Raw genomic sequence first — 455,966 nt, 5'->3', positions numbered from 1 at the left:
AGTGAGTTCCCGCGCACCTTCAACAGCCAGTTCATCAAGGCCCAGGAAATGCGCTACGGCGAGAACCCGCACCAGAGCGCGGCGTTCTATGTCGAGGCCAAGCCCGCTGAAGCCGGCATCGCCACCGCCGTACAGCTGCAAGGCAAAGAGCTGTCGTACAACAACGTGGCCGACACCGACGCCGCGCTGGAGTGCGTGAAGAGCTTCGTCAAGCCGGCTTGCGTCATCGTCAAGCACGCCAACCCGTGCGGCGTGGCCGTCAGCCCGGACGCCGAAGGCGGCATCCGCCAGGCCTACGAACTGGCCTACGCTACCGACACCGAGTCGGCGTTCGGCGGCATCATCGCCTTCAACCGCGAGCTGGATGCTGAAACCGCCAAGGCCATCGTCGAGCGTCAGTTCGTCGAAGTGATCATCGCCCCGAGCGTCAGCGACGAAGCCCGCGCCGTGGTGGCTGCCAAGGCCAACGTCCGCCTGCTGTCCTGCGGCGAGTGGTCGGCTGAGCGTGCCGCTGCCTGGGACTTCAAGCGCGTCACCGGCGGCCTGCTGGTGCAGAGCCGCGACATCGGCATGATCACCGAGGGCGACCTGAAAGTGGTCACCAAGCGCGCGCCGACCGAACAAGAGATCCACGACCTGATCTTCGCCTGGAAAGTGGCCAAGTTCGTCAAGTCCAACGCCATCGTCTACGCCAAGAACCGCCAGACCATCGGTGTCGGCGCCGGCCAGATGAGCCGCGTCAACTCCGCCCGTATCGCGGCCATCAAGGCCGAGCACGCGGGCCTGCAGGTGCAGGGCGCGGTCATGGCATCGGATGCGTTCTTCCCGTTCCGCGATGGCATCGACAACGCCGCCAAGGTGGGCATCACTGCGGTGATCCAGCCAGGTGGCTCGATGCGTGATGCCGAAGTCATCGCGGCCGCTGACGAAGCCGGCATCGCCATGGTCTTCACCGGCATGCGTCACTTCCGTCACTGAGTGAAGCAGCGACAAGCTCCAAGCTGCAAGCTGCAAGAAAAAGCGCATCGCGTCGCATCCTCTTGCAGTTGCAGCCCCTTAAATTTCAGAGTTGCAAGCTACGCAAAAGGCAGCACTGGCTGCTTTTTCTTGTAGCTTGCAGCTTGCAGCTTCTCCGAAGGAGCCTTCATGAATATTCTGATTATCGGTAGCGGCGGTCGTGAACACGCCCTGGCCTGGAAAGTCGCTCAGGACCCACGGGTCGAGAAAGTCTTCGTTGCCCCGGGCAACGCCGGCACCGCCACCGAAGCCAAGTGCGAGAACGTCGATATCGACGTCACCGCCCTGGAGCAACTGGCCGATTTCGCCGAAAAGAACGTCGCCCTGACCATCGTCGGCCCTGAAGGCCCGCTGGTCGCCGGTGTCGTCGACCTGTTCCGCAGCCGCGGCCTGGACTGCTTTGGCCCAACCAAGGGCGCAGCCCAGCTGGAAGGTTCCAAGGCTTTCACCAAGGACTTCCTGGCGCGCCACAAGATCCCGACCGCCGACTACCAGAACTTCACCGAGATCGAGCCGGCCCTGGCCTATCTGCGGGAAAAAGGCGCGCCGATCGTGATCAAGGCCGACGGCCTGGCCGCCGGTAAAGGCGTGATCGTCGCCATGACCCTGGCCGAAGCCGAAGACGCCGTGCGCGACATGCTCGCCGGCAATGCCTTTGGTGATGCAGGTTCGCGCGTGGTGATCGAGGAGTTCCTTGACGGCGAGGAAGCCAGCTTCATCGTCATGGTCGATGGCCAGAACGTGCTGCCAATGGCTACCAGCCAGGACCACAAGCGTGTCGGCGACGCCGACACTGGCCCGAACACCGGCGGCATGGGCGCTTACTCGCCAGCACCGGTGGTCACCGCCGACGTGCACCAGCGCGTGATGGACCAGGTGATCTGGCCGACCGTGCGTGGCATGGCCGAGGAAGGCAACGTCTACACCGGTTTCCTCTATGCCGGTCTGATGATCGACAAAGCCGGCAACCCGAAAGTCATCGAGTTCAACTGCCGCTTCGGCGACCCGGAAACCCAGCCAGTCATGCTGCGTCTGGAATCAAGCCTGGTGCTGCTGATCGAAGCCGCCTTCGCCAAGGCCCTGGACAAGGTCGAAGCGCAGTGGGACCCGCGCCCGAGCCTGGGCGTGGTCCTGGCTGCCGGTGGCTACCCGGGTGACTACAGCAAAGGCGCCGCGATCAACGGCCTGGATGCTGCCGCGAAGCTGGAAGGTAAAGTCTTCCACGCCGGTACCGCACTCAAGGACGGCCAGGTGGTTGCCACCGGTGGCCGCGTACTCTGCGCCACTGCCCTGGGCAACAGCGTCGAGTCTGCCCAGCAACAAGCCTACCGCCTGGCTGCCGAGATCAACTGGGACGCCAGCTTCTACCGCAAGGACATCGGCTACCGCGCCATTGCCCGCGAACGCGGTGAACACCAGCAATAAGCAGGTGCCTGGAGGCCGCGACGCCGCAAGCGTCCTGCCTCCGGCTTGTCGACAAGGCCCGCCATGGGCCTTGCCTTCGGCTTGGCGCGCCGCGCATAGTTACCATCCGGCATTCAGCTAAGAAGGGATTTCGTCGTGCGTTGGCTCAGGATTGCCATTGGCCTCACCGTCAGCTTGCTGACCCTGCTCTGCCTGTTCCCGGCTGCGGCCGAACAAGGCAGTGGTTGGGCGGTATTGCTTGACGATCAGGCCAGCCTGCAATTGAGCGATGTACGCTCGGAACGCTACCGCAACCAGTTCAGCCCCCTCGAACTCAACGAACTCAACGCTGCCACGCCCGACCAGGCGTTGTGGCTGCACTACCGGCTGGAGCCCGGGCAGCAGGAAAAACTGCTGCGGGTCTTCGCCCCCGACCTGTCGCGCCTGGACCTGTACGCTCTCGACGGCGATCGGCTGATCAAGCAGATCCACAACGGTCGCCTGAACGACAGCGACGATCCTTACCTGCGCAGCAGCGACCATGTGCTGGCCCTGCCCAACAGTGCGCACGCGCTGGACATCTACCTGCGCCTGGTATCAGAGCACCAGCTGCGCCCGGCCATCAGCCTGGAGCCTGCCGCCCAGGCCGCCGCCGACCAGCGCCAGCCGCTGTTCTTCGGCCTGCTGTTCGGCTGCCTGCTGATGCTGATGCTGCACAACCTGATCCGCTTCGCTTACTCACGCTCAAGTACCAGCCTGGCCCTGGCGGTCTACCACGCGCTGATGCTGCTCAGCGCACTGATTCTGCTCAACCTGAGCGGCCCCTGGTGGAGCCTCTGGCACTCGGCACAAACACCGGCGGCCTACCTTACTGCCCTGCTGGCGTCGCTGGCCGGCCTGACCTTTACCCTGCGCTTCTTCACGCCTTGCGAACAACCGCGCCTGAGCCGCCTGCTGCAGGGCGAGATGTTGCTGATCGCGCTCTGCGGCTTACTGCTGTTGTTCGTCGATACCTTGCCGCTGAACCTGATGACCTACGCGCTGATGGCCGTCGGGACCCTGACCATGCTGCTGGTTGCCAGCTACCACTGGTACAAGGGCTACGCTCCGGCGCGGCTGTTCGCCGTGGCCATGCTGGCGTTCAATATCGGCTGCCTGGTGGTGTTGCCGGCCCTGCTCGGACTGACCCGCACGCCGACTCAATGGCTGCTGTTCATTCTCCTCGGGCTGACCAGCGTCAGCGGCCTGCTGCTCAACCTGGCGGTCAGCGAGCGCTTGCGGCGCATCAGCGAAGAGCGCTTCAGCGCCAGCCGTGAACTGGCCGCCAGCAACGCCGAGATCAACGCCAAGGCCGAATTCCTGGCCAAGATCAGCCACGAGATCCGCACGCCCATGAACGGCGTACTGGGGATGACCGAGCTGCTGCTCGGCACCCCGCTGTCGGTCAAGCAACGCGACTACGTGCAGACCATCCACAGCGCCGGCAACGAGTTGCTGACCCTGATCAACGAGATTCTCGACATTTCCAAGCTCGAGTCCGGGCAGATCGAACTGGATGACGTGCAGTTCGACCTCAATGCGCTGATCGAGGACTGCCTGAGTATCTTCCGGGCCAAGGCCGAGCAGCAGAACATCGAGCTGATCAGCTTCACCCAGCCACAGGTGCCGCGAGTCATCAGTGGCGACCCGACGCGCCTGCGCCAGGCCCTGCTGAGCCTGCTGGAAAACGCCCTGAAAAAAACCGACCAGGGCGAAATCCTGCTGGTGGTCGCCCTCGACCAACGCGGCGACAGCCCGCGCCTGCGCATTGCCGTGCAGGACAGCGGCGAGCCGATCCCGCCAGGCGAACGCGAAGCGCTGCTGCAGGCAGAGCTGCACAGCAAGCATTTCCTTTCCAGCAACAAGCTCGGCGGCCACTTGGGGCTGGTGATCGCCAAGCAACTGATCACCCTGATGCAGGGCGAGTTCGGTATCAAGACCAGCCACACCATGGGCAATACCCTGTGGATGACCCTGCCGCTCGACCCGCACCGTCTCGAACAGCCGCCTGCCGATCTCGACGGCCCGCTGCGCGGTGCCCGGGTGCTGGTGGTGGACGACAACGACACCTGCCGCAAGGTGCTGGTCCAGCAATGCAGCGCCTGGGGCATGAACGTCAGTGCCGTGCCGTCGGGCAAGGAGGCCCTGGCCCTGCTGCGTACCAAGGCGCACCTGCGCGACTACTTCGACGCGGTACTGCTCGACCAGAACATGCCCGGCATGACCGGCATGCAACTGGCGGCGAAAATCAAGGAAGACCCGAGCCTCAACCACGACATCCTGCTGGTGATGCTCACCGGTATCAGCAACGCGCCAAGCAAGGTCATCGCCCGCAATGCCGGGGTCAAACGCATCCTGGCCAAACCGGTGGCCGGCTATACCCTCAAGACCACCCTGGCCGAAGAGCTGTCCCAGCGCAGCAAGGGTCAGCCGAACATCCCGGTGCAGGCCGGGCTGTCGGCGCCACTGAACCTGCCCAGCGATTTCCGCATCCTGGTGGCCGAAGACAACAACATCTCGACCAAGGTGATTCGCGGCATGCTCGGCAAGCTTAGCCTGGAACCGGACACCGCAAGCAATGGCGAAGAAGCCTTGCAGGCGATGAAGGCCAACCACTACGACCTGGTATTGATGGACTGCGAAATGCCGGTGCTTGATGGCTTCTCGGCCACCCAGCAGCTGCGCATCTGGGAAGTCAGCAACCAGCGCCGGCGTACGCCGGTGGTCGCCCTGACCGCGCACATCCTCGCCGAGCACAAGGAGCGTGCGCGCCTGGCCGGCATGGACGGGCACATGTCCAAGCCGGTGGAGCTGTCGCAGTTGCGTGAATTGATCGAACACTGGGTGGCGCGTCGCGAAGCCGAATCAAGCCAGATTCCGACCCCATAATTCGCATACACTTGCTTCACTTCACCCTTGCTGCGAGCCTCGACCATGCTCCATGAGTTGTTCAGCGTCTACCTGAAAATGCTCGTGCTCTACAGCCCGTTCTTCGTGCTCTCGTGCTTCATCAGCCTGACCCGCGGCTACTCCAGCAAGGAGCGCAAGCAACTGGCCTGGCGTGTGGCAATCGCCGTGCTGATCGCCAGCGTGCTGCTGTACCTGTTCGGCCGGGTGATCTTCGGCATATTCGGCATCACGGTGGATGCGTTTCGCATCGGCGCCGGCAGCGTGTTGTTCATTTCGGCGCTGGGCATGGCCCAGGGAAAATCGGCGGTGCAAACCGACAATGTGCAGCAGGACGTGACCATCGTACCGTTGACCATACCGCTAACCGTCGGCCCCGGCACCATCGGTGCGCTGCTGGTGATGGGGGTTGGCCAGCCGCACTGGGATGACAAACTGCTGGCCATCGTCAGTATCGCCCTGGCCAGTTTCACCGTCGGCCTGGTGTTGTACCTGTCGAACCGTATCGAGCGGATTCTCGGCGACCAGGGGTTGCAGATTGTCAGCCGCTTGATGGGTTTGTTTGTCTGCGCCCTGGCGGCGCAGATCATCTTTACCGGGATCAAGGGTTACCTGGTGCCCTAGACCAGAAATGTGCCCAGGTTGCGCATACGACCGGCCTGGCGCATTTTTTCCACCTTGGCGCGCAGCTCCTGATCGAACAGCGCGACGTTGAAGCGCACCAGCTCGGCCTTGACCTGCCGGCTCTGGCGCTCGCGGAACAGAAAGCCGGCACGCGTCTGCGTAAGCGCCATCGATTCGTGATACAGCACCATGTCTACCTGCCCGGCCTTGCCTGGAGCACAGGGTAGCAATTGAAAAACCCCCGTTTTTTGCACCCGCTGCTCAAAATGCGCCAGCGCGTCGCGTGCGCCCCTGAGGGCCTCCAGGGTCCCGCCCATCGATAGTGCCAGTTCACTACCGCCGCTGGCCGCCGCAATGCTGCGCAGAGCCTTGTCGACGATGTTCGGTCGTTCACCGCCGGGCCAGTGCACCTCGCTTGCCTGAAGCGGGTCGTAACCGTAGAACATCAATTGCCGACGGTAATAGTTGAACCAGTCGTCGATCAGTCCCTGCTCGTAGGCATCACGGGTAACCATCTCGGCTGCCGATATGGCCAGTAGCACCGAATCGCGCTGCGCTGCGCTAACCTCGGGATGAAATGACAGGATGCTCGAGTCGGCGACCACGCCCGTTAGCTTACTCATGATTATCACCTTCAGGTTGACTGTCGAGCGCCATCACATAGTTGTGCTCCTGCTGCTTGCGCGCCATCAAACTGCGCAGATCGGCGCGCGAACCCTCGAACATCTTGCCATCCAACACAGCCGCCCCGCCGTTAATCACAACCTCGTTGCATAACACTTCGCCGGCCAACGACTGCTCGATTCCGGCCACTTCAGGCGCCTGTACGAGGGTAATGGAGATACTGCACAGGTCGATTACAGGACCGGGGTGTACCAGCCCGATTTCCATGATCAGAACTGCACCCGTATCGCGTGCCTCGAAAGTAAACCCACCAAAACACTCCAGGCCCTGTGCATCCCGAGTCAACGCCGCAATCCCTTGATCGATGATTGCACTTGCGCCGGTATATCGGGTTTCCAGCCAGAGTTGCAGAGGTTGGATCGCAGAGAGTAGCGAGCAATCAGATGCGGATTTGCTCTCATGATGGAACTTGGTGAAGATCCAGTCGCGTTCAGTCAGGGTGTTGCGATAGCGTTCGTACCACGTCTGGTAATTCAAAAAACGCGAGCCAGCGAACTTGTTCGCCACCAGTTGCGCATACAACACAGAGTCGAGTACCGCCTGGCGTTGATCCGGCAGTACGTCGGGGGCGATAAGCAACAACGAGCCACCATTCACCCATACACAATAGTCTTCCATGATCCCTCCTGGTCCAGTAGAAACTTGAATGTCAGGATGGCTAAAGCCTCCAGCCATCCCGACCGTCCAATCAGATATCGTGGAGGAGGACACGGCTCTGCTTGTGTTGTTTCAGCTTGTCGATAATGGCATCGCGAATGCTGTGATAGAGCTTGCGGTTCAGCATTAACGCTGCCGCTGCCTCGTAGGTATCAGAAGAGCTGCCCGCCCATTCGAACAAGGCCCAATCAGCATCTTTACCCGACTTGCTCGTCTGCACAGCACTTGTCACCAGCACGACGTCGTCGCTTTCGGTCACCAGGCAAGCGGCGAGGCCTACAGAGCCGGTTTTGCTATTGTCGGTCTTACGTTTGATTATTTGCTGAGCCTCTTCACTAAGGCCAAGCTTTTTCAGCGCCCCGTCAGCCAGCTTGCGCAGGGCCGTACCCGCCGGCCCGCCCAGAACAGCGCTGCCAATTCCGCTCACGGCTTTGGAGGCAATGGCGCCGATCTTGAGCGATTGGGATCCCGACTCAGTTTTTTGGTACTTCTGACGGACTACGACCCAGCCACAGTCCTGCATGACGCTGAGAAACTTCTTGAACCACTCTTCACACTGGGTATTAGGGTTGAAGAGTTTCCCGGCAACTTCGGAGGAAAACTGATAGGAGTCAATTACATCTTCACGGGTTGGATCTTTGATCTTGCCGGCAATGGCCAGCAGCGCGCCTGGAATAGCGATAGCCAGATCTTTAGAGGGCTCTTCTTTTTTAGCGACGTCGTTCATCTCGAATAATCCTTTATATGAAGCCCCGCTCGACATCGGCGGGAACTTCACACTATTCGAGACACGACCTTCGGTCAGGGCCGAAAGCCTTCCACGCCAGCATCAACCCTGCGCCGGATACCAGCGCGGGGTATAGACCCACTGCCCACCGTCAGCACGGGCAAACTCGCAGGTCGTCGAGGATCCGACCAGCACCATGGTGCGCATATCGACCATGTCCGGTTGCAGCTCACCGAGATTGACCACTTTCAGCGTCTGCCCCGGCCTACCGATGTCGCGGCCAAGGACTACAGGGGTCAGGGCGGTGCGATGCTGGCGGACGATTTCCAGGGCCCGCCCAAGCTGCCACGGGCGCGAGCGCGAGATCGGGTTGTAGAAGGCCAGCGCCAGGTCGGCCTGGCAGGCCAGGTCCAGGCGCTTCTCGATGATCGACCAGGGTTTGAGGTTGTCCGACAGCGACAGCACGCAGAAGTCATGGCCCAAGGGAGCGCCGGCCTGCGCCGCAGTCGCCAGGGAAGCGGAAACACCGGGCAACATTTCCAGCTCCACTGCATGCCAGTGTGGATCGCTCGACTCGTGCAATGCTTCGAGCACCGCCGCAGCCATGGCGAACACCCCAGGGTCGCCCGAAGACACCACCACTACCGAACGCCCTTGCACCGCCAGCTCGAAGGCATGCCGGGCACGCTGCATCTCTTCGCGGTTGTCGGTGCAGTGCAGCACCTGATCGGCACGGAACGGCCCGGCCATGCGCACATAGGTTTCATAGCCGAGCACATCGTTGGCTCGCGCAAGCTCCGCCTTGACCGCCGGCACCATCAGGTCGGCAGCGCCAGGCCCGAGGCCGATCACCGCCAGGCGCCCGCGGGCGCGGCCGATGTGCTGTGGGTCGATCGGCTGGTTGGAGACCACGATGGCCAGGCCATCGCTCACCGGCTGCGGTGGCAGCAATTGCGGCATTGCCTGAGCGGCCAGGGCACTGGCATCGCCGGCACCCGGGGCAAAGCGCAGGGCCACGCCCAGCTCGGCTGCAGCCGCGTGCAGGTCTGGGTTGGCCATGTGCTGCTCTGCTGCCAGCAGGCAGGCCAGCGCCGGCTCGGCAATCCGTGCTGCCTGCAGAGCAGTGCGAATGGCCTGGGCCAGCTCCGGCAGCACCTCGCTGACTGCCACCAGCACACAGCGCGGATAGATCACCAGCTCATTGGCAGAGGCTTCACGGGCGTCACAACCGACATGAATCGCCAGTTGCGCCTGCTCGCTTTGCGGCAGCTGCGCCTGTTCAAGCCAGGGCGCGGCGCCGTCAATGCGCACGCTTTCACCGGCCAGCAGATCGGAAACGAAACGCTTGCCCAGCTCAAGGTCGGCCAGGGCATAACCGCTGGGCGGGTTGAGCAGGCAGGTACCGAAACGCAGCTCGCCACTGGTGGTGATCGCCGCCGCCACACCCAGGCCGGCACCGATTTCCCGGGCCATGACATTGACCCCGCCCAGGCCACCGAGCAGCGGTACCACGGCGCTGCCATCCTCGGCCACCGCCAGTACCGGCGGCTCGGCGCCCTTCTCCAGCAACAGGCCGGCCAGGGTGCGGATGACGATACCGGCAGCGCACAGGGCGATGATTGGCGTGTCTTGCTGATAGAGCTGGCGCACGGTAGCGCCGAACGCCTGGTAACTGCGGTCGGCGCCTTCGACCCGGCCTTCAAGGCCATGGATCAGCGCGTCCGGGTACAGCTGCTGGATCTTACGGGCAGTGGCCAGGCTGCCTTTGCCAAGGATGACGATGGCCGGGGCTTTACGGGTCATCAACCTTGCCACCTTTCACCGGGCACGATGATCAGCGAGAAGTATGGCGAGGACTGCGGATCGACCTCGTCCAGGGCGACGATCTTCTGGTTGGCCATGGTCGCCCGCTCCACATACAGGGCCCGTTCGGCCAGGCCGAGCTCGGCCAGCACATCGCGAACCTTGGGGAAGTTACGCCCAAGTTTCATGATCACCGCGGCATCGGCATCGGCCAGGCGGCGCTTGAGTTCATCATGGGGCAGCACGCCAGAGAGCACCGACAGGCTCTGGTTGCGATACACCAGCGGCGCACCGAGCACCGAGGCGCCGCCGAGCATCGAGCAGACCCCCGGGATCACCTGGGCTTCGTAGCGTTCGGCGAGACGGTCATGCAGGTACATATAGGAGCCGTAAAAGAACGGATCGCCTTCGCAGATCACCGCCACGTCGCGGCCGGCATCCAGGTGCGCGGCAACCTCAAGGCTGGCGGCATCGTAAAAATCGCTGATGACCTGTTCATAAGACAACGGCGCCGGCAGCACTTCGGTGGTCACCGGGTACACCAATGGCAGCAAGGTCTGGGCTTCCTGCAGATGGCTTTCGATGATGCCGAAGGCGTTGCCGCGCTTGCCCTTGGCAACGAAGTAGGCCACCACTGGCGACTCGCGCAGCAGGCGCAATGCCTTGACGGTGATCAGTTCCGGGTCGCCGGGGCCGACGCCCAGGCCCAGCAAACGTCCACGAGCCTGCATCATTCGACCTCCGTGGCCAGCGCATTGACCGCCGCGGCGGCCATGGCGCTGCCGCCCAGGCGCCCCTGCATGATCACGAACGGCACGCCACGGCTGTCGGCGGCGAGCATCGCCTTGGACTCGGCGGCGCCGACAAAGCCCACCGGGAAGCCGAGGATCAGCGCGGGTTTGGGCGCGCCGGCGTCGAGCATTTCCAGCAGGTAGAACAGCGCAGTCGGCGCGTTGCCGATCACCACCACGCTGCCTTCCAGGTGCGGCCGCCACAGCTCCAGGGCCACCGCCGAACGGGTGTTGCCCAGCTCGCGGGCAAGCGCCGGCACCTGCTCGTCGCGCAGGGTGCAGATCACCGGGTTGTTGGCTGGCAGGCGTGCACGGGTAATACCCTCGGACACCATCCGCGCATCGCAAAGGATCGGCGCGCCGGCGGCCAGGGCATCGCGCCCGGCCTTGCCGGCACCCGAAGAGAACTGCAGGCCATCGATCGCATCGACCATGCCGCAGGCGTGAATCACGCGGACCGCGAGCTTTTCCAGATCGGCCGGGATGCGATCGAGCCGGGCTTCCTCTCGAATGATCGCGAAGGAATTGCGATAGATCTCCTGACCATCGCGGATGTAATCAATCATCAAGGGTGCTCCGTGAGCCGGCGTCTAGCAGTGCGCCGGCTTCTTTTAGTGTGAGGTTGCGTGCGCGCAGGCGGCCGAAGCCCGGCTCGGTTGCGTCACGCAGGTACAAGTCGTAGTGGCCGGGGCTTTGCGCCAGCAAGGTGGCGTGCGCCACGTGGGCCATGGCGCAAGAGCGCGGACAGCCACTCAGGTGCACGCTGGCCGGGGCACCGGGGGCCAGCAGAGTCGCCAGCAGGCGGGCATCGCCCTTGGTTTCGGCCTGGCCCTTGGCACAGCCGGCGGAACCGGTGCAGGCGACCAGACGGGACAGTTGTTCACTCGCCGAGACCAGCAGCCCCAGTTGGGCCAGACTCTCGCTGACCCGCTCGGCATGGCGCTGGGCAATAGTGGGCAGCAACAGGCTTTGCCAGGGTGTCATGCGCAGGGTGCCGTCGCCCTGTTCACGTGCTAGCCGGGCCGCGCCGCGCAGCATCGAAGGGTTCAGGCGACCCAGCGGCGCTGCGGCACCGACAGCGCTCAGGCCGGTTTGCAGTTGGGGATAAATGCCCAGATAGCTGGCCGCTGTCAGCGAGCGGCGCCATTGACAGACCGCTGCATCAGCCCGGATCGGCAAGCCCAACCCGGCGGTAAAGGCCTGCGGTGCATGCTCGGCCAGCAACTGGCGCATCCGTGTTTGCTCTGGGCGGGCCAGGTCGAGAAAACGGTTGAGCACCGCCAGCACCAGCTCATGGCCCTGGCTCAGGGGCACAGCGCCCAATGGCGCATCCTTGGCCGGGCACCCGGCCAGACCGAACGCCAGCCACAGTTCGTCGTCAAGCTTCAGCGGGCTGAGCCACAGGTCATGGGGGTGCTCGAGCATCGCCAGGGCCTCGCCGCCATCCAGCTGCACGGCGAACTTGGCCGAGAGCTGATGAAAGCGCGGGGTGGTTTCCAGCGACTGCAGCACCTGCTGCGCCAGTGGCCGGGTGTCGAGCAGCATCTGCGGATCGATGCCTGCGGTGGGGCTGAGCATCAGGTTGCGCACATCGTCGCCGGCGGCCTCGCGTGGCCCAAGGCCGGCAGCCAGCAGCAGCTCGATCAGCCCGCTATGGTCGCAGCCGATGCCGCGAATTTGCAGGTTGCCGCGGTTGGTGACTTCTATTTCACCCCCCGCATAGCGCTCGGCCGCAGTGGCAACGGCCTCGGCCTGATCCGCCGTCAGCGCCCCGCCTGCCAGCTTGATCCGGCAGATGCCGCCGTCCAGCGCCTGGACGATGCGCCACAACCCCGGACAGGCCGAGGGACGCAGCGAAGCTTGGGGCTGGTGGGCCGATACAGGCTGGTTCAAAAGGTCACCCGGCAATCGTGAAAAGGCACTTCAGTGTAGAAGGCGCGGTATTATGCCTGCTTTGTCCGAAGGCATGAAAAGCCTGCCGGTCGGATTGCGTTGAATTGAGGAAATCCATGTCGCCCTGGCTGACAGTAGTAGGTATCGGTGAAGACGGTTTCAGTGGCCTGGGCAAGAATGCCCGGCGCGCACTGCTGGGCGCCTCACGGGTGTTTGGCGGCCAGCGCCAGCTGGATCTGCTGCCGCACTGCATCACTGGCGAACGCCTGCTCTGGCCCAGCCCTTTTTCCCTGGCGCCGGTCCTGGCCCTGCGTGGCGAACCGGTGTGCGTGCTGGCCAGCGGCGACCCGATGTTCTATGGCGTTGGCGCAAGCCTTGCGCGGCAGCTCGATGTCAGTGAAATGAACGTGCTGCCGATGCCCTCCTCCTGCGCCCTGGCCGCCGCCCGCCTGGGCTGGCCGTTGCAGGAGGTACTGAGCCTTTCGGTGGTGGCGCGGCCGATCGCGGCGCTCAACGCTCATCTGTACAGCGGCATGCGCCTGCTGGTGCTGAGCAACGATGGCAGCAGCCCGGCTGCCATCGCCGCATTGCTGCGTGAGCGCGGTTTCGGGCCGAGCCGGCTGCAGGTCTTCGAGCACCTTGGCGGCAACGCCGAACGCCGACTCGAGGGCACTGCCGAGCACTTTGCGCACACACAGGTTGCCGACTTGAACCTGATCGCCATCGAATGCCTGGCCGCACCCGATGCGCCGCGCCTGTCGCCCCTGGCCGGTCTGCCGGACAGCGCCTTCAAGCACGATGGCCAGCTGACCAAGCGCGATGTGCGTGCCATTACCCTGGCGCGCCTGGCGCCGCGACCGGGTGAACTGCTCTGGGATGTCGGCGCTGGCAGCGGCTCGATCGGCATCGAGTGGATGCGCGCCCACCCCAGTTGCCGGGCGCTGGCCATCGAGTCCGATGAGGGGCGCCAGCAGTTGATCGAACACAACCGCGATGCCCTCGGCGTGCCCGGCCTGCAATTGATCCGCGGCCGCGCACCGATGGCCCTGCAGGGCCTGGAGCGCCCTGATGCCATTTTCATCGGCGGCGGCGTGACCCGCGCAGGCGTGTTGCAGCATTGCTGGGAGCAACTGCGCCCGGGCGGGCGTCTGGTGGCCAATGCCGTGACCCTGCAAAGCGAGCTGGCCCTGGTCAACTGGCGCGAGCAGCATGGCGGCGAGCTGACCCGCATCCATATCGCCCAGGCGCAACCGCTGGGCGAGTTCGATACCTGGCGCCAGGCCCTGCCGATTACCCTGCTAGAAGCGGTCAAGCCTGTCGATGCGTGACGAGACCCGGGAACAACCCGCCCCGCTGCGCAGCGGCCTGACCACCGGCAGCTGCGCCACCGCTACCAGCCTCGCAGCGGCCCGCCTGCTGCTTGCCGGCGAGGGCAATGACGCCGTGCACATCACCCTGCCCAAGGGCAAGGTGGTACAGATGCGCCTGGAGTTCTGCCGCCTGCTGGAGGATGGCGCCGAAGCCGGCACCCTCAAGGATGCCGGCGATGACCCGGACGTTACCCACGGCGCCCTGCTTTACAGCCGCGTGCGTTTACAGGCGGAGCCTGGCGTACGCTTTGTCGCTGGCAAGGGCGTCGGCACGGTGACCCGCCCCGGGCTGGTACTGGCGGTTGGCGAGCCGGCCATCAACCCGGTACCCCGGCGGATGATGACCGAACACCTGCAGCGCCTGGCCGCCGAACACGCTTACGCAGGCGGGTTCGAGGTCACGGTGAACGTCCAGGACGGTGAAAGCCTGGCGCTGAAAACCATGAACCCGCGCCTGGGCATTCTTGGCGGCCTGTCGATCCTCGGCACCAGCGGGATTGTCCGGCCGTTCTCCTGCTCGGCCTACATTGCCTCGATCCACCAGGGCATCGACGTGGCGAAAACCAACGGTTACCAACACATCGCCGCCTGTACCGGCAACGCCAGCGAAGACACCATGCGCCGAGTCTACAACCTGCCGGAAATCGCCCTGATCGAAATGGGCGACTTTGTCGGCGCGGTGCTCAAGCACCTGCGCAAAGTGCCTGTGGATAAACTCAGCCTGTGCGGTGGCTTTGGCAAGATCAGCAAGCTGGCCGCCGGGCACATGGACCTGCACAGCCGCCATTCGAGCATCGACCTGCCGCAACTGGCCGACTGGGCGGCAGCGATCGGTGCCGACGACGCCTTGCAAGACGCGATTCGCCAGGCCAACACCAGCCAGCAGGCGCTGGCCCTGGCCAGCGCCGCCGGCGTTGCCCTGGGCGACGCGGTCTGCGCCCATGCCCTGGCCTTTGCCCGCAGCGTAGTACCGGCGCAGGTGCAGGTGGAGGTGTTTGCCATCGATCGCCAGGGTGGCATCGTTGGCCATGCGGGGGGCTTTGCATGAAACGCATCCTGTTGCTCGGCGGCATCACCGAGGCCCTGGCCATTGCCCGCACCCTGGACCCGCAGCACGTCTACAGCCTGGCCGGAATTGGCCGGGTGCCCACTGACCTGAAGTGCCAGGTGCGGGTCGGAGGCTTTGGCGGTGCCGAGGGTTTGGCCGCTTACCTGCTTGCGCACAACATCGATCTGCTGATCGACGCCACCCACCCCTACGCCGCCCGGATCAGCGCCAACGCCGCTCGCGCCGCGCAGCTCACCGGCGTGCCGTGCTGGGCTTTGCGCCGCCCGGCATGGCAAGCCCAGGCCGGCGATGACTGGCGCGAGGTGGCCGACTGGGCCGAGTTGATCGATGCCCTGCGCCCGTTCCAGCGGCCGCTGTTCACCCTCGGCCGTGAGCCGCTGCAGCATCTGCAGGAAATTCCCGCCCATCAGTTCTGGACCTTGCGCGCCCTTGAAGCCTGCCCTGGCAATGAGCGCTGCGAAGTGATCGGCGCACGCGGGCCGTTTCACCTGGACGACGAACGCGCGCTGTTCGAGCGGCGGCAGATCGATGTGCTGATCAGCAAGAACAGTGGCAGCGGGGCGACCGAACCCAAACTTGAAATCGCCAGGCAACGGCGAGTGCCGGTGTTGATCCTCAAGCGACCGGAACTGCCGCCAGTCGACAGAGAATTCTTCAGCCCTTCAGAGTTATTGGCAGACCTGCCTTGATGGATTTGCTTGCACCACAACCTGTGGGAGCGGGACTTGCCAGCGATCGACCGCAGAGCGGTCGCAATCCAGACAACACAGCTTTATCGCCTAGCCTGGCCTCATCGCTGGCAAGCCAGCCCCCACAGAAGGCGAGCTATATTTTAGGAGGTTTCTTACTGGGTTGATTTGCCCCATCCCCACCCCACTGCCTTACACTACGCCCCTCCTCACCCCGGAAGACTTCACCCATATGGAAATGCAATGGTGGATCTGGCTGGTATTCGGTTTCGGCCTTGTAGTGCTCGAACTGGTCCTGCCAACCTTCTTCATCCTCTGGTTCGGCATAGGCGCCGTGCTGGTTTCGTTCATCGCCTTTCTGGCGCCGAGCCTGCAACTCGACATGCAAATGCTGCTATGGGTGGTGTTCTCATCCATCACCACGCTGTTGTGGTTCAAGGTGTTTCGCAAGAAGCAGCCAGACACCCGCTGGACCGCCGACAGCGTGATCGGCGAGGTCGGCCTGCTCACCGCCACAGTCTCTGAATTCCAGAAAGGCCGCGTGCGCTTCCAGAAACCCATCCTGGGCAACGAGGAGTGGATCTGCGTTGCCAATGCCGAGATCCCCTCGGGCGAGCGCGTGCGCATCACCGCCATCGAAGGCAATACCGCCCGGGTTACCCGGGCCTGATCAGCAAAAAAGGAAGCTTTGACTCATGACCAGCCTTATCGTCGTCGGCACGATCGCCGCATTCGCCCTCCTCACCCTGTTCAAGGGCGTGCGCATCGTGCCCCAGGGCGAGGAGTGGATCGTCGAGCGCCTGGGCCGCTACCACAGCACCCTCAAGCCAGGCCTGAACCTGCTGATCCCGTACATGGACGTGGTCGCCTACCGCCTGCCGACCAAGGACATCATCCTCGATGTACAGCAGCAGGAAATCATTACCCGCGACAACGCGGTGATCGTCGCCAACGCCCTGTGCTTCGCCAAGGTCGTCGACCCGCAGAAGGCCGCCTACGGTGTCCAGGACTTCACCTTCGCAGTGACCAGCCTGACCATGACCTCGCTGCGCGCCATCGTCGGCGCCATGGACCTGGACGAAGCGCTGTCGAGCCGCGAACAGATCAAGGCGCGCCTGCGCGAAGCCATGTCCGAGCAGACCGAAGACTGGGGCGTGACCGTGCGCTCGGTAGAGATCCAGGACATCAAGCCGTCGCAGAACATGCAGGCGGCCATGGAGCGCCAGGCCGCCGCCGAGCGTGAACGTAAAGCCGACGTCACCCGGGCCGAAGGCGCCAAGCAGGCCGCCATCCTTGAAGCCGAAGCGCGCCAGCAGGCAGCCAAGCTCGACGCCGAAGCGCAGATCAACCTCGCCGAAGCCTCGGCGCGTTCGATCACCCTGGTCAAGGACGCGGTGGGTACCGAGATCACCCCGGCAATGTACCTGCTGGGCGAGCGTTACATCGGCGCCATGGAAAGCCTTGCCAGCAGCGACAACGCCAAGGTCGTGGTGCTGCCCGCCGACCTGCAGGAAACCGTGCGCGGGCTGATGGGCCGCAACAAGCAGGCCTGATGCTGGCCGGGTGTGCGGCACTTCACCGCACCCCCGGTAATTTTCCCTATACTGGGCGTTACAATAGCCACCTCTGATTCCTGACCGGATCTTTCCATGTCCCCATATCGGCCCGCCATTGCCTGGATCGCCTGCTTCGCAGTGCTGTTCAATCTGCTGGCCATGCCGTTGGCGTCCGCAGCCCCCAAGGGGCCGGCCGAACAACTGCTATGGGGCGCCTTCTGTTCGAGTGTCGGCGGCAAGGCCAAGGCGCAAATCATTGCCCTGGGCAAGATCGACCTCGGCCAGCAAGGCGATGATCACTCCAGCATGCAGCACTGCTGGTGCTGCTCTGGCGCAGCGCCCTTGCTGGCATTGCCTGGCCACCCACCACGCTTGCTGATGCCCAGCCAGGATTTCGCCCGTGCGCCTGCGCTGCTTGCTATCCACCAGCCGACACCCCGGCAACAGTGGCCGGCCCTCAACCCACGCGCCTCCCCTCTGGTCTGAGTTCACTGCGCTACCTGCTGCGAACCTGAATCGACTGGAGAATCACCATGTTCAAGAACGCCCTGCTGCTGGCCGCACTGATGCTGCCGGCGACCTTTGCCAATGCCCATGAATACACCGTAGGCGAGCTGCATATCGCTCACCCGTGGTCGCAGGAACTGCCGCCCAACGCGCCCAACGTGGCGGCCTATTTCGTCGTGCATAACAACGGCAAGACGGCCGACACCCTGCTCAGCGTCAACAGCCCAATCAGCGACGATGCCCAGTTGCACGAGCATGTGCACAAGGACGGCCTGATGAAAATGCAGCAGGTACAGAGCGTCGACGTCCCTGCCGGTGGCGACCTGAAGTTCGCCCCCGGTGCCTACCACGTGATGCTGATGCAGCCCAAGGACCGCAGCCTGCTGGCTGATGGCAAGCGCTTCCCGCTGACCCTGCATTTCAAGAACGCCGGTGATATCACCGTCGAGGTCGCGGTACAGAAGCAGGCACCCGAGGAAGCCGCCCACAGCCATTGATCGCTGAAGGCTGCCCGGCGTGACGATCGCCCGCAGCAGCTTCAGCCACACCGCGCGTCCTGAGTCGAGGACGGTTCGCGGCAGCTGGCTGAGCCTGTTCGCCATGTTGATGATCTTTATCGGCCCACTGGTTTCCCAGTCGATGCCGATGGATCACCGTGCCATGCCAGCCGGCATGAGCATGGACAGCGCTGCCGATTATTGCCATGCCGACAGCCACCACGGTGGCAGCCCGGCGCTGAAGGTGATCTGGGAGAAGTGCGGCTATTGCAGCCTGTTCTTCCATTGCCCGGCGCTGCCCCAGGCCCTGAGCCTGCTCAACACCGAAGCCGTTCCCGCCAGCCACCGACTGCTCGTCCACCCGCGCCAGGGCCATGCCCGGCAGACGGTATTCCCCGGCGCCCGCAGCCGCGCGCCGCCTTCCCTCATCGTCGTCTGAGCCCACTACCTGCGCCCGAAGTCCGGCAACTGCCGTCGACTGCGCGCACCCTTATGACTGATCGATGTTGGAATCATTATGTCCGGCTGCACCGCTGTTTTTCGTCTGTCCCTGCAAGGGACCATCGCCGTGATCTGCGGCACCCTGCTCAGCCCCCTGGCCCTGGCCGCCAATCAGGCCCAGGACACGCATGTCCATGACCAGGCCGAACTGAGCCCGACGGTGATCACCGCCGTGGCTCCCAGCTCGCCACTGACCATCGTCACCAACCCCAAGGACCCACGCCAGCCGGTACCGGCCAGTGATGGCGCCGACTACCTGAAAACCATCCCGGGCTTTTCGGCCATTCGCGCTGGTGGCACCAATGGTGACCCGGTCCTGCGCGGCATGTTCGGCTCACGCCTGAACATCCTCACCAACGGCGGCGTGATGCTCGGCGCCTGCCCCAACCGCATGGATGCCCCGACTTCGTACATCTCGCCGGAAACCTACGACCGCCTGACCGTGATCAAGGGCCCGCAAAGCGTGATCTGGGGCCCGGGCGCCTCGGCCGGGACCATCCTCTTTGACCGCGAGCCGGAAAAATTCGGCGAGCTCGGCAGCCGCGTCAACGCCAGCCTGCTGGGTGGCTCCAACGGCCGCTTCGACAAGGTGCTGGATGCCGCCGCCGGCAATCGCTACGGCTATGCGCGTTTCGTCGGCAACCAGTCGCGCTCCGATGACTATGAAGACGGCAATGGCGACACCGTGCCGTCGCGCTGGGACAAATGGAACGGTGACGTCGCCCTGGGCTGGACGCCGGACGCCGACACCCTGGTGGAACTGACCGCCGGCAAGGGCGACGGTGAAGCCCGCTACGCCGGGCGCGGCATGGACGGCTCGCAGTTCAAGCGCGAAAGCCTTGGCCTGCGTTTCGAGAAGTCCAACATCGGCGAGGTCTGGGACAAGCTCGAAGCCCAGGTCTACTACAACTATGCCGACCACGTGATGGACAACTACAGCCTGCGCACGCCCTCGGGCATGGGCATGATGGGCATGCCGATGGTCAGCAACGTCGACCGACGGACCCTTGGCGGGCGAATCAAGGGCACTTGGCGCTGGGATGACCTGCAACTGATCAGCGGCATCGACGCGCAGACCAACGAACACCGCCAACGCGGCGGCATGGGCATCGATGCGCACAAGCACATGGCCTGGACCAAGGACGCCGACTTCCACAACTACGGGGTGTTCGGCGAACTGACCTGGTACGCCGCCGAACAGGACCGGCTGATCACCGGCGCGCGCCTGGACCGTGCCTCGGCCAAGGACTACCGAGCCACCAGCGCCACTCGCGACAATACCCGCGCCGATACCCTGCCCAGCGGTTTTATCCGCTACGAGCATGACCTGGTGGACGTTCCCGCCACCACCTACGTCGGCCTCGGCCACGCCCAGCGCTTTCCCGACTACTGGGAGCTGTTCTCGCCCAAGTCCGGTCCGGCCGGTTCAGTCAACGCCTTCGACAGTATCAAGCCGGAGAAAACCACCCAGCTCGACTTCGGCATCCAGTACCAGACCGAGACCATCGACGCCTGGGCCTCGGGCTATGTCGGGCAGATTCGCGATTACATCCTCTTCGACTACCGGCCGGGGATGATGGGCATGCCCAGCTCGCGCGCGCAGAACATCGACGCGCGGATCATGGGCGGCGAACTGGGCGCGGCGTACAAGTTGACCAGCAACTGGAAAGCCGACGCCACCCTCGCCTACGCGTGGGGCAAGAACAGCAGCGACGGCAAGGCACTGCCGCAGATGCCACCGCTGGAAAGCCGCCTGGGCCTGACCTACAGCCGTGATGTGTGGAGCGCCGGCGCCTTGTGGCGCCTGGTCGCGGCACAAAACCGCATCGCCGAGAATTCCGGCAACGTGGTGGGCAAGGACTATGAGAAGAGCGGCGGTTTCGGCGTGTTCTCGCTCAACGGCGCCTACAAGGTCAGCAACAACCTCAAACTCAGTGCCGGGGTCGACAACCTGTTCGACAAGGCGTACGCCGAACACTTGAACCTGGCGGGCAATGCCGGCTTCGGCTTCCCGGCCAGCGACCCGCAGCCGATCAATGAGCCGGGGCGTACGTTCTGGACCAAGGTCGACCTGAGTTTCTGACCCACCCCGGGCGCGATTACTGATCGCGCCTTCCCCAGGCAACACGGGAGCGGGCTTGCCCCGCGAGACCCTGCGACTGAAGAACCGCTATCGCGGGGCAAGGCGAATCGCCACGCCGCCGCTCCTACAGCAAATCCGTTAACATAGGCCCCCGCTTTTTCAGGCCCGCAGGACCTTGATGAGTACCCTGAGTATCAGCGACCTGTACTGGTCGCCCCTGGGCCACGGCCACTGCCACCACCAGTTCCAGCTGCGCGCCGTTGAGCTGCAGGTCGGCGTCGGCGAGTTCGTCGGCCTGATCGGCCCCAACGGCAGCGGCAAGACCAGCCTGCTGCGCTGCGCCTACCGCTTCAACAAGCCGGAACGCGGCCAGGTGCGCCTGGGCGCACATGACCTGTGGCAGCAGTCTTCGCGCTGGTGTGCCCAGCGCATTGCCGTGGTGCTGCAGGAGTTTCCCGATGCCTTCGGCCTGAATGTCGAGGAAGTCGTCGCCATGGGCCGCACGCCCCATAAAGGCCTGTTCGACGGCGACAGTCACGCGGATCGCCAGTTGGTGCAACAGGCCTTGCAGGCGGTCGGCCTGCAGGGTTTTGATGACCACACCTTCGCCAGCCTGTCCGGCGGCGAGAAGCAGCGAGTGATCCTCGCCCGCGCCCTGGTCCAGCAACCCCAGGTGTTGATCCTCGATGAGCCGACCAACCACCTCGACCCCCGTTATCAGCTGGAGCTGTTGCAGCAGGTGCGGCGCCTGGGCATTGGCACCCTGGCGAGCATCCATGACTTGAACCTGGCTGCGGCCTTCTGTGATCGCCTGTATGTGCTCGATCACGGGCGCATCGTCGCCAGCGGCACGCCTGACCAGGTGCTGACTGCCGAGTTGCTGCAGGAGGTGTTCGGCGTGCAAGCGCTGATCGACCGCCACCCTCTGGCTGACCACCCACGCCTTACCTGGATAACCCAGCGATGATTCGATCCACCCTGCTGCTCGGCCTGGCCTTGCTGCTGGCCAGCCCCGGCGTTTTCGCCGAGGCGACCCAATACCCGTTGACCGTGCAGAGCTGCAACCGCCAGGTGACCTTCACCCAAGCCCCGGAGCATGCCCTGAGCCATGACATCAACATGACCCAGATGATGCTCGCCCTCGGCCTGCGCTCGCGCATGGTCGGCTACAGCGGCGTCAGCGGCTGGAAGGCGGTGACCCCGCAGTTGCGCAAGCAACTCGACGGCCTGCCGGAACTGGCGGCCAAGTACCCGTCGGTGGAAACCCTGCTCAACGCCAATGTCGACTTCCTGTTCGCCGGCTGGGACTACGGCATGCGCGTCGGTGGCGACCTGACGCCACAGAGCCTGGCGCCGCTGGGCATCCCGGTCTATGAGTTGACCGAGTCCTGCGCCTTTGTCATGAAGCGCCCGGCCGCGAGCCTGGATGACACCTATACCGACCTGCGCAACCTCGGCAGGATCTTCGACGTGCAGGAACGCGCCGAGCGACTGATCGGTGAGATGCAACAGCGCGTCGCCGTGGTCCAGCAGCACTTGCCGGCACAGCGCCCACGGGTGTTTCTCTACGACAGCGGCGAAGACCGGGCCATGACCTCCGGGCGCCTGGGCATGCCCGAGGCGCTGATCGCCGCAGCGGGCGGGCGCAATGTGCTCGACGACATCGAGGCCAGCTGGACCCGGGTCAACTGGGAGAGCGTGGTCGAACGCAACCCCGAGGTGATCGTCATCGTCGACTATGGCGAAGTCAGCGCCGCGCAGAAGCAGGCGTTTCTCCAACAGCACCCAGCCCTGCAATCGGTCGATGCGATCCGCAACAAGCGCTTCGTGGTCATTCCTTACGTGGCGGCCACGCCAAGCCTTGAGAACGTCGAAGCCATCGAGACCATCGCCAAGAGCCTGCACGGCGCATGAGGTCCGCAAGCGCCCGTCATCGCCTGTTGCTGCTCGGGCTGTTCGCCCTGCTGCTGGTCTCCTGCGTGGTCTCCCTGGGCTTCGGCTCGGCACCGGTGCCGGTCGAGGTGGTCTGGCGGGTCCTGCTGTTCAAGCTGTTCGGCGTTACCGGCGAAGCACCTGCATGGAGCACCGGCCAGGAGCATATCGTCTGGTTGATTCGCGTGCCGCGCATGCTCCTGGCGGCGCTGGTCGGCGGCGGCCTGGCGATGATTGGCGCCGTACTGCAGGCCGTGACCCGCAACCCGCTGGCCGACCCGCACCTGCTCGGCGTCACCTCCGGGGCAACACTCGGTGCAGTACTGGTGGTGCTGCATATCGGTGAACTGCTGGGTGTGTTGACCTTGCCCCTGGCGGCCTTCATCGGTGCCCTGTGCAGCATGCTGCTGGTGCTGGCCATCGCCAGCCGCCACGGCCGCCTGGACAGCGACCGTCTGCTGCTCTGCGGCGTGGCGGTGGCCTTTGTGATGATGGCAGCGGCTAACCTGCTGCTGTTTCTCGGTGATCACCGGGCAAGCTCGGCGGTGATGTTCTGGATGCTCGGCGGCCTGGGCCTGGCGCGCTGGGAGCTGCTGCCGATTCCGGCCATCAGCGTGTTGCTGGGGCTGGCCTTGCTGCTGGGCATGGCCCGCTCGCTGAACGCGCTGATGGCCGGTGAGCAGACCGCCGTGACCCTTGGCCTGAATGCGCGCAAGGTCCGTCTGCTGGCGTTTCTGATCTGTTCGCTGTTGACCGGCGTGCTGGTGGCGATCAGTGGCTCGATCGGCTTTGTCGGCTTGATGGTGCCGCACATCGCCCGGCGCCTGGTCGGTGCCGAGCACAGCCGCCTGCTGCCGGTGTGCCTGCTGCTGGGCAGCCTGTTCCTGATCTGGGTCGACGTCGCCGCGCGCACGTTGATCTCGCCCGAGGACCTGCCCATCGGCATCGCCACCGCCGCCATTGGTGGCTTGTTCTTTATCGGCCTGATGCGCCGACGTTGATCGCGGTCAACACCGCCGGCGCCTTGAGACGTATTGTCGCGCTAGCGCCAGGAAGGCGCGTGTTAGCCTAGCGGCGCACAAAAAGACTGACCTCAACGGAATGCCTGCCGATGACTGTGAACCTGCCCCCGCAACACTCCGTTCCCGATGACCATGACCACCTGCAACGCAGCCTGTCCAACCGCCATATCCAACTGATCGCCATCGGTGGCGCCATCGGCACCGGCCTGTTCATGGGCTCGGGCAAGACCATCAGCCTGGCCGGTCCGTCGATCATCTTCGTCTACATGATCATCGGTTTCATGCTGTTCTTCGTCATGCGTGCCATGGGCGAACTGCTGCTGTCGAACCTCAACTACAAGTCGTTCATCGATTTCTCCGCCGACCTGCTCGGGCCCTGGGCCGGCTACTTTACCGGCTGGACCTACTGGTTCTGCTGGATCATCACCGGCATCGCCGATGTCATCGCGATCTCGGCCTATTCGCAGTTCTGGTTCCCTGACTTGCCGCAATGGGCGCCGGCGATTGCCTGTGTCGGCCTGCTGCTGTCACTGAACCTGATCACGGTGAAGATGTTCGGCGAAATCGAGTTCTGGTTCGCCATGATCAAGATCGTCGCTATCGTCGCCCTGGTCGGCACCGGTCTGTACATGGTCGTGGCCGGCTTCCAGTCGCCCGCCGGGCGCACCGCCGACATTGCCAATCTGTGGAATGACCAGGGCATGTTCCCCCATGGCCTGATGGGCTTTTTTGCCGGTTTCCAGATTGCCGTGTTCGCCTTCGTCGGCATCGAACTGGTGGGCACCACCGCCGCCGAAGCGAAGAACCCGGAGCGCAACCTGCCGCGGGCAATCAACTCGATCCCGGTGCGCATCATCGTCTTCTACGTGCTGGCGCTGATCACCATCATGGCGGTCACGCCATGGCGCGACGTGGTGCCCGGCAAGAGCCCGTTCGTGGAACTGTTCGTGCTCGCCGGCCTGCCGGCGGCGGCCAGCATCATCAACTTCGTGGTGCTGACCTCGGCGGCCTCGTCGGCCAACAGCGGCGTGTTCTCCACCAGCCGCATGCTCTTCGGCCTGGCCCAGCAGGGTGATGCACCCCGCAGCTTCGAACACCTTTCCAGCCGCAAGGTGCCGGCCAACGGCCTGTACTTCTCCTGCACCTGCCTGCTGCTGGGCGCCGCACTGATATATGTGGTCCCCGACCTGATCGAAGCCTTCACCCTGGTGACCACGGTATCGGCGATCCTGTTCATGTTTGTCTGGACCCTGATCCTGCTGTCTTACCTGAGCTACCGCAAGCAGCGCCCGGCGCTGCACCAGGCCTCGAAGTACAAGATGCCTGGCGGGCGCTTGATGTGCTGGGTGTGCCTGGCGTTCTTCGCCTTCATCCTGGTGCTGCTGGGCCTGGAGCACGATACCCGCCAGGCGCTGATCGTCACGCCGCTGTGGTTCGTGTTGCTGACCGTGACCTACCAGTTCGTGCGGCGTAACCGCGCGCTGCTGATGGCCAACGCCGACAGCTGATCAGCCGAACTACAGGCCGCCCTGCTCGTACGCCGCCGCCACACTGTCCCACAGCTGTTCCAGTACGGCGGCGGCCTCGGCGCGCTGTGCCTCGCTCGGGCCGTCGATGAACTCACTGCGGCCCTGGCCAAGGCTCAGGCAGGCATCGATGCCATTGCCCCAGATGTACGAATAGATCAGCAGAAAACTGTCCGAATCGACGTCGGCGTAGTGCGCGACCTGCCGCAGGGGCGCCAGCAGTTGCAGCATCTCGCCATAATTGTCAGTGAACTCCAGCACGGCGAACGTCCACACCCCGGCCTGCTCATCGTAATGACTGCGGCTACCCGGGGAGAACTCAACCCAACCTGCGATCAGGTCGCCCAGGCTGCAGGTAGTGGATCGGTCCAGGTCATGGGCGGACAGCTCACCCGCCCCGTAGGCGTCCTTGCTGTCATACCAGCGTTGCCAATCATCGAACTGCCGCGGGTTGGCCACCGGCGCGCTCATAACCGCCTGATAGGCAGCGGGGCTGAGGTTGCAGCGAATGTACAGCGACGAAGCTTCCATCGGGTCTGTCCTTGTTCCGTGGGTGAGGGTTGATTAAAGCCAGCACAGGGCCGCTTAGCGTTGTGCCGCCTTGAACAGTTCGGCCAGCACTGCGTCGGCCTCCTGACGTTGGGCCGGCGTCGGCGCCTTGGCAAACTGGCTGCGGCCGTTGAGGGTCAGGTAGGCGTCGTCGCCGTTGCCCCAGATGTACGAGTAGACCAGCATGAAACTGTCGGAGTCGGCCGCGCAATAGGGTGCGACGCTGCGTAGCGGCGCCAGCAGGGAGATCATCTCGCCGTAGTTATCACTGAACTGCAACAGGGCGAAACGCCAGGCGCCCGCCTTCTCGTCGTACTCCGAGTACGTGCCCCAACCAGTGACGCCGACCAGCTCTCTAAGGTTTCGCGCCACCAGCGGCCGCAGGTCTTCACTCCTGACCTTGCCCGGGCCATACATCCCATGGCTGTCGAACCATTGCTGCCAATCATCGAAGGCTGGCGCCCCGCCTGGCGGGGCGGCCTTGACCTCGGCGTACTGGGCAGCGGTCATGTTGCAGCGAAAATACAGCGAGGACGGCTCGCTGGCCTGCACCTGCCCCACTGCGGCCCACAAGCCGGCCACCAGCATCCCTGCACGCACGTGTCTGTTCACTGTCATCGTCCCTGAACGGTGTTGAAGGCGGCGATGATACCCGCGCGAACCAAAGCTGTGCAGACAAGTTTGCAGCGCACAGGTCCCGGCGCCATCACGGTGCAGGCACGCTTCATTGCCATCGCAAATCCCCATGAAACCCCTGTCCCAGACAACCTCGCGCTACCCGGCACAGCCCTTGCTAACGCTCTTGGGCGAAGTCGCCATCTGCCCAACAGAACATCCGATTCCATGGAGAGAGCACTATGAAGCGTCGCAGTCTGATCAAGGCCTTTACCCTCAGCGCGTCCATCGCGGCCATGGGCCTGAGCTGGAGCATCCAGGCCGCCGAGACCATCAAGGTCGGCATCCTGCACTCGCTGTCGGGGACCATGGCGATTTCCGAAACCTCGCTCAAGGACATGGCCCTGATGACCATCGAGCAAATCAACGCCAAGGGTGGGGTCAACGGCAAGCTGCTGGAGCCGGTGGTGGTCGACCCGGCCTCGAACTGGCCGCTGTTCGCCGAAAAGGGCCGCCAGCTGCTGACCCAGGACAAGGTCGCGGTGGTGTTCGGCTGCTGGACCTCGGTGTCGCGCAAGTCGGTACTGCCGGTGTTCGAAGAGCTCAATGGCCTGCTGTTCTACCCGGTGCAGTATGAGGGCGAAGAGATGTCGCCGAACGTCTTCTACACCGGTGCCGCACCCAACCAGCAGGCGATCCCGGCGGTGGAATACCTGATGAGCGAAGACGGCGGCAGCGCCAAGCGCTACTTCCTGCTGGGTACCGACTACGTCTACCCGCGCACCACCAACAAGATCCTGCGCGCCTTCCTGCACAGCAAGGGCGTGGCCGACAAGGACATCGAAGAGGTCTACACGCCGTTCGGCCACAGCGATTACCAGACCATCGTCGCCAACATCAAGAAGTTCTCCGCCGGCGGCAAGACCGCGGTCATCTCCACGGTCAACGGCGACTCCAACGTGCCGTTCTACAAGGAACTGGCCAACCAGGGCCTGAAAGCCACCGACGTGCCGGTGGTGGCCTTCTCGGTGGGCGAGGAAGAACTGCGCGGCATCGACACCAAGCCGTTGGTCGGGCACCTGGCGGCGTGGAACTACTTCGAGTCGGTGGATAACCCGGTCAACAGCCAGTTCGTCGCCGATTGGAAAGCCTACGCCAAGGCCAAGAACCTGCCAGGCGCCGACAAGGCGGTGACCAACGACCCGATGGAGGCCACCTACGTCGGCATTCATATGTGGGCCCAGGCGGTCGAGAAAGCCAAGTCCACCGATGTCGACAAGGTCCGCGAAGCCCTGGCCGGGCAGACCTTCAAGGCGCCGTCGGGCTACACCCTGACCATGGACAAGAGCAATCACCACCTGCACAAGCCGGTGATGATCGGCGAGATCCAGGATGACGGTCAGTTCAACGTGGTCTGGGAAACCGGGCAGCCGCTGCGTGCGCAGCCATGGAGCCCGTTCATCCCGGGCAACGACAAGCGGCCGGATTATGCGCTGAAGGGCAACTGAGCCCATCGCGGGTCAAGCCCCCTCCCACAGGGTTTGCACAGCCCTTGTGGGAGCGGGCTTGACCCGCGATGAGGCCGCAAAGCACACCACAAGGAAACCGTCATGCCCAAGGCCCTCCTGTGCCTTTTCCTCAGCCTCCTGCTGTTGCCCCTGACTGCCCAGGCCAGCGACGCAGACTACTTCATCGCCGCCAAGGCCAATGAGCAGGCGCGCCTGCTCCAGGACTGGGCGGCGCAACCGGACCCGGCCCGCGTTGAACTGCTGAGCGCTCTGCAACAAGGCCGCATCGCCGCCGGCGACACCCGCAAACTGCGCCTGAACAACCGCTTGCGCGGGCTTGTGGATAACGCCCTGGCCAGCCATCAGTTGCTCAGCGCAGATAGCACAGTGCGCCTGGCGGCTGCCCAGCAATTGCAGAAAAGCGCCCAGCCGGCCCAAGTCGCCTTCCTCGACCGGCGCTTCGCCAGCGAAGCCGACGCCGCCGTCCATGCGGCATTGGCCCTGGCCCTGGCCAACCTGCAACTGGTCGACAGCGACCCGGCCGTGCGCCTGGCGGCGGTGCGCCTGCTCGGCGAAACCGGCGACCCGATGGCCCGCACCCGATTGGAGGCGCTGCTCGAACCCGGTGTCGAGAGCAACGCCGGCGTGCGTACCGCAGCCGAAACCAGCCTGGCCCAGGTCAAGCGCAAGCTGCTGTTTGGCGAGCTGCTCGGCCAGGCCTTCAGCGGCCTGTCGCTGGGTTCGATCCTGTTGCTCGCGGCCCTGGGCCTGGCCATCACCTTCGGCCTGCTCGGGGTGATCAACATGGCCCACGGCGAGATGCTCATGCTCGGCGCCTACGCCACCTATGTCGTGCAGGTCCTGGTGCAACGCTACGTGCCCGAGGCCATCGTGTTCTACCCGCTGATCGCCCTGCCGGTGGCCTTCGCCGTCAGTGCCGGGGTCGGCATGCTCCTGGAGCGCACGGTGATCCGCCACCTGTATGGCCGCCCGCTGGAAACCCTGCTGGCCACCTGGGGCATCAGCCTGATCCTGATCCAGGCCATCCGCCTGCTGTTCGGCGCACAGAACGTCGAAGTGGCCAACCCGGCCTGGCTCTCCGGTGGCCTCCAGGTGCTGCCCAACCTGGTGCTGCCCTACAGCCGCCTGGTGATCATCGCCTTCGCGCTGTTCGTGGTGCTGCTGACCTGGTTGCTGCTCAACCGCACGCGCCTGGGCCTGAACGTGCGTGCCGTCACCCAGAACCGCAACATGGCCGCCTGCTGCGGCGTACCGACCGGGCGTGTGGACATGCTTGCCTTTGGCCTCGGCTCCGGTATCGCCGGGCTCGGTGGCGTGGCCCTGAGCCAGATCGGCAACGTCGGCCCGGACCTGGGCCAGAGCTACATCATCGACTCGTTCCTGGTGGTGGTGCTGGGCGGCGTCGGGCAACTGGCCGGTAGCCTCTGGGCGGCCTTTGGCCTGGGCATCGCCAACAAACTGCTGGAGCCGCAGATCGGTGCAGTGCTCGGCAAGATCCTCATCCTTGCGCTGATCATTCTGTTCATCCAGAAACGCCCGCAAGGCCTCTTCGCGCTCAAGGGACGGGTAATCGACTGATGAACCAGCCTCTGCTTGTTACCGCCAGCCAGAAGGCCGGCCCGCGCTGGACCCTGGCCATCGGCACCACGGTGCTACTGGTGCTGCTGGCCCTGCCAGTGCTGTCGTTGCTGCCCGCCGGGCACAGCCTGCAGGTCTCGGCCTATACCCTGACCCTGGTCGGCAAGATCCTCTGCTACGCCATCGTCGCCCTGGCCCTGGACCTGGTCTGGGGCTATGCCGGGTTGCTGTCGCTGGGCCATGGCCTGTTCTTCGCCCTCGGCGGCTATGCCATGGGCATGTACCTGATGCGCGAAGCGTCTGGTGATGGCCTGCCAGCGTTCATGACCTTCCTGTCGTGGAGCGAACTGCCCTGGTACTGGGCCGGCACCCAGCACTTTGCCTGGGCCCTGTGCCTGGTGGTGCTGGCGCCGGGTTTGCTGGCGCTGGTGTTCGGCTACTTCGCCTTCCGTTCACGGATCAAGGGCGTGTACTTCTCGATCATGACCCAGGCCCTGACCTTCGCCGGCATGCTGCTGTTCTTTCGCAACGAGACCGGCTTTGGCGGCAACAACGGCTTCACCCATTTTCGCAGCATCCTCGGCTTTGAAATCACCGCGCAAAGCACCCGCGCGGTGCTGTTCCTGCTCACCGTCGCCTTGCTGGTGGCCAGCCTGTACCTGGGCTGGCGCCTGGCCCGGAGCAAGTTCGGCCGGGTCCTGACCGCCCTGCGCGATGCCGAGAACCGCCTGATGTTCTGCGGCTACGACCCGCGCGGTTTCAAGTTGTTCGTCTGGGTGCTGAGCGCGGTGCTGTGCGGTCTGGCCGGGGCCTTGTACGTGCCGCAGGTGGGCATCATCAACCCTAGCGAGATGTCGCCGACCAACTCCATCGAAGCTGCCGTGTGGGTCGCCCTCGGCGGACGCGGCACACTGATCGGGCCGCTGCTGGGGGCCGGCCTGGTCAACGGCATGAAGAGCTGGTTCACCGTGGCCTTTCCCGAGTACTGGCTGTTCTGCCTCGGAGCGCTGTTCATCCTGGTGACCCTGTACCTGCCACGGGGCGTGGTCGGTCTGCTGAACAAAAGGGGCGAACAATGAGAGCCATCCCACTACCGCCGGTGCACCCGGAATTCATGCTCGAACCGATCCTCGACGCTGGCAGCGGCCGCGATGCCATCGGCCTCGGCCAGCGCCGCGGCGAAGGCCTGGAGGTGCGCCACGGCACGCTGCTGACCCTGGAAGACATCAACGTCAGCTTCGACGGTTTCAAGGCGCTGAACAACCTCAACCTGTACATCGGCGTCGGTGAGCTGCGCTGCATCATCGGCCCCAACGGTGCCGGCAAGACCACCCTGATGGATGTGATCACCGGCAAGACCCGCCCTACCAGCGGCAAGGCCTGGTTCGGCGACACCCTGGACCTGACGCGCATGAGCGAGGTACAGATCGCCCAGGCCGGAATCGGCCGCAAGTTCCAGAAGCCGACGGTGTTCGAGGCCCTGAGCGTATTCGAGAACCTGGAGCTGGCGCAGAAGGCCGACAAGTCGGTGCTGGCCAGCCTGCTGGCGCGCCTGAGCGGCGAGCAGCGCGAGCGCATCGACGAGATCCTGCAGACCATTGGCCTGAGCGCTTCGGCCCAGCGCCCGGCCGGTTTGCTCTCCCACGGCCAGAAGCAGTTCCTGGAGATCGGCATGCTGCTGATGCAGGACCCGCAGTTACTGCTGCTGGATGAGCCGGTGGCGGGCATGACCGATGCCGAAACCGAATTCACCGCCGAACTGTTCAAAAGCCTGGCCGGCAAGCATTCGCTGATGGTGGTCGAGCATGACATGGGCTTTGTCGGCAGCATCGCCGACCACGTCACCGTGCTGCACCAGGGCAGTGTGCTGGCCGAAGGGTCGCTGGAACAGGTGCAGGCGGATGACCGGGTGATCGAGGTCTACCTCGGGCGATGAGGCCAACAAAGGACGACAACATGCTGAAAATCGACTCACTGCACCAATACTACGGCGGCAGCCACATCCTGCGCGGCTTGTCGTTCGAGGCCAAGGTCGGTGAAGTCACCTGCCTGTTAGGCCGCAATGGCGTCGGCAAGACCACCCTGCTGCGCTGCCTGATGGGCCTGCTGCCCACCCGCGAAGGCAGCGTGCACTGGGAAGGCCAGGCGATCACCGCGCTCAAGCCGCACCAGCGGGTGCACGCCGGCATTGCCTACGTGCCCCAGGGCCGCGAGATTTTCCCGCGCCTGAGCGTCGAGGAGAACCTGCTGATGGGCCTGTCGCGCTTTGGCGCCAGCCAGGCCCACAGCGTGCCGGCGTTCATCTACGAGCTGTTCCCGGTGCTGCTGCAGATGAAACAGCGCCGTGGCGGCGACCTCTCCGGTGGCCAGCAACAACAACTGGCCATCGGCCGCGCCCTGGCCAGCCAGCCGCGCCTGCTGATCCTCGACGAGCCCACCGAAGGCATTCAGCCTTCAGTCATCAAGGAGATCGGCGCGGTCATCAGCACACTTGCCGCCCGTGGCGACATGGCGATCCTGCTGGTCGAGCAGTTCTACGACTTTGCCGCGGAGCTTGCCGACCAGTACCTGGTGATGTCACGCGGTGAAATCATCCAGGCCGGGCGTGGCGAAAATATGGAAGCCGAGGGTGTGCGCGGCCTGGTAACCATTTAACCTGAGCCGATCACAGTGCCCCTGTTCGAGAACCTGCCATGACTTACCTGTTGCGCGATGCAGTGCCTGCCGACCTGACGGGCATTCGCGATATCTATAACGACGCCGTGCTCAACACCACGGCGATCTGGAACGAGCAAGCGGTCGATCTGGACAACCGCCAAGCCTGGTTCGATGCTCGCCAGGCCCTGGGTTATCCGATCCTGGTGGCGGTGAACGCTGCCAACGAGGTACTCGGCTATGCTTCATTTGGCGACTGGCGGCCGTTCGAAGGTTTTCGCCATACCGTCGAGCACTCGGTGTACATCCGCAGTGACCAGCGCGGCAACGGCCTGGGGCCCAAGCTGATGCAGGCGCTGATCGAACGGGCCCGCGCCTGCAACAAACACGTAATGGTCGCCGCCATCGAAAGCGGCAACGCCGCCTCGATTCGCCTGCATCAGCGCCTGGGCTTCACCCTCAACGGGCAGATGCCCCAGGTCGGGGTGAAGTTTGGTCGCTGGCTGGACCTGACCTTCATGCAGTTGATCCTCAGCCCCGATGCCCCGCCCCCGACAATGGAGTGACGCCTGTGAATGCTGCGCAGCTCAATCGTGTGACCCATGAAAGCTTTGCCTACTACCGCGACGGCCTGGTGGCGTTGCTGCTCGATGCCGTGCAACACGGCGCCTCGGTGGGGTTTCTGGCCGATATCGATGCGCAGCAGGCCGAGGGCTATTTCGAGGAGGTGCGCCAGCGCCTGGTCAGCGGTGAGCTGTTGCTGTGGGTGGTGGGCAAGGACAAGGAAGTGCTGGGCAGTGTCCAGCTGGGCTTGTGCCTTAAGCCCAATGGTTTGAACCGGGCTGAAGTGCAAAAGCTGCTGGTGCACAGCGCGGCACGGCACCGGGGCCTTGGCCAGCAACTGATGCAGGCGCTGGAAACGACGGCGCGGCAGAAGCAGCGCGGCATGCTGTACCTGGATACCGAAGCCGGCTCGGGGGCCGAAGCTTTTTATCGGTCGCAGGGGTACAGCAAGGCCGGGGAGATTCCTGATTATGCCTGTGGGCCGGACGGGATCTATCGGGCAACGGCGCTGTACTACAAATTGCTCTAGGTCTTCAGGGCCTTGCCGGCGATCGGTCGCGCAGCGCAGGCAATGAACTCAGCCCTGCACAAACCGCCCCAAACGTTGCCTGAGCATGCTGTTCTCGCTGCGCAGTTGCTGCACTTCCTCCAGCAGCTCCAGGGCCAGCGCGACCCCTTCCCACTCCAGTTGCAGATCGTGGTGCAGCTTGGCCGCGCGCTTGGCCAGCACCGGCGCCTGATCGTCAAACAGCCAGTCTTCCGGCGTTCGCCCGGAAGGCTCGACAATGCCGTGTTCGACGATTTCGATCACGTAGGCCGCCGGCAGATCGGCTTCCTGACAGAGGGTCTGCATGTCCAGTTGAACGACCAGGGTACTGCTCATGATCAGCTACTCCATTGTGTCCTCGGGTTGAATGCGGCCTTTTCCGACAACTTGGTCCACAGCTCGCGGGCGGCGGCATCGGACTGGCTCGGCATCACCACTTTCAATTGCGCGAACAGGTCGCCGCGCTGGCCGTGCTTGTTGCCCAGGCCCATGCCCTTGATCCGCAGGCGCTGACCGTTCTGGCTGTCCGGACGGATGGTCAAGTTGACCTTGCCGGTCAGGGTCGGCATCGCCACCTTGGTGCCCAGCGCGGCCTCCCACGGTGCCAGCGGCACGGTGATGATCAGGTCATGACCTTCGACATCGAACAGCGGATGCGGTGCCATGCGAATGGTCAGGAACAAGTCGCCATTGGCCCCGCCACCGACGCCCGGTGCGCCCTGGCCCTTGAGGCGGATCTTCTCGCCGTCGCTGACGCCGGCCGGGATCTTCACGTTCAGGGTCTTGGTGGTAAAGCCGGTGCGCTGACCACTGGCGTTGTGCTGCGGCACCTGGAAGCTGATCTGCTTGGACTCGCTGGACAGGGTCTCTTCAAGGAAAATCGCCAGTTCCATTTCCACGTCTTGCCCCCGCCGTCCGGCACTGCGTTGCTGGCCGCGGCCAAATGGATTGCCATTGCCACCGCGCGAACCGAAGATCGAGCTGAAGAAATCGGAAAAATCGCCACCGTCACCAAAGCCGCCAGCACCTGCCGAACCGCGGCTTTGCCAGCCTGGCGGGCCCTGGAATGGCCGACCGTGCTGGCCGTATTTGCGCAGTTCGTCGTACTCGGCGCGTTTTTCCGGGCTGCTCAGGGCTTCATAGGCCTCGTTGGCCTCCTTGAATTTCTCCTCGGCGTCACGCTCTTTGCTGACGTCGGGGTGATACTTGCGCGCGAGCTTGCGGTAGGCGGTCTTGATCGCCTTGTCATCCGCCGTCGGCTCTACGCCAAGAATCTTGTAATAGTCTTTGAAGTCCATCTAAGGAATCACCATGGGTTAATCGAATGCTTGTGTAGATTGGGGTCAAGCATAGCCTTTCAAGGTGCCCATGGGTTTACTGCAAAGCAGATAATCGGTCTTGATTCTGCTGACGGCTGGCATAAACTGCGCGGCCGTTTTTCCCCCGGAAGTACAACCCATGAGTGACGCATCCCCGGCCCGTGCCTGCGGTATCGACTTTGGCACCTCCAACTCCACCGTCGGCTGGCACCGCCCGGGCGTGGAGTCGTTGATCGCCCTGGAAGACGGCAAGATCACCCTGCCGTCGGTGGTGTTCTTCAACATCGAGGAGCGCCGCCCGGTGTACGGCCGCCTGGCCCTGCACGAATACCTCGAAGGCTATGAAGGCCGCCTGATGCGCTCGCTCAAGAGCCTGCTGGGTTCCAAGCTGATCAAGCACGACACCAGCGTGCTGGGTACCGCGCTGCCGTTCAAGGACCTGCTGGGCATGTTCATCGGCGAACTGAAAAAGCGCGCCGAAGCCAATGCCGGCCGGGCCTTCGACGAGGTCGTACTGGGCCGCCCGGTGCATTTCGTCGATGACGACCAGGCCGCCGACCAGGAAGCCGAAGACACCCTGGCGCAAGTCGCGAAGAAGATCGGTTTCAAGCACGTGTCGTTTCAGTACGAGCCCATTGCCGCGGCCTTTGACTATGAGTCGAACATCCAGGGCGAAGAGCTGGTGCTGATCGTCGACATCGGCGGGGGTACTTCGGACTTCTCCCTGGTGCGCCTGGCCCCCGAGCGGCACATGCTCGATGACCGCCAGCAGGACATCCTCGCCACCGGTGGCGTGCACATCGGCGGTACCGACTTCGACAAGCAGCTGAGCCTGCAGGGCGTGATGCCGCTGTTCGGCTACGGCAGCCGGATGAAAAGCGGTGCCTTCATGCCCACCAGCCACCACATGAACCTGGCCACCTGGCACACCATCAACTCGGTGTACTCGCAAAAATCCCAGCTGGCCCTGGGCAGCATGCGCTACGACATCGAAGACACCGACGGCATCGACCGCCTGTTCAAGCTGATCGAACAGCGCGCCGGGCACTGGCTGGCGATGGAAGTGGAAGAAACCAAGATCGAGCTGACCCACAACGAGCGCCGCCTGGTCGACCTCAAGCGGGTCGAGCCGGGCCTCAGCGTCGAGTTGAGCCGGGCGCTGTTCGAGGAGTCGATCGACAACCTGCTCGAGCGCGTGCGCGGCAGTGTCAGCGAGTTGCTGGTCAAGGCCGGCGTCGGCGTCGCGCAGGTCGACACGGTGTTCTTCACCGGCGGTTCCAGCGGCATCCCGGCCTTGCGCCAGAGCGTGGCGGCGATGCTGCCCAATGCCCGCCATGTCGAAGGCAACATCTTCGGCAGCATTGGCAGCGGCTTGGCGATCGAGGCGCGCAAGCGTTACGGTTGAGATAGCCGGGGCCGCGTTGCGGCCCTTTCGCCGGCAACGCCGGCGCTAGCCTTCAGTTCACACCAGCTCTTGCTGGCGCAACTCACTCTTCAGGTAGGCGTAGTAAATCGGCCCCGCCACCACCCCCGGCAAGCCGAACGCCGCCTCGCATACCAGCATCGCCAGCAGCAATTCCCACGACTTGGCACTGATCTGCCCGCCGACGATCCGCGCGTTGAGGAAGTACTCGACCTTGTGGATAACGATCAGGTAACCGAGCGCCGCCATCGCCACCCAGATCGACAACGACAGGCCGACGATGGTGATCAGGGTGTTGGACATCAGGTTGCCGATCACCGGCAGCAAGCCGAGCAGGAAGGTCAGCACGATCAGGGTCTTGGTCAGCGGCAGGTGCACGCCGAACAGCGGCAGTACCACGGCAAGGAAGATGCCGGTGAAGAAGGTGTTGAGCAGGGAAATCTTGATCTGTGCGAAGACAATGTTGCGAAACGCCTGCACTAAAAGCGCCAGACGGTTGAACAACGCCGCCGCCAGAGGCTTGCGCTTAGAGATGTCGGGGATGCGCTGCAGGGCGACAATGGCGCCGAGGATCATGCCGATCAGCAGGGTGACGAACATGTGCGCCGCGCCCTTGCCCACCAGTTGCAGCTCACCCAGGTGGGTCTTGAGCCATTCGCCGATGGCCACTTTGAACTCCGAGGCGCTGGCCGGCAGGTAGGCATCGATGAACGGCGGCAACTGCCCGCGGGCCTGGTCGACCAACAGCATGAACTTGTCCAGGGATGCCCCAGGGTTTTCCGCTTCATGCAGCAAGAAACTGATGGCGCCGGCGAACAGCAGGGTCAGGGTGCTGACCACCAGGGTGCCGAGCAACGCCACCGCCAGCCAACGCGCCCGTTGCCCGGCAATCAGGTGCTGCAGTTTGGGGGTGAGCATGTTGACCAGTTCGAACACCAGCAGACCGGCCAGCAGGCTCGGCAACAACTTGAGCGGCAACACCAGCAACAGGCCGGAGAAGACGATGATCCAACTGGCCAGGGTGATCTGGCGCGGAGTAAAGGTCATACAACCTCGAAAGGCGACGGCATGGAAAACCGGCAGTCTGCCAGCCTTCGCCCGGCAGGCATAGTGGCATGCAGCGGCACTGCGGCTGGCAATGCCGTTGTGATGTTTCTATGATTGCCGCCCCCCGATGGAATGGTGGCGTCTCGCAGCGCATTCGCAGGTAAGCGAAACAGGAGTCCCTCTGTGCCTTCCCACCTTCAAGGCAAAGAGCTCCAGACCATGTGCAAACTGCTTGTCCTGCTTCCGCTGATGCTGCTTGGCGGCTGTTCGGAAGACTTCGCCACCCTGCATTTCGCGCAGCCGGTAAGCGCCTACTATGGCGACCTCAGGCCGCAATACGGCGATGACCTGTACCAGGCCATCCTGGCACTGAAAATCGATCCAAAAGACATCGAGGTCGAGCTTGACGATGACCACCGGCAGAACTTGCTGATCAACGTCTCACGCTCGCTCGATGCCGGTAAGCGCCAAGCCCTGCGCGAGTTGTTCGATGAAATTCCCCGGGCTCGCGCCGCCGCTTCCTGGGAAGTCGATGTCACCCTTGAACCGCACGCGCCGGGCGCCAGGTTCGACGGTTTTAGCGAGGCGGTCAAAAGCATCCAGGGGCCAGTCACCCTGCAGCTCAAGCTTGGCAATCGTATCGAAGCGCTTTCCAGTGCCACGCTGCGCGAGCGCACGCTTGCCGCCGAGAACAACAGTGAAGTGTCGAGCATCATCACCTGTCACGCGTTGGCCGAGGTTTCCGGTGGGCCGTTCAGGTTCAGGTCGATCGTGCAGCGCGACGATGGCCCACCGGAACGCGCGCAGGTCATTATCGAGTACGCGCCGATGCATTTCGCCCAACTGCCGGCACGCTTCGACTTCAAGGACCCGACCCTGCGGGAGAGAATTCACAACGGCCAGGTCAAGGCCTGGCAAGCCGAGGGGACGCCGCAGCGCAGCCCGTGGCGCCCCTTCGAGATGGCCTTCGAGATCGGCTCGCTGGGCAAGCAGAGCCTGAACTTGAATCCGGGCAAGGACCTGCGTATCGGCATGCTCCAGGGCGACTGCCGGGACCTGGCCAACCGCGCCGGCCGGCCATTCTCGCTGTTTATCGGCGAGGGCCTGGACCGGCTCGAGTCGGTGACTTACGCCAACTGACGAAGGTTACTTTTTCTTCAGGCAGTCGCTCATGAACGCTTTGCGCTCATCGCCCTTGAGCGCCTTGGTGGTGGCATCGGCGTTGCAGGTTTTCATTTTCTCCTGCTGGGTCGCCGGCTTGGCTTTCAGGCAGTCGCTCATGAACGCCTTGCGCTCGTCACCCTTGAGCGCCTTGGTGGTGGCATCGGCATTACAGGTTTTCATTTTTTCCTGTTGCGCCGTGGCGGCAAATCCTTGGGAACACATCAGCAAACCCAGCAACAGCAACGGCACACGCACCATCTTCATGGCGTTTTCTCCTGGTCGCCGCGCACCACGCGCAGCTCTGGCGAGAGTGTAGACAAATATGGTTACAAACCTCCAGCACGCGGCTCTTCGGCCCGCGCTTGCCGCCGGTATTGCTCGGGCGTGCAGTGGGCCTGGCGCTGGAACATGGCGATGAAGGCCGAGGCGCTGCTGTAGCCCAGGTCGAAGGCAATCTGCTGAATCGGCAGGTTCTGTTCCAGCGCCTCGATGGCGCGCAAAAAGCGCAGGCGCAGGCGCCACTCGCCAAAGCTCATGCCCAGCTCGCGGATGAACTGGCGGGCCAGGGTGCGTTCGCTGACATGCAGGCTGGCGGCCCAATGGCCGAGCGGGCGATTGTCACCGGGCTGGGCATGCAGGGCCTGCAGCACCTCGCTCAGGCCGGCGCTGCGTGCGTATGGCAGGTAGCAGGTCTGGGTCGGTGCGCGGCGTAACTGGTCGACCAGCACCTGGGCCAGACGCTGGTCGGCCTGATCCTGCGCCACCTTGACGTCACGGGCGGCGAAGTCGCCGAGGATGGCCTTGAGGATCTCGCTGATCACCAGGGTGCAGGGGGCATCAGGCAGGCCCTGGCACAGCTCGCGATCCAGATAGACCGAGCGATAGACAATGGCCTGCGGGTTGTAGCAGCTGTGCTCGGTATCCGGCGGCACCCACACCGCATAGTGCGGTGGCGAGATGAAGCGCTGGCCGTCGATCTCCAGGTGCATGATGCCATGGGCCGCATAGTTGAGCTGGCCCCAGGCGTGCCGGTGCGCGGCGCTGTGGGTGTCGGCGCCGAATTCGTCGTAACGAAAGTACACTGGGGCCGGCAAGACCTCGAATTGCGGGATTTCTACGTACTTTATCGCCATGCTGTCTGGATCTATGCGTAGGTTGTCTGGATGCAAGTATAAGCAACAGGACAGACAAGCGGATAATGGCCGCCTGTTCCCTCAAGAGTTTCTGTTTCATGAATTATGCGTTTCCGTTGCTGGCGATCTTCATCTGGGCCGGCAATACCGTGGTCACCAAGATGTCTGCCGGGGCGATCTTCCCGGCCGAAATCGGCTTCTATCGCTGGCTGCTGGCAGGCCTGTTGTTCACCCCGTTCCTGCTGCGCCCGGTGCTGCGCAACTGGGCGGCCATTGGCCCGAACCTGGGCAAGGTCTTCATCCTCGGCGTATTGGGCATGGCGGTGTACCAGAGCCTGGCCTACTTCGCCGCCGCCATCACCAGCGCCACCAACATGGGCATCATCCTTTCGCTGATGCCGCTGATGTCCCTGGCCCTGGCGATCATCAGCCTCGGTCAGCGGCTGACCATCGGCGCGCTGATCGGGGCGCTGGTGTCGTTCATCGGTGTGCTGGTGGTGGTGTCGGCGGGCGATCTGGCGGTGCTGGCGCAACACGGGGTCAACGGCGGCGATGCGCTGATGCTGATCGCCACCCTGGCCTACGCGGTGTACAGCACCCTGCTGAAAAGGTGGCAGCTGCGTATCCCGCCGTTGCAACTGCTGTACCTGCAGGTGCTGGTGGCGATCATCGTATTGCTCCCGCTGTTCCTGTTCTCGGCAAAGACCGGCCTGGGCGCGGGCAACATCGGCCTGGTGGTCTATGCCTGCGTTCTGGCCTCGATGATCGCGCCGCTGGCCTGGATGCAGGCGGTCAGCCGCCTGGGCCCGAGCCGCACGACCCTGTTCTTCAACCTGTTGCCAGCGGTGACGGCGGTGATCGCCGCCGGGGTGCTGGGTGAGCAACTGGCCCTTTATCACCTGGTGGGCGGGGTCTTGACCCTGGTCGGGGTGATCCTTGCCGAACGCTGGAAAACACCCCTGCGCCGCGCGACTATAGCCCCGCAGCCTTGAGCCTGGCGGCATGCTCGGTGAACAGCCGCACCGGCTCCGCGCCCTTGCCCACCGCCCCTAGCGACTGGTTGACGATGTCCAGGTGATCGAGCGGATAGTCATCACCGATCACCTGGCCCAGGTGCGAACTGAAGCGCCCGACCATACCGTCACACTGGCCCTTTTCCCGCACGAACGTGCGGGCGAACAGGCGGCAAAAGCGGTTGCTGCCGTCCAGGCGGTTGAGGCCGCGGTCGGTGCGCCCCGGTTGCAGGGTGCCGGACCAGGAGTAGTAACGCACACCATTGACCTCGGCCGGGCCCTCACCGCCCCAGGTGGTTGGCAGGCCCTGTGGATAAGCCTGGTTGAACAACGCCACCCCGGCGCGGGTCAGGGAGTGGTGCGAAGCGTGCACGTCGATCGGCAGTTTCGGCCCACGCCAGCCAGTCTCCAGCCAGCCCATCAACACCCCCAAGCCATGCAACAGTGCTGTGAGCAGGCGGCCACGAACAGAATCGGCCGGGTAGTGTTCGAGCAGGTAATCGGCCAGTTCCGAGCCATGGTTGGGGCCGGCGATCGAGGTAACCGAGGCAACCCATTCCGGCCGCTTGGCCGCAGCGTAGCGCGCGGTCAGGGCGCCCTGGCTGTGGCCCAGCAGGTTGACCTTGTCGGCCCCTGTACGCTGGCGAATACCTTCGATGATCAACAGCAACTGCTCGCCGCGCACCTCACTCGAGTTGAGCGCTGACACCTGCACGGCAAACACCTTGGCGCCGCCCCGGCGCAACGCCGAAACGATACCGAACCAGTAGGGATACAACAGCAAGCGAACAAACCCGAGCATGCCCGGCACCAACACCAGTGGATAACGCGTGGCGAGCCCTTGGGCCATGGCTGCATTCCCCGTTCCGTGGACAGTCGGCCAACCCTACAGGCAATTCGATGGCAATCGCAATCGAACTCCCGCCGCTCGCTGGGGTTCCAAGCCAATAGACCCTCAGCAAGGAGCTCAACCATGTACAAACATACCCTGGCCATTCTGCTGACCACCGCCACCCTGGCCGCTTGCGGCAGCCGTCCTGAGAACCCGGTGGACTACGTCACCTACCACGAGGAACCGCTGGTCAAACAGGTCGAGAACGGCATGACCATGCAGCGGGTGATCGCCATTGGCGGCAGCCCGTCGACGGTGATCGACCTGCCCCACGGCGGCACCTGCAACAATTACATCCTCAACCGTGACGGCAAGCAGCAGGCCTACTACGTACGCTTCGATGCCACTGGCCATGTCGACGCCAAGGGCTTCAAGACCTGCGAACAACGCCAGGTCGATGACGATGCCGTCGAGAAGGCCAAGGCCAAGCTATAAAACTTTTCCGCCTGCCGGGGACTCACAGCTTAAGTAACCAGCGCGCCGACAGAGCGTGAAGATCTATCCATTTTCAGCCTGGAGATGATGATGAGCAACGTTGAACTGACCGATGTTAAAACCTTGCGTGAACGCGCCCGCCAGCATGTCGAGCAGGGCGCGGTGACCGAGGGCTACAGCGCCGACCGGGAGAAAATCCTGCGCCTGCTCAACGAGTCGCTGGCCACCGAGTGGGTCTGCGCCCTGCGCTACAAGCGCCACTACTACATGGCCAGCGGGATCAAGGCCAGTGTCGCCGCCGACGAGTTCCTCGAGCACGCCACCCAGGAGCTGGAGCACGCCGACAAGCTGGCCGAGCGCATTGTCCAGCTGGGCGGCGAACCGGACCTGAACCCGGACAACCTGAGCAAGAACTCCCATGCCCAGTACGTCGCCGGCAGCAACCTCAAGGAAATGGTCCTGGAAGACCTGATCGCCGAGCGGATCGCCATCGACAGCTACCGCGAGATCATCCAGTACATCGGCGAGAGCGACCCGACCACCCGGCGCATCTTCGAAGACATCCTGGCCCAGGAAGAAGAGCACGCCGACGACATGGCGGATTTGCTGCAAGGCCTCTGATCACCTCCCGCCAAAGGGCCGCGAAGCGGCCCCGCCCCTCACAATTACCCCGCCTTCACCGCCCGCGGTGCCTTGCCAGCCTTCATCTGCTCCAGCAACGGCGTGCACTGGTTGGGTACATCGCCACTTGGCGCAATCAACGCCAGCAAACCGGCTGCCGGGCCGGCAACCACGCCCAACGCCACCATCCCCGCCCCCCGCAGCGCTAGCGGCAGCGCCTGCACGCCAGCACTGGGCTTGGCAAACGGCCCGCGCACATACAGCGGCGAGCGCAACGAGAACAGGCGCACGCCCTTGGACTCGGGGTTAATCTTCAGGTCCAGCTGCTCGCTGGCAAAGTTGGCCGTGCCATCGATGTAGATGATCGCGTTCTCGGTGTCGAAGACGAACACCCGGGTCGTGGCCAGGCCATCCTTGATACCGAAATCGGCCGCCGCGCAGTTGATCTTCACTTCCTTGTCGCCAAACAGCTTGCCGACCACGTAGTTGCCGACGTTGAGCCCGGCGATCTCCATCAGTCCGCGGCTGATCGCACCATCGTTGATGAGCATTTTCAGGTCGCCATTGGCGGTGGCCAGCAAGGCCGCGACCGAGTTGCCGCGCCCGCTGATGTCGGCGTCGCCATTGATCTCGCCGAAGCTGGTCTTCATCGGCTCGAAGGTCGGGAACAGTTGCTTGAGCTTGAAGTTGCGCGCACTCAATTGCGCCCTGCCCTGCAGCGGCACGCTGCGGCCATCGAGGCGCACCTGGGCGTCGAGCTTGCCGCCGGCGATGCCAAAGCGCAGCGGCTCCAGGCGCAGCACACCGTCATCGAGGACGAAGTGGCTGGACAGGTCAGTGAACGGCAACTCGGCACTGTGCACGATGCGTTTGCCGCTGAAGATCACGTCGGCGTCCATGGTCCGCCAGCGTTCGGTACGAAACTCCTCGACCGGCAACACCTTGCCCGCCGGTTGCTTGCTGGCACCGCCGCGGGCTTTCTGCTGGGCGTTGGAGTCAGCGCCGATCAGCGGCGCCAGGTCCTTGAATAACAACTGGTTGGACACCAGCTTGCCGGTCAGCTTGGGCCTCGGTTGGCTGGCGACGAACGCCAGGTCGCCATGGATATCGCTGTCGCCGATCTTGCCATTGAAGCCTTCATAGCGAAATACCGCGCCGCCCGGTTCATGCAGCTTGGCGGTCAGATGACCGTCGGTGGCGTAGGGCGGCGAATCAGGCAGGGTCACGCCGGTCAGCGGATACAGGTTACCGAGGCTCGCGCCCGACAGCCGCAGGCGCAGGTCGAGGGCACCGAGGTTGCGCGGGTCGGTCAGGGTGCCAGCGACGGCGATGCGGGTATCACCAATGGCCATGTCTGCCTGCAGTGGGAACGGCTGCGAGGCGTCCTGCAGGGCCAGCAAACCGCCGATCTTGCCGGTACCGGCCAATGTCTGGCCTTTATAGCGACCCTTGACCATGAGGCCGAAGGCGTAGTCCTGGGCACTGCCGGCCTTCTGCGCTGAAGCCTTGCCGACGATGTCGCTGAACGGAATCGGTTTGCCCAGCGGGTCGATCAGTACGTCCAGACGGGTTTTCAATGTCTGGTCATCAACACTGACCTGGCCCTTGTCGAAGCCGATGGCGCCGATGTCCAGCACCCACTCCGATGGTTGGGCCTGCTCATCCTTGGGGCCGAAGTCGAAGGTCCAGTTGGCACGACCGTCGGCCAGACGCTTGAGGCTGGCGGTCGGCTGGTTGAGGTCGATGCGCGGAATGACGATCCGCTGCACCAGCAGCGGCAGCGGCGCCAGGCGGAACTCGACGCGCTTGAGGCCGACCATCTGTGGCTCCTTGAGCCAGTCCGGGTTGCCCAGGGTCAGGTCTTCGGCGATGAAATGCGGCCATGGCAACCAGGCGCGCCAACCACCCTGCTCCAGCTCGCGCTGCCAGCGCACCGTCAGGTTACCGTTGATAGCGAAGGGCCGGTGCAGCGCTTCGGAGACCTTGGCATTGAGGGTGGGCTTGACCCGGTTCCAGTCGAACGTGGCGATGACGATCACCAGTACGGCCAGGACCAGCAGCAGGCTGGCGAGGGTCCAGGTGATGAGTTTGGCGGGGCGCGTCATTGCACGATTCTCCTGATGACTGCATGGCAAAAAGCGGGCGCGTTGATGGCACTTATCTCTTCGGACTGATGAAAAGCCGAGGGGTTTAATGGATCAGCCATGATATCGAGGTTTTTTCTGACCTCTCTCTCAACTTTTGTTGATCGTTACCCCATCCGCCAGCCCCGCCAACGGCCTCAGCAGCGCTGCTCATCGCGCCGTAACCAGCTAGCTAGAGCGGTCGCGGTAAAACATCAATTCCGTTGATTGTTACCATTATCTTTATGAACTTTTATCTGGCGTGTCCCGGCGTAGCATTGGCTCCGTACCCACTTTCCAGCCCCGCCGAGGAGCACCGAATCATGAAACGCCAATTACTGCTGAGCCTGTCCCTGTCCATTCTGGCCGCCAACGCCTTTGCCGTTCCCGCCGCCGACCAAGCCCTGAGCGCCGAATCGCGCTCGAGCTCGACGGTGATTTCGCAGCCACTGAACCCGCTGGCTGAAGGCGGTTCGGATCGCGTACTGGAACGCAACAACCGTGTCGCTGAAGGCGGTTCCGATCGCGTACTGGAGCGTAACAACCGTGTCGCTGAAGGCGGCGCCGATCGCCTGAATGACCGGGTCAAAGTTGCCGAGGGTGGCTCTGATCGCCTGAAACAGTATTACAAAGTAGCCGAAGGTGGTTCTGACCGTCTGAAAGCACGCTTCGAGGTCGCAGAAGGTGGCGCTGATCGCCTGATCGAAATCCAACGCGCGAGCTGAAGCCTATGCCAGACAACAAGACTCACCAATACTGTAGCGGCTCCCCTCCCAGCCCGGTCCATTGACCGGGCTTTGTTTTTCCGGCGCCAGCCTATTAGAGTGCAGGGCTGTTTCACTGCCTGCCGATACTTGCCATGCTGCCGCGCGCCGAACAAAAGCAACAGACCCGCCACGCCCTGCTGGATGCCGCCCGCCACCTGATGGAAAGCGGTCGAGGTTTCGGCAGCATCAGCCTGCGCGAAGTGGCGAAAACCGCAGGTATCGTCCCGACCGGCTTTTACCGGCATTTCTCCGACATGGACCAACTGGGCCTGGCCCTGGTCAATGAAGTCGGCGAAACCTTTCGCCAGACCATCCGCCTGGTACGCCAGAACGAATTCGAGCTCGGCGGCATCACCGACGCCTCGGTGCGGATCTTTCTCGATGTGGTAGCGGCCAACCGCGCCCAGTTTCTGTTCCTGGCCCGCGAGCAATATGGCGGTTCGCAACCGGTGCGCCAGGCCATCGGTACCTTGCGTCAAGGCATCAGCTCGGACCTGGCTACCGACCTTGCGCGTATGCCGCGTTGGCAGCACCTGGACGCCGCAGCCCTGGCGGTGATGGCCGACCTGGTGGTGAAAACCGTGTTCGCCACCCTGCCGGAACTGATCGATGAGCCGAGCGACAATACCGCCGTGCCAATCAGCGCCCAGGAAAAAATCACCCAGCAGCTGCGCTTCATCTTTGTCGGCGCCAAGCACTGGCAGGGGCTCAGCACCCTGTAGGCTGTCTGTTGTGCTGGTTGTACTGGCCTCATCGCGGGGCAAGCCCGCTCCTACAGCCAGCGATGAGGCCGGCAAAGTCCCCGCCGTTTCCTGCTACCATTGCGCGCAAACGCACTGACCGCGACGAACTTTCTCCATGCCCGACCTTCGTACTGCCCAGCCTCAACTGCCCGCCCTGCTCGCCGAGGTCCAGGCGCACTTTGCCCAGCGCATCGTGCCGCTGTGGCAAGGCCCGGGCTGGAACGCAGAGATGGCCCTGCCCTTCGAAGCCCTCGACTCGCAGCAGCAGCCATTGCCTGCGCAGCGCTACCGGGCCATGGCCTGCGCGCGCCAGCTGTACCTGTTCAGCAGCCGCATCGAGCAGCCCGGCGCCAGCGAGCGCGCCGCGGCTCTGTTTCGCTCGTTGCAGCGGCACTTCCATGATGCCGAACACGGCGGCTGGTTCTACAGTATCGATGCCCAGGGCAAGCCGCTGGACCGGCGCAAGGACCTCTACACCCACGCCTTTATCGTCTTCGCCTGCGCGCATTACTGGGGCAAGGTTCGCGAGCCACTGGTCGAATCGACCCTCAATGCCGCACTGGAAGTGGTGGCCGTGCAGTTCGCCCGCGATGACGGCCTGTACGAGGCGAGCCTTGGCGAAGATTGGTCGGACCTGGCCAGCGGCCCGCTGCAAAACCCGCTGATGCACCTGGCCGAAGCCTTCCTTGCCACCCTGGCTGTGCGTGACGATGAAGCCGTTCAACACGCGCTGGAAACCCTGGCAGCGGCCATGCAGATGCACTTCATCGATCCCGATCACGGGGTGATGCTGGAAAAACCGCGCGGCGCTGTGGATAACTGGTTCGAACCGGGTCACCAGTTCGAATGGTTCTACTTGCTGGAGTCTTCGCCGCGGCTACGCGGTGGTGAGTTGCATGGGTCGCTCAGCCGGGCATTCACCTATGCCGAGCAATGCGGGGTGAAGGACACCGCGGTGCTGGCAATGCTCAGCGCCGATGGCCAGGTGCGCGACGCTACCCAGCGCATCTGGGCCCAGGCTGAATACCTGCGCGCCCTGACCTTGCGCCCGGAGAGCGCCGCCACGGTGCTGGCCCAGCTCAAGGCGCTGCAACAGAACTTCCTGCATGCCGGTGGCTGGTATGAGTGCCGGGATGCCAGTGGCAAGGTCAGCCGCTTCGATATGCCATCGACTACGCCTTACCATCTGGCGACGTGCCTGGAAGGCTTGCAGCGTCAGGTCTGACGCTATCGCCGGCAAGACCGGCTCCCACAACGGCCCTGGTGGCCTGAACGTCCTGTGGGAGCTGGCTTGCCAGCGATTAGGCCCTCACGCCTTGCCCGAACGATCGATAGAGAAACCCGCCCACGCCTGACTGACCGGCATCAGCTCAAGGCTGTTGATGTTGATGTGCGCCGGCTGGTTCATGATCCAGAAGATGGTCTCGGCGATATCCTGCGGCTGGATTGGCTCGGCCCCGGCATAGGTGGCGTCGTAACGCGCCTGGTCGCCACCGAAACGCACCAGCGAGAACTCGCTCTCGCACAGGCCCGGCTCGATGTTGCTCACCCGCACGCCAGTGCCCTGCAGGTCGCAGCGCAGGCTCAACGAGAACTGCCCGACGAACGCCTTGGTGCCGCCATACACGTGGCTACCCGGGTACGGATAGTTACCGGCCACCGAGCCGACGTTGAGGATGGTCGCACCACGGCCATGGGCGATCAGCCGTGGCAGCAGCAGGCGGGTGCTGTACATCAGGCCCTTGATGTTGGTGTCGACCATGGTTTCCCAGTCATCCAGGTCACACTTGGGCGCCGGGTCCGCGCCCAGGGCCAGGCCGGCGTTGTTGATCAGCCCGCGCAGCTTGGCGAACGACGGCGGCAGGTTGGCGATGGCTTCTTCCATGGCCTTGCGGTCACGCACATCAAGTACCAGGCCGTGCACTTCGGTCAGCTGGGACAGCTCGGCGCACAGCGCTTGCAGGCGCTCCTGACGGCGACCGGTGAGCACCAGCGACCAGCCGGCTTCAGCAAAACGACGGGCGCAGGCTTCACCGAAGCCGGATGTTGCGCCAGTGATGAAAACGGTAGAGGTCATGCGGGTCTCCTTGATGAGGCTGATCACAGGGTTTTCAGCATGCCCACCATCGCATCCGGCAGCAAGCCATTCGGTTTACTGTACAAAAATCGATCAAACCTTGGAAAGGCCCGGTATAGAAGGCCTGCGGCAAACTTTGCTCATCTTATCCACAAGCCCTTCCACAAAATCCGGGGGCAACTTGAAAACCCTGAAAGCCATGTAATCCGGGCCTTGCGCAAGTATTTTCCTTGACCTTGGGCGCTGGCCTTGACCTCAGGGCCGTGGCGCGCGCTCACGGCGCGGATTTCCATGATGGCTCCAGGCCTGTAACTACGCTGTGTACGTCGATCTTTCCAAGGCTTGCCCACAGAGTTATCCACAGGCATTTGGAGCCCGTTAATCGCTATTTGCACTAAGGACAAAACACTTGACAAACCCTGATGCGAACGCCGGAAAAAAACCTGATCAAAAAACAACCACAAGCCTGAAGGCCTTGTAAATAAAGGCCTACAGCAAGCTGCACCCAAGTTACCCACAGTCGCTTCCACACCAATGGTGGACAACTCAAAAGCTGATAAAACAGCCAGTTAAAGCGACTTTCTGTCGCGCCCAAAAGAACGTTACCGCAAGGTTTTCCACAAAACTGTGGACAAAAAAAGACGCCCCGTCAGGCGGGGCGCTTTTTCCAGCTACAGATCAGTGCCCGCCCAGATAAGCGTTACGCACCTCCTCGTTGACCAACAGCTCCTGGCCAGTGCCAGTCATGCGGATATGGCCGTTGACCATCACATACGCGCGGTCCGAGAGCTTCAGCGCATGGTTGGCGTTCTGCTCCACCAGGAAGATGGTCATGCCGGTCTGCGCCAGCTCGCGCAAGGTGGCGAAGATCTGCTTGACCACGATCGGCGCCAGGCCCAGCGACGGCTCATCGAGCAGCAGCAACTTGGGACGGCTCATCAGCGCCCGGGCGATGGCGAGCATTTGCTGCTCGCCGCCGGACATGGTCATGGCGCGCTGGTTGCGCCGCTCCTTGAGCCGTGGGAACAGCTCGAACATGCGCTGCATGTCCTCGCTGGCGAACGTGTCGCCAATGGGGATGGTGCCCATCATCAGGTTCTCTTCCACCGACATGTCGGGGAAAACCCGCCGGCCTTCCGGCGACTGGGCGATGCCGTTGGAGGCGATATAGTGCGAAGACTTGTGGGTAATGTCGGTGCCACGGTAGACGATCTGCCCGGCCGCCGCCCGCGGCTGGCCAAAGATCGACATCAGCAGGGTCGACTTGCCGGCACCGTTGGAGCCGATCAGGCTCACCGTTTCACCTTCATCGATGTGCAGCGAGACTTTTTTCAGGGCCTGGATCGGCCCGTAAAACACGTCGATCTCTTTCAGTTCGAGGATCGCTGTACTCATACCAGTTCCTCTTCATCGGCGCCCAGGTAAGCGGCAATCACCGTCGGGTTGTGACGGATGTCCTGTGGCGCGCCTTCGGCGATCAGTTTGCCGTGGTCGAGCACCACGATATGGTCGGAAATACTCATGACCATGCCCATGTCGTGCTCGATCAGCACCACGGTCAGGTCATGCTCGTCGCGCAGTACACGGATCATCTTGCTCAGCGCTTCGGTTTCCTGCGGGTTGAGGCCGGCGGCCGGTTCGTCCAGGCAAATGATTTGCGGGCGCGTGCACATGGCCCGGGCAATCTCCAGGCGACGTTGCTGCCCGTACGACAGCTCACCGGCCAGGCGGTTGGCACAGTCGACCAGGTCGACCACTTCCAGCCAGTAGAAGGCATGGTCCAGGGCATCGCTTTCGGCCTTGCGGTAGCCCTTGGTGTTGAGCACGCCAGCCAACAGGTTGCGGTTGACCCACATGTGCTGGGCTACCAGCAGGTTCTCGACCACCGACATTTCCCGAAACAGGCGAATATTCTGGAAAGTCCGCGCCAGGCCCGCGCGGTTGACCAGGTGGGTGCCGCCGAACATCTTGTAGTGCAGGCGGTTGATGAAGCGCTTGGGCGAGACGAAATCGCCCAGCCGGAAGCGCTCGCCCAACAGCTGGATCACGTTGGTGCGGGTGCCGCGCAGGTTCAGTTCGATGTTGCCGCCACTGGCTTTGTAGAAGCCGGTCAGGCAGTTGAACACCGTAGTCTTACCCGCACCGTTGGGGCCGATCAGGGCGAAGATGGAGTTGCGCTTGACCTTCAGGCTGACGTCACTGAGCGCCTTGATCCCGCCAAACTGCATCATCAGGTTGTCGACCGAGAGAATCACCTCATCGCTCATGGCGCTACTCCTTTACGCGGGACTACACCGGTACGGCTGATGCGAATCAGGCCGCGCGGTCTCCAGATCATCATCAGCACCATCAGCACGCCGAACAGCAGCACCCGGTACTCGGAGAAACTGCGCAGCAGCTCGGGCGCCACGGTCAGCACGAACGCCGCGATCACCACACCGACCGTCGAGCCCATGCCGCCGAGCACAACGATGGCGAGGATCAGCGCCGACTCGAAGAAGGTGAACGACGACGGGTTGACGAAGCCCTGGTAGCTGGCAAAAAACACCCCGGCAAGGCCGGCGGTGGAGGCGCCGAGAGTGAAGGCCGAGAGTTTCACCAGCACATGGTTCAAGCCCATGGAACGGCAAGCGATCTCGTCTTCGCGCAGCGCTTCCCAGGCGCGACCGACCGGCATGCGGGTCAAACGGTGCTTGATGTACAGCACCGCCAGCACCACCAGGAACAGCACGATGTAAATGAACAGGAATTTCAGGTTGGGGTTGTAATCAACGCCGAAGAACTCGTGGAACGGCACCCCGCCGTCCTTGGCCCGCCGGCCAAACTCCAGGCCCATGAAGGTTGGCGAAGGCACCGGCATGCCGTTGGGACCACCGGTGAACGACAGCCAGTTGTTGAGCACCAGACGGATGATTTCACCAAAGCCCAGCGTCACGATGGCCAGGTAGTCACCATGCATCCTCAGCACCGGGAAGCCCAATATGCACCCGGCCAGCGCCGCGGCCAGCGCCGCCAGCGGCAACACGGTCCAGAAGCCCAGCCCCAGGTACTGGTAACCCAGCGCCAGGCCATAGGCGCCGATGGCATAGAAGGCCACGTAGCCCAGGTCGAGCAGCCCCGCCAGACCGACCACGATGTTCAGGCCCAGGCCCAGCAGCACGTAGATCAGGCCGAGGATGACCACGGTGAGCAAGTACTTGTTGGCGAAGAACGGAAAGACGATGGCAATCACGATCAGTGCCGGGATGATCCAGCGCAGCCGCGACTTGTAGTCCGGCGCCAGCACGTGCACGCCGGAACCACTGCCCTCGAAGCCCTGGAGGATCGACTGGCCCTTGGGCGTCTGCAGGAACAGGCTGAGGATAAAGCGCCCGGCCATCACCCCGGCCACCAGCCAGGCAACACGGGTGGGTTCCAGGTTGAAACTGTAGCCGTCGAGCACCACGCCGACGATGGGCCCGAACACGATCAGGGAAATCAGCCCGGCGAGAATCGCATCGATCAGGCTGCGCTTGATATCGAATGTAGTTGTTTTGGCAGCAGACATACTTACACCTTCGCCACGAGTGGGCGACCCAGCAGGCCTTGGGGACGGAAGATCAGGATCAGCACCAGCAGCGAGAAACTGAACACGTCTTTGTAGTCGGAGTTGATCAGCCCGGAGAACAGCGACTCGGAAATACCGAGGATGATCCCGCCGAGCATGGCGCCCGGTAACGAGCCGATGCCACCGAGCACCGCGGCGGTGAAGGCCTTGATGCCGATGATGAAGCCGGCATAGAAGTCGAAGGTGCCGTAGTTCATGGTGATCAGTACGCCGGCCAGGGCCGCCATTACCGCACCGATGACGAACACATAGGAGATCACCCGGTCGGTGTTGATACCCAGGATCGAGGCCATCTTGCGATCCTGCTGGGTGGCCCGGCACATGCGCCCAAGCTTGGTGAACTTGATGATGTAGGTGAGTGCGGCCATGCCGACGAAGGCAGCCACCAGGATGAAGATCTTGGTGTAGGTCAGTTGGACGAAACCGGTGCCCACCTCGACGCGCCAGGCGCCTTCGAGCAGGGTCGGTACGCCTTGCTGGCGTGCGCCCTGGCTGATCTGCGCATAGTTCTGCAGGATCAGCGAGATACCGATGGCACTGATCAGCGGTGCCAGGCGGGTGGAGTTGCGCAGGGGTTTGTAGGCAATGCGTTCGATGGTCCAGCCGTAGACTCCAGTGACCACCACCGTGAAGATCAGCGTCCCGAGCATCAGCAAGGGGAAGGATTCGATACCGAAATACGCCAGCAATGCCAGGCTGATTGCCGCCAGATACGCGGAAATCATATACACCTCGCCGTGCGCGAAGTTGATCATGCCGATGATGCCATAGACCATTGTGTAGCCGATGGCGATCAGGCCATAGACAGACCCGAGGGTCAGCCCATTGACCAGTTGCTGCAGGAAAATACCATCCATAACGCAATCTCACGTATTTGAGATTGCACAAGCGCCGACTACGGTGAGCCCTGGATGAAGCGGCTCTCGCAGCGCAGGGTTGTGCAGATCTACGAGAAAAGACAGGTACGGCGCAAAACCGGGCAGCGACCCGGGCACAGGCCCGGGTCGCCTACCGTTGTTATTTTTGTTTTTCCAGTTGGTGATACTTGCCGTCCTTGTCCCACTGGTAGACCACGTAGTCGGAGACCGTCAGGTCACCCTTGCTGTCCCACTTCTTCTCACCCATCACGGTTTGCACCGGGTTGGCCTTGAGCCACTTGGCAGCGTCTTCGCCCTTGTTCGACTTGGCGCCGTTGAAGGCGGCGGCCAGGGCCTGAACCGAGGCGTAGGCATACAGGGTGTAGCCTTCAGGTTCGGTGCCGCCTTTGCGGAACTCTTCAACCACTGCCTTGCTGTCTGGCAGCAGGCGCGGGTCGGCGCCGAAGGTCATGTACACGCCATCGACGTACTGCGGGCCGCCAGCGGTGGCGACCAGTTCGTCAGTGACGATGCCGTCGTCGGACATGAACTTGACGTCTTTCAGACCCGCCTCACGCAGTTGCCGGACCAGTGGGCCGGCTTCCGGGTGCAGGCCACCGAAGTAGACGACGTCGGCACCGGTTCCGCGGATCTTGGTGACCACAGCGCTGAAGTCCTTCTCGCCACGGGTCAGGCCTTCATACAGCACTGGTGTCACGCCGCGTTTGACCAGTTGAGCCTTGGTCGCATCGGCCAGGCCCTGGCCGTAGGTGTCCTTGTCGTGCAGGACCACGACCTTCTTGCCCTTGAGCACATCGACGATGTAGTCGCCGGCGACGATGCCCTGCTGGTCATCACGCCCGCACATGCGGAACATGCCGGTCAGGCCGCGTTCGGTAACTTGCGGGTTGGTCGAACCCGGGGTGATGGCGATGACACCGGCTTCGTCGTACACCTCCGAAGCGGGGATGGTATTGGACGAGCAGAAGTGCCCGACCACACCGACGACCTTTTCCTGATCAACCAGGCGGTTGGCCACGGCCACGGCCTGCTTCGGCTCGCAGGCATCGTCACCCTTGACCAGCTGAATCTTCTCGCCGTTGACACCGCCTGCGGCGTTGATCTTGTCGGCCGCCGCCTGTGCACCTTTCATGTACTGCTCGCCAAACGCTGCGTTGGCACCGGTCATCGGGCCTGCTACGCCGATCTTGATGTCGGCCTGAACATACGAAGAAACGCCCAGCGCCGTAGCCACGGCAAGGGCCAGAAAGCCTTTCTTGTAAAACGTCTGCGACATGAGGTGGTGCTCCTGGAGTTTTTTTTGGTTGGCACTACAACTTTCAGCAATTGCTCTGAGCAAGCGCCGTGCCAGTGGTTTTTTATTCTGGAAAAACTCGTGAACAAGTTGCAGTGCAAGGATTCGCGGCCTTTTTTTATTGGTCGTGCAACCGTCTGCCTCACGGCAAGCGCCACCCGTTCCAGCAAAAAAGAGCAACCGCGAAGTGCCATCATTGCAACCCTTGGTTGTGGTTACGTGCAACCGGCCTGTAACAGGATGCGTAACCGAACTGCACATCCTTGGTGCGCGACTGCTACAGCGGGCACCATTACAGGCTAGCCGCTGAGCGCTAAAAGCGCCGCTACCTGTAGCCTGCTACTGAATTACCCCAGGCCTGGCCTGCCCCCGCAGCGATAAAGGCTGGCACAATGCGCAGGTCTGTGCGTCGTCGCGGCTGGTGATGGCGTGCGCCCCCTTTGGAGCCCTTTATGAGCGAGAGTGCATTTGCCGATCGCATCGTGCAGAACCTGCTCGACACCGATTTCTACAAGCTGACCATGATGCAGGCCGTGCTGCACAACTACCCCAACGTCGACGTTGAATGGGAGTTCCGCTGCCGCAATGGTGAAGACCTGCGCCCTTATCTGGCGCAGATCCGCGAACAGATCGAGCAACTGTGCGAACTGAGCCTGGGTAATGGCCAGTTGGGTTTTCTTGAGCAGATCAGCTTCATGAAGCCGGACTTCTTGCGCTTTCTCGGGCTGTTCCGTTTCAACCTGCGCTACCTGCAACTGGGGGTGGAGAACGATCAGCTGTACCTGCGCCTGCGCGGGCCCTGGCTGCACGTGATCCTGTTTGAAGTGCCTTTGCTTGCGATCATCAGCGAAGTACGCAACCGCCATCGTCATCCGCAGGCAAAGCTCAGCGACGCACGCGACCAGCTGTACCGCAAGTTCGACTGGCTCAAGGCCAATGCCAGCAGCGACGAGCTGGCCGAGTTGCAGGTCGCCGACTTCGGCACCCGCCGACGCTTCTCCTACAAGGTTCAGGAAGAAGTAGTACGGGTGCTCAAGGAAGATTTCCCGGCGCGCTTTGTCGGCACCAGTAACGTGCACCTGGCACGGAAACTGGATATCAAGCCCTTGGGGACCATGGCCCATGAATGGATCATGGCCCATCAACAACTGGGGCCGCGGCTGATCGACAGCCAGATCGCCGCGCTCGATTGCTGGGTGCGCGAATACCGCGGGCTGCTTGGCATCGCCCTGACCGACTGCATCACCATGGATGCCTTCCTGAGCGATTTCGACCTGTACTTTGCCAAGCTGTTCGACGGCCTGCGCCATGACTCGGGCGACCCGGTGCAGTGGGCGGAAAAGGCCATCGCCCACTACCGCAAGCTGGGGATCGACCCGATGACCAAGACCCTGGTGTTCTCCGACGGCCTGAACCTGACCAAGTCGCTGGAGATCTTCCGTGCCCTGCGCGGACGGATCAACGTCAGCTTCGGCATCGGCACCAACCTCACCTGCGACCTGCCCGGGGTGGCGCCGATGAGCATCGTGCTTAAAATGACCGACTGTAACGGCCAGCCCGTCGCCAAGATTTCCGATGAGGCGGCCAAGACCCAATGCCGCGACGAAAACTTCGTCGCCTACCTGCGCCACGTCTTCAAAGTGTCCAAGGAGTAATTCATGCAAGCCGTCCAGCGAGAGATTGCGCAAGCGCTCAAGGTCCAGCCGCCGTTTACCGACAGCGCCGCGCTCGACGCCGAAGTCGCCCGGCGCGTGGCGTTCATCAAGACCTGCCTGAGCAACGCACGGCTCAAGACCCTGGTGCTGGGCATCAGCGGCGGCGTCGACTCGTTGACCGCGGCGCTGATGGCGCAACGGGCGATCAACGAACTGCGCCGCGAGACCGGTGACGAGCAGTACCGCTTCATCGCCGTGCGCCTGCCCTACCAACTGCAGCACGACGAGCACGATGCCCAGGCCTGCCTGGAGGTGATCAAGGCAGACGAGGTGCACACCGTCGACATCGCCCCGGCCGTGCGGGCCCTGGCAGCCGAGGTCGAGGCCCTGGAGAACGGCACGCCGGCAATGGTCGACTTTGTCGTCGGCAATACCAAGGCGCGCATGCGCATGGTTGCTCAGTACACCATCGCCGGCGCCCGTCAGGGCCTGGTGATCGGCACCGACCACGCCGCCGAAGCGGTGATGGGCTTCTTTACCAAGTTTGGTGATGGTTCCTGCGACCTGGCACCGCTCAGCGGCCTGGTGAAGAACCAGGTACGGGCCATCGCGCGCAGCTTTGGCGCGCCGCACTCATTGGTGGAAAAGGTCCCGACGGCGGACCTGGAAGACCTGGCGCCCGGCAAGCCGGACGAAGCATCCCACGGGGTGACCTATGCGCAGATCGATGCGTTCCTGCATGGCGAGCCGGTGAGCCAGGAAGCCTTCGACATCATCAGCGCCACGTACCGCAAGACCCAGCACAAGCGCGAGATGCCGTTCGCGCCTTGAGGCGCTGATTGAATCGCCGGCAACGCCGGCTCCCGCAGTAATCGGTGTGGGAGCCGGCGTTGCCGGCGATGGGCTGCAAAGCAGCCCCAGGGCAATTACTTCAGGGTAACAGTGCCTTTCATCATCGAGATGTGGCCAGGGAACGAGCAGAAGAAGCCGTACTTCTCGTCTGCCTTGAGCTTGGACACGTCGATGGTCAGCGAATCCTTCTCGCCAGCGCCAATGATCTTGGTATGGGCGATCACGCGCGCGTCGCCTTCTTTCAGGTAGCTCTTGTCGATGCCAGCCGCCAGGCCGTCGGTGGCGATTGGCTGCATGTCAGCTTCTTTGCTGATCACCAGGTTGTGGCCCATGACGTTCTTCGGCAACGAACCGGAGTGGGTCAGCTCGACGGTGAAGGTCTTGCAGCTCTTGTCGATTTCGATGGCCTTGGTGTTGAAGGACATCTGGTCGGTGGAGTCGATCGTCGCCTTGCACTCAGCGGCAAATACCTGAGTGCTGGCGAGGGTCAGCAAGGATACTGCTACAACTTTGGCAAACATCGTGAATCTCCATGGCAGGGGTTTTTATCAGTTTGAAGACTGCCTGAAACCGCAAGACCGGCCCATGATGTGGGTCAAGCGCTGGCCGAAGAGCCAGGCAGTGAATTTGTTCTATGGATTGTATACAGGAAATCTAAGTGCCCATCATGCACCTTTGAGGGAGGATGAGACAACCTCTCATTTAGGAGTAAATGATCATGTCCTTTGGTACTTTCCTGAACAGCCTTCTGGCCGCCTACGCCTGCGGCGCTGCAGGCGCCTCCTGCGAGTTTGCCCGGCCGGAGTGAACACTGCGGGCTTGGAAGCGAGCGGCCAGCGCCTTACTCTGTGCACGCTTGTAACCGGAGAGAAGCAATGCCCGTACGTTCCGTTTGTGTATTCTGTGGCGCCAGCACCGGCGTCAACCCGGCCTACCGCGAGGCGGCCATCGCCCTCGGCCAGGCCATCGCCGAGCGCGGCCTGACCCTGGTCTACGGCGGTGGCGCCGTGGGCTTGATGGGTATCGTTGCCGATGCGGCCATGGCTGCGGGCGGCGAGGTGATCGGCATCATCCCCGAAGCGCTGAAAAACGCCGAGATCGGCCACACCGGCCTGACCCGCCTGGAAGTGGTCGACGGCATGCACGCGCGCAAGGCACGCATGGCTGAACTGAGCGACGCCTTCGTCGCCCTCCCGGGCGGCCTGGGAACCCTGGAAGAACTGTTCGAAGTCTGGACCTGGGGCCAATTGGGCTACCACGCCAAGCCGCTGGGCCTGCTCGACGTCAACGGCTTCTACAGCAAGCTGGGCAGCTTTCTCGACCATGTGGTGGAAGAGGGCTTCGTACGCCCGCAACACCGCGCCATGCTGCAACTGGCCGACTCGCCCGCCGAGCTGCTCGACGCCATGGACAGCTTCGAAGCCCCGGTCCTGCCCAAGTGGGTCGACAAAAAGCCTGACTGACTGTGGGAGCGGGCTTGACCCGCGATCGAGCGCGTAGCGGTCGCAATCCAGGCAACACCTGATGGGCCTTATCGCGGGTCAAGCCCGCTCCTACAAGGCAGCGGCTTCATCCAGCGGCATCACCGTGACCTGCACCTGCGGGTCATGGCTGCCGCCACCGAGGATCACCCCGCGCAACGGCGACACATCGGAAAAGTCCCGGCCCCAGGCCAGGGTGATGTGCTCCAGCGCCGGGCGCAGGTTGTTGGTGGGGTCGAAATCGATCCAGCCCTGCCCCGGGCAAAACACCGAAACCCACGCATGCGAGGCATCGGCACCAATCAGCCGTGGCTGGCCGGGTGGCGGACGGGTCAGCAGGTAGCCGCTGACATAGCGCGCCGCCAGCCCACGCGAACGCAGACAGGCGAGCATCAGGTGGGCAAAGTCCTGGCACACCCCACGACGGCGCTCCAGCACCTCCACCAGCGGCGTGGCGACCTGGGTAGCGTCGGCGTCGAAGGTGAACTCAGTAAAAATCTTCTCCATCAGCGCCTGCACGCCCGCCAGCAATGCCTGCCCGGGTTGAAAACAGGACTCGCTGAAGGCAACGAAGCGCTGCTTGAGCCGCACATAAGGTGACTCGAAGCGGTAGCGACAGGCTTCCAGAGCCGCGCTCGAAAGCGGCTGATTGGCATAGGTCAGGGCATCGCGTACCTGCTCCCACGCGGGCGCCGCGGCAAAGTCCGGCGCGGCCCGCTCCAGCACTTCGATTTGCAAACGCGCCACCACCCGCAACTGCTCATGCTGGCGCTCGAATGCCAGGCGGGTCAGCGGGTTGCCGAACACATCCCAGTCATCACGGCGCTGGGTCGGCTGCGGGCTGACCTGCAGGGCCTGGGCCGTACAGCGTTGCCAGGCACAAGGCCGCGGCCACAGGTGCGCCAGCTGCTGGGCCAGGGACACCGGGCTGTCGTAGCGGTAGTGGGTGTCGTGAACGATCTGGTAGCGGGCACTCATCACAGCGACACCGTCTGTTGGCTGACATCATCGACATGAGCGAAATGGCGTAGGGCCAGGCGCTCGGAGAGCTCGCCACTGGCGATGGTGACCGCTTGCAGCAGATCAGCCAGCCCGGCCAACACCGCCTGCACGCTGGCGTTGCCGAACAGTGGATGCTCCAGGCTGCGCAGGTCGAAGTGGCGCAATTGCTCAGCCAGCAGGGCCAGGGCCGGATCGCGAGGGCTGTCGAACTCTTCGCTCAAGCGCTGGTTGGCACGCACCAGCAGCTTGAGCTGGAACAGCACCGCGTGGGGGTTTTGTTCATCGAGCAACAACAGATCGAGCACCGGGATCAGTTGCGCAACGGCCAGATAACGCGAGCGATAAGTGATGCTGCTGTTGCCCAGCTCCAGCAACCATTCAAGCCCGGCTTGATCGTACACCGCCGGCCCGCGCAGAAACGCCGCCAGGCTACTGCACAGCGATTGCAGACGCTCGATGCGCCGGCCAAGCATCAAAAAGCGCCAGCCCTCGTCGCGGGTCATATCGTCCAGGGCAAACCCCGAGAGCGCCGCCAGCGACATCACCAGGCGGTTGAGAACATCCACCCGTTCGCCGAAATCCGCCTCGCCATCCTCCAGGCATTGCGCCTCCCGCTGCAGCTCGACCAGCGCCTGCCAGTTCTCCCGTGAGAGCTTGCCGCGCACCTGCGACGCCGCCCACTGCAGGCGCAGCAGGTTGGCGCGCAGGCTGAACGCCCAGTCCGCATCATCCAGCGCCGCGCGCAAGCGCCCGGGCAAGTCGCCCTCCTCCGGCAGCAGCGACAACTCATCGGCCAGCTCCACCGCTGCTTGCAAGGCCAGCGGATCGTCGCCGTCCAGGTAACGGGTTAGGATGATCCGCAGCAAACGCGCACTGGCATCGCAACGCTCGCAGTAGCGTCCGAACCAGAACAGGTTCTCTACCACGCGCGATGGCAGGTAAGGGTCCTGACGGATCAATTCGGCCACACCGATAGTGCGCTGGGCCCGCCACTGTTCACCCTGTGGTGCCGCCTCGCCAAGTACCCAAGTGTCCTTGCTGGCGCCGCCGCGCTGCATCGACACCACTTCGGCATCGGCCTGGGCCGCGACCCGGGTCAGGCCACCGGGCAACACCCGATACCCCTCGGCCGTGGCCACCGCGTACACGCGCATGCCAATGGCCCGCGCCTGCAACTGGCCCTGTTCGGCCTGCCACACCGGCGCCTGGGACAACTGCGCCAACGCCTGGGCCACGTAGGCATAGGGCCGGGCCTGGATGCGCTCGGCCAAGGCCTGGCGTTGGGCCGGGTCGAGGTCGCGACCGAACACCGGGCTGAAACTCTGCGAGGGAAACGCCGGCCTGACCACCAACATGGGCAACTGCTCCAGGGCGCGGGCCATCACCGGAGGCTCACCACACCACCAGGTGGCAATCGACGGCAGGCTCAGGTCTTCAGCAAAAAAACGCTGGTTGATCGCGGGCAAAAAGCCGAGCAGGCCAGGCGATTCCAGCACCCCGCTACCCAGTGCATTGGCCACCAGCACCCGGCCCTGGCGCACCGCATCAAGCAAACCGGGCACGCCCAGGGCCGAATCGGTGCGCAGCTCCAGCGGGTCGCAGAAGTCATCGTCCAGGCGGCGCATGATCGCGTGCACCCGACGCAAGCCGCTCAAAGTCTTGAGGTACACCGTGGCGTCGCGCACGGTCAGGTCGCTGCCCTCGACCAGTGGATAACCCAGTTGCCGAGCCAGGTACAGGTGCTCGAAATAGCTCTCGTTAAAGCGCCCCGGAGTCAGCAGCACCACCAGCGGCGCGTCCTTGTCGCTTGGCGCCAGACGCGCCAGGGTCTGTTGCAGGGTGCGGAAAAACCCGGACAGGTGCTGCACTTGCAGATCGCGGTAGAGCTCGGGCAAGGCCCGCGAGACGATGGTGCGGTTTTCCAGCGCGAAACCTGCACCCGACGGCGCCTGGGTACGGTCGGCGGTTACCCACCAGCGACCGTCCGGGGCGCGAGCAAGGTCCACGGCGTAGATATGCAGGTAAGTCCCTTCCGGCGCGGCGATACCCTGGCAGGGCCAGAGAAAATTGTTATGGCCATAGACCAGCTCGGCCGGCAGCAGGCCTTCACGGATCAACTGCTGCGGCCCGTAGATATCGGCCAGCACCGCATTGAGCAAACGCGCGCGCTGTTCAACTCCGGCCGCCAGCTGCTGCCATTCGGCGGCCGGCAGCAGGTGCGGCAACAGGTCCAGCTCCCACGGCCGGTCGGCGCCCTTGGGGTCGGCATAAACGTTGTAGGTGATGCCGTTCTCGCGTAACTGGCGGGTCAACGAGGCCTGGCGTTGAGCCAGTTGCGCCGGCCCGCTGCGCTGCAGGTAGGCGCACAGCGGTTGCCAATGGCCACGCACGGCGCCTTGGCCTTCGAGCATCTCGTGATAGGTCCCCGCACTCAGCGGGTAAGCATCAAACAGGTCAGGCATGGCAATGCTCGAAGGCCACAAGTCAGTTCAGAGTAGCGCTCAGCTGCGGCGCAAATCCAGGGTAAAGGGTAGTTCCGGGTTCACCTGCGGCTCAGCGATCGCCATCACGCCCGGGCTGTGTCCGAGGCGGAAGAAGCGCGCCTGACGCCGGCTCTGGGCTTCGTTGGCATTGACCGGCAGGGTCTGGTAACTGCGCCCGCCCGGATGGGCGACATGGTACTGGCAGCCGCCTAGCGAACGGCCCATCCAGGTGTCCAGCAGGTCGAACACCAGCGGCACATGCACCGCGATGGTCGGCTGCAAACAATTGGCAGGCTGCCAGGCGCGATAGCGCACGGCGGCGACGAACTCACCGACCCGCCCGGTTGCCTGCAAGGGTAGCGCCCGACCGTTACAGGTCAGTTGATAGCGCTCCGGCGACAGGCCGCTGACCTTGACCTGCAGGCGCTCCAGCGACGAATCGACATAACGCACGGTGGCACCGCCACTGCCCTCCTCGCCCAGTACATGCCAGGGCTCCAGGGCCTGGCGCAGTTCCAGTTCAATGCCATTGACGGCAAAGTCGCCGACCTTGGGAAAGCGAAACTCCAGGTGCGCGGCGAACCACTCGGCCCGCAGCGGGTAACCTGCGGCGTTGAGCTCGACCAGCACATCAGCGAAGTCCTGCTCGATAAAGTGCGGCAGCATGAACCGGTCATGCAGTTCGGTCCCCCAGCGGGCCAGGCGCTTGGGCGCATAAGGTTCACGCCAGAAACGCGCGACCAAGGCACGCAGCAGCAGTTGCTGGACCAGGCTCATGCGTGCATGCGGCGGCATCTCGAAGGCACGCAGCTCAAGCAAACCCAGGCGCCCGGCCGGACCCTCCGGGGAATACAGTTTGTCGATGCAGAACTCGGCGCGATGGGTGTTGCCGGTAACGTCGATCAGCAGGTTGCGCAGCAGCCGGTCGACCAGCCACGGCGGGCATTGCTCACCGGCCTCGGGCATCTGCGCGAAGGCGATTTCCAGCTCATACAGGGCATCGTTACGCGCTTCATCAACCCGCGGCGCCTGGGACGTCGGGCCGATGAACAGGCCGGAAAACAGGTAGGACAATGACGGATGGTTGTGCCAGTAGCTGATCGGGCTGCGCAGCAGGTCGGGGCGGCGCAGGAAGGGGGAGTCGGCCGGCGTCGCGCCGCCAAGGACGAAATGGTTGCCGCCACCGGTACCGGTGTGACGGCCGTCGATCATGAATTTTTCGCAGCTCAAGCGCGTCAGCCGCGCCTGTTCGTAGAGAAACTCGGTGCGCTCCACCAATTCATCCCAACTGGCCGAAGGCTGCACGTTGACCTCGATGACGCCGGGGTCGGGGGTGACTTTGAAATTGGCCAGGCGCGGATCGGCCGGTGGCTCGTAGCCTTCGAGGATGACCGGGCAATGCAGCTCGGCCGCGGTGGCTTCGATCACTGCGAGCAGCTCGAGGTAATCCTCCAGCCGTGACAGCGGCGGCATGAACAGGTACAACCGCCCCTCACGCGGCTCGGCGCACAGCGCCGTGCGCGTCAGCCAGTCTGCCGAAGCATCGATCTCGGGGGCTGCGCGCTCCTGCTGGTCGACTGCCTGCTGCGCACTGGCCTTGAGCAACTCTTCACAACCGGGCAAGTCGCCCAAGGTCTGGTTCGGGTCGGCGGGGTGCACATAGGGGTATTCAGCGGCCTTGACCCAAGGCTGCGCCGCCAGCGGCAAGCGATAGCCAAGCGGCGAGTCGCCAGGCACCAGCCGGCAATGTTCATCACGCAGGTACCAGCGCCCACTCTGCCAGCGTTGTTCGTCGGCGCTGCGGGCCAGCGGCAGAACCTGGCCGATGACCTGGTCCAGGCCCTGGCCAAACACCTTGCGCAGCCTCGCCCGTTCCATCTCGTCGTTCAGGCGCGCATCGTCGGCGCGCACATTGGACGGCAAGCCGCCCTCGCGCCATAGGTAATAGAGGTGGTCTTCATAAGCGGCGAAGACATAGCGTGGCGGCAGCTTCAGCCGTTCGGCAACGCTGGCCAGGAAGCGCCCGGCCAGGTTGCTGTCGGCACCGAGGTCCTCCTGCTCGTCGGCAATCAACGCCGGGTTGCTCCACAACGGCACACCATCGCGGCGCCAGAAGCAGTTGAGCGACCAGCGCGGCAGCTGCTCCCCCGGATACCACTTGCCCTGGCCGAAGTGCACCAGAGCGCTGGGGGCGTAATGCTTGTACAGGCGCTGGAACAGTTCGCCCGCCAGGCGCCGCTTGTTCGCACCCAACGCGGCGGTATTCCACTCGGCGCCGTCAGGGTCGTCGATGGCCACGAAGGTCGGTTCACCGCCCATGGTCAGGCGTACATCCGCCGCTTTCAGGTCGCTATCCACCTGCCGCCCGAGGGCAACGATGGCCTGCCATTGCTCATCGCTGTAGGGCAACGTCACCCGTGGCGATTCCCACAGGCGCTCGACGCTCATGTCATGTTCGAAGGTGCATGCGCAGGGCTCGACCAGGCCACTGATCGGCGCCGCTGAAGTCGGATCGGAACTACAGGCCAATGGAATATGACCTTCACCGGCAAACAGCCCTGAGGTGGCGTCCAGGCCGACCCAGCCAGCACCTGGCAGGTACACCTCGCACCAGGCGTGCAGGTCGGTGAAATCTTCTTCGGTGCCGGACGGCCCGTCCAGCGACTTGATGTCGGCCGTCAGCTGAATCAGATAACCGGAGACAAACCGCGCCGCCAAGCCCAGGTGGCGCAGCAGTTGCACCAACAGCCAGGCCGAATCGCGGCAGGAGCCGGAGCCCAGTTCCAAGGTCTGCTCCGGGGTTTGCACGCCAGGCTCCAGGCGAATCAGGTAACTGATGTCTTCGCTCAGGCGCTGATTGAGCGCCACCAGGAAATCGACGCTGGCTTGCGGCGCGCGCTCGATGCTTTGCAGGTAGGTGGCGAACATCGGCGTCAGCGGCAGCTGTTCCAGGTAGGGCATCAGCTCATGGCGTTCGTCACGGCCATAGCTAAAGGGAATCTGCTCGGCGTAGGGTTCAAGGAAGAAGTCGAAAGGGTTGAACACCGCCATCTCGGCGACCAGGTCGACTTCGACACGCAGGCTGTCGGTCTTTTCCGGAAACACCAGGCGCGCCAGGTAATTGCCCTGTGGGTCCTGCTGCCAATTGATGAAATGCCCACCCGGTTGCACTTTCAGTCCGTAGGAAAGGATCCGCGTGCGGCTGTGGGCCGCCGGACGCAGGCGCACGATTTGCGGGCCCAGTTCAACCGCGCGGTCGTAGCGGTATTCGGTGACATGGTGCAAGGCGACATGAATCGACACGGCGGGCCTCCTGCGAGCCTGGGCGGTAGTGGAACCGCGCAAGACTTGTGCCATGGCCCCAGGCCTGCGATTCCTTGCATGCAGCCCGTACCGTCGCACTCAAAACGCACCGTAGCGAGGCCGCCGTGCAAGCCTTGCACAGATTTGAGGCTTTGCCAGCGACGCAAACAAAAACGCCAGCCCGAAGGCTGGCGTTTCAGTTAGCGCGGCAGAACCGGCTGGCGGGCGGGCTTCTTCTTGCCCTTGCCGCCCTTGGCGGCATCCTTGCGCGCCTTGGCCGCTTCCTGGTTGCGGGCAAACGCCGCAGCCTTGGCCTGTTCGCGCTTGTCCCAAGGCTTGGAACCGTCACTGGCACGCGGCGGCAAGCCGTTGTGCTGGGTGAGGATCTTCTGTTCCTTGGCCACCTTGTGGCTGCCGGCCGGGGTCGAGTTCTTGCGCCGGGCACTCTGGTAGCTGTCGGTCGCCGGCTGGTGCAGCGGGATCAACTGGTGCTTGCCCGGGCCGATCAGGTCGGCACGGCCCATGCGTTCCAGGGCTTCACGCAGCATCGGCCAGCCCTTCGGGTCGTGATAGCGCAGGAACGCCTTGTGCAGGCGGCGCTGCTGCTCGCTCTTGACGATGGTCACCGGGTCGCTCTTGTAGGTGACCTTGCGCAGCGGGTTCTTGCCCGAGTGATACATGGCCGTGGCCGACGCCATTGGCGACGGGTAGAACGCCTGCACCTGGTCGGCACGGAAGCCGTTGCCCTTGAGCCACAGGGCCAGGTTCATCATGTCTTCGTCGGTGGTGCCCGGGTGCGCGGCGATGAAGTACGGGATCAGGTACTGCTCCTTGCCCGCCTCTTTCGAGTACTTCTCGAACATGCGCTTGAAGCGGTCGTAGCTACCGATGCCCGGTTTCATCATCTGGTTCAGCGGGCCTTCCTCGGTATGCTCCGGGGCAATCTTCAGGTAGCCGCCGACGTGGTGGGTCACCAGCTCCTTGACGTACTCCGGCGATTCCACCGCCAGGTCGTAACGCAGGCCAGAGGCGATGAGGATCTTCTTCACCCCTGGCAGGTCACGGGCGCTGCGGTACAGCTTGATCAGCGCCGAGTGGTCGGTGTTCAGGTTCGGGCAGATGCCGGGGAACACGCACGATGGCTTGCGGCACGCCGATTCGATCTCGGGGCTCTTGCAGGCGATGCGGTACATGTTCGCGGTCGGGCCACCAAGGTCGGAGATCACCCCGGTAAAACCGGGAACCTTGTCACGGATCTCTTCGATCTCGCGAATGATCGACTCGTGCGAACGGTTCTGGATGATGCGCCCTTCGTGCTCGGTGATCGAGCAGAAGGTGCAGCCGCCGAAGCAGCCGCGCATGATGTTCACCGAGAAACGGATCATGTCGTAGGCAGGGATTTTCTCCTTGCCGTACGCCGGGTGCGGGATGCGCGCATAGGGCATGCCGAACACGTAGTCCATTTCTTCGGTGGTCATAGGAATGGGTGGCGGGTTGAACCAGACGTCCACTTCGCCATGCTTCTGCACCAGGGCACGGGCGTTGCCCGGGTTGGTTTCCAGGTGCAACACGCGGTTGGCGTGGGCATAGAGCACCGGGTCGTTGCGAACCTTCTCGAACGACGGCAGACGGATGACCGTCTTGTCGCGGGTCATGCGCGGGCTGGCGAGAATCTGCACCACCTTGGCTTCGTTCGGGTCTTCGACCTCGCCCTTCTCCTGCTCGATGGCGCAGGCCTGGGTGTCCTGGGTGTTGACGTACGGGTTGATGATCTTGTCGACCTTGCCCGGGCGGTCGATACGGGTCGAGTCGACCTCGTACCAGCCTTGCGGGGTATCACGGCGTACGAAGGCAGTGCCGCGAATGTCGGTGATGTTCTCGATCGACTCACCGAACGACAAGCGCTGGGCCACTTCGACGATGGCCCGCTCGGCGTTGCCGTACAGCAGGATGTCGGCGCAGGCGTCGATCAGGATCGAATGACGCACCTTGTCCTGCCAGTAGTCGTAATGCGCAATACGGCGCAGGGAGGCTTCAATGCCGCCGAGGACGATCGGCACATGCTTGTAGGCTTCCTTGCAGCGCTGGCTGTAAACCAGGCTGGCGCGGTCCGGACGCTTGCCGGCCATACCGCCCGGGGTGTAGGCATCGTCGGAACGAATCTTCTTGTCGGCCGTGTAGCGGTTGATCATCGAGTCCATGTTGCCGGCCGCGACGCCGAAGAACAGGTTCGGCTCGCCGAGCTTCATGAAGTCGTCTTTGGACTGCCAGTTCGGCTGGGCAATGATGCCCACGCGAAAGCCCTGGGCCTCCAGCAGGCGGCCGATGATGGCCATGCCGAACGACGGGTGGTCGACGTAGGCATCACCGGTCACGATGATGATGTCGCAGGAATCCCAGCCGAGCTGATCCATCTCCTCCCTGCTCATCGGCAGGAACGGTGCTGGCCCGAAGCATTCGGCCCAGTACTTGGGATAGTCGAAAAGTGGTTTGGCTGCTTGCATGTCAGTGACCGGTGGCTAATCGATGAAAAATCGCGGGCGCGGAATATAGCACAAAAATTGACCAAATCCGACGGTGGTGGTCGGAATCAACCCACAACAATTATTTACCGCCCGTCGCCGCCAGTGCCGCGCTCTGATCTGCGTTTTCCACCAATGGAGACGCACACCATGCCCCCCTCAACTGTCGAGCAGGACCCACTGGCAGCCAACGACCAGCAACGCTGGTCGGATCGACTGACCCTGGAGCTGATTGAAGAGCATCTGAACCAGACCTTGCAAACCCTGGATGAACAAGAACAGCGCCGCTACCTGCAACTGGCCCGTCTCGGCCCGCAACTGCGCCAGCGCCTGAGCGATGCCCTGCGTCAGTTTCAACGGACTTTCGAGCACCAGGCCCTGGAGGACCTGCGCCAACAACTTGCCCTGGCATCCGGCCAGGCGCTGGACCCCCTGAGCACCTACCTGCACACCTATTCGCTGGAGATTCAGCGCGAGTTCCCCCACCAGGAAGTCGAACACCTGCAGACTCGCAGCCTCTGGCAGGCAGCCCAGGACAACTTTGGCTTCAACATTGCCCTGCAAAGCGGCTCAGGACAGGACTTCCTCAGGGCCAGCAGCATCAACACCCGCGAGTCAGGTGGGCGTCATTCGCTGATCCCGGTCAGCACCTTCGTCGATATCGTGCGCAAGCTGAACCTGGGCAAGCGCTTGCAAGACGCGTTGCAGCAGAAGCTACCTGCCCTGAGCGCACAAGCGGTCAGCGACTACCAGCGTGCCCTGCTGCAATTTGCCCTGCTGGAAGCCTATCGCAGCACCGAAGACCACGAATTCAACCGTGAGCAACTGGCTAGCCTGCAAACGGCCTGCGAGCGACCAGGGGGCCTGCAGTGGACGTATTTCAGCCTTAAGTTGCCGGACGGGGTCATCGAGCACCTGCTTCGGCTGGCCGAGGCCCAGCCACTGCTCAGGCCGATCAAGCAGGCACTGGATGCACTGGCCAGCCAGCGCATGACCCAGACCCTGATGGGCAACCTGATTCCTCTGCCATTCTTCGTGGTGCGCCTGGGCGATGGGGTTTTCAGCTATTTTCCCGAACGCCCGGGCGGCGCCTGGCGCTCTCACGTCTCGGCCGTCGACGCTGTGGACTCGCTGCGCCAGCAGATCCACCAGAGCCAAAACACCAGCGCGTTGCATTGGCTCTATCAATGGCTGCCGCTTGCGCTACAACAAAAGCTCTCGGCACTGCTCAAGCCTGACAACGTTGACCGCAACCAGCTCAATGCATTGGCCAAATGGCTGTACGACACCTTCGCCACCCAGCCCTCCACCGCCCTGCTCGATGTCGTCGAGAACCCGAACAGCCCGTGGAAATCGCAATCACTGCTCCAGGCTATCGCCCAGGAGCAGCAGCACGGGATCGCCGCCGACCTTTCGCTGATGGCGATCAGCAACAACAGCGTGGATTTCGACACCTTCCAGAAAGGTGCGCTGTTCGTGGTCAGCGAAGTGCTGGAGCTGCTGACGCTGTCGGTTCCCGGCGGCGTTACCGGTCTCAACCGCGCCATGCTAACCGCCACCTTCGCCAGCCTCGGTTTCCAGTCGATTTGCGCAGCCAACGCACTGCTGTCCGGCCGCACCAGCGAAGCAGTCCAGGCAGCGGCTGATATCGCCGACCTGATAATCAGCGCCAGGCTTCAGGGCCTCGGCGCACGGCTCTCGGCGCGCCGCTCAAGGCAGTTGGTGACGGCCCTTGGCCGTGCACCGGCAATTGAGGCACGCGTGGCGCAGCAACTGGATTCGCGAAGCTGGAGCGCCGCCAAATTGCTGGAACACCTGCTGCCTCAGCTCCCAGCCAAGGCGATAACCTCAGTGTTGCGCCTGAGCGGTGTGCAGCGCGAACAGCTGGAGGCGGCATGGCGCGTCGCAGCGGACCTGCCTTGGCAACTGCGCTGCGTGATTGAAAGGCAACAACCGACCAACGCAGAGGGCAACCCGGCCATTGCCGCCCTGACCCTGCGCTTCCCCGGTCTGTCTGTTGCGGCCGCGCGCGAAGCCCTGCACCGCCACCCCGAGCTGATGCAGCTACAAGCGGACAGCCTCATCGAGCCCGGCCCCATTGCGACCGTGCTCGGGCTTGCGCAAGAAAGCCGCAGCCTGTTGGCGCTGTGCAAGCTGGACGATGAACTGGCGGGCCCCGACCGGGATGTCGAAGCCCTGTGCTGTCAATTGCTCGCCAGCCACCCTGAGTGGCCAGCCACATCAGGCATCCGCATCGAAGAGAACCTTCAGGCCCCACCCGCTACAGGCTTCGCCCCCGCACCGCCCGTTCAGTACTTCGCTGCTCCCGACGCCACGGGCTACCTGAACTTGACCCGCACCGGCAGCCACTATCACTTCCAGGACATGCCAGGCGCTGCACTCCTGCAAGCCTTGCACGAGCATCCACACAACCCATTGCGCAAGGACGTTAGTGTTGCCATGTTGCGCGCACAACTGCTCGACATCGCCCTGCGCAACCGCGAACTGCTGCCGGAACTGCTGGCCGAGCCCCCTCTGCAAGCGGTCTCAGCCGGGCGATTGAGGGTCAGCGCCCATCCATTGGCCAGTACTGCTGGCACGCCTGGCAGCGGAATTCATCATTACCAAGGGACAACCTACGCCATGATCGAGGGCGCGGCATACCCGATAGTGCCTGACGCCCCGGCATCAACGCCAGAATGGCGGGTATGGCGGCTGGCAGACGGCCCGCGCGCCGATAGCCCGGCGATTGTGCTGTATCGCCAGCACTGGTACTACGCCCGGGTTCCTGGCGCCGCCGGCATGCCCCGCCGAGGAGGGCGTCTGGCGCAAATGCAGGAGCAGAACCGCGCAGCAGCCACAGCCGAGCGAGCTGCCCAATTTCAACAGCAGCACAACACTCGCCAGCAACTGCTTGAGGTCAACCAGGCACTGCTGACGACCGCCGACCAGATGACCCAAGTCACTGCCCGGGTCAACGCCGCGATTGGAGGCTCAGACACACAGCAACAAGCCATCGCCGCCCTGGTGGTGACCTACTGGAAAGCCATCAAACACATTTCGACGAAGATCGACCTGCTTGCAATCCTGGGCGATCCGCAAACACTGCCCCAGCAACGAGAGATGCACGTGTATCGGCTTCATTGCCTGGAAAAAATCATGCTCAGCCAGGACCTCGCCTTCACCGGTGAAACCGGGGAAATGCTGGCCGACCCGCATCAAGGCGAGCATGGCCGCTATCGCCTGCAACACCGGCGCATCCTCCAGCACCTGGAAGAAAAACGCCCCTTCCTCGACAAGCACGCCGCCTATATCGAGGCCCTGTCCAGCGGTTTTCCAGGCACTCAGACCGACACCTATCTCGCCCGAGCCAGGGAAGACTTCCCTGCAACCCCGCTGATGCGCCAAGCAGCGGTGATCCTGTTCAAGTTGGACTTGCTGGTGATCAGCGACACTCCGGACCCGCAAGCCCCGATCCAGTTCAATACCGAGGCGGCGCTGCGCCTGGTGCAACTGCACGACGCCCTGACCACCTACACCGACCTGGACAGCCTCCCGGAAAACTATCAGCTCTCACTGCTCGATGACCTGCAACGCCAGTTCGACAGCCACCAGCAAGGGCTAAGATCCATGCAGGACACCGCTGCCACGCTGGATAAAGCCCACCTGCGCGATATCGACCAGGTGCTGGTCAGCCTCATTCGGCAGATACAGCAGCGACTTGAGTCGATGTATCGGGACCTGACCAGCAACACCTTGTTGAGCCTTGATTCGCAGGCCCTGGACACTGACTTTCTGCCCGCCCAACCGCTGCAGCGGCCTGTCGCCGGGCCACGCAAGCGGGTGATCAAAGTCAGGCAGCAGGGCACTACGGCATTTAAGGTAGGGCAAGCACATACCGACGAGCAGGGCCGGGAAGTGGTCGATATCATCAGCCCCGGCATCGTTGCCGGGCCCCGGGTGCAGCGCTACGTCAATCCGGTGGCCGGCTACTGGCAGCCACTTGCCGTTGAGCGCAGAGTTGGCACCGCTGCGTCACTGGCAACGCAACTGTCCCAGGCCAATACGTTTCTGGGCAAAGTCGAGCAGCAACTGGACAGCGCACGCCAGGATGCCGAGAAACAGCAAAACCCGACCAACATCGTCGAGGCCCTTGAGCGTCACGCCGGGGCCTTGGAGGTTTTGGCACAGGGCATTGAGTCATCCAGCACCGAGGCTGAACAGCGAACACTGCTCGATCGCCTGCGCGGCGGCGCCCAGCGCTTGCGCCAGCACGGCGAAGCATTGCGCCTGATGCTGTACAAATCACCGGAAACGCTCGACATCAATCGCCTGCTGTACCTGATCGAGCACCGGCAAGTGAGCGTGCACAAGACACTGATGCGAGCGCCGCGCGGTAAAGGCCGGAACAAGCACTTCCTCGACATTTACCAGATCCGCGATGTCCAGGGCAGCCGCTCGACACTGTGGGAAGCGCATTTTCACTACGATGCCACAACGACCGCCATGGAGCAGTTCCAACTCAAGGGCGCGCACTTGAAGACCCTGGCGCAAAGCCGCCTGGGCGCGGCATCACAGGCCCAGGCCGAGCGGGAGGGGCAAGCCCATGTGCCGATCTGGCGTGCTGCCTTCAGCCCTCAGGCAGCGCGCGAACTGTTCAGAGCCGCCAGTGACGGCTGAGCGACTTACTCGTCGTCGTCGAAGTTGTAACTGCCCGGCGCGAGGTTTTCGAAGCGTGTGTACTTGCCGATGAAGGCCAGGCGGATAAAGCCGATCGGGCCGTTCCGCTGCTTGCCGATGATGATTTCGGCAATGCCCTTGTGCTCGGTCTCCGGGTGGTAGACCTCGTCGCGGTAAACGAACATGATCACGTCGGCGTCCTGCTCGATCGCACCGGATTCACGCAAGTCGGAGTTCACCGGGCGCTTGTTTGGCCGCTGCTCGAGGGAGCGGTTGAGCTGCGACAAGGCGACTACCGGGCAGTTGAACTCTTTGGCCAGGGCCTTGAGCGAGCGGGAGATCTCGGAAATCTCGTTGGTGCGGTTGTCGCCGCTGGAGCCCGGGATCTGCATCAGCTGCAGGTAGTCGATCATGATCATGGCGATGTCGCCATGCTCGCGCACTAGGCGGCGGGTACGCGCACGCATCTCCGACGGGCTGATGCCGGCGGTATCGTCGATGAACAGCTTGCGGTCGTTGAGCAGATTGACCGCCGAGGTCAGGCGCGGCCAGTCGTCGTCTTCCAGCTGGCCGGAACGCACCTTGGTCTGGTCGATGCGCCCGAGCGAGGACAGCATACGCATGATCAGCGATTCGCCTGGCATCTCCAGGGAGTACACCAGTACCGCCTTGTCGCTGCGCAGTACGGCGTTCTCCACCAGGTTCATGGCGAAGGTGGTCTTACCCATCGACGGACGACCGGCGACGATGATCAGGTCGGCGGGCTGCAGGCCGCTGGTCTTCTCGTCGAGATCGGTGTAGCCGGTGGACAGGCCGGTGATCGCGCTGTCGGTGTTGAACAACGTATCGATGCGGTCGATGGCCTTGGTCAGCAGGTCGTTGACGCCCACCGGGCCGCCGGTTTTCGGTCGGGCTTCGGCGATCTGGAAGATTTGCCGTTCGGCTTCGTCGAGGATCTCCGCGGCATTGCGCCCCTGGGGGTTGAAGGCGCTGTCGGCGATCTCGTTGCTGATGCTGATCAGTTGGCGCAGGGTCGCCCGCTCGCGGATGATCGCGGCATAGGCCTTGATGTTGGCCACCGACGGGGTGTTCTTGGCCAGCTCGCCCAGGTAACCCAGGCCGCCGACTTGCGAACTCAGGCCTTCCTTGTCCAGCTGCTCGTGCAGGGTGACCACGTCGAACGGGGCCATCTGGTCGGCGAGCTTGTGGATAGCGCGGAAGATCAGGCGGTGGTCATGCCGGTAGAAGTCGCCATCGGAGACTTGATCGAGCACCCGCTCCCAGGCGTTGTTGTCCAGCATCAAGCCACCGAGCACGGCCTGTTCGGCCTCGATGGAATGCGGCGGCACCTTCAGGGCAGCGGTTTGCAGATCATATTGCTCGGGGGCGGTTATCTCGTTCATGGCCACGCAGGAATCAGGGTGATGAAAAAGACAAAGGGCACGACCTGCAAAGCAGGATCGTGCCCGATGTTAACCGGCTGACACCCAAGGTGCCAGCCGATCGGTACAGCTTAGGCTGCGACAACAACCACGCGAACGGTGGCTTCAACGTCGCTGTGCAGGTGCACGGCAACGTCGTATTCGCCGACGTTACGGATGGTGCCGTTCGGCAGACGAACTTCAGCTTTGGCCACTTCAACGCCGGAGGCGGTCAGGGCGTCAGCGATGTCGTGGGTGCCGATCGAACCGAACAGCTTGCCTTCGTCACCGGCGGTGGCAGTGATGGTCACTTCCAGCTCAGCCAGTTGGGCAGCGCGAGTTTCGGCCGAAGCTTTTTTCTCTGCAGCGATTTTTTCCAGCTCAGCACGACGCTCTTCGAACGCAGCCAGGTTGGCAGCGGTCGCAGCGGTGGCTTTGCCGAATGGCAGCAGGAAGTTACGACCGTAACCGGCCTTAACATTTACCTTGTCGCCCAGGTTGCCCAGGTTGGCGACTTTTTCCAGCAGGATCAGTTCCATTTGGTATTAACCTCTTAACTTTTAACCTTCACCGTTCGCGTCATCGGCATCCTTGGATGCTGAACGACCACGAAAATCAATCAGGCTGTCGACAATGGCCAGAACCACGAGCAATGGACCGATCAAGTGCATGAAAGGCAACAGCGTGACGTATAACCCCACCAGCCAAAAATTGGCCAGGCGTTTCTGCGCGACCAGCCCGTGAATCAGGGCCAGCCCGGCGAACATGAACGCAACACTGCACAGCGGCAACAGAATCAATGCGTGCAGCCCCATGAACGGTGCTACAAACATGACGGCCAGCAATGCCAGCATCACGCCCTTGGGGAACCGAATCGCGCGAAATTCGCGACCGAAACCACCTGGGTTGTACAACAACGCCTGCCAATAACGCCCAAGAATCAGACATGACACGCTAAAGACCTGCAGCGTTATCGCTATTGAAGCGATCAAGATTGGGGCCATCACTGAGGCGAGCATTGCCTTCTGGTCCGCCGAGATAGTCTCGTAGGCTTTACCCATCACTAACGGCAAGGCATCTTGCGACGCTTTGGCGAGTGAATCGATGTAAGGACCCAGCAAGGTCCCCAGGCTCACCGCAAACAACAACCCCACTACCACGCTGACCAGCAGCACGCGGTTCCAGGAATGGCCTGCGCGCAAAACCAACGCAAGGCTGCAAGACCCCACCAGCACCAGCAACGCTGTCGGGTCCTTCAGGAAGTGCCAGCTCAACAACGTCGCCAGCAATCCCAGACCAAGGACGCTCAATGCGTCCGAACCGCGCCGCAGAAGCACAAGGCATCCCGCAGCGGCACTCAACCAGAACAACAGCGGCAATGCCGCCGATCCGGCCACGACAAGCGTGGCCTGCACACGTCCGCGCATGATGTAATCAGCTAGCGCTCGCATGCACTTTATCCTTTGCTACTTGTCGACGACCCGGTCTCAGCGGCCGTGGCTGTCGGTGTAGGGCAGCAGGGCCAGGAAGCGGGCGCGCTTGATAGCGGTAGCCAGCTGACGCTGATAACGAGCTTTGGTACCGGTGATACGGCTTGGAACGATCTTGCCGGTTTCGGATACGTAAGCTTTCAGGGTGTTGAGATCTTTGTAATCGATCTCTTTCACGTCTTCAGCAGTGAAGCGGCAGAATTTACGACGACGGAAGAAACGTGCCATGTAATAGGCTCCTCAAAAGGTCCGTGGATTACTCGTCAGCGTTATCGCTGTTGTCGCTGTCGTTGCTGTCATCGCCATCGGCGCTGTCAGCATGCTCAGGACGGTCGCGACGCTCACGGCGCTCACTGCGGTTCTCTTCAGCCTTGAGCATCTCGGACTGGCCGGTAACGGCTTCGTCGCGACGGATGACCAGGTTACGGATCACGGCATCGTTGTAGCGGAAGTTGTCTTCCAGCTCGGCCAGGGCCTTGCCGGTGCACTCAACGTTCAGCATCACGTAGTGAGCCTTGTGAACATTGTTGATTGCATAGGCCAGTTGACGACGGCCCCAGTCTTCCAGACGGTGGATTTTGCCGCCGTCTTCTTCGATCAGCTTGGTGTAACGCTCAACCATGCCGCCGACTTGCTCGCTCTGGTCAGGGTGGACCAGAAAGATGATTTCGTAATGACGCATGAATGCTCCTTACGGGTTGTAGTCTGCCACCAGAGTGGTCAGACAAGGAGTGAAGGACACTTGTATGTCTTGCCCTGGGAAAAGGCGCATGAACGCCTGCCAACATGGCAAGGGGCGCAATTGTAGAGAAGCGCCGAAAGACAAGCAAGGCAATTGGTGAATTATTGAGCAGCTAGAAAAGCATCGCGGGTCAAGCCCGCTCCTACAAGTCCTTGTGGGAGCGGGCTTGACCCGCGATAGATGCAGCGCCGATATCAAGCCTTGCGCTTGGCCTGCCGCTGACGAACGGCCTCGAACAGGCACACGCCCGTCGCCACCGAGACGTTGAGGCTGCTGACGCTACCGGCCATCGGCAGCTTGACCAGAAAATCACAGTGCTCGCGGGTCAAGCGGCGCATGCCCTTGCCTTCGGCGCCCATGATCAGGATGGTCGGGCCCGTCAGGTCCTGTTGATACAGCTCCTGCTCGGCCTCGCCCGCCGTGCCCACCACCCACAGGCCACGTTGCTGGAGCTTCTCCAGGGTCCGCGCCAGGTTGGTGACCGCCACCAAGGGGATGACTTCGGCCGCACCGCAGGCCACTTTACGCACCGCAGGGGTCAGGGTCGCCGACTTGTCCTTGGGCACCACCACCGCCAGGGCGCCGGCAGCATCGGCGGTGCGCAGGCAGGCGCCGAGGTTGTGCGGGTCGGTGACGCCGTCGAGCACCAGGATCAGCGGCGCGCCCTCAGTACGGTCGAGCAGCTCTTCGAGCATCGCCTCGCCCCAGACCTGGCTCGGGCTGACTTCAGCCACCACGCCCTGGTGCACGCCTTCAACCCAGGCATCCATCTCGCGACGCTCGGCCTGGCCGACCGCCACGCGGTTCTGCGCAGCAAGCTCAAGCAGTGGCTGCAGGCGCGGCTCGCTGCGCCCTTCGGACAACCAGATCTGCTTGACCCGCTTGGGGTGATGACGCAACAGGGCTTCCACGGCATGCACGCCGTAGATCTTTTCCAACTGACTCATGACTTGGCCTTGGGTTTACGTGACGCGGAGCCGGCTTTCGGCGGCCCTTTACGGTGCTTGCTCGGTTTTTCCGACTTGCCCGACTTGGATGCCGGCTTGCTACCTGCGTGCTTGGCATCGGACATCAAGGCCTTCTTCATCTCCCGGCTCTTGCGCACTTCGGCGTTTTTCGCCGCGGCATGGGAGGGGAAATAGGCTTCGGCGGTTTCGTTCTTCTTGCTCCGGCGCGCAGGTTCAGCGGCCTTGGTCACTTCAGCCTTGTCGAGCACCGGTACCGGCTTGCCGTCTTGTGGACGCACGCCTTCGCCACGCTGCTTGCGACCAATCGGCGCCTTGAGGGTGTTCTCGGCCATCTCGAAGTCGATCTTGCGCTGCTCGAGATCGACGCGCATCACCCGCACCTCGACGGTGTCGCCCAGGCGGAAGTTGCGCCCGGTACGTTCACCGGCCAGGCGGTGATGCACAGGGTCGAAGTGGTAGTAATCACCCGGCAAGGCGCTGACGTGCACCATGCCTTCGACGTAGATGTCGGTCAGCTCGACGAACAGGCCAAAGCCGGTCACCGCGGTGATCACACCCGGGAAGCTCTCGCCGACGCGGTCTTTCATGTACTCGCACTTGAGCCAGTTGACCACGTCGCGGGTGGCCTCGTCGGCACGCCGCTCGCTCATCGAACACTGCTCGCCGAGCTGTTCCAGGGTCGCCTCGTCGTACGGGTAGATACGCGCCTTGGGAATGCTCATCGCACCGGCACGCTTGACATGCGGGGTTTCCTGGCGCGAACGGATCACGCTGCGGATGGCCCGGTGGGTGAGCAGGTCCGGGTAGCGACGGATCGGCGAGGTGAAGTGGGTGTACGCCTCGTAATTCAGACCGAAGTGGCCATTGTTGTCGGCGCTGTACACCGCCTGGCTCAGGGAGCGCAGCATCACGGTCTGGATCAGGTGGAAATCCGGGCGGTCGGCGATGCTCGCCAGCAGTGCCTGGTAATCCTTGGGCGACGGCCCCTCCTTGCCCTTGTGCAGGGACAGGCCCAGCTCGCCCAGGAAGGCGCGCAGTTTTTCCAGGCGCTCCGGCGGCGGACCGTCGTGAACACGGTACAGCGCAGGGATTTCGTGCTTCTTGAGGAACTCGGCGGTGGCCACGTTGGCCGCCAGCATGCACTCCTCGATCAGCTTGTGGGCGTCGTTGCGCACGGTCGGGCGAATTTCGGCGATCTTGCGCTCGGCCCCGAAGATGATCCGGGTTTCCTGGGTTTCGAAGTCGATCGCACCACGGGTATGACGGGCCGCCAGCAGCACCTTGTACAGCGCATAGAGCTGCTTGAGGTCCGGCACCACGTTGCTGTACTGCTCGCGCAGGGCCTTGCCTTCGCGGGTACGGGCGTGTTCGAGCATGCTGCTGACCTTGTTGTAGGTCAGGCGCGCATGAGAGTGGATCACCGCTTCGTAGAATTGGTAATCGACCATCTGCCCGGACTTGTTGATGGTCATTTCACAGACCATCGCCAAGCGGTCGACGTGCGGGTTCAGCGAGCACAGGCCGTTGGACAGCTCTTCGGGCAGCATCGGCACCACGCGCTCGGGGAAATACACCGAGTTGCCGCGCACCTGGGCTTCGGCATCCAGGGCAGAACCCAGGCGCACGTAGCTGGAGACGTCGGCGATCGCCACGTACAGGCGCCAGCCACCGGAGAACAGGCGCAACTTGCCCAGGCTCTCGCAGTACACCGCATCGTCGAAGTCGCGGGCATCTTCGCCGTCGATGGTGACGAACGGCAGATGGCGCAGATCGACGCGGTGCTCTTTGTCTTTCTCTTCGACTTCCGGCTTGAGCTTGCGCGCTTCCTTGATCACGGCTTCTGGCCAGACATGCGGAATATCGTAGCTGCGCAGGGCAACGTCGATTTCCATGCCCGGGGCCATGTAGTTGCCGATCACTTCGGTGATATCGCCCTGAGGCTGGAAGCGCGGGGTCGGCCAGTGGGTGATCTTGACCTCGACGAACTGACCGATCTTGGCACCGCCGTTGCGACCCGGGGTGATCAGCACTTCCTGCTGGACCTTGGGGTTGTCGGGGGTGACAAAGCCGATACCGCCTTCTTCGAAGTAGCGGCCGACGATGCTCTCGTGGGCACGGGAGATCACTTCGACCACCACACCTTCGCGGCGGCCACGACGGTCCAGGCCGGAAACCCGGGCCAGGGCGCGGTCGCCATCGAACACCAGGCGCATTTGTGCGGGGCTGAGGAACAGGTCGTCGCTGCCGTCATCCGGGATCAGGAAACCGAAGCCGTCGCGGTGGCCGGCGATGCGGCCGAGGATCAGGTCGAGCTTGTCTACCGGGGCATAAGTGCCGCGCCGGGTATAGATCAGCTGGCCGTCGCGCTCCATCGCACGCAGGCGGCGGCGCAGGGCTTCGATCTGGTCTTCGGTGGTCAGGCCGAACTCTTCGACCAGCTGCTCACGGGCTGCCGGCGAGCCGCGCTCGTCCAGACGCTGGAGGATCAGCTCACGGCTAGGAATAGGGTTTTCGTATTTTTCCGCTTCACGAGCGGCCTCGGGATCGAGGGTCTGCCAATCGGCCATTAGGAGGGGTTCACCTTGTCTATATAAGGGTTAGTTTGGCATAGGCGTATTGAAACCGGAAATTTCAGGCTTGGACAGCCCTGTCAGAGCCCCCTCAATGCTGCCAAAACCATCATAAGGAACAACGACTTGAATTTTTTAAGATTTTTTCTGAACGGGGGTTTACAGCTCTCAGAGGCATCCGTATAGTGCGCACCACAGCGACGGACACCGTCGTTATAGTTGAGATGCAACACGATGTGAAGCATCATGTTCCTCAGCGAAATGCCCAGATGGTGAAATTGGTAGACACGCCAGCTTCAGGTGCTGGTGACCTTACGGTCGTGGAAGTTCGAGTCTTCTTCTGGGCACCAATTTCAAATCTTAGAACTGCCTCCGGCTTCTGAGATTTACTGCAACACGCTACACTGTTTTTGTTTCAAGCTACACCGCTTCATTTTGCCCAGATGGTGAAATTGGTAGACACGCCAGCTTCAGGTGCTGGTGACCTTACGGTCGTGGAAGTTCGAGTCTTCTTCTGGGCACCAATTCAGATCAAACCCGCGAAAGCGGGTTTTTTCGTTTCTGCCCCTCCCCTTTTCCTCGCCTGCAATCCTGAAACGACCGATAGCCTGCTCATGAATTTTCCCTCACAAGGGCATTTGAGAAGCGATATCGATTATCATTGTTTCCAGATATGTAGCCGCAAGCGAGGAAGTACCCGCATGACGTTCCGCAATAACACCCTGTTGCGCGGCCTGGCCGTCTCTGTTTTTGCCATGGTGCTGGGCACGCCAGCCGCCATGGCCGCCGATCCTGTGGCACTGACCCTGTACAACGGCCAGCACAAGGAAATCGGTGAAGCCATCGCCAAGGCCTACGAGGCCAAGACCGGTATCCACATCAACATTCGCAAGGGCAGCAGCAACCAGCTGGCCAGCCAGATCATCGAAGAAGGCGATCGCTCCCCCGCCGACGTCATCTACACCGAAGAATCGCCACCGCTGAACAACCTCGGCGAGCTGGGCCTGCTGGCCAAGATCGATGATTCGACCCTGCAGGTGCTGCCTAAGGAATATGTCGCCGGCAACGGCACCTGGATGGGCGTCACCGCGCGCACTCGCGTGGTCGCCTTCAACCCCAAGGTGATCGACGAGAAAGACCTGCCGCCCTCGGTGATGGATTTCGCCGACCCCGAGTGGGACGGCAAGATCGGCTTCGTGCCGACCAGCGGCGCGTTCCAGGAACAGGCCGTGGCCATCCTCAAGCTGCACGGCCGCGACGCCGCCGAAGAATGGCTGACCGGCCTCAAGGCCTTCGGCAAGACCTACACCAACAACATGGTTGCACTCAAAGCCGTGGAGAACGGCGAAGTCGCGGCGGTGCTGGTGAACAACTACTACTGGTACGCCCTGAAGAAAGAGCGCGGCCAGCTGGACTCGAAACTCTACTACCTGGCCGATGGCGACGCTGGCGGCCTGGTCACCATCTCCAGCGCTGCTGCGGTGAAAGCCAGCAAACACCCGAAACAAGCCCAGGCGCTACTGGCCTGGATGGCCAGCGAAGAAGGCCAGCGGGTGATTACCCAGACCACCGCCGAGTATCCGCTGCATAAAGGCATGGTCTCGGACCAGGGCCTGAAGCCCTTCGAAGACCTGCGCCCGCCGAAAATCAGCCCGGCCGACCTGGGTAATGCCGAAGAAGCCCTGGAGCTCGAACGCGAAGTTGGCCTGCTGTAATGAGCGCAGCCCTGCCCGCGGCCGCACTGGCCAGCCGTTACGTACCCAAGCGCAAGCGCCCGTCGATCTGGGTGGTGCTGCCGGTGTTGCTGCTGGTCGGGCTGAGCCTGTTACCGCTGCTGTATGTCGCCCTCAAGACCTGGGAAGCCGGCTGGCGCGAAGCCTTGCACCTGCTCTGGCGCCCGTTCGTTTGGGGCCTGCTGCGCAACACCCTGATGCTCATGGCCGGCGTCACCCTGGCCTGCATGGCCCTGGGCGTATCCCTGGCCTGGTTGCTTGAGCGCAGCGACCTGCCAGGGCGGCGCCTGTGGGGCGTGATCCTGTGCCTGCCGTTTGCCGTGCCGGCGTTTGTCAGCGGCTTTACCTGGGTATCGCTGAGCCCGCGCTTCGAAGGCCTGGGCGGCGCCATCCTGGTAATGAGCCTGTCCAAATATCCGCTGGTGTTCCTGCCGGTGGCGGCCACGTTGCGCAACCTCGACACCTCGCTGGAAGAGTCGGCGCGCACCCTGGGACAGACACGCTGGGGCGTATTCTTTCGCATCACCCTACCGCTGCTATGGCCGTCGATCATCGGTGGTAGCCTGTTGATTGCCCTGCACATGCTGGTGGAGTTCGGCGCCTTGTCGATCCTCGGCCTGCAGACGTTCACCACCGCGATCTACCAGCAGTTCGAGCTGGAGTTCAGCAACGCCAACGCCGCCATGCTCTCGGCGGTGCTGTTGTTCATGTGTCTGCTGATGCTATGGCTGGAACTGCGCGTGCGCGGCAAAGCCCGGCATGTGCGGATCGGCCAGGGCGTGGCCCGGCGTGGTGCGCCGATTCACCTGCGCGCGTGGATGCCGGTGGGGCAGCTGTACTGCCTGACATTGGCACTGCTGGGCAGCGGCATTCCGTTGGGAATGCTCGGCTACTGGCTGAGTGTTGGCTCGTCGGCGGCGTTTCCGCTGGCCGATATCAGCCGCGCCCTGTTCTCGTCGCTGTCGCTGTCACTGGGTGGCGCCGGGCTGAGCCTGTTGCTGGCACTGCCGGTTAGCTTCCTGGTGGTGCGCTACAAGGGCCGCCTGGCGATCTGGGCCGAGCGCCTGCCGTACTTGCTGCATGCGCTGCCGGGGTTGGTGATTGCCCTGACCCTGGTGTACTTCGCCCTGCACTACGTGCCGGCGCTGTACCAGACCACAGGATTGTTGTTGCTGGCTTATGCGCTGCTGTTCCTGCCGCTGGCCCAGGCACCGGTGCGCACGGCCCTGAACAAGGCGGCGCCACAGCTTGAAGAAGCCGCACGCACCCTTGGCGCGACGCAGTTCACGGCGTTCTGCCGGGTGACCCTGCCAATCATCTTCCCGGCCCTGGCTGCGGCATTTGCCCTGGTGTTCCTGGATGCCATGAAGGAACTGACGGCGACCCTGCTGCTCAGCCCGACCGGCATGACCACCCTGGCCACCGAGGTGTGGGCGCATACCGCCAACGTCGAGTTCGCGGCAGCGGCACCTTATGCGGCGCTGTTGATTCTGGTGTCCGGGTTGCCGGTGTATCTGCTGACTACGCGGATGTACCTGAACCGCGCGTGATGCCTGAAAAGCATCGCGGGGCAAGCCCGCTCCCACGGTGGGAGCGGGCTTGCCCCGCGATTACGCTCAAGCCCGGAACTGCCCCAAGCTGGCCTTGAGCTGCGCTGCCAGGTCATCGAGCACCTTGCTGCTGGCGGTGGTCTGCATCACCACCTCGGCGGCCCGCTCGGCCTGGGTGTGAATGGTCTGCACCCGGCCGCGCACCGCCTGAGCACCCTGCGCCTGCTGCTCAGCCGCACGGGTAGCCAGGCCGATGGCCGCATGCACCTGCTCCACCGAGGCCTGCACCGACTGCTGCACGCGAGCGTTATCGCGTAGCACCAGCAGGCCCTCGCTGGCTTGCCGCCCTGCCTGGCTGATCGCCGCCACCGCTTCTTTCGCCCCTTGCTGCAACGCACCGATATGCGCCTGGATATCACCGGTAGAGCTCTGGGTTTTGCTCGCCAGCGCCCTCACCTCATCGGCCACCACAGCAAAACCACGGCCGGTTTCCCCGGCGCGCGCCGCCTCGATGGCAGCGTTGAGCGCCAGCAAGTTGGTCTGCTCGGCGATGCCATGGATCACCGTCAGCACCACCTCGATCTGCTCGCTTTGCTGGGCCAGGCGCTCGATGACCTTGGAACCGGTCTCGACCTGCCCGGCCAGGTCCTCGATAAGCTTGGCCACCTGAGTAGAGGTACGGCTGTTCTCGTCAGTGGCCTGACGAATATCCACCACCTGCTGCAAGGCCGATTGCATGGCTTGGCTTTCGGCCTGGGCCTCATCGGCCATGCTCGACAGGTCGCGCAGGCTGGCGGCAACCTCATCGCGCTGCAGCTCGGCAGCGGCGTCGGCGCCAGCATTGCGCTGGGCCATGGCGCCGATCTCGATGCCGGTACGCTGGGCCACCTCGCCGGCCTCGCGAACGATGGGCTGCAGCTTGGCGACGAACTGATTGACCGCTGCGGCCATATCGCCGATCTCGTCGCGGCTGTCGATGGTGACGCGCTTGGTCAGATCGCCCTCACCCGCCGCCAGGTCGTTCAACGCAGCGATCAACAGGCGCAACTTGTTGACCACGCGCCGACCGAGCACCACGGCCACCACCAGCAACACGCCCAGGCCGACCAGGGCCAGACCCACGCCGATGTTCCAGCGCAGGGTTGCCGCGGCGTCCTGGACGCTTTGCGCAGTGTTGGCCTGCATGCCGGCCGCACTCGCCTGAGCCGCTTCCAGGCGCGCGCTCAGGGCCTTGTTGCTGTCTGCTGCGGCGCCCACCAGGCTGTCGCCAACCAGTTGATCACCACTGGCAATCAACGCCGAGAAGCGCTTGTCCAGCGCCACCAGCTCATGGTCAACCACGGCAGTGGAGACGCCCATCAGCACCTTGCCGATCTCGACACCGTTGGGGTTGATCGAGGCTTCGACAAGGTACACCGACGGGTCGTTACGCGCGGCGTCCAGTACCTTGTCCAGCGCCCGCTCGCCCTGCCCCCTCTCCAGCAGCGCCTGGTTGATCGGGTTCTGCCGGTTGAGGTAACGGGTCAGGTGCTGGCCCTGAGCGTCGTCGTACACCACGAACAACACGTTGGGGTTGCGCTGGGCCCGACGGGAGAACTCCGACAGGGTCGGCACGTCGTTATCCCACATGGCTCGCGGCGCCACCGAGGCCAGCAGCTCGGCCATGTCGTTGGCCGAATCCTTGAGGTTCTTTTCAAGGGTCGCGCGCAATTGTGCCTGTTCATCCTGCAAGCGCGTGGAAAGGCCTGCAGTCAGGCGCTGACGGGTACTGGTGGAGAGGCTATCGAGCCCGGAGCTGACCTCCCTGCCAGCCTGTTCGAGTTCAGCGGCAAGCTTCTGGCTGTCGGTAGCCAGACGATTGTCCAGATCGGCCTCCAGAGCAGTGACCGTGCTCCGGGTCAGCGCGACCGCGACCAGCACCTGCACCAAAAGAGCGATACCAAGAGCAACAAAGACAGGCCGCAACAGGCGGCTTCGTAACAGTGAGAGAACGGCAGACACGAAAGAACCCTCTACTTCTGGGGCCATTAAGGTGATGGCACCGCTTGAGCGATTCTTACAGCAAAGGTTGTGCCGATCAGCCGACAGAAACGACAAAGGCCCCTATCAAGGGGCCTTTGTCTTTACATCAGTCGCGAATCAGGCGAACGGATGACGCAGCACGATGGTCTCGTTGCGGTCCGGGCCGGTGGAGATGATGTCGATCGGCGCGCCGACCAGCTCTTCCACACGCTTGATGTAGGCACGGGCATTGGCCGGCAGTTCTTCCAGGGTCTTGGCACCCAGGGTCGACTCGCTCCAGCCCGGCATTTCTTCGTACACCGGCTCCAGGCCGATGTAGCTGTCGGCGTCGGTCGGGGCGTCGATAACGGCACCGTTCTCGTTCTTGTAGCCCACGCAGATACGGATGGTTTCCAGGCCGTCGAGCACGTCCAGCTTGGTCAGGCACAGGCCGGAGATGCTGTTGACGTCGATGGCGCGACGCAGGATCACGGCATCGAACCAGCCGCAACGACGGGCACGACCGGTGGTGGCGCCGAACTCATGACCACGCTTGGCCAGGAAAGCACCGACGTCATCGAACAGTTCGGTCGGGAACGGGCCCGAGCCAACGCGGGTGGTGTAGGCCTTGGTGATACCCAGGATGTAGTCCAGGTACATAGGGCCAACGCCCGAACCGGTAGCGATGCCGCCAGCGGTGGTGTTGGAGCTGGTCACGAACGGGTAGGTACCGTGGTCGATGTCCAGCAGCGAGCCCTGGGCGCCTTCGAACATGATGTCCTTGCCGGCGCGACGCAGGTTGTGCAGCTCGGCAGTGACGTCGAGCATCATCGGCTTGAGCAGCTCGGCGTATTCCATGCACTCGTCCAGCGTCTTCTGGAAGTCGATTGCAGGCTCTTTGTAGTAATTGACCAGCACGAAGTTGTGGTAGTCCAGCAGCTCGCCGAGCTTGGCAGCGAAACGCTCGCGGTGGAACAGGTCACCGATGCGCAGGCCGCGACGGGCAACCTTGTCTTCGTAGGCCGGGCCGATGCCGCGACCGGTGGTGCCGATCTTCTGCTCGCCACGGGCTTTTTCACGGGCCTGGTCGAGGGCCACGTGGTAGGACAGGATCAGCGGGCAGGAAGGGCTGATGCGCAGGCGCTCGCGCACCGGTACGCCTTTCTCTTCGAGCTTGTTGATTTCACGCAGCAGGGCGTCAGGTGCAACCACCACGCCGTTGCCGATCAGGCACTGCACGCCTTCGCGCAGCACGCCCGAAGGGATCAGGTGCAGCACGGTCTTTTCACCGTCGATCACCAGGGTGTGGCCAGCGTTGTGGCCACCCTGGTAGCGCACTACGGCGGCAGCATGTTCGGTCAGCAGATCGACGATCTTGCCTTTGCCCTCATCACCCCACTGGGTGCCCAGGACTACGACATTCTTACCCATAACACTTGTCCTCATTCGCGCAAACTTGGCGCCGGCTCGTACCGGCGGGGAATCTCAAATGGCCAGCGGCAGAACCTGCCAAAGCCCGTTTTGCTGAATCAATTGCCGATCGCAATCCGCCTCGACGGCGGCAGTCAATGGCTGCCCAGGCAAGGCCTGAACCACCCGCTGACCTTCACTGCGCAATTGGCAGACCAACTGCCAGAGTGCCGCATCGCTGCTGTCGGGCATCCAGATCCCGCCAGACGGCAATACCACCTCGGCTCGCCCCAGTGTGACCAGGGTCTTCAAATCCGTGGAGAAACCGGTGGCCGGGCGTGCCCGGCCAAAGTCTGCTCCGATGTCGTCGTAACGACCGCCCTGGGCGATCGACTGACCGACACCCGGGACGAACGCGGCAAACACCACACCGGTGTGGTAGTGGTAGCCACGCAACTCGCCCAGGTCAAAATACAGCGGCAGCTCGGGGTAACGCGTGGCCAGCCGCTCGGCGATCGCCATCAGGTCATCCAATGCCGCCAGTACCGCCGCCGGTGCACGGCCCAGACGCACACGCGCCTCGGCCAGCACTTCGCGACCACCGCACAGCTCGGTGAGCGAGCGCAGCATGGCGGCCAGGTCCGCTGGCAGCTTGGCGGTCAGCTCGATCACTTCGTCGACGGCCTTGCGCTGCAGGGCATCGAACAGCTGCTGCTCGATCGCGCCCGACAAACCGGCGGCACGGGCCAGGCCGCGGTAGATACCGACGTGGCCAAGGTCCATGTGCACGTCCGGCACATCGGCCAGTTGCAGCATGGCCAGCATCAGGCTGATCACCTCGACGTCGCTGACCGGGCTGGCGTCGCCGTACAGCTCGGCACCGAGCTGGATCGGGCTGCGCGAGGTCGACAACGCCCGTGGCAAGGCATGCAGCACGCTGCCGGCATAGCACAGACGGCTCGGGCCTTCACGACGCAGGGTGTGCGCATCGATGCGCGCCACCTGCGGGGTGATGTCGGCACGGAAGCCCATCTGCCGGCCCGATTGCGGGTCGATGACCTTGAAGGTCCGCAGGTCCAGGTCCTGGCCGGCACCGGTGAGCAGCGATTCCAGGTACTCGATATGCGGAGTCACGACGAAGTCATAACCCCAGCTCTGGAACAGATCCAACACCTGCCGACGCGCGATTTCGATGCGCGCCGCCTCAGGTGGCAGTACTTCTTCGATGCCATCTGGCAGCAGCCAGCGGTCTACCGTTGCCATTACGCCATTTCCCCTATGGTCCGGGCGGCTTGCCCGCGGGCGAGCCTTGAGTGAAGCAGGTATCGGCAAACAATGGCGCGCAGCACCGATTCCAGCGCTACCGCCGTGCCTATACCCTCGAATACCTTGGGCTGCTCTGTAGACCCGAGCCGGGTTTGAACCGTTCGATCTTGCAGACGCAAAAAAGCCGGGAATTTCCCGGCTGCCGCATCATACACCCGTTTTCTCGCGGGATCACCCCGCCAGGCGTTTTAGCCGCCCGGCGGGGTAGATGCTTATGGCTTGGTCTTGCCCATAAAGCGGAAGAACTCGCTGCTCGGATCGAGCACCAGTACGTCGCTCTTGTCGGCAAAGCTCTCGCGGTAGGCCTTGAGGCTACGGTAGAACGCGTAGAACTCCTGGTCCTGACCGTAGGCCTTGGCGTAGATCGACGCTGCCTGGGCATCGCCATCACCGCGGGTCTCTTCCGATTCCCGGTAGGCTTCAGCCAGCAGTACCCGGCGCTGACGATCGGCGTCGGCACGGATGCCTTCGGCCAGCTCGTTACCCTTGGCGCGGTGCTCGCGGGCTTCACGCTCGCGCTCGGTGCTCATGCGCTCGAACACGCTGCGGTTGACTTCCTTGGGCAGGTCGATGGCCTTGACGCGAACGTCGACCACTTCGATACCCAGTTCCTTGCTGGCCATACGGTTCAGCGAGGCAGTGATGTCAGCCATCAGCGCGTCACGTTCACCGGAGACCACTTCGTGCAGGGTGCGTTTACCGAACTGGTCACGCAGGCCGCTTTCCAGACGGCGCGACAGACGTTCGTCGGCAATCTGCTTGAGGCCCGAGGTCGCGGTATAGAAGCGCTCGGCATCCTTGACCCGCCACTTGGCGTAGGCATCGACCATCACCGCTTTCTTTTCCAGGGTCAGGAAGCGCTGGGTCGGGGCGTCCAGGGTCATCAGGCGGGCGTCGAACTTGCGCACCTGGTTGACGTAAGGAACCTTCACATGCAGGCCAGGCTGGACATCAGCCTGGACCACACGACCAAATTGCAGGAGTACCGCACGCTCGGTCTGGGCCACGATGTAGAAGCTGTTCCAGGCCACGATCGCCAGCACCACGGCCACGATCAGGGCGATCAGCGATTTATTGCTCATCAGCGGCTCTCCCTAGTACGCAACTGTGTTTGCTGCTGTTGCAGTTCCGCCGCCGCACGGTTGGCCGCATCGGCATTGGCCGACGGCGCAACGGTGACCGGGGCAGAGCCGGAACGGCTGCCCTGCACCATCTTGTCGAGCGGCAGGTAGAGCAGGTTGCTCTGGCCGTCCTTGCCGGAAACCAGGACCTTGCTGGTGTTGCTGTAGACTTCCTGCATGGTGTCCAGGTACAGGCGCTGACGGGTCACTTCAGGGGCCTTGCGGTACTCGGCAACCAGCTTGGTGAAGCGGTCGGCCTCACCCTTGGCACGCGAGACGACTTCGTCGCGGTAACCGTTGGCGTCCTCGATGATCCGCTGGGCCTGACCACGGGCCTCCGGCACCACGCCATTAGCGTAGGACTCGGCCTGGTTGCGGGCACGCTGCTCGTCTTCACGGGCACGGATCACGTCGTCGAAGGCTTCCTGCACTTCACGCGGGGCTGCCGCGCTCTGTACGTTGACCTGGGTGACAGTGATACCGGTCCGGTAGGTATCGAGGAAACGCTGCAGGCGCTCCTTGATTTCCACGGCCATCTGCTCACGACCTTCGGTCAGCACCTTGTCCATCGCGGTGGAACCCACCACGTGACGCAAGGCACTGTCGGTCGCGTGCTGCAGGCTGATTTCAGGCTGATCGACGTTCAGCACGAAATCCTGCAGGTTGGTGATCTTGTACTGCACGGTCAGCGGCACCTCGACGATGTTCTCGTCTTCGGTCAGCATCTGCCCCTGCTTGGTATAGGCACGTTCGCGGGTAACGTTCTCCATGTACTTGCGATCGATCGGCGGGAAGTAGATGTTCAGGCCCGGCCCTACGGTTTCGTAGTATTTGCCGAAGCGCAGCACGACTGCCTGCTCCTGTTCGTCGACCACGTACACGGCGCTGTACAGCCAGATAGCTGCAAGCACGGCGAGACCGATGCCGAGCAGGCCGAAGCCACCGCCCTTGCCGACGCCGCCATCACCACCGCGTTTCTTGCCACTGCCGAACATGCCGTTCAGGCTGTCCTGCAGCTTGCGGAAGGCCTCGTCGAGATCCGGCGGCCCTTTCTTGTCGCCACCACGGCGCCCGCCCCACGGATCCTGATTGTTCGAGTTGCCACCCGGCTCATTCCAAGCCATAGCGCTCTCCATCTGATAAAGCAAAGACGCGCCCACGGCGCGCCGTCCAATGCTACAGAATGCCTGTCACGGCTGCCCGACCGCGTCGCCGGGCATTTATTGCAAAGTATGTTGCTCGATGAATTCCAGCGGCTGCAAACCTTCGCGGCTGACCAGGCGGTTCAACTCCACCCGCGGCAGTCGCACAGCCAGCAGGCTGCTGCCTTCATCGTCATGCTCTTCGCTCTGCACCGCGCCCAGTTCAAAGAACTGCGCACGCAACCGGGCAAAACGCTGTTCAAGGCGCAAGGTACCGACAAACAGGTCATCCCCCAGCAATTCGGCGACCGCCTGCCCCACCAGCTCCAGCCCCCGACCATCGCGGGCCGAGACCCAGACCCGTTGCGGCTTGCCATCGGCATCGCGCTGAATCTGCGGCTCGACACCTTCAAGCAGGTCGAGTTTGTTATAGACCTCGAGGATCGGCAAGCCTTCTGCACCGATCTCTCCCAATACCGCCATGACCTGCTCGATCTGCGCCATGCGCTCAGGCTCATGGGCGTCGATCACATGCAGCAGCAGGTCGGAGTTGCTCGACTCTTCGAGCGTAGCCCGAAATGCCTCGACCAGCTTGTGCGGAAGGTGACGAATGAAGCCCACGGTGTCGGCCAGCACGATCGGCCCGAGATCGTCGAGCTCAAGCCGGCGCAGGGTCGGGTCGAGGGTCGCGAACAACTGGTCGGCGGCATAGACCTCGGACTGGGTCAGGGCGTTGAACAGGGTGGACTTGCCGGCGTTGGTGTAGCCGACCAGGGAAACCGAGGGGATATCCGCCCGTTTACGGCCACGGCGAGCTTGTTCACGCTGGCTGCGGACCTTCTCCAGGCGCGCCTTGATCTGGCGCAGGCGTACCCGCAGCAGGCGGCGGTCGGTTTCCAGCTGGGTTTCACCCGGGCCGCGCAGGCCGATACCGCCCTTTTGCCGCTCAAGGTGAGTCCAGCCACGCACCAGCCGCGTGCTCATGTGCTCGAGCTGGGCCAGTTCGACCTGCAGCTTGCCTTCATGGGTACGCGCCCGCTGGGCGAAGATATCGAGAATCAGACCGGTGCGGTCAAGCACGCGACACTCGAAGACTCGCTCGAGGTTACGTTCCTGACTGGGTGTGAGGGTGTGATTGAATATCACCAAATCTACCTGCTCGGCGTTGACCAGGTCGCGTAACTCTTCGACCTTGCCGCTGCCAATCAGGTATTTGGCGGTGGGCTGATGTCGCGCCACATTGGCGAACGCGACAATATCGGCCCCAGCCGACAGTGCCAGCTCCTGAAACTCCTGCGGATCTTCGCGCGCCTCAGGGTTCTGACCTTCCAAGTGAACGAGGACCGCCCGTTCACCACCACCGTGGCGCTCAAAGAACAAAGCAGACTCCTATCAGGCGTTACCTGGCTCAGCGTCGCCTTGCTCGGATTCGGTTGCGCTAGGCAGACGGATCGGACGCACAGGGACAACTGTCGAGATGGCGTGTTTGTAAACCATCTGGCTAACGGTGTTCTTCAGCAGAATCACGAACTGGTCGAAGGATTCGATCGTGCCTTGCAGCTTGATGCCGTTAACCAGATAGATCGAAACCCCAACTTTTTCTTTTCTCAAAGTATTCAAGTAAGGGTCTTGTAGCGAATGCCCTTTTGACATATGCCGCACTCCTGTAAGGATCAATAGTAAAAAAATCAAAGAAAAACTGATGGCTCAAGCCGCCCCACCCCAAGGATAGACGGCAATTGCAAGGACTCAGCTCAATATGGAGACCGATCCAAGGTATTTCAAGGTGCGAGACAGATTGTCGCAGGCCAGGCTGTCCAACCAGTGCAGGTCAGCCCAACTACGCAACCAGGTGAACTGCCGCTTCGCCAATTGGCGAGTGGCAATGATGCCGCGCTCCTGCATTTCAACTGAATTCAACTTGCCATCAAGGTGATCCCAGACCTGGCGATAACCAACCGCCCGTATAGACGGCAGCCCCGCGTGCAAGTCACTTCTGGCTCGCAGCAATCGGACCTCGTCAACGAAGCCCTGTTCCAGCATTTGCCCGAATCGTAGCGCAATCCGCTCGTGCAGTATGTGCCGATCGGTTGGGGCAATGGCCAGGCTGGCGACAGTATAGGGCAATTGTCCCGCTGCGGACGCGCCTGCGGCGCTACTTTCCGCGGATTGACGCTGGCGATGTGACGTCATCGTCAGGCCGCTGACCCGGTAGACCTCCAGCGCGCGGATCAGCCGCTGCGGGTCATTGGGGTGAATACGTGCCGCCGATTCCGGGTCGACCGCCGCCAACTGCTGGTGCAAGGCGTGCAAGCCGAGGCGCTGGGCCTCTTCTTCGAGCTCGGCACGCACCTGTGGGTCAGCCGCCGGCATGTCCGCCAGGCCTTCGAGCAAAGCCTTGTAATAAAGCATGGTGCCGCCGACCAGCAGGGGAATCTTGCCGCGCGCGGTGATATCGGCCATGGCCTCCAGCGCATCGCGACGAAAATCGGCGGCCGAATAGCTTTCAGCCGGGTCAAGGATGTCGATCAAGCGATGCGGATGGGCAGCCAGAATCTCTTTGGACGGCTTGGCGGTGCCAATGTCCATGCCACGGTAGACCAGCGCCGAGTCGACACTGATCAGCTCACATGGCAGGACCTTGGTCAGCTCAATGGCAAGGTCGGTCTTGCCCGCCGCAGTCGGGCCCATGAGGAATATCGCTGGAGGTTTGCCACTCATGTCATCGACCGCGCAAAAACAGTTTGTCCAGATCGTCCAGGCCCATCTGGGTCCAGGTCGGCCGGCCATGGTTGCATTGACCGCTGCGCTCGGTGTTTTCCATGTCGCGCAGCAGGCCGTTCATTTCAGCGATGGCCAGGCGCCGGTTGGCGCGGATGGCGCCGTGGCAGGCCATGGTCCCGAGCAGCTCGTTCAGGTGCGCCTGAATACGGTCACTGGTGCCGTATTCCATCAGATCGGCCAGAACGTCCTGGACCAGGCGGTTGGCCTCGGCCTGCTTGAGCAGCGCCGGAATCTGCCGGATCGCCAGGCTTTCCGGGCCCAGGCGCTGCAGCTCGAAGCCCAGGCGCTGGAACCACTCGGCGTGCTCTTCGGCGCAATCGGCTTCGCGCTGGCTCAAGGCCAGGGACTCCGGCACCAACAGCGGCTGGCCGCTGAGGCCTTCGCTGGCCATGGCCACCTTGAGGCGTTCGTACATGATCCGTTCATGGGCGGCGTGCATGTCCACCAGCACCAGACCGACGGCGTTTTCGGCAAGAATATAAATGCCCTTGAGCTGGGCCAGGGCGTAGCCCAGCGGCGGGATGTCGCCCTGGCCTTCGGGCAAGGCCACCGGCGCAGCCTCGGCCAGCGGCGCAAAGAACTCCCGGTACACGCCCTGAGCTTCGGCTGCAGGCAATGCCTGGGTCGGTCGCGGCGTGTACTGGTATTGATAGCCTGCGCCACTGCCATTGCTACCCACAGACGGACGCAGGCCCGGCTCGGCCATCGGCTGCTCAAGCAGGTTGGCAGCCAGGCGCATCTCGCCCTGGGGGCCGAACTCTCCGGCCTGAATGCCGCTGGGGCGGATGATCTCGCTGGTGGCAGCGGGCGCGGCCAGCTGATCTTCCGGGCGCACATCGGCCAGGGCGCGATGCAGGGTGCCGTATAAAAAGTCGTGAACCATGCGCCCGTCACGGAAGCGCACTTCGTGCTTGGTCGGGTGCACGTTGACGTCGACACCGGTAGGGTCGACCTCGAAAAACAGCACGAAAGTCGGGTGCCGGCCATTGAACAGCACGTCACGGTAGGCCTGGCGCACGGCGTGGGCGACCAGTTTGTCGCGCACGGCACGACCATTGACGAAGAAGTACTGCAGGTCGGCCTGGCTGCGCGAGAAGGTCGGCAAACCGACCCAACCCCACAGGTGCAGGCCGTTGCGCTCAACCTCGATCGGCAGCGCCTGTTCTAGGAAGCCCGGGCCGCAGATGGCCGCTACACGGCGGGCGCGCGCGGTATCGTCATGGGCTTCGTGCAGGCTGAGGATGCTTTTGCCGTTATGGCGCAGGTGAAAACCCACGTCAAAACGCGCCAGCGCCAGGCGCCGGATCACTTCCTGCAGGTGATCGAATTCGGTTTTTTCGGTCTTGAGAAACTTGCGCCGGGCCGGGGTATTGAAGAACAGGTCGCGCACTTCCACCGAGGTACCGACCGGATGCGCTGCGGGCTGCACTCGCGGGGCCATGTCGCGGCCTTCGGTTTCCACCTGCCAGGCCTGTTCGGCATCGCGGGTACGCGAGGTCAGGGTCAGGCGGGCGACCGAGCTGATCGAGGCCAGGGCTTCACCACGAAAGCCCAGGCTCATGACCCGCTCAAGGTCTTCAAGGTCGCGAATCTTGCTGGTGGCGTGGCGGGCCAGGGCCAACGGCAGGTCATCGGCGGCAATACCAGCGCCGTCGTCGCGCACGCGCAGCAACTTGACGCCGCCCTGCTCGACTTCAACGTCGATACGCTTGGCGCCGGAGTCCAGGCTGTTTTCCAGCAACTCCTTGATCACCGATGCCGGGCGCTCGACCACCTCACCGGCGGCAATCTGGTTGGCCAGCCGCGGGCTGAGCAGCTCGATGCGGGCACTGCTGCTCATTGCTGGGCCGCCAGGGCGGTGGTCGGGATGTTCAGGTGCTGGCCGACTTTGAGCTCATCGGTTTTCAGGCTGTTGGCGCTGCGCAGGCTGGCAACGCTGACCTGATAACGCACGGCGATCATCGCCAGGGTCTCGCCCGGGCGCACCGAATGCTCGCGCGGGCCCTGGGCAATCTTGCCGCTGTCGCGCAGCCAGGCGACATAAGTGCCCGGCGGCGGGTTCTGCTGGAAGAACTGGCGCACGCCGCTGTGGATCGAACGCGCCAGGGATTGCTGGTGGCTCGGGGTAGCCAGCTTGGCCGCCTCGTTGGCGTTGGAGATAAAGCCGGTTTCCACCAGGATCGATGGGATGTCTGGCGATTTAAGCACCATGAAGCCGGCCTGTTCGACGCGCTGCTTGTGCAGCGGGGTGATCCGGCCCATGTTGCCCAGGACCTTCTGGCCGACGTTGAGGCTGGAGGAGAGCGAGGCGGTCATCGACAGGTCGAGCAGCACACCTGCAAGCATGCGGTCCTTGTCATCGAGGCTGACGTTGCCGGCACCACCGATCAGGTCGGAGCGGTTTTCGCTGTCGGCCAGCCAGCGCGCGGTTTCCGAAGTGGCACCGCGATCGGACAGCGCAAACACCGAGGCACCGAAGGCCGCCTTGGACGGCGCAGCGTCCGCGTGGATCGAAATGAACAGGTCGGCGCCCTTCTTGCGGGCAATCTCGGTGCGTTTACGCAGCGGGATGAAGTAGTCACCGGTACGGGTCAGCTCGGCGCGAAAGCCCTTCTCGGTGTTGATCTGGCGCTGCAGTTCCTTGGCAATGGCCAGGACGATGTCTTTTTCATGCTGGCCACGCGAACCGGAAGCACCCGGGTCTTCACCGCCGTGACCGGCATCGATGGCAATGACAATGTCACGCTTGCCGTTGGGCACTGGAGGCAGCTTGATCGCCGGTTGCGCCGGGGTTACCGGCACTGCCGGCGTGGTCGCCACCGGCGGCGTTGGCGGTGGCGGCGCGGCATCGGCCTCCTGGTCGAACAGGTCGACCACCAGGCGGTTGCCGTACTGGGCATTGGGCGCCAGGATGAAGCTCTTGGGCGTCACCGATTTTTTCAGGTCGACCACTACGCGCAAGTCGGTCGGCGTACGCTGGGCCGAGCGCACGCTGGTAATCGGGGTATTGGAGGTAGACACCGACAACGGCGCAGCCAGGGTCGCGCCATTGATGTCGATCACCAGGCGATCCGGGGCGGTCAGGGTAAATACGCTGTGCTGCACAGGGCCCGAGAGGTCGAAGACCAGCCGTGTGTTATCCGGCGCTCGCCATAAACGCATACTTTTGACTTGCGTGACGGCCAGAGCGTCAACGGTCACTACCGTAAGCAGCAGTCCTACGACAGAAACCAGTGCGCGAATGCGCATACCTATCCCCATTTTCTATTTGAATTCCAAGGCCAGAGCGGCACACCAGGCTTCGCCACGTGCCCCCTGCGGCGACAGGTTGAGCGAACGACCGCCCGCCTGGGGGCTTATGGTAATGGTCAGGTCGGGCTTTGGCAAAATGCCCGCCCCTTTTTGGGGCCACTCGAACAGGCACAAGGCGTCATCTTCGAAGTAATCGCGGATGCCCAAGAACTCCAGTTCCTCCGGATCGACCAAGCGATACAGGTCGAAGTGGAACGCGCGAATGTCGCCAATCTCGTAAGGCTCAACCACTGTAAAGGTAGGACTCTTTACCGCCCCTTGGTGTCCGAGGCCGCGAATAATACCGCGCGACAGGGTGGTCTTGCCCGCTCCCAGGTCCCCTTCGAGAAAAATCACGCCGTGACCTTGAGTCACCTTGGCAATGCTATGGCCAACGTTGACCGTGGCCTGTTCATCGGCCAAAAACAGGGTTATGCCAAACACGCTGAATGCTCCTCCAATAACTGACGAATTGCCGGGACCATGTCGCTGGCCGCCAGGCCGCGGCCCTGCACGGCCAGGCGCTCGCCCGCACAGGCATGCAGCCAGACGCCCAGGCAGGCCGCGTCCCAGGCCGACATGCCCTGGGCGAGCAAGGCGCCGAGCACACCACTGAGCACATCCCCCAGGCCGGCACCCGCCATGGCCGGATGACCGCGCGAGCACAGCGCCAGTTGCCCCGCCGGGTCGGCTACCAGGGTGCCGGCGCCCTTCAGCACGCATATGACCGCGTATTTACGCGCGAGTTTGCGTGCCGCGCCGGGCCGGTCAGCCTGCACCGCCTCGGTCGATACACCCAGTAAACGAGCGGCCTCCCCCGGGTGCGGGGTGATGACGCTGCCTTTGGGCAATGGCAAAGGCTGGCGCGCCAGCAGGTTCAGGGCATCGGCGTCCCACACCTGCGGCGCCTGGCTGCTGGCCACCGCCGACAACAGGCTGCGGCCCCAGGCCTCCTGCCCAAGCCCCGGGCCGACCACCAGCACCGAAGCCCGCTCGATCGGCGTCATCAACTGGTTGGCCGAATGCACACCCAGGCTCATCACCTCGGGCAGACGGGCCATTGCTGCGGGCACATGCTCGGCACGCGTGACCAGCGACACCAGCCCGGCGCCGCAACGCAACGCCGCTTCGGCACTGAGCAGCACGGCACCACCCGTGCCGCGATCACCACCGACCACCAGCACATGGCCGAAGTCGCCCTTATGGGCGTCGGCAGGACGTGGCGCCAGGGGCGCAAGGGTGACGCTGGTGAGCCGATGTGGCTCGTTTGCGGGGTGTTTGGTCTGAGGCATGGGTCAAAGGCTCTGATGTCTGGCAGAATTATACGCACCTGAGTCCGTATTGCCTTATTCCCATGTCTGCTTCCGCCCCCGACCTACCCACGCTGGCCCAATCGATCAAGGATTGGGGCCGAGAGCTCGGCTTTGCCCATGTCGGCATCGCCGGGGTGGACCTGGGCGAGCACGAAAAACACCTGGAGCGCTGGCTTGAGGCCGGCTATCACGGCGAAATGGACTACATGGGCGCCCACGGCAGCAAGCGCTCGCACCCGGATGAGCTGGTGCCCGGCACCTTGCGCGTGGTGTCCCTGCGCATGGACTACCTGCCGGGTGATACGCGCATGGCCCAGCAACTGGCCCAACCGGAGAAAGCCTATATCTCCCGCTACGCCCTGGGCCGCGACTACCACAAGCTGGTACGCAAACGCGTGCAGCACCTGGCCGAGCGCATCCAGAAAGAGATCGGCCCGTTTGGCTTTCGGGCGTTTGTCGACAGCGCCCCAGTGCTGGAAAAGGCCATCGCCGAGCAGGCCGGGCTGGGCTGGATCGGCAAGAACACCCTGCTGCTCAACCGCAAGGCCGGCAGTTACTTCTTTCTTGCCGAGCTGTTCGTCGATATGCCGCTGCCGGTCGATCCGCCACACGCCAGCGAACACTGCGGACGCTGCAGCGCCTGCCTGGACATCTGCCCGACCCAGGCCTTTGTCGGCCCCTATGTGCTGGATGCCAGGCGCTGTATCTCGTACCTGACCATCGAGCTGAAAAGCGCGATCCCCGAAGAGCTGCGACCGTTGATCGGCAATCGGGTATTCGGCTGCGACGACTGCCAGATTGTCTGCCCGTGGAACCGTTTTGCCCGCCCCAGCGGCGAGAGCGACTTCAAACCCCGGCACAATCTCGATAGCGCCGGGCTTGCCGAGCTGTTCATGTGGGATGAGCAGACCTTCCTCGATAGCACCGAAGGCTCACCGCTGCGCCGTGCCGGTTATGAGCGCTGGTTACGCAACCTGGCGGTGGGGCTGGGCAATGCACCGTCGACTATCCAGGTGCTGGAGGCGCTCAAGGCGCGGCGGGAGTATCCGTCGGAGCTGGTGCGCGAGCATGTGGAGTGGGCGTTGGGGCAGCATGCCGAGCGGCAGGCTGGCTGAATCAGCGGCGCAGGCATCGCTGGCAAGCCAGCTCCCACAGGGGACCAGGCGGGTTGCATTATTGAGACCGGTCAGGGGCTATGTGGGAGCTGGCTTGCCAGCGATGAGGCCGGCACAAGCAAATCAATGCTCGTCGTTGTAATGAAACTTGGGCATTTCCCAATGAAACCGAATCGCCAGCAGCCGTAGCAGGAAACCGCCAAACAAGGTCAGCAGAATCGCCTGCTCACCCGGCACATTGAAGTACACGCACCCCAGATAGAACCAGGCCGCCGCGAACGACACACTGGCATACAGCTCTCGGCGGAAGATCAGCGGAATATCGTTACAAAAGATATCCCGAAGAATGCCGCCAAACACCCCGGTGATCACCCCGCTGATCGACGCCACCAGCATGCCCTGGCCCATTTCCAGCGCCGTCATGCAGCCGATCAGGGTGAAGGCCACCAGCCCCAGGGCATCGAGCACCAGGAACAGCGAGCGCAGGTGGCGCATCAGCGGTGCAATGAAGATGGTCATCAGCGCCGCGAAACTGGTCAGCACCAGGTATTCCGGGTGCTTGACCCAGGTCAGCGGGTAATGCCCCAGCAGTACGTCGCGCACCGAGCCACCACCCAGCGCGGTGATGCAGGCGATCAGCACCACACCGAACCAGTCCATGCCGCGACGGCCGGCCGACAGCGCGCCAGTCATGGCTTCAGCGGTGATAGCAACGAGGTAGAGCATCAACAACATGGCGCAGATCCGAGCAATGGGGCGCGCAGTCTAACCAGTTGCCACAGGCACCAAAAGGGGGCGCCGCACGGATTGTCTGTACAAGCCGTCGGCGCTGCGATCAGAACTTGATGAAGTGCTCGCGATAGTGGCGCAATTCGTTGATCGACTCGCGGATATCGTCCAGCGCCAGGTGGGTACCGCCCTTCTTGAAGCTGTCGCGCACCTCAGGGGCCCAGCGTGCCGCCAACTCCTTGAGGGTCGAGACGTCGAGGTTGCGGTAGTGGAAGTAGTTTTCCAGGTTGCGCATGTGGCGATAGAGGAACCGGCGATCCTGGCAGATGCTGTTGCCACAGATCGGGGATTTGCCTTTGGGTACCCACTGCTCCAGGAAAGCGATGGTCTGGGCCTCGGCTTCGGCCATGCTGACCGTGCTGTCCTTGACCCGCTGAGTCAGGCCGGAGGCGCCATGGGTGCGGGTGTTCCACTCATCCATGCGCGCCAGCACTGCATCACTGTGGTGAATGGCGATCACCGGGCCTTCGGCCAGGGTGTTGAGGTCGCTGTCGGTGACGATGGTGGCCATTTCGATAATGACGTCTTGATCCGGATCCAGACCGGTCATTTCCAGGTCGATCCAGATCAGGTTCTGTGGGTTCTGCATGATTCTGCTCCTCGGTAGGTGCGCAGTTTAGCCTAGTGGAGCGTGCTAAACTCCCCGCCGTTAAATATTGCCTCCCGAACACGGAACCTTCATGGCCAAACGCCAGCTCAATCGACGCCAGAACTGGCGCATCGAAAAAATCCAGGGTGAACGCGCTGCCCGCGCCGCCAAACGCGAACAACAGACCCTGAAGGAGCTCGAAGGCGGCGACCTCGGCCCGGAACAACTGGGCCTGGTTATCGCCCACTTTGGCGTGCAGGTCGAAGTCGAAGCCCAGGACGGCGACGTTGCCGGCCAGGTGTTCCGTTGCCACTTGCGCGCCAACCTGCCAGCGCTGGTCACCGGCGACAAGGTCGTGTGGCGGGCTGGCAACCAGGGCATCGGTGTGATCGTGGCACAGATGCCACGCCACACCGAGCTGTGCCGCCCGGACAGCCGCGGCCAGCTCAAGCCGGTGGCGGCCAACGTCGACCTGATCGTGATCGTCTTCGCCCCGGCACCGGAACCCCATGCCAACCTGATCGACCGTTACCTGGTGGCGGCTGAACATGCCGGCATCCGGCCGTTGCTGCTGCTGAACAAGGCCGACCTGATCGACGAACAGAACGCGCCGGCGCTCAATGCGTTGCTGGCGGTGTACCGACAGCTGAGCTATCCCGTGCTGGAAGTGTCGGCCCATCAGGGCAATGGCATGGAGCAGCTGCAGGCGCAACTCGACGGCCACATCAGTGTGTTCGTCGGCCAGTCCGGGGTTGGCAAGTCATCGCTGGTCAACAGCCTGCTGCCCGATGTGCAGACCCGCGTCGGCGACCTGTCGGAATGGTCCGGCCAGGGCACCCACACCACCACCACCGCCCGCCTCTATCACTTCCCTGGCGGTGGCGAACTGATCGACTCCCCGGGTATCCGTGAATTCGGCCTGGGCCACGTCAGCCGCGCCGATGTCGAAGCCGGCTTCATCGAATTCACCGACCTGCTCGGCACCTGCCGCTTTCGCGACTGCAAGCACGATCGCGAACCCGGTTGCGCGTTGCTCAAGGCCCTCGAAGATGGCCGCGTGCAACAGCAGCGAATGAACAGCTACCGTTCGATCATCGCCAGCCTGCCGCAAGACAGCTACTGAGTACCCGAGGCTCGGAAACGGGCCTCAAACGGCTACAAAGTAGGACCTATATGTAGGGATTTTTACCCAAACAAGCAGGAAGCATCTTGTTTGTTGGTCGTACCTTGCTGTCCGAAAGACTTTCGCTGATTGTCACCTTTCAAGATTCGCCGCCATGAAGCGAATCGCCCCATGCCCTGCGTATGAAAGGAATCAACCATGACAATTCAGCCGTTACGCATCGATGCCACGCCCTCCAGCCTGGGAGGGCACCACTGATGCCAGTCTTTATCAGTTATCGCCACAGCCAACGCCTGGACGCCTTCATCATCAATGAACGGCTCAAGCTCGAAGGCATCAGTACCCAACTGGACCTGTTCGACAACGAGGCGCAGCAGACCACCGACGATATCAGCGGCATTATCCGGCGCAAAATCAGCCAATGTACCCATCTGATCGCCGTGCTTGCCCCCGAGACCGCCGACGCCTGGTGGGTGCCCTTCCAACTGGGGGCGGCGACCCTGGTCAATCGCCGGGTTGCCTTCTACCAATGCGGCGAGGCCACCTTACCGGCCTATCTGGAGAAGTGGCCAACCATGTACAACCGCGAGCACATTGACCTGTACGTTCGCGCCTACCATGACGAGCAGACCTTCAAGCGTTCGATCGACAGTGAAGCCTGCGAGGCCAATGCCACCAACCGCTCCAACGCCGATTTCTTCCATGCCGACCTCAAGGCCAAGATCCGCCGCGGCTTCTAGTCCGTAGCGTAAAAAAACGCCCGTGGGCATCGCTGCGCACGGGCGTTTTTCTACAAACAGTATTACTGCTTGTTTTCGTCCATCTTCAACACGCCGTCCTCGAAGATGTTCAGCTTCTGCCGCAACTCCCGTGGCTGCATCGGCTCGGGCTCGGCCGCCGGGGCCTGCGCTTGCGGGGCAGCCGGTACCGGCGCTGCAGCACCGGGTTGCGCGGCATCAGGGGCAGCAGGCTGGGTCTGCTCGCCCTCGATGGTACGCTGGGCCTTCTTGGTCAGGACAATGATATCGATACGGCGGTTGACCGGGTTGAGCGGGTTCTGCCGGTCGAACAACGACGACGAGGCGTAACCCACTACCCGTGCCACCTGGGTATCCGGATAGCCACCGGCGACCAGCGCACGACGGGCCGCGTTGGCACGGTTGGCCGACAGCTCCCAGTTACCGAAGTCACCGGTACCGGCGTACGGCTTGGCATCGGTATGGCCGCTGATGCTGATCTTGTTCGGCACCGCCTTGATGGTGTCGGCCATGGCCAGCAGGATGTCTTCGAAGTACGGTTGCAAACGCGCGCTACCCAGGTCGAACATCGGCCGGTTCTCGGCGTCCATGATCTGGATGCGCAGGCCGTCCTGAGTGATTTCGAAGAGGATCTGGTCCTTGAACTTCTGCAGTTGCGGGTTTTCTTCGACCTTGTTCTGCAGCTCCTGCAACAGCAGTTCCAGGCGTTCGCGCTCAACCTGCTCGGCCATGCTCTCAACCTTGTCCTGGTCCAGTTGCAAGCTGGTGTCAGGGGTCGGCTCGGATTTCACTTCCGGGTTGATGGTCTTTTCCGGAGCGAGCTGGGGCGAACCACCGAGATCGATGATGTAGGGCGTACCGCTCTCGGAAAAACCGATCGGGTCTTTGAAGTAGCCGGCAATGGCAATCTTCTGCTCAGGCGTGGCCGTCGACAGCAGCCACAGCACCAGGAAGAACGCCATCATCGCCGTAGCGAAGTCGGCGAAGGCGATCTTCCAGGCGCCACCGTGGTGGCCGTCGCCAAAGCGCTTGATGCGCTTGACGATAATGGGCTGATTGTTCTCCATGGCTTAGCGACCGCGAACTGCTTGTTCCAGCTCGGCGAAGCTCGGGCGATGGGCCGGGAACAGCACCTTGCGCCCGAATTCCACGGCCAGCGATGGCGGCATGCCCGAGGCCGAAGCCACCAGCGAGGCCTTGATCGCCTCGTAGATGTTGAGCTCTTCCTTGGCGTCATGGCGCAAGGATGTGGCCAACGGGCCGAAGAAACCGTAGGCGGCGAGAATACCGAAGAAGGTACCCACCAGCGCTGCACCCACGTGCAGGCCGATGGACTTCTGGTCGCCATCGCCCAGCGAGGCCATGGTCACCACGATACCCAGAACCGCAGCGACGATACCGAAACCTGGCATGCCGTCGGCGATGCCGGTCACGGCATGGGACGGGTGCTCGAGTTCTTCCTTCATGCTCAGCAGTTCCATGTCGAACAGGCCCTCGAGCTCGTGCGGGGCCATGTTGCCAGTGGACATGATGCGCAGGTAATCACAGATGAACGCCGTCATGCGCTCATCCCCCAGGACTGCCGGGTACTTGGCGAAAATCGGGCTGGCAGCGGCGTCTTCGATATCGGCTTCGATCGCCATCATGCCTTCGCGACGGGATTTGTTGAGAATCTCGTAGACCAGGCCCAGCACCTCGATATAGAAAGTGTGGGTAAAACGCGTGCCAAACATCTTCAGCGACTTCTTGATTACATGCATGGTCATGTAACCAGGGTTGGCCTGAAGAAATGCACCAAAGGCAGCGCCACCGATGATCAGCACTTCGAAAGGCTGAATCAGGGCCGCAATCTTGCCGTGGGAAAGAACATATCCGCCGAGCACACTCGCGAATACGACGATGATGCCGATAATTTTAGCCATAGATAGGAAGCACTTACTGTCGTGGTCAGGGTCGTGAGCGGAAGTTAAAAAAACTCTTCTTCTACTTATCGGCAGAAGTGCGCCAGACTATAGTCAGTCAAGGCGAAAAGCCAGTTCGGCCTACCTCCAGCATGCCTATTGAAACCATCGTGCCAAGTCAAACACCAAAAACACTCGATGCCTGGGTCAAGCTCCTCGATAGCGTGCGCCTACCGGTGCCGCTGGCCAGTTTCGAGCGGGTAAAAGCCGCCATCGACGACAGCCGCCGCTCATTGCGCGATATCGCCGAACTGATGCAGGACAGCCCGGCCCTGGTGCTCAGCGTGATGCGCGAGGCCAATCACCATAGCAGTACGGCCATGAGCGAGCCGGCCGAGAGCCTGGAAATCGCCCTCAACCGCCTGGGGCTTGCGCGTACCACAGAGCTGCTGGAACGCCTGCCGGCCGTGCCCGAGAGCGAGATTGCGCCCACCCTGCGCCAGTTGCAGATGGTCAGCCAGCACGCCAGCCAGCAGGCCAACGGCCTGTTCGCCAGCCGCCTGGCGCGTCTGTGGCAAGAAATCCACTGGGGTAGCCTGCTGTTCCTGGCGCCGCTGTGGCCGCTGGCGCTGACGCACCCCAAGCTCCTCGATGAATGGGAGCTGCGCGTGGTGCACAAAGGCGAGTCGGCCTCCCGAGTGGAAGAAGAGCTGTTTGGCGTACGGGTCATGAGCCTGTGCAAGGCCCTGGCCGAACACTGGCGCCTGCCGGACTGGGTAACCCGCGGTTACCATTTACTGCAGGAAGAACGCCGCCTGCTGGCCGAGGCGATCCTCATCGCCCGCGATCAGGACAGCCTGCACCAGCAACAACGCCTCGACGATCAGCCAAGCTTGCGCCGCTGGTTCAATCAGCCGGCCAATACCGTGCTACTGGCCAACGGCCTGGCCCTGGCCTCGCAGGCGGGCTGGACCAATGCACATGTGCAGCGCTGGCAACTGCTCACCAGCCTTTACCTGCAAACGCCGTTGGACGATGTGCAACAACTGGTGCACCAACAGGCGGCGATCAGTGCCCGTCATCACGCCTGCCCCGGCCTGTTCCACCCGGCCGAGGCGCTGCTCTGGCCCTGGCAGCAACAACACCTGCACCAGGGCCAGATCGCCCCGCCAACGCCCTCGGCCCAGGCCCTGGGCACCTGGCGCAAGCTCTGCGGCGAGTTGCTCGCCGAGCCGAGCCCGTTCAGCAATGCCATCCACCTCACTACCCTGGCGCGCGATGCCCTGGTCGCCTGCGGCATGCAACGACTGATGCTGTTGATGACCGACAAGACCGTGAGCCAGTTGCGGGTTCACCAGACTGCCGGCATTCCCGGTGAAGCTGCCAACCTGGTGCTGCCTATCGAGCAAAGCAAACTGTTGCAGCGTTTGCTGAGCAAGTCGGCGCAACTGCGCCTGACCCCGGACAACCACGCCCAGTTCTCGGCCCTGCTGCCGGCCAGCCTGCGTGCGCTGTTTCGCAGCGAACATGTGTTGCTGCGCTCGCTATCGAGCAATGGCCGGGTGGTGATGCTGCTGGTCGCCGACCAGGGCGGCAAGCCATTGGCCGACGTCAGCGTGCAAGCCTTCGGCAAAACCGCGCAATGCATCGAGCGGGCCCTGACCGCCTTCAGCAACCGCAGCGCCTGAGCCATGCGCTACAATCGCCCCCTCTGTTCCGCTCTGGAGACTCTGGATGACTGACTTTTCTGGCTTGCCCCTGGTAATCGAGCCGGCTGATCTGCAAGCCCGGCTGGATGCGCCAGAGTTGATCCTGGTCGACCTGACCAGCCCCAACCGCTATGCCAGCGGGCATGTTCCCGGTGCGCGCTTCGTCGACCCGAAGCGCACGCAGCTGGGCCAGCCTCCCGCGCCAGGCCTGTTGCCGGCCAAGGCTGACCTGGAAAAACTGTTTGCCGAACTCGGCCATAACGCCAACGCGGTCTACGTCGTATATGACGAGGAAGGCGGCGGTTGGGCCGGGCGCTTCATCTGGCTGCTCGACGTCATCGGGCACAAGCGCTACCACTACCTCAACGGTGGCATCCAGGCCTGGCCGGCCAACAACCTTGCCACTGATGTGCCGCTCAACATCACCGGCACGGTCAGCCTGACCCTGCACGAAGAGCCAACGGCAACCCGCGAGTACCTGCAAAGCCGCCTCGGTGCCACCGACCTGGCGATCTGGGACGCGCGCAGCCCAGCCGAGTACCGTGGCGAGAAAGTCCTCGCGGCCAAGGGCGGGCATATCCCCGGCGCGGTCAATTTCGAATGGACCGCCGGCATGGACATGAACGATCACCTGCGTATCCGCAAGGACATGCCCGAAATCCTCGCGCAGCTGGGCATCAGCAAAGACAAGGAAGTGGTCACCCACTGCCAGACTCATCACCGTTCCGGCTTTACCTACCTGGTGGCCAAGCATCTGGGCTACCCTCGGGTCAAAGCCTACGCCGGATCCTGGGGCGAATGGGGCAACCACCCCGACACCCCTGTCGAAGTTTAAGGAAACCTAATGAAATCCCGCTTGTTCATCATCAGTCAGTACCTGCTGCCTCATCACCTGCTTTCGCGCCTGGCCGGCTGCATCGCCGAATGCCGCGTGCGCTGGTTCAAGAACGCCTTCACCAGCTGGTTCGCCAAGCGCTACCAGGTGGACATGTCCCAGGCCCTGGTCGAAGACGTCACCGCCTACGAGCACTTCAACGCCTTCTTTACCCGCGCCCTCAAGCCAGGTGCGCGTCCGCTGGATGAAACCCCGGGGGCGATCCTCTGCCCGGCCGACGGTGCCGTCAGCCAGCTCGGCCCGATCGAGCATGGGCGTATCTTCCAGGCCAAGGGCCACAGTTTCAGCGCCCTGGAGCTGCTGGGTGGCGATCCGGCCAACGCCGCGCCGTTCATGGGTGGCCAGTTCGCCACCATCTACCTGTCGCCCAAGGACTACCACCGCGTGCACATGCCGCTGGCCGGCACCCTGCGCGAGATGATCTACGTACCGGGCCGGTTGTTCTCGGTCAACCAGACCACTGCCGAAAACGTTCCGGAACTGTTCGCCCGCAACGAGCGCGTCGTCTGCCTGTTCGACACCGAACGCGGGCCGATGGCCGTGGTACTGGTGGGTGCGATGATCGTCGCCTCGATCGAAACCGTCTGGGCCGGCCTGGTGACGCCACCCAAGCGTGAACTGAAAACCGTGCGCTACGACGAAGCCAGCCGTGCGCCGATCCACCTGGAGAAAGGCGCCGAGCTGGGCCGTTTCAAGCTGGGTTCGACAGCCGTGGTACTGTTCGGGCCAGAGCAAGTGAAATGGGCCGAAGAGCTCGGCGCAGGCTCTGCGGTAAGCATGGGCCAGCGCCTGGCATTGCCGGAGCAAGCCTGAAAATAAAAAAGCCCGCAGCGATGCGGGCTTTTTTGTACCTGGCTTGCGGATCCTGCGCAAAACCCTGTGGGAGCTGGCTTGCCAGCGATGGGCCGCACAGCGACCCCGCCATCACGCGCGACCGTCGCGATCCCGGAAACCCAACAGGTACAGCACACCATCCAGGCCCAGGGTCGAGATCGCCTGCTTGGCCGATTGTTTGACCAACGGCTTGGCGCGGAAGGCCACGCCCAGGCCGGCAATCGCCAGCATCGGCAGATCGTTGGCGCCATCACCGACCGCAATGGTCTGCTCCATCTGCAGGCCTTCCTTGCGCGCCAGCTCGCCAAGCAGGTCGGCCTTGCGCTGGGCATCGACGATCGGCTCGACAGCCACGCCGGTCACCTTGCCATCGACCACTTCCAGCTCGTTGGCGAACACATAATCGATGCCCAGCTTGGCTTGCAACTGCTTGGCGAAGTAGGTGAAGCCGCCAGAGAGAATGGCGGTCTTGTAGCCCAGGCGCTTGAGTTCGGCAAACAGCGTCTCGGCGCCTTCGGTCAGGCGTAGCGAAGCACCGATCTGGTCCAGCACGCCAACGTCCAGGCCCTTGAGCAGCGCCAGGCGCTCCTTGAAGCTGGCACGGAAATCCAGCTCGCCGCGCATGGCCCGCTCGGTGATTTCTGCAACCTGCTCGCCTACACCCGCCGCCTTGGCCAGCTCGTCGATCACTTCGGCTTCGATCAGCGTCGAGTCCATGTCGAACACCGCCAGGCGGCGGTTGCGACGGAACAGCGAATCCTGCTGGAAGGCGATGTCAACGTTCAGCTCCTGGGCGACGCTGAGGAACTCGGCGCGCAGGGCCTGTGGATCAGCCGGTTCGCCACGTACCGAGAACTCGATGCAGCCCTTGCCCTGCTCAACCGGAGTGTCCAGCGCCACACGACCGGACAGGCGATCGATATGGTCGATGTTCAACCCGTACTTGGCGGTGATCGAGCTGACGCGCTGCAACTGCTCGGCAGTCACCTTGCGGGTCAGCAGGGTGACGATATGCCGGGCCTTGCCCTGGCCTTCGACCCAGTTCTGGTAGTCGGCTTCGGAAACCGGAGTAAAACGCACCTGCTGGTCGAGTTCGTAGCCCGCAAACAGGATGTTCTTGAGCACCGATGAAGCCTTCTCGGTATCCGGAATTTCCACCAGGATGCCAAAGGACAGGGTGTCGTGAATCACCGCCTGACCGATGTCGAGGATGTTCACCCCACCCTGGGCCAGGACGCCGGTGATGGCCGCAGTAAGACCCGGGCGGTCCTCACCAGTGATGTTAATCAGAACGATTTCGCGCAAGACGGGCTCCGACTCGTTGAAAAAAAGCGCATTCTACCGATTTTCGCTGACCATCGGGCGCAGTCGATACTTTGCCCGCCCCTGAGCCCTCGCTATACTGCGCAGCAACTTCTCCGACATAAAGAGCCGCGCTCTGTGAACCGGCCCACGCCCGTTAAGACCGACAACTTCTTCCTGCTGATCTTCCACGCCCTGCGCCAACGCCGAATACCGCTGGCGCTGCGTATCGCCTGCCATAACGTGTTCCTGGTGGCACTGGCGCTGGTGATCTACGCCTGCGTGATGGGCCTGCAGTTCAAGGAAGCCATGCATGAGCAGGCCGATGCCCTGGGGCAGAGCCTGACCACCCAAACCGCGACCTCGGCCACCGAGCTGCTGGTGTCCAACGACATCCTCAGCCTCAATGTGCTGCTCGGCAATCTGGTGAAGAACCCATTGGTGGCCCATGCGGCGATCTACAGCGTCGACAACCGGATCCTTGCAGAAGCCGGCCAGCGCCCGAAAAACGGCCTGCTGGGCGAGGCCGAGGGCCTGTACCAGACCAAGATCACCTTCCAGGACGTGACCGCCGGGCAACTGCGCATCAGCCTGGACATGAGCCAGTTCCAGCAGCCGCTGACCATCAGCCTGCAGAGCATGGGCATTCTTGCCGGCATCCTGCTGGCCCTGGCACTGGCCATGAGCCTGCGCCTGGGTCGCTACATCTCCACCCCGCTGCTGCAATTGCGGGTCTGGCTGCGCGACATCAACGAGTTCACCCCGGCCATCGAGCGCCAGGATGAAATCGGCGACCTGGCGCGCCAGCTGCACACCCGCCTGGCACCGCCGCCACGGGAAGTCGAGCCGGAAGAAGAAGCCGAAGAATCCTTCGACGAGGATGAGCCGGAATTCGAAGTGCGCAACCTGCGCGACCCAAGCTTCGACGAGCAACCTGCCGTGGCCAGGGCCGCCAAACCGGTAAAACCTGCGGCAGATGACGACAGCGATGATGCCTTCGCCGACCTGCTCGACGAAGACCACAGCCCCGCCCCTGTTCCGGCTGCCCCGATCAACCGTGAGCCACAGGCCAGCGCCGTTCTGGCGGTGCAACTGGGCTCCCAGGAACAACTGCGACGGCTGCCGCGCACGCGCCTTACCGAACTGCTTGAGCGCTACCGCGACTGCCTCGACCAGGCTGCCTCGCTGTATGAAAGCGAAGTGCACACCCTTAACGACGGCAGCACCCTGCTGTTGTTCCACAGCCAGGACAGTGGCGAGGACTACCTCACCAACGCCATCTGCTGTGGCGAGCTGCTGCGTGCCCTGGGCCATGCCCTGCAGATCGAAGTGGCCGACAGCGGCATCACCCTGCAATTGCAGTTGGGCCTGGCCCTGGGTGAAGACCTGCACGGCCTGAGCCAGATCGACCTGTTGCTGACTGAAAAGGCCCAGGATGCCCTGGCCCTGTCGCAGCACAGCCGCAACCTGCTACTGGTCGAGCGCAAGATCAGCGACGACGCCCTGGTGCGCCAGCGCGCCCGCATCCGCCCGATCGCCAGCCCCGAGGGTGCCTGCTGCGTCGAGCGCTTGATGGAGCCGTACCCGTCGATGCTGGAACGGCAATTGGCGCGGATGCATGAGCGCCGGGTCAAGAGCTGAGCCCCTGCTAGACCTAAAAGCCCGCAGTGATGCGGGCTTTTTTGTTGCTGACCTGTGGGAGCTGGCTTGCCAGCGATGAGGACAGACCGGTGCTGGCTGACTTACGACCGCTTCACGGCCGATCGCTGGCAAGCCAGCTCCCACAGACAGGATGAGCGCCCACAAAAAAGCCCGCATCGCTGCGGGCTTTTTGTAGGCACTCGACTCAGAAGCGGAACACTTCCAGATCAGTACGAATCGGTGTCGCCAACGGAATTTTCGGCTTCTCCGGCTCTTTGCGCACCTGAACCGGTGCCGCCTTTTTCGGTTGTTCTTCAACCACCACAGGCTGATTGGCCAGCGGCTTCAAGGCAATACTCAACTGTTCTGCGAGCTTTTGCAGCAACTGGCCCTGGGCCTGGACCTGAGCGGCCGAGCTACCCTGGTGCTGTTGCTCCAGGTGCACGATGCGGTTGTCACGGACCTGGCCACGGCGATCCAGCAGGCGCCACTGGGCGTCGAGGATCGCTGGCTGGTTGGTACCGGAGTCCAGGCGGGTAATCGACAGCAGAACCTGTACATCCGGGGTGAAACCGGTGCTGGCCGGGGCCAGGACCACCCGCTGGCTGTCCAGACGCCAGGCCAGTTGACGGACCAGCAACTGGTCGATATCGGCCGACAGGCTACCGGCCCAACGGCCATCGGTGGCTGCGGTCAGGCTGCCATCGGCCTGGCGCTGCAGCAGGGTCTCGCGTTGCAGGTAGTCGGCAACCGATACAGGGCCGAGCACCACTGCCATGCCAGCGCTTTGCTTGGGTTGGCCAGGCTCACCGCTGTCGAGCTGATACAGGGATACCGGTTGGTGCATGCTGCAACCGGCCAATCCGAGCACGCCACACAGCAGAACCAACGGAAGGCGCAGAAATTTCATCATCCCATCCAGGCGGTCGCCACAAGGCAAACCGCAGTGATACTCATATAGATTCGTTCGGGTACACAGCCACGCTGGTACCGCAAGGGGCCTATCATCCGCGAAATAGCGGCTCGACTCCAGTGTTTCAACCCCGAACGGGCAGGAAAATACCCGTTCAGGCTGTCTAACCCAGACTTACCCGGGGATTTCGACCAACAGTGCGTCAACCCGCTGGAAGCCACGGGGCAGCTTGTTGCCCCGGCGCCCGCGTTCGCCCTTGTAATGTTCAAGGTCGTCGGCCTTGAGTGACAGGGTACGCTTGCCGGCCTGCAATACAAGGGTCGCGCCGTCAGGAAGGACGGCCAGATCTGTGACAAATTCTTCACGTGAGGCCACCCGATCACCCGGGATGCCAATGATTTTATTGCCCTTGCCCTTACCCAGCTGTGGCAGGTCGCTGACCTTGAAGATCAATAGCCGACCTTCGGTGGTCACCGCCGCAAGCCAGTTGTGCTCGCGATCGGCCACCGGCCGCGGCGCGATGACCTTGGCGCCGTTTGGCAGGCTGAGCAGCGCTTTACCGGCCTTGTTCTTGGCCTGCAGGTCTTCGCCCTTGACCACGAAGCCGTAGCCGGCGTCGGAGGCGATCACATACAGGGCGTCATCTTCAGGCAACAGCACGCAATCGAAGCTCGCCCCCGGCGGCGGCGTCAGGCGCCCGGTCAGCGGTTCGCCCTGGCCACGGGCCGACGGCAAGGTATGAGCGGCCAGCGAGTAGCTGCGCCCGGTGGAGTCGATCAGTACGGCAAACTGGTTCGAGCGCCCGGCAGCGGCGACCTTGAAGCCATCGCCGGCCTTGTAGGACAGCCCCGTGGCATCGATGTCGTGGCCCTTGGCGCAACGTACCCAGCCCTTCTCCGAGAGCACCACGGTAACCGGTTCGGTCGGCATCAGTTCGTTTTCCGACAGGGCCTTGGCTTCGGCCCGCTCGACGATGGGCGAGCGGCGGTTGTCGCCATAGGTTTCGGCGTCCTTGATCAGCTCGGCACGCACCAGCTTGCGCAGCTTGGTTTCGCTGCCCAGCAGGGCGATCAGCTTGGCTTGCTCCTTGGCCAGCTCGTCCTGCTCGTTGCGGATCTTCATCTCTTCCAGGCGCGCCAACTGCCGCAGGCGGGTCTCGAGGATGTACTCGGCCTGGGTTTCGGTGAGGTCGAAACGGGCAATCAGCGCAGCTTTTGGCTGGTCCTCGGTACGGATGATATGGATCACTTCATCCAGGTTGAGGAAAGCCACCAACAGGCCTTCGAGCAGGTGCAGGCGGCGTTCGACCTTGTCCAGGCGGAACTTCAGGCGGCGGCGCACCGTCTGCACGCGAAATTCCAGCCATTCAACCAGCAGCGCACGCAGGTTTTTCAGCTGCGGGCGGCCGTCCAGGCCGATGATGTTGACGTTGACCCGGTAGCTGGACTCAAGGTCGGTAGTGGCGAACAGGTGCTGCATCAGTTCGTCGAGGTCGACCCGGTTGGAACGGGCGATGATGACAATGCGGCACGGGTTCTCGTGGTCCGACTCGTCGCGCAGGTCGGCGACCATCGGTAGCTTCTTGGCCTGCATCTGCGCGGCGATCTGCTCCAGCACCTTGGCCCCGGAAACCTGGTGCGGCAGCGCGGTGACGACGATGTCGCCGTCTTCGATGCGGTACACCGCACGCATGCGCACCGAACCACGGCCGCTTTCGTAGATTTTCAGCAGCTCGGCGCGCGGGGTGATGATCTCGGCTTCGGTCGGATAGTCCGGGCCCTGGATGTGCTCGCAGAGCTGCTCGACCGTGGCCTTGGGCTCATCGAGCAGACGTACGCAGGCCGAGGCGACTTCGCGCAGGTTGTGCGGCGGCACGTCGGTGGCCATGCCCACGGCGATACCGGTGGTGCCGTTGAGCAGGATATTCGGCAGGCGCGCGGGCAGCACCGCAGGCTCGTCGAGGGTGCCGTCGAAGTTCGGCACCCAGTCGGCCGTACCCTGGCCCAGCTCGCTGAGCAGCACTTCGGAGTAGCGCGACAGGCGTGCTTCGGTGTAACGCATGGCGGCGAAGGATTTCGGATCGTCCGGCGCACCCCAGTTGCCCTGGCCATCGACCAGGGTGTAGCGGTAGCTGAACGGCTGCGCCATCAGCACCATGGCCTCATAGCAGGCCGAGTCGCCATGGGGGTGGAACTTGCCGAGCACGTCACCGACGGTACGCGCCGACTTCTTGTGCTTGGAGTCGGCGTCCAGGCCCAGTTCGCTCATGGCATAGACGATGCGCCGTTGCACCGGCTTCAGGCCGTCGCCGATATGCGGCAAGGCACGGTCCATGATCACGTACATGGAGTAGTTGAGGTAGGCCTGTTCGGTGAAGTCAGCCAGTGACCGGCGCTCTACGCCATCGAGGCTGAGATCAAGGGAGTCGCTCATGCGGGCCTCATCATTTCAGGTTCTGGCGCAGCAGCAAGGTGCCACCACGCTGGGTAAATTCGAGTTGTTTCAGGGCACTCATGCCCAGTAATACCTGTTCGCCATCCAGCCCCGGCACCACCAGCGCGCGGACATTGCGCAGGAGGATATCGCCCAGTTGCAACTGCTCCAGGCGTGTGCGATAGCCCTGGGTACGGCCGTTGGCGGTACTCAACATCACCGGCGCACCGCGTTCCAGGCCGAGCTTGCTGGCCAGGGCTTCGGGAATCGCCACGTCGGTGGCCCCGGTGTCGAGCAGAAAATGTACTGTCTGGCCGTTGATCCGGCCATCGGCGACGAAATGCCCCTGGCCATTGCCGGCCAGTTGCACTTCGATGTAACCCTCGCCATGTTGCGAGGTGACCACGGCATTGGGGTTGGCCTGGCGCTGTTCCCACTCGCCGAAAAAGCGCGTAGCCAGGAACAATCCGGCCGCCCAGGCCAGAATCAGCAATACCCGGCCAGCCCGCTTGCCCGGCGGCTGGCTCACGACTTGGCACTCCAGCCACCGGCCGGCGCGGCAAAGCGCCAGACGATCGGTCGCGATTCGCCGTCCTGGCGGGTCGCACCGTTGTTGTCCAGGCCGATCCAGGCGCCCGTGTCATCGATCACCAGCGCCTCGGCCAGGCCGAAAGGCTGCGAGTAATGCCGATGCTCGGCCAGCGCATCGGCGGCAAACGACCAGCAGCGTTCGACCTTGGCAGTCTGCGCGTCCCGCCGGCAGATGCGGTAGGCATTGCGTTCCAGGGTAAAGAGCTTGTCGTTGTACAGTGCCAGGTCGGCAAAGTCCCGCGACACCGGGCGCGGCTTGGTCATCTGCGATGGCTGCATCTCGACCCCGGCTTCGCTGAGCAGCACGCAGCCGTCGCCACAGTTCCAGGTGGTCTGCAAGCGGTTGATCAACAACAGGCCGCGGCGCTCGCGCTCGGCCGCCAGCCAGATGCGGTCACCGGCCGGGCTCACCGCCAGGCCTTCGAACAGCGCATTGAAATGCAGCAACATGCCACTGGCCCGCGCCTGACGGACCATGCTCGGGTCGATCTTCAACCAGTTAGGTGCACCCTCTACCGGCACTTGCAGCACTGCCGCATGGGCTTCGCTGACCAGGTAGTGGTTGCCGGCGCCGTCGCAGCTCAGGCCTTCGAAATCCAGCTCACCGCCGCGCACCTGCGAAGCAGCCCAGGTGCGCGAACGCAAGCCCCAGGGCAGACCGCTTTCCGGTACCGGCGGTACGTCCATGTGCAGCGCTTGCGCTTGCCAGACCGTTGCCGAGGTGTCCAGGCGGTAGAGCAGCTCGTCGTCGCGGTCCGAAACCGCCCACAATCCGCCACGGCATGCACTCAGGCCGGACAGGTTGCCACCGCGCATGCCCTCGACCGGGTGCTCGGCAACCAGCTTGAGCTCGGGCCAGGGCGCCGCCTGTGAAGACAGGGCGAACAGCGCCAGCAGCGCAGCCAGGGCCCGAGCTATCAAGCCAGGACCTCGGCCAGGTTGCCTTTGGATTCCAGCCAGCTCTTGCGATCGCCAGCGCGCTTTTTGGCCAGCAGCATGTCCATGATCTCGCGGGTGCCGTCCAGATCGTCCAGGGTCAGCTGGACCAGGCGCCGGGTGTTCGGGTCCATGGTGGTTTCGCGCAGCTGCGGCGGGTTCATCTCGCCCAGCCCCTTGAATCGGGTGACCTGCGGCTTGCCGCGCTTCTTCTCGGCCACCAGGCGGTCGAGGATGCCATCGCGTTCGGCTTCGTCCAGGGCGTAGTAGATCTCCTTGCCCAGGTCGATGCGGTACAGCGGCGGCATGGCCACATACACGTGGCCAGCTTCGACCAGCGGGCGGAAATGCTGGACAAACAGGGCGCAGAGCAAAGTGGCAATGTGCAGGCCGTCGGAGTCGGCGTCGGCGAGGATGCAGATCTTGCCGTAGCGCAACTGGCTCATGTCCGCAGCGCCCGGGTCGACACCGATGGCCACGGCGATGTTGTGCACTTCCTGGCTGGCGAGTACTTCGCCGCCATCGACTTCCCAGGTGTTGAGGATCTTGCCGCGCAGCGGCAGGATGGCCTGGAACTCTTTGTCACGCGCCTGCTTGGCCGAACCGCCCGCCGAATCACCCTCGACCAGGAACAGCTCGGCGCGCATCGGGTCCTGCCCGGCGCAGTCAGCCAACTTGCCGGGCAGTGCCGGGCCCTGGGTGATGCGCTTGCGCTCGACCTTCTTGCTCGCCTTGAGGCGCCGGCCGGCGTTGTTGATGGCAAGCTCGGCCAGTTGCATGCCCAGCTCGGGGTGAGCGTTGAGCCACAGGCTGAAGGCATCCTTGACCACGCCGGAGACGAACGCGGCCGCCTCGCGGGAGGACAGGCGCTCCTTGGTCTGCCCGGAGAACTGCGGCTCCTGCATCTTCATCGAGAGCACGAAGCTGATGCGCTCCCAGACGTCTTCCGGCGCCAGCTTGACCCCGCGCGGCAGCAAGTTGCGGAACTCGCAGAACTCGCGCATGGCATCGAGCAGGCCCTGGCGCAGGCCATTGACGTGGGTACCGCCCTGGGCGGTGGGGATCAGGTTGACGTAGCTTTCCTGAACGCTGTCGCCGCCTTCGGGCAGCCACAGCAGCGCCCAGTCGACCGCTTCCTTGTTACCGGCCAGGCTGCCGCAAAACGGCTCGTCGGGCAGGCGCAGGAAGTCGCTGACCGAATCGACCAGGTAGGAACGCAGGCCGTCTTCGTAATGCCACTCAACCTTCTCGCCGCTGGCCTTGTCTTCGAAACTGACCAGCAGCCCCGGGCACAATACCGCCTTGGCCTTGAGCACGTGCTTGAGGCGGCTGATGGAGAATTTCGGCGAATCGAAATACTTCGGGTCCGGAGCGAAGTACACGCAGGTTCCGGTGTTGCGCTTGCCAACGGTGCCGACCACTTCCAGCTCGGTGGCCTTGTAGCCATCGGCGAAGGTCATCTGATACTCGTTGCCATCACGCTTGACCTTGACCCGCACCTGGCTGGACAAGGCGTTGACCACCGAAATACCAACCCCGTGCAGACCGCCGGAGAACTGGTAGTTCTTGTTGGAGAACTTGCCGCCGGCGTGCAGCTTGGTGAGGATCAGCTCGACCCCGGAGACGCCTTCTTCAGGGTGGATGTCCACCGGCATGCCGCGACCGTCGTCGGACACTTCCAGGGAATGGTCGGCGTGGAGGATCACCTGCACCGACTTGGCGTGCCCGGCCAGGGCTTCGTCGACACTGTTGTCGATCACTTCCTGGGCAAGGTGGTTCGGCCGGCTGGTATCGGTGTACATGCCCGGGCGCTTGCGCACCGGGTCAAGGCCGGAGAGGACTTCGATGGCGTCTGCGTTATAGGCACTAGCGCTGGGAATGGCCATGGGTTCTCGTCGTCAGTCGTGGGTGAAAATAGGTTATCAAAATACAGAAAAATCGAGCGCTTGATACTGCTGCGGGGCAATACCGGCAAAGCTCAGCAGGGCTGGCAGGCGTTCGCTAAAGCCCTGGAAGCTGTGATCGCCACCGGCCTGGATGCGCAGCGCGCAAGCGCGGTAGAACTGCTCGGCCTGGCGGTAGTCCAGGGTTTCATCGGCGGTTTGCAGCCACACTTGAAAGCGACCGGCATCCACCGGTGCTGGCACTTCCAGTTCGGCCAACGCCTGCACGTGGTCCAGGGTCAGCTCCCAGGTTTCGCCGGTGTAGAGGTTCTGCTGGGACCCCAGGTAGCCATCGAACAGCCGGTGCGGGTTGACCGCCGGGTTGATCAGCAAGGCCTTGAGCCCATGGCGCTCGGCCAGATGGGTGGCATAGTAGCCGCCGAGCGAGCTGCCGACCAGTAATGGCGATTCAAGCTCGGCAATGGCGGCGTCCAGCTGGGCAATGGCCTGGCGCGGGTGATGATGCAGCGCCGGGACGCGCAGGCGCTCGCTCAGCCCCAGTTGTGCCATGACTGCTACCAGTTGGCAGGCCTTTTTCGACGACGGCGCGCTGTTGAACCCGTGAATATAGAGAATCGAACCCGACATGCCGCCCCCGATGCGCCTTGAATGCCTGGATCGCCAGGCAGGAAAGCGCGCATTTTAGCCTGTTCGGCGGCAGAAGGAGCGGTTTCAGTGTTTTGGCAACACTTAATAGCCGTCGCCTGCGTAATCGACGGTGAATTCGAAGTCGGTCACCCGCGATACGCCGGTGTCGATCGAGCCATCCGCCTGCAGGCGCAGCCAGCGATAGCCCGGAGCCTGCTCGCCGACTTTGAAGTCTTCGCTCCCCGGCTCGAACTGGATGCAGGTCGACGGTGAGGCCAATAGCCGCACACCATCGCGCACCTGGTCCCATTCCTGATGAATGTGTCCCCAGAGCAAGGCGCGCACCTGTGGATAACCTTTCAGTACGGCAAACAGCGCATCGGCATTGCGCAAGCCGATCGGTGCCATCCAGGCGCAATCGATAGGCACCGGCTGGTGATGAAAGCAGATCAGGTGATGGCGCTCGGGCGCTTCGCTCAACGCTTGCTCGAGCACGTTGAGCTGGCCGTCATCGAGCAACCCCGGCACCGAGCCGGGCACTGCCGAGTTGAGCAGCAGGATTCGCCAGTTACCGATATCCACCACGGGATCGAGCAGTTCGGTGCCTTGCGCCGCCTGCTCCATCGGCAACGGCTCGTCATGGTTACCGGCAAGCCAGCGTGCCGGGGCCTTGAGGCTGGCGGTCAGGTCACGAAAACTGGCGTAGGACGCCAGCGAGCCGTCCTGGGACAGGTCGCCGGTGGCCAGCACCAGGTCGATCCGCGGCTGCTCGGCGCGCACCCGTTCGATCACGCGCTGCAGGCTGTCGCGGGTGTTCATGCCCAGCAGCGTGCCTTGCGGGTCGGCAAACAGGTGGCTATCGGTCAGTTGCACCAGGTGCACTGGCGCGTCGCGAAGTGGGATCGATGATTGCGGCAATGGCCGACTCCTTGAACGGATTCAGCGCGATTATGGCGGCTGGCGGGCTTTGAGCAAATACTCGAAAACGACCGCCGTCACATTTCAGCGAACGACGGCCAACTCATGGCCACAGGCCAGGCAATAGCTCAGCCATTCACCGAGGAAGAGGTTGAGCTGGGCCTTTTCATCCGGCTGGTGCATGGCCGCATTCGGGTACGGGTAGATGCTGCGAAAGCGCCGGGCATGCTCGGCGCTGACCACTTCGGCCATGCGCGCGTCGTGGTAGACCTGCACTTCCAGCTGCGGCACCGGCAGCCAGGGCAGGCTGTGCTCCTGGCGCACGCGCAAGGTGGTGGTGTAAGGGCAAGCGAGCACGACATCGAGGACCAGTACGCCAAGCATCTGGTCCCCTTGGGTCATGCCGATCCGGCGCGAGCTCTGGGTGCTGCGCATGTCGGGCAACAGGCGCATCAAGCGCGCATAGTTGGCCTCGCAGGCAGCCTGCAACCCGACCAGATCGACCCGGTAGCGCTCGCGCAGCAGATTCACGACCATAGCCCCCTGACTTCAGCGCGGTTCAAGGCCAGCCATTGCAAGGCAATGATGGTTGCCGCGTTGGCAATTTTGCCATCGCGCACGGCCTGCAGCGCATCCTCGAACGCCCAGACCCTGACGCGAATATCCTCGCCCTCTTCTTCCAGGCCATGCAGGCCACCGGCCCCATCGCTGCTGCAGCGACCCAGAAACAGATGCACAAATTCATCGCTGCCGCCCGGTGACGGGAAATACCGGGTCATCGGCCACAGCGTACTGAACACAAGTCCAGCTTCCTCCTCGGCTTCGCGGTGTGCAACTTCTTCCGGTTGTTCGTCCTTGTCGATCAGACCGGCGACCAGCTCGATCAACCAGGGGTTGTCGACCTTGCCGATGGCACCGACGCGAAACTGCTCGATCAGCACCACTTCATCGCGCTGGGCGTCGTAGGGCAGCACGCACACCGCATCGTGACGCACGAAAAGTTCGCGGCTGATTTCGCGCCCCATGCCACCGGCATACAGCTCGTGGCTAAGGCGAAGTTTGTCCAGGCGGTAGAAGCCCTTGTAGCAAATGGCCCGGTCGATGATCTCGACCTTGCTGGGCGTTGCGTTGTTGAACGTGTCTGGCATGGGAATCCTCGTTACCTCATTTACCGCATCGCGCCATCCTAACCTGCACACCGCCGTGTTTCACCTCTTTAAAGATACTGTCCAGGCTGCGAGGATAGACACCCCGCTGGTCTATTCAGCTTAGTGGCGAACTGAAGGCCTTGCCGACGGTCCAAGTCCGATCACCTTTGCCTTACAAGGATCATCATGACGCTTGTGAAACTGACGTCCGTGGCCGTGCTGGCCCTGGCCCTGGGCGCTTGTCAGAGCCTGTTCCAGCCCAACATGCGCACGCCGCTGGAGGTCAAGCGCGACCGCTGGGAGCACATCAAGCCCGGTTGCAGCAACGCCGATTGCCCGCTGGTCAACATCGACACCATCCACTTCCCGGCCAACCCCAAGCTGGACGGCATCATCGAGAAACGCCTGCTACAACTGACCCAGGACAACGAGCGCAGCGCCCTGCCCGCCTCGCTCAAAGCCTATGAAGAGCAGTTTATGGCCAGCGCCGAAAGCCGCAACAGCAGCTACCTGCAAGCCAAGGTACGCGAGCAGCATGACGGACTGGTGATCATCGAGCTGTCCAGTTATCTGGATACTGGTGGCGCCCATGGTATGCCCGGGCGCGGCTTCATCAACTATTCGCGCCAGCAGGACAAGGTGCTGAGCCTGCAGGACATGCTGGTACCGGGCCAGGAAGCGACCTTCTGGAAGACTGCCGAAGAAGCCCACAAAGGCTGGCTGATCAGCACCGGCATGGACAAGGACGCCGAGTTCGTCAAGACCTGGCCCTTCCGCCAGACCCCGCACATTGCCCTGACCTACGGTGCGGTGGTGCTCAAGTACGAGGTCTATGCCATCGCCCCGTACTCCATGGGCCACATCGAGCTGAAAATCCCCTACCCGCGCCTGAACGGTGTGATCAAGCCGGAGTTGTTTCCCGGTCGCGGCTGACCGCTGGCGCTGCCGCCCAGTACACCACCCCTGCCAGCAGCAAGGCCGGCAGGGTCGAGCCGAGGTTCGGGGCGTAGTGTGCCAGCAGATGGTACGCCGCCACGCCAATCGCCCAGGCCAACAATGCCGGCCAATGCAGGCTGTGGATCGGGCTGGCATCGCTGCGGCGGCGACGGATGATGAAATGATCGACCAGCACCACGCCGAACAGCGGTGCGAACACCGAGCCGATCAGCAAGAGGAAGTTCTGGTACTGCGCCAACGGCGCGAAACTGGCGATCAGGGTGCACAGCACGCCGATGGCCAAGGCCAGGTGCTCGACCTTCAGGCGTACCAGAAAACCGCTGGAAACGGCCGCCGAGTGAATATCGGCAAAGGCCTTTTCCGACTCGTCGAGCAGGATCAGCAGCAGTGGGATACCCAGGCCCGCGCCAGCCAGCGCCAGCAGCAGGGTATTGACCTCAGCCGCTGGAGCAAACGCCAGGGTGTAGGCCACGCCCAGGCTCATCATCCATACGTTGCCGATGAAATAGCCCAGCGCCGTGCCGGCAAACACCCGGCTGGCACGCTGGCTGAAGCGTGAGTAGTCGGCAATCAGCGGCAACCATGACAGCGGCATGGCAATCGCAATGTCGATACCGATCGCCAGCGGCATCGAACCATCGCCGGCACGCGCCCACAGCGCGGCCAGATCGGCCTTGGCAAAGAGGTTCCAGGTCAGCCACAGGCAGGCACCGATCAGCAGCCAGATCCCCCACTTGCGCAAGATCTTGCGCACGAAGGTCAACGGCCCGCTGATCGCCAGCAAGGTGGCCACCGCTGAGCACGCGCTGCTCGGCGCTGACCGGGTGATCGGGGGAAAACGGGCTGGGTGTGCTCACGAGAGTAGTCTCGACAGGAGGAATTTATTGTTCTTCAGGGCCCTAACGCTGGCAAGCCAGCTCCCACCGGTACCTTGTGGGAGCTGGCTTGCCAGCGATGCGGTGTGCACCAGCACACCGCCTGAACAGCCCGATCAGACCTTCTTGTACAACTGGCTGCCTTCCTGGCGGAACCGCTCGGCCTGCTCGCGCATGCCATCCTCGACCGCCACGTCCACCGCTTCGATGCGCTGGTTGGCGGCGTATTCGCGCACTTCCTGGGTGATCTTCATCGAGCAGAACTTCGGCCCGCACATGGAGCAGAAGTGCGCGACCTTGGCCGAATCCTTGGGCAGGGTTTCGTCATGGAAGCTGCGCGCGGTGTCCGGGTCCAGGCCGAGGTTGAACTGGTCTTCCCAGCGGAACTCGAAGCGCGCCTTGGACAGCGCGTTGTCGCGGATTTGCGCACCCGGATGACCTTTTGCCAGGTCCGCAGCATGGGCGGCGATCTTGTAAGTGATGATGCCGGTCTTGACGTCATCCTTGTTCGGCAGGCCCAGGTGTTCCTTGGGCGTGACGTAGCAGAGCATCGCACAACCGAACCAGCCGATCATCGCCGCACCGATGCCGGAGGTGATGTGATCGTAGCCCGGGGCAATGTCGGTAGTCAGCGGGCCGAGGGTGTAGAACGGCGCTTCGTCGCAGCACTCGAGCTGCTTGTCCATGTTCTCCTTGATCAGTTGCATCGGCACGTGGCCCGGGCCTTCGATCATGCACTGGACGTCATGCTTCCAGGCGATCTTGGTCAGCTCGCCGAGGGTTTCCAGCTCGCCGAACTGCGCTTCGTCGTTGGCGTCGGCAATCGAGCCCGGACGCAGGCCATCGCCCAGCGAGAAGCTGACGTCGTAAGCCTTCATGATTTCGCAGATTTCGTCGAAATGGGTGTAGAGGAAGTTCTCTTTGTGGTGCGCCAGGCACCACTTGGCCATGATCGAGCCGCCGCGGCTGACGATACCGGTGACCCGCTTTGCGGTCAGCGGCACATAGCGCAACAGCACGCCGGCGTGGATGGTGAAGTAGTCCACGCCCTGCTCGGCCTGTTCGATCAGGGTGTCGCGGAACAGCTCCCAGGTCAGGTCTTCGGCCACGCCGTTGACCTTCTCCAGGGCCTGGTAGATCGGCACGGTACCGATCGGCACCGGCGAGTTGCGGATGATCCACTCGCGGGTTTCGTGGATGTGCTTGCCGGTGGACAGGTCCATGACGGTGTCCGAACCCCAGCGAATGCCCCAGGTCAGCTTGGCCACTTCTTCTTCGATGGACGAGCCCAGGGCGCTGTTGCCGATGTTGCCGTTGATCTTCACCAGGAAGTTGCGGCCGATGATCATCGGCTCCAGCTCCACGTGGTTGATGTTGGCCGGGATGATCGCGCGACCGCGGGCGATTTCCTCGCGTACGAACTCGGCGGTGATTTCTTTCGGGATGCTGGCACCGAAGCTGTGACCGGCATGCTGCTGGTCGAGCAGCCCTGCGGCGCGAGCTTCCTGCAACTTCATGTTTTCACGGATGGCGACGTATTCCATCTCGGCGGTAATGATGCCCTGGCGCGCATAGTGCATCTGGCTGACGTTGGCGCCGGCCTTGGCCCGGCGCGGGTTGCGCACGTGGGCGAAACGCAGTTTGGTCAGTTCGGCATCGGCCAGGCGTTGCTGGCCGAAGTCCGACGACAAGCCGGCGAGGCGTTCGGTGTCACCCCGGGCGTCGATCCACGCTGAACGGACATCGCCCAGGCCTTTGCGCACGTCGATGATCACGTTGGGATCGGTGTAGGGACCGGACGTGTCGTAGACCAGCACCGGAGCGTTGGCTTCGCCGCCGAAATCGGTCGGAGTGTCGTCCAGGCTGATTTCACGCATGGGCACGCGGATGTCCGGGCGCGAGCCTTCGACATAGATTTTGCGCGAACGGGTGAACGGCTGTACGGACTGTTGATCGACCTGGGCCGATTCACTCAGATTGGTATGTTTTTCTTGTTTACTCATCACAGGCTCTCCAGACGGCTTCCTAGCAGTGGAATGTCGGGGAGAACCTGAAAGGCACGGACGCACCATGGGTGGTGCTGTACCAAATGCGCGGTGATGCCTGCAGCGATGATGGCTGCCTCGACACTCCCGGACCTGGCACAAGAGACTCGCCGGGAAAGCGAGAAATCTTGTTCCCTACGCAGGCGCTAACCTGATCAGGTTCAACGGGATCCGGATTATCCGATCTCAGCCTCAACGCAAGGCACCCCGACAAGAACGTGGGCAGTCTAGACTGGAGTGGCATGCAAAGCCAAGCACCTGGACATGGACACGATAAATGGCGCAAATAGCGGATTGTTGCGAAATGCCTGCACAACTACACTCACCAGTTCAGAAATTCTCACCGTTCAAGGATTGCCCTATGCTGCGCAAACTCTCACTGGCCCTTGCCGTGTCTTGTGCTACCAACGGAATGGCCTGGGCAGCGGATGTGCCCCTGTCGGCGAAGACCGACCTGGTCAGTGTCTATCAGGAAGCCGTGAACAATAACGCCGACCTGGCGGCCGCCCGCGCCAACTACGGCGCCCAGAAGGAAGTGGTGCCCCAGGCCCGTGCCGGCCTGCTGCCAAACCTCTCGGCCGGCGCCGAGATGATGAGCAACCGCACCAAGATCGACAGCCCTTCGGTGACCTCCAACCGCAGCGGCAATTCCTGGCAGGCGACCCTGGCGCAACCTATCTTCCGCGCTGACCGCTGGTTCCAGTTGCAGGCGGCTGAAGCGGTCAACGAGCAGGCGGCCCTGGAGCTGTCGGCCACCGAACAGAATCTGATCCTGCAAAGCGCCGAAAACTACTTTGCCGTGCTGCGCGCCCAAGACACCCTGGCCTCGACCAAGGCCGAAGAAGCCGCGTTCAAGCGCCAGCTCGACCAGTCCAACGAGCGCTTCGACGTCGGCCTCTCGGACAAGACCGACGTGCTGCAGTCCCAGGCCAGCTACGACACCGCCCGGGCCAACCGCATCGTTGCCCAGCGTCAGGTCGATGACGCCTTCGAGGCGCTGATCACCCTGACCAACCGCGACTACAACTCGGTGCAGGGCATCGTCCACACCCTGCCGGTACAAGTGCCGGTGCCAAACGATGCCAAGGCCTGGGTCGAGACGGCCGGCAAACAGAACCTCAACCTGCTGGCCACCAACTACGCGGTAAGCGCCGCCGAAGAGACCCTGCGCCAGCGCAAGGCCGGGCACGCACCGACCGTGGATGCGGTAGCACGCTACCAGAAAGGCGACAACGACAGCCTGGGCTTCACCAACCCCAACCTCACCGGGCAGAACTACAGCGGCGATGTCGAACAGACCAGCATCGGCCTGCAGTTGAACATCCCGATCTACAGCGGCGGCCTGACCAGCTCGCAGGTACGCGAGGCTTACCAACGCCTGAGCCAGAGTGAACAGCAACGCGAAAGCCTGCGCCGCCAGGTGGTGGAAAACACCCGCAACCTGCACCGTGCAGTGAACACCGATGTCGAGCAGGTGCAAGCGCGCAAGCAGTCGATCATCTCCAACCAGAGCGCCCTGGAAGCCACGGAAATCGGCTACCAGGTGGGTACCCGCAACATCGTCGACGTGCTCGACGCCCAGCGCCAGCTGTACACCTCGGTGCGCGACTACAACAATACCCGCTACGACTACATCCTCGACAACCTGCGCTTGAAGCAGGCGGCAGGCACGTTGAGCCCGCAGGACCTGACGGATTTGAGCCGCTATCTGAAATCGGACTACAACCCGGACAAGGACTTCCTGCCGCCAGACCTGGCAGCAGCGGCCAAGGCCAACTTCGAAGCCCGTCCCTGAAAAGCGATCGCCGGCAAGACCGGCTCCCACAAAAACCTGTGGGAGCCGGCCTTGCCGGCGATGGCAGGCGAAGCCTGCCTAGATCAACCGCCCCAGCGCATCCAGCAAGCGCTTCAATGCCCCCTGATTGGCCTTCATCACCGCCAACCCCGCCGCCCCCATGCGCTGCGCATCCCGCGGCAACTCGATCAGCCGCCGCACCTCGGCCGCCAGCCCTTGGGCATCATCGACTTCCTGCAAGGCACCAGCCTCACGCAGCATCGCCGCGATCTCGAGGAAGTTGAACAGGTGCGGACCACTGAGCACCGGCAGCGACAGCGCCGCCGGCTCCAGCAGGTTGTGCCCGCCGTTAGCCACCAGGCTGCCGCCAACGAAGGCAATATCGGCCAGGGCGTAGAGAAACAGCAGCTCGCCCATCGTGTCGCCGAGCAGCACGGCCGTATCCGCGTTGATCGGTTCGGCACTGGAACGGCGAACCGTTGGGAATTGCCCGCGACACAGCTCGAACACGCTGTTGAAGCGTTCCGGATGGCGCGGCACCAGGATCAGCAAGGCGTCGGCGTGATGTTCACGCAACTGCCGATGGGCAGCGAGAATGACCTCGTCCTCGCCTTCATGGGTACTGGCGGCGATCCACACAGGGCGCTGGCTGGCCTGCCACTGCTCACGCAAGGCACGAGCGCGGGGCAGCAGTTGCTCGTCGATACTCAGGTCAAATTTGATCGAACCGGTGACCTGCACACACTCAGGTCGCGCACCCAACTGGCGAAAGCGCTGGGCCTCGGTTTCGGTCTGCACCGCGATCAGGCTCATTTCGGCCAGCATCGGCCGGGTCAACCCGGCAAAGCGCGCATAACCGCGGGCCGAGCGCTCAGACAATCGCGCGTTGGCCAACGCCACCGCTATACCGCGCTTGGCGCACTGGTGAATGTGATTGGGCCACAGCTCGGTTTCCATGATCACCGCAAGCTTGGGCTGCACGTGATCGAGAAAGCGCCCGGCAGCCCAGGGCAAGTCATATGGCAGGTAGCAGTGCTGAATTCGCGGCTCATCGGCAAACATCGCCCGGATCCGCTCGGACCCAGTCGGGGTCATGCAGGTGATGGTGATCGGCAGCTGTGGATAAGCCTGCAGCAAGGCGCGAATCATCGGCGCCGCGGCGATGCTTTCACCTACCGACACCGCGTGCACCCAGATACCGCCCTTGGCCATGGCCGGCAGGTTCAGGGCGAAACGCTCGCCGACACGCTGAGCATAGGCCGGGGCCTTGCGCAAACGCAGAAACAGGCGCAGCGCAACCAGCGGCAGGCCCAGGTGAAACAGCAGGGTATAGAGGGTTCTGTTCATGGCGCCGAAGTGTACTAGCCAATTGCGCGCAAGTGCACTGCGAAGCGTTCAGCCAGCCACTGTGCAGCGGGGCCCAGCGGCTCGTCACGACGCCACACCAGCTCGACCACCAGCGCCGGTGGCGTCCATTCGCTGGCCAGCTCGACCATTTGCGCCTGGTAGGTGGGGTACTGCACCACATGCCGCGGCAACCAGGCCCAGCCCAGGCCACGCATCAGCAACTCGGCCATGGCGTAGAAGCTGTCGGCACGCCAGATCTGCGGGCTGATCGGCTCGCCACCGGGATAGCCGCTTTCCTGTGGGGTGATCAGCAACTGGCGGTGCCTGGCCAGGTCCTGGCGGGTAACCCGCTGCAGGCCGGTCAGTGGATGATCCACCGCACACACAGTGACCATCTCGATCCGTCCTACAGCCCGGCGCTCAAGGGCCTCCGGCATATGGTCATGGTGAAACAACAGGCCCAGATCGGCGCGCCGTTCGATCAACTTGCGTGCAACGTCGCCCTGGGCGCCGCTGGCCATCTGCACCTCAAGCAAGGGGAACTGCCGAGCCAATTCGTCGAGGCTGTCGATCACCGGTTGATAGGGCATGGCCTCATCCTGGGCCACGCGCAGTTGCGCCTCTTGCCCGCGCATCAGGGCCAGGGCACGGCCGTCGAGGCGTTCGCACTGGCGCAACAGTTCGCGGGCATCTTCCAGCAAGGTTGCGCCGGCCTCGGTCAGGCGCGGCTGGCGGCCGCTGCTGCGCTCGAACAGGGTCACGCCCAGGTCAGTCTCCAGCAGGGCAATGCCGTTGCTCACCGCCGATTGCGCCTTGCGCTGCTCACGGGCCACTGCCGAAAACGAACGCAGCTCGGCGACCCGCACGAACATGCGCAACTGCTCCAGGTTCCACTGCTCGGCCATCAACCTATCTCCAGGGAAGATAGGTAATGACTTTACCCCATTCAGGCTTGCTCTAGAATGCCCAGCCAGAACAGAGGATTACCGACATGAATGCCTACACCTACCTGGCTATCGCCATCTGCGCCGAAGTTATCGCCACCGCCTCGATGAAAGCCGTCAAGGGCCTGAGCACGCCCCTGCCACTGCTGCTGATGGTCTGTGGCTACGCGGTGGCGTTCTGGATGCTGACCCTGGTGGTGCGCAGCATTCCGGTGGGTATCGCCTATGCAATCTGGTCGGGCCTGGGCATCGTCCTGATCAGCATCGCGGCGCTGGTGATCTACGGGCAGAAGCTGGATGTACCGGCGATGCTCGGCATGGCCATGATCGTCGGCGGCGTGGTGGTGATCCAGGTCTTCTCGAAAACCGCCGGGCATTGATCCGCAACCGGGTGCAATGCTTCACAGGCTGTATACTGGGCGTCTGTCCAAGCTTGTGAGGTTCATGCATGCCAACCGTAATTTCCACCGATGTGCTGATCGTCGGCGCCGGGGTCGCAGGCCTCTGGCTCAATGCCCGCCTGCGCCGGCTCGGCTATTCGACAGTGCTGGTGGAACGCGCCAGCCTCGGTGGCGAGCAAACCCTCAAGTCCCAGGGGATCATCCACGGCGGCGCCAAATATGCCCTGCACGGTGCCCTGACCGGCGCCTCGGAGGCCATCGCCGACATGCCGCGGCGCTGGCGCGAGGCCCTGGCCGGCAACGGCGAGCTGGACCTGTCCGGCGTGCGCCTGCTGTCTGACGCCCATTACTTGTGGTCACCCGGCACCCTGGCCGGCAATCTCACCAGCTTTTTTGCCAGCAAGGCGGTGCGCGGCCGTGTCGATCAGGTCAAGGGCGATCAACTGCCGCCTGCCCTGCAGGACCGCGCCTTCAAGGGCAAGGTCTATCGCCTGGCCGAATTGGTCGTCGATGTGCCGAGCCTGCTGAACAAGCTCGCGGAGCTGGCCGGCGACAGCCTGCTGGCCGCTCAATCCATCGAACCGCTGAACGACAATGGCGAGCTGCTTGGCTTGCGCGTCGACGGCCGCGAGATCCGCGCCCAACGCGTGGTGCTCAGCGCCGGTGCCGGCAATGCCGCGTTGCTTGAAGCCCTGGGCCTGAGCCAGCCGGCCATGCAGCGCCGGCCGCTGCACATGGTCATGGCCAAGGGCGCCAGCCTCAAGCCCTTGTACGCCCACTGCCTGGGCGGCGGGCCGAAGCCGCGCATCACCGTCACCAGCCACCCGGCAGCTGATGGCCAGTGGGTCTGGTACCTGGGCGGCGACCTGGCCGAAGCCGATGGCGTAGCCCGCGAACCTGAAGCGCAGATTGCGGCGGCGAAAAAAGAAGTCGGCAACCTGCTGCCCTGGATCGACCTCAGCCAGGTGCGCTGGGCCACCGTGCGCATCGACCGCGCCGAGCCCGCACAGTCGGGGCTGGTGCGCCCGGACAACGCCTTCCTTGCCGAGCAACAGCGTCTGCTGGTGGGCTGGCCGACCAAGCTGGCCCTGGCCCCGGACTTCAGCGACCGGGTGCTGGCCACCCTTGAGCGTGACGGCATCAAGCCGGCCGCTCAGGCTGCCCTGCCCGAACTGCCCCGGCCACCCATGGCCCTGCCGGTGTGGGAGCAACTGCTGCCATGAGCCTGCCGAGCCTGCACGACCTGCATCGTCCCCTCGGCAGTACCGGCCTGACGGTGTCGCCACTGGGCCTGGGCACCGTCAAGCTCGGCCGCGACCAGGGCGTCAAGTACCCCAACGGCTTCACCATTCCCGACGACGCTGAAGCACGCATGCTGCTGGCCCAGGCCCGCGAGCTGGGCATCAACCTGATCGACACCGCGCCAGCCTACGGCCGCAGCGAGGAACGCCTCGGCCCGCTGTTGCGCGGTCAGCGTGAGCACTGGGTGATCGTCAGCAAGGTGGGCGAGGAGTTCGAAGACGGCCAGTCGCGTTTCGACTTCAGTGCAGCGCACACGCGCTTTTCCATCGAGCGCAGCCTCAAACGCCTGGAAACCGACTGCATCGACCTGGTGCTGGTGCATTCCGACGGCAACGATCTGCATATCCTCGAACATGAAGAGGTCTACCAGACCCTCGAAGCGTTGAAGCAGGAAGGCAAGATCCGAGGTTTCGGCCTTTCCGGCAAGACCGCAGCGGGCGGCCTCAAAGCGCTTGAGCGCGGCGATTGCGCCATGGTCACCTACAATCTGAACGAGCAGGCTGAACGACCGGTGATCGATTACGCTGCCGAACACGGCAAGGCGATCCTGGTGAAAAAGGCCCTGGCCAGTGGTCACGTGTGCCTGAGCCCGGGGGTCGATCCGGTGCGCGCCAGCTTCGAACTGCTGTTTGCCCAGCCTGGCGTCAGCAGTGCTATTGTCGGCACCATCAACCCGCTGCACCTGGCCCATAACGTGGCAACCGTTGCCAACGTCCTGCGCCACTGACATCCACGCCGCCGCCGCGGCCGACCCCAACGCAAGAAGGAGCCGACATGCCGCGAACGCTGATCCGCAAGAACCCCAGCAACTTCAAGACCCTGCCGCTGCACGTCGAGGCCAGCCCCGAAGGCCTCGTCTACCAGAGCATCGGCATGCCGCTGAACTTCGCCCAGACCCTGCAACGGCGCAAGCCGATCCAGCTCGCCGACAGCCAGCACTTTGCTATCGAGCTGGCCAATCTCGGCGTGTCGGTGCGCCTGACCCTGCGCTGGCAAAATCGCGATTACTGGGTGCTGGTGCGTCAGCGCCGTCAGGACCGCGGCGATGTGGTGCTGAAACTGATTTCAGGCTATGTGCCCGCTCAGGAGCTGAACCTGCCGCTGCATGCGGCAATTCAGGAGGTTGCCGAAGAATGCCTGCTGGAAACCCCGGAAGGCTGGCTTGGCGGGCGCTTCAACGACACCTGGCTACCGGCGCCCTACGCTGACGCCTTGCACTACCGCGAAGCCCTGCCCTTCGTGCTCACTCCGCAGTCCGGCGCCGCACGCCCGGTGCGCTGCGCCAATCTGCAGTTGCTGGAGCGGCCTCGGGCCTACGTGCACTTGCCCACCGCGTCACTGCAGTTGATCTACGACCTGTGCCTGCAAGTCCCCCGCGAGGCCAAATCGCTGAGCCTGTTCCACGTTGACGAGCGCCTTGAAGGCGACCAACTCGTCGCTCGCCTCAACCGCAAGCGCCCCGACCTGTACCTGATGCCGCTGGAAGACGGCCAGCCACGTGCCGAACTCTACACCCTGAGCAAGGATCGTCTGCTACCGGCCAGCACCCGCGGCCTGTACCTAGCCGAAAGCTTTGCCAGGCAGGAGGGATGGCTGGTCAGGGATGAGCGGATACGTTGGAAGGACTGGGTCAGGCAGCAAGGCCTGACGCCAGCGAAGCCGGACAGCGGCTTGAAGCGGCTGACCGGTAGAGCGCGGGAGCTGTTGCAGATGGCCCGTGGCGGATTGCGCAAGTAGAGCCGATCGCAGGGCGACTTGCCCCGCGATGTTTCAGTTCTTGCGGATCTTCTCGACGATAGCGGTGGTCGAGCTGTTTTCCACCAGCCCCAGCACCTTCACGGTACCGCCGTAGGCCGTGACGATATCGGCGCCGACCACCTGGTCGATGCCATAGTCACCGCCCTTGACCAGCACGTCCGGCTTGACCTGGCTCAGCAGGTTCTCCGGCGTACCCTCAGGGAAGCTGATGACCCAGTCCACTGCCCCGAGGCCGGCCAGCACAGCCATGCGCCGGTCAACACTGTTGATCGGCCGGCCCGGACCTTTCAGGCGGCTGACCGAGGCATCATCGTTGACCGCGACAATCAGGCGATCGCCCTGGGCACGGGCCTGCTCCAGGTAGGTCACGTGACCGGCATGGAGGATGTCAAAGCAACCGTTGGTGAAGACGATCTTCTCGTTGTGCGCGCGGGCATCATCAATGGCCAGCAGCAGCTGGTCGAGGCTCAGCACGCCACGCTCGGAACCTTCTTCGCGCTGGATGGCGCGGCGCAACTCCGGGGCACTGATGGCTGCGGTACCCAGTTTGCCGACCACGATACCGGCGGCAAGATTGGCCAGGCCCACCGCATGGGGCAGCTCTTCGCCGGCAGCAATGGCTGCGGCCAGGGTCGAGATCACCGTATCGCCGGCACCCGTCACGTCAAACACTTCACGGGCCCGGGCAGGCAGGTGCAGGGCCGGGTGACCAGGACGCAGCAAGGTCATGCCATGCTCGCCACGGGTCACCAGCAAGGCACCGAGCTCCAGCTCGCTCATTAGTTGGCCACCCTTGGCCACCAGCTCGGCCTCGTCGGCGCAACGGCCAACGATGGTTTCGAACTCGCTGAGGTTGGGGGTGATCAGGCTGGCACCACGGTAGATCGAGAAATCCTTGCCCTTGGGGTCGGCCAGCACCGGAATGCCCTTGGCCCGGGCCGCCTGGATCAGGCTCTGGTGGTTTTTCAACGCTCCCTTGCCATAGTCCGACAGGACCAGCACCTTGACGCCATCGAGCAGCGCATCGACCTCGGTGCCCAGGGACAACGGGTCGGTGGCAAAGGGCTCTTCAAAGTCGATACGCAGCAACTGCTGATGGCGGCTCATGACCCGCAACTTGACGATGGTCGGTTGGTGGGCAATACGCTGGAAGATCGAGCGCACACCGGCAGCCTGCAGGCTGTTGGCGAGGCTGTCGGCCGCCTCGTCCTGGCCCGTCACGCCAACCAGTGCAGCCGGGGCCCCCAGGGCGGCGATGTTCAAGGCCACGTTGGCCGCGCCGCCGGGACGGTCCTCGATCTGTTCGACCTTGACCACCGGTACCGGCGCTTCAGGCGAAATCCGTGAGGTACCGCCATGCCAGTAGCGGTCGAGCATGACATCGCCCACCACCAGTACCGGGGCTTGATCGAAACGCGGCATGGACAACTTCATGGGCAACCCATATACAAAATAATTAACAGGGGCAGGATATTAGCACAGGCAAAGCGAAGGCTTGTTTACCGCCTTGTTGCCAGGCATTCCAAGGAAAGGCTGCCGGGGCACGACAGGCCCCGGCGCGTGTGAATCAGGTGATATCAGCCTTGGCCGGTTCGTCCAGGCCCATGGCATGCAGCCTGGCGTAATAGCCATTGGCAGCCAGCAACTCGGCATGGGTACCGCGCTCGACCAACTTGCCCTGATCCATGACCAGGATCATATCGGCTTTCTCGATAGTCGACAGACGGTGGGCGATCACCAGCGTGGTGCGCCCTTGCATCACGTGATCCAATGCGGCCTGGATGTGTCGCTCGGACTCGGTATCGAGAGCCGAAGTGGCCTCGTCGAGAATCAGCAACGGCGCATTCTTGAGCAGCGCCCGGGCAATCGCCAGGCGCTGGCGCTGACCACCGGAGAGCAGCACGCCATTCTCACCGACCTGGGTGTCGAAGCCTTGCGGCAACTGCTCGACGAACTCCTTGGCATAGGCATCGGCGGCAGCGGCTTCGATCTCGGCCCGCGGCGCACCGGCCAGGTCGCCATAAGCGATGTTGTTGGCCACGGTGTCGTTGAACAGGGTCACGTGCTGGGTCACCTGGGCGACGTGCTTACGCAAGTTACGCAGTCGGTAGTTCTCGATCTCCACGCCGTCGAGCAGGATCTGCCCCTGGTCGTGGTGATAGAAGCGCGGGATCAATGCCGCCAGAGTCGACTTGCCACTGCCCGAACGCCCCACCAGGGCGATCATCTGCCCGGGTTCGGCGGTGAAGGAAATGTCGCTCAGGACCTGACGTTCGGTACCCGGATAGGTGAAATTCAGGTTACGGACCTCGAGGCGCCCCACAACACGGTCCAATTCAACGGTGCCACTGTCGACTTCCGGCGCCTCGTCCAGTTGCTCGAAAATGCTTTCGGCACCGGCCAGCCCCTTCTGGATGGTCGAACTGACTTCCGACAACTGGCGGATTGGCTTGGGCAGCAGGCCCGCCGCAGTGATATAGGCCACCAGATCACCGGCCGTAGCATCACCGCGCAGAAACAGCACCAGGAACATCAGCGCGGCCATGGCGGTATAGATCACCAGTTGCAGCATTGGTGTGTAGACCGCGCCGGTCTTGGTCATGCGCAGCTGCTTGTCGGTGTTGCTCTGGCTGGCATTGGCAAAGCGCTGTTGCTCATAGCTTTCGCCACCGAAGCTGCGCACGACGCGGTAGCCCTGGATGGTCTCGGAAGCGACGTGGGTGACATCGCCCATGGCCACCTGAATCTTCTTGCTCTGCTTGCGGAATTTCTTGCTCGCAGTTCCGACCATCAGCGCAATCACCGGCAGGATCGCCAGCATCACCAAGGTCAGTTTCCAGTTCATCCACAACAGGTAGACAAACAGGAAGACCACGGTCAGGCCTTCGCGGATCACCACCTTGATCGCATCGGTCGCAGCGCCGGTGACCATGGTCACGTTGAAGGTGATGCGCGAGATCAGGTGACCGGAGTTGTGGTTATCAAAGTAGCGGTTGGGCAGCACCAGCAGCTTGTTGAACAACTCGACCCGCAGGTCATGTACCAGACCCAGGGAGACTTTGGCCAGAAAGTAGTTGCCCAGGAACGAGCCGAGGCCCTGCCACGCTGCGATCAGCACGATCAGCAGTGGTACGGCCTGCAGCAACTGCAGGTCTTTCAGGTAAGGCACGGTGGGGAACAACACAGCCTGAGGGTTGCTCAAACCATCGACGAAATACTTGAGAATGCCGGCCAGCATTGGCTGGGTCGAGGCAAAGATCACAAAGCCAAGGATACTCAGCATAAAAATGCCGATGTACGGCTTCACGTAGCTCAGCAGCCGGAAGTAGATTTTCAGGCTGGAGCTCTGCTCCGCCTCTCGCGGTGTTTCGGCCATCGTCGAGCTCGCTGTTCAGATTGAACCGGAAATTTTATCACAGCCTGGAGCTCGGGCACGCCCCCAGACCAGGACAGTGGCCAGGCCAACCGGCAGCCAGCTGATGAACCATTCAGCGCGCGGGGTGCCAGTGAGGCTGGCGGCGTCGAACTGCATGGCCAGGGTCGAGAAAAGCCACAGGCCCATCAAGCCCTTGCCGAAGGCGGTGTCACGGGCTTTCCAGATTTCGCGTAATACATAAAGCCAGACAGCCAACCATAGCAGCACCCGCGATCCAGCAACCACAACGGTCTCAGCACCAGATCGGCATGGCAAGCACGGAAATAAGCAGTACCAGTGCCGCACCTCGACGCTGGCAGAGCAGCAGGAACATGCCGAGGGCGACCAACGCCAAGCCCCAGACACTTTGCAACACCAAGGTGCGCGGCGTACCAATGAAGCATCCAGATAATGGCGGCAGCAATTACGTAAGCGCCAAGAATAGGATAGGAAATCTTACCGACACCGTATAACCGGACATTCCTGGGCTGCGCCTGAACGCAATAGAACAGCACAATTGAATAGACCGCTGCGATTGCCAGACCAACACCGCCCCAGCTCAACAGGCGCATCACACGCGCAGTATCTGCATTGGCCATCATTGGAAAAAACAGCAGGAACACTGCGATATACACCAGACGTTTGCCCCCCCTGGTCGGCACTGCTCCAAGAAAGACTCAGAACAGACCAGCCAAGCAGCAAGGCAACCGACAGCCATAGCCAGCGCTGGGCTTTCCAGGTATCAACGAGCACGCGAGCCGACCACAGCAACACCAGTGCCGGCAGCCACAAAAATGCGGTCACCCCCTACTGATAAACCTTGTTACTGGGCGCCAAAGCGATTGCCACCACGAACCACAACAAACCGATCGCCAGCCAGGACTGTGCCCAGCGCCTTGCGTACATCATGCTTTTCCCCATCGTTTCAACAACACCGGCATGGTGCATCCTTAAAACTTTCGGCATTATTGCCGGTCATTTTGCTTGCCCGATGACAAGGCCCCTATCCATGCAATGTTCCCGGCTACCCCAGGTCGACTTCAATCAGCTGACACTCGGCGCCCAGGTCCTGGAGGCCGACAGCTACGGAGCTAAAGTCTACCTGCTAACCGATGGCAATATCCTCAAGCTGTTCCGACGCAAGCGGCTAATTTCATCTGCCTTGCTGCGACCTTACTCGCGTCGCTTCATCGACAACGCCTTGCAACTGAAGAAGCTTGGAATTCCTACGCTTGAAGTACTCAAGTACTTCACCCTCGATGCCCCTGGCATGACCGCCGTGCTGTACCAACCTTTGCCCGGAGAAACCCTGCGCCAACTGTCCCGACAGCCGGGCTTCAGCTGGCAGAAGCACCTGCCGGAGCTGGTTGCCCTGATACAGCAGCTGCATCGTTCGGGCATCTACTTTCGCTCATTGCACCTGGGCAACATTGTGGTGACGCCACAACAGCAATGGGGCTTGATCGATGTGGCTGACATGCGTTTCCTGCGCGCACCGTTATCCGCGCGCCTGGTCAGACGCAACGTGCAGCACTTTGCCCGCTACATCGGCCGGGAGCAACTGGGTGACGAGTTTCCCCTTGCGGAATTAGAGCGAGCCTTGTCGAGATGAGGTTTTTCAAGGCGTGCGTAGCAGTTCACGGGAAGCCTGACTGAAACGCTGCCAGGCTTGATCCGGGGCCAGCGCCTGCTGCTGAGCCGCCGCGACCTGCTCTGCGGGCAATCCCGCACAGTCAATGATCGCCTTGGCCCACGCCTGGGGATCGCCCGCTGGGGCATAAAGTCCCGCATCACCCAATTGCTCGCGAAACACTGACAAATCGCTGCACAGTACCGGCACTTCTGCCATCACCGCCTCCTGGAGCACCAGCCCCAGGCCTTCGGCATGCGAGGGTATGAGCACCCAGTCAAATGCCCGGTAGAGCTGCGCCAGGCCGTTGCAATGGCCTGGCATCAAGACTTTATCAACCAGCCCCAGCGCCTTTATCCGCCCTTCCAGCAATGCGCGTTGCACACCCTCACCGAGAATCACCAGGCGCAGGTCCGGCTGCTGCTGGCTAGCCTGAGCAAAGGCCTCCAGCAGGTAATCGAAGCCCTTACTATCAACGAGACGGCCGACTGCGCCCATAACCCGCACACCTTGGGTTGGCAAGTTCAACGCCTGTCGGGCTTGCTCCGGCTCAAGCAGGCCACGGCGAAACCCTTTTGGCTCGAGGGCTGTACGTAATACGTTGACTGGTATGCCGAGGTCTTGCTCCAGCGCGCTGGCAAGGGTCTGGGATACCGCCACAATACTCAATCGACTACCGGGGATCGAGCGTAGCAAGGCGACATCCGCCCGACGTAAGCGGGTCTTGCCGTGAAAGACGATAGCTACCCGGACATCCGGCATCTTCTGCACAACCGGCAAAATCAGCCGCGATACCCCCAACCCATCCAGCACCAGCACCTGCGCATTGGCCTGCTCCAAGGCTTCACGCAGGCGGCCATGCAACCAGGGCCTGAGCAACATCCACAGATGCCGCCCCTTGAGCAGGCGATGGGATAGTTGCCACTCGCGTGTCGACTCTGTGCTGCAGCAGGAACCCCGGCCTTGCAGTAGCCAACTGCTGATCCTTGCCCCAGGCTCGGCCTGGGACAATATTTGCTGATGCACCTTGTGCACCGAGACGTACGGCGAACCACCAGCCCACATGATGTTGATGATATTCACGGGGAGCCCCCTGCTGTATCGGACTGGAACCCCGTCAAACCGGCAGAATCAATTCGCAAAAAAGCCAACACCGACTCCCAGTGCAATGCCGACCAGCAACGTTAAAGCCAGCTTGACCCGCTCGCGCTGACGCCGGCGGGCTTTACGCTGACGCTCTTCAGGCAGACTCACGTGCATGCCGAAGCCTGTGTGCAACACTGCGTCACCTTCCAGGCTCACCCCAGTCAGGTTCAACTCGGCATAGCGCTTTGACAATGCCTTTTCACCAGCATAGGCGGCAAACGGCGCACAGCGCTGATAATCGCTCAGGCGGCGCAAACCGGGGTTCAGCGAGAAGCTTTGCCACTCGGGCTTGTCCGACAGCAATGGGTAGCAGGGAACACCGGCGATCACCTGGCGCTCGCCCAGATGGATATACGGGCTGTGCAATTTCAGGTCGTAGACATAGCTACGCAACCAGACCTGCAGGAGCTGCGGGCTGACCGCCAGGATCGCCAGCGAGTCCTCGACAAAGCCTGGGCGGTAGAACTCCCAGTCATCCTCGCAATGGAAGATGTAGGGGGTCTTTACGTGACTATAGGAAAGGTCGATCGACGCCAACTGGCCCAGCTTCGGGCGATTGACGAAGACCGTGCAGTACGGCTTCCAGTGCTCGGGGATAGCCTGGTGAACAGCCTCATCCCCGGAGTCCTCGGTGATGAACACTTCACGAATAGGCGCGGTATTGAACCGGTCAAAGCTTTCCAGCGTAAGTTTTAGCAAATCGAAGCGTCCGCAACTGGTGACAACCAGTGTTACGTCACTATCTTGGCAGAATCGCACCGGACCCCCTCCCCATAAACTGTATTCAAATGTTCAAGACTACTTGCCTGGTTTCAGGACAGCCGGCTCATATGCCCAGTCTCAAACGCAAGCGCTGCCAGCCGGTCAGGGCTGGACGGGGACGAAGAGGTGGCTGCATTTTTTCCACGATGCTACGACCTACCTGGGCGAAGCTGAATTGCGAGACCGCCAGATCACGACCGTTATTGCTGATTCGCTCAACCAGTTCAGGGTCGGCACGCAACACTTTCAGCTTCTCTTGCAACTGGGCAATGCTGTCATAGAGCACCACGTTATGCATGTCTTTGAGGCCCAGGGCGCGATTCTCCGCCTCACCCTGGCTAAAGGCCAGCAAAACGCAGCCACAGGCCATCGCCTCGAAATTCTTGATCATGTATTCGCCCATGCCGACATCCGCGCTGACAAAAAAGCGGATGCGGTTGAGCGTGTTGCAGTATTCTTCGCCCGACTTGGTGCGCGTAACCAGCAGGTTTTCAACCTGGGCCAGCTCGTCGAGCAGCGCCTTGCGGCCACTGTAGGCAACACTGTTGGTACTGCCGACGAACGCCAGCTCGATGTCCCGCTCACGCCCCTGGTCGGCCAGCAACTGCTGGTCGTAGCCCTTGGGCACAAACACAGCATCAAAACCTTCCTGGCATAGCTGTTCGCTGACCCTGTAGCCGGAACTGATCACCCGCGCCCAGGGCAACTGGCGGTAGTGAGCGCTGAACTTGCCGGTGTACTTGCACGGGATGTAATTCTGGTAGGCATCATGTTCGAGGATGACCAGGTTGGGCACCGTGCGAATGAAGCCAACCTGGCGAATCTCTTGCTTGAAGCGCAGGAAGAACACGATCCGGTCGTACTTGTCGACCTCGACTTCGCGGCGAAAATAACGACGCAGATTACGCTGATCGTCACTGCTCAGCCAGCGCAGATCACAGTCGCAATGCGCAGCAACACCGTCATACAAGCGATCAAGGATCGCCCGTTGTTCTTTCTGCACCAGAAATAGAACTTTCATTGTCTTCCTTGCGGCGCTCGGGCCACAGCTTTCAATCTTGCAGCGTCATGATCAGAGGTCACGACGCCAGAACAATTCATGGCGACGCACGGCCTTGCGGAAAAATTCGTTCTCGCCATAAGGCGAAGCTCGGCGCCCGGCCAGCCAGCGTTGCAGCAAGCGGCGCAGGCGGCGCTTGAACGGTGCAGGAGGCTGCAGGTCGTGCATCATGCCCAGTGCCATGGCCTTGTCGCGCTGGCTTGGCAAGTCCAGCACCAGGCTGTAGGGCACCCAGCCCTGGCTCGCCTCCAGTTGCGGCGGCAAGGCCACCCCTGTACCGCTGTCACCCATTGGCCAACGGTCGTTGTCATACAGGTGATTGGCATAACACAGCAGGGTTTCAGGCTGCCATTCCAGGCCCAGCAACGCCTCAAGCACGGCCGCCTGGGCGCAGATGTGGTCAGGGTGCGGATCGAGAGTCGGGTGTGGCATCACCAGCACCTGTGGCCGGGCCTTGAGCAACAGTGCACGCAAATCGGCCAGCAGGTTGTTCCAGGTCGGCGCGCCGTCCTGGTCACCCGGCAGGGTCAGCGGGTTGAACTGGCGGAACAGGCGAGTATCGGTAAGCCCGGCCTCGCGCGAAGCCATCGGCTCTGCAGGCTCGGCCTGCATGACCGGGAGCTGCAAGCAGAAATACCCAAGCTGCACGCAGCGAGATTCCGGCACACCCGCCCAGCGCGGCACGGCGATGCTGTCCCAGGCCCGCAAGCGGCCCTTCAAACGTGCAGCCTCGGCCTTCTCCAGGCCCATTTGCTGGTAGTGTTCGGCTTCGATTTCACCAGCAGTCAAGGTCACCACCCAGGTCTCCTCGGCCTGGCTGTAGAGGCCAAATGCAGCGAGTTCGGCATCATCGGCATGGGGCGCAATGACCATCACCCGTCGTTGGCGCAGGTCCGCGCACGCTGCAACCCACAGCTGCGCTTCGCCCTCCAGCCGGCAGTAGCGCCCACGCAGGCGCAGGCCCCCAGCCATGAGCGGTTCAGCCAGCCCGGTAAGGTTCAGGTAACGAAGACCGTTTACGCCCCGTTCGAAGGTCTGAACATCTTCACCGCCCAGGCTTACCGCAGGGTCGAGGAAACGCCCCAGCCAACCGCTCTTCAGGCGCAGCTGAAGGATCAGCGTTTCGTCACCGCCAAGCTGCAGCGGCGAGTGCAGGCGCACAAGACCGTCGACCAGTGCGGCCGGATGGGCCACGCAGCCTGGCGGGAACTGATACTGATAGTCCTCGGTCGGCGAATAGAACAGGTGATCGGCAAACCACGCCTCGTGAGCCGCCCACAGCAGCGGCAGCAACAGCAGCGGCAGCCACCACTGGACAAAAATGCCCAGGGCGAGCAGCACCAGCAGACCAATCAGCAGCCCCAGGCGCTTGTTGCGCCGGTGGCGCTTGAGCAACTGCTGCTTGCGGCTCACACCTGAAACACCGGCACAGGGTTGCACCAACGGTCCTTGTACTCACGATCGGCACGGCCGAAGGAGAAACGCAGGGGCTTGTCGCGCGTGCGGGCGTCTTCCCAGGCGGCCTGGGTATTGAGGAAGCTCAGTACGCTGCCAGGGCTGAAAGCCTTGGTTTGCGGGTCGACACCGCCGTTGATGTATTCGACGCTGATCCACTGCGGCGCTTCGACCCGGTAAACCAGCTGGATGGCAATCGGCGCACCCTCAAGAAACAACACCGAACCGATCAACAACTCGCGCAGGCGCTCGATCACTTCGGCCATGCGCTCGGCACCGGTGGCCGGGAACTCCCAGCGGCGCTGGAACAGATCGCAGTAGATTGCGGCAAGTTCAGCACTGGAGAAATCCGTGACCGGCCGCACCTGGCCGCCCGCCTCTTCGAGCAAACGCAGTTCGCGGCGCTGGTTGTAGCGAAACTTCTTCGACAGGTCTTCAGGCGTACGCGCCATGGCCAGCGCTTCGGTCTGCGGCTTGAGGTTGGCAAAGCGGCCCTGGTTGAGCTCGGACAGATAGCGCCCGGCATGACGCAGCGGCGCCTGGGTATCGGCGGCAGCCGGCAGGATCAGCTCGGCGTTGCCCAGGTCGTACAGGCCTTTTTTGCCCTGACGCTTGAGCACATCCTTGGACAGTGCCAGATGGCGGCCCCAGGTAGGAATCGCGGCCTTGAGCTCGCCATTGCGCTGCCAACCCAGGTAACGCACCGGGATCTGTGCCAGATCAGCCAGTTGCTCGACCACCAGCGGATGGGTGGCGACACTGCCACCAAATTGGTGCCAGACCTGAGCGTAGGTAGCCGCATCGATCTGCGTCCAGCCGCGCTCGCGCCAGCCTTGAATATGATTGAGCATCAGGCCTCCGCCGCCAGCGCACGAACGTGCGGCAGTTGCCAGAAGGCCTCGCGCACCGCGGCATCGGAGAAACGCTCACGCAGGCGTTCAAGCATGCGCCCGGCACATTCCTGGCGTTGCCCTGGATCGAGCGCAGCCAGGTGCTGCAAGCCCTGGCCCAGGCGCTCGGCGTCGCCCAGCGGGAACAGGATGCCGACACCCTCGACCACCTCGACCGCACCACCACAGGCCGTGGCCAGCAGCGGTACACCAGCGACCATGGCTTCGAGCAAGACCATGCCGAACGGCTCGTGGTCGGAGCTCAAGGCGAAGGCGTCGAAAGCACGGAAGTAATGCCGGGCATCAGGCACCTGACCGAGAAAATCCACCTGCGCGGAAATACCGAGCTCGGCGGCCTGGTCCTTGAGCTTCTGCTCCAAGCGGCCCTTGCCGAGAATTACCAGCCGAGCACCGGCCGGCAGCTGCGGCAGAGCCTGGGCAAAACCACGCAGCAAGGTGGCCTGGTCCTTGTCCGGATGCAGGCGGCCGACGTTGCCGACAATCCATGCTTGCGGGTCCAGGCCCAACGCCTCGCGCGCCTGCGCGGCAGGTACCTGGCTGGCCTGCAGCGCCTCGATGTCGATGCGGTTGTAGAGGGTCTGGATACGCTCGGCCGGCCACTTGGGCAGGCATTTGCGCATGTCGTCGCGCACCGCATCAGAGACACCGAGCAGGCTCAGGCGCTTGCTGAACAGGTTGGCAAACAGCTGGCGGCTGCCCCGCAAATAGTCACCAAACGCGTGGTGCACGCCAATCACCGGCAAGCGCGTGCCAAGCAAGGCGATATAGATAGGCTTGAAGCGGTGAGCGATACAGAAGCTGAACTCGCGGCTGGCGACGATCCGCCGTAACGCACGGATCGCCCCCAGCTTCAGGCCACGGATGGCCTTGGAGCTGAACCCGAGGAAGATTACTTCATCCGAGGCGCAGCCGGCCGCTACCTGAGGGTCGGCAGCGCCGGTAAGGAACACCGTGGTGACCTTGTAGCCGCTGCCGTCGAACAGACTGGCGTACTGGCGCGCGCAGTCCAGAAACGGACCGTCATATCCATGACAGAACTGCAGTACGCGTTTTTCAGCCCTGGACGTCATAGGTGTCCGCGCCGTCCTTGACCACCAGGATGTCTTCCATGATCAGGTACTGCAGGTCCGAGCCGAAGAACATGTTCAGCGCATCGGTCGGCGAGCAGATCATCGGCTCGCCACGGCGGTTGAGCGAGGTGTTCAACGACACGCCGTTACCGGTCAGGGTCTCCAGCGCTTTCATCATGTCGTAATAGCGCGGATTGTACTCGCGTTTGAGCACCTGGGCCCGCGAGGTGCCGTCTTCGTGGACGACTTCCGGCACGCGGGTCTTCCACTCTTCAGCCACTTCGAAGGTGAAGGTCATGAACGGCGCCGGATGATCGATCTTGATCATCTGCGGTGCGACGGTGTCGAGCATCGACGGGCAGAAAGGCCTCCAGCGCTCGCGGAACTTGATCTGGTGGTTGATGCGGTCGGCAACGCCTTCCACGCTTGGGCAACCAATGATCGAACGACCACCGAGCGCGCGCGGGCCGAACTCCATGCGGCCCTGGAACCAGGCCACCGGGTTGCCGTCGACCATGATCTTGGCGATCTGCTCGGGCATGTTCTCCAGCTTGCGCCATTTCGGCTGGCTCGGGTGACGCGCACAGGCGGCGATCACGTCCTCGTTGGAGTATGCCGGACCGAGGTAGACGTGTTCCATCTTCTCGACCGGCACGCCACGGGCGTGGGACACATAGGCAGCAGCACCCACCGCGGTACCGGCGTCGCCGGAAGCCGGCTGGACGAACAGTTCCTTGAGGTCTGGACGGGCAATGATCTTCTGGTTGAGCTTGACGTTCAGCGCGCAACCACCGGCAAAGGCCAGCTTGCCGGTCTCCTTGAGGATGTCGCCCAGATAATGGTCGATCATCTGCAGGGCGAGCTTCTCGAACAGCGCCTGCATGCTCGCGGCGTAGTGGATGTACGGCTCGTCGGCGATGTCGCCTTCGCGTTTCGGGCCCAGCCATTCGATGAGCTTGGGCGAGAAGTAGAAGCCTTTGCCCTTCTCTTTATACCGACGCAGGCCGATGACGTTGGCGTAGTCGGTGTTGATCACCAGCTCGCCGTTCTCGAACGAGGCCAGGCGCGAGAAATCGTACTTGCTGACATCGCCGTACGGCGCCATGCCCATGACCTTGAACTCGCCATCGAGCATCTCGAAGCCGAGGAACTCGGTGATCGCGCCATACAGGCCGCCCAACGAGTCCGGGTCGAAGAATTCCTTGATCTTGTGGATCTTGCCGTTTTCGCCGTAGCCAAAGAAGGTCGTGGCGTATTCGCCTTTACCGTCGATACCGAGGATCGCGGTCTTCTCCTTGAAGCCCGAGCAGTGGTAGGCACTGGAGGCATGAGCCAGGTGGTGCTCGACCGGCTCGATCTTGACCTTCTTCGGGTCGAAGCCCAGTTGCTCCAGGCACCAGACGATTTTCTTGCGATAGCGCTTGTAGCGACGGTTGCCCATCAGGATCGCGTCAAGGGCGCGGTCCGGGGCATACCAGTAACGCTTGGCGTAGTGCCAGCGAGCCTTGCCGAACAGGCTGATCGGGGCGAACGGGATCGCTACCACGTCAACGTCGGACGGTTTGATACCGGCCTGTTCCAGGCAGAACTTCGCCGATTCGTAGGGCATGCGGTTCTTTGCATGTTTATCGCGCACGAAGCGCTCTTCTTCAGCGGCGGCAATCAGCTTGCCGTCGATGTACAGAGCCGCGGAAGGGTCATGACTAAGGGCGCCGGACAGGCCAAGAATCGTCAATGCCAAGGGTCTAGCCTCTTCAATCTGTAAATATGCGCGCGGGCCATTGGGGCGGGCGGCAGCCAAAGCGCGGGATTATAACGCAAAGCGTAGGAGCGGGCTTGCCCCGCGATTGCATACATTCAGACACACCGCATTGCGGGGCAAGCCCGCTCCTACAGCAGTTATTCGGCGATCAACCAATCCATCCGCCAGCTACCCTGGGTCTGCGCCAGCACCTGGGACAGCCACGGCAGCAGCGCACGCAGCTCTTCTTCCAGGCCCCATGGCGGGTTGGCGATGGCCAGGCCCGAGCCGTTGAGGCCCTGCGGGCTGTCCTGTGGATGCACATACAGCTCGACCCGCAGCAGCTTCGGCGCACCGGTACTGGTCAGGTCCTGGTAGAAGCGCACCAGTTGGCGCTGGTCCTTGATCGGGTACCAGATAGCCGCGACGGTCTGGCGCATGCGACCGATGGTCTCTTTCATCGCCTGGGTGCAGCGCTTGAGCTCGTCGGCTTGCTCGAACGGTGGATCGATGAGCATGACAGCGCGTTTTTCCTGCACCGGCAACAAGGCCCGCGGCACATGCCAGCCCTCACCCAGGTGCACGGCGACGCGCGGGTCCTTCTTCATGTTGTCCTTGAGCAGGCGGCCGTCTTCGGGGTGCTTCTCGTTGAGCAGCACACGGTCCTGCTGGCGGGCCAGGCGCCGGGCCAGCTCCGGGGAACCCGGGTAGTAGCGCAGCTCGCCGTCAGGGTTCATCTTGCGCAGGATGCGCAGGTAGTCTGCGGTGACTTCCGGCAAGTCGTCGCGCCCCCAGAGACGACCGATCCCTTCGATCCATTCGCCGGTACGCGTCGCCTGGTCGCCCTGCAGGTCGTAAAGACCCAGGCCGGCGTGGGTGTCGAGGTAGGCAAACGGCTGCTCCTTGCGCGACATCAACGCGATCAGACGGGTCAGCACAAGGTGTTTGAAGACGTCGGCATGGTTGCCGGCGTGGAAGGCGTGACGATAGTTCATGGCAACTCCTGCAAGACCGCGCAGTTTACCTTGTCATGCGGGCGGCGTCAGGCACGGGCCGCCAAAACGACAACGGCCCGGGCTCTTGCGAGACCGGGCCGTTGTCAGGCGAAGCTCAACAGTCGATCAATGACCGGCTTTGAACGCCTCGTCGGCAGCTTCGAAGCGCGACACCATGCCCTTCGACGGGCTACCGGCCTTGCTGACGAAGTAGATCGCCAGGGCGCCGAGAATGAAGCCCGGGATGATCTCGTACAGACCCCAGATGGAGAAGTGCTTCCACACCACAACGGTGATCGCACCCACCAGGATACCGGCCAACGCGCCGTCACGGGTCATGCCTTTCCACAGCACCGAGATCAGCACCACCGGACCGAAGGCAGCACCGAAGCCGGCCCAGGCGTAGCTGACCAGACCCAGCACGCGGTTCTCAGGGTTGGAGGCGATCAGGATGGCAACCACCGCCACCAGCAGCACCATGGCACGGCCGACCCAGACCAGCTCCAGCTGCGAGGCACCCTTGCGCAGGAAGGTCTTGTAGAAGTCTTCGGTCAGGGCGCTGGAGCACACCAGCAGCTGGCAGCTCAGGGTACTCATGACCGCTGCCAGGATGGCCGACAGCAGAACACCGGCGATCCAAGGGTTGAAGAGGATCTTGGCCAGCTCAATGAACACCCGCTCATGGTTCTCGGCGACCGGGCCCGCGACGTCAGGATGCGCCGAGAAGTAGGCGATGCCGAAGAAGCCAACGGCGCAGGTGCCGACCAGGCAGAGGATCATCCAGGTCATGGAGATGCGACGCGCATTGGCGATCGACTTGACCGAGTCAGCGGCCATGAAGCGCGCCAGGATGTGCGGCTGGCCGAAGTAGCCCAGACCCCAGCCCATCAGCGAGATGATGCCGATGAAGGTGGTGCCCTTGAGCATGTCGAAGTTGCCCGCGTCCTGCAGCTCGATGGCCGCGAAGGTGGTATCGAGGCCACCGGTTGCGATCAGCACGATCACCGGCGTCAGGATCAGGGCGAAGATCATCAGCGTGGCCTGGACGGTATCGGTCCAGCTCACCGCCAGGAAGCCACCCACGAAGGTGTAAGCAATGGTCGCCGCTGCGCCAGCCCACAGCGCGGTCTCATAGGACATGCCGAAGGTGCTTTCGAACAGGCGGGCACCGGCAACGATACCGGAAGCACAATAGATGGTGAAGAACACCAGGATCACCACCGCGGAGATGATCCGCAGCAACCCGCTGTTGTCTTCAAAGCGGCTGGAGAAGTAATCCGGCAGGGTCAATGCATCACCGTTATGCTCGGTCTGCACACGCAGGCGGCCGGCGACGAACAGCCAGTTCAGGTAGGCACCGACGATCAGGCCGATGGCGATCCAGCTTTCCGACAGACCCGACATGTAGATGGCGCCCGGCAGGCCCATCAACAGCCAGCCACTCATGTCCGAGGCACCGGCCGAAAGCGCGGTAACCACGCTGCCGAGGCTGCGACCGCCAAGAATGTAGTCAGAAAGGTTGTTGGTGGAGCGATAGGCCATGAAGCCGATCAGCACCATTGCCGCGATGTAGATCACGAACGTGATCAAGGTTGGATTGCTTACACTCATTGTTGCGCCCTGGCGTTTGTTTTTATGTAGCGACAGCCTCAGAGGAGGTTGCACCCAGGCCGCGAATCCTATGCAACAACGCAAAGAGGGTGCAACCTGTTTTTACAATCAAGTTGCACCTCGTCGGAAATTTTGCGTAACAGCAGGTTTTTGCTCCCTTTTGGAGCAAGAACACCTATTTTCAGAAGAAAATGCACCATAAACAGCCATTTCCGCTGCGGGGTTTTACCCACCGGACGAGTTGCACTTTTTTCCTGCATTTTTTGGGTTGCACTAGGTTGCACCCGAAATCGCGCACGGCTAATCTTGGCGCCAGCTTAAGTCACAACCTGTGGCAATAATGAGGATAAGAAATGGCGACGACCACCCTTGGGGTCAAACTCGACGACCCTACCCGTGAGCGACTCAAAGCAGCTGCGACGTCTATCGACCGCACGCCGCACTGGTTGATCAAACAAGCGATCTTCAACTACCTGGAGAAGCTCGAGGGTGGCGCCACCCTGACCGAACTCAACGGTCAGCCCGGCATTCATGCTGACGATGCCGGCGAAGTCCAGGCCGACCACGCCCACCAGTGCTTCCTCGAATTCGCCGAGAGCATCCTGCCGCAATCGGTACTGCGCTCGGCCATCACCGCCGCCTACCGCCGCCCTGAGCCGGAAGTGGTGCCGATGCTGCTGGAGCAGGCACGCCTGCCGGCCGCCATGGCCGAAGCGACCAACAAACTGGCCGCTGGCATCGCCGAAAAACTGCGCAACCAGAAAAGCGCTGGCGGTCGTGCCGGCATCGTCCAGGGTCTATTGCAGGAATTTTCCCTGTCGTCCCAGGAAGGCGTGGCACTGATGTGCCTGGCCGAAGCCCTGCTGCGTATCCCCGACAAAGGCACCCGTGACGCCCTGATCCGCGACAAGATCAGCACCGGCAACTGGCAACCGCACCTGGGCAACAGCCCGTCGCTGTTCGTCAACGCGGCCACCTGGGGCCTGTTGCTGACCGGCAAGCTGGTCTCGACCCACAACGAATCCGGCCTGACCTCTTCGCTCAGCCGCATCATCGGCAAGAGCGGCGAGCCGATGATCCGCAAGGGCGTCGACATGGCCATGCGCCTGATGGGCGAGCAGTTCGTGACTGGCGAAACCATCGCCGAAGCCCTGGCCAATGCCAGCAAGTTCGAAGCCAAAGGCTTCCGCTACTCCTACGACATGCTCGGTGAAGCGGCACTGACCGAACATGACGCCCAGAAGTACCTGGCGTCCTATGAGCAGGCCATTCACTCGATCGGCAAGGCCTCTCACGGTCGCGGCATCTATGAAGGCCCGGGCATCTCGATCAAGCTCTCGGCCCTGCACCCGCGCTACAGCCGCGCCCAGTACGAGCGGGTGATGGACGAGCTGTACCCGCGCCTGCTGTCGCTGACCCTGCTGGCCAAGCAATACGACATCGGCCTGAACATCGACGCCGAAGAAGCCGATCGCCTGGAGCTGTCGCTGGACCTGCTCGAGCGCCTGTGCTTCGAGCCGCAACTGACCGGCTGGAACGGTATCGGTTTCGTTATCCAGGCCTACCAGAAGCGCTGCCCGTACGTGATCGACTACGTCATCGACCTGGCCCGCCGCAGCCGCCATCGCCTGATGATCCGCCTGGTTAAGGGCGCCTACTGGGACAGCGAAATCAAGCGCGCCCAGGTCGAAGGCCTGGAAGGCTATCCGGTGTACACCCGCAAGGTGTACACCGATGTGTCCTACATTGCTTGCGCACGCAAACTGCTGTCGGTGCCGGAAGTCATCTACCCGCAGTTCGCCACCCACAACGCTCACACCCTCTCGGCCATCTATCACATTGCTGGTCAGAACTATTACCCGGGCCAGTATGAGTTCCAGTGCCTGCACGGCATGGGCGAGCCGCTGTACGAACAGGTTGTCGGCAAGGTCGCCGATGGCAAGCTGAACCGTCCGTGCCGCGTGTACGCACCGGTCGGCACCCATGAAACCTTGCTGGCCTACCTGGTGCGCCGCCTGCTGGAAAACGGCGCCAACACCTCGTTCGTCAACCGCATCGCCGACCAGTCGATCTCGATTCAGGAACTGGTCGCCGACCCGGTCGCCACCATCGAGCAGATGGCCACCCAGGAAGGCAGCTTCGGCCTGCCGCACCCACGCATTCCGCTGCCGCGTGACCTGTATGGCGCCGAGCGGGCCAACTCCGCCGGTATCGACCTGGCCAACGAACACCGCCTGGCTTCGCTGTCCTGCGCCCTGCTGGCCACCGCCCACAATGACTGGAAAGCCGCGCCGATGCTCGGTTGCGCCTCCAGCAGCGAAGCGCCTGCCCAGGTTTTGAACCCGGCAGATCTGCGCGATGTGGTCGGTCACGTCCAGGAAGCCAACGTCACCGACGTCGACAACGCCATCCAGTGCGCCCTCAACGCCGCGCCGATCTGGCAGGCCACCCCGCCAGCCGAACGCGCTGCGATCCTGGAACGTGCCGCCGACCTGATGGAAGCCGAGATCCAGCCGCTGATGGGCCTGCTTGCCCGTGAAGCCGGCAAGACCTTCGCCAACGCCATTGCCGAAGTGCGTGAAGCAGTCGACTTCCTGCGCTACTACGCCGTGCAGGCGCGCAACGACTTCAGCAACGACGCCCACCGCCCACTGGGCCCGGTGGTGTGCATCAGCCCATGGAACTTCCCGCTGGCTATCTTCAGCGGCCAGGTTGCCGCTGCGCTTGCCGCCGGTAACCCGGTGCTGGCCAAGCCGGCCGAGCAAACGCCGCTGGTGGCTGCCCAGGCCGTGCGCCTGCTGCTCGAAGCCGGTATCCCTGAAGGCGTGGTGCAACTGCTGCCAGGGCGCGGTGAAACCGTCGGCGCCCGTCTGGTCGGTGATGATCGGGTCAAAGGCGTGATGTTCACCGGTTCCACCGAAGTCGCCCGCCTGCTGCAACGCAACATCGCCGGCCGCCTGGATGCCCAGGGCCGCCCGATCCCGCTGATCGCCGAAACCGGTGGACAGAACGCAATGATCGTCGACTCCTCGGCGCTCACCGAACAAGTGGTCATCGACGTGGTGTCGTCGGCCTTCGACAGCGCCGGTCAGCGTTGCTCGGCCCTGCGCGTACTGTGCCTGCAGGAAGATTCCGCCGACCGCGTCATCGAAATGCTCAAGGGCGCCATGGCTGAAAGCCGTCTGGGTAACCCCGAGCGCCTGGCCGTGGACATTGGCCCGGTGATCGACGCCGAAGCCAAGGCCGGTATCGAGAAGCACATCCAAGGCATGCGCGACAAAGGCCGTACCGTGTACCAGATGGCAATCGCCGATGGTGAAGAGATCAAGCGCGGCACCTTCGTGATGCCAACCCTGATCGAACTGGAGAGCTTCGACGAGCTGCAACGCGAGATCTTCGGCCCGGTACTGCACGTGGTGCGCTACAACCGCAAGAACCTCGACCAGTTGATCGAGCAGATCAATGCCTCCGGTTACGGCCTGACCCTGGGTGTGCACACCCGGATCGACGAAACCATTGCCAAGGTCATCGACAACGTCAACGCCGGTAACGTCTATGTCAACCGCAACATCGTCGGTGCCGTGGTTGGCGTGCAGCCATTCGGTGGTGAAGGCCTGTCTGGTACCGGCCCGAAAGCCGGTGGCCCGCTGTACCTGTACCGCCTGCTGTCGACCCGCCCGGCCGGCGCCATCGAGCAGTCATTCCAGCGCACCGACGGCGAAAACGCCCCGGACACCCGCCTGCGCGACAGCTTGAGCAAACCGCTGCAAGCCCTCAAAACCTGGGCGGCGAGCAATCAGCTGAACGACCTGAGCGGCTTGTGCGAACAGTTCGCCCAGCAATCGCAAAGCGGTATCAGCCGCCTGCTGGCGGGGCCGACTGGCGAGCGCAACAGCTACACCATCCTGCCGCGCGAGCACGTGCTGTGCCTGGCCGAGGTCGAAGCTGACCTGCTGACCCAACTGGCCGCAGTCCTGGCCGTGGGCAGCTCGGCGGTCTGGCCGGAAGGCGAGCTGAGCAAGACCCTGCGCAATCGCCTGCCGAAGGAAGTGCAAGCGCGCATCCAGCTGGTGGCCGACTGGAACAAGGACGAAGTGGTGTTCGACGCCGTCCTCCACCACGGCGACTCCGACCAACTGCGCGCCGTGTGCGAGCAGGTGGCCAAGCGCGCCGGTGCCATCGTCGGTGTTCACGGCCTGTCGTCGGGTGAAACCGCGATTGCCCTGGAGCGCCTGGTGATCGAGCGCGCACTTAGCGTCAACACTGCTGCTGCCGGTGGTAACGCGAGCCTGATGACTATCGGCTGACGTTAGCGCAACCACGAAAAAGGGAGAGCATCTGCTCTCCCTTTTTCGTTACGGGCTCAATAAAAACCTATCATCAGCGAACCTACAGCAAGCAACACCAACGACGGCCAAAACAATAGCCCCCAGAGCATCCAAATCCAGTTAATCAACGACAGCCTTGCATTGGCCAACCCCTGCTCATCTCCTTCACTGAAGTTGATGGCGCACTGAATTCTGACAATCACCCAGATGAATACTCCATGTGAAGTCAGCAGGAGCATCGTGGCGATATGAAAGAAATGTTCCCAGGCGCCCTGGTCCAACAACAGCAAAGGACCCACGCCAATCAGGTAAAGCAATGTCAGGACCAATGGTGACCATCGGTACTCAAGCCTTGATTGGCGAATCCGCGCATCGATCCGCCTCATCAGCGGATACAGGAAAATGATCGGGAACAAGGCGCGGACCAATGGCAAGACAGGCTCGCCTGTAACTTTTCGGTACAAGACCCAGCTTCGGTGAAAACAGAACCACCAATACAGGCCAAAGGTGAAGAAACTCATGATGGCCAGTTTTTTGGGCGACACCACAAAGAACTGAGGATGATCGTTGACCCCGGAAGTTGTTTCTGACGACATCGACAAATACCGACTCAGAGGAACAGAGACATCTAACCGGTTTGAGGCTGTTGAAATCTGCCGTACCGATCCTAACCAGAAGTACGACCGGTCCTAAGCCGAGCGCCGCCGCTCGCTCATGCCCCGTCATCACCTGTACCTATTAACCTGTCCTGATCCCTGCCTGCACCCTAGACTCGGCCCATCCCCAGACAGGAATGCCGCCATGTCCGAGACCCTGCTCAGCGCCCGCAACCTGGCCTTCGAACTCTATGAAGTGCTCGACGCCGAGGCCCTGACCCAACGCCCGCGCTTTGCCGAGCACAACCGCGAAACCTTCGACGCCGCCCTGAGCACCGCGCGATCCATCGCCGAAAAGTACTTTGCCCCGCACAACCGCAAGGGCGATGAGCACGAGCCGCGCTATGAAAATGGCGAGGCGGTGCTGATTCCGGAGGTCAAGCCTGCGGTCGATGCCTTCCTTGAAGCAGGTTTTCTCAATGCCAGCCGTGACTTCGAAGCCGGTGGCATGCAGTTGCCGACCCTGCTCTCGCAAGCCTGCTTCGCCCACTTCCAGGCCGCCAACGCCGGGACCACGGCCTACCCGTTCCTGACCATGGGCGCTGCCAACCTGATCGAGAGTTTTGGTAGCGACGAGCAGAAACGCCTGTTCCTGCAGCCGATGATCGACGGCCGGTTCTTCGGCACCATGGCCCTGACCGAGCCGCACGCCGGTTCGTCCCTGGCCGATATCCGCACCCGCGCCGAACCGGCCGACGATGGCAGCTATCGGCTGCGCGGCAACAAGATCTTCATTTCCGGCGGTGACCATTCGCTGTCGGAAAACATCGTGCACATGGTCCTGGCCAAATTGCCGGATGCGCCGCCCGGGGTGAAGGGCATTTCGCTGTTTATCGTGCCCAAGTTCCTGGTCAACGCCGACGGCAGCCTGGGCCCGCGCAACGATGTGCTGCTGGCCGGGCTGTTCCACAAGATGGGCTGGCGCGGCACCACCTCGACGGCGCTGAACTTCGGCGACAACGGCCAGTGCGTCGGCTACCTGGTGGGCAAGCCGCACCAGGGCCTGGCCTGTATGTTCCAGATGATGAACGAGGCGCGCATCGGCGTCGGCATGGGTGCGGTGATGCTCGGCTATGCCGGCTACCTGTACTCACTGGAGTACGCCCGCCAGCGTCCGCAGGGACGCCTGCCAGACAACAAGGATCCGGCCACTGCCGCCGTGCCGATCGTCAACCACAGCGATGTCAAGCGCATGCTGCTGACCCAGAAGGCCTATGTCGAAGGCGCCTTCGACCTGGGCCTGTACGCGGCGCGATTGTTCGATGACAGCCAGAGCGGCGAAAGCGCAACGCTTCGCCAGCAGGCCCATGAGCTGCTCGACCTGCTGACGCCGATCGTCAAGTCATGGCCGTCGGAGTTCTGCCTGAAGGCCAACGAACTGGCCATCCAGATTCTCGGTGGCCATGGCTACACCCGCGAGTACCCGGTCGAGCAGTACTACCGCGACAACCGCCTGAATCCCATTCACGAAGGCACCCACGGCATCCAGTCACTGGACCTGCTCGGGCGCAAACTGGCGCAGAACGGCGGTGCCGGGCTCAAGCAACTGGTCCGTCTGATCGCCACCACCTGCAAGCATGCCCAACAGCACAGCAGCCTGGATCGCCTGCGTGTACCGTTGGAGCAGTTGCTCATGCGCCTGCAGGAAGTGACGCTCGGGCTGCTCGACGACTTGGGCCAGGGTCAGGTCAATGCTGCCCTGGCCAACTCGGCGCTGTACCTCAAGGCCTTCGGCCACTGCGTGATCGGCTGGCGCTGGCTGGAGCAGGCAGTGCGTGCCGAACAGGGCCTGGCCGGGGGTAACCCGGCTGATCGCGACTTCTACCTGGGCAAATTGCAGGCCGCGCGTTATTTCCTGACCTGGGAAGTGCCGGGCTGCCATAATGAGCTGGCATTGCTCGCGGCCCGTGACGATACCTGCCTGAGCATGCACGACGAGTGGTTCTGAGGGGGAACCACCGCGCACACGGAGGTTCCCGCATGTTCGAGTTGACCGCATTGCTGCGCCAGCGCTTCGCCGCCCTGCGCAGCAGTGGCGAATTCTTTTCCCTGCGTTATGTGCAGCAGAGCCAGCAGCACCTGTCGGTGCGCAAGAATATCGCCGAGCCGCCGTTCCTCAGCCGTGACGAAGGCGCAATGCTGACCGTGCGCCTCAATGGCGTGGAAACCTACGCCGCCACTGCCGACCTGTCCCAGGCCGGCCTGCAGCGGGCTCTGGAGCAGGCTGAAGCACTGGCCCGGCAGATCGCCGGGCGCGCCCTGCTCGACCTGCGCGAACAACCGGTGGCCACAGGCCGCGCCGACTACTGCTCGCCCAACCTCGAGCAAGCTTTCCCGTCCCTGGCCGAGTGCTACGCCCTGCTCGCCCAGGAGTCGGCCAGCGTGCCGAGCGACAGTCGTCTGGTGAACTGGCACGCCAGCCTCGGTATCAGCACTATCGAACAGATCTACCTGAACACTGCCGGCGCCGAATTGCGCCAGGCTCAGCGCTTCATCTACCCGGGCTTCAGCACCACTGCCTTCGACGGCCAGGACAGCCAGACCCGCACCCTGGGCCGGGAGAACTTCGGCCAGCAGGGCGGCCTGGATGTGATCGAGCGTTGCGGGCTGGTCGGCGCCGGAGCCAAGGTCGCCGATCAGGCCCTGCAACTGCTGCTGGCGCCGAACACGCCAAGCGGTGTGCGCGACCTGCTGCTGATGCCCGACCAGATGATGCTGCAGATCCACGAATCCATCGGTCACCCGCTGGAAATGGACCGCATCCTCGGCGACGAGCGCAATTACGCCGGCACCAGCTTCGTCAAAGCCAGCGACTTCGGCAACCTGCAATACGGCTCGAAACTGCTCAATGTGACCTTCGACCCGTCGATCCGCGAGGAGCTGGCCAGCTACAGCCACGACGATGACGGCAGCGCCGCGCACAAGCAGTTCCTGATCAAGGACGGTTTGCTGGTTCGTCCGCTCGGTGGCGCCCTGTCGCAGTTCCGCTCTGGCCTTGAAGGGGTGGCCAACAGCCGCGCCTGCGGCTGGAACCGCGCGCCGATCGACCGCATGGCCAACCTCAACATCGAGCCGGGCGACAAGCCCCTGGCGCAACTGATCGGCGGCATCGAGCAGGGCATCCTGATGCGCACCAACCGCTCGTGGTCGATCGACGATGCGCGCAACAAGTTCCAGTTCGGTTGCGAATGGGGCCAGTTGATCGAGAACGGCGAGCTCAAGGGCGTGGTCAAGAACCCCAACTACCGCGGCATCTCCGCACAGTTCTGGGGCAACCTCAGCGCCGTCGGTGACGCCAGTACCCTGCAAGTATTGGGTACACCGAACTGCGGCAAGGGCGAGCCCAACCAGGTGGTACGGGTGGGCCACGCCTCCCCCGCCTGCGTATTCAGCCAGATCGACGTATTCGGAGGAGACGCCTGATGGCTGCCACCCCACTGCAAAGCTTTCAGCACCTGGTCGCCAGCCTGCGTGACGCAGTACCCGCCCCTGAGCATTTCACCCTCAGCTACAGCGGCGAACACTCGCAGTTCATCCGTTTCAATCACGCCAAGGTGCGCCAGGCCGGTGAAGTCCAGCAAGCCAGTTGCGTGCTCAAGCTGATCGCCGACGGGCGCCAGGCCGAGCTGCAGTTCACCTTGGGCAACGATGCCGAAGTGGACCAACTGCGCTTGCAACAGGCTTTGGAGCAGCTGCGCCAGACCCTGCCGCTGCTCGAGCCCGACCCTTACCTACAGCTCAACGACAGCGCCTGGCAAAGCCATAGCGTGCAGGATCAACCGCTGCCTGACAGCGCCGAGGTACTGGCGCAGATCGAGCAAGGCGCAGGTGATCTGGATCTGGTCGGCATCTATGCCGCAGGCCCCATCTGCCGCGGTTTTGCCAGCTCGTTCGGGGCATTTGGCTGGCACCAGGCCAATAGCTTCAACTTCGACTGGAGCCTGTTCCACAGCAACGGCGAAGCGGTCAAAGCCAACTATGCCGGGCACACCTGGGACCACGAAGCCTTCGCCGTGCGCCTGCAGCAGACCCGCGAACAACTTGACTACCTCGGCCGCCCGCTGAAAAAGCTCGCCCCCGGCCAGTACCGCGCCTACCTGGCACCGGCGGCGCTCGACGAGGTCATGGGCATGCTCTGCTGGGGTGGCTTCTCGGCCCAGGCCATCGCCACCAAGAACAGCCCGCTGCAGCGCCTGTACAGTGCCGATGCCAGTCTGAGCCCATTGACCAGCATTGCCGAACAGGTCAGCGGTTCGCTGAGCCCGTCGTTCTCGGATGAAGGCTTGCTGCGCAGCGACCTGCGTCTGATCGACAAAGGCCAGGCCCTGGATCGCCTGATCTGCGCACGCAGCGCCGCCGAGTTCGAGCTGGCGGCCAACGGTGCCGACAGTCACGAAGCACCTTGCGCCCTGAGCATGGCGCCAGGTGACCTGGAGCACAGTGAAATCCTCGCCCGCCTGGGCACCGGCCTGTACATCAGCAACCTTTGGTACCTGAACTACTCGGACCTGCCTGCGGCGCGCATGACCGGCCTGACCCGCTTTGCCACCTTCTGGGTCGAGAACGGTGAGATTCAGGCTCCAGTAAGCACCATGCGCTTTGACGACAGTGTCTACAGCTTGCTGGGTTCGCAGCTGGAAGCGTTGACGACAGACCGCGAGCTGATTCTGTCGACCAGCACCTACGGGCAACGGCAGACCAGTTCGAGCCATTTGCCGGGAGCCTTGGTCAAACGCCTGACGTTGACACTGTGATAACCCCGATCGCTGGCAAGCCAGCTCCCACACGGATCTGTGTGAACTTGTCCCTGTGGGAGCCGGCTTGCCGGCGATGAGGCCCTCGACCTTGTAGAGATGCCCATGCCCAACCGCGCCCCGCTGGACCCGACCACCGCCCGCTGGATCCCCTGGGTAGTGGCCATCGCCTTCTTCATGCAGTCGCTCGACGGCACCATCCTCAACACCGCCCTGCCGGCCATGGCCCGCGACCTGGCCGAAGACCCGCTGCGCATGCAGTCGGTAATCATCGCCTACATGCTCACCGTGGCCCTGCTGATCCCGGCCTCGGGCTGGATTGCCGACCGCTTCGGCACCAAGCGCATTTTCTTCGGCGCCATCCTCCTGTTCAGCCTCGGCTCGCTGCTCTGCGCCCTGGCCAGCAGCCTCGGCATGCTGGTGGCGGCGCGGGTGATCCAGGGCCTGGGCGGGGCATTGATGTTGCCGGTCGGGCGCTTGGTGGTGCTGCGCGCCTATCCGCGTTCGGAACTGGTGCGGATCATGAGCTTCATCACCATCCCCGGCCTGCTCGGTCCGTTGCTGGGCCCGACCATGGGCGGCTGGCTGGTGGAGATTCTCAGCTGGCACTGGATCTTCCTGCTCAACCTGCCGGTTGGCGCCATCGGTTGTTATGCGGTGTGGAAGTTCATCCCCGACCTGCGCGGCAGCGAGCGCACCCGCTTCGACAGCATCGGCTTCGTGCTGTTCGGCGCGGCGATGGTGCTGATCACCATCGCCATGGAAGGCCTGGGCGAACTGCACTTGCCGCACCTGCGGGTGATGTTGTTGCTGTTCGCCGGCATGGCCTGCCTGGCCGCCTACTGGCTGCGCGCCGGCAGCGTCGACAACCCGCTATTTTCGCCAAAACTGTTCCGCACCCGGACCTTCTCGGTGGGTATCCTCGGCAACCTGTTCGCTCGTCTCGGCAGTGGCGCCCTGCCGTTTCTGGTGCCGCTGTTGCTGCAGGTGGCGCTGGGCTATTCACCGTCCCAGGCCGGCATGAGCATGATCCCCCTGGCCGCGGCGGCGATGCTCGCCAAGTCGATTGCCCGGCCGCTGATCGAGCGTTTCGGCTACCGCAACATTCTCACCGGCAACACCCTGCTGCTGGGCTTGCTGCTGGCCAGCCTGGGCCTGGTCGACGAGCAGACGCCCTACGCCCTGCTGCTGTTGCAACTGGGCTTGCTGGGCGCGGTCAACTCGATGCAATTCACGGCAATGAACACCGTGACCCTGATCGATCTGGATGACCACAACGCCAGCAGCGGCAACAGCCTGCTGTCGGTGGTCGCGCAACTGTCGCTGAGCCTCGGCGTGGCCTGCGCTGGCGCCCTGCTCGGCGGTTTTACCGCAGCGGGCAGCGCCGAGGGCGTAGAAAGCACCCTCGGGGCGTTCCAGCTGACCTTCGTGACCATCGGCCTGATGGCCATGTTCGCCGCAGCGATCTTCATGCAGCTGTCCAGGGCGGACGGAAGGCGTGCCCCTCGTCCGGAACCGGAGATCGAGCCTTAGGGCTAAAGGCCACGAGGCTGGTACACTGCGCGACATTTTGTTTTGCAGGCCAGTCTCGTGACCACCATTGCCACCGCCTTCGCCACTTTGCCGCTGTCCGCCGCCATGCTGGCCAACCTGGACGCCCTCGGCTACGCCCAGATGACCCCGATCCAGGCCCAGAGCCTGCCGGTGATGCTCAAGGGCATGGACCTGATCGCCCAGGCCAAGACCGGCAGCGGCAAGACTGCCGCCTTCGGCATCGGCCTGCTCAACCCGCTCAACCCGCGCTACTTCGGTTGCCAGGCGCTGGTGCTGTGCCCGACCCGCGAGCTGGCCGACCAGGTGGCCAAAGAACTGCGCCGCCTGGCCCGCAGCGAAGACAACATCAAGATCCTCACCCTCTGCGGTGGTGTGTCCCTCGGCCCGCAGATCGCTTCGCTGGAGCACGGCGCGCACATCATCGTCGGTACCCCGGGCCGCGTGCAGCAGCACCTGAGCAAGGGCACCCTGGTGCTCGATGGCCTCAACACCCTGGTGCTCGATGAAGCCGACCGCATGCTCGACATGGGCTTCTACGACGCCATCGCCGACATCATCGGCCAGACCCCGAAGCGCCGCCAGACCCTGCTGTTCTCCGCCACCTACCCGGCCGGCATCAAGCAGTTGGCCTCGACCTTCATGCGCGACCCGCAGACCGTCAAGGTCGAGTCGCAGCACGCCGACAGCCAGATCGAGCAGCGCTTCTACGAGATCAACCCGGACCAGCGCATGGACGCGGTGAGCAAGCTGCTCGGCCATTTCCGTCCGCAGTCGTGCGTGGCGTTCTGCTTCACCAAGCAGCAGTGCCAGGAGCTGGTCGAGCACCTGCAGGCCAAGGGCATCGCCGCCCAGGCCCTGCATGGCGACCTGGAGCAGCGTGACCGCGACCAGGTCCTGACCCTGTTCGCCAACCGCAGCCTGTCGGTGCTGGTGGCCACCGACGTCGCCGCCCGCGGCCTGGATATCGATGCCCTGGACATGGTTATCAACGTCGAGCTGGCCCGCGATGCCGAGATCCACGTGCACCGCGTCGGCCGTACCGGGCGGGCGGGCGAGAAAGGCCTGGCGGTGAGTCTGGTGGCCCCGGCCGAAGGCCATCGCGCCCAGGCCATCGAAGACATGCAAAAGGCCGCCCTGCGCTGGGAACAGCTCGACAGCCTCAAGGCCCAGAATGGTGCACCGCTGCTGCCGACCATGAGCACCCTGTGCATCGCTGCCGGGCGCAAGGACAAACTGCGTCCTGGCGATATCCTCGGCGCCTTGACCGGTGATGCCGGCTTGCCGGGCACCCAAGTGGGCAAGATCGCCATCTTCGACTTCCAGGCGTTCGTCGCTGTCGAGCGGGCGGTGGCCAAGCAGGCGTTGCAGCGGCTCAACAGCGGCAAGATCAAGGGGCGGTCGTTGCGGGTACGGATCGTCTGACACCTTTTCGCCGGGCAAGCCCGTTCCTACACACCCTCCCTGTAGGAGCGGGCTTGCTCCGCGATCGCTTCACCACCGAATCTCGAGGATTTTGCAGTGCGTTCCACCGAAGTGATCATCATCGGCGCTGGCGCCGCCGGCCTGATGTGTGCCTTGACCGCCGCCAAACGTGGCCGTCAGGTGCTGTTGCTCGACCACGCCAACAAGCCGGGCAAGAAGATCCTCATGTCCGGCGGCGGCCGTTGCAACTTCACCAACATGTACACCGAGCCGAGCAACTTCCTCTCGCACAACCCGCACTTTTGCAAGTCGGCCCTGGCCCGCTACACCCAGTGGGATTTCATCGAGATGGTCGGCAAGCACGGCGTGCCCTACCACGAGAAGAAGCTCGGCCAGCTGTTCTGCGATAACAAGTCCAGCGACATCCTCGGCATGCTCCTGGACGAATGCGCCAGCGCCGGCGCCGAACTGCGCATGGATACGCGTATCGAGCAGATCGAAAAACTCGACAGCGGCTACCTGCTGGAAACCAGCGCCGGCCAGTTCCAGTGCCAGTCACTGGTGATCGCCACCGGCGGCCTGTCGATCCCGACCCTCGGCGCCACCGGTTTCGGCTACCAGGTCGCCCGCCAGTTCGGCCACACCTTGCTGCCGACCCGCGCGGGCCTGGTGCCGTTCACCATCACCGAACCGCAGCTCAAGGCCATCTGCACTGAACTGTCGGGGACCTCGGTGGATTGCGTAGCCAGCTGCAACGGCAGCAGCTTCCGGGAAAACCTGCTATTCACCCACCGCGGCCTGAGCGGCCCGGCGATCCTGCAGATTTCTTCGTTCTGGCAGGCCGGCGACACGCTTGAAATCAACCTGCTGCCGGAGCATGACGCCCTCGGCTGGCTGCAACAGCAGCAGGCCGAGCGCCCCAACAGTGAGCTCAAGACCCTGCTCGGGGAGATCTTCACCAAGAAGATGGCCAACCTGCTGGCCGAGCACTGGTTCGTCTCCAAGCCGATGAAGCAGTACACCCCGGCGGAACTGGCCCAGGTCAGCGACAAGCTCGGGGCCTGGCAGGTGGTGCCGGCCGGCACCGAAGGCTACCGCACGGCCGAGGTGACCCTGGGCGGCGTCGATACCCGCGAGGTCTCGTCGAAAACCATGGAATCACTGAAAAGCCCGGGCCTGTACTTTATTGGCGAAGTGCTCGACGTCAGCGGCCACCTGGGCGGCTTCAACTTCCAGTGGGCCTGGGCCTCGGCGTACGCGGCCGCGCAGTTCGTCTAACCTTCGCGGTAGAATCAGCGCATCAAGGAACAAATTTTGCTGGTCAGAGGGTAGCGGTAACACCGCTGCCATCTGATTGGCTCAATTTCGATCATCGCCCAAGGCCTGCCCACCCGACATGTCATCCTCCTCGTTCAGCCAATCGTTGCGCCGCCTCTGGGCCCTGGACAAGTTCAGCTATGCCATCCGCGTTCTCATCGCCCTGACCGGTAGCATGCTGCTGTGCTGGTACAAGGACGAGATGAGCCTGCTGATCCCGCTGTTCCTGGGGATTATCGCCAGCGCCCTGGCTGAAACCGACGACAGCTGGCAGGGGCGCCTGAATGCCCTGGCGGTAACCCTGGTATGTTTCACCATCGCCGCGTTGTCGGTGGAGTTGCTGTTTCCCTATCCGATCATCTTCGGTTGCGCCCTGGCCCTGGCCAGCTTCGCCCTGACCATGCTTGGCGCCCTCGGTGAACGCTACGGGGCGATTGCCTCGGCAACGCTGATCCTCTCGGTGTACACCATGATCGGCGTCGACCAGCGTGGCGGCGAGGTCACGGACTTCTGGCATGAGCCACTGCTGCTGGTGGCCGGGGCCGCCTGGTACGGTTTGCTTTCAGTGCTGTGGCAGGCGCTGTTCTCCAACCAGCCGGTACAGCAGAGCCTGGCCCGGCTATTCCGCGAACTGGGCCGCTACCTCAAGCTCAAGGCCACCCTGTTCGAACCGATCCGCCAACTGGACGTCGAAGCCCGCCGCCTGGAGCTGGCGCAGCAGAATGGCCGGGTGGTGGCCGCGCTCAATGCGGCCAAGGAGATCATCCTGCACCGGGTTGGCAATGGCCGGCCGGGTTCGAAGGTCAGCCGCTATTTGAAGCTGTACTTCCTCGCCCAGGACATCCACGAGCGCGCCAGCTCTTCGCACTACCCGTACAACGCCCTGACTGAAGCCTTCTTCCACAGCGATGTGCTGTTCCGCTGCCAGCGCCTGCTGCGCCAGCAAGGGGTGGCCTGTCAGCAGCTGTCCGAATCCATCCAGCTGCGCCAGCCGTTCACCTACGACACCAGCTTCACCCAGGCCCTGGAAGACCTGCACGCCTCGCTCGAACACCTGCGCATCCAGAGCAACCCGGCCTGGCGCGGCCTGCTGCGTTCGCTGCGCGCACTGGCGGCTAACCTGGCGACCCTCGACCGCCTGCTCAGCGACGCCAGCAACCCCGACAACCTCGCCGATGCCAGCGACAGCAGCCTGCTCGACCGTTCGCCGCGTAACTTCAAGGACGTCTGGAGCCGCCTGCGCCAGCAACTGACACCGACCTCGCTGCTGTTCCGCCATGCCCTGCGCCTGCCGCTGGCGCTGTCGATCGGCTATGGCATGGTGCACCTGATTCACCCGACCCAGGGCTACTGGATCATCCTCACCACATTGTTTGTCTGCCAGCCCAACTACGGCGCCACGCGGCGCAAGCTGGTGCAACGGATCATCGGCACCGCCATCGGCCTGACCGTCGGCTGGGCGCTGTTCGACCTGTTCCCGAGCCCGATCATCCAGTCGCTGTTCGCCGTGGCCGCCGGGGTGGTGTTCTTCGTCAACCGCACCACCCGCTACACCCTGGCGACCGCAGCGATCACCCTGATGGTGCTGTTTTGCTTCAACCAGATCGGCGATGGCTACGGGCTGTTCCTGCCGCGCCTGTTCGATACCCTGGTAGGCAGCCTGATCGCCATCCTTGCGGTGTTCCTGTTCCTCCCGGACTGGCAGGGACGGCGCCTGAACAAGGTGCTGGCCAACACCCTGAGCTGCAACAGCACTTACCTGCGCCAGATCATGCAGCAGTATGCCCAGGGCAAGAGCGACGACCTCGCCTACCGCCTGGCCCGGCGCAATGCCCACAACGCCGATGCGGCGCTGTCGACCACCCTGGCCAACATGCTCATGGAGCCTGGGCATTTTCGTAAGGAGGCGGATGTCGGCTTTCGCTTTTTGGTGCTCTCGCACACCCTGCTCAGCTATCTCTCGGGCCTGGGTGCACACCGCGATAGCGCGCTGGATGCCGAGGTTCGCGAGCAGTTGATCGACAGTGCCGGGGCGAGCCTGGCCAACAGCCTGGATGAGATTGCCGAAGGCCTGGCCAGCAAGCTGCCGGTGGCCATTCACAGTGATGCCGAAGAGGCCCTGGCCAATGAGCTTGAGCAGATGCCCGAAGAGCTCGACGAAAACCAGCGCCTGGTGCAAACCCAGCTGGCGCTGATCTGCCGTCAATTGGGACCGCTACGGACCCTCGCCGCGCACCTGATCAAGGACAGCGCGACAGCCTGATCACAAGCCGTGCTGCCTGAGCAGCCGGGCATAGCTACCGTCGGCTTTCATCTGTGCAATGGCGCGGTCGAAGCCGGCGACGATCTGCTGGTGCTCGGGGTTCTTCAGGCTGACCAGGATATGCAGGCTGTTCTCGCTGATAGGCTGGTCAAAGAACTCCACCGCCTCACGCACCTCTTTCGGTTCGCGCTTGAGGTAGTAACCGGCAACGAACTCATCTTCCAGCGCCAGGCGCACGCGGCCCGCGGCCAACATGCCGACGGCGACGGAAAAACTGCGTACTGGAATCTTCTGCAAATGGGTGTCGCTGTCGAACTCGGGCGAGTAGGCGTAATCGCGCACTACAGCAATGGGGAACGGGTACAGGTCGCTGAGGGCATTGAAGCGCACCGCGTCGCCTTTGCGCTTGAGCAGACGGATACGGTTGGTCAGGTAGCTGGCGGAAAACTGGCCAATCTGCGTACGCGCGTCGTTGTACCAGGCGTTGACCAGCACATCGTAGCGCCCGTCCCCCACTCCCAGCAGCGCCCGCGCCCAGGGCACCTGTTCGTATTGGCTGGTATAGCCGGCACGGGTCAGGGCGGTGGTGACGATGGCCGTGGCCAAGCCGCCGTTGGCCATGTTGGCGTCAGTGAAAGGTGGCCAGCTGTCAGCAACCAGGCGCAGCGTGGCAGCCTGCGCCGTCGTGCTCGCCAGCAGCAGTATTCCCAGCAAAGCCAAGACTCGAAGCAATGGCCGCATGCTCAAATCCTTTAGCGAACCTCTGGTTCGCGCCGTTGATTTCAACTGCTTGAGAATGTTCAGTGCCTATCAGCCATTGCAGGTTACACAAAGAAGCAGCACTCGGGCAGAGACAAATGATATCAAATAGCCTCTATTCTGGTCGACTTCGAGCCTGTGTTGACCTGGAGCAATTAGACCCTCGCCCCGCTGTCTGCCATGATCAGGGGTATCAACCGCTTGAGAGACGCCCATGGCCATCGACTGGATCTGCAAACACCACAGCGACATTGGCAAGGAACAACTCTATGCCATTCTGCGACTGCGCACCGAAGTGTTCGTGGTCGAACAGAAATGCGCCTACCAGGAGGTCGACGGCCAGGACCTGGAGGGCGACACCTGCCACCTGATGGCCTGGGAGGGTGACAACCTGCTGGCTTACCTGCGTTTACTCGATCCGCAATCCCAGGGCGGTGACGTGGTCATTGGCCGGGTACTGATCGCCCCAGAGGCACGTGGTCGTGGGCTGGGTCATGAACTGATGGAGCACGGGCTCAAGTATGCAGAGGAATACTGGCCAGAAGTGCCGGTGTATCTGTCCGCCCAGGCGCACTTGCAGGACTACTATGCACGCCATGGCTTCAAGGTGGCGGGAGAGGAGTATCTGGAAGACGATATCCCGCATATCGGTATGCGTCGCGGCTGAAATTCAGGGCTGCTGCGCAGCCCATCGCTGGCAAGCCAGCTCCCACAGGAGTCACACAGAACCTTGTGGGAGCTGGCTTGCCAGCGATGGGGCCCTCAGGGATACCCCAGCACTTCACGAATACCGCGCAAATGCTGGATGATCCACTGCTTGTCGATCGCTCCCCAGTCACGAATCCGGTAGTGCCCGGCATGATTGCGCGCCCCTGCCTGCTGCTCGAACTCACAGACGATATCCAGGTCAGCCAGGGCGGCAATGGTGTCCTGGGCGGTGCGCCGCGGCATTCCGGTGGCCTCCATCAACGCCGGGACAGTGCTGGCCGTCTGGCTGTCGATCAGCCAGGCGACATACAGCCGGCGGTAGAAACTGCTCTTGGTCTTGCTCACTTCCATTGGCAAATCCTCAGGGCCTACAGGCTGGCGGGCAGCTCGCGGTAGGTCAGGTAAACCCGCAGGTCGAATTCCAGTTGATGGTAGCCCGGCTGCATGTATTCGCAGAGCTGGTAGAACGCCTTGTTGTGATCGGACTCTTTCAGGTGCGCCAGCTCATGCACCACGATCATCTTCAGGAACTGCGGCGCCGCCTCCTTGAACAACGAGGCGATGCGGATTTCCTTCTTGGCCTTCAATTTGCCACCCTGTACCCGCGACACAGCGGTGTGCAGGCCGAGTGCCCGGTGGGTGAGGTCCAGGCGGTTATCGAACAACACCTTGTCAAGGTTCGGCGCGTTGCGCAGGTGCTCCTGCTTGAGCGCCTGGGTGTAGGCGTATAGCGCCTTGTCGCTCTGCACCGCGTGCTTGTCCGGATAGCGCTGCTGCAGGTAATCGCCCAGGCGATTGCTGGCAATCAACTGGCGAACCTGGTCTTGCAGGGCGGGCGGATAGGCTTGCAGGTACTTGAGCACAGTCATGGTCAAAACGGCTGACGATAAAAGCGCCCAGTGTACCCAACTACACCCCTTGCCAGTCAAAAAAGCCCGGAAACGCCCCGGCGTCACCAGGAGTCATGGGCCGCGCCACCAAGAAGCCTTGCACATACTCGCAACCATTGGCTTGCAACCAATGCGCCTGCTCGCGGGTTTCGACGCCTTCGGCGATCACGCTGATACGGTACTGCCGGCACAGGTCAATCACGCAACGCACCAGCGCCGCGTCCGCTTGCGACCCGGGCAGACGTGCGACCAAATGGCGGTCAAGCTTGAGGGTGTCGATCGGTAGATCGCGCAGCATGCGCAACGAACAATCGCCGGCACCGAAATCGTCGAGGGCAACGCGTACGCCTAGCTCCCTGAGCTTGTGCAACTGCTTCAAGGCCACCTCGTTGTTGACCATCAGCGAGGTCTCGGCAATCTCGACCTCCAGCTGCGCCGGCTCCAGGCCCTGGCTGCCAATCACCCGCCCGAGCTCCTCGACCAGGTTGGGCATGGCAAACTGCACGCGACTGAGGCTGATCCCCAGCACCAAGGCTGGATCGAAGCAATCCTGCCAGTCATGCCGTTGCGCTGCACCCTGGGCATAGATCCAGCTGGCCAGGCGCGAAATCAACCGCGCCTCCTCCAGCAAGGGCAGGAACAGCCCCGGCGGTACATCGCCAACGCTGGGGTGCTGCCAACGCAACAACGCCTCGAAGCCGCGCAGGCGTCCGTCGGCAAAGGCGACCTGAGGCTGGTAGACCAGGCTGAAGTCCTGGTTCTCAATGGCGCCGCGCACCGAGTCCTCGAGCATCAGCCGTGAACGTGCCCGGCCGTTAAGGTCCTGGTCGTAATAGCGGTATTGCTGGCGCCCAGCCTGCTTGGCCGCATACATCGCGGCATCGGCCGCACGCAGCAGGCCGTCGAGGTTGGCGCCACAATCGGGGTAGGTGGCAATACCGATGCTCACGCCCAGGGTCACTTCCATGCCGTCGATCTGCTGGCAGATCGACATGCGCTCGATCACCCGCTCGGCAAATCGCGCAGCCTGCTCCGGGTATTCAAGTGCATCGAACAGCGCCGTGAACTCATCGCCGCCCATGCGCGCGAGAATCGCGCTGGCTCCCAGGCAATCCTTGAGCTGCTCGGCCACCCAATGCAGCACACGGTCGCCCGCCTCATGGCCAAGAAAATCATTGATCCGCTTGAATCCATCCAGGTCCAGGTACATCAGGGCCTGGGCCTTGTCGCTGCGTTCGTTGCGTACCAGCGCACTTTCGGCGGCCTGATAGAAGCCACGACGGTTGAGCAGTCCGGTCAGGGGGTCGGTGACCGCCTGGAACTCCAGTTGCTGGTGCAGGTTGCGCACCACCGACATGTCCAGCACTGTGACCACCATGGCCCGCTGACCATCGGTCAACGGCGAACAGGACAGCGCCACCGGCACCGGCTGGCCACCGGCGGTGCGCAGCAAAGCATCGTGGATACGGAAAATCTGCCGGTCCAGGTAGGCCTGGTAGAAGGCCGACTCATTCCACAACGTCATGCCTGGCGATTGCACGAAATCCAGCAGGCTGGCGCCTTGCAGCTTCTCGACAGGGGCTTCGAGCAACTGGGAAATGGCCGGATTGGCAAAGGTGATTCCACCGTTTTCATTCACCACCAAAATACCTTCGGCGGCATTGTTGAGCACCGAGGCATTGAAGGCCCGCGCCGCCTCGAGGTCGCGACTCAAACGCTGCAACGAGCGCCGGTTGCGCTGCTGCTCAAGCAAGGCCTGGACCTTGGGTTTGAGAATCTGCGGGTCGAAGGGTTTGAACAGATAATCCACTGCGCCACTGGCATACCCTTTGAGCACGGCGGCCTGGGACTGCTCGTTGGCGGTAAGAAAGATGATTGGCGTCAACCGCGTGCGTTGGCTGCCGCGCATCAAGCGGGCAACCTCGAAACCGTCCATGCCGGGCATCTGCACATCCAGCAGCACCAGGTCCACTTCGTGTTCGAGCAGCGCGCTCAGGGCTTCCGTCCCGGAGCTCGCGGTAAGTACTTGCCAATCCTGGCGGGCCAGCAAGGCCCGCATGCTGATCAGGTTTTCCGGGTAGTCATCAACGACCAGCAGTACTGAGCCGCTATCGTGTGACTGAGGTTGCGCGCAATCCATGCTGCTTCTCTTAAGGCACCAATGCCGGACTTCGGCTGACATCTGTGCGTAACTCTAGACCCGGCTGCCGCAAATCTGAAGTCAGCACATTGCCATCATGCGCGGAATGGCCTGTTAGCCGACTAACGGTCTGTCCATCCGGGCCATGCGCGCCGACTCCCTGGCGCACAGGCACAAAAAAACCCGCATCGCTGCGGGTTTTTCTGTTCAGGCTTAGTTGACCTTGGCGGCCAGCTCGCCCTTGGCGTAGCGCTGGAACATCGCTTCCAGGGAGATCGGCTTGATCTTCGAGGCGTTGCCTGCGGTACCGAAGGCTTCGTAACGGGCGATGCAGACATCGCGCATGGCCTTGACGGTTTCGCCGAAGAATTTGCGCGGGTCGAACTCGCTCGGATTGGTGGCCATCAGGCGACGCATGGCACCGGTGGAAGCCAGGCGCAGGTCGGTGTCGATGTTGACCTTGCGTACGCCGTACTTGATGCCTTCGACGATTTCCTCAACCGGAACGCCGTAGGTTTCCTTGATGTCGCCGCCGTACTGGTTGATGATCGCCAACCACTCTTGCGGTACCGAGGACGAACCGTGCATCACCAGGTGGGTGTTGGGGATGCGCTTGTGGATTTCCTTGATGCGGTCGATTGCCAGCACGTCGCCGGTAGGCGGCTTGGTGAACTTGTAGGCACCGTGGCTGGTACCGATGGCGATGGCCAGGGCATCGACCTGGGTCTTCTTGACGAAGTCGGCGGCTTCTTCCGGATCGGTCAGCATCTGGCTGTGATCCAGCACGCCTTCGGCGCCGATACCGTCTTCTTCACCGGCCATGCCGGTTTCCAGCGAACCCAGGCAACCCAGCTCGCCTTCAACCGAAACGCCGCAAGCGTGAGCCATGGCCACGGTTTGCTGGGTAACGCGGACGTTGTAGTCGTAGTCGGTTGGAGTCTTGCCGTCTTCACCCAGCGAGCCGTCCATCATGACCGAGCTGAAACCCAGCTGGATCGAGCGCTGGCAGACGTCAGGGCTGGTGCCGTGGTCCTGGTGCATGCACACCGGGATGTGCGGGAATTCTTCGATGGCAGCCAGGATCAGGTGGCGCAGGAACGGCGCGCCAGCGTATTTGCGGGCACCGGCCGAGGCCTGGACAATCACCGGGGAGTCGGTCTTGTCAGCGGCTTCCATGATGGCGCGCATCTGCTCGAGGTTGTTGACGTTGAAAGCTGGAACGCCGTAGCCGAATTCAGCGGCGTGGTCCAGCATCTGGCGCATGCTAATGAGTGCCATTGTGTATCTCTCTCCCGACAAGCGTCGTTTTTCGTGCAAGCCTGCCGCAGCGGCGGTTGCTATTCAAGTAGTGTGGGCCATCAGACGGCCCGGCCAGTCACGGCGCCTTGCAGCCCCGCCCTATCAAATCGTTGGTGGCGACCCAGTACACCAGGCCTTCATCACCCTTGCTGTGGAACGCCAGCACTCCATCGCTGTACAGCGCACCCGAGCCACTGGGCTCCGGCTTGAGCCGGTAGACCTGGTCGCCGCCCCCGAGGCGTACATCCACGTCCTGCTGGCTGCTGTCGACAAAACGCCAGAGCACTTCGGCCTGGCTGTCACAGACCCAGCGGGTCCAGTTGTCGGTCGGCGCCGGTGCAGGCTTGAGGCTTGCACAACCACCGAGTACTGCCAGGGCCATCAAGGCCACTACCGCTTTCATCCAATACCCTCTAGCAGACCACAAACCGGCCGGTAGGTTGCCGCGAACCGATCAAGGGCAACCCTGGGCCCGGCGCTGATGTTCGTCGTCGTATTTTTCCAGGCCATCCGGGCCCAGCCTTTTGTTGATCACCGGTGCCGTTTCAGCCTGCCATTCAGACTGATAGCAGCCGCCTTTCGGCGTGCCGGGCTTTTGCGCCGCCTGCTCCGGGTTGCTGGAGCAAGCGCCGAGCAACCCGGCCAGGATAATCACAGGCAACTGCTTGACCATCAGGTCGCTCCCTTTGCCAGGCGCTGAGTGGATCAGGCCTTGGCCCGCTGTTCCAGCACTTCAACGGCCGGCAGCACTTTACCTTCGACGAACTCGAGGAATGCACCGCCACCGGTAGAAATGTAGGAGATCTGCTCGGCAACGCCATATTTGTCGATAGCCGCCAGGGTATCGCCACCGCCAGCGATGGAGAACGCAGCGCTGTCGGCGATGGCCTGGGCCAGGACCTTGGTGCCGTTGCCGAACTGGTCGAATTCGAACACGCCAACCGGGCCGTTCCACAGGATGGTCTTCGACGACTTCAGCAGCTCGGCGAAGTTGGCCGCGGTTTGCGGACCGATATCCAGGATCATGTCGTCTTCGGCAACGTCAGCAATCAGCTTGACGGTCGCTTCGGCGCTCTCGGCAAATTCCTTGGCAACCACTACGTCCACCGGCAGCGGCACGTTGACCTTGGCGGCGATGGCCTTGGCGGTGTCGATCAGGTCAGGCTCGTACAGCGACTTGCCGACCGGGTGACCGGCCGCAGCCAGGAAGGTGTTGGCGATGCCGCCGCCGACGATCAGCAGGTCGCAGATCTGGCTCAGGCTGTTGAGCACGTCCAGCTTGGTCGAAACCTTGGAGCCGGCAACGATGGCCGCCATCGGCTTGGCCGGGGCTTTCAGGGCCTTGCCCAGGGCGTCCAGCTCGGCGGCCAGCAGCGGGCCAGCAGCGGCGACCTTGGCGAACTTGGCAACACCGTGAGTCGAGCCTTCGGCGCGGTGAGCGGTACCGAACGCGTCCATCACGAATACATCGCACAGGGCGGCGTATTTCTGCGCCAGCTCGTCAGCGTTCTTCTTCTCGCCCTTGTTGAAGCGCACGTTCTCGAACAGGACGATATCACCGGCCTTGATTTCGACACCGTCGAGGTAGTCGGCAACCAGCGGCACGTCGCGGCCCAGGGCCTTGCTCAGGTACTCGGCGACCGGCTTGAGGCTGTTCTCGGCGGAAAATTCGCCTTCGCTCGGGCGGCCCAGGTGCGAGCAGACCATCACGGCCGCGCCCTTTTCCAGGGCCAGCTTGATGGTCGGCAGCGAAGCGAGGATACGCGCATCGCTGGCAACCACACCGTCCTTCACAGGCACGTTGAGGTCTTCGCGGATCAGTACGCGCTTACCTTGCAGATCGAGGTCGGTCATCTTCAACACGGTCATGAATGCAGTCCTTCAGGGCTGTTTACAAGTGGAGCGGGTTTGATTGACGACGTGCAGAAAGTGATCGGCAACGTCGAGCATACGGTTGGCAAAACCCCATTCGTTGTCGAACCAGGCCAGCAGGTTGACCAGCCGGGGGCCGGAAACGCGGGTCTGGCTGGCATCGACAATCGCCGAATGCGGGTCATGGTTGAAATCACAACTGGCGTGCGGCAGTTCAGTGTAGGCCAGCAGACCTTGCAGCGGGCCGCTCAGGGCGGCTTCGCGCAGCACCCGGTTGACCTCGGCTGCGGTGGTATCGCGGGCGGTCTGCAGGGTGATGTCCAGGCACGACACATTGACGGTCGGCACGCGTACGGCTTTGGCCTGAATTCGCCCGGCAAGTTCCGGCAACAGCCGTTCGATACCGCGGGCAAGACCCGTGGACACCGGGATCACCGACTGGAACGCCGAACGGGTACGGCGCAGGTCTTCGTGGTGGTAGGCGTCGATCACCGGCTGGTCGTTCATCGCCGAGTGAATAGTGGTGATCGACACATACTCCAGGCCAAAGGCCTGGTCCAGCACCCGCAGCAGCGGCACCCCGCAGTTGGTGGTGCAGGAGGCGTTGGAGACCAGCCTCTCGGTGCCGTCCAGGCAATCCTGGTTGATGCCGTAGACCACCGTGGCATCGACATCCGCCTCACTGGCCATGGGCTGGGAGAACAGCACCCGCGGCGCACCGGCGTCGAGAAAACGCATGGCATCGGCACGGGTGTTGTAGGCACCGGAGCACTCCAGCACCAGGTCGACGTCGAGCGCCGCCCAGTCGACCCCTTCCGGGGTGGCACTGCGCAACACCTTCACGCAGTCGCCGTTGATATGCAGACAATCGCCGTCGACCTTCACCTCACCGGGGAAACGCCCGTGGGTGGAGTCGAAGCGTGTCAGGTATTCGATGCTGGCCTGGTCGGCCAGGTCGTTCAGTGCAACGATCTCGAAGCCCGCCTTCGCCCCCCGTTCAAAGAGTGCGCGCAAGACGCAACGACCAATACGGCCGTAGCCGTTGAGTGCAACTTTGTAAGGACGCGATTGGGGCATGGGATGCTCACGGAACAGAAGCGTTATCTGCAACCTGCGGGAATCGAGTTGACTTCAATCGCTGGCAAGCCAGCTCCCACAGGGATCACCGCAGCCCCTGTGGGAGCTGGCTTGCCAGCGATGAAGCCGACGCCAGTCCCACAGGGAAACGGGATCAGTCTTCCAGCAGCTCTTCAGCAGTACCCAGGATGTTTTCCAGGGTGAAACCGAACTCTTCGAACAGCGCCGACGCAGGCGCCGACTCGCCGTAGGTGGTCATGCCGATGACGCGGCCTTCGAGGCCGACGTACTTGTACCAGAAGTCGGCATGGGCCGCTTCGATGGCGATACGCGCGCCGACTTCCAGTGGCAGCACCGACTGCTTGTAGCCAGCATCCTGAGCGTCGAACACACTGGTCGATGGCATGGATACCACGCGGACCTTGCGGCCTTGCTCGGTCAGCTTGTCGAACGCCTGAACCGCCAGGCCGACTTCGGAACCGGTGGCGATCAGGATCAGCTCCGGCTCGCCGGCGCAGTCTTTGAGGACGTAGCCGCCGCGGCTGATGTTGGCGACCTGCTCGGCGTCACGCGCCTGGTGCTGCAGGTTCTGACGCGAGAAGATCAGCGCCGATGGGCCGTCTTTGCGCTCCAGGGCGACCTTCCAGGAGACTGCCGACTCGACGGCATCGGCTGGACGCCAGGTGTCCAGGTTCGGCGTGCTGCGCAGGCTGGTCAGTTGCTCGATCGGCTGGTGGGTCGGGCCGTCTTCGCCCAGACCGATGGAGTCGTGGGTGTAGACGTGGATGACCCGCTGCTTCATCAGCGCCGACATGCGCACCGCGTTGCGGGCGTATTCCATGAACATCAGGAAGGTCGCGCCGTAAGGCACCAGGCCGCCGTGCAGGGCGACACCGTTCATGATCGCGGTCATGCCGAACTCACGCACGCCGTAGAACATGTAGTTGCCGCTGGCGTCTTCGGCGCTGACACCTTTGCAGCCTTTCCACAGGGTCAGGTTGGAACCGGCCAGGTCGGCCGAACCGCCCAGCAGTTCAGGCAGCAGCGGGCCGAAGGCGTTCAGGGCGTTCTGGCTGGCTTTACGGCTGGCAATGGTCTCGCCCTTGGCCGCGACTTCGGCGATGTAGGCTGCAGCCTTCTCCGCGAAGTCAGCCGGCAGGTCACCGCTCAGGCGGCGCACCAGTTCATTGGCAAGCTCTGGGTGAGCGGCAGAGTAGGCAGCGAAACGCTGGTCCCATTCGGCTTCAACGGCCTTGCCGGCTTCCTTGGCGTCCCACTCGGCGTAGATGTCAGCCGGGATTTCGAACGGTGCGTGATTCCAGTTCAGCGCTTTGCGCGCCAGGGCGATTTCGTCGTTGCCCAGCGGAGCACCGTGGCAATCTTCCTTGCCCTGCTTGTTCGGCGAGCCGAAACCGATGATGGTCTTGCAGCAGATCAGGGTCGGCTGCTCGCTCTTGCGCGCGGTGTCGATGGCGGTGCGGATCTCGTCGGCGTCATGGCCGTCGACATTGCGGATCACCTGCCAGTTGTAGGCTTCGAAACGCTTCGGGGTGTCATCGGTGAACCAGCCCTCGACTTCGCCGTCGATGGAGATGCCGTTGTCATCGTAGAAGGCGATCAGCTTGCCCAGGCCCAGGGTACCGGCCAGGGAAGCGACTTCGTGGGAAATGCCTTCCATCATGCAACCATCACCCAGGAACACATAGGTGTGGTGGTCGACAATGTTGTGGTCCTTGCGGTTGAACTGACCGGCCAGGACTTTTTCCGCCAGGGCGAAACCAACGGCATTGGCCAGGCCCTGGCCCAGTGGGCCGGTGGTGGTCTCGACGCCCGGGGTGTAACCGAACTCCGGGTGGCCCGGGGTACGGCTGTGCAGTTGACGGAAGCTCTTCAGGTCGTCGATCGACAGGTCGTAGCCGGTCAGGTGCAGCAGCGAGTAAATCAGCATCGAACCGTGGCCGTTGGACAGCACGAAGCGGTCACGGTCAGCGAAGTTCGGGTTGGTCGGGTTGTGCTTCAGGTAGTCACGCCACAGAACCTCGGCGATATCCGCCATGCCCATAGGGGCACCGGGGTGGCCGCTGTTGGCCTTTTGCACGGCATCCATGCTGAGGGCACGAATGGCGTTGGCACGCTCACGACGGCTGGGCATCGCTTATCTCCTGGGTGTTGAATTAGTTACGAAACGAAAAAAGGCGGCCATTTTCGCCCAGGCACGTGCCCGGGGGCAATGACGGATGGTCGATGCAGCGTGATTTTCCTGTGATTGAGAGAAGAATCAGGCGTTAGACCGGGCAAACAGCCGGATCGGTCGCACAGCCTGCGACGAATTGCCCCGCTTATCGCGCAATATCAAAACTTTTTGATATTGGCCTTGCGACGTTATCGCTGCCTGACTAGACTGCCGCACCATGAACCTACCCGTGCCGTCGATCCGCCAAGAGCAAAGCGACGCGCTGGCTGCCCTGTGCAAAGCCGGCGGCGACCCATTGCGCCTGAATGTATTGCGCGCACTGGCCAGCGACTCGTTCGGTGTGCTGGAGCTGGCGCAGATCTTCGCCATTGGTCAATCGGGCATGAGCCACCACCTCAAGGTGCTGGCCCAGGCCGGCCTGGTGGCGACCCGTCGCGAAGGCAATGCGATCTTCTACCGTCGCGCCCTGCCCGACGGCCCGAGCCTCGGCGGCAAGCTGCATGCAGCGTTGCTCGAAGAGGTGGACGGGCTGGGCCTGGCCGATGAAGTCCAGGCCCGTATCGCCCAGGTGCAACAACGCCGGGCCGCCACCAGCCAGGACTTTTTCCTGCGTGTCGAAGAGAAGTTTCGTGCCCAGCAGGACCTGATCGCCGGCTTGCCGCAATACCGCGAAAGCCTGCTGGCCCTGCTCGACAAACTCAGCTTCGAAACCGACGCCGATGCCCTCGAAGTAGGGCCCGGCGACGGCGAATTTCTTCCCGAGCTGGCCCGGCGCTTCACCCGGGTCACCGCTCTGGACAACAGCCCGACCATGCTCGACCTGGCCCGCCGGGTCTGCGAGCGCGAAGGTCTGGCTAATGTGAACCTGCAGTTGGCCGATGCACTCAGTGCAACGGATGTGGAAGCCGACTGCGTAGTGCTGAATATGGTCCTGCACCATTTCAGCGCCCCGGCCGAAGCCCTGAGGCAGCTGGCCAACCGCGTGAAACCAGGCGGAAGCCTGTTGGTAACAGAGTTGTGCAGCCACGACCAGAGCTGGGCCAGAGAGGCCTGTGGCGATATCTGGCTGGGCTTCGAGCAGGACGACCTGGCCCGTTGGGCCAGCGCTGCGGGACTGGCGCCCGGGGACAGCCTCTATGTGGGCTTACGTAATGGTTTCCAGATTCAGGTCCGCCATTTTCAGCGACCGGCTGGCGACATCACCATCGGTAAATTTTAGGAACCCGTCGAGATGAGCGAATACTCCCTTTTCACCTCCGAGTCCGTGTCTGAAGGGCATCCGGACAAAATCGCCGACCAGATTTCGGATGCGGTGCTGGACGCCATCATCACCCAGGACAAGTTCGCCCGCGTGGCCTGCGAAACCCTGGTGAAAACCGGTGTGGCAATCATCGCTGGCGAAGTCACCACCTCGGCCTGGGTCGATCTGGAAGACATCGTTCGCAAAGTCATCGTCGACATCGGCTACAACAGCTCCGACGTCGGCTTCGACGGCGCGACTTGCGCGGTCATGAACATCATCGGCAAGCAGTCGGTAGACATCGCCCAGGGCGTTGACCGCAGCAAGCCTGAAGACCAGGGTGCCGGCGACCAGGGCCTGATGTTCGGCTACGCCAGCAACGAAACCGACGTGCTGATGCCAGCACCGATCTGCTTCTCGCACCGTCTGGTCGAGCGCCAGGCCGAAGCACGCAAGTCCGGCCTGCTGCCGTGGCTGCGCCCGGATGCCAAGTCGCAGGTTACCTGCCGTTACGAAGGCGGCAAGGTAGTCGGTATCGACGCCGTTGTACTGTCGACCCAGCACAATCCTGAAGTGTCGCAAAAAGACCTGCAGGAAGCGGTGATGGAGCTGATCGTCAAGCACACCCTGCCGGCCGAACTGCTGCACAAAGGCACCCAGTTCCATATCAACCCGACCGGCCAGTTCATCATCGGCGGCCCGGTGGGTGACTGCGGTCTGACCGGCCGCAAGATCATCGTCGACAGCTATGGCGGCATGGCCCGTCACGGCGGTGGTGCGTTCTCCGGCAAGGACCCGTCCAAGGTTGACCGTTCCGCGGCTTACGCCGGTCGCTACGTGGCCAAGAACATTGTCGCAGCCGGCCTGGCCGAGCGTTGCGAGATCCAGGTTTCCTACGCCATTGGTGTCGCTCAGCCGACTTCGATCTCGCTGAACACCTTCGGCACCGGCAAGATCTCCGACGACAAGATCGTCCAGCTGGTGCGCGAGTGCTTCGACCTGCGCCCGTACGCGATCACCACCATGCTCGACCTGCTGCACCCGATGTACCAGGAAACCGCTGCCTACGGTCACTTCGGCCGTATCCCGCAGCAGAAGACCGTCGGCGACGACACCTTCACCACCTTCACCTGGGAACGCACCGACCGCGTCGACGCCCTGCGCGCCGCTGCCGGCCTGTAAGGGCTGAAGCCACAAGCCGCAAGATACAAGCTGCAAGCTGCAAGCAAAAGCCCCGACCGGGTAACTGGTCGGGGCTTTTTCTATTGGCTGCAGTACTTCTCGACACATGACCTGACAGTTGAACACCCTCAAGGCGAACAATCTTTCCTAGGCTTGGTATTCCACCCCACCGAGCAAGGATGCTCGCCATGCTGCACACGTCCCTGCTGTCCCTTCTGCTCTTCTTCTGGCTGCTCCCGGCACACGCGCAGACTTGCCCCGACTGGCCGACGGTCCAGGCCCGGGCTGAAATCCGCCAGCTCCAGCTGACGCTTGCCGACTGGGACGATCACTATCACCGTCAGGGTGTCTCACTGGTCGCCGACGAACTCTACGACCAGAGCCGTACGCGCCTGAGCCATCTGCAAAGCTGCTTCCCCTTGCCGGCCAAGGCGCCGGGCAACCCGCTGAAAACCGCCGTCGGCCCCCTGCGCCACCCGATTGCCCATACCGGCCTGGGCAAGCTGGCCGACGAGGCGGCAGTCAAAGCCTGGCTGCATGGCAAGCAAGACCTGTGGATTCAGCCCAAGGTCGACGGCGTGGCTGCCACCCTGGTCTATCGCGGCGGCAAGCTGGTGCAACTGATCAGCCGTGGCGACGGCGTTCATGGTCACGACTGGAGCCGCCACATCCCGGCCCTGGGCGGGCTCAACCAGCAGTTGCCCGAGCCGCTCGACCTTGTGCTTCAGGGCGAACTGTTCTGGCGCCTGGACGGCCATGTGCAAGCCAATGCCGGCAGCCTCAACGCCCGCGGCAATGTCGCCGGCTTGCTGGCACGCAAACGCATCAGCGCCGAACAGGGCGCGGTGGTCGGGTTGTTCGTCTGGGCCTGGCCGCAGGGACCGGCCGATCAGCGCGCGCGGCTCAAGGGTTTGAGCACATTGGGCTTTGAACATAGCGAGCGTTACAGCGAACCCTTGAGCACCTTTGCCGAGGCTGCCAGGTGGCGTGAGTATTGGTACCGCAGCCCGCTGCCGTTCGCCAGCGACGGCGTTGTGCTGCGTCAGGGCAATCGTCCGGACGGCACGCGCTGGCAAGCACGCGACCCTTACTGGATAACCGCCTGGAAGTACCCTTTTGCCCAGGCCCTGGCTGAAGTCCGTGGTGTGCAGTTCAACATTGGCCGCACCGGGCGCATCACGCCGGTGCTGCAGATCAAGCCGGTGCAACTGGATGACCGGCAGATCCGTCAGGTCAGCCTCGGCTCCTTTCAGCGCTGGCAGCAGCTGGACATCCGCCCCGGTGATCAAGTGGCCATCAGCCTGGCCGGGCTGACCATCCCGCGCCTGGACGAGGTCGTACTCCGCAGCGTTCAACGTATGAACATCGCGGTCCCGGACCCTGCCCACTACCACCTGCTCAGTTGCTGGCAAGCGAGCGATGGCTGCCGCGGCCAGTTCATCGCCCGGCTCAACTGGCTCAGCGGCAAGCAAGGCCTGAACATGCCAGGGCTGGGCCCGGGTACCTGGGAGAAACTGATCGACAGCGGTCATGTTCGCGGCCTGGGCGACTGGCTGGACCTCCAGGACCAAGACCTGCAATCGGTACCCGGACTAGGTGAGCGCAGCCGCCAGCAGTTGCTGCACGCCTTCGACCAGGCTCGCCAGCAACCCTTCGCGCGCTGGCTCAGCGCTTTGGGCGTTCCAGCCGCAACGCCTTTGGCAGCGGATACCACTTGGGTAGACCTGCTCCAGCGCGACGCCGGGCAATGGCTGAGCGAACCGGGTGTTGGCCAAGGTCGCAGTGCTCAATTGCTGGCATTTTTCAGCTCACCCGAGGTGCAGATAGTGGCCGAACAATTGCGCAGACACACAATCGAGGGTTTCTAATTTTCCCGGATCAGGGCAGCATCACGGATTCTGCCAAGCCCGCGACAACGGAGCCCCCAATGAAACTGCTTTCCCCGCTTGCCCTGTTCACTGCCTGCTCACTCCTGGCCGCGCCCCTGCTGGCCGCTGAAGAACAGCCAGGCCTGACCGGTTGCGCAGCCAAGAAGCAAGCCATCAGCGAGCAGATCGAGCAGGCTCGCGCCCATGGCAACAGTGATCAGCAAGCCGGCCTGGAAAAGGCCCTCAGCGAAGTGACCGAGCACTGCACCGACGCCGGTCTGCGCAAGGAGCGCGAGCAGAAAGTCCTCGACGCCCGCCATGAAGTGAACCAGCGCACCAAGGACCTGGACAAGGCCATGAAAAAAGGCGATGCCGAGAAGATCAACAAGCGCAAGGACAAGCTGGCCGAGTCCAAGCAGGAGCTGCAGCAAGCCCTGGATGAGTTGGAGAAGTAACAGCAGGCGGGAACATTGGGGCTGCTACGCAGCCCATCGTTGGCAAAGCCAGCGATGGGGCGCCTTGCGCCCCCTGATCAGTCAGTGATTACGAAACTCGGTATGACAGGCTTTGCATGCCGCCTCGACCTTGTTCATCGGCACCGTCAGCGCTGCCGCCTTGAGCGGCTGGGTACGGGTCGCCGCCACCAGCTCGGCGGTGGTGGCCTCCATCTGCCGGGCCAGGTCCTGGAAGCGCGCCTGCTTCTCCCAGACATCGGCGCGGGCGCTGCTATCATCCTCCTCACGAACCTGCGGGAAGTGCTTCCACGGTTCACGAGACAGGTTATCGAGCTTGACCGCGCCATCGGCGAACTTCTGCCCATCGAAGGCCAGGCGCCCACGCAACATGCCACCCAGGTCTTCGCTGGTCTTGAGCATTTGCTTGAAGATCGTCTTGCGCTGGCCCAGCGGCGAGTTCGGGTCGACCCCGCCACAGGCACTCAGGGTCACACACGCCAGCAATACAACAGAAAGTCGCTTGAGCATCTTGATCACTTCGGCTCACGGAAAAAGGCGGCCAGTATCCTCGCCTCACCGGCAAAGACCAATACCCTTATTAAAACTACGGTTTGCAAAACAGGCGGCAAGCCCCGCAAACCGCCGAGGAACCCCGTTGATGAAACTTCCTTTGCGCCACTTTGGCTGGACCCTGTCAGTACTGGCCCTGCTGGCCGGCTGCAACGGCAGCGAGCCGGAAAAAACCCAACCTCATCCACTGGCCAGCTATGTTGGCGCCACCTGGAAGGACCTGCCGCAGGTCAGCGACAGCGACCTGGTGGCCGGTTTCGAATCCTGGCGCAGTGCCTGCGAGCGACTCAAGCGCGATGCCGTCTGGGCCAACACCTGCACGGCAGCGGCAGCCGTTCCATCCAGCCCGGTTGAAGTACGCAGCTTTCTTCAGGCGCAGCTGGACGTCTACAGCATGCGTTCAGCCGACAACAACGCCAATGGCCTGATCACCGGATATTACGAACCGGTGTACCCCGGCAGCCTGACCCAGACCGCCAGCGCCAACGTGCCGGTCTATGGCGTGCCGGACGACATGATCGTGGTCGCCCTGGACAGCGTGTATCCCGAGCTCAAGGGCAAGCGCCTGCGTGGCCGCCTTGATGGCCGGGTGCTGAAGCCTTACGACACCGCTGAAACCATCAATGCCCAGGGCGTCAAAGCGCAGGTTCTGGCCTGGCTGACAGATCCGATGGACCTGCAGTTCCTGCAGATCCAGGGCTCGGGCCGCATTCAGCTGGAGAGCGGCCGCCAACTGCGCATCGGCTATGCCGACCAGAACGGCCACCCTTATCGCCCGATCGGCCGCTGGCTGGTGGAACAGGGGCAATTGAAAAAAGAAGAAGTGACCATGGGCAGCATCCACGCCTGGGCCCAGAGCAACCCGACGCGGGTACCGGAACTGTTGGCGAGCAACCCCAGTTATGTGTTCTTCAGCACTCGCCCGGACAGCAATGAGGGCCCACGCGGTTCGCTCAACGTACCGCTGACCGCCGGCTACAGTGTGGCCATCGATCGCAAGGTGATTCCGCTGGGCAGCCTGCTGTGGCTCTCCACCACCCGCCCTGACGGTGCTCCGGTGGTTCGCCCGGTCGCGGCCCAGGACACTGGCGGGGCAATCACCGGCGAGGTGCGCGCCGACCTGTTCTGGGGCACCGGCAGTGAAGCCGGCAAACTGGCCGGCGACATGAAGCAGCAGGGCCAGATCTGGTTGCTGTGGCCCAAGGGCGCAGCGTTGCCGGCCGCGCCCCAGGTGCCGTGACGCGGCTTAGATCGAGACGAAGAAGAACGACGCTACCAGGCCCAGGCCGACGAACCATACCAGCGAGCGCAGGGCGGCCCAGTCGGCCAGGTAGCAGATGATGTAGAGCAGGCGGCTGGTGATGTAGAGCACCGCCAGAACATCCTGGGTCACCTGCTCAGCATTGCCGACGATGTCGGCGATGATTACCGCGGCGGCAAACGCCGGGAAGGCTTCGAAGCTGTTCAATTGCGCCGCGTGGGCTCGACGCGGGAAGCCCTCGAGCTTGTCGAGGAAAGCCCGCGGGTCGTGGTTCTGCCGCAGGCTGAAGCGACCGCTGCCAACCTTGGCGATGCTGGTACAGAGAATGGGGAGGAACAACGCGATCAGTACACACCAGAAGGCAACGGTCATGGCCAAGTCCTTGTCAGTAAAAATATCAGAGCTTCATGATCAGCATGCCGATCAGCACCAGCGCACAGGCTAAGAGCCTCGGCCTGCCAAAAGGTTCTTTGAGGTAGCGCATGCCCAACAGCACCACCAGGATCACGCTGACCTCGCGCAGCGCTGCCGCCTCGGCCACCGAGCCCAACTGCATGGCCCAGAGCACCAGGGCATAGCTCAACAGCACGCAAAAGCCTACCGCCAGCCCCAAGCGCCACTGCAGTCGCCAGAACAGCATGAACGGTGCGCGTCGGGCCACCCCTGCCAGCAACGGAAACGGCCAGGCGCTGACCAGGGTCAGCCATACAAGATAGTCCAGCGGCTGTGACCACAGGCGGATCGCCTGGCCATCGAACCAGGTGTAGCAACCGATGCACAAGCCAATCAAGGCCACCACCGGCAGCATCGACCAGGGTAGCCGATCACCGCCACCGCCTTGCCAGAGCAGACAGAGCATGCCGCAGGGGATCAGCAAAATGCCGATGATCTGCTGGCTGCTCAGGGACTCGCCGGCAAACGTCAGGGTCAGTGCCAGCACCACCAGCGGCGACAAGCCGCGCATCAACGGATAGACCAGCCCCAGGTCACCGACCCGGTAAGCTTGAATCAGCAGGAAACGATAGAAGAGCTCGAACAGCGCCGACGCCAGCATCCACGGCCAGACGTCAGCCGGCGGCACCTGGACGAACGCCACCATGGCAAACGCAAACACCAGTGCCACCACGTCCATGCTGGCAATTACCAGCAGGCGTTCGCCGCTGAACTTGATCAGGGTGTTCCAGGTCGCGTGCAGCAGCGCCGCGACCAGTACCAGTGAAGTGGCTAACACGCAAAGGTCCTTGGCAAGGCAGGTGAGGTCATCAATGGCCAGCCGCTATATAACCACTTCAGCGCAGGGCGCTGGAAACGAAATTGAAGGAACGTGGTCAACGGATCCAGTCAAAAGTGTGTCCCGAAGCCCTCGGCAGGTCATCAAAGAAATGCCCGAGGCTATCGGGTGTCGACTTGGAAGCCACTACAGGACCTAGGATGCTTGAGCTCGTTGCTGCGTTTATCTGTTTGACCACCCTCCTCACCTATGTGAACTACCGCTTCATCGGCCTGCCCCCGACCATCGGCGTCATGGTCACCGCATTGCTGTTCTCCCTACTGTTGCAAGGCCTGAGCGTTATCGGCTATCCCGGCCTGGAAGAACGCGTGCAGGGCTTGATGAACCAGATCGATTTCAACGATCTGCTGATGCACTGGATGCTGTCGTTCCTGCTGTTCGCCGGCGCCTTGCACGTGAACCTGGCCGACCTGCGCAGCTACCGCTGGCCGATCGGCCTGCTGGCGACTGTCGGCGTACTGATCGCCACCGTGGTCATCGGTTTTCTTGCCCACTGGATTTTCGCCCTGTTCGGCTGGCACGTGAGCTTGCTCTACTGCCTGCTGTTCGGCGCGCTGATCTCGCCAACCGACCCGATCGCGGTACTCGGCGCGCTGCGTACCGCCAACGCCTCCAAGCCGCTGAAGACCACCATCGTCGGTGAGTCGCTGTTTAACGACGGCACCGCCGTTGTCGTGTTCACCGTGCTGCTGGGCATCGCCCAGCTTGGCGAAACACCCACGGTGGCTGACACCGCGATTCTGTTCGCCCGCGAAGCCATTGGCGGCGTGGTGTTCGGCGGCCTGGTCGGCTACATCACCTACCGCATGATCAAGAGCATCGAGCAGTACCAGGTCGAGGTCATGCTGACCCTGGCGCTGGTCATCGGCGGCTCGGCCATGGCCTATGAACTGCATGTTTCAGCGCCGATCGCCATGGTGGTGGCGGGCCTGATCATCGGTAACCTGGGCCGCAACCTGGCGATGAACGACATGACCCGTCGCTACCTGGATGGCTTCTGGGAACTGATCGACGACATGCTCAATGCCCTGCTGTTTGCCCTGATCGGCCTCGAGCTGTTGTTGCTGCCGTTCTCCTGGATGCACCTGGCGGCGGCTGGCGTACTGGCGCTGGCGATCCTGCTGTCGCGCCTGCTGACCGTGGCCCCGGCCATCGTCATGCTGCGCCGTTGGCGGTCGGTGCCACGCGGCACCGTGCGGGTACTGACCTGGGGCGGATTGCGCGGTGGCGTGTCGGTGGCCCTGGCCCTGTCGCTGCCAAGCGGCAGCGAGCGCGACCTGTTGCTGAGCATCACCTACATCGTGGTGCTGTCGTCGATCCTGTTGCAGGGCCTGACGATCGGGCGGGTGGTGCGCGGGGTTACTGAGCAGCCTTGAGGCCGCTATCGCTGGCAAGCCGGCTCCCACAGGGAGATGTGGGAGCCGGCTTGCCGACGATGCCTTTCATTCCACCGCGGTATCGAACTGATCCTTGATGTACTTGATCTCGGTGCGCCCGTGCGGCGCCGGCAGGCCGTCTTCACCCAGGTTGACGAAGACCATGCGGTCGACCGTGAGGATGCTCTTGCGGGTGATCTTGTTGCGCACTTCGCACTTGAGGGTGATCGAGGTGCGCCCGAATTCGGTGGCGGTGATGCCCAGTTCGATAATGTCGCCCTGGCGCGAGGCGCTGACGAAGTTGATCTCCGAGATGTACTTGGTCACCACGCGCTGGTTGCCCAGTTGAACGATCGCATAGATCGCCGCCTCTTCATCGATCCAGCGCAGCAGGCTGCCGCCGAACAGGGTGCCGTTGGGGTTGAGGTCTTCGGGTTTTACCCATTTGCGGGTGTGGAAATTCATTGCTACTCCTGACCTTGGCCTCTGAAAAGTCGAGCGCCAAAGGGCAATACAGCCCTCCGGCCCTTGTTCTACATGGTAGTCCCATTCGGGTGGCGTCGACCATTACGACCATTGGTCAGTAGCCATGGAAATTTCACCGGGCGCACTTTGACACCCCACTCTATACATCTAGCCTGAGCATGTGATCCACAGATCACTCCAGGTAGTCGGACAACCGGAACTTGGCATACGGCGCGGCAGAACCGGCATCGCAGGAAGCGAAGCTCCGGGCAGTGCCAGTGGAGAGCAACTGAGGCTCACCATTGACCTACTCGAACTGTGAAAAGGAATCCACTCATGTCCCGAGTCATTGATGTCAGCATCAACTTCGACACCGAAACCATCCTCAAGAAATTCCCCAATCCGAGCAAGGACCCGAACAAGCCCACGTTCATCCCGCCGGAACATATCTACATGGTCACCTACCAGGACAACGTCATCGCCGGCCAGGCCGGCGGCGAGTTGCACCTCAGGGGCCGCGTAGGCGATGTAGTTCGCTGGCGCGAGCAGAGCATTTCATTTGGCTTCGAGCAGTCCGTAATCCTTTATGCGTTCGTCTGCGACGACCCGAAGCACCAACTGCTGGAAGACCCTCGTCCCCTGCGCGCCAAAGTGCAAACGGCTGTGCCTAACGCGAACAATAAGTCTGTTCCGACCTGCCAGATCAACGACAACTACTACTGGCGCGGCGACCTGCTCGCGCAAGGCAAAGTCACTTACCACTTCAAGTTCATGATCGTCGATCGTGATTGCAAGTGCTGTGGCTACTTCGAATGGGATCCGTTCATCACCATCACCAACTGATCCAGTGCATGTGCCATCGGCCTGCGGGCCGGTGGCACATGTCAAAACCCTCCCCAATTGGTGCTCATGGAAGGAGCTCATCATGGCTACGGAGAAACCTGAACACGTTGTGCTTATCGTCGATACCAAGGGCCTGCTCGACTCTCTCGAACCGCTGCCCACAGCCCCCGACTCACCCGCCGATCTCGACCCCCACCACCTGTGCATCCTGCACGCCCGCCCGGAGACGGACGCCCCCCTGCTTGTCGACGCTCCACGGCTGACCATCGAGGCCGGGAAAACGCTGCTGCTGCGCATGGTGCCAGTGGCGCTGCTCGGCGAAGAAATACTCTTCAGCCACAGCCCTGCCAGCACGCCCCCGCTGGCAATCGAGCTGATCGAACAGCACAACGTGCACCTGGCGCTTCCCGAAGCGTCCACCCCGCTGCAACCGTCGAGCCGTGAGGTCGACGATTATCACTGGCAGCTGCGCAGCGACCAGCCTGGCGAGTTCAAGCTTACCTGGCAGGTCATGCTACTGGCCCAGGACTGCGAGCCGCTGGCTTACCTGCGCCTGCACCTGGATCTGCTGGTCACGATGCCGACCGGCTGAGCCGTTGATTTGTCTTTAGCGCTTGGGAAGCTCGAAAAGCCCGGCTATAATCGCCCGGCATTATTCGACGGTGGCTGCATTGGCCACCGTTCCCGCCACCTGTCCGAGGGGCGCTGCAGCAGGTTCAACCTGTCAGGCTCGGATGGGGCGTTGTCCCGCCAGGCATGCCTGCGGACACTAAACGCACAACGGCGCCCATTCGCACATTACGAATGGAGGCTCTCAATGAGCGCTGTAAACACGCCTGCTGGTTTTACCGATTACAAAGTCGCCGATATCTCCCTGGCTGCCTGGGGCCGTCGCGAGACCATCATTGCTGAATCGGAAATGCCTGCGCTGATGGGCCTGCGCCGCAAGTACCTGCAAGAGCAACCGCTCAAGGGTGCGAAAATCCTCGGCTGCATCCACATGACCATTCAGACCGCCGTGCTGATCGAAACCCTGGTTGCCCTGGGTGCCGAAGTACGCTGGTCGTCCTGCAACATCTTCTCGACTCAAGACCAGGCCGCTGCCTCCATCGCGGCTGCCGGCATCCCAGTTTTCGCCTGGAAAGGCGAGACCGAGGAAGAGTACGAGTGGTGCCTGGAGCAAACCATCCTCAAGGATGGCCAGCCATGGGACGCCAACATGATCCTCGACGATGGCGGCGACCTCACCGAGCTGCTGCACAAGAAGTATCCGGCTGTGCTGGAGCGCGTCCACGGCGTCACCGAAGAGACCACCACCGGTGTGCACCGCCTGCTCGACATGCTGGCCAAGGGTGAGCTGAAAGTCCCGGCGATCAACGTCAACGACTCGGTCACCAAGAGCAAGAACGACAACAAGTACGGCTGCCGTCACAGCCTCAACGACGCCATCAAGCGCGGCACCGACCACCTGCTGTCGGGCAAGCAGGCGCTGGTCATCGGCTACGGTGACGTCGGCAAGGGCTCGGCCCAGTCGCTGCGTCAGGAAGGCATGATCGTCAAGGTGTCGGAAGTCGACCCGATCTGCGCCATGCAAGCCTGCATGGACGGTTTCGAGCTGGTCTCGCCGTTCATCGACGGCATCAACAACGGTACCGAAGCGAGCATCGACAAGGCGCTGCTGGGCAAGATCGACCTGATCGTGACCACCACCGGTAACGTCAACGTCTGCGATGCCAACATGCTCAAGGCCCTGAAGAAGCGCGCCGTGGTCTGCAACATCGGCCACTTCGACAATGAAATCGATACCGCTTTCATGCGCAAGAACTGGGCTTGGGAAGAAGTCAAACCACAGGTACACAAGGTCCACCGTACCGGCCATGGCGACTTCGACCCACAGAACGACGACTACCTGATCCTGCTGGCCGAAGGCCGCCTGGTGAACCTGGGCAACGCCACCGGTCACCCGAGCCGGATCATGGACGGCTCGTTCGCCAACCAGGTCCTGGCTCAGATCTTCCTGTTCCAGCAGAAGTACGCCGACCTGCCAGCCGCTCAGAAAGCCGAGCGCCTGACCGTTGAAGTCCTGCCGAAGAAGCTCGACGAAGAAGTGGCCCTGGAAATGGTCCGCGGCTTCGGCGGCGTGGTGACCCAACTGACCAAGCAGCAGGCCGACTACATCGGCGTTACTGTTGAAGGGCCGTTCAAGCCACACGCCTATCGCTACTGAAAGTTGGTAGCTGCAAGCTACAAGCTGCAAGCGGTTCGCGCCGCTTCTGCTTATAGCTTGCGGCTTGTAGCTTGCCGCTGAAGAGAATCTTCTATGTCTCAGGAACGTCGTTACAGCTTCGAGTTCTTCCCGACCAAGACCGATGCTGGACATGAAAAACTGCTTGCCACTGCCCGCCAGCTGGCCAGCTACAACCCGGATTTCTTCTCCTGCACCTACGGTGCCGGTGGCTCGACCCGCGACCGCACGCTCAACACCGTGCTGCAGCTGGAAAGCGAAGTGAAAGTCCCGGCGGCCCCGCACCTGTCGTGCGTCGGCGACAGCAAGGATGACCTGCGCTCGCTGCTGATCCAGTACAAGGCAGCTGGCATCCAGCGCATCGTTGCCCTACGCGGCGACTTGCCATCAGGCATGGGCATGGCCAGCGGCGAGTTGCGCTACGCCAACGAACTGGTCGAGTTCATCCGCCAGGAAAGCGGCGATCACTTTCACATCGAAATCGCCGCCTACCCGGAGATGCATCCGCAGGCGCGCAACTTCGAAGATGACCTGAAAAACTTCGTACGCAAGGCCAACGCCGGCGCCAACAGCGCCATCACCCAGTACTTCTTCAACGCCGACAGCTATTTCTACTTCGTCGAGCGTGTGCAGCAGATGGGGGTGGATATCCCTGTAGTACCGGGGATCATGCCGATCACCAACTACAGCAAGCTGGCGCGTTTCTCCGACGCCTGCGGCGCCGAGATCCCACGCTGGATCCGCAAGCAGCTGGAAGCTTACGGCGACGACGTGAAGAGCATCCAGGCCTTTGGCGAAGAAGTCATCACCCGTATGTGCGAACAACTGCTGCAAGGCGGCGCACCTGGGCTGCACTTCTATACCCTGAACCAGGCCGATCCGAGCCTGGCGATCTGGAACAACCTCAAGTTGCCCCGCTGATCGGCTCGCTACACCACAGGTAACAATTGCGTCAAAATATTGATAAGGCCTTTAGCTTACGCTAAGGGCCTTTTCTGCATTCTTACCCCCTGACGGATTCTCGTGCCTTCATGCGCCAAGGACTTACCCCTGCTCGACCGCAACTTGTTTACCTGGTCTTCGGGCCACACACCTATCATCAGGAAGCCCAGTTCAGCATCGTCAGCGCCCTGGCCAACCTGCGCAAGACTCCCGGGCAAGCCCTTGATATCCAGGTCTACAGCGACAACCCCGAGCCCTACCTGCATCTGCCGGTAAGCGTACATCCACTCGACGCGGCCACCCGCGAAGCCTGGAACCAGCCCTACGGTTATCACTTTCGCAGCAAGCATGTGGTGCTGCGTAAGGTGCTGGCCAGTGCGCCCATGGCAGTGCTGATCGATACCGACACGTTTTTCCATCAGTCGCCCATCGAACTGTTCCACCGGGTCAAGCCAGGCACCTTGCTGTGCAACGCCATCGGCGGCACCTATGGCAGTGACCCGCAGTGCCTGCTGTTTCAGACCCTGGCACCGATGCTCGAGGAGCGCGGCCTGGCCGACCGGAACATGCCACTGCTGAACTCCGGGGTCATTGGCCTGATGCAGGAAGATGCACCGTTGCTCGACCGCTCCATCGCCTTGATGGACGAGTACTACCCCCACGCCAAGGGGGCTTACACCCTGGAAGAGTTCTGCCTGACTGTCGCGGCCTACCGGCAGATGCAGGTCAACCAGTGCACCGACCTGATCCATCACTACTGGAGCCGCAAGCAGCTGTTCCGGGCCAAGGTCCAGGCCTGGCTGGCCAAGCACCAGCATGCCCCTCTGACTGAAGCGGCGCTGGCCGATGTCTACCGCGTCAACGCCCAGCTGCCCAAGCCGCCCACCCTGCAGCGGCTGGGCTACAAGGCCTTGAGCCTGACCTTGCCGGCCGAACAGCGCCAGTTCATGCGCGAGTTGCTCAACGGCTGCTACGACTACCCCAACGAGTTCGACCGCGCCTGCGCCTCGGCTTGGTGGGACAAGGCCCTGGACAACGCCAAGGCCCGGCATCCGCAGCCGCTCTGCCCCGCGACCCTGCAGCAATGGTTCGAGCATCCCGGCATGCGCCTGTCCCTGGGCCGCAAGCACCGCACCGTGCGTGATTTGCTGTTAAAGCGATCACAGCGCTGACAACCCGGCTGGATCGACGTGCACGGCTACTAGCCATAGCCGTGCGCACGTCGTAATCTCCAGCCATGCCCGATTTCACCCGTCTGTTGACCGCGCTGTTTCTCACTTGCCTGAGTGCCTTTGCCCATGGCGAGAAGCTACGTATCGTCACCGAACCCTGGGCTCCCTATGTCTACCTTGAAGACGGTCAGGCCAAAGGCATCGACTACGAGGTGACCGCCGAAGTATTCAAACGCCTGGGCGTCGAGGTGGAATGGCAATTCCTGCCGTGGAAACGCTGCCTGGCCATGATCGAACAAGGTCTGGCCGATGGTGTGCTGGACATCTTCCAGACCGAACAGCGCGACAGCCAGCTGTTCTACCCCAGCGAACCGCTGTCCGACGTCGAATTCACCCTCTTCTACGCCAACGACCGACCGCACAAGGTCAAGCGCCTGGAAGACCTGCGCGGCCTGACGGTAGGGACCTCTCCCGGTTACAGCTACGGAGCGGCGTTTATCGAGTCGCCGCTATTCACCCGCGAACCTGCGCCCACCCATGAGGCCAACTTCGGCAAGCTGCAGCGCGGGCGCATCGACCTGCTGATCACTGACCGTCGAGTAGGCCGCTACCTGGTGCGCAACCTGGGCCTGGAGCAGCAGATCAGCGAACTGCCGCTGGTGATCAGCCGCCAGAGCCAGTACCTGGCGGTGCGCCGCAATGTCGGCATGGACCTGCTGGCCCAGCGCTTTGCCGCCGAGCTGCGGCGCTTCAAGCGCGAACCGGCCTATGCTGCACTGCACGCCCGTTACGCCAGTGCCGGGGAAAACTTTCAACCCGCCGTTGAGCAGCAGGAACACAGCACGCGCTGAATGCTCTGTTATACTCGGGCCTTCCCGCCAGGCTTACGCCCGGACGCTCGGCCTTGCAAAAGGCATCCCGACCGGCAGGACAGCGCGGCCAAGAGCCCGCCCGCCGCCCCGGATGCGCATTGAAGGCCCTGCAGGACCGGACGCGATAGCATCACCTGATGCCCGTCGCGCCAGGCAAGATTATCCCATCGGGCTCAGCCCCCATTAGAACAGGATTACTCATGTCCTTTGCTTCCCTCGGTCTCTCCGAGGCTCTAGTCCGCGCCATCGAGGCAGCGGGCTACACCCAGCCCACTCCGGTGCAACAGCGGGCCATTCCCGCCGTGTTGCAAGGCCGCGACCTGATGGTTGCCGCCCAGACAGGTACTGGTAAAACCGGCGGCTTCGCCCTGCCGATCCTTGAGCGCCTGTTCCCAGGCGGTCACCCGGACAAATCCCAGCGTCATGGCCCACGCCAGCCGCGGGTACTGGTGCTGACCCCGACGCGCGAACTGGCCGCCCAGGTTCACGACAGCTTCAAGGTCTACGCCCGCGACCTCAAATTCGTCAGCGCCTGCATCTTTGGTGGCGTCGGCATGAACCCCCAGGTTCAGGCCATGGCCAAGGGCGTTGATGTGCTGGTAGCCTGCCCGGGGCGCTTGCTCGACCTGGCCGGCCAGGGCAGCGTTGACCTGTCCCATGTCGAAACCCTGGTGCTGGACGAAGCCGACCGCATGCTCGACATGGGCTTCATCCACGATGTGAAAAAGGTCCTCGCCCGTTTGCCGGCCAAGCGCCAGAACCTGCTGTTCTCGGCGACCTTCTCCAAGGACATCACCGACCTTGCCGACAAGCTGCTGCACAATCCGGAACGCATTGAAGTCACGCCGCCGAACACTACCGTCGAGCGTATCGAACAACGCGTCTACCGCCTGCCGGCCAGCCACAAGCGTGCCTTGCTGGCGCACCTGATCACTACCGGCGCCTGGGAACAGGTACTGGTGTTCACCCGTACCAAGCATGGCGCCAACCGCCTGGCCGAGTACCTGGAAAAGCACGGCCTGACCGCCGCCGCGATCCACGGCAACAAGAGCCAGAACGCCCGCACCAAGGCCCTGGCCGACTTCAAGGCCGGTACCGTGCGCATCATGGTCGCCACCGACATCGCCGCCCGTGGCCTGGACATCGACCAACTGCCGCACGTGGTCAACTTCGAGTTGCCCAATGTCGAAGAAGATTACGTCCACCGCATCGGCCGTACCGGCCGTGCCGGGCGCTCGGGTGAGGCCATTTCGCTGGTCGCTCCGGATGAAGAAAAGCTGCTCAAGAGCATCGAGCGCGTCACCCGCCAGAAAATCCCGGATGGCGACCTGATGGGCTTTGACGCCTCCAAGGTCGAAGCTGAAAAACCCGAAACCCGTGAACGTCCGCAAAACAATCCGCGCACTGGCCGTGGCCAACGTGCCGATGGCAGCAATGCCAACAGTGGCGGTCGCAAGGACAAGGGCAAGGATCAGGGCAAAGACAAAGGCCGCGACAAGGACAAGGAAAAAACCGCGGAGAAATCCGCTGGTGGCCGCCAGGAGCGCAAGCCGCGCGACAACAAGCCGCGTCAGGCCCAGTCGGCTCAGCCAGGTATCCCGCCAGTGCCGGCCAACCGTGATCCGGAAGAATTCCTGGATGACGAAGTCGACAATTTCGGTAACCGCGCCGACTACGTCAGCCCTTACCAGAACAAGGGCAACCAGGGCCGCAACCGTCGCCCGGGTGCACCTGCCCAGGCTGGCGCCAGTACGGGTGGCCAGCCACGGGGTGGTCAGCCACGCAGCAACAACGGCCCGCGTAGCGGTGGCGGTGCTTCGGCCAATGGAGAGAAACGCGGTGGTGGTGCCCGTAGTGGTGGTGGCGGCCGTGACGGCCAGGCGCGCCGCGACGGTGGTGGCGGTCGTAACCGTCGTCCAGCCCGCGATGATCAATCGAGCCAGGAACCGGCCGTGCGCAACCCGCGTGAAGGCCAGTCGCAGCCGAAGATCATGCACAAGGAGTCGAAGGTCGATCGCTTCCCGACTGCCGAGCAGCTCGAGCAACTGCCAAGCCGTCCACGTGGCGAGAAACCTGCTTTGCTGACGCGCAACCGCTGATTCAGCGACCGCGCCAACAAAAACGCCGCCCCTAGGGGCGGCGTTTTTGTTCGTTCAGCAGCAATTACTTCTGCTTGACGCCTTCGATCGTGATGTCCAGATCCAGGGTCTGCGATGCAGGGCCTGGGCCTTTGATGCCGAAGTCGTTCAGGTTCAGCGTGGTCTTGGCGTTGAAACCGGCACGCTCGCCACCCCATGGATCCTTGCCTTCACCGTTGAAAGTAGCCTTGAAGATCACCGGCTTGGTCACACCGTGCAGGGTCAGGTCGCCGGTCACGTCAGAGGTTTTCTCGCCGGTAGATTTAACGGCGGTGGACACGAACTTGGCCTCTGGGTACTTCTTCACATCGAGGAAGTCTTTGCTGGCGATGTGCTTGTCACGCTCGGCGTGGTTGGACCACAGGCTGGCGGTTTTCAGGTCGACTGCGATCTTGCTGGCCTCAGGCTTGGTCGAATCCCAGCTGAAGGAACCATCGAAATCCTTGAAAGTACCGTGGATGAAGCTGTAGCCCAGGTGGCTGATCTTCCAGTCAACGAAGGCGTGCTGGCCTTCCTTGTCGATCTTGTAATCTGCTGCCATGGCTTGGCCGGCGGACAACAGTGCGGTACCGAGCGCCAGAGCGGCAAAAGTCTTTTTCAACATGCGTCTATATCCCTTTGGAGTTGAGGTTGAACATCAAGCTTTGCGGCCCAGCATGCGGATCAGGGTCGCGTCACGGTCAATAAAGTGGTGTTTCAGGGCGGCCAGGCCATGCAGCCCGGCAAAAATCACCAGGCCCCAGGCCAGGTAGAAATGGATTTCGCCGGCGACGTCGGCCTGGTCGGGCAGATTACTGACCAGCGCCGGCACTTCGAACAGGCCGAACACCGGAATGCCAACACCATCGGCGGTAGAAATCAGGTAACCGGCAATCATCACCGCGAACAAACCCAGGTACAGCAGGCCATGGCCGGCAGTGGAGGCCAGGCGAGTCAGTTTGCCGTGGCTGGCCGGAGCCGGCGGGGGCGGACTGACAAAGCGCCAGAGCACACGCAGCAGCATTACCCCAAGCAGCACCAGGCCGATGCTTTTGTGCAGGTCGGGGGCGTCTTTGCGCCAGGTGCTGTAGTAGTCCAGGCCCATCATCCACAGGCCCAGGCCGAACAGGCCGAATACGGCCAGCGCAACACCCCAGTGCAGGAAGATGCTGACAAGGCCATAACGAGAAGATGAATTGCGCAGTTGCATTGCCGTGTTTCCCTGTAAGAACTGTGCTCAAGACTAACGAGTTATTTATCGATTAAAAGCAGAAAAACTTGCTCTGAAATATCGAGAAATATGATCTTTAGTATGAAACGAAGCTATTAAGGAAACATTAACTACGTGGGAAGGGAAGACCCTGAGGGTCTTGGGGCCGTAGCGCGGCCCATCACCGGCAACGCCGGCTCCCAAAGGTTCGGCTTGAACAAAACCCTGTGGGAGCCGGTCTTGCCGGCGATGAAGTCAGCGCATTACTGCGCCTTGGCCTGGGTATCGGCCACCGGCTTTTTCACCGGTTCCGCCTTGGCAGCGGTTTTCTTCACTGGCGCAGCCTTGGCTGCAGTCTTTTTCTGCTGTTGCGCTTTGGCCACCGGTTTTTTCGCCGGCGCCTGCTTGGCCGCAGGTTTGGCCGGGGCCGCTTTTACCGGCGCCTTGGCCGGTTCTTCCTTGGCAACCGGTGCTACCGTGGGTGCCGGTGCAGTAGCCGGAGCGGGTGCCGGGGCAACCTCGGCAGGCTTGGCGGATGGCTGCTCGGCAGGCTTGTCAGCACCGCCGAACAGACGCTTGAAGAACCCTGGCTTGCCCTCTTCCTTCTTCACCGGCTCCTCGGCCTTGGCCGACTTGTCGGACGAACCACCAAACAGGTTGCTGAAGAAGTTGCCCTTGCTCGCCGCCGCCGCAGCCGTGCCTGCAGCAGCGGTGGCCGCTACCGCCTTGACCGGTTCGAACGACTTGCCGGCCGCCAGATCCTGGACCTGGCTGGCAGCGCGCTGACCACTGCGCAGGGCGCCTTCGAGGGTGCCCGGGTACATCGCATCGGTGTGCTCGCCCGCAAAGGCAATACGCTGCACCGGACGCTCCCACAGGCGCCAGTACTTGCTGATCTGGCCAGGACCATAGGCCAGGTAGGCGCCACCGGTACCGACGTCGGTGCTGTAACGGCGCACTTCGTAGCCGGTGAAGGCACCGCGGGCCTGCGGGTAGAAGGCGTGCAGGCGGATCAGCACCTGATCGACCATCTGCTTGTCGCCAAAGGCTTGCAGCAGACGCGCGTTGTCACCGGAAAGGTTGATCACCACGTTGGCGCCGCCCTTGAGCGCAGGCTCGATCCAGAGCATGCCCAGGCCGGTGTTGCTGTAGATCTCGCCGGACATCCGCGAGCGGCTCTCCCACACCGGGGTCTTGAACTTGAGCATCAGCTGGTCGCGCCAGCCGTAGTTGGTACCCTTGAGCGCAGCCAGGTGCTTGGCGTCCAGGCCCGGGGTCATCTGGATTTTCGACAGGGCGCGCAGCGGCACGGCCAGCACTACGTAATCTGCCTGGTAACCGACGCTACCGACTTTGACGGTGACGCCGTCCTTGTCCTGGACAATGGCACTGACCGGCGATTGGGTCTTGATGGTCTTCAACTGTTTGACGAAGGCCTGGGCCAGTACCGGGCTGCCGCCTGGCAGGCGGGCCGCGCGCAGGTCACGGTCGCTGACGCCACGGTAGACGCGGGTCTGCTGGGCGAAATAGAGCAGCGACAGGCGCGATGGCTCGTCGTAGCGGGTACGGATTTGCTGATTGATCAACTGGCGTGCGGTGGCCGGCAACTGCAGCTTGTCGAGCCAGCCGGAGACGTTGAGCTGGTCGAGGGCAAACAGGGTGCTGTTGGCCGCCGGGTTCAGCGGATCGTCGATCGAGCGCGCCAGGTCGTCGAGGGTCTTCTCGTAACGCTTGAGCGCCTCGGCGGTGGCCGGCTGCTTGGTGGCCAGGTCGGTCGAGCTGAAATATTCGCCGTCGATCAGGTAACCCGGGGTCCGCACGAACTCCGGTGCCGGCAGGGTACTGAGCTTGAAGGTGTCCAGGTACTGGTTGAGCACCGGCTGGGCCTTGCTGTTGCCGATCCATTCGCTGGTGGCCAGGCCCGAGCGCCCGCCCATGCCGGCCTTGGCTTCCAGCAGGGTCACCTGCCACCCCTTGTTCTGCAACTCATAGGCGGCTGTCAGGCCGGCCAGACCGCCACCGACGACGATTGCCGTCGGGGCCTTGTCCTTGGCCAGCGCAGTGCCGCTGAACAGTCCTATCATTACCAGCGCACACGCGCGCAGCCAACCAGCAGACATTTGGCGAACTCCGGATCAAAGCAGAAGTGTTTGGGGGGATCCCCCCAGAAAGAGTAGCCGAAGGATACGCCACGCCAAGCGCCCCCGCCAGCAACGCCAGCACCCTGATTGCAGCGCACGGGTTGTTCTCGGCCGGCGCATTGCATAGGCTTGCGCGGCATGTCCGAGCCGCCGTCGCCAGGAGAATCGAAATGGGCCTCAACCAACAGTGGATGCAACGCGACCTCAAGGTCCTGTGGCACCCCTGCACCCAGATGAAAGATCACGAACAACTGCCGCTGATTCCAATCAAGCGCGGCCAAGGCGTGTGGCTGGAAGACTTCGAAGGCAAGCACTATCTCGACGCCGTCAGCTCCTGGTGGGTCAACGTTTTTGGCCATGCCAACCCGCGCATCAACCAGCGCATCAAGGATCAGGTCGACCAGCTCGAACACGTGATCCTCGCCGGCTTCAGCCATCAGCCGGTGATCGAGCTCTCCGAGCGCCTGGTGCAGATCACCCCTGAAGGCCTGGACCGGGTGTTCTACGCCGATAACGGTTCGTCCTGCATCGAAGTGGCGCTGAAAATGAGCTTCCACTACTGGCTGAACAAAGGTCAGCCGGAGAAAAAGCGCTTCGTCACCCTGAGCAACAGCTATCACGGCGAAACCATCGCGGCGATGTCGGTCGGCGATGTGCCGCTGTTCACCGAGACCTACAAGGCGCTGCTGCTCGACACCATCAAGGTGCCGAGCCCGGACTGCTACCTGCGCCCCGAGGGCATGGGCTGGGAAGAACACTCGCGCACTATGTTCGCGGCCATGGAGCAGACCCTGGCCGAACACCATGCCACGGTTGCCGCCGTCATCGTCGAACCGCTGATCCAGGGCGCTGGCGGCATGCGCATGTACCACCCGGTGTACCTCAAGCTGCTGCGTGAAGCCTGCGACCGCTATGGCGTGCACCTGATCCACGACGAAATCGCCGTGGGCTTTGGCCGCACCGGGACGATGTTCGCCTGCGAACAGGCCGGCATCCGCCCGGACTTCCTGTGCCTGTCCAAGGCCCTGACCGGCGGCTACCTGCCGCTGGCCGCCTGCCTGACCACCAACGAGGTGTACAGCGCCTTCTACGACGATTACCCGACCCTGCGCGCCTTCCTCCACTCGCACAGCTACACCGGCAACCCGCTGGCCTGTGCCGCGGCGCTGGCGACCCTGGATATCTTCGAGCAGGACAACGTCATCGAAGCCAACAAGGCTCTCTCCCAGCGCATGGCCACCGCCACCGCGCACCTGGTCGACCACCCGCATGTCGCCGAAGTGCGCCAGACCGGCATGGCCCTGGCCATCGAGATGGTCCAGGACAAGGCCAGCAAGACCGCCTACCCGTGGCAGGAGCGCCGTGGCCTGAAGGTCTTCGAGCACGCCCTGAGTCGCGGTGCCCTGCTGCGCCCGCTGGGCAGCGTGGTGTACTTCCTGCCGCCTTACGTGATCACCCCGGAGCAGATCGACTTCCTTGCCGAGGTGGCCACCGAGGGCATCGACATCGCCACCCGCAGCAGCATCAGCGTGGCGGTGCCGGCTGATTTCCACCCTGACTTCCGCGATCCGGGCTAACCGCATCGCGGGTCAAGCCCGCTCCCACAGAGATCCCTGTAGGAGCGGGCTTGACCCGCGATGAGGCCCGCACTGCCAACACATTTTTAGAGTTAACCCATGAGACTGTCCCGCTTCTTCATCGACGCCCCCCTGAGCCTCGGCGCCCACGATCTGCCCGAAGCCCAGGCCCACTACATCGGCCGCGTGCTGCGCATGGCCGCCGGCGACGCCGTGCAACTGTTCGACGGCAGCGGCCAGGAGTTTCGCGGCCAGTTGCTCGAAGTCGGCAAGAAAACCGTCCGCGTGCAGCTCGACGAAGCCTTCGCCGGTCAAGCCGACTCAAGCCTGCAGGTTCACCTCGGCCAGGGCCTGTCCCGCGGCGAGCGCATGGACTGGGCCATCCAGAAGGCCACCGAGCTGGGTGTCAGTGCCATTACCCCGATCGTCAGCGAGCGCTGCGAAGTGCGCCTGAAAGATGAGCGCGCCGACAAGCGCCTGGCCCACTGGCGCCAGGTGGCAATCAGCGCCTGCGAGCAGTGCGGGCGCTCCAGCGTGCCGGTGATTCACCCGCCGCAGCTGCTGGCCGACTGGCTCAAGGCCTGCGACGAAGACCTCAAGCTGGTCCTGCACCCGGTTGCTGAACCGATGGTCAGCCACCAGAAGCCGGCCAGCCTGGCCTTTCTGATCGGTCCTGAGGGCGGTCTGAGCAAAGCAGAAGTGGAGCAGGCCAAAGGCGCCGGCTTCCACGCCGCGCGCCTGGGCCCGCGGGTGCTGCGCACCGAAACTGCGCCGGTGGTGGCCCTGGCCGTCGCCCAGCAGCTGTGGGGCGACTTCTAGAGCACGTAGAAGAACACCGCGATGAAGTGCAGCAGGCTGCCGGCAATCACGAACAGGTGCCAGATGCCATGCCAATGGCGAAAGCGGCTGTCGTAGGCGAAGAAGATGATGCCGATGGTGTAGAACGCACCACCGGCCGCCAGCCAGGCAAAGCCTGCGGCGCCGAGACTGGCCAGCAGTGGCTTGACCGCCACCAGCACGATCCAGCCCATCAGTGCATAGATGATGATCGACATCACCCGCGCTTCGGAGCGCGGCTTGATCTCTTGCAGCATGCCGATCACCGCCAGCCCCCAGACTACCCCGAACAGGCTCCAGCCCCACGGCCCGCGCAGGCTGACCAGGCAGAACGGCGTATAGCTGCCGGCAATCAACAGGTAGATGGACAGGTGATCGAGCTTGCGCATGACCACTTTGGCCTTGCCGCGCACGCTGTGATAAAGCGTCGAGATGCTGTAGAGCAACAACAGTGTGAAACCGTAGATCGCCAGGCTGACGATCTTCCAGGGGTCACCTTGCAGGCTTGCCACCACCAGCAGCCAGATGGTGCCAATGCAAGCCAGCACGGCGCCGACCAGATGGGTCCAGGCATTGAAACGTTCACCGTGATACATGCAACAGGATCCTCCTGACTAGTAACAGGGCTCCCATCCTACACAGGCAAATGTTTCAAACCACCCCTGCGTTCACCAACAGCTGTTCCAGTGCAGGAAGATCCGGCACCCGCGCCACCTGTTCGCCCACCTGCACCGCCGCCATCTCCAGGGCGGCCAGCGGCACATCGACGTAGTTGAGCTGGCTGTCGAGCTTGCACGAGCGTGGAATGCCCTGCACCAGCAAGGCAACAAAGCGCAGCGGGCTGCTGCCCAGGGCATTGAGCACGACAATCCGCGCCCGCTCGCCAACCTGTAGCTGGCCGCCACAGGCCGATTCGAAGCTGAGCAGAGGCAAGCGCTGGCCACGCCAGTCGATCCAGCCAAGCAACCATTCAGGCGACGCCAGCACCGGGCTGCCGGCCTGAAAGCCGATCAGTTCGGCCACGGCAACGTTGGGCAGCACCAGGCAGCGATCGCTCAAGGGCAGCAGCAAGCCGGTCAGGCTGCTGCGCCGGTTATACCGGGCGGGTTGTTCAAGCATCGCGGCGGCTCCATTGGGCAATACTCTGCAGCAGCACCGACTCTTGATAGGGCTTGCCCAGGTAGTCATTGACGCCGATGGCCATGGCCCGGTCGCGGTGTTTCTGGCCGGTACGCGAAGTGATCATGATGATCGGCAGGTCCTCGAGCTTGGGATCGTGACGAATCTGTGTGGCAACTTCAAAGCCGTCCATGCGCGGCATTTCAATGTCCAGCAGAAGCACGTCCGGACGATGTTCCTGCAACAGGGCCATGGCGTCGACCCCGTCCTTGGCGGTCAGCACGTTCATGCCGTGGCGCTCGAGCAGCCGCCCGGTGACCTTGCGCACGGTCACCGAGTCGTCCACCACCATCACCAGCAGCGGCCGTTCCGGCACGCTGCCATGGTTTTCCCGGCGCAGACCTTCGCTGCTGCAATGGTGCTGGGCCAACTGCTGCTGCAGGCCGCGTAACTGGCCGAGCAAGTCGAGAATCAGCACCACCCGGCCATCACCCAGCAAGGTCGCCCCGGACAACCCCTGGACCGCAGCGAACTGCGGCCCCAGGCTTTTGACCACGATCTCGCGGCTGGCCGCCAGGCCATCGACCTGTACGGCGTACTGTTGATCGTGGGAATGCACCAGCAACACCGGCAGCGGCAGGCTCTGGCCCAACAGTTTCGGTTGCGCCGCGCCTTGCAGCAGCTCGCCCAGGTAGCGCAGCTCATAGCGGTGTCCGGCGTATCGGTAATGCGGCGGGTCGAGCTGGTAGCAGGCTTCAAGCTCGGCCGGCGGCACGCGGACGATGCCTTCGATGGTGTTCAGCGGAATCGCGTACAGCTCTTCACCGTACTGGACCATCAACCCACGGTTGATCGACACAGTGAACGGCAGGCGGATCAGAAAACGCGCGCCCTTGCCCGGCTTCGACTCGATCACCATCGAACCACCGAGCTGCTTGACCTCTTCATGGACCACGTCCATGCCCAGCCCTCGCCCGGAAATCTGGGTGATCTTCTCGGCGGTGGAGAACCCCGGCTGAAGGATGAACTGCATGATCTCGTGGTCGCTGAGCACCGCCGCAGGGTCGAGCAGCCCACGGTTGATCGCCTTGCGCCGCACGGCCTCAAGCGGCACCCCTGCACCGTCATCGGTCATTTCGATGACGATATCGGCGCCTTCATGCAACAGGTTCAGCGAGATCAGCCCCTGCTCCGGCTTACCGGCTGCCAGGCGCGCCTCGCGCGACTCCAGGCCATGGTCGACGGCGTTGCGCAGCATGTGCTCTAGCGGCGCCATCATGCGCTCCAGCACGCTGCGGTCCATCTCGCCCTCGGCATTGCCGATCACCAGTTCAACCTGCTTGCCCAGCTCGCTGGACACCTGCCGCACCACCCGCTGCAAACGCGGCACCAGGCGCTCGAACGGCACCATGCGGGTGCGCATCAGGCCTTCCTGCAGGTCGCTGTTGACCCGCGCCTGCTGCTGCAACAGGCTCTGCGCGTCATGGGCGCGCACGCTCAGGGTTTCCTTGAGGTCAAGCAGGTCGGAAGCCGACTCGAACAGCGCCCGCGACAACTGCTGCAGTTGCGAATGGCGGTCCATCTCCAGCGGGTCGAAGTCATCGTAGGCCTGGCCGTCGCCGTCGGCCTGGCGGCTGAGAATGCGCCCCTGGGTTTCGGTATCCAGGCGGCGCAACTGGTCGCGCATGCGCTCCAGGGTGGTTTCCATCTCGTTCAGGGCCACCTGCGCATCGTTGACCTGCTGCTCGATGCGGCCACGGATGATCGAGTTTTCCCCGGCCAGGTTGCCCAGGTCATCGAGCAACTCCGAGGCCACCTTGACCATGTCGCCGGCGCCACGCTCAGGCGCGGTCACCGGCAGTTCCGGCGGCGCCGTGTCCGGGTGCGCCTGGCCGGCGGCGGTATCGGCCAATGCCGCGCTGCTGAAGTTGCGGATGTAGTCGATCAGCGCCGTGGCCGCATGCAGCGGCTGTTGCAGGCGCACGGCATCGAGCATATGGGCCAGGCGGTCATGACAGTTCTGCAGCAGGCTGAACAGCGCCGGGCTGGGTTGCAACTGGCCAGCGGCAAGCAGTTCGTAGAGGAACTCCAGCTCGTGGGCCAGGTCGCCGATCGGCCCGATCTCGACCATGCGTGCACCGCCCTTGAGGGTGTGCAGGTCACGCAGCAGGTTTTCGACCTCGACGCCATTGCGCGGCTCGGCTTGCCAGCGCAGCAGGGCCGCACTGGAGCTTTCGACCAGGTCGAGGCTTTCTTCGAGAAAGATCTCCAGCAACTCTTTGTCGCCAGCGTCCTGCTGCGCTTCGACAGGCTTATCCACAACCGCAGGCGGCGGTGCGTCATGACGAAACTCGCGCAGCGCCGCCAGCAGTTCGACCTGGGCTGCCGGCACCTGGCCTTGCTGCAATTGTTCGAGCATCTGCGCCAGTTGCTGGTGGCTGCGCTTGAGCAGGGCAAACAGCTCGGCACCGGGGCTGAAGCGCCGGTCCACCAGGCCTTCGTAAAGCAGCTCAAGCTCTTGCGCCAGCACTTCGAACGCGCCCATGGCGGCCATCTGTGCGCCACCCTTGAGGGTTTGCAGGTCACGGGCCAGCGACGACAGCGCCGAGGCGTTATCGGTATCCAGCAGCCAGCGCGCCAGGGCCTGGTCGGCACTGTCGAGAATGTCGTTGGCTTCATCGAGGAACAGCTCGAGCATGGCCGGGTCCGGTGCCTGGGCGGCCAGTTCGGCGGTGGCGCTGGCAAGCTCGGTGATTGCCCCGCCCTGGCTGCTGACCAGGCCCATGGCCGACGGTTCCAAGCCTTCGTCGAGCAGTTCGCGCAGGGCCTGCAAGCGTTCCGGACGCGGGTCGACTTCCTGGCCGGCGGCGATCTGGTCGAGCATGTCGATCAGCGCTTCATGGGCGCTCTGCGCCTCGCTGAAGAATCGCGGGCTGACCGCCAGGCTGCTCTCCTCCACTGCACCGTAGAGGTCGAGCAAGGCTTCACACAGTTCGTCCACCTGCCACAGGTCGGCCAGGTGCGCGCTCTGGCCGAGAGTGGTCAGTTCATCGAGCAGCGCATTGAGCTCCTGGCGCTCACCGGGATGCTCCTGCCAACGCAGCAGCAACGACTCGGCGTCGAGCAGGATGTCCATGCCCTGGGCCAGGAAGCTGGCAATCAGTTGCGGGTCGCGCTTGACCCGCAAGCCCTGGCTCGGCGCCTCCAGCAACGCCTGCAGGCGCGCATCGACCACCTGGTGAATATCGGCAATCAGCGTCGCAGCCCCGGCAATCGGCGCCAACGGTGAACTGGAAAGCTGCTGCACGCCACGGCGCAGCAGCGGATCTGCGGTTTCCAGGAGGTAGATTTCTTCAAGATCAAAGGCCAGCAGATGGGCCTTGAACTCGCGGGCCAGTAAGTCCAGGGCACCGGCCAGCTCGGCAATCGGCAACACCCCGGCCATCGCCGCGCTGCCCTTGAGGGTGTGCAGGGCGCGCTGCAGGTTGTCGCTGACCGGCAGCGGCAGGTGCTGATCGGCCTCGCGCAAAAAGGCTTCGAGGCTGTCCAGGTGCCCCAGGGCCTCGTTGCGGAATATCTCCAGCAATTGCGGGTCAATGGCTTCGCTGGCCTCGGCCTCGCTGTGCGGGTCATTCATGGCCAGCGCATGCAGATGCGTCGCCAATTGTTCAATCTCGGGATGGGCCGGCGCCAGGGCCTGGGCAAACTCGCCAAGCAGCGCAGGCATCTCATCCAGGGCTTGTTGCAACGCGGCGAAGGGCGCCGCGCCGATCTCCACCCGGCCTTCGAGCACACGGTTGAGCAGGTGCTCCGCCGCCCATGCCAGTTCCGCCAGCGCCTGGGCGCGGACCATGCGCCCACTGCCCTTGAGGGTGTGCAGGCCGCGGCGCAGTTCGATCAGGGCTTCGCGATCGGCGCTGTCGGCTTGCCAACGGGCCCACATTTCATTGAGCAACGGCAGCAGCTCGTTGGCTTCTTCAAGGAATATCTCGCGCAACTCGTCATCGATCGGCATGACGTCAGGCGCAGCTACCGCCGGCACCTCTATCACCGCAGGTTCCGGCTCAAGGCGATAACCCAGGGCAGCAAGGCTGTGCTGGGCCGCCTCGAGGAACCGCGAGGGATTGGCCTGGGGGTCGGCAATCAGCCATTGCAGGTAACACTCGCAGGCACTCAAGGCCTCGGCCAGATGGCTCAGGGCCGAAGGCTCAGCAAGAGTTTCGTTGCCCAGCAGATGCTCATGTACATAGTCGCCGCAGTGGCCGATCAACGCCGCTGCCCGCGGCAGCATCAGCATCGCCAGGGCGCCACGGATTTGCTGCAGCAAGCCAGGCAGTGGTTGCAGGCGTTGTGGCTGCCAGCCAGCATCCAGGCAATCGCCGATCAGGTCCTTGACCTGTTGCAACACGGCTAAGGCCTCTTCAAGCACCAGTTGCCGAATCTCGGCCAGATCGGTGCCCGGCAGCGGGCTCTGGCTGCTCTGCTCCAGCGGCCCGACCATGCCGGCCAGGGTTGCCTCGACATACAGCAACGCCCCGGCGATATCCATCAACAGCGCATCGGCCGGCTCACGCTGGCCCTGGGCCAGGCTTTGCAGCACCAGCACCTGATCGATGATCACTCGGCGCGGCTGGCCAAAGCCGAGCACGGCCAGGGTGTCGGCGATCTGCCGCAGCGGCGCCAGCAACGGCTCCAGCTCGTCCAGATGCTGGCGATCGCCACGCACGAACTGGTCCAGACGCTCCTTGACCCGCTTGAGGTCTTCGCACAAAGCGGCGACCACCGAGCGCAGCGCATCGCGATCAGGCCCGGCCTGCAGGCGATCGCGCCAGGTCCCCAGGTACAGGTCGAGGTTGGCCAGTTCTTCAGCGTCAGCGGGGCTACTGGTCAGTAGGCTGTCCTGCGCCAGGGGCTCGGCGCCGCGCTCGGCACGCAGTTGGTTGAGCACCGGCAGCACCACCAGCGGCAGGTCACGGCGGGCGCTGCGCAGGCGCTCAAGGTACAGCGGTAATTGCTCCAGGCCGCGAAACAGTGCGCCCAGCGCTTCACCGCGCTGGCTGGCCCGGCCCTGGCGCAAGGCCAGACCCAGTTGTTCCATTTCTTCGGCGAGCAGGGCCGCGCCATTGAGCTCGAGCATCAGCAGGCTTCCGCGCACCTGATGCAGCTGTTCGACGAAGCCATCGAGTACGGCCTCATCTCCGGGCTCGGCGGCGAAGTGCTCCAGGGTCAGGCGCGCCTGGCCCAGGCAGTCGGCAATCGCCCCTTTGACCCAGGCCAGTGCTACCGTATCGTGCCGATCCGCCATAACTGCTCCCATCACCATGAGGCCCTCAACGCGGCGGTGTCGGCGGCAAGGTAAAGCCGGACACCGAGCGGCGCATTTCACTGGCCATACGCGCCAGGTTGCCAATGCTTTCGGCGGTGGCGGTAGAGCCAGCCGAGGTTTGCGAGGTGATCTGCTGGATTACCGACATGGTATGCGAGATCTGCCCGGCCGAAGAGGTCTGCAGCTGGGCGGCATCGGAGATGCTGTGAATCAGGTCGGCGAGGGTCTGGGATACGCCTTCGATTTCCGCCAGGGCCACCCCGGCATCCTGGGCCAGGCGTGCGCCGCGCACCACCTCGGCGGTGGTCTGCTCCATGGAGATCACCGCCTCGTTGGTGTCGGCCTGGATGGTCCGCACCAGCGCTTCGATCTGGCGCGTGGCCGACGACGAGCGCTCGGCCAGGCGTTGCACTTCATCGGCAACCACGGCAAAGCCACGCCCGGCTTCACCGGCCAGCGAGGCCTGGATCGCCGCGTTGAGGGCGAGGATGTTGGTTTGGTCAGCAATGTCGTCGATCAGGCTGACGATATCGCCAATCTCCTGGGACGACTCGCCCAGGCGCTTGATCCGCTTGGCGGTGTCCTGGATCTGTTCGCGGATGTTGTCCATGCCGTTGATGGTGTTGTGCACCACCTCGTTGCCCTTGTTGGCGATGGCGACCGAACGCTCGGCCACTTTCGCCGACTCGTAGGCGTGGGTGGACACCCGGTCGATGGACTCGGCCATGTCGCCCACCGCCACCGAGGCATCGCTGATCTGCTGGGCCTGGTGTTCGGAGGCCTTGGCCAGCTGGCGCGCGGTGTTCTGGGTGTCCTGCACGGCGGCGGCCACCTCCTCGGCACTGAGGTTGATGGTCGCCACCAGGTCGCGCAGTTGGTCGATGGAGTAATTGATCGAGTCGGCGATGGCGCCGGTGAAGTCCTCGGTGACCGAGACCGTCACGGTCAAATCGCCATCGGCGAGGTCTTCGATTTCGTCGAGCAGACGCATGATCGCCTGCTGGTTGCGTTCGTTTTTCTCGGCGGTTTCGCGCAGCTGGCGGTGAGTGGTACGCACCATCACCAGGCCGATGAGGATGATCGAAGCCAGCGCCAGCAAGCCCAGCACATAGCCGCCGACGGTATCCAGAGTGCGCCCGCCGGCCAGGTTCTCGAAGCCGGTGGCCAGTCGCGAGGCTTCATCGAGCAGGGTTTGCGACAGGCCGAAGATACTCCCGGCGGCCTCGCGGACACGGAACAGCTCAGGCGAGGTTTCAAGGATCTCGTCGACCGAGCCTGCGACGAACTGGAACAGTTCGGCGATCTCGGCCAGCCGCGCGCGGGCATCGGGGTCTTGCACGCGGGTAACCTGGATCGCTTCGTTGCCGCCGAGCATGGCTTCGAGCACCTGGCCGAAACGGCTGGCGTCGCGGCCGAAGGCATCGGCGGCCTGAACCGCAGTGTCATCCCCGGCCAGAACGGTGTTGACCGAGCCGAGAATGCGCTCTGCCAGCAGCGACTGGCGCTGGGCCACCGCGACCTGACTGGCCGGGGCGCCGCTTTGCAGCAGGATTTCCACGACCTTTTCGTATTCCACCTGCAACTGCGGCACGGTTTCGGCCAGGGTCGCGGCGACCTGGTGCAGCGACAGCACGGTCTGTTCACTGGCAAGAATCGCGTCGGTGTTCTTGCGCAGGTTTTCCCAGTCGCGCAGCACCGCGTCCATTTCCTTGCGCACCGCCGGCGGCGCGGCAGGCAGGCCGGTACTGCTATCGCCCTTTTTCAGGTAGCCCCAGCGCTGTTCGAAATCATTGCGCGCCTCGCTCAGCAGGCGAAAGGCCACGGCCTTGCCGGCCGCCGCTTCAGTGGCGTTCTTGGCAATGCGCTGGGACAGTACGCGCAGCTCGCCGGCATGGCCGATGTACTGCTTGTCGTAATTGGCCTGGGTGTTGAGGTAGGCGAAGTTGGCGAACAGCAGGATGATCGACAGGATCAGCACCACGAACAACGCCGCGATCTGCGCGCTGCTGCGGGAACCCTGGGGCGATGGAGCCGTCTTGGTGGTAGTCACGGAGGTGGCATTCCTTTACAACGCGACGTCGAGGAAACCCGGCGCCTGGGCCAGGGCGAAGGGGCTGAAGATCGCCCAACTGCGCTCACGCTGAAAATGCCCCTGAACGAAGGGCGCGGCAGCGCTCAATAACGGAGTTGGCGGCGACAGGTCGAGGTTGTGCAGCGCAAAGTGCTGCAAACCCAGCACCTCATCGACCAGCAACCCGGTAAACAACTCGTCATGGTCGAGTACCAGCACCCGTCGCTGCTTGCGTGGGGCCGACAGGCCGAGGCCGAAAAAACCGCAGAGGTCCATCACCGGCAACAAGCGGCCGCGCAGGTTGGCCACCCCGCTGACCCACGGCTTGACTCCGGGAATGCGGCTCAGACGCGGCTCGTGCAGGACTTCGGCGACTTCGCCCATGGGCGCGACGAACCACTGCTCGGCGATGCGAAAGCCGATGCCGCTCCAGCTCTGCAGGCGGGTTTCCTGCAACGGCAGGTCGGCGGCCAGCAGCCGGCAACGCCGGTCGATGTCCAGCAGCAGCTCGAAAGCCGTCAGCGACTCGCCCATGGGCTGGCTGGTCAACCTTTGAGCACGGCGTTGAGCTTCTTGATCAGGGTGTCTTCGTCCACCGGCTTGGTCAGGTAGTCCCTGGCGCCCTGACGCTGGCCCCAGACCTTGTCGGTTTCCTGGTCCTTGGTGGTAACGATGATCACCGGAATGTGCGCGGTCTCAGGGGTCTTGCTCAACTGGCGGGTGGCCTGGAAGCCGTTGACCCCGGGCATGACGATATCCATCAGCACCGCGTCGGGCTGTTCCTGGCGGGCCAGGGCCACGCCGTCGGCGCCGTTTTCGGCCTTGAGCACCTGATGCCCGTGTTTTTCGAGCATACCGGTCAGTTTGTACATTTCGGTCGGCGAGTCGTCGACGATCAGAACTCGGGCCATGCTGTTCCCCATGAAGGAATAGACGCCTGCGGCGGCGCAGCGTCAGGGTGCGTGTTGTTCTTCTGCAGCGAATCCCGGCACATGGGCCTTGATTGCGTCCAGCAGTTCTTCCTTGCTGAAAGGCTTGGTCAAAAATTGATCAGAACCGACGACGCGGCCGCGGGCCTTGTCGAACAGACCATCGCGAGACGACAGCAAAATCACTGGCGTGTCCTTGAAGGTGCTGTTCTGCTTGATCAGGGCGCAGGTCTGGTAACCGTCCAGACGCGGCATCAGCACGTCGACGAAAATGATCTGCGGCTGGTGGTCGATGATCTTGGCCAGGGCATCGAAACCGTCGATGGCCGTGATGACCTCACATCCTGCTTCGCTGAGCAATATCTGGGCGGTGCGGCGAATCGTCTTGGAGTCGTCGATCACCATCACCTTCAATGCCGCGCCGGGCTGTTCCATAATTGCTCTACCATCGCTGCTCGCTATGAGCGGCAAGCTACAAGTTTCTAGCGGCAAGAAAAAGCAGGGTGAACGCGGCGTGCTTTTTCTTGTGGCCTATGGCTTGTGGCTTGCAGCTGGAGACGGCCTCGCAGGCCACGTGCCAGGCCTTTTTAGCACACTCTGGGGGGTGCATTCCATCGGCCCGCGCCGACGCCCGCCGCAGCACCGGCCAGGATGCGTTTTTCCCTTGACCGCCAGCGCCGCGAGCGCCACCCTGACGCCACTTTTCATTCGAGCCAATGCGGCCCATTGCCGCTGAGAGGATTTAGCCCATGAGCGTTCGCCTCGGGATTGTCATGGACCCCATTGCGCGCATTTCCTATAAAAAGGACAGCTCGCTGGCCATGTTGCTGGCCGCCCAGGAGCGCGGCTGGTCGCTGTTCTACATGGAGCAGCAGGACCTCTACCAGGGTGCCGGCCAGGCCCGCGCGCGCATGCGCCCGCTGAAAGTCTTCGCCGACCCGGAGCACTGGTTCGAGCTCGACGCCGAGCAAGACTGCGCCCTGAGCGAGCTGGACGTGATCCTGATGCGCAAGGATCCGCCGTTCGACATGGAGTTCGTCTACAGCACCTACCTGCTGGAACAGGCCGAAGCCGCCGGCGTGCTGGTGGTCAACCGCCCGCAGAGCCTGCGCGACTGCAACGAAAAACTGTTTGCCACGCTGTTCCCGCAGTGCACGCCGCCGACCCTGGTCAGCCGCCGCGCCGACATCCTGCGTGAATTCGTCAACCAGCAGGGCGACACCATCCTCAAGCCGCTGGACGGCATGGGCGGCACCTCGATCTTCCGCCATCGCCCGGGCGATCCGAACCTTTCGGTGATCCTCGAAACCCTGACCGGCAACGGCACCCAGCAAATCATGGCGCAAGGCTATCTGCCGGCCATCAAGGACGGCGACAAGCGCATCCTGATGATCGACGGCGAGCCGGTGCCCTACTGCCTGGCGCGCATCCCCGCCTCTGGCGAAACCCGCGGCAACCTTGCCGCCGGTGGCCGTGGCGAAGCCCGCCCACTGACCGACCGCGACCGCTGGATCGCCGAACAGGTCGGCCCGACCCTGCGCGAGAAGGGCCTGCTGTTCGTCGGCCTGGACGTGATCGGCGAGCACCTGACCGAAATCAACGTCACCAGCCCGACCTGCATCCGCGAGATCGACAATGCCTTCGGCACCAAGATCGGCGTGCAGTTGATGGATGCCATTGATCGCAAGCTCAAGGCGCGCTGACAGCCGACGCGGAGCAACCGCGCAGAGTGGGGTATCATGCCGGTCGTTTTTATGACCTGGGCACCTGCTCTGCCGGTTTTTCCCGGGTTTTGCAGCTGCTGGATACCTGATGACGCTTCCTGCTGACATCCCTGCCGACTTCTCTCCACCCCGCGTACGCCCGGTGGATCGCCTGGGTTTTACCTTGTTCCTGGCGGCGCTGCTGCACCTGGTGCTGATCCTCGGCGTCGGTTTCACCTTCGCCAAGCCCGAAGAAATCCGCCGGACCATGGAAATCACCCTGGCCACCTTCAAGAGCGAGAAAGCACCGCAGAAGGCTGACTACCTGGCCCAGGACAACCAGCAAGGCAGCGGCACCCTGGACAAGAAAGCGCTGCCGAAAACCACCGAAGTGGCGCCCTTCCAGGACAGCAAGATCAACAAGGTCACACCGCCTCCAGCCGCCAAGCCCGAAGTGCAGCCGCAACCGACGCCGCCCAAAGCCGTGGTCGCGACCAAGGCACCGAAGCCGGAAAAAGTCGAAACCCGACCCAAGGAAGCCAAGCCGCAGCCCAAACCCAAGGCCGCGACCCCGGATTTCGACAGCTCGCAGCTGTCCAGCCAGATCGCCAGCCTCGAAGCCGAGCTCTCCAACGAGCAACAGCTGTACGCCAAGCGTCCGCGCATTCATCGCCTCAACGCCGCCTCGACCATGCGCGACAAGGGCGCCTGGTACAAGGACGAGTGGCGCAAGAAGGTCGAGCGCATCGGCAACCTCAACTACCCCGACGAAGCCCGGCGCCAGCAGATCTACGGCAGCCTGCGGCTGATGGTGTCGATCAACCGCGACGGCTCGCTGTATGAGGTGCTGGTGCTCGAGTCCTCCGGCCAGCCCCTGCTCGACCAGGCTGCCCAGCGCATCGTACGCCTGGCCGCTCCGTTCGCGCCGTTCACCGGCGACCTGGCCGATATCGACCGGCTGGAGATCATCCGTACCTGGCGTTTCGCCCGCGGCGACCGCCTGCAAAGCAACTGATCTAAGGCTCCGCCTGATGGCAAAACAATAGCCATTTTGCGATGATGCGCGCCCGTATATCCCCCTCAAGAAAGGATTCTTTTGATGTCGCGCATCCATTTCGCCCGCAAAACCGCTGCCCTCGCCCTGGCCCTGGCCGCCTGCGCCCTGCCTGCTGCCGCCTTCGCCGACGCCGCCGAGCTGTCGCAGAAGCTGTACAACGAAGTTGGCGAGTACAAGTACGACGAAACCCCGGCGCGCCTGGCCAAGATCCAGGCCCTGCTCGACCAGGGTGCCGACCCGAAAGGCCAGCCGATGTTCCTGGCAGCCTCCTACAAGATCGTCGCGCCGTTCGAGCTGTTCCTGCCAAAGATCGGTGACGTCAACACGCCAATCCAGGAAAACGGCGAAACCCTGCTGCTGTTCGTCCTCAACCAGGCCGAACAGTCGAAGGCCTCCGAGGCTGACCTGCGCATGGTCAAGGGCCTGATCAAGGCTGGCGCCAACGTCAATGTATTAGCCCAGGGCGATTCCGCCACGCCGCTGAACACCGCAGCACGCAAGGGCTCACCCGAACTGATCAAGCTGCTGCTGGATTCCGGCGCCGATGCCAAGGCCGTCCGGCCGAACGGCTTTACCCCACTGACCGGACCGGGTGCTTCAAACCTGGAGGTGATCAAGCTGCTGGTCGCTGCCGGCGCCAATCCGTACCAGGTCACCCTGACCGGCTCGACGCCGCTGCACCATGTTTGCGAACGCGCCTTTGAGATGAACGGCCAGCCCGACCCGCAAGCCGCCCAGCGCATCGCCCTGCTGCTGAAAAAAGGCAGCTCGATCGATGCCTACCACGAGCAGCACGGCACCTTCCCGGTCGGTACGCCGCTGGAAGAAGCCGCCCGCTCGGACAACCCGGACTGCGTCGCCGCACTGATCAAGGCCGGCTCCAGCCTGAAGGCCCCGGCGTTCCCGGAGAGCTACCTGGCCAAGTACCCGCAGGCCAAGCAGCAGACCGTCCAGGAGTACGTGCTGTCGGCCGCTGAAGAGTCGCCAACCCTGTATACCGAAGAAGTGGTCAAGCTGTTCAAGTAACCCCGCAGTAAAGCTGACAAGGTGACGCCAGCACCTTGTCAGCGTGGCCGCTCACCGCCACACTATCAACCATGAAGAACCTCAGCCCGGATTACCTCAAGCACCAGTTCCTGATCGCCATGCCACACATGGCCGACCCGAACTTCGCGCAGACCTTGACCTACATTGTCGAGCACAACGCCAATGGGGCGATGGGGCTGGTGGTCAATCGACCGCAGGACCTCAACCTGGCCGACATCCTCGAACAACTGCGCCCGGAGGTCGATCCGCCGGCCAGTTGCACCCACGTCCCGATCTACATGGGCGGCCCGGTACAAACCGACCGCGGCTTCGTCCTGCATAGCAGCGAGCGCACCTTCCAGGCCACCGTCGAGCTGGACGGCCTGTCATTGACCACCTCCCAGGACGTGCTGTTCGCCATCGCTGACGGCCTTGGCCCCAAGCGGAGCCTGATCGCCCTCGGCTATGCCGGCTGGGAAGCCGGGCAACTGGAAGCGGAGCTGGCCGACAACGCCTGGCTGAACTGCCCGTTCGACCCCGAGATCATCTTCGGCATGGCCTGCGAGCAGCGCCTTGCAGCGGCCGCAGCACGCCTGGGGATCAACCTCAGCCTGTTGACCAGCCAGGCGGGGCACGCCTGATGGCCGAAGTACGCTTGCTGCTGGGCTTTGACTACGGCAGCCGCCAGATCGGCGTCGCGGTCGGCCAGGTCATCACCGGCCAGGCTCGCGAGCTGTGCACCCTCAAGGCGCAGAACGGCACACCGGACTGGGCCCAGGTGGAAAAACTGATCAAGGAATGGAAACCCGACGCCCTGGTGGTCGGCCTGCCATTGAACATGGACGGCACCCCCAGCGAGATGAGCGAGCGCGCGGAAAAATTCGCCCGCCGCCTCAATGGCCGCTTCAACCTGCCGGTGCACACCCACGACGAGCGCCTGACCACCTTCGAGGCCAAGGGCGAACGCATGGCCCGTGGCGGCCAGCGTGGCAGCTATCGCGACAACCCGGTGGACGCCATTGCCGCCGCCTTGCTGCTGCAGGGCTGGCTGGAGGCCAATACCGGGGCCTGAGACCCGATCATCGCATTCAAGCCGGGCCAGCGTACCGCTCCCCGGCCCCTTGAGGAGCAAGCATGAGCCTACCCAATCCCGCCGAACTGATCCGGCAGATGGCCGTTGACCTTCGCGCCCATCTGGCCCGGCGCGCCATTGCCGAGCCGCGCTTCATCGGCATCCGCACCGGTGGTGTCTGGGTCGCCCAGGCACTGCTTGAAGAACTGGGCAGCGATGCCGCCCTGGGCACACTTGACGTTTCCTTCTACCGCGACGACTTCAGCCAGAACGGCCTGCACCCGCAGGTGCGCCCGTCCGACCTGCCGTTCGAGATCGAAGGCCAGCACCTGGTGCTGATCGACGACGTGCTGATGAGCGGACGCACCATCCGCGCCGCCCTCAACGAACTGTTCGACTATGGCCGCCCGGCCAGCGTGACCCTGGTCTGCCTGCTCGACCTGGATGCCGGTGAATTGCCGATCCGGCCGAATGTGGTCGGCGCCACCCTGTCGCTGGCCGCCCATGAACGGGTAAAATTGACCGGACCCGCACCGCTCGCCCTCGAGCGCCAGGACCTCGCCTCCGCATCCGCCCTTTAAGAGTCCCCCGCGATGACGCCAATCGACGCCAAGCGCCCGCTGCAGCTCAATGATCAGGGCCAGCTGCGCCACTTTCTCTCGCTCGACGGTTTGCCCCGCGAACTGCTGACCGAAATCCTCGACACCGCCGACTCGTTCCTCGAAGTCGGCGCCCGGGCCGTGAAGAAGGTCCCGCTGCTACGCGGCAAGACCGTCTGCAACGTGTTCTTCGAGAACTCCACCCGCACCCGTACCACCTTCGAACTGGCCGCCCAGCGGCTGTCGGCGGACGTCATCACCCTGAACGTGTCGACCTCCTCGACCAGCAAGGGCGAAACCCTGTTCGACACCCTGCGCAACCTCGAAGCCATGGCGGCCGACATGTTCGTCGTGCGCCATGCCGACTCGGGCGCCGCGCACTTCATCGCCGAGCATGTGTGCCCGGAGGTGGCGATCATCAACGGCGGCGACGGCCGCCACGCCCACCCGACCCAGGGCATGCTCGACATGCTCACCATTCGTCGGCACAAGGGCGGCTTCGAGAACCTCTCGGTGGCCATCGTCGGCGACATCCTGCACTCGCGGGTCGCGCGCTCGAACATGCTCGCACTGAAAACCCTGGGCTGCCCGGATATCCGCGTGATCGGCCCGAAAACCCTGCTGCCGATCGGTATCGAGCAGTATGGCGTCAAGGTCTACACCGACCTCGAGCAAGGCCTCAAGGACGTCGACGTGGTGATCATGCTGCGCCTGCAGCGTGAGCGCATGGCCGGCGGCCTGCTGCCCAGCGAAGGCGAATTCTACCGCCTGTTCGGCCTGACCACCGCCCGCCTGGCCGGAGCCAAACCGGATGCCATCGTCATGCACCCGGGCCCGATCAACCGCGGCGTGGAGATCGAATCGGCCGTGGCCGACGGCGCTCACTCGGTGATTCTCAACCAGGTCACCTACGGCATCGCGGTGCGCATGGCGGTGCTGTCCATGGCCATGAGCGGGCAGACCGCGCAACGTCAATTCGAGCAGGAGAACGCCCAGTGACCCTCAGTATTCTCGGCGCCCGGGTCATCGACCCCCTGAGTGGCCTGGACCAGACCACCGACCTGCACATCGATGCCGGCAAGATCATCGCCATCGGCGCCGCCCCGGCAGGCTTCAAGCCCGCGCGCAGCATCGACGCCCAGGGCCTGGTGGCCGCACCCGGCCTGGTCGACCTCAATGTCGCCCTGCGCGAGCCCGGTTACAGCCGCAAAGGCAGCATCGCCAGCGAAACCCGCGCCGCCGCTGCCGGCGGCGTCACCAGCCTGTGCTGCCCACCGCAGACCAAGCCTGTACTGGACACCTCGGCAGTGGCCGAACTGATCCTCGACCGCGCCCGCGAAGCCGGGCACAGCAAGGTCTATCCGATCGGCGCCCTGAGCAAAGGCCTGGAAGGCGAGCAGCTTGCAGAGCTGATTGCCCTGCGCGACGCCGGTTGCGTGGCCTTCGGCAACGGCCTCAATGCCTTTGCCAACAACCGCACCCTGGCCCGTGCCCTGGAATACGCCGCAACCTTCGACCTGACGGTGATCTTCCACTCCCAGGACCGCGACCTGGCCCAGGGCGGCCTGGCCCACGAAGGCGCCATGGCCAGCTTCCTCGGCTTGCCGGGCATCCCGGAAACCGCCGAAACCGTGGCCCTGGCGCGTAACCTGCTGCTGGTCGAACAAACCGGCGTGCGCGCCCACTTCAGCCAGCTGACCAGCGCCCGCGGTGCGCGGCTGATCGCCCAGGCCCAGGCACTGGGGCTGCCGGTCACCGCCGACGTTGCCCTGTACCAGTTGATCCTCACCGACGAAGCGCTGCGTGACTTCTCAAGCCTCTACCACGTGCAACCGCCGCTGCGCACCCGCGCCGACCGCGACGGCCTGCGCGAGGCAGTGAAGTCCGGGGTGATCCAGGCGATCTCCAGCCATCACCAGCCCCATGAGCGTGATGCCAAGCTGGCGCCGTTCGGGGCGACCGAACCGGGCATCAGCAGCGTCGAACTGTTGTTGCCGCTGGCCATGACCCTGGTGGAGGACGGCCTGCTCGACCTGCCAACTTTGTTGCAGCGTTTGTCTGCGGGCCCTGCCGCGGCGCTGCGCCTGCCAGCGGGCGAGCTGAAGGTTGGCAGTGCGGCCGACCTGGTGCTGTTCGATGCCAAGGCCTCGACCGTCGCTGGCGAGCAGTGGCGCTCCAAGGGCGACAACTGCCCGTTCATCGGCCACTGCCTGCCGGGAGCGGTGCGTTATACCTTGGTCGATGGGCATATCAGTCACGAGACCTGAAGGTCAGCCACAAGCTGCAAGCCTTGAGCTACAAGCGGACCAGGCCAGTCGCCGGTCCGCTTTTTCTTGCCGCTTCAAGCTTGCAGCTTATCGCTCACACACATGTGTGTAGTTGAAATCCTTCCCACCACCCCCATATGAGTCTGCATCAGGCATTTTCGCCCCGCTGCGTGGAGACTCTCCCTTGACCACCATCGTTTCAGTTCGCCGCCACGGCAAAGTCGTCATGGGCGGCGACGGCCAGGTTTCCCTCGGCAACACCGTGATGAAAGGCAACGCCAAGAAAGTCCGCCGCCTGTACCACGGCCAGGTCATCGCCGGTTTCGCCGGTGCCACCGCCGACGCTTTCACCCTGTTCGAACGCTTCGAAGGGCAACTGGAAAAACACCAGGGCCATCTGGTCCGTGCCGCCGTGGAGCTGGCCAAGGAATGGCGTACCGACCGCTCCCTGAGCCGCCTGGAAGCCATGCTGGCCGTGGCCAACAAGGACGCATCCTTGATCATTACCGGCAACGGTGACGTGGTCGAGCCCGAAGACGGCCTGATTGCCATGGGCTCCGGTGGCGCCTACGCCCAGGCCGCCGCCCGCGCCCTGCTGCAGAAGACCGACCTCTCGGCCCGCGAAATCGCCGAGACCGCGCTGAACATCGCCGGTGACATCTGTGTGTTCACCAACCATCACCTGACCATCGAGGAGCAGGACCTGGCCGAGTAATTCAGCTGTTCTGGCGCCCGGCCCCGGTGGCCGGGCTTTTCCACGCTGACTTATCGAGCCCAAGGACCATCATTACCATGTCCATGACCCCCCGCGAGATCGTCCACGAACTCAACCGCCACATCATCGGCCAGGACGACGCCAAGCGCGCCGTCGCCATCGCCTTGCGCAACCGCTGGCGGCGCATGCAGCTGCCAGCCGAGCTGCGCGTTGAGGTGACGCCGAAGAACATCCTGATGATCGGCCCGACCGGCGTCGGCAAGACCGAAATCGCCCGGCGCCTGGCCAAACTGGCCAATGCACCGTTCATCAAGGTCGAAGCGACCAAGTTCACCGAAGTCGGCTATGTCGGTCGTGACGTCGAGTCGATCATCCGCGACCTGGCCGATGCCGCAATCAAGATGCTCCGCGAGCAGGAAATCATCCGTGTCGGCCACCGCGCCGAAGACGCCGCCGAAGAGCGCATCCTCGATGCCCTGCTGCCGCCTGCGCGCACTGGCTTCAATGAAGACCAGGTGACCAGCCAGGACTCCAACACCCGTCAGCTGTTCCGCAAGCGCCTGCGTGAAGGCCAGCTGGACGACAAGGAAATCGAGATCGAAGTGGCCGAGGTCATGGGCGTCGACATTTCCGCGCCACCGGGCATGGAAGAGATGACCAACCAGCTGCAGAACCTGTTCGCCAACATGGGCAAGGGCAAGCGCAAGAGCCGCAAACTCAAGGTCAAGGAAGCGCTCAAGCTGGTGCGCGACGAAGAAGCCGGGCGCCTGGTCAACGAAGACGAGCTCAAGGCCAAGGCCCTGGAAGCGGTTGAGCAGCACGGCATCGTGTTCATCGACGAAATCGACAAGGTCGCCAAGCGCGGCAACGTCGGCGGCGCCGATGTCTCGCGCGAAGGTGTCCAGCGCGACCTGCTGCCGCTGATCGAAGGCTGCACGGTGAACACCAAGCTGGGCATGGTCAAGACCGACCATATCTTGTTCATCGCCTCCGGCGCCTTCCACCTGAGCAAGCCAAGCGACCTGGTGCCCGAGTTGCAAGGCCGTCTGCCGATCCGCGTCGAGCTCAAGGCCCTGAGCCCGGAAGACTTCGAGCGCATCCTCAGCGAACCGCACGCCTCGCTCACCGAGCAGTACCGTGAGCTGCTGAAAACCGAAGGCCTGAACATCGAGTTCGCCGCCGACGGCATCAAGCGCCTGGCCGAGATCGCCTGGCAGGTCAACGAGAAGACCGAGAACATCGGTGCCCGTCGCCTGCACACCCTGCTCGAGCGCCTGCTCGAAGAGGTGTCGTTCAGCGCCGGCGACCTGGCCAGCGCCCACAGCGAAGCGCCGATCCATATCGACGCCGACTACGTCAACAGCCACCTGGGCGAATTGGCGCAGAACGAAGACCTGTCACGCTACATCCTGTAGCGCAGCGGCAAGCTTCAAGTTGCAAGCTGCAAGCTGGACACCGGTGTCTTGCAGCTTGTAGCTTGCAGCTTGTAGCCCAAGAGCCCTTATCCATGACCAGACTCCCCAGCAGCATCAACCTGCACAAAGCCTCCAAGACCCTCTCCCTGACCTACGGGCCAGACGAGGTGTACCACCTGCCCGCCGAATTCCTGCGCGTGCACTCCCCCTCCGCCGAGGTCCAGGGCCACGGCAATCCGATCCTGCAGTACGGTAAGCTCGGCGTCGGCCTGATCGGGCTGGAACCTGCCGGCCAGTACGCACTGAAACTGACCTTCGACGACGGCCATGACAGCGGCCTGTTCACCTGGGAATACCTCGAGCAGCTGTGCCTGCGCCAGGAGGCCCTCTGGGACGACTATCTCGCCGAGCTGGCAAAAGCCGGAAAATCCCGCGACCCCAATGAGTCGATCGTCAAGCTGATGCTCTAGCTCGCGCCCTCCAGGGTTTAGAGCGCATTTTCTAATTCTATTTGCTTGAATGCCTGCACTACGGCCAATGAGTGGCCGTCTTGCGCTATACCAAAAAGTCGGGTAACCAATGGATCTGGCAAGTTCCCTGCATCGGATTTAATGCAGGGTCGGGCTGGTATGTAGAGGTCGCGAGCGAAAGCAGGCAGTCTTCTCACGCAGAAAAAACCCGCAGGGCTCATCGTCGTTTGCATCCGGCCGCAGGACCGCAGTTCGTTATCACTGGTCACCCGAGCAGCAGTACCGGGCGTTCGTCTGTGTAACGCGCACAGTCAACCGGTACTCGTCTCAGGACAACGGAGCGTCGTAGATGAGTAACAAGAATAACGATGACCTGCAGCGCCAAGCCTCGGAAAACACCCTGGGTCTGAACCCGGTGATCGGCTTGCGCCGCAAGGATTTGCTGACTTCTGCTCGAATGGTACTGCGTCAGGCCATTCGCCAACCGCTGCACAGTGCCAAGCATGTCGCGCATTTCGGCATGGAACTCAAGGATGTGATCTTCGGCAAGTCGAGCTTGCAGCCGGAGAACGACGACCGTCGTTTTCACGACCCGGCCTGGAGCCAGAACCCGCTGTATCGCCGCTACCTGCAGACTTACCTGGCCTGGCGCAAGGAACTGCACGATTGGATCGGTAGCAGCAATCTTTCCGACCAGGACATCAGCCGCGGCCACTTCGTCATCAACCTGATGACCGAGGCCATGGCGCCGACCAACACGGCGGCCAACCCGGCGGCGGTCAAGCGCTTCTTCGAAACCGGCGGTAAGAGCCTGCTCGACGGCTTGTCGAACCTGGCCAAGGACTTGGTCAACAATGGCGGCATGCCCAGCCAGGTGAACATGGACGCCTTCGAGGTCGGCAAGAATCTGGGCACCAGCGAAGGCGCGGTGGTGTTTCGCAACGACGTGCTGGAGCTGATCCAGTACCGGCCGATCACCGAACAGGTGCTGGAAAAGCCGCTGTTGGTGGTGCCGCCGCAGATCAACAAGTTCTACGTCTTCGACCTCAGCCCGGAAAAGAGCCTGGCGCGTTTCTGCCTGCGCTCCAACGTGCAGACCTTCATCGTCAGTTGGCGCAACCCGACCAAGTCCCAGCGCGAATGGGGCCTGTCGACCTACATCGATGCGCTCAAGGAGGCGGTCGACGTGGTCCTGGCGATCACCGGCAGCAAGGACCTGAACATGCTCGGCGCCTGCTCCGGCGGCATCACCTGCACTGCGCTGGTGGGCCACTACGCGGCGCTGGGCGAGAAAAAGGTCAACGCCCTGACCCTGCTGGTCAGCGTGCTCGACACCACCCTCGACACCCAGGTGGCGCTGTTCGTCGACGAACAGACCCTCGAAGCCGCCAAGCGCCACTCCTACCAGGCCGGCGTGCTCGAAGGCCGCGACATGGCCAAGGTGTTCGCCTGGATGCGGCCCAACGACCTGATCTGGAACTACTGGGTCAACAACTACTTGCTGGGCAACGAGCCACCGGTGTTCGACATCCTGTTCTGGAACAACGACACCACGCGCCTGCCGGCCGCCTTCCACGGCGACCTGATCGAAATGTTCAAAAACAATCCACTGCTGCGCCCCGATGCACTGGAAGTGTGCGGCACACCGATCGACCTCAAGCAGGTGACCACCGACATCTTCAGCGTCGCCGGTACCGCCGATCACATCACCCCGTGGCAATCGTGCTACAAATCGGCCCAGCTGTTCGGTGGCAAGGTCGAGTTCCTGCTGTCCAACAGTGGGCACATCCAGAGCATCCTCAACCCGCCGGGCAACCCCAAGGCGCGTTACATGACCAACAGTGAAATGCCCGCCAGCGCCCTCGACTGGCAAGAGAACTCGACCAAGCACACCGACTCCTGGTGGCTGTACTGGCAGACCTGGCTGGCCGAGCGCTCGGGCAAGCTGAAGAAAGCGCCGGCCAACCTTGGTAACAAGGCTTATGTGGCCGGTGCCGCAGCGCCAGGGACCTACGTTCACGAGCGTTGATAGCGAACACCGCCGCAGCTCGAAAAGGCTGCGGCGTTTATCCACCACAGGGCTTCGCGCATGCCGCAACCGTATATTTTCAGGACCGTCGATCTGGATGGACAAACCATCCGCACCGCCGTCCGACCCGGCAAGCCGCACTTGACGCCCTTGCTGATCTTCAATGGTATCGGCGCCAACCTGGAGCTGGTATTCCCCTTCATCCAGGCCCTGGACCCGGACCTGGAGGTGATTGCCTTCGATGTGCCGGGCGTCGGTGGCTCATCGACCCCGCGCCACCCGTACCGCTTTCCCGGGCTGGCCAAGCTCACCACCCGCATGCTCGACTACCTCGACTATGGCCAGGTCAATGTCATTGGCGTGTCCTGGGGCGGTGCCCTGGCCCAGCAGTTCGCCCATGACTATCCCGAGCGCTGCAAGAAACTGGTACTGGCCGCCACCGCCGCCGGTGCGGTGATGGTCCCGGGCAAGCCCAAGGTGCTGTGGTTGATGGCCAGCCCCAGGCGCTACGTGCAACCGTCCCATGTCATCCGCATCGCGCCACAGATCTACGGCGGCGGTTTTCGCCGCGACCCTGACCTGGCCTTGTCGCACGCGGCCAAGGTGCGCTCCGGGGGCAAGCTTGGTTACTACTGGCAGCTGTTTGCCGGGCTCGGCTGGACCAGCATTCACTGGCTGCACAAGATCCAGCAGCCGACCCTGGTGCTGGCTGGCGACGACGATCCGCTAATTCCCTTGATCAACATGCGTCTGTTGGCCTGGCGAATTCCCAATGCCCAGCTACACATAATCGACGACGGTCATTTGTTCCTGATCACCCGGGCCGAGACCGTCGCCCCGATCATCATGAAGTTCCTCCAGCAAGAGCGCCAACGCGCCGTCATGCACCCTCGGCCCGCTCCCAGCAGCTGAGAAGCCTGCCACACCCGAGCCCTTGGCAGGACGCCAGGCAACCCGGGTGCGCGGCGTGAGGTTGGTGTCGCTCTTGCATTGATGTGTTTGTTGATGGCCTGACGACGGAGTGTTGCCTGATGAAAGACAAACCCGCGAAGGGATCGCTACCGGTCCCCGCCACCTATATGAACGTGCAGAGTGCGATCAGCGGCCTGCGCGGTCGTGACCTGCTCTCGACCTTGCGCAGTGTCAGCCGCCATGGCCTGCGCCATCCGCTGCACACCGCCAAGCACATGCTCGCCCTGGGCAATCAACTAGGCAAAGTGCTGCTCGGCGAAACCCCCTATCAACCCAACCCCCGCGACAACCGCTTCAAGGACCCGGCCTGGAGCCAGAACCCGCTCTACAGCCGCGGCCTGCAGGCGTACCTGGCGTGGCAGAAGCAGACCCGCCTGTGGATCGATGAAAGCCAGCTGGAACCGGACGACCGCGCCCGCGCGCACTTCCTGTTCACCTTGTTCAACGATGCCGTGTCGCCCAGCAACTCGCTGCTCAACCCCCTGGCGGTCAAGGAACTGTTCAACTCCGGCGGCCTGAGCCTGGTGCGTGGCATCAACCACCTGCTCGATGACCTGCGCCACAACGACGGCCTGCCGCGCCAGGTCAACCCACAAGCCTTTGAAGTCGGCCGCAACCTGGCCACCACGCCGGGCGCGGTGGTGTTTCGCAACGAGCTGCTGGAGCTGATCCAGTACAAGCCGATGAGCGAAAAACAGTATGCCAAGCCGCTGTTGGTGGTACCGCCGCAGATCAACAAGTTCTACATCTTCGACCTGAGCCCGGCCAACAGCTTCGTTCAGTACATGCTCAAGAACGGCTTGCAGACCTTCATGATCAGCTGGCGCAACCCCGACCCGCGTCATCGCGAGTGGGGCCTGTCGAGCTACGTCGAAGCGCTGGAAGAAGCCATGAACGTGTGCAGGGCGATCACCGGCAGCCGCGAGATCAACCTCATGGGCGCCTGCGCCGGCGGCCTGACCATGGCCGCGCTGCAAGGCCACTTGCAGGCCAAGCGCCAGTTGCGCCGGGTCAACAGCGCCACCTACCTGGTCAGCCTGCTCGACAGCCAGATCGACAGCCCGGCCAGCCTGTTCGCCGATGAACAAACCCTGGAAGCGGCCAAGCGCCGCTCCTACCAGCAAGGGGTGCTCGATGGCCGCGAAATCGCCCGGGTGTTTGCCTGGATGCGCCCCAACGACCTGATCTGGAACTACTGGGTCAACAACTACCTGCTGGGCAAGGCGCCACCGGCGTTCGACATTCTCTACTGGAACAACGACAACACCCGCCTGCCGGCCGCGCTGCATGGCGACCTGCTGGACTTCTTCAAGCACAACCCGCTGGCCCATGCCGCGGGCCTTGAGGTGTGCGGCACGCCGATCGACCTGCAGAAGGTCAACGTCGACAGTTTCAGCGTCGCCGGCAACAACGACCACATCACCCCCTGGGATGCGGTGTATCGCTCGGCATTGCTGCTCGGTGGCGACAAGCGCTTCATCCTCGCCAACAGCGGCCATGTACAGAGCATCATCAACCCTCCGGGCAACCCCAAGGCGCATTACGTCGACAACTCGCGCCTGAGCAGTGACCCGCGGGCCTGGCTCTACGATGGCAAGCAGATCGACGGCAGTTGGTGGCCGCAGTGGCTGGAATGGATTCAAGCGCGCTCCGGCGCCCAGCGCGAAACCCTGATGGCCCTTGGCAACCAGCACTACCCTCCCATGGACCCCGCGCCCGGCAGCTACGTCCAGGCGCGCTGAACAAGAAGAACGGATGAAAACCCGCGACCGCATCCTCGAATGTGCCCTGCAGTTGTTCAACCGCCAGGGCGAGCCGAATGTCTCGACCCTGGAGATTGCCAACGAGATGGGCATCAGCCCGGGCAACCTCTACTACCACTTCCACGGCAAGGAGCCGCTGGTGCTGGGGTTGTTCGAACGTTTCGAGGAGGAGCTCACGCCACTGCTCGACCCGCCGCTGGAAGTGCGCCTGGATGCCGAGGACTACTGGCTGTTCCTGCACTTGATCGTCGAGCGCATGGCCCAGTACCGCTTCCTGTTCCAGGACCTGTCGAACCTGACCGGGCGCTTGCCCAAGCTGGCTCGCGGCATGCGCAACCTGCTCAACGCCCTCAAGCGCACCCTGGCGGCGCTGCTGGCCAGCCTCAAGGCGCAGGGCCAGGTGCTCAGCGATACTCGGGCGTTGGGGCAGCTTGTTGAGCAGATCACCCTGACGCTGCTGTTCTCGCTCGATTACCAGCGGGTGCTGGCCCGTGAAGGTGAGGTGGGGGTGGTGGTGTATCAGGTGATGATGCTGGTGGCGCCGCACCTGGAGGCGGGCTCGCGGCATGCAGCCGAGCAGTTGGCGCTAAGGTATCTGGAGGGCTGAAAGCACGCGGGGCAAGTCGGGTCGCCGCACCGCCGCTCCCACAAAATCCTGTGGGAGCGGCGGTGCGGCGACCCGACTTGCCCCGCGATAAAGCCAGTATCAGGACTGGCTGATCGGGCTTACCGGTGCCAATGGCGCCACAGAGGCCGGTGCAGCACTGGCTACCGATGCCGGGCTTGGCGCCGGCGCAGCGCTGGCCGCAGGTGCCGCCGGCTTCGCTGCTGCAGGTTTAGCTGCTGGCTTGGCCGCTGGCTTCTTCACTGCCGGTTTCTTCGCCGCAGCCGGTTTGGCTGCTGGCTTGGCCGCAGGTTTAGCCGCTGCGGTTTTCGCCGCTGGCTTGGCTGCAGGTTTAGCCGCTGCAGTTTTTGCTGCAGGTTTCGCCGCCGCTTTCGGTGCAGCCTTGGCCAATGGCTTGGCCGCAGCCTTGCTCGCTGCCGGCTTTTTCGAGATAGGCGTCACCGATGCACCGGTCAGCTTCTCGATCTGCTTGGTCAGCGTGTCGACCTGCTTGTGCAGGGCGGCGACTTCATTGCGGCTCGGAACGCCCAGACGCGAAATGGCACTGTTCAGGCGCTTGTCGAAAGCCTCTTCGAGCTCGCCCCATTTGCCCAGCGCGCGATCTTTGACATCACTGACCCGAGAGCTAGCCGATTTCGCAGTAGCCTTGGCCGAGTCGACCGAACTCTTGGCTAGCTTCTCAGCTTTCTCACCATCCTTGACCAGGGTGTCGAACAGCTTGCTGCCATCCGCATCGATCTTGGAGTAGATACCCAAACCAGCCAGCCAGATCTTGCGGGAATACTTCTCGATCCCCCCGACCCAGGAGCTGCCTTCTTTCTCAGTATTCTTCTTGCCAGCCATCCCGCTCTCCTTATTGTTTACGTGCGACACGTTCAAGCAATGCCGTGAGCTCATCGAGCTTGGCAGAGAGTGCCTCCACGTCATGTTTAGACGGAATGCCGATGCGATTCAAGGCGCTTGCGACCCGCGTGTCGAAAGCCTTTTCGATTTTGTCGAGTTGAACCTCGACCTTGCCCTTGACGCTGGTCAGCTCGCCCTTCACCGAATCAATCTCGGAGTTGGCAGCATCGACCTTCGCATCGAGTTTTTTCTTGCCGCGTTGTTCTACCGATTCGCCGGCCTTGACCAGCTCTTTAAGGTAGTCGGCACCTTCCTGACCTACCCGGGTGTAAGCCCCCAGGCCTGCCAGCCAGATCTTGCGCGCGTAGCCGCGCACCTCACCCAACCTGCGCTGGGCGTCGTCTTTTTTCTTCAGGATCACTTTGGCCATGCTCTGCACCTCACGCTCTGAACGGAAATGGAGGAACTGCCCACGGAAGTTGGGCCTGAGCACAAGGTAGGGGGAAAAATTAGAATTGGCACACTAATAAAGGGGCAGCGGCAAGCTTCAAGCTTCAAGCGGCAAGAAAGGGCAGCGGTGATCTTGAAACCGTCGCCCCCTCCCATTCACCGCGAAGCACTTGCAGCTTGCAGCTTGAAGCTCCCCCCTTGAGCCGCTAGGCGAGCGCCTTATCCAGCGCCCGCTCGATCTCGCTCTTGATGGTCCCGCTCATCATCGACAGCATCATGCCCAGCTTCAGCTCGACCTTGATGCTGTCCTCGCCAATCAGCACGCTGCCGTTGGCACCACTGCGCTTAACCTCGACCCGGTCGCCGTTCCAGCTGGCCTTGAGGTCGTATTCGCGGGCCAGCTTTTCGACCAGGGCTTCGGCCTTTTGCCGGGCCGCGTCGCGGCCCAGGCTGTGTTTGCGTTCAACGCTGATCTGGGTCATTCATTCAATCCTGGGTTCGAAGGCATACTTATATTATGCCCGCGCCCCACCTGCGACACACCCCGCCAAGACAAATCCGACCGTACGCCCTAGAATGGCCAGTAATTTTTTCCGGTGAAGCGATATGAACGATCAGCGCAAAGGCGACCACGCCGAACCCACCACCCACTTCGGCTACAAGAACGTGCCGGAAAGCCAGAAGGCCGAGAAAGTCGCCGAGGTGTTTCACTCGGTGGCGGCCAAGTACGACCTGATGAACGATGTGCTCTCCGGCGGCATGCACCGCCTGTGGAAGCGCTTCACCATCGAGCTGTCGGGCGTGCGCCCGGGTAACCGGGTGCTCGACATCGCCGGCGGCACTGGCGACCTGGCGGCCAAGTTCTCGCACCTGGTCGGCCCTACCGGCCAGGTGGTGCTGGCCGACATCAACGAGTCGATGCTCAAGGTCGGTCGCGACCGCCTGCTCGACCGCGGCGTGGCAGGCAACATCGAGTTCGTCCAGGCCGACGCCGAAAAACTGCCATTCCCGGACAACCACTTCGACTGCGTGACCATCGCCTTCGGCCTGCGCAACGTCACCCACAAGGAAGACGCCATCCGCTCCATGCTGCGGGTGCTCAAGCCCGGTGGCCGGTTGCTGGTGCTGGAATTCTCCAAACCGACCAACAAGCTGATGTCCAAGGTCTACGACGCCTACTCGTTCGCCTTCATGCCGCTGGCCGGCAAGCTGATCACCAACGACTCGGAAAGCTACCGCTACCTGGCCGAATCGATCCGCATGCACCCCGACCAGGAAACCCTCAAGGCGATGATGGTCGAGGCCGGCTTCGATCGCGTCACCTACCACAACATGACCAGCGGCATCGTCGCCCTGCACCGGGGAATCAAGCCCTGATGCTCCTGGCCGGCCTGCTCGCCAGCGTCGAACACGGCCTCAACCGTGTTTTGCGCCTGGACAGCACAGCGCTGCCGCGCTTGAGCCCGCTGGACGGCAAGGTGATTGCCATCGACTGCCGCCAGCCGGCCTTGCAGCTGTTCATCCTGCCCAGCGACGAAGGCCTGATGCTCGCCGCGCACTGGGCCAATGAGGCTGACTGCACCTTGCGTGCGCCGGCCAGCAGCCTGGTGCGCCTGGCCCTGAGCCAGGACAAGAGCGCGGTGCTGCACAGCCCGCAGGTCGAGCTTGAAGGCGATAGCGCGGTGCTGCTCGATCTGGTCGCGGTGCTGCAGGACCTGGAGCTTGACTGGGAGTACGAAGTCTCCCGCTGGCTGGGGCCGATCGCCACGCAGTTGCTCAGCGGCCATTTGCGCAGCCGCGCCAACTGGACCCGCCAGGGCCTGGCGGCGCTCAACCAGAACCTCTCCGAGTACCTCGCCGAAGAGGCCAGGACCCTGGTAGGCCAGCGCGAAGCCGAAGCCCGTTTCAGCGAACTCGACACGCTAAAAGTCGATATTGAACGCCTTGAGGCGCGCATCGAGCGCCTTGCCCGATCCCTTGATACCAGCGATAACGCATGAAGCTGCTTGCCGTCCGCCGTCTGTTGCGCATCCAGCGCGTCGTGATCCGTTACCGTCTCGATGACCTGCTGTTCGCCCTGCCCCTGCCCTGGTGGCTGATGGGCCTGCGCTATGCCATGCCCTGGCGCTGGCTGCCGCGCAAAGAGCTGGAGCTCAGCCGTGGCGCGCGCCTGCGCCTGGCGCTGCAGGACCTGGGGCCGATCTTCATCAAGTTCGGCCAGTTGCTGTCGACCCGCCGCGACCTGCTGCCCGAAGACATCGCCGACGAGCTGATGCTGCTGCAGGACCGGGTGCCGCCGTTCGATCCGCAAAAAGCCATCGCCCTGATCGAAGAACAGCTCGGGGCGAAGATCAGCGAGGTGTTCAGCCGCTTTGACGTCGAGCCACTGGCTTCGGCATCGGTGGCCCAGGTACACGCGGCCAAGCTCAAGAGCGGCGAAGAGGTGGTGGTCAAGGTGGTGCGCCCGGGCCTCAAGCCGGTCATTGCCCAGGACCTGGCCTGGCTGTTCCTGATTGCCCGCGGCGCCGAACGGGTTTCGGCCGATGCACGCCTGCTGCACCCGGTGGAAGTGGTCAACGACTACGAAAAGACCATCTACGACGAACTCGACCTGTTGCGCGAAGCGGCCAACGCCAGCCAGCTCAAGCGTAACTTCGAAGGCTCGGAGATGATGTACGTGCCCCAGGTGTACTGGGACTGGTGCCGGCCTAAAGTGCTGGTGATGGAGCGCATCTACGGTATTCAGGTCACTGACCTGGCGACCCTGGCCGACCAGCGCACCGACATGAAGATGCTCGCCGAGCGTGGCGTGGAGATCTTCTTCACCCAGGTCTTTCGCGACAGCTTCTTCCATGCCGACATGCACCCAGGCAACATCTTCGTCAGCACGGTCAAGCCGTGGAGCCCGCAGTACATTGCCATCGACTGCGGCATCGTCGGCAGCCTGACCCCCGAGGACCAGGACTACCTGGCACGCAACCTGTTTGCCTTCTTCAAGCGCGACTACCGCCGTGTGGCGCAGTTGCACATTGACTCGGGCTGGGTACCGGCACAGACCAAACTGAATGAATTCGAAGCGGCGATCCGCACCGTGTGCGAGCCGATCTTCGAAAAACCGTTAAAGGATATTTCTTTCGGCCAGGTGCTGATGCGCCTGTTCCAGACCGCGCGGCGCTTCAACATGGAAGTCCAGCCGCAGCTTGTTCTGTTGCAGAAGACCCTGCTCAACATCGAAGGCCTGGGCCGCCAGCTGTACCCGGACCTGGACCTGTGGACCACCGCCCAGCCGTTCCTCGAGCGCTGGATGCGCGAACGGGTCAGCCCCAAGACCCTGCTGCAGAACCTGCATGGCCAGGTCGAGCAGATCCCGCACCTGGCCGGCATGACTCGCGACCTGCTCGAACGCATGTCGCAGCCGCACCTGGCCGACCCGCCCGCGACCTGGCAGCCGAAGAACGATCACTGGGCCCTGCGCCTGCTCGGTGCCGGGCTGCTCGGCGGCGGCGCCACCCTGGCTGCCAGCGCGGTCAGCCTCAGCGCTCCCGCTGCCTGGCCTGCCTGGTTGATGCTGGCCGCTGGCCTCTACCTGATCGTGCGTCGATAGCCAGCCGGGCTGCTGGCTGGCACACTAGCACAAGGGTTCGGCAAAGGATCGGACCCGGCTTTGGAGTCGAAAATGAAAGACTGGCTGGACGAGATCAACTGGAACAGCGATGGCCTGGTACCGGCTATCGCCCAGGACCACAAGACCGGGCGCGTGCTGATGATGGCCTGGATGAACCGCGAAGCGCTGGCGCTGACCGCCGCCGAGCAGCGGGCCATCTACTGGTCACGTTCGCGTGGCAAACTGTGGCGCAAGGGCGAAGAATCCGGCCACGTGCAAAAGCTGCACGAAATGCGCCTGGACTGCGACGCCGACGTGATCATCCTGATGGTTGAACAACTGGGTCATATCGCCTGCCATACCGGCCGCGAGAGCTGCTTCTACCGGGTCTTCGACAACGGTGAGTGGAAGACCGTCGATCCGGTCATCAAGGACCCGCATGCCATCTACAGCGCAGGACATTGACATGAGCGACACCCTGACCCGCCTGGCCGAAGTACTGGAAGCGCGCAAAGGCGCCGAGCCCGACAGCTCGTACGTGGCCAGCCTGTATCACAAGGGCCTGAACAAGATTCTGGAAAAGCTCGGCGAAGAGTCGGTCGAGACCATCATCGCCGCCAAGGATGCCGCCCACAGCGGCGACTGCAGCGATGTCATCTACGAGACCGCCGATCTGTGGTTCCATAGCCTGGTCATGCTCGCCCAACTGGGCCAGCACCCGCAGGCGGTGCTGGACGAACTGGACCGCCGTTTCGGCCTGTCCGGGCACGCCGAGAAAGCAGCGCGTCAGCCGTCGGCCTAACTGAATTATTTCGAGGGATTGCACCATGGGTATTTTTGACTGGAAACACTGGATCGTCCTGCTGGTCGTGGTGGTACTGGTGTTTGGTACCAAGAAGCTGAAGAACTTCGGCAGCGACCTGGGCGAGTCGATCAAGGGCTTCAAGAAAGCCATGAACGAAGAAGAGACCAAGCCGGCCGAACAGACGCCCCCTCCGGTGCAACCCGTCCAGCCGCAGGCCACGTCGCCGCTGAACCAGCCGCAGACCATCGATGGCCAGGCCCACAAGGTCGAAGAGCCGATCAGGAAAGATTGATCAATGTTCGGGATCAGCTTCAGCGAACTGTTGCTCGTGGGCCTGGTGGCCCTGCTGGTGCTCGGCCCCGAGCGCCTGCCGGGCGCCGCGCGTACCGCCGGGCTGTGGATCGGCCGGCTCAAGCGCAGCTTCAATGCGATCAAGCAGGAGGTCGAGCGTGAAATCGGCGCCGATGACATCCGTCGTCAGTTGCACAACGAGCACATCCTCTCCATGGAGCAGGAAGCGCGCAAGATCCTCAACCCCAACAGCGTGACGCCTGAGCCGCCTGCAACCCCGGTTGCCCATGGCGAAAGCGCCCCGGCGCCAACACCCAGCAGCAGCGAAACCACGCCGCCAGCCGCCAGCGCGCCCACCGAACCGACACAGCCCCCGCGAGCCCCATGAGCGATATTCCGGAAAACGACCAGCCGATGCCGCTGGTTTCGCACCTCACCGAGTTGCGTACACGCCTGCTGCGCTGCGTCGCGGCCATCTTCCTGATCTTCGCCGGGCTGTTTTCCTTCGCGCAGCAGATCTACACCCTGGTCTCGGCGCCGTTGCGCGAGCACCTGCCGGCCAACGCGACGATGATCGCCACCGACGTCGCCTCGCCGTTCCTGACGCCGTTCAAGCTGACCATGATCGTCTCGCTGTTCCTGGCCATTCCGTTGATCCTCCAGCAGATCTGGGGCTTCATCGCGCCGGGCCTGTACCGCCATGAAAAGCGCATCGCCATTCCGTTGCTGGTGTCGAGCATCATCCTGTTCTACGCCGGCATGGCCTTTGCGTATTTTCTGGTGTTCCCGCTGATCTTCGGCTTCTTCGCCAGCGCCACCCCGGAAGGGGTGTCGATGATGACGGACATTTCCAGCTACCTGGACTTCGTCATGACCCTGTTCTTCGCCTTCGGCGTGGCCTTCGAGATCCCGGTGGCCGTGGTCCTGCTGGTGTGGATCGGCGTGGTCGATGTGAAGTACCTGCGAAAGATCCGCCCGTACGTGATCATTGGCTGCTTCGTGGTTGGCATGATCCTGACCCCGCCGGACATCTTCTCGCAGACCCTGCTCGCCGTGCCGATGTGGCTGCTGTTCGAGATCGGCGTGCTGTTTGGCGGGCTGATCCGCAAGCGTAGCGAGCACCCTGAAGACGCTGCCGACGACCATAACGACCAGCCGCCAGCGACTCAGCCGTGAACCTGCTGTTACTTGAAGAGGCCGATTTCATCGCGGCCGATCGCGTGGTGCTGGCTGACCGGCGCTTTACCCACATGCAGGAAATCCACCGCGTGGCGGTGGGCGATACCCTGCGCGTCGGGCGTATCGGCGGGCTGATGGGCCAGGCCGTGGTACTGCGCCTGGAAGGCCATGAAGCCGAGCTCAGCGTCAGCTTCGACCAGCCACCACCGGCCAAGCTGCCGCTGACTTTGGTGCTGGCCCTGCCACGGCCGAAAATGCTCCGTCGGGTGTTCCAGACCGTCGCCACCATGGGCGTACCAAAGCTGATCCTGGTCAACAGCTACCGGGTCGAGAAAAGCTTCTGGCAAACCCCGTTCCTCGAGCCCGTAGCCATCCGCGAACAGCTGATCCTCGGCCTTGAGCAGACCCGCGATACCGTGCTGCCCGAGGTGATCATCGAGAAGCGCTTCAAGCCGTTTGTCGAAGACCGCCTGCCGGCCATTGCGCAAGGCACCCTCGGCCTGGTCGGCCATCCAGGCCCGTACCCGCCCTGCCCGCGCGGGCTGAACGAGCCGGTTACCCTGGCCATTGGCCCGGAAGGTGGCTGGATTCCCTACGAGATCGACCTGCTGGGCAAGGCCGGGCTGAACCCGGTACAACTCGGCGAACGCATCCTGCGCGTGGAAACAGCGGTCACCGCCCTGCTCGCCCGTCTGTTCTGACTTCAGTTTTGCCGCTCCAGGCCGATGCATTGGCACCAGAAAAATAATCGCCTCTGCCGATCGCAATGGAGTCCCACCATGTACCGTTGGTTAGCCCAGCACCTGGGTAACGTGAGCGTCAATCTCAAACTCGGCATCGGCTTCGGCCTGGTCCTGTTGCTGACCCTGGCCATTACCCTGACCGGCTGGCAGGGCCTGAACGGCATCAGCAACCGTGGCGACACCCTGGGCGGGATTTCCCAGGTGCACCAGGCCACCCTCGAACTGCGCATTGCCCGCCAGGGCTTCCAACTCAAAGGCGACGAGGCCGCGGCGCAGAACCTCAACAATGCCCTGGCTGCGCTTGAGCGCCAGTTGCAAGCGGTCGACCAACGCATCGTCCTGCCCGAGAACCGCCGTCGCATCGAGCAGCAGCACGAAGCCGTGCGCCAGTACCGCCAGGCGCTAAGCAGTGCCGACAAGGCCGCCCAACAGCGCGAAGCCGCTCGTGCCGTGCTCGGCAGCAGCGCCGACGAGGCCGCGGCGTTGATCGCCCAGGTCGAGCAACAACTGCTCAGCGGCAGCGACCTGAACCTGTTCAACAGCGTGGTCGGTGCCAGCAAGCTGCTGCAACAGGCGCGCTTCCAGGTGCGTGGCTACACCTACAGCGGCAAGCCCGAATTCCAGCACACTGCGCTGGAGGCCATCGACCAGGCCACCTCGCAGCTCAAGACCCTGGCCGAAGTACTGCCGGCCAGCTACACCAGCAACTTCAACCAGGCCGCCCGCGCCCTGGGTAACTATCGCGGCGCCGTGGTCGAGTTCGGCAATGCGCAAAACGCCTCCGAGCAGGCCGCTCAACAAATGGTTGTCTTGGGCCAGAACCTGATCGAGCAGAGCCAGCAACTGACCAGCACCCTTACCACCCTGCGCGATGACGAGTCGCAACACGCCAAGTCGATGCTGGCCCTGGCCACCGTGCTGGCCTTGCTGTTCGGCCTGCTGGCCGCCTGGGCAATTACTCGGCAGATCATTATCCCCCTGCGTCAAACCCTCAATGCCGCCGACCGGGTTGCCAGTGGCGACCTGCGCCACGACCTCAAGATCGACCGCCGTGACGAGCTGGGCCAGTTGCAGCGCAGTATGCAGCGCATGACCGTGAGCCTGCGCGAATTGATCGGCGGCATCGGCGACGGCGTCACCCAGATTGCCAGCGCCGCCGAAGAACTGTCAGCGGTCACCGAGCAGACCAGTGCCGGGGTCAACAATCAAAAGGTCGAGACCGACCAGGTGGCCACCGCCATGAACGAAATGGCCGCCACCGTACAAGAGGTCGCACGTAACGCCGAGGAAGCCTCGGAAGCGGCGGTGATGGCCGATCAGCAGGCCCGCGAAGGTGATCGAGTGGTCGGCGAAGCCATCGCCCAGATCGAGCGCCTGGCCAGCGAGGTCAACCACTCCAGCGAAGCCATGGGCCAGCTCAAGGCCGAAAGCGACAAGATCGGCAGCGTGCTCGATGTGATCAAGTCAGTCGCCCAGCAAACCAACCTGCTCGCCCTCAACGCCGCCATCGAAGCTGCCCGCGCCGGGGAAGCCGGGCGTGGCTTTGCCGTGGTCGCCGATGAAGTACGCAGCCTGGCACAACGCACCCAGCAGTCCACCGAAGAGATCGAACAGTTGATCGCCGGCCTGCAGAACGGCACCCAGCAGGTTGCCACGGTAATGGACGCCAGCCGCGGCCTGACCGACAGCAGCGTCGAGCTGACTCGCCGCGCCGGCACCTCGCTGGAAACCATCACCCGCACCGTGTCGTCGATCCAGGCGATGAACCAGCAGATCGCTGCGGCAGCCGAGCAGCAAAGCGCGGTGGCCGAAGAAATCAACCGTAGCGTGATGAACGTGCGAGATGTGTCGGACCAGACATCGGCCGCCAGTGAAGAGACGGCGGCGTCGAGCGTTGAGCTGGCGCGGTTGGGGACGCATCTGCAGACGCTGGTCGGCAAGTTCCAGCTGTAGAAAGCATCGCGGGGCAAGCCCGCTCCTACCGGTCTGGTGGGAGCGGGCTTGCCCCGCGATGGGGCCCTAAAGCACCTGCCGCAAAAACGCCTGTGCGCGCAGGTCCTTGGGTGAGGTGAAGAACGCCTCCGGCGGCGAATCTTCCAGCAGCTTGCCGTGATCGAAGAACAGCACCCGATCCGCCACTTCCCGGGCAAAGCCCATTTCGTGGGTGACGCAAACCATGGTCATACCTTCCAGGGCCAGGGTTTTCATCACATCCAGCACTTCGCCAACCATTTCCGGGTCGAGCGCCGATGTCGGCTCATCGAACAGCATCACCTTGGGGTCCATGGCCAGGGCCCGGGCGATCGCCACCCGTTGCTGCTGACCGCCGGACAGGCGTGACGGGTACTCGTTGGCCTTCTGGCCAATCCCGACCTTCTCCAGCAACGCCCGGGCCTTGGCCTCGCGCTCGACCTTGCCACGCTTGCGCACGACCTTCTGCGCCAGGCACAGGTTCTCCAGCACGGTCATGTGCGGGAACAGGTTGAAATGCTGGAACACCATGCCCACTTCACGGCGGTAGGCGTTGACGTCGGTCTTCGGGTCGGCCAGCTGCAGGCCATCGATGGCCACGGTGCCTTCATCGAACGACTCCAGGCCATTGAGGCAGCGCAGGAAAGTCGACTTGCCCGAGCCCGAAGGGCCAAGTACCACCAGCACTTCGCCCTTGGCCACGTTGGTGCTGACGTGATCGACCGCACGCACCACCTGCCCGCGGGTATCGAAGACTTTTACCAGGTCACGGACTTCAATCACTTTGCGCAAGCCTCCGCTCAAGCCGGCTGGCCATGTGCGACAGCGGCAGGTTGATCAACAGGTACAGACCGGCGACGCAGAACCAGATCTCGAACGTCGAGAACGAGGTGGTGATCGCCTCGCGACCGCTTTTGGTCAGTTCGGTGATGGCGATCACCGAGACCAGCGAGGTGTCCTTGACCAGGCTGATGAACTGCCCGGCCAGCGGCGGCAGCACGCGTTTGAAGGCTTGCGGCAGCACCACATGGCGCATCGACTGACCGGCGCTCAGGCCCAGTGAACGGGCGGCTTCACCCTGGCCCTTGGCGATCGACTGCACACCGGCGCGGACGATCTCGGCGACATAAGCGCCGGTGAACAGCGCCAGCGCCGCCACCCCGGCAAACTCCCGGGACAGGTTGAGCACAGTGCCGATGAAGAAGTAAAAGATGAAAATCTGTACCAGCAACGGCGTGCCGCGCACCAGCTCGACGTAGACCGTCGACAGGTCACGCAGGGTCGGGTTGTTCGACAGCCGGCAAAGCCCGGCAAACAGGCCGATCAGCAGCCCCAGCACGCCGGAGGCGACCGAGATCCATACGGTGGTCCACAGGCCCCAGGCCAACGGCCCGGCAGCCCAGTGATGGGTAACGCCGATCAGGTCGCCTTCGGCCACATCGTCGCCGCGCGACAGCTGCACGCTGGCCTGCTCGACCTCGAAGACCTGCTCGCCACCGCTCTCGTCACGTACGGTGACGCTGGCCATGTCGCCTTTGCTGACGATGGCTTCGATGGTGCCGTTTTCGCTGACGCGTTGGGCGACTTCAGCCTGGTAGGCGAAATACTGCGGCACCCGGTTCCAGCGCCACTCGTAGGAAATCATCGAGGTCGCGTAATACAGGCTGACCGCAAGGCCGATCAGGACCAGCGCGGTCAGCCCGTGCCAGGGCCACTGGGCTTTCTTGTGTTTGATCACGTGAGGGTACTTCCGTAAAAGCGAACGCGCAGGGCCAGCCTGCGCGTCGGGTTTCAAGCCAGGCGTGGTGCCTCGGCCTTATTCCATGTCCTTGAGCCAGGCGGTGTCCTTGAACCACTTGTCGTGGATTCGATCGTAGGTACCGTCGTGCTTGATCTGGTGCAGGAAGTTGTTGATGAAGTTCAGGCTGTCGTAATCGCCCTTCTTCAGGCCGAAGGCCAACGGTTCGAAGGTGAACGGCTTGTCGAGGAACAGCAGCTTGCCGGCGCCGGCCTTGTTCACCGCCACGACGTTGTATGGGGCGTCGTAGACAAAGGCATCGGCCTTGCCGTTGACCACGTCCATCACCGCTTCCTGCTCGTTGTCGTAGCCGTGGTACTTGGCCTTGCCGATCAGTTTCTTGGCGACCATCTCACCGGTGGTGCCAAGCTTGGAGGTCAGGCGGTACTTCTCGTTGTTCAGGTCTTTGTAGGACTTGATCTCTTCAGCCAGTTCCTTGCGAATCAGCAGGGTCTGGCCGACCACGATGAAGGGCTCGCTGAAGTTCAGCTTGAGGTTGCGTTCCTGGGTCAGGGTCATGCCGCTGCCGATCATGTCGAACTTGTCGGTCATCAGCGCCGGGATAATGCCGTCGTAGGCGGTGGAGACCATCTCCAGCTTGACGCCCATGGACTTGGCCATGGCCTTGAGGATATCGACCTCGAAGCCGATGATCTCACCGCGCTTGTTGGTCATCTGGAACGGCATGTAGGTAGGGTCCATGCCGACACGCAGGGTGCCGCGCTTGACCGCGTCATCGATAGCACCGGCCGCCTGCGCGGCACTTACCGCAACCAGCGCCGTGACGCCGACCAGCAGCATCGACAGATACTTCTTAATCATCACCAGATCCCCTAGCAGGAAAGCTCGAATTTTATTGTTGGCGCGAACCGTCCTATTCAGACGGGTGCGAGATATTCGGGGAGGGATGCTAACGCATGAACGGCACGGTACATATAGCCGAAGACGACTTTGTTACCCATTGATCCCAGAAAAAACATCGCCGGCAACGCCGGCTCCCACAAGGTCAGTTGTGCATACAACCCTGTGGGAGCCGGCGTTGCCGGCGATTGCTTGAGCCGATCAGGCGATCAGGCACTGGCCAGCGAAGGCTGTACGGCAGGCTCCGGATGCAGGGGCAGCAGCGGCGAGTGCGGGTCGTTGGCGATCGACTGACGCCAGACGCCCAGCCAGGCCTCGTTCTGCTCATCCCAGACAGCTGTGTGCAGACGTGCCAGGGCGACCGGGTCGCTGAGCAGGGCCAGACGGGTATTGCCATCCAGACCGCTCGGGCCGCCGTCCAGGGCCTTGGCGATACGTTCGGCTCGCAGCGCTTCGATTGGCGCCGCGACGCCGTGACGGGCTGTGGCCAAGGCGCAGGCCAGGGCGTTCTGCTGCGGGTCGACCACGGCACGGACGAAGCCGTCGTGCATGGCGTGCCAGCGGTTCTCGTGGGTGTACTGGTCGGTGGCCAGCAGCTCATGAGGCGTGGCGTATTCCTCGGGAATCAGGAACAGGCTCTCGTCCTTGGCACGCAGGCCCAGGTGCACACGGCTGGAGATCACCGACACCGGGATCGACAGCATCAGCGAACCGACGATCGGCACCAGCCACCACAAAAAGCTCGGGTTCAGCCAGGCCACCAGCAGCGCCCAAGCCACACCCAGCAGGGTTTGCGGGCCATGGCGGCGTACCGCTTCACTCCACGGGGTGGAGTCGTCGTCACGTTGCGGCGAGTTCCAGGTCGCGGCCCAGCCGAGGAACGCGGCAAGCACGAAGCGGGTGTGGAAGATCATCCGCACTGGCGCCAGGAGCATGGAGAAGAGCATCTCCAGCAGCATCGACAGGGTGACCTTGAAGCGCCCGCCAAACTCTTTCGCACCCTTGGCCCAGATCAGGATGACACTGAGCAGCTTGGGCAGGAACAGCAGCACGATAGTGGTGGAGAACAGCGCGATGGCCTTCTCCGGGTGCCACTGCGGCCACAGCGGGTAGAGCTGGCGTGGTTCGAGGAAGTACTGCGGCTCCATCAGGGTATTGGTCGCCAGCAACGCGGTCGACAAGACCAGGAAGAAGAACCACAACGGTGCCGACAGGTACGACATCACCCCGGTGAGGAACACCGCACGGTGCACCGGGTGCATGCCTTTCACCAGGAACAGGCGGAAGTTCATCAGGTTGCCGTGGCACCAGCGCCGGTCGCGCTTGAGCTCATCGAGCAGGTTCGGCGGCAGTTCTTCGTAGCTGCCCGGCAGGTCGTAGGCAATCCACACGCCCCAGCCAGCCCGACGCATCAGCGCCGCTTCAACGAAGTCGTGGGAAAGGATCGCACCGGCAAACGCGCCCTTGCCCGGCAACGGCGCCAGGGCGCAGTGCTCGATGAAGGGCTTCATGCGGATGATCGCGTTGTGGCCCCAGTAGTGCGACTCACCAAGCTGCCAGAAGTGCAGGCCAGCGGTGAACAGTGGGCCGTAGACGCGGGTGGCGAACTGCTGCATGCGCGCATACAGGGTATCCATGCCCGAGGCTTTCGGCGCGGTCTGGATGATCCCTGCGTCCGGGTTGGCCTCCATCAGGCGCACCAGGCTGGTCAGGCATTCGCCACTCATCACGCTGTCGGCGTCGAGCACCACCATGTAGCGGTAATCGCCACCCCAGCGACGGCAGAAGTCGTCGAGGTTGCCGCTCTTGCGTTTGACCCGGCGGCGACGGCGACGGTAGAAGATCCGCCCGAAGCCCTTGGACTCGCGGCAGACTTCCAGCCAGGCCTGTTGCTCGGCCACGGCGATGTCGGTGTCGTTGGTGTCGCTGAGCACGAAGAAGTCGAAACGGTCGAGGTCACCGGTTGCGGCCACCGACTCGAAAGTCGCCCGCAGGCCAGCGAATACCCGCGGCACGTCTTCGTTGCAGATCGGCATGACGATCGCAGTGCGAGCACCGGCTTCGATCGGCTCGTTGCCGGCACTGCTGCCGGAGATCCGGTACTTGTCACGCCCGGTAAGCAACTCCAGAAAGCCCATCAGCGCGGTCCAGAAACCCGCCGAGACCCAGCAGAAGAGGATACCGAAAAGGACCAGGATGCTGGTCTGCAGCGCATACGGCCAGACTTGCGTGGCGGTTTGCAGCAGCGGTTGGTGCATGACTTCGGCGAGGTCGACGAACGACCAGCCCTGGTACGGCAGGATGCCTTTCATGTACCAGCCGGCGACGATGGTCTGACCGAGCATCAGCGCCAACAGGATGTAGCGGCGCATCGAGCCGACCCAGCGCCAACGGGCCTTGGGCAGCTCACGTTTTTCCGGCGCCGGCGCGTTGGTGCGGCCGGTCAGGCGGCGCCAGGCGCGGATCAGGATGTTGGTGCGCCACGGCTCGGGGATTACCCGGGTGCGACGGATCGGCGGCGTGGCCTTCAGGCACACTCGGCCGCTACCGTCCACCGCAAGCATCTCGGCGTCTTGCAGGTCTTCGGCGCAGGTCACGTGCAGGCGCTCGCCTACCGAGGCCTGGACGGCCTCGGCAGCTTCGACGCCCGGCTGGGCAGACAGGCGCTGATGCAACTCGCTGAACGAGGAGCAGCGGGCGAGTTCCGCGCGTTGCTCGTCGCTCAGGGGCAGGTGGGCCAGATACTCGCTGAGCGATTCTGGCCGGGTATGGGCATTACTCATCGGCAGGCAACTGATAGCTCCAGGTCTCGGTCAGCACCTGTTCGGTGGTGGCCGGTGCCCCGGTGGTGGACGCCGCATCGGCGGCAGGTTGCTCGGCAGGCTTGTCGGCCTTGGCCTGTTTGGCCGCAGCTTTGTCCTGCTTGCTTGGTTTGGCAGGCTTGGCCGGTTCGACCGGAACATCACGCAGCAGCGCGGCGCGCATTTCCACGGACTTGCTCGGGTCCTTGACCTTCAACCGCAGGGTCAGGCGCCAGCCTTTGATTTGCGGGTTGTAACGCAGGTTGTTCTCGACCACTTCGGCATTGTCGCCGACGCTGATCTGGCTACTCACGGCGGTGTCTTCCGGCAGTTTGCTCAGCACCGGGCCTTCGAAGTCGACCAGGAAGGCCACGCTGCCGTCAGGCTGACGGATCAGGTTGGACTGTTTGACGTCACCGGTCGAGCGCAGGGTCTGCTTGACCCAGCCCAGGTTCGGCGAGTGCAGGTTGGACTCGTCGATGGTCCAGTGCAGGCGGTAGGCGTATTCGAACGGGGTGCCTGGCTCCGGCAGTTTCTCCGGGCTCCAGAAGGCCACGATATTGTCGTTGGTTTCATCGGCGGTCGGGATCTCGACCAGATCGACGGTACCCTTGCCCCAGTCACCCACCGGCTCGATCCAGGCACTTGGACGCTTCTGGTAGTTGTCGTCGAGGTCTTCGAACTGGCTGAAGTCACGCTGGCGTTGCAGCAGGCCGAAACCACGCGGGTTCTCGACGCTGAAGTTGCTCACGGCCAGGTGTTTCGGGTTGTTCAGCGGGCGCCACAGCCACTCGCCGTTACCGGCATGGATCGACAGGCCTTCGGAGTCGTGCAGGGCCGGACGGTAGTTGAGCACCTTGGATGGCTGGTTGCCACCGAACAGGAACATGCTGGTCAGCGGGGCGACACCCAGGCGGCTGACGCGGTCACGCAGGAACACCTTGGACTGCACGTCGACAATGGTGTCGCTGCCCGGACGCAGGGTCAGGCGGTAGGCGCCGGTGGAGCGCGGCGAATCGAGCAGCGCATAGATCACCAGCTGCTTGTCGGTCGGCTTTGGACGCTCGACCCAGAACTCGGTGAACCGCGGGAATTCTTCGCCAGACGGCAACGCAGTGTCGATGGCCAGGCCACGGGCAGACAGGCCATACACATGGCCCTTGCCGACCACGCGGAAATAGCTGGCGCCAAGCAGGGTCATGATTTCATCCTGCTTGTCGGCCTTGTTGATCGGGTACAGCACGCGGAAACCGGCGTAGCCCAGTTTTTCGGTGGCCTTGGCGTCGAACTGCAGGTCACCGAAATCGAAACGGCTCGGGTCGTACTTGATCTCTTTCACCGCCTTGGGGGTGATTTCGTTGATCTTGACCGGCGTGTCGAAATGCATGCCCTGGTGGTAGAAGGACAGCTTGAACGGCGTCTTGTCCTTGGCCCACTCGGCCTTTTCGTTGAGGAAGCGGATCTTCTGGTAGTCCGCGTACTTCATTTCGCGGAACACCGCCGGCAGATTGCTTTTTGGCGCCTCGTACTTCTGCCCGGCAAGATCCTTCGCCTTGGCCGCGACATCGTCAAGGTTGAACGCCCAGAGCTGGCCTGCGCCGAGCAGGCTTACCAGCGTTGCGCCTGCCAACAGGGCCTTGCGCAGCCGAATGCCGGGAGTTCTTGGTGCATTACAGGGACTTACAATCACGAGCAACCCTCGCCGAAAACAGATCATAAAACCAACGGCCAGCGACATATGCCAGGTTGGCGAGCACTGTTCGGACTCCGAAAGGGCACAATGATTCCCCAAACGGTTCCGGACAGTCTCAAGTCAGAGTGAAACGAACCCACGAACGCAGGCCCACATAGCGCGCGATTATCCAGCAGGCCGCGTTACAACGCATCAGGCTGAACAAACTATTTATGCTACAAAAACCCTTGTTTTCCCGCAAACAGGGGTTTTTTGCCATCAGATTTGTAACATAAATGTTACGGGGCCATCATTGACCAGGTGCACCTGCATGTCAGCCCCGAACTGACCACTGGCGACCGTCGCATGTTGCGTCTGCGCCTGAGCCAGCAAATAGTCGAAAAGCTCGGCACCGAGGGCCGGCGCTGCGGCGGTGGAAAAACTCGGGCGCAGGCCGTTCTGGGTATCGGCGGCCAGGGTGAACTGCGACACCAGCAGCAGGCCGCCGCCAATATCCTTGAGCGACAGGTTCATCTTGCCCTGGGGATCGCTGAACACCCGGTAGTTGAGTAGCTTGTGCAGCAGCTTGTCGGCATGTGCGCGGGTATCGCCGGGCTCGACCGCGACCAGCACCAGCAGGCCCTGGTCGATGGCCCCGACGGTTTTGCCCTCGACATCCACCCGCGCGCCACGCACGCGTTGCAGCAAACCCTTCATGCTTCTTCCAGGGGCAGGTCGAGCAGGCGCCGGGCCATTTGGTCGGCGGCACGCACCAGGGCATCGGTAATGCCCGGCTCGGAGGCCGCGTGACCGGCGTCGCGAATCACCTTCAGCTCACTGTTCGGCCAGGCCTGGTGCAGTTCCCAGGCGTTGTCCAGCGGGCAGATCACGTCGTAGCGACCATGCACGATCACCGCCGGCAGGTGGGCGATCTTGGGCATGTCGCGGATCAACTGGTCCGGCTCAAGGAACGCATTGTTGGTGAAGTAGTGGCATTCGATACGGGCAATCGACAGTGCACGCTGCGGCTCGGAGAAACGGTCGACCACCAGCGGGTTGGGCCGCAGGGTCGCGGTACGTCCTTCCCAGGTCGACCAGGCCTTGGCCGCATGCATCTGGGCAATCTGGTCGTTGCCGGTCAGGCGCTTGTGGAAGGCCTTGACCAGGTCGTCGCGTTCTTCGGCCGGAATCGGTGCGATGTAGTCCTGCCAGTAATCGGGGAACAGGCGGCTGGCGCCGGCCTGATAGAACCATTCGATCTCTTGTGCACGGCACAGGAAGATGCCGCGCAGGATCAGGCCATGCACCCGCTCGGGGTGGGTCTGGGCATAGGCCAGGGCCAGGGTAGAGCCCCAGGAGCCGCCGAACAGCACCCACTTCTCGATCCCCAGGTGCTTGCGAATGCGTTCCAGGTCTTCGACCAGGTGCCAGGTGGTGTTGTTTTCCAGGCTGGCATGCGGGGTCGAACGACCGCAGCCGCGCTGGTCGAAGGTGATGATGCGGTACTGGTTGGGATTGAAGTAGCAGCGGCTCTGGGCATCGCAGCCGGCACCCGGGCCGCCATGGATGAACACCACCGGCAGACCTTCCGGCGAACCGCTCTCATCGACATACAGCACATGCGGTGCTTCCACGGCCAGATCGTGCCGGGCGTAGGGTTTGATCTGCGGGTACAAGGTCTGCATTACGCACTCCGTGTGGGAATTATTCTGCCGTTGGGCATCATAAACCTGAATTGCGCTTAGAGCATGTACCTGTGATGGCTTTGAGGGCCCTATCGCTGGCAAGCCAGCTCCCACAGGTTCGATACACCCTGCGGGAGCTGGCTTGCCAGCGATGAGGTCACCCCCGGCTCAAGCCTGGTAGCGCTCCTTGCCCCACGCCAGCACCGTCTCCAGCAATTGCTGTAACACCACCTGCGTCGGCGCGGCCAGATCCTCGCGGTACTTGAACGGCTCGACCTCTTCCATATAGGTGCTTTGCGCCAGCTCCAACTGCACCGCATGAATGTCGTTGGCCGGGTCACCGTAGTGACGGGTGATATGCCCACCCTTGAAGCGACCATTGAGCACATGGCTGTACTGCTCAAACTTTGCGCAAACGCCCTGCAGCCGCTCAGCCAGCTGCGAGTCGCAACTGGCGCCGTTGAAGGTGCCGAGGTTGAAGTCCGGTAGCTTGCCCTCGAACAGGTGCGGGATGTGCGAGCGGATCGAGTGGGCATCCCACAGCAAGGCATAGCCAAACTGCTCGCGCAGGCGCGCCAGCTCATTGCCGATAGTGTCGTGGTACGGCCGCCAGATCGCTTCCAGGTACCCCGCGCGTTCCTGCGCCGACGGCGCCTGGCCGTCCTTGAACAACGGCTCGCCCTCGAACAGGGTCGCCGGGTAGAGGCCGGTAGTGGCACCGACATACAGCGGCTTGTCGTCGTCCGGGCGGTTCAGGTCGATGACGAAACGCGAATACTCGGCCGCGACCACACTGGCACCCAAGCCACGGGCGAAGTCGTACAGCTGCGGAATATGCCAGTCGGTATCCGGCAGGCTTTGCGCAGGCTCGACCAAGCCCTGCTGCACCGCAGGCGTCAGGCGCAAACCGGCGTGGGGCATGCTGATCAGCAGCGGCAACGTGCCCTGGTGAAAACTCAGTACCTTGTCCATACGGCCTCTCTCAATTGAAAATTTCATGGCCCAGGCGCACCACCCGCTTGGGCAGTTCGCCGCCCAGCCAGTAAGCCAGGTCGGCCGGTCGTTCGATCTGCCAGGCGACGAAGTCGGCCACCTTGCCGGCCTCCAGCGAACCATGGCTATCGCCCAGGCCCAGGGCCGTGGCCGCGTGCAGGGTGACACCGGCCAAGGCTTCTTCCGGGGTCATGCGGAACAGGGTACAGGCCATGTTCAGCATCAGGCGCAGCGACAGCGCCGGCGAAGTGCCAGGGTTGAGGTCGCTGGCAATGGCGATCTTCACCCCATGCTTGCGCAGGGCATCCATTGGCGGCAACTGGGTTTCACGCAGGAAGTAGAAGGCACCGGGCAGCAGCACCGCCACGGTACCGGCCGCCGCCATGGCGATGGCGTCGTCTTCAGTCATGAACTCCAGGTGATCGGCTGACAACGCCTGGTAGCGCGCCGCCAGGCTGGAACCGGCCAAGGACGACAGTTGCTCGGCATGCAGCTTGACCGGCAGGCCCAGCTCCCGGGCCTTGATAAACACCCGCTCGACCTGGGCCGGAGAGAACGCCAGGTACTCGCAGAAAGCATCCACCGCGTCGACCAGGCCCTCGGCGGCCAGGGCCGGGAGCATTTGGTCGCAGATGTGGCTGATGTAGTCGTCTGCGCGATCCTTGTATTCCGGCGGCAAGGCATGGGCGGCCAGGCAGGTGCTGCGCACGGTCAGTGGCAGCTCCTCGCCCAGGCGGCGAATGACCTTGAGCAGCTTGCGCTCGCTGGCCAGGTCCAGGCCGTAGCCGGACTTGATTTCCAGGGTGGTGACGCCATCGCGCATCAGCGCCTGCACGCGCTGGCGGGCGCTGGCGAACAGTTCGTCCTCGCTGGCCGCGCGGGTTGCCCGCACAGTGCTGGCGATACCGCCGCCCTGGGCGGCGATCTCGGCATAGCTGACGCCTTGCAGGCGCTGCTCGAACTCACCGCTGCGGTTGCCGCCAAACACCGTGTGGGTGTGGCAGTCGATCAAACCCGGTGTGACCCAGGCGCCGCCCAGGTCCACGGTTCTGTCAGCGACCAGGGCCGGCAGTTGCTGGCGCGGGCCGATCCACTCGATATGACCGGCGCTGGTGACCATCGCCGCATCCTCGATGATCGAGTAAACGCCTTGCGCCATGCTTGCCACATGGCAGTGCTGCCAGAGGGTTTTCATCCAGAGTCTCCTTGATCAGAGTTGAGAAGGTTCCTGCACCAGCGGCTGCTCGACGGCAACCACCTGTGGCTTGCACCAGAGTTTGTACGCCACCACCAGGAACAGCACCCAGACCACGCCCACCAACAACGCTGCCTGCGTATCCGGGAAGTAGCCGAGTACGCCGAAAACGAACAGCATGAAAGCAATCGCCGCCGCCGGGCCATAAGGCCAGAACGGTACCGGGAATTTCAGCTGGGCGACTTCTTCGCGGCTCATGCTGCGGCGCATGGCAACCTGGGTCACCAGGATCATCAGCCAGACCCACACGGTAGCAAAGGTCGCAATCGAGGCGATCAGCAGGAACACGTTTTCCGGGATCAGGTAGTTGAGCACCACACCGCCGAGCAACGCCGCGCCCATGACCAGTACGGTCATCCACGGCACACCGTGACGGGAGATCTTGGCAAAGCCCTTAGGCGCCTGCCCTTGCTGGGCCAGGCCGTACATCATGCGCCCGGCGCCGAAGATGTCGCTGTTGATCGCCGAGACGGCAGCGGAAATCACCACGATGTTGAGCACGGTCGCCGCCGAACCGATCCCCAGATTGCTGAAGATCTGCACGAACGGGCTGCCCTGGCTGCCAATCTGCGGCCATGGGTACAGGCACATCAGCACGAACAGGGTCAGCACATAGAACAGCAGGATGCGCATCGGCACGGCGTTGATTGCCTTGGGGAGAACGCGCTGCGGGTCCTTGGCCTCACCGGCGGTGATACCGATGATCTCGATACCGCCGAAGGCAAACATCACCACGGCAAACGAGGCGATCAGACCGCCAATGCCATTGGGCATGAAGCCGCCATGCTCGAACAGGTTGCTGATACCCACGGCGTTATCGGCACCGGCATTGCTCAGGCCGAAGGCCATGATGCCGAAACCGGCCAGGATCATCGCGACGATGGCACCGACCTTGAGCAGCGACAGCCAGAATTCCATCTCGCCGAACACCTTGACGTTGCACAGGTTCAGGCCGCCGATCAGAAAGACGATGCCCAACACCCAGATCCAGCGTGCCACTTCCGGGAACCAGAACCCCATATAGATGCCGAAGGCGGTGACGTCGGCCAGGCAAACGATGATCATTTCAAAGGCATAAGTCCAGCCGAGGATGAACCCCGACATCGGCCCCAGATACGTGCTGGCGTAGTGGCCGAACGAGCCGGATACCGGGTTGTGCACGGCCATTTCGCCCAACGCGCGCATGACCATGAACACTGCCGCGCCACCGATCAGATAAGCCAGCAGCACCGCAGGCCCGGCCATCTGGATGGCCGAGGCCGAACCGTAGAACAACCCGGTGCCAATCGCTGACCCCAGCGCCATGAAACGAATGTGTCGCGCGGTTAGCCCGCGCTTGAGTCCTTGAGCTTGAGATTGCATTTTCGCGTCCTGTTCTTGTTGTAGGCGAAAAGCGGCACGGACCCGAGGGTCCGTGCGGCAGGCGGCTGGCCAGGCAGGCCAGCCCGAGGGGTCACAGGCTAGGCAGGACCTTGGCCGGCAGCAGGCCGGTCAGGCGCCCAGCGGCCAGCAGGGCGATGGCCGCCTCGATGTCCGGGGCGAAGAAGCGGTCTTTCTCGTAGAAGGCGACCTTGCTGCGCAGGGTTTGACGCGCCTGCTCCAGTTTTGGCGAAGTCTTCAGGCCTTCGCGCAGGTCCAGGCCCTGACAGGCGGCCAGCCATTCAACGGCGAGGATGCCGCGCACGTTGTCGCTCATTTCCCACAGACGCTTGCCGGCAGCCGGGGCCATCGACACGTGGTCTTCCTGGTTGGCCGACGTCGGCAGGCTGTCGACACTGTGCGGATGGGCCAGGGCCTTGTTCTCGCTGGCCAGCGCAGCTGCGGTGACCTGGGCGATCATGAAGCCGGAGTTGACCCCGCCATTGGCCACCAGGAACGGCGGCAGCTGGGACATGTGCTTGTCCATCATCAGCGAGATGCGGCGCTCGCTCAGCGAACCGATCTCGGCGATGGCCAGGGCCATGTTGTCGGCGGCCATGGCCACGGGCTCGGCGTGGAAGTTACCACCGGAGATCACATCACCTTCGGCGGCGAACACCAGCGGGTTGTCGGACACGGCGTTGGCTTCGATCACCAGCACTTCGGCGGCCTGGCGGAACTGGGTCAGGCAGGCGCCCATGACCTGTGGCTGGCAGCGCAGCGAGTACGGGTCCTGGACCTTGCCGCAGTTCTCGTGGGAGGCGGAGACTTCGCTGCCGTCACCCAGCAGGTCGCGGTAGCAGGCGGCGGCGTCGATCTGGCCGCGCTGGCCACGGGCTTCGTGAATACGCGCATCGAACGGCGAACGCGAACCCAGCACCGCTTCGACGGTCAGGCCACCGACCGACATGGCCGCGGCGAACAGGTCTTCGCCTTCGAACAGGCCGCGCAGGGCAAAGGCGGTGGACGCCTGAGTGCCGTTGAGCAGCGCCAGGCCCTCTTTGGCCGCCAGGGTCAGCGGCTCAAGGCCGGCAACCGCCAGGGCCTCGGTGGCCGACAGCCATTGGCCGTTGTGGCGCGCCTTGCCTTCACCCAGCAGTACCAGCGACATGTGCGCCAGCGGCGCGAGGTCGCCGGAAGCGCCGACCGAACCCTTGAGCGGGATGTGCGGATAGACTTCGGCGTTGATCAGCGCGATCAGGGCGTCGATCACCTTGCGGCGGATGCCGGAGAAACCACGGCTCAGGCTGTTGACCTTGAGCACCATGATCAGCCGCACCAGGGCATCGTCAATCGGCTGGCCGACGCCTGCGGCGTGGGACAGCACCAGCGAACGCTGGAGGTTTTCCAGGTCGTGGCTGGCGATACGGGTCGAGGCCAACAGGCCGAAGCCGGTGTTGATGCCGTAGGCGGTGCGGTTTTCCGCGAGAATCTGCTCGACACAGGCGACGCTGGCGTCGATCTGCTGGTCAGCGCTGGAGTCCAGCTTGAGTTTTACCGGCTGCTGGTAGATCGCACGCAGCTGAGCCAGGGTCAGGGTGCCGGGCTTGAGGGTCAATTCAGTCACGTTAATGCTCCGTACTCGTGAGGCGAATGCGCCTGCATAGATATCAGTATCAACCATTTACCGCAGATCAGCCTGTGATCATCGGCAGGTTCAAGCCTTGTTCTTTGGCGCAGTCGATGGCGATCTGATAACCGGCATCGGCGTGACGCATGACACCGGTACCCGGGTCGTTGGTCAGTACGCGGGCGATCCGCTCGGCAGCCTCGTCAGTACCGTCGCAGACGATGACCATGCCCGAGTGCTGGGAGAAGCCCATGCCCACGCCACCACCGTGGTGCAAGGACACCCAGGTCGCGCCGCTGGCGGTGTTGAGCAGGGCGTTGAGCAGTGGCCAGTCGGAGACGGCATCGGAGCCATCCTGCATCGATTCGGTTTCACGGTTCGGGCTGGATACCGAGCCGGAGTCCAGGTGGTCGCGGCCGATGACGATCGGTGCCGACAGCTCACCGCGGCGGACCATTTCGTTGAACGCCAGGCCCAGCTTGGCGCGCTGGCCCAGGCCGACCCAGCAGATACGTGCTGGCAGGCCCTGGAAGCTGATGCGCTCGCGGGCCATGTCCAGCCAGTTGTGCAGGTGGGCGTCGTCCGGGATCAGTTCCTTGACCTTGGCGTCGGTCTTGTAGATGTCTTCGGCGTTGCCCGACAGCGCTGCCCAGCGGAACGGGCCGATACCACGGCAGAACAGCGGACGGATGTAGGCCGGTACGAAGCCCGGGAAGTCGAAGGCATTGGTCACGCCCTCTTCCTTGGCCATCTGGCGGATGTTGTTGCCGTAGTCGAAGGTCGGCACGCCCTGCTTCTGGAACTCGAGCATGGCTTTGACGTGTACGGCCATCGATTGCTTGGCGGCCTTGACCACGGCTGCCGGTTCGGTCTGCGCACGCTCGCGGTACTGCTCCCAGGTCCAGCCGGCCGGCAGGTAACCGTTGAGCGGGTCGTGGGCGCTGGTCTGGTCAGTGACCATGTCCGGGCGCACGCCACGCTTGATCAGCTCAGGCAGGATTTCGGCGGCGTTGCCCAGCAGGGCGATGGAAATGGCCTTGCCTTCGGCGGTGTACTTGGCGATGCGCGCCAGGGCGTCGTCCAGATCCTTGGCTTGCTCGTCGACATAACGGCTGCTCAGGCGGAAGTCGATGCGGCTCTGCTGGCATTCGATGTTCAGCGAGCAGGCACCGGCCAGGGTCGCCGCCAGAGGCTGGGCGCCGCCCATGCCACCCAGGCCTGCGGTCAGCACCCACTTGCCCTTGAGGCTGCCGTTGTAGTGCTGGCGACCGGCTTCGACGAAGGTTTCGTAGGTGCCCTGGACGATGCCCTGGCTGCCGATGTAGATCCAGCTACCGGCGGTCATCTGGCCGTACATGGCCAGGCCCTTGGCATCCAGTTCGTTGAAGTGTTCCCAGTTGGCCCAGTGCGGTACCAGGTTGGAGTTGGCGATCAGTACGCGCGGGGCGTTGCTGTGGGTCTTGAACACGCCGACCGGCTTGCCGGATTGCACCAGCAGGGTCTCGTCGTCGTTCAGGTTGGTCAGGCTCTCGACGATCTTGTCGTAGCACTCCCAGTTACGCGCGGCACGGCCGATACCACCGTACACCACCAGCTCTTTCGGGTTCTCGGCCACTTCCGGGTCGAGGTTGTTCATCAGCATGCGCAACGGTGCTTCGGTCAGCCAGCTTTTGGCGGTCAGCTTGTTGCCGCGCGCTGCGCGGATTTCGACGTCACGGTATTTCTTGAAGTTGTTGTCAGTCACGGAAATGGCTCCTCAGCGATCGGTCCAGAGCAACCCAGGCATTGGGTGGGTCATGGCACTTATACAAACACATCTTTACTTGTATGTACAAGCATAGGCAATTGAAATGCCAACTCCTCTCCGGGGTGCTTTCGCGGCGCTAATGCAGGCGCTAGAGCCCCGCAGCACGTGGGCTGTGGCGAGATAAAAAAATTTGAGCCGATGAGTGGTCGAACAACGTGGAGCCGTGGCGTTGCACCACTTTGGGTCAATCGGTAACAGCCCCGGCCGAACCGCTCAGCCGAGGCGTAACAACTTCAGCGAGGGCTCAGCTCGATCAGGCAGCAACGACCCTGGAGGTTCAAGGTCTGCAGGCTATCGGTACCGTCAAGGCGCAAGCAGTCATAACGTCCGAGCACATGCTCACCCTGCCCGTCCAGCGCCACCTCGACCTGCGAGGCTGCCGCAAACAGCAGCAAGGTTGTCGCCGAACTGAACACCCGCTGGCTGCCATCGAGCCACTGCAGGCGCGCGCGGTAACGCTCGGGGGAATAGATCAGATTGAAATCGCGAATCGAACCGCCGAGCAGGCTGCAACTGACCTGACTCTCGCCCCTGAAGGCAAAGGCATCGAACGGCAACAGCGGACGCGTCGGCTGACCATCAACCTGCAGGCGCATGCCCTCACCCTCAAGCACGGTGATAATCCGCTGATAACCGGCAAAGCTGGAAAAGCCACCGGACTCGGCGATATCGGCAATCGATAGACGCCAACCGAAACCCTCCAGGCCTGCGCCGCCATCGCGGGTGATTTCTTCGGTGCTGCCGCCGCCGTTCTTCCATGGCATGCGGGGGTAGTCTTTGGCGCGTAAAATCTGCAACTGGCTCATTTGCTGAAGCGTCCTTCCAGACGATGACGGGATCCGGGATGAATCAGACGAGCGGCAGTCACTGGCTGGCGCCCCGACCAGGTACGGCGGCGGATCAGCAGGCACGGCTCGCCTTGTTCGATTTGCAGCAGGCGGCATTCTTCCGGCTCGGCGAGGATCGCTTCGACCACGTGCTCGCCTTCGGTCAGCGGCGCGACCTGGGACAAATAGGCGTAGGGCGTCTGCCGGGTGAAGTCCTGCTTGAGGTAATCGGGTGCCACCGCGGCGTTGACGAAGCGGTCTTCGATTTGCACGGCAACGCCGTTCTCGTAATGCACGATCAGCGAGTGGAACACCCGCTGGCCTTCACGCATGTCCAGGGCCAGGGCGCGCTCGGAACCGGCGGCCTCTTCGGCCAGGACAATCACCTGGCACGTGTGCTGGTGCCCGCGGGCGGCGATCTCGTCGGCAATGTTGTTGACCTCGAACAGCGCCGAGCGGCTCTTGGGTTCGGCAACAAAGGTGCCGACGCCCTGCATGCGCACCAGCAGGCCTTCAGCAGTCAGCTCGCGCAAGGCGCGGTTGATGGTCATGCGACTGAAGCCCAGCTGGTTGACCAGCTCGCTTTCAGACGGCACCCGGTGATGCGGCGGCCAGCTGCCATTCTGGATCTGCTGGGCGATCATTTGTTTGACCCGGGCGTACAGCGGCGCCGGACCCTCGCCCATCTGGGCAACCAGCGCGGAGACAGGAGGTGTCGGCACGGAAAATATCCTTGTTCGATTGAATGAACGGTAGCTTGCCGGAGTTTACCCAGCAGGCAAACGTCTGTATATGTATATACAAATAATCACAATGAGGTGCCGTGCCGATGTCCGTCTTCTTTGCCGAACGTGCTTTGCTGCCTACGGGCTGGGCCGAAAACGTCCGAATCGAGGTCGGCGCTGATGGCCTGCTGACCAGCCTCCAAGCCAACGCCTCGGCCGAAAACGCCGAACGCCTGGCCGGTCCGCTGTTGCCGGGCATGCCCAACCTGCACTCGCATGCCTTCCAGCGCGCCATGGCCGGGCTCGCAGAAGTAGCCGGCAACCCTAACGACAGCTTCTGGACCTGGCGCGAACTGATGTATCGCCTGGTCGGCAAGATCAGCCCTGAACAGCTGCAGGTCATCGCCCGCCAGCTGTACATCGAGATGCTCAAGGCCGGCTACACCTCGGTTGCCGAATTCCACTACGTTCACCACGACACCCAGGGCCAGGCTTACGCCGACCCGGCGGAGCTATCCCTGCGCATCAGCGCGGCGGCGCGCGCCAGCGGCATCGGCCTGACCCTGCTGCCGGTGCTGTACAGCCACTCCGGCTTTGGCGGGCAAGCCCCGAACGAAGGACAGCGGCGTTTTATCAACAGCACCGAACAGTATCTGAACCTGCAGGCGCGCCTGGCGCCGCTGCTGGCCGAGCAGCCCGCGCAGGCCCTGGGCCTGTGCTTCCATTCCCTGCGTGCGGTGACGCCGGAACAGATTGCCCAGGTCCTGGCCGCCAGCGACAAGGCCTGCCCGGTGCACATCCATATCGCCGAGCAGCAGAAGGAAGTCGACGATTGCCTGGCCTGGAGCGGTCGCCGGCCATTGCAGTGGCTCTATGAGAACACCGAAGTCGATCAGCGCTGGTGCCTGGTCCATGCCACCCATGCCGAACCCGACGAAGTCGAACTGATGGCCCGCAGCCGCGCGGTCGCCGGCCTGTGCCTGACCACCGAAGCGAACCTGGGCGACGGGATCTTCCCGGCGGTGGACTACCTGGCCCGCGGCGGGCGCCTGGGGATCGGCTCGGACAGCCATGTGTCGCTGAGCGTGGTCGAGGAGCTGCGCTGGCTGGAATATGGCCAGCGCCTGCGCGACCAGCGCCGCAATCGCCTGTACCGCGGCGACCAGCCGATGGTCGGGCGCACCTTGTTCGATGCCGCCCTGAGCGGTGGCGCCCAGGCCCTGGGGCAGCCGATTGGCGAACTGGCGGTGGGCAAGCGCGCAGACTGGCTGGTGCTCGATGGCAACGACCCGTACCTGGCGACAGCCAGTGCAGACGGCATTCTCAACCGTTGGCTGTTTGCTGGCGGCGACCGTCAGGTGCGCGATGTGATGGTCAACGGCCAGTGGGTAGTGCGCCAGGGCCGCCATGCCCAGGAAGTAGACAGCGCGCGGGAATTTGCCGGGGTGCTGCGCAGCCTGTTGGGCTGATCCAGAACCGAGGCTTGCCAGCGATTCGGGCATCAAGGCTTAGCCGCAGCCATGTCCTTGTCCGCCACCCGCCAGATCAGCCGCTGGGTGTCGTAGCCCTGCTGGCGCGCCTTGGCCAGCAGGCTTTCGCGCTGCAAGGCCGGGATGGTCGGGGTACGCGAGAGTATCCACAGGTACTTGCGATCCGGATTGCCGACCAGCGCGGTGTGGTATTTGTCGTCGACGTAGAGGATCCAGTAGTCACCCTTGGCAACGCCCGGCAGCAACTTCGAGAACCAGTTGTCGAACACCACCCAAAGCTTGTCGGTCTTGCCCGGCACCTGCACGTTGGCCGTGCCGCTGGCCTCCTGCCATTCGCCTTCAAGGGTGCGGCAGCGGTTGAGCACACCAACGCTGCCGTCCGGCTTGAGGTTGTAATGGGCCTCGGACTGGGCACAGTCACGCTGGAAATACATCGGCAAACGCGCCAGCTCATACCACTTGCCCTGGTAGCGCTTGAGGTCGACGCTGTTGGCGGTCTTCGGCTCAAGCGAGCCTGCACCGGAACTGGCGCAGCCGCCGAGGATCAACCCGGCGCACAGCGCCAACAGCAGGTGCAGCTGCTTCATTTGAGGCCCTGCCCGGAATACATCAGCACCTTGTCACCGGCGTACTGGACGCTGATAAAGGTCTTCTCGTCGCCCCAGGTGCAGCTGGACATGCCCAAGGCACCGGAGCAATCGGTCGGCGCACCGAGCAGTTTCTCGACCTCGGCCTTGGCCATGCCGGACTTGAGCTGTGAGTAGTTTTCCTGGTTGATCTTGTTGCACGCAGTGAGGAACACGCACAAGGACAGCAGGGCGAGGGAACGCAACGACATGAAGGGTCACTCCTGGACATGAGGGTGCAGGCGCAATGGCCTACCGACAGCTTAGAAGGGAAAAAGCCCATCCGGTTCCCGAGCGTCCCGGTTTTGTTGGCGTCAAAGCCCCGCCATTGGTCGACTGGTGAGTTCTGTGATTAATCTTTTGCCCAGAACGGACGACACAGGAAGGCGCTGCGACCGTTTGCCGCGCCCCATCCGTTGACCCCGCCTTGTGCAGACAGACCTCGCAATGACAAAAAACCTGAAGTTCAGCCACAAGATTCTGCTCGCCGCCGCCCTGGTGGTCGCTGTCGCCTTCACCTGTTTCATCCTGTTCAACGATTACCGCCAGCGCCAGACCCTGCGCAGCAATACCGAAGCCTCGATGCAGGAGCTCGGCAGCCTGACCAGCAGCAACATCCAGACCTGGCTGCAAAGCCGCATGCAACTTTTGCAATCACTGTCCCAGCAGGTCGCCATCGATGGTGCCAGCAAGGACAGCCTGACCCGCAGCCTGAGCCTGCCGGTGTACGGCAGCAACTTTCTGCTGACCTACTTCGGCGGCCAGGACGGCTACATGCAGTCGGTACCGCTGGGCAACCGCGCCGCCGACTACGACCCGCGAGTGCGCGGCTGGTACAAGGCTGCCACCGGCGCCGGCCAGACCATCGTCACCGAGCCGTACATTTCTGTTTCAGCGAACAAATTGGTGATTACCCTCGCCACCCCGGTACAGCATCAGGGCCGGCTGATCGGGGTCAACGGCGTCGACACCGACCTGGACAGCATCAGCGCGATCATCAACGCCCTGAACTTCGACGGCCACGGCCAGGCCTTCATCGTCAACGGCGCGGGCAAGATCCTCGTGCACCCGCAAGCCGACCTGGTCCTGAAAAACCTCAGCGACGCTTACCCGCAAGGCGCCCCGCAGGTCGGCAGCGGCCTGAAAGAAGCCGAACTGGACGGGCACAAGCAGTTCATCACCTTCACCAAGGTCAACGGCGTGCCTTCGGCTGACTGGTACGTGGCACTGGTGCTCGACCAGGATTTTGCCTTTGCCACGCTCAGCGAACTGCGCACCTCGGCGGTGGTCGCCACGGTGATCGCGGTGCTGATCATCATCGCCCTGCTTGGCGTGCTGATTCGCGTGCTGATGGAGCCACTGCACGTGATGGGCCGGGCCATGCATGACATCGCCGAAGGCGAAGGCGACCTGACCCGGCGCCTGCGCATCCATGGCCAGGACGAATTCGGCAGCCTCGGCCAGTCGTTCAACCGTTTTGTCGAACGCATCCATGAGTCGATCCGCGAAGTGGCCTCGGCCACCGGCCAGGTCAATGAAGTGGCCCTGCGCGTGGTCAGTGCCTCTAACGCCTCGATCCACAACGCCGACCAGCAGTCGAGCCGCACCAGCAGCGTCGCGGCGGCGATCAACCAGCTCGGTGCCGCCGCCCAGGAAATCGCCCAGAACGCCGCCCTCGCCTCGCAGCATTCCAGCGACACGCGCAATCTGGCCGAACAAGGCCAGCAGGTGGTCGAGCAGACCATCGAGGTAATGAACCAGCTGTCGGCGAAGATCAGCGACTCGTGTGGCAACATCGAGACGCTCAATGCCAACACGGTGAACATCGGTCAGATTCTTGAAGTGATCAGCGGCATTTCCCAGCAAACCAACCTGTTGGCGCTCAACGCCGCCATTGAAGCGGCCCGCGCCGGTGAAGCCGGACGTGGATTTGCCGTGGTGGCGGACGAGGTCCGCAACCTCGCCCACCGCACCCAGGATTCGGCGCAGCAGGTTCAGCGCATCATTGAAGAGCTGCAGGCCGGCGCCCAGGTGGCGGTCAGCACCATGACCGAAAGTCAGAGCCACAGCCAGCACAGCGTCGGCATCGCCAACCAGGCCGGTGAGCGGCTGGGCAGCGTGACCCAGCGCATCGGCGAGATCGACGGCATGAACCAGTCGGTGGCCACCGCCACCGAAGAGCAGACCGCCGTGGTCGAGTCGATCAATGTCGACATTACCGAGATCAATACGCTGAATCAGGAAGGGGTAGAGAACCTGCAGGCAACCTTGCGCGCCTGCAATGACCTGGAGAATCAGGCCAATCGCTTGAAGCAGCTGGTGGGGAGTTTCAGGATCTGATCTACAGCTAATCGCAGGTCAGGCCAGCTCCCACAGGCAATGCAAATCTCTGTGGGAGCTGGCTTGCCAGCGATAGATTCAGCTCAAAACCTCGAGCCTGGCTCCAGCAGAAAATCCATCTCTTCGTCGGTGCTCGGCCGGCCCAGCAGCAAATTGCGATGTGGGAAGCGGCCAAAGCGGGCGATCACCCGCTGGTGCTGCTCGGCGTAGTCGAGAAAACCTTCGAACAAACGCCGATCGGCATCCGGCTGGGCCTCGAGCAGCCACTGGTAACGCTCGACGCTGATGTTCTGCCAATCCAGTACCTCGGCATGCTCCAGCACCAGCAGGATGAACACCCGCTGGATCGGCAGCAGCTGGTAATCCCAGTTCTTCTGCAAGCCCTGCATCACCACCACCTGCGCTCGCCGGTCGCCATCGAAGGCCCGCGGCGTATCGCGGTGGATCATGCGCGGCAACTGGTCGAGCAGCAACACCAGCCCCAACCAGCCCTGAGGGCATTGCTGCCACTCATCCAGGCCACCGGCCAGGGCGTGCTCCATCAAATCGCCGAACAGCGCCTGCGCCTCAGCATCATGGTGCTTGCCGAACCACAGCGTGCTCTTCTCGTCAGCCACGGCCTGGGGGCTGGTGCCCCAGCCAAACCACCACTCCAGTAACGGCTGCCAAGGTGCGAGCATGATTTACTCCTTGTGATAACCGGTAACGCGCTCGACTTCCTGCTTGGAGCCGAGGAACACTGCCACGCGCTGGTGCAGGCTATCCGGCTGGATGTCGAGGATGCGCTGGTGACCGTCGGTGGAAGCACCGCCGGCCTGTTCGATGATGAAGGACATCGGGTTGGCTTCGTACATCAGGCGCAGCTTGCCCGGCTTGGACGGCTCGCGCGCATCGCGCGGGTACATGAACAGTCCGCCACGGGTGAGGATGCGGTGCACATCGGCAACCATCGAGGCGATCCAGCGCATGTTGTAGTTCTTTTTCAACGGACCGGTCTCACCGGCCAGCAGCTCGCCCACGTAACGGGTCACCGGCGCTTCCCAGTGGCGCTGGTTGGACATGTTGATGGCGAACTCGGCGGTGGTTTCCGGCACCTGGATGTTCTCGTGGGTCAGCACGAAGCTGCCCAGCTCGCGGTCCAGGGTGAAGCCCTTGACGCCGTTGCCCAGGGTCAGGATCAGCATGGTCTGCGGGCCGTAGATCGCGTAACCGGCGGCAACCTGCTTGGTACCCGGCTGCAGGAAGGCCTGCTCGTTGAGGCTTTCGTTCTGGCTCAGGTATTCGTTCGGGCAGCGCAGTACCGAGAAGATGGTACCGACCGAAACGTTGACGTCGATGTTCGACGAACCGTCCAGCGGGTCGAATACCAGCAGGTAGGCACCTTTCGGGTACTTGCCCGGGATCTGGTAGGCGTTGTCCATCTCTTCGGAGGCCATGCCGGCCAGGTGACCGCCCCACTCGTTGGCTTCGAGCAGGATGTCGTTGGAGATCACGTCCAGTTTCTTCTGGACTTCGCCCTGCACGTTTTCAGTGCCCATGCTGCCCAGAACACCACCCAGCGCGCCTTTGGAGACGTTGTGGCTGATTTCCTTGCACGCACGCGCCACCACTTCGATCAGGAAGCGCAGATCGGCAGGGGTACTGTTGCTGCGGGTCTGCTCAATCAAATAGCGACTCAGGGTAACGCGGGACATGTAAGGCTCCGAAGGAAGGGGGGGTAATAAAAACCCACGCAGTTTACAGGGAGAGTGAAGCGCTAGCGAGCAATCAGACACGCCTGGCCGATCAGACGGCACATCGGCCCGAGAGTTCACCACCCCCGGGCCGACCTTTGCAGCTTAGCCAAGCGCTCTCCAGATGTCAGTGGCGTACTCGCGGATGGTCCGGTCCGAGGAGAACCAGCCCATGCGCGCGGTGTTGAGCACCGCCATGCGCCACCACTGCCTGGGTTCGCGCCAGAGCGCTTCGACGCGCAATTGCGCGTCCCAGTAAGCGTCGAAATCGGCGCACACCAGGAAGCGGTCATAGGCCACCAGCGAGTCGACCAGACCGACATAGCGACCCGGGTCATCAGGTGAAAACACCCCGCCGCGAATGGCCTGAAGCACGTCGTTGAGCCGATGAGAGGCGCCGATCGCCGCACTGGCGCCAAAGTCGCCGCTGCGCTTGCGCGCCTCCACCTGCTGGGAGGTCAGGCCGAAGATGAACATGTTCTCAACGCCGACCTGCTCGCACATCTCGACATTGGCCCCGTCCAGGGTGCCGATGGTCAGCGCACCGTTAAGGCCGAACTTCATGTTGCTGGTGCCGGACGCCTCATACCCGGCGGTGGAAATCTGCTCGGAGAGATCGGCCGCCGGGATGATGCTCTCGGCCAGGCTGACGTTGTAGTTGGGCAAAAACACCACCTTGAGCAGGCCGCGCACGGTCGGGTCGTTGTTGACCACCTTGGCGATGTCGTTGGCCAGCTTGATGATCAGCTTGGCCTGGTGATAGCTGGCCGCCGCCTTGCCGGCGAATATCTTCACCCGTGGCGCCCAGCCGGTGCCAGGCTCGGCGCGGATGGCCTGGTACAGGGCCACCGTGTGCAGCAGGTTGAGCAACTGGCGCTTGTACTCATGGATCCGTTTGACCTGCACATCGAACATCGCCTCGGGATTGAGGGTGATGCCAAGGCGCTCCTGGATCAAGCTGGCCAGGGCCTTCTTGCTGTGCAGGCGCTGGGCGGCGAATTGCTTGCAGAACGACGCTTTGTCGGCGAAGGGATCAAGGTCGCGCAGACGCCCTTGCGGGTCATCGAGCACGTCGGCGCCCAGCGCCTCGACCAGCATGCCGGTCAGCTGCGGGTTGGTCTGGAACAGCCAGCGACGGAAGGTAATGCCGTTGGTCTTGTTGTTGATTCGCTCCGGGTAGAGCTTGTGCAGCTCGGCGAATACCGTGCTGCGCATCAGCTTGCTGTGCAGCGCCGACACGCCGTTGACGCTGTGCGAGCCAAGGAACGCCAGGTTGCCCATGCGCACCCGGCGACCGTTGTCTTCCTCGATCAGCGACACCGCGCGCAGCACGTCGAAATCGTGGATGCCCTTGGCGCGCAAGGCGTCGATATGAAAGGCGTTGATCAGGTAGATGATCTGCATGTGCCGCGGCAGCATGCGCTCCATCAGGCCCACCGGCCAGGTTTCCAGGGCTTCGGGCAGCAATGTGTGGTTGGTGTAGGCCAGGGTCTCGACGGTCAGCTGCCAGGCCGTGTCCCAAGGCACTTCGTGCTGGTCGACCAATAGGCGCATCAGCTCGGCGACGGCGATCGAAGGATGGGTGTCGTTGAGCTGGATCGCCGCCTGCTGCGGCAGGTTGAGCAGGCTGTCGTGCATGTTCAGGTGACGGCGCAGCAGGTCCTGCAGCGAGGCCGAGACGAAGAAATACTCCTGGCGCAGGCGCAGTTCCTGGCCGGCCTCGGTACTGTCGGCCGGGTACAGCACCCGCGAGATACTTTCAGCCCGCGCCACTTCGGCGACGGCGCCCAGATGGTCACCGGCATTGAAACGCTCCAGGTGCAGCTCTTCCAGCGCCCGCGCCCGCCACAAGCGCAGGGTGTTGACGCTGGCGCCGCGCCAGCCGACCACCGGCGTGTCGTAGGCCACCGCCCGCACGGTCTCGGCCGGCCACCATACCTGGCGCTGCTGGCCACCGGCGTCGTGCACGGTTTCGACGCTACCACCGAAGCTGATCGGGTAGATCACCTCGGCACGCTCGAATTCCCAGGGGTTGCCGAAGTCCAGCCAGTTCTCGGTCTGCTCCTGCTGCCAGCCATCGACCACCGCCTGGCGGAACAGGCCGTGCTCGTAACGAATGCCGTAACCGTGGGCGGCGATGCCGAGGGTCGACATGCTCTCCATGAAACAGGCCGCCAGGCGCCCCAGGCCACCGTTGCCCAGGGCCGCATCGGGTTCCAGCAGGCGGATGCGCTCAAGGTCGACGTTCAGCCCGTCCAGCGCCTCACGGGCGACATCCAGCAGGCCCAGGTTGCTCAAACTGTCGTACAGCAGGCGGCCGATGAGAAATTCCAGCGACAGGTAATACACCCGCTTCTGGCTTTTGCGGTAGATCTGCCGGGTGTGGTCCATCCAGTGATCGACCATGTGATCCCGGGCAGCCAGGGCAATGGCTTCGAACCAGTCGTGATCGAAGGCGTGCTCCGGGTCCTTGCCGACCGCGTAGGTCAATTTATCCAGCACAGCGGTGCGAAAAGCGGCCACCTCTGCGTCACGAGCGAGCGGTTCCTGAGACATGCGATGTCCTCGGGCAAGTTGACGAATGCGGATGGAGATTTCTCAGCCTAGACCGTTCGACACAGAGCGGAAGCGCAGGTTCGGGAGTTTCTGCGTAAAAACAGCGGCGATGGCGGGCGCAACCGGCAAATGGCTGTTCACATTTTGACCAACTCCGGTATGATCGCGCGCCCACCCGAACATCTAAAACCAGAACCTGATGAAACCGACCCTGATTGCCGCCGCCGAAGTCGACCGCCTGGAAACCTGGCAGAAGTACCAAAGCCATATGTGCGGAGGCTGCAACTCGACCTGCTGCACCTTGCCGACGGAAGTGAAAATCAAAGACCTGATCCGCATGGGCGTAGTGGATGAGTTCGAGGTGGGCGAGCCGCCGAAGAACATTGCCAAGCGTTTGCAGAAAGACGGGATCATCCAGCGCTTCAACCAGAAGTCGGGAATTTTCACCCTGGCGCAGATGAGCAACGACGACTGCCTGTACCTGGATCGTAAGAGCCGCCTGTGCACCATTTATGACACACGCCCGGACACCTGTCGCAACCATCCACGGATCGGCCCGCGGCCGGGTTATTGCGCGTACATTCCCAAGCCAGCGGCGCGCCGCTAAAAGCATCGCGGGTCAAGCCCGCTCCTACAGGATTGTGCATTGCCCTGTAGGAGCGGGTTTGACCCGCGATTGATTTTTCTCCAGGCAAACAAAAACGCCCCCGGCCTTGCGGCCGGGGGCGTTTTTTTATTTCAGCCGAGCTTAGTTAGCCTTGGCTTTCTTGGCAGCGCGGGTACGCTCGCCTTCGTCGAGGATCTTCTTGCGCAGACGGATCGACTTAGGCGTGACTTCGCACAGCTCGTCGTCCTGGATGAACTCCAGAGCCTGTTCCAGGGTGAAGCGAACAGGTGGAACCAGGGCGATGGTTTCGTCTTTACCCGAAGCACGCATGTTGTCGAGCTTCTTGCCCTTGGTAGGGTTGACGCCCAGGTCGTTGTCACGGCTGTTCAGACCAACGATCTGACCGTTGTAGATCTCCTGGCCATGCTCGACGAACAGCTTGCCGCGCGCCTGCAGGGTTTCCAGGGAGTAGGTCAGGGCCTTGCCGGTCTCGACCGAAACCAGTACGCCGTTCTGACGGCCGGACATGTGGCCGGACTTCATCGGAGCGTAACGGTCGAAGATCGAGGTCAGGATGCCTGCACCGTTGGTCAGGGTCAGGAACTGGTTACGGAAACCGATCAGACCACGGGCTGGAATGTTGTATTCCAGGCGTACACGGCCCTTGCCATCCGGAACCATGTTGGTCAGGTCGCCTTTACGCAGACCCATTTCTTCCATGACCTTGCCCTGGGAATCTTCAGGGATGTCGATGGTGACGTTCTCGAACGGCTCGTGCTTGGCACCGTCGACTTCACGGATGATCACTTCCGGACGACCAACACCCATTTCGAAGCCTTCGCGACGCATGGTTTCGATCAGAACCGACAGGTGCAGCTCACCACGGCCGGATACCTTGAACTTGTCAGCCGAGTCGCCTTCTTCAACGCGCAGTGCAACGTTGTACAGCAGCTCTTTGTCCAGACGTTCCTTGATGTTGCGGGAAGTCACGAACTTGCCTTCTTTACCGCAGAACGGCGAGTCGTTGACCTGGAAGGTCATCGAAACGGTTGGCTCGTCAACGGTCAGCGGCTTCATCGCTTCAACTGCGTCCGGGGAGCACAGGGTGTCGGAGATGAACAGCTCGTCGAAACCGCTGATGCAGACGATGTCGCCAGCCTGGGCTTCTTCGACGTCAACGCGGTGCAGACCGTGGTGACCCATCAGCTTGAGGATACGGCCGTTGCGCTTCTTGCCGTCGGTGTCGATAGCGACAACCGGGGTGTTCGGCTTGACGCGGCCACGGGCGATACGGCCAACGCCGATAACACCGAGGAAGCTGTTGTAGTCCAGTGCCGAGATCTGCATCTGGAACGGGCCGTCACGGTCAACAGCCGGCGCCGGTACGTTGTCGACGATCGACTGGTACAGCGGGGTCATGTCTTCGGCCATTTCGGTGTGGTCCAGACCGGCAATACCGTTCAGGGCCGAGGCGTAGACGACTTTGAAGTCCAGCTGTTCTTCGGTGGCACCGAGGTTGTCGAACAGGTCGAAGATCTGGTCCAGAACCCAGTCAGGACGCGCGCCTGGACGGTCGACCTTGTTGATCACCACGATTGGACGCAGGCCGGCTTCGAAAGCCTTCTTGGTCACGAAACGGGTTTGCGGCATAGGGCCGTCCTGGGCGTCGACCAGCAGCAGCACCGAGTCAACCATCGACATTACACGCTCAACCTCGCCACCGAAGTCGGCGTGGCCGGGGGTGTCGACGATGTTGATGTGGTAGCCGTTCCAGTTGATGGCGGTGTTTTTCGCCAGAATGGTAATACCGCGCTCTTTTTCCTGGTCGTTGGAGTCCATGACGCGCTCGTCGTTGAGCTCGTTACGCTCCAGGGTGCCGGACTGACGCAGGAGTTTGTCGACCAGGGTGGTTTTACCATGGTCAACGTGGGCGATGATGGCGATGTTACGCAGATTTTCGATCACGTGTGTATCTCGATCAGAGGATTCGGGTTGCCGCCCAGTCTAGGCGGCGAATATGAATGAATGGCGCTCAAACGGCCCGGTGGTCGGGAGGGCGATGGCGGATGCTCCCGCCATATAGCCCCGGCGTCTTATGTCGGACGATAAACGCGCACATTGGCATGTCCCTCACTGAGCAGATGATGGGCATGCAGGCGACTCATTACTCCCTTGTCGCAATACAGCAGGTACTGGCGCGTGGCATCCAGCTCCTTGAAGCGACTGTTCAGGGCGTAGAACGGCAAGGCCTTGACCTCGATGCCGTCCAGTTCCAGGGGCTGGTCTTCCTGGGCATCAGGGTGACGAATGTCGATCACCACCTGCCCGGCCAGCGCCTGGCTGACTTCTTCGATCTGGATATCTTCGCTGAGTTCATCGATCACGTGGTCGATGGAGATCAGCCGGGCGCGTTCCAGGGCGCGCTCAAGCACCGCCATGTCGAACTGCTTCTCTTCATGGTCGAGGCGATGACGCTTGGCGCAGGTGGTCGGGTTCACCGAGATCACGCCGCAGTATTCAGGCATGTGCTTGGCGAACTCGGCGGTGCCGATCTGCTGGGCCTGGTCGATGATGTCCTGCTTGTGGCTGGCGAGCAAGGGGCGCAACACCAGTTTCTCGGTGGCCGAATCGATCACCGCGAGGTTCGGCAAGGTCTGGCTCGACACCTGGGAGATGGCTTCACCGGTCACCAGGGCGTCGATTTCCAGACGGTCGGCGATGTTGGTCGCCGCGCGCAGCATCATGCGCTTGAGGGTCACGCCCATGTAGCTGTTGTCGACCTTGCCGAGGATCTCGCCGACCACTTCTTCGAACGGCACGCTGACGAACAGCACGCGCTGGCTGCTGCCGTACTTCTTCCACAGGTAGTGGGCGACTTCCATCACCCCCAACTCGTGGGCACGGCCGCCGAGGTTGAAGAAGCAGAAGTGGGTCATCAGGCCACGGCGCATCATCTGGTAGGCGGCGACGGTGGAGTCGAAGCCACCGGACATCAGCACCAGGGTCTGCTCCAGCGCGCCCAACGGATAACCGCCGATGCCTTTGTGCTGGTTGTGAATGACGTACAGGCGCTTGTCGCGCACCTCGATGCGCACCTCGACTTCCGGCGTACGCAGGTCGATACCGGCGGCGCCGCACTGCTGGCGCAGCTGGCTGCCGACATAACGGTCGACGTCCATCGAGCTGAAATCGTGGTGGCCGCCGCGCTTGCAGCGTACGGCAAAGCGCTTGCCGGCCAGCAGGTGACCGAAGTGCTGCTTGCACTTGGCGACGATGTCGTCGAAATCACCCAGCGGGTATTCGTCGACCTGCAGGAAGTGGGCGATGCCCGGCATGCAGGTCAGACGCTCGGTCATTTCGCGCAGGACTTTCTCGTCCTCGATGTGAGTGATCACTTCGAGGTTATCCCAGACACCGTTAACCGCGAGCGCAGGATCGAGGTCCTTGAGCACGGTGCGGATGTTGCGGGCCAGTTGACGGATGAAGCGCTTGCGAACCGGCCGGCTCTTGATGGTGATCTCTGGGAAGACTTTTACGATTAGTTTCATGAAAAACAGCGCGCGAGGTGCCGACTAAAAAAGTGGGGCGCGGATTATAGCGGAAATTGCTCAAGCTTTGAGCAACTTTTGTACAGAAGGTTTTCTGTGCGCCAAAATGGTGCGCCATGCTCGATTAGCGCATCTTTAAAGTGCAGAAAAAAGCCGTGAATTTGCGAAATCGGTCGAAAACGCTTGGGTTTGGGGCAAAAATCCCAACTCGGGGCACTGGCATGCAATTTGCTCCCTTGTGAGGCAGGTTGCCTTGGCCGACTATTCGCGCCCGGCATCACCCAAATTAAAGGGCTGCACAGGCAAGCTCTACCCCACCCGGAGGACACTATGTCGAAGTCGGTTCAACTCATCAAAGATCATGACGTTAAATGGATTGATCTGCGCTTCACTGACACCAAAGGCACTCAGCACCACGTGACCATGCCAGCTCGTGATGCGCTGGATGAAGATTTCTTCGAAGCCGGCAAGATGTTCGACGGTTCCTCCATCGCTGGCTGGAAAGGCATCGAAGCTTCCGACATGATCCTGATGCCGGACGACGCCTCCGCCGTGCTCGACCCGTTCACCGAAGAGCCGACCCTGATCCTGGTCTGCGACATCATCGAACCGTCGACCATGCAAGGCTATGACCGCGACCCACGCGCCATCGCCCGCCGCGCCGAAGAGTACCTGAAGACTACCGGTATCGGTGACACCGTGTTCGTCGGCCCAGAGCCTGAGTTCTTCATCTTCGACGAAGTGAAGTTCAAGTCCGACATTTCCGGCTCGATGTTCAAGATCTACTCCGAGCAAGGCTCGTGGATGTCCGACCAGGACGTCGAAGGCGGCAACAAGGGCCACCGTCCAGGCGTCAAAGGCGGCTACTTCCCAGTACCTCCGTTCGACCACGACCACGAAATCCGTACTGCCATGTGCAACGCCATGGAAGAAATGGGCCTGGTCATCGAAGTACACCACCACGAAGTGGCAACTGCCGGCCAGAACGAAATCGGCGTGCAGTTCAACACCCTGGTGAAGAAGGCTGACGAAGTTCAGACCCTCAAGTACTGCGTACACAACGTTGCCGACGCCTACGGCCGCACCGCGACCTTCATGCCGAAGCCGCTGTACGGCGACAACGGCTCGGGCATGCACGTGCACATGTCCATCTCCAAAGATGGCAAGAACACCTTCTCCGGCGAAGGCTATGCCGGCCTGTCCGACACCGCCCTGTACTTCATCGGCGGTATCATCAAGCACGGTAAGGCCCTGAACGGCTTCACCAACCCGGCCACCAACTCCTACAAGCGTCTGGTGCCAGGCTTCGAAGCACCGGTCATGCTGGCCTACTCGGCCCGCAACCGTTCGGCCTCGATCCGTATCCCGTACGTTTCCAGCCCGAAAGCCCGCCGTATCGAAGCGCGCTTCCCGGATCCGGCTGCCAACCCGTACCTGTGCTTCGCGGCACTGATGATGGCCGGTCTGGACGGTATCCAGAACAAGATCCACCCAGGCGATGCCGCCGACAAGAACCTGTACGACCTGCCGCCTGAAGAGGCGAAAGAGATCCCGCAGGTCTGCGGCAGCCTGAAAGAAGCCCTGGAAGAGCTGGACAAGGGCCGTGCGTTCCTGACCAAGGGCGGCGTGTTCTCCGACGACTTCATCGATGCCTACATCGCGCTGAAAAGCGAAGAAGAAATCAAGGTCCGCACCTTCGTACACCCACTGGAATACGAGCTGTACTACAGCTGCTAAGCCAGTGACGCTCGCGCAAGCGGCGTAGCTTGAAAAAAGGCCTCCTTCGGGAGGCCTTTTTCATACACATTCTTCAGACGCTCCCGATAGGTCAACCCCCTGACCTCGACCATGCTGGCTCAGCAAACCACGCCCGAGCCCATCATGATCCGCACCCTTATCACTCTCCCCCTGTTCGCCTTGCTGACAGGCTGCAGCACCCCGCCAGCACAGGTCGAATCACAGGTGCTGCTGCGCACCAGCAACGCCTGGGATGGCAGCCAGTACCCAAACTACCCCGACGGCCCGCCGGAACTGACCCTGGTGAAGATCCGCATCCCGCCTGAAACAACGCTCGACTGGCACAGCCATCCAATGCCCAACGCCGGCTACCTGCTCGCAGGTGAATTGCTGGTAGAAACCCGCGACAGCGGCAAGCAGGTGCGCATCAAGGCCGCAGACGCCTTGGCCGAGATAGTCGATGGCGTGCATCGTGGGCGCACAGGCACACAAGCGGCCGAGTTGATCGTTTTTTATGCAGGCAGCTCCGGCGTGCCGCTCTCCCGCCCCGCGATATCATCCAAACCGCTGACGTCACTGCTCGACAGCATCGACCAACGACTGCACATCGCCCAAGCCGTTGCCCTGAACAAATGGGACTCGGGCCAGCCTGTAGAAGCGCCCGAGCGTGAGCAGCAGGTCATCGCCAATGCCCGGAGCCAGGCCCTGCGCTTTGGTGTGGACGAGCACCGGGCAGCCGTGTTCTTCGCCGACCAGATCGAAGCCAACAAGCTGCTCCAGTACCGCGCACTGTCGCGCTGGCATGCCGCAGGCAGCGCACCACAAACGCCACGAGTCGATCTGGGCAGCCAATTGCGCCCGCAACTGGATCGCCTGCAACGCACACTGCTGAGCCAACTGGCAGAGTTTGATCGCAACCGCCCGGCGCAATGCCAGGCAACCCTCGCCCAGGCCATCGGTCAACTGGGCAAAGATCCGCAGCAGTCCCTGGCCCTGATCCGCGCCACCACGCATTTATGCTCGTCGCAGTAAACCTTCCACTATGCTCTATATTGGTGCATGCAATTGCCTGCACCTGAGCAACTCAGCCCATTTTGGTTCATGAAAAGTGCTAACTCAGGACTTTTTAGCCATTTTTCGCGCAAATACAGGTCTTAATCCGGAAATTCCGCTTCTTTTCGGAGCCTTGGTTTGCTTTTTGCATTTTCTTTGTACCAGCGGATTACCAGCGACCGCGACTTGGGCCCAGGCCGAGGTTGTATGAGCCAAAAGAGGTCAACGACGCCCCATGACCATCAGCGATGCACTGCACCGACTGCTACTGGACAACCTGACCACCGCCACCATCCTGCTCGACGCCGACCTGCGTCTTGAGTACATGAACCCGGCGGCGGAAATGCTCCTGGCCATCAGTGGCCAGCGCAGCCATGGGCAATTCATCAGCGAACTGTTCACCGAATCGCCCGAAGCGCTGAATTCTCTGCGCCAGGCGGTGGAACACGCACACCCCTTCACCAAGCGTGAAGCCCAACTGACCTCGCTGACCGGCCAGACCCAGACCGTCGACTACGCGGTGACCCCGATCCTCAGCAAGGGCGCGACCCTGCTGCTGCTTGAAGTGCACCCGCGCGACCGCTTGCTGCGCATCACCAAGGAAGAGGCCCAGCTGTCCAAGCAGGAAACCACCAAGATGCTGGTGCGCGGCCTGGCTCACGAAATCAAGAACCCCCTCGGCGGTATCCGCGGCGCCGCCCAGCTGCTGGCCCGCGAACTGCCCGAAGATGGCCTGAAGGATTACACCAATGTGATCATTGAAGAGGCCGATCGCCTGCGCAACCTGGTCGACCGCATGCTCGGCTCGAACAAGCTGCCATCGCTGGCCCTGACCAACATCCATGAGGTGCTGGAGCGGGTCTGCAGCCTGGTCGAAGCCGAAAGCCAGGGCGGTATCACCCTGGTGCGCGACTACGACCCGAGCCTGCCGGACGTGCTGATCGACCGCGAGCAGATGATCCAGGCGGTGCTCAACATCGTGCGCAACGCCATGCAGGCCATCAGCGGCCAGAACGAGCTGCGCCTGGGCCGCATCAGCCTGCGCAGCCGGGCCATGCGCCAGTTCACCATCGGCCACACCCGTCATCGCCTGGTGGCCAGGATCGAGATCATCGACAACGGCCCCGGCATTCCTGCCGAACTGCAGGAAACCATCTTCTACCCCATGGTCAGCGGTCGCCCGGACGGTACCGGGCTGGGCCTGGCCATTACCCAGAACATCATCAGCCAGCACCAGGGCCTGATCGAGTGTGACAGCCACCCTGGCCACACCACCTTCTCGATCTTCCTGCCGCTGGAACAAGGAGCCACCGCCTCATGAGCCGAAGTGAAACTGTCTGGATCGTCGACGATGATCGTTCCATCCGCTGGGTGCTGGAAAAAGCCCTGCAACAGGAAGGCATGACCACCCAGAGCTTCGACAGCGCCGACGGGGTCATGAGCCGCCTGGCCCGGCAGCAGCCGGACGTAATCATTTCCGACATCCGCATGCCCGGCGCCAGCGGCCTGGACTTGCTCGCGCAGATTCGCGAGCAGCACCCGCGCCTGCCGGTGATCATCATGACCGCCCATTCCGACCTGGACAGCGCGGTGGCGTCCTATCAGGGCGGTGCCTTTGAGTACCTGCCCAAGCCGTTCGACGTCGACGAGGCGGTATCGCTGGTCAAGCGCGCCAACCAGCACGCCCAGGAGCAACAGGGCCTGGACGTGGCACCGAGCCTGACCCGCACCCCGGAGATCATCGGCGAAGCGCCGGCGATGCAGGAGGTGTTCCGCGCCATTGGCCGCCTGAGCCATTCCAATATCACCGTGCTGATCAATGGCGAGTCCGGCACCGGTAAAGAGCTGGTCGCCCACGCCTTGCACCGCCACAGCCCGCGGGCGGCATCGCCGTTCATCGCCTTGAACATGGCGGCGATTCCCAAGGACCTGATGGAGTCGGAGCTGTTCGGCCACGAGAAAGGCGCCTTCACCGGCGCCGCCAACCTGCGCCGCGGCCGCTTCGAGCAGGCCGATGGCGGCACCCTGTTCCTCGACGAGATCGGCGACATGCCGGCCGACACCCAGACCCGCCTGCTGCGGGTGCTGGCCGATGGCGAGTTCTACCGGGTGGGCGGGCATGTGCCGGTCAAGGTCGATGTGCGAATCATTGCCGCCACCCACCAGAACCTGGAAACCCTGGTGCTAGCCGGCAAGTTTCGTGAAGACCTGTTTCACCGTCTGAACGTGATCCGCATCCACATCCCGCGCCTGGCCGATCGTCGCGAGGATATCCCGACCCTGGCCAGGCACTTCCTCGGCCGCGCCGCCCAGGAGCTGGCGGTGGAGCCCAAGTTGCTCAAGGCCGAGACCGAGGAGTTCATCCGCAACCTGCCGTGGCCGGGCAACGTGCGTCAGCTGGAGAACACCTGCCGCTGGATCACGGTGATGGCCTCGGGGCGTGAAGTGCATATCGGCGACCTGCCGCCGGAGCTGCTCAACCTGCCGCAAGACACAGCGCCGGTAACCAACTGGGAACAAGCCTTGCGCCAGTGGGCCGACCAGGCCCTGGCCCGTGGCCAGTCAAGCCTGCTCGACAGCGCCGTGCCGAGCTTCGAGCGGATCATGATCGAGACTGCGCTCAAGCACACCGCTGGCCGCCGCCGCGATGCCGCGGTGCTGCTGGGCTGGGGCCGCAACACCCTGACGCGCAAGATCAAGGAGTTGGGGATGAAGGTCGATGGCGGCGATGAGGACGGTGACGACGAGGCCTGACCTGTGGGAGCTGGCTTGCCAGCGATCGAGCGCGAAGCGGTCGCATCCGGTCTGTAGAGAATGCACAGACTGCATTGACCTCATCGCTGGCAAGCCAGCTCCCACAAGATTGCAATTTGCCCCATTGATGCACCGACGCCGCTATCGGTGCACCGCCTGAAGGCACAAATCCCCGGCAAAACCCTGCCTACCCCCTCAAAACCCACCATTTTGCGCACTGCAACAAAACTGGCACACACCCTGCACTAGTATCAGTACTTCCAGTTTTGGGGACCTTGGTACAGGCAGGCCGGGGAATCCCCTCTTTTATTCGCGCAGCTTCACCTGCACCCGCCAGCGTCCGCCCTCCTCTGCACCGGCCCATTCGCCGTGCAGGGGGCGGGCCGCGACCAGGGTCACGAGCAAGCCAGCATCACTGCTCTGCACCCGCCAGCTCACAGGCTTACCCTGCAACTGCAACTGACCACGCGCAGCCTTGCCCTCGGCCTCGAACAGCAGGGCCAGGGTGCCTTCGACCTCTTCGCCGTGCAGTTTGGGTTCCTCGTTGAACCACAGGTTCAAGCCCGCCTCGACCACCTCGACCTGCTCCAGCACGCGTGGCTCGGGCGCGGTCAGGCGACCGATCATCAGCCCCACCAGCATGCCGAACAGCGCCAGGGAAAACAGCACGCGCGGCCAGAGCTGCGAACGCGGGTCCGGTTCAGGAGTAGAATGCTCGCCATCTTTATGTTCGGAGCCGTGCATGTTTCACGTCATCCTCTTTCAACCAGAGATTCCGCCGAATACCGGCAACATCATCAGACTGTGCGCCAACAGCGGCTGCCACCTGCACCTGATCGAGCCGATCGGCTTCGAGCTGGACGACAAGCGCTTGCGCCGGGCCGGTCTGGACTACCATGAGTATGCCACGCTCAAGCGCCATGCAGACCTGCCCAGCTGCCTGGAAAGCCTAGGCCAGCCGCGGCTGTTCGCGTTCACCACGAAAGCATCGCACCCTTACCACGAAACCACTTTCCAGCCGGGTGACGCCTTCCTGTTCGGCCCGGAAAGCCGTGGCCTTCCCGCCGAGGTACTGGACAGCCTGCCCGCCGAGCAGCGCCTGCGCCTGCCGATGCGTCCGGGCTGCCGCAGCCTGAACCTGTCCAACACGGTGGCGGTGACGGTGTACGAGGCGTGGCGCCAGCAAGGTTTTGCCTGAGAGATCCTTTCGCGGGTCAAGCCCGTTCCTACAGTGTTCGCGATAACCCCCAAGAAAAAAGCGCCCCGAGGGGCGCTTTTTGCTTCATCGCAACAGGCTTATTGCAGCGAAGGGGCTTCGCCAGCTTCCTGCATGCGTTGCATTTCCTGAGCGTACAGTGCGTCGAAGTTGACCGGCGAGAGCATCAGTGCCGGGAACGAACCACGGGTCACCAGGCTGTCCAGCGCTTCACGGGCGTACGGGAACAGGATGTTCGGGCAGAAGGCGCCCAGGGTGTGGCTCATCGACGCCGGGTCGAGGTTCTTGATCAGGAAGATACCGGCTTGTTGCACTTCAGCGATGAAGGCCACTTCTTCGCCGTTCTTCACGGTCACCGACAAGGTCAGCACAACCTCGTGGAAGTCGCCTTCCAGGCCTTTTTGCTTGGTGTTCAGGTCCAGGGCGACGCTCGGCTCCCACTGCTGACGGAAGATCGCCGGGCTTTTTGGCGCTTCGAACGACAGGTCGCGCACGTAGATGCGCTGCAGGGAGAACTGCGGAGTGTTGTCGTCGGCTGCGGCTGCGGCGTCGTTGTTCTGTTGATCAGTCATGACAGATCCTTCTTTCCAGAGTCTTTAATGGGTTTCTGATTCAGGCCTTGAGCAGCGCGTCGAGCTTGCCGGCGCGCTCCAGGGCATACAGGTCGTCGCAACCGCCGACGTGGGTGGCGCCGATCCAGATCTGCGGCACCGAGGTACGCCCGGCCTTCTGGCTCATTTCGGCGCGCACCTGAGGCTTGCCATCGACCTTGATCTCTTCGAAGGCCACGCCTTTGCTGGCGAGCAGATGCTTGGCCCGCGAGCAGTAAGGGCAGTAATCGCTGGAGTAGACGATGACGTTGCTCATGTCACTTCACCAGCGGCAGGTTATCGGCCTTCCAGCTCGACACGCCGCCCGACAGCTTGGCAGCAGTGAAGCCGGCCTTGAGCAGCTCGCGCGCGGTGGTGCCGGCGTGCTGGCCCATGGCGTCGACGATGATCAGGGTCTTGTTGGCCTTGTGCTTTTCCAGCTCGCCGATGCGCGCGGCGACCTTGTCCTGGGGAATGTTCACGGCACCAACGATGTGGCCGGCGGCGTAGTCCTTGCTCGAACGGATGTCGATCACCAGGCCTTTGTCGGCGTTGACCAGTGCAGTCAGCTCGCCAGTGCTCAGGCTGCGGCCGCCCTTGCGTGCTTCGGTGACGATCAGCAGAACCAGCAGAACGACGAAGATACCGACCAGCAGGTAGTGATTTGTTGCGAATTCAATCAGGTGAGCAACCATCGGAGGGTGTTTCCAGGCCATTAAAAATGTTGGCCAGTATACACAGCCCCCAAGGTCGGCCAAAGCCCGCCGGGCAGGGTTATCGCCAGTAATTCTCATTGCCGCGCTACAGCCCGTCGGCCAGCGCCAGCGGGGCTGCAAGGTTAATTCGTCATTCGTGGCAAATTTGCCCTAAAATGCGTGTCTTTATCATCTGAACAACCGTGAGTGTGGGATTGATGACGAGCACGCCAAAACCCTTGGTCCTGATCATCCTGGATGGTTTCGGCCACAGCGAAAGCCACGAATACAACGCCATCTACTCGGCCAACACGCCGGTCTACGATCGCCTGCGCGCTACCCTGCCGCATGGCTTGATCTCCGGTTCCGGCATGGATGTCGGCCTGCCGGACGGGCAAATGGGTAATTCCGAGGTCGGCCACATGAACCTCGGCGCCGGCCGCGTGGTGTACCAGGACTTCACCCGGGTGACCAAGGCAATCAAAGACGGCGAGTTCTTCGACAACCCGGTGTTGTGCGGTGCGGTCGACAAGGCTGTCGGCGCCGGCAAGGCCGTGCATATCCTTGGCCTGCTTTCCGATGGCGGCGTGCACAGCCACCAGGACCACCTGGTGGCCATGGCCGAGCTTGCCGCCCAGCGCGGTGCCGAAAAAATCTACCTGCACGCCTTCCTCGACGGCCGCGACACGCCGCCCAAAAGCGCACAATCGTCGATCGAGCTGCTCGACGCCACCTTCGCCAAACTCGGCAAGGGCCGCATCGCCAGCCTGATCGGCCGCTACTACGCCATGGACCGCGACAACCGCTGGGACCGCGTATCGGCCGCCTATAACCTGATCGTCGACAGCAACGCCGAATTCAGCGCCGACAGCGCCCTGGCCGGCCTCGAAGCGGCCTACGCCCGCGACGAAAGCGACGAATTCGTCAAAGCCACGCGCATTGGCGAAGCGGTCAAGGTCGAAGACGGCGACGCGGTGGTCTTCATGAACTTTCGCGCCGACCGCGCCCGCGAGCTGTCGCGAGTGTTCGTCGAGCCTGAATTCAACGAATTCCCACGCGCGCGCCTGCCCAAGCTTGCCGCCTACATCGGTCTGACCCAGTACTCGGCAAAAATCCCGGCCCCGGCCGCATTCGCCCCGGGCAGCCTGGACAACGTGCTCGGCGAATACCTGGCGAAAAACGGCAAGACCCAGCTGCGCATCGCCGAAACCGAGAAATACGCCCACGTCACCTTCTTCTTCTCCGGTGGCCGTGAAGAGCCCTTCGAAGGCGAAGAACGCATCCTCATCCCGTCGCCGAAGGTCGCCACCTATGACCTGCAGCCGGAAATGAGCGCGCCGGAGGTCACCGATCGCATCGTCGAAGCCATCGAGCAGCAGCGTTACGACGTGATCGTGGTCAACTACGCCAACGGCGACATGGTCGGCCACAGCGGCGTGTTCGAGGCTGCGGTCAAGGCCGTCGAAGCCCTGGACCTGTGCGTCGGGCGCATCGTCGAGGCGCTGGACAAGGTCGGCGGCGAAGCGCTGATCACCGCCGACCACGGCAACGTCGAGCAAATGGAAGACGAATGCACCGGCCAGGCGCACACCGCGCACACCACCGAGCCGGTACCGTTCATCTATGTTGGCAAGCGCAAAGTGCAGGTCCGCGAAGGCGGCGTGCTGGCCGACGTGGCGCCCACCATGCTCAAGCTGTTGGGCCTGGAAAAACCGGCGGAAATGACCGGCTCGTCGATTCTGATCGACGGCTAAAGCCGCTGAAGACAAGCTACAAGCCGCAAGAAAGAGCCCATTCACCCGTTTTTCTTGCCGCTTGTAGCTTGCCGCTTGCCGCTAAAGCCGTTTTTTTTGCAAGCCATGGCGGGCATACTAGGCCAGTCTCTATGCCTGGTGCCGCCCACCCCATGTTTCGCGCCCTGATCGTACTCGCCCTGACTTGCCTGCTCAGCCCGGCCTTCGCCGATGAGCGCGCGCAAACCCAGCAACAACTGGACGCCACGCGCCAGGACATTGCCGAGCTGAAAAAGATGCTTGGCAAGTTGCAGGAAGAAAAATCCGGCGTGCAGAAAGACCTGCGCTCGACCGAAACCGACATCGGCAAGCTGGAAAAGCAGGTGGAGGCCCTGCAACTCGAACTAAAAAAGACCGAAGGCGAACTGGAGCGCCTTGATACCGAGAAAAAAAAACTCCAGAGCGCCCGCATTGAACAGCAACGACTGATCGCCATCCAGGCCCGTTCGGCCTACCAGAATGGCCGCGAGGAATACCTGAAACTGCTGCTCAACCAGCAGAACCCGGAAAAATTCGCCCGCACCCTGACCTATTACGATTACCTGAGCCAGGCGCGCCTGAGCCAGTTGCGCAATTTCAACGAGACCCTGCGCCAGTTGGCCAACGTCGAAAAGGACATCAGCCTGCAGCAGGCCCAGTTGCTGGCCCAACAAGGCACCCTCGACAGCCAGCGCCAGGAGCTGGAGAAAGTCCGCGCCGAGCGTAAAGAGGTGCTGGCCAAGCTCAACAATGACGTCAAGGCCCGCGACCAGAAGCTGCAGGCCCGCGAGCAGGACCAGGCCGACCTGACCAAGGTGCTCAAAACCATCGAGGAAACCCTCGCCCGTCAGGCCCGCGAAGCCGAAGAAGCGCAGCAGAAGGCCCTGCTCGCTGCCCAGGAGGCGGAAAAGCAACGCCAGCGTGAAGCCCTGGCCGCCAACAGCAGCGAGGCGCCGAAGAAGCCCAAGGCGATCCCTGGCCCACTGGTTTCCAGCAGCGGCGAAACCTTCGGTGGTGCTTTTTCTGCCGCACAGGGAAAACTTCCATGGCCGGTCAATGGTCGATTGCTGGCCCGCTTTGGCGAAACCCGTGGTGATGACTCGCGGGCCAAGTGGGACGGCGTGATGATCAGTGCCTCCCCTGGCAGCCAGGTGCGCGCCGTGCATGGCGGCCGGGTGGTATTTGCCGACTGGTTGCGCGGCGCTGGACTTCTGGTCATTCTCGACCATGGTAATGGTTACCTGAGCCTGTACGGCCATAACCAGAGCCTGCTCAAGAGCGCCGGCGACGTGGTCAAGGCCGGTGAGGCCATCTCCACCGTCGGCAACAGTGGCGGCCAAGACAGCTCAGGGCTGTATTTTGCCATCCGCCAGCAGGGCCGCCCCAGCGACCCCGCACAATGGTGCCGTGCCCAGGGATAGGCAACACCCCCCCTTTTTGACGGCGTAGCGCAACTTCGGGCTGCGCCGATGCTCTACGGAGCGCTACCAGGATCAGGAGTTCGTTCGACATGCTGCAATCGCCTCGCCTCACCTCGCTGGCCCTGACCATCGCCATGGTCCTCGGCGCGCCCCTGGCCCGTGCGGCCGAGCCGGCCAAGCCCGCCGCGATTCCAGCGACGACCGTCTCGGCATCGTCGTCCAAGGCACCGTTGCCACTGGAAGAACTGCGCACCTTCGCCGAGGTCATGGACCGCATCAAGGCCGCCTATGTCGAACCGGTAGACGACAAGACCCTGCTGGAAAACGCCATCAAGGGCATGCTCAGCAACCTCGATCCGCACTCGGCCTACCTCGGCCCGGAAGATTTCCTCGAGCTGCAAGAGAGCACCAGCGGTGAGTTCGGCGGCCTGGGCATCGAAGTGGGCATGGAAGACGGCTTCATCAAGGTGGTCTCGCCGATTGACGAGACCCCGGCCTCGCGCGCCGGTATCGAAGCCGGCGACCTGATCGTCAAGATCAACGGCCAGCCGACCCGCGGCCAGACCATGACCGAAGCGGTCGACAAGATGCGCGGCAAGGTCGGCGAGAAAATCACCCTGACCCTGGTGCGCGACGGCGGCAACCCGTTCGATGTAACCCTTGCCCGCGCGGTCATCCAGGTCAAGAGCGTCAAGAGCCAGATGCTCGAAGACGGTTACGGCTACATCCGCATCACCCAGTTCCAGGTCAAGACCGGCGAAGAAGTCGGCAAGGCCCTGGCCAAGCTGCGCAAGGACAACGGCAAGAAGATGCGCGGCCTGGTCTTGGACCTGCGCAACAACCCCGGTGGCGTCCTGCAATCGGCCGTGGAAGTGGCCGACCACTTCCTCACCAAGGGCCTGATCGTCTACACCAAGGGCCGTATCGCCAACTCCGAGCTGCGCTTCTCCGCCGACCCGGCCGATGCCAGCGAAGGCGTGCCATTGGTGGTGCTGATCAACGGCGGCAGTGCCTCGGCGTCGGAAATTGTCGCCGGCGCCCTGCAAGACCAGAAGCGTGGCGTGCTGATGGGCACCGACAGCTTCGGCAAAGGCTCGGTGCAAACCGTGCTGCCGCTGAACAACGACCGCGCACTTAAGATCACCACGGCGCTGTACTTCACCCCCAACGGCCGTTCGATCCAGGCCCAGGGCATTGTCCCGGACATCGAGGTGCGCCGCGCCAAGATTACCGCCGAGCAGGACGGTGAAAACTTCAAGGAAGCCGACCTGCAGGGCCACCTGGGCAACGGCAACGGCGGCGCCGACCGTCCGTCGGGCAAGGGCGGCGGCGCCAAGCCTCGCCCACAGGATGATGACTACCAGCTCAGCCAGGCCCTGAGCCTGCTCAAGGGCCTGAGCATCACCCAGGGTAAATAAGGCCAGCTGATGCGTTACCTGCTGTTGGCCCTGGTGTACCTGATGAGCGGCGCTGCCCTGGCGGCGCCGGCTCAAACGGGCAAGGCGTACCTGACACTGATCATCGACGACCTGGGGCAGAACCCTGCGCGCGACTCACGCGCCCTGGCCCTGCCCGGCCCGGTGACCCTGGCGATCATGCCCGATACCCCGCATGCCACAGCGTTTGCCCGCCAGGCCCATCACGCCGGCAAGACGGTGATCCTGCACATGCCCATGGACCCGGCCACCGGCCCCTACGCCTGGCACCCCGGTACACCCTTGCCGGAGCTTGAGCGGCGGTTGAACGCGGCGCTCGACAAAGTGCCCTACGCCGTCGGGATCAACAACCACATGGGCAGCCGCATGACCGCGGAGCCTGCGGCCATGGCCTGGTTGATGGGTGAATTGCAGCGCCGCGACCTGTTCTTCGTCGACAGCCGCACCAGCGCCGCCACGGTGGCCGCCAAGTCGGCACAAAGCATCGGCCTGGCCAGCGTGTCGCGGGATGTGTTCCTCGATGACCTGCGCACCACTGACGCCATTGCCGGCCAGCTGCAACAGGGTATTGCCCTGGCGCGCAAGCAAGGCACGGCGGTACTGATCGGCCATCCTTATCCACAGACGCTGGAAGTGCTCGAACGCGAACTGCCCAAGCTCAAGGCCCAGGGCGTCGAGTGGATAGAAATTCAGCAGATGATCACCGAGCGCAGCAATCGCGCGATGTCCGGCCACGGGCGCGACGGCATCTACAAGTAGCGGGCGAAGGTTGCCTCGACAAAGCCGTCGCTGCGCATCTGCTCCAGCGCTTGCTGCAGCTTGTTCACTACCTCGTCCGGCACTTCACGGTTAAGCGCCAGGTACAGCTCGGCACCGTGAAAACGCAGCACCGTCTTAAGCTTGCTCACCCCCACCTGGCGCGCCAGGTAGCGCCCGGCCGGGTCGCCGCTGGCCCACAGGTCGATTTCGCCGTTCACCAGCTTTTTCGCGTTGTCGCGGTCGCGCAGCACCAACACCGGGTTCAGGCCTTGCTTGGCCAGGTATTCGGCAATCGCATCCCCTTTATAAGCCCCGATACGATAACGCTTGGCTTGCTGCAGGCTGCTCAAGGCAATCGGGCTGCCCTCGGGGGCCAGCAAAATCCAGTCATCCGGCCCCAGCGGCCCGACCCACTTGAACAGCTTTTCCCGCTCGGGCTGACGGGCCATGACGAAGACGCCGTAGCCGGGGGTTTGCAGGGCCTGCTCGTAGATGCGCTGCCACGGGAAGCGCAGGGTCATGCTGTAGGGCACCCCGGCGCGCTTGAACATCTCGCGTACCAGGTCGGCGGCAATGCCATTGATGCCATCGTCGCGGGCGAAGCTCTTGCCGCTGATGGCCATGTTGTAGGGCGGGAAGTTTTCGGTGAGCAGCACCACAGGCTCGCTCGCCTGGGCAAGGTGGGTGAACGACAGGCAGCTGCACAGCAACAGGACAAGACGCTTGAACATGGTGGCACCGGGCTCCTTGGCAACGCCAAGAGTGCCGGGGCCTAGTGCGCCTGTCCAGTCTGCACCGGTATCACAACAAAAAGGGCCCTGTTCCTGCGAACAGAGCCCTTCGGGTCAATCAGCCGTTATCAGCTGTAGACACGCCCCAGCAACTGGCGATGGCTTTCGAACTGATCGAGCACATCCCGGGTGATCTGCTCCGGGGTGAAGCCCATCAGGTCGTATTCCTGACTGCCGTTGTGCAGGTAGACCTCGGCGCGGTAGAAGCGCTGGCGCACTTCCGACTCGCCTTCCACCGGTGCTTCGCTCGGCGCGGCCAGGTAGCCGTCCAGGCTTACTTCGTAAACGAACGGGTTGCCTTCTTCCATGTCGATGCGCAGGCCCATGGCCGAACGCGACTGGCCGACCCGGGTCTGCACCTGGAAGCCCAGGGTCTGCAGCTGCGCGGCTGCTTCCTTGAGCGCCGGGCTGACGCGCTTGTCCATGAAGCGCTGAACGATCGCCTGGGTCGGCTGCAGGTCCAGCTGGCTCAGGCGCTCGCTGAAACCGCGACGGCCACGGGCAGCCAGTTCGGCCTGCTCCTGCTCGACCTGGCTGTCCTGTTTCATGGCCTTGTACAGGCCGAACATGAACAGCACCAGCACTACCGAGAACGGCAGTCCCGCCAGCACCACCATGGTCTGCATGGCCTGGAAGTTACCGGCCAGAAGCAAACCGATGGTGACCACGGTAATGATCGCCGACCAGAGAATACGCAGCCAGTTCGGCGCATCTTCGTCGACATGGCCGCCTTTGCAGGAAAGGTTGGCCATCATCACCGCGCCGGAGTCGGCTGGGGTCAGGAACAGTACGAAGCCAACGAAAATCGCGACACCGACCACGATCTTGGCAAACGGATAGTGCTCGAGCAGCTGGTAGATCGACATCGCCGGCTGTTCCAGCGCCGTTCGACCGAGCTCCACCGCGCCCTGGTTCATCACCAGGTCCAGTGCCGAGTTGCCGAAGATCGACAGCCAGGCCAAGGTGAAGCCCAGCGGAATCAGCAGCACGCCAGCGACCAGTTCGCGTACGGTTCGACCGCGCGAGATACGGGCAATGAACATGCCGACGAACGGGCCCCAGGAAATCCACCAGGCCCAGTAGAACACGGTCCACAGGCCCAGCCAGCGCTCGGACTTGTCACTGTCGCCTTCATAGACGTACAGGTCGAAGGTCTTTAGCACCGCGCCGTTGAGGTAGTCGCCGATGTTCTGCACGAAGCTGTTGAGCAGGTGCAGGGTCGGGCCGTTGAGCAGCACGAACAACAGCAGGCCGCTGAACAGGATGATGTTGAGGTTGGACAGGCGGCGGATGCCGTTCTCCACACCCGACACGGCGGCGATGGTCGCCACGGTGCTCATCACCAGGATCACGATCAGCAGGTTGGTGTCGCTGTGCTGCATGCCGAACAGGTATTCCAGCCCCGAGGACACCTGCATCGAACCAATACCCAGGTTGGTCACCAGGCCCAGCAGGGTCACGAACATGCCGAAGATGTCGACGGTGTGGCCCGCGGCCCCCTTGACCCAACGCTCACCGACCAGCGGGTACAGCGCCGAGCGCAGTGCCAGGGGTTGGTTGTGGCGGTAGGCGAAGTAGGCCACGGCCAGGCCGACCAGGGCATAGATTGCCCAGCCATGCAGACCCCAGTGCAGGAAGGTCAGCTGCAGGCCTTCACGGGCCGCTTGCAGGCTGGCCGGTGCGCCTTCAGGCGGGTTGAAGTAGTGATCCAGCGGCTCGGACGCGCCGAAGTACAGCAGCGAGATACCGATACCGGAGGAGAACAGCATCCCGGCCCAGGCACCGTAGCTGAAGTCCGGCTTGTCATCCTTGCCGCCAAGCTTGAGCTTGCCGAAATTGGAGAAGGCCAGAACGATGACGAACAGCAGGTAGCCGCCAATCACCAGCATGTAGTACCAGCCGAAGCTGCGCGACAACCAGGCCTGGGCCTCGTTCAGCACGCGGCCGGCGGTTTCGGGAACTGCGATCAGCAAGGCAGTCAACAGCAGGATCAACAACGTCGAGGTGAAGAACACCACGCTGTTGACCCGGACCCTCTCGGCAGGGGTCTTGATTAGGGAGGCAGAACTCATTGCACATAGGCTCCGGGCAGTGCGAGAGAAACACGAAACAATCGTTACCCAAGCAAATGGTGCAATAGCCCCACTGCTTCAGGTGTTATAAAAGCACCTTGAAAAAACCGTGATCCCGAATCGATTGCGTTGAAAAAAACAGGCCGAAAACCCCGTCCCGAGGGTTGGCCGCGCGGTGCGATACCGCTCGGCAGATCTGCTCAACGCGCCGTTTACACCCGTCAACACCTTGTATTCCGGGGGTTCCACGTCTTTTTGGGGTGCCAATTTGTGCTCACTGCAGGTAGGAAAAACCTGTCAATTGCACAGATTGTCGCAGAGCTTATTCTTTGTTGATTGAACGTTCAATCAAAACAAAATAGACTGGCCTTCGCCGAGGCAGCCGCTCGTCGACTGCTCGCAGGCCTGAGGAGATTTGCAAGATGCCCAAGGTCGGTATGCAACCCATTCGCCGCCAGCAGTTGATCGAAGCCACATTGATGGCCATCGACCAGGTCGGCATGGGTGACGCCAGCATTGCGCTGATCGCCCGTTTGGCCGGTGTGTCGAATGGCATCATCAGTCACTACTTTCAGGACAAGAACGGCCTGATCGCAGCGACCATGCGGTACTTGATGAGCGTGCTGAACGAGAACGTCGTCGCCAACCGGCAGGCGCTCAAGGACACCAGCCCGCGCGCCCACCTGCAGGTGATTATCGAAGGCAACTTCGACGCCAGCCAGGTCAACGGCCCGGCAATGAAAACCTGGTTGGCCTTCTGGGCTTCCAGCATGCACCAGCCGTCTTTGCACAGGTTGCAGCGGATCAACGATCACCGCTTGTATTCCAACCTGTGCTGCCAGTTCCGCCGCGTCCTGCCGCTGCCTGATGCACGCACCGCGGCCCGTGGCCTGGCAGCATTGATCGACGGTCTGTGGCTGCGCGGTGCGCTGTCCGGAGACGCGTTCGACACCGACCAGGCGAAACAAATCGCTTACGAATACATGGATCTACAACTGGCGAAACAGACGAGCCCGGACACGCAAAACCAGGCCTCTGAACCACCGCGCGTCGCGATTGCCAAACAAGCAGGAGCGCTGCACGGATAGCCAAACACACATATGCACTTGCGAGGACACTATGGCCCGTTTCGAACTGCAAAAACTCTACATTGATGGTGGTTATGTCGACGCTTCCAGCGACGCTACCTTCGACGCCATCAACCCGGCAAACGGCGAAGTCCTCGCCCAGGTGCAACGCGCTACCCAGGCCGACGTCGAGCGCGCCGTAGAAAGCGCCGAACGCGGCCAGAAAGTCTGGGCGGCGATGACCGCCATGCAGCGTTCGCGCATCCTGCGCCGCGCCGTCGACATCCTGCGCGAGCGCAACGATGAGCTGGCCGCCCTGGAAACCCTGGACACCGGCAAGTCCTACTCCGAAACCCGCTACGTCGACATCGTCACCGGCGCCGACGTGCTGGAATACTACGCAGGCCTGGTACCGGCCATCGAAGGCGAGCAGATCCCGCTGCGCGACAGCTCGTTCGTCTACACCCGCCGCGAGCCGCTGGGCGTGACCGCCGGTATCGGCGCCTGGAACTACCCGATCCAGATCGCCCTGTGGAAATCCGCTCCTGCCCTGGCGGCCGGTAACGCGATGATCTTCAAGCCGAGCGAAGTCACCTCGCTGACCACCCTGAAACTGGCCGAGATCTACACCGAAGCCGGCCTGCCGGACGGCGTGTTCAACGTTCTGACCGGCAGCGGCCGCGAAGTCGGCACCTGGCTGACCGAGCACCCGCGCATCGAGAAAATCTCCTTCACCGGCGGCACCACCACCGGCAAGAAGGTCATGGCCAGCGCCTCGAGCTCGACGCTCAAGGAAGTCACCATGGAACTGGGCGGCAAGTCGCCACTGATCATCTGCGACGACGCCGACCTCGATCGCGCCGCCGACATCGCCATGATGGCCAACTTCTACAGCTCGGGCCAGGTCTGCACCAACGGTACCCGCGTGTTCGTCCCTGCCTCGATGAAAGCGGCTTTCGAAGCCAAGATCGCCGAGCGCGTTGCGCGCATCCGCGTTGGCAACCCTGAAGACGAAAACACCAACTTCGGCCCGCTGGTCAGCTTCGCTCACATGGAAAGTGTGCTGGGCTACATCGCCAAGGGCAAGGAAGAAGGCGCACGCGTTCTCTGTGGCGGCGAGCGCCTGACCGCAGGCGAACTGGCCAAGGGCGCATTCGTGGCGCCGACCGTGTTCACCGACTGCCGTGACGACATGACCATCGTCAAGGAAGAGATCTTCGGCCCAGTGATGAGCATCCTCTCCTACGAGACCGAGGAAGAAGTCATCCGTCGTGCCAACGACACCGAATACGGCCTGGCCGCTGGCGTGTGCACCAACGACATCAGCCGCGCCCACCGCATCATCCACCAGCTGGAAGCCGGTATCTGCTGGATCAACGCCTGGGGCGAGTCGCCAGCCGAAATGCCGGTCGGCGGTTACAAGCAGTCCGGTGTCGGCCGTGAGAACGGCGTGAGCTCGCTGGCTCAGTACACTCGCATCAAATCCGTTCAAGTTGAGCTGGGTTCCTACAACTCGGTGTTCTGAAGCGACAAGCTTCAAGCGGCAAGCTGCAAGTCAAAGCCGGTGCGTGTTGCGCCAACCGGCTCTTGCAGCTCTCACTCATTTGCGAGCCTCGCACGACCGCATTTTCTTGCGGCTTGTAGCTTGAGGCTTGCAGCTGCTTTCGGAGAAAGCCATGGAATATGACTACATCATCGTCGGTGCCGGCTCTGCCGGTAATACCCTGGCGACCCGCCTGACCGAAGACGAAGGCGTGACTGTCCTGCTGCTCGAGGCCGGTGGCCCTGACTACCGCATGGACTTCCGCACCCAGATGCCAGCCGCGCTGGCCTTCCCGCTGCAGGGCCGCCGCTACAACTGGGCCTACGAGACCGACCCGGAGCCGCACATGGACGGCCGCCGGATGGAATGCGGTCGCGGCAAGGGCCTGGGTGGCTCGTCGCTGATCAACGGCATGTGCTACATCCGCGGCAACGCCATGGACTTCGACGGCTGGGCAAAACTGCCAGGCCTTGAGGACTGGACCTACCTGGACTGCCTGCCGTACTTCCGCAAAGCGGAAACCCGCGACATCGGCGCCAACGATTACCACGGCGGCGAAGGCCCGGTCAGCGTGACCACGCCTAAAGCCGGTAACAACCCGCTGTTCCACGCCATGGTCGAAGCCGGCGTGCAAGCCGGTTACCCGCGTACCGAAGACCTCAACGGCTACCAGCAGGAAGGTTTCGGCCCGATGGACCGTACCGTGACGCCTAAAGGCCGTCGCTCCAGCACCGCCCGCGGCTACCTGGACACCGCCAAGAAGCGCTCGACCCTGACCATCGTCACTCACGCCCTGAGCGATCGCGTGCTGTTCGACGGCAAGCGCGCCGTGGGCGTCAGCTACCTGGTCGGCGCCAGCGAAGAGCGCGTCGAAGCCCGTGCGCGCAAGGAAGTGATCGTCTGCTCCGGCGCCATCGCTTCGCCGCAACTGCTGCAACGCTCCGGCGTTGGCCCGCGTGCGCTGCTGGAAAGCCTCAACGTGCCTGTGGTTCACGACCTGCCAGGCGTGGGCGAAAACCTGCAGGACCACCTTGAGCTGTACCTGCAGTACGCCTGCACCCAGCCAGTGTCGCTGTACCCGTCGCTGCTCTGGTACAACCAGCCGGCCATCGGTGCCGAGTGGCTGTTCAAGGGCACCGGTATCGGTGCCAGCAACCAGTTCGAAGCCGGTGGTTTCATCCGTACTCGTGAAGAGTTCGAATGGCCGAACATCCAGTACCACTTCCTGCCGGTGGCGATCAATTACAACGGCAGCAACGGTGTACAGGAACACGGCTTCCAGGCCCACATGGGTTCGATGCGCTCGCCTAGCCGCGGCCGTATCCAGCTCAAGTCCAAAGACCCGCGCCAGCACCCGAGCATCCTGTTCAACTACATGGCGACCGAGCAGGACTGGCAGGAATTTCGTGACGGCATCCGCCTGACCCGCGAAATCATGGCCCAGCCTGCGCTGGACGCCTACCGTGGCCGCGAAATCAGCCCGGGCGCCGACGTGCAGACCGACGAGGAACTGGACAAGTTCATCCGCGAGCACGCCGAGACCGCGTTCCACCCGTCCTGCTCGTGCAAGATGGGCGAAGACGAGATGGCGGTGGTCGACGGCCAGGGCCGCGTGCATGGCATGCAGGGCCTGCGAGTGGTCGATGCCTCGATCATGCCGATCATCATCACCGGCAACCTCAACGCCACCACGATCATGATCGCCGAGAAAATCGCCGACAAGATCCGCAACCGCCAGCCGCTGCCACGCAGCACCGCCAAGTACTACGTCGCCAACGGCGCGCCGGTCAAAGGCAAGGCACTGCGTGAAGTGAAACAGGCTTAAGCCTCTTTCGCGGGGCAAGCCCGCTCCCACAGGTGATGTGCAATCCGTGTGGGAGCGGGCTTGACCCGCGATGAGGCCCGCCAAGGCAACACAAGAAGGCACTCCAGGGAGTGTCTTTTTTGTCCCCGCGATTAACCCTTTACAGCCCGCCAACCCCTCAGGTTAGAATCCTTGGCACGCGACCTGCTTGATATTCAAAGCAAACCGCCCCTCCTTCCTGCTTTTCCCCGGAGTACTGCCTTTGGATGCGTCCACCATCAATAGCCTGTTCTTGATCGGCGCATTGCTGGTGGGTGCAAGTATTCTGGTCAGCTCACTGTCTTCACGCCTGGGCATCCCGATCCTGGTCATCATCCTTGCGGTCGGCATGATCGCCGGGGTCGATGGTGGCGGGATCATCTTCAACAACTACCCGACCGCCTATCTGGTGGGCAACCTGGCCCTCGCGGTGATCCTCCTCGACGGCGGCCTGCGCACGCGGGTGGCGAGTTTCCGCGTGGCCCTGTGGCCGGCGCTGTCGCTGGCGACCGTCGGCGTGCTGATCACCACCGGCCTGACCGGCATGGTCGCCGCCTGGCTGTTCAACCTGAGCCTGATCCAGGGCCTGCTGATCGGCGCCATCGTCGGCTCCACCGACGCTGCGGCGGTGTTCTCGCTGCTCGGCGGCAAGGGCCTGAACGAACGGGTGACGGCAACCCTCGAAATCGAATCGGGCAGTAACGACCCGATGGCGGTGTTTCTCACCGTAACCCTGATCGACATGATCGCCAGCGGCCAGACCGGCCTGCACTGGAGCCTGCTCACTCACCTGTTGCGCGAGTTCGGCATCGGCGGCCTGCTGGGCCTGGGGGGCGGCTGGCTGATGCTGCAGCTGGTCAACCGCATCAACCTCGCCGGCGGCCTGTACCCGATCCTGGTGGTGGCCGGCGGCCTGGTGGTGTTCTCGATGACCAACGCCCTGCACGGCAGCGGCTTCCTTGCCGTGTACCTGTGTGGCCTGGTGCTGGGCAACCGCCCGATCCGCAGCCGCCACGGCATCCTGCACATGCTCGACGGCATGGCCTGGCTGGCGCAGATCGGTATGTTCCTGGTCCTCGGCCTGCTGGTGACGCCTCACGACCTGCTACCGATCGCCCTGCCGGCGCTGGGCCTGGCGCTGTGGATGATCATCTTCGCCCGGCCGCTGTCGGTGGTCGCCAGCCTGCTGCCGTTCAAGGCCTTCCATGGCCGCGAAAAAGCCTTTATCTCCTGGGTAGGCCTGCGTGGCGCGGTACCGATCATTCTGGCGGTGTTCCCGTTGATGGCCGGGCTGCCGGATGCCCAGTTGTTCTTCAACCTGGCGTTCTTCATCGTCCTGGTGTCGTTGCTGGTGCAGGGCACCAGCCTGCCCTGGGTGGCCAAGCTGCTGAAAGTGACAGTACCGCCCGACCCTGCCCCGATCTCCCGTTCGGCCCTGGAAGTGCACATCACCAGCGAGTGGGAGTTGTTCATCTATCGACTGGGCGCGGAAAAATGGTGCATCGGCGCCGCCCTGCGCGAGCTGAAAATGCCTGAAGGCACCCGTATCGCAGCGCTGTTTCGCGGTCAGCAACTGCTCCATCCGTCGGGAAGTACCACCCTGGAAGTCGACGACCTGCTCTGCGTGATCGGCCACGAACACAACCTGCCGGCCCTCGGCAAGCTGTTCAGCCAGGCACCGCAGCGTGGCCAGGACCTGCGCTTCTTTGGTGACTTCGTGCTCGAAGGTGACGCAGAACTGGGGGCTGTAGCGGCGTTGTACGGATTGAAGCTCGACGGCCAGGACCCGCACATGCCGCTCAGCCGCTTCATCGCGCAGAAGGTTGGCGGCGCACCGGTGGTCGGCGACCAGATCGAGTGGAACAGCACCTTGTGGACGGTTGCAGTGATGGAAGGGAACAAGATCCTCAAAGTGGGCGTCAAATTCCCCGAAGGAACTCGACCCGGCCCTGGATTGTTCCTTTAAACTCTGTTCTTCGCCTCTGCCTGTACGAATTTTCTGCCTATGTCCCTGCGCACGTTGTTAAGCGCAGCCCTGATCGGGCTGTGCCTGTCCTTCTCCCCGGTGTGGGCGGCTGAACCGCCAACCACGGCAGCGATCCAGCAAAGCCTGGACAAGATCACCGAACGCAAGCTGCCCGAGGCCGAACAGAAAGCCCTGCAGCAGGTGCTCGAAAAGACCCTGGCCTTCCTCGGCAACAAAGAGGACAGCGAGAAGAAGCTCACCGCGCTCAAGCACCAGCTCAACGACGCGCCGCGCCAGACCAGCGAAAACCAGCGCGAGCTGGCCAAACTCAAGGACAGCAAGGTGATCCCGGTCACCCAGCGCTACGCCGCCTCCAGCGTGCCGCAGCTGGAGCAATTGCTGGCCGAGCGCACCACCGAGCAGGGCGAACTGCAAAAAGCGCTGTCCGAGGCCAACAGCCTGACCATCACCGCGCAGACCCGGCCCGAACGGGCCCAGGCAGAAATCAGCGCCAACCAGACCCGCACCCAGCAGATCAACACCAGCCTGAAGATCGGCAAGGACGGCGGCAAGCCGCTCAGCGCCGACCAGCGCAACCAGCTCAACGCCGAACTGGCCGCGCTCAACGCCCTGACCCTGCTGCGCCGCCAGGAACTGGCCGGCAACAGCCTGCTGCAAGACCTGGGCAACAGCCAGCATGACCTGCTGATCGAGCGCGCCGCGCGCCTGGAACAGGAAATCCAGGACCTGCAGACGCTGATCAACCAGAAGCGTCTGGCCCAGTCCCAGCAAACCGTCACCGAACAGTCGATCGAAGCGCAGAAAGCTGGCGGCAGCACCCTGCTGGCCACCGAAAGCGCCGCCAACCTCAAGCTCTCCGACTACCTGCTGCGCAGCACCGACAGCCTCAACGACCTGACCCAGCAGAACCTCAAGACCAAGCAGCAGTTGGACAGCCTGACCCAGAGCGACCAGGCTCTGGACGAGCAGATCAGCGTGCTCAAGGGCAGCCTGCTGCTGTCGAAGATCCTCTACAAGCAAAAGCAGGCGCTGCCGCACCTGAAGCTCGACCGCGACCTGGCCGACCAGATCGCCGACATCCGCCTGTACCAGTTCGAGATCAACCAGCAGCGCGAGCAGATCAGCAGCCCGAGCAGCTATGTCGACAAGCTGCTCACCGCACAACCACCCGAGACCGTCACCCCGCAATTGCGCAAGGCCTTGCTGGAAGTGGCGATCACTCGCAGCGACCTGCTCGAACGCCTGAACCGTGAACTGAGCGCGCTGCTCAACGAATCAATCACTCTGCAGTTGAACCAGAAGCAACTGTTCAGCACCGCGCAGAACCTGCGTGCAACCCTTGATGAGCAGATGTTCTGGATCCCCAGCAACAAGCCGCTGGACCTGGAATGGCTGCGCAGCGTGCCCGAGCGCCTGCAGAAACAGGTGGTCAGCCTGCCCTGGGGGTCGGGCCTGCGGGAGCTGACCGACGGCCTGGCCCAGCGCCCGTTGCTGTTCCTGCCCTTGCTGTTGCTGATCGGCGCCCTGCTGTGGCGGCGCAAGTACCTGTATGCGCGCCTGACCAAGGTTCATCAGGATGTCGGCCACTTCAAGCGTGACAGCCAGTGGCACACGCCCCAGGCCATCCTGGTCAATATTCTCCTGGCCATGCCCCTGAGCCTGGGCCTGGCCCTGTGCGGCTATGCCCTGCAGGTCGACGCCCGCGGGCAGAACGCCAACCTCGCCTCGGCGCTGTTCCAGGTGGCCCAGGCCTGGCTGGTGTTCTACACCGCCTACCGGATACTCGCCCCGGGCGGCGTGGCCGAACTGCACTTTCGCTGGGAAAAGCCCCAGGTCGAATTCCTCCGTGGCTGGATCCGCCGCCTCGGCACCGTGGTCCTGGCCCTGGTCGGGGTGGTGGCGGTGGCCGAGCATCAACCCTCGGCGCTGGCTGAAGACGTGCTCGGCATCGGCGTGGTGCTGACCTGCTATGCGCTGATGGCCTGGCTGCTCAGCCGCCTGCTGCTGAGCAGCCCCACCCACCGCAACACCTCGCTGTTTCGCAAGGCCGTGGGCGTGGCCTTCACCGCGCTGCCGGTGGCGCTGTTCATCGCCGTGTGCTTTGGCTATTACTACACCGCGCTCAAGCTCACCGACCGCCTGATCGATACCCTGTACCTGCTGATGTTCTGGTTGGTGATCGAAGCCGCCTTCGTCCGCGGCCTGGCCGTGGCCGCCCGGCGCCTGGCCTACCAGCGGGCGCTGAGCAAGCGCCAGGCGGCCAAGGAAGGCCTGGATGGCGAAGTGCTGGTCGAAGAGCCGACCCTGGACATCGAACAGGTCAACCAGCAGTCCCTGCGCCTGATTCGCCTGGCCCTGCTCGGCGGCTTCATCGCCGCCCTGTACTGGGTCTGGTCGGACCTGATCAGCGTGTTCGCCTACCTCGACAACATCACCCTGTACGAGTACACCAGCGGCACCGGCGCATCCATGAGCATGGTGCCGATCAGCCTGCGCGACCTGCTGGGCGCACTGGTGATCATCGGCATCACCGTTGCCCTGGCCGGCAACTTGCCTGGCCTGCTGGAAGTGCTGGTGCTATCACGCCTGAACCTGGCCCAGGGCAGCGCCTACGCCACCACCACGTTGCTGTCCTACGTGATTGCCGGGGTCGGCTTCGTCTCTACCCTGTCAGCCTTGGGTGTCAGCTGGGACAAGCTGCAATGGCTGGTGGCCGCACTGTCGGTGGGCCTGGGCTTCGGCATGCAGGAGATCTTCGCCAACTTCATCTCCGGGATCATGATCCTGTTCGAGCGCCCGGTACGGATCGGCGACACCATCACCATCGGCAACCTCTCCGGCACGGTGAGCAAGATCCGCATTCGCGCCACCACCATCACCGACTTCGACCGCAAGGACATTATTGTCCCGAACAAGACCTTCATCACCGGGCAACTGATCAACTGGTCGCTGACCGACACCATCACCCGGGTGACCCTCAAGCTCGGCGTCGACTACGGCTCGGACCTCGACCTGGTGCGCACCCTGCTGCTCAAGGCCGCCAACGACAACCCACGGGTACTCAAGGAACCGGCGCCGATCGTCTATTTCCTCAACTTCGGCGAAAGCACCCTGGACCATGAACTGCGCATGCACGTACGCGACCTGGGCGACCGCAACCCGGTACTCGACGAGATCAACCGCTACATCAACAAAGAGTTCAAGCGGCAGCACATCAACATCTCCTTCCGGCAGATGGAGATCTACCTGAAGAACATGCAGGGCCAGGAGTACAAGATGGTCCCGGTAGAAAGCCTGGACAAGACCGTGCTGCCAACCGCCAACAACAGCGGCAAGCCCGCTGACGAAGCGCCAGGCAAACCGGCCTGACTGGACGCCAGCGGCCATACCCTTGCAGAATACTCAGGTTTTCTCCAGGAGATGGCCGTTGAAAGCCCTCGACGAACTGACGTTCGATAACCGTTTCGCCCGCCTGGGCGACGCCTTTTCTACTTCGGTACTGCCCGAGCCGATTGCCGAACCGCGCCTGGTGATCGCCAGCGAAGCGGCCATGGCGTTGCTCGACCTGGAACCAACCGAAGCCTATTCCCCGGTCTTTGCCGAACTGTTCGGCGGCCACAAACTGTGGGCCGAGGCCGAGCCGCGGGCGATGGTCTATTCCGGGCATCAGTTCGGCTCCTACAACCCACGCCTGGGCGATGGCCGTGGCCTGTTGCTGGGCGAAGTGCGCAATGACGCCGGCCAATCCTGGGACCTGCACCTCAAGGGCGCCGGGCAGACGCCGTATTCGCGTATGGGCGATGGCCGCGCGGTACTGCGCTCCTCGATCCGCGAATTCCTTGCCTCCGAAGCCCTGCCAGCCCTGGGCATCCCCAGCAGCCGGGCGCTGTGCGTGATCGGCTCAAGTACGCCGGTCTGGCGCGAAACCCAGGAGCGCGCGGCCATGCTGTTGCGCCTGGCGCCGAGCCATGTACGCTTCGGTCATTTCGAGTATTTCTATTACACCCGCCAGCCCGAGCAGCAGCGCATGCTTGCCGAGCATGTGCTCAATACGCATTTCGCCGAGTGCCGCGACGCGCCGGAACCGTACCTGGCGATGTTCCGCACCATTGTCGAGCGCAACGCCGAGCTGATTGCCCGCTGGCAGGCTTACGGCTTCTGCCACGGCGTGATGAACACCGACAACATGTCGATCCTGGGCATCACCTTCGACTTCGGCCCCTTTGCCTTCCTCGACGACTTCGACGCCAACTTCATCTGCAATCACTCCGATGACCAGGGCCGCTACAGCTACAGCAATCAGGTGCCCATCGCCCACTGGAACCTCAGCGCCCTGGCCCAGGCCCTGACGCCGTTCATCAGCGTCGAAGCGCTGAAGGAAACCCTGGGGCTGTTCCTGCCGTTGTACGAGGCCCATTACCTGGACCTGATGCGTCGGCGTCTGGGCCTGACCCGCGCGGAAGACGGCGACAAGCTGCTGATCGAACGCCTGTTGCAACTGATGCAACCGGGCGCGGTGGACTACACCCTGTTCTTCCGCCAGCTCGGCGACCAGCCTGCTGAGCAGGCGCTGCAGGTAGTGCGTGACGACTTCATCGACCTGGCCGGTTTCGACCTGTGGTCAGCCGATTACCTGGCACGCCTGCAGCGCGAGCCCGGCAACGCCGAAGGCCGCCGCGCGCGCATGCATGCGGTCAACCCGCTGTACATCCTGCGCAACTACCTGGCCCAGCGCGCCATCGAGGCGGCCGAGGGTGGTGACTACGAGGAAGTTCGCCGCCTGCACCAGGTGCTGAGCAAACCGTTCGAGGAGCAAGCGGGGATGCAAGCCTACGCCCAGCGGCCACCGGAGTGGGGCAAGCACCTGGAAATCAGCTGCTCGTCGTAAGGCCTGCGCCTCAGCTGTCGAGCCACCAGTCGAGCAGGGTTTCGTCCTCGTCATCGTCGAGGTTGCGGTAGATGTTGGCGTAATACCACTCGACGCCGGTGCACTGGCGAAAGCGGTCGAACACTTCACGGATGGCTGCAAAACCGTTACGCGCGGGGATGGCCAGGGTCAGGTTGCCCTTGTAGCGACCATCCAGAGTACCGCCGAGCAGCGTCTGCACTTCGTCTTGCAGTGTGTCGACAGCCCCCTGGGGCAAGTCGTCGGCATAGATATGAATGCAGAAGTTGCCACCCCGCTGCAGCACTTCGGCGCGCTGCTCCGGGTGGTTGATACGGATGGTATCGCCACGCGCCAGGTCGAGGGCCAACCCTGGTGACGACAGCAGCTCAAAGGTATTCGCATCGATCTGACGGACCGGCACGCTCTCGAATACCGGTTCGCCATTGGATCGGGAATCGACAAAAATGCGGATATGCGCTGAATGCTGGCAATCCATCGGGCACTCCATGGCCTGTGTACAAGGCGTACATGCTAAACCATTCAACATGTAGGTGCGGGCGTAACCCGCGAACGACCGCAGACCGGTCGCAACTCTCGGAGCTTTCATGACTGATCCACTACTCATCCCCTGCCCCCACTGCAACGGCCTCAACCGCATCCCCGGCGAACGCCTTGGCGACAGCCCGAAATGCGGCCGCTGCAAGAACCCGGTCCTGCTGAGCACGCCGTTTGATTTGAAACAGGGCGACTACGCCAGCCAGATCAAGGGCGACCTGCCGTTGCTGATCGATGTCTGGGCCGATTGGTGCGGGCCATGCAAGTCGTTTGCGCCGATCTTCGCGCAGGCGGCCAGCCAGCTCAGCGGGCGCTGCCGCCTGGCCAAGCTGGACAGCGAGGCCAACCAGCAACTGGCCGGGCAATTGGGGATTCGTTCGATTCCCAGCCTGATCCTGCTCAGAAACTGCCGGGAAGTGGCGCGCCAGAGCGGTGCATTCCCACTCCAGCAACTGCTGGAATGGTTGCGCAGCCAGGGCGTCTAGACGCCTTCTTCGAGCAGGGCGTGCAGTTCAACGAACTGCTGGGTCAGCTTGTGCCGCGGCTCCAGATGAATCAGCGGCAGGCTGGCCTGGTGTGATTCACGCATCTTCACCGAGCTGTTGAGGTATACCGGCAGCACCGGCAGCCCCTCGGCGATCAACTCGTCAAGCATCTGCTGGGGCAGGCTGGCGCGGGCCTGGAACTGGTTGACGACAATGCCTTCGACCCGCAGTTCTTCGTTGTGATCGTCCTTGAGCTCGTCGATCTCGGCCAGCAGCCCGTACAGCGCCTGGCGCGAGAAACTGTCGCAATCGAAGGGGATCAACACTCGATCAGCCGCGATCAACGCAGAAACAGCATAGAAGTTAAGCGCTGGCGGAGTATCCAGGTAAATCCGGTCATAGTCCTCGTCCAGCTCATCCAGCAGTTTGCGCAGCTTGTTGATCTTGTGCTTGGCCTCAAGCTTGGGCTGCAGGTCAGCCAGCTCGGCGGTGGCGGTCACCACATGCAGGTTGTCGAACGGTGTTTCGTAGATATCGACCTTGTTCTTTTTCGCAAACGGCCCGGAAGACAGGGTCTGCTTGAAAAAGTCGGCAATGCCCATGGGAATGTCCTCGCCGGTAAGGCCGGTAAGGTACTGGGTCGAGTTGGCCTGGGCATCCAGGTCGATCAACAGGGTTCGATAGCCTTCATTGGCACTCACCGCTGCCAGGTTGCAGGCAATGCTCGACTTGCCGACGCCACCTTTCTGATTGAACACCACGCGCCGCATGGAATGACCTCCGTGTGTCTGGGGATGACCGAGTATGTGTGCGAAGGGTTCGCTTGACCAGCACCGTTGGGCTCAAGTTGACGAGGAATCGACCGACAACCCATAACCTCCGTTGGTCGGGAAAAACCTGACTGATCTGACGAAGCTGAACAATCGAGGTCTGTTTCAAGCCGGAGTATTTGTAACCAGCATTTGCTACACGCCGACAGCACCGGGATAATGCGCGCCACTCGGCGATTGCGCCACACCCCTGTCAGGTCGTTGTTGCGAGTTACTCCCTCGGCAAGGAAGTCCCTCAGGGCGGGAAGTACAACAAAGTGATCACATTCAATATCAGCCAGTGGCGCGCGTGGGCACCAGGCCTGCAGACGGCTGCCGATTGGCAGGCCTGGAGCCAGGCAAAGCACTTGCCGGCAGAGGCTGAACAGGCACCGGATGTGTCGTTTTTACCAGCCATGCAGCGTCGTCGCCTGAGCCGCCTGGCGCGCATGGCCTTTGCCGTGGGCTGGCCGCTGGCCGAGGGTTTGCAGGATGTGCCGCTGGTGTTCGTTTCCCGGCATGGCGAAACCCCGCGTACCTTCGAGATCCTCAGCGACCTGGCCAATGAGCAACCGCTGTCGCCAACCCAATTCAGCCTGTCGGTACACAACGCGGTGATTGGCTTGTGGTCGATCATGCGGGGCGAAACCAGTGAGATGACCGCCCTGGCTGCTGCCGGTGACGGTTTCGAACAGGGTGTGCTGGAAGCTGCTTGCCTGCTGGGCGAAGGCGCTCCGGCGGTGCTGCTGATTGTTACTGAAGAGCAGCCGCCCGCGGCTTACGGCCCGAGGATTGATGACGTGCCCTTCGCCTATGCGCTGGGCCTGCTCCTGACACCAGGCGATGAATGGCAACTGCACCTTGGCGATAACGCCGGCGCTGTACCTTCGAGCGAACCCCATGCCTTGAGCTGGTTGCGTTGCCTGCTCAAGGGCGACAGCACTTGTACCCACACCTGGAAGAGCCGCACATGGAACTGGCAACGCAAGCCATAAGCAGACCGCGCGACGCCTATTACTGGCGCCTGCTCGCTACCGCCGTCAGCTTTCTGCTGTTCGGCGTCGGCGGCCTGTGCCTGCGCCTGCTGGTCTTCCCGCTGCTGGCCGGCCTGCCCGGCGATGCCGCACGCCATCGCCAGCGCGCCCGGCACACCATCAGCTGGCTGTTCTGGCGCTTCATTCGCTTCATGGCCGCCAGCGGCGTGCTCACCTATGAAATCAAGGGCGCCGAAAAGCTCGGCCGCCCGGGGCAGATGATCATCGCCAACCACCCGTCGCTGATCGATGTGGTGTTTCTCATCGGCCTGGTGCGCCAGGCCAATTGCGTGGTCAAGCAAAGTCTCTGGCACAACCCGTGCACCCGTGGCCCGGTGCGCTCGGCCGAGTACATCAGCAACGACGGCAGCATGGACATGCTCGACAGCGCCGTGGCGGCGCTGCAAGGCGGCCAAACCCTGATCATCTTCCCCGAAGGCACGCGCACCCAACCCGGCCAGCCGCCTGCCTTTCATCGCGGCGCGGCGGCCATTGCCCTGCGCGGTGCGAACATCATCACCCCGGTCACCATCAAGGTCGCCCCCAGCACCTTGACCAAGGCCGAACCCTGGTACCGCATACCCCAGCGCCGGGTGCATTTCAACTTGCAGGTCGGTGCCGACATCGACCCGCAGGCCTTCGCCGCACAAGGCCCTGCCCCGCAGGCCTCGCGCAAACTCAATGAACACCTGCATCAGCACTTCACCAAGGAGCTCGCCGAAGATGAGCGATCCACAGAACACCCTTAACCACGACATCAAGCTGTTGATCATCGACGCCCTGGGCCTGGAAGACATCAGCGCCCAGGACATCGGCGACGAGCAGACCCTGTTTGGCGAAGGCCTGGGCCTGGATTCGGTGGACGCCCTCGAACTCGGCCTGGCGATCCAGAAGAAGTACGGCATCAAGATCGACGCCGATGCCAAGGACACCCGTAACCATTTCACCAGCGTGGCCAGCCTTGCGGCTTTCGTCACCGCTAAACAGGCAGCCTGAGACAGCACCATGCAAACCCGCGAAGACATTTTCAACACCCTGCGCGACGCCCTGGTCGAACTGTTCGAACTGGATCCGGCCAGCATCAGCCTGGAGTCGAACCTGTACCAGGACCTGGAAATCGACAGCATCGACGCCGTCGACCTGATCGATCACATCAAGCGCCAGACCGGCAAGAAAATCGCCGCCGACGAATTCAAGGCCGTACGTACCGTCAATGACGTGGTCGAGGCGGTGTACCGCCTGGTCAACTCTGCGGCATGAAACGCCTGATCGGCCTCGGCCTGCTGCTGGCCGGTCTGCTGTACCCCTTTGCGGTGCATTTTGGCATGGCCCACTTTGCCCCCTGGCAGTTTGGCCTGTTGCTCGGCGGCCTGTGGCTGGCGCGCGCCTTGAGCGAACCGAGGCGGCCCGGCGGGCACTGGATGGCCGTAGCCGCGATTGCCTTCTGCGCGTTGCTGGCGCTGTTCAACAGCCCGCAGCTGCTGCGTTGGTACCCGGTGCTGATCAGCGCGTTCATGCTCGGCCTGTTTGGCCTGAGCCTGAAATTCGGCCCGCCGGTGGCCGAGCGCCTGGCGCGGCTGCGTGAGCCGGAACTGCCTGCCGTGGCGATCCACTACACGCGCCAGGTGACCAAGGTCTGGAGCCTGTTCTTCCTGGCCAACGGCCTGGTCGCCGCCGCCCTGACCCTGTGGGCGCCGCTGAGCTGGTGGACCCTGTACAACGGCCTGATCGCCTACGGGCTGATGGGCCTGCTGTTTGCCATTGAATGGCTGATAAGACAACGCGTGCGAGGACGCTCATGAAATGGATTGCCCTTGAGCAACTGCTGCACCCGGCCGATGCGCCGCGCACGGTGAGCTTCGGCCCGGCGCTGGACCACGCGAGCCTGTGCCAGCAAGCCCTGCAAGTGGCCGCCGGCCTCCAGCTGCGTGGCGTGAAGCGCATTGCCGTGCACCTGGAAGACGCCGCACAGCTGGCCGTCGCCCTGCTCGGCGCCTGGCGTGCCGGCGTGCAGGTGCTGCTGCCTGCCGACCTGCAAGCCCAGACCCGCCAGCGCTGGCTCGGCGAGGTCGAGCTGTGGCTGAGCGATCAGCCACAAGACACCACGCTGGAGGCCCTGTTCGAAGCGCCGCTGGCCGCTGCCGACCTGAGTCTGGACCAGTGCCGGTTGAGCCTGTGCACCTCCGGCTCCAGCGGTGAACCCAAGCGCATCGACAAGAGCCTGCGCCAGCTGGCCAATGAGGTGCAGGCCCTGGAACAGCTGTGGGGCAAGGACCTGGGCGCTGCCTGCATCATCGGCAGTGTCGCCACCCAGCATATCTATGGCTTGCTGTTTCGCGTGCTCTGGCCGCTGTGCGCCGGGCGCCCGTTCGTGCGTCGCCAGTTGCCCTTCCCGGAAGACCTGCAGCGCGCCAGCCGCGAGCACCCGGCCTTTGCCTGGGTGGCCAGCCCGGCGCTGCTCAAGCGCATGGGCGACAACCTCGACTGGCCAGCGTTGAGCCCGGTGCGCCGGGTGTTTTCCTCCGGCGGCGAACTGCCGGCCAGCGCCGCCCAGGCCTTGCACCAGCGCCTGCAGCAATGGCCAACGGAAATCCTTGGCAGCTCGGAAACCGGCGGCATCGCCTGGTGTCAAGGCGACAGCCTGTGGCAGCCATTTGCCGAGGTGCGCCTGAGCCAGAACCAGGACGGTGCACTGCGCATTGAATCGCCTTACCTGCCGCCCGGTCATATCGAACAAAGCGCCGATGCCGTCGAGTTTGCTGCTGATGGGCGTTTTCGTTTGCTCGGGCGCCTGGACCGCATCGTCAAACTGGAAGAAAAACGCATCTCCCTGCCGATGCTGGAGCAGGCCCTGATCGAGCACGCCTGGGTCGAGGACGCGCGCCTGGGCGTGATCCAGGAAAACCGCGCCAGCCTCGGCGCCCTGCTGGTGCTCAGCGCAGTTGGCCTGTACGCCTTGCGCAACCAGGGCCGCCGCGCGCTCACCGAAGGCTTGCGTCAGCACCTCAGCCAGCACTGCGAAGCCCTGGCCCTGCCCCGGCGCTGGCGCCTGCTGCGGCAATTGCCGTTCAACGCCCAGGGCAAACTGCCCCAGGCCGAACTCCAAGCCCTGTTGCTGGCGCCCCGGCCGAAAGGCCCGGAAGTGCTCAGCCAGGCCGAGGTGGATGGCGAGCTGCAGCTACAACTGGCAGTGTCGGCGGACCTGGCCTATTTCAACGGTCACTTCCCGCAGACCCCGGTGCTGCCAGGCGTGGTCCAGGTCGACTGGGCGCTGGCCCTGGGACAACAATTGCTCGACCGGCCGCGCCAGTTCGCCGGCATGGAAGTGCTGAAATTCCAGCAACTGGTGCGCCCTGGCGACCCGCTGCAGCTGACCCTGCGTTTCGATGCCGAGCGCGGCAAGTTGTACTTCGCCTACAGCAACGCCGGGGTGCCCTGCTCCAGTGGCCGCATTGTGCTGGAGGCCATCGGTGAATAAGCCCTGTGCGGTAATCCCGGTGTACAACCACGAACTGGCCGTGCCCGCGGTGGTTGCCGACCTGCTCGCCGCCGGCCTGCCCTGCGTATTGGTCGATGATGCCAGCAGCCCGGCCTGCGCCACCGTGCTGCGCCAGCTGGCCGAGCACCAGCAGGTGTTCCTGGTGCAACTGCAGGTCAACCAGGGCAAGGGCGGCGCAGTCATGGCCGGCCTGCGCGAAGCCGCGCGCCTGGGCTTCAGCCATGCCTTGCAGGTGGACGCCGACGGCCAGCATGACCTGGCCGATGTCAGCCGCTTTCTCGAACAGTCGCAGGCTTATCCACAGGCGCTGATCTGCGGTTATCCACAGTACGACGCCAGCGTGCCCAAAGGCCGTCTGTACGCGCGCTACCTGACCCATGTATGGGTGTGGATCAACAGCCTGTCGCTGCAGATTCCCGATTCGATGTGCGGTTTTCGGGTCTATCCGCTGCCACCGACCCTGGCGCTGATCGACGCGGTGAACCTCGGCAAGCGCATGGACTTCGACCCGGAGATCCTCGTCCGCCTGGCCTGGCGCAACCAGCCGATGCGCTGGCTGCCGACCAAAGTGCATTACCCGGCCGATGGCCTGTCGCACTTTCGCCTGTTCCACGACAACGCGCTGATCTCGAAGATGCACACCAAGCTGTTCTTCGGCATGTTGCTGCGCGCCCCGGCAATCCTCTGGCGGCGGTGGCAGGCATGAGCAGTCGCGAACAACACTGGGCCGCACACCAGGAGCGCGGCAGCTTCTGGCTGATGAAACTGACCGCCTTGGGCATCAAGCTGCTCGGCCGGCGCCTGCTCAGCCCGGTGCTGTATGCCATCGTCCTGTATTTCTTCCTGTTCGGTCGCCGTGCCCGGCAGAGCATCTGGCAGTACCAGCGGCGCCTGGCCGACTGGAGCGGGCAACCCCGTCTGCGCCCCAGCCACCGTCGGGTGTTCGGCCAGTTCATGGCCTTCGCCGATGCCTTGCTGGACAAGCTCGATGTGTGGAACGGCAAGCTGCGCCTGGAGCAGATCGAGATCGTCGACCCGGGCAAACTGCACACCCAGCTACGCGCCGAGCGCGGGCAGCTGCTGGTGGGTGCGCACCTGGGCAACCTTGAAGTCTGCCGCGCCCTGGCCGAGCTTGGCGAGCAAGTGACCATGAACGTGTTGGTGCATACCAAGCACGCCGAGCGCTTCAATCGCCTGCTGGGTGAATCGGGGGCGAGCAACCTGCGGCTGATCCAGGTCAGCGAGCTGGACCCGGCGATCATGCTGCAACTGAGCCAGCGCCTGGACCGCGGTGAATGGCTGGCGATTGCCGGCGACCGCGTGCCGCTGCATGGTGCGCGCACGGTCGAAGTGGATTTCCTCGGCCACCGCGCCGCCTTCCCGCAGGGCCCGTGGCTGCTGGCCGGGCTGCTCAAGTGCCGGCTCAACCTGTTCTTCTGCCTCAAGCAGCAAGGCCGCTACCAGGTGATCCTCGAACCCTTCGCCCAGGCCATCGAGTGGCGCCGCGGCCAGCGCGATCAGGTGATCGCCGACTGGGCCGGGCGCTACGCCGAACGCCTGGGCCACTATTGCCTGCAAGCGCCGCAGCAATGGTTCAATTTCTACCCTTTCTGGAAGACCGATGACGATGCATCCGCATAAGCCCGTGACCTTCGGCGCGCTGCCGTTGGCAATCGAAGACGTCCTCGCCCTGGCCCACCGCCAGGCCGAAACCCGCCTGCAGGACGACAGCGAATACCGCGCGCGGATTGCCCGTGGCGCGCAGTTCCTCGACTCGCTGCTGGACAAGGAAGGGGTGATCTACGGGGTGACCACCGGCTACGGCGACTCGTGCGTGGTGGCAGTGCCGCTGGAGCATGTCGAGGCCCTGCCCAAGCACCTGTACACTTTCCATGGCTGCGGCCTGGGCCAGTTGCTGGATGCGCCGGCCACCCGCGCGGTGCTGGCCGCCCGCTTGCAGTCGCTGTGCCACGGCGTCTCTGGCGTGCGCATCGAGTTGCTGGAGCGCCTGCAGGCGTTTCTCGCCCATGACATCCTGCCGTTGATTCCCCAGGAAGGTTCGGTGGGTGCCAGCGGCGACCTGACGCCGCTGTCCTACGTTGCCGCAACCCTGTCCGGCGAGCGCGAAGTCATGTACCGCGGCGAGCGCCGCAGCGCCGCTGACGTACACCGTGAGCTGGGCTGGCAGCCGCTGGTGCTGCGGCCCAAGGAAGCCCTGGCGCTGATGAACGGCACTGCGGTAATGACCGGCCTGGCCTGCCTGGCGTTCGCCCGTGCCGATTACCTGCTCAAACTCGCCACGCGCATCACCGCGCTGAACGTGGTTGCCCTGCAAGGCAACCCGGAGCACTTCGACGAGCGCCTGTTCGCCGCCAAGCCGCACCCGGGGCAGATGCAGGTGGCCGCCTGGTTGCGCCAGGACCTGGCCATCGACGCGCCGACTGCGCCGCTGCACCGCCTGCAGGACCGCTACTCGCTGCGCTGCGCTCCGCATGTGCTGGGCGTGCTGGCCGACAGCCTGGGCTGGCTGCGTGGTTTTATCGAGACCGAACTGAACAGCGCCAACGACAACCCGATCATCGACGCCGAAGCCGAACGCGTGCTGCACGGCGGGCACTTTTATGGTGGCCATATCGCCTTCGCCATGGACAGCCTGAAGAACCTGGTGGCCAACGTTGCCGACCTGCTCGACCGCCAGCTCGCCCTGCTGGTCGACGTGCGCTACAACCACGGCCTGGCGAGCAACCTGTCGGGCGCCAGCGCCGAGCGGGCGATGCTCAACCACGGCTTCAAGGCCGTGCAGATCGGCGCCAGCGCCTGGACCGCCGAAGCCCTGAAAAACACCATGCCGGCCAGCGTGTTCTCGCGCTCCACCGAATGCCACAACCAGGACAAGGTGAGCATGGGCACCATCGCCGCCCGCGATGCCCTGCGGGTGCTGGAGCTGACCGAACAGGTCGCCGCCGCCACCCTGCTGGCCGCCAACCAGGGCGTCTGGCTGCGCAGCCGCGAAGCCGACGCCCGCGACCTGCCGCCGGCCCTGGCCGAGATGCATGCAGCGTTGCTCGAAGATTTCGCCCCGGTGATCGAAGACCGCGCGCTGGAAAGCGATCTGCGCCGGTGCCTGAGCCGTATTGCCGAACAACACTGGAGGCTGCATGCGTAGTCAGGGAGTGCTGCACGTTGATACCGAAGTGCTGGTGCCATTCTTCGATGTCGACAGCATGCTGGTGGTCTGGCACGGCCATTACGTCAAATACCTCGAGGTAGCGCGCTGCGCGTTGCTCGACCGCCTCGAACACAACTACCTGCAGATGCAGGCCTCGGGCTTTGCCTGGCCGGTGATCGACCTGCAGTTGCGCTATGTGCGCGGCGCCACCTTCGGCCAGCGCCTGAACGTGCGCGCCAGCCTGGTGGAGTGGGAGAACCGGCTGAAGATCAATTACCTGATCAGCGATGCCGCCACCGGCGAACGCATGACCCGCGCCAGTTCCGTGCAGGTCGCCGTCGACATCGCCAGCGGCGAGATGCAACTGGCGTCGCCACAGGTGATGCTCGACGCAGTGAACCAGGTGCTCAAATGAAAACGCTATTGCGTAGCCTGCTGTGCATCGGCCTGCTTGCCAGTTGCACGCTGGCCCAAGCCTTTGGCCTCGATGAGCTGAGCAAGCAACTGGGCGAACCTGCGGTCATCAAGGGTCCGTTCATCCAGGAAAAACACCTGCGCGCCCTGCCGCAGCCGCTGGTCAGCAAAGGCCAGTTCGTTCTGGCCCGTGACCATGGCCTGCTGTGGCTGCTGCAAACGCCGCTCAAGCAGGACTACCGCCTCAACGCCCAGGGCATCGCCCGCCGCGACCCGTCCGGCTGGCAGATGCTGCCGGGCAAGAGCGCCGGCGCCGAGCAGAACCGCCTGTTCTTTGCCGTGCTGCAAGGCGACAGCAGCGGCCTGCAGCGTGACTTCGAGCTGAGCCTGCAAGGCGACGCCGGGCACTGGCAGCTGCGCCTGACCCCGCGTTCGCTACTGCTCAAGCAGGTGTTCAGCCAGATCGATATCGATGGCGGGCGCTATGTCGAACGCATCCAGTTGCTGGAAACCCAGGGCGATAGCACGGTACTGCGCATGCCAGCGAGCAGCAGCGCCAGCCTGACCGACACGGAGCGCCGCGATTTTGCCGAGTGAGCGCCTGTTGCCACGACTGTTTTTACTGTTGTTGATCGCCGTGCTGGCCCTCGCGGGGTGGCAGTGGCACCGCGCTGCGCCTTTGTCTGCAGACCTGATGACGCTGGTGCCCGGCGCCACCCAGGACCCGCTGGTGCAGCGCGCCGAGCAGCGCATGCAGGAGCCGCTGAACCGCGAAATGCTGGTGCTGGTCGGCCATCCCCAGCGTGAGCAGGCCATCGCCCTGGCCCAGCGCCTGGCTGAGCAATGGCAGGCCAGCGGCGTGTTCGAGAAGGTTCAGTGGAGCCTGCAGACCGACCTGCAGGCGTTGCGCGAGCAGCTGCTGCAAGGGCGCCTGGCGATGCTCTCGCGCGCCGACCGCAACAGCCTGGTCGACAACCCGCAAGGCTTTATCGAGCAACGCGTACAAAACCTCTACGACCCCTTTGCCGGCTTTAGCCTGGTGCCGAGCCAGGACGACTGGCTGGGCCTGACCGGACGCATCCAGAACAGCCAGCCACGTCCTGCCGCGGTGCAACTGGACACCGCCAGCGGCGCGCTGGTGGCTGAAGCGGACGGGCAGCACTGGGTGCTGCTGCGTGCCCGCACCCTGGGCAATGCGTTCGATATGCAACTGCCCCTGCAAGTCGCCGACCTGCTCGCCAGCAGCCGGGTTGAAGCCGGGCAGCACGGCGCCCGCCTGCTGGCCGCCAGTGGCTTGCTGTATGCGGCCAACGGCCAGCGCCAGGCCAGCCAGGAGATCACCTGGGTCGGCGGCGGCGCCACGGTCGGCATCCTGCTGCTGTTGCTGCTGGCGTTCCGCCGCCTGCGGGTACTGCTGGCCTTCGTTCCGGTGCTGGTCGGCATGCTGTTTGGTGCGGTGGCCTGCGTGGCGCTGTTCGGCCAGATGCACGTGATGACCCTGGTGCTCGGCTCGAGCCTGATCGGCGTGGCCGTCGACTACCCGCTGCACTACCTGTCGAAAAGCTGGAGCCTGCGCCCCTGGCGAGCCTGGCCGGCTTTGCGGCTGACCTTGCCGGGCCTGAGCCTGAGCCTGGCCACCAGTTGCATCGGCTACCTGGCACTGGCCTTCACGCCGTTCCCGGCGCTGACCCAGATTGCCGTGTTTTCCGCCGCCGGCCTGCTCGGCGCCTACCTCAGCGCCGTTTGCCTGCTGCCGGCACTGCTCAAAGGTATCGAGCTGCAGCCTGCGCAATGGCCGTTGGGCATTGCCCAGTGGCTGGTGGACCTGCGTCAGAAACTGCTGAACAAGGTGCCAAGCGCCATCCTGCTCGGCCTGCTGATGCTGTTCTGCGCTGCGGGCCTGTGGCAGCTGGACAGCCGCAACGATATCCGCCAGTGGGTCGGCAGCCCGCCGCAATTGCTCGAAGAAGCCCAGGCCGTGGCGCGCATTACCGGCTACCAACCCACCAGCCAGTTCTACCTGGTGCGCGGCGCCGACCAGAGCCAACTGCTGGCACGCCTGCAAAGCCTCGGCACACGCCTGGACGAGCTGGTCGAAACCGACAAGCTCAAGGGCTACATGGCCCTCAGCCAACTGGTCGCCAGCCCAACCGAGCAGCAACAGGCACGCGACGCGCTGGGCAGCCTGCCGCTACAACCGCTGCTGGCCCTGGGCGTGCCGCAAAGCGCGTTACAGGCTGAACTGGCGAAAGTCCAGGCACTGCCTACCCTCGACATCGATCACGCCCTCAGCGGCCCGCTGGGCGAACCCTGGCGCACCTTGTGGCTGGGTGCGGACGGCCAGGGCGTCGCCGCCATCGTCAGCCTGCAAGGCTTGAACGATCCGGCGTTGCTGCGCCTGCAGGCCGAAGATCTCGACGGCGTGCAACTGGTGGACCGCCTCGGTGACCTCAACCGGGTGTTCGCCGCCACCCAGGTCAGCGCCGCCGAGCTCAAGCTGTTGTCGTGCGCGCTGATCGTGGTGTTGCTGATCCTGCCGTTCGGCCTCGGCGGTGCCCTGCGCATCGTCGCCCTGCCGTTGCTCGCCGCGCTGTGCAGCCTGGCTTGCCTGGGCTGGCTGGGCCAGCCGCTGACCCTGTTCAGCCTGTTCGGCCTGCTGCTGGTGACCGCCATCAGCGTCGACTACGCGATCCTCATGCACGAGCAGATCGGCGGCGCCGCCGTCAGCCTGCTCGGCACCCTGCTCGCAGCCACCACCACCTGGTTGTCGTTCGGCCTGCTGGCGGTGTCGAGCACTCCGGCGGTGAGCAATTTCGGCCTGGCGGTCAGCCTGGGCCTGGCCTTCAGTTTTGTCCTCGCACCCTGGGCGGCCACCGGGCACAAGGAACAGGCGGCATGAGTATCGCGTTGCTCTGGGCCCTGGCCCTGGTGTTGTTCTGGATCGTCAGTGAGCTCGGCCGGCGCCTGGGGCTGATCCCGATTGTCAGCCAGTTGCTGCTGGCAACCCTCGGCCTGCCACTGCTGATGTTGTTCTGGGTCGAGCCCCACTTGCAGCTCAGCGGCGCCGCGCTGGTGGCACCGGCCTGGCTGAAAACCCTGTATGGCCTGAGTTTTGCCCTGCTGCTGGGGCATATTCTTGCTGACGTCGTGGAGCTGAACGTCGACCGCCAGAGCCTGAAGATCGCCCTGCCGAGCTTCCTCGTGCCCTTTGCCTGTGGCCTGGCCTGTGGCGCGTTGTTGCTGCCCGAGCAGCCCTGGCTGACCACCCTGGCCCTCGGCCTGGTTTTCGCCATCACCGCCATCCCGGTGCTCTACCTGTACCTGCGCAACATCGACTACCCACCCGCCGCAACCCGCCGGCTGATGCAGTCGGCGATCCTCATCGACCTGACCTGCTGGCTGCTGTTCGGCCTCGGCAAGGGCAGCCTCGAACCCGTGAGCCTGTTACTGCCGCTGCTCGCGGCCTGCCTGCCGTTGCCGCTGTACGCCCTCGGTGTGCGTCGGCCCTGGGTCTACAGCCTGGGCTTTTTCGGCCTGCTGTTCGTCGCCGAACACTACCGGCTCAACGCGCTGATCTTCGGCATCGGCTACCTGTGCTGCCTGGCCTGGCTCAAGTTGCCGCTGCGCATGCCGTTATCGGACCTGTGGATAAAACGCCTGCAGAACGGCATTGCAATCCCGCTGATCCTGACCTTCGGCATCATCCAGATCGATGTACACAACGTGCTACTGGGCTTCGATGCCATCCAGTTGAGTGCCCTGCTGCTGTTGCCGATCGTCAGCAAGCTGCTCGGCAACTGGCTGGGCCTGTGCTGGGCGACGCCGTCGTTCGCCGGCGCGAGCAAATGGCGGGAAAGCCTGCTGCTCAATATTCGCGGCTTGAGCGAGATCGTCTTTCTCAACCTGCTGCTGCAACAACAGTTGATCAGCCCGGCGCTGTACTTCGCGCTGATGCTGATGAGCCTGGTCGCCACGCTGATGCCCGCGCTGGCCGGCCTGCACCGGATTCCATTGAAGACTGCCCAACCGGCAAGGAGGCCTTATGCCGAACCCTGAACTGCAACAACGGCAGGTATTGATTATCGGCGCCGGCCCGTCCGGCGCCATCGCCGGGGCCTTGCTCAAGCGCAACGGCCACGACGTGCTGATCATCGAGCGCCAGCGCTTCCCGCGTTTTTCCATCGGCGAAAGCCTGTTGTCGCATTGCATCGACTTCGTCGAAGAAGCCGGCATGCTCCCGGCCCTTGAAGCGGCGGGTTTCCAGCGCAAGAACGGCGCGGCCTTCGCCTGGGGCGATGAGTACAGCGCCTTCGATTTCGGCGACACCTTCAGCAATGGCAAGCCGAGCACCTTCCAGGTTCAACGCGCCCAGTTCGACCAACTGCTGGCCGACCAGGCCGAGGCCCAGGGCGTTGAAATCCGCTACGAAGAAGAGATCATCGCCGCCGACTTCGAGCGCCCGCGCCCGCAGGTGCGCGTGCGCCGCCTGGATGGCAGCGAGTACTGCGTCGAAGCCTCATTCGTCCTCGATGCCAGCGGCTATGGCCGCGTGCTGCCGCGCCTGCTGGACCTGGAAGCACCGTCGAACTTCCCGGTGCGCCAGGCGGTGTTCACGCATATCGAAGACCGCATCGACCACCCGGCCTTCGACCGGGAAAAGATCCTCATCACCACCCATCCGCAGCACCGGGATATCTGGTTCTGGACCATTCCGTTCAGCAACGGCCGCTGTTCCCTGGGGGTGGTCGCCGCCGCCGAGCACTTTGCCGCCGCGCCGGCCGACCTGGATGCCTGCCTGAAGGACTTCGTCGCCCAGACCCCAAGCCTGGCCAAGGTCCTGGCCAACGCCGTGTGGGACACCCCGGCGCGGACCATCGGCGGCTACTCGGCCAACGTCAAGACCCTGCACGGCCCGGGCTTCGCCTTGCTCGGCAACGCCGCAGAATTCCTCGACCCGGTGTTCTCCTCCGGGGTGACCATCGCCATGCGCTCGGCGAGCATGGCCGCCGGCGTCCTGCACCGCCAGTTGCAGGGCGAAGGCGTCGATTGGCAGAGCGAGTTCGCCGAGCCGCTCAAGCGTGGCGTCGACACCTTCCGCGCCTACGTTGAAGGCTGGTACAACGGCAGCTTCCAGGACGTCATCTACCACCCGGCCAGCTCGCCGGAAATCCGCGCGATGATCAGCTCGATCCTGGCCGGCTACGCCTGGGACCAACGCAACCCGTTCGTGGCCGAACCCAAGCGGCGCCTGCGCATGCTCGCCGAAGTCTGTGCCAGGACGTCGGCATGAAATTCCTCAGCGACAGCTACGTCGAGGAAACCCGTTTCGGCTTCTGGTTCCTGCGCAGCCATACCTGGCAGCATCATGTGCTGCGCGTAGCAATCAACGACCTGCGCCGGCTGTTCGACCAGGCACCACCCCGTGCCCCCGTGCTGCTCGATGCCGGCTGCGGCCAGGGCAAGTCGTTCCAGTACCTGCAGCAGGTGTTCGCCCCCGCCCGGTTGCTGGGTACCGACGCCGACCCGCACAGCCTTGAACTGAGCCAGGCCGAGGCCGGCCGCCTGGGCCTGAACGTCGAGCTGCGCGGCAGTGACTGCGCGGCGTTGCAGTTTGCCGACAGCAGCGTCGATATCCTCTTCTGCCACCAGACCTTCCACCACCTGGTCGAGCAGGAAAAAGCCCTGGCCGAGTTCTACCGGGTACTCAAGCCCGGTGGCTACCTGCTGTTTGCCGAGTCCACCGAAGCCTACATCGACACCTGGGTGATTCGCTGGCTGTTCCGCCACCCCATGCACGTGCAGAAAAGTGCCGAACAGTACCTGCAGATGCTCCGCGACCAGGGTTTCGAATTTGGCGCGCAGAATGTCTCTTACCCGTACCTGTGGTGGAGCCGTTCCAGCGACTTCGGCCTGCTCGAACGCTTTGGCCTGTGCAAGCCGCCACCGGTCGGCCAGCGCGAAGAGACCCTGGTCAACGTGGTCGCCCGCAAACCCTTGAACCCAGCCGAGCCGAGTGCATGAAACGCCTGTTGCTGATCCTCGCCTTCGCCCTGCTGAGCGCCTGCGCCAGCCGTGCGCCGCTGCCCGTGCAGTTACCGCCGCTGAGCCTGCCGCTGCAGTTGCACATCCAGCGCGAACAGGCCGGGCAGCGACAGGACTGGTTGCTGGTGATCCAGCGCGAGGACACCAACCTGCGCTGGTCGCTGCTGGATCTGCTGGGTATTCCGCAAGCCCGGCAGTTGCTCGATCAAGGCCAGTGGCAAGCCGACGGCCTGCTACCGCCCAACCCGGCGGCCCGCGAACTGTTCGCTGCCCTGCTGTTCGCCCTGACCCCTGCCGAACAGCTGCAACAGCTCTATCCCGGCGCCCGCCAGCTAGGCCAGCAGCGCTGGCTGGGTGAACGCTGGCGCGTCGACTACCGACAAGCCGACGACTTCACCTTGAACCTCGACCGGGGCCTGCGTTATCTAGTCAGCCCACTACCCAGCGAGAACACGCCATGACCGCTTATCTCAATGCCCTGGGCCTGGTCTGTGCCCTGGGGCGCGGCCAGGCCGACGTTGCCCGCCGGCTGTTTGCCGGCGACTGCTCAGGCATGCGTGTGGAGGACGGCTGGGTACCGCAACGCGGTCTGCCGTTGGCGGCCGTACAAGACAAGTTGCCAAGCTTGCCCGCCGCGTTGCAGGCCCATCACAGCCGCAACAACCAACTGCTGTACGTCGCCTGCCTGCAGATTGGTGCAGCGATCGAAGCGGCCATCGCCCGCTTTGGCCGCCAGCGCATCGGCATCGTCCTGGGCACCAGCACCTCGGGCATCAAGGAAGCCAGCGACAGCATCGCTCACTACCTGCGTGAGCAGCAGTTCCCGCCGAGCTACGACTACGCCCAGCAGGAGCTCAGCGCCCCGGCCAACTTTCTCGCCGACTGGCTGCAGCTGAGCGGCCCGGCCTATGTGATTTCCACCGCCTGCACCTCCAGTGCACGGGCCTTGATGAGTGCCCGGCGCCTGTTGGACCTGGGGGTGTGCGACGCGGTGATCTGCGGTGGTGTGGATAGCCTGTGCAAGCTGACCCTCAACGGCTTCACTGCCCTGGAAGCAGTCAGCGCCGAGCGCTGCAACCCGTTCTCGGTCAACCGCAACGGCATCAACATCGGCGAAGCCGCGGCGCTGTTTCTGATGACCCGCGAAGCCAACCACGAAGGCGCCAGCATCGCCCTGCTCGGTGCCGGTGCCAGCTCGGACGCGCATCACATCTCCGCCCCCGAGCCCAGCGGCAAAGGCGCCTTGCAGGCGATGCGCAAAGCGCTGGACAATGCCCGCCTGCAACCTGCACAGATCGACTACCTGAACCTGCACGGCACCGCCACGCGGCACAACGACGCCATGGAAAGCCTGGCCGTGCATGAACTGTTTGGCAGCCAGCTGGCCTGTTCATCGAGCAAGCCGATGACCGGGCATACCCTGGGTGCCGCTGGCGCCCTGGAAGCCGCGTTCTGCTGGTTGAGCCTGGCCGCCGACAATACCGAAGGGCGCTTGCCACCGCATGTCTGGGATGGTGTGGATGACCCACAACTGCCGGCCCTGAACCTGGTCGATGCCAGCCAGCGCCTGCCGGCCCAGGGCCCGCGACGCCTGATGAGCAACTCGTTCGCCTTCGGTGGCAACAACGTCAGCCTGATTCTCGGAGACACCCCATGATCACCTGGCCACTGGCCGAACTGCTGCCCCATGCCGGCGACATGATCCTCATCGATCAGGTCGAGTCCTTCGATGAAGAGCAGATCCATACCCACCTGACCGTGCGCCCCGGCGGCCTGTTCAATCGCGCCGACGGCAGCCTGCCGGCCTGGGTCGGCATCGAGCTGATGGCCCAGAGCGTGGCCGCCTACGCCGGTTGCCGCGCGCGCCAGCAAGGCCAGGCGGTGGCGCTGGGCTTTTTGCTCGGCACGCGTAAATTCGAATGCAATGTCGAACATTTCCCTGCCGGTGCCCACTTGCGCATCCATGCCCTGCGGTCGCTCGAAGACGACAACGGCATGGGGGTGTTCGAGTGTCACCTGCGTGGCCCGGGCATCCATGCCACGGCCCGTTTGAATGTTTTTCGCCCGCCACAGGCGGCCAGTTACCTGGCCGAAGCGGGCCCAGAGGAGTCCCCCCATGACTGATACCATCCTGGTCACCGGTTCCAGCCGAGGCATAGGCCGGGCCATCGCCCTGCGCCTGGCGCGGGCCGGTTTCGACCTGGTCCTGCATTGCCGAAGCGGGCGCAACGAAGCCGACGCCGTTGCAGAAGAAGTCCGGGGCTTGGGCCAGCAAGCCCGCGTGCTGCAGTTCGACGTTGCCGATCGCGCCGCTTGCGCCGCCATCCTTACTGATGACGTTGAAACCCACGGCGCCTACTACGGCGTGGTCTGCAACGCCGGCCTGACCCGCGACGGCGCCTTCCCGGCCCTCACCGAAGAAGACTGGGACCAGGTACTGCGTACCAACCTCGACGGCTTCTACAACGTTCTGCACCCGCTGATGATGCCGATGATCCGTCGGCGCAAAGCCGGGCGCATTGTGTGCATCACCTCGGTTTCGGGGATGATCGGCAACCGCGGCCAGGTCAACTACAGCGCTTCCAAAGCCGGGGTGATCGGTGCGGCCAAGGCCCTGGCGATCGAGCTGGGCAAGCGCAAGATCACCGTCAACTGCGTCGCCCCGGGGCTGATCGACACGGCCATGCTGGATGAACACGTGCCGGTCGAAGAGCTGCTGAAAATGATCCCGGTGCAGCGCATGGGCACCCCGGAAGAAGTCGCCGGCGCAGTGAATTTCCTCATGTCGGCCGAAGCCGCCTACATCACCCGCCAGGTGCTGGCAGTCAATGGAGGCCTGTGCTGATGAAACGTGTAGTCGTCACCGGCATGGCCGGTATCACCTCGCTGGGCAGCGACTGGCAGAGCATCGCCGGCAACTTCGCCAGCAACCGCAGCGGCATCCGCCGCATGGACGAATGGGACCGCTTCGAAGAGCTCAACACGCGCTTGGCCGGCCCCATCGATGACTTCAAGGTGCCCGCCGGCTGGACCCGCAAGCAACTGCGCAGCATGGGCCGGGTCTCGCGCCTGGCCGTGGCGGCAGCGCAGAACGCCCTGCGCGATGCCGGCCTGCTCGATGACCCGTCGATCCGCGATGGGCGCATGGGCGTGGCCTGCGGTTCGTCCACCGGCAGCACCGACGAGATCAAGGCGTTTGGCAACATGCTGCTCAACTCGGTGGCCGAGGGCCTCAACGCCAACTCCTATGTCCGGATGATGCCGCACACCACGGCAGCCAATATCAGCATTTTCTTCGGTCTCACCGGGCGCCTGATCCCCACCTCCAGCGCCTGCACCAGCGGCAGCCAGGGCATCGGCTACGCCTATGAAGCGATCAAGTTCGGCCGCCTGCCGCTGATGCTCGCTGGCGGCGCCGAAGAGCTGTGCCCGACCGAGGCCATGGTCTTCGACGCGCTGTACGCCACCAGCCTGAAGAACGATGCCCCGCACAGCAGCCCCAGCCCTTACGACAGCGGCCGCGACGGCCTGGTGATCGGCGAAGGCGGCGGCATGCTGGTGCTCGAAGAGCTGGAACATGCCCAGGCCCGCGGCGCACACATCTACGCCGAGATCGTCGGCTTTGGCAGTAACGCCGACGGCCAGCACACGACTCGCCCGGAGCAGGCGACCATGCGCCGGGCCATGGAGCTGGCACTGCAAGACGCCAACCTGGCGCCGGAGGCCATCGGCTATGTGAACGGTCATGGCACCGCCACCGAGCAGGGCGATATCGCCGAAACCCTGGCCACCAGCAGCCTGTTTGGCCCACGCATGCCGATCAGCTCGCAAAAAAGCTTCCTCGGCCACACCCTGGGCGCTTGCGGCGCGCTGGAGTCCTGGTTCAGCATCGAGATGATGAACAGCGACCGCTATGTGCACACCCTCAACCTTGAGCACATCGACCCGCGCTGCGGCGAGCTGGACTACTTGTGCGGCGAGTTTCGCAGCATGAGTCACGACTATGTGATGAACAACAACTTCGCTTTTGGCGGGGTCAACACCTCGCTGATTTTCCGTCGCTGGACCTGACCTGAAACCTGCTGGAGAGAAAGGAATGTCTTCATTGATTCGCGCCGCTGTCCTCGGCCTGGCCCTTGCGGGCCTGGCTGGCTGTACCTCGAAACCGGTACTGACCCCACAAGAGCAGCTTGTAGTCGGCCACAACTACAACCATGAGCAGGTGCAGCAGGCCATCCTCAAGGCCGTGGCCAACCGCGGCTGGACCCCGCGCAAGGTCACCCCGAACCTGATCCAGGCCGACATCCTGGTACGCAATACCTTCTATGCCGCCGTCGACATCCACTACAGCGTCAGCAACTTTCGCATCAACTACCGCGACAGCCGCGAGCTGGGCTACAAGGACGGCAAGATTCACCGCAATTACAACCGTTGGGTGAACAACCTCGACAAAAGCATCCTGCAAGAGCTGAACAAGCTGGAAGCCCAGAACATCGTGCAGCGCGCCATCAGCGAACAGCATTCGAACACTGTTGAATAATCAAGGAACGACATAATGCGTCTGAAAACCTGGACCGCCACCACCGCCCTGCTGCTCTGCGCCCTGCCCGGCCTCAGCCAGGCCCGCGACACCACCCACTACCTGCCGTTCGAGAAAGTCGTGGCGCAGATGACCGCCGAGAACAAGCTCGACGGTTCGGTGAAGTTCTACCTGGCCGGCGTGCAGCCCAAGGGCAAGGTCACCGTGGTCAGCCCGGCAGCGGTCACCAACAAGAAGACCAACGCCTTCAACAAAACGGACGCAGCAGCCTGCGAATGGGCCCTGCAATCAGCGCTACTGACCATGCAGGACGCCGCCCGCAAGGTTGGCGCCAACGCCGTGACCAACATCAGCAGCTACTACAAGCGCAACGAGCGCAAGGACGCCACCACCTACGAATGCCACGCCGGCGCGATCATGGCTGGCGTTGCGCTGAAGGGCGACCTGGCCAAGGTCCAGTAACTCAGCTGCGTTCCAGGGCCTGGCGGGTCAACAACTCGGCAAAGGCCCTGGCCATCGCCGACGGCGCATCGCGGCGCTGCACCAACCACACGGCAGTCACCGCGTCGTCGTCGAGCAAGGTCCGGTACACCACCCCGTCGATGCGCATGCGCTGGAACGAAGCCGGCAATACCGACACCCCCAACCCCGCCGCCACCAGGCCGATGATGGTCATCGCCTCCCCCGCCTCCTGGGCAAAATGCGGACTGAACCCGGCCTGGCGTGCCAGGCTCAGCAACTGCGCGTGCAAGCCACTGCCGTAACTGCGCGGAAAAAACACGAACGGCTCCTGGGCCAGGGCCGCCATGTGCACCCCGGCGTCACTGCCTTGCGCCAGCGGATGGGCAGCATTGATCACCGCCACCAGCGGCTCGCGAAACAGCTCGACGACATTCAGGCTCTCAGGCAAGGCCAAGGGGCGCATCAGGCCGACCTCGATCGACTCGTCGAGCAAGGCGTCAGCGACATCGCGGCTGCTCATTTCCTTGAGGTTCAGGTGCACCGCCGGGAAGCGCTGACGAAACGCGTGAATAGCCTTGGGAATGCTCGAGTTGAAGGGTGCCGAAGAAGTGAAGCCAATCTTCATCTCGCCCAGCTCACCCAGTTGCGCACGCCGGGCGACATCGGCAGCCTTGTCGACTTGCGCCAGCACCAGCCGTGCCTCTTCGAGGAACAGGCGCCCGGCCTCGCTGAGCTCGACCCGACGATTGGTTCGCTCGAACAAGCGTGCCCCCAGCTCCTGTTCAAGGGCCTGGATCTGCTGACTCAACGGTGGCTGGGAAATCCCCAGGTTCTGCGCCGCCCGGCCAAAATGCAGCTCTTCGGCGACGGCGATGAAGTAGCGCAGGTGACGCAATTCCATGGCAGCTCCAATAGGTCGTAAAACCTCTTAAACAGGTCGAACAATATATTGGAAATGATCATTAGCCAGCTATATGCTTTTTTCACTGCCTGACAGGCCGTAGCGCCCCCGAGGTCACCCGTGAAAACTGCTGTTGCGCCCCACGCCCACGAACTGCCCCCTGCTCCGCTCGACGAAATCGTCGCCACCCTCAACGAAAGCTGGATCGAAAAAGGCACCCCGGCCTTTTTGCGCACCGTACTGGCGCTGTTCTGCGGCGGCTTTGCCACCTTTGCCCTGCTGTACTGCGTGCAGCCGATGATGCCGCTGCTGTCACAGGAGTTCTCGATCAGCGCCGCGCAAAGCAGCCTGATCCTCTCGGTGTCCACCGGCATGCTGGCATTCGGGTTGCTGATCACCGGGCCGATTTCCGACCGCATAGGGCGCAAGCCGGTAATGGTCTTCGCCCTGTTCTGCGCAGCGCTGTGCACCATCGTCAGCGCCCTGATGCCCAGCTGGCACGGCGTACTGCTGGCCCGGGCGCTGCTCGGGCTGTCGCTGAGCGGCCTGGCGGCGGTGGCCATGACTTACCTCAGCGAAGAGATCCACCCCCAGCACATCGGCCTGGCCATGGGCCTGTACATCGGTGGCAATGCCATTGGCGGCATGAGCGGACGCTTGATCACCGGCGTGCTGATCGACTTCGTCAGCTGGCACACCGCGATGCTGGTGATCGGTGGCCTGGCTCTGGTTGCGGCGGCGGTGTTCTGGAAGATCCTTCCGCAATCGCGCAACTTCCGCCCGCGCTCGCTGCATCCGCGCAGCCTGCTCGACGGTTTTACCCTGCACTTTCGCGATGCCGGCCTGCCTTGGCTGTTCCTGGAAGCCTTCCTGCTGATGGGCGCTTTCGTCACCCTGTTCAACTACATCGGCTATCGCCTGCTGGCCGAGCCCTATCACATGAGCCAGGCGCTGGTCGGGCTGCTGTCGGTGGTGTACCTGTCGGGGATCTACAGCTCGGCGCAAATCGGCGCCCTGGCCGACAAGCTGGGCCGGCGCAAGGTGTTCTGGGCGACCATTGTGCTGATGTTCGGCGGCTTGCTGATGACCCTGCTCAGCCCCTTGCCGCTGATTATCGTTGGCATGCTGGTGTTTACCTTCGGCTTTTTCGGCGCGCATTCGGTGGCCAGCAGCTGGATCGGCCGACGGGCAACCAAGGCCAAGGGCCAGGCCTCGTCGTTGTACCTGTTCAGTTATTACGCCGGGTCGAGCGTGGCGGGGACGGCGGGCGGGATGTTCTGGCATCAGGCAGGGTGGAACGGCATCGGCCTGTTCATCGGCAGCTTGCTGGTGGTGGCCTTGCTGGTGGCGGTGCACTTGAGCAAGTTGCCGGCCAAGGCTTGAGCTGAGGGCCGCTGCGCGGCCCATCGCCGGCAAGGCCGGCTCCCACAGGAGCAGGCCTGCCACTGGATCAGTTGATCACTTCAACCCGATCAACATCCACTTCACGGCTCATCAGGTGCTTCTCGACTTCACCGCTCAGCTTGACCTTGGTCTTGTCGTTGAAGGCTACCGGCGGCAGGTCTTCGTCATCGATCTCGACGGTGATGGTGCCGGTGGTGTCCTTGAACTCGTACTTGTCATCGTTGTTCACTTTCTTCACCACGTAGCCTTGCAGCACCACCGGGGTGTCGTCAGCGGCGTCATTGGCGGCGGCAACCGTGGTCACCGACTGGGCGCCAGGGCCGGTATAGCCGGCAGCCAGGGCAGCGGTGCTGAACAGCGGGGCAAGCAGCAGAGCGAGGTAACGGGTTTTCATGGTGTGGATCCTGTCTGGGTTTCGATGGAGCCAGATTACCCAGGCAGGCTGAATTGAACCTTAATAGCAGTGGGAGCGGGCTTGCCCCGCGATCGCGCTGATTCATTCAGGTCGCAATCGCGGGGCAAGCCCGCTCCTACTTAGTGGTACTGCGCCGACAACTCGTGCACGGCGTTGATGAACACGCCGGCATGCTCCGGATCAACCTCCGGGGTGATGCCGTGACCGAGGTTGAATACATGGCCACTGCCCTGGCCGTAGCTGGCAAGGATGCGCCCGACTTCGGCACGGATGGCCTCCGGCTTGGCATACAGCACGGTCGGGTCCATGTTGCCCTGCAGGGCGACCTTGCTGCCAACGCGCTGGCGGGCTTCGCCGATGTCACAGGTCCAGTCCAGGCCCAGGGCATCAGCGCCGGCCTCGGCGATGCTTTCCAGCCACAGACCGCCGTTCTTGGTGAAGAGGATGACCGGCACCTTGCGCCCTTCGTGCTCGCGGATCAGGCCGCTGACGATCTTGCGCATGTAGGCCAGGGAGAACTCCTGGTAGGCCGCCGCCGACAGGTTGCCGCCCCAGGTGTCGAAGATCTGTACCGCTTGTGCACCGGCCAGGATCTGCCCGTTGAGGTAGCTGATGACCGACTGGGCCAGCTTGTCGAGCAGCAGGTGCATGGCCTGCGGGTTGTCGTAGAGCATGGCCTTGGTCTTGCGGAAGTCTTTCGACGAGCCGCCTTCGACCATGTAGGTGGCCAGGGTCCAGGGGCTGCCGGAGAAGCCGATCAGCGGCACGCGGCCATTGAGCTCGCGGCGGATGGTGCTGACGGCGTCCATGACGTAGCCCAGGTCCTTCTGCGGATCAGGGATCGGCAGCGCTTCGATGTCGGCCAGGGTGCTGATGACCTTCTTGAAACGCGGGCCTTCGCCGGTTTCGAAGTACAGGCCCTGGCCCATGGCGTCAGGGATGGTGAGGATGTCCGAGAACAGGATCGCGGCGTCCAGCGGGTAGCGGTCCAGCGGTTGCAGGGTGACCTCGCAGGCAAACTGCGGGTTCATGCACAGGCTCATGAAGTCGCCGGCCTTGGCGCGGCTGGCGCGGTACTCCGGCAGGTAGCGGCCGGCCTGGCGCATCATCCACACCGGGGTGACGTCTACGGGTTGCTTGAGCAGGGCGCGCAGAAAACGATCGTTCTTCAAGGCAGTCATGTCGGCATCCGGAAAAAAAGTGGGGGCATTTTCTCAGAGCCCAACGTAAAAGGCACGGTATCAACCGTGCCTTTTGTCTATCGACTTGTGACAGGTCAATAGATTTTGCTGAATTCATCGCGGGTCAAGCCCGCTCCCACAGGTTCAGCACACATTCTGTGGGAGTGGGCTTGTCCCGCGAAGCCTTTTCAGACTTCCAGGTAATCCAGAATCCCCTCGGCGGCATTGCGCCCCTCGAAGATCGCCGTCACCACCAGGTCGGAACCGCGGACCATGTCGCCACCGGCGAAGATCTTCGGGTTGCTGGTCTGGTGCTTGTAGGTGTTCTTCTCCGGTGCCACGACGCGGCCCTGGCTGTCGGTCTGGATGCTGAACTGCTCGAACCACGGCGCCGGGCTGGGGCGGAAACCGAAGGCGATGACCACGGCATCGGCCGGGATGATCTCTTCGGAACCCGGGATCGGCTCAGGGCTGCGGCGGCCACGGGCGTCCGGCTCGCCGAGACGGGTCTCGACCACCTTCACGCCTTCGACCTTGTCTTCACCGACAATCGCGATCGGCTGACGGTTGTAGAGGAACTTCACCCCTTCTTCCTTGGCGTTCTTCACCTCTTTGCGCGAGCCGGGCATGTTCGCCTCGTCACGACGGTAGGCACAGGTCACGGCCTTGGCGCCCTGGCGGATGGAGGTGCGGTTGCAGTCCATCGCCGTGTCGCCGCCACCGAGCACCACGACCTTCTTGCCTTTCATGTCGACGAAATCTTCCGGCGACTTTTCAAAGCCCAGGTTGCGGTTGACGTTGGCCACCAGGAAATCCAGGGCATCGTGCACGCCCGGCAGGTCTTCACCGGGGAAGCCGCCCTTCATGTAGGTGTAGGTGCCCATGCCCATGAACACGGCATCGTATTCCTCGAGCAACTGCTCCATGCTGACATCCTTGCCCACCTCGGTGTTGAGGCGGAACTCGATGCCCATGCCGGTGAAGACTTCGCGGCGATTGCTCAGCACGGTCTTTTCCAGCTTGAACTCGGGGATGCCAAAGGTCAGCAGGCCGCCAATTTCCGGGTTGCGGTCGAACACCACCGGGGTCACCCCGCCGCGCACCAGCACGTCGGCGCAGCCCAGGCCGGCCGGGCCGGCGCCGATGATGGCAACGCGCTTGCCGGTCGGCTTGACCTTGGACATGTCCGGGCGCCAGCCCATGGCGAAGGCGGTGTCGGTGATGTACTTCTCCACCGAACCGATGGTCACCGCGCCGAAGCCGTCGTTGAGGGTGCAGGCACCCTCGCACAGGCGGTCCTGCGGGCACACCCGGCCGCAGACTTCCGGCAGGGTGTTGGTCTGGTGCGACAACTCCGCGGCGGCGAGGATGTTGCCTTCGGCGACCAGCTTCAACCAGTTGGGGATGAAGTTGTGCACCGGGCACTTCCACTCGCAGTACGGGTTGCCACAGCCCAGGCAGCGGTGGGCCTGTTCGGCCGACTGCTGGGGTTTGAAGGGCTCGTAGATCTCTACGAACTCTTTCTTGCGTTGACGCAACAGTTTCTTCTTCGGATCCTTGCGCCCGACCTCGATGAACTGGAAGTCATTGCTGAGACGTTCAGCCATTTTCAATACCTCTTTACCGCAGTTGCTAGCTTCAAGCTGCAAGCTGCAAGACGATCACGTGGGCCGGCAAACCTCGTACTGCTTTGAACTTGCAGCTTGAGGCTTGCCGCTTGCCGCTACTGCGGGTTGGCACGGGTGCTGGACAGCAGGTTCTTCAGGTTGGCCGCCTTCGGCTTGACCAGCCAGAAGCGCCGCACGTAGTCGTCCAGGTTTTCCCAGAGCTCACGACCCCATTCGCTGTTGGTTTCTTCGACGTACTCAGCCAGCACGCGCTGCAGGTGGCTGCGATAAGCCTCCATGGCCTCGCCGCTGATGCGCTGGATCTCGACCAGTTCGTGGTTGAGCTTGTCGACGAAGCTGTTGTCCATGTCCAGCACGTAGGCAAAACCACCGGTCATGCCCGAGCCGAAGTTGTAACCGGTCTTGCCCAGAACGCAGACAAAGCCACCGGTCATGTACTCACAGCAGTGATCGCCTGTGCCCTCGACAATCGCGTGGGCACCGGAGTTGCGCACGGCAAAGCGCTCGCCTGCGGTACCGGCGGCGAACAGCTTGCCGCCGGTGGCGCCGTACAGGCAGGTGTTGCCGATGATGGCGCTGTGCTGGGTGGCGAACGGGCTGCCCGCAGGCGGTACGATCACCAGCTTGCCACCGGTCATGCCTTTACCGACGTAGTCGTTGGCATCGCCTTCGAGGTACATGTTCAGGCCACCGGCGTTCCACACCCCGAAGCTCTGCCCGGCAGTGCCCTTGAAGCGGAAGGTGATCGGTGCCTTGGCCATGCCCTGGTTGCCGTGCAGGCGGGCGATTTCGCCGGAGATCCGCGCACCGATGGAACGGTCGCAGTTGCAGATGTCCAGGTCGAACTCGGCGCCCGACAGGTCACGAATGGCCGGCAGGGCCATGTCGACCATTTTCTCGGCCAGCACGCCCTTGTCGAACGGCGGGTTGCGGTCGACTTCACAGAACTGCGGCTTGTCGGCCGGCACGTGCTCGCTGCCCAGCAACGGGCTGAGGTCCAGGTGCTTCTGCTTCTCGGTTTCACCGGGGAGCATTTCCAGCAGGTCGGTACGCCCGATCAGCTCGCCGAGGCTGCGCACGCCCAGCTTGGCCAGCCACTCACGGGTTTCTTCGGCGACATAGGTGAAGAAGTTCACCACCATGTCGACGGTACCGATGTAGTGATCCTTGCGCAGCTTGTCGTTCTGGGTGGCAACGCCGGTGGCGCAGTTGTTCAGGTGACAGATACGCAGGTATTTGCAGCCCAGGGCGATCATCGGCGCGGTGCCGAAGCCGAAGCTTTCGGCGCCGAGGATCGCCGCCTTGATCACGTCCAGGCCGGTTTTCAGGCCGCCATCGGTCTGCACCCGGACCTTGCCGCGCAAGTCGTTGCCGCGCAAGGTCTGGTGGGTTTCGGCCAGGCCCAGCTCCCACGGCGCACCAGCGTACTTGATCGAGGTCAGCGGCGAAGCGCCGGTGCCGCCGTCGTAGCCGGAGATGGTGATCAGGTCGGCATAGGCCTTGGCCACGCCGGCGGCGATGGTGCCAACGCCCGCTTCTGCCACCAGCTTGACCGAGACCAGTGCCTGCGGGTTGACCTGCTTGAGGTCGAAGATCAGTTGCGAAAGGTCTTCGATCGAGTAGATATCATGGTGCGGCGGAGGCGAGATCAGGGTCACGCCAGGCACGGCGTAGCGCAGCCGGGCGATCAGGCCGTTGACCTTGCCGCCAGGCAGCTGCCCGCCCTCACCCGGCTTGGCGCCCTGGGCCACCTTGATCTGCAGCACTTCGGCGTTGACCAGGTACTCGGGGGTAACGCCGAAGCGGCCGGTGGCCACCTGCTTGATCTTCGAGCTCTTGATGGTGCCGTAGCGGGCCGGGTCTTCGCCACCCTCACCGGAGTTGGAGCGCGCGCCCAGGCGGTTCATCGCCTCGGCCAGGGCTTCGTGAGCTTCCGGCGACAGCGCGCCGAGGGAGATACCGGCAGAGTCGAAACGCTTGAGGATATCTTCCAGCGGCTCGACCTGCTCCAGCGCCAGCGGCTGGTCGGCGACCTTGACCTTGAGCAGGTCGCGGATCATCGACACCGGGCGCTTGTCGACCAGCGCAGTGTATTCCTTGAACTTGGCGTAGTCGCCCTGCTGCACGGCGGCCTGCAGGGTGTTGACCACGTCCGGGTTGTAGGCGTGGTATTCGCCACCATGGACGAACTTCAGCAGGCCACCCTGCTGGATCGGCTTGCGCGCGCTCCAGGCTTCGGCGGCGAGCAGCTTCTGCTCGTTCTCGATGTCGACGAAGCGTGCGCCCTTGAGGCGGCTGGCAACGCCACGGAAGCTCAGGTTCACCACTTCTTCCGAGAGGCCGACGGCTTCGAACAACTGCGCACCACGGTAGGAACCGACAGTCGAGATACCCATCTTCGAGAGGATCTTCAACAGGCCCTTGGAGATGCCCTTGCGGTAGTACTTGAAGACTTCTTCCAGGTCACCGAGCACTTCGCCGGTGCGGATCAGGTCAGCCAGCACTTCGTAGGCCAGGTACGGATACACCGCCGAAGCACCGAAACCGATCAGCACGGCAAAGTGATGCGGGTCGCGGGCGGTGGCGGTTTCAACCAGGATGTTGCTGTCGCAGCGCAAGCCCAGCTCGGTCAGGCGGTGATGCACGGCCCCCACGGCCAGCGACGCATGCACCGGCAGTTTGCCCGGGGCGATATGGCGGTCGCTGAGCACCAGCTGGGTCTTGCCACTGCGCACGGCTTCTTCGGCCTGATCGGCGATGTTGCGCACCGCAGCTTCCAGGCCCAGGCTCTCTTCGTAGTTGAGGTCGATCAGCTGGCGCTCGAAGCCGGGGCGGTCGAGGTTCATCAGCGAACGCCACTTGGCTGGCGAGATCACCGGCGAGCTGAGGATTACCCGCGAGGCGTGCTCGGGGGATTCCTGGAAGATGTTGCGCTCGGCACCCAGGCAGATCTCCAGCGACATGACGATCGCTTCGCGCAGCGGGTCGATCGGCGGGTTGGTGACCTGGGCGAACTGCTGGCGGAAGTAGTCATAGGTCGAACGCACGCGCTGCGAAAGGATCGCCATCGGCGTGTCATCGCCCATCGAACCGACCGCTTCCTGGCCTTGCTCGCCGAGCGGACGCAGTACCTGGTCGCGCTCTTCGAAGGTGACCTGGAACATCTTCATGTATTGCTTGAGCTGGTCAGCGTCGTAGCTGGCCACGCCCTGGTCGTCGCTGAGATCGGCCTGGATGCGCAGGGCATTCTGGCGCAGCCAGCGCTTGTACGGGTGGCGCGACTTCAGGCGGTTGTCGATGGCGTCGGTGTCGAGGATCTGCCCGGTTTCGGTGTCCACGGCAAAGATCTGCCCCGGGCCGACACGGCCCTTGGCGATCACGTCTTCGGGCTTGTAGTCCCACACGCCGATTTCCGACGCCAGGGTGATATAGCCGTTCTTGGTCGTGACCCAGCGCGCCGGGCGCAGGCCGTTACGGTCGAGCAGGCACACCGCGTGGCGGCCTTCGGTCAGTACCACGCCGGCCGGGCCGTCCCACGCTTCCATGTGCATGGAGTTGTATTCGTAGAAGGCGCGCAGGTCGGCGTCCATGGTCTCGACGTTCTGCCACGCCGGCGGAATGATCATGCGCACGCCGCGGAACAGGTCGATGCCGCCGGTGACCATCAGTTCGAGCATGTTGTCCATGCTCGAGGAGTCGGACCCGACGCGGTTGACCAGCGGGCCGAGCTCTTCCAGGTCCGGGATCAGGTCATTGGCGAACTTGGTGCGACGCGCCTGGGCCCAGTTGCGGTTACCGGTGATGGTATTGATTTCGCCGTTGTGGGCGAGGAAGCGGAACGGTTGCGCCAACGGCCATTTCGGCAGGGTGTTGGTGGAGAAGCGCTGGTGGAACACGCAGATCGCGGTTTGCAGGCGCTCGTCGCTAAGGTCCGGATAGAAGGCGGCGAGGTCCGCCGGCATCATCAGGCCTTTGTAGATGATGGTCTTGTGCGAAAAGCTGCAGATGTAGTGGTCGGTGTCGGCGGCGTTGGCCACCGAAGAGCGACGACGGGAACTGAACAGCTTGATGGCGAATTCCTGATCGCTCAGGCCTTCACCGCCGATGAACACCTGCTCGATCTGCGGCAGGCGTTCCAGGGCCAGGCGGCCAAGGACGCTGGTGTCGATCGGCACTTTGCGCCAGCCCACCAGTTGCAGGCCAGCCGCGAGGATTTCGCGGTTCATGTTGGCGCGCGCGGCTTCAGCCTTGGCGTTGTCCTGATTGAAGAACACCATGCCGACCGCGTACTGCTTGGGCAGCTCATTGCCGAACTGTTCGCGGGCCACGGCACGCAGGAACTGGTCGGGCTTCTGCATGAGCAGACCGCAACCGTCGCCGGTCTTGCCGTCGGCGTTGATCCCACCACGGTGGGTCATGCAGGTCAGGGCCTGGATGGCCGTTTGCAAAAGGTGGTGGCTGGGTTCACCCGTCATATGGGCGATCAGGCCAAAACCACAGTTATCCTTGAATTCTTCGGGATGGTACAGACCTGTTTTCATAGACACTTTCTCACCAGGTTCGCCTCTCACCAAGGCAAATCTTTTTTTAGTACAACCACTTACCATCCACGCCGAACGAATGCCAGCTTTGCGGGGGCAATAGGGGAGCCATTGTTGCACAGCGACAGGGAAGCCCACAAATTTACGACGAATTGCCGTAAATCCATGTCGCGTTTTTGAATGTTTTTAAGCGTGCACCGTGGTAACGGCATGGCTTGAGTCTGAAGCGTTTCAGCCTGGACTGCAAGATGGGCTTGTGGCCGGCAGTCTGGGACAGAAAAGCCTGCCGCGCAGTACGCAGCAGGCTTGACCGATGTTCAGGAGTCGCTCAGCAGGTGGCGGGGGTAGTGCCACCAGGCTATATCAGCGGGTCGAGGCCAGTTCTTGTTGGACGCTGGCGACGGTACGTGGCCAAGGTTTACCAGCCTGGACCTTGGCTGGCAAGGCCTTGATTGCAGCCAGAGCGGCATCACGGCTGGCGAAGTTGCCATAAGTGATCACGTACAGCGGCTTGCCCTGCAGGGTTTTCTTGAAGTAGCGATAGTCGCCACCCTGCGCCTTGACGTAGGCCTGGGCCGACGCTTCGGAGCTGGTACCGAGGATTTGCACGACATAATTGCCCGGCTTCTGCCCGGCATACCAGCTACCACCGGCCGCAGGCTTGGCCGCCGGCTTCTCGGCAGGCTTAGGTGCAGGCTTGGCGGTTGCAACCTGGGTTGGTGCAGGCTTGGCAGCAGGTGCAACCGGCTTGCTGGCAACAGGCGCCGCCGGCTGCTGCACAGGTGCAACCGGCTGTACCGGAGCAACGGACTGTGCTGGAGCAACCGGTTGTGCCGGCGCTGGCGCTGGGCCAGCGGCGACACCCGCCGGTGGAGCAATAGTGGTGACGGTAGGTGGCTGCAGTGCGGTTTCGCCAGCAGGCGTGGACTCTTCACCCTCGCCCATGCCGGTCGACTCGGCCAGCGGGCCACGCATCACCGGTTGCGACTGACCTACCAGCGGCAGCGGCATTGGTTGCGAATTGCCGGCGAACTCGATGGCCGGGCCGCCATTGTTCGACTGGGCATTGCCCGGCTGACCTTCACCCAGCGGCAGTTGCGCCTGTTCGGCAGGAGCAGTCGGCGCCTGATCACCCTTCTTCGGCATCAGCACGGCGGCCGCGACGGCGACCACGACGACAGCAGACAACGCCAGCACATGTTTCTTCGGCATATTGAACCCCATTGATGGTCGCTTCGCCGTGGTCCGGCTGGCGATCATGGCTTCGATCAAGGTATCGCGGGCGACCTGGTTGATTGCCCCAGGCCAGCCGTCAGAGTTTTGGTGAATATCAACGATCTGTTCACTGGTGAACACCTCGATGCCCCGCCCGGCACCGTCCAGGCGCTGCTCGAGGTACTCACGGGTTTCTTCTTCGCTATAGGGCTCAAGCTCGATGACATGGAAACGTTCCTGCTCGGCATTGAGCTCTTCCAGCCCGGCGATCAGTGACGGCTCGCCAAACAGGAAGACATGCGGACGCCCTTCCGGAGTGCCCGCCGCCAACTCCAGCAAGGCTTGGAGTGCCGACTCGCCAAGTTGTTCCGCATCGTCCACCAGCAGATAGACTTCCTGCCCGGTCAGTGCCAGTTGCACCACCTGGGCGAGGATGTCCGGGACTTCGACCTGGGCCACGCCCAACGACTGGGCAACCTGGCCGAGCAGGCTGGCGGCATCGCTGGCACCACGGGCGGAAACCACCACACTCTGCACCGATTGTTTGTTGGTGCTGGCCACCAGGGCCTGACGCAGCAGGGTTTTGCCGCTGCCCTGCGGGCCGGTAACCACCAGCAGCAACTGGCTGTAACGGGCCAGGTGGTGCAGTTGGCCCAGCACCGGCTTGCGCTGGGCAGGGAAGAATTTGAAACCCGGCACCCGTGCAGCGAAGGGGTCGTGGTTCAACTGGTAATGGCCGAGAAAGGCCTCGTCGGCATGCAAACTAGTCATCGGACGCTCATCAACCTCAAAGCTGGGCCACGATCGCGCGGTAATCCGCGGCCAGCGTGGCCTGAAGAATCTCTTTCGGATAGTCGTCGGTGACCACCGCTTCGCCCATGCGGCGCAGCAGGACCAGACGCAGACGACCGTCGAGTACCTTTTTATCTACTGCCATGTGCTCCATGAACTGCGCCGGGGTCATCTCGGCGGGCGGCACCACCGGCAAGCCTGCGTTCTGGAACAGACGGATACCACGGTCACGCTCCTGCTGGCTGATCCAGCCCAGGCGCATGGACATTTCCAGGGCCATGACAGTACCGGCAGCGACGGCCTCACCGTGAAGCCACACACCATAGCCCATGTGGGTCTCGATGGCGTGGCCAAAGGTGTGGCCCAGGTTCAGGGTGGCGCGCACGCCGGACTCACGTTCATCAGCACCGACCACCGCGGCCTTGGCCGCGCAGGAACGACGGATGGCCTCGGTCAGCGCCACCTGGTCGAGACCGCGCAGGGCCTGCATGTGCTCTTCGAGCCAACCGAGGAACGGTTCGTCACAGATCAGGCCGTACTTGATCACTTCGGCCAGGCCCGCCGACAGCTCGCGCGGCGGCAGGGAATTGAGACTGCGGGTGTCAATCAGCACCGCATTGGGCTGATAGAAGGCACCGACCATGTTCTTGCCCAGCGGGTGGTTGATACCGGTCTTGCCGCCCACCGACGAATCGACCTGGGACAGCAGGGTTGTCGGCACCTGGATGAAATCCACGCCGCGCTGGTAGCAGGCGGCGGCAAAGCCGGCCATATCGCCAATCACTCCACCGCCAAGCGCAACCACGGTAGTGCGGCGGTCGTGGCGGGCAGTCAGCAGCGCATCGAAGATCAGCTGCAGGGTTTCCCAGTTCTTGTAGGCCTCGCCGTCAGGCAGCACCACCGGCAGCACCGAGTAGGCCCCCAGGGTCTTGCTCAAACGTTCCAGATAGAGGGGTGCGACAGTCTCGTTGGACACGATGGCGACCTGTCGGCCGGCAATATGCGGCGCCAGCAGTTCAGGTTGATCCAGCAGGCCTTCGCCAATGTAGATCGGGTAGCTACGTTCGCCCAATTCGACCTTTAGTGTCTGCATGTGTCCCCACAATGAACTAGGCGCGGCATCGATGGCTCGAACCGCGCGATAACGGTGTGCCCTGTCACGGCATGACTGGTCGCGAGGATAGTCCTGGCTTAACGGGGCGGCAACTTCTGCAAGCGCTCGAGAATATCCTGCACCACCATCCGCGGCGGCCGTTCGTCGGTTTCCACCACCAGATCGGCAATCTCGCGGTAAAGCGGGTCGCGAACCTCCAGCAGCGCGCGCAAGGTCGCCTCCGGGTTGGCCGTGCGCAGTAAAGGCCGGTTGCGATCACGCGAGGTACGCCCGACCTGCTGCTCAACCGAGGCGTGCAGGTACACCACCCGCCCGCCGGCATGCAGGGCTTGGCGGTTGGCATCGCGCATCACCGCGCCGCCTCCGGTAGCCAGCACCACGCCATCGAACGCACAGAGCTCGGCGATCATCGCCTGCTCGCGGTCACGAAAGCCCGGCTCGCCTTCTTTATCGAAGATCCACGGGATATTGGCGCCGGTGCGCAATTCAATTTCCTTGTCGGAATCCTTGAACGGCAGGCGCAGCTCTTTGGCCAGCAGGCGGCCAATGGTGCTTTTGCCAGCACCCATCGGCCCCACAAGTATCAAATTTCGCACAGAATCAACGACTCACAGCAATCGCCTGGTCACTCATGATACGCGGAGTCAGGAAGACCAGCAGCTCGGATTTTTTCTCTTGTAGAACATCGCGACGAAACAGCCGCCCAACATACGGCACATCGCCGAAAAATGGCACCTTGTCGACAACTTTACTTTGCACCGTCGAGTACACGCCGCCGATCACGATGGTCTCGCCATCATTGATGCGCACCTTGGCGTTGACCTCGTTCTTGCGGATCGCCGGCACGTGATCAAGGGCATTGAGGTAGTCGGGCTCGTCCTTGGTCACCTTGACCGCCATGATCACCCGGTTGTCCGGGGTGATCTGCGGGGTCACCTCCAGAGACAGCGATGCCTCACGGAAGGTCACGGACGTGGCGCCGCTGCCGCTGGTTTCCTGATACGGCACCTCGGTGCCCTTGAGGATCCGCGCGGTTTCCTTGTCGGCGGTAACCACCTTGGGCTGGGAGATGATCTCGCCATTGCCGGTCTTTTCCATGGCGCTGAGCTCCAGGTCGAGCAGTACGTTGTTGCGCACCAGGCCCACGCCGATGCTGGACGCGGCCCGATCCACGCCAAGATCGACAAAGGTATCGGCGCTGCCGAGGCTCAAACCCTTGCCCACCTGCACGGCGCCACCCCAACGCACCCCCAGGGCCTTTTCGAAATCGACATTGGCCTCGACAATCCGCGCCTCGATCATCACCTGACGAACCGGTACATCCAGTTCGCCGATCAGCCTGCGCAGCTCTTCCAGACGCTCTGGCGGCTGGCTGGCGACCAGGGTATTGGTGCGCTCGTCGACACTCAGCGAACCGTGGCTGGCGCCCCCGGCCTCATGGGCCATCAGGGCGTGGAACAACTCGGCGATATCGGCGGCCTTGGCATGATGGATCGGGATCAGCTCGCGCCGCGACGGCGCTGAACCGGCCAGCTCGGCACGCGGTGCGACCAGCAGCACATTGCCGTCCTTGCGCTGCTCCAGGCCCTTGCTGCGCAGTACCAGATCCAACGCCTGGTCCCAGGGCACATCCTGCAAACGCAAGGTCACCTTGCCTTGAACCGCGTCACTGGCCACCAGGTTGACCCCGGAAAAGTCGGCCAGCACCTGCAATACCGTACGTACCTCGACATCCTGGAAATTAAGCGACAGCGGCTCGCCACCATACAGCTGCTTCCCCGCAACGACGCCGGCAAACAGCCAGCCCCCTATCAGCGCTGCAATAACACCTCCCTTGCCCATCGATGACCTCCCTGGCCAGCACCTTCAACGCAGGGCGAGTGTTCGCCGCCGCAGTTGCCAGCCTTGGCCGGCAATAAAAACCTGCTCGATAACGTCGACCTGCCGCTCGCTTATCTCGACAACCTTCCCCTGATCACGGCCCAGCCGGTCACCGACCTGAAGCCGATGCACAAGGCCATCAGCCTGAATCAGTGCATAGCGGACGCTACGATTGGCCAAGCTACCGACCATCTCGAACTGCTCCAGCGCCAGACGCTGCAAAACATCGGCGGCTGGCTGCAGCGCAGAAGGCGCAAAAGGGTTGCGCAGCACGGCAACTGCTCGGCGCTCGGGAGGCTCTGGCGGTAAGCCCTGCGCCAGGGCATACAGTGAGTGATGCCGGTAGGTCCGGGCTTGCAGCTCCATGAGCACAAGCCCCGCATCGGCCGGCTTGAGCGACAGCCCATGCACGGTCACCAGCCGCGGCTGCGCAGCCAGGTCAGCGAAGAACCCGGCAAGGTCCGAAAAGGTGCCACGCAGACGCAGTTGCAGGGGCCGCTCAAGGTAATGCTCAGCGGGTGACGCCTCGAGCACCTGCAACTGCTCGATGGCCACCGCATGGGCCTCGGCCAGGCGGGACAGGGTTTCGAACACCGCAGGCTCGTCGCGCCCCGACGACAATTGCCAACGGGCTTGTTGCAGACGGCTGTGCAATGCCACCTGCTCGGCACTGCTTGCGCCCTCGTGCGGTAATGGATCGGTCCCTTGGCCAACCTGCATCAGCAAAGGCCGCAAATGCACGGCGTAGGCCACGCTCGCCAGCAGTGCCAGCAACCCCATCAGCAGCATCACCTGCACGGGCCAGGCACGCTGTGCCACCGGGCCCCAGAGGCTCAAGGCGCTACCTTCAATGCCGCGGCCAACTCAAACGCATGGCCTTCCTCGACCGCACTTATCTGCTGCAACTCGGCAGAACTGATCAAGGGTGAGGACGACAGGTTACCTGCCAATTGCGCAACCAAAGCGGCCGACTGAGCCATTCCAGTGAGTTTGAGCGCAGTCAGCTCCTGGCTCAGGGCGGTGAGGTACAGACCGTCGGGCATGGCCTGCTCAATATGTTCAAGCACATCCACGGCAAAAAAACGGCCAGCCTGCAGGCCCTCCAACTGACGCAGCTCATGCAGCAGGGCTTCAGGCTCCGGCTGCCCGCCCTCCCGCTTGAGCGTGGCCAGGCTCAGCGCCTGCTCCTGCAGCACGCCCCGGTAATGGAGGTCGACGAACCCGGTGGTAACGGCAGCCAGCAGCACAACGGCTGCACAGCCAGCCTGAAACCTTCGAATACGCAGGCGATGGCGGCGCTCGCGCCACGGCAACAGGTTTAGCCCGCATTCCCACATCGCCAGGCCACAGGCCACGCGCAGGTTCGATGCCACGTGCGCCAGCTCGGCGTCGAGCTGCAGAACAGCCGCCTCGCCTGTGGTTGCACGCTGCACTGCATGAGTATCGATTTCCAGCACCCTGGCGCTCAGCCCTGCGACCTCAAAGGTGGCTTCCAGCACATCCAGCATGCCGCGATGGCAGGCGGTAATCGCCACCTGCACGCTGGATGCATCGCCTGCAACCGGTTCAAGAACCTGGTAATCCAGCGCGGTATCTTCAAGGTCAAAGGGGATGAACTGCTCGGCGGCATCGTGCACGCGCGCAGCGACTTCGGCATCGCCCAGGCCAGCCGGCAGCGTCAGTAATTTGCTGATGGCCCGCGTAGCCGGCAAGGCCACAGCGCCCTGCCGACAGCGGCTGCCGCTGCGCTGCAGTGCGCGTTTCAAGGCTTGGCCGACCACCTCGGGGTCGGCAATCCAACCGTCTACCACGGCCCCTGCAGGCAGCGGCTCAAGCGCCCAGGCCCGCACGCACCAGGCGCCTTTGCGCCGGTGCAACTGCACCAGTCGGATGGACGGCAGGGCAATTTCTATCCCCAGGAGTGAACCGGCATCCATGCCGAAGCGTCCTAGCATTGGTTTTTCCTTGCTGGCGGTAGCCGCGCGCGTAACGCGGCGAGTTGAAAAATGCTTATAATGCCCAGCGTTTATCCTTTGTCCGCTGGCCCCGCGCGCAACCCATTCTTCTATCTGGACGCCCAAAAGCCTTGATACGCCTGCTGAAGTTCTTCTGGTGGTCTTTCGTCGCAGTCATCTGCGCGCTCATGCTCGGTCTGAGCGGCGCATTTCTGTATCTTAGCCCCAGCTTGCCCTCGGTAGAGGCCCTCAGAAGCATCCAGTTGCAGATCCCTTTGCGGGTCTACAGCAGCGACGGCAAACTGATTGCCGAGTTTGGCGAAATGCGCCGCTCGCCCATCCGTTTCGCCGACATTCCGCCGCATTTCATCCAGGCTCTGCTCTCGGCCGAAGACGACAATTTCGCCAATCACTATGGCGTCGACCCCAGCAGCCTGATGCGTGCTGCAACACAATTGCTCAAGTCCGGGCACATCCAGACCGGCGGCAGCACCATCACCATGCAGGTGGCGAAGAACTTCTTCCTCAGCAGCGAACGCAGCTTCTCGCGCAAGACCAACGAGATTCTCCTGGCCCTGCAGATCGAACGCGAACTGACCAAGGACGAGATCCTCGAGCTGTACGTCAACAAGATCTACCTGGGCAACCGCGCCTACGGCATCGAGGCCGCAGCGCAGGTGTACTACGGCAAATCGATCCGCGATGTGAGCCTGGCGCAGATGGCGATGATCGCCGGCCTGCCTAAAGCACCGTCGCGCTTCAACCCATTGGCCAACCCGGTGCGCGCCAAAGAGCGCCGCGACTGGATCCTGGGGCGCATGTACAAGCTCGGCAAGATCGACGAAGCCAGCTACCAGGCTGCCCTGGCCGAGCCGATCAACGCCAGCTACCACGTACCGACCCCGGAAGTTAACGCCCCTTACATCGCCGAAATGGCCCGCGCCGAAATGGTCGGCCGCTACGGCAGCGATGCCTACACCGAAGGCTTCCGTGTCACCACCACGGTGCCAAGCGACCTGCAGGAAATCGCCAACAAAGCGGTACTCAATGGCCTGACCACCTACGATGAGCGCCACGGCTACCGTGGCCCCGAATCGCGCTTCCCGGGCAAGACCCGCGACGCCTGGCGGCAGGAGCTGAGCAAGCAGCGCCCGCTGGGCGGCCTGGAACCTGTGATCGTCACCGACGTCAGCAAGGCCGGCCTGCAGGTTCTGACCCGCGCCGGCAATCAGGAAAGCGTGGCCTGGGAGACCATGAAGTGGGCCCGCCCGTTCCTCAACACCAACAGCCAGGGTCGCGCGCCGCAGCAGCCTTCGGACGTTGCCCAGGTCGGCGACCTGATTCGCGTCCAGCGCCTGGACGACGGCAGCCTCAAGTTCAGCCAGGTACCGGGAGCGCAGAGCGCCCTGGTATCGCTGGACCCGAACAGCGGTGCGATCCGCGCCCTGGTCGGCGGCTTCTCGTTCGAGCAGAGCAACTACAACCGCGCCATGCAGGCCAAGCGTCAGCCGGGCTCGAGCTTCAAGCCGTTCGTGTACAGCGCCGCGCTGGACAACGGCTACACCGCCGCCAGCCTGGTCAACGACGCACCTATCGTGTTCGTCGACGAGTACCTGGACAAGGTCTGGCGCCCGAAAAACGACACCAACACCTTCCTCGGCCCGATCCGCATGCGCGAGGCGCTGTACAAGTCGCGCAACCTGGTATCGATCCGCCTGCTGCAGGCCATGGGCGTCAGCTCGACCATCGACTACATCAGCAAGTTCGGCTTCAACAAGCAGGACCTGCCGCCCAACCTGTCCCTGGCCCTGGGCACCGCGACCCTGACGCCGATGGAAATCGCCACCGGCTGGAGCACCTTTGCCAACGGCGGCTACAAGATCAGCCCGTACCTGATCGAACGCATCGAGAGCCGCAACGGCGAGACCCTGTTCACCGCCAACCCGCCGCGGGTCCCGCAAGCCGAGCAGGTCGAGGCCGGCATCGCCGCGCCAGAGCAGCCGATCACCAGCCAACTGCCGGGTGAAGGCCTGAGCACCGTTGCCAGCAACCCGGCTGCAGACGTCGTCCAGCCCCCTGCCGTGGCCGAGCGCATCGTCGACGGGCGCACTACCTACATCCTCACCAGCATGCTCCAGGACGTGATCAAACGCGGTACCGGGCGCCGGGCCCTGGCCCTGGGCCGTACCGACCTGGCAGGCAAGACCGGCACCACCAACGAGTCCAAGGACGCCTGGTTCTCCGGCTATAACGCCGATTACGTGACCACGGTGTGGACCGGTTTCGACCAGCCGGAAACCCTCGGCCGTCGCGAATACGGCGGTACCGTGGCACTGCCGATCTGGATGAACTACATGGGCGCTGCGCTCAAGGACAAGCCCAACCATGCACCGGCCGAGCCGGAAGGCATCCTCAGCCTGCGCGTCGACCCGGTCAGCGGTCGCGCGGCCACACCGAGCACGCCGAATGCCTACTTCGAGCTGTTCAAGGCCGAAGACACTCCGCCATCGGTCAATGAGCTGGGCAACGGCAGCGCGCCGGGTAGCCCGCTGCCAGCGGATGAGGCGGCACCGATCGATCTGTTCTGATGGCCAGCCCCCAGCGCGGGGCAAGCCCGCTCCCACACTGAAACAGGCCCCATCAGCCTCTGTGGGAGCTGGCTTGCCAGCGATGAAGCCAAAACCGATCCACAGCCGTCACCCACAAAAAAGCCCCGACTCTCACGAGCCGGGGCTTTTTGTTACAACGCTACAACAGCTTAGCCGTTGAACACGTCATCCACGTTTTTCAGCGGGTAGTTCTTCGGATACGGCAGGGTTGCCACGCCGGTCTCGATCGCAGCCTTGGCCACGGCATCGGAAACGACGGTGATCAGACGGGCATCCATCGGCTTCGGAATGATGTACTCACGGCCAAATTCCAGGGAGTCGACGCCGTAGGCTGCGCAGACTTCCTTCGGCACTGGCAGCTTGGCCAGGTCTTTCAGGGCGTTGGCGGCGGCGATCTTCATCTCTTCGTTGATGCGCTTGGCGCGAACGTCCAGGGCACCACGGAAGATGAACGGGAAGCCCAGTACGTTGTTGACCTGGTTCGGGTAGTCGGAACGACCGGTGGCCATGATCACGTCATCACGGGTGGCGTGAGCCAGCTCCGGGGAGATCTCTGGATCAGGGTTGGAGCAGGCGAACACGATTGGGTTCGGCGCCATCGACTTCAGGCCTTCAGCGCTCAGCAGGTTCGGGCCGGACAGGCCGACGAACACGTCAGCGCCTTGCAGGGCGTCAGCCAGGGTGCGCTTGTCGGTAGCGTGGGCGAACACCGCCTTGTACTGGTTCAGGTCGTCACGGCCAGCGTGGATCACGCCAGTGCGGTCAACCATGAAGATGTTCTCGATCTGCGCGCCCATGCTCACCAGCAGTTTCATGCAGGAGATGGCGGCAGCACCGGCGCCCAGGCAGACGATCTTGGCGTCGGCCAGGTTTTTGCCAGCGATTTCCAGGGCGTTGATCATGCCGGCGGCGGTAACGATCGCGGTGCCGTGCTGGTCATCGTGGAATACCGGAATGTCGCACTGTTCGATCAGCGCGCGCTCGATTTCAAAGCACTCTGGCGCCTTGATGTCTTCCAGGTTGATGCCACCGAAGGTGATGGAGATACGCTTGACGGTGTCGATGAAGGCCTGCGGGCTCTCGGCGTCGACTTCGATGTCGAACACGTCGATACCGGCGAAACGCTTGAACAGAACACCCTTGCCTTCCATGACCGGCTTGGAGGCCAGTGGGCCGAGGTTACCCAGGCCAAGGATGGCGGTGCCGTCGGAAATGACTGCTACCAGATTGCCCTTGCCGGTGTACTTGTAGGCCAGTTCCGGATCGCGACCAATTTCACGTACCGGCTCGGCCACGCCAGGGCTGTAGGCCAGCGCCAGGTCGCGAGCAGTCGCGGTAGGCTTGGTGAGCTCGACGCTCAGTTTCCCCGGACGAGGCTGAGCATGGTATTCGAGAGCGGCGGTTTTCAAATCTGACATGGTGGGCATTCCGCTATTTACTGTTCTGACGGACCGCCGAGGATACGCAAAGAGCAAAGGGCCGACAAGACTGCCCGGTCACTTGTGTCAAGGCCTTTAACCTACGACTTTCCGCCAAGAGCCGCAGCCCGCAAGGGTTTTGATGTGTACAATTGAAATTAAAAATGTAGACAATTTTTTATCTTTCGACCCTTTCCAGCATCGACGGATCGGTCAGCGGCAGCAGCCAGCGCTGCTGACCAGGCTTCAGGCCACCTTTGCGGGAACGATCCAGCACCCAACCGCGGGCCTCAATGGATCGACCTTTCAGCTCAGCAAAGAAGGAAGAGGGGAAATTGCGCTGCAACCGCGCGGGTACCTGGAGCACCAGGGCATCGTCGATTTCAATCCAGATCCCCCCGCGATTGCGCTCGATATCCATCACCTTGCCACTTATCAGCGCAAAGCCAGACTGTCGCAACTCGCTCGCCGGGGTCAGTGGCGATTGCCGCCACAGGCCTTTGCCAGCCTGACGAGCGGCACGCTCGGCCTGCTCCTGGCAGACAGTCAGGGCGACGTTGGGCGCGACCGCAACCCGGTAGCCAAGACCTTCACTGAGCAATTGTGCTTCGAAATTGTCGCCAGAACGGCCGTAGACATGAGCCAGAGTGCGGCCGTATTTGTCCCGCGGCTCGACGCCCGGAACCAGGCTTACCTCGCCGCCACTGGCCTTGACCAGGGCTTGCAAACGCTGGCGCGCGGCCTCGGCGAAGGCTTCACTGGTGCGACCTTTGCGACCGATTTCCGGTGCATTGATACCGATCAGGCGGACACTGCGCCCATCATTCAGACGCAAGGTATCGCCGTCGACCACCTGACGCACGCTGACCACCTGTGCATCGACAGGCGCCGCGCAGAACGCCAGGGCCGGCAACTGCCAAATCGCGCCCATAAAAAAGGCGCCCGCGAGGGACGCCTTTTTCAGCAGCAATGCCAAACCCATGGGGCCAGCTTCGCGCAATCTTACTTCTTGGCACCGAACATGCCGAAGCGATCTGCGAACTTCTGTACGCGGCCGCCGGTGTCCAGGACCTTCTGCTTACCGGTGTAGAACGGGTGGCAGAGGTTGCAAACGTCGATCGGCAGGGCCTTGGCCAGAGTCGAGCGAGTTTCGAATTTGTTACCGCAGCTGCAGGTAACTTCTACAGCTTCGTATACCGGATGGATATCGGCTTTCATGGTGTTTCCTCAGTGCTGACGTGCCGCCACTCAACACCATTGTTGAATACCGCACGCAAAATAGGGTCCGAATAATACCAGAGCAAACAGCCAACGCAAGTTGTCGCTTACACCGGCGGTCGTCTGCTAGGCTCGCCGGGTCCTGGAATTCCCCTGCAGAGAACCTTTCGCGTGTCCGACGTCATTCTACGCCTTGCCCTGCCCTCGCCTCTGCGGCGGCTGTTCGACTACAGGGCACCGGCGAGCATGGCGCGCCAGGCACTGACCCCGGGCATGCGCATCCGCGTGCCGTTCGGTCGGCGCGAGATGATCGGGATACTCATCGAGATCAGCGACACCAGCGAGGTGCCGGCCGACAAACTGAAGCCGGCCATAGCCCTGCTCGACCCGGTGTCGCCGGTGCCGCCGGCGCTGTTCAAGCTGTGCCTGTGGACCGCGCAATATTATCAGCACAGCCTCGGCGACACCTTGAGCTGGGCCCTACCGGTGCTGCTGCGCCAGGGCGAACCGGCGCAAGCGCGCCAGGAGCGCTTCTGGCAAGTGGCTCCGGGCGCTCGCCTGGACGACCCGCGCATCGCCCGCGCGCCGCGCCAGCGCGAAGCCCTGGCAACCTTGGCGCAACATCCCCACGGTGTTGCCCATACCTTGCTGAGCAAGCTGATGTTGAGCAAGGACAGCCTCGACCTGCTGCTGGCCAAGGAACTGGTCCAGGTCGAAGTACGCCGCCACCTGCCCCAGGAGCGCCACGAGCGCTGGTTGGCGCAGCCGGAACTACCCCTGAACGACGAGCAGCGCGCCGCCTTCAATGCCGTACGCTCGGGTTTTGACAGCTTTCATGCGTTTTTACTGGCCGGGGTTACCGGCAGCGGCAAGACCGAGGTCTACCTGCAGCTGATCCGCGAAGCCCTGGAAGCCGGCAAGCAGGCGCTGATCCTGATCCCGGAGATCAACCTCGGGCCGCAAACCCTGGCGCGCTTCGAGCAGCGCTTCAACGCGCGCATCGCCCTGCTGCACTCGGCGGTCAACGACCGCGAGCGCCTGGACGCCTGGCTCGCCGCCCGCGACGGCGAGGCCGACATCATCATCGGCACCCGCTCGGCATTGTTCACGCCGATGAAAAACCCGGGGCTGATCATCATCGACGAAGAGCACGACGGCTCGTACAAGCAGCAGGAAGGCCTGCGCTACCACGCCCGCGACCTGGCGCTGGTGCGCGCACGCCAGGAGAACATCCCGATCCTGCTGGGTTCGGCCACGCCTTCGCTGGAGAGCCTGCACAATGCCCACAGCGGCCGCTACGGCCTGCTGCGCCTCAATCAGCGTGCTGGCGGCGCCCAGCAGCCGCGCTTCTTGCGTCTGGATGTAAAAAGCCGGCCACTGGACAGCGGCATCAGCGGGCCGATGCAGCAAGCCATCGGCCAGACCCTGGCGGCCGGCCAGCAGGTGCTGGTGTTCCTCAACCGCCGCGGCTTTGCCCCGACGCTGCTGTGCCATGACTGCGGCTGGATGTCCGAGTGCCCGCGCTGCGATGCGCGGATGACCGTGCACCAGCGCTCCAACGAGCTGCGCTGCCACCACTGCGGTTATGACGAGCGGGTGCCGCGCCAGTGCCCGCAGTGCAACAAGGTCGACCTGCGCCCGGTCGGCGCCGGCACCGAGCGCGCCGAAGAGCGCCTGAGCATTCTTTTTCCCGATTACCCGGTGCTGCGCGTCGACCGCGACAGCACCTCGCGCAAGGATGCGATGAACCAGTTGTTCGCCACCATCCAGCGCGGCCAGCCGTGCATCCTCGTTGGCACCCAGATGCTCGCCAAGGGCCACCACTTTCCGCGGGTGACCCTGGTGTCGATCCTCGATGCCGATGGCGGCCTGTTCTCGGGGGATTTTCGCGCCAGCGAGCGCATGGCGCAGATGATCGTCCAGGTTGCCGGCCGGGCCGGGCGCGCCGAGGAGCCGGGCAAGGTGATCATCCAGACCCACCTGGCCGACCATCCTTTGTTGGTGCAACTGACCGAACAGGGCTACTTCGCCTTCGCCGAGCAGGCCTTGAGCGAGCGCCGCGCCGCCGGCCTGCCGCCTTTCGCGCACTTGGCCCTGTTGCGCGCTGAGGCGCACAAGCCGGGGCAAGCCGAGGGTTTTCTCGATGAAGCCTGCAGCGCCGCCGAACAGTTATTGGCCGAACAGGGCCTGCACGGTATCGAGCTGCTCGGCCCGGTACCGGCGCCGATGGAGCGCCGTGCCGGGCGGTTTCGTGCGCAATTGTTGCTCCAGGCCAATGCCCGGGCACCTTTGCATCGACTGATCAGCGCCTGGTTGCTAGTGTTGGAGCAGATGCCGTCCGGGCGCCAGGTGCGTTGGTCGCTGGATGTCGATCCGGTGGATTTGTACTGATCCATCGCGGGGCAAGCCCGCTCCTACACACCCCTGTAGGAGCGGGCTTGCCCCGCGATAGCGCCCCAAAGGTTGGCAACCTCGCCCCGGCAACGGATAATGTCCAGTTTTTCCACCTGCGCATCGAAGCGCCGCCGCGCTTGCGGTCGAAAGAGAAGCCCATGAAAGACACCATTCGCCAGCTGATCCAGCAAGCCCTCACCCAACTCGTCACCGACGGTGTGCTGCCTGAAGGGCTGACGCCGGCGATCCAGGTGGAGAACGCCCGGGACAAGACTCACGGCGACTTCGCCAGCAACATCGCGATGATGCTGGCCAAGCCTGCCGGCATGAAGCCGCGCGACCTGGCCGAGAAGCTCATCGCCGCCCTGCCTGCCGACGAGCAGGTCAGCAAGGTCGAGATTGCCGGCCCGGGCTTTCTCAACTTCTTCCAGAATACCCAGGCCCTGGCCTCCCGCCTGGATGCGGCCCTGGCCGACGCCAAGCTGGGCGTGAAGAAAGCCGGCCCGCAGCAGAAGGTGGTGGTCGACCTGTCGGCACCGAACCTGGCCAAGGAGATGCACGTTGGCCACCTGCGCTCGACCATCATCGGTGACGCCGTGTCGCGCGTGCTGGAGTTCCTCGGCGATGACGTGATCCGTCAGAACCACGTCGGCGACTGGGGCACCCAGTTCGGCATGCTGATGGCTTATCTGCAGGAAAACCCGATCACCAGCGACGAGCTGTCGGACCTGGAAAACTTCTACCGTGCGGCGAAAAAACGCTTCGACGAATCCGAAGCGTTCGCCGACCGCGCTCGCGGCCTGGTGGTCAAGCTGCAAGCCGGCGACCCGGAATGCCTGAAGCTGTGGACCCGCTTCAAGGACATTTCGCTGTCGCACTGCCAGAAGACCTACGAGCTGCTCAACGTCAAGCTGACCATGGCCGACGTTATGGGCGAAAGCGCCTACAACGATGACCTGGCCAATGTCGTCAACGACCTCAAGGCCAAGGGCCTGCTGGTTGAGAGCAAGGGCGCCCAGTGCGTGTTCCTTGAAGAGTTCAAGACCGCCGAAGGCGAGCCGCTGCCAGTGATCGTACAGAAAGCCGACGGCGGCTACCTGTACGCCACCACCGACCTTGCCGCCGTGCGCTACCGCAGCAACGTGCTCAAGGCCGACCGCGCCCTGTACTTTGTCGACCAGCGCCAGGCCCTGCACTTCAACCAGGTCTTCGAAGTGGCCCGCCGCGCCGGTTTCGTCGGCCACCCGATGCAGATGGAACACATGGGCTTCGGCACCATGAACGGTGCCGACGGCCGCCCGTTCAAGACTCGCGACGGCGGCACGGTGAAGCTGATCGACCTGCTCACCGAAGCCAAGGAACGTGCCTACGCCCTGGTCAAGGAGAAGAACCCGGAGCTGGCCGAGGCCGACCTGCGCGCCATCGGCGAAGTGGTGGGGATTGGCGCGGTGAAGTACGCCGACCTGTCCAAGCACCGCACCAGCGACTACAGCTTCAACTTCGAGCTGATGCTCAACTTCGAAGGCAACACCGCGCCTTACCTGCTGTACGCCTACACCCGCGTTGCCGGCGTGTTCCGCAAGCTGGGCAAGGACTTCGATGAAGTCGACGGCCAGATCATCCTGCAAGCGCCACAGGAGCAGGACCTGGCCGCGCGCCTGGCGCAGTTCGGCGAGATCCTGAACAACGTCGCCGAAAAAGGCACGCCGCACGTGCTGTGCGCCTATCTGTACGACGTTGCCGGCCTGTTCTCCAGCTTCTACGAGAACTGCCCGATCCTTGCCGCCGACACCCCTGAACAACAGCAGAGCCGCCTGCGTCTGGCGGCCCTGACTGGCCGCACCCTCAAGCAAGGTCTGGAACTGCTCGGCCTGGAAACCCTGGAGCGCATGTAAGTTGGCTGCCAAGAAAAAACCCGCACCCAAGCGCGGCGCCAGTCGCTATCAGCCACCTGCCAAGCAACCGATCCCGGGCTGGCTGTGGCTGGCGATCGGCCTGTCGGTGGGCGCCTTTGTCGTTTTCCTGATGAAGCTCGAGCCCGGCAACGACGAGGTCAAGCGCAGCAAGCCCGAGCAGCAGAAGGCCGAGAAGGTCGCCGAGGCCAACAAGACCACGCCAAGCCCGCAGCAGCCGGTAAAACCGAAGTACGACTTCTATACCCTGCTGCCGGAATCGGAAGTGATCGTGCCGCCTGAAGCGGTGCCGGAGAAAACCCCGCCGGTACCGGCGCAACCACCGGTAACCCCGGCGGAAGCGGCGAAGATCGACACCGCCCGGGCCCAGGCGGCGCTGAACGGCCTGACCCCGCCACCGGCGCCACCGGTGATCAAGCCAGCGGCGACCACCCAGTTCTTCCTGCAGGCCGGTTCGTTCCGCAAGCAGGCGGATGCCGACAAGGTTCGCGCGCAGATCATCCTGCTCGGCCAGGCGGTCAAGGTGGAATCCGGAACGGTCAAGGAAGAAACCTGGTACCGCGTACTGGTTGGCCCGTTCAGCAACCGTGAACAGCTGACCGTGGCGCAGAAGCAACTGGCCGGCAGCGGCTTCAGCAACTTGCTGTTGCAGCAACGCCAGACCCGCCAGTAACCCCGCCCCAAGGCCTTGTCGCAGCGCACTGCGACAAGGCCTCAGGCTTTAACGCCGCTGGGCGTTGGCCAGTGACACCTGGGTATTGAGCGTCCAGAAGTCATACAGCACACCCACCAGAAACAGCCCGCCGGTGCACAGGTAGATCAGGCCAGTGATCCACTTGCCCTGGTACATGCGGTGCACGCCAAACACCCCCAGGAAGGTCAGTAGGATCCACGCCAGGCTGTAGTCCAGTGGACCTGGCTGAAAGCGCAGGTCGGCTTCGCGGTCCATCGCCGGGATCAGGAACAGGTCGATCAGCCAGCCAATGCCCAATAGGCCCAGGGTGAAGAACCAGAGGGTGCCGGTGACCGGTTTGCCGTAGTAGAAGCGGTGCGCGCCGGTGAAGCCAAAAATCCACAGCAGATAACCGATCACTTTGCTGTGGGTGTCGTGCAACTGACTGCCCTGTTGATAACTGTTCATTCATAGCCCCTGTGGGTTATCGATAAATTTTCTAAAGAAAAATGTGACTTTTCTCTGGCGACCCGACGTGTGGTCATTTTCCACCCCACCCGCCGCAAACCCCTATCCTGTCTGGCCCACGCCTTTCAAATGCAGGCCAATCGCCGCTTCTGGCGGTTTTTGCCGGCACCTGGAATCGACCAACGGATCAGAATTTGATCAAAAAGCTGTTATAAAGTTGCGCGCTAACCTACCTAGAGCCCTGCCTATGCGTCCTTTTTTCAAGACATGGCTGACCATCTGCCTATTATTGCCACTGGCCGCCCACGCCACCAATCGTGAGCAACGGCTACCCAACGGTTTCTCCGGGTATACCTCCAATTCCACTGCTGCACGTCCATACAAGAACGTCAGCAGCAACATCCAGCACAGCCCCAAGCGCAGCGCCCGTTCGAGCAAGCCGCTACCGGTCGCCGCGGCCATGTCGCCGCAGCAGAGCAGCGATGTGCTCAGCCGTGCGGTCAACGTGCTCGGCACCCCGTACCGCTGGGGCGGCAGCAGCCCGAGCAAGGGCTTTGACTGCAGCGGCCTGGTCAAGTACGCCTTCAATGACATCGATGAAGTCGACCTGCCACGCACCTCCAACGCCATGGCCAGCGGCCACGGTATCAAGGTCGACCGCAACGACCTCAAGCCGGGCGACCTGATCTTCTTCAACATCAAGAGCCGCCGGGTCAACCACGTCGCCATCTACCTGGGTAACGACCGCTTCATCCACGCGCCGCGCACCGGCAAGCGGGTCAGCATCGACACCCTGAACAAACCTTACTGGCAAAGCCGCTACGTGGTTGCCAAACGCGTCCTGCCAAAAAGCCAGCAACTGGCCCTGGCCAAGCGCTAGAAACGTCCCGGCGCCCGCTCACGAGCGCTGTCGGGGCTGACCAGCCCTTGCCGCACCAGGCCCTGCAGACATCCGTCCAGGGTCTGCATGCCCTGCGCTCCACCTGTCTGAATCGCCGAATAGAGCTGCGCCACCTTGCCCTCACGGACCAGGTTACGCACTGCCGGCGTTGCCAGCAGGATCTCATGGGCCGCCACCCGCCCACCGCCTACACGCTCGACCAATACCTGCGAGACCACCGCCTGCAGCGACTCGGCCAGCATCGCGCGCACCAGTTGCTTCTCCTCGGCGGCAAACACATCCACCAGGCGATCGATGGTTTTCGCCGCCGACCCGGTGTGTACCGTGGCCAGCACCAGGTGCCCGGTTTCCGCCGCAGTCAGCGCCAGGCGTATCGTCTGCGGGTCGCGCAGCTCACCGAGCATGATCACATCCGGGTCCTGACGCAGCGCCGCACGCAATGCCTGGGCAAAACCATGGCTGTGCCGGCCGATCTCGCGCTGACTGATCCGGCTACGCTGCGAGCTGTGGATAAACTCGATGGGGTCCTCGAGGGTGACGATATGCAATGGCCGCTCGCGGTTCAGGTGATCGACCAGGGCCGCGAGGGTGGTTGACTTACCCGAACCGGTGGGCCCGGTGACCAGCACCAGTCCGCCCGCCAGCTCGGCAATCTGTCGAAACACATCCCCAAGACCCAGCTCGGCCAGGCTGCTGACCTGCGCCGGAATCATCCGCAGCACCGCCGCAGCGCCCTGCAACTGCTGGAACACATTGACCCGAAAGCGCGCCAATGCTGGCACGGCGAAGGCAAAGTCGACGTCCAAATGTGTTTCAAAATCCTTTTGCTGCGCCTCAGACATGATTTGCGCGAGCAGTTCATCCATGTGTTGCTGCGTCAGCAGCGGCAGCGGCAGCGGGCTCAAGCGCCCCTCAAGACGCAGCGCCGGTACTTCGCCCGCCGCCAGGTGCAGGTCGGAGGCACCGGCCCGTACCGCCAGCGCCAGTAGTTCAGTCACATCCATGAGACTCCCCAAAGACCGCCAAGCAGGTAGAATGCCGCAGACCCAAAGAGCCGCTGGCATCGATCAATGTCCACCATAGCAGACAACCTTTCCACGCTCGCCGCACGCATCCGTGCCGCCGCGCTGGCCGCCGGGCGCGAGCCTTCGGCCGTCCAGCTGCTGGCCGTGAGCAAGACCAAACCCGCCGCCGCCGTGCGCGAAGCCTTCGCCGCCGGGGTGCGCGATGTCGGTGAGAACTACCTGCAGGAAGCCTTGAACAAACAGGGCGAATTGACCGACCTGCCCTTGACCTGGCACTTCATCGGCCCCATTCAGTCGAACAAGACTCGTGCGATTGCCGAGCACTTTGACTGGGTACATTCCGTGGACCGCCTGAAAATCGCCCAACGCCTGTCCGAGCAACGCCCCGACCACCTTGCAGCGTTGAATATCTGCCTGCAGGTCAACGTCAGTGGCGAAGCGAGCAAGTCCGGCTGCACCCCCGAGGAGCTACCGGCGCTGGCCCGCACCATCGCCGCGCTGCCACGCCTGCGCCTGCGCGGGCTGATGGCGATTCCCGAGCCGACCGACAACGAGGCCGCCCAACAAGCCGCCTTCGCCCGGGTGCGCCAACTGCAGGCGAGCCTTGGCCTGGACCTCGACACCCTGTCCATGGGCATGAGCCATGACCTGGAAGCCGCGATTGCCCAGGGCGCGACCTGGGTGCGTATCGGCACCGCGCTGTTCGGTGCCCGTGACTACGGCCAGCCCTGACCCATGCTTTTTCCCTCTTTCCCTATCAAGGACCTGACATGAGCAAGACTCGTATTGCCTTTATCGGCGCCGGCAACATGGCTGCCAGCCTGATCGGCGGCCTGCGCGCCCAGGGCCTGGAAGCTTCGCAGATCCGCGCCAGCGATCCGGGCGCCGAGCAGCGGGCGAAAATCCATGCCGAGCACGGCATCGAGATGTTCGCCGACAACGCCCAGGCCATCGAAGGTGCCGATGTGGTGGTCCTGGCGGTCAAGCCACAGGCGATGAAAGCCGTGTGCGAAGCCCTCAAACCCAGCCTCAAGCCCGAGCAACTGGTGGTCTCGATTGCCGCCGGGATCACCTGCGCGAGCATGAACAACTGGCTCGGCGCCCAGCCGATCGTGCGCTGCATGCCCAACACCCCGGCGCTGCTGCGCCAGGGCGTCAGCGGCCTGTTCGCCACCGCCCAGGTTTCGCCGGCCCAGCGCCAGCAGGCCGAGCAGCTGCTGTCGGCCGTGGGTATCGCCCTGTGGCTGGACGCCGAGCAACAGCTCGATGCGGTGACCGCCGTGTCCGGCAGTGGCCCTGCGTACTTCTTCTTGCTGATCGAGGCCATGACCGCCGCCGGCGAAAAACTCGGCCTGCCACGGGAAACCGCCGCCAAGCTGACCCTGCAAACCGCCCTGGGCGCCGCGCACATGGCGGTCAGCAGCGATGTCGACGCCGCCGAGCTGCGCCGCCGGGTAACCTCGCCGGCCGGCACCACGGAAGCGGCGATCAAGTCGTTCCAGGCCAATGGATTCGAAGCGCTGGTGGAACAGGCGCTGGGTGCCGCTGCGCACCGCTCGGCCGAAATGGCCGAACAACTGGGCAACTAAGGAGCCGAAGATGATCGGATTGAACACCGCTGCAATCTATGTGCTGCAAACCCTCGGCAGCCTGTACCTGCTGATCGTGGTCCTGCGCTTTGTCCTGCAACTGGTGCGCGCGGACTTCTACAACCCGCTCAGCCAGTTCGCCGTACGTGCTACCCAACCGCTGCTCAAGCCGATGCGTCGGGTGATCCCGAGCCTGTTCGGCCTGGACATGTCGTCGCTGCTGCTGGCGCTCATCATCCAGATGCTGGTGATGGGCCTGACCCTGCTGCTGGCCTACGGCACCACCGGCAACCCGCTGCAACTGCTGGTCTGGTCAATCATTGGCGTGACCTCGCTGTTTCTGAAGATTTTCTTCTTCGCCCTGATCATCAGCGTGATCCTCTCGTGGGTCGCACCGGGCAGCCATAACCCGGGCGCCGAGCTGATCAACCAGATCTGCGACCCGTTCCTCGCCCCGTTCCGGCGCATCCTGCCAAACCTGGGCGGCCTGGACATCTCGCCGATCCTGGCGTTCATGGCCCTGAAGCTGATCGACATGCTGGTGATCAACAACCTGGCGGCGATGACCGGAATGCCGGAGGTTCTGCGCCTGTTGGTCTGATCTGCACCTGCAGCGCCCTATCGCTGGCAAGGCAGCTCCCACAAGGCTCGCGACAACCTGTGGGAGCTGGTTTGCCAGCGATGTTTTTCAAGCCTTGGCACATTGCTTGCCGCCCACCCCGGTGGTCTTTAGACTTACGCCTCATTCAAGCGTGAGCAGGGTCGATGTCCACTGTCTTTCCCGAAGATTCGGTCGGTCTGGTAACACCGCAACTGGCACAGTTCAGCGAGCCGCTGGCGCTGGCCTGCGGTCGCTCGCTGGCCACCTATGAACTGATCTACGAAACCTACGGCACGCTCAACAGCAAGGCCAGCAACGCCGTGCTGATCTGTCATGCGCTGTCCGGCCATCACCATGCCGCCGGCTACCACAGCCCCGACGACCGCAAGCCGGGCTGGTGGGACAGCTGCATTGGCCCTGGCAAGCCGATCGATACCAATCGCTTCTTCGTGGTCAGCCTCAACAACCTCGGCGGTTGCAATGGCAGCACCGGCCCCAGCAGCATCAATCCGCTCACCGGCAAACCCTACGGCGCCGATTTCCCGGTGCTGACCGTGGAAGACTGGGTGCACAGCCAGGCGCGCCTGGCCGATCGCCTGGGCATCCAGCAATGGGCTGCGGTGGTAGGCGGCAGCCTGGGCGGCATGCAGGCACTGCAGTGGACCATCACCTACCCCGACCGTGTGCGACACTGCCTGGACATCGCCTCGGCGCCCAAACTCTCGGCACAGAACATCGCCTTCAACGAGGTGGCGCGCCAAGCCATCCTTACCGACCCCGAGTTCCACGGTGGCTCGTTCCAAAACCTGGGCGTGATCCCCAAGCGCGGCCTGATGCTGGCGCGCATGGTCGGGCACATCACCTACCTGTCCGACGACTCCATGGGCGAGAAATTCGGCCGCGAGCTGAAAAGCGACAAGCTCAACTACGACTTCCACAGCGTCGAGTTCCAGGTCGAAAGCTACCTGCGTTACCAGGGCGAGGAATTCTCCGGTCGTTTCGACGCCAACACCTACCTGCTGATGACCAAGGCGCTGGACTACTTCGACCCGGCCGCCAGCCACCGCGGCGACCTGGCGGCGACCCTGGCGCATGTCACGGCGGACTACTGCGTGATGTCGTTCACCACCGACTGGCGCTTCTCGCCGGCGCGCTCGCGCGAGATCGTCGACGCCCTGATCGCCGCACGCAAGAACGTCTGCTACCTGGATATCGACTCGCCCTATGGCCACGATGCCTTCCTGATCCCGACCCCGCGCTACATCACGGGTTTCACGAACTACATGAACCGCATCGTCTGCTGAGGACCCTATGAGAGCCGACCTGGAAATCATCCAAGACTGGATCCCCGCTGGCAGCCGGGTACTCGACCTCGGTTGCGGTACCGGTGAGCTGCTGGCGTCGTTGCGCGACCACAAGCAAGTCACCGGCTATGGCCTGGAAATCGACCCCGACAACATCGCCCAGTGCGTGGCCAAGGGCGTCAACGTCATCGAGCAGGACCTCGACAAGGGCCTGGGCAATTTCGCCAGCAACAGTTTCGACGTGGTGGTCATGACCCAGGCCCTGCAGGCCGTGGAGTACCCTGACCGGATTCTCGACGAAATGCTCCGCGTTGGCCGCCAGTGCATCATCACCTTCCCCAACTTCGGCCACTGGCGTTGCCGCTGGTACCTGGCGACCAAAGGTCGCATGCCGGTTTCCGACTTCATGCCGTATACCTGGTACAACACGCCGAACATCCACTTCTGCACCTTTGAAGACTTCGAGGCCCTGTGCGGCGAACGCCGCGCCCAGGTCCTAGACCGCCTGGCGGTCGACCATTTGCACCGCCACGGGTGGGCGAGCAAGCTATGGCCTAATCTTCTAGGTGAGATCGGCATTTACCGTGTCAGCAGCCCCGGCCTTACCGAACACAAGGTCGCGGTTTAACCCGCACACCGGAGGAGAACGATCATGGGTCGCTTGTTGAGCTGTTTACTGGTTGCCTGCCTGAGCCTGTCGGCGGTTGCCGCCGATGCCATCAAGGGCGAGCGCAAGGAAGTCTTTGGCGATACCACCGTGCACTACAGCACCTTTATTTCCACCTTCCTGCAGCCGGACATTGCCAAGTCTGCGGAGCTGGTGCGCAGCAAGAACCAGGGCGTGATCAACGTCTCGGTGATCAAGGCCGGCAAGCCGGTGGTCACCCAGGTCAGCGGCACCGTCAAGGACCTGACCAGCGCCTCGGTACCGCTGAAGTTCAAGCAGATCACCGAGCAAGGCGCGATCTACTACATCGCCCAGTTCCCTGTTGAGCAACAGGAAACCCGTACCTTCACCATCAATGTTGGCGTTGACGGCAAGACCGAAACCATCAGCTTCAACCAAGAGCTTTTTCCAGGCGAATGATGACTTTTCAACAAATCGTATTGGCCAGCCACAACGCCGGCAAACTCAAGGAACTGCAGGCCATGCTCGGTGATACCGTGCGGCTGCGCTCCATTGGCGAATTCAGCAGCGTCGAGCCGGAAGAAACCGGCTTGTCGTTCGTCGAGAACGCCATCCTCAAGGCACGCAATGCCGCACGCATTTCCGGCATGCCGGCGCTGGCCGACGATTCGGGCCTGGCCGTGGACTTCCTGGGCGGCGCGCCAGGCATCTATTCGGCACGTTACGCCGATGGCAAAGGCGACGCCGCAAACAACGCCAAATTGCTCGATGTGCTCAAGGACGTCCCGCAGGAGCAGCGCGGCGCCCAGTTCGTCTGCGTCCTGGCCCTGGTCCGCCATGCCGACGACCCGCTGCCGATCCTCTGCGAAGGGCTGTGGCACGGTCGCATCCTGACCCAGGCCAGCGGCGCCCACGGTTTTGGCTATGACCCGCTGTTCTGGGTGCCGGAGCGCGATTGCTCGAGCGCCGAGCTGAGCCCTGCCGACAAGAACCAGATAAGCCACCGTGCCCGCGCCATGAGCCTGCTGCGTCAACGTCTGGGCCTGGCATGACCGAGCGTTCGCCGGCACAGCCACTGCACCTGGGCGAGGCTGGCTTTACTTCCCAAGGACCGCGGGCGGCCCTGCCACAGCTGCCGCCCCTGGCGCTGTACATCCATATCCCCTGGTGCGTGCGCAAATGCCCGTACTGCGACTTCAACTCCCACGCCGCCACCCCCGAACTACCGGAAGAAGCCTACGTCGACGCCCTGCTCGCCGACCTCGACCAGGAGCTGGGCAACGTCTATGGCCGCCCGATCAGCTCAATCTTCTTTGGCGGCGGCACCCCGAGCCTGTTCAGAGCCCGCGCCCTGGGGCGCTTGCTGGTAGGTGTGGAACAACGCATACCGTTTGCCAGGGACATCGAAATCACCCTGGAGGCCAACCCCGGGACCTTCGAACAAGAGAAGTTCAAGGCCTACCGGCAGCTGGGCATCAATCGCCTGTCGATCGGCATCCAGAGCTTCCAGCAGGCCAAGCTCGAAGCCCTGGGCCGCATCCACAACGGTGACGAGGCCATTCGCGCCGCCGACATGGCGCGCAATGCCGGGTTCGACAACTTCAACCTCGACCTGATGCACGGCCTGCCCGACCAGTCGCTGGACGACGCCCTGGGCGACCTGCGCCAGGCGATTGCGCTGAACCCCACGCACCTGTCCTGGTACCAGTTGACCCTGGAGCCGAACACGGTGTTCTGGAACCAGCCGCCGCTGTTGCCCGAAGACGACATCCTCTGGGACATCCAGGAAGCCGGCCAGGCCCTGCTGGCCAGCCACGGCTATGCCCAGTACGAAGTCTCGGCCTACGCCCAGCCTGGCCGCGCCGCCCGCCACAACCTCAACTACTGGAGCTTTGGCGATTTCATCGGCATTGGCGCTGGTGCCCACGGCAAGCTCAGCCACCCCGACGGACGTATCCTGCGCACCTGGAAGACCCGCCTGCCCAAGGACTACCTGAACCCGGCCAAGGCCTTCAAGGCCGGCGAGAAGCTGCTGCCGGTGGATGAGCTGCCGTTCGAGTTCCTGATGAACGCCCTGCGCCTGACCCAAGGGGTGGAGATCGAGCTGTTCAGCCAACGCACCGGCTTGCCGCTGGAACAGCTCGCAGCAGCGCGCCGTGAAGCCGAACAAAAAGGGCTTTTGCAGGTCGAACCGACGCGACTGGTCGCTACCGCGCGTGGCCAGTTGTTCCTCAACGACCTGCTGCAGTATTTCTTGACCTAAGGATTGCGAATGGACCTGGTACTCGACTTGCTCTCGACCGTTTCCCGCTGGAGTCGCAGCAACTTGTCGGAGATTTCCCTGGCTTTGGTGGGCTGTTTGCTGGTGCTGTTCGGCACCGACATCAAAGGCTGGGTCGAACAACGCCTGGGCGGCCTTGCAGGCGCCTTGCGCGTACCGTTCATGGCCTTGCTGGTGATGATCGGCAGCGGTGCCGCGCTGATCTATGCCACCCCGTGGGTGGTGAAGGGGCTGGCGCAGTTCAACAACTATGCGTTGGCGCCGGTGTTGCTGATTGTGCTGGTGTTGATTGGCGTGGTTGCTGATCGGCGCTGAAAAACAGGGCGCTTTCAGGGCTGCTTCGCAGCCCATCGCCGGCAAAGCCGGCTCCCACAAAGATCTCCTGACACTTCAAAACTGCAGGCAATCACAGCACCTGTGGGAGCCGGCCTTGCCGGCGATCGAGCGCAAAGCGCTCGCCGTTTTACGCCAGCTTTTCGAACTTCAAGTCCCACACCCCATGCCCAAGCCGCTCGCCACGGCGTTCGAACTTGGTGATCGGGCGTTCGGCCGGGCGCTCTACGCACTTGCCGTCTTCGGCCAAGTTGCGATAACCCGGGGCGATGTTCATCACTTCCAGCATGTATTCGGCATAGGGCTCCCAGTCGGTGGCCATATGGAACACGCCGCCTACCTTGAGCTTGCTGCGCACAAGCTCCGCGAATTCCGGCTGGACGATGCGGCGCTTGTGGTGACGGCTCTTGTGCCAAGGGTCGGGGAAGAACAGCATCAGCCGGTCAAGGCTGTTGTCAGCCACGCACTTGTTCAGCACTTCGATGGCATCGCAGTCATACACCCGCAGGTTCTTCAGGCCCTGGGTCAGCACACCGTTGAGCAGTGCACCAACACCCGGACGGTGCACTTCGACACCGATGAAGTCCTGCTCCGGTGCGGCAGCGGCCATTTCCAGCAGGGAATGGCCCATGCCGAAACCGATCTCCAGGGTACGCGGCGCCGAGCGGCCGAAAACCTGGTCGTAGTCCACCGGGCTATCAGCCAGGGGCAGGATGAACAGCGGCCCACCCTGGTCCAGGCCACGCTGCTGGCCTTCGGTCATGCGCCCGGCGCGCATCACGAAACTCTTGATGCGGCGGTGTTGGCGCTCTTCGCCTTCGGTGGTGATCGGCGTTTCTTGCGATTCAGTCATCAGGGGCTCTTACTTGATCAGACCATCCAGCGGCGACGAGGCGCTGGCATAGAGTTTTTTCGGCATACGCCCGGCCAGATAGGCCAGACGGCCAGCGACAATGGCGTGTTTCATGGCTTCGGCCATCATGATCGGCTGCTGTGCGTGAGCAATTGCCGAGTTCATCAGCACCGCCTCACAGCCCATTTCCATGGCGATGGTGGCGTCGGAAGCAGTACCGACACCGGCATCGACCAGCACCGGGACTTTCGATTCCTCGAGGATGATCTGCAGGTTGTACGGGTTGCAGATCCCCAGGCCCGTACCGATCAGGCCGGCCAGCGGCATCACCGCGATACAGCCGGCTTCGGCCAGCTGACGGGCGATGATCGGGTCGTCGCTGGTGTAGACCATCACATCGAAACCGTCCTTGACCAGCACTTCGGCGGCCTTGAGGGTCTCGATCACGTTGGGGAACAGGGTCTTCTGGTCGGCCAGCACTTCCAGCTTGACCAGATTGTGGCCATCGAGCAGTTCACGGGCCAGGCGACAGGTGCGCACGGCTTCGACCGCATCAAAGCAGCCGGCGGTGTTCGGCAGGATGGTGTAGCGATCAGGCGGCAGTACGTCGAGCAGGTTCGGTTCGCCCGGGTTCTGGCCGATGTTGGTGCGGCGCACGGCAACCGTGACGATCTCGGCACCGGAAGCCTCGATGGCCAGGCGGGTTTCTTCCAGGTCACGGTACTTGCCGGTGCCGACCAGCAGGCGCGACTGGAAGGTACGACCGGCCAGGGTGAAGGGCTTGTCGCTACGAACGTTGCTCATCGGTAATCCTCTTGAAGGTTGAGGGACTTGCAGGTAAATCGCGAAGGCCTAGCCACCGCCAATGGCGTGCACCACTTCAACCTGGTCGCCTTCGTTCAGCGCGGTGCTGTCGTGCTGGCTGCGTGGCACGATATCCAGGTTGAGTTCGACCGCCACCCGGCGACCTGCCAGGTCAAGCCGGTTGAGCAGGGCCGCGACGCTTTCGCCATCGGGCAATTCGAAAGGTTCACCGTTCAGTTGAATGCGCATGCGCACGGCCGCCATTATTTTTAGGGGCCCGCATTCTAGCCCTGATCAGGGCGCAAACCCAAGGCCGGGCCGCGCCATTCGTCTCGATCCGGACTCGCGGGTCAGCTCAGGCGCCAGGCTGCAAGGCCCAGGCACAGCCATCCGCCGAGAAACGCCAGGCCGCCAAAGGGGGTGATGATACCGAGCTTGCCGATACCGCTCAGGGTCAGCACATACAGGCTACCGGAAAACAGCAGGATCCCCAGGGCGAACAGACCACCGGCCCAACCGACCAGGCGCCCGGGCAGGTGCACCGACAGCACCGCCACCGCGAGCAGCGCCAGGGCATGCACCAGCTGGTAGGTCACGCCGGTATGGAAGATCGCCAGGTATTCGCTGCTCAGCCGGCCCTTGAGGCCATGAGCCGCAAAGGCGCCCAGGGCCACGCCGGTAAAGCCGAAAAACGCCGAAAGCAGCAGAAAACTACGCAGCATTGGGAAGACTCCTAGTCAGCACAGGGTCTGTATAATGGCCCGCTCCATCGGTTCGGCCAAGCCATCACCTATGCTGTCTTCCATTTTCCGTCGCCTCACCCGTGCCCTGCTGTGGTTTGCCGCAGGCAGTGCCCTGCTGGTGCTGGTGTTTCGCTGGCTGCCGCCGCCAGGCACCGCGCTGATGGTCGAGCGCAAGGTCGAGTCCTGGTTCAACGGCCAGCCCATCGACCTGCAACGGGACTGGGAGCCATGGGAACAAATCTCCGATGAGCTGAAAGTGGCGGTGATCGCCGGCGAAGACCAGAAGTTCGCCAACCACTGGGGCTTTGACTTCAACGCCATCCAGGCGGCGCTGGCCCATAACGAACGCGGCGGCAGCATCCGTGGTGCCAGCACCCTCAGCCAGCAAGTGGCCAAGAACCAGTTCCTCTGGGCTGGCCGAAGCTGGTTGCGCAAGGGCCTGGAAGCCTGGTTCACCGCGCTGATCGAGCTGCTGTGGTCGAAAGAGCGGATTCTTGAGGTCTATCTCAACAGCGCTGAATGGGGCGAAGGGGTGTTTGGCGCGCAGGCGGCAGCGCGGCACCACTTCGGCGTCGATGCCAGCCAGCTGTCGCGCCAGCAAGCCAGCCTGCTGGCAGCGGTACTGCCCAGCCCGTTGAACTGGAGCGCCAGCCGGCCAAGCACTTACGTGGCGCGACGCGCCGGCTGGATTCGCCAGCAGATGCGCCAACTGGGCGGTAACGGCTACCTGGCGCCGCTGGACAGCCCACGCCGGGCGCCCTGGAGCCAATAAAAAACCCGGCAGAGCACGCACCTTGCCGGGTTTTCATTGTTCGCTGATTACTGGGTAAACGACTTAGAACGCGCCCATGTAGTCACGCTTGCCCACTTCTACACCGTTGTGACGCAGGATTGCGTAAGTGGTGGTGACGTGGAAGAAGAACTGCGGCAGGCCGTAGGTCAGCAAATAAGCCTGGCCACTGAAGCGCTTCTCTTTCGGCGTGCCGGGACGGGTCACGATTTCGATGCCTTCCTTGCCGTCGATCTGCGCCGGCGCAACGCCGTCCAGGAAAGCCAGAACCTTGCTGATCAGCGCTTGCAGTTCAGCAAAGGTGGTTTCGCTGTCATCGTATTTCGGCAACTCGACCTCAGCCAGGCGCGCCGATACACCCTTGGCGAAATCAACAGCGATCTGCACCTGGCGAACCAGTGGAAACATATCCGGATACAGGCGAGCCTGGAGAAACACGCTCGGCTCAATGTTTTTCGCCGTAGCGTGAGCTTCGGCCTTGCTCAGAACATCGCTCAAGGCGTTGAGCATTTGCTTGAAAACAGGAACAGAAGCAGCATACAAGGAAATGGTCATAACAGCCTCGACAGGGGTGGCGGAGAATCATGAAAAAGCCCCGACACGTCGGGGCTTTTTGGTTATTGCCGTTTTGCGAATCAGACCGCGATCAAGGCTTTGACCTTATTCATCGCGTTCTTTTCCAGCTGGCGGATCCGCTCGGCGGACACGCTGTACTTCTCGGCCAGGTCATGCAGGGTGGCCTTTTCCTCGGCCAGCCAGCGCTGGTAGAGGATATCGCGGCTGCGGTCATCCAGACCCTGCAGGGCTTCGTGCAGGTTGCTGGTGGAGTTGTCACTCCAGTCGGCATCCTCCAGCTGACGCGCAGGGTCGTAACGGTGGTCTTCCAGGTAGTTGGCCGGCGACTGGAACGCACTGTCGTCGTCGGCTTCACTGGCCGGGTCGAAGGCCATGTCCTGACCGGTCAGGCGGCTCTCCATCTCCCGCACTTCACGCGGCTCGACGCCCAGGCTTTCGGCGACACGATGGACTTCATCGTTGTTCAGCCAGGCCAGGCGTTTTTTCTGGCTGCGCAGGTTGAAGAACAGCTTGCGCTGGGCCTTGGTGGTGGCCACCTTGACGATGCGCCAGTTGCGCAGGATGAACTCGTGAATCTCGGCCTTGATCCAGTGCACCGCAAAGGACACCAGGCGCACGCCCATTTCCGGGTTGAAGCGCTTGACCGCTTTCATCAGGCCAACGTTGCCTTCCTGAATCAGGTCGGCCTGGGCCAGCCCGTAGCCGGAATAGCTGCGAGCGATGTGTACGACAAAGCGCAGGTGGGCGAGCACCATCTGCCGAGCCGCCCCAAGATCCTGCTCATAGTAGAGACTCTCGGCCAGTTCACGCTCCTGCTCCGGCGTCAGCAGTGGAATGCTGTTGACCGTGTGCACGTAGGCTTCCAGGTTTGCGCCGGGAACCAGGGCATAGGCAGGTTGCAACGAAGTGGTCATACGAAAAAACCTCCGACTCACTAAACTCGTGCCAAAGGCACTGCCAACATTGACCGGGAACCGCGAAACAAGTTCCCTAAAAATGAAAAGAGTCAATACCGGCAAAAAGACACTATCGCGGTGCAAGCTCGCTCAAGTGGCGGGCGACCGCAATCCAAGCACCGATATACCCTAACAATACCGCTCCAAGCAAGAGGGAAAGACCATCGGCTGACGGAACCCCGGCCAGGGCAAAATCACTGCCATATAGCCCGGAAAGCCCGATAACCGCGTCATTCAGCCAGTTCAGGCCAAATGCCAGCACGCCCCAGGCCAGTACCCCGGCACCCAGGCCGTACAAGGCGCCCATGTACAGGAAAGGCCGGCGCACATAGCTGTCGGTGCCACCGACCAGCTTGATCACTTCAATCTCGGTACGACGGTTCTCGATGTGCAGGCGAATTGTGTTACCAATTACCAAAAGCAGGGCCGAGACCAGCAAAACGGTCAAGCCGAAGACGAACCGATCCCCCAACTTGAGGATCGCTGCCAGGCGCTCGACCCACACCAGGTCAAGCTGCGCGGCTTCGACCTTGGGCAGCTCGGCCAGGCGCTGACGCAGGGCTTCCAGTGCCGGCTTGTCGACTTGCGCCGGGGTCACCACCACCACGCCAGGCAGCGGGTTTTCCGGCAGTTCGCGCAGGGCTTCGCCCAGGCCGGACTGCTGCTGGAACTCGTTGAGGGCCTGTTCGCGGCTGACATACTCGGCTTCGGCAACACCTGGCAAGCCTTTGATCTGCTCGCGCAGGGCTTCGCCGTCATGGCTGCTGGCATCCAGCTTCAGGTACAGTGAAATCTGCGCCGCGCGCTGCCACGAACCGCCCAGACGCTCGACGTTGCTCAGCAGCAACGACAGGCCCATCGGCAGGCTCAGGGCCACCGCCATCACCAGGCAGGTAAAGAAGCTGCCGATCGGCTGTTTGCCCAGGCGCCGCAGGCTGTCGAGCAGGCTCGAGCGGTGGCTTTCCAGCCAGGCGTGCAGCAGGGTACGGAAATCCGGGCCATCATCATCGTGAGCGCCGCGTTTTTTTTGTTCCGGTGCAGGTTCAGCGGCTTTTGGCGCTACCCGCTCGGACACCTTGGGACTACGTGTCGCACTCATTGCCCGGCCTCCCCATCGCCGATCAAGCGGCCGCGCTGCAGGGTCAGCATGCGATGGCGCATGCGCGCGATCAGCGCCAGGTCGTGACTGGCGATCAGCACGCTGGTACCCAGGCGGTTGATATCTTCGAAAACGCCCATGATCTCCGCGGCCAGGCGCGGGTCGAGGTTACCGGTGGGTTCGTCCGCCAGCAGCAAGGCCGGGCGGTGGACGATAGCGCGAGCAATGCCGACGCGCTGTTGCTGGCCGGTAGACAGGTCGCCGGGGTACAGCTCGGCTTTGTCCGACAGGGCCACGCGCTCGAGCGCCGAGTCGACCCGCTTGGCCACTTCGGCCTTGGACAGGCCGAGGATCTGCAGCGGCAGGGCGACGTTGTTGAACACGGTGCGGTCGAACAGCAGCTGGTGGTTCTGGAATACCACGCCGATCTGCCGGCGCAGGAACGGGATCTGCGCATTGCTGATCTGCCCCAGGTCCTGCCCGGCCAGCAGCAACTTGCCGCTGGTGGGGCGTTCCATGGCCAGCAGCAGGCGCAGCAGGGTACTTTTGCCGGCACCGGAATGGCCGGTAACGAACAGGAATTCGCCCCGACGCACCCGAAAACTCAACTCATGCAGGCCAACGTGACCATTGGGGTAGCGCTTGGCGACCTGTTCGAATCGAATCATGGATGCTCCCGCTCGGCAAACAGTGCTTTCACGAAGGGTTCGGCTTCGAACGTGCGCAGATCGTCAATTCCTTCGCCCACGCCAATATAGCGGATCGGCAGGCCGAACTGCTTGGCCAGGGCAAAGATCACCCCGCCTTTGGCGGTGCCGTCAAGCTTGGTCAGGGCCAGGCCGGTCAGTTCGACGCTCTGGTTGAAATGCTTGGCCTGGTTGATGGCGTTCTGGCCGGTACCGGCGTCGAGCACCAGCAGCACCTCGTGCGGCGCGTCGGCATCGAGCTTGCCGATAACCCGGCGAACCTTCTTCAGCTCTTCCATCAGGTTGTCTTTGGTGTGCAGGCGACCGGCGGTGTCGGCGATCAACACATCTATGTTACGGGCCTTGGCGGCCTGCACGGCATCGAAGATCACCGAGGCCGAATCGGCGCCGGTGTGCTGGGCGATGACCGGGATCTGGTTGCGCTCGCCCCAGACCTGCAGTTGCTCGACCGCTGCGGCGCGGAAGGTGTCGCCAGCGGCGAGCATGACTTTCTTGCCTTCAAGCTGCAGCTTTTTCGCCAGCTTGCCGATGGTGGTGGTCTTGCCAGCGCCGTTGACGCCGACCACCAGGATCACGAACGGCTTGGCCTGGTGGTGGATACGCAGCGGTTGCTCGACCGGCTTGAGCAGGTCGGCCAGCTCGCCTTGCAGCGACTTGTACAACGCATCGCTGTCGGCCAACTGCTTGCGCGCAACCTTCTGGGTCAGGCTCTGGACGATCACCGAGGTGGCTTCGACGCCAACGTCGGCGGTCAGCAGGCGGGTTTCGATCTCATCGAGCAGGTCGTCGTCGATAGCCTTCTTGCCCAGGAACAGGCTGGCCATGCCTTCGCCGATACTGGCGCTGGTCTTCGACAGGCCCTGTTTGAGGCGGGCGAAGAAGCCACCCTTGCTCTCTTCGCTGCGGGCTGGAGCGGCAGGCTCGGCTGGAGCAGGCTCGGCAACCGCAGCAGGCACCGCAACGGCAGCGGCTACAGGGGCAGGCTCGGGTTGCGGTACGACGACCGGCGCAGGCGCAACAACCGGTTCAGGCGCAACGACTACTGGCTCAGGCTCAGGCTCAGGCACAACCACCACCGGCTCAGGCTCAGGCTCAGGCTCGATGACCGGGGCCGGGACAGGCTCCTGACGCGGTGGAATGGGCGGCGGCGTATGCGGCTCAAGGTCGGCAACCAGGGCTACCGGCTCTTCAGGCACGGGCAGCACCAGGCCGACGGACGGTACCGGTTGCACCTCGACTGGCGCAGCAGGTGGCGCAGCGGTCACAGGCTCCGGCGCGGCAACCGGCGCAGGCGCAACCTCGACCGGGGCAACGGCGGCCACAACCTCGGCAGGCAACGCAGCAGGTTGCTCCGCTTCAATCGGTGCAGGAGCTTGCGGCTGTTCGGCTACAGGTTGCTGGGGCTTTTTGCGCAGCCAGCCGAACAGGCCTTTCTTTTCACCAGCCGCGGCCGGCGTCTTTTTGTCGTCGTTGGAACCAAACATGGAAGACGGCTATCTCAGGGTAGCGATGCGCCACTGCGGCGCTTCTTAAATTCTCTTAACGCAGAACAGTCTACTTTTAATCCGGCTCGTTCTTGCGCAGCATTTTGTCATCAAGCCTTCGGGCTGGTTCCATGACAGGCATGGTCCTCAGGCAACCGGATCAGTATCCTAGCACCTCCAAGCCCGCCGACGCTAAGACCACGCGGGCAGTCCTACAGGTTAAACAACGTATGAATGCTCTAGCCCGCCGCGCCGCTGGCCTGTTGCTCAGCACAGTTTGTCTGCCGTTCGCGGCCTTTGCCGCCGATACGCAACCCACCCACGAGTTCATTCTCGACAACGGCCTGAAAGTGGTCGTGCGCGAGGACCACCGGGCGCCGGTGGTGGTCTCGCAGATCTGGTACAAGGTCGGCTCGACCTACGAATCCCCCGGCCAGACCGGCCTTTCCCATGCACTGGAACACATGATGTTCAAGGGCAGCGAGAAGCTCGGCCCCGGCGAAGCCTCGCGCATTCTGCGTGACCTGGGCGCCGAAGAGAACGCCTTCACCAGCGACGATTACACCGCCTACTACCAGGTACTGGCCCGCGACCGCCTGCCGGTGGCACTTGAGCTTGAAGCCGACCGCATGGCCAGCCTGCGCCTGCCGGCCGACGAGTTCAGCCGCGAAATCGAGGTCATCAAGGAAGAGCGCCGCCTGCGCACCGATGACCAGCCCAACGCCAAGGCCTTCGAGCTGTTCAGCGCCATGGCCTTCCCGGCCAGCAGCTATCGCACCCCGACCATCGGCTGGATGGCTGACCTTGACCGCATGAAGGTCGAGGAGCTGCGCCACTGGTACGAGTCCTGGTACGTGCCGAACAACGCCACCCTGGTGGTGGTCGGCGATGTCACCGTCGATGAGGTCAAGGGCCTGGCCCAGCGCTTCTTCGGCGCCATCCCGAAACGTGCGGTGCCACCGGCCAAGCTGCCGCTGGAACTGGCCAAGCCTGGCCTGCGTGAAACCACCCTGCATGTGCAAACCCAGCTGCCGAGCCTGATCTACGGCTTCAACGCCCCGGGCCTGGCCACTGCCAAGGACCCGCGCACCGTGCACGCCCTGCGGCTGATCTCGGCGCTGCTCGACGGCGGCTACAGCGCTCGCCTGCCGAGCCGCCTGGAGCGCGGCCAGGAGCTGGTTTCCGGCGCCTCGTCCAGCTACAACCCGTTCACCCGCGGCGATAGCCTGTTCCTGATCTCGGCCACGCCGAACCTGCAGAAGCACAAGACCCTGGCCGACGTCGAAGCCGGTATCTGGAAGCTGCTCGACGAGCTCAAGACCACCCCGCCCTCGCCTGAAGAGCTTGAGCGCGTACGTGCCCAGGTCATCGCCGGGCTGGTCTACGACCGCGACTCCATCAGCAGCCAGGCCACCGCCATCGGCCAGCTGGAAACCGTCGGCCTGTCGTGGAAACTGATCGACAGTGAACTGGACGAGCTGAAAAGCGTGACGCCGGCCGATATCCAGAACGCCGCCCGCACCTATTTCACCCGTGAACGCCTGAGCGTTGCCCATGTACTGCCCGAGGAGAACGCTCATGAGTGAACGCAGCGAACCCCGCTACACCCTGATCGGCTTGGGCCTGCTGTTGCTGATCGGCCTGCTGGCATTCTTCCTGGCCAAGCCTGCGCAGTCGGATAACGCCGCGCAACCGGCCACCAGCACCGCAGCCAAGCCGGCCAATACCCTGCAATCGCTGGCCGAGCTGGACGGCAAGGCGCCAAGCCGCCGGCAACTGAACATCCAGACCTGGAACACCGCCGAAGGCGCCCGCGTGCTGTTCGTCGAAGCCCGCGAGTTGCCGATGTTCGACCTGCGCCTGACCTTCGCCGCCGGCAGTAGCCAGGACGGCGATGCCCCGGGCCTGGCGACCCTGACCAACGCCATGCTCAACGAAGGCGTGGCCGGCAAGGACGTCACCGCCATCGCCGAAGGCTTCGAAGGCCTGGGCGCCGACTTTGGCAACGGCGCCTACCGCGACATGGCTGTAGCCTCGCTGCGCAGCCTGAGCGCCGCCGACAAACGCGAGCCGGCGCTGAAGCTGTTCGCCGACGTGGTCGGCAAGCCAACCTTCCCGCAGGACGCCCTGACCCGCATCAAGAACCAGATGCAGGCCGGCTTCGAGTACCAGAAGCAAAACCCGGGCAAACTCGCCAGCATCGAGTTGTTCGAGCGCCTGTACGGCAACCACCCCTATGCTCACCCAAGTGACGGCACCGCCAAGAGCATCCCGCCGATTACCCTGGAACAACTGCGTGCCTTCCACGCCAAGGCCTACGCCGCTGGCAACACGGTGATCGCCCTGGTCGGTGATCTGAGCCGCAGCGAAGCTGAAGCCATCGCCGCGCAGGTCTCCTCGGCCCTGCCCAAAGGCCCGGCCCTGGCCAAGCTGGCCCAGCCAAGCGAGCCCAAGGCCGGCGCCAACCACATCGATTTCCCGTCCAAGCAGACCCACCTGATGCTCGCCCAACTGGGTATCGACCGTAACGATCCGGACTACGCCGCGCTGTCGCTGGGTAACCAGATCCTCGGCGGCGGCACCTTCGGCACCCGCTTGATGAGCGAAGTGCGCGAAAAGCGCGGCCTGACCTATGGCGTGTACTCGGTGTTCAGCCCGATGCAGGTGCGTGGCCCGTTCATGATCAACCTGCAGACCCGTGCCGAGCTCAGCGAGGGCACCCTCAAGCTGGTCCAGGACATCCTCGCCGACTACCTCAAGAGCGGCCCGACCCAGCAAGAACTGGACGACGCCAAGCGTGAACTGGCCGGCAGCTTCCCGCTGTCCAATGCCAGCAACGCCAGCATCGTCGGCCAACTGGGCGCCATCGGCTTCTACAACCTGCCACTGACCTGGCTGGAAGACTACATGCAACAGTCCCAGGCGCTGACCACCGAACAGGTCAAGGCTGCGCTGAACAAACACCTGGCCGCTGACAAGATGGTCATCGTCACCGCCGGGCCAAGCGTGCCGCAAAAACCCTTGCCGCCGCCCACTGACAAACCCGCCGAGCAACCGCTTGGCGTACCGGAGCACTAATGGCCAGTCCATCCGCAAAACCGGCCAAGCCGCACCACGGCCAGGGCCAACTGCGCATCATTGCCGGCGAATGGCGTAGCCGGCGCCTGAGCTTCCCTGACGCGCCGGGCCTGCGCCCGACCCCGGACCGGGTCCGCGAGACCCTGTTCAACTGGCTCGCCCCGTACATCGAAGGGGCCAAGGTGCTCGACGCCTACACCGGCAGCGGTGCGCTGTACCTCGAAGCGCTGTCCCGTGGCGCGGCCGAGTCCGTGGCCCTGGACAGCAACCCGGCGGCCATCGCCAGCCTGCGGCAGAATCTGGAAACCCTGCGTTGCCCACGCGGCCAGGTGATCCAGACCGACGCCCAGCGCTACCTGCAGGGTGAACCGAAGCTGGCCTTCGACCTGGTGTTCCTCGATCCGCCGTTCAACCAGGGCCTGCTGCCCACCACCTGCGCCTTGCTTGAAGAGCGTCAGTGGCTGGCCGAGAGCGCCTGGATCTACACCGAGAGCGAAACCCCGCCATCGACCCTGCAACTGCCCGGCAACTGGCGCTTGCACCGGGAGAAGAAGGCCGGCCAGGTGTACTACGCACTCTGGCAGCGCGGCTGAGCAGTCACCACGACCCGGCCGCTGCCGGGTCGTGCGCGCTAAATATCTAACGCCTTTCATCTCCACGCTTGCCTGATCGTGTGCCTTGTTTTCAACCACAAGGATCACTGTCATGGATCGACGCACCTCCCTCAGGAGCAGCCTGCTCGGCCTGTTTCTGCTATCAGGCCAGGCCCTGGCCGAACCCTCCATTCGCCATGAGTTCACCCTCGACAACGGCCTGCACGTAGTCATCAGCGAGGACCGCCGGGCTCCCGTGGTCACCACACATATGCTGGTCAAGGTGGGTTCGAGTCACGAATACCCCGGGCAGTCCGGTTTGTCCCACGCCCTCGAACACCTGCTCTACCGAGGCAGTGCCAAGACCGCCCCAGGTCAGCTCTCACAGATCATCGAGCGCCTGGGCGGCGAGGACAACGCCTACACCATCCGTGACTTCACCGTGCATCATCAGACACTGCCCAGTGATCGGCTGGCTGTAGCGCTGGAGCTCAATGCCGATCTGCTCAAAGGCGCAGTGCTGAGCGAACACGAGTTCGTGCGCGAAATCGAAGCGGTCAAGGCTGAGCGGCGAGAGAATGTCGATGACGATCCATTGCAAAGGCTCTTCGAGCAACTGCAGGCCATTGCCTACCCGCAAAGCAGCTATCACACCCCGGTAATCGGCTGGATGAGTGATCTGCAGCGCATGCACAACGATGAACTGCGCGCCTGGTATCGCACCTGGTATGCACCCAATAATGCGACGTTGATCATCGTCGGCGATGTGCAGCGCGATGATGTAAAACGACAGGTTGAAAAGTACTTTGCAGGCTTCCCTCGCCAGGACCTGCCAATCAGCAAAAAACCCCTTCAAGTCACTGCGCCAGGACAACGGCAGGTTACGGTGCATGATGATTTCAGCACGCCAACGCTGATCATGGCCTTCAACGTGCCGACCTACGCCACCGCTGAATCGGCAGATGACGTGCATGCCTTGCGCCTGCTCTCGGCATTGCTGGGCTCAGGCCTGAGCGCCCGCCTCAGTACCAGGCTGGAACGCCAACAAACACTGCTATCGCATCCCGAAGTCAACTATGGGCCGGTGGCCAGGGGCGATAACCTGTTCGAAATCCAGGCCTCTATCAACACCGCCCACCCCAGACCGCTGGCCGAACTGCAAGCGGCTATCTGGGCAGAACTGCAGGCACTGAAAAAGCGTCCTCCCGAACCTGTCGAACTTGCTCGGGCGCGGGCACTGCTGCTGGCCGAAAATACCTTTGCCCGCGATTCCCTCGAAGGCCAGGCCAGCGATATAGCCGCCATGCTCGGCAGCGGCTTGCCAGCCTCTCAGTTGGACAATGACGCAACCGACCTACAGCGAATAACCTGCGAACAGATTCAACAGGTCGCCAAAACCTACTTCACCCGCGAACGACTCGCGGTCGCCTACCTGCAGGCCAAGGAGGCCGATGATGAATAAGCTCAAACGTTACCTTTTGCCTGCCCTACTGGTGATGGCATCCGCCACTTCCCACGCCCAGAGCCAAAGCGCTCCACTTGAACTGGAATCCCTGAAAACCACCGGGACACTGGCAATCAACCCGCAATTGCCGATCGAATCGTGGCAGACACCTCAGGGCAGCAAAGTCCTGTTTGTGCGCAACAACCAATTGCCGATGTTTGATCTTCAGGTTGTATTTGCCGCTGGCAGCGCCCGCGATGATGGTGCCGCCGGCCTGGCGCAACTCACCCTGAGCATGCTCGATGAAGGCACCGTCGAGCGCGATGCCTTGCAGATCGCCGAAGACTTCGACGAAGTGGGTGCGATATTCAACAAGCAGGCACTGCGAGACAGTGCAGCCGTAACCCTGCGCAGCCTCAGTAGCCAAGAGCAGAGAAGCAAAGCCGTCGGGTTGCTGGCAGAAGTGCTCGGCAAACCCCAATTGGCCGAAGACAAGCTGCCGCAGATCAAGGATCAGCTCACCAGCCTGCTCACACAACGCCAGCAGCACGCGACTTACAAGGCCCATGACCTGCTCTACCAACATGCATTCGCTAATCATCCCTACGCGTCGAACAGCATCGGCACCGTGCAGGCTATCGAATCGCTGACCATTGCCGATGTACGGGCCTTTCACCAAAGCGCCTTCAGCGCGGGCAATGCCCTGATAACCCTGGTGGGCGACCTTTCGCTCGAGCAGGCCGAGGCTATCGCGAGTCACATATCGGCAGCGTTGCCCCAGGGGCCGGCACTCTGGCCATTACCCGTGCCAGCGTCCTTCGAGCCCGAGATTTACCACCTTGAACATCCAGGCACCCAGGCGCTCTTGTTGTTCGCCATTCCCGGCATCAATGCCCGAGATCCAGATGCGCCCGCGCTGACGCTGGCCAACCTGATATTAGGTGGGCCCGGCGCAACTTCGCGGCTGTTCAATGAACTGCGCAGCCAACGCGGATTGACCTACGCTGCCAGCTCAAGGCTGATCCAGCACCCTGCCAGCGGTATCTGGACCTTTACTACTCAGGTTCAGGCCAGGTATCGCGATGCCACAATGGCGTTGCTGGAGCAATTGCTTACAGACTATGCCGTTCAGGGCCCAACTGCGCAGGAGTTCGAAGATGCGAAGCAGAAACTACGCGGCAACTACCTGCTGGGCTCGGTGAGCAACCAGCAGATCAGCGATATCCTGCGCTTCACCGGCTTCAACCAGTTACCACTGGATAGCCGCCAGGCTTTTCTCAAGAAGGTCCAGGCCTTGACCCTGGACCAGCTGAAAGTCGCATTGAAAAATCACCTCAAGCTCGACAAGCTGGTGCAAATCAGTGTCGGCCCAACGGTCGAACAGGACGCCTTGCCTGAATCCAAACCTGCAACCGGCTGATGGTTTCAAGCAAGTGTCAGTAACCGGACATACACTTATCTGAAATAGATTTGCGAGTAATACACGATGTCGCCCTCAGCCCCCAGCCCCTTCAAACCTGCCCTGGGGCTGGGCAATCCGCATTTGCAGACACTCTGGGGGCCGCTGTGGCGCAAGTCGGCGGCCCTGAGCCGTCAGCGCGAACGTCTATGGCTCGCCGATGGCGACTTTCTCGACCTCGACTGGCATGGCCCACATGAAGCAACAACGCCAGTGGTGCTGGTACTGCACGGGCTGACCGGCTCTTCCAACTCACCGTACGTCATCGGTATCCAACAGGCCCTGGCCGACTGCGGCTGGGCCAGCGTGGCGCTGAACTGGCGCGGCTGCTCGGGGGAGCCCAACCTGCTGCCACGCAGCTACCACTCCGGCGCCAGCGAAGACCTGGCCGAAACCATCGACCACCTGCGTGCGCAGCGCCCGCAAGCTCCGTTGTACGCCGTCGGTTATTCGCTGGGCGGCAATGTACTACTCAAGCATTTGGGTGAAGCCGGCTCGGCCAGCCAATTGCAGGCGGCGGTGGCGGTATCGGTACCGTTTCGCCTTGACCAGTGCGCCGACCGCATCGGCCTGGGTTTTTCCCGGGTGTACCAGGCGCATTTCATGCGCGCCATGCTCGCTTATGTGAAGGACAAGCAGCGCCACTTCCAGCATCACGGCCACCACGAAGGGCTCGCCGCGCTGGAGCGCCTGGGGCCGCTGGAAAATCTGCGCACCTTCTGGGATTTCGACGGCCGGGTGACCGCACCGCTCAATGGCTTTCGCGATGCCAAGGATTACTACCAGCGTGCTTCCAGCCGGTATTTTCTGGGCGAGAACCGCACGCCGACGCTGATCATCCATTCCAGCGATGATCCGTTCGTGTTCGCCCATAGCTTGCCAGCGGCCAATGAACTGGCGGCGCAGACCACCTTAGAGCTGCATGCACGGGGCGGGCATGTGGGCTTTGTCGATGGCAGCGTGCGCAACCCGGGGTATTACCTGGAGCGGCGGATTCCGCAGTGGCTGGCGATAAATAGAGCTGGCTGAAAAAGCATCGCCGGCAAGGCCGGCGAAAGGCTGCATTGCAGCCCAACAAGGGCTTACTCAGTCGCCGGTGGCCACCGCCCGTTTGGAGTCGGTAATCCACTCACTCCACGAGTCTGCATACAGCTTGCCCAGCGGATACCCCGCCAGCGCCAGAGCAAACAGGTTGTGGCAAGCCGTCACCCCCGACCCGCAGTAAGCGACCAGTTGCTCTGGCGAACGCTTGTCCAGCTTCTCGGCAAAGCGCTGCTTGAGCTGCTCGGCCGGCAGAAACCGCCCGTCGGCGCCCAGATTGTCGGTAAAGGCCGCGCATTGTGCACCGGGAATATGCCCGGCCACCGGATCGATTGGCTCGACCTCGCCGCGAAAACGCGGCAGCCCACGGGCATCAATCAACGTAAGCTCCGGCTGGCCCAGGCGCTCGCCCAACTGCGTGGCATCCAGTACCAGGCTATCGTCCGGCTCGCCGCTGAAGTTACCTTCGCGCTTGACCGGCGGGTCGAGGCTCAGCGGCAGCCCGGCCGCATGCCAGGCTTTAAGACCGCCATCGAGGATGAATACACCACTGCGCTTGCCCAACCAGGCCAGCAACCACCAGGCCCGGGCCGCGAAGGCGCCCGGACCATCGTCGTACAGGACAATCTCACTGTCGTTATCGATACCCCAGGCCCGCAGCCGTCCGATCAGGTGCTGCGGCTCCGGCAGCGGATGGCGCCCGGTCACGCCCTTGGTGACCGGCCCACTGAGGTCGCGCTCAAGGTCGGCAAAGTGCGCCCCGGCAATATGCCCCTCGGCATAGCTGCGCTGACCATAATCGATGTCTTCCAGGGCAAAACGGCAATCGAGAATCACCAGCGCCGGCGCCTCCAGGCGTTCGGTCAATTGCTGGGCGGTGATCAGTTGCGCGAGGGGCATGACAGTCTCCTGAACGATTGAACGGGTAAGGCCTGGGCGTTATTGCTCCAGTGCCTGGTCAAGCGAAACGTAGAACTCCTGGCACAAGGCATCCACGGCGGGGCGCGCCTTGGCGGTGACAAAGCCGAGCTCCAGCACCAATACCTGATAGACACCACGCTTGAAGGCTTCTTCACTCAAATGCGTTGAAATTTCGCGAGTCGTGCAGAGAAAACGCACCCAGGATGTGAGAACAATCCAGGCATTGAGGGTCAGCGACTCGATCTGCACGCTGTCCATCTCAACGATGCCGGCCTCGACAAAGCCGCGATAGATCGCCTGGCCCTGCAGCAGGCAACGCTGGGAAAAGCGCCTATATCGCGCAGCCAACTCTTTATCGCTGTCGAGCAGATGCTCAAGGTCGCGGTGCAGAAAGCGGTAGTTCCACATCGCCGCCAGCAGCGCCTTGAGGTAGAAGCGCTTGTCCTCGACCGTCGCCTGACGCCCTTGCGGCGGGCGCAGGAAGCTTTCCACCAACTCTTCATACTGGGTGAAGAGCACGGCGATGATTTCCTGCTTGTTGGCAAAGTGGTAGTACAGGTTGCCGGGCGAGATTTCCATGTGCGCGGCAATGTGGTTGGTGCTGACACTGCGCTCGCCCTGCTGGTTGAACAGCTCCAGGCTGTTCTGCACGATGCGCTCGCGGGTCTTGATACGCGGGGCCATGATCAATTCCAGGCGTTGAGCTTGAATGTATAGGTCCATCTTACGGTGTATCCACACCGGTATGTACCTGCAGACGCTGTGAAAAACAGTCGCACAGGGCACATATTAGAGTATATGCTCTAGAAAACCTGCCTTGCCGTGGAGTTTCGCATGCTCGCCGACGCTACCCGCTCTTTGCCGCTCACCGAATTCGATGCCCTCGACGCGCTGTTCGCCGCCCAGCGCCAGGCCTTTGCCGGTAACCCCATGCCCTCGGCGCCGCAGCGCCGGCAATGGCTGAAAAGCTTGCGCGAAGCCCTGCTGGAGCAACAGGACGCGTTGGTTGCAGCGATCAGCGAGGACTTTTCCGGGCGCAGTGCCGACGAAACCTTGCTGGCCGAACTGATGCCGAGTATTCAGGGCCTGCGCCATGGCGAAAAACACCTCAAGCAGTGGATGAAAGCCTCGAAACGCAAGGTCGGCCTGGCCTTCCAGCCGGCCAGCGCCAAGGTGCAGTACCAGCCGCTGGGCGTGGTCGGCATCATCGTGCCGTGGAACTACCCGCTGCTTCTTGCCATCGGCCCGCTGACCTGCGCCCTGGCCGCCGGCAACCGGGTAATGCTCAAGCTCAGCGAAGCCACGCCAGCCACCGGCCTGCTGCTCAAGCAGTTGCTCGACAAGGTATTCCCCGACGACCTGGTCAGCGTCGTGCTGGGTGAAGCCGAGGTTGGCCAGGCCTTCTCGCGGCTGCCGTTCGACCACCTGTTGTTCACTGGCGCCACCAGCGTCGGCCGCCAGGTAATGCTTGCCGCCGCGCAGAACCTGACCCCGGTGACCCTGGAGCTGGGCGGCAAATCGCCAGCCATCGTCTCTGCCAGCGTGCCCCTGGCCGATGCCGCCGAACGCATCGCCTTCGGCAAGACCCTCAATGCCGGGCAGACCTGCGTGGCCCCCGACTACGTGCTGGTGCCGCGCGATCGCCTCGACGACTTCGCCCATGCCTATCGCAATGTGGTCCGGCGCTTCTACCCGACCCTGGCCGACAACCCGGACTACAGCGCGATCATCAACCCACGCCACCTGGCCCGCCTGCAGAGCTACCTGGAAGACGCCCGTAGCAAGGGTGCCGAAATCATCGACCTGTACCCCGAAGAACCTCGCCAGGGCCGCCGCCTGCCGCCACACCTGCTGCTCAAGGTCAGCGACGAGATGCGTGTGATGCAGGACGAAATCTTCGGCCCGTTACTGCCACTGGTGCCCTACGACAGCCTCGACCAGGCGCTGGCCTACATCAATCAGCGCCCGCGCCCGCTGGCGCTGTATTACTTCGGCTACGAACGCCGCGAACAACAACGGGTGCTGGAGCAGACCCACTCCGGCGGCGTGTGCCTCAATGACACGTTGCTGCACGTCGCCCAGGACGACCTGCCATTCGGCGGCATCGGCCCGTCGGGCATGGGCCATTACCACGGTCATGAAGGCTTCCTGACCTTCAGCAAGGCCAAGGCGGTACTCGCTAAGCAGCGCTTCAACGCCGCGCGGCTGATCTACCCGCCCTACGGCAAGACACTGCTCAAGCTGGTGTACAAACTGTTCATTCGCTGAAAACCACCCTCGGGCCTGATAACAATGACTACAAGCCTGCCTGTACCCCCCGCGCTCAGCCGGCGCGGGCTGCTCAAGTTCAGCCTCGGCGCCAGCGCTTTCCTCGCCACCGCCGGGCTGGGTGCCAGCCTTGCCGGCTGCTCGGCGCAATCACCGGCGCATGGTTTCATCGCCCTGCGCCAGAACGACCTGGCCATTGTTCAGGCGCTGATTCCGGTCGTGCTTGCCGGCACCGAGGCGGCTGATAGCGGCGCAGCCTTGCTGCACAGGCTGGACAACAAACTTGCCGCCCTGTCGCCGGCCATGCTCAAGCTGACCCGGCAACTGTTCGACGTGCTCGCCATGGCGCTGACCCGTGGGCCGTTGACCGGCATCTGGGGTAGCTGGGACAACGCCAGCAGCGCGCAGATCCAAGCCTTTCTGCAACGCTGGCAGGACAGCTCGCTGAATCTGCTGCGCATGGGCCACGCCTCGTTGCTGCAGCTGCTGCACATGGCCTGGTACGAGTTGCCGGAATCCTGGGCCCATTGCGGCTACCCCGGCCCGCCCAAGGTTTGATCCACCCATAACAACAAGAGGCTGAAGATGCCCGTACCCGACCTGTTTCGCGACGGCCTTGGCCGTGGCTGGAAAACCCGTGACGCCTCGCGCCTGGACCAGGACCTGAGCCTTGAAACCGACATTGCCATCATCGGCAGCGGCGCCGGCGGTGCCACCAGTGCCGAACTGCTCAGCGCCGCCGGCTTCAGGGTGCTGCTGATCGAGGAAGGCCCGCTGAAAACCAGCAGCGACTTCCACATGCTCGAAGACCAGGCCTACGCCAGCCTCTACCAGGAAGGTATCGGGCGCATGAGCAAGGATGGCGCCATTACCATCCTGCAAGGCCGCGCGGTCGGCGGCACGACCTTGATCAACTGGACCTCGAGCTTTCGCACCCCTGAACCGACCCTGGAGCACTGGGCCAGGGAACATGGCGTTAAGGGCCTGAGCAGCGCCGAACTGGCGCCGTGGTTCGCGCGCACGGAACAACGCCTGGGCATCGAGCCGTGGATCATGCCGCCCAACGCCAACAACGAGGCGCTGCGCCGCGGCTGCGAAGCGCTGGGCTACACCTGGAAGGTGATCCCGCGCAACGTGCGCGGCTGCTGGAACCTGGGCTATTGCGGCATGGGCTGCCCGGTGAACGCCAAGCAGTCGATGCTGGTCACCAGCATCCCGGCGGCCCTCGAGCACGGCGGCGAGCTGCTCTACCTGGCCCGCGCCGAGCGCCTGGAACACAACGGTGAACAGATCAGCGGCCTGCAGTGCGTGGCCATGGACTCACGCTGCGTCGAACCCACCGGCCGGCAAATCCGGGTCAAGGCCCGGCATTACATCCTCGCCGGCGGCGGCATCAATAGCCCCGGCCTGCTGCTACGCTCGGACGCCCCGGACCCGCATGAACGCCTGGGCAAGCGCACCTTCCTGCACCTGGTCAACTTCAGCGCCGGGCTGTTCAAGGACCCGGTCAACCCGTTCTACGGCGCACCGCAGTCGATCTACTCCGACCATTTCCAGTGGCGCGACGGCGTCAGCGGGCCGATGGGCTACAAGCTTGAAGTACCGCCCCTGCACCCGGCGCTGGCCAGCACCCTGCTGGGCAGCTTCGGCAAGGAAAACGCCCTGCGCATGGCGCAATTGCCGCATACCCACGTGATGCTCGCCTTGCTGCGCGACGGTTTTCACCCCGACAGCGTCGGTGGCGAGGTGCAGTTGCGCGGCGATGGCTCGCCAGTGCTCGACTACCCGGTTTCGCCCTATGCCTGGGACGGCGTGCGCCGGGCCTTCCAGAGCATGGCCGAAATCCAGTTCGCCGCCGGCGCCGACAGCGTGATGCCGGTGCACAGTGATGCCCGCCAGGTAAAAACCCTGGCCGAAGCCCGGCAGATGATCGACGGCCTGAACCTTGAGCTGTTTCGCACGCGCCTGGGCAGCGCCCACGTCATGGGTGGCTGCGCCATGGGCGAGGACCCGCGCCAGGCGGTATGCGACAGTCTGGGACGCCACCATCAGCTGGCCAACCTGTCGATCCATGACGGCTCGCTGTTCCCCACCAGCATCGGTGCCAACCCGCAATTGTCGGTGTATGGCCTCAGTGCACGGCTCAGCGATGCCCTGGCCGAGCGTCTGGCGCCTGGCAGATGACAACAAATGGCCGCACTGTCTATAGTGCCTTCAGCGTGGACGGGTGACTTGGCCGACCGCCACTGCTGCGATACCATCCGACTCCCCAACGCACTCCTGCCAGGACGACGCGATGAACCGAGTGTTGTACCCAGGTACTTTCGACCCTATTACCAAGGGCCATGGCGATCTGGTCGAGCGTGCCTCGCGGCTGTTCGACCAAGTGATCATTGCGGTCGCCGCCAGCCCGAAGAAAAACCCCCTGTTCCCAATGGAGCAACGGGTGGAACTGGCTCGCGAGGTCACCAAGCACCTGCCCAATGTCGAAGTCATCGGCTTCTCCACCTTGCTGGCGCATTTCGCCAAGGAACAGCAGGCCAATGTGTTCCTGCGCGGCCTGCGGGCTGTTTCGGACTTTGAGTACGAATTTCAGCTGGCGAACATGAACCGCCAGCTGGCCCCCGACGTCGAGAGCCTGTTCCTCACCCCCTCGGAGCGCTATTCGTTCATTTCCTCGACCCTGGTCCGGGAAATCGCGGCGCTGGGCGGCGACATCAGCAAATTCGTCCACCCGGTGGTGGCCGAGGCCCTGACCGAACGCTTCAAGAAGTGACATCGGCGATTTGACCATGGCGCCCGCGTGCACTGCGGGCGCTAATGCGGCACAATTATGCCCATTGGTTTTCAAATGCCCGGGTGCTGAGCCCTGGCCGGAGTCCCCATGTCCCTGATCATCACCGACGACTGCATCAACTGCGACGTCTGCGAACCCGAGTGCCCGAACGCCGCGATCTCTCAAGGCGAAGAGATCTACGTGATCGACCCTAACCTGTGCACCCAGTGCGTCGGCCACTACGACGAGCCGCAATGCCAGCAAGTCTGCCCGGTAGACTGCATCCCTCTGGATGAAGCGCATCCGGAGACCGAAGCGCAGCTGATGGAAAAATACCGCCGAATCACCGGCAAGGCCTGATGCCGTTCGTCGCCCGGCTCGTACCGCTGGTCCTTGGCGTCGCCCTGGCGCTGGGCGCGGTTTGTGCCCAGGCCCAAGGCCCGGGTCGCGCCGCGATTGCCACACCGCATGCCCAGGCGACCGCGGCTGCGCGGGAAGTGCTTGAGCAAGGCGGCAACGCCTTTGATGCAGCCATTGCGATCAGCGCCGCGCTGGCGGTGGTCGAGCCCTATGGCTCGGGCCTTGGTGGCGGCGGCTTCTTCCTGTTGCGCGAAGGCAAGACACCGGCCCGCTATGCCTTTATCGATGCCCGCGAGCGGGCACCGGGCAAGGCCAGCGAAGCCATGTACCTCAAGGACGGCAAGGTCCAGCCCGGGTTGTCGATCAATGGCCCGTTGGCAGCGGCGATTCCCGGCTTGCCGGCAGCGCTCGCCGATCTTGCCGCCCAGTACGGCAAGCTGCCGCTGAAAAGCACCCTGGCACCGGCCATTCGCCTGGCCAACCAGGGTTTTGCCGTCGACCGCATTTACCGCGACCGCGCCCAGATGCGCCTGAGCGCCCTGCGCGATGATCCGGAAAGCGCCCGACTGTTCCTCATCAACGGTGAAGTCCCGGCCCTTGGCGCGCACATCCGCCAACCAGAACTGGCCATCACCCTTGAGCGCATCGCCTATCAGGGCCGCGACGGTTTTTATGCCGGCCCCACCGCTCAGGCCATGGTTCAAGGCGTACAAGCGGCGGGTGGCATCTGGAGCCTGGATGACCTGGCCAATTACCGCACGGCCAAACGCGAGCCGCTGCGTTATCAGCTGGCCGATCAACGCGAACTGATCAGCGCCCCACCGCCCTCAGCCGGTGGCGTGGCCCTGGCCCAGAGCCTGGCAATGCTCCAGCGCCTGCCCTGGCAAAGCGCCGAACCGGTGCAGCGCAGCCATTACGTGCTGGAAGTATTGCGCCGGGCCTACCGCGACCGCGGCCTGCTCGGCGATCCGGACTACGTCGCCAACCCGCTGCCACAACTGCTCGCACGCCATTACCTGACGGACCTGGCCGACAGCATCGACGTGCACCAGGCCACGCCCAGCAGCAGCCTGCCGCCCGCCCCGGCCTGGCGCGAAGGCGATCACACCACCCACTTCGCGGTGATCGACGCCGACGGCAATGCCGTGGCCGCGACCTTGTCGGTCAACCTGCCATTTGGCGCAGCGTTTAGCGCCCCCGGTACCGGCGTGGTGCTGAACAACGAAATGGATGACTTTGCCGCCGACCCTCGTGGCAGCAACAGTTACGGCCTGGCTGGCAGCCAGGCCAACGCCGTGGCCGCCGGCAAACGGCCGCTGTCGAGCATGAGCCCGAGTTTTATCGAGAGCCCGACCCAGTTCGCCGCGTTCGGCACGCCGGGCGGCAGCCGTATCCCGAGCATGGTGCTGTTGTCGATGCTGGGGTTTCTTGAGGGCAAGCCGGTTGCCAGCTGGCCGGCGGTGCCGCGCTATCACCACCAGTACCTGCCCGATGTGGTCGAGCACGAGCCGGGGGCGTTCAGCACCGGGCAGCAGCGTGAACTGCAGGCACGCGGCTACCAGCTCAAGGACCTGGGGCGGACCTACGGCAATCAGCAAGTACTGTACTGGGACAAGGCCGGGCAAACCCTCGAAGCCGCCAGCGACCCCCGCGGCGTGGGCGCCGCGCAGGTGCTCAGCCCGCGCTAAACACCTTCACTTCTGGCAGCGTAGGCAGAAGACGCTGGCGCGCTGGCCGAGCTTGACCTCACGCAGGATGCTGCCACACACCTTGCACGGCTCTTCCCCACGCCCGTAGACGAACAGTTCCTGCTGGAAGTAGCCCGGCTGGCCGTCGCCACCGATAAAGTCGCGCAAGGTGGTGCCGCCGCGCTCGATGGCGCAGGCCAGGATGCGTTTGATCTCGATCGCCAGCTTCAGGTAGCGCGCCCGGGAAATGCTCCCGGCTTCGCGGCGCGGGTCGATGCCGGCAGCGAACAGCGCTTCGGTCGCATAGATATTGCCAACCCCGACCACCACCGCGTTGTCCATGATGAACGGCTTGACCGCCATGGACTTGCCCCGCGACAGCTGGAACAGTCGCTCGCCATCGAACAGATCGGTCAAAGGCTCCGGGCCGAGCTTGATCAGCAGCTCGTGATTGAGCGGATCAAGGCTCCACAGCATCGCCCCAAAGCGCCGCGGATCGGTGTAGCGCAGCGCCAGGCCCGACTCCAGTTCGATATCCACATGCTCGTGCTTGGCCGCCGGCAAGCCGATCTCGACCAGGCGCAAATTGCCGGACATGCCCAGGTGGCTGATCAAGGTGCCGACCTCGGCATTGAGCAGCAGGTACTTGGCGCGCCGCTCGACCTTGACGAAGCGTTGCCCGGACAGGCGAATGTCGAGGTCCTCGGGGATCGGCCAACGCAAGCGCCGCTCACGGACGATCACCCGGCTGACCCGCTGGCCTTCCAGGTAAGGCGCGATGCCGCGCCGGGTGGTTTCGACTTCTGGCAATTCCGGCATGGATCAGTGACCGCCCAGTTCGCGAATAGTCTGCTTCAGACTCTCAAAGTCATACTCGGACAAGCCGACATAATCGAGCACCAGGTGCCCGACGGTATTCCATTCGTGGTCCACGCTCTGGTTGCCCAGGACTCGGTACGATGAACAGATATGCTCGGCCATCTTCAGGATCGCCAGCAGATTCTTCAGTTGGCTATTGCGCGCCGAGTCATCGCTGAACACCGCCAGGGCATTGTGATGGTTGGCGATGGCATTGCTCAGGTGTTCCGGCAGGCGCCACGACTTGGCAGTGTAGTAACCGACCACCGCGTGGTTGGTGTTGAACACCTGGTTCTCGGTGTCGACCACCCGGTGTTCGGCACCGGCGCTGGCATAGGCATCCTCGAGCACGCTCATGTACTCGGGAAAGCGCTTGAGCATCAGCGGCACGCCGCAATCATGGAACAGGCCCAGGGCATAAGCTTCGTCCACCGCCTGCGAGCCGATGCGCTTGGCCAGGGTCAGGCAGGTCATGGCCACGTCCTGGGCGGTATCCCAGAACCGATTGAGGGTGACGATGGTGTCGTCGCTCATCTCGCCCTTGATCGACTGGGCGTTGATCAGGTTGATGATCGAGCGGCTGCCAAGCAGGTTCACCGCGCGCTGGATCGAGGCGATCTTGTTGCTCAGGCCGTAATACGGCGAGTTGACCAGCTTGAGCAACGCACCGGACAGACCCGGGTCCTGGGAGATCAGCTTGGCGATCACCTCCAGGTCAGGGTCGGGCATGTATTGCTCGAACTGCAGGTCAACCATGATCTGCGGCTGCGGCGGGACGCTGATGCCTTGCAGGGCGTTCTGGATCTGTTCGGCGGAGAGTTCCTGGGACATAAGTACACACTCGGGGCTGAGCGGCGATTCTAACCCGATCGTACTGGCCAGGGGTGAAGCGAAAGGCCATCGCTCTGTTGCAATTTGTCGCTATTCCCCATCGACGCGCCAGGCATCGGGTTATAATCCCGCTCTTTTTTCCCGGAGCGACGTCATGTCCCTGCCCAGCCTTCGTCTTAAAGCCAATGCCGACCGCCGCCTGCGCGCCGGCCACCTGTGGGTCTACAGCAACGAAATCGACGTCGCCGCGACCCCGCTGCATGGCTTCAAGGCCGGTGACCAGGCGATCCTCGAAACCGCCGGCGGCAAGGCCCTTGGCGTCGTCGCCATGAGCCCGAACAACCTGATCTGCGCCCGCCTGCTGTCGCGTGACGCCAAGCTGGCCCTGGACAAATCGCTGCTGGTGCACCGCATCAACGTTGCCCTGTCGCTGCGCGAGCGCCTGTTCGACAAGCCGTTCTACCGCCTGGTGTACGGTGATTCCGACTTGCTGCCGGGCCTGGTGGTCGATCGTTTCGGCGACATCCTGGTGGTCCAGCTCGCTTCGGCGACCATGGAACAGCACAAGGACGACGTGGTTGCCGCGCTGGTTCAGGTGCTCAAGCCGACCGGCATCCTGTTCAAGAACGACTCCGCCGCGCGCGATGCCGAAGGCCTGGGCCGTTACGTTGAAACCGTGTTCGGCCTGGTGCCGGAGTGGGTGGCTCTGGAAGAGAACGGCGTGAAGTTCGAAGCGCCGGTCATGGAAGGCCAGAAGACCGGCTGGTTCTACGACCACCGCATGAACCGCGCGCGCCTGGCACCGTACGTCAAAGGCAAGCGCGTGCTCGACCTGTTCAGCTACATCGGTGGCTGGGGCGTACAGGCCGGTGCCTTTGGCGCCAGCGAAGTGTTCTGCGTCGATGCCTCGGGCTTTGCCCTGGACGGCGTCGAGCGTAACGCCGGGCTCAACGGCATTGCCGAGAAGCTGACCTGCATCGAAGGCGACGTGTTCGAAGCGCTGAAAGAGCTCAAGGCCTCCGAAGAGCGTTTCGACGTGATCGTGGCCGACCCGCCCGCCTTCATCAAGCGCAAGAAGGACCTGAAAAACGGCGAAGGTGCCTACCGCCGCCTGAACGAACAGGCCATGCGCCTGCTGACCAAGGACGGCATCCTGGTCAGTGCATCCTGCTCGATGCACCTGCCGGAAGACGACCTGCAGAACATCCTGCTGACCAGCGCCCGCCACCTGGACCGCAACATCCAGCTGCTCGAGCGCGGCGGCCAGGGCCCGGATCACCCGGTGCACCCGGCGATCCCGGAAACCCGCTACATCAAGAGCATCACCTGCCGCCTGCTGCCTAACAGCTAAGGCGCGGTGCAATAAAAAATCCCGGCCTGGTGCCGGGATTTTTTTCGCCTGTAATACGCTAGCGGTTGGGCTGCCAGGTCAGGTCGACGCCATCGAGGGTCAGTGTCTTGTAGCGCGGCATCACCGGCTTCATCTGCCCATGGCGGATCAGCTGAACCAGTCGCTCGGTGTTATCGCGAATACTGTGCAGGCTACCGACTTCGCGCCATTCCCCCTTGCCCTCGCGGGCAAACAGGAAGACGCTGGATGCGTAGGTGTGCCGCGGGATCATCAACACTTCGTTGCGCCCGTCGCCATCCATGTCCACGCCCCACAGAAAACAGCCCCTGCCAGAGCATTGAGTCTCGGCCATGACCATCTTGGCGAACGCCTCGCTGCCAGGCTGCTCGGGGCCCAACCATTCCAGTTTCGGCCCGCGATTGTCTTCGCCATACCGCGAGTGGGACTCATCCATGATCCACTGCAGTCTCTTGCGGCCTTCAGCGTCGAACAGCTCGTCAGTCTTGAGCCGCTCTTCCAGCGCCGTGAACGCCTCACGCCCCGGCTTGCCCAGGCTGTGATACAAGGTTCTGGCATCGAATTCCTGGATGGCGGTACGCCCGCTAAGCAGGCGCTCGACCTGGTTGTTGGCACTGAGCTGCAAAGGGTTCAGCAGTGGCGTATAGAACAGCACCACCAGCACCGCGCTGAGCAGGGCAATCCACGGGTTACTGACTCGCAGGCTATTGAGCCAGCCCTTGCGCGAGGCGAACACCGCCCACAGAGCAGCAAGGCTGTGCACCTGCATCACGCCGATCAACAACAGGGCGAGGATACGCTCAGGCGTCAGGCCGTACTGATTCACCCGCAACCAGCTTGAATAGCCCGCCAGCGCCACCAGCACCGGCAAGCACAGCAAGCAGGCCTCGACCAGGCGCTTGAGCACGCCCGGATAGGGATTGGCCTGATGGCCATCCTGGAACACGCCGTTGACCAAAAACAGGTTGATGGCCACCAGCAACAACAGGATGGTGGTCGAGTAGCCGGTATTCCAGATCGGCTGCAACCCGGTAAACGGCAGCATCAGGCTGAACAGTACGGCGATCAGTGCGCTCAGTGGCAGCAACACACGACACAGGGTCAATAGCACGCCGCGCAGCAGGCCGATGACTTTTTCGTTCTCCAGGCCCATGCGCATCCCCAGGGAGAACACTACCGCCAGACCGATGCGCACTACTGGCGCCGAGGTCAGCACGTCTTCGACCTGGGGGATGCCGAGCATCAGGAACAGGCGTCCGCACAACCACAGCAGCAGCCAGAACAACAGGGTGAACAGCAGTGCCAGGAGGACGATGAAGATGTTGTTCCAGGCATGCCGGAACAGGTCTTCATAGCGCAGCCGCAGGCCTTCGCGGGTCGGCCAGCTGAGGATGAAGGCGGTGCCGATGTAGGTCACGGCAACTGCAGCCACCCATGAGCTCTGCCAGACCCAGCCCAGGGTGTCCTGACTGAAGGTCCAGCTGCTGATAAAGCCGATCAGCAGCGTCAGGCCCAGGACCAGCCAACCGGTACCGCGTTGCAACACCGCACTGCCGAGCAGTTGCAGGTTGACCCCGGCCACCAGCACGGCGGCGCACAGGCCAAATGGCAGCCCGGCGATATCGATCTGGATGTGCCTGGCGTAGAGGAACACCAGGCCTTGCAGCAGGCCAATGGCCAGGTAGAACAGTAAAGATCGACTTATCGCAGGCATTGCAAATCCTTTTGGCCAGTGGGGTGCGAAGCGTGCAAGTCTACCCAAAGCCTGGCAGCCGACGCCAAGGCCTTTACCTTGCGGGCTGTACTAACGGCCAATTATCACAACGCCATTCCCTCAAGGCCGCAGCGGTGTAGAATCGGGCTATTCATCGCCAGTCATCCCCGGCGGGTTTATGAGCTCTGGCCGAGCGCACGGCGATCCCGCGGCGATCTCGGCTTCATCCGTACCAGCGGCCACCTGCCTTCGGTGCAAAGGACAAGAGAAGCTCACTCCCCTTTTTGTTACCTGATTAGCCGCCAGGAGTGCTTCATGCCTGATTACCGCTCGAAAACGTCCACCCACGGCCGCAATATGGCCGGCGCCCGCGCCCTCTGGCGTGCCACCGGGATGAAGGACGAGGACTTCAAAAAACCGATCATCGCCATCGCCAACTCCTTCACCCAGTTCGTCCCAGGCCACGTGCACCTGAAGGACCTGGGCCAGCTGGTGGCCCGCGAGATCGAACGCGCCGGTGGCGTGGCCAAGGAGTTCAACACCATCGCGGTCGACGACGGCATCGCCATGGGCCACGACGGCATGCTCTATTCGCTGCCCAGCCGCGAGATCATTGCCGACTCGGTCGAGTACATGGTCAACGCCCACTGCGCCGACGCCATCGTCTGCATCTCCAACTGCGACAAGATCACCCCTGGCATGCTGATGGCCGCCCTGCGCCTGAACATTCCGGTGATCTTCGTTTCCGGCGGGCCGATGGAAGCTGGCAAGACCAAGCTGGCCAACCACGGCCTGGACCTGGTCGATGCCATGGTCATTGCCGCCGACTCCACCGCCAGCGATGAAAAAGTCGCCGAGTACGAGCGCAGCGCCTGCCCGACCTGCGGTTCGTGCTCCGGCATGTTCACCGCCAACTCGATGAACTGCCTGACCGAAGCCCTGGGCCTGGCCCTGCCGGGCAACGGTTCGACCCTGGCCACCCACAGCGACCGCGAGCAGCTGTTCCTGCAGGCTGGGCGCACCATCGTCGAGCTGTGCAAACGCTACTACGGCGACAACGACCAGAGCGTGCTGCCGCGCAACATCGCCAACTTCAAGGCGTTCGAGAACGCCATGATGCTCGACATCGCCATGGGCGGTTCGACCAACACCATCCTGCACCTGCTGGCCGCCGCCCAGGAAGCCGAGATCGCTTTCGACCTGCGCGACATCGATCGCCTGTCGCGCAAAGTGCCGCAGCTGTGCAAAGTGGCGCCGAACATCCAGAAGTACCACATGGAAGACGTCCACCGCGCCGGCGGCATCTTCAGCATCCTCGGCTCGCTGGCCCGCGGCGGCCTGCTGCACACCGACCTGCCGACCGTGCACAGCACGAGCATGGAAGAAGCCATCGCCAAGTGGGACATCACCCAGACCAACGACGAAGCGGTTCACCACTTCTTCAAGGCGGGCCCGGCGGGTATCCCGACCCAGACCGCATTCAGCCAGTCGACCCGTTGGCCGACCCTGGATGATGACCGTGAAAACGGCTGCATCCGCAGCGTCGAGCACGCCTACTCGCAAGAAGGCGGCCTGGCCGTGCTGTACGGCAATATCGCCCTGGACGGCTGCGTGGTGAAAACCGCCGGCGTCGACGAGTCGATCCACGTCTTCGAAGGCAACGCCAAGATCTTCGAAAGCCAGGACAGCGCCGTGCGCGGCATCCTTGCTGACGAAGTGAAGGCAGGTGACATCGTCATCATCCGCTACGAAGGTCCGAAAGGCGGCCCGGGCATGCAAGAGATGCTCTACCCGACCTCGTACCTCAAGTCCAAGGGCCTGGGCAAAGCTTGCGCCCTGCTCACCGACGGCCGCTTCTCGGGCGGCACCTCGGGCCTGTCGATCGGCCACGCTTCACCAGAAGCCGCAGCCGGCGGCGCCATTGGCCTGGTGCAGGACGGCGACAAGGTGCTGATCGACATCCCTAACCGCTCGATCAACCTGCTGGTCAGCGATGAAGAGCTGGCCGCACGCCGGGTGGAACAGGACAAGAAAGGCTGGAAACCGGTCGAAGCACGGCCACGCAAAGTGACCACTGCGCTCAAGGCCTACGCCCTGCTGGCGACCAGCGCCGACAAGGGTGCGGTACGCAACAAGGCGCTGCTGGACGGGCTGTAAGCAGAAAAGCATCGCGGGGCAAGCCCGCTCCCACAGGTGTGGGAGCGGGCTTGCCCCGCGATGGCCTCAACTCAGTACTTGGCCCGTACAGTAAAGGTCAGGTTGCGCGGTTCGCCATAGAAGTTCGACCCCCACGAACTGTCCACCCGCTCATAGTACGTACGATCGAACAGGTTATTGGCCGTCAGCGTCGCCGACAGGTTCTGGTTGAATTTGTAGCCCATCTGGGCCGTGGCGATGCTGTAGCCGCCCTGGACGAAGTCCACGTCACGCTTGTAGTAGGTGGCACTCACTGCCCGCACCCCGCCACCGACGCTGAAGTCCTTCAGCGGGCCATCGGCAAATTCGTAGCGCGTCCACAGGTTGAAGTTGTGCTTGGGGGTGATGGTGGTGCCCTGGTTGGTGTCTTCGCCGCTCAGCGACTTGAGCAGGGTGAAGGCGTAGCCGGTGCTGATGCTCCAGTTGTCGGTGAGGTTGCCGCTCAGCTCGGTTTCCCAACCCTGGCTGCGAATCTTGCCTTGCGGCTCGTAGTACTGGTTGTTGGCCACCAGCTCGGCGCGGTTCTCGTCGTAGATGCGAAACAGCGCCACGCTGCCATTCAAGCGGCCATCGTAAAACTCACGCTTGAGGCCGATTTCGTACTGTTTACCTTTGCGCGGGGCGATGGTCTGGCCACCGGCATTCACATCGGTCTGCGGCTTGAACACGCTGGTGTAGCTGGCATAGGCCGACAGCTCCGGCGTCAGCTTGGCCACCAGCGCTCCGTAGGGAATGACCTTGCGGTTGATGCTGCTTTCGGTGCTGTTGAAGTTGTTGAAGAAGGCGTTGGCGTTATGCGCATCGCTTTCGAACCAGGTCACCCGGCTGCCGAGGATTACGTCCAGCCAGTCGGTGGCGCTGATCTTGGTGCGGGCGTAGAGGCCGTACTGGTGCGATTTCGACCAGTTGCCGTTGTCCATTTCGTACTTCTGCTTGGGGATATTGATGCTGCCTGGGTCGAACACGTTGGTGTCGAAGTATTCACCACCGCCATAGGTGAAGTCCTTGTCCAGGTGCTGATATTCAGCCCCCATGGTCAGCTCGTGGGTACGGCCAAAGGCTTCCACCGGCAAGGTCACGAAGCTGTCCAGGCCCAGGGTCTTGATGTGGGTGTAGTAGGAGTAGGCCACCGCCGAGCTGGCGCCGGTGACCGGGTCGACCGCACCGTCGCTCCAGGTGAAGTTGCGGGTCGGGGTTTCAGCATCGCGGTAGGTCAACGAGGTCTTGAACTGGCCACCGTTCTCCAGGGCGTGATCGACTTCGAAGAAGCTTTCCCAGACGTGCTCGTCCAGTTCGTTCCACTTGGCATCGACGAAGGTCGAGCGCTTGACGTCCAGCAGCTTGCCGCTGGCGTAAGCCGGCAGGCCGAACGCCGGAGTAGAACGGTTCTTCTGATAGGCGCCGCCCAGCGACAGGGTAGTGTCCGGGGTCACGTCGTATTCCAGCCGGCCATACACCATTGGCCGCTCGTTCTGGGCGTAATCGACGAAGGACTTGTTGTCCTCATAAGCGGTAACGAAGCGCCCGCGCAGGCTGCCGTCGCTGTTGAGCGGGCCGGTGATGTCCACGGTCGAGTGGTAGTGATCGTAGGAGCCTGCCGACAGCTCGCCACTGAGGGCGAACTGACCGAGGGCGCGCTTGCGCACCAGGTTGATGGTGCCGCCGGGCTCACCGGCGCCCTGGTACAGGCCGGAGGGCCCGCGCAACACTTCGACGCGGTCGAACATCGCCAGGTCGAAGCTGGTCATCAGGTCGCCCTGGCCAGTCATTTGCGAGACGCCGTCGACCTGCACCTGATCGACCAGGAAGCCGCGCATGTACACATCATTCAGACTGGAGCCGGAGTTGTAGCTCTTGATCGTCGCCCCGGTGACCTGGCGCATGGCGTCCTGCAGGCTGTTCATGTTCTGGTCGTCCATACGCTGACGGGTGACGACCGACACCGACTGCGGAATGTCCTTGAGCTTTTGTTCGCCCTTGCCGATGGTCAGCGCACCGGTTGTGTAGGACTGGCTACCTTCGGTGGTAGCGCCCAGCACCTTGCCGCCGACCATGGTCGCGCCCAACTGCAACGCGGTGTCTTCGCCCTGGCGTTTTTCCAGGGTTACGCTATCGCGATCGATGTAGGTTGCACTCAGGCCAGTGCCGGCCAGTAGCTGGGCCAGGGCCTGGTCCTGTGGATAACTGCCGCTCAAGCCCGGGGAGCGCAGGCCTTGAGTGACCTCGGCGCCCACCAGCACCTGCACCCGGGTTACCGCACTGAAGGCCGCCAGCGCCGCATCCAGCGATTGCGCCGGGATCTCGAAGCGATAGGCCTGCGCTTGCGCGGTAGACGCGGCCAGGGTCGGCATTGCCAGCGTGCCGCAGCCCAGGGCAATGGCCAGGCTCAGCAGGGTCGGCACGCCGGGCAGGCGCCGGGTGGCGGTGGTGTGTTCCATCAGTGGTGCTCCCCAGAATCGTCGAAGTCGTTAAGTGGCGCCACACTGTCTGAGAGTGCTTATTATTTGCGCCTACGAGATCAAGGACGTCAGCTGCTGGGGAAACCCTGAAACTTTCGTAAGAAATTTTTCAGCCCTCGCGCAACACCCGCAGATACGGGGTGTAGTGCTCGGCGCGCAGGCCCAGGGTGTGGGTCAAGGCCTTGAGCACGGCCTCGGGCTTGTCGATCTCGAACACTCCCGAGACTTTGCGCTGGCGCAGGCTCTCGCCCAACACCAGGGTCTGCCCCGGCCAGTAGCGGTTCAGGGCATCGACCACTTCGACCAGCGGCTGCTCGCGGAACACCAGTTGGCGCTGGCGCCAGGCGAACTCGGCGGGCACATCAAAACCATGCTCGGCGCTCAGGCGAGCGCCGCGATACTCGACACCGCGACCGGGTTCCAGCAGCACTGACCGAGTGTTGTCGGCACTGACCTGGACCTTGCCCTGGGCTACCCGCACCCGGGTCTGGTCGCCTTCCCGGGCCACGCTGAAGCGCGTGCCCACGACCCTGACCCAGCCATCACCGGAGCGAATCACAAACGGCCGCGCCGGGTCATGGCTGACGTCGAACCAGGCCTCGCCACGCAATAACCGCACCCGCCGCTCGCCATCGACCAGCTCGACCTGCACGGCCGTATCGGTGTTGAGTTGTAGTTGCGAACCGTCCGCCAGGGCAATGCTGCGCGACTCGCCGGTGCGGGTGGCATAGTCGGCGCGCCAGCGGTCCGGCCAGGGGCTGTACGCCAGCCAACCGACCATCAGCAGCACCGCGGCAGCACTGGCCCAGACCTGCAGCCGCGGCCGGCGCCAACGCGCGCGCTGCGCCTGGCGGATCTGCCGCGCCGGCTCACACAAGGCACCCAGCAGGCCAAGCACTTCCTCCCAGGCCTGGGCCTGTGCCGGGCCCTGGGCCAGCCAGGCGCTGAAGGCCTCGCGCTCATCGGCCGTGACGTCTTCGGCCTGCAGGCGGTAGTACCAGCCGCTGGCTTCGGCGAACAGATCGTCGGCCTCTATGGCGTGTGGGTCGGTCATCGGGGTATCCGTCGCTGCAATTGGCCGGCTCATGGGCACGACCTCGGCGTACCGCTGAGCAAGCGCGCCTTGATAAAGGCCCGGCAGTCGATCAGCGCACGACGCAATTGGTATTCGACACTACGCGGGGAGACCTGCAGGCGCTCGCCAATTTCCCGGTAGGAACATTCGTCGACATGATAGAGCAGGAAGATGTGCCGGGTCGCCTCGGGCAGGGCCTGGATAGCCTCGTGCATCAGCGCCTGCTCTTGCAGCGCAGACAATTGCTCGTCGGCACCTGGCGTTTCGCAGGCCAGCTCCTCGCTGGGTTCGCCGCCGTCCAGGCGCTCGCGACGAATGGACTGACGCTGGTGGTCACGTACCAGGTTGCTGGCAATGGTGAAGAGGAAGGCCGGTAGATTGTCGATCTTCTTGTCGGCAGGCAGCCGCGCCAGACGCAGGAAAGACTCCTGGGTCAGGTCGGCTGCCACCTGCGCATTACCGGTACGGCGCGCAACAAAGGCTTCCAGCGCTTTCTTGTGCTCGGCGAACAAGCGGGCAATCTGCGTATTCCACGAAGACACGGTACTTCCTGGCGTTGGGCCTCAAGGTGAGCGCACGCTAGCAGAAGATGAGATGAATTCGCAATTGATATCTATTTTGCTTACTGAATCTGCTCCGGCGTGACGATCACCCAGTTCTTGTCCGCCGTCACCGGCAACCCCTCTTTGGCCTGGGCCGCTGCATGCTTGGCAATCATGCCGTTGATCTGGTCCATGTACTTGGCCTTGCGATTTATCCACAGGTGGATGCCGCCCTTGGCCACATCGACGCTATGGAACTGCATGTAGCCATCACTGGTTGGGGTATCGCCACCGACCAGCACCGGCTTCTTCCACTCATCAATATAGGTGAGGATCGCCGCCTGCTTGCCCGCCATCCAGGTGGCCGGGGTCCACAGGTAGGGGGTCAGTTCCAGGCCCAGGTTGGCCTGCGCGTCGTAGCGGCCGGCACTGATCTGCTTGCGCGCGGTGGTCAGGGCGCCGCTGGTGCGGTCCTTGAGCAGCAAGCTGACGCCGATCACGTTCTGCGGTTTGACGTTGTAGCCATACTTGGGATCGGCGGCGACCATGCGCACCAGTTCTTCGGAGGCGGCGCTGATCACGTAGACCTCGATGCCGTTTTCCATCAGCTTGTTGAACAGCTCGGCTTGGCCTGCGAACACTTTCGGCGGTTGCACCTCGATGGGCTTGACCTGATCACCCTCGTAGTAGGTGCTCGGCACCGGCTTGCCCGAAGCCATCAGCTCATCGACATAACCTTTGAGCTCCTTGAGGGTGAAGCCGGAAAACACTTGGGCGACCCAGGGGTAGCAGACCATGTCGTCGATTTCGCAGAGCCGGTAGTAGTAACTGAACAGGCTCTCCTTGTGCTCGGCGGTGTCCTTGAAGGGGATGAGCTTGAGTGACGGATCGAGCTTGTCACGGCTGAGCAGGCCCTTGTTCTCCATGAACGGCAGCAGCGATTCTTCGAGGTCGAAGCGGTAGCTGGTGTTGTCCATGTCGAAGACCGCGTAGTTGCCCTTGTTGGCGTTGGCGGCAATCATTGTGTCCAGTTGTTTGGCAGCCTCGACCGGCCAGTGCTTGAGTTCCGTGGCCCAGCTATGCCCGGTCAGCAACAAGGCAAGGCCGGCGGCGAGGATTTTCGGAGCAGACGTCATGTGCATTTCTCCAGAAAAGTGGCCCGCTCACGCTAGCAAAGCCTGAAATGCACACCGACCCGACAGCGACACCGACACGCCCCTGAGCGGCCACGTGCATTCTGTTTGCGACCCACCGTTATTCCAAAAACGACTATAGAAATTCCATTTCGATATAAATTCGTTCGTTTTCATGCTGTTAGCATTTCTGTTCGCAATCGCACACAGAGGCGATGCCCCGCCTTTTTTCCTGGAGCTTCAATGAATCTGCCGTTGTCTCTCAATCTGCTGGCGTTCCTGGCGTTGTTGCTGGGCCTGGCGCAAACCCGTCATGGCAACTGGAGCCTGGCCAAGAAGGTCCTGGTCGGCCTGGTCCTCGGCGTGCTGTTCGGCGCCGCCCTGCATGCCATCTATGGCGCCGGCAACCCGATCCTCAAGGCCACCATCAGCTGGCTCGACCTGGTGGGCAACGGTTACGTGCAGTTGCTGCAGATGATCGTCATGCCGCTGATCTTCGCCTCGATCCTCAGCGCCGTGGCGCGCCTGCACAACGCTTCGTCGCTGGGCAAGATCAGCTTCCTGACCATCGGCACCCTGCTGTTCACCACGGCCATCGCCGCATTGATCGGCATCGTGCTGACCAACCTGTTCGGCCTGACCGCCGAAGGCCTGGTGGCCGGCACCGCCGAAACTGCGCGCATGGCGGCGATCCAGAGCGACTACGTGGGCAAGGTCACCGACCTGAACATCCCACAGCTGCTGCTGTCGTTCATCCCCAGCAACCCGGTGGGCGACCTGGCCCGGGCCAAGCCGACCTCGATCATCAGCGTGGTGATCTTTGCCGTGTTCCTCGGCATGGCCGCCATGCAGTTGCTCAAGGATGATGCCGAGAAGGGCAACCGCGCCCTGGCTGCCATCGACACCCTGCAAGCCTGGGTGATGCGCCTGGTGCGCCTGGTGATGAAGCTCACCCCGTACGGCGTGCTGGCGTTGATGACCAAGGTGGTGGCCAGCTCGAACCTGGACGACATCCTCAAGCTCGGCAGCTTCGTGGTGGTGTCGTACATCGGCCTGGGCCTGATGTTCGTGGTGCACGGCCTGCTGCTGGCTATGAGCGGTGTGAACCCGCTGCGCTTCTTCCGCAAGGTCTGGCCGGTGCTGACCTTCGCCTTCACCAGCCGCTCCAGCGCCGCCAGCATCCCGCTGAGCATCGAGGCGCAAACCCTGCGCCTGGGCATTCCGCAGTCGATCGCAAGCTTTGCCGCATCATTCGGGGCGACCATTGGCCAGAACGGCTGCGCCGGCCTGTACCCGGCGATGTTGGCGGTGATGGTGGCGCCAGCGGTGGGCATCGATCCATTTGACCCGCTGTGGATTGCCACCCTGGTGGCGATCGTCACCCTGAGTTCGGCGGGTGTCGCGGGCGTGGGTGGTGGTGCGACCTTCGCGGCACTGATCGTACTACCAGCCATGGGCTTGCCGGTCGAGCTGGTGGCCTTGCTGATCTCGGTCGAGCCGTTGATCGACATGGGCCGCACGGCGCTGAACGTGAACGGTTCGATGACTGCAGGGGCGATCACCAGCCAGATGCTCAAGCAGACTGACAAGTCAGTGCTGGAGGCGCAGGAGCATGCGCAGCTGACGCACTCCTGAGTCCTGCGTCGCCCTGAAGGGCCTCATCGCCGGCGTTGCCGGCGATGCTTTTCAGGCCTTTTCCCAGACCTCGAAGTGATAAGCAGGCTTGTCACCTTCAGCCGCATTCGCCTGACTCGACGCCAGCTTCCACTGCGCCTGATCAAACGGCGGAAACCACGCATCCCCTTCCGGGTTCAATTCCACCCGCGTCAGGTACAGCCGATCCGCCAGGCCGCGCTCGATCGCCTGGGTATACAGCTGCGCGCCGCCGATCAGCATCAGCTCATCGACGCCCTGCGCCAGTGCCCATTGCTCGGCACGCACCATCGCTTCATCGAGCGAGGCGAACACCTCGGCACCTTCGAGCTGCAAGCCCGGCTGGCGGCTGACCACCAGGTTCAAGCGCCCCGGCAGCGGTCGGCCCAGCGAATCCCAGGTTTTGCGACCCATGATGATCGGCTTGCCCAGGGTGGTGGCCTTGAAATACTTGAAATCCCCCGGCAGGTGCCAGGGCATGCTGTTGTCGATGCCGATCACGCGGTTCTCGGCGAGGGCCGCGATCAGGCTGAGGGGGAGTGATGTTTTCATGCCGGCGAGGATAGCAAAGCCCGATCTTCGATGCCTGGGTTATGCTTTGGGCTGACTTGATCAATGGAAGACCGCGTGACTGCACTGACTGACCTGGACAAACGCTGGCTCACCGAAGCCGTGCGCCTGCGCGAAGAACATGCAGGCCCCTTGGAAGACCAGGAAGCCAACCGCCGCGCCCGCCAATCGGGCGGCGACCTGCCGGCGCGCATCGAAAACCGCGCCCTGTGGCTGGCCGAACGCGACGGCATGCGCAGCGCCCTGCAACACTGGAAACAAGGCGCACGCCTGGCGCTGGCGGCCCTGATGGTGCTTGCCGTGCTCAGCGGCGCCGGCCTGGCCTTGGCCGCCCTCGGCGACAGCCTGCGCCCGGTGAACGTGTTCTGGGCCCTGGGCAGCCTGCTCGGGCTTAACCTGTTGCTGTTGCTCGGCTGGTTGCTGGGCTTTTTCTTCGCCGCTGAACAGGGCGCCAGCCTTGGCCGCCTGTGGCTGTGGCTCAGCGAAAAATTCGCCCGTGATGCCCAGGCCGCGCACCTGGCACCCGCCCTGCTAGTGATGCTGCAACGGCAAAGGCTCAACCGCTGGCTGCTCGGCCTGCTGGTGCACAGCCTGTGGCTGGTAGCCCTGGGCACGGCGCTGCTGATGTTGCTGATTCTGCTGGCGACCCGGCGTTATGGCTTCGTCTGGGAAACCACCATTCTTGGCGCCGACACCTTCGTTGCCCTGACCCAGGCCCTGGGTGCCCTGCCGGCGTTGCTTGGCTTCAGCGTACCGGACGTGGCCATGATCCGCGCCAGCGGCGACAGCCAACCGGCACTGGAACTGGCCCGCCAGGCCTGGGCCGGCTGGTTGCTGGGGGTGCTGCTGGTGTATGGCATCGTCCCGCGCCTGCTGCTTGCCGCCTGGTGCCTATGGCACTGGCGCAGTGGCCGGGCGCGCTTGCACCTGGACCTCAATCTGCCCGGCTACAGCCAGTTGCGCGATGCGCTGATGCCCAGCAGCGAACGCCTGGGCGTCAACGATGCCGCGCCTGATGCCCTGCCGCAGATTGTCCGGGGCGTCGGCGAAGAACACAGCAATGGCGCCCTGCTGGTCGGTCTCGAACTGGACGACAAACGCCCATGGCCACCCGCCCTGCCAGCAGCGGTAAGCAACGCCGGCATCCTCGACAGCCGCGAGTCCCGCAACAAGCTGCTCGAACAGCTCAGCCGCTTTCCTCCGGCGCGCCTGGCGATTGCCTGCGACCCGCGCCGCTCGCCCGACCGCGGTAGCCTGGCACTGCTTGCCGAGCTTGCGCGTAATGCCGGCGCCACGCGCATCTGGCTGCTGCAGGCGATGCCCGGCCAGGCGCTGGATGCTGACCGTCTCGGCGACTGGCATCAGGCCCTGGAACAACTCGGCTTGAATTACGCCGACACTGCCCCGCTGAACTGGCTGGAGCATGGCCATGACTAAGCCACTGAAACTGGCCGTGGTCGGCCACACCAATGTCGGCAAGACCTCACTGTTGCGCACCCTGACCCGCGATGTCGGCTTCGGCGAAGTGTCCCACCGACCGAGCACCACCCGCCATGTCGAGGGCGCACGCCTGTCGGTTGACGGCGAGCCACTGCTGGAGCTCTACGACACGCCGGGGCTGGAAGATGCCATCGCCCTGCTCGATTACCTCGAACGCCTGGAACGCCCGGGCGAACGCCTTGATGGTCCGGCGCGGCTGGAGCGCTTTCTGCAGGGCAGCGAAGCACGCCAGCGTTTTGAACAAGAGGCCAAGGTGCTGCGCCAGTTGCTGGCCAGCGATGCCGGTCTGTATGTGATTGATGCCCGCGAGCCGGTGCTGGCCAAGTACCGCGACGAGCTGGAAGTGCTCGCCGGATGCGGCAAGCCGCTGTTGCCGGTGCTCAATTTCGTCGCCAGCAGCGACCATCGTGAAGCCGACTGGCGCGAAGCCCTGGCGCGTCTGGGTCTGCATGCGCTGGTGCGCTTCGACAGCGTCGCCCCGCCGGAAGACGGCGAGCGCCGCCTGTACGAAAGCCTGGCCTTGATGCTGGAGCACTCCCGCAGCGCACTGCAACGCCTGATCGACGATCAACAGGCCCAGCGCCAGGCCCGGCGTGAAAGCGCCAAGCGCCTGGTCGCCGATCTGCTGCTCGACTGCGCTGCCTGCCGGCGCAGCGTAGTTGCCGAACCCGGCGCCGAGGCCGTGGCCATCGAAGCCCTGCGCCGCGATGTGCGCCAGCGCGAGCAACGCTGCGTCGAAGCACTGCTCAAGCTCTATGCCTTTCGCAAGGAAGATGCCGCCAGCAGCGACCTGCCCTTGCTCGACGGGCGCTGGGGCGATGACCTGTTCAACCCGGAAACCCTCAAGCTGCTCGGAGTACGCCTGGGCAGCGGCGTGGCGGCCGGTGCGGCGGCCGGGGCGGGAGTCGATTTGCTGGTCGGCGGCCTGACCCTCGGGGTTGCAGCGCTGGCCGGGGCGATTGCCGGCGGCGCCCTGCAGACCGCCCGCAGCTATGGCTCGCGCCTGCTCGGCAAGCTCAAGGGCCAGCGTGAACTGACGGTGGATGACAGCGTGTTGCGCCTGTTGGCACTGCGTCAGCATCAGCTGATGCATGCGTTGGATGCCCGTGGTCATGCGGCGATGGAGCGAATCAAGCTGGCAACACCGCAGGAGCAGACCTGGCGTGAAGGCAAATTGCCGGAAGCGCTGAACAAGGCACGGGCGCATCCGCAGTGGTCGTCGCTCAATCCGGGGGCGAGGGTCAATCAGGCGGAGCGTCAGGAGCAGATTGATGCTTTGGTGCTAGAGCTTTAGGACGCTATCGCGGGGCAAGCCGGGACATGGTTTACAGGCTCATACGCATGGTCAGTCGCTCTCCTCTAGCAAACGGGCGATATGTTGCTCGGCCAGGGCCGGGCCGACGCTCATGCCGACGCCGCTGTGCATCAGCGCGGCGCTGATACCCGGCGCGACCTGCAGCAAGGAAAACGGCCCCGGCCCGCCAGAACCATAGACGCCCTGCCAGCGTTCGACCACTTCGATGCGCCCGCCCAGGGTGTGCTCGGCCAGCTCGAGCATCCAGTTGTCGACCTGCTCGGCGTTGAACGGTGAAGCATCGCTGCCATAGGCATGGGAGTCGCCAATGATCAGCTCGCCATGGGGTGTAGGGCTGATCAGCAGGTGGATGCCGTGCTCCAGCAGGTGCGGGCTGTTGGCCTGCAGTTGCGCTTTAAGCGCCTGGGCTTGCGCCAGGTCGGCGAAGGCGCCGTAGTGTACGCAGCTCAGGCCGGTCAGCAATGCGTGCTGCAGGTCGAGCTTGAAGCGCGGCCGGGCACGCAGCATCTGTAGACGACAAATCTGCGGCTGCAGGGCAGCGATGGGTTCGGCGAGCAGGGTCTGGTAGTCGTGACCGGAGCAGACCACCACCTGTTTGGCGTTGAAATCCCCCGCCGTGGTCGACACCCGCCCCGGTTCGATACCGCGCACCAGGGTAGAGAAATGAAACTGTACATCCAGCACCTGCTGCAGGAAGCGGATCAGGCTCGGCAAGGCTTCGCGTGAATACAACTGCTGGTCTTGCAGCCCGCGCAAGGCGGCGCGGTGGTGGCGGAACTGGCCGCCATACAGGTCGTTCAGGTCGGCGCCGCTGAGCAGTTGCACCTGGTAGTCATGTTGTGGCGCACGCTCGGCGCAGAAGGCTTCGAGCAGTTCCAGTTCCAGCGCGGTACGGGCAAACAGCAGCGAGCCATTGGCCTTGAGCTCGAAGCCGGCCTGCTGCGCCCAGTGCTTCCAGATGCCGCTGCTGGCCTTGGCCAGCTCGAGCATCTGGCCGGGCGGCTGGCCGGTGACCAGGGCCTGGCCGAAGTTGCGCACCGAAGCGCCCAGGGGCGTGGCGCTGCGCTCGAAGACCCGCACCTTGAGCCCACGCCGGGCGGCGGCGTAGGCATGGGACAGGCCGAGGATGCCGGCGCCGACGATGAGTAGATCGGTCATTTGAGGTTCCTTGAAGAATTCGTCGCCCCCATCGCTGGCAAGCCAGCTCCCACAGGTACTGCATACACCGATCCTGTGGGAGCTGGCTTGCCAGCGATGAAGTCAACGCAGTGTTACTGCTGCGCCACCTTCTCCGACTTGCCGTCATAGCGCTTGCGCCACTCGGCGAGGATGCTGTCGCGGTTCTTCGAAGCCCAGGCGAAGTCGTTCTTGATCAGGCGCTGCTCGTAGTCGGCCGGCAGTTCGGTCTGCGGCTTGGCGATACCGGGCTGGGCCAGGACGGCGAAGTTTTCCTTGTACAGCTCCATGGCCGCCGGGCTTGCCGAGAAGTCGGCCAAACGCTTGGCCGCGTCTTCATGCTGGCTGCCCTTGATCACCGCAGTGGCTTCGATCTCCCAGCCCAGGCCTTCCTTGGGCAGGACGATGTCCAGCGGCGCGCCCTGGCGCTTGAGCTGCACGGCCGGGTATTCGAAGGAGATACCAATCGGGAATTCACCCGCCGCCGCCAGCTTGCAAGGCTTGGAGCCGGAGTGAACGTACTGGCCGATGTTCTGGTGCAGGCCGTCCATGTACGCCCAGCCCTGTTTCTCGCCGAAGGTCTGCAACCAGGCGCTGACATCGAGGAAGCCGGTGCCGGAAGACGCCGGGTTGGGCATGACGATCTTGCCCTTGTACTCGGGCTTGGTCAGATCCTGCCAGCTCACCGGCTTGCTCAGGCCCTGTTTCTCGGCCTCGACGGTGTTGAAGCAGATGGTCGCGGCCCAGACGTCCATGCCCACCCAGGCTGGCGGGTTGGCGGCATCGCGGTAGTTGGCGCCGATCTTGCCGAGGTCTTTCGGTGCATAGCTTTGCAGCATCCCCTGCTGGTCGAGGATGGCCAGGCTCGACGCTGCCAGGCCCCACACGGCATCGGCTTGCGGGCGGTCTTTTTCGGCCAGCAGTTTGGCGGTGATGATGCCGGTGGAATCCCGCACCCATTTGATTTCGATGTCCGGGTTGGCCTTCTCGAAGGCTTGCTTGTAGCTCTTGAGCTGTTCGGCTTCGAGTGCGGTGTAGACCGTCAGCTGGGTGTCGGCGGCGTAGGCCTGCACACTGAACGCAGTGAGGACGGCAGCGGCAAGAGCAAGTGGCTTGAACATGATGCGGTTCCTTTGAACGGTACAGGTTGGGAGAGGCAATCAGTGACCCGGCGCGCGCTGGCGCCAGGCTTGGGAGCGTTGCAACAGGCCGCGCGAGGCCCAGGCCAGGAGCAGCGAAACGGTGGCGCTGGTAAGCAGGATCAGGGTCGACATCGCCGCGGCACCGCCGACGTTGCCGGCGTCATCCATGTTCAGTACGGCGACCGCGGCGAGGATGGTGTCGGGGCTGTAGAGGAAGATCGCCGCCGACACCGTGGTCATTGCCGAGACGAACAGGTAGCGGATGATGTCGAGCAATGCCGGCAGGCAGATCGGCACGGTGACCCGCAGAAAATGCCGGTACAGCGGCGCCTTGAGCGACAGCGCAGCGGCCTCGAACTCGCCATCGAGCTGGCGCAGGGCGGTGGTCGCGGTCATCTGCGCGGTGGTCAGGTAGTGGGCGATGGTGCACACCACCAGCAGCGCCATGCTGCCGTAGAACACATGCAGCGGGTTGCTGGCGAGGTTGAAGAAGAACACGTAGCCAAGCCCCAGAACCAACCCCGGCACCGCCATCGGCACGAAGCTGAGCAGGCGCAGCAACAGGTTCAGGCCGCGCTGGCCCTTGGTTTTTTCCATCAGGTAGGCGCCGGTGAAAATCACCGCGCTGCCGATCAGCGCCGTGCCCAGGGCCATGGTCAGACTGTTGCGGTAGGCCAGCCAGCCGCCACCGGCGGTTTCGTCGAACTGGTAGTGCTTGAGCGACAGCGACAGGTTGTAAGGCCAGAACTTGACCAGCGATGAGTACACCGCCATGCCCACCACCAGCAACAGCACCGCGCAAATCAGTATGACCACGGCCAGGAAGCAGGCATCGCGGCGCCGCGAAGGCTGTGGCTGGAACACCTGGGCACGGCCGCTCATCGAGTCGCCCTGGCGGCGGCGCAACCAGGCATCGACGGCAAAGCTGAGCAGCGCCGGCACCAACAGGACCATACCGATCAAGGCACCGCGGCCGAACTGTTGCTGGCCGACCACGGCCTTGTAGGCCTCCAGCGCCAGCACCTGATAATCGCCACCGACCACCACTGGCACACCGAAATCGGTGATGGTCAGGGTGAACACCAGGCAGAAGGCGGCGAACACCGCCTGCCGGGTCGCCGGCCAGGTGATGCTGTGAAAGGCGCGCCAAGGCCCGGCCCCCATGCTCGAGGCGGCGTCGAACAAATGCGCATCGGCCAGCGACAGGGCTGAAAGCAGGATCATCAGCGCATGCGGGAAGGTGTAGATGGCCTCACCGAGGACAATGCCCCAGAAGCCGTAGATATTGTCGCTGAGCAGCCCGCGCAGCAGGCCCTGATTGCCGAACAGGTAGACCAGGGCAATGGCCGGCAGCATCGATGGCGCCAGCAACGGTAGCAATGAGATGCCGCGCCACAGGCCTTTGGCCGGGATCAGCGTGCGCTGCAGGGCGTAGGCGAACAGGTAGGCCAGCGGCACCACAATGGCTGCAACGCTGAGCGAGACTTTCAGGCTGTTGCCCAGCAACCAGTGGAAGTTGGCACTGGCAAACAATTCGCGGGCGGCAACCAGGCCACCGCCCTGGCCGGTATCACTGCTGAAACCGCGCCAGAAGATCGCCAGCAGTGGCATCAGGACCGCGACGGTGAGCAGAAGCAGCAGCAACCACTTGCCGCCGACCACGAACAGTCGATCCCCCAGCGATACACCGGTGCGCTGTGCTGCCTTCGCGTGTGCGATCGGCATGGCGATTGGCGCAGCCATCTCAGGCAAACACCTGCAGGCTGCGCGGCGGCAAGGCGACCCAGATGTCCTGGGAGCCCAGGCGCGGCATCGACTCGGGGGCGACTTCAGCAAGCAGGGCATGGCCTGGCAGCTCGTTGAATTCGAAACTCATGCGACAGCGATTACCCAGGAAAGTGATCTCGCGCACCCGTGCCGGAAACAGGTTCTCCTCGTGCACCGGCGGGTTGACGCTGATCGCTTCCGGGCGGCAGAACAGGCGACCGCTACGGGCCTGGCCGGCACCGTCGACCAGGCGCATGTTCAGCGCACCGACCTGGGCATGGCTGTCGCTGTGACGCTGGAACGGCAGCCAGTTACCCTGGCCAACGAACTCGGCAACGAACGGCGTGGCCGGCTTGTCGTAGATTTCCTGCGGGGTGGCGTACTGTTCGACCTGGCCGTTGTTCATCACCGCAATGCGGTCGGCCATCAACATGGCTTCGTCCTGATTGTGGGTGACCATCAGGGTGGTAATGCCGAGCTGGCGCTGCAGCTGGCGCAGTTCGCTGCACAGGTGCTCGCGAACCCGCGCGTCGAGGGCCGACATCGGCTCATCGAGCAGCAGCAACGAAGGTGCCGGGGCCAGGGCGCGGGCCAGGGCCACCCGCTGTTGCTGGCCGCCGGAAAGCTGGCCGGGGTACTTCTTCTCGCTGCCGCTCAGGCCCACCAGCTCGAGCATCTGCGCCACCCGCTGGCGCACTTCGTCACGGCCACTGCCAGCCAGGCCGTAGGCGATGTTGGCTTCGACGGTAAGGTTGGGGAACAGCGCGTAGGACTGGAACAGGATGCCATAGTCACGAGCCTGGGGCGGCAGCTCGGAGATGTCGCGCTCACCGATGTACAGGGTGCCGCGGTCCTGGCGCTCCAGGCCTGCAATGCAGCGCAGCAGGGTGGTCTTGCCACAGCCGGACGGGCCCAGCAAGCACACCAGCTCCCCGGCAGCGACGTCGAGGGAAACATCATGCAGGGCGGTAAAGGCGCCGAAGCGCTTGTGGATACCGCGCACCTTCATCTGTGCGCCTGGGTTTGCGACCGCAGTGTTCATGGCAGAACCTCATCGAACGAATGAGGGTCATGCTAGGCAGGCAATGCGAAGGTTCTGTGGCGCAGAGGCAAAAGTTGCCGATAGTGGTATAGGCAGATTTTGGTGTGATCTCGGTTGGCAAGGCTGCGCCTTGCATCGCTGGCAAGCCAGCTCCCACAGGTCCAGTGCATGCAGTACCCTGTGGGAGCTGGCTTGCCAGCGATTATCTATATCTCTACCGCCGCAACTTCCTGAGCCAACCCCAGAAACGCCGCCGGCAAGCGCGCCTGGCGCCGCTCCTTGAGGCAATACAGATACTCATGCATCACCGGCGCACCCTCCAGGCTCAGCACCCGCAGCTCGGGGTTATGCGGCACTTCATGGCGGGCAATGATGCTGATGCCGATATTGCGCAGCACCGCCTCGCGAATCGACTCGCGGCTGCCGATCTCCAGCAGCGACCCAACCTTCACCCCCGCCGCTTCCAGCATCTGTTCGGTCAGTTTGCGCGTGGTCGAACCCTGCTCACGCACCAACAGGCAATGCCCGGCCAGTGCCGACAACGGCAGCGACTCACGGCTGGCCAACACATGGTTACGATGCACCGCCACCACCAGCGGATCGGTACCCAGCACCCGCCGTACCAGGCGCACATCCTCGACCAGTTGCGAAGACGCGGCCAGATCGACCCGATAGTCTTCGAGCAACTCCAGCACCTGCTGGGAGTTGCCGATCTCCACCGACACCTCCACCTGTGGCAGGCGCTCGCGGAAGATCTTCACCAGGTCGAGGATGTAATACGGCGCCGTGGCGGCGATGCGCAAACTGCCCTGGCCCTGGCCGCTGTTGCGCAGGAAGAACTCGATATCGGCTTCCTGCTGCAGCAGCGCCTTGACCATCGGCAACAGCCGCGTGCCGTCGTCACTGAGGGTCAGGCGCCGACCGCCGCGGTAGAACAGCTCCACCGCGTACTGGCTTTCCAGGTTGCGGATCTGCGTGGTTACCGTCGGTTGGCTGAGCCCGAGTTTCTTCGCCGCCAGGGTAATGCTGCCCAGGCGGGCAACCATGTAGAAGGCCTTCAACTCGGAACTCAACATACATCCTCTATTTACGCAGCAGGCGCAGGCCGTTGAAGACCACCAGCAAACTCACGCCCATGTCGGCGAACACCGCCATCCACATGGTTGCCATGCCGGCGAAGGTGACCGCCAGGAAGATCGCCTTGATCCCCAGGGCCAGGACGATGTTCTGGGTCAGGATCGCCGCACTCTGGCGCGAGAGCCTGACGAAGGCCGGGATTTTGCGCAAGTCATCATCCATCAGCGCCACGTCGGCGGTCTCGATGGCAGTGTCAGTACCGGCCGCAGCCATGGCAAAACCGATCTCGGCCCGGGCCAGGGCCGGCGCATCATTGATACCGTCGCCGACCATGCCGACCCGATGGCCCTGGGCGTACAGGTCTTCGATGGTCTTGAGCTTGTCGGCCGGCAGCAGGTTGCCATGGGCCTGGTCGATACCGACCTGGGCGGCAATGGCCTGGGCCGTGTGCGGATTGTCGCCGGTCAGCATGACAGTCTTGATACCCAGCTCATGCAGTTCGGCAATCGCCTCGCGGCTGCTGTCCTTGACCGTGTCGGCGACGGCGAACAGCGCCAGCGGGCCGGACTTGTCGAGCAGCAGCACGACGGTCTTGCCCTGGCGCTCGAGGGCATCGAGCCGGGCTTCGAGCTGCGCCGAGCACAGGCCCAGTTCTTCGACCAGGCGATGGTTGCCCAGGTGATACAGCTCGCCGTCAATCTCGCCGCGTACGCCGCGACCGGCCAGGGCTTCGAAGGCCGTCACCTCGCTCAGGGGCAGTTGCTGCTCTGTGGCGAACACGGCAATGGCACGGGAGACCGGGTGGTCGGAGCGGTCGGCGAGGCTTGCGGCCAGCGCCTGGGCACGGCCTTCGAACAACGGCTCAAGCACTTCATGGTCGGTTTGCACCGGCTTGCCATGGGTGATGGTGCCGGTCTTGTCCAGGGCCAGGAAGTCGAGCTTGCGCCCGCCTTCCAGGTACACCCCGCCCTTGACCAGGATGCCTTTGCGCGCCGCCGCAGCCAGGCCGCTGACAATGGTCACCGGGGTAGAAATCACCAGCGCACACGGGCACGCCACCACCAGCAATACCAGGGCGCGGTAGATCCAGTCGAACCAGGCGCCAGCCATGAACAGCGGCGGAATCACCGCTACCGCCAGGGCAAAGGCGAACACGGCCGGGGTGTAGATGCGCGAGAACTGGTCGACGAAGCGCTGGGTCGGCGCCCGCGCGCCCTGGGCTTCTTCCACGGCCTTGATGATCCGTGCCAGGGTCGATTGCCCGGCCGCCGCCGTGACCCGGTACTCCAGCGCACCGGCCTGGTTGATGGTACCGGCGAACACCTTGTCGCCCGGGCCCTTCTCTACCGGCAGGCTCTCGCCAGTGATCGGCGCCTGGTCGATACTTGACTGGCCGCTGACCACCTCGCCGTCCAGGCCGATGCGCTCGCCGGGACGCACCCGCACCAGCGCGCCCAGGGCGACCTGCTTGACGTCCAGCTCACGCCACTGGCCATCGGCTTGCTGCACGGTGGCGAGGTCCGGGCTCAACTGCATCAGGCCGCCGATGGCGTTACGCGCGCGGTCCAGCGAGCGTGCTTCGATCAGCTCGGCGACGGTGAAGAGGAACATGACCATGGCCGCTTCCGGCCACTGGCCGATCAACACCGCACCGGTCACGGCGATGCTCATCAGCGCGTTGATATTGAGGTTGCCGTTCTTCAGCGCGATCCAGCCCTTTTTGTAGGTACCCAGGCCGCAGCTGAGGATCGACACCAGGGCGACCAGGGCCACCACCCAGGAAGGCGCCAGCTCGGCGAAATGGATGGCCTCGGCGCCCAGCGCCGCCACACCGGCCAACGCCAGCGGCCACCAGTGCTTTTTCGCGGGCGCAGGTGTAGCGCCAGCTTCCTCGGTGGCATCGCTCAGCGGTTCAGCCTGCATGCCCAACGAGGCTACGGCCTGCTCGATGACGACAGTGTCGGCATGGGTATGGCGTACACCGAGGATGCGGTTGATCAGGTTGAATTCCAGCTGCTCGACCCCCGCCAGCTTGCCCAGCTTGTTCTGGATCAGCGTCTGCTCGGTCGGGCAATCCATGGCCTCGATGCGGAAACGGCTCAACCGCGCACCGGCGCTACTCGCCTCGCTCAGCTGCACCAGCGCCGGCGCGGCGTCGTGGGAACAGCAGCTGCTGTGGGCGTGCTCGGCATGCTCATGCTTGGCGTGATCATGGCTGTGCTCATGATCGTGGGCGGCTTTACCTGGGGTGTGGCTGACAGGCTGGTTCATGGGTTCATCCTTAAATGTCCTGTTGCCAAGTGAACACCCTGTAGCCACTATAGGGTCAAGCCACTTGTCGAGGTATTTGCAGATGAAGATCGGAGAACTGGCCAAGGCCACCGATTGCGCGGTGGAAACCATCCGTTACTACGAGCGGGAAAACCTGCTGCCGGAGCCGGCGCGCAGCGAGGGCAACTACCGGATGTACACCCAGGCCCACGTCGAGCGCCTGACCTTCATCCGCAACTGCCGCACCCTGGACATGACCCTGGAAGAAATCCGCAGCCTGCTGCACCTGCGCGACAGCCCGGAAGACCAGTGTGAAAGCGTCAACGCCCTGATCGACGAGCATATCCAGCACGTCAAGGCGCGTATCGACGGCCTGCAGGCCCTGCAGGCCCAACTGCTGGAACTGCGTCAGCACTGCCATCCCAAGGAGGTCCAGTGCTCGATCCTGCAGCATCTGGAGGTCAATGGCGCGGTAACGGCGCCAGAGGCGGAGCATTCGCATGTGGGCAGGAGCCACGGGCACTGATTGAGGTGCCCGCTTGTGTCTTGAGGTAGGAATAGAATCAGAAGTGAGAGCGGTGAATGGCAAGCTGCACGCCGGTAGTGCTCAAAGCACGTGTGGGAGCAAAGCTGCCATTCACCTCTCCACTCTGGCCCGAGCCCGAACAGTTGATTGAGCGCCTCTCGAATCACAAGCGTGGGCCAAGCCAGAGCGCTCTCACAACTGAGTGTAAGAGGGTTCAGCCATGTTGTCTTCTGTTGGAATCGACACTGCCAAAGCCACTTTGGAAATCTGCATCAAACCTCAAAAAATCCGCTTCGAAGTGGCCAACAACTCCGCAGGCTTCGAGGCGTTGCTTGAGCGTCTGAAGGACTTCAAGATCAGTCGAGTGCTGATCGAAGCGACAGGCGGCTACGAGAAAGATGTGTTGATCGCCCTGGCCTCAGCAGGACTGGAAACCATCTGCATCAACCCAGCCCGTGCCCGAAAATTCGCCGATGCCATGGGTAAAAAAGCCAAAACCGACAAGATCGACGCCGAAGTCCTTGCGGACTTCGCTGCACACCTCAGCGCCCCTCAAGGCCAACCGGTCAGCCCTGAACGCGAAGAGCTGCGAGAGCTGGTGAAGCAGCGCGCCCAATTTGTGCAGAGCCGTGATGACGACAAGCGGCGTCGCCAGCAATGTCGCTCGGCAACAGTGATGGCCCACTTCGATGAGCATATAGAGCAGCTGAAAGTGCTGATCAAACGCCTCGACGAAGAAATTGATCAGGCGATGGTGCAACTGGACGATACCAGGGCGCGTCAGTTATTGGCAGTGACCGGAATCGGTCGGGTAACCGCCGCAAATCTGCTCGCCTCACTGCCTGAACTGGGACAGTTGGACCGCCGTCAGATCGCCGCGCTGGTGGGCGTAGCGCCTTACAACAACGATAGCGGTAGCCATCGAGGGCACCGCCAGATATGGGGTGGTCGGGCCCATGTAAGGCGAGTGCTGTACATGTCGAGCTGGATCATCATCCGTCACAACACAGAATTTAAAGCACGCTACGAAGCACTTCGGGAGCGTGGGAAGTGCGCCAAGGTAGCCCTCGTAGCCTGTATGCGGGTGCTGATCGTCAGGCTGAATGCAATGCTGCGGGACAATACCCCTTGGCGAGTGCAAACAGCCTGATCAAGACAGTTGCTCCCACAGTAATTTCAGACGGTTAATCAGACCGCCATCGGCGCCGTCATTGGCGCGTGGTGCTCGTAGCCTTCGAGGCTGAAGTCGCTCGGTTCGATCTTCTCCAGCCACTGCGGCTCGTACACGCCGGTCTTGGCGAATTCCGGCACGCGATCATTGATCACCAGCTTCGGCGCTGCCAGCGGCTCGCGCTTGAGCTGCTCGTTGAGCATGTCCAGGTGGTTCTCGTAGACGTGCGCATCACCGATGAAATAGGTGAACCAGCGCGGCGTGTAGCCGGTCAGGCGGCCCATCAGCGACAGCAAGGCAGCGCCTTCGGTGAGGTTGAACGGCGTGCCCAGGCCCAGGTCGTTGGAACGGATGTAGAGGGTCAGGGAAATTTCCCTGGTCTCGACATTCGGGTGGAACTGGTACAGCAGGTGGCACGGCGGCAGGGCCATCTCGTCGAGCTGGGCGCAGTTCCAGCCGTGGAACAGGATGCGGCGGCTGCCCGGGTCGTTGTGGATGGTGTCGATGCACTGGCGGATCTGGTCGATGGCCTTGTACAGCACGACGAAGGCTTCACCGTCTTCCTCGGCCTGGGCGATCTGCTGGAAGCCCTGGCTCCGGGCCAGCTCGATGGCGGCCGGGTTGCTCAGCGGGATGCGCTTGTAAGCCGGCCATTGGCGCCATTGCACGCCGTAGATCTCGCCGAGGTCGTCATGGCCCTGGCGGAACGGGTTGGCCAGCCACTGGGCGTTTTCGTTGGCGTTCTGATCCCAGACCTTGCAGCCCAGCTCGCGAAACTCGCCAGCGTTCTTCACGCCGCGCAGGAAACCGACCATCTCGCCGATCGCCGACTTGAACGCCAGCTTGCGGGTGGTGATGGCCGGAAAGCCCTTCTGCAGGTCGAAGCGCAGCATGGCGCCCGGCAGGCTGATGGTGCGGATGCCGGTACGGTTACCCTGCAGGGTGCCGTTTTCGATCACGTCACGGACCAGATCTAGATACTGTTTCATGGCTTACCTGTAGCTAGGACGGCAGGGGATCGCCCTGCCGTGGAAATTCAAACGGCGGCCTTGGCCGTGGGTTTGCGGTTATAGGCCCACCAGATCAGGCCGATGCCGCCGAGGATCATCGGCACGCAAAGCAACTGCCCCATGGTCAACCAGCCAAAGGCAAGGTAGCCAAGCTGGGCGTCGGGTACCCGCACGAATTCGACGATAAAGCGGAAAATTCCGTAGAACAGCGCGAACATGCCGGAAACTGCCATGGTCGGACGCGGTTTGCGCGAGTACAGCCAGAGAATCAGGAATAATGCCACACCTTCCAGGGCGAACTGGTACAGCTGCGACGGGTGACGTGGCAGCTGGGCCGGGTCGCTGAACGGCGGGAAGACCATGGCCCACGGCACGTCGGTGGCCTTGCCCCACAGCTCGGCATTGATGAAGTTGCCGATACGCCCGGCGCCCAGGCCAATCGGCACCAGTGGCGCGACGAAGTCCATCAGCTCGAAGAACGACTTGTTGTTGCGCTTGCCGAACCACAAGGCCGCGAGCATGACGCCGATGAAGCCGCCGTGGAACGACATGCCGCCCTTCCATACCTCGAAGATCAAGGTCGGGTTGGCCAGATAGGCGTGCAGGTCATAGAACAGTACGTAGCCCAGGCGACCACCGACAATCACCCCCATCGACAGCCAGAACACCAGGTCGGAGAGCTTCTCGCGGCTCCAGGTCGGGTCAAAGCGGTTGAGGCGACGCGAGGCCAGCAGCCAGGCGCCGCCGATACCGACCAGATACATCAGGCCGTACCAATGGATTTTCAGCGGACCCAGGGCCACGGCCACTGGATCGATCTGCGGGTAAGGCAGCATGGTGACTCCTCTCGTTAAAGCAAAAAGCTCAAGCCGACGCAGAACAGCAGCGTGGCAAACAGCCGTTTGAGCAAGCGTGGCGACAGTTTATGCGCCAGGCGCGCGCCGAAGCGGGCGAAAAACATGCTGGTCAGGGCAATGCCCAGCAGCGCCGGCAGGTACACGAAGCCCAGGCTGTGCGCCGGCAGGTGCGGGTCATGCCAGCCCAGCCAGATGAAACTCAGGGCACTGGCCACGGCAATCGGGAAACCACAGGCCGACGAAGTCGCCACCGCCTGCTGCATGGGCAGGCTGCGCCAGGTCAGGAACGGCACGGTCAACGAGCCGCCGCCAATGCCGAAGATTGCCGAGGCCCAGCCGATCACGCTACCCGCAACCGTCAGCCCGGGCTTGCCGGGGATGCCGCGGCTGGCCTTGGGCTTGAGGTCCAGGGCCATCTGCACGGCGATCACCAGGGCGAACACGCCAATGATCTTTTGCAGCATCGGGCCCTGGATCGCCGAGGCGGTTTTGGCGCCGATACCGGCGCCGATCAGTATCCCCAGGGTCATCCAGACGAAGATCGGCCACTGCACCGCGCCCTTGCGGTGGTGCTCGCGAATGGCATTGACCGAGGTAAAGACAATGGTCGCCAGCGAAGTCCCCACCGCCAGGTGGGTCAGCACCGAAGCGTCGAAGCCTTGCACAGTGAAACTGAGCACCAGCACCGGCACGATGATGATGCCACCACCAACGCCGAACAGCCCGGCCAGCACGCCTGCGCAGGCGCCCAGCGCCAGATAGAGCACGAATTCCATTGCCGCCCCCCGTAAATTCAGTCCGGCATGGTAACGGAAGGTAGGCCTGCGGCTCTAGTGAAGACACATTAAGTCGATGGATCGCGTCGGACGCTATGGGTAGAGTGGGCAAAAACACAGAGGCCCACCTATGTGCCTGATCGTTTTTGCCTGGCGGCCGGGGCATGCCCAGCCGCTGATCGTCGCGGCCAACCGTGATGAGTTCTACGCCCGCCCCAGCCGTGTGCTGGGGGCCTGGGAGGATGCGCCCGGGGTTTACGCCGGGCGCGACCTGGAAGCCGGCGGCACCTGGCTGGGTGTCGGGCCCAATGGCCGCTTTGCGGCGCTGACCAATATCCGCGACCCGCATCAGCCCCAGGGCGCCCGGTCGCGGGGCGAGCTGGTGGCGGCGTTCCTGCGAGGTGAGCTGGGGGTCGAGGCTTATCTGGATCAGGTCGCCAGCCGTAGCCAGCAGTATTCGGGCTTCAACCTGCTGGTCGCCGATAACGCACAACTGGGTTACCTGAATGCCCGACAACCTACGCCGCAGGTGCTGGGCGAAGGGGTTTACGGCGTGTCCAATGCCGGGCTGGATACGCCCTGGCCGAAGCTGCTCAAGGCGCGGGCGGGGTTGCAGCAGCACCTGGCCGATCCGCAGCCCGAGCGCTTGCTGGAGCTGCTTGGGGATAACTTGCCGGCGGCGGACAGCGAGCTGCCGGAGACCGGCGTGGGGTTGGGGACCGAGCGGTTGCTGTCGAGCGTGTTTATCGCCAGCCAGAACTACGGGACGCGGGCCAGTACGGTGCTGATTGTCGAGGCGGATGGTCGGCGGCGGTTGCTGGAGCGCAGTTTTGGGCCGCTTGGCGGGCATCTGGGGGAGGTGTGTTTGCAGGTCTGACGCTATCGCTGGCAAGCCAGCTCCCACAGGGTCGGTGAATGCAGGTCCATTGTGGGAGCTGGCTTGCCAGCGATGGGCTGCAAAGCAGCCCTAAAATCACAAGGCCTTGCCCACCCCGGGCCCGATCATCCGCGCCAGGCCCAGGTTCTTCAGGGCCAACTGCAGCGAACTGTGGATAACTTGCGGGTTGTCGATGCTCATGGCCTGGGCCAGCAGCTCCTTGGATTTGCTCAGGCTGACCTGACGCAGCATCCACTTCACCTTGGGCAGGTTGGTGGCGTTCATCGACAGGCTGTCGAAACCCATGGCCATCAACAGTACCGCTGCCGCCGGGTCACCGGCCATTTCACCGCAGATGCTCACCGGCTTGCCTTCGGCGTGGGCGTCGCGCACCACGTTCTGCAGGGCCTGGAGCACCGCCGGGTGCAGGTAGTCATAGAGGTCGGCGACGCGCGGGTTGTTGCGGTCCACCGCCAGCAAATACTGGGTCAGGTCGTTGGAGCCGACCGACAGGAAATCCACCTGGCGTGCCAGCTCGCGGGTCTGGTACACCGCAGCGGGGATCTCAACCATCACTCCCACCGGCGGCATCGGCACGTCGGTGCCTTCGTCGCGCACTTCGCCCCAGGCCCGATGGATCAGGTGCAGGGCTTCTTCGAGTTCGTGGATACCGGAAATCATCGGCAGCAGGATGCGCAGGTTGTTCAGGCCTTCGCTGGCCTTGAGCATCGCGCGGGTCTGCACCAGGAAGATTTCCGGGTGGTCGAGGGTGACGCGAATACCGCGCCAGCCGAGGAACGGGTTGTCTTCCTTGATCGGGAAGTACGACAGCGCCTTGTCACCGCCGATATCCAGGCTGCGCATGGTTACCGGCAGCGGGTGGAAGGCCGCCAGTTGCTCGCGGTAGATCGCCAGCTGCTCTTTTTCACTAGGGAAACGCTGGTTGATCATGAACGGTACTTCGGTACGGTACAGGCCGACTCCTTCGGCGCCACGTTGCTGGGCGCGGGCGACATCGGCGAGCAGCCCGGTGTTGACCCACAGCGGCATGCGGTGGCCATCGAGGGTTACGCAAGGCAGTTCACGCAGGGCGTCGAGGCCCTGGGCCAGCTGGCGCTCTTCTTCGACCACTTCGGCGTACTGCTTGCGCAGCACTTCGCTGGGGTTGGTGTAGACCTCGCCCTTGTAGCCATCGACGATCATGTCGATGCCGTCGACCTTGGAGTACGGCAGGTCAACCAGGCCCATGACGGTCGGGATGCCCATGGCCCGGGCCAGGATAGCGACGTGGGAGTTGCCTGAGCCCAGTACCGAGACCAGGCCGAGCAGCTTGCCTTCCGGCACCTCGCCGAGCATCGCCGGAGTCAGTTCTTCACTGATCAGAATGGTGTTGTCGGGATAGACCAACGACAGCTGACGGGCCTCCTGCAGGTAGGCCAGCAGTCGCCGGCCCAGATCCTTCACGTCGGAAGCCCTCTCGCGCAGGTAGGCATCGTCCATCAGCTCGAAGCGATTGACGTGCTCGCCGACCACCTGGCGCAGCGCACCCTGGGCCCACTGGCCGGTCTTGATCACCTGCACCACTTCACCGCCCAGGGCCGCGTCTTCGAGCATCATCAGGTAGACGTCGAACAGCGCGCGCTCTTCCGGGCGCAATTGGGTGGCGAGCTTGGCGGAGAGGTTGCGCATGTCTTCGCGCACCCCTTCCAGGGCGTTGTTGAACAGAAGCAGCTCGGCGTCGATGTCATCGACGGTCTTGTCCGGCACCACGTCGAGGTCGGCCGGCGGCAGCATGACCACCGCCTTGCCCACCGCAGCGCCGGGTGAACCGGGTACGCCGACGAACTTGGCCTCCTGGATACCCTTGCCCTGACGGCCCAGGCCGCGGATCGAGCCGGTGGCCTCGGCGTGGGCGATAACCCCGGCGAGCTGCGCGCTCATGGTCACCAGGAAGGCTTCTTCGCCTTCATCGAACTGACGGCGCTCCTTTTGCTGGATGACCAACACCCCGACCACGCGGCGGTGGTGGATGATCGGTGCACCGAGGAAGGAGGCAAAACGCTCCTCGCCGGTTTCGGCGAAGTAGCGATAACGCGGGTGATCGGCGGCGTTTTCCAGGTTCAGCGGCTCTTCCCGGGTACCGACCAGGCCGACCAGGCCTTCGTTGGGGGCCATGCTGACCTTGCCGATCGAGCGCTTGTTCAAGCCCTCGGTGGCCATCAGCACGAAGCGGTTGGTCTCGGGATCGAGCAGGTAGACGGAGCAGACCTGACTGCCCATGGCCTCTTTTACGCGCAACACAATGATCCCCAACGCCGTCTTGAGATCCTTGGCGGAGTTAACTTCCTGGACGATCTTGCGCAGCGTATTGAGCATGGCTCGGGGTCGAACTCCGTCGTCAGTCGCGCGCCAGCAGGCGCGGGGCAAGCTCTTTGAGAGCGCGGCGGTAAACCTCGCGCTTGAATGTCACCACCTGGCCCAGCGGATACCAATAGCTGACCCAGCGCCAGCCGTCGAACTCCGGTTTACCGGTCAAGTCCATCCGCACCCGCTGCTCGTTGGAGACCAGGCGCAACAGGAACCATTTCTGTTTCTGGCCGATGCACAGCGGTTGGCTGTGGGTACGGACCAGGCGTTGGGGTAAACGATAACGCAACCAGCCACGGGTGCAGGCAAGAATTTCAACATCATCTCGCTCCAGCCCCACTTCTTCGTTCAGCTCGCGGTACAGGGCATCTTCCGGCGTTTCCTCGGGGTTGATACCTCCCTGGGGAAACTGCCAGGCATCCTGGTTGATCCGTCGAGCCCATAGCACCTGCCCAAGATCATTCGTCAGAATGATCCCGACATTGGGGCGAAAACCATCGGGGTCGATCACGGCAGCAACCTCGCAAACGCATGTCACGGCATTGTTCCACAAAGGTCACGAAGCCAGCAACGCGCCTGTTTACCTTATGTGCACCGTTGTGAAAAGTCCGTATTCTGTGGGACTTTTCAGATGTTATGCGAGTGACTTAAATGCGCCTGGCTTTATTCGATCTGGACAATACGCTCCTTGGTGGCGACAGCGACCACGCCTGGGGGGATTACCTATGCGAACGCGGCATTCTCGACCCGGTCGAGTACCAGAACCGCAACGACGCTTTCTATCAGGACTACCTGGCCGGCAAGCTGGACCTCAGTGCCTACCTGAACTTCAGCCTGGAAATCCTCGCGACCACGGAAATCGCCCAGCTCGACGAATGGCATCGCGATTTCATGCGCGATTGCGTCGAGCCGATCATCCTGCCCAAGGCGCTGGCCCTGCTGAAGAAGCATCGGGATGCCGGCGACAAGCTGGTGATCATCACCGCCACCAACCGTTTCATCACCGGCCCGATCGCCAAACGCCTGGGCGTTCAGACCCTGCTGGCCACCGAATGCGAAATGGTCGACGGTCGTTTCAGCGGCCGCAGTACCGATATACCGTGCTTCCGTGAAGGCAAGGTGACGCGCCTGAACCGCTGGCTGCTGGAGAACGGCTATAGCCTGGATGACAGCTACTTCTACAGCGACTCGATGAACGACCTGCCACTGCTGGAAAAGGTCACAAACCCGGTGGCGGTCGACCCCGACCCGAACCTGCGTGCCGAAGCCCAGAAACGCGGCTGGCCAGTGATCAGCCTGCGCGATTGATGCGTGAGTGGCCGCTGCCTCCCCGGCAGCGGCCTCAGCTTGGCTTGGCGACCATCATGTAGAAAATCACCATGAACGCCAGGAACGCCGGCCAGCCCAGGCCAAACCACCAGCGCATGTAGCTGGCCGCCTTCATCGGCATCGCCACACCGTCGCGCAAGGCCTGCTCGGCCAACCTGTGCACGCGAATCTGCAGCCACACCACCGGCAGCCAGCAGATGCCGGCAAACACGTACAAGCCAAAGCTCCACATCAGCCAGCTCTGGTGCGGCGGCCACCCGGCCAGCAACACCAGGCCGATGCCGCTCAATGGCTGGAACACCGCAGTGGTCGCGGTAAATGCCCAGTCGGCGAACACCAGGTGCTTGAAGGTCGTCGCGATTACCTCGACCTTGCCGGTACGCCAGGCGCGCAGTGCATAGTAGGCCGAACCGGCACCGAGGCCGAACAGAACGGTAGAAGACAGGATGTGCAGGGTTTTGAGCAGCAGGTAAGCACTCATCGACGCGGTTCAGTCCATAGAAGCCAAAGGGTAGCCACCATCATCACCAGGTTCTTGGCGACGGCAGCGTAGGGGTCAAACCAGTAATGCGGCAGCACCACGCTGATGATCAGCGTGTAGCCGAGCATCAACAGCAGTTGCGCCTGCAGCGCCCGGCGTCGCCAACGGCGCAGCAGCAGGCCGATGCCGAGGACGAAATCGCACAGTGAGCCGGCAATTACCGCCAGGGTTGCCGCAAAGCCTTGCAAACCGGCTTCGGCAAGAATACGCAGGCCCCAGTCATGGCCAGGGCCAAGGCTGACCACGGCAGTGCCCAGCCAGATCAGCACCAACACCGCCAGCATTAGCGGTCGTAACGCCAGCTGGCTGCTCTGGGCGGCGCTCGGCCAGGTTGCCAACCGCGAGGCCAGCGGCGCGCAGCGATAACCGCAGTGCCCGGCGAGGATATCGGGGTCGGCGCAATTGTCGCGCCGGGCCATGCGCAGGCTCTGGCTGTTCAATGCCCGCCAGCCGAGGCGATCGCCAAGCCAGACCGCAGGCCGAGCGAGCATTGACGGCACTTCAAGGTAGCGGGCTGGCGCCCAGCCCTGTGCTGCACGCAGGCTATCCAATACTTGGGCCAAGGTCATTTGCTGCGGGCCGACCAACGGCACGACGCAGGGCTGCGCCGGCCACTGTCGCATCAGCGCCAGCACCGCCGCACTCAGGTCGTCGATGTGCAAGGGTTGCAACTGCGCCTTGAGGCCCAGCAGCGCAATCATTGGCCAGGGTGACAAGCGCGCCAGCCACTGGCTGCTGGTGCCGCCGGCCCCGAGCAGCAGCGACGGGCGCAGCACCACGGCCGGAATGCCCAGCCCCAACAGGTAATCGTCTGCACGCGCCTTGCTGGCCAAAAAGGGCACATCCGCCTGTTCACCGGCGCCCAGCGCAGAAATCTGCAAAACCCGCACGCCACGCTGCGCCGCCAGGTCGAACAGCGCCCGGGTGCCAATGTCCTGGGTTCGCGACAGCTGGCCTTCCTGGGTGCTGAGCACACCGGCGGCATTGATCAGCAGGTCGATACCGGCGGGAAGCGCATAGGCCGTTGGCTCCAGCGCCAGCCGGTCGAGGTCGAGGATTTGCCAGGTAACCCCGGGCAGCGACGCTGGCTGCGCATGGCGGCTGGTCGCGAAAACCTGATGGCCAGCCATGTGCAAGGCCTGCAGAAGATGGCGGCCAACGAACCCCGTGGCCCCCACCAGTAACACCTTCATGACGATCCTTATCGTTTAAACCGGCTTGGCACCCATCAGCCCGGCGATGGCGATGAAACACACACCGCTGAACACTGCCAGCGCCAGGGTGAATTTCGGGTTGCCCACGGTCGGCGCCGTGCGCAGGCGATTGACCCGCACCAGCAGCCAGAACCAGCTGAACGCACCGACGGTGTAGATCACACTGGAACCCAGCACCCAGGTCTGGCCCAACGGCCAGCCGATCAGGTGTACCAGCCACCAGCCGGTGAACGGCATGCTCACCAGGCAAATGCCCATCAACAGCCAGACAAACACCAGCGGCCGAGCCATCAGCCGCGTGTGGGCACTGGCATCACCCTTGCGGCGCGCGATAAAGGTCCAGATCGCCAGCCCCAATGCGCTGCCCAGCAGCAACACGGTGGCCAGAATGTGGGCGGTTTTCAGGGTCGTCAGCAGTTCCATTTCTTTTATCTTCCTCAGGCATTGCCCAAAAGCGTAGACGCTCAGCCCAGGAACAGCCGGTACGCCGGGTTATCGGTTTCGTCCCAGTACGGGTAGCCGATCTTGGCCAGCGCCGCCGGCACCAGATGGCGCTCATCATCCGGCACCTGCAGGCCGGCGACCACGCGACCATCGGCCGCGCCGTGGTTGCGGTAGTGGAACATCGAGATGTTCCAGCGCCCACCCAACTTGTTGAGGAAGTTGAACAGCGCACCCGGGCGTTCGGGAAACTCGAAACGCAACACCAGCTCATCGCTGACCCGCGCCGCATGGCCGCCGACCATATGGCGGATGTGCAGCTTGGCCAGTTCGTTATCGGTCAGGTCGAGGACCGGGAAGCCTTGCTCGGTCAGGCTCTGGATCAGCGCACTGCGCGGGTCGGTATCCGGATGGGTCTGCACACCGACGAAGATGTGCGCCTCGCCGTCGGCATGGTAGCGGTAGTTGAATTCGGTGATCTGGCGCTTGCCCACCGCCTCGCAGAAGGCCTTGAAGCTGCCGGGCCGCTCGGGGATGGTCACGGCGATGATGGCTTCACGGCCCTCCCCCAGTTCGGCACGCTCGGCGACATGACGCAGGCGGTCGAAGTTGACGTTGGCGCCGGAATCGATGGCGACCAGGGTCTGCCCGGTCACCCCGTTGAGTTCGACGTACTTCTTGATCCCGGCAACGCCCAAGGCGCCGGCAGGTTCGGTGATCGAGCGGGTATCGTCGTAGATATCCTTGATTGCCGCGCAGATCTCGTCGGTACTGACGGTGATCACGTCATCGACATACTGCTTGCAGATGTCGAAGGTGTGCTGACCGATCTGCGCCACTGCCACACCGTCGGCAAACAGCCCGACCTGCGGCAGTACCACACGCTCACCCGCTGCCATGGCGGCCTGCAGGCAGTTGGAGTCGTCCGGCTCGACGCCGATCACCTTGATCTGCGGGCGCAGGTACTTCACGTAGGCCGCGATGCCGGCAATCAGGCCGCCGCCGCCAACCGGAACGAAGATCGCATCCAGCTGCCCCGGGTGCTGACGGAGGATCTCCATGGCCACGGTGCCCTGCCCGGCGATGGTGAGCGGATCGTCATAGGGGTGGATGTAGACGAAGCCTTTCTCGTCCACCAGCTTCAGCGAGTACGCCAGCGCTTCCGGGAACGTATCACCATGCAGCACCACCTTGCCGCCGCGCGAACGCACGCCTTCGACCTTGATCTCGGGGGTGGTCTTGGGCATCACGATGGTGGCCTTGATCCCCAGCTCACGGGCCGCCAGGGCCACGCCCTGGGCATGGTTGCCGGCCGATGCGGTGACCACGCCACGGGCCAGTTCTTCAGCACTGAGCTGGGCCAGTTTGTTGTAGGCACCGCGAATCTTGAACGAGAACACCGGCTGCAAGTCTTCACGCTTGAGCAGGATGTTGTTGCCCAGGCGCTTGCTCAGCTGGCCGGCGGTCTGCAACGGGGTTTCGACGGCAACGTCGTAAACGCGCGAGGTGAGGATCTTCTTGACGTACTGTTCGAGCATCGGGAAAGCATCACTGAGCGGTTGGGCGAGGTTTGCGAGTCTACCCCAGCGCCCTGTCGGGCGACCACAGCAAGCCAGGGGTTTTAGCCGCTATACTACGCGCCTTCACGATACTCCTCCCCGCTTCGGAGCCCGCATGACCCAGGACCAACTCAAACAGGCTGTCGCCCAGGCCGCTGTCGATTTCATTCTGCCCAAGCTCGACGACAAGAGCATCGTCGGTGTCGGCACCGGTTCGACCGCCAACTGCTTCATCGACGCCCTGGCCAAGCACAAGACCGCCTTCGACGGCGCCGTGGCCAGCTCCGAAGCGACCGCTGCACGCCTGAAAGGTCATGGTATTCCGGTGTATGAGCTGAACACCGTCAGCGACCTGGAGTTCTACGTTGATGGTGCCGACGAAAGCGACGAACACCTGAACCTGATCAAGGGCGGTGGCGCGGCCCTGACCCGCGAGAAAATCGTTGCCGCCGTGGCCAAGACCTTCATCTGCATCGCCGACGCCAGCAAGCTGGTGCCGGTACTGGGCGCCTTCCCATTGCCGGTCGAAGTGATTCCAATGGCCCGCAGCCACGTGGCGCGCCAGCTGGTCAAGCTGGGGGGCGACCCGGTGTACCGCGAGGGTGTGCTGACCGATAACGGCAACATCATTCTCGATGTGCACAACCTGCAGATCACCAACCCGGTCGAGCTGGAAAGCCAGATCAATGCGATTGTCGGCGTGGTCACCAATGGCCTGTTCGCGGCGCGGCCGGCGGATCTGCTGTTGCTGGGGACTTCGGAAGGGGTCAAGAGCCTCAAGGCCTGAGGTGTCTGATTCAGGGCGGCTTTGCAGCCTATCGCTGGCAAGCCAGCTCCCACAGGTTCTGCTTGTGGGAGCTGGCTTGCCAGCGATGAAGCTTACTCGGTTGGCTTCTTGAACACGTAAAACAGGTTCGGCTCGCTGACCAGGTAAATGGTCCCGGCATCGTCCATGGCGATACCTTCGGCCTGCGGCACGCTCTGCTTCAGGCCCTGAAAGCCCTTGCGCAACGACAAGGTGCTCAGCGGCTTGCCCTGCACATCCAGCTCCAGCACCAACTGCGATTCATCCGACAGCGCCAGCAAGTGGCCGCTGCGCTCATCGAACTGCAAGCTCGACAGGTCACGCACAAACAACCGCGAATCACGCTTCTGGTCCTGCACCACATGCACCGCATACGGTTGCTCGGGGTTGTCATGGGGGAAGCCATGCACCTCGTAGATCAGCATTGGGTCGCGCTCCTTGGCCACGAACAGGCGCTTGCCGGCCGAGTCGTAGGCCAGGCCTTCAAAGCCTTTGTTGCCATTGAGGCCGATACCCAGGGTCAGTTGTTCGGCATCCTTGGCATCGAGAAAGGGCGTGTTGTCGTTCAGGCGCACGCGAATCAGACGCTGCTCGCGCTCGTCGGTGATCACGTAGCTGTTGGGGCCGACGTACTCCACCGCCTCCGGGTCGCCAAAGCCGGTCAGCGGCACCCGGCGCAGGATACGCCCGTCCAGTGACAGCTCGATCAGCTCGGAGCGCTTGTTGGTCACGGTAAACAGGCTGTTGCGGTCGGGGTCGAAGGTCAGCGCCGAGATGTCGTCGTCCAGGCCTTCGACAGGTTGAGCCTCCAGCACCACCTGGTACTGGTCCAGGCCAATGCTCTGCTCGAACGGCTGCCACCAGGTCTTGAGGTTGAACCAGCCGCGCTCGAACAGGCGGTACTGCTGCCCGGCCGCGGTGACCAGAAGCAAGCCGAGCAGGCTCAAAACCAGGAAAATCAGGGGCAGGCGAATGTAGCGACGCATTCAGGTGGACTCAGTCAGTGACAGCCTGAATCTTCCCACACTCAACTGAAGTGAAACTTAATCCTGAAGTAGGAAAAGTCTGAAATCAGGGCTTGTTAAAACGATAGAACAGGTTCGGCTCACTGACGATGTACAGCGTGCCTTTGTCGTCCATCGCCACGCCTTCGGCTCGCGGGATACGCTTGTTCAAGCCATTGAAACCGCCCAGCAGGGTCATGAAGCTGACCTGCTCGCCCTTCTCGTTCAGCTCCAGCAGCATGTTCGAGTCAGCGGACAGCACCAGCAGGTGCCCGGTACGCGGATCGACGCCCAGGGCCGAGAGGTTGCGCAGGTCCAGCTCATCGCTTGGCAGCGGCTGCTTGTCGCCAGTCAGCGGGCTATGGCCGTCGCTGCTCCAGGTGAACAAGGCCGGCGGCCGCTCTTCACCAAGGATGATGCGCTGCTGCATAGGGTCCCAGGCCACAGCTTCGAAGGCTTTGTTCTGGTTTTCCGAAGGGCCGAGGTCGTATTGCGGGAAATCGGCGATGTTCAGCGATTGGGTGTCGGCATTGAGGGTGACGATGGTCATCTTGTGAGCGCGCTCGTCGACAATCGCCAGGCGCCCGCCCTCCAGCACTGCAACCCCTTCAGGATTGCTCCAGCCCACCAGCGGCATTTTGCGCAGCACGTCGCCTTCAAGGGTCAGTTCAACCAAGAAGGGATTCTTGCCCATGACGGCGAACAAGGTTTTGCTCACCGGGTTGTAGGACAGGTCAGAAGCTTCATCATCCTCCATGCCCGGCAGCACCTTGGCATCGATATTGACCTGGTAATCCGGCAACCAGATGCTGGCCTGCTGCTCGACCTTGCTTTCGAAACGCTCCTGCAACCAGAGCAAGCCACGGTCATCCCAATGCATGGCAATCGCCACGCCGTAGCCGATGATTGCCGCGGCTGCCGCCCAGGTGGACCAGCGCAAGGCCAGGCCACGTTTGCGCGCAGGCGGCACGGAATTGCTCGAAGGTAGGGGAGTGGCCATGAAGTTTTGCTCTTTTTGCCAGTTGATATCACGTAACCGGCGCGTTCGCAGAGCCAGGTCCGCACGCATTATCCGGATCGGTTGTGAAAAAAATGGCAAAACCGACAAGCCGCATGGCAGCCGACAATACTGGCTGCCATGCCAACATGGTTAAAGCACCTGGCTTTCGAAACGGCTGACGCCTGGCAGCTCCACCACCAGCTTGTCGCCCGGATTGAGCGGGCCAACCCCGACCGGGGTACCGGTGAGAATCACATCACCGGCCATCAGCGAGAATTGCGTGGCCATGTGCTGGATCATCGGCACGATCGGGTTGAGCATCAGTGCGCTGTTGCCGTCCTGGCGCACTTCGCCGTTGAGGGTCAGGCGGATGCCAATGTCGGTCAGGTCTTCAAAGGCGCTGACCGGCACGAACGGCGGCAGCACGCAGGCGCCATCGAAGCACTTGGAGCGCTCCCACGGCAGGCCTTTTTCCTTCAGTTGTGCCTGCAGATCGCGCAGCGTCAGGTCCAGGGCCGGGGCAAAGCCGGAGATAGCGTCGAGCACTTCTTCTACGGTCGGGTTGGTAGACAGCGACTTGCCGAGCAACACGGCAATTTCTGTCTCGTAATGCACCGAACCGCGCTCAGTCGGGATCTTGAAGCCGCTGTCGAGCGGCACCACACAACTGCCCGGTTTGATGAACAACAGGGGTTCGGTCGGGATCGGGTTATCCAGCTCTTGGGCGTGCTCGGCATAGTTGCGCCCGATGCACACCACCTTGCCCAGGGGAAAGTGAATACGCGTGCCGTCTACATACTGGTGCTGATAGCTCATTGCCGACTCCTGGCGCTATTGGATGCTCTTGTGCCTGTGGCTTACTCGACAGCGAAGATCTTGCCCGGGTTCATGATCCCGTTGGGATCGAACGCCGCCTTCACTGCTTTCATGTATTCGATCTCAACCGGCGAGCGACTGTAGGTCAAGTAATCGCGCTTGGTCATGCCCACGCCGTGCTCGGCAGAGATAGAGCCGTTGTACTTCTCGACGGTCTCGAACACCCACTTGTTCACCGTCGCGCACTTGGCAAAGAATTCGTCCTTGCTCAGATTCTGCGGCTTGAGGATGTTCAGGTGCAGGTTGCCGTCGCCAATATGGCCGTACCAGACCACTTCGAAATCCGGGTAGTTATCTGCGACGATCGCGTCAATATCCTTGAGGAACGCCGGCACTTTCGACACGGTCACCGAAATATCGTTCTTGTACGGGGTCCAGTGCGAGATGGTTTCGGAGATGAACTCGCGCAGCTTCCACAGGTTCTGCAACTGCTGTTCGCTCTGGCTCATGACTCCGTCCAGCACCCAACCCTGCTCCACGCAGTGCTCGAACGTGGCCAGGGCGTCATTGGCCACCTCCTCGTTGCTGGCTTCGAACTCCAGCAATACATAGAACGGACAGTCGGTCGCGAACGGCGCCGGCACGTCGCCGCGGCCCATGATCTTGGCCAGGGCCTTGTCGGAGAAGAACTCGAAGGCGGTCAGGTCGAGCCTGGCACGAAACGCGTGCAGCACCGGCATGATCGAGTCGAAGTCCGGCGTACCGAGGACCATGGCCGTGAGGTTGTTCGGCGCCCGGTCCAGGCGCATGGTGGCCTCGACCACAAAACCCAGGGTGCCCTCGGCGCCAATGAACAGCTGACGCAGGTCGTAGCCGGTGGCGTTCTTGATCAGGTCCTTGTTCAGCTCGAGCACGTCGCCCTTGCCGGTGACGACCTTGAGACCGGCGACCCAATTGCGGGTCATGCCGTAGCGAATAACCTTGATTCCGCCGGCATTGGTGCCGATATTGCCGCCAATCTGGCTGGAACCTGCCGAAGCGAAGTCCACCGGGTAATACAACCCCTTTGCTTCGGCGAAATCCTGCAACTGCTGGGTAATCACCCCCGGCTGACAGACCACCGAGCGGTCGAATTCGTTGAAATCGAGAATCTGGTTCATGTAGTCAAAAGCCACGACCACTTCGCCATTAGCCGCTACCGCCGCTGCCGACAGCCCGGTTCGGCCGCCCGACGGCACCAGGGCGACCTTGTGCTGATTGGCCCAGCGGACAATAGCCTGAACCTGCTCGATGCTCTTGGGGAAGACGATGGCCGAAGGCGCCGGCGCGAAGTGCTTGGTCCAGTCCTTGCCGTAAGCGTCAAGGGAGGCCGCGTCGGTCAGCACCTTACCGGGCTCTACCAGAGTCATCAGTTCATCAATCAGCGCAAGATCGGTCATCGATAGAACTCTCGAACTATTCATAGTCACCCTGAGCACACTTCACGTCCCAGGGATGGGCGTATCGGGGGGTACTCATGCTAGCATACGCCCCCCGCTGATCGTGCTTCAGGCCGATGCTGCGAGAGCTTCACTTCCCTGCCATTTTTCTCCGGGACACAGGTTTACGCAGATGAGCAAGACTTCTCTCGATAAGAGCAAGATCAAGTTCCTTCTTCTCGAAGGCGTCCACCAATCCGCCGTGGACGTCCTCAAGGCCGCCGGGTATACCAGCATCGAGTACCTCACCGGTTCTCTGCCCGACGCTGAGTTGAAAGAAAAGATCGCTGATGCCCACTTCATCGGCATCCGCTCGCGCACTCAACTGACCGAAGAGGTTTTCGACTGCGCCAAGAAACTGGTCGCTGTCGGCTGTTTCTGCATCGGTACCAACCAAGTTGACCTGAACGCCGCTCGTGAGCGCGGTATCGCCGTGTTCAACGCGCCGTACTCCAATACCCGTTCGGTGGCCGAACTGGTGCTGGCCGAAGCGATCCTGCTGCTGCGCGGCATCCCCGAGAAAAACGCTTCCTGCCACCGTGGTGGCTGGATCAAGAGCGCGGCCAACTCCTTCGAGATCCGTGGCAAGAAGCTGGGCATCGTCGGCTACGGCTCGATCGGTACCCAACTGTCGGTCCTGGCCGAAGGCCTGGGCATGCAGGTGTTCTTCTTCGACCCGCTGACCAAGCTGCCATTGGGCAACGCTACCCAGGTCACCAGCCTGCACGAGCTGCTGGGCCTGGCCGACATCGTCTCGCTGCACGTGCCTGAGCTGCCATCCACCCAATGGATGATCGGCGAGAAAGAAATCCGTGCGATGAAGAAGGGCTCGATCCTGATCAACGCCGCCCGCGGTACCGTGGTCGAGCTGGATCACCTGGCTGCGGCCATCAAGGACAAGCACCTGATCGGCGCCGCCATCGACGTGTTCCCGGTCGAGCCACGCTCCAACGACGAGCAGTTCGAAAGCCCGCTGCGCGGCCTGGACAACGTGATCCTGACCCCGCACATCGGCGGTTCCACCGCTGAAGCCCAGGCCAACATCGGTCTGGAAGTGGCCGAGAAGCTGGTCAAGTACAGCGACAACGGTACTTCCGTGTCGTCGGTCAACTTCCCTGAAGTGGCCCTGCCGGCGCACCCGGGCAAGCACCGTCTGCTGCACATCCACGAAAACATTCCGGGTGTACTCAGCGAAATCAACAAAGTGTTCGCCGAAAACGGGATCAACATCTCCGGTCAGTTCCTGCAGACCAACGAGAAAGTCGGTTACGTGGTTATCGACGTTGACGCCGAGTACTCGGACCTGGCGCAAGAAAAACTGCAACAGATCAAGGGCACCATCCGTTCCCGCGTTCTGTTCTAAGTTTTCCGTGCGACAAAAAAGGGAGGCCGTGATGGCCTCCCTTTTTTATGCCCGCCTTACTTGACGGTAACGGTGATCTTCTTCGACTCGACACTCGGCTTGAACGGCACGTGGAACTTGTCGCCCAGCACCAGTTGCAGGGTGTGCTGGCCCGGGGTCAGGGTCAGTTGGACTTCGGTCTGCGCCTTGCCGAAGTGCAGCACTTGCGGGCCCGCCGGCAGCGGTGCGTTGTTTTCCGGCAGCAGGCTGGTTGGCAGCACCTGGTCGGCCGCAGGCTGCTTGTCGACATCCACCAGCAAGTGGTGGTGGCCGGTATGCGGAGTAGCATCACCTGCCGGTTTGAGCTCCATGCCCTCGATGCCGAACTTGACGGTGAAGGTCTTGTCGACCGTAGCGCCATCGGCCGGGGAAACGATGAAGACCTTGGCGTCTTTTGGCGGCTCCTGGCTTTTCAGGCCATCGGCGGCCGCGGCAAAGGCCGAGACACCCATCAGCAATCCGGCGACGGCTGCACGCGAAAATAGGCTTTTCATTCACTTCTCCTGTGTTTTACTTCAATAACGTTTGCCACTGAACGAACGGCAACGGTGGATTACCATAGTCCAAATGCGTCAAAACATGTTTAACAACGGGAGAGAAAAAATTTCGCCACCGGTTAAACATCCTCCACCTGACGTGGTCCTAAGTTGTGCTCGACCGTGACAACAACAGAAAGTCGCGGCGACTCGATTTCACTGCCAAGCATTCAAGGGGCTTAAATGCGTTTTGCCATTGGGGTACTACTTGCCACCCTCCTCAGCCCATGGGCACAGGCCGAGCTGATCGACGACGTCAATGACCGCGGTGAACTGCGCATTGCCGTAGAAGCCAACATGGCGCCGTTCAACTTCAAGGACAAGAACGAGAAACTGAGCGGTTTTGAAGTCGAACTTGGGCAATTGCTGGCCAATGAGCTCGATCTGCGCGCCGACTTTGTCGTGGTTGAATCCAAGGATTTGCTGGCAGGTGTTGAAAGCGGTAGCTACGACATCGCAATCAACCACGTCGCCGCCACCCCGGAACTCAAGGAGCGCCTGGATTTCAGCGAACCCTACGCCTACTCCAGCGCCCAGTTGATTGTACGCAAGGAGGAAAAACGCCCGCTGAGCACCCTTCAAGCGCTCAAGGGCCATAGCCTGGGCGTCGTTCAGGGCAGCCAGTTCGCTGAGCAGGCGCGAGTGGTTGAAGGCGTGGACCTGCGCAGCTACCCGGATGCATCGCAGCCGATCAAGGATGTGGCCAACGATCAGATCGATGCCGCCATCAGCGACCGTTTGCTGGTGCCTTATGCCATTCGCGACAGCCAGCAGCCCGTAAGCAAAGGCGCCACGGTCGGCCCGACTCTGAGCCTGGCGATTCCGTTCCAGAAGGGTAACCCCGCGTTCCAGAGCGCTGTGGATAACGCCCTGCAACGAATCAAGGCCGATGGCCGGCTGAGCGAGTTGTCGCAGAAGTGGTTCGGGATGGATGCGAGCAAGCCGCCGAAGTAATCGATAGGGGCTGCTTTGCAGCCCATCGCTGGCAAGCCAGCGCCCACAGGTACTGCAAGCACTGGACCTTGTGGGAACTGGCTTGCCAGCGATGAGGCCTGCAGATCAAAGTTGCTTTAACGCCAACTCCGCCGCCTCAAGCTCCAGCTCACTGAACACCTGTAGCCCCTCCCGGCGCAGCAGCGCCGTGGTCACGCCCTCGCCCGCCACTTTGGTGCCGCTGAACGTTCCGTCATAAGTCAGCGCATTGCCGCACGACGGGCTGCCGGACTTGAGCACGGCAATCCGGATGCCATGGCGGCGCACCAGCGCCAGCGCCAGCTGCGCCCCGGCCAGGAACTGCGCACTGACATCCTCGCCCGTGACCGTCAGTACCTGTCCATCACCCTCAAGCACCGCCGCCCCCTGCCCACCGGGGATCTCTGCCGGCGGCCGTGGCGTTGGCAAGCCGCCCGCCACTTCAGGGCACAATGGCACCACACGCCCTTCGGCCTGCCACTGCTGGAGCAAATCCGGATGGCCACTGGCGCGCCCGTCATAGCGCACCAGCTGGCCGAGCAGGCAAGCACTGACCAGGACCTTGTGCATCTCAGAACGGCTCGTTGCCACGGCGGCGGAACCAGCCGGTAAGCGACAGGCGATCGCGCCGAGCCGGCAGCACCTCATGGGGGACTTCGCCGGACAGGAACACCACCAGGCACCCACCGATCGGCTGCACGTCATGCTCGACGTCGCCCCTGAGGGTCATGCGCAACTGACCACCGTGTTCGGGCTGCCAGCCCTCGTTGAGGTAGATCACTGCCGAGACCATGCGCCGGTCGTCATCGCGAAAGCGGTCGACGTGCTTGCGGTAGAAAGCACCAGGCGGATACAGGGCGAAATGGCACTCGAAGTCCTCAAGGCCGAGGAACAAACCGCGATTAAGGGCTACGCGCAGGCTGTTCATAAGCTCGAGGTAGTGGTCGCAAGGCTCGGCCTGGCCGGGTTCCAGCCACTGGATATGGTCGCCACGGATGCCCTCGCGGACCTCCTGGGCAACGCCCCGGCCCACGGCTGCTGGCGCAAGCTCGCCCTCGGCGGCGCGTTTGCGGCACTCGGCCGCCAGCGCCAGGGTCAGCGGCTCTGGAAGAAAGGTATCTTGCTGCGACCAGCCACGGGTGGCCAGGTCGTCGACGATGCGCAACAGCAGGGGGTCATCAGGGGATATGTGCATGTCGCGCATAGTATCGATCTGCCGCGAAATCCGACAGCGCCACTTGGCCGAGAGTGTGCAATGGCTTCTCGACAAAGCCCCGCCATGGCAAGGACAATAGCGCCCTGCCGACAGGAGTCCTGAATGCGCCGTTTGTTTTTACTGCTGATGATGATCTGCACCACGCCTGTCTGGGCAGACAGCCTCGACCAACTCTACAAGGTCGCCGGCTGGCCCGAGCAGCGCGCCCACTTTACCGATGCCCTCGATGCCGCCCAGCAGCGCTATCGCAGCAGCCTGCCGCCTGCGGTTTACCAGGCGCTGGTCAACAACAGCAATCAGCGCTTCCAGGCCCAGGCCGTGGACAAACGCGCTGAGGCCCAGTTGCGCGCCAACCTCAGCGACCCTGCCCCGGCCCTGGCCTTTTTCCAGTCGCCGCTGGGGCGCAAGATCGTCGCCGCCGAACTGCTTGCCACCCGTCGCGATCAGTTGGCCAAGAACGCCAAGGGCTTGCCCAAGGTCCAGGCCAGCGACAACCGTCTGCTGATCATCGGCCACCTGGCCCAGGCCCTGCCTGCCCGTGAAGCCGGCGCCGAAGTGAGCCTGGCAATCGCCGGGGTCGCCGCCGACAGCCTTAGCCAGATGATCCCCGGCCTGCTCGGTGGCGGCCAGGCCCAGGGCCTGCTCGACGGCCAGCGCCAGCGCCTGATGGAGCAGATCGGCAGCGAGCTGAACAACACCCTGCTGTACGTCTACCGCGACCTGTCCGATGCCGAGCTGGAAGCGTTCGCCACCTTTGCCGAGTCAGCCGAGGGCAAGGCTTACTACAAGGCAGCCCTGGCGGCGATTCGCGCCGGCCTTGCGGTTGGCCAGGACACCTCGCAACTGCAGTGATCAGCCCAGGCGCTGGTCGATGAAATCAAAGTAGCGCGCGCGGATCGCTGGCAGTTCGTTGGCCAGGTGATGCCGCGCTTCGGGAATCATCAGGATCCGCGGCGCGGCGAATTTCTCCCCCAGCACCTTGAGGTTGTACGGCCAGTCGACGGTCATGTCCGACTCGCCCTGGATGATCAGCGGCTGGCGCGGGCTGACCGGCGCCGCTTCAATGCGCTTGACCCAATCGAGCAACGCCCCCACCCAGGCCGTCGGCAAGCACCGTGGTTGCAACGGGTCGGCCAGCAGGAACGGCAGGAAGGTCGGGTCGTTGCTGTTCTCGCTGAAGCGCCGCTCGATGCCGTTGACGAAAGGCCTGAGCACCCGGTAGCTGAACTTCGACCAGCGCCACGCACGTGGCCGTACCAGCGGCGCGAGCAGGATCACCTCGCCCTGGGCCGGGCTCTCGGCACCGCGATGCAGCAGGTGGTCGACGACGATCGCGCCGCCGGTGCTCTGCCCAAACAGATGCCAGGGCTGCGGCAGGTTCAAGCCGCGCGCCTGCTCGAACAGCGCTTGCAGCACCTGCTGATAGGCACTGAAATCATCGATGCTGGCCCGCTCGCCACTGGACAGCCCGTGCCCCGGCAGGTCGCAGGAGATCACCGCATACTGCTGATCCAGCGCCCAATCGATGACATGCCGGTACAGGCCCATGTGGTCATAAAAGCCGTGCAGCAAAATCAGGGTCGCCACTGGCGCTGCCGGCAGCCACACCTGGCCGACCACCTCGAAACCGGCGACGTCGAAGCGTCCCAGCCAGATCTGCGGCACGGCGTCACGAGCGGGCAGGTCCAAGCCATAAAAGCGCTGATAGGCCTGGGCCTGCGTCGACAGTGGCTGCCGCGCCGCCAGGGAAGACAGGCTGGCACGTAGGGAGTCGGGCTGAAATGACGCGGGCATAAAAGATTTCCAGACGCAAAAGCGGGTTATTGACCTGTGATATTCATCTGTCGCCGCCAGCATGGCAAGCTAGGCGACTTTTTTCGGACATTGCCCACATGCCCCGCTCGCCCGCCAAAACCCTGCTTGGCCTGTTACTCGTCGCGCTCTGCGGCGCTGGCCTGTGGTGGGCCTACGACAGCTTCCAGAGCCGCTACCTGCGCACCTTCGACAACCAGACCGCGCTGTTTTCCGGCGACCGCCTGCAACTGCCGACGAGCCTTGCCGGCCCCGGGCCGATCCGCCTGGTGCACTTCTGGGACCCGGCCTGCCCGTGCAACGTCGGCAACCAACAGCACCTGGCTGAATTGATCGAGCACTTCGGCCCCCAGGGCGTCGAGTTCTATGTGGTGCAAAAACCCGGGACCCGCGGCCAACTGCCCGCCACCCTGAGCGCGCTCAAACCGCTGAGCGCGCTGCCCGGCGCCGAACACCTGCCGGCCACCCCGGGCGTGGCGATCTGGGACCGCAACGGCCAGTTGGCCTACTTCGGCCCTTACAGCGAAGGCGCGACCTGCAACTCAAGCAACAGCTTCATCGAACCGATCCTGCTGGCCCTGAGCCAGGGCCGGGCAGTCAACGCCACCCACACCATGGCGGTAGGCTGCTACTGCCCCTGGCAGCCCTAGCGCACTCGCGCAGGATTGCCCACCACGGTGGCGCCAGCCGGTACATCGCGAGTCACCACACTACCGGCACCGATCACGGCGTTATCACCCACCGTCACCCCCGGCAGAATGATCGCGCCGCCGCCGATCCAGACGTTGTTGCCGATCTTCACCGGCCGCCCGCTTTCCAGGCCGCTGCGGCGCAGCTCCGGGTCCAGCGGGTGGTCGGCGGTGTAGATCTGCACTGCCGGGCCGATCTGGCAGTCATCGCCGATGCTCACCGGGGTGACGTCGAGGATCACGCAGTTGAAGTTCATGAACACGTTGGCGCCCACGCTGATGTTGTAGCCGTAGTCGCAGTAGAACGGCGGGCGAATCACCGCCCCGTCGCCGACCTCGCCGAAATGCTCGACCAGCAGGCCGTGGCGCTGCTCATTAAGCAGCTCGGCGCTGTTGTTGTAACGCTGCATCCAGTGCTTGTTGGCAATCTGCTCGGCCTGCAGCTGCGGGCAACTGGCGTGATAGAGCTGGCCGCTGAGCATCTTCTGCTTTTCACTGAGATTCATCAGTCCCTCCTGTGGGGCTATCCTCTGTCCGATTTTACCGCGATGATCGGAGCACAAGATCCGCTAAAAGCACAAGGAGTCACGATGAAGCGCAGCCTGACCTTCCTCGCCGTGGTCATTGCCGCGGCCGCTGGCGGCGGTTACTGGTACGTGCACGACAAGCTGCCGCAACGCCAGGGCGAGGTCATCCTGAGCCATCTGCAAGCGCCGGTCAGCGTGCGCTATGACACCCGCGGCGTGCCGCATATCCAGGCGCAGAACGAGGCCGACCTGTACCGCGCCCTGGGCTATGTGCACGCCCAGGATCGCCTGTTCCAGATGGAGGTCATCCGCCGCCTGGCCCGGGGCGAGCTGGCCGAGATCCTCGGCAGCAAGCTGGTGGGTACCGACGCCCTGTTCCGCAGCCTGCGCATTCGCGAGCAGGCCGAGCTGTATGTCGAGCGCCAGGACAAGCACTCGCCGGCCTGGCTTGCCCTGCAAGCCTACCTGGAGGGCGTCAATGCCTGGCAGGACAGCCATCCCAAGCCGATGGAGTTCGACGCGCTGGGCATCAAGCCGCGCCCCTTCACCGCGCAGGACACCCTGAGCATCGCCGGCTACATGGCCTACAGCTTTGCCGCGGCGTTTCGCACGGAACCTGCACTGACCTACATCCGTGACCAGTTGGGTGCCGAGTACCTGAAGATCTTCGACCTGGACTGGAACCCGCAAGGTGCCCTGGCCAGCAAGCCAGCCCTGGCCGCCAACGACTGGCGGAGCCTGCAACAGCTGGCGCAACGCAGCCAGCAAGCCCTGAGCGAGGCCGGCATTCCCCAGTACGAAGGCAGCAACGCCTGGGCGCTTTCCGGCAGCCGCACCCGCAGTGGCAAGCCGCTGCTGGCCGGCGATCCGCATATCAGCTTTGCCGTGCCGTCGGTGTGGTACGAGGCGGAACTGAGCGCGCCCGGCTTCAACCTCTACGGCTATCACCAGGCGCTGAACCCCTTCGCATCGCTGGGCCACAACCGCGACTTCGGCTGGAGCCTGACCATGTTCCAGAACGATGACGTCGACCTGATCGCCGAACAGGTCAACCCCGACAACCCCGAACAGGTGAAGATCAACGGCCAGTGGCAGACCCTGACCCAGACCCAGGCACAGATCGCGGTGAAGAACGAGGCGCCGGTGAACATCACCCTGCGCCGTTCGCCCCACGGGCCGATCGTTAACTCGGTGCTGGGCGATACCGCGGGGCCGACGCCGATTGCCGTGTGGTGGGCGTTCCTGGAAACCGAGAACCCGATCCTCGAGGGTTTCTACCAGGTCAACCGCGCCGACACCCTGGCCAAGATGCGCGCTGCGGCGGCAAAAATCCAGGCGCCCGGGCTCAACCTGGTCTGGGCCAATGCCCGTGGCGATATCGGCTGGTGGGCGGCGGCGCAGTTGCCGATTCGCCCCGCCGGCGTCAACCCGGGCTTCATCCTCGACGGCAGCACGCCCCAGGCCGACAAGCTCGGTTTCTACCCCTTCAGCGCCAACCCGCAGGCGGAGAACCCGGCCAGCGGCTACATCGTTTCGGCCAACTTCCAGCCGCCGGCAAACATGCCGATTGCGGGCTATTACAACCTGGCCGACCGGGGCCAGCGCCTGAACCAGCAGCTGGCCGATCCGCAGACCAAATGGGACCAGCAGAACAGCCAGGCGCTGCAACTGGACACCATCACCGACTACGGCCCGCGCACCCTGGCGCCGCTGCTGGCGGTGCTGCGGGAAGTGGCCGAGGGCGATCAGGAGAAGGAGCTGGTAGAGCAACTGGCAGCGTGGAACGGCGACTACCCGGTGGACTCGGTCAGCGCCACGCTGTTCAACCAATTCCTCTACGACCTGGCCTACGCGGCGCTGCATGACGAGCTGGGCGATACCTGGTTCCGGACATTGATCAGCACCCGCGCCATCGATGCCGCGTTGCCACGCCTGGCGGCCGACGCCGCTTCCCCCTGGTGGGGTAGACAGGGCAGCAGCGAGCACGGTGACCGCCAGGCGGCGGTGAAGCAGGCCTGGGGCAAAACGCTGGCGCACCTGCGCGCGACCCTTGGCAATGACCCGGAGGGCTGGCAATGGGGCAAGGCCCACACCCTGACCCACAATCATCCATTAGGGCTGCAGAAGCCGTTGAACCTGTTGTTCAATGTCGGGCCGTTTGCCGCGCCGGGTACTCATGAGGTGCCGAACAACTTGTCGGCGAAGATCGGCCCGGCACCGTGGCCGGTGACCTATGGGCCGTCGACCCGGCGGCTGATCGATTTTGCCGATGCCGGGCAAGCACTGACCATCAACCCGGTAGGGCAAAGCGGAGTATTGTTCGACAAGCACTATGGCGACCAGGCCAAGGACTATATCGAGGGCCGGTATCACAAGGCGCAGATGGGGGTGATTCCCGCGCAGAGCACCTTGAAGCTGGTGCCCCGGAATTAGCAAGGCTGCGCCTTGCATCGCTGGCAACGCCAGCTCCCACAGGTCCGGTGGACACACGTTCATTGTGGGAGCCGGCCTTGCCGGCGATGGGCTGCGCCAGCAGCCCCAAATGGTCAGCCCTGCCAGTTACCCCCTTCGACAATCACGCTCTCAGGCTTGGTGTCATCGCTGAGCTCCTTGCGCACATACTGGTCATACAGTTTGAGCAGGTACTTTTGCTCACCCAGGCGCGCCAGTTCGGCGTTGACCCAATCACGCAGCTCGATGTTGCCCTTCTTCACCGCCGGTGCAATCGGTGCTTCCTCGCCGAGTTTTTCTTCCAGCACGCGATAGCCCGGGTTCTGCTTCGACCAACTGAACAGGATCAGGTTGTCCTGGGCGTAGGCATCACCACGACCACTGGCCAGGGCCTGCAGCGACTCGGTGTTTTTCTCGAACTTGAGCAGCTTCCAGTCCGGGTGGTTCTTGGTCAGCCAGATATCGGCGGTGGTGCCGGTGGTGACGATGGTGGTCTTGTCGGCCAGGTCATCGAGCTTCTTCACGCTGCTGCCTTCCGGTACCAGGGCCTGCACGGCAACGCGCAGGTTGGGGTTGGTGAACTCCACCGCGTCCTTGCGTTCCGGGGTGACGGTCATGTTGGCCAGGATCAGGTCGACCTTGTCGCTCTGCAGGAACGGAATCCGGCTGGCGGGCTCAACGGCAACGAACTCCACCTTGTTCTCGTCGCCGAGCAGATCCTTGGCAAACTGGCGGCCGATGTCGGTATCAAAACCGACATAGCGCCCGGCCTCATCGACAAAGCCGAACGGCGGCTTGTCGGTGAATACGCCGACGATCAGCTTGCCGCGGGCCTTGATGGTTTCCAGGTAGCTGGTGGCCGGGGCGGCGCCACCGGCGGCCGGTTTGCCCGGTTCTTCAGCCTTGTTGCAACCGGCCAGCAAGGCCAGGCCGAGTACCGACAACAGCAGTTTCGAAGTCTTGGCAGTTTTCATGACAGTTCCTTTGCGGGAGTTTTGGGCAGGCTTTCAACAAAGGAGAATTTCTCCAGAAACTGCTGCGCGCGTGCGCTCTGCGGGTTCGTAAAGAAGCTCTCGGGGTCGCGTTGTTCAAGGATCCTGCCGGCCTCCATGAACACGATACGGTCGGCCACCGCACGAGCGAAGGCCATTTCATGGGTAACGATGAGCAGGGTCATGCCGCCCTGGGCCAGGCCCTGAATCACCTGCAGCACTTCCTTGACCATTTCCGGGTCGAGCGCGGCGGTGACTTCGTCGAACAGCATCACTTGCGGGTTCATGCACAGCGAACGAACGATGGCGATGCGTTGCTGCTGGCCACCGGAAAGCTGGCGCGGGAAGGCGTCGCGCTTGTCCAGCAAGCCGACCCTGGCCAGCAGGGCTTCAGCGTGGGCCTGGGCTTCTCGGCGCTCGCGCTTTTGCACCTTGAGCGGGCCAAGCAGCAGGTTGTCGATCACGCTCATATGGCCGAACAGGTGATAACTCTGAAACACCATGCCGACCTGCTGGCGTACCTGGCGCCAGTCGGTGCCGGCCCCCAGCAATTCTTTACCGGCCAGGCGCAGGCTGCCGCTGTGGGCCGTTTCCAGGCCATTGAGGCAACGCAGCAGGGTGCTCTTGCCGCAGCCGCTGGGGCCGAGGATCACCACCACTTCGCCGCTGCGTACCTGCAGGTCGACGTGGTCGAGCACCTGCTGTGCGCCGAAGAATTTGTTGAAGCCCTTGAACTCGATCAGTGCGCTCATGCGTGTGTCCAGCGGCGCTCCAGCGCGCGCGAGGCGGCTGACAGCGGGTAGCAGATAAAGAAGAAAAACAGGAACAGTACGCCGTAGATCAGCACCGACTCGTAGGTGCGCTCGATGATCTGCTGGCCGACCTTGATCACGTCGACCACGCCGATCAGCACCGCCAGCGAACTGGTCTTGATGATTCGCGTGTAGATGTTGATGGTCGGCGGGGTCATGCGCTTGAGCGCCTGGGGCAGCAATACGTAGCCATACAGTTGCAACCCGGAAAGGCCAATCGACAGGCCCGCTTCGCGCTGCCCGCGTGGCAACGACTGCAGCGCGCCACGCACCACTTCGCCCACTTCGCTGGCGCCCCACAACGACAGCACCAGCACCGCACACCAGAAGCTCGGAATACTCAAGGCAAAGAAAATCGGCAGGCCGAAAAACAGCAGGTACAGCCAGACCAGCACCGGGATCGCCCGGAACAGCTCCAGGTAGATGCGCAGCAGCACATTCACACTGCGTTTGCCCAGGGTCGCCAACACGCCGTAGAGCAAGCCGCCGAGAGTGGCGAAGAGGATGCTCAGCGCCGAAATTGCCAGGGTTTGCGCGGCCCCCTTGCCCAGTTGCGGCAAGGACACCAGCAACAACTCAAGACCCGAACTGGCCATGCTGCAGCCTCCGTTCCAGGCGGCTAAGCAGCAGCGACAATGGCAGGAACAGCAGCACGCAGATCAGCGTCAGCACCGCAAGCATCTCGTAGGTCTTGTAGTACAGGGCGATATAGCTCTTGGTGGTGTAGAGAATCTCCGGCACCGCCACCGCCGACACCACGGTGGTTTCCTTGAGCAAAAAGATGAAATTGGCGAACAGCGCCGGCAGGCTGAGGATCCCCGCCTGGGGCAGGATCACATGGCGCAGCAACTGGCCTTCCGACAGGCCGATGGAGCGCCCCGACTCCAGTTGCGCCACCGGCACCGCCTCGACGCCTGCGCGCAGCACCTCGGTCAGGTAGGCGCCGCCGAGGAAGGTCATGGTGATGAGCGCCGCAGCAAAACCGGAAATCTTCAAGCCCAGTTCCGGCAAGGCGAAGTAGACGAAGAAGAGCTGGATCAGCAGCGGCGTGTTGCGCGCCAGCTCCACATAGAGCTTTACCAGGCGCTGCAGGTACGGCGTGCGGTAAACCAGGATCGCCGCGTTGACCAGCGCCACCAGCAGCGAAGTGCCGATGGCGATCAGGCCGACTTGCAGGGTGACGCCCACCGCCTTGAGAAACGCTGGCAATGTGCTAAGGATAAAAGCGAAGTCGAAGCTCATGGAGTAAGCCTCGGCAGACAGTGACGATGCGTCATGGACAGGATCTCGGACCGGCCCGAGGGTAAACGGGCGGCTCTAAACAGGGGTTGTCAGTGCGGGTAAGCACAATAGGTAGACTCTAAAGGTATAAAAATATTTATTTAAATACCTTTATTGCATATTGATATCACCCAAACAGCTAACCTGCGAAATCCTTGGCGGTGGCGGGATCTTTTCGCTGCAAATGCTATCCAAGCGCTGTCACTTCCCTCCCTTTCAAGGAAGACAACAACAATGAACAGCCAAGCGAACCACGATCCCCAAGACCTGTTGAAACTGCTCAGCGCCTTGTTGCGCGCGGTGCAAACCCGCAACTGAGGCACACACGAAAACGCCGACGCAGCAGAGCCGGCGTCGGCGTTATCAGGGTACTAAAGGTGCTGCCGCGGATCAGAACGCCGGCAGTACCGCGCCGCTGTATTTCTTCTCGATGAAGGTCTTCACTTCAGGGCTGGTCAGGGCCTTGGCCAGCTTCTGGATGGCGGCGCTGTCCTTGTTGTCCGGACGGGCGACCAGGAAGTTCACGTACGGCGAGTCGGCACCTTCGATCACCAGGGCGTCCTTGGCCGGGTTCAGGCCGGCTTCCAGGGCGTAGTTGGTGTTGATCATGTCTAGGTCGACCTGATCCAGCACACGCGGCAGCATGGCCGACTCAAGCTCGCGGAATTTCAGTTTCTTCGGGTTCTGGGCAATGTCTTTCGGGGTCGCCAGGGCGTTCTTCGGGTCTTTCAGGGTGATCAGGCCAGCCTTCTGCAACAGCAGCAGGGCACGACCGCTGTTGCTGCCTTCGTTAGGGATGGCAACGGTAGCGCCGTCCTTCAGATCGCTCAGCTTGGTGACCTTCTTCGAGTAGCCGCCGAACGGTTCGACGTGCACGCCGATCACGGTTTCCAGGTGGGTGCCTTTGCCTTCGTTGAAGTTCTTCAGGTACGGCAGGGTCTGGAAGTAGTTGGCGTCCAGACGCTTCTGGTCGACCTGCACGTTAGGCTGCACATAGTCGGTGAAGACCTTGATCTCCAGGTCCACACCTTCCTTGGCCAGGGTCGGCTTGATCAGCTCGAGGATTTCCGCGTGCGGTACCGGGGTAGCGGCAACTACCAGCTTCTCGCCCGCCTGGGCAAAACCTGCAACCGACAGAGCGGCCGCCAGAGCAGTCAACAACAGAGCCTTTTTCATGCGCAGTCCTTATTCGAATACACGGCCATCGGGCGACGGCGAAGGTGAGGGTTGCCAGTACGTTGCTAGCTGGCTTGAGGCGGACAATACCTAGATTTTTTATGCCAGAACAATATCTTTTATTTCGCTTCTTATTCCATTTCTAACAGGAACCGTCATGCACCCCTTGCATGGGTTCAGGCGCCTGGTTGCGCCAGGCGCAACAGGGCCGCTTCCAGCAGTTGTTGCAGCGCACTGCGTTCACCCGGCTCGCCAAGGCTCAGCAACTGCTCCAGCTGGCGGGCCAGAGCGCTCAACGGTGTCGGCAGGTTCAGGTGCTGGGGGAGAATTTCTTCACCGCTGCTGACCAGCAGGGCAAAGTGAATGACGTTCTCAAGTTCGCGGGTATTGCCCGGCCAGCTGTGCAACTCGAGCAGCCGCTGCGCCGCTTCGCTGATCAAGGGCACCGGCAGGTTCAGGCGCGGGCTGTAGATGCCGACGAAATACTCGGCCAGCGGCAGGATATCGCCGACCCGTTCGCGCAAAGCCGGCAGCTCGAGCTGGCCTTCGCGCAGGTAATGATAAAGGCGCTCATGAAACTTACCGGCACTCACCGCCTCCGCCAGGTCAATGCTCGACGCGGCGACCAGGCGCACGTCCACCGGGTTCGGTTGCTGGGCACCGACGCGGGTGACTTCGCGATTCTCCAGCGCCGAGAGCAGCTTGGTCTGGATCGGCAGCGGCAAGTCGGCGATTTCGTCCAGGTACAGGGTCCCGCCGTTGGCCGAACCAAACCAGCCCGCCCGACTGCTGGCCGCACCGCTGTGGGCACCGGCGCTGTAACCGAACAGCTCGGCGTCGGCATAGGTCGGGCTGATCGCCGCGCAATTGACCGAAACAAATAGCCCGCCGCGATCACTGGCGCGATGAATCTGCCGGGCCAGTAGCTCCTTGCCGGTTCCGGTCTCGCCGCGGATCAGCACCGGCAGGGCCAAGGGCGCGAGCAGCTCGAGCTCCTCGCGCAGTTGCCGCGAGCGCGGGTCGACGAACACCAGCGCCTTGGCGCGAATGCTCAACGGGCTCTTGTCCAGTTCGGGAAACGTCAGCAAAGGCTGGCCGAAGGTGTCGTGATTACTCATGGCAAACTCCCGCCCTTGGCGCTTTCCGGCCGGGCGTTCGAATCAAGGCGAAGGGTCAGCGCCGGAAGGTCAGGCGCGGCGTAGGGCGTGCTGTTCCAAGCGGTTCTGCAGGCGATACAGGTAAGCGAAACCCTGCTCCCAGCGACGGTGCCCGGACTTGACGTTGATATGCCCGGCACCGGCCAGAAAGCCGGTCTCGGCGCCCCAGGCACGGGCCAGCTGCATGGCCCGCGGGGTGCTCACGGCCGGGTCGTTATCAGAGCTGACCACCTGGCTGGGAAATGGCAGCAGCAGTTGCGGAATCGGTGCGAAGTTACGCAGGGCTGGTGCGCAGGTCGGGCGTTCGACGTCCGCCGGGGCCACCAGCAAGGCACCCCGTATGCGGCGCAACAGGGTCGCGCTGGCCTGCGCCGCCCAATGGGCAACAGTGATGCACCCCAGGCTGTGGGCGATAAGGATCACCGGCGATTCATCCGCGGCCACGGCATGCTCGAGTGCGGCCACCCAGTCCTGGCGCTGTGGGGTCAACCAGTCGGCTTGCTCGACCCGGGCGCTGTTGGGCAACACCTGCTGCCAGTGAGTTTGCCAATGATCGTCTGGCGAACCTTGCCAGCCCGGCACAATCAGGTAACGGATCGACTCGTTGCGCATGGGGCTCCTCCTGCTGCGTTTGCGTGCATGAGGCCAAGTATAGGGGGGTGGTTATATTCGTAAAGGAATAAGAAGCTATTTATTAATAACCAAATATCGAATCAGAACCGACCTCATTTCGGGGCAAGCCCGCTCCTACAGGGGCGATAAAAAAAGGGGCCACCCCCTGCCGAAGGACTGGCCCCTGAAGCATTGCCTGAGAGATGTTGCTCAGCGGGCGGTGATCACCGACAGCTTGGTGATACCCGCACGTTCGATCGAGGCCATGGCCCGCGCCACTTCCCCATAGTTCACGCCATCGTCGGCCTGCAGCTGCACGCGCAGCTCCGGGTCCTTGGCCTTGGCCGCCTGCAGGTTGGTTTCCAGCAGATCCGGCTGGATCTGGTCCTTGTTGATGAACAGCTTGCCGCCACCGTCGATGCTGACCACCAGCGGGTCCTTCTGCTCCACCGGGGCCACGGCCTCGGTCTTGGGCAGGTTGATGGGGATGGCGTTGGTCAGCAGTGGCGCGGTGACGATGAACACCACCAGCAGCACCAGCATCACATCCACCAGCGGCGTTACGTTGATCTCGCTGAGTACTTCATCACTGTCCTGGGTCGAGAAGGCCATATCAGGATGCCTCCTTCACTTTCTGGGTGTTCTGGCCAGCGACGGCCTTGTAGGCGGTGGGGTGCACCAGCACCCGAAACGCGCTCTTCTGCGCCAGGCTATAGAAATCGTGGGCAAAGTCATCGAGGTCGGCGGCGGTCAGCTTCAGGCGGCGCAGGAAGTAGTTGTAGACCAGCACCGCCGGCACCGCGACAGCGATACCCACACCAGTGGCGACCAGCGCCGCACCGATCGGCCCGGCCACGGTTTCCAGGCTCGCCGAGCCTGCGGCGCTGATGCCCTTGAGGGCTTCCATGATCCCCCAGACGGTGCCGAACAGGCCGATGAAGGGCGAGGTGCTGCCGATACTGGCGACTACCGCCAGGCCGGTTTCCAGCGAACGGCGCTCCCGCACGATCTGCTGGCGCAGGGCACGTTCGAGGCGGTCCTGATGGTTGATCGCCTGGCTCAGGTCGCTGGCCTGCTGGCCGGGTTCACCGACGGCAATGGCGGCATAACCGGCCTGGGCGACACGGGCGGCGGCGCCCGGTTGCGCATGGCTGAGTTCGGCGGCTGAATCCAGGCTTGAGGCAGCCCAGAATTGTTTGTGGAAACGTTTGTCCTGATTCTTCAGGCGCACGAACTGCACGCCCTTGACCAGGGCCAGGCCCCAGGTGACGACGGAGAAGCCCACCAGCAGCCAGATCACCGCGCTTTCGATGGATTCGAGGGGGGATGCCAATACAGTCATGATCAATACTCTCTTCTGTTAGCGCGAATTAGCGGATCTTGAAGTCGATGGGTACGCTGACCCAGCCGTCCTGGGCCACGTCGCCCTGCTTGGCCGGGACGAAGCTCCAGCGCTTGACCGCCGCCAGGGCGGCGTCGTCGAGTTGCTGGCGGCCACTGCTTTTCTGAATCTGGATGTCTCCCGGCTTGCCGCTGGCCAGCACCTGTACCCGCAACAACACCGTGCCTTCCCAACCGCGCCGCTGGGCCAGCGACGGGTATTCCGGCGCCGGGTTCTTCAGGTACCCGGCGTTGGCCGAAGCCGGCGTCACCGGGGCTGGCGCCGGCGGTGCGGGAGGTGCTGGCGGTTGTGGCGGTTGTGGCGGTTGTGGCGGCGCAGGCGGTTGCTCGACAGCCTTCGGCGCAGGTTTGGGGACCGGCTTGGGCACGGGTTTCGGCTTGGGCTTGGCGACCGGTTTCGGCGCAGGCTTGGCCGCCAGTTCATCGACCACCGGTGGCGGCGGCTCGACCACTGTCGGCGGTGGTGGTGGCGGTGGCGGCTCGACAGCCGGGGGTGCCGGTTGCGAAAACTCGATGGTCATCGGCGGAATTTCCGGCGGGACCACCGGCAACACCGGGGTCGGCGCCTGGCTGACCCAGTAGGCCACCGCTCCGTGCAAGGCCAGGGCAAACACCCCGAGCAGAATTTTCTCCCGACGGCTCAGCGCGCTTTTCGGCGTGCTTTGCAGGCGCAACTGCGCCAGCGGCAACCGCAGCGGGCGACCGAGGTCGACCAGCTCGCCGCTCGGCGTCTGGCGCCAAAGCACATCGTGAGCACTGGCGGCGGTCTGGACATTACCCATTGATCAACTCCTGGGACGTGAGTGCGTTTCGTCGAAGGCAGGTCAATTGCCTTCGCTGGGGTGGATCATCAACTTCTGCTGCTTATGTCTTAAAGTAATTTTTAAAGTTATGAATAGAACAAAAATACATATACAAAACGGCTGAACCGCTCTAAGCCGCGCCCTTCAAGGGCTGGCGCCAAGCGCCTGAAACGCCATGCCTGCAGTGCATGAAAAATATTCGGCAAAGGCATGGCAAAACGCCGTTTCAGAAGTCGTAGCGGCCGGTGACACCCAAGGTTCTCGGGGTGCCCAACAGGCCTTCATAGCCGCCGTTGGCCGCGCTCCAGAGGGTGGTGTAGTAGGTCTTGTCGAAGGCGTTCTTCAGCCACAGCGAGACATCCCACTGGCCCTGGCCAAGGTCGCCACGCAGGCCGGTGGACAGGTTGACCACGGCATAGCTGGGGATCTGCGCAAAGTCCGAATCTTCGACCGTGCCCACCGCCTTGGAGCGGAACGCGTAGCTGGCGGTGACGTATGGCTGCAGGCCGTTGTCCAGGTCCCACTGGTACTGGCCGTTGGCGTTGGCGATCCATTTCGAGGCGCCGACCACCTGGTGGCCGCTCAAGTCGCAGGCCGCGGGTGCCCCCGGTTGCAGCGCGACTTCTGGCGCGCACGGAGCGTCCTTGTAGGACAGGTACCGAACGTCGTTGTAGGAGCCGTTAAGGTTCAGGGTCAGGCCGCGCAGCGGGATCAGCGTGCTTTCCAACTCCACCCCGCGCGAACGCACGGAGCCGGCGTTGGTCAGGTACTGCACGCGGTTGGCGTCGTCGTAGGCGTTGGTCTGGTAGCCGTGCACTTCGGTCCAGAACAGGTTGGCGTTGAGCTGCAGGCGACGGTCCCACAGGGTGCTCTTCACGCCCAGCTCAGCATTGTTGGCGCGCTCGGTGCCAATCAACAGCGAGTCGGCGCCAGCCACCGGCGCCGTGCCCACCGCCAGGTTGACGCCACCGGACTTCTCGCCGTGGGACAAGGTGGCATAGCCGAGCAGGTCATCGGTGAAGCGATAACTCAGGTTGAGCAAGCCCGAAGGGCTGGTGCTGTACTGGTTGAGGTCGCCCGAATCATAGGCGCCAACCCGGCCCTGGCGTGCGGTTGCCGCAGCGCCTGCCACAGCGGCACCACCAACCGGCGCGGCACGATCGACCCAGGCGCTTTTCTCTTCGTAGGTGCCGCGTACCCCGGCGGTGAAGTCCAGGCGCTCGCTCAGGTGCCAGGTACCCTGGGCGAACAAGGCAAAGCTGTCGGTCTCGATATGGCCCTTGCCGACGCTGCTGACATTGGCCAGCGCACCGGCTGGCGTGCCATTCCAGACATCGGCCTGGGGCCCGTAATGAACAAAGGATTTGTTATCCAGATCCGAGCCGAAGTAATAGGCACCGATGACATAGTCAAAGAAGCCGCCGCTGGGTGAGGCCAGGCGCAACTCCTGCGAGTATTGCTTATCGCGCACCGACACCCCGGCGTTGTAGGCCGCCGGCACATTGAGGCCATCGTCGTTGCGCGGGGTGAAATCCCACCAGCGGTAGGAGCTCACCGAGGTCAGAGTGAAGTCGTTGGCCAGGGTCCAGTTGGCTTCCAGTGACGTGCCGCCCTGGAACACCGTGACCTGCTGATCGTCATCGAGGTTGACCTTGCGCTTGCTGCCGTCGACCAACGTCGCCCCAGCGGCCCGGGCCCGCGCTTCATAGCGGTTGACGCCATTGATGGTCGGCCCGGTGCTGTACAGCAGGCGGGTGCCGGCGCTGGAATCCTCTTCGTTGTAGTCGCCGATCCAGCGCAGGTTGAACTGCTCGTTGGGTTTGTACAGCAACTGCCCGCGAAAGCCCTGGCGCGAACCGCCGTTGAGGGTGTGGCCGTCGAACTCGTTCTTGATGTCGCCGTCGTTGCGCGTGCGGTAGGCCGAAATGCGCCCGGCCAGGGTCTCGCTCAAGGGCCCGGACAGGGTGCCCTTGGTTTGGAAGTAGCCATCCTCGCCCACTGAGGTTTCGATGCTGCGCTCGGGGGTGAAGCTCGGCGCACGGGTGCTGATATTGATCACCCCGGCAGTGGTGTTCTTGCCGAACAGCGTGCCTTGCGGGCCACGCAGCACTTCCAGTTGCTCGATGTCCATGAGGTCAAACACCGCCATGCCCGGGCGGCCGAGGTAGACGTTGTCCAGGTACAGGCCGACGCTGCCTTCCAGGCCATCACTGGCCGGGTTGTTGCCAAGACCGCGAATCGACACGCTGGACTGGCGCGCATGCATGTAAGCGACGTTGACGCTGGGCACCAGTTGCTGCAGGTCCTGGATGCGATAGACCCGCTGGCTTTCCAGGGCCTGGCCGTCGAGCACGCTGATCGGCGTCGGCACGCTCTGCGCGCTCTCTTCGCGGCGCCGGGCGGTGACGGTAACAGTCTTGAGCTGGCTGTCACTGGCCTTGGCCTCGGGCTTTGCCGTTTCTGCAGCCTGGGCCGGCAACCAGTGGGCGCTGCCGGCCAGCAGCAAGGCCAGGGGCAGGCGCTGGAGCCGCCGTGAAGACAAGGGTGCAGCGCGAAGGGTCAGGCTCATGGGCGGCTCCTGGCAAAGGAATTTATATTCCTTTAAGTTATTTATTTATGATTAGACATACGTTTACCGCATAAGAGATTGCCTTTATAAGGAGTGCACCAGAGGCAGAGCAAATGCATTTGCCCGATACTTTTTATGTGAAAAATGCATATAGACCTGCGCCAACTCCGCCACCTGATCGCCCTTGCCGAACACCGCAGCTTCGTCGCCGCGGCGACAGCGGTGAACCTCTCGCAATCGGCCTTCAGCCGCAGCATCCAGGCCCTGGAACACAGTGCCGGTTGCCAGTTGGTTGACCGCTCGCACAAGGAGCTGCCGCCGACCAAGCAAGGCCTGGTGGTGCTCGAACACGCGCGGCGGCTGGTCGGTGGCGCGCGCCAGCTGAGCAACGAAATCAGCCAGTTCAATGGCCTGGAGGCGGGCGAGCTGCGTTTCGGCTGCGGCCCGGCGCCAGCAGCGGGCCTGGTGCCGCGGGCGATTGGCGGCTTCATCGGCCGCTACCCCAAGGCACGGGTGCAGTTTCAGGTCGATGACTGGCAGAGCCTGAACAAGCGCCTGCTGGCCGAGGAGTTCGAATTCTTCGTTGCCGACACCCGCCACTTCGAAGCCGATCCGCAGTACCAGACCCTGCGCTTGCGCCCACGGCGCTGGCACTTCTGCTGCCGAGCCGGGCATCCGCTGGCGGCGCTGCCCGGCGTCAGCGCCGAGCAGCTGTTGCAGTACCCACTGGCCGTCACCTTGCGTCCGCCAAACCTGCGCAAGGTGATCGCCGACCTGAGCGGTCGCCCGGATTTCGTCGCCAACGTCGAGTGCGAGAACAGTTACAGCCTGCTTGGCGTCGTGCTCAACTCCGATGCGATCGGCATCTGCGGTTCGTACAGCGACGCCCTGCACAACGCTAATGGCAAGCTGGTACGGCTGAACATCGACGGCCTGGGTGACAACTGCGAGGAGCTCTACACCCGCTATGGCATCGTCAGCCAGGCGCGCCTGCGCCTGTCGCCGCTGGCCGAGGCAATGATCGAGCAGATCATCCTCACCGATCAGGCCGACCGCGCCCTGGACACCTGCAACCTGGAGCAGCTGGCGATCTGAGCCATTGCGCGGCACGCATCGCCAGCATTCGCCAAATGCGCTTGTGATGCGTGCCTCGGGCGGCGAAAACAGTCAGCTGAAATTCGCTCAGGTGACTGCCATGCCCCACCCCACTGCCGTGCGCAACGTGCTGTACATCATGTGCGACCAACTGCGTCGCGATTACCTCTCGTGCTACGGCCACCGCCACTTGCACACGCCGAACATCGACCGCCTGGCCGCCGCCGGGGTGCGCTTCAGCCGCGCCTATACCCAGGGCACCATCTGCGGGCCGTCGCGAATGTCGGCCTACACCGGGCGCTATGTCAGCAGCCATCAGGTCGCCTGGAACGCTGTGCCGCTGCCGTTGGAGGAACTGACCCTGGGCGATTACCTGCGTCCGGCCGGGATCCGCACCGCGCTGGTGGGCAAGACCCACGCCACGCCGAACCAGGAAGCCTTGCAACAACTGGCCATCGACCCGCTCGGGAGCATGGCCGAACAACTCAACGAGGTGGGTTTCGAGCCCGTTGCCCGTCACGACGGGATCTTCCCCGACGATTCGCTGTTCGCCGACAAACGCGAAAGCGCGCCCTACACCCGCTACCTGCGCGACCATGGCTTTACCGGCGAAAACCCCTGGCACAGCTGGGCCAATGCCGCCGAAGGCGACGACGGTGAAATCCTCAGCGGCTGGCACATGCGCAACGCCGACCTGCCAACGCGCCTGCCCGAGCAGCATTCGGAGACGGTCTATACCACCGACCGCGCCATCGACTTCATCCAGGCCCAGGGCGAGCACCCCTGGTGCCTGCACCTGTCGTACATCAAGCCGCACTGGCCCTACATCGCCCCCGCGCCGTACCACGCGTTGTACCGCGCCAGCCAGGTGCAGGCAGCCATACCCGTTCAGCAAGACAACAATCACCCGGTGTATGCCGCGTTCCGCCAGCACCAGGAAAGCCTCAACTTCTCTCGCGAAGAAGTCCGCCTGAAAGTGATCCCCACCTACATGGGCCTGATCAAACAGATCGACGACCAGCTCGGGCGCCTGTTCGATGTGCTGCAAAGCAATGGGCGCTGGGATGACACGCTGATCGTGTTCACCAGCGATCACGGCGATTTCCTCGGCGACCACGGCCTGGGCGAAAAGGAGTTTCTCCTCGAGCCGGCGGTGGGTGTGCCACTGATCGTGCGTGATCCGCGCGCGGCGGCCGATGTCAGCCGGGGCACGGTGGATGAGCGCTTGGTGGAAACCATCGATGCGCTGCCGACCTTTCTCGACGCGCTAGGGCTGCCGAGTGCCGAGCATCGGCTGGAGGGGCGCTCGTTGATTCCGCTATTGCATGGCACGGCCAGCACCTGGCGCAGCTATGCCATCGCCGAATACGACTACGCCTTCCAGGCCCCGGCCCGTGAGCGCCTGGGCCAGCCAATCGACCGTTGCCGGATGACCATGGTGCGCAGCGAGCGCTGGAAGTACCTGGCCTATGACGGCTTTCGCGCGCAGCTGTTCGACCTGCTCAATGACCCGCAGGAATTGCACGACCTGGGCGCGGATCCGGCCTATGCGGATGTGCGCGAGACGCACCAGGGCTACTTGTTCGAATGGCTGAGGGGCTTGAAGCGGCGGACCACCATCAGCCACGCCGAAATCGAGCGGCGTGGGCAGTGGTTTCGTTATGGCGAGCCGCGGGAGGATAGCGTGGTGAAGATCGGGGTGTGGTAGGGGCTGCTTTGCAGCCCATCGCTGGCAAGCCAGCTCCCACAGGGTTCAGTGTATGCAGTACCTGTGGGAGCTGGCTTGCCAGCGATGAGGCCCTTAGATATTGGCCACTTTCTGCCAGACCTTGGGCTTGAAGAACAAGGTCTCGCCGCGCGCCAAACCACTCAGGCTGTCATGGTCCTTGACCACCTCGGCCTCGATCAGCTCGCTCTGCCCTTCGACCTTCAAGGTCACCCGGGTAGTTGCCCCCAGCGGGCGGATATCGCGCACTTCGGCCGGGTGGTGGCCCTCGATCTCGTGACGCGACAGCGACACTTCATGCGGGCGGAACAACACGTGGTGGCCTTCACTCAGGTGCAGGCGGTTGGAGTCGCCGAGGAAGTGATAAACAAAGTCGCTGGCCGGGTTCTCGTAGACCTCGCCCGGCGAGCCGATCTGCTCGATCACGCCCTTGTTCATCACCACGATACGGTCAGCAACTTCCATGGCTTCTTCCTGGTCATGGGTGACGAACACCGACGTCAGGTTGATGTCCTCGTGCAGGCGCGCCAACCAGCGGCGCAGCTCTTTACGCACCTTGGCATCCAGCGCACCGAACGGCTCGTCGAGCAGCAGCACCTTGGGCTCCACCGCCAGGGCGCGGGCCAGGGCAATACGCTGGCGCTGGCCGCCAGACAACTGTTCCGGGTAACGGTCGCTGAGCCAGTCGAGCTGGACCATGTTCAGCAGCTCGTGGACCTTCTCGGCAATCTTGCTCTCGCTCGGGCGCTCGCCCTTGGGCTTCATGCGCAAGCCGAAGGCGACGTTGTCGAACACGCTCATGTGGCGGAACAGCGCGTAGTGCTGGAACACGAAACCGACGTTGCGATCACGCACGTCGTGGCCGGAGACGTCTTCGCCGTGGAAGACGATGCTGCCCTGGTCGGGGGTTTCCAGCCCGGCGATGATCCGCAGCAGGGTGGTCTTGCCGCAGCCGGACGGGCCGAGCAAGGCCACCAGCTCGCCGCTGTGGATATCCAGGTTGATGCTGTCCAGTGCCTGGAAAGCGTTGAAGCGCTTGCTGACGTTACGAACTTCGATCGACATGAATTATTCCTCCGCCGCGTTATGGCGCAGACGGTTAATACGGGACTCGCTCCACTGCTTGAGCAGCAGGATGAAGAGCGCCAGGATCAGCAACAGGCTGGCGACGCTGAAGGCCGCAACGTGGTTGTATTCGTTGTAGAGGATCTCGACGTGCAGCGGCAAGGTGTTGGTCACCCCGCGAATGTGCCCGGACACCACCGACACCGCACCAAACTCACCCATCGCCCGCGCGGTACACAACACCACGCCGTAGATCAGGCCCCATTTGATGTTGGGCAGGGTCACGTGCCAGAACATTTGCCAGCCGTTGGCACCGAGCAGGCGCGCGGCCTCCTCTTCCTGGGTGCCCTGCTCCTGCATCAGCGGGATCAGTTCACGCGCCACGAACGGCACGGTGACGAAGATGGTCGCCAGAACAATGCCCGGCAAGGCGAAGACGATCTGGATGTCGTGATCCTGCAGCCACGGCCCGAACAGGCCCTGGGCACCGAACATCAGCACGTAGACCAGGCCTGCGATCACCGGCGACACCGAAAATGGCAGGTCGATGAGGGTGACCAGGATGCTCTTGCCACGGAAAGTGTACTTGCTCACGCACCAGGCGGCGCTGACCCCGAACACCAGGTTCAGCGGCACCGAGATGGCCACGGCGATCAGGGTCAGCTTCAGCGCCGACAAGGCGTCGGGCTCGAAGATCGCCTCGAAGAACGTTCCCAGGCCCATTTTCAGGCCCTGGGACACCACGATCACCAGCGGCAGCAGCAGGAACAGGGCAAAGATCAACCAGCCAAGGCTGATCAGGATGCGCCGTGAAGTGGCACTGCCACGGCGGGCGGCGTTGGCCGAAGCGGCCGCGCCAATAGAAGTCGCAGACATGGACGTGGCCTCCTTCAAGGGGTTTCGATGCGCCGTTGCAGCAGGTTGATCAGCAGCAACAGGATGAAGGAAACCACCAGCATCAACACGCCGATGGCGGTGGCGCCGGTGTAGTCGTACTGGTCGAGCTTGACCATGATCAGCAGCGGCAGGATCTCGGTCTTCATCGGCATGTTGCCGGCGATGAAGATCACCGAACCATACTCGCCAACGCCCCGGGCAAAAGCCAGGGCAAAGCCGGTCAGCCATGCCGGCAACAGTGCCGGCGCCAGCACATAGCGAAACACCTGCAGCGGCTTGGCACCCAGGCAGGCGGCGGCCTCTTCGACTTCACGGGGGATGTCGGCCAGCACCGGCTGCACCGTACGCACCACGAACGGCAGGGTCACGAAGGTCAGCGCCAGGGTGATACCCAGCGGGGTGTAAGCAATCTTGAAACCCAGGTCGGTGGCGAACTGGCCAACCAGGCCGGCCGGTGCGTACAGCGCGGTCAAGGCGATACCGGCCACCGCCGTGGGCAGGGCGAACGGCAGGTCGATCATGGCATCGATGATCTTGCGCCCGGGGAAGGTATAGCGCACCAGCACCCAGGCCAGCAGGGTACCGATGATACCGTTGATGATGGCAGCGTAGAGGGCCGTGCCGAAGCTCAGCTTGAGCGCCGCGAGCACTCGCGGTGCGCTGACGATGGCCCAGAACTGCTCCCAGGTGAGCTGGGCGGCATGTATGAACATGGCGGCCAGCGGTATCAGCACAATCAGGCTGAGGTACACCAAGGTGTAGCCCAGCGTCAGCCCGAAGCCGGGTATGACGGGGGAAATACGACGTGACATAAAGGTCCCTGGTTGAACGCACGAAGCCCGGGACGAATCCCGGGCCCATGCTGGCTACTGAACGGCGATTATCCTGACGGGCATTGCATCACTGCGCCGTGTAGATCTGGTCGAACACGCCACCATCGTTGAAGAACTTGGGTTGGGCAGTCTTCCAGCCACCGAAGTCTTTGTCGATAGTCACCAGGTCCAGTTTCGGGAACTGCTTGGCGTATTCGGCAGCGACTTTCGGATCACGCGGGCGGTAGAAGTTCTCGGCGGCAATCTTCTGCCCGGCCGGGCTGTACAGGTGCTTGAGGTATTCCTCGGCGATCTGCTCGTTGCCCTTCTTCTGCGCGTTCTTGTCGACCACCGCCACGGGCGGCTCGGCGAGGATCGACAGCGACGGCACGACGATCTCGAACTTGTCGGCGCCACCGTCTTCCTTGAGGGCCAGGAAGGCTTCGTTTTCCCAGGCCAGCAACACGTCACCCTGACCGTTGTTGACGAAGGTGATGGTCGAGCCACGGGCGCCGGTGTCCAGTACCGGTACGTGCTTGAACAGCTCTTTCACGTATGCCTGGGCCTTGGCTTCGCTGCCACCGCTTTTCAGACCGTAGGCCCAGGCAGCGAGGAAGTTCCAGCGGGCGCCGCCGGAGGTTTTCGGGTTCGGGGTGATGACCGAGACGTCTTTCTTGATCAGGTCGCCCCAGTCCTTGATGCCTTTCGGGTTGCCCTTGCGCACCAGGAACACGATGGTCGAGGTGTAGGGGGTGCTGGCCTCCGGCAGGCGGGTCTGCCAGTTGTCCGGCAGGGTCTTGCCGAGCTTGGCCACTTCGTCGATGTCGCCGGCCAGGGCCAGGGTCACCACGTCGGCGCGCAGGCCGTCGATTACGGCACGGGCCTGCTTGCCCGAACCACCGTGGGATTGCTGGATCTTCACCTTGTCGTCCGGGTGAGCCTGCTGCCAGTGCTTGACGAACTCGGCGTTGTACTGCTGATACAACTCGCGGGTCGGATCATAGGACACGTTCAGCAGTTCGTAGTCCTTGGCGATAGCGGAACCGGCAAAAACGGCGCTGGCGAGGGCGGCCAGGGCATAACGGCGGATGGACATGGTGAAGCTCCCGATTGGCGTATTTTTCTAATTAGGTGGCGCGATAATCAGCTGGGCTTGTTGCCGGGGTTCTGCAGGCGGAACTTTTCCTTGCGTTCGATCTGCACGACCTGGGCGTTGTGCACGGTGATTTCCACCGCGCCAAACCGCAGGTCACGCAGGGCGCTCTGGATTTCGCGCAGAATGGTGGCTTCGTCCTGACCGTCAACGCTACGCAGAGATGCGCTCATGCTCGTGCTCCTGTGATATGGGTGCCGTGCAGTGCGTGAAGGGGAGCGACTGCGCCTGGCTTGAGGGCAATCTTAGGGGGACGCGAATATTCTTAAAAATACTATTTAAGAATTTTTATATAACTGAAATAGAGTTTCGCGGGACCAGTCGGATCACCGCCCCGCCGCACCTACACTTGTAGGAGCGGGCTTGCCCCGCGATAGGGCCCTCAAGCCCAGCGCAATTGCTGCGCCGGCACCGGCCTGCCAAACCAGTAGCCCTGGCCCAGCTGACACTGTTGCTCCAGCAGAAAGCGCGCCTGCTCGGCCTGCTCGATACCCTCGGCATGCACCAGCATGCCCATGCTCCGGGCCAGGGCGATAATCACCCGCACAATCGCCACATCGTCTTCATCACAGGGCAAGCCGGCGACAAAACCCTGGTCGATCTTGAGCTTCTGCACCGGCAGGCGCTTGAGCCGCAGCAACGACGAATAGCCGGTGCCAAAGTCATCGATGGCCAGGCGCAAGCCCAACTCACGCAGCCGATGCAATTGCTCAAGGGCTACTTCAGGGTCGTCCATCACCGCGCTTTCGGTAACCTCCAGCTCCAGCAACGCCGGGTCCAGCGCCGTGTCGTGCAGCACCTGCGCCACTTGCTGATAAAGGTCACGATGACCAAACAGGCGGCTGGAGATATTCACTGCAACAAATTCCAGCGCCCGCCCCTCGGCCTGCCATTGCACCCTCTGCAGGCAGGCCTGGCGCAACACCCAGGTGTCGATATCGGCAATCAGCCCAGTGCGTTCGGCAATCGGGATGAACTCCCCGGGCGGCACCAGCCCGCGCTGCGGATGCTGCCAGCGCACCAGCGCCTCGACACCGATCATCTTGCCGCTGCACAGGTCATGTACCGGCTGGTAATAGACCCGCAGCTCTTCCTGCTCCAAGGCCCGGCGCAGCTCGCCAGCGGTCTCGACCCGCTGCTGGGCGTGAGCGGTCAGCTCTTCGGTGTACAGCACATAACCGGCACGGCCGCTGCTCTTGGCCTTGAACAGCGCGGAGTCGGCATTGCGCAGCAACTGCTCGGCGCTCAAGGCGTCGCTGGGGAACAGGCTGATGCCGATGCTGACGCTGATGAACAAGCGCTGGCTATCGACCTCGAATGGCGCTTTCATGCCATCGATGATGCTCTGCGCCAAGGCTGCGGCCTGGCCGACCTGCGAGCAGTTTTCGGCCAACACGGCGAACTCGTCACCGCCCAGGCGGGCCAGGGTCACACCATTGCCCAGGAGCGAGCGCAAGCGCTCACCGACCACCTTGAGCAACTGGTCGCCAATGTTGTGGCCAAGGCTGTCGTTGATGCTCTGGAAGTGGTCCAGGTCGAGCAGCAGCAAGGCGCAACCGCGCTTGTTGGTCTGTGCCGCAGCCAGTGCCTGCGCGGTGCGGTCGTTGAACAGCAGGCGGTTGGGCAGGTCGGTGAGCGGGTCGTGATGGGCCAGATACGCCAGCTCGCGCTCGGAATGCTTGATCGCGCTGATGTCGCTGAACACCGCGACGTAATGGCTCAACTCGCCGCTGTCATCGCGGATGGCGCAAATCGTCTGCCATTGCGGATACACCTCGCCACTTTTGCGCCGGTTCCAGATCTCGCCGCTCCACTCGCCCTTTTGCGCCAGGGTGGCGTAAATCTGCTGGTAGAACGCGGCAACATGGCGGCCGGACTTGAACTTGCTCGGGCGCTGGCCAAGCACTTCGTCCTTGTCGTAACCGGTGATCTGCATGAATGCCCGATTCACATGCACGATCAGGCCATCGCGGTCGGTGACCAGCACCCCTTCCAGGGTGCTGTCGAACACCGCGGCAGCCATGCGCAGACGCTCGCGGTCTTCACGGCGCAAGCGCACACCGACGCCGATGAAATTGAGCAGGCGGGCGCGCGAGACAAAAATCAGCAGGGCACTGCACAACACCCAGAAATGCGCGCTGATCAGCTGCCAGCGGCCGATTTGCTCAGGCGCATCGAAAAGACTGTTCAATAATTGATCAGACAGTGCCAGCCACAATACCGATAGCACAAGGTAGAGCGCCGCCATGCGCATGGCGTCTCGAATGGAAGCAGACATAAGGTCCCGGGCAAACCCACAAAAATTTGTGGGGGATTATAGGGTAGAAACATCCGGTGACCTCCTATCTAAAAGGCCGACTGGTTTTATTTGCTGGCGCAGGGATAATGTTTCCCGCTGTTCCCTATGTTTTTGAGGGCCATTTCGCCTATGTGGTACGAAGGTTTGCTCAACTTGTCAGTGTGGCAATTGCTGGCAGTTACCCTGGTAATGACGCATGTGACCATCGTCAGCGTTACCGTTTACCTGCACCGTTATTCCGCCCACCGCTCGCTGGAACTCAACGCCGGGCTCAAGCACTTTTTCCGTTTCTGGCTGTGGCTGACCACGGCGCAGAACACCCGCGAGTGGACCGCCATCCACCGCAAGCACCACGCCAAATGCGAAACCGTCGACGACCCGCACAGCCCGGTCATCAAGGGCCTGTCGACGGTGCTGCGCAAGGGCGCCGAGCTGTACCGCGAAGAGGCACAGAACCCGGAAACCCTGCGCATCTACGGCAAGAACTGCCCGGAAGACTGGATCGAACGCAACCTCTACAGCCGCTACAAGCTCGGCGGCATCGCCCTGATGGCGGTGATCGACCTGCTGCTGTTCGGCACCGCCGGCATCACCATCTGGGCCGTGCAGATGATGTGGATTCCATTCTGGGCTGCCGGCGTGGTCAACGGCCTGGGCCATGCGGTCGGCTATCGCAACTTCGAGTGCCGCGACGCCGCCACCAACCTGGTGCCCTGGGGCATCATCATTGGCGGTGAAGAGCTGCACAACAACCACCACACCTACCCCAACTCGGCCAAGCTGTCGGTCAAGCGCTGGGAGTTCGACATGGGCTGGGCCTGGATCAAGCTGTTCTGCTGGCTGCGCCTGGCCAAGGTGCAGCGCGTCGCGCCTATCGCCCACCGGGTCGAAGGCAAGGGCCAGCTGGACATGGACACCGCCATGGCGATCCTCAACAACCGCTTCCAGATCATGGCCCAGTACCGCAAGCTGGTGATCGCGCCGCTGGTCCAGCAGGAGCTGGCGCGGGTCGACGATTCGGTCCGTCACCAGTTCCGCCGTGCCAAGCGTTTGCTGTCGCGGGAAACCAGCCTGCTGGAAGACCGTCATCACCTGCGCATCCAGACCATGCTCGAGCACAGCCAGGCACTGAAAACCATCTACGAGAAACGCCTGGCCCTGCAACAGATCTGGGCGCGCACCAGCGCCAACGGCCACGACATGCTCGCGGCCATGAAAGACTGGGTACACGAAGCCGAGGCCAGCGGTATCCAGTCGCTGCGCGACTTCGCCGCCCAGCTCAAGACCTACTCGCTGCGCCCTGCCCTGGCCTGATGCCGTTGATCGGCGCGCCGGCTTAGCGGCGCGCCGACCGGAACTTAGCCGCCGAATCTCACTCTGACAGGCATATCGCCCGCGTGGCGGGCCGGGTCGTGGCCGCACGCCCCAGTCGTGAGAATTTCCGCGCAAATGGTCAAGAACACTCCAACAACCCTGGCCTGCAACCCGCCACCTGAAGCCGCCCAAACCCTTCTGGCCCTGATGCATGCCCAAGGCGAAGTCGCGCGCCTGAGTGAGCGTGAACAACTGTTCAGCTCTTTGCTCGACAGCGTCAATGCCGTGCTCTGGGCATTCGACTGGGAAAGCCGCCAGGTGCTCTACGTCAGTCCCGCCTACGAGCGCATTTTTGGCCGCCCGGCCGGCCTGTTGCTGGCCGACTTCAACGAATGGCGCGACAGCATCTACCCCGATGACCTGGACTACGCCGAACGGAGCCTGGCGCAAGTGCTGGAAAAAGGCGCAGTGGAGGATCGCGAGTACCGCATCATCGCCGCCGACGGCCAGGTGCGCTGGATCAGCGACAAATGCTTCATCAGCCAACAGGCCATGCCGGACCAGCGGGTGATCATTGTCGGCATGGCCGAGGACATCACCGAAAAGAAGCAGCTCGAAGGCGAGCTGCAGCGCCTGGCGACCACCGACGTACTGACCCAGAGCAGCAACCGCCGACACTTCTTCGAGTGCGCCCAGCATGCCTTCGAAACCGCACGACGGGAGCAGGCGCCGTTAGCGTTCCTGCTGCTCGACATCGATGACTTCAAGCAGATCAACGACACCTACGGCCACCAGGAAGGCGACTATGTGCTACAGCGCATCGCTGATACCGGCAAGGCGGTGCTGCGCCGTGGCGACCAGTTCGGGCGCATTGGTGGCGAGGAGTTCGCCGCGGTGTTTCCGGGCTGCACGCCGGAAATTGCCCAGCACATCGCCGAGCGCCTGCAGCGCGAGATCCAGCGCTTGAGCTTCAGCCATGACGACAAGGTATTCGGGGTGACGGTGAGCCAGGGCCTGACCGGGATCACCGAGGCCGACGAGTCGCTGGACAGCCTGTTTGCCCGGGCGGATGCGGCGATGTACCAGGCCAAGCGCCAGGGCAAGAATCAGATTGTAAGAGGCTGAAAAGCATCGCTGGCAAGCCAGTTCCCACAAGGGCCGGGGCATGCAAACCCTGTGGGAGCTGGCCTTGCCAGCGATTGGGCCGCAAAGCGACCCCAAAATCTCAAACCTTGCGCAACCTGCCCAGCTCCGCCATCCCCACCTTGAGCAAGCGCGCCGTCTTGCTTTCAGCCAGGCCTTCCAACCCCTGATCCGCCGGCAAGCGCGCCAACTGCCCGGCCAGGTTCATCACCAGCGCATCGCGCGAATACACCCCGCCGCCCAACTGGTAGATCGCCGCAATCAGTTCACGCAGCTCCAGCGGTAGCCGCCAGCGGGTACGCAGCGCCGAGCCGAACGCCGCACCAAACTCGTTGAGCGACAACTCCACCGAATCCTCATCCAGCTCACCCCCGGCCTGCTGCCACTCCTGCAAACATCGCAGCAGCGCCAGATCGCCCAGGCAATGCAGCAAGCCGGCGCAATAGCAGCGCTCCTGGTCGAGTTCGAGCATGCGCGCCAGGGTCCGCGCGTATTCGGCGGTGTGCAGCGACAAGCCCCAGAAGTGTTCGGCATGGCGCGACAGGATTGGATCGCTGAGCTTGGCGCTACGCTTGAGCGCCAGCCCCAGAATCAGGTTCATGCTCTGGGTCGTGCCCAGCTTGTTCAGCGCCTGCATCAGGCTCTGCACCGCACCGTCGCGATGCAGTGCAGCGCTGTTGGCGGCGGCGATCAGCACGGCGGTGACCTGTGGATCGTTGCGGATCTCGGCTTCCAGTACCTTGAGGTCCAGGCCCTGGGGCTGCAGGCTGCGCTTGATTGCCAACTTCACATCAGCGAACAGCGGGCCGCCATCGGAGGTGGCGCGGCGCTCTTGCAGAAAGCGCGGCAAAGTCGCGCCTGGCTGCAACGGCGGTACCAGGCAAGCGACCTCCTCCCCGGCGCTGAGCAACAAGTCTTCCAGGCGCTGGCGCAGGGCGTCCATGTTCAGCGGCTTGCTCAGGTAAGCGGTCGGCGCGAACGGCAGCACCTCGCGCACACTGGCGGCGTCACTGCGGTTACTCATGAGAATGAACGGCAATACCGGCTGGCGGCCCTTGGCACGCACGTTGCGCAGCAGGTCGAGGCCATCGCCGCCGGGCAGCTCGCGTGCGGCGATGATCAGGTCCGGCTTGCTGGCCAGCGCCGCCAGCGCTTGCGAGCCATCGGCGCACACCTGCAGGCGCGCATCGCAGCGCACACTGAGGAGCATCTGGCTCAGCATGTCCCGTACCCAGGGATCACCTTCGGCAATCAGCACGCACGGTGCCTGGGCGGGCTCTACAACGCTCATACACAACTCTCCCGATATTCCGCTACACGCAATCCCGTGCACCTTCCAAGGTGTCTCCTTGTAGGCAACCTTAGCTCCCTGGCCATCCTTTGAGCGAAAAAAAACCCGCCGAAGCGGGTTTTTCTTCTAACGCGTCACAGTTTACGCGAGTTCTGCGAAGCACTCTTCGATGATTGCCAGACCTTGGTCCAGTTGCTCATCAGGCGAGGTCAGCGGAACCAGGATACGCAGGACGTTGCCGTAGGTGCCGCACGACAGCAGGATCAGGCCCTTGTCGCGCGCCTTGGCCACGACCGAAGCGACAGCAGCAGCGTTCGGGGTGTGGGAGCCGGCTTTGTCGAACACTTCCACCGCGATCATCGAGCCCAGGGCACGCACGTCACCGATGATCGGGTGCTTGTCCTGGATCTTGCGCAAGCCGGCGACCAGACGCTCGCCAACGGCCTTGCTGCGGTCCAGCAGTTTCTCTTCTTCGAACACGTCCATCACCGCCAGGGCCGCGGCGCAAGCGATCGGGCTACCGGCGTAGGTGCCGCCCAGGCCGCCTGGGGCGATGGCGTCCATGTACTCGGCCTTGCCGCACACACCGGCCAGCGGGAAGCCACCAGCGATGGATTTGGCGAAGGTGGTCAGGTCTGGAGCAACGCCCATCTGTTCCATGGCGAAGAAGGTGCCGGTACGGCCAGCGCCGGTCTGCACTTCGTCAGCGATCAGGAGGATGCCGTGCTGGTCGCACAGGGCACGCAGGCGCTTCATGAACTCTTTCGGCGCAACATAGAAACCACCTTCGCCCTGTACTGGCTCGATGATGATTGCCGCGATGTCACGGGGTTCGGCGTCGTTCTTGAAGATACGCTCGATGGAAGCGATCGAGTCGTCGATGCTCACACCGTGCAGCTCGTTCGGGTACAGGGCGCGGAAGATGCCGCCTGGCATCAGGCCCATGCCGGCCGAGTAAGGCACGACTTTACCGGTCAGGCCCAGGGTCATCATGGTACGGCCGTGGTAAGCGCCGGTGAAGGCGATCACGCCGGCACGGCCAGTGGCGGCACGGGCGATCTTGACGGCGTTTTCAACGGCTTCGGAACCGGTGGTGACCAGCAGGGTTTTCTTGGCGAAGTCGCCTGGCACCTTGGCGTTGATCTTTTCGCACAGCTCGACGTACGGCTCGTAGGCCAGGACCTGGAAGCAGGTGTGGGTCAGCTTGTGCAGTTGGGCTTCAACGGCAGCGATGATCTTCGGATGCACGTGACCGGTGTTCAGTACCGCGATACCGCCGGCGAAGTCGATGAACTCGCGGCCTTCGACGTCAGTGACAGTGGCGTTCTTTGCCGACTCGGCGAAGATCGGGTGAATCTGGCCAACACCACGTGGAACTGCGGCGACACGACGTTGCATCAAAGATTCGTTGGTCTTGCTCATAATGTCCTCAATTCGCCACCCACAAGGTGGCGCGATTCAAGTCGGAGTGGCCGGTATTCAACTGCAGGCAGCATGCGTTGATCGACTGCTGCAGGGGCCCAGGCCACGGGGTGTACGGTGTAAAAAGGCCAGCGAGACGTCGCTCTCGCGCCCCGCTGGCAGAGGTAAAGCCTTACGCTGCGATCAGATGCTGATGCACAGGTATTTGATTTCCAGGTAGTCCTCGATGCCGTACTTGGAACCTTCGCGGCCCAGGCCCGAGGCCTTGATACCGCCGAACGGCGAGACTTCGTTGGAGATCAGACCGGTGTTGATACCGACCATGCCGTATTCCAGGGCTTCGGCGACACGGAACACACGGCTCATGTCACGGGCATAGAAGTACGAGGCCAGACCGAACTCGGTGTCGTTGGACATGGCGATGACTTCGGCCTCGTCCTTGAAACGGAACAGTGGCGCCAGCGGGCCGAAGGTTTCTTCCTTGGCCACCGCTGCGTTATTTGGCACGTTGACCAGCACGGTCGGCTCGAAGAAGTTACCTTCGATCAACTTGCCGCCGGTCAGTACCTGGGCGCCTTTGCCAACTGCATCGGCAATGTGCTCCTGGACCTTGGCCACGGCTTTTTCGTCGATCAGCGGGCCGGTGGTGGTGCCGTCTTCCAGGCCGTTGCCGATCTTCAGCTTGGCCACAGCGGCCTTGAGCTTCTCGGCGAAGGCATCGTAGACGCCGTCCTGCACGTAGATACGGTTGGCGCAGACGCAGGTCTGGCCGTTGTTGCGGTACTTGGAGATGATCGCGCCGTCGACGGCCTTATCCAGGTCTGCGTCGTCGAACACAATGAACGGCGCGTTGCCGCCCAGCTCCAGGGAAACCTTCTTGATGTCTTTGGCGCATTCGGCCATCAACTGGCGACCGATCTCGGTGGAGCCGGTGAACGACAACTTGCGCACGATCGGGTTGCCGGTCAGCTCACTGCCGATGTCGCCGGCGCTGCCGGTCACCACGCTCAGCACGCCAGCCGGGATACCGGCACGGGTGGCCAGCTCAACCAGGGCCAGGGCCGAGTACGGGGTTTGCGAAGCAGGCTTGAGCACCATGGTGCAGCCAGCGGCCAGGGCCGGGCCGGCTTTACGGGTGATCATCGCCGCCGGGAAGTTCCACGGGGTAATGGCCGCGGTCACGCCGATCGGCTGCTTGATCACGATCAGGCGCTTGTCTGGCTGGTGACCCGGGATGGTGTCGCCGTAGACGCGCTTGGCTTCTTCAGCGAACCACTCGATAAAGGAAGCGGCGTAGACGATCTCGCCCTTGGCTTCGGCCAGTGGCTTGCCCTGCTCGGTGGTCATCAGGCGGGCCAGGTCGTCCTGGTGCTCGATCATCAGCTCGAACCAGCGACGCAGCTTGCCAGCACGTTCTTTGGCGGTCAGCGCGCGCCAGGCCGGCAGCGCCTTGTCGGCGGCCTCGATGGCACGGCGGGTTTCAGCGGCGCCCATCTTCGGCACAGTGCCGATGATCTCGCCCGTTGCCGGGTTGTTGACCTTGATCGTCTGGCCGTTGTCCGCGTCCAGCCACTCTCCATTGATGAAGGCTTGCTGGCGGAACAACTGGGCGTCTTTAAGCTGCATGTCGGGCTTCCTTAACTGCACCGTGCAGGCACGGCGCGAATTATTGATTGTAGAAAAAGGAGAGCGTTTGAAATCTCAAACGAATCCTAGGATCAACGAGGAGAAAGGACAATAGGGTGTTCGAAAAAAAGAACAAAAAGCGCTGTGCGGCTGATTTTTTCAGATCAACGTCATTTATAGCCCCTTGAGTGTGCGAAATCGACCACAGCCATTCTGACGATGGACGCCGCCAGCCTAGATGGGTATCATGGCGCCCGCGTTGCACTCGTAGCTCAGCTGGATAGAGTACTGCCCTCCGAAGGCAGGGGTCGTGGGTTCGAATCCCGCCGAGTGCGCCATATCGATCAAGGCTCAGGTGAATACCTGGGCCTTTTTTGTTTTCCGAGCCCGCTGCTACCAGCACGCGTCTATGTCAGATGATGTTTCGAAGTCTCGAAATATGTCGTCCTAAGAAATACCCTACGCGGTCTGTCGATACCCGTCTGCTTGTCCCTGGGAACTCGTGCCTCTAGGCTCCTACCCATCACCGAAATCTCGGTGATCGGGCGTGGTAACCCGGAGTGTGCATCATCCTATACAGTCAATGGCGGCTGTATGCGGGAGGCTTTCGAGCCTGCCGGGATTGATGCTCACCCCGGTTTACCACCCCGTGTACAGCTGCCACCCATTCGGGTGGTAACGGATTGCGGTGTCAGCTCCGACTTGTGAGCATCGACATGAAAAAAATCGTCCCCGATCCACCACTCGATAAATCCGCCGCCACCGCCCACTCCGTCTTTGGCAACTGCCAAGCCGGGCACTCTGCGCTGTTCGCTGTCTGCTCCGGCGTCGCCGCCCATGATGCGCTGGTGCATGCCTCTCTCTACCTACGCTGCGCTTACGACACTGGGAAATACCCACGCAAGAAAAATGTCGCAGCAGAGAAGCCTTCGGATGAGGCAAAATGCCACTAACTGATTCGCATTTATCGAGTCAGGCCCCCTGGAATACACCAGCAAGAAGGATCTTTATGAAGCGGTTCGCTTTGACCCCGGCCCGGTGGGTCGGGATGCTGTGCTGTCTGTTCGCCTTGAACATGGCACAGGCCAAGGACGACGGTACCGACCCCTCCGTCACCATCGAAAAGGACATTCTACGCACCGTGGTTGCCGAAGACGGCAGCTACGCCTCCACCCAGGACCTGGTCCTGCTGATCAACGAAGAACGCGCGATCCAGGCCAAGGCCCAGCAATCGCTGTACTACAACCGCACGCTGGAAACCCTGGAAGTTACCCAGGCCTACACTCAGAAGCCGGACGGCCGCAAGGTCGTGGTCAGCCCAGAGCAGATCAAGGAGCAACAGGAACGCCAGTCATCCCAGGCGCCAATGTTCCATGACAGCCTGGTCAAGGTGGTGATTTTCCCGGAAGTGGCAGTCGGCGACCGCCTGGTGCTGAGCTTCAAGAAGCAGCGCAAGACCCCGCTGTTCCCCGGCCAGTTCGAAGACCTGGCGATGCCGCAGTTCCACCCCACCAAACAGTTCACCCTGATCTACGACCTGCCGAAGAACCTCAAGCTCAATGCCGAGGCCAAGGGTTTCAAGGCATCCAGCCCCAAGGCCGAGACCGGCCGCAAGGTTTACCAGTGGGACTACGTGCAGGGTGACAACGCTCGTACAGAATTGGGCGCGGTAGCCTACTCGGACTACGGCAAGTACCTGGCCGTGTCCACCTTTGCTGACTACAGCGAATTCGCCAAAGCCTACGCGGCGCGGGCCAACAGCGAAGTCACGCCGGCCATCCGCGAGCTGGCCGAGAAGCTGACAGCCAAGATCGATGACCCACGCGACAAGGCCTTGGCCCTGGGTGACTGGGTGCGCCGCAATATCCGCTACGTGGCGGTGTACATCGGCGCGGGCGGCGTCGTGCCGCATGCTGCCGACACCGTACTGAGCAACCGCTATGGCGATTGCAAAGACCACGTAGCCCTGCTCGAAGCGCTGCTGGCCGCGGTCAACATTGAAAGCACCCCGGCCCTGATCAACCTCGGCAGTGCCTACGCCCTGCCCAAGGTGCCAACCCTGGGTGTGATCAACCACGTGGTCACCTACGTGCCGAGCCTGGACCTGTACCTGGACTCCACTGCCGAAGCCATCGCCAGCGGCTATCTGCCAGCCCCGGTGCTGGACAAGCCTACCGTGCTGGCCCGCTCGGGCAAGCTCGGCCACACCCCGGCCACCCAGCCAGGCCTGGTGCACAACAGCACCACGTATACCGTGGCCAGCAGCGGCGCCGCCGACTTCACGCATGCCTCGAAGATCGACGGTTGGGCCGCCGAGATGAACCGCTGGATGATGCGCAACATGCAACCGGCCGAGCGCGACCTGCTGACCCAGCGCATCCTCGCCGCCTACGGCCAGCGTGGCAGCGGCAAGATCAGCAGCGATGACCTGGAAACCAGCGGCGCCTTCGAGATGCACATCAACGGTCGCAGTGAAAACCTGGTCAACCTGCCCGGCCCGATCGGCGTGCCGACCCTGACCAGCCTGGCCGGCGGCATCGCCCAGAACGTCTTCGGCTTCATCGCCGAGAAGCAGCGTACCCAGGACTTCACCTGCATCTCTGGTATCACCGAAGAACAGGCACGCTTCGAGTTCCCGGCCGACGTCAAGATCATCGCCGCGCCCAAACCTGTGACCCTCAAGGACAAGCACTTCGATTACAGCGCCGAGTATGCCCTGCAGGGCAACAGCCTGGTGGTCAAGCGCCGCCTGGACTTCCACAACCCGAAAGCGGTGTGCAGCGTGAAGGACTTCGAGAAGATGAAGCCAACCCTGGACGCCATGCTCAATGACCTGAACAGCCAGGTGATCGTGCAGAAGAGCTGACGTATCGCGCCCTGTTAAATCCTTTGGGGTTCAGCAGGGCGCTGCCACTGTTACGCCACCTATGAAATATTTGGTAAACTCCCCGCCGACTTCTGCTGCACACACGCAAGCAGAAACGATCAAAAGGAATTGTCATGGCAATGGTTTTTTGCCGCGGTTGTGCCAAGGAAATCCATGAAACGGCACCCAGCTGCCCACAGTGCGGCGCCCCTCAGTATCTCCCCGCCACCTCGCAACCTGCCAGCCAACCCTCGCCCTGGATGGGCATCACTTCGCTGATCCTCGGCATCCTCTGCGGGCTTTCACTGTTCGACGATTCCGATTGGGACCGTAACACTCTGTTGGGATTAGGCCTGTTTGCGCTGACCGGGTTGATCCTGGGCACGCTCAGCATCGTCAACAAAAAGCCGGGAAGCAACATGGCAATTGCCGGTGCGACTTTGTCGGGTATTTCACTGTTTGTGTATATCGGACTATCAGTTAATTAATGTAAGGGACAACAAATGAGTATGGTTTTTTGCCGTGGCTGCGCCAAGGAAATCCACAGCAGCGCCCTGGCTTGCCCGGCGTGTGGTGCACCGCAAGCTGCTGCAGCACCTGTGACCGCCGCACCTGCGCCGACTGGCATCTGGTACTTTGAAGTATTGAAGAAATACGCCGTGTTCTCCGGCCGCGCGCGCCGCAAGGAATACTGGATGTTCTTCCTGGTCAACATCCTGGTGGCCATGGTGCTGGGCTTTATCGACCGCGTGGCCGGTACCGGTGCCATCCTCTCCAACCTGTATAGCCTGGCACTGCTGATTCCGGGCATCGCCGTAGGCGTTCGACGCATGCACGACACCGACCGTAGCGGCTGGTGGCTGCTGCTCCCGATCGTCAACCTGATCTTCCTGTGCCAGGACAGCCAGCCAGGCCCGAACCGTTTCGGCCAAAACCCGAAAGGTATCGCTTGATCACGGAATGATCGAGTCTCAAAGCAAAGCGGCCATCATTGGCCGCTTTTGCATTTTTGCGCCCATGACGTTTTTCAATCACATCGATGCCGCTTTCGCCCTTGCCCTGCAGCGATCTGTACACGATTCTTTAGCTATCTGCCGTCACCCACTCCCAGCATCGCAGAGGCCTCTATGAAAACCGTGGCACAGCTTCTAAAAACAAAAGCCCAGCAGCACCACCAGGTTCACACCATCGGCCCCGACCACATGGTGCTCGATGCGCTGAGGTTGATGGCGGAGAAGAACGTCGGTGCCCTGCCGGTGGTGCAGGACGGGCGTGTAGTGGGGATCGTCAGTGAGCGCGACTACGCGCGCAAGATGGTGCTCAAGGGCCGCAGTTCGGTGGGCACTCCCGTCAGTGCGATCATGAGTGCGCCGGTGATTACCGTCGACCCGCACCAGAACGTCGAATACTGCATGAACATGATGACCAACAGTCACCTGCGCCACTTGCCGGTGGTCGAGAACGGCGAACTGCTCGGCCTGTTGTCGATTGGCGACCTGGTCAAGGAAGCCATCGCTGAACAGGCCAACATGATCCTGCAGCTGGAACAGTACATTCGCGGCGACTGATTCGCTGCGCGCTCAGCGGTATTCGCCCTCCAGCTCGTCGAGCTGGTGGTCGAAGCTGCGCAAGCGCGCCGACCAGGTGTATACCAGCACTTCCAGGTCGCGATTGAGCACGGCGGCGCCACGACCGCTGCTTTGCTGCGAGTCGCACAAGTCCAGTTGATAACGTTCCCGGGCCATGGCGGTGGCCACGGTCGAGAGCTCGCGGGCGTTGTCCAGCCAGTGGCGGCGGTCATGGGTTTCGCGATCAAGCTCGCGGCATTGGCGTTTCAGGGCTTCAAGGCTCTGCTCCAGCGGCGTGCCTTCAAGCTCGCCCATCACCTCCTGAAAGGTGCGTCCGGGCTGCCAGTAGCTGCCCCAGAAATAGCGGTCGAACACCGTCTCGACCCGGCGCAAGGCAACCTTGGTGTTCCAGATCGCGACCAGCGTTCGGCCCTGGGCCAGCTGACGCTTGCTCACGCGCAATTGCTGCCAGCCAATCCAGGCCAGCGCGGTCAGCGCCAACGCACCGATCACGCCCCCGGCGGCATAGAGAAACACCAGTGCCTGGCCCAGCTGGTGGGTCTGTTTGATTCCGTAGAAATAACCGACGGTCAGCAGGCCCAGGGCAGTCACGGCACACCAGAAACCGGCGGCATAGGGATCTTTCATTGGCGCTATCCCCTGTTGTTTGTTCCTGAGCATAGCAACGCCGTTCACCGGTAGATGTGCCGCTCAGCGTTTATTTTCTAGGACGCCGCAGCGCCTCGTTGAGCTGGTCGAACATCACCGCCCAGTCGGCATCTTCGTCGATACTGTCTTTCAGAAACGCTCGCTGGCTTGAGGTCCAGAACGGTGCATCGACCAGCTTGATATCG

General features: G+C 63.1%; 406 protein-coding genes, 3 tRNA genes, 5 pseudogenes and 2 riboswitches (2 of these 416 running past the window's edge). Of the genes and pseudogenes, 199 read left to right on the top strand and 215 right to left on the bottom strand.

The window, feature by feature from the left end:
* From purH to PspR32_RS02775, 4 genes are all read left to right on the top strand, one after another.
* Positions 1 to 978: the 3' portion of a bifunctional phosphoribosylaminoimidazolecarboxamide formyltransferase/IMP cyclohydrolase gene (gene purH, locus PspR32_RS02790; RefSeq protein WP_010221682.1), read on the top strand. The gene continues 630 nt to the left of window position 1, outside the view; the window shows 978 of its 1,608 coding nt (coding positions 631-1,608); its start codon lies beyond the left edge, outside the window; its stop codon occupies positions 976 to 978.
* 168 nt (positions 979 to 1,146) lie between these two features.
* Positions 1,147 to 2,442: a phosphoribosylamine--glycine ligase gene (gene purD / locus PspR32_RS02785; protein ID WP_010221681.1), complete on the top strand. Its 1,296-nt coding sequence runs from the start codon at positions 1,147 to 1,149 to the stop codon at positions 2,440 to 2,442.
* 135 nt (positions 2,443 to 2,577) lie between these two features.
* The gene (locus PspR32_RS02780) at positions 2,578 to 5,349 is read left to right on the top strand and encodes a hybrid sensor histidine kinase/response regulator (RefSeq protein ID WP_159388059.1); all 2,772 of its coding nucleotides are present in this window, start codon (positions 2,578 to 2,580) and stop codon (positions 5,347 to 5,349) included.
* Positions 5,350 to 5,394: 45 nt separating this feature from the next.
* Positions 5,395 to 5,991 (top strand): MarC family protein, encoded by a 597-nt coding sequence (locus PspR32_RS02775; protein WP_010221679.1) that lies wholly within the window; start codon positions 5,395 to 5,397, stop codon positions 5,989 to 5,991.
* Here the strand turns inward: PspR32_RS02775 and PspR32_RS02770 are convergent.
* The 7 genes from PspR32_RS02770 to cobG all read right to left on the bottom strand — a co-directional run bounded on the left by PspR32_RS02770 (position 5,988) and on the right by cobG (position 12,546).
* A complete protein-coding gene (locus tag PspR32_RS02770; protein ID WP_159388058.1) occupies positions 5,988 to 6,614 on the bottom strand; it encodes a hypothetical protein in 627 nt (208 codons plus the stop codon). The genes PspR32_RS02775 and PspR32_RS02770 overlap by 4 nt on opposite strands.
* On the bottom strand, positions 6,607 to 7,293 hold the full coding sequence (locus PspR32_RS02765; RefSeq protein WP_036995547.1) for a hypothetical protein: 687 nt from the start codon (positions 7,291 to 7,293) through the stop codon (positions 6,607 to 6,609). Before PspR32_RS02765 ends, PspR32_RS02770 begins: the two co-directional genes overlap by 8 nt.
* A 70-nt stretch (positions 7,294 to 7,363) precedes the next feature.
* Complete coding sequence (locus tag PspR32_RS02760) at positions 7,364 to 8,059, bottom strand: hypothetical protein (RefSeq protein WP_010221676.1); 696 nt, start codon at positions 8,057 to 8,059, stop codon at positions 7,364 to 7,366.
* Positions 8,060 to 8,161: 102 nt separating this feature from the next.
* Entirely contained in the window at positions 8,162 to 9,862 is a 1,701-nt protein-coding gene (cobJ, locus tag PspR32_RS02755) for a precorrin-3B C(17)-methyltransferase (protein WP_159388057.1), read from the bottom strand.
* The gene (locus PspR32_RS02750; RefSeq protein WP_374045236.1) at positions 9,862 to 10,596 is read right to left on the bottom strand and encodes a precorrin-2 C(20)-methyltransferase; all 735 of its coding nucleotides are present in this window, start codon (positions 10,594 to 10,596) and stop codon (positions 9,862 to 9,864) included. The genes cobJ and PspR32_RS02750 overlap by 1 nt, the downstream gene beginning before the upstream one ends.
* The gene (locus PspR32_RS02745; RefSeq protein ID WP_010221672.1) at positions 10,593 to 11,219 is read right to left on the bottom strand and encodes a precorrin-8X methylmutase; all 627 of its coding nucleotides are present in this window, start codon (positions 11,217 to 11,219) and stop codon (positions 10,593 to 10,595) included. The genes PspR32_RS02750 and PspR32_RS02745 overlap by 4 nt, the downstream gene beginning before the upstream one ends.
* Positions 11,212 to 12,546 carry a precorrin-3B synthase gene (gene cobG, locus PspR32_RS02740; protein WP_272483650.1) on the bottom strand — a complete coding sequence of 445 codons (1,335 nt, stop codon included), beginning with the start codon at positions 12,544 to 12,546 and terminating at the stop codon, positions 11,212 to 11,214. Before cobG ends, PspR32_RS02745 begins: the two co-directional genes overlap by 8 nt.
* Before the next feature lie 116 nt (positions 12,547 to 12,662).
* Between cobG and cbiE the strand changes: the two genes are divergently transcribed.
* The 13 genes from cbiE (at position 12,663) to cycA (ending at position 25,280) form a co-directional block, all read left to right on the top strand.
* Positions 12,663 to 13,874, top strand: a complete 1,212-nt coding sequence (cbiE, locus tag PspR32_RS02735) for a precorrin-6y C5,15-methyltransferase (decarboxylating) subunit CbiE (protein ID WP_159388056.1) — start codon at positions 12,663 to 12,665, stop codon at positions 13,872 to 13,874.
* Complete coding sequence (locus tag PspR32_RS02730) at positions 13,867 to 14,964, top strand: cobalt-precorrin-5B (C(1))-methyltransferase (RefSeq protein WP_010221669.1); 1,098 nt, start codon at positions 13,867 to 13,869, stop codon at positions 14,962 to 14,964. Before cbiE ends, PspR32_RS02730 begins: the two co-directional genes overlap by 8 nt.
* Positions 14,961 to 15,674 (top strand): cobalt-precorrin-6A reductase, encoded by a 714-nt coding sequence (locus PspR32_RS02725; RefSeq protein ID WP_010221668.1) that lies wholly within the window; start codon positions 14,961 to 14,963, stop codon positions 15,672 to 15,674. Before PspR32_RS02730 ends, PspR32_RS02725 begins: the two co-directional genes overlap by 4 nt.
* A 232-nt stretch (positions 15,675 to 15,906) precedes the next feature.
* Positions 15,907 to 16,344 (top strand): NfeD family protein, encoded by a 438-nt coding sequence (locus tag PspR32_RS02720; protein WP_036995537.1) that lies wholly within the window; start codon positions 15,907 to 15,909, stop codon positions 16,342 to 16,344.
* A gap of 25 nt (positions 16,345 to 16,369) precedes the next feature.
* The gene (locus tag PspR32_RS02715) at positions 16,370 to 17,227 is read left to right on the top strand and encodes an SPFH domain-containing protein (protein WP_010221666.1); all 858 of its coding nucleotides are present in this window, start codon (positions 16,370 to 16,372) and stop codon (positions 17,225 to 17,227) included.
* A gap of 96 nt (positions 17,228 to 17,323) precedes the next feature.
* Positions 17,324 to 17,716 carry a DUF2946 domain-containing protein gene (locus PspR32_RS02710; RefSeq protein WP_010221665.1) on the top strand — a complete coding sequence of 131 codons (393 nt, stop codon included), beginning with the start codon at positions 17,324 to 17,326 and terminating at the stop codon, positions 17,714 to 17,716.
* 47 nt (positions 17,717 to 17,763) lie between these two features.
* On the top strand, positions 17,764 to 18,234 hold the full coding sequence (locus tag PspR32_RS02705) for a copper chaperone PCu(A)C (protein ID WP_010221663.1): 471 nt from the start codon (positions 17,764 to 17,766) through the stop codon (positions 18,232 to 18,234).
* A 19-nt stretch (positions 18,235 to 18,253) separates the two neighbouring features.
* Positions 18,254 to 18,673, top strand: coding sequence for a DUF2946 domain-containing protein (locus tag PspR32_RS02700; RefSeq protein WP_159388055.1), 420 nt, complete (start codon positions 18,254 to 18,256; stop codon positions 18,671 to 18,673).
* A 78-nt stretch (positions 18,674 to 18,751) separates the two neighbouring features.
* A complete protein-coding gene (locus PspR32_RS02695; RefSeq protein ID WP_010221661.1) occupies positions 18,752 to 20,818 on the top strand; it encodes a TonB-dependent copper receptor in 2,067 nt (688 codons plus the stop codon).
* 178 nt (positions 20,819 to 20,996) lie between these two features.
* Entirely contained in the window at positions 20,997 to 21,785 is a 789-nt protein-coding gene (locus PspR32_RS02690) for an ABC transporter ATP-binding protein (protein WP_010221660.1), read from the top strand.
* Positions 21,782 to 22,732, top strand: coding sequence for an ABC transporter substrate-binding protein (locus PspR32_RS02685; protein WP_010221659.1), 951 nt, complete (start codon positions 21,782 to 21,784; stop codon positions 22,730 to 22,732). The genes PspR32_RS02690 and PspR32_RS02685 overlap by 4 nt, the downstream gene beginning before the upstream one ends.
* Positions 22,729 to 23,751 (top strand): FecCD family ABC transporter permease, encoded by a 1,023-nt coding sequence (locus PspR32_RS02680; RefSeq protein ID WP_010221658.1) that lies wholly within the window; start codon positions 22,729 to 22,731, stop codon positions 23,749 to 23,751. Before PspR32_RS02685 ends, PspR32_RS02680 begins: the two co-directional genes overlap by 4 nt.
* A 110-nt stretch (positions 23,752 to 23,861) precedes the next feature.
* The gene (gene cycA, locus PspR32_RS02675) at positions 23,862 to 25,280 is read left to right on the top strand and encodes a D-serine/D-alanine/glycine transporter (RefSeq protein ID WP_159388054.1); all 1,419 of its coding nucleotides are present in this window, start codon (positions 23,862 to 23,864) and stop codon (positions 25,278 to 25,280) included.
* A 9-nt stretch (positions 25,281 to 25,289) separates the two neighbouring features.
* Here cycA and PspR32_RS02670 read toward each other — a convergent pair whose 3' ends face one another.
* Positions 25,290 to 25,829, bottom strand: coding sequence for a hypothetical protein (locus tag PspR32_RS02670; protein WP_010221655.1), 540 nt, complete (start codon positions 25,827 to 25,829; stop codon positions 25,290 to 25,292).
* Positions 25,830 to 25,883: 54 nt separating this feature from the next.
* Entirely contained in the window at positions 25,884 to 26,459 is a 576-nt protein-coding gene (locus tag PspR32_RS02665) for a hypothetical protein (protein WP_232531793.1), read from the bottom strand.
* 245 nt (positions 26,460 to 26,704) lie between these two features.
* On the opposite strand from PspR32_RS02665, the gene urtA reads away from it, so the two are divergent.
* The 7 genes from urtA (at position 26,705) to PspR32_RS02630 (ending at position 33,317) form a co-directional block, all read left to right on the top strand.
* Positions 26,705 to 27,970, top strand: coding sequence for an urea ABC transporter substrate-binding protein (gene urtA / locus PspR32_RS02660; protein ID WP_159388053.1), 1,266 nt, complete (start codon positions 26,705 to 26,707; stop codon positions 27,968 to 27,970).
* Between the two features lie 102 nt (positions 27,971 to 28,072).
* On the top strand, positions 28,073 to 29,569 hold the full coding sequence (urtB, locus tag PspR32_RS02655; RefSeq protein WP_159388052.1) for an urea ABC transporter permease subunit UrtB: 1,497 nt from the start codon (positions 28,073 to 28,075) through the stop codon (positions 29,567 to 29,569).
* Positions 29,569 to 30,648 (top strand): urea ABC transporter permease subunit UrtC, encoded by a 1,080-nt coding sequence (gene urtC / locus PspR32_RS02650; protein WP_010221651.1) that lies wholly within the window; start codon positions 29,569 to 29,571, stop codon positions 30,646 to 30,648. The genes urtB and urtC overlap by 1 nt, the downstream gene beginning before the upstream one ends.
* Positions 30,649 to 30,683: 35 nt before the next feature.
* Entirely contained in the window at positions 30,684 to 31,505 is an 822-nt protein-coding gene (urtD, locus tag PspR32_RS02645; protein WP_010221650.1) for an urea ABC transporter ATP-binding protein UrtD, read from the top strand.
* A 20-nt stretch (positions 31,506 to 31,525) separates the two neighbouring features.
* A complete protein-coding gene (urtE, locus tag PspR32_RS02640; RefSeq protein WP_159388051.1) occupies positions 31,526 to 32,224 on the top strand; it encodes an urea ABC transporter ATP-binding subunit UrtE in 699 nt (232 codons plus the stop codon).
* Between the two features lie 38 nt (positions 32,225 to 32,262).
* On the top strand, positions 32,263 to 32,790 hold the full coding sequence (locus PspR32_RS02635) for a GNAT family N-acetyltransferase (protein ID WP_159388050.1): 528 nt from the start codon (positions 32,263 to 32,265) through the stop codon (positions 32,788 to 32,790).
* Positions 32,791 to 32,795: 5 nt separating this feature from the next.
* The gene (locus PspR32_RS02630; RefSeq protein ID WP_010221647.1) at positions 32,796 to 33,317 is read left to right on the top strand and encodes a GNAT family N-acetyltransferase; all 522 of its coding nucleotides are present in this window, start codon (positions 32,796 to 32,798) and stop codon (positions 33,315 to 33,317) included.
* 48 nt (positions 33,318 to 33,365) lie between these two features.
* Here the strand turns inward: PspR32_RS02630 and PspR32_RS02625 are convergent, their stop codons facing one another.
* Positions 33,366 to 33,671 (bottom strand): chaperone modulator CbpM, encoded by a 306-nt coding sequence (locus tag PspR32_RS02625; RefSeq protein WP_010221646.1) that lies wholly within the window; start codon positions 33,669 to 33,671, stop codon positions 33,366 to 33,368.
* A 2-nt stretch (positions 33,672 to 33,673) separates the two neighbouring features.
* Entirely contained in the window at positions 33,674 to 34,633 is a 960-nt protein-coding gene (gene cbpA / locus PspR32_RS02620) for a curved DNA-binding protein (RefSeq protein WP_010221645.1), read from the bottom strand.
* 160 nt (positions 34,634 to 34,793) lie between these two features.
* Here cbpA and PspR32_RS02615 point away from each other — a divergent pair, with 160 nt between their 5' ends.
* Positions 34,794 to 36,059, top strand: a complete 1,266-nt coding sequence (locus PspR32_RS02615; protein WP_100782907.1) for an Hsp70 family protein — start codon at positions 34,794 to 34,796, stop codon at positions 36,057 to 36,059.
* Between the two features lie 57 nt (positions 36,060 to 36,116).
* On the opposite strand, the gene PspR32_RS02610 is transcribed toward PspR32_RS02615, so the two are convergent.
* Positions 36,117 to 37,124: an AI-2E family transporter gene (locus PspR32_RS02610; protein ID WP_010221643.1), complete on the bottom strand. Its 1,008-nt coding sequence runs from the start codon at positions 37,122 to 37,124 to the stop codon at positions 36,117 to 36,119.
* A gap of 219 nt (positions 37,125 to 37,343) precedes the next feature.
* Between PspR32_RS02610 and PspR32_RS02605 the strand changes: the two genes are divergently transcribed.
* Positions 37,344 to 38,264 carry a hypothetical protein gene (locus tag PspR32_RS02605; RefSeq protein ID WP_159388049.1) on the top strand — a complete coding sequence of 307 codons (921 nt, stop codon included), beginning with the start codon at positions 37,344 to 37,346 and terminating at the stop codon, positions 38,262 to 38,264.
* A gap of 6 nt (positions 38,265 to 38,270) precedes the next feature.
* On the opposite strand, the gene PspR32_RS02600 is transcribed toward PspR32_RS02605, so the two are convergent.
* Together PspR32_RS02600 and PspR32_RS02595 are read right to left on the bottom strand one after the other, a co-directional pair.
* Entirely contained in the window at positions 38,271 to 38,552 is a 282-nt protein-coding gene (locus PspR32_RS02600) for a PsiF family protein (protein WP_036995519.1), read from the bottom strand.
* A gap of 62 nt (positions 38,553 to 38,614) precedes the next feature.
* Complete coding sequence (locus tag PspR32_RS02595; RefSeq protein WP_010221639.1) at positions 38,615 to 39,421, bottom strand: AraC family transcriptional regulator; 807 nt, start codon at positions 39,419 to 39,421, stop codon at positions 38,615 to 38,617.
* 98 nt (positions 39,422 to 39,519) lie between these two features.
* Between PspR32_RS02595 and PspR32_RS02590 the strand changes: the two genes are divergently transcribed.
* A complete protein-coding gene (locus tag PspR32_RS02590) occupies positions 39,520 to 40,413 on the top strand; it encodes a DMT family transporter (protein WP_159388048.1) in 894 nt (297 codons plus the stop codon).
* Here PspR32_RS02590 and PspR32_RS02585 read toward each other — a convergent pair.
* Positions 40,394 to 41,284, bottom strand: a complete 891-nt coding sequence (locus PspR32_RS02585) for a lipase family alpha/beta hydrolase (RefSeq protein WP_100782904.1) — start codon at positions 41,282 to 41,284, stop codon at positions 40,394 to 40,396. The two genes, PspR32_RS02590 and PspR32_RS02585, sit on opposite strands and share 20 nt — an antisense overlap.
* 123 nt (positions 41,285 to 41,407) lie before the next feature.
* On the opposite strand from PspR32_RS02585, the gene osmE reads away from it, so the two are divergent.
* Complete coding sequence (osmE, locus tag PspR32_RS02580; protein WP_010221636.1) at positions 41,408 to 41,761, top strand: osmotically-inducible lipoprotein OsmE; 354 nt, start codon at positions 41,408 to 41,410, stop codon at positions 41,759 to 41,761.
* Positions 41,762 to 41,851: 90 nt separating this feature from the next.
* The gene (locus tag PspR32_RS02575; protein ID WP_010221634.1) at positions 41,852 to 42,382 is read left to right on the top strand and encodes a ferritin-like domain-containing protein; all 531 of its coding nucleotides are present in this window, start codon (positions 41,852 to 41,854) and stop codon (positions 42,380 to 42,382) included.
* 44 nt (positions 42,383 to 42,426) lie between these two features.
* Here the strand turns inward: PspR32_RS02575 and PspR32_RS02570 are convergent, their stop codons facing one another.
* Positions 42,427 to 44,487, bottom strand: a complete 2,061-nt coding sequence (locus PspR32_RS02570; RefSeq protein WP_159388047.1) for an AsmA family protein — start codon at positions 44,485 to 44,487, stop codon at positions 42,427 to 42,429.
* 341 nt (positions 44,488 to 44,828) lie between these two features.
* Between PspR32_RS02570 and PspR32_RS02565 the strand changes: the two genes are divergently transcribed.
* From PspR32_RS02565 to PspR32_RS02555, 3 genes are all read left to right on the top strand, one after another.
* Positions 44,829 to 45,230 (top strand): hypothetical protein, encoded by a 402-nt coding sequence (locus tag PspR32_RS02565; RefSeq protein WP_010221632.1) that lies wholly within the window; start codon positions 44,829 to 44,831, stop codon positions 45,228 to 45,230.
* A gap of 134 nt (positions 45,231 to 45,364) precedes the next feature.
* Entirely contained in the window at positions 45,365 to 45,994 is a 630-nt protein-coding gene (locus PspR32_RS02560; protein ID WP_010221631.1) for a TetR family transcriptional regulator, read from the top strand.
* A gap of 136 nt (positions 45,995 to 46,130) precedes the next feature.
* Complete coding sequence (locus tag PspR32_RS02555; RefSeq protein ID WP_036995515.1) at positions 46,131 to 47,240, top strand: AGE family epimerase/isomerase; 1,110 nt, start codon at positions 46,131 to 46,133, stop codon at positions 47,238 to 47,240.
* Between the two features lie 84 nt (positions 47,241 to 47,324).
* Here the strand turns inward: PspR32_RS02555 and PspR32_RS02550 are convergent, their stop codons facing one another.
* From PspR32_RS02550 to PspR32_RS02525, 6 genes are all read right to left on the bottom strand, one after another.
* Positions 47,325 to 48,092 carry an SDR family oxidoreductase gene (locus tag PspR32_RS02550; RefSeq protein ID WP_010221629.1) on the bottom strand — a complete coding sequence of 256 codons (768 nt, stop codon included), beginning with the start codon at positions 48,090 to 48,092 and terminating at the stop codon, positions 47,325 to 47,327.
* A 678-nt stretch (positions 48,093 to 48,770) separates the two neighbouring features.
* Positions 48,771 to 49,487 carry an ABC transporter ATP-binding protein gene (locus PspR32_RS02545; protein WP_010221628.1) on the bottom strand — a complete coding sequence of 239 codons (717 nt, stop codon included), beginning with the start codon at positions 49,485 to 49,487 and terminating at the stop codon, positions 48,771 to 48,773.
* A complete protein-coding gene (locus PspR32_RS02540) occupies positions 49,484 to 50,359 on the bottom strand; it encodes an ABC transporter ATP-binding protein (protein ID WP_010221627.1) in 876 nt (291 codons plus the stop codon). The genes PspR32_RS02545 and PspR32_RS02540 overlap by 4 nt, the downstream gene beginning before the upstream one ends.
* Positions 50,356 to 51,639, bottom strand: a complete 1,284-nt coding sequence (gene livM / locus PspR32_RS02535; RefSeq protein WP_010221626.1) for a high-affinity branched-chain amino acid ABC transporter permease LivM — start codon at positions 51,637 to 51,639, stop codon at positions 50,356 to 50,358. The genes PspR32_RS02540 and livM overlap by 4 nt, the downstream gene beginning before the upstream one ends.
* 2 nt (positions 51,640 to 51,641) lie before the next feature.
* Entirely contained in the window at positions 51,642 to 52,556 is a 915-nt protein-coding gene (locus PspR32_RS02530) for an ABC transporter permease subunit (protein ID WP_010221625.1), read from the bottom strand.
* 160 nt (positions 52,557 to 52,716) lie between these two features.
* Positions 52,717 to 53,853 carry a branched-chain amino acid ABC transporter substrate-binding protein gene (locus PspR32_RS02525; RefSeq protein WP_010221624.1) on the bottom strand — a complete coding sequence of 379 codons (1,137 nt, stop codon included), beginning with the start codon at positions 53,851 to 53,853 and terminating at the stop codon, positions 52,717 to 52,719.
* A gap of 470 nt (positions 53,854 to 54,323) precedes the next feature.
* Here PspR32_RS02525 and pncB point away from each other — a divergent pair, with 470 nt between their 5' ends.
* Positions 54,324 to 55,526 carry a nicotinate phosphoribosyltransferase gene (pncB, locus tag PspR32_RS02520; protein ID WP_010221623.1) on the top strand — a complete coding sequence of 401 codons (1,203 nt, stop codon included), beginning with the start codon at positions 54,324 to 54,326 and terminating at the stop codon, positions 55,524 to 55,526.
* Between the two features lie 3 nt (positions 55,527 to 55,529).
* Positions 55,530 to 56,357: an ammonia-dependent NAD(+) synthetase gene (gene nadE, locus PspR32_RS02515; protein WP_010221622.1), complete on the top strand. Its 828-nt coding sequence runs from the start codon at positions 55,530 to 55,532 to the stop codon at positions 56,355 to 56,357.
* A gap of 95 nt (positions 56,358 to 56,452) precedes the next feature.
* Here the strand turns inward: nadE and azu are convergent, their stop codons facing one another.
* Complete coding sequence (azu, locus tag PspR32_RS02510) at positions 56,453 to 56,899, bottom strand: azurin (protein WP_010221621.1); 447 nt, start codon at positions 56,897 to 56,899, stop codon at positions 56,453 to 56,455.
* Positions 56,900 to 57,253: 354 nt separating this feature from the next.
* On the opposite strand from azu, the gene PspR32_RS02505 reads away from it, so the two are divergent.
* Positions 57,254 to 57,841 (top strand): TIGR00730 family Rossman fold protein, encoded by a 588-nt coding sequence (locus PspR32_RS02505; RefSeq protein ID WP_010221620.1) that lies wholly within the window; start codon positions 57,254 to 57,256, stop codon positions 57,839 to 57,841.
* Between the two features lie 90 nt (positions 57,842 to 57,931).
* On the opposite strand, the gene PspR32_RS02500 is transcribed toward PspR32_RS02505, so the two are convergent.
* From PspR32_RS02500 to PspR32_RS02485, 4 genes are all read right to left on the bottom strand, one after another.
* Positions 57,932 to 58,837 (bottom strand): transglutaminase family protein, encoded by a 906-nt coding sequence (locus tag PspR32_RS02500; protein ID WP_010221619.1) that lies wholly within the window; start codon positions 58,835 to 58,837, stop codon positions 57,932 to 57,934.
* On the bottom strand, positions 58,837 to 61,323 hold the full coding sequence (locus tag PspR32_RS02495) for a circularly permuted type 2 ATP-grasp protein (RefSeq protein WP_159388046.1): 2,487 nt from the start codon (positions 61,321 to 61,323) through the stop codon (positions 58,837 to 58,839). Before PspR32_RS02495 ends, PspR32_RS02500 begins: the two co-directional genes overlap by 1 nt.
* 39 nt (positions 61,324 to 61,362) lie before the next feature.
* Positions 61,363 to 64,647: a transglutaminase family protein gene (locus PspR32_RS02490; protein ID WP_159388045.1), complete on the bottom strand. Its 3,285-nt coding sequence runs from the start codon at positions 64,645 to 64,647 to the stop codon at positions 61,363 to 61,365.
* 200 nt (positions 64,648 to 64,847) lie between these two features.
* Positions 64,848 to 67,151 (bottom strand): YgiQ family radical SAM protein, encoded by a 2,304-nt coding sequence (locus tag PspR32_RS02485; RefSeq protein ID WP_036995507.1) that lies wholly within the window; start codon positions 67,149 to 67,151, stop codon positions 64,848 to 64,850.
* A gap of 168 nt (positions 67,152 to 67,319) precedes the next feature.
* Between PspR32_RS02485 and PspR32_RS02480 the strand changes: the two genes are divergently transcribed.
* Positions 67,320 to 71,849: a hypothetical protein gene (locus tag PspR32_RS02480; protein ID WP_159388044.1), complete on the top strand. Its 4,530-nt coding sequence runs from the start codon at positions 67,320 to 67,322 to the stop codon at positions 71,847 to 71,849.
* Between the two features lie 5 nt (positions 71,850 to 71,854).
* Here the strand turns inward: PspR32_RS02480 and dnaB are convergent, their stop codons facing one another.
* The 7 genes from dnaB to rnr form a co-directional block, all read right to left on the bottom strand.
* Positions 71,855 to 73,252, bottom strand: coding sequence for a replicative DNA helicase (gene dnaB, locus PspR32_RS02475; RefSeq protein ID WP_010221608.1), 1,398 nt, complete (start codon positions 73,250 to 73,252; stop codon positions 71,855 to 71,857).
* 110 nt (positions 73,253 to 73,362) lie between these two features.
* Positions 73,363 to 73,809 (bottom strand): 50S ribosomal protein L9, encoded by a 447-nt coding sequence (rplI, locus tag PspR32_RS02470; protein ID WP_010221607.1) that lies wholly within the window; start codon positions 73,807 to 73,809, stop codon positions 73,363 to 73,365.
* Positions 73,810 to 73,830: 21 nt separating this feature from the next.
* Positions 73,831 to 74,721 carry a hypothetical protein gene (locus PspR32_RS02465; RefSeq protein ID WP_010221606.1) on the bottom strand — a complete coding sequence of 297 codons (891 nt, stop codon included), beginning with the start codon at positions 74,719 to 74,721 and terminating at the stop codon, positions 73,831 to 73,833.
* A gap of 36 nt (positions 74,722 to 74,757) precedes the next feature.
* The gene (gene rpsR, locus PspR32_RS02460) at positions 74,758 to 74,988 is read right to left on the bottom strand and encodes a 30S ribosomal protein S18 (protein ID WP_009403887.1); all 231 of its coding nucleotides are present in this window, start codon (positions 74,986 to 74,988) and stop codon (positions 74,758 to 74,760) included.
* Positions 74,989 to 75,016: 28 nt separating this feature from the next.
* On the bottom strand, positions 75,017 to 75,442 hold the full coding sequence (gene rpsF, locus PspR32_RS02455; RefSeq protein WP_010221605.1) for a 30S ribosomal protein S6: 426 nt from the start codon (positions 75,440 to 75,442) through the stop codon (positions 75,017 to 75,019).
* A gap of 254 nt (positions 75,443 to 75,696) precedes the next feature.
* Positions 75,697 to 76,449, bottom strand: a complete 753-nt coding sequence (gene rlmB, locus PspR32_RS02450) for a 23S rRNA (guanosine(2251)-2'-O)-methyltransferase RlmB (protein WP_036995505.1) — start codon at positions 76,447 to 76,449, stop codon at positions 75,697 to 75,699.
* The gene (rnr, locus tag PspR32_RS02445; RefSeq protein ID WP_010221603.1) at positions 76,446 to 79,037 is read right to left on the bottom strand and encodes a ribonuclease R; all 2,592 of its coding nucleotides are present in this window, start codon (positions 79,035 to 79,037) and stop codon (positions 76,446 to 76,448) included. The genes rlmB and rnr overlap by 4 nt, the downstream gene beginning before the upstream one ends.
* A gap of 266 nt (positions 79,038 to 79,303) precedes the next feature.
* On the opposite strand from rnr, the gene PspR32_RS02440 reads away from it, so the two are divergent.
* The 4 genes from PspR32_RS02440 to PspR32_RS02425 all read left to right on the top strand — a co-directional run bounded on the left by PspR32_RS02440 (position 79,304) and on the right by PspR32_RS02425 (position 82,323).
* Positions 79,304 to 79,390, top strand: a tRNA-Leu gene (locus PspR32_RS02440).
* 87 nt (positions 79,391 to 79,477) lie between these two features.
* A tRNA-Leu gene (locus PspR32_RS02435) sits at positions 79,478 to 79,564 on the top strand.
* A 177-nt stretch (positions 79,565 to 79,741) separates the two neighbouring features.
* Entirely contained in the window at positions 79,742 to 80,755 is a 1,014-nt protein-coding gene (locus PspR32_RS02430; RefSeq protein WP_010221602.1) for an extracellular solute-binding protein, read from the top strand.
* Positions 80,755 to 82,323 (top strand): ABC transporter permease, encoded by a 1,569-nt coding sequence (locus PspR32_RS02425; RefSeq protein ID WP_010221601.1) that lies wholly within the window; start codon positions 80,755 to 80,757, stop codon positions 82,321 to 82,323. The genes PspR32_RS02430 and PspR32_RS02425 overlap by 1 nt, the downstream gene beginning before the upstream one ends.
* A 66-nt stretch (positions 82,324 to 82,389) precedes the next feature.
* Here PspR32_RS02425 and PspR32_RS02420 read toward each other — a convergent pair whose 3' ends face one another.
* From PspR32_RS02420 to PspR32_RS02365, 12 genes are all read right to left on the bottom strand, one after another.
* Positions 82,390 to 84,324, bottom strand: coding sequence for a methyl-accepting chemotaxis protein (locus tag PspR32_RS02420; RefSeq protein WP_010221600.1), 1,935 nt, complete (start codon positions 84,322 to 84,324; stop codon positions 82,390 to 82,392).
* 138 nt (positions 84,325 to 84,462) lie between these two features.
* On the bottom strand, positions 84,463 to 85,755 hold the full coding sequence (locus tag PspR32_RS02415; protein ID WP_010221599.1) for an adenylosuccinate synthase: 1,293 nt from the start codon (positions 85,753 to 85,755) through the stop codon (positions 84,463 to 84,465).
* 54 nt (positions 85,756 to 85,809) lie between these two features.
* Positions 85,810 to 86,997 (bottom strand): ATP phosphoribosyltransferase regulatory subunit, encoded by a 1,188-nt coding sequence (locus PspR32_RS02410; RefSeq protein ID WP_010221598.1) that lies wholly within the window; start codon positions 86,995 to 86,997, stop codon positions 85,810 to 85,812.
* A gap of 275 nt (positions 86,998 to 87,272) precedes the next feature.
* The gene (gene hflC / locus PspR32_RS02405) at positions 87,273 to 88,142 is read right to left on the bottom strand and encodes a protease modulator HflC (RefSeq protein WP_010221597.1); all 870 of its coding nucleotides are present in this window, start codon (positions 88,140 to 88,142) and stop codon (positions 87,273 to 87,275) included.
* On the bottom strand, positions 88,142 to 89,305 hold the full coding sequence (gene hflK, locus PspR32_RS02400) for an FtsH protease activity modulator HflK (RefSeq protein ID WP_010221596.1): 1,164 nt from the start codon (positions 89,303 to 89,305) through the stop codon (positions 88,142 to 88,144). Before hflK ends, hflC begins: the two co-directional genes overlap by 1 nt.
* A gap of 96 nt (positions 89,306 to 89,401) precedes the next feature.
* Positions 89,402 to 90,703 (bottom strand): ribosome rescue GTPase HflX, encoded by a 1,302-nt coding sequence (hflX, locus tag PspR32_RS02395; RefSeq protein ID WP_010221595.1) that lies wholly within the window; start codon positions 90,701 to 90,703, stop codon positions 89,402 to 89,404.
* A 12-nt stretch (positions 90,704 to 90,715) separates the two neighbouring features.
* Entirely contained in the window at positions 90,716 to 90,976 is a 261-nt protein-coding gene (gene hfq / locus PspR32_RS02390; RefSeq protein ID WP_010221594.1) for an RNA chaperone Hfq, read from the bottom strand.
* Between the two features lie 96 nt (positions 90,977 to 91,072).
* Positions 91,073 to 92,044, bottom strand: a complete 972-nt coding sequence (gene miaA, locus PspR32_RS02385) for a tRNA (adenosine(37)-N6)-dimethylallyltransferase MiaA (protein ID WP_010221593.1) — start codon at positions 92,042 to 92,044, stop codon at positions 91,073 to 91,075.
* Between the two features lies 1 nt (position 92,045).
* Complete coding sequence (mutL, locus tag PspR32_RS02380) at positions 92,046 to 93,947, bottom strand: DNA mismatch repair endonuclease MutL (protein WP_010221592.1); 1,902 nt, start codon at positions 93,945 to 93,947, stop codon at positions 92,046 to 92,048.
* Entirely contained in the window at positions 93,944 to 95,368 is a 1,425-nt protein-coding gene (locus PspR32_RS02375) for an N-acetylmuramoyl-L-alanine amidase (RefSeq protein WP_198421649.1), read from the bottom strand. Before PspR32_RS02375 ends, mutL begins: the two co-directional genes overlap by 4 nt.
* Positions 95,369 to 95,371: 3 nt before the next feature.
* A complete protein-coding gene (gene tsaE / locus PspR32_RS02370) occupies positions 95,372 to 95,842 on the bottom strand; it encodes a tRNA (adenosine(37)-N6)-threonylcarbamoyltransferase complex ATPase subunit type 1 TsaE (protein ID WP_010221590.1) in 471 nt (156 codons plus the stop codon).
* Positions 95,830 to 96,690, bottom strand: coding sequence for an NAD(P)H-hydrate dehydratase (locus PspR32_RS02365; protein ID WP_159388043.1), 861 nt, complete (start codon positions 96,688 to 96,690; stop codon positions 95,830 to 95,832). Before PspR32_RS02365 ends, tsaE begins: the two co-directional genes overlap by 13 nt.
* A gap of 62 nt (positions 96,691 to 96,752) precedes the next feature.
* On the opposite strand from PspR32_RS02365, the gene queG reads away from it, so the two are divergent.
* Positions 96,753 to 97,826, top strand: coding sequence for a tRNA epoxyqueuosine(34) reductase QueG (queG, locus tag PspR32_RS02360; protein WP_036995501.1), 1,074 nt, complete (start codon positions 96,753 to 96,755; stop codon positions 97,824 to 97,826).
* 123 nt (positions 97,827 to 97,949) lie between these two features.
* On the opposite strand, the gene PspR32_RS02355 is transcribed toward queG, so the two are convergent.
* Together PspR32_RS02355 and orn are read right to left on the bottom strand one after the other, a co-directional pair.
* Positions 97,950 to 98,561, bottom strand: a complete 612-nt coding sequence (locus PspR32_RS02355) for a trimeric intracellular cation channel family protein (protein ID WP_010221587.1) — start codon at positions 98,559 to 98,561, stop codon at positions 97,950 to 97,952.
* A gap of 100 nt (positions 98,562 to 98,661) precedes the next feature.
* A complete protein-coding gene (gene orn / locus PspR32_RS02350; protein ID WP_036995500.1) occupies positions 98,662 to 99,204 on the bottom strand; it encodes an oligoribonuclease in 543 nt (180 codons plus the stop codon).
* A gap of 91 nt (positions 99,205 to 99,295) precedes the next feature.
* Here orn and rsgA point away from each other — a divergent pair, with 91 nt between their 5' ends.
* Positions 99,296 to 100,327: a small ribosomal subunit biogenesis GTPase RsgA gene (gene rsgA / locus PspR32_RS02345; RefSeq protein WP_010221585.1), complete on the top strand. Its 1,032-nt coding sequence runs from the start codon at positions 99,296 to 99,298 to the stop codon at positions 100,325 to 100,327.
* Positions 100,328 to 100,584: 257 nt separating this feature from the next.
* On the top strand, positions 100,585 to 101,067 hold the full coding sequence (locus PspR32_RS02340) for a TIR domain-containing protein (protein WP_159388042.1): 483 nt from the start codon (positions 100,585 to 100,587) through the stop codon (positions 101,065 to 101,067).
* Between the two features lie 62 nt (positions 101,068 to 101,129).
* Here the strand turns inward: PspR32_RS02340 and motB are convergent, their stop codons facing one another.
* Positions 101,130 to 102,152 carry a flagellar motor protein MotB gene (gene motB / locus PspR32_RS02335; protein WP_100782896.1) on the bottom strand — a complete coding sequence of 341 codons (1,023 nt, stop codon included), beginning with the start codon at positions 102,150 to 102,152 and terminating at the stop codon, positions 101,130 to 101,132.
* A 3-nt stretch (positions 102,153 to 102,155) separates the two neighbouring features.
* A complete protein-coding gene (gene motA, locus PspR32_RS02330) occupies positions 102,156 to 103,007 on the bottom strand; it encodes a flagellar motor stator protein MotA (RefSeq protein WP_010221582.1) in 852 nt (283 codons plus the stop codon).
* Positions 103,008 to 103,138: 131 nt separating this feature from the next.
* Here motA and PspR32_RS02325 point away from each other — a divergent pair, with 131 nt between their 5' ends.
* Genes PspR32_RS02325 through asd form a run of 3 tightly spaced genes read left to right on the top strand, consistent with a single transcriptional unit; the run spans position 103,139 to position 106,403 of the window.
* Positions 103,139 to 104,674 (top strand): HDOD domain-containing protein, encoded by a 1,536-nt coding sequence (locus tag PspR32_RS02325; protein ID WP_159388041.1) that lies wholly within the window; start codon positions 103,139 to 103,141, stop codon positions 104,672 to 104,674.
* 46 nt (positions 104,675 to 104,720) lie between these two features.
* The gene (locus tag PspR32_RS02320) at positions 104,721 to 105,530 is read left to right on the top strand and encodes a rhodanese-like domain-containing protein (RefSeq protein WP_036995498.1); all 810 of its coding nucleotides are present in this window, start codon (positions 104,721 to 104,723) and stop codon (positions 105,528 to 105,530) included.
* A gap of 9 nt (positions 105,531 to 105,539) precedes the next feature.
* Positions 105,540 to 106,403, top strand: a complete 864-nt coding sequence (asd, locus tag PspR32_RS02315) for an archaetidylserine decarboxylase (RefSeq protein WP_010221579.1) — start codon at positions 105,540 to 105,542, stop codon at positions 106,401 to 106,403.
* Between the two features lie 111 nt (positions 106,404 to 106,514).
* Here the strand turns inward: asd and serB are convergent, their stop codons facing one another.
* Positions 106,515 to 107,729 (bottom strand): phosphoserine phosphatase SerB, encoded by a 1,215-nt coding sequence (gene serB, locus PspR32_RS02310; protein WP_010221578.1) that lies wholly within the window; start codon positions 107,727 to 107,729, stop codon positions 106,515 to 106,517.
* 135 nt (positions 107,730 to 107,864) lie between these two features.
* On the opposite strand from serB, the gene PspR32_RS02305 reads away from it, so the two are divergent.
* Positions 107,865 to 109,367, top strand: coding sequence for a HAMP domain-containing protein (locus PspR32_RS02305; protein WP_010221577.1), 1,503 nt, complete (start codon positions 107,865 to 107,867; stop codon positions 109,365 to 109,367).
* 205 nt (positions 109,368 to 109,572) lie between these two features.
* Here PspR32_RS02305 and PspR32_RS02300 read toward each other — a convergent pair whose 3' ends face one another.
* The 9 genes from PspR32_RS02300 to PspR32_RS02260 all read right to left on the bottom strand — a co-directional run bounded on the left by PspR32_RS02300 (position 109,573) and on the right by PspR32_RS02260 (position 118,837).
* Positions 109,573 to 110,277, bottom strand: coding sequence for a PqiC family protein (locus PspR32_RS02300; protein ID WP_026001219.1), 705 nt, complete (start codon positions 110,275 to 110,277; stop codon positions 109,573 to 109,575).
* Positions 110,278 to 110,454: 177 nt separating this feature from the next.
* Complete coding sequence (parC, locus tag PspR32_RS02295; protein WP_010221575.1) at positions 110,455 to 112,713, bottom strand: DNA topoisomerase IV subunit A; 2,259 nt, start codon at positions 112,711 to 112,713, stop codon at positions 110,455 to 110,457.
* A gap of 10 nt (positions 112,714 to 112,723) precedes the next feature.
* On the bottom strand, positions 112,724 to 113,242 hold the full coding sequence (locus PspR32_RS02290) for a retropepsin-like aspartic protease family protein (RefSeq protein ID WP_036995496.1): 519 nt from the start codon (positions 113,240 to 113,242) through the stop codon (positions 112,724 to 112,726).
* Positions 113,239 to 114,225 carry an esterase-like activity of phytase family protein gene (locus PspR32_RS02285; protein WP_010221573.1) on the bottom strand — a complete coding sequence of 329 codons (987 nt, stop codon included), beginning with the start codon at positions 114,223 to 114,225 and terminating at the stop codon, positions 113,239 to 113,241. Before PspR32_RS02285 ends, PspR32_RS02290 begins: the two co-directional genes overlap by 4 nt.
* Positions 114,222 to 116,126 carry a DNA topoisomerase IV subunit B gene (gene parE, locus PspR32_RS02280; protein ID WP_010221572.1) on the bottom strand — a complete coding sequence of 635 codons (1,905 nt, stop codon included), beginning with the start codon at positions 116,124 to 116,126 and terminating at the stop codon, positions 114,222 to 114,224. Before parE ends, PspR32_RS02285 begins: the two co-directional genes overlap by 4 nt.
* A 36-nt stretch (positions 116,127 to 116,162) precedes the next feature.
* The gene (locus PspR32_RS02275) at positions 116,163 to 116,771 is read right to left on the bottom strand and encodes a YqiA/YcfP family alpha/beta fold hydrolase (RefSeq protein ID WP_036995494.1); all 609 of its coding nucleotides are present in this window, start codon (positions 116,769 to 116,771) and stop codon (positions 116,163 to 116,165) included.
* Between the two features lie 102 nt (positions 116,772 to 116,873).
* Positions 116,874 to 117,689, bottom strand: a complete 816-nt coding sequence (cpdA, locus tag PspR32_RS02270) for a 3',5'-cyclic-AMP phosphodiesterase (protein ID WP_051636765.1) — start codon at positions 117,687 to 117,689, stop codon at positions 116,874 to 116,876.
* Between the two features lie 84 nt (positions 117,690 to 117,773).
* Positions 117,774 to 118,226 (bottom strand): DUF1249 domain-containing protein, encoded by a 453-nt coding sequence (locus PspR32_RS02265; RefSeq protein ID WP_010221569.1) that lies wholly within the window; start codon positions 118,224 to 118,226, stop codon positions 117,774 to 117,776.
* The gene (locus tag PspR32_RS02260; protein WP_010221568.1) at positions 118,217 to 118,837 is read right to left on the bottom strand and encodes an NUDIX domain-containing protein; all 621 of its coding nucleotides are present in this window, start codon (positions 118,835 to 118,837) and stop codon (positions 118,217 to 118,219) included. Before PspR32_RS02260 ends, PspR32_RS02265 begins: the two co-directional genes overlap by 10 nt.
* A gap of 186 nt (positions 118,838 to 119,023) precedes the next feature.
* Here PspR32_RS02260 and PspR32_RS02255 point away from each other — a divergent pair, with 186 nt between their 5' ends.
* Positions 119,024 to 119,770: a DUF3298 and DUF4163 domain-containing protein gene (locus tag PspR32_RS02255; protein ID WP_010221567.1), complete on the top strand. Its 747-nt coding sequence runs from the start codon at positions 119,024 to 119,026 to the stop codon at positions 119,768 to 119,770.
* Here PspR32_RS02255 and PspR32_RS02250 read toward each other — a convergent pair.
* Together PspR32_RS02250 and thiC are read right to left on the bottom strand one after the other, a co-directional pair.
* Positions 119,739 to 120,590, bottom strand: a pseudogene (locus PspR32_RS02250) (cytosine permease); the annotation flags it as partial. The gene PspR32_RS02255 and the pseudogene PspR32_RS02250 sit on opposite strands and share 32 nt — an antisense overlap.
* A gap of 195 nt (positions 120,591 to 120,785) precedes the next feature.
* On the bottom strand, positions 120,786 to 122,672 hold the full coding sequence (thiC, locus tag PspR32_RS02245) for a phosphomethylpyrimidine synthase ThiC (protein WP_010221565.1): 1,887 nt from the start codon (positions 122,670 to 122,672) through the stop codon (positions 120,786 to 120,788).
* A 157-nt stretch (positions 122,673 to 122,829) separates the two neighbouring features.
* Positions 122,830 to 122,934: riboswitch (TPP riboswitch) on the bottom strand.
* Between the two features lie 141 nt (positions 122,935 to 123,075).
* On the opposite strand from thiC, the gene PspR32_RS02240 reads away from it, so the two are divergent.
* On the top strand, positions 123,076 to 124,509 hold the full coding sequence (locus PspR32_RS02240; protein ID WP_010221564.1) for a TolC family outer membrane protein: 1,434 nt from the start codon (positions 123,076 to 123,078) through the stop codon (positions 124,507 to 124,509).
* 78 nt (positions 124,510 to 124,587) lie between these two features.
* Here PspR32_RS02240 and waaA read toward each other — a convergent pair whose 3' ends face one another.
* Together waaA and PspR32_RS02230 are read right to left on the bottom strand one after the other, a co-directional pair.
* Positions 124,588 to 125,856, bottom strand: a complete 1,269-nt coding sequence (waaA, locus tag PspR32_RS02235) for a lipid IV(A) 3-deoxy-D-manno-octulosonic acid transferase (protein ID WP_159388040.1) — start codon at positions 125,854 to 125,856, stop codon at positions 124,588 to 124,590.
* Between the two features lie 14 nt (positions 125,857 to 125,870).
* The gene (locus PspR32_RS02230) at positions 125,871 to 126,761 is read right to left on the bottom strand and encodes a LysR family transcriptional regulator (RefSeq protein ID WP_010221562.1); all 891 of its coding nucleotides are present in this window, start codon (positions 126,759 to 126,761) and stop codon (positions 125,871 to 125,873) included.
* A gap of 86 nt (positions 126,762 to 126,847) precedes the next feature.
* On the opposite strand from PspR32_RS02230, the gene PspR32_RS02225 reads away from it, so the two are divergent.
* From PspR32_RS02225 to PspR32_RS02210, 4 genes are all read left to right on the top strand, one after another.
* On the top strand, positions 126,848 to 127,180 hold the full coding sequence (locus tag PspR32_RS02225) for a DMT family transporter (protein ID WP_010221561.1): 333 nt from the start codon (positions 126,848 to 126,850) through the stop codon (positions 127,178 to 127,180).
* Positions 127,181 to 127,248: 68 nt separating this feature from the next.
* Positions 127,249 to 128,424 (top strand): NAD(P)/FAD-dependent oxidoreductase, encoded by a 1,176-nt coding sequence (locus PspR32_RS02220; protein ID WP_010221560.1) that lies wholly within the window; start codon positions 127,249 to 127,251, stop codon positions 128,422 to 128,424.
* Positions 128,421 to 129,230, top strand: coding sequence for an aldo/keto reductase (locus PspR32_RS02215; protein WP_010221559.1), 810 nt, complete (start codon positions 128,421 to 128,423; stop codon positions 129,228 to 129,230). The genes PspR32_RS02220 and PspR32_RS02215 overlap by 4 nt, the downstream gene beginning before the upstream one ends.
* A gap of 47 nt (positions 129,231 to 129,277) precedes the next feature.
* A complete protein-coding gene (locus PspR32_RS02210; RefSeq protein ID WP_159388039.1) occupies positions 129,278 to 130,240 on the top strand; it encodes a metal ABC transporter ATPase in 963 nt (320 codons plus the stop codon).
* Between the two features lie 33 nt (positions 130,241 to 130,273).
* Here PspR32_RS02210 and hldE read toward each other — a convergent pair whose 3' ends face one another.
* The 3 genes from hldE to PspR32_RS26565 form a co-directional block, all read right to left on the bottom strand.
* A complete protein-coding gene (hldE, locus tag PspR32_RS02205) occupies positions 130,274 to 131,695 on the bottom strand; it encodes a bifunctional D-glycero-beta-D-manno-heptose-7-phosphate kinase/D-glycero-beta-D-manno-heptose 1-phosphate adenylyltransferase HldE (RefSeq protein ID WP_010221557.1) in 1,422 nt (473 codons plus the stop codon).
* Between the two features lie 133 nt (positions 131,696 to 131,828).
* Entirely contained in the window at positions 131,829 to 133,637 is a 1,809-nt protein-coding gene (gene msbA, locus PspR32_RS02200; protein ID WP_036995483.1) for a lipid A export permease/ATP-binding protein MsbA, read from the bottom strand.
* A 15-nt stretch (positions 133,638 to 133,652) separates the two neighbouring features.
* A complete protein-coding gene (locus PspR32_RS26565) occupies positions 133,653 to 133,904 on the bottom strand; it encodes a hypothetical protein (RefSeq protein WP_051636764.1) in 252 nt (83 codons plus the stop codon).
* 781 nt (positions 133,905 to 134,685) lie between these two features.
* Between PspR32_RS26565 and PspR32_RS02190 the strand changes: the two genes are divergently transcribed.
* Positions 134,686 to 135,288 carry a toluene tolerance protein gene (locus tag PspR32_RS02190; protein ID WP_036995481.1) on the top strand — a complete coding sequence of 201 codons (603 nt, stop codon included), beginning with the start codon at positions 134,686 to 134,688 and terminating at the stop codon, positions 135,286 to 135,288.
* A gap of 6 nt (positions 135,289 to 135,294) precedes the next feature.
* Here the strand turns inward: PspR32_RS02190 and PspR32_RS02185 are convergent, their stop codons facing one another.
* The 9 genes from PspR32_RS02185 to putP all read right to left on the bottom strand — a co-directional run bounded on the left by PspR32_RS02185 (position 135,295) and on the right by putP (position 146,057).
* Positions 135,295 to 136,389, bottom strand: coding sequence for a glycosyltransferase (locus tag PspR32_RS02185; RefSeq protein WP_036995479.1), 1,095 nt, complete (start codon positions 136,387 to 136,389; stop codon positions 135,295 to 135,297).
* A gap of 48 nt (positions 136,390 to 136,437) precedes the next feature.
* Complete coding sequence (locus PspR32_RS02180; RefSeq protein WP_036995477.1) at positions 136,438 to 137,211, bottom strand: glycosyltransferase family 2 protein; 774 nt, start codon at positions 137,209 to 137,211, stop codon at positions 136,438 to 136,440.
* Positions 137,212 to 137,278: 67 nt separating this feature from the next.
* The gene (locus PspR32_RS02175; protein WP_036995475.1) at positions 137,279 to 138,235 is read right to left on the bottom strand and encodes a glycosyltransferase family protein; all 957 of its coding nucleotides are present in this window, start codon (positions 138,233 to 138,235) and stop codon (positions 137,279 to 137,281) included.
* Positions 138,236 to 138,286: 51 nt separating this feature from the next.
* Complete coding sequence (locus PspR32_RS02170; RefSeq protein WP_159388038.1) at positions 138,287 to 139,687, bottom strand: PIG-L deacetylase family protein; 1,401 nt, start codon at positions 139,685 to 139,687, stop codon at positions 138,287 to 138,289.
* Complete coding sequence (locus tag PspR32_RS02165) at positions 139,684 to 140,580, bottom strand: antimicrobial resistance protein Mig-14 (RefSeq protein ID WP_159388037.1); 897 nt, start codon at positions 140,578 to 140,580, stop codon at positions 139,684 to 139,686. The genes PspR32_RS02170 and PspR32_RS02165 overlap by 4 nt, the downstream gene beginning before the upstream one ends.
* Positions 140,580 to 141,710, bottom strand: a complete 1,131-nt coding sequence (locus tag PspR32_RS02160; RefSeq protein WP_100782887.1) for a glycosyltransferase — start codon at positions 141,708 to 141,710, stop codon at positions 140,580 to 140,582. Before PspR32_RS02160 ends, PspR32_RS02165 begins: the two co-directional genes overlap by 1 nt.
* Positions 141,694 to 143,451, bottom strand: coding sequence for a carbamoyltransferase family protein (locus PspR32_RS02155; RefSeq protein ID WP_159388036.1), 1,758 nt, complete (start codon positions 143,449 to 143,451; stop codon positions 141,694 to 141,696). The genes PspR32_RS02160 and PspR32_RS02155 overlap by 17 nt, the downstream gene beginning before the upstream one ends.
* 158 nt (positions 143,452 to 143,609) lie before the next feature.
* Positions 143,610 to 144,446 (bottom strand): 23S rRNA (adenine(2030)-N(6))-methyltransferase RlmJ, encoded by an 837-nt coding sequence (locus PspR32_RS02150; RefSeq protein WP_010221549.1) that lies wholly within the window; start codon positions 144,444 to 144,446, stop codon positions 143,610 to 143,612.
* Positions 144,447 to 144,572: 126 nt separating this feature from the next.
* Positions 144,573 to 146,057, bottom strand: a complete 1,485-nt coding sequence (putP, locus tag PspR32_RS02145) for a sodium/proline symporter PutP (RefSeq protein ID WP_036995470.1) — start codon at positions 146,055 to 146,057, stop codon at positions 144,573 to 144,575.
* A 353-nt stretch (positions 146,058 to 146,410) separates the two neighbouring features.
* Here putP and putA point away from each other — a divergent pair, with 353 nt between their 5' ends.
* On the top strand, positions 146,411 to 150,364 hold the full coding sequence (putA, locus tag PspR32_RS02140; protein ID WP_036995468.1) for a trifunctional transcriptional regulator/proline dehydrogenase/L-glutamate gamma-semialdehyde dehydrogenase: 3,954 nt from the start codon (positions 146,411 to 146,413) through the stop codon (positions 150,362 to 150,364).
* Between the two features lie 56 nt (positions 150,365 to 150,420).
* Here the strand turns inward: putA and PspR32_RS02135 are convergent, their stop codons facing one another.
* The gene (locus PspR32_RS02135; RefSeq protein ID WP_051636763.1) at positions 150,421 to 150,981 is read right to left on the bottom strand and encodes a hypothetical protein; all 561 of its coding nucleotides are present in this window, start codon (positions 150,979 to 150,981) and stop codon (positions 150,421 to 150,423) included.
* Positions 150,982 to 151,186: 205 nt separating this feature from the next.
* Between PspR32_RS02135 and PspR32_RS02130 the strand changes: the two genes are divergently transcribed.
* The 7 genes from PspR32_RS02130 (at position 151,187) to yccS (ending at position 162,351) form a co-directional block, all read left to right on the top strand.
* On the top strand, positions 151,187 to 152,989 hold the full coding sequence (locus tag PspR32_RS02130) for an acyl-CoA dehydrogenase (protein ID WP_159388035.1): 1,803 nt from the start codon (positions 151,187 to 151,189) through the stop codon (positions 152,987 to 152,989).
* A 32-nt stretch (positions 152,990 to 153,021) separates the two neighbouring features.
* Positions 153,022 to 154,464, top strand: a complete 1,443-nt coding sequence (locus tag PspR32_RS02125) for a TldD/PmbA family protein (protein ID WP_010221543.1) — start codon at positions 153,022 to 153,024, stop codon at positions 154,462 to 154,464.
* Positions 154,464 to 155,795 (top strand): TldD/PmbA family protein, encoded by a 1,332-nt coding sequence (locus PspR32_RS02120; RefSeq protein ID WP_159388034.1) that lies wholly within the window; start codon positions 154,464 to 154,466, stop codon positions 155,793 to 155,795. Before PspR32_RS02125 ends, PspR32_RS02120 begins: the two co-directional genes overlap by 1 nt.
* 105 nt (positions 155,796 to 155,900) lie before the next feature.
* Complete coding sequence (mdtD, locus tag PspR32_RS02115) at positions 155,901 to 157,328, top strand: multidrug transporter subunit MdtD (protein WP_010221541.1); 1,428 nt, start codon at positions 155,901 to 155,903, stop codon at positions 157,326 to 157,328.
* 105 nt (positions 157,329 to 157,433) lie between these two features.
* Complete coding sequence (gene dbpA / locus PspR32_RS02110; protein WP_232531859.1) at positions 157,434 to 158,771, top strand: ATP-dependent RNA helicase DbpA; 1,338 nt, start codon at positions 157,434 to 157,436, stop codon at positions 158,769 to 158,771.
* Positions 158,772 to 158,867: 96 nt separating this feature from the next.
* On the top strand, positions 158,868 to 160,049 hold the full coding sequence (locus PspR32_RS02105; protein ID WP_010221539.1) for an NAD(P)/FAD-dependent oxidoreductase: 1,182 nt from the start codon (positions 158,868 to 158,870) through the stop codon (positions 160,047 to 160,049).
* Between the two features lie 118 nt (positions 160,050 to 160,167).
* Entirely contained in the window at positions 160,168 to 162,351 is a 2,184-nt protein-coding gene (gene yccS / locus PspR32_RS02100; RefSeq protein ID WP_159388033.1) for a YccS family putative transporter, read from the top strand.
* Here the strand turns inward: yccS and PspR32_RS02095 are convergent, their stop codons facing one another.
* Positions 162,352 to 163,092 carry a substrate-binding periplasmic protein gene (locus PspR32_RS02095; RefSeq protein WP_010221537.1) on the bottom strand — a complete coding sequence of 247 codons (741 nt, stop codon included), beginning with the start codon at positions 163,090 to 163,092 and terminating at the stop codon, positions 162,352 to 162,354.
* Positions 163,093 to 163,324: 232 nt separating this feature from the next.
* On the opposite strand from PspR32_RS02095, the gene PspR32_RS02090 reads away from it, so the two are divergent.
* A complete protein-coding gene (locus PspR32_RS02090; protein ID WP_010221536.1) occupies positions 163,325 to 163,777 on the top strand; it encodes a GNAT family N-acetyltransferase in 453 nt (150 codons plus the stop codon).
* A 95-nt stretch (positions 163,778 to 163,872) separates the two neighbouring features.
* Here the strand turns inward: PspR32_RS02090 and PspR32_RS02085 are convergent, their stop codons facing one another.
* The 9 genes from PspR32_RS02085 to tkt all read right to left on the bottom strand — a co-directional run bounded on the left by PspR32_RS02085 (position 163,873) and on the right by tkt (position 173,248).
* Positions 163,873 to 164,169, bottom strand: coding sequence for a winged helix-turn-helix domain-containing protein (locus PspR32_RS02085; RefSeq protein ID WP_010221535.1), 297 nt, complete (start codon positions 164,167 to 164,169; stop codon positions 163,873 to 163,875).
* A 17-nt stretch (positions 164,170 to 164,186) separates the two neighbouring features.
* On the bottom strand, positions 164,187 to 164,687 hold the full coding sequence (locus PspR32_RS02080; RefSeq protein ID WP_010221534.1) for a M48 metallopeptidase family protein: 501 nt from the start codon (positions 164,685 to 164,687) through the stop codon (positions 164,187 to 164,189).
* A gap of 40 nt (positions 164,688 to 164,727) precedes the next feature.
* The gene (locus tag PspR32_RS02075) at positions 164,728 to 166,848 is read right to left on the bottom strand and encodes a putative bifunctional diguanylate cyclase/phosphodiesterase (RefSeq protein ID WP_159388032.1); all 2,121 of its coding nucleotides are present in this window, start codon (positions 166,846 to 166,848) and stop codon (positions 164,728 to 164,730) included.
* A gap of 213 nt (positions 166,849 to 167,061) precedes the next feature.
* Positions 167,062 to 168,126 (bottom strand): class II fructose-bisphosphate aldolase, encoded by a 1,065-nt coding sequence (gene fba, locus PspR32_RS02070; protein ID WP_010221532.1) that lies wholly within the window; start codon positions 168,124 to 168,126, stop codon positions 167,062 to 167,064.
* A 97-nt stretch (positions 168,127 to 168,223) separates the two neighbouring features.
* Positions 168,224 to 168,550 (bottom strand): MliC family protein, encoded by a 327-nt coding sequence (locus PspR32_RS02065; protein WP_010221531.1) that lies wholly within the window; start codon positions 168,548 to 168,550, stop codon positions 168,224 to 168,226.
* A 51-nt stretch (positions 168,551 to 168,601) separates the two neighbouring features.
* On the bottom strand, positions 168,602 to 168,853 hold the full coding sequence (locus PspR32_RS02060) for a hypothetical protein (protein ID WP_174242317.1): 252 nt from the start codon (positions 168,851 to 168,853) through the stop codon (positions 168,602 to 168,604).
* Positions 168,853 to 170,016, bottom strand: a complete 1,164-nt coding sequence (locus tag PspR32_RS02055) for a phosphoglycerate kinase (protein ID WP_010221529.1) — start codon at positions 170,014 to 170,016, stop codon at positions 168,853 to 168,855. The genes PspR32_RS02060 and PspR32_RS02055 overlap by 1 nt, the downstream gene beginning before the upstream one ends.
* A gap of 12 nt (positions 170,017 to 170,028) precedes the next feature.
* Entirely contained in the window at positions 170,029 to 171,096 is a 1,068-nt protein-coding gene (epd, locus tag PspR32_RS02050) for an erythrose-4-phosphate dehydrogenase (protein WP_010221528.1), read from the bottom strand.
* Between the two features lie 154 nt (positions 171,097 to 171,250).
* Positions 171,251 to 173,248 carry a transketolase gene (tkt, locus tag PspR32_RS02045; RefSeq protein ID WP_010221527.1) on the bottom strand — a complete coding sequence of 666 codons (1,998 nt, stop codon included), beginning with the start codon at positions 173,246 to 173,248 and terminating at the stop codon, positions 171,251 to 171,253.
* A 259-nt stretch (positions 173,249 to 173,507) separates the two neighbouring features.
* On the opposite strand from tkt, the gene PspR32_RS02040 reads away from it, so the two are divergent.
* The 4 genes from PspR32_RS02040 to PspR32_RS02025 all read left to right on the top strand — a co-directional run bounded on the left by PspR32_RS02040 (position 173,508) and on the right by PspR32_RS02025 (position 178,035).
* Positions 173,508 to 174,509 carry an ArsR/SmtB family transcription factor gene (locus tag PspR32_RS02040; protein ID WP_026001214.1) on the top strand — a complete coding sequence of 334 codons (1,002 nt, stop codon included), beginning with the start codon at positions 173,508 to 173,510 and terminating at the stop codon, positions 174,507 to 174,509.
* Positions 174,510 to 174,521: 12 nt separating this feature from the next.
* Complete coding sequence (gene metK, locus PspR32_RS02035) at positions 174,522 to 175,712, top strand: methionine adenosyltransferase (RefSeq protein WP_010221525.1); 1,191 nt, start codon at positions 174,522 to 174,524, stop codon at positions 175,710 to 175,712.
* A 188-nt stretch (positions 175,713 to 175,900) separates the two neighbouring features.
* Positions 175,901 to 177,580, top strand: coding sequence for an NAD-dependent DNA ligase LigB (ligB, locus tag PspR32_RS02030; RefSeq protein WP_010221524.1), 1,680 nt, complete (start codon positions 175,901 to 175,903; stop codon positions 177,578 to 177,580).
* A 59-nt stretch (positions 177,581 to 177,639) separates the two neighbouring features.
* A complete protein-coding gene (locus tag PspR32_RS02025) occupies positions 177,640 to 178,035 on the top strand; it encodes a DUF1090 domain-containing protein (RefSeq protein WP_036995461.1) in 396 nt (131 codons plus the stop codon).
* Between the two features lie 81 nt (positions 178,036 to 178,116).
* Here PspR32_RS02025 and PspR32_RS02020 read toward each other — a convergent pair whose 3' ends face one another.
* Positions 178,117 to 178,563, bottom strand: coding sequence for a c-type cytochrome (locus tag PspR32_RS02020; RefSeq protein WP_010221522.1), 447 nt, complete (start codon positions 178,561 to 178,563; stop codon positions 178,117 to 178,119).
* Positions 178,564 to 178,693: 130 nt separating this feature from the next.
* Here PspR32_RS02020 and mltA point away from each other — a divergent pair, with 130 nt between their 5' ends.
* Complete coding sequence (gene mltA, locus PspR32_RS02015) at positions 178,694 to 179,845, top strand: murein transglycosylase A (protein ID WP_159388030.1); 1,152 nt, start codon at positions 178,694 to 178,696, stop codon at positions 179,843 to 179,845.
* Between the two features lie 6 nt (positions 179,846 to 179,851).
* Here mltA and PspR32_RS02010 read toward each other — a convergent pair whose 3' ends face one another.
* Both PspR32_RS02010 and PspR32_RS02005 read right to left on the bottom strand, forming a co-directional pair.
* Positions 179,852 to 180,238, bottom strand: coding sequence for an MAPEG family protein (locus PspR32_RS02010; protein WP_036995460.1), 387 nt, complete (start codon positions 180,236 to 180,238; stop codon positions 179,852 to 179,854).
* A 25-nt stretch (positions 180,239 to 180,263) separates the two neighbouring features.
* Positions 180,264 to 181,097, bottom strand: coding sequence for an EamA family transporter (locus PspR32_RS02005; RefSeq protein WP_036995459.1), 834 nt, complete (start codon positions 181,095 to 181,097; stop codon positions 180,264 to 180,266).
* Positions 181,098 to 181,297: 200 nt separating this feature from the next.
* Between PspR32_RS02005 and PspR32_RS02000 the strand changes: the two genes are divergently transcribed.
* Positions 181,298 to 182,533, top strand: a complete 1,236-nt coding sequence (locus tag PspR32_RS02000) for a cation:proton antiporter (RefSeq protein ID WP_159388029.1) — start codon at positions 181,298 to 181,300, stop codon at positions 182,531 to 182,533.
* Between the two features lie 66 nt (positions 182,534 to 182,599).
* On the opposite strand, the gene PspR32_RS01995 is transcribed toward PspR32_RS02000, so the two are convergent.
* Positions 182,600 to 182,998 (bottom strand): acyl-CoA thioesterase, encoded by a 399-nt coding sequence (locus PspR32_RS01995; protein WP_010221517.1) that lies wholly within the window; start codon positions 182,996 to 182,998, stop codon positions 182,600 to 182,602.
* A gap of 336 nt (positions 182,999 to 183,334) precedes the next feature.
* Between PspR32_RS01995 and PspR32_RS01990 the strand changes: the two genes are divergently transcribed.
* The 7 genes from PspR32_RS01990 (at position 183,335) to PspR32_RS01960 (ending at position 191,171) form a co-directional block, all read left to right on the top strand.
* Positions 183,335 to 183,841 carry an inclusion body family protein gene (locus PspR32_RS01990; RefSeq protein ID WP_036995457.1) on the top strand — a complete coding sequence of 169 codons (507 nt, stop codon included), beginning with the start codon at positions 183,335 to 183,337 and terminating at the stop codon, positions 183,839 to 183,841.
* Between the two features lie 82 nt (positions 183,842 to 183,923).
* Complete coding sequence (locus PspR32_RS01985; protein ID WP_159388028.1) at positions 183,924 to 184,433, top strand: hypothetical protein; 510 nt, start codon at positions 183,924 to 183,926, stop codon at positions 184,431 to 184,433.
* Between the two features lie 99 nt (positions 184,434 to 184,532).
* Positions 184,533 to 184,637, top strand: a riboswitch (S-adenosyl-L-homocysteine riboswitch).
* Between the two features lie 21 nt (positions 184,638 to 184,658).
* A complete protein-coding gene (ahcY, locus tag PspR32_RS01980) occupies positions 184,659 to 186,068 on the top strand; it encodes an adenosylhomocysteinase (RefSeq protein ID WP_010221514.1) in 1,410 nt (469 codons plus the stop codon).
* 93 nt (positions 186,069 to 186,161) lie between these two features.
* Entirely contained in the window at positions 186,162 to 187,007 is an 846-nt protein-coding gene (gene metF / locus PspR32_RS01975) for a methylenetetrahydrofolate reductase [NAD(P)H] (protein WP_010221513.1), read from the top strand.
* Positions 187,008 to 187,117: 110 nt separating this feature from the next.
* Entirely contained in the window at positions 187,118 to 188,200 is a 1,083-nt protein-coding gene (locus tag PspR32_RS01970; RefSeq protein WP_159388027.1) for a hypothetical protein, read from the top strand.
* 65 nt (positions 188,201 to 188,265) lie between these two features.
* The gene (locus tag PspR32_RS01965; RefSeq protein WP_010221511.1) at positions 188,266 to 189,051 is read left to right on the top strand and encodes a substrate-binding periplasmic protein; all 786 of its coding nucleotides are present in this window, start codon (positions 188,266 to 188,268) and stop codon (positions 189,049 to 189,051) included.
* A gap of 221 nt (positions 189,052 to 189,272) precedes the next feature.
* The gene (locus PspR32_RS01960) at positions 189,273 to 191,171 is read left to right on the top strand and encodes a DEAD/DEAH box helicase (protein WP_159388026.1); all 1,899 of its coding nucleotides are present in this window, start codon (positions 189,273 to 189,275) and stop codon (positions 191,169 to 191,171) included.
* Positions 191,172 to 191,235: 64 nt separating this feature from the next.
* On the opposite strand, the gene PspR32_RS01955 is transcribed toward PspR32_RS01960, so the two are convergent.
* The 3 genes from PspR32_RS01955 to PspR32_RS01945 form a co-directional block, all read right to left on the bottom strand.
* Entirely contained in the window at positions 191,236 to 191,814 is a 579-nt protein-coding gene (locus PspR32_RS01955) for a YceI family protein (RefSeq protein WP_159388025.1), read from the bottom strand.
* 33 nt (positions 191,815 to 191,847) lie between these two features.
* Positions 191,848 to 192,399 (bottom strand): cytochrome b, encoded by a 552-nt coding sequence (locus tag PspR32_RS01950; RefSeq protein ID WP_010221508.1) that lies wholly within the window; start codon positions 192,397 to 192,399, stop codon positions 191,848 to 191,850.
* Positions 192,400 to 192,662: 263 nt separating this feature from the next.
* Positions 192,663 to 194,519, bottom strand: coding sequence for a flavin monoamine oxidase family protein (locus tag PspR32_RS01945; RefSeq protein ID WP_036995452.1), 1,857 nt, complete (start codon positions 194,517 to 194,519; stop codon positions 192,663 to 192,665).
* A 191-nt stretch (positions 194,520 to 194,710) separates the two neighbouring features.
* Here PspR32_RS01945 and PspR32_RS01940 point away from each other — a divergent pair, with 191 nt between their 5' ends.
* The gene (locus tag PspR32_RS01940; RefSeq protein ID WP_010221506.1) at positions 194,711 to 196,117 is read left to right on the top strand and encodes an adenosylmethionine--8-amino-7-oxononanoate transaminase; all 1,407 of its coding nucleotides are present in this window, start codon (positions 194,711 to 194,713) and stop codon (positions 196,115 to 196,117) included.
* A gap of 99 nt (positions 196,118 to 196,216) precedes the next feature.
* Positions 196,217 to 196,936 (top strand): 16S rRNA (uracil(1498)-N(3))-methyltransferase, encoded by a 720-nt coding sequence (locus tag PspR32_RS01935; RefSeq protein WP_159388024.1) that lies wholly within the window; start codon positions 196,217 to 196,219, stop codon positions 196,934 to 196,936.
* On the opposite strand, the gene trhA is transcribed toward PspR32_RS01935, so the two are convergent.
* The 8 genes and pseudogenes from trhA to pilG form a co-directional block, all read right to left on the bottom strand.
* Positions 196,933 to 197,550, bottom strand: coding sequence for a PAQR family membrane homeostasis protein TrhA (trhA, locus tag PspR32_RS01930; RefSeq protein WP_010221504.1), 618 nt, complete (start codon positions 197,548 to 197,550; stop codon positions 196,933 to 196,935). The genes PspR32_RS01935 and trhA overlap by 4 nt on opposite strands.
* 55 nt (positions 197,551 to 197,605) lie before the next feature.
* The gene (locus tag PspR32_RS01925) at positions 197,606 to 198,073 is read right to left on the bottom strand and encodes a chemotaxis protein CheW (protein ID WP_159388023.1); all 468 of its coding nucleotides are present in this window, start codon (positions 198,071 to 198,073) and stop codon (positions 197,606 to 197,608) included.
* Positions 198,066 to 198,443, bottom strand: a pseudogene (locus tag PspR32_RS26560) (response regulator); the annotation flags it as partial. The pseudogene PspR32_RS26560 and the gene PspR32_RS01925, both read right to left, overlap by 8 nt.
* A gap of 138 nt (positions 198,444 to 198,581) precedes the next feature.
* Positions 198,582 to 202,088 (bottom strand): annotated as a pseudogene (locus PspR32_RS01920) (Hpt domain-containing protein); the annotation flags it as partial.
* A 1,315-nt stretch (positions 202,089 to 203,403) separates the two neighbouring features.
* Complete coding sequence (locus tag PspR32_RS01915) at positions 203,404 to 205,449, bottom strand: methyl-accepting chemotaxis protein (protein ID WP_010221501.1); 2,046 nt, start codon at positions 205,447 to 205,449, stop codon at positions 203,404 to 203,406.
* A gap of 15 nt (positions 205,450 to 205,464) precedes the next feature.
* Positions 205,465 to 206,019, bottom strand: a complete 555-nt coding sequence (locus PspR32_RS01910; RefSeq protein ID WP_026001212.1) for a chemotaxis protein CheW — start codon at positions 206,017 to 206,019, stop codon at positions 205,465 to 205,467.
* Positions 206,016 to 206,381: a twitching motility response regulator PilH gene (pilH, locus tag PspR32_RS01905; protein WP_010221499.1), complete on the bottom strand. Its 366-nt coding sequence runs from the start codon at positions 206,379 to 206,381 to the stop codon at positions 206,016 to 206,018. Before pilH ends, PspR32_RS01910 begins: the two co-directional genes overlap by 4 nt.
* 42 nt (positions 206,382 to 206,423) lie before the next feature.
* On the bottom strand, positions 206,424 to 206,834 hold the full coding sequence (pilG, locus tag PspR32_RS01900) for a twitching motility response regulator PilG (RefSeq protein ID WP_010221498.1): 411 nt from the start codon (positions 206,832 to 206,834) through the stop codon (positions 206,424 to 206,426).
* 314 nt (positions 206,835 to 207,148) lie between these two features.
* Between pilG and gshB the strand changes: the two genes are divergently transcribed.
* The 15 genes from gshB to PspR32_RS01825 all read left to right on the top strand — a co-directional run bounded on the left by gshB (position 207,149) and on the right by PspR32_RS01825 (position 222,094).
* The gene (gshB, locus tag PspR32_RS01895) at positions 207,149 to 208,102 is read left to right on the top strand and encodes a glutathione synthase (RefSeq protein ID WP_036995450.1); all 954 of its coding nucleotides are present in this window, start codon (positions 207,149 to 207,151) and stop codon (positions 208,100 to 208,102) included.
* Between the two features lie 109 nt (positions 208,103 to 208,211).
* A complete protein-coding gene (locus PspR32_RS01890; RefSeq protein ID WP_010221496.1) occupies positions 208,212 to 209,117 on the top strand; it encodes an energy transducer TonB in 906 nt (301 codons plus the stop codon).
* Between the two features lie 84 nt (positions 209,118 to 209,201).
* Positions 209,202 to 210,185: an ankyrin repeat domain-containing protein gene (locus PspR32_RS01885; RefSeq protein WP_159388021.1), complete on the top strand. Its 984-nt coding sequence runs from the start codon at positions 209,202 to 209,204 to the stop codon at positions 210,183 to 210,185.
* Between the two features lie 71 nt (positions 210,186 to 210,256).
* The gene (locus PspR32_RS01880; protein WP_010221494.1) at positions 210,257 to 210,826 is read left to right on the top strand and encodes a YqgE/AlgH family protein; all 570 of its coding nucleotides are present in this window, start codon (positions 210,257 to 210,259) and stop codon (positions 210,824 to 210,826) included.
* Entirely contained in the window at positions 210,826 to 211,257 is a 432-nt protein-coding gene (gene ruvX, locus PspR32_RS01875) for a Holliday junction resolvase RuvX (RefSeq protein WP_010221493.1), read from the top strand. The genes PspR32_RS01880 and ruvX overlap by 1 nt, the downstream gene beginning before the upstream one ends.
* A 62-nt stretch (positions 211,258 to 211,319) precedes the next feature.
* A complete protein-coding gene (gene pyrR / locus PspR32_RS01870) occupies positions 211,320 to 211,838 on the top strand; it encodes a bifunctional pyr operon transcriptional regulator/uracil phosphoribosyltransferase PyrR (protein WP_010221492.1) in 519 nt (172 codons plus the stop codon).
* A 12-nt stretch (positions 211,839 to 211,850) separates the two neighbouring features.
* Positions 211,851 to 212,855, top strand: coding sequence for an aspartate carbamoyltransferase catalytic subunit (locus PspR32_RS01865; RefSeq protein WP_010221491.1), 1,005 nt, complete (start codon positions 211,851 to 211,853; stop codon positions 212,853 to 212,855).
* Positions 212,852 to 214,123, top strand: a complete 1,272-nt coding sequence (locus tag PspR32_RS01860; protein WP_036995449.1) for a dihydroorotase — start codon at positions 212,852 to 212,854, stop codon at positions 214,121 to 214,123. Before PspR32_RS01865 ends, PspR32_RS01860 begins: the two co-directional genes overlap by 4 nt.
* 184 nt (positions 214,124 to 214,307) lie before the next feature.
* A complete protein-coding gene (gene hslV, locus PspR32_RS01855; RefSeq protein WP_010221489.1) occupies positions 214,308 to 214,838 on the top strand; it encodes an ATP-dependent protease subunit HslV in 531 nt (176 codons plus the stop codon).
* 77 nt (positions 214,839 to 214,915) lie between these two features.
* A complete protein-coding gene (gene hslU, locus PspR32_RS01850; RefSeq protein WP_159388020.1) occupies positions 214,916 to 216,253 on the top strand; it encodes an ATP-dependent protease ATPase subunit HslU in 1,338 nt (445 codons plus the stop codon).
* A 92-nt stretch (positions 216,254 to 216,345) separates the two neighbouring features.
* Complete coding sequence (locus PspR32_RS01845; protein ID WP_159388019.1) at positions 216,346 to 216,723, top strand: gamma-butyrobetaine hydroxylase-like domain-containing protein; 378 nt, start codon at positions 216,346 to 216,348, stop codon at positions 216,721 to 216,723.
* Between the two features lie 349 nt (positions 216,724 to 217,072).
* Positions 217,073 to 218,752 (top strand): class II poly(R)-hydroxyalkanoic acid synthase, encoded by a 1,680-nt coding sequence (gene phaC / locus PspR32_RS01840; RefSeq protein WP_036995448.1) that lies wholly within the window; start codon positions 217,073 to 217,075, stop codon positions 218,750 to 218,752.
* A gap of 60 nt (positions 218,753 to 218,812) precedes the next feature.
* On the top strand, positions 218,813 to 219,664 hold the full coding sequence (gene phaZ, locus PspR32_RS01835) for a poly(3-hydroxyalkanoate) depolymerase (RefSeq protein WP_010221485.1): 852 nt from the start codon (positions 218,813 to 218,815) through the stop codon (positions 219,662 to 219,664).
* A gap of 119 nt (positions 219,665 to 219,783) precedes the next feature.
* The gene (gene phaC / locus PspR32_RS01830) at positions 219,784 to 221,466 is read left to right on the top strand and encodes a class II poly(R)-hydroxyalkanoic acid synthase (protein ID WP_036995447.1); all 1,683 of its coding nucleotides are present in this window, start codon (positions 219,784 to 219,786) and stop codon (positions 221,464 to 221,466) included.
* Between the two features lie 13 nt (positions 221,467 to 221,479).
* Entirely contained in the window at positions 221,480 to 222,094 is a 615-nt protein-coding gene (locus tag PspR32_RS01825) for a TetR/AcrR family transcriptional regulator (protein ID WP_010221483.1), read from the top strand.
* A gap of 99 nt (positions 222,095 to 222,193) precedes the next feature.
* On the opposite strand, the gene PspR32_RS01820 is transcribed toward PspR32_RS01825, so the two are convergent.
* The 3 genes from PspR32_RS01820 to PspR32_RS01810 form a co-directional block, all read right to left on the bottom strand.
* On the bottom strand, positions 222,194 to 222,955 hold the full coding sequence (locus PspR32_RS01820; RefSeq protein ID WP_036995446.1) for a phasin family protein: 762 nt from the start codon (positions 222,953 to 222,955) through the stop codon (positions 222,194 to 222,196).
* 10 nt (positions 222,956 to 222,965) lie between these two features.
* Positions 222,966 to 223,385, bottom strand: a complete 420-nt coding sequence (locus PspR32_RS01815; RefSeq protein ID WP_010222343.1) for a phasin family protein — start codon at positions 223,383 to 223,385, stop codon at positions 222,966 to 222,968.
* A gap of 226 nt (positions 223,386 to 223,611) precedes the next feature.
* Complete coding sequence (locus tag PspR32_RS01810) at positions 223,612 to 223,887, bottom strand: polyhydroxyalkanoic acid system family protein (RefSeq protein ID WP_159388018.1); 276 nt, start codon at positions 223,885 to 223,887, stop codon at positions 223,612 to 223,614.
* Between the two features lie 124 nt (positions 223,888 to 224,011).
* Here PspR32_RS01810 and ubiE point away from each other — a divergent pair, with 124 nt between their 5' ends.
* From ubiE to PspR32_RS26550, 11 genes and pseudogenes are all read left to right on the top strand, one after another.
* A complete protein-coding gene (gene ubiE / locus PspR32_RS01805) occupies positions 224,012 to 224,782 on the top strand; it encodes a bifunctional demethylmenaquinone methyltransferase/2-methoxy-6-polyprenyl-1,4-benzoquinol methylase UbiE (RefSeq protein WP_010222341.1) in 771 nt (256 codons plus the stop codon).
* Positions 224,782 to 225,405 (top strand): ubiquinone biosynthesis accessory factor UbiJ, encoded by a 624-nt coding sequence (locus PspR32_RS01800; protein WP_010222340.1) that lies wholly within the window; start codon positions 224,782 to 224,784, stop codon positions 225,403 to 225,405. The genes ubiE and PspR32_RS01800 overlap by 1 nt, the downstream gene beginning before the upstream one ends.
* Positions 225,402 to 227,009 (top strand): ubiquinone biosynthesis regulatory protein kinase UbiB, encoded by a 1,608-nt coding sequence (ubiB, locus tag PspR32_RS01795; protein WP_159388017.1) that lies wholly within the window; start codon positions 225,402 to 225,404, stop codon positions 227,007 to 227,009. The genes PspR32_RS01800 and ubiB overlap by 4 nt, the downstream gene beginning before the upstream one ends.
* A gap of 72 nt (positions 227,010 to 227,081) precedes the next feature.
* The gene (gene hisI / locus PspR32_RS01790) at positions 227,082 to 227,474 is read left to right on the top strand and encodes a phosphoribosyl-AMP cyclohydrolase (protein WP_010222338.1); all 393 of its coding nucleotides are present in this window, start codon (positions 227,082 to 227,084) and stop codon (positions 227,472 to 227,474) included.
* A gap of 1 nt (position 227,475) precedes the next feature.
* On the top strand, positions 227,476 to 227,811 hold the full coding sequence (locus tag PspR32_RS01785) for a phosphoribosyl-ATP diphosphatase (protein ID WP_010222337.1): 336 nt from the start codon (positions 227,476 to 227,478) through the stop codon (positions 227,809 to 227,811).
* A 25-nt stretch (positions 227,812 to 227,836) separates the two neighbouring features.
* Positions 227,837 to 228,106, top strand: a complete 270-nt coding sequence (locus tag PspR32_RS01780; RefSeq protein ID WP_010222335.1) for a twin-arginine translocase TatA/TatE family subunit — start codon at positions 227,837 to 227,839, stop codon at positions 228,104 to 228,106.
* 3 nt (positions 228,107 to 228,109) lie between these two features.
* Positions 228,110 to 228,493, top strand: coding sequence for a Sec-independent protein translocase protein TatB (gene tatB, locus PspR32_RS01775; protein ID WP_010222334.1), 384 nt, complete (start codon positions 228,110 to 228,112; stop codon positions 228,491 to 228,493).
* Positions 228,490 to 229,281 (top strand): twin-arginine translocase subunit TatC, encoded by a 792-nt coding sequence (tatC, locus tag PspR32_RS01770; protein ID WP_010222333.1) that lies wholly within the window; start codon positions 228,490 to 228,492, stop codon positions 229,279 to 229,281. The genes tatB and tatC overlap by 4 nt, the downstream gene beginning before the upstream one ends.
* The gene (locus PspR32_RS01765; RefSeq protein WP_159388016.1) at positions 229,278 to 229,985 is read left to right on the top strand and encodes a 16S rRNA (uracil(1498)-N(3))-methyltransferase; all 708 of its coding nucleotides are present in this window, start codon (positions 229,278 to 229,280) and stop codon (positions 229,983 to 229,985) included. Before tatC ends, PspR32_RS01765 begins: the two co-directional genes overlap by 4 nt.
* 24 nt (positions 229,986 to 230,009) lie before the next feature.
* Positions 230,010 to 231,125 (top strand): annotated as a pseudogene (locus tag PspR32_RS26555) (methyl-accepting chemotaxis protein); the annotation flags it as partial.
* Positions 231,108 to 231,980, top strand: a complete 873-nt coding sequence (locus PspR32_RS26550; protein ID WP_374045263.1) for a methyl-accepting chemotaxis protein — start codon at positions 231,108 to 231,110, stop codon at positions 231,978 to 231,980. The pseudogene PspR32_RS26555 and the gene PspR32_RS26550, both read left to right, overlap by 18 nt.
* Positions 231,981 to 232,046: 66 nt before the next feature.
* Here PspR32_RS26550 and PspR32_RS01755 read toward each other — a convergent pair whose 3' ends face one another.
* The 14 genes from PspR32_RS01755 to hutC all read right to left on the bottom strand — a co-directional run bounded on the left by PspR32_RS01755 (position 232,047) and on the right by hutC (position 249,372).
* Positions 232,047 to 232,781, bottom strand: coding sequence for an amino acid ABC transporter ATP-binding protein (locus PspR32_RS01755; RefSeq protein WP_010222327.1), 735 nt, complete (start codon positions 232,779 to 232,781; stop codon positions 232,047 to 232,049).
* Positions 232,774 to 233,736, bottom strand: coding sequence for an amino acid ABC transporter permease (locus tag PspR32_RS01750; protein ID WP_100782639.1), 963 nt, complete (start codon positions 233,734 to 233,736; stop codon positions 232,774 to 232,776). The genes PspR32_RS01755 and PspR32_RS01750 overlap by 8 nt, the downstream gene beginning before the upstream one ends.
* 78 nt (positions 233,737 to 233,814) lie before the next feature.
* Entirely contained in the window at positions 233,815 to 234,615 is an 801-nt protein-coding gene (locus PspR32_RS01745; protein WP_162471126.1) for a transporter substrate-binding domain-containing protein, read from the bottom strand.
* A 251-nt stretch (positions 234,616 to 234,866) separates the two neighbouring features.
* Complete coding sequence (mdoH, locus tag PspR32_RS01740; protein WP_010222323.1) at positions 234,867 to 237,440, bottom strand: glucans biosynthesis glucosyltransferase MdoH; 2,574 nt, start codon at positions 237,438 to 237,440, stop codon at positions 234,867 to 234,869.
* A complete protein-coding gene (locus PspR32_RS01735) occupies positions 237,433 to 239,148 on the bottom strand; it encodes a glucan biosynthesis protein G (RefSeq protein ID WP_159388015.1) in 1,716 nt (571 codons plus the stop codon). Before PspR32_RS01735 ends, mdoH begins: the two co-directional genes overlap by 8 nt.
* Before the next feature lie 261 nt (positions 239,149 to 239,409).
* Positions 239,410 to 239,847, bottom strand: coding sequence for a D-aminoacyl-tRNA deacylase (gene dtd / locus PspR32_RS01730; protein ID WP_159388014.1), 438 nt, complete (start codon positions 239,845 to 239,847; stop codon positions 239,410 to 239,412).
* The gene (gene pip / locus PspR32_RS01725; RefSeq protein ID WP_010222320.1) at positions 239,844 to 240,815 is read right to left on the bottom strand and encodes a prolyl aminopeptidase; all 972 of its coding nucleotides are present in this window, start codon (positions 240,813 to 240,815) and stop codon (positions 239,844 to 239,846) included. Before pip ends, dtd begins: the two co-directional genes overlap by 4 nt.
* A gap of 168 nt (positions 240,816 to 240,983) precedes the next feature.
* Complete coding sequence (gene hutG / locus PspR32_RS01720; protein WP_010222319.1) at positions 240,984 to 241,787, bottom strand: N-formylglutamate deformylase; 804 nt, start codon at positions 241,785 to 241,787, stop codon at positions 240,984 to 240,986.
* Between the two features lie 10 nt (positions 241,788 to 241,797).
* A complete protein-coding gene (gene hutI / locus PspR32_RS01715) occupies positions 241,798 to 243,003 on the bottom strand; it encodes an imidazolonepropionase (protein WP_036995441.1) in 1,206 nt (401 codons plus the stop codon).
* Positions 243,004 to 243,018: 15 nt separating this feature from the next.
* On the bottom strand, positions 243,019 to 244,425 hold the full coding sequence (locus PspR32_RS01710) for an amino acid permease (protein ID WP_010222317.1): 1,407 nt from the start codon (positions 244,423 to 244,425) through the stop codon (positions 243,019 to 243,021).
* Positions 244,426 to 244,516: 91 nt separating this feature from the next.
* Positions 244,517 to 246,049, bottom strand: a complete 1,533-nt coding sequence (gene hutH, locus PspR32_RS01705; protein WP_036995439.1) for a histidine ammonia-lyase — start codon at positions 246,047 to 246,049, stop codon at positions 244,517 to 244,519.
* A 67-nt stretch (positions 246,050 to 246,116) separates the two neighbouring features.
* Positions 246,117 to 247,796, bottom strand: a complete 1,680-nt coding sequence (gene hutU / locus PspR32_RS01700) for a urocanate hydratase (RefSeq protein ID WP_010222315.1) — start codon at positions 247,794 to 247,796, stop codon at positions 246,117 to 246,119.
* Between the two features lie 296 nt (positions 247,797 to 248,092).
* Positions 248,093 to 248,665, bottom strand: a complete 573-nt coding sequence (locus PspR32_RS01695; protein ID WP_159388013.1) for a HutD/Ves family protein — start codon at positions 248,663 to 248,665, stop codon at positions 248,093 to 248,095.
* Entirely contained in the window at positions 248,662 to 249,372 is a 711-nt protein-coding gene (gene hutC, locus PspR32_RS01690) for a histidine utilization repressor (protein ID WP_174242316.1), read from the bottom strand. The genes PspR32_RS01695 and hutC overlap by 4 nt, the downstream gene beginning before the upstream one ends.
* 143 nt (positions 249,373 to 249,515) lie before the next feature.
* Here hutC and PspR32_RS01685 point away from each other — a divergent pair, with 143 nt between their 5' ends.
* Complete coding sequence (locus tag PspR32_RS01685) at positions 249,516 to 250,880, top strand: formimidoylglutamate deiminase (protein ID WP_036995435.1); 1,365 nt, start codon at positions 249,516 to 249,518, stop codon at positions 250,878 to 250,880.
* 32 nt (positions 250,881 to 250,912) lie between these two features.
* Here the strand turns inward: PspR32_RS01685 and PspR32_RS01680 are convergent, their stop codons facing one another.
* Together PspR32_RS01680 and PspR32_RS01675 are read right to left on the bottom strand one after the other, a co-directional pair.
* Complete coding sequence (locus tag PspR32_RS01680; protein WP_010222310.1) at positions 250,913 to 251,488, bottom strand: lipocalin family protein; 576 nt, start codon at positions 251,486 to 251,488, stop codon at positions 250,913 to 250,915.
* Positions 251,485 to 251,739, bottom strand: coding sequence for an outer membrane protein assembly factor BamE (locus tag PspR32_RS01675; RefSeq protein ID WP_010222308.1), 255 nt, complete (start codon positions 251,737 to 251,739; stop codon positions 251,485 to 251,487). Before PspR32_RS01675 ends, PspR32_RS01680 begins: the two co-directional genes overlap by 4 nt.
* A gap of 235 nt (positions 251,740 to 251,974) precedes the next feature.
* Here PspR32_RS01675 and PspR32_RS26545 point away from each other — a divergent pair.
* Together PspR32_RS26545 and PspR32_RS26540 are read left to right on the top strand one after the other, a co-directional pair.
* Positions 251,975 to 253,012 (top strand): annotated as a pseudogene (locus PspR32_RS26545) (HAMP domain-containing protein); the annotation flags it as partial.
* 24 nt (positions 253,013 to 253,036) lie between these two features.
* Entirely contained in the window at positions 253,037 to 253,867 is an 831-nt protein-coding gene (locus tag PspR32_RS26540; protein ID WP_442967028.1) for a methyl-accepting chemotaxis protein, read from the top strand.
* Positions 253,868 to 253,950: 83 nt separating this feature from the next.
* Here the strand turns inward: PspR32_RS26540 and PspR32_RS01665 are convergent, their stop codons facing one another.
* The 3 genes from PspR32_RS01665 to PspR32_RS01655 all read right to left on the bottom strand — a co-directional run bounded on the left by PspR32_RS01665 (position 253,951) and on the right by PspR32_RS01655 (position 258,156).
* Entirely contained in the window at positions 253,951 to 254,547 is a 597-nt protein-coding gene (locus tag PspR32_RS01665; protein ID WP_010222304.1) for a DUF924 family protein, read from the bottom strand.
* Between the two features lie 3 nt (positions 254,548 to 254,550).
* Positions 254,551 to 255,561: a class 1 fructose-bisphosphatase gene (locus PspR32_RS01660; RefSeq protein ID WP_010222303.1), complete on the bottom strand. Its 1,011-nt coding sequence runs from the start codon at positions 255,559 to 255,561 to the stop codon at positions 254,551 to 254,553.
* A 144-nt stretch (positions 255,562 to 255,705) separates the two neighbouring features.
* The gene (locus tag PspR32_RS01655; protein WP_010222302.1) at positions 255,706 to 258,156 is read right to left on the bottom strand and encodes a glycogen/starch/alpha-glucan phosphorylase; all 2,451 of its coding nucleotides are present in this window, start codon (positions 258,154 to 258,156) and stop codon (positions 255,706 to 255,708) included.
* Between the two features lie 199 nt (positions 258,157 to 258,355).
* Between PspR32_RS01655 and PspR32_RS01650 the strand changes: the two genes are divergently transcribed.
* Entirely contained in the window at positions 258,356 to 258,763 is a 408-nt protein-coding gene (locus tag PspR32_RS01650) for a YkgJ family cysteine cluster protein (RefSeq protein ID WP_036995432.1), read from the top strand.
* Between the two features lie 141 nt (positions 258,764 to 258,904).
* Here PspR32_RS01650 and typA read toward each other — a convergent pair whose 3' ends face one another.
* Positions 258,905 to 260,728 carry a translational GTPase TypA gene (gene typA, locus PspR32_RS01645; protein WP_010222300.1) on the bottom strand — a complete coding sequence of 608 codons (1,824 nt, stop codon included), beginning with the start codon at positions 260,726 to 260,728 and terminating at the stop codon, positions 258,905 to 258,907.
* A 128-nt stretch (positions 260,729 to 260,856) separates the two neighbouring features.
* The gene (gene thiI, locus PspR32_RS01640; protein ID WP_010222299.1) at positions 260,857 to 262,311 is read right to left on the bottom strand and encodes a tRNA uracil 4-sulfurtransferase ThiI; all 1,455 of its coding nucleotides are present in this window, start codon (positions 262,309 to 262,311) and stop codon (positions 260,857 to 260,859) included.
* A gap of 330 nt (positions 262,312 to 262,641) precedes the next feature.
* On the opposite strand from thiI, the gene glnA reads away from it, so the two are divergent.
* The 4 genes from glnA (at position 262,642) to ntrC (ending at position 267,855) form a co-directional block, all read left to right on the top strand.
* The gene (glnA, locus tag PspR32_RS01635) at positions 262,642 to 264,048 is read left to right on the top strand and encodes a glutamate--ammonia ligase (RefSeq protein WP_010222298.1); all 1,407 of its coding nucleotides are present in this window, start codon (positions 262,642 to 262,644) and stop codon (positions 264,046 to 264,048) included.
* Positions 264,049 to 264,192: 144 nt separating this feature from the next.
* On the top strand, positions 264,193 to 265,080 hold the full coding sequence (locus PspR32_RS01630) for a chorismate mutase (RefSeq protein ID WP_081492783.1): 888 nt from the start codon (positions 264,193 to 264,195) through the stop codon (positions 265,078 to 265,080).
* Positions 265,081 to 265,336: 256 nt separating this feature from the next.
* Positions 265,337 to 266,422 carry a nitrogen regulation protein NR(II) gene (gene glnL, locus PspR32_RS01625; RefSeq protein WP_010222296.1) on the top strand — a complete coding sequence of 362 codons (1,086 nt, stop codon included), beginning with the start codon at positions 265,337 to 265,339 and terminating at the stop codon, positions 266,420 to 266,422.
* Positions 266,419 to 267,855, top strand: coding sequence for a nitrogen regulation protein NR(I) (gene ntrC, locus PspR32_RS01620; RefSeq protein WP_010222294.1), 1,437 nt, complete (start codon positions 266,419 to 266,421; stop codon positions 267,853 to 267,855). Before glnL ends, ntrC begins: the two co-directional genes overlap by 4 nt.
* Positions 267,856 to 268,161: 306 nt before the next feature.
* Here the strand turns inward: ntrC and PspR32_RS01615 are convergent, their stop codons facing one another.
* Positions 268,162 to 268,599 (bottom strand): hypothetical protein, encoded by a 438-nt coding sequence (locus PspR32_RS01615; RefSeq protein ID WP_010222292.1) that lies wholly within the window; start codon positions 268,597 to 268,599, stop codon positions 268,162 to 268,164.
* Here PspR32_RS01615 and PspR32_RS01610 point away from each other — a divergent pair.
* Complete coding sequence (locus PspR32_RS01610) at positions 268,598 to 269,053, top strand: tRNA (cytidine(34)-2'-O)-methyltransferase (RefSeq protein ID WP_159388011.1); 456 nt, start codon at positions 268,598 to 268,600, stop codon at positions 269,051 to 269,053. The genes PspR32_RS01615 and PspR32_RS01610 overlap by 2 nt on opposite strands.
* Before the next feature lie 98 nt (positions 269,054 to 269,151).
* Here the strand turns inward: PspR32_RS01610 and secB are convergent, their stop codons facing one another.
* The 3 genes from secB to PspR32_RS01595 are packed head-to-tail and all read right to left on the bottom strand — an operon-like array spanning position 269,152 to position 270,356.
* Positions 269,152 to 269,643, bottom strand: a complete 492-nt coding sequence (gene secB / locus PspR32_RS01605; RefSeq protein ID WP_010222288.1) for a protein-export chaperone SecB — start codon at positions 269,641 to 269,643, stop codon at positions 269,152 to 269,154.
* Between the two features lie 40 nt (positions 269,644 to 269,683).
* On the bottom strand, positions 269,684 to 269,938 hold the full coding sequence (grxC, locus tag PspR32_RS01600) for a glutaredoxin 3 (protein ID WP_010222287.1): 255 nt from the start codon (positions 269,936 to 269,938) through the stop codon (positions 269,684 to 269,686).
* A gap of 1 nt (position 269,939) precedes the next feature.
* Positions 269,940 to 270,356, bottom strand: a complete 417-nt coding sequence (locus PspR32_RS01595) for a rhodanese-like domain-containing protein (RefSeq protein ID WP_010222286.1) — start codon at positions 270,354 to 270,356, stop codon at positions 269,940 to 269,942.
* Between the two features lie 218 nt (positions 270,357 to 270,574).
* Between PspR32_RS01595 and gpmI the strand changes: the two genes are divergently transcribed.
* The 4 genes from gpmI (at position 270,575) to PspR32_RS01575 (ending at position 275,744) form a co-directional block, all read left to right on the top strand.
* Positions 270,575 to 272,110, top strand: coding sequence for a 2,3-bisphosphoglycerate-independent phosphoglycerate mutase (gpmI, locus tag PspR32_RS01590; protein ID WP_010222285.1), 1,536 nt, complete (start codon positions 270,575 to 270,577; stop codon positions 272,108 to 272,110).
* 152 nt (positions 272,111 to 272,262) lie between these two features.
* Positions 272,263 to 273,549, top strand: a complete 1,287-nt coding sequence (locus PspR32_RS01585; RefSeq protein ID WP_232531791.1) for a murein hydrolase activator EnvC family protein — start codon at positions 272,263 to 272,265, stop codon at positions 273,547 to 273,549.
* Positions 273,550 to 273,638: 89 nt separating this feature from the next.
* On the top strand, positions 273,639 to 274,967 hold the full coding sequence (locus tag PspR32_RS01580; protein WP_010222282.1) for a S41 family peptidase: 1,329 nt from the start codon (positions 273,639 to 273,641) through the stop codon (positions 274,965 to 274,967).
* Positions 274,968 to 274,976: 9 nt separating this feature from the next.
* Positions 274,977 to 275,744 carry a divergent polysaccharide deacetylase family protein gene (locus PspR32_RS01575; protein WP_159388009.1) on the top strand — a complete coding sequence of 256 codons (768 nt, stop codon included), beginning with the start codon at positions 274,977 to 274,979 and terminating at the stop codon, positions 275,742 to 275,744.
* Here PspR32_RS01575 and PspR32_RS01570 read toward each other — a convergent pair.
* Complete coding sequence (locus PspR32_RS01570; protein ID WP_036995425.1) at positions 275,735 to 276,475, bottom strand: substrate-binding periplasmic protein; 741 nt, start codon at positions 276,473 to 276,475, stop codon at positions 275,735 to 275,737. The genes PspR32_RS01575 and PspR32_RS01570 overlap by 10 nt on opposite strands.
* Positions 276,476 to 276,603: 128 nt before the next feature.
* A complete protein-coding gene (gene betT / locus PspR32_RS01565; RefSeq protein ID WP_036995423.1) occupies positions 276,604 to 278,607 on the bottom strand; it encodes a choline BCCT transporter BetT in 2,004 nt (667 codons plus the stop codon).
* 422 nt (positions 278,608 to 279,029) lie between these two features.
* Between betT and betI the strand changes: the two genes are divergently transcribed.
* The 6 genes from betI to selO all read left to right on the top strand — a co-directional run bounded on the left by betI (position 279,030) and on the right by selO (position 289,935).
* Positions 279,030 to 279,695, top strand: coding sequence for a transcriptional regulator BetI (betI, locus tag PspR32_RS01560; RefSeq protein ID WP_010222276.1), 666 nt, complete (start codon positions 279,030 to 279,032; stop codon positions 279,693 to 279,695).
* A gap of 31 nt (positions 279,696 to 279,726) precedes the next feature.
* Positions 279,727 to 281,199: a betaine-aldehyde dehydrogenase gene (gene betB / locus PspR32_RS01555; protein ID WP_010222275.1), complete on the top strand. Its 1,473-nt coding sequence runs from the start codon at positions 279,727 to 279,729 to the stop codon at positions 281,197 to 281,199.
* Between the two features lie 151 nt (positions 281,200 to 281,350).
* The gene (betA, locus tag PspR32_RS01550) at positions 281,351 to 283,042 is read left to right on the top strand and encodes a choline dehydrogenase (RefSeq protein ID WP_100782629.1); all 1,692 of its coding nucleotides are present in this window, start codon (positions 281,351 to 281,353) and stop codon (positions 283,040 to 283,042) included.
* A gap of 241 nt (positions 283,043 to 283,283) precedes the next feature.
* A complete protein-coding gene (locus PspR32_RS01545) occupies positions 283,284 to 285,026 on the top strand; it encodes a potassium/proton antiporter (RefSeq protein ID WP_159388008.1) in 1,743 nt (580 codons plus the stop codon).
* Positions 285,027 to 285,065: 39 nt separating this feature from the next.
* Positions 285,066 to 288,416: a mechanosensitive channel MscK gene (mscK, locus tag PspR32_RS01540; RefSeq protein ID WP_036995421.1), complete on the top strand. Its 3,351-nt coding sequence runs from the start codon at positions 285,066 to 285,068 to the stop codon at positions 288,414 to 288,416.
* 58 nt (positions 288,417 to 288,474) lie between these two features.
* Positions 288,475 to 289,935 (top strand): protein adenylyltransferase SelO, encoded by a 1,461-nt coding sequence (gene selO, locus PspR32_RS01535; RefSeq protein ID WP_036995420.1) that lies wholly within the window; start codon positions 288,475 to 288,477, stop codon positions 289,933 to 289,935.
* Between the two features lie 10 nt (positions 289,936 to 289,945).
* Here selO and PspR32_RS01530 read toward each other — a convergent pair whose 3' ends face one another.
* Positions 289,946 to 290,431: a DUF4265 domain-containing protein gene (locus PspR32_RS01530; RefSeq protein WP_159388007.1), complete on the bottom strand. Its 486-nt coding sequence runs from the start codon at positions 290,429 to 290,431 to the stop codon at positions 289,946 to 289,948.
* 109 nt (positions 290,432 to 290,540) lie between these two features.
* On the opposite strand from PspR32_RS01530, the gene trxC reads away from it, so the two are divergent.
* Positions 290,541 to 290,975, top strand: coding sequence for a thioredoxin TrxC (trxC, locus tag PspR32_RS01525; RefSeq protein WP_159388006.1), 435 nt, complete (start codon positions 290,541 to 290,543; stop codon positions 290,973 to 290,975).
* Here trxC and PspR32_RS01520 read toward each other — a convergent pair.
* Positions 290,972 to 291,745, bottom strand: coding sequence for a ParA family protein (locus PspR32_RS01520; RefSeq protein ID WP_010222266.1), 774 nt, complete (start codon positions 291,743 to 291,745; stop codon positions 290,972 to 290,974). The genes trxC and PspR32_RS01520 overlap by 4 nt on opposite strands.
* A gap of 317 nt (positions 291,746 to 292,062) precedes the next feature.
* On the opposite strand from PspR32_RS01520, the gene PspR32_RS01515 reads away from it, so the two are divergent.
* The 22 genes from PspR32_RS01515 to PspR32_RS01410 are packed head-to-tail and all read left to right on the top strand — an operon-like array spanning position 292,063 to position 310,944.
* Positions 292,063 to 292,779 carry a beta-ketoacyl synthase chain length factor gene (locus tag PspR32_RS01515; protein WP_010222265.1) on the top strand — a complete coding sequence of 239 codons (717 nt, stop codon included), beginning with the start codon at positions 292,063 to 292,065 and terminating at the stop codon, positions 292,777 to 292,779.
* Positions 292,755 to 293,567 carry a lysophospholipid acyltransferase family protein gene (locus PspR32_RS01510; protein ID WP_010222264.1) on the top strand — a complete coding sequence of 271 codons (813 nt, stop codon included), beginning with the start codon at positions 292,755 to 292,757 and terminating at the stop codon, positions 293,565 to 293,567. Before PspR32_RS01515 ends, PspR32_RS01510 begins: the two co-directional genes overlap by 25 nt.
* Complete coding sequence (locus tag PspR32_RS01505) at positions 293,542 to 293,814, top strand: phosphopantetheine-binding protein (protein ID WP_010222262.1); 273 nt, start codon at positions 293,542 to 293,544, stop codon at positions 293,812 to 293,814. The genes PspR32_RS01510 and PspR32_RS01505 overlap by 26 nt, the downstream gene beginning before the upstream one ends.
* Before the next feature lie 9 nt (positions 293,815 to 293,823).
* A complete protein-coding gene (locus PspR32_RS01500) occupies positions 293,824 to 294,078 on the top strand; it encodes an acyl carrier protein (protein ID WP_010222261.1) in 255 nt (84 codons plus the stop codon).
* Entirely contained in the window at positions 294,075 to 294,620 is a 546-nt protein-coding gene (locus PspR32_RS01495; RefSeq protein WP_010222260.1) for a membrane protein, read from the top strand. Before PspR32_RS01500 ends, PspR32_RS01495 begins: the two co-directional genes overlap by 4 nt.
* Complete coding sequence (locus PspR32_RS01490; protein WP_159388005.1) at positions 294,617 to 296,296, top strand: acyl-CoA synthetase family protein; 1,680 nt, start codon at positions 294,617 to 294,619, stop codon at positions 296,294 to 296,296. Before PspR32_RS01495 ends, PspR32_RS01490 begins: the two co-directional genes overlap by 4 nt.
* On the top strand, positions 296,289 to 297,023 hold the full coding sequence (locus PspR32_RS01485; RefSeq protein ID WP_010222257.1) for a glycosyltransferase family 2 protein: 735 nt from the start codon (positions 296,289 to 296,291) through the stop codon (positions 297,021 to 297,023). The genes PspR32_RS01490 and PspR32_RS01485 overlap by 8 nt, the downstream gene beginning before the upstream one ends.
* The gene (locus tag PspR32_RS01480) at positions 297,020 to 297,958 is read left to right on the top strand and encodes an LpxL/LpxP family acyltransferase (RefSeq protein ID WP_010222256.1); all 939 of its coding nucleotides are present in this window, start codon (positions 297,020 to 297,022) and stop codon (positions 297,956 to 297,958) included. Before PspR32_RS01485 ends, PspR32_RS01480 begins: the two co-directional genes overlap by 4 nt.
* Positions 297,939 to 299,483: an HAL/PAL/TAL family ammonia-lyase gene (locus PspR32_RS01475; RefSeq protein WP_026001259.1), complete on the top strand. Its 1,545-nt coding sequence runs from the start codon at positions 297,939 to 297,941 to the stop codon at positions 299,481 to 299,483. Before PspR32_RS01480 ends, PspR32_RS01475 begins: the two co-directional genes overlap by 20 nt.
* The gene (locus tag PspR32_RS01470; protein WP_010222254.1) at positions 299,476 to 299,901 is read left to right on the top strand and encodes an acyl-CoA thioesterase; all 426 of its coding nucleotides are present in this window, start codon (positions 299,476 to 299,478) and stop codon (positions 299,899 to 299,901) included. Before PspR32_RS01475 ends, PspR32_RS01470 begins: the two co-directional genes overlap by 8 nt.
* Positions 299,898 to 300,497, top strand: a complete 600-nt coding sequence (locus PspR32_RS01465; RefSeq protein WP_159388004.1) for an outer membrane lipoprotein carrier protein LolA — start codon at positions 299,898 to 299,900, stop codon at positions 300,495 to 300,497. Before PspR32_RS01470 ends, PspR32_RS01465 begins: the two co-directional genes overlap by 4 nt.
* Entirely contained in the window at positions 300,487 to 302,799 is a 2,313-nt protein-coding gene (locus PspR32_RS01460; protein WP_159388003.1) for an MMPL family transporter, read from the top strand. Before PspR32_RS01465 ends, PspR32_RS01460 begins: the two co-directional genes overlap by 11 nt.
* Positions 302,796 to 303,956 (top strand): hypothetical protein, encoded by a 1,161-nt coding sequence (locus PspR32_RS01455; RefSeq protein WP_010222251.1) that lies wholly within the window; start codon positions 302,796 to 302,798, stop codon positions 303,954 to 303,956. The genes PspR32_RS01460 and PspR32_RS01455 overlap by 4 nt, the downstream gene beginning before the upstream one ends.
* Positions 303,943 to 305,190 carry an NAD(P)/FAD-dependent oxidoreductase gene (locus PspR32_RS01450; protein ID WP_159388002.1) on the top strand — a complete coding sequence of 416 codons (1,248 nt, stop codon included), beginning with the start codon at positions 303,943 to 303,945 and terminating at the stop codon, positions 305,188 to 305,190. Before PspR32_RS01455 ends, PspR32_RS01450 begins: the two co-directional genes overlap by 14 nt.
* A complete protein-coding gene (locus PspR32_RS01445; RefSeq protein WP_100782622.1) occupies positions 305,187 to 305,921 on the top strand; it encodes a class I SAM-dependent methyltransferase in 735 nt (244 codons plus the stop codon). Before PspR32_RS01450 ends, PspR32_RS01445 begins: the two co-directional genes overlap by 4 nt.
* Complete coding sequence (locus tag PspR32_RS01440) at positions 305,918 to 306,403, top strand: hypothetical protein (RefSeq protein WP_010222248.1); 486 nt, start codon at positions 305,918 to 305,920, stop codon at positions 306,401 to 306,403. The genes PspR32_RS01445 and PspR32_RS01440 overlap by 4 nt, the downstream gene beginning before the upstream one ends.
* Entirely contained in the window at positions 306,400 to 307,599 is a 1,200-nt protein-coding gene (locus tag PspR32_RS01435) for a beta-ketoacyl-[acyl-carrier-protein] synthase family protein (RefSeq protein ID WP_159388001.1), read from the top strand. The genes PspR32_RS01440 and PspR32_RS01435 overlap by 4 nt, the downstream gene beginning before the upstream one ends.
* Positions 307,596 to 308,066, top strand: coding sequence for an ApeP family dehydratase (locus PspR32_RS01430; RefSeq protein WP_010222245.1), 471 nt, complete (start codon positions 307,596 to 307,598; stop codon positions 308,064 to 308,066). The genes PspR32_RS01435 and PspR32_RS01430 overlap by 4 nt, the downstream gene beginning before the upstream one ends.
* Positions 308,059 to 308,787 carry a 3-oxoacyl-ACP reductase FabG gene (gene fabG, locus PspR32_RS01425; RefSeq protein ID WP_010222244.1) on the top strand — a complete coding sequence of 243 codons (729 nt, stop codon included), beginning with the start codon at positions 308,059 to 308,061 and terminating at the stop codon, positions 308,785 to 308,787. Before PspR32_RS01430 ends, fabG begins: the two co-directional genes overlap by 8 nt.
* Complete coding sequence (locus PspR32_RS01420; RefSeq protein WP_036995405.1) at positions 308,787 to 310,013, top strand: beta-ketoacyl-ACP synthase; 1,227 nt, start codon at positions 308,787 to 308,789, stop codon at positions 310,011 to 310,013. Before fabG ends, PspR32_RS01420 begins: the two co-directional genes overlap by 1 nt.
* Positions 310,014 to 310,038: 25 nt before the next feature.
* Positions 310,039 to 310,482 carry a hypothetical protein gene (locus PspR32_RS01415; protein ID WP_050990002.1) on the top strand — a complete coding sequence of 148 codons (444 nt, stop codon included), beginning with the start codon at positions 310,039 to 310,041 and terminating at the stop codon, positions 310,480 to 310,482.
* Between the two features lie 15 nt (positions 310,483 to 310,497).
* A complete protein-coding gene (locus PspR32_RS01410) occupies positions 310,498 to 310,944 on the top strand; it encodes a hypothetical protein (RefSeq protein ID WP_010222241.1) in 447 nt (148 codons plus the stop codon).
* Between the two features lies 1 nt (position 310,945).
* On the opposite strand, the gene PspR32_RS01405 is transcribed toward PspR32_RS01410, so the two are convergent.
* Positions 310,946 to 311,845, bottom strand: coding sequence for a LysR family transcriptional regulator (locus PspR32_RS01405; protein WP_010222240.1), 900 nt, complete (start codon positions 311,843 to 311,845; stop codon positions 310,946 to 310,948).
* A gap of 153 nt (positions 311,846 to 311,998) precedes the next feature.
* On the opposite strand from PspR32_RS01405, the gene PspR32_RS01400 reads away from it, so the two are divergent.
* Complete coding sequence (locus PspR32_RS01400) at positions 311,999 to 313,228, top strand: MFS transporter (RefSeq protein WP_442967027.1); 1,230 nt, start codon at positions 311,999 to 312,001, stop codon at positions 313,226 to 313,228.
* Between the two features lie 67 nt (positions 313,229 to 313,295).
* On the opposite strand, the gene PspR32_RS01395 is transcribed toward PspR32_RS01400, so the two are convergent.
* The 10 genes from PspR32_RS01395 to pilM form a co-directional block, all read right to left on the bottom strand.
* Entirely contained in the window at positions 313,296 to 313,643 is a 348-nt protein-coding gene (locus PspR32_RS01395; RefSeq protein ID WP_010222238.1) for a YgiW/YdeI family stress tolerance OB fold protein, read from the bottom strand.
* A gap of 140 nt (positions 313,644 to 313,783) precedes the next feature.
* On the bottom strand, positions 313,784 to 314,845 hold the full coding sequence (gene hemE, locus PspR32_RS01390) for a uroporphyrinogen decarboxylase (protein WP_010222237.1): 1,062 nt from the start codon (positions 314,843 to 314,845) through the stop codon (positions 313,784 to 313,786).
* A 188-nt stretch (positions 314,846 to 315,033) separates the two neighbouring features.
* Positions 315,034 to 316,452 carry an FAD-dependent oxidoreductase gene (locus tag PspR32_RS01385; protein WP_010222236.1) on the bottom strand — a complete coding sequence of 473 codons (1,419 nt, stop codon included), beginning with the start codon at positions 316,450 to 316,452 and terminating at the stop codon, positions 315,034 to 315,036.
* Between the two features lie 116 nt (positions 316,453 to 316,568).
* The gene (gltB, locus tag PspR32_RS01380; RefSeq protein WP_159387999.1) at positions 316,569 to 321,014 is read right to left on the bottom strand and encodes a glutamate synthase large subunit; all 4,446 of its coding nucleotides are present in this window, start codon (positions 321,012 to 321,014) and stop codon (positions 316,569 to 316,571) included.
* Between the two features lie 363 nt (positions 321,015 to 321,377).
* Positions 321,378 to 323,000 carry an AAA family ATPase gene (locus tag PspR32_RS01375; protein WP_159387998.1) on the bottom strand — a complete coding sequence of 541 codons (1,623 nt, stop codon included), beginning with the start codon at positions 322,998 to 323,000 and terminating at the stop codon, positions 321,378 to 321,380.
* A gap of 16 nt (positions 323,001 to 323,016) precedes the next feature.
* Complete coding sequence (gene aroB, locus PspR32_RS01370; RefSeq protein ID WP_010222232.1) at positions 323,017 to 324,114, bottom strand: 3-dehydroquinate synthase; 1,098 nt, start codon at positions 324,112 to 324,114, stop codon at positions 323,017 to 323,019.
* Between the two features lie 98 nt (positions 324,115 to 324,212).
* Entirely contained in the window at positions 324,213 to 324,731 is a 519-nt protein-coding gene (gene aroK, locus PspR32_RS01365) for a shikimate kinase AroK (RefSeq protein WP_010222231.1), read from the bottom strand.
* A 4-nt stretch (positions 324,732 to 324,735) separates the two neighbouring features.
* Positions 324,736 to 325,977 (bottom strand): type IV pilus secretin PilQ, encoded by a 1,242-nt coding sequence (locus tag PspR32_RS01360; RefSeq protein ID WP_232531789.1) that lies wholly within the window; start codon positions 325,975 to 325,977, stop codon positions 324,736 to 324,738.
* A 24-nt stretch (positions 325,978 to 326,001) separates the two neighbouring features.
* Positions 326,002 to 326,853 (bottom strand): pilus assembly protein PilP, encoded by an 852-nt coding sequence (locus PspR32_RS01355; protein ID WP_159387997.1) that lies wholly within the window; start codon positions 326,851 to 326,853, stop codon positions 326,002 to 326,004.
* Complete coding sequence (pilM, locus tag PspR32_RS01350) at positions 326,850 to 328,097, bottom strand: pilus assembly protein PilM (protein ID WP_159387996.1); 1,248 nt, start codon at positions 328,095 to 328,097, stop codon at positions 326,850 to 326,852. The genes PspR32_RS01355 and pilM overlap by 4 nt, the downstream gene beginning before the upstream one ends.
* Before the next feature lie 8 nt (positions 328,098 to 328,105).
* Here pilM and PspR32_RS01345 point away from each other — a divergent pair, with 8 nt between their 5' ends.
* Positions 328,106 to 330,559 (top strand): penicillin-binding protein 1A, encoded by a 2,454-nt coding sequence (locus tag PspR32_RS01345; protein ID WP_374045261.1) that lies wholly within the window; start codon positions 328,106 to 328,108, stop codon positions 330,557 to 330,559.
* A gap of 170 nt (positions 330,560 to 330,729) precedes the next feature.
* Here the strand turns inward: PspR32_RS01345 and PspR32_RS01340 are convergent, their stop codons facing one another.
* The 3 genes from PspR32_RS01340 to rpmE form a co-directional block, all read right to left on the bottom strand.
* Positions 330,730 to 331,998 carry a malic enzyme-like NAD(P)-binding protein gene (locus tag PspR32_RS01340; RefSeq protein ID WP_010222225.1) on the bottom strand — a complete coding sequence of 423 codons (1,269 nt, stop codon included), beginning with the start codon at positions 331,996 to 331,998 and terminating at the stop codon, positions 330,730 to 330,732.
* Positions 331,999 to 332,176: 178 nt separating this feature from the next.
* Complete coding sequence (locus tag PspR32_RS01335) at positions 332,177 to 332,998, bottom strand: thermonuclease family protein (protein WP_026001258.1); 822 nt, start codon at positions 332,996 to 332,998, stop codon at positions 332,177 to 332,179.
* A gap of 2 nt (positions 332,999 to 333,000) precedes the next feature.
* On the bottom strand, positions 333,001 to 333,216 hold the full coding sequence (gene rpmE, locus PspR32_RS01330) for a 50S ribosomal protein L31 (RefSeq protein ID WP_010222223.1): 216 nt from the start codon (positions 333,214 to 333,216) through the stop codon (positions 333,001 to 333,003).
* A gap of 171 nt (positions 333,217 to 333,387) precedes the next feature.
* Here rpmE and PspR32_RS01325 point away from each other — a divergent pair, with 171 nt between their 5' ends.
* The 3 genes from PspR32_RS01325 to PspR32_RS01315 all read left to right on the top strand — a co-directional run bounded on the left by PspR32_RS01325 (position 333,388) and on the right by PspR32_RS01315 (position 338,196).
* Entirely contained in the window at positions 333,388 to 335,607 is a 2,220-nt protein-coding gene (locus PspR32_RS01325) for a primosomal protein N' (protein WP_159387995.1), read from the top strand.
* Positions 335,608 to 335,768: 161 nt separating this feature from the next.
* Positions 335,769 to 337,505 (top strand): arginine--tRNA ligase, encoded by a 1,737-nt coding sequence (argS, locus tag PspR32_RS01320; protein WP_159387994.1) that lies wholly within the window; start codon positions 335,769 to 335,771, stop codon positions 337,503 to 337,505.
* 1 nt (position 337,506) lies between these two features.
* The gene (locus tag PspR32_RS01315; RefSeq protein ID WP_010222218.1) at positions 337,507 to 338,196 is read left to right on the top strand and encodes an SPOR domain-containing protein; all 690 of its coding nucleotides are present in this window, start codon (positions 337,507 to 337,509) and stop codon (positions 338,194 to 338,196) included.
* Between the two features lie 48 nt (positions 338,197 to 338,244).
* On the opposite strand, the gene PspR32_RS01310 is transcribed toward PspR32_RS01315, so the two are convergent.
* Positions 338,245 to 338,664: an NINE protein gene (locus tag PspR32_RS01310; protein ID WP_010222217.1), complete on the bottom strand. Its 420-nt coding sequence runs from the start codon at positions 338,662 to 338,664 to the stop codon at positions 338,245 to 338,247.
* Between the two features lie 169 nt (positions 338,665 to 338,833).
* Here PspR32_RS01310 and PspR32_RS01305 point away from each other — a divergent pair, with 169 nt between their 5' ends.
* On the top strand, positions 338,834 to 339,544 hold the full coding sequence (locus PspR32_RS01305) for a C40 family peptidase (RefSeq protein ID WP_374045260.1): 711 nt from the start codon (positions 338,834 to 338,836) through the stop codon (positions 339,542 to 339,544).
* Here PspR32_RS01305 and PspR32_RS01300 read toward each other — a convergent pair.
* Entirely contained in the window at positions 339,541 to 340,569 is a 1,029-nt protein-coding gene (locus PspR32_RS01300) for a type IV pilus twitching motility protein PilT (RefSeq protein WP_159387993.1), read from the bottom strand. The genes PspR32_RS01305 and PspR32_RS01300 overlap by 4 nt on opposite strands.
* A 66-nt stretch (positions 340,570 to 340,635) precedes the next feature.
* Here PspR32_RS01300 and PspR32_RS01295 point away from each other — a divergent pair, with 66 nt between their 5' ends.
* From PspR32_RS01295 to PspR32_RS01255, 9 genes are all read left to right on the top strand, one after another.
* Complete coding sequence (locus PspR32_RS01295) at positions 340,636 to 341,322, top strand: YggS family pyridoxal phosphate-dependent enzyme (RefSeq protein WP_010222211.1); 687 nt, start codon at positions 340,636 to 340,638, stop codon at positions 341,320 to 341,322.
* 38 nt (positions 341,323 to 341,360) lie between these two features.
* Entirely contained in the window at positions 341,361 to 342,179 is an 819-nt protein-coding gene (gene proC / locus PspR32_RS01290; RefSeq protein WP_010222210.1) for a pyrroline-5-carboxylate reductase, read from the top strand.
* A gap of 10 nt (positions 342,180 to 342,189) precedes the next feature.
* Positions 342,190 to 342,780, top strand: coding sequence for a YggT family protein (locus PspR32_RS01285; protein ID WP_010222208.1), 591 nt, complete (start codon positions 342,190 to 342,192; stop codon positions 342,778 to 342,780).
* A gap of 164 nt (positions 342,781 to 342,944) precedes the next feature.
* A complete protein-coding gene (metX, locus tag PspR32_RS01280; RefSeq protein WP_010222207.1) occupies positions 342,945 to 344,084 on the top strand; it encodes a homoserine O-succinyltransferase MetX in 1,140 nt (379 codons plus the stop codon).
* A gap of 7 nt (positions 344,085 to 344,091) precedes the next feature.
* Complete coding sequence (gene metW, locus PspR32_RS01275; RefSeq protein ID WP_010222206.1) at positions 344,092 to 344,712, top strand: methionine biosynthesis protein MetW; 621 nt, start codon at positions 344,092 to 344,094, stop codon at positions 344,710 to 344,712.
* A gap of 24 nt (positions 344,713 to 344,736) precedes the next feature.
* A complete protein-coding gene (locus tag PspR32_RS01270) occupies positions 344,737 to 345,171 on the top strand; it encodes a DUF4426 domain-containing protein (protein WP_010222205.1) in 435 nt (144 codons plus the stop codon).
* Positions 345,168 to 345,764 (top strand): RdgB/HAM1 family non-canonical purine NTP pyrophosphatase, encoded by a 597-nt coding sequence (gene rdgB, locus PspR32_RS01265; protein ID WP_010222204.1) that lies wholly within the window; start codon positions 345,168 to 345,170, stop codon positions 345,762 to 345,764. The genes PspR32_RS01270 and rdgB overlap by 4 nt, the downstream gene beginning before the upstream one ends.
* Positions 345,761 to 346,975 (top strand): radical SAM family heme chaperone HemW, encoded by a 1,215-nt coding sequence (hemW, locus tag PspR32_RS01260; RefSeq protein WP_159387992.1) that lies wholly within the window; start codon positions 345,761 to 345,763, stop codon positions 346,973 to 346,975. The genes rdgB and hemW overlap by 4 nt, the downstream gene beginning before the upstream one ends.
* A 9-nt stretch (positions 346,976 to 346,984) precedes the next feature.
* Positions 346,985 to 347,308: a DUF3392 domain-containing protein gene (locus PspR32_RS01255; protein WP_010222202.1), complete on the top strand. Its 324-nt coding sequence runs from the start codon at positions 346,985 to 346,987 to the stop codon at positions 347,306 to 347,308.
* Between the two features lie 148 nt (positions 347,309 to 347,456).
* On the opposite strand, the gene trmB is transcribed toward PspR32_RS01255, so the two are convergent.
* The 4 genes from trmB to PspR32_RS01235 form a co-directional block, all read right to left on the bottom strand.
* The gene (gene trmB / locus PspR32_RS01250; RefSeq protein ID WP_159387991.1) at positions 347,457 to 348,179 is read right to left on the bottom strand and encodes a tRNA (guanosine(46)-N7)-methyltransferase TrmB; all 723 of its coding nucleotides are present in this window, start codon (positions 348,177 to 348,179) and stop codon (positions 347,457 to 347,459) included.
* 9 nt (positions 348,180 to 348,188) lie between these two features.
* A complete protein-coding gene (locus tag PspR32_RS01245) occupies positions 348,189 to 348,983 on the bottom strand; it encodes a thiazole synthase (RefSeq protein ID WP_010222199.1) in 795 nt (264 codons plus the stop codon).
* Positions 348,984 to 349,031: 48 nt separating this feature from the next.
* Positions 349,032 to 349,232, bottom strand: coding sequence for a sulfur carrier protein ThiS (thiS, locus tag PspR32_RS01240; RefSeq protein WP_010222198.1), 201 nt, complete (start codon positions 349,230 to 349,232; stop codon positions 349,032 to 349,034).
* Positions 349,233 to 349,333: 101 nt separating this feature from the next.
* Entirely contained in the window at positions 349,334 to 349,705 is a 372-nt protein-coding gene (locus tag PspR32_RS01235; RefSeq protein ID WP_010222197.1) for a DUF423 domain-containing protein, read from the bottom strand.
* A gap of 34 nt (positions 349,706 to 349,739) precedes the next feature.
* Here PspR32_RS01235 and mtgA point away from each other — a divergent pair, with 34 nt between their 5' ends.
* Positions 349,740 to 350,498, top strand: a complete 759-nt coding sequence (mtgA, locus tag PspR32_RS01230) for a monofunctional biosynthetic peptidoglycan transglycosylase (protein WP_374045235.1) — start codon at positions 349,740 to 349,742, stop codon at positions 350,496 to 350,498.
* A gap of 63 nt (positions 350,499 to 350,561) precedes the next feature.
* Here the strand turns inward: mtgA and PspR32_RS01225 are convergent, their stop codons facing one another.
* The 5 genes from PspR32_RS01225 to ftsY form a co-directional block, all read right to left on the bottom strand.
* Complete coding sequence (locus PspR32_RS01225) at positions 350,562 to 351,071, bottom strand: DUF1993 domain-containing protein (RefSeq protein WP_010222195.1); 510 nt, start codon at positions 351,069 to 351,071, stop codon at positions 350,562 to 350,564.
* Between the two features lie 80 nt (positions 351,072 to 351,151).
* Complete coding sequence (gene rpoH / locus PspR32_RS01220) at positions 351,152 to 352,006, bottom strand: RNA polymerase sigma factor RpoH (RefSeq protein WP_010222193.1); 855 nt, start codon at positions 352,004 to 352,006, stop codon at positions 351,152 to 351,154.
* Positions 352,007 to 352,118: 112 nt separating this feature from the next.
* Positions 352,119 to 353,147 carry a permease-like cell division protein FtsX gene (gene ftsX / locus PspR32_RS01215; protein ID WP_010222192.1) on the bottom strand — a complete coding sequence of 343 codons (1,029 nt, stop codon included), beginning with the start codon at positions 353,145 to 353,147 and terminating at the stop codon, positions 352,119 to 352,121.
* Positions 353,144 to 353,815 carry a cell division ATP-binding protein FtsE gene (gene ftsE / locus PspR32_RS01210; RefSeq protein WP_010222191.1) on the bottom strand — a complete coding sequence of 224 codons (672 nt, stop codon included), beginning with the start codon at positions 353,813 to 353,815 and terminating at the stop codon, positions 353,144 to 353,146. The genes ftsX and ftsE overlap by 4 nt, the downstream gene beginning before the upstream one ends.
* Complete coding sequence (gene ftsY, locus PspR32_RS01205) at positions 353,812 to 355,338, bottom strand: signal recognition particle-docking protein FtsY (protein ID WP_159387990.1); 1,527 nt, start codon at positions 355,336 to 355,338, stop codon at positions 353,812 to 353,814. The genes ftsE and ftsY overlap by 4 nt, the downstream gene beginning before the upstream one ends.
* A 230-nt stretch (positions 355,339 to 355,568) precedes the next feature.
* On the opposite strand from ftsY, the gene PspR32_RS01200 reads away from it, so the two are divergent.
* The 6 genes from PspR32_RS01200 (at position 355,569) to PspR32_RS01175 (ending at position 362,941) form a co-directional block, all read left to right on the top strand.
* A complete protein-coding gene (locus PspR32_RS01200; protein ID WP_010222189.1) occupies positions 355,569 to 356,924 on the top strand; it encodes a M16 family metallopeptidase in 1,356 nt (451 codons plus the stop codon).
* A complete protein-coding gene (locus PspR32_RS01195; RefSeq protein ID WP_159387989.1) occupies positions 356,917 to 358,416 on the top strand; it encodes a M16 family metallopeptidase in 1,500 nt (499 codons plus the stop codon). Before PspR32_RS01200 ends, PspR32_RS01195 begins: the two co-directional genes overlap by 8 nt.
* Positions 358,416 to 359,009 (top strand): 16S rRNA (guanine(966)-N(2))-methyltransferase RsmD, encoded by a 594-nt coding sequence (rsmD, locus tag PspR32_RS01190; protein ID WP_010222187.1) that lies wholly within the window; start codon positions 358,416 to 358,418, stop codon positions 359,007 to 359,009. Before PspR32_RS01195 ends, rsmD begins: the two co-directional genes overlap by 1 nt.
* 112 nt (positions 359,010 to 359,121) lie before the next feature.
* Positions 359,122 to 360,471, top strand: coding sequence for a M16 family metallopeptidase (locus PspR32_RS01185; RefSeq protein WP_010222186.1), 1,350 nt, complete (start codon positions 359,122 to 359,124; stop codon positions 360,469 to 360,471).
* The gene (locus PspR32_RS01180; RefSeq protein ID WP_010222185.1) at positions 360,464 to 361,873 is read left to right on the top strand and encodes a M16 family metallopeptidase; all 1,410 of its coding nucleotides are present in this window, start codon (positions 360,464 to 360,466) and stop codon (positions 361,871 to 361,873) included. Before PspR32_RS01185 ends, PspR32_RS01180 begins: the two co-directional genes overlap by 8 nt.
* Positions 361,874 to 361,939: 66 nt before the next feature.
* A complete protein-coding gene (locus PspR32_RS01175) occupies positions 361,940 to 362,941 on the top strand; it encodes a hydrolase (RefSeq protein WP_010222184.1) in 1,002 nt (333 codons plus the stop codon).
* 57 nt (positions 362,942 to 362,998) lie between these two features.
* Here PspR32_RS01175 and PspR32_RS01170 read toward each other — a convergent pair whose 3' ends face one another.
* Both PspR32_RS01170 and PspR32_RS01165 read right to left on the bottom strand, forming a co-directional pair.
* Complete coding sequence (locus PspR32_RS01170; protein WP_159387988.1) at positions 362,999 to 363,853, bottom strand: sulfurtransferase; 855 nt, start codon at positions 363,851 to 363,853, stop codon at positions 362,999 to 363,001.
* 39 nt (positions 363,854 to 363,892) lie between these two features.
* Positions 363,893 to 364,558, bottom strand: a complete 666-nt coding sequence (locus PspR32_RS01165; RefSeq protein ID WP_010222181.1) for a TetR/AcrR family transcriptional regulator — start codon at positions 364,556 to 364,558, stop codon at positions 363,893 to 363,895.
* A gap of 150 nt (positions 364,559 to 364,708) precedes the next feature.
* Here PspR32_RS01165 and PspR32_RS01160 point away from each other — a divergent pair, with 150 nt between their 5' ends.
* From PspR32_RS01160 to ggt, 6 genes are all read left to right on the top strand, one after another.
* A complete protein-coding gene (locus PspR32_RS01160) occupies positions 364,709 to 366,142 on the top strand; it encodes a coniferyl aldehyde dehydrogenase (RefSeq protein WP_036995391.1) in 1,434 nt (477 codons plus the stop codon).
* A 24-nt stretch (positions 366,143 to 366,166) separates the two neighbouring features.
* Entirely contained in the window at positions 366,167 to 366,700 is a 534-nt protein-coding gene (locus tag PspR32_RS01155) for a hypothetical protein (RefSeq protein WP_010222179.1), read from the top strand.
* A 27-nt stretch (positions 366,701 to 366,727) separates the two neighbouring features.
* On the top strand, positions 366,728 to 368,326 hold the full coding sequence (locus PspR32_RS01150; protein ID WP_159387987.1) for a GMC family oxidoreductase: 1,599 nt from the start codon (positions 366,728 to 366,730) through the stop codon (positions 368,324 to 368,326).
* 112 nt (positions 368,327 to 368,438) lie between these two features.
* Positions 368,439 to 368,918 (top strand): pantetheine-phosphate adenylyltransferase, encoded by a 480-nt coding sequence (gene coaD, locus PspR32_RS01145; RefSeq protein WP_010222177.1) that lies wholly within the window; start codon positions 368,439 to 368,441, stop codon positions 368,916 to 368,918.
* Between the two features lie 108 nt (positions 368,919 to 369,026).
* Positions 369,027 to 369,278 carry a YfhL family 4Fe-4S dicluster ferredoxin gene (locus tag PspR32_RS01140; protein WP_038997674.1) on the top strand — a complete coding sequence of 84 codons (252 nt, stop codon included), beginning with the start codon at positions 369,027 to 369,029 and terminating at the stop codon, positions 369,276 to 369,278.
* The gene (gene ggt / locus PspR32_RS01135) at positions 369,278 to 370,966 is read left to right on the top strand and encodes a gamma-glutamyltransferase (RefSeq protein WP_159387986.1); all 1,689 of its coding nucleotides are present in this window, start codon (positions 369,278 to 369,280) and stop codon (positions 370,964 to 370,966) included. The genes PspR32_RS01140 and ggt overlap by 1 nt, the downstream gene beginning before the upstream one ends.
* Positions 370,967 to 370,972: 6 nt before the next feature.
* Here ggt and mutM read toward each other — a convergent pair whose 3' ends face one another.
* Both mutM and PspR32_RS01125 read right to left on the bottom strand, forming a co-directional pair.
* Complete coding sequence (gene mutM / locus PspR32_RS01130; protein WP_010222174.1) at positions 370,973 to 371,785, bottom strand: bifunctional DNA-formamidopyrimidine glycosylase/DNA-(apurinic or apyrimidinic site) lyase; 813 nt, start codon at positions 371,783 to 371,785, stop codon at positions 370,973 to 370,975.
* 3 nt (positions 371,786 to 371,788) lie between these two features.
* Entirely contained in the window at positions 371,789 to 372,655 is an 867-nt protein-coding gene (locus PspR32_RS01125) for an HDOD domain-containing protein (protein WP_010222173.1), read from the bottom strand.
* A gap of 154 nt (positions 372,656 to 372,809) precedes the next feature.
* Here PspR32_RS01125 and PspR32_RS01120 point away from each other — a divergent pair, with 154 nt between their 5' ends.
* Positions 372,810 to 374,006, top strand: coding sequence for a class I SAM-dependent rRNA methyltransferase (locus tag PspR32_RS01120; RefSeq protein ID WP_010222172.1), 1,197 nt, complete (start codon positions 372,810 to 372,812; stop codon positions 374,004 to 374,006).
* Between the two features lie 58 nt (positions 374,007 to 374,064).
* On the opposite strand, the gene PspR32_RS01115 is transcribed toward PspR32_RS01120, so the two are convergent.
* Complete coding sequence (locus PspR32_RS01115) at positions 374,065 to 375,738, bottom strand: DUF4153 domain-containing protein (RefSeq protein ID WP_159387985.1); 1,674 nt, start codon at positions 375,736 to 375,738, stop codon at positions 374,065 to 374,067.
* A 315-nt stretch (positions 375,739 to 376,053) separates the two neighbouring features.
* On the opposite strand from PspR32_RS01115, the gene ilvD reads away from it, so the two are divergent.
* The gene (gene ilvD / locus PspR32_RS01110) at positions 376,054 to 377,895 is read left to right on the top strand and encodes a dihydroxy-acid dehydratase (RefSeq protein ID WP_159387984.1); all 1,842 of its coding nucleotides are present in this window, start codon (positions 376,054 to 376,056) and stop codon (positions 377,893 to 377,895) included.
* 71 nt (positions 377,896 to 377,966) lie between these two features.
* Here ilvD and PspR32_RS01105 read toward each other — a convergent pair whose 3' ends face one another.
* From PspR32_RS01105 to PspR32_RS01090, 4 genes are all read right to left on the bottom strand, one after another.
* Positions 377,967 to 380,372, bottom strand: a complete 2,406-nt coding sequence (locus tag PspR32_RS01105; RefSeq protein ID WP_159387983.1) for a TonB-dependent siderophore receptor — start codon at positions 380,370 to 380,372, stop codon at positions 377,967 to 377,969.
* 130 nt (positions 380,373 to 380,502) lie between these two features.
* Positions 380,503 to 381,447 (bottom strand): FecR family protein, encoded by a 945-nt coding sequence (locus PspR32_RS01100; protein ID WP_159387982.1) that lies wholly within the window; start codon positions 381,445 to 381,447, stop codon positions 380,503 to 380,505.
* A 29-nt stretch (positions 381,448 to 381,476) separates the two neighbouring features.
* On the bottom strand, positions 381,477 to 382,010 hold the full coding sequence (locus tag PspR32_RS01095) for an RNA polymerase sigma factor (RefSeq protein WP_010222163.1): 534 nt from the start codon (positions 382,008 to 382,010) through the stop codon (positions 381,477 to 381,479).
* 80 nt (positions 382,011 to 382,090) lie between these two features.
* On the bottom strand, positions 382,091 to 383,146 hold the full coding sequence (locus PspR32_RS01090) for a phosphorylcholine phosphatase (protein WP_010222160.1): 1,056 nt from the start codon (positions 383,144 to 383,146) through the stop codon (positions 382,091 to 382,093).
* Between the two features lie 240 nt (positions 383,147 to 383,386).
* Between PspR32_RS01090 and PspR32_RS01085 the strand changes: the two genes are divergently transcribed.
* On the top strand, positions 383,387 to 384,778 hold the full coding sequence (locus PspR32_RS01085) for an L-cystine transporter (protein ID WP_159387981.1): 1,392 nt from the start codon (positions 383,387 to 383,389) through the stop codon (positions 384,776 to 384,778).
* A 51-nt stretch (positions 384,779 to 384,829) separates the two neighbouring features.
* Here PspR32_RS01085 and PspR32_RS01080 read toward each other — a convergent pair whose 3' ends face one another.
* The gene (locus PspR32_RS01080) at positions 384,830 to 385,348 is read right to left on the bottom strand and encodes a dihydrofolate reductase (RefSeq protein ID WP_010222158.1); all 519 of its coding nucleotides are present in this window, start codon (positions 385,346 to 385,348) and stop codon (positions 384,830 to 384,832) included.
* A gap of 63 nt (positions 385,349 to 385,411) precedes the next feature.
* On the opposite strand from PspR32_RS01080, the gene PspR32_RS01075 reads away from it, so the two are divergent.
* Positions 385,412 to 386,803 carry a DUF2868 domain-containing protein gene (locus PspR32_RS01075; protein ID WP_026001253.1) on the top strand — a complete coding sequence of 464 codons (1,392 nt, stop codon included), beginning with the start codon at positions 385,412 to 385,414 and terminating at the stop codon, positions 386,801 to 386,803.
* Positions 386,796 to 388,160, top strand: coding sequence for a GTPase/DUF3482 domain-containing protein (locus tag PspR32_RS01070; RefSeq protein ID WP_010222156.1), 1,365 nt, complete (start codon positions 386,796 to 386,798; stop codon positions 388,158 to 388,160). The genes PspR32_RS01075 and PspR32_RS01070 overlap by 8 nt, the downstream gene beginning before the upstream one ends.
* Positions 388,161 to 388,211: 51 nt before the next feature.
* Here the strand turns inward: PspR32_RS01070 and PspR32_RS01065 are convergent, their stop codons facing one another.
* The 6 genes from PspR32_RS01065 to PspR32_RS01040 form a co-directional block, all read right to left on the bottom strand.
* A complete protein-coding gene (locus PspR32_RS01065) occupies positions 388,212 to 389,339 on the bottom strand; it encodes a TIGR03364 family FAD-dependent oxidoreductase (protein WP_100782604.1) in 1,128 nt (375 codons plus the stop codon).
* 113 nt (positions 389,340 to 389,452) lie between these two features.
* Positions 389,453 to 390,478: a putative 2-aminoethylphosphonate ABC transporter substrate-binding protein gene (locus tag PspR32_RS01060; protein WP_010222153.1), complete on the bottom strand. Its 1,026-nt coding sequence runs from the start codon at positions 390,476 to 390,478 to the stop codon at positions 389,453 to 389,455.
* Between the two features lie 39 nt (positions 390,479 to 390,517).
* The gene (locus PspR32_RS01055) at positions 390,518 to 392,242 is read right to left on the bottom strand and encodes a putative 2-aminoethylphosphonate ABC transporter permease subunit (RefSeq protein ID WP_159387980.1); all 1,725 of its coding nucleotides are present in this window, start codon (positions 392,240 to 392,242) and stop codon (positions 390,518 to 390,520) included.
* Between the two features lies 1 nt (position 392,243).
* On the bottom strand, positions 392,244 to 393,308 hold the full coding sequence (locus tag PspR32_RS01050; RefSeq protein ID WP_159387979.1) for a putative 2-aminoethylphosphonate ABC transporter ATP-binding protein: 1,065 nt from the start codon (positions 393,306 to 393,308) through the stop codon (positions 392,244 to 392,246).
* Between the two features lie 206 nt (positions 393,309 to 393,514).
* Positions 393,515 to 394,384, bottom strand: coding sequence for a LysR family transcriptional regulator (locus tag PspR32_RS01045; protein WP_159387978.1), 870 nt, complete (start codon positions 394,382 to 394,384; stop codon positions 393,515 to 393,517).
* A gap of 7 nt (positions 394,385 to 394,391) precedes the next feature.
* Positions 394,392 to 396,656, bottom strand: a complete 2,265-nt coding sequence (locus PspR32_RS01040) for a heavy metal translocating P-type ATPase (RefSeq protein ID WP_159387977.1) — start codon at positions 396,654 to 396,656, stop codon at positions 394,392 to 394,394.
* 82 nt (positions 396,657 to 396,738) lie between these two features.
* Here PspR32_RS01040 and cadR point away from each other — a divergent pair, with 82 nt between their 5' ends.
* Both cadR and PspR32_RS01030 read left to right on the top strand, forming a co-directional pair.
* Positions 396,739 to 397,182: a Cd(II)/Pb(II)-responsive transcriptional regulator gene (gene cadR, locus PspR32_RS01035; protein WP_010222147.1), complete on the top strand. Its 444-nt coding sequence runs from the start codon at positions 396,739 to 396,741 to the stop codon at positions 397,180 to 397,182.
* A gap of 220 nt (positions 397,183 to 397,402) precedes the next feature.
* Positions 397,403 to 398,332, top strand: a complete 930-nt coding sequence (locus PspR32_RS01030; RefSeq protein WP_159387976.1) for an IS110 family transposase — start codon at positions 397,403 to 397,405, stop codon at positions 398,330 to 398,332.
* Between the two features lie 38 nt (positions 398,333 to 398,370).
* On the opposite strand, the gene PspR32_RS01025 is transcribed toward PspR32_RS01030, so the two are convergent.
* The 3 genes from PspR32_RS01025 to PspR32_RS01015 are packed head-to-tail and all read right to left on the bottom strand — an operon-like array spanning position 398,371 to position 400,996.
* On the bottom strand, positions 398,371 to 399,342 hold the full coding sequence (locus PspR32_RS01025; protein ID WP_010222146.1) for a thymidylate synthase: 972 nt from the start codon (positions 399,340 to 399,342) through the stop codon (positions 398,371 to 398,373).
* A gap of 47 nt (positions 399,343 to 399,389) precedes the next feature.
* Entirely contained in the window at positions 399,390 to 400,199 is an 810-nt protein-coding gene (gene lgt / locus PspR32_RS01020; protein WP_036995377.1) for a prolipoprotein diacylglyceryl transferase, read from the bottom strand.
* 14 nt (positions 400,200 to 400,213) lie between these two features.
* On the bottom strand, positions 400,214 to 400,996 hold the full coding sequence (locus tag PspR32_RS01015; protein WP_010222143.1) for a sulfite exporter TauE/SafE family protein: 783 nt from the start codon (positions 400,994 to 400,996) through the stop codon (positions 400,214 to 400,216).
* A gap of 130 nt (positions 400,997 to 401,126) precedes the next feature.
* On the opposite strand from PspR32_RS01015, the gene PspR32_RS01010 reads away from it, so the two are divergent.
* Entirely contained in the window at positions 401,127 to 401,873 is a 747-nt protein-coding gene (locus PspR32_RS01010) for an NRDE family protein (RefSeq protein WP_010222142.1), read from the top strand.
* Between the two features lie 96 nt (positions 401,874 to 401,969).
* Here the strand turns inward: PspR32_RS01010 and ptsP are convergent, their stop codons facing one another.
* Together ptsP and PspR32_RS01000 are read right to left on the bottom strand one after the other, a co-directional pair.
* Positions 401,970 to 404,249 (bottom strand): phosphoenolpyruvate--protein phosphotransferase, encoded by a 2,280-nt coding sequence (gene ptsP, locus PspR32_RS01005; RefSeq protein WP_010222141.1) that lies wholly within the window; start codon positions 404,247 to 404,249, stop codon positions 401,970 to 401,972.
* Between the two features lie 22 nt (positions 404,250 to 404,271).
* Positions 404,272 to 404,751 (bottom strand): RNA pyrophosphohydrolase, encoded by a 480-nt coding sequence (locus tag PspR32_RS01000; RefSeq protein WP_010222140.1) that lies wholly within the window; start codon positions 404,749 to 404,751, stop codon positions 404,272 to 404,274.
* 140 nt (positions 404,752 to 404,891) lie between these two features.
* On the opposite strand from PspR32_RS01000, the gene PspR32_RS00995 reads away from it, so the two are divergent.
* Entirely contained in the window at positions 404,892 to 405,548 is a 657-nt protein-coding gene (locus PspR32_RS00995; protein WP_010222139.1) for an HAD family hydrolase, read from the top strand.
* 34 nt (positions 405,549 to 405,582) lie between these two features.
* Here PspR32_RS00995 and PspR32_RS00990 read toward each other — a convergent pair whose 3' ends face one another.
* From PspR32_RS00990 to ilvA, 4 genes are read right to left on the bottom strand one after another with little or no spacing between them, the layout of a single operon-like run.
* Positions 405,583 to 406,050: a DUF2269 family protein gene (locus PspR32_RS00990; RefSeq protein WP_010222138.1), complete on the bottom strand. Its 468-nt coding sequence runs from the start codon at positions 406,048 to 406,050 to the stop codon at positions 405,583 to 405,585.
* A complete protein-coding gene (locus PspR32_RS00985) occupies positions 406,047 to 407,303 on the bottom strand; it encodes an SDR family oxidoreductase (RefSeq protein WP_010222136.1) in 1,257 nt (418 codons plus the stop codon). Before PspR32_RS00985 ends, PspR32_RS00990 begins: the two co-directional genes overlap by 4 nt.
* Before the next feature lie 15 nt (positions 407,304 to 407,318).
* Positions 407,319 to 407,747, bottom strand: coding sequence for a DUF2269 family protein (locus PspR32_RS00980; protein WP_159387975.1), 429 nt, complete (start codon positions 407,745 to 407,747; stop codon positions 407,319 to 407,321).
* A 41-nt stretch (positions 407,748 to 407,788) separates the two neighbouring features.
* Positions 407,789 to 409,303 carry a threonine ammonia-lyase, biosynthetic gene (gene ilvA, locus PspR32_RS00975; protein WP_036995369.1) on the bottom strand — a complete coding sequence of 505 codons (1,515 nt, stop codon included), beginning with the start codon at positions 409,301 to 409,303 and terminating at the stop codon, positions 407,789 to 407,791.
* Between the two features lie 136 nt (positions 409,304 to 409,439).
* On the opposite strand from ilvA, the gene rpiA reads away from it, so the two are divergent.
* Positions 409,440 to 410,111 (top strand): ribose-5-phosphate isomerase RpiA, encoded by a 672-nt coding sequence (gene rpiA / locus PspR32_RS00970; protein ID WP_010222132.1) that lies wholly within the window; start codon positions 409,440 to 409,442, stop codon positions 410,109 to 410,111.
* 92 nt (positions 410,112 to 410,203) lie between these two features.
* Here the strand turns inward: rpiA and PspR32_RS00965 are convergent, their stop codons facing one another.
* The 4 genes from PspR32_RS00965 to PspR32_RS00950 all read right to left on the bottom strand — a co-directional run bounded on the left by PspR32_RS00965 (position 410,204) and on the right by PspR32_RS00950 (position 414,388).
* Positions 410,204 to 411,115 (bottom strand): SdiA-regulated domain-containing protein, encoded by a 912-nt coding sequence (locus PspR32_RS00965; protein WP_159387974.1) that lies wholly within the window; start codon positions 411,113 to 411,115, stop codon positions 410,204 to 410,206.
* Between the two features lie 85 nt (positions 411,116 to 411,200).
* Entirely contained in the window at positions 411,201 to 412,133 is a 933-nt protein-coding gene (locus tag PspR32_RS00960; RefSeq protein ID WP_010222129.1) for an SdiA-regulated domain-containing protein, read from the bottom strand.
* Between the two features lie 150 nt (positions 412,134 to 412,283).
* A complete protein-coding gene (locus tag PspR32_RS00955) occupies positions 412,284 to 412,949 on the bottom strand; it encodes a fumarylacetoacetate hydrolase family protein (protein ID WP_010222128.1) in 666 nt (221 codons plus the stop codon).
* A 41-nt stretch (positions 412,950 to 412,990) separates the two neighbouring features.
* A complete protein-coding gene (locus PspR32_RS00950; protein WP_036995366.1) occupies positions 412,991 to 414,388 on the bottom strand; it encodes an FAD-binding oxidoreductase in 1,398 nt (465 codons plus the stop codon).
* A 172-nt stretch (positions 414,389 to 414,560) separates the two neighbouring features.
* Between PspR32_RS00950 and serA the strand changes: the two genes are divergently transcribed.
* Positions 414,561 to 415,790, top strand: coding sequence for a phosphoglycerate dehydrogenase (gene serA / locus PspR32_RS00945; protein ID WP_010222125.1), 1,230 nt, complete (start codon positions 414,561 to 414,563; stop codon positions 415,788 to 415,790).
* 56 nt (positions 415,791 to 415,846) lie between these two features.
* On the opposite strand, the gene PspR32_RS00940 is transcribed toward serA, so the two are convergent.
* On the bottom strand, positions 415,847 to 416,323 hold the full coding sequence (locus tag PspR32_RS00940; protein WP_010222123.1) for a DUF4399 domain-containing protein: 477 nt from the start codon (positions 416,321 to 416,323) through the stop codon (positions 415,847 to 415,849).
* Positions 416,324 to 416,548: 225 nt separating this feature from the next.
* On the opposite strand from PspR32_RS00940, the gene PspR32_RS00935 reads away from it, so the two are divergent.
* Positions 416,549 to 417,319 (top strand): transporter substrate-binding domain-containing protein, encoded by a 771-nt coding sequence (locus PspR32_RS00935; protein ID WP_159387973.1) that lies wholly within the window; start codon positions 416,549 to 416,551, stop codon positions 417,317 to 417,319.
* A gap of 105 nt (positions 417,320 to 417,424) precedes the next feature.
* Here PspR32_RS00935 and PspR32_RS00930 read toward each other — a convergent pair whose 3' ends face one another.
* Both PspR32_RS00930 and PspR32_RS00925 read right to left on the bottom strand, forming a co-directional pair.
* On the bottom strand, positions 417,425 to 417,907 hold the full coding sequence (locus PspR32_RS00930; RefSeq protein WP_159387972.1) for a DUF523 domain-containing protein: 483 nt from the start codon (positions 417,905 to 417,907) through the stop codon (positions 417,425 to 417,427).
* Between the two features lies 1 nt (position 417,908).
* Positions 417,909 to 418,541 carry a 2OG-Fe(II) oxygenase gene (locus PspR32_RS00925; protein WP_010222120.1) on the bottom strand — a complete coding sequence of 211 codons (633 nt, stop codon included), beginning with the start codon at positions 418,539 to 418,541 and terminating at the stop codon, positions 417,909 to 417,911.
* Positions 418,542 to 418,655: 114 nt separating this feature from the next.
* On the opposite strand from PspR32_RS00925, the gene PspR32_RS00920 reads away from it, so the two are divergent.
* Entirely contained in the window at positions 418,656 to 419,405 is a 750-nt protein-coding gene (locus PspR32_RS00920; RefSeq protein ID WP_010222119.1) for a DUF2059 domain-containing protein, read from the top strand.
* On the opposite strand, the gene PspR32_RS00915 is transcribed toward PspR32_RS00920, so the two are convergent.
* The gene (locus tag PspR32_RS00915) at positions 419,406 to 420,347 is read right to left on the bottom strand and encodes an alpha/beta hydrolase (protein ID WP_100782595.1); all 942 of its coding nucleotides are present in this window, start codon (positions 420,345 to 420,347) and stop codon (positions 419,406 to 419,408) included.
* Between the two features lie 98 nt (positions 420,348 to 420,445).
* Between PspR32_RS00915 and PspR32_RS00910 the strand changes: the two genes are divergently transcribed.
* Positions 420,446 to 421,015, top strand: a complete 570-nt coding sequence (locus PspR32_RS00910; RefSeq protein ID WP_010222116.1) for a DUF6436 domain-containing protein — start codon at positions 420,446 to 420,448, stop codon at positions 421,013 to 421,015.
* Here the strand turns inward: PspR32_RS00910 and PspR32_RS00905 are convergent.
* Positions 421,012 to 421,560: a sugar O-acetyltransferase gene (locus PspR32_RS00905; protein ID WP_010222115.1), complete on the bottom strand. Its 549-nt coding sequence runs from the start codon at positions 421,558 to 421,560 to the stop codon at positions 421,012 to 421,014. The genes PspR32_RS00910 and PspR32_RS00905 overlap by 4 nt on opposite strands.
* 84 nt (positions 421,561 to 421,644) lie before the next feature.
* Between PspR32_RS00905 and PspR32_RS00900 the strand changes: the two genes are divergently transcribed.
* A complete protein-coding gene (locus tag PspR32_RS00900) occupies positions 421,645 to 424,014 on the top strand; it encodes a penicillin acylase family protein (protein WP_159387971.1) in 2,370 nt (789 codons plus the stop codon).
* Between the two features lie 113 nt (positions 424,015 to 424,127).
* On the opposite strand, the gene PspR32_RS00895 is transcribed toward PspR32_RS00900, so the two are convergent.
* The 11 genes from PspR32_RS00895 to PspR32_RS00845 form a co-directional block, all read right to left on the bottom strand.
* Positions 424,128 to 425,006 (bottom strand): transporter substrate-binding domain-containing protein, encoded by an 879-nt coding sequence (locus tag PspR32_RS00895; RefSeq protein ID WP_159387970.1) that lies wholly within the window; start codon positions 425,004 to 425,006, stop codon positions 424,128 to 424,130.
* Positions 425,003 to 425,776, bottom strand: a complete 774-nt coding sequence (locus PspR32_RS00890) for an amino acid ABC transporter ATP-binding protein (protein ID WP_010222112.1) — start codon at positions 425,774 to 425,776, stop codon at positions 425,003 to 425,005. Before PspR32_RS00890 ends, PspR32_RS00895 begins: the two co-directional genes overlap by 4 nt.
* Positions 425,773 to 426,432, bottom strand: coding sequence for an amino acid ABC transporter permease (locus PspR32_RS00885; RefSeq protein ID WP_159387969.1), 660 nt, complete (start codon positions 426,430 to 426,432; stop codon positions 425,773 to 425,775). The genes PspR32_RS00890 and PspR32_RS00885 overlap by 4 nt, the downstream gene beginning before the upstream one ends.
* Positions 426,413 to 427,078, bottom strand: coding sequence for an amino acid ABC transporter permease (locus PspR32_RS00880; RefSeq protein ID WP_010222110.1), 666 nt, complete (start codon positions 427,076 to 427,078; stop codon positions 426,413 to 426,415). Before PspR32_RS00880 ends, PspR32_RS00885 begins: the two co-directional genes overlap by 20 nt.
* A gap of 429 nt (positions 427,079 to 427,507) precedes the next feature.
* Positions 427,508 to 428,293, bottom strand: coding sequence for a MetQ/NlpA family ABC transporter substrate-binding protein (locus PspR32_RS00875; RefSeq protein ID WP_010222109.1), 786 nt, complete (start codon positions 428,291 to 428,293; stop codon positions 427,508 to 427,510).
* A gap of 176 nt (positions 428,294 to 428,469) precedes the next feature.
* Positions 428,470 to 429,411, bottom strand: a complete 942-nt coding sequence (locus PspR32_RS00870) for a sigma 54-interacting transcriptional regulator (protein WP_036995359.1) — start codon at positions 429,409 to 429,411, stop codon at positions 428,470 to 428,472.
* Positions 429,412 to 429,480: 69 nt separating this feature from the next.
* The gene (locus tag PspR32_RS00865; RefSeq protein WP_159387968.1) at positions 429,481 to 430,062 is read right to left on the bottom strand and encodes an alpha/beta hydrolase; all 582 of its coding nucleotides are present in this window, start codon (positions 430,060 to 430,062) and stop codon (positions 429,481 to 429,483) included.
* 210 nt (positions 430,063 to 430,272) lie between these two features.
* Positions 430,273 to 430,674 carry an ExbD/TolR family protein gene (locus PspR32_RS00860; RefSeq protein ID WP_010222106.1) on the bottom strand — a complete coding sequence of 134 codons (402 nt, stop codon included), beginning with the start codon at positions 430,672 to 430,674 and terminating at the stop codon, positions 430,273 to 430,275.
* Position 430,675: 1 nt separating this feature from the next.
* Entirely contained in the window at positions 430,676 to 431,404 is a 729-nt protein-coding gene (locus PspR32_RS00855) for a MotA/TolQ/ExbB proton channel family protein (RefSeq protein ID WP_010222105.1), read from the bottom strand.
* Positions 431,405 to 431,432: 28 nt separating this feature from the next.
* Positions 431,433 to 432,245: an energy transducer TonB gene (locus PspR32_RS00850; protein WP_159387967.1), complete on the bottom strand. Its 813-nt coding sequence runs from the start codon at positions 432,243 to 432,245 to the stop codon at positions 431,433 to 431,435.
* Between the two features lie 247 nt (positions 432,246 to 432,492).
* Complete coding sequence (locus PspR32_RS00845) at positions 432,493 to 434,835, bottom strand: TonB-dependent receptor (protein WP_159387966.1); 2,343 nt, start codon at positions 434,833 to 434,835, stop codon at positions 432,493 to 432,495.
* 144 nt (positions 434,836 to 434,979) lie between these two features.
* Here PspR32_RS00845 and PspR32_RS00840 point away from each other — a divergent pair, with 144 nt between their 5' ends.
* Positions 434,980 to 435,930, top strand: coding sequence for a LysR family transcriptional regulator (locus tag PspR32_RS00840; protein ID WP_159387965.1), 951 nt, complete (start codon positions 434,980 to 434,982; stop codon positions 435,928 to 435,930).
* A 100-nt stretch (positions 435,931 to 436,030) separates the two neighbouring features.
* Positions 436,031 to 437,638 carry an alkaline phosphatase family protein gene (locus PspR32_RS00835; protein ID WP_159387964.1) on the top strand — a complete coding sequence of 536 codons (1,608 nt, stop codon included), beginning with the start codon at positions 436,031 to 436,033 and terminating at the stop codon, positions 437,636 to 437,638.
* 93 nt (positions 437,639 to 437,731) lie between these two features.
* Here the strand turns inward: PspR32_RS00835 and PspR32_RS00830 are convergent, their stop codons facing one another.
* From PspR32_RS00830 to dibA, 6 genes are all read right to left on the bottom strand, one after another.
* Positions 437,732 to 438,721, bottom strand: coding sequence for a sulfate/molybdate ABC transporter ATP-binding protein (locus PspR32_RS00830; RefSeq protein ID WP_010222100.1), 990 nt, complete (start codon positions 438,719 to 438,721; stop codon positions 437,732 to 437,734).
* 3 nt (positions 438,722 to 438,724) lie between these two features.
* Positions 438,725 to 439,597, bottom strand: coding sequence for a sulfate ABC transporter permease subunit CysW (cysW, locus tag PspR32_RS00825; RefSeq protein WP_010222099.1), 873 nt, complete (start codon positions 439,595 to 439,597; stop codon positions 438,725 to 438,727).
* A gap of 14 nt (positions 439,598 to 439,611) precedes the next feature.
* Positions 439,612 to 440,430 carry a sulfate ABC transporter permease subunit CysT gene (cysT, locus tag PspR32_RS00820; RefSeq protein WP_010222098.1) on the bottom strand — a complete coding sequence of 273 codons (819 nt, stop codon included), beginning with the start codon at positions 440,428 to 440,430 and terminating at the stop codon, positions 439,612 to 439,614.
* Positions 440,431 to 440,518: 88 nt separating this feature from the next.
* Positions 440,519 to 441,526: a sulfate ABC transporter substrate-binding protein gene (locus PspR32_RS00815; protein ID WP_010222097.1), complete on the bottom strand. Its 1,008-nt coding sequence runs from the start codon at positions 441,524 to 441,526 to the stop codon at positions 440,519 to 440,521.
* 47 nt (positions 441,527 to 441,573) lie between these two features.
* A complete protein-coding gene (gene oscA, locus PspR32_RS00810; protein ID WP_007941032.1) occupies positions 441,574 to 441,756 on the bottom strand; it encodes a sulfur starvation response protein OscA in 183 nt (60 codons plus the stop codon).
* Positions 441,757 to 441,965: 209 nt separating this feature from the next.
* Positions 441,966 to 443,861, bottom strand: coding sequence for a phosphodiesterase DibA (dibA, locus tag PspR32_RS00805; RefSeq protein ID WP_159387963.1), 1,896 nt, complete (start codon positions 443,859 to 443,861; stop codon positions 441,966 to 441,968).
* 150 nt (positions 443,862 to 444,011) lie between these two features.
* Between dibA and desA the strand changes: the two genes are divergently transcribed.
* Positions 444,012 to 445,196 (top strand): delta-9 fatty acid desaturase DesA, encoded by a 1,185-nt coding sequence (desA, locus tag PspR32_RS00800; protein ID WP_010222095.1) that lies wholly within the window; start codon positions 444,012 to 444,014, stop codon positions 445,194 to 445,196.
* 135 nt (positions 445,197 to 445,331) lie between these two features.
* Entirely contained in the window at positions 445,332 to 446,321 is a 990-nt protein-coding gene (locus PspR32_RS00795; RefSeq protein WP_010222094.1) for a GGDEF domain-containing protein, read from the top strand.
* A 100-nt stretch (positions 446,322 to 446,421) separates the two neighbouring features.
* Here PspR32_RS00795 and PspR32_RS00790 read toward each other — a convergent pair whose 3' ends face one another.
* The 3 genes from PspR32_RS00790 to gabD form a co-directional block, all read right to left on the bottom strand.
* On the bottom strand, positions 446,422 to 447,630 hold the full coding sequence (locus PspR32_RS00790; protein WP_100782589.1) for a response regulator: 1,209 nt from the start codon (positions 447,628 to 447,630) through the stop codon (positions 446,422 to 446,424).
* A 141-nt stretch (positions 447,631 to 447,771) separates the two neighbouring features.
* Positions 447,772 to 449,052, bottom strand: a complete 1,281-nt coding sequence (gabT, locus tag PspR32_RS00785; RefSeq protein WP_010222092.1) for a 4-aminobutyrate--2-oxoglutarate transaminase — start codon at positions 449,050 to 449,052, stop codon at positions 447,772 to 447,774.
* Positions 449,053 to 449,235: 183 nt separating this feature from the next.
* A complete protein-coding gene (gene gabD / locus PspR32_RS00780) occupies positions 449,236 to 450,678 on the bottom strand; it encodes an NADP-dependent succinate-semialdehyde dehydrogenase (protein WP_010222091.1) in 1,443 nt (480 codons plus the stop codon).
* Between the two features lie 261 nt (positions 450,679 to 450,939).
* On the opposite strand from gabD, the gene PspR32_RS00775 reads away from it, so the two are divergent.
* From PspR32_RS00775 to PspR32_RS00750, 6 genes are all read left to right on the top strand, one after another.
* A tRNA-Arg gene (locus PspR32_RS00775) sits at positions 450,940 to 451,016 on the top strand.
* Positions 451,017 to 451,394: 378 nt separating this feature from the next.
* Positions 451,395 to 451,631, top strand: coding sequence for a hypothetical protein (locus PspR32_RS00770; protein WP_178114658.1), 237 nt, complete (start codon positions 451,395 to 451,397; stop codon positions 451,629 to 451,631).
* Positions 451,632 to 451,687: 56 nt separating this feature from the next.
* Positions 451,688 to 453,544, top strand: a complete 1,857-nt coding sequence (locus PspR32_RS00765; RefSeq protein WP_010222089.1) for a DUF3857 domain-containing transglutaminase family protein — start codon at positions 451,688 to 451,690, stop codon at positions 453,542 to 453,544.
* Positions 453,545 to 453,678: 134 nt separating this feature from the next.
* Positions 453,679 to 454,032, top strand: coding sequence for a hypothetical protein (locus tag PspR32_RS00760; RefSeq protein WP_010222088.1), 354 nt, complete (start codon positions 453,679 to 453,681; stop codon positions 454,030 to 454,032).
* 15 nt (positions 454,033 to 454,047) lie between these two features.
* Positions 454,048 to 454,497: a DUF805 domain-containing protein gene (locus PspR32_RS00755; protein ID WP_010222087.1), complete on the top strand. Its 450-nt coding sequence runs from the start codon at positions 454,048 to 454,050 to the stop codon at positions 454,495 to 454,497.
* Between the two features lie 174 nt (positions 454,498 to 454,671).
* Positions 454,672 to 455,112: a CBS domain-containing protein gene (locus tag PspR32_RS00750; protein ID WP_010222085.1), complete on the top strand. Its 441-nt coding sequence runs from the start codon at positions 454,672 to 454,674 to the stop codon at positions 455,110 to 455,112.
* 12 nt (positions 455,113 to 455,124) lie between these two features.
* Here PspR32_RS00750 and PspR32_RS00745 read toward each other — a convergent pair whose 3' ends face one another.
* Together PspR32_RS00745 and PspR32_RS00740 are read right to left on the bottom strand one after the other, a co-directional pair.
* On the bottom strand, positions 455,125 to 455,760 hold the full coding sequence (locus tag PspR32_RS00745) for a hypothetical protein (protein ID WP_010222084.1): 636 nt from the start codon (positions 455,758 to 455,760) through the stop codon (positions 455,125 to 455,127).
* A gap of 70 nt (positions 455,761 to 455,830) precedes the next feature.
* Positions 455,831 to 455,966: the 3' portion of a DUF2789 domain-containing protein gene (locus tag PspR32_RS00740; protein WP_010222083.1), read on the bottom strand. 107 nt of this gene lie beyond the right edge of the window; 136 of the gene's 243 nt are visible here — the last part of the coding sequence; the start codon falls outside the window, past its right edge; the stop codon is at positions 455,831 to 455,833.

Origin of the sequence: Pseudomonas sp. R32 (genome assembly GCF_009866705.1) — a bacterium.
Classification (GTDB): domain Bacteria; phylum Pseudomonadota; class Gammaproteobacteria; order Pseudomonadales; family Pseudomonadaceae; genus Aquipseudomonas; species Aquipseudomonas donghuensis.
Note: the sequence above shows the minus strand (reverse complement) of the source record. Positions and strands in the feature narration are given on the sequence as shown.

What these genes read in the sequence shown, in the direction of transcription:
- purD (WP_010221681.1), top strand. Translation starts at nt 1,147, where the DNA reads ATGAATATTCTGATTATCGGTAGCGGCGGTCGTGAACACGCCCTGGCC.
- PspR32_RS02775 (WP_010221679.1), top strand. Translation starts at nt 5,395, where the DNA reads ATGCTCCATGAGTTGTTCAGCGTCTACCTGAAAATGCTCGTGCTCTAC.
- PspR32_RS02770 (WP_159388058.1), bottom strand. Translation starts at nt 6,614, where the DNA reads ATGAGTAAGCTAACGGGCGTGGTCGCCGACTCGAGCATCCTGTCATTT.
- PspR32_RS02765 (WP_036995547.1), bottom strand. Translation starts at nt 7,293, where the DNA reads ATGGAAGACTATTGTGTATGGGTGAATGGTGGCTCGTTGTTGCTTATC.
- PspR32_RS02760 (WP_010221676.1), bottom strand. Translation starts at nt 8,059, where the DNA reads ATGAACGACGTCGCTAAAAAAGAAGAGCCCTCTAAAGATCTGGCTATC.
- cobJ (WP_159388057.1), bottom strand. Translation starts at nt 9,862, where the DNA reads ATGACCCGTAAAGCCCCGGCCATCGTCATCCTTGGCAAAGGCAGCCTG.
- PspR32_RS02750 (WP_374045236.1), bottom strand. Translation starts at nt 10,596, where the DNA reads ATGATGCAGGCTCGTGGACGTTTGCTGGGCCTGGGCGTCGGCCCCGGC.
- PspR32_RS02745 (WP_010221672.1), bottom strand. Translation starts at nt 11,219, where the DNA reads ATGATTGATTACATCCGCGATGGTCAGGAGATCTATCGCAATTCCTTC.
- cbiE (WP_159388056.1), top strand. Translation starts at nt 12,663, where the DNA reads ATGTCGCCCTGGCTGACAGTAGTAGGTATCGGTGAAGACGGTTTCAGT.
- PspR32_RS02730 (WP_010221669.1), top strand. Translation starts at nt 13,867, where the DNA reads ATGCGTGACGAGACCCGGGAACAACCCGCCCCGCTGCGCAGCGGCCTG.
- PspR32_RS02725 (WP_010221668.1), top strand. Translation starts at nt 14,961, where the DNA reads ATGAAACGCATCCTGTTGCTCGGCGGCATCACCGAGGCCCTGGCCATT.
- PspR32_RS02720 (WP_036995537.1), top strand. Translation starts at nt 15,907, where the DNA reads ATGGAAATGCAATGGTGGATCTGGCTGGTATTCGGTTTCGGCCTTGTA.
- PspR32_RS02715 (WP_010221666.1), top strand. Translation starts at nt 16,370, where the DNA reads ATGACCAGCCTTATCGTCGTCGGCACGATCGCCGCATTCGCCCTCCTC.
- PspR32_RS02710 (WP_010221665.1), top strand. Translation starts at nt 17,324, where the DNA reads ATGTCCCCATATCGGCCCGCCATTGCCTGGATCGCCTGCTTCGCAGTG.
- PspR32_RS02705 (WP_010221663.1), top strand. Translation starts at nt 17,764, where the DNA reads ATGTTCAAGAACGCCCTGCTGCTGGCCGCACTGATGCTGCCGGCGACC.
- PspR32_RS02695 (WP_010221661.1), top strand. Translation starts at nt 18,752, where the DNA reads ATGTCCGGCTGCACCGCTGTTTTTCGTCTGTCCCTGCAAGGGACCATC.
- PspR32_RS02690 (WP_010221660.1), top strand. Translation starts at nt 20,997, where the DNA reads ATGAGTACCCTGAGTATCAGCGACCTGTACTGGTCGCCCCTGGGCCAC.
- PspR32_RS02685 (WP_010221659.1), top strand. Translation starts at nt 21,782, where the DNA reads ATGATTCGATCCACCCTGCTGCTCGGCCTGGCCTTGCTGCTGGCCAGC.
- PspR32_RS02680 (WP_010221658.1), top strand. Translation starts at nt 22,729, where the DNA reads ATGAGGTCCGCAAGCGCCCGTCATCGCCTGTTGCTGCTCGGGCTGTTC.
- cycA (WP_159388054.1), top strand. Translation starts at nt 23,862, where the DNA reads ATGACTGTGAACCTGCCCCCGCAACACTCCGTTCCCGATGACCATGAC.
- PspR32_RS02670 (WP_010221655.1), bottom strand. Translation starts at nt 25,829, where the DNA reads ATGGAAGCTTCGTCGCTGTACATTCGCTGCAACCTCAGCCCCGCTGCC.
- urtA (WP_159388053.1), top strand. Translation starts at nt 26,705, where the DNA reads ATGAAGCGTCGCAGTCTGATCAAGGCCTTTACCCTCAGCGCGTCCATC.
- urtB (WP_159388052.1), top strand. Translation starts at nt 28,073, where the DNA reads ATGCCCAAGGCCCTCCTGTGCCTTTTCCTCAGCCTCCTGCTGTTGCCC.
- urtC (WP_010221651.1), top strand. Translation starts at nt 29,569, where the DNA reads ATGAACCAGCCTCTGCTTGTTACCGCCAGCCAGAAGGCCGGCCCGCGC.
- urtD (WP_010221650.1), top strand. Translation starts at nt 30,684, where the DNA reads ATGCTCGAACCGATCCTCGACGCTGGCAGCGGCCGCGATGCCATCGGC.
- urtE (WP_159388051.1), top strand. Translation starts at nt 31,526, where the DNA reads ATGCTGAAAATCGACTCACTGCACCAATACTACGGCGGCAGCCACATC.
- PspR32_RS02635 (WP_159388050.1), top strand. Translation starts at nt 32,263, where the DNA reads ATGACTTACCTGTTGCGCGATGCAGTGCCTGCCGACCTGACGGGCATT.
- PspR32_RS02625 (WP_010221646.1), bottom strand. Translation starts at nt 33,671, where the DNA reads ATGAGCAGTACCCTGGTCGTTCAACTGGACATGCAGACCCTCTGTCAG.
- cbpA (WP_010221645.1), bottom strand. Translation starts at nt 34,633, where the DNA reads ATGGACTTCAAAGACTATTACAAGATTCTTGGCGTAGAGCCGACGGCG.
- PspR32_RS02615 (WP_100782907.1), top strand. Translation starts at nt 34,794, where the DNA reads ATGAGTGACGCATCCCCGGCCCGTGCCTGCGGTATCGACTTTGGCACC.
- PspR32_RS02610 (WP_010221643.1), bottom strand. Translation starts at nt 37,124, where the DNA reads ATGACCTTTACTCCGCGCCAGATCACCCTGGCCAGTTGGATCATCGTC.
- PspR32_RS02605 (WP_159388049.1), top strand. Translation starts at nt 37,344, where the DNA reads ATGTGCAAACTGCTTGTCCTGCTTCCGCTGATGCTGCTTGGCGGCTGT.
- PspR32_RS02600 (WP_036995519.1), bottom strand. Translation starts at nt 38,552, where the DNA reads ATGAAGATGGTGCGTGTGCCGTTGCTGTTGCTGGGTTTGCTGATGTGT.
- PspR32_RS02595 (WP_010221639.1), bottom strand. Translation starts at nt 39,421, where the DNA reads ATGGCGATAAAGTACGTAGAAATCCCGCAATTCGAGGTCTTGCCGGCC.
- PspR32_RS02590 (WP_159388048.1), top strand. Translation starts at nt 39,520, where the DNA reads ATGAATTATGCGTTTCCGTTGCTGGCGATCTTCATCTGGGCCGGCAAT.
- PspR32_RS02585 (WP_100782904.1), bottom strand. Translation starts at nt 41,284, where the DNA reads ATGGCCCAAGGGCTCGCCACGCGTTATCCACTGGTGTTGGTGCCGGGC.
- osmE (WP_010221636.1), top strand. Translation starts at nt 41,408, where the DNA reads ATGTACAAACATACCCTGGCCATTCTGCTGACCACCGCCACCCTGGCC.
- PspR32_RS02575 (WP_010221634.1), top strand. Translation starts at nt 41,852, where the DNA reads ATGAGCAACGTTGAACTGACCGATGTTAAAACCTTGCGTGAACGCGCC.
- PspR32_RS02570 (WP_159388047.1), bottom strand. Translation starts at nt 44,487, where the DNA reads ATGACGCGCCCCGCCAAACTCATCACCTGGACCCTCGCCAGCCTGCTG.
- PspR32_RS02565 (WP_010221632.1), top strand. Translation starts at nt 44,829, where the DNA reads ATGAAACGCCAATTACTGCTGAGCCTGTCCCTGTCCATTCTGGCCGCC.
- PspR32_RS02560 (WP_010221631.1), top strand. Translation starts at nt 45,365, where the DNA reads ATGCTGCCGCGCGCCGAACAAAAGCAACAGACCCGCCACGCCCTGCTG.
- PspR32_RS02555 (WP_036995515.1), top strand. Translation starts at nt 46,131, where the DNA reads ATGCCCGACCTTCGTACTGCCCAGCCTCAACTGCCCGCCCTGCTCGCC.
- PspR32_RS02550 (WP_010221629.1), bottom strand. Translation starts at nt 48,092, where the DNA reads ATGACCTCTACCGTTTTCATCACTGGCGCAACATCCGGCTTCGGTGAA.
- PspR32_RS02545 (WP_010221628.1), bottom strand. Translation starts at nt 49,487, where the DNA reads ATGAGTACAGCGATCCTCGAACTGAAAGAGATCGACGTGTTTTACGGG.
- PspR32_RS02540 (WP_010221627.1), bottom strand. Translation starts at nt 50,359, where the DNA reads ATGAGCGATGAGGTGATTCTCTCGGTCGACAACCTGATGATGCAGTTT.
- livM (WP_010221626.1), bottom strand. Translation starts at nt 51,639, where the DNA reads ATGTCTGCTGCCAAAACAACTACATTCGATATCAAGCGCAGCCTGATC.
- PspR32_RS02530 (WP_010221625.1), bottom strand. Translation starts at nt 52,556, where the DNA reads ATGGATGGTATTTTCCTGCAGCAACTGGTCAATGGGCTGACCCTCGGG.
- PspR32_RS02525 (WP_010221624.1), bottom strand. Translation starts at nt 53,853, where the DNA reads ATGTCGCAGACGTTTTACAAGAAAGGCTTTCTGGCCCTTGCCGTGGCT.
- pncB (WP_010221623.1), top strand. Translation starts at nt 54,324, where the DNA reads ATGAGCGAGAGTGCATTTGCCGATCGCATCGTGCAGAACCTGCTCGAC.
- nadE (WP_010221622.1), top strand. Translation starts at nt 55,530, where the DNA reads ATGCAAGCCGTCCAGCGAGAGATTGCGCAAGCGCTCAAGGTCCAGCCG.
- azu (WP_010221621.1), bottom strand. Translation starts at nt 56,899, where the DNA reads ATGTTTGCCAAAGTTGTAGCAGTATCCTTGCTGACCCTCGCCAGCACT.
- PspR32_RS02505 (WP_010221620.1), top strand. Translation starts at nt 57,254, where the DNA reads ATGCCCGTACGTTCCGTTTGTGTATTCTGTGGCGCCAGCACCGGCGTC.
- PspR32_RS02500 (WP_010221619.1), bottom strand. Translation starts at nt 58,837, where the DNA reads ATGAGTGCCCGCTACCAGATCGTTCACGACACCCACTACCGCTACGAC.
- PspR32_RS02495 (WP_159388046.1), bottom strand. Translation starts at nt 61,323, where the DNA reads ATGCCTGACCTGTTTGATGCTTACCCGCTGAGTGCGGGGACCTATCAC.
- PspR32_RS02485 (WP_036995507.1), bottom strand. Translation starts at nt 67,151, where the DNA reads ATGCAAGCAGCCAAACCACTTTTCGACTATCCCAAGTACTGGGCCGAA.
- PspR32_RS02480 (WP_159388044.1), top strand. Translation starts at nt 67,320, where the DNA reads ATGCCCCCCTCAACTGTCGAGCAGGACCCACTGGCAGCCAACGACCAG.
- dnaB (WP_010221608.1), bottom strand. Translation starts at nt 73,252, where the DNA reads ATGAACGAGATAACCGCCCCCGAGCAATATGATCTGCAAACCGCTGCC.
- rplI (WP_010221607.1), bottom strand. Translation starts at nt 73,809, where the DNA reads ATGGAACTGATCCTGCTGGAAAAAGTCGCCAACCTGGGCAACCTGGGC.
- PspR32_RS02465 (WP_010221606.1), bottom strand. Translation starts at nt 74,721, where the DNA reads ATGCGAGCGCTAGCTGATTACATCATGCGCGGACGTGTGCAGGCCACG.
- rpsR (WP_009403887.1), bottom strand. Translation starts at nt 74,988, where the DNA reads ATGGCACGTTTCTTCCGTCGTCGTAAATTCTGCCGCTTCACTGCTGAA.
- rpsF (WP_010221605.1), bottom strand. Translation starts at nt 75,442, where the DNA reads ATGCGTCATTACGAAATCATCTTTCTGGTCCACCCTGACCAGAGCGAG.
- rlmB (WP_036995505.1), bottom strand. Translation starts at nt 76,449, where the DNA reads ATGAGTCAGTTGGAAAAGATCTACGGCGTGCATGCCGTGGAAGCCCTG.
- rnr (WP_010221603.1), bottom strand. Translation starts at nt 79,037, where the DNA reads ATGGCCGATTGGCAGACCCTCGATCCCGAGGCCGCTCGTGAAGCGGAA.
- PspR32_RS02430 (WP_010221602.1), top strand. Translation starts at nt 79,742, where the DNA reads ATGACGTTCCGCAATAACACCCTGTTGCGCGGCCTGGCCGTCTCTGTT.
- PspR32_RS02425 (WP_010221601.1), top strand. Translation starts at nt 80,755, where the DNA reads ATGAGCGCAGCCCTGCCCGCGGCCGCACTGGCCAGCCGTTACGTACCC.
- PspR32_RS02415 (WP_010221599.1), bottom strand. Translation starts at nt 85,755, where the DNA reads ATGGGTAAGAATGTCGTAGTCCTGGGCACCCAGTGGGGTGATGAGGGC.
- PspR32_RS02410 (WP_010221598.1), bottom strand. Translation starts at nt 86,997, where the DNA reads ATGGCAACGGTAGACCGCTGGCTGCTGCCAGATGGCATCGAAGAAGTA.
- hflC (WP_010221597.1), bottom strand. Translation starts at nt 88,142, where the DNA reads ATGAGCAATAAATCGCTGATCGCCCTGATCGTGGCCGTGGTGCTGGCG.
- hflK (WP_010221596.1), bottom strand. Translation starts at nt 89,305, where the DNA reads ATGGCTTGGAATGAGCCGGGTGGCAACTCGAACAATCAGGATCCGTGG.
- hfq (WP_010221594.1), bottom strand. Translation starts at nt 90,976, where the DNA reads ATGTCAAAAGGGCATTCGCTACAAGACCCTTACTTGAATACTTTGAGA.
- miaA (WP_010221593.1), bottom strand. Translation starts at nt 92,044, where the DNA reads ATGAGTGGCAAACCTCCAGCGATATTCCTCATGGGCCCGACTGCGGCG.
- mutL (WP_010221592.1), bottom strand. Translation starts at nt 93,947, where the DNA reads ATGAGCAGCAGTGCCCGCATCGAGCTGCTCAGCCCGCGGCTGGCCAAC.
- PspR32_RS02375 (WP_198421649.1), bottom strand. Translation starts at nt 95,368, where the DNA reads ATGGGGATAGGTATGCGCATTCGCGCACTGGTTTCTGTCGTAGGACTG.
- PspR32_RS02365 (WP_159388043.1), bottom strand. Translation starts at nt 96,690, where the DNA reads ATGCCTCAGACCAAACACCCCGCAAACGAGCCACATCGGCTCACCAGC.
- queG (WP_036995501.1), top strand. Translation starts at nt 96,753, where the DNA reads ATGTCTGCTTCCGCCCCCGACCTACCCACGCTGGCCCAATCGATCAAG.
- PspR32_RS02355 (WP_010221587.1), bottom strand. Translation starts at nt 98,561, where the DNA reads ATGTTGTTGATGCTCTACCTCGTTGCTATCACCGCTGAAGCCATGACT.
- orn (WP_036995500.1), bottom strand. Translation starts at nt 99,204, where the DNA reads ATGCAGAACCCACAGAACCTGATCTGGATCGACCTGGAAATGACCGGT.
- rsgA (WP_010221585.1), top strand. Translation starts at nt 99,296, where the DNA reads ATGGCCAAACGCCAGCTCAATCGACGCCAGAACTGGCGCATCGAAAAA.
- PspR32_RS02340 (WP_159388042.1), top strand. Translation starts at nt 100,585, where the DNA reads ATGCCAGTCTTTATCAGTTATCGCCACAGCCAACGCCTGGACGCCTTC.
- motB (WP_100782896.1), bottom strand. Translation starts at nt 102,152, where the DNA reads ATGGAGAACAATCAGCCCATTATCGTCAAGCGCATCAAGCGCTTTGGC.
- motA (WP_010221582.1), bottom strand. Translation starts at nt 103,007, where the DNA reads ATGGCTAAAATTATCGGCATCATCGTCGTATTCGCGAGTGTGCTCGGC.
- PspR32_RS02325 (WP_159388041.1), top strand. Translation starts at nt 103,139, where the DNA reads ATGCCTATTGAAACCATCGTGCCAAGTCAAACACCAAAAACACTCGAT.
- PspR32_RS02320 (WP_036995498.1), top strand. Translation starts at nt 104,721, where the DNA reads ATGACTGACTTTTCTGGCTTGCCCCTGGTAATCGAGCCGGCTGATCTG.
- asd (WP_010221579.1), top strand. Translation starts at nt 105,540, where the DNA reads ATGAAATCCCGCTTGTTCATCATCAGTCAGTACCTGCTGCCTCATCAC.
- PspR32_RS02300 (WP_026001219.1), bottom strand. Translation starts at nt 110,277, where the DNA reads ATGAAATTTCTGCGCCTTCCGTTGGTTCTGCTGTGTGGCGTGCTCGGA.
- parC (WP_010221575.1), bottom strand. Translation starts at nt 112,713, where the DNA reads ATGAGCGACTCCCTTGATCTCAGCCTCGATGGCGTAGAGCGCCGGTCA.
- parE (WP_010221572.1), bottom strand. Translation starts at nt 116,126, where the DNA reads ATGGCCATTCCCAGCGCTAGTGCCTATAACGCAGACGCCATCGAAGTC.
- PspR32_RS02275 (WP_036995494.1), bottom strand. Translation starts at nt 116,771, where the DNA reads ATGTCGGGTTCGATTCTCTATATTCACGGGTTCAACAGCGCGCCGTCG.
- PspR32_RS02265 (WP_010221569.1), bottom strand. Translation starts at nt 118,226, where the DNA reads ATGGTCGTGAATCTGCTGCGCGAGCGCTACCGGGTCGATCTGGTCGGG.
- PspR32_RS02260 (WP_010221568.1), bottom strand. Translation starts at nt 118,837, where the DNA reads ATGCCAGACACGTTCAACAACGCAACGCCCAGCAAGGTCGAGATCATC.
- PspR32_RS02255 (WP_010221567.1), top strand. Translation starts at nt 119,024, where the DNA reads ATGACGCTTGTGAAACTGACGTCCGTGGCCGTGCTGGCCCTGGCCCTG.
- thiC (WP_010221565.1), bottom strand. Translation starts at nt 122,672, where the DNA reads ATGAGTAAACAAGAAAAACATACCAATCTGAGTGAATCGGCCCAGGTC.
- PspR32_RS02240 (WP_010221564.1), top strand. Translation starts at nt 123,076, where the DNA reads ATGCTGCGCAAACTCTCACTGGCCCTTGCCGTGTCTTGTGCTACCAAC.
- waaA (WP_159388040.1), bottom strand. Translation starts at nt 125,856, where the DNA reads ATGAACAGAACCCTCTATACCCTGCTGTTTCACCTGGGCCTGCCGCTG.
- PspR32_RS02230 (WP_010221562.1), bottom strand. Translation starts at nt 126,761, where the DNA reads ATGGCCGAGCAGTGGAACCTGGAGCAGTTGCGCATGTTCGTGCGGGTC.
- PspR32_RS02225 (WP_010221561.1), top strand. Translation starts at nt 126,848, where the DNA reads ATGAATGCCTACACCTACCTGGCTATCGCCATCTGCGCCGAAGTTATC.
- PspR32_RS02220 (WP_010221560.1), top strand. Translation starts at nt 127,249, where the DNA reads ATGCCAACCGTAATTTCCACCGATGTGCTGATCGTCGGCGCCGGGGTC.
- PspR32_RS02215 (WP_010221559.1), top strand. Translation starts at nt 128,421, where the DNA reads ATGAGCCTGCCGAGCCTGCACGACCTGCATCGTCCCCTCGGCAGTACC.
- PspR32_RS02210 (WP_159388039.1), top strand. Translation starts at nt 129,278, where the DNA reads ATGCCGCGAACGCTGATCCGCAAGAACCCCAGCAACTTCAAGACCCTG.
- hldE (WP_010221557.1), bottom strand. Translation starts at nt 131,695, where the DNA reads ATGAAGTTGTCCATGCCGCGTTTCGATCAAGCCCCGGTACTGGTGGTG.
- msbA (WP_036995483.1), bottom strand. Translation starts at nt 133,637, where the DNA reads ATGGCCGAAACACCGCGAGAGGCGGAGCAGAGCTCCAGCCTGAAAATC.
- PspR32_RS02190 (WP_036995481.1), top strand. Translation starts at nt 134,686, where the DNA reads ATGCAATGTTCCCGGCTACCCCAGGTCGACTTCAATCAGCTGACACTC.
- PspR32_RS02175 (WP_036995475.1), bottom strand. Translation starts at nt 138,235, where the DNA reads ATGAAAGTTCTATTTCTGGTGCAGAAAGAACAACGGGCGATCCTTGAT.
- PspR32_RS02165 (WP_159388037.1), bottom strand. Translation starts at nt 140,580, where the DNA reads ATGCTCAATCATATTCAAGGCTGGCGCGAGCGCGGCTGGACGCAGATC.
- PspR32_RS02160 (WP_100782887.1), bottom strand. Translation starts at nt 141,710, where the DNA reads ATGACGTCCAGGGCTGAAAAACGCGTACTGCAGTTCTGTCATGGATAT.
- PspR32_RS02150 (WP_010221549.1), bottom strand. Translation starts at nt 144,446, where the DNA reads ATGAACTATCGTCACGCCTTCCACGCCGGCAACCATGCCGACGTCTTC.
- putP (WP_036995470.1), bottom strand. Translation starts at nt 146,057, where the DNA reads ATGAGTGTAAGCAATCCAACCTTGATCACGTTCGTGATCTACATCGCG.
- putA (WP_036995468.1), top strand. Translation starts at nt 146,411, where the DNA reads ATGGCGACGACCACCCTTGGGGTCAAACTCGACGACCCTACCCGTGAG.
- PspR32_RS02135 (WP_051636763.1), bottom strand. Translation starts at nt 150,981, where the DNA reads ATGTCGTCAGAAACAACTTCCGGGGTCAACGATCATCCTCAGTTCTTT.
- PspR32_RS02130 (WP_159388035.1), top strand. Translation starts at nt 151,187, where the DNA reads ATGTCCGAGACCCTGCTCAGCGCCCGCAACCTGGCCTTCGAACTCTAT.
- PspR32_RS02125 (WP_010221543.1), top strand. Translation starts at nt 153,022, where the DNA reads ATGTTCGAGTTGACCGCATTGCTGCGCCAGCGCTTCGCCGCCCTGCGC.
- PspR32_RS02120 (WP_159388034.1), top strand. Translation starts at nt 154,464, where the DNA reads ATGGCTGCCACCCCACTGCAAAGCTTTCAGCACCTGGTCGCCAGCCTG.
- mdtD (WP_010221541.1), top strand. Translation starts at nt 155,901, where the DNA reads ATGCCCAACCGCGCCCCGCTGGACCCGACCACCGCCCGCTGGATCCCC.
- dbpA (WP_232531859.1), top strand. Translation starts at nt 157,434, where the DNA reads ATGCTGGCCAACCTGGACGCCCTCGGCTACGCCCAGATGACCCCGATC.
- yccS (WP_159388033.1), top strand. Translation starts at nt 160,168, where the DNA reads ATGTCATCCTCCTCGTTCAGCCAATCGTTGCGCCGCCTCTGGGCCCTG.
- PspR32_RS02095 (WP_010221537.1), bottom strand. Translation starts at nt 163,092, where the DNA reads ATGCGGCCATTGCTTCGAGTCTTGGCTTTGCTGGGAATACTGCTGCTG.
- PspR32_RS02090 (WP_010221536.1), top strand. Translation starts at nt 163,325, where the DNA reads ATGGCCATCGACTGGATCTGCAAACACCACAGCGACATTGGCAAGGAA.
- PspR32_RS02085 (WP_010221535.1), bottom strand. Translation starts at nt 164,169, where the DNA reads ATGGAAGTGAGCAAGACCAAGAGCAGTTTCTACCGCCGGCTGTATGTC.
- PspR32_RS02080 (WP_010221534.1), bottom strand. Translation starts at nt 164,687, where the DNA reads ATGACTGTGCTCAAGTACCTGCAAGCCTATCCGCCCGCCCTGCAAGAC.
- PspR32_RS02075 (WP_159388032.1), bottom strand. Translation starts at nt 166,848, where the DNA reads ATGGATTGCGCGCAACCTCAGTCACACGATAGCGGCTCAGTACTGCTG.
- fba (WP_010221532.1), bottom strand. Translation starts at nt 168,126, where the DNA reads ATGGCACTCATTAGCATGCGCCAGATGCTGGACCACGCCGCTGAATTC.
- PspR32_RS02065 (WP_010221531.1), bottom strand. Translation starts at nt 168,550, where the DNA reads ATGAAAGCGGTAGTGGCCTTGATGGCCCTGGCAGTACTCGGTGGTTGT.
- PspR32_RS02055 (WP_010221529.1), bottom strand. Translation starts at nt 170,016, where the DNA reads ATGACCGTGTTGAAGATGACCGACCTCGATCTGCAAGGTAAGCGCGTA.
- epd (WP_010221528.1), bottom strand. Translation starts at nt 171,096, where the DNA reads ATGCCCCAATCGCGTCCTTACAAAGTTGCACTCAACGGCTACGGCCGT.
- tkt (WP_010221527.1), bottom strand. Translation starts at nt 173,248, where the DNA reads ATGCCCAGCCGTCGTGAGCGTGCCAACGCCATTCGTGCCCTCAGCATG.
- PspR32_RS02040 (WP_026001214.1), top strand. Translation starts at nt 173,508, where the DNA reads ATGAACCTACCCGTGCCGTCGATCCGCCAAGAGCAAAGCGACGCGCTG.
- metK (WP_010221525.1), top strand. Translation starts at nt 174,522, where the DNA reads ATGAGCGAATACTCCCTTTTCACCTCCGAGTCCGTGTCTGAAGGGCAT.
- ligB (WP_010221524.1), top strand. Translation starts at nt 175,901, where the DNA reads ATGCTGCACACGTCCCTGCTGTCCCTTCTGCTCTTCTTCTGGCTGCTC.
- PspR32_RS02025 (WP_036995461.1), top strand. Translation starts at nt 177,640, where the DNA reads ATGAAACTGCTTTCCCCGCTTGCCCTGTTCACTGCCTGCTCACTCCTG.
- PspR32_RS02020 (WP_010221522.1), bottom strand. Translation starts at nt 178,563, where the DNA reads ATGCTCAAGCGACTTTCTGTTGTATTGCTGGCGTGTGTGACCCTGAGT.
- mltA (WP_159388030.1), top strand. Translation starts at nt 178,694, where the DNA reads ATGAAACTTCCTTTGCGCCACTTTGGCTGGACCCTGTCAGTACTGGCC.
- PspR32_RS02010 (WP_036995460.1), bottom strand. Translation starts at nt 180,238, where the DNA reads ATGACCGTTGCCTTCTGGTGTGTACTGATCGCGTTGTTCCTCCCCATT.
- PspR32_RS02000 (WP_159388029.1), top strand. Translation starts at nt 181,298, where the DNA reads ATGCTTGAGCTCGTTGCTGCGTTTATCTGTTTGACCACCCTCCTCACC.
- PspR32_RS01995 (WP_010221517.1), bottom strand. Translation starts at nt 182,998, where the DNA reads ATGAATTTCCACACCCGCAAATGGGTAAAACCCGAAGACCTCAACCCC.
- PspR32_RS01990 (WP_036995457.1), top strand. Translation starts at nt 183,335, where the DNA reads ATGTCCCGAGTCATTGATGTCAGCATCAACTTCGACACCGAAACCATC.
- PspR32_RS01985 (WP_159388028.1), top strand. Translation starts at nt 183,924, where the DNA reads ATGGCTACGGAGAAACCTGAACACGTTGTGCTTATCGTCGATACCAAG.
- ahcY (WP_010221514.1), top strand. Translation starts at nt 184,659, where the DNA reads ATGAGCGCTGTAAACACGCCTGCTGGTTTTACCGATTACAAAGTCGCC.
- metF (WP_010221513.1), top strand. Translation starts at nt 186,162, where the DNA reads ATGTCTCAGGAACGTCGTTACAGCTTCGAGTTCTTCCCGACCAAGACC.
- PspR32_RS01970 (WP_159388027.1), top strand. Translation starts at nt 187,118, where the DNA reads ATGCGCCAAGGACTTACCCCTGCTCGACCGCAACTTGTTTACCTGGTC.
- PspR32_RS01965 (WP_010221511.1), top strand. Translation starts at nt 188,266, where the DNA reads ATGCCCGATTTCACCCGTCTGTTGACCGCGCTGTTTCTCACTTGCCTG.
- PspR32_RS01960 (WP_159388026.1), top strand. Translation starts at nt 189,273, where the DNA reads ATGTCCTTTGCTTCCCTCGGTCTCTCCGAGGCTCTAGTCCGCGCCATC.
- PspR32_RS01955 (WP_159388025.1), bottom strand. Translation starts at nt 191,814, where the DNA reads ATGTTGAAAAAGACTTTTGCCGCTCTGGCGCTCGGTACCGCACTGTTG.
- PspR32_RS01950 (WP_010221508.1), bottom strand. Translation starts at nt 192,399, where the DNA reads ATGCAACTGCGCAATTCATCTTCTCGTTATGGCCTTGTCAGCATCTTC.
- PspR32_RS01945 (WP_036995452.1), bottom strand. Translation starts at nt 194,519, where the DNA reads ATGTCTGCTGGTTGGCTGCGCGCGTGTGCGCTGGTAATGATAGGACTG.
- PspR32_RS01940 (WP_010221506.1), top strand. Translation starts at nt 194,711, where the DNA reads ATGGGCCTCAACCAACAGTGGATGCAACGCGACCTCAAGGTCCTGTGG.
- PspR32_RS01935 (WP_159388024.1), top strand. Translation starts at nt 196,217, where the DNA reads ATGAGACTGTCCCGCTTCTTCATCGACGCCCCCCTGAGCCTCGGCGCC.
- trhA (WP_010221504.1), bottom strand. Translation starts at nt 197,550, where the DNA reads ATGTATCACGGTGAACGTTTCAATGCCTGGACCCATCTGGTCGGCGCC.
- PspR32_RS01925 (WP_159388023.1), bottom strand. Translation starts at nt 198,073, where the DNA reads ATGCTTGAACAACCCGCCCGGTATAACCGGCGCAGCAGCCTGACCGGC.
- pilH (WP_010221499.1), bottom strand. Translation starts at nt 206,381, where the DNA reads ATGGCCCGAGTTCTGATCGTCGACGACTCGCCGACCGAAATGTACAAA.
- pilG (WP_010221498.1), bottom strand. Translation starts at nt 206,834, where the DNA reads ATGGAACAGCCCGGCGCGGCATTGAAGGTGATGGTGATCGACGACTCC.
- gshB (WP_036995450.1), top strand. Translation starts at nt 207,149, where the DNA reads ATGAGCGTTCGCCTCGGGATTGTCATGGACCCCATTGCGCGCATTTCC.
- PspR32_RS01890 (WP_010221496.1), top strand. Translation starts at nt 208,212, where the DNA reads ATGACGCTTCCTGCTGACATCCCTGCCGACTTCTCTCCACCCCGCGTA.
- PspR32_RS01885 (WP_159388021.1), top strand. Translation starts at nt 209,202, where the DNA reads ATGTCGCGCATCCATTTCGCCCGCAAAACCGCTGCCCTCGCCCTGGCC.
- PspR32_RS01880 (WP_010221494.1), top strand. Translation starts at nt 210,257, where the DNA reads ATGAAGAACCTCAGCCCGGATTACCTCAAGCACCAGTTCCTGATCGCC.
- ruvX (WP_010221493.1), top strand. Translation starts at nt 210,826, where the DNA reads ATGGCCGAAGTACGCTTGCTGCTGGGCTTTGACTACGGCAGCCGCCAG.
- pyrR (WP_010221492.1), top strand. Translation starts at nt 211,320, where the DNA reads ATGAGCCTACCCAATCCCGCCGAACTGATCCGGCAGATGGCCGTTGAC.
- PspR32_RS01865 (WP_010221491.1), top strand. Translation starts at nt 211,851, where the DNA reads ATGACGCCAATCGACGCCAAGCGCCCGCTGCAGCTCAATGATCAGGGC.
- hslU (WP_159388020.1), top strand. Translation starts at nt 214,916, where the DNA reads ATGTCCATGACCCCCCGCGAGATCGTCCACGAACTCAACCGCCACATC.
- PspR32_RS01845 (WP_159388019.1), top strand. Translation starts at nt 216,346, where the DNA reads ATGACCAGACTCCCCAGCAGCATCAACCTGCACAAAGCCTCCAAGACC.
- phaC (WP_036995448.1), top strand. Translation starts at nt 217,073, where the DNA reads ATGAGTAACAAGAATAACGATGACCTGCAGCGCCAAGCCTCGGAAAAC.
- phaZ (WP_010221485.1), top strand. Translation starts at nt 218,813, where the DNA reads ATGCCGCAACCGTATATTTTCAGGACCGTCGATCTGGATGGACAAACC.
- phaC (WP_036995447.1), top strand. Translation starts at nt 219,784, where the DNA reads ATGAAAGACAAACCCGCGAAGGGATCGCTACCGGTCCCCGCCACCTAT.
- PspR32_RS01825 (WP_010221483.1), top strand. Translation starts at nt 221,480, where the DNA reads ATGAAAACCCGCGACCGCATCCTCGAATGTGCCCTGCAGTTGTTCAAC.
- PspR32_RS01820 (WP_036995446.1), bottom strand. Translation starts at nt 222,955, where the DNA reads ATGGCTGGCAAGAAGAATACTGAGAAAGAAGGCAGCTCCTGGGTCGGG.
- PspR32_RS01815 (WP_010222343.1), bottom strand. Translation starts at nt 223,385, where the DNA reads ATGGCCAAAGTGATCCTGAAGAAAAAAGACGACGCCCAGCGCAGGTTG.
- PspR32_RS01810 (WP_159388018.1), bottom strand. Translation starts at nt 223,887, where the DNA reads ATGACCCAGATCAGCGTTGAACGCAAACACAGCCTGGGCCGCGACGCG.
- ubiE (WP_010222341.1), top strand. Translation starts at nt 224,012, where the DNA reads ATGAACGATCAGCGCAAAGGCGACCACGCCGAACCCACCACCCACTTC.
- PspR32_RS01800 (WP_010222340.1), top strand. Translation starts at nt 224,782, where the DNA reads ATGCTCCTGGCCGGCCTGCTCGCCAGCGTCGAACACGGCCTCAACCGT.
- ubiB (WP_159388017.1), top strand. Translation starts at nt 225,402, where the DNA reads ATGAAGCTGCTTGCCGTCCGCCGTCTGTTGCGCATCCAGCGCGTCGTG.
- hisI (WP_010222338.1), top strand. Translation starts at nt 227,082, where the DNA reads ATGAAAGACTGGCTGGACGAGATCAACTGGAACAGCGATGGCCTGGTA.
- PspR32_RS01785 (WP_010222337.1), top strand. Translation starts at nt 227,476, where the DNA reads ATGAGCGACACCCTGACCCGCCTGGCCGAAGTACTGGAAGCGCGCAAA.
- PspR32_RS01780 (WP_010222335.1), top strand. Translation starts at nt 227,837, where the DNA reads ATGGGTATTTTTGACTGGAAACACTGGATCGTCCTGCTGGTCGTGGTG.
- tatB (WP_010222334.1), top strand. Translation starts at nt 228,110, where the DNA reads ATGTTCGGGATCAGCTTCAGCGAACTGTTGCTCGTGGGCCTGGTGGCC.
- tatC (WP_010222333.1), top strand. Translation starts at nt 228,490, where the DNA reads ATGAGCGATATTCCGGAAAACGACCAGCCGATGCCGCTGGTTTCGCAC.
- PspR32_RS26550 (WP_374045263.1), top strand. Translation starts at nt 231,108, where the DNA reads ATGCAGCGCATGACCGTGAGCCTGCGCGAATTGATCGGCGGCATCGGC.
- mdoH (WP_010222323.1), bottom strand. Translation starts at nt 237,440, where the DNA reads ATGAGTAATGCCCATACCCGGCCAGAATCGCTCAGCGAGTATCTGGCC.
- dtd (WP_159388014.1), bottom strand. Translation starts at nt 239,847, where the DNA reads ATGAAGGGTTTGCTGCAACGCGTGCGTGGCGCGCGGGTGGATGTCGAG.
- pip (WP_010222320.1), bottom strand. Translation starts at nt 240,815, where the DNA reads ATGCAGACCTTGTACCCGCAGATCAAACCCTACGCCCGGCACGATCTG.
- hutG (WP_010222319.1), bottom strand. Translation starts at nt 241,787, where the DNA reads ATGGACAAGGTACTGAGTTTTCACCAGGGCACGTTGCCGCTGCTGATC.
- hutI (WP_036995441.1), bottom strand. Translation starts at nt 243,003, where the DNA reads ATGAAAACCCTCTGGCAGCACTGCCATGTGGCAAGCATGGCGCAAGGC.
- PspR32_RS01710 (WP_010222317.1), bottom strand. Translation starts at nt 244,425, where the DNA reads ATGCAATCTCAAGCTCAAGGACTCAAGCGCGGGCTAACCGCGCGACAC.
- PspR32_RS01695 (WP_159388013.1), bottom strand. Translation starts at nt 248,665, where the DNA reads ATGAGCCAGTTGCAGATTTTACGCGCCAAAGACTACCCCCGCATGCCA.
- hutC (WP_174242316.1), bottom strand. Translation starts at nt 249,372, where the DNA reads ATGGGCGAGGGTCCGGCGCCGCTGTACGCCCGGGTCAAACAAATGATC.
- PspR32_RS01685 (WP_036995435.1), top strand. Translation starts at nt 249,516, where the DNA reads ATGTCCGTCTTCTTTGCCGAACGTGCTTTGCTGCCTACGGGCTGGGCC.
- PspR32_RS01680 (WP_010222310.1), bottom strand. Translation starts at nt 251,488, where the DNA reads ATGAAGCAGCTGCACCTGCTGTTGGCGCTGTGCGCCGGGTTGATCCTC.
- PspR32_RS01675 (WP_010222308.1), bottom strand. Translation starts at nt 251,739, where the DNA reads ATGTCGTTGCGTTCCCTCGCCCTGCTGTCCTTGTGCGTGTTCCTCACT.
- PspR32_RS01665 (WP_010222304.1), bottom strand. Translation starts at nt 254,547, where the DNA reads ATGCTCGCACCTTGGCAGCCGTTACTGGAGTGGTGGTTTGGCTGGGGC.
- PspR32_RS01660 (WP_010222303.1), bottom strand. Translation starts at nt 255,561, where the DNA reads ATGTCCCGCGTTACCCTGAGTCGCTATTTGATTGAGCAGACCCGCAGC.
- PspR32_RS01655 (WP_010222302.1), bottom strand. Translation starts at nt 258,156, where the DNA reads ATGTCTCAGGAACCGCTCGCTCGTGACGCAGAGGTGGCCGCTTTTCGC.
- PspR32_RS01650 (WP_036995432.1), top strand. Translation starts at nt 258,356, where the DNA reads ATGAAACCGACCCTGATTGCCGCCGCCGAAGTCGACCGCCTGGAAACC.
- thiI (WP_010222299.1), bottom strand. Translation starts at nt 262,311, where the DNA reads ATGAAACTAATCGTAAAAGTCTTCCCAGAGATCACCATCAAGAGCCGG.
- glnA (WP_010222298.1), top strand. Translation starts at nt 262,642, where the DNA reads ATGTCGAAGTCGGTTCAACTCATCAAAGATCATGACGTTAAATGGATT.
- PspR32_RS01630 (WP_081492783.1), top strand. Translation starts at nt 264,193, where the DNA reads ATGATCCGCACCCTTATCACTCTCCCCCTGTTCGCCTTGCTGACAGGC.
- glnL (WP_010222296.1), top strand. Translation starts at nt 265,337, where the DNA reads ATGACCATCAGCGATGCACTGCACCGACTGCTACTGGACAACCTGACC.
- ntrC (WP_010222294.1), top strand. Translation starts at nt 266,419, where the DNA reads ATGAGCCGAAGTGAAACTGTCTGGATCGTCGACGATGATCGTTCCATC.
- PspR32_RS01610 (WP_159388011.1), top strand. Translation starts at nt 268,598, where the DNA reads ATGTTTCACGTCATCCTCTTTCAACCAGAGATTCCGCCGAATACCGGC.
- PspR32_RS01615 (WP_010222292.1), bottom strand. Translation starts at nt 268,599, where the DNA reads ATGCACGGCTCCGAACATAAAGATGGCGAGCATTCTACTCCTGAACCG.
- secB (WP_010222288.1), bottom strand. Translation starts at nt 269,643, where the DNA reads ATGACTGATCAACAGAACAACGACGCCGCAGCCGCAGCCGACGACAAC.
- grxC (WP_010222287.1), bottom strand. Translation starts at nt 269,938, where the DNA reads ATGAGCAACGTCATCGTCTACTCCAGCGATTACTGCCCTTACTGCTCG.
- PspR32_RS01595 (WP_010222286.1), bottom strand. Translation starts at nt 270,356, where the DNA reads ATGGTTGCTCACCTGATTGAATTCGCAACAAATCACTACCTGCTGGTC.
- gpmI (WP_010222285.1), top strand. Translation starts at nt 270,575, where the DNA reads ATGACGAGCACGCCAAAACCCTTGGTCCTGATCATCCTGGATGGTTTC.
- PspR32_RS01585 (WP_232531791.1), top strand. Translation starts at nt 272,263, where the DNA reads ATGTTTCGCGCCCTGATCGTACTCGCCCTGACTTGCCTGCTCAGCCCG.
- PspR32_RS01580 (WP_010222282.1), top strand. Translation starts at nt 273,639, where the DNA reads ATGCTGCAATCGCCTCGCCTCACCTCGCTGGCCCTGACCATCGCCATG.
- PspR32_RS01575 (WP_159388009.1), top strand. Translation starts at nt 274,977, where the DNA reads ATGCGTTACCTGCTGTTGGCCCTGGTGTACCTGATGAGCGGCGCTGCC.
- PspR32_RS01570 (WP_036995425.1), bottom strand. Translation starts at nt 276,475, where the DNA reads ATGTTCAAGCGTCTTGTCCTGTTGCTGTGCAGCTGCCTGTCGTTCACC.
- betT (WP_036995423.1), bottom strand. Translation starts at nt 278,607, where the DNA reads ATGAGTTCTGCCTCCCTAATCAAGACCCCTGCCGAGAGGGTCCGGGTC.
- betI (WP_010222276.1), top strand. Translation starts at nt 279,030, where the DNA reads ATGCCCAAGGTCGGTATGCAACCCATTCGCCGCCAGCAGTTGATCGAA.
- betB (WP_010222275.1), top strand. Translation starts at nt 279,727, where the DNA reads ATGGCCCGTTTCGAACTGCAAAAACTCTACATTGATGGTGGTTATGTC.
- betA (WP_100782629.1), top strand. Translation starts at nt 281,351, where the DNA reads ATGGAATATGACTACATCATCGTCGGTGCCGGCTCTGCCGGTAATACC.
- mscK (WP_036995421.1), top strand. Translation starts at nt 285,066, where the DNA reads ATGTCCCTGCGCACGTTGTTAAGCGCAGCCCTGATCGGGCTGTGCCTG.
- PspR32_RS01530 (WP_159388007.1), bottom strand. Translation starts at nt 290,431, where the DNA reads ATGGATTGCCAGCATTCAGCGCATATCCGCATTTTTGTCGATTCCCGA.
- trxC (WP_159388006.1), top strand. Translation starts at nt 290,541, where the DNA reads ATGACTGATCCACTACTCATCCCCTGCCCCCACTGCAACGGCCTCAAC.
- PspR32_RS01520 (WP_010222266.1), bottom strand. Translation starts at nt 291,745, where the DNA reads ATGCGGCGCGTGGTGTTCAATCAGAAAGGTGGCGTCGGCAAGTCGAGC.
- PspR32_RS01510 (WP_010222264.1), top strand. Translation starts at nt 292,755, where the DNA reads ATGGAACTGGCAACGCAAGCCATAAGCAGACCGCGCGACGCCTATTAC.
- PspR32_RS01505 (WP_010222262.1), top strand. Translation starts at nt 293,542, where the DNA reads ATGAGCGATCCACAGAACACCCTTAACCACGACATCAAGCTGTTGATC.
- PspR32_RS01500 (WP_010222261.1), top strand. Translation starts at nt 293,824, where the DNA reads ATGCAAACCCGCGAAGACATTTTCAACACCCTGCGCGACGCCCTGGTC.
- PspR32_RS01495 (WP_010222260.1), top strand. Translation starts at nt 294,075, where the DNA reads ATGAAACGCCTGATCGGCCTCGGCCTGCTGCTGGCCGGTCTGCTGTAC.
- PspR32_RS01490 (WP_159388005.1), top strand. Translation starts at nt 294,617, where the DNA reads ATGAAATGGATTGCCCTTGAGCAACTGCTGCACCCGGCCGATGCGCCG.
- PspR32_RS01480 (WP_010222256.1), top strand. Translation starts at nt 297,020, where the DNA reads ATGAGCAGTCGCGAACAACACTGGGCCGCACACCAGGAGCGCGGCAGC.
- PspR32_RS01475 (WP_026001259.1), top strand. Translation starts at nt 297,939, where the DNA reads ATGACGATGCATCCGCATAAGCCCGTGACCTTCGGCGCGCTGCCGTTG.
- PspR32_RS01470 (WP_010222254.1), top strand. Translation starts at nt 299,476, where the DNA reads ATGCGTAGTCAGGGAGTGCTGCACGTTGATACCGAAGTGCTGGTGCCA.
- PspR32_RS01465 (WP_159388004.1), top strand. Translation starts at nt 299,898, where the DNA reads ATGAAAACGCTATTGCGTAGCCTGCTGTGCATCGGCCTGCTTGCCAGT.
- PspR32_RS01455 (WP_010222251.1), top strand. Translation starts at nt 302,796, where the DNA reads ATGAGTATCGCGTTGCTCTGGGCCCTGGCCCTGGTGTTGTTCTGGATC.
- PspR32_RS01450 (WP_159388002.1), top strand. Translation starts at nt 303,943, where the DNA reads ATGCCGAACCCTGAACTGCAACAACGGCAGGTATTGATTATCGGCGCC.
- PspR32_RS01445 (WP_100782622.1), top strand. Translation starts at nt 305,187, where the DNA reads ATGAAATTCCTCAGCGACAGCTACGTCGAGGAAACCCGTTTCGGCTTC.
- PspR32_RS01440 (WP_010222248.1), top strand. Translation starts at nt 305,918, where the DNA reads ATGAAACGCCTGTTGCTGATCCTCGCCTTCGCCCTGCTGAGCGCCTGC.
- PspR32_RS01435 (WP_159388001.1), top strand. Translation starts at nt 306,400, where the DNA reads ATGACCGCTTATCTCAATGCCCTGGGCCTGGTCTGTGCCCTGGGGCGC.
- PspR32_RS01430 (WP_010222245.1), top strand. Translation starts at nt 307,596, where the DNA reads ATGATCACCTGGCCACTGGCCGAACTGCTGCCCCATGCCGGCGACATG.
- fabG (WP_010222244.1), top strand. Translation starts at nt 308,059, where the DNA reads ATGACTGATACCATCCTGGTCACCGGTTCCAGCCGAGGCATAGGCCGG.
- PspR32_RS01420 (WP_036995405.1), top strand. Translation starts at nt 308,787, where the DNA reads ATGAAACGTGTAGTCGTCACCGGCATGGCCGGTATCACCTCGCTGGGC.
- PspR32_RS01415 (WP_050990002.1), top strand. Translation starts at nt 310,039, where the DNA reads ATGTCTTCATTGATTCGCGCCGCTGTCCTCGGCCTGGCCCTTGCGGGC.
- PspR32_RS01410 (WP_010222241.1), top strand. Translation starts at nt 310,498, where the DNA reads ATGCGTCTGAAAACCTGGACCGCCACCACCGCCCTGCTGCTCTGCGCC.
- PspR32_RS01405 (WP_010222240.1), bottom strand. Translation starts at nt 311,845, where the DNA reads ATGGAATTGCGTCACCTGCGCTACTTCATCGCCGTCGCCGAAGAGCTG.
- PspR32_RS01395 (WP_010222238.1), bottom strand. Translation starts at nt 313,643, where the DNA reads ATGAAAACCCGTTACCTCGCTCTGCTGCTTGCCCCGCTGTTCAGCACC.
- hemE (WP_010222237.1), bottom strand. Translation starts at nt 314,845, where the DNA reads ATGACTGCCTTGAAGAACGATCGTTTTCTGCGCGCCCTGCTCAAGCAA.
- PspR32_RS01385 (WP_010222236.1), bottom strand. Translation starts at nt 316,452, where the DNA reads ATGGCTGAACGTCTCAGCAATGACTTCCAGTTCATCGAGGTCGGGCGC.
- gltB (WP_159387999.1), bottom strand. Translation starts at nt 321,014, where the DNA reads ATGAAAACAGGTCTGTACCATCCCGAAGAATTCAAGGATAACTGTGGT.
- PspR32_RS01375 (WP_159387998.1), bottom strand. Translation starts at nt 323,000, where the DNA reads ATGACTAGTTTGCATGCCGACGAGGCCTTTCTCGGCCATTACCAGTTG.
- aroB (WP_010222232.1), bottom strand. Translation starts at nt 324,114, where the DNA reads ATGCAGACACTAAAGGTCGAATTGGGCGAACGTAGCTACCCGATCTAC.
- PspR32_RS01360 (WP_232531789.1), bottom strand. Translation starts at nt 325,977, where the DNA reads ATGGGCAAGGGAGGTGTTATTGCAGCGCTGATAGGGGGCTGGCTGTTT.
- PspR32_RS01340 (WP_010222225.1), bottom strand. Translation starts at nt 331,998, where the DNA reads ATGTCAGATTTGAAAACCGCCGCTCTCGAATACCATGCTCAGCCTCGT.
- rpmE (WP_010222223.1), bottom strand. Translation starts at nt 333,216, where the DNA reads ATGAAAGCCGATATCCATCCGGTATACGAAGCTGTAGAAGTTACCTGC.
- argS (WP_159387994.1), top strand. Translation starts at nt 335,769, where the DNA reads ATGAAAGACACCATTCGCCAGCTGATCCAGCAAGCCCTCACCCAACTC.
- PspR32_RS01310 (WP_010222217.1), bottom strand. Translation starts at nt 338,664, where the DNA reads ATGAACAGTTATCAACAGGGCAGTCAGTTGCACGACACCCACAGCAAA.
- PspR32_RS01300 (WP_159387993.1), bottom strand. Translation starts at nt 340,569, where the DNA reads ATGGATGTGACTGAACTACTGGCGCTGGCGGTACGGGCCGGTGCCTCC.
- PspR32_RS01295 (WP_010222211.1), top strand. Translation starts at nt 340,636, where the DNA reads ATGTCCACCATAGCAGACAACCTTTCCACGCTCGCCGCACGCATCCGT.
- proC (WP_010222210.1), top strand. Translation starts at nt 341,361, where the DNA reads ATGAGCAAGACTCGTATTGCCTTTATCGGCGCCGGCAACATGGCTGCC.
- PspR32_RS01285 (WP_010222208.1), top strand. Translation starts at nt 342,190, where the DNA reads ATGATCGGATTGAACACCGCTGCAATCTATGTGCTGCAAACCCTCGGC.
- metX (WP_010222207.1), top strand. Translation starts at nt 342,945, where the DNA reads ATGTCCACTGTCTTTCCCGAAGATTCGGTCGGTCTGGTAACACCGCAA.
- metW (WP_010222206.1), top strand. Translation starts at nt 344,092, where the DNA reads ATGAGAGCCGACCTGGAAATCATCCAAGACTGGATCCCCGCTGGCAGC.
- PspR32_RS01270 (WP_010222205.1), top strand. Translation starts at nt 344,737, where the DNA reads ATGGGTCGCTTGTTGAGCTGTTTACTGGTTGCCTGCCTGAGCCTGTCG.
- rdgB (WP_010222204.1), top strand. Translation starts at nt 345,168, where the DNA reads ATGATGACTTTTCAACAAATCGTATTGGCCAGCCACAACGCCGGCAAA.
- hemW (WP_159387992.1), top strand. Translation starts at nt 345,761, where the DNA reads ATGACCGAGCGTTCGCCGGCACAGCCACTGCACCTGGGCGAGGCTGGC.
- PspR32_RS01255 (WP_010222202.1), top strand. Translation starts at nt 346,985, where the DNA reads ATGGACCTGGTACTCGACTTGCTCTCGACCGTTTCCCGCTGGAGTCGC.
- trmB (WP_159387991.1), bottom strand. Translation starts at nt 348,179, where the DNA reads ATGACTGAATCGCAAGAAACGCCGATCACCACCGAAGGCGAAGAGCGC.
- PspR32_RS01245 (WP_010222199.1), bottom strand. Translation starts at nt 348,983, where the DNA reads ATGAGCAACGTTCGTAGCGACAAGCCCTTCACCCTGGCCGGTCGTACC.
- thiS (WP_010222198.1), bottom strand. Translation starts at nt 349,232, where the DNA reads ATGCGCATTCAACTGAACGGTGAACCTTTCGAATTGCCCGATGGCGAA.
- PspR32_RS01235 (WP_010222197.1), bottom strand. Translation starts at nt 349,705, where the DNA reads ATGCTGCGTAGTTTTCTGCTGCTTTCGGCGTTTTTCGGCTTTACCGGC.
- mtgA (WP_374045235.1), top strand. Translation starts at nt 349,740, where the DNA reads ATGGCCCGCTCCATCGGTTCGGCCAAGCCATCACCTATGCTGTCTTCC.
- PspR32_RS01225 (WP_010222195.1), bottom strand. Translation starts at nt 351,071, where the DNA reads ATGACCATTTCCTTGTATGCTGCTTCTGTTCCTGTTTTCAAGCAAATG.
- rpoH (WP_010222193.1), bottom strand. Translation starts at nt 352,006, where the DNA reads ATGACCACTTCGTTGCAACCTGCCTATGCCCTGGTTCCCGGCGCAAAC.
- ftsX (WP_010222192.1), bottom strand. Translation starts at nt 353,147, where the DNA reads ATGAGTGCGACACGTAGTCCCAAGGTGTCCGAGCGGGTAGCGCCAAAA.
- ftsE (WP_010222191.1), bottom strand. Translation starts at nt 353,815, where the DNA reads ATGATTCGATTCGAACAGGTCGCCAAGCGCTACCCCAATGGTCACGTT.
- ftsY (WP_159387990.1), bottom strand. Translation starts at nt 355,338, where the DNA reads ATGTTTGGTTCCAACGACGACAAAAAGACGCCGGCCGCGGCTGGTGAA.
- PspR32_RS01200 (WP_010222189.1), top strand. Translation starts at nt 355,569, where the DNA reads ATGAATGCTCTAGCCCGCCGCGCCGCTGGCCTGTTGCTCAGCACAGTT.
- PspR32_RS01195 (WP_159387989.1), top strand. Translation starts at nt 356,917, where the DNA reads ATGAGTGAACGCAGCGAACCCCGCTACACCCTGATCGGCTTGGGCCTG.
- rsmD (WP_010222187.1), top strand. Translation starts at nt 358,416, where the DNA reads ATGGCCAGTCCATCCGCAAAACCGGCCAAGCCGCACCACGGCCAGGGC.
- PspR32_RS01185 (WP_010222186.1), top strand. Translation starts at nt 359,122, where the DNA reads ATGGATCGACGCACCTCCCTCAGGAGCAGCCTGCTCGGCCTGTTTCTG.
- PspR32_RS01180 (WP_010222185.1), top strand. Translation starts at nt 360,464, where the DNA reads ATGAATAAGCTCAAACGTTACCTTTTGCCTGCCCTACTGGTGATGGCA.
- PspR32_RS01175 (WP_010222184.1), top strand. Translation starts at nt 361,940, where the DNA reads ATGTCGCCCTCAGCCCCCAGCCCCTTCAAACCTGCCCTGGGGCTGGGC.
- PspR32_RS01170 (WP_159387988.1), bottom strand. Translation starts at nt 363,853, where the DNA reads ATGCCCCTCGCGCAACTGATCACCGCCCAGCAATTGACCGAACGCCTG.
- PspR32_RS01165 (WP_010222181.1), bottom strand. Translation starts at nt 364,558, where the DNA reads ATGGCCCCGCGTATCAAGACCCGCGAGCGCATCGTGCAGAACAGCCTG.
- PspR32_RS01160 (WP_036995391.1), top strand. Translation starts at nt 364,709, where the DNA reads ATGCTCGCCGACGCTACCCGCTCTTTGCCGCTCACCGAATTCGATGCC.
- PspR32_RS01155 (WP_010222179.1), top strand. Translation starts at nt 366,167, where the DNA reads ATGACTACAAGCCTGCCTGTACCCCCCGCGCTCAGCCGGCGCGGGCTG.
- PspR32_RS01150 (WP_159387987.1), top strand. Translation starts at nt 366,728, where the DNA reads ATGCCCGTACCCGACCTGTTTCGCGACGGCCTTGGCCGTGGCTGGAAA.
- coaD (WP_010222177.1), top strand. Translation starts at nt 368,439, where the DNA reads ATGAACCGAGTGTTGTACCCAGGTACTTTCGACCCTATTACCAAGGGC.
- PspR32_RS01140 (WP_038997674.1), top strand. Translation starts at nt 369,027, where the DNA reads ATGTCCCTGATCATCACCGACGACTGCATCAACTGCGACGTCTGCGAA.
- ggt (WP_159387986.1), top strand. Translation starts at nt 369,278, where the DNA reads ATGCCGTTCGTCGCCCGGCTCGTACCGCTGGTCCTTGGCGTCGCCCTG.
- mutM (WP_010222174.1), bottom strand. Translation starts at nt 371,785, where the DNA reads ATGCCGGAATTGCCAGAAGTCGAAACCACCCGGCGCGGCATCGCGCCT.
- PspR32_RS01125 (WP_010222173.1), bottom strand. Translation starts at nt 372,655, where the DNA reads ATGTCCCAGGAACTCTCCGCCGAACAGATCCAGAACGCCCTGCAAGGC.
- PspR32_RS01120 (WP_010222172.1), top strand. Translation starts at nt 372,810, where the DNA reads ATGTCCCTGCCCAGCCTTCGTCTTAAAGCCAATGCCGACCGCCGCCTG.
- PspR32_RS01115 (WP_159387985.1), bottom strand. Translation starts at nt 375,738, where the DNA reads ATGCCTGCGATAAGTCGATCTTTACTGTTCTACCTGGCCATTGGCCTG.
- ilvD (WP_159387984.1), top strand. Translation starts at nt 376,054, where the DNA reads ATGCCTGATTACCGCTCGAAAACGTCCACCCACGGCCGCAATATGGCC.
- PspR32_RS01105 (WP_159387983.1), bottom strand. Translation starts at nt 380,372, where the DNA reads ATGGAACACACCACCGCCACCCGGCGCCTGCCCGGCGTGCCGACCCTG.
- PspR32_RS01100 (WP_159387982.1), bottom strand. Translation starts at nt 381,447, where the DNA reads ATGACCGACCCACACGCCATAGAGGCCGACGATCTGTTCGCCGAAGCC.
- PspR32_RS01090 (WP_010222160.1), bottom strand. Translation starts at nt 383,146, where the DNA reads ATGACGTCTGCTCCGAAAATCCTCGCCGCCGGCCTTGCCTTGTTGCTG.
- PspR32_RS01085 (WP_159387981.1), top strand. Translation starts at nt 383,387, where the DNA reads ATGAATCTGCCGTTGTCTCTCAATCTGCTGGCGTTCCTGGCGTTGTTG.
- PspR32_RS01080 (WP_010222158.1), bottom strand. Translation starts at nt 385,348, where the DNA reads ATGAAAACATCACTCCCCCTCAGCCTGATCGCGGCCCTCGCCGAGAAC.
- PspR32_RS01075 (WP_026001253.1), top strand. Translation starts at nt 385,412, where the DNA reads ATGGAAGACCGCGTGACTGCACTGACTGACCTGGACAAACGCTGGCTC.
- PspR32_RS01070 (WP_010222156.1), top strand. Translation starts at nt 386,796, where the DNA reads ATGACTAAGCCACTGAAACTGGCCGTGGTCGGCCACACCAATGTCGGC.
- PspR32_RS01065 (WP_100782604.1), bottom strand. Translation starts at nt 389,339, where the DNA reads ATGACCGATCTACTCATCGTCGGCGCCGGCATCCTCGGCCTGTCCCAT.
- PspR32_RS01060 (WP_010222153.1), bottom strand. Translation starts at nt 390,478, where the DNA reads ATGTTCAAGCCACTTGCTCTTGCCGCTGCCGTCCTCACTGCGTTCAGT.
- PspR32_RS01055 (WP_159387980.1), bottom strand. Translation starts at nt 392,242, where the DNA reads ATGGCTGCGCCAATCGCCATGCCGATCGCACACGCGAAGGCAGCACAG.
- PspR32_RS01050 (WP_159387979.1), bottom strand. Translation starts at nt 393,308, where the DNA reads ATGAACACTGCGGTCGCAAACCCAGGCGCACAGATGAAGGTGCGCGGT.
- PspR32_RS01045 (WP_159387978.1), bottom strand. Translation starts at nt 394,384, where the DNA reads ATGTTGAGTTCCGAGTTGAAGGCCTTCTACATGGTTGCCCGCCTGGGC.
- PspR32_RS01040 (WP_159387977.1), bottom strand. Translation starts at nt 396,656, where the DNA reads ATGAACCAGCCTGTCAGCCACACCCCAGGTAAAGCCGCCCACGATCAT.
- cadR (WP_010222147.1), top strand. Translation starts at nt 396,739, where the DNA reads ATGAAGATCGGAGAACTGGCCAAGGCCACCGATTGCGCGGTGGAAACC.
- PspR32_RS01030 (WP_159387976.1), top strand. Translation starts at nt 397,403, where the DNA reads ATGTTGTCTTCTGTTGGAATCGACACTGCCAAAGCCACTTTGGAAATC.
- PspR32_RS01025 (WP_010222146.1), bottom strand. Translation starts at nt 399,342, where the DNA reads ATGAAACAGTATCTAGATCTGGTCCGTGACGTGATCGAAAACGGCACC.
- lgt (WP_036995377.1), bottom strand. Translation starts at nt 400,199, where the DNA reads ATGCTGCCTTACCCGCAGATCGATCCAGTGGCCGTGGCCCTGGGTCCG.
- PspR32_RS01015 (WP_010222143.1), bottom strand. Translation starts at nt 400,996, where the DNA reads ATGGAATTCGTGCTCTATCTGGCGCTGGGCGCCTGCGCAGGCGTGCTG.
- PspR32_RS01010 (WP_010222142.1), top strand. Translation starts at nt 401,127, where the DNA reads ATGTGCCTGATCGTTTTTGCCTGGCGGCCGGGGCATGCCCAGCCGCTG.
- ptsP (WP_010222141.1), bottom strand. Translation starts at nt 404,249, where the DNA reads ATGCTCAATACGCTGCGCAAGATCGTCCAGGAAGTTAACTCCGCCAAG.
- PspR32_RS00995 (WP_010222139.1), top strand. Translation starts at nt 404,892, where the DNA reads ATGCGCCTGGCTTTATTCGATCTGGACAATACGCTCCTTGGTGGCGAC.
- PspR32_RS00990 (WP_010222138.1), bottom strand. Translation starts at nt 406,050, where the DNA reads ATGAGTGCTTACCTGCTGCTCAAAACCCTGCACATCCTGTCTTCTACC.
- PspR32_RS00985 (WP_010222136.1), bottom strand. Translation starts at nt 407,303, where the DNA reads ATGAAGGTGTTACTGGTGGGGGCCACGGGGTTCGTTGGCCGCCATCTT.
- PspR32_RS00980 (WP_159387975.1), bottom strand. Translation starts at nt 407,747, where the DNA reads ATGGAACTGCTGACGACCCTGAAAACCGCCCACATTCTGGCCACCGTG.
- ilvA (WP_036995369.1), bottom strand. Translation starts at nt 409,303, where the DNA reads ATGCTCGAACAGTACGTCAAGAAGATCCTCACCTCGCGCGTTTACGAC.
- rpiA (WP_010222132.1), top strand. Translation starts at nt 409,440, where the DNA reads ATGACCCAGGACCAACTCAAACAGGCTGTCGCCCAGGCCGCTGTCGAT.
- PspR32_RS00965 (WP_159387974.1), bottom strand. Translation starts at nt 411,115, where the DNA reads ATGCGTCGCTACATTCGCCTGCCCCTGATTTTCCTGGTTTTGAGCCTG.
- PspR32_RS00960 (WP_010222129.1), bottom strand. Translation starts at nt 412,133, where the DNA reads ATGGCCACTCCCCTACCTTCGAGCAATTCCGTGCCGCCTGCGCGCAAA.
- PspR32_RS00955 (WP_010222128.1), bottom strand. Translation starts at nt 412,949, where the DNA reads ATGAGCTATCAGCACCAGTATGTAGACGGCACGCGTATTCACTTTCCC.
- PspR32_RS00950 (WP_036995366.1), bottom strand. Translation starts at nt 414,388, where the DNA reads ATGACCGATCTTGCGCTGATTGATGAACTGATGACTCTGGTAGAGCCC.
- serA (WP_010222125.1), top strand. Translation starts at nt 414,561, where the DNA reads ATGAGCAAGACTTCTCTCGATAAGAGCAAGATCAAGTTCCTTCTTCTC.
- PspR32_RS00940 (WP_010222123.1), bottom strand. Translation starts at nt 416,323, where the DNA reads ATGAAAAGCCTATTTTCGCGTGCAGCCGTCGCCGGATTGCTGATGGGT.
- PspR32_RS00935 (WP_159387973.1), top strand. Translation starts at nt 416,549, where the DNA reads ATGCGTTTTGCCATTGGGGTACTACTTGCCACCCTCCTCAGCCCATGG.
- PspR32_RS00930 (WP_159387972.1), bottom strand. Translation starts at nt 417,907, where the DNA reads ATGCACAAGGTCCTGGTCAGTGCTTGCCTGCTCGGCCAGCTGGTGCGC.
- PspR32_RS00925 (WP_010222120.1), bottom strand. Translation starts at nt 418,541, where the DNA reads ATGCGCGACATGCACATATCCCCTGATGACCCCCTGCTGTTGCGCATC.
- PspR32_RS00920 (WP_010222119.1), top strand. Translation starts at nt 418,656, where the DNA reads ATGCGCCGTTTGTTTTTACTGCTGATGATGATCTGCACCACGCCTGTC.
- PspR32_RS00915 (WP_100782595.1), bottom strand. Translation starts at nt 420,347, where the DNA reads ATGCCCGCGTCATTTCAGCCCGACTCCCTACGTGCCAGCCTGTCTTCC.
- PspR32_RS00910 (WP_010222116.1), top strand. Translation starts at nt 420,446, where the DNA reads ATGCCCCGCTCGCCCGCCAAAACCCTGCTTGGCCTGTTACTCGTCGCG.
- PspR32_RS00905 (WP_010222115.1), bottom strand. Translation starts at nt 421,560, where the DNA reads ATGAATCTCAGTGAAAAGCAGAAGATGCTCAGCGGCCAGCTCTATCAC.
- PspR32_RS00900 (WP_159387971.1), top strand. Translation starts at nt 421,645, where the DNA reads ATGAAGCGCAGCCTGACCTTCCTCGCCGTGGTCATTGCCGCGGCCGCT.
- PspR32_RS00895 (WP_159387970.1), bottom strand. Translation starts at nt 425,006, where the DNA reads ATGAAAACTGCCAAGACTTCGAAACTGCTGTTGTCGGTACTCGGCCTG.
- PspR32_RS00890 (WP_010222112.1), bottom strand. Translation starts at nt 425,776, where the DNA reads ATGAGCGCACTGATCGAGTTCAAGGGCTTCAACAAATTCTTCGGCGCA.
- PspR32_RS00885 (WP_159387969.1), bottom strand. Translation starts at nt 426,432, where the DNA reads ATGGCCAGTTCGGGTCTTGAGTTGTTGCTGGTGTCCTTGCCGCAACTG.
- PspR32_RS00880 (WP_010222110.1), bottom strand. Translation starts at nt 427,078, where the DNA reads ATGAGCTTCGACTTCGCTTTTATCCTTAGCACATTGCCAGCGTTTCTC.
- PspR32_RS00875 (WP_010222109.1), bottom strand. Translation starts at nt 428,293, where the DNA reads ATGAAAAAGGCTCTGTTGTTGACTGCTCTGGCGGCCGCTCTGTCGGTT.
- PspR32_RS00870 (WP_036995359.1), bottom strand. Translation starts at nt 429,411, where the DNA reads ATGAGTAATCACGACACCTTCGGCCAGCCTTTGCTGACGTTTCCCGAA.
- PspR32_RS00865 (WP_159387968.1), bottom strand. Translation starts at nt 430,062, where the DNA reads ATGCGCAACGAGTCGATCCGTTACCTGATTGTGCCGGGCTGGCAAGGT.
- PspR32_RS00860 (WP_010222106.1), bottom strand. Translation starts at nt 430,674, where the DNA reads ATGGCCTTCTCGACCCAGGACAGTGATGAAGTACTCAGCGAGATCAAC.
- PspR32_RS00855 (WP_010222105.1), bottom strand. Translation starts at nt 431,404, where the DNA reads ATGACTGTATTGGCATCCCCCCTCGAATCCATCGAAAGCGCGGTGATC.
- PspR32_RS00850 (WP_159387967.1), bottom strand. Translation starts at nt 432,245, where the DNA reads ATGGGTAATGTCCAGACCGCCGCCAGTGCTCACGATGTGCTTTGGCGC.
- PspR32_RS00845 (WP_159387966.1), bottom strand. Translation starts at nt 434,835, where the DNA reads ATGAGCCTGACCCTTCGCGCTGCACCCTTGTCTTCACGGCGGCTCCAG.
- PspR32_RS00840 (WP_159387965.1), top strand. Translation starts at nt 434,980, where the DNA reads ATGCATATAGACCTGCGCCAACTCCGCCACCTGATCGCCCTTGCCGAA.
- PspR32_RS00835 (WP_159387964.1), top strand. Translation starts at nt 436,031, where the DNA reads ATGCCCCACCCCACTGCCGTGCGCAACGTGCTGTACATCATGTGCGAC.
- PspR32_RS00830 (WP_010222100.1), bottom strand. Translation starts at nt 438,721, where the DNA reads ATGTCGATCGAAGTTCGTAACGTCAGCAAGCGCTTCAACGCTTTCCAG.
- cysW (WP_010222099.1), bottom strand. Translation starts at nt 439,597, where the DNA reads ATGTCTGCGACTTCTATTGGCGCGGCCGCTTCGGCCAACGCCGCCCGC.
- cysT (WP_010222098.1), bottom strand. Translation starts at nt 440,430, where the DNA reads ATGTCACGTCGTATTTCCCCCGTCATACCCGGCTTCGGGCTGACGCTG.
- PspR32_RS00815 (WP_010222097.1), bottom strand. Translation starts at nt 441,526, where the DNA reads ATGTCCATCCGCCGTTATGCCCTGGCCGCCCTCGCCAGCGCCGTTTTT.
- oscA (WP_007941032.1), bottom strand. Translation starts at nt 441,756, where the DNA reads ATGAGCGCATCTCTGCGTAGCGTTGACGGTCAGGACGAAGCCACCATT.
- dibA (WP_159387963.1), bottom strand. Translation starts at nt 443,861, where the DNA reads ATGTCTGCTTCCATTCGAGACGCCATGCGCATGGCGGCGCTCTACCTT.
- desA (WP_010222095.1), top strand. Translation starts at nt 444,012, where the DNA reads ATGTGGTACGAAGGTTTGCTCAACTTGTCAGTGTGGCAATTGCTGGCA.
- PspR32_RS00795 (WP_010222094.1), top strand. Translation starts at nt 445,332, where the DNA reads ATGGTCAAGAACACTCCAACAACCCTGGCCTGCAACCCGCCACCTGAA.
- PspR32_RS00790 (WP_100782589.1), bottom strand. Translation starts at nt 447,630, where the DNA reads ATGAGCGTTGTAGAGCCCGCCCAGGCACCGTGCGTGCTGATTGCCGAA.
- gabT (WP_010222092.1), bottom strand. Translation starts at nt 449,052, where the DNA reads ATGAGCAAGACCAACGAATCTTTGATGCAACGTCGTGTCGCCGCAGTT.
- gabD (WP_010222091.1), bottom strand. Translation starts at nt 450,678, where the DNA reads ATGCAGCTTAAAGACGCCCAGTTGTTCCGCCAGCAAGCCTTCATCAAT.
- PspR32_RS00770 (WP_178114658.1), top strand. Translation starts at nt 451,395, where the DNA reads ATGAAAAAAATCGTCCCCGATCCACCACTCGATAAATCCGCCGCCACC.
- PspR32_RS00765 (WP_010222089.1), top strand. Translation starts at nt 451,688, where the DNA reads ATGAAGCGGTTCGCTTTGACCCCGGCCCGGTGGGTCGGGATGCTGTGC.
- PspR32_RS00760 (WP_010222088.1), top strand. Translation starts at nt 453,679, where the DNA reads ATGGCAATGGTTTTTTGCCGCGGTTGTGCCAAGGAAATCCATGAAACG.
- PspR32_RS00755 (WP_010222087.1), top strand. Translation starts at nt 454,048, where the DNA reads ATGAGTATGGTTTTTTGCCGTGGCTGCGCCAAGGAAATCCACAGCAGC.
- PspR32_RS00750 (WP_010222085.1), top strand. Translation starts at nt 454,672, where the DNA reads ATGAAAACCGTGGCACAGCTTCTAAAAACAAAAGCCCAGCAGCACCAC.
- PspR32_RS00745 (WP_010222084.1), bottom strand. Translation starts at nt 455,760, where the DNA reads ATGAAAGATCCCTATGCCGCCGGTTTCTGGTGTGCCGTGACTGCCCTG.